This window comes from Stenotrophomonas sp. 109824_Sma, from assembly GCF_056480025.1.
The window spans coordinates 56,259-400,000 of the sequence record NZ_CM151078.1 but is presented as its reverse complement, the minus strand read 5'-3'; the positions used below and the strand labels follow the sequence as shown (position 1 = coordinate 400,000).

The 343,742-nt window shown below is 67.1% G+C and carries 313 protein-coding genes, 1 tRNA gene, 3 pseudogenes and 2 riboswitches (2 of these 319 cut by a window edge); of the genes and pseudogenes, 127 read left to right on the top strand and 190 right to left on the bottom strand.

Annotated features, from left to right (window positions below; translation table 11 throughout):
- A protein-coding gene (gene tyrS / locus ACZK1G_RS01840; protein ID WP_049443457.1) for a tyrosine--tRNA ligase crosses the window boundary here: on the bottom strand, positions 1-111 show its 5' portion. 1,101 nt of this gene lie to the left of the window's left edge; only the first 111 of its 1,212 coding nucleotides appear in the window; its start codon is at positions 109-111; its stop codon lies beyond the left edge, outside the window.
- A gap of 167 nt (positions 112-278) precedes the next feature.
- On the opposite strand from tyrS, the gene ACZK1G_RS01835 reads away from it, so the two are divergent.
- Both ACZK1G_RS01835 and ACZK1G_RS01830 read left to right on the top strand, forming a co-directional pair.
- Positions 279-1,751: a M23 family metallopeptidase gene (locus ACZK1G_RS01835; protein WP_014035710.1), complete on the top strand. Its 1,473-nt coding sequence runs from the start codon at positions 279-281 to the stop codon at positions 1,749-1,751.
- 65 nt (positions 1,752-1,816) lie between these two features.
- Positions 1,817-2,944: an anhydro-N-acetylmuramic acid kinase gene (locus ACZK1G_RS01830; RefSeq protein WP_101766369.1), complete on the top strand. Its 1,128-nt coding sequence runs from the start codon at positions 1,817-1,819 to the stop codon at positions 2,942-2,944.
- A 70-nt stretch (positions 2,945-3,014) separates the two neighbouring features.
- Here ACZK1G_RS01830 and ACZK1G_RS01825 read toward each other — a convergent pair whose 3' ends face one another.
- From ACZK1G_RS01825 to ACZK1G_RS01815, 3 genes are all read right to left on the bottom strand, one after another.
- Entirely contained in the window at positions 3,015-3,245 is a 231-nt protein-coding gene (locus ACZK1G_RS01825; RefSeq protein ID WP_005420465.1) for a hypothetical protein, read from the bottom strand.
- 78 nt (positions 3,246-3,323) lie between these two features.
- Positions 3,324-4,628, bottom strand: coding sequence for an AmpG family muropeptide MFS transporter (locus tag ACZK1G_RS01820; protein ID WP_014035708.1), 1,305 nt, complete (start codon positions 4,626-4,628; stop codon positions 3,324-3,326).
- Positions 4,625-5,425: an exodeoxyribonuclease III gene (locus ACZK1G_RS01815; protein WP_004153871.1), complete on the bottom strand. Its 801-nt coding sequence runs from the start codon at positions 5,423-5,425 to the stop codon at positions 4,625-4,627. Before ACZK1G_RS01815 ends, ACZK1G_RS01820 begins: the two co-directional genes overlap by 4 nt.
- 162 nt (positions 5,426-5,587) lie before the next feature.
- Here ACZK1G_RS01815 and pyrE point away from each other — a divergent pair, with 162 nt between their 5' ends.
- The 8 genes from pyrE to ACZK1G_RS01775 all read left to right on the top strand — a co-directional run bounded on the left by pyrE (position 5,588) and on the right by ACZK1G_RS01775 (position 15,041).
- The gene (gene pyrE / locus ACZK1G_RS01810; protein WP_010486876.1) at positions 5,588-6,247 is read left to right on the top strand and encodes an orotate phosphoribosyltransferase; all 660 of its coding nucleotides are present in this window, start codon (positions 5,588-5,590) and stop codon (positions 6,245-6,247) included.
- Between the two features lie 18 nt (positions 6,248-6,265).
- Positions 6,266-6,931, top strand: a complete 666-nt coding sequence (locus ACZK1G_RS01805; protein WP_014035706.1) for a hypothetical protein — start codon at positions 6,266-6,268, stop codon at positions 6,929-6,931.
- Between the two features lie 174 nt (positions 6,932-7,105).
- Entirely contained in the window at positions 7,106-7,198 is a 93-nt protein-coding gene (locus tag ACZK1G_RS01800; RefSeq protein ID WP_005407770.1) for a potassium-transporting ATPase subunit F, read from the top strand.
- A 12-nt stretch (positions 7,199-7,210) separates the two neighbouring features.
- Positions 7,211-8,920 carry a potassium-transporting ATPase subunit KdpA gene (kdpA, locus tag ACZK1G_RS01795; protein ID WP_101764782.1) on the top strand — a complete coding sequence of 570 codons (1,710 nt, stop codon included), beginning with the start codon at positions 7,211-7,213 and terminating at the stop codon, positions 8,918-8,920.
- Between the two features lie 10 nt (positions 8,921-8,930).
- Entirely contained in the window at positions 8,931-10,988 is a 2,058-nt protein-coding gene (gene kdpB / locus ACZK1G_RS01790) for a potassium-transporting ATPase subunit KdpB (protein ID WP_101764781.1), read from the top strand.
- A complete protein-coding gene (gene kdpC / locus ACZK1G_RS01785; RefSeq protein WP_101764780.1) occupies positions 10,985-11,635 on the top strand; it encodes a potassium-transporting ATPase subunit KdpC in 651 nt (216 codons plus the stop codon). Before kdpB ends, kdpC begins: the two co-directional genes overlap by 4 nt.
- A gap of 51 nt (positions 11,636-11,686) precedes the next feature.
- Positions 11,687-14,347 (top strand): sensor histidine kinase, encoded by a 2,661-nt coding sequence (locus tag ACZK1G_RS01780; RefSeq protein ID WP_049443450.1) that lies wholly within the window; start codon positions 11,687-11,689, stop codon positions 14,345-14,347.
- The gene (locus ACZK1G_RS01775; RefSeq protein ID WP_049443449.1) at positions 14,328-15,041 is read left to right on the top strand and encodes a response regulator transcription factor; all 714 of its coding nucleotides are present in this window, start codon (positions 14,328-14,330) and stop codon (positions 15,039-15,041) included. Before ACZK1G_RS01780 ends, ACZK1G_RS01775 begins: the two co-directional genes overlap by 20 nt.
- 313 nt (positions 15,042-15,354) lie before the next feature.
- Here the strand turns inward: ACZK1G_RS01775 and ACZK1G_RS01770 are convergent, their stop codons facing one another.
- From ACZK1G_RS01770 to coaBC, 3 genes are read right to left on the bottom strand one after another with little or no spacing between them, the layout of a single operon-like run.
- Entirely contained in the window at positions 15,355-17,703 is a 2,349-nt protein-coding gene (locus ACZK1G_RS01770) for a phosphomannomutase/phosphoglucomutase (protein ID WP_049443448.1), read from the bottom strand.
- A 12-nt stretch (positions 17,704-17,715) separates the two neighbouring features.
- Positions 17,716-18,189 carry a dUTP diphosphatase gene (dut, locus tag ACZK1G_RS01765; RefSeq protein ID WP_014035700.1) on the bottom strand — a complete coding sequence of 158 codons (474 nt, stop codon included), beginning with the start codon at positions 18,187-18,189 and terminating at the stop codon, positions 17,716-17,718.
- A complete protein-coding gene (gene coaBC / locus ACZK1G_RS01760; protein WP_049443447.1) occupies positions 18,186-19,475 on the bottom strand; it encodes a bifunctional phosphopantothenoylcysteine decarboxylase/phosphopantothenate--cysteine ligase CoaBC in 1,290 nt (429 codons plus the stop codon). Before coaBC ends, dut begins: the two co-directional genes overlap by 4 nt.
- 199 nt (positions 19,476-19,674) lie before the next feature.
- Between coaBC and ACZK1G_RS01755 the strand changes: the two genes are divergently transcribed.
- From ACZK1G_RS01755 to ACZK1G_RS01740, 4 genes are all read left to right on the top strand, one after another.
- Positions 19,675-20,301, top strand: coding sequence for a response regulator (locus ACZK1G_RS01755; RefSeq protein ID WP_101764779.1), 627 nt, complete (start codon positions 19,675-19,677; stop codon positions 20,299-20,301).
- 70 nt (positions 20,302-20,371) lie between these two features.
- A complete protein-coding gene (radC, locus tag ACZK1G_RS01750; protein ID WP_101766368.1) occupies positions 20,372-21,076 on the top strand; it encodes a RadC family protein in 705 nt (234 codons plus the stop codon).
- A gap of 109 nt (positions 21,077-21,185) precedes the next feature.
- On the top strand, positions 21,186-22,874 hold the full coding sequence (gene argS / locus ACZK1G_RS01745) for an arginine--tRNA ligase (protein WP_101764778.1): 1,689 nt from the start codon (positions 21,186-21,188) through the stop codon (positions 22,872-22,874).
- 21 nt (positions 22,875-22,895) lie between these two features.
- Complete coding sequence (locus ACZK1G_RS01740; RefSeq protein WP_101764777.1) at positions 22,896-23,795, top strand: SPOR domain-containing protein; 900 nt, start codon at positions 22,896-22,898, stop codon at positions 23,793-23,795.
- A gap of 121 nt (positions 23,796-23,916) precedes the next feature.
- Here ACZK1G_RS01740 and ACZK1G_RS01735 read toward each other — a convergent pair whose 3' ends face one another.
- Positions 23,917-24,669, bottom strand: a complete 753-nt coding sequence (locus ACZK1G_RS01735) for an SDR family NAD(P)-dependent oxidoreductase (protein ID WP_075675571.1) — start codon at positions 24,667-24,669, stop codon at positions 23,917-23,919.
- Positions 24,670-24,816: 147 nt separating this feature from the next.
- Here ACZK1G_RS01735 and ACZK1G_RS01730 point away from each other — a divergent pair, with 147 nt between their 5' ends.
- On the top strand, positions 24,817-25,284 hold the full coding sequence (locus tag ACZK1G_RS01730) for a YehS family protein (RefSeq protein WP_014035693.1): 468 nt from the start codon (positions 24,817-24,819) through the stop codon (positions 25,282-25,284).
- On the opposite strand, the gene ACZK1G_RS01725 is transcribed toward ACZK1G_RS01730, so the two are convergent.
- Positions 25,253-26,140 carry a LysR family transcriptional regulator gene (locus tag ACZK1G_RS01725; RefSeq protein ID WP_101764776.1) on the bottom strand — a complete coding sequence of 296 codons (888 nt, stop codon included), beginning with the start codon at positions 26,138-26,140 and terminating at the stop codon, positions 25,253-25,255. The genes ACZK1G_RS01730 and ACZK1G_RS01725 overlap by 32 nt on opposite strands.
- A gap of 144 nt (positions 26,141-26,284) precedes the next feature.
- Here ACZK1G_RS01725 and ACZK1G_RS01720 point away from each other — a divergent pair, with 144 nt between their 5' ends.
- Complete coding sequence (locus ACZK1G_RS01720; protein ID WP_236251721.1) at positions 26,285-27,433, top strand: MFS transporter; 1,149 nt, start codon at positions 26,285-26,287, stop codon at positions 27,431-27,433.
- Here the strand turns inward: ACZK1G_RS01720 and ACZK1G_RS01715 are convergent.
- Positions 27,430-28,128 carry a TorF family putative porin gene (locus ACZK1G_RS01715; protein ID WP_049444600.1) on the bottom strand — a complete coding sequence of 233 codons (699 nt, stop codon included), beginning with the start codon at positions 28,126-28,128 and terminating at the stop codon, positions 27,430-27,432. The genes ACZK1G_RS01720 and ACZK1G_RS01715 overlap by 4 nt on opposite strands.
- 178 nt (positions 28,129-28,306) lie before the next feature.
- On the opposite strand from ACZK1G_RS01715, the gene ACZK1G_RS01710 reads away from it, so the two are divergent.
- The gene (locus tag ACZK1G_RS01710; RefSeq protein WP_049444589.1) at positions 28,307-28,696 is read left to right on the top strand and encodes a DUF6165 family protein; all 390 of its coding nucleotides are present in this window, start codon (positions 28,307-28,309) and stop codon (positions 28,694-28,696) included.
- A 6-nt stretch (positions 28,697-28,702) separates the two neighbouring features.
- Here ACZK1G_RS01710 and ACZK1G_RS01705 read toward each other — a convergent pair whose 3' ends face one another.
- Complete coding sequence (locus ACZK1G_RS01705) at positions 28,703-29,401, bottom strand: response regulator transcription factor (RefSeq protein WP_080347504.1); 699 nt, start codon at positions 29,399-29,401, stop codon at positions 28,703-28,705.
- 177 nt (positions 29,402-29,578) lie between these two features.
- A complete protein-coding gene (locus tag ACZK1G_RS01700) occupies positions 29,579-30,151 on the bottom strand; it encodes an OmpO family porin (protein ID WP_014035687.1) in 573 nt (190 codons plus the stop codon).
- A gap of 210 nt (positions 30,152-30,361) precedes the next feature.
- Between ACZK1G_RS01700 and ACZK1G_RS01695 the strand changes: the two genes are divergently transcribed.
- Positions 30,362-32,764: a S9 family peptidase gene (locus tag ACZK1G_RS01695; RefSeq protein WP_101764774.1), complete on the top strand. Its 2,403-nt coding sequence runs from the start codon at positions 30,362-30,364 to the stop codon at positions 32,762-32,764.
- Positions 32,765-32,855: 91 nt separating this feature from the next.
- Positions 32,856-33,215, top strand: coding sequence for a DUF1428 domain-containing protein (locus ACZK1G_RS01690; RefSeq protein ID WP_049444583.1), 360 nt, complete (start codon positions 32,856-32,858; stop codon positions 33,213-33,215).
- 15 nt (positions 33,216-33,230) lie between these two features.
- On the opposite strand, the gene ACZK1G_RS01685 is transcribed toward ACZK1G_RS01690, so the two are convergent.
- Together ACZK1G_RS01685 and ACZK1G_RS01680 are read right to left on the bottom strand one after the other, a co-directional pair.
- Positions 33,231-33,911 carry a hypothetical protein gene (locus ACZK1G_RS01685; RefSeq protein ID WP_101764773.1) on the bottom strand — a complete coding sequence of 227 codons (681 nt, stop codon included), beginning with the start codon at positions 33,909-33,911 and terminating at the stop codon, positions 33,231-33,233.
- A 96-nt stretch (positions 33,912-34,007) separates the two neighbouring features.
- Positions 34,008-34,901 carry a hypothetical protein gene (locus ACZK1G_RS01680; protein WP_049444579.1) on the bottom strand — a complete coding sequence of 298 codons (894 nt, stop codon included), beginning with the start codon at positions 34,899-34,901 and terminating at the stop codon, positions 34,008-34,010.
- Between the two features lie 491 nt (positions 34,902-35,392).
- Between ACZK1G_RS01680 and ACZK1G_RS01675 the strand changes: the two genes are divergently transcribed.
- The 9 genes from ACZK1G_RS01675 (at position 35,393) to ACZK1G_RS01635 (ending at position 43,290) form a co-directional block, all read left to right on the top strand.
- The gene (locus ACZK1G_RS01675; RefSeq protein ID WP_014035682.1) at positions 35,393-36,826 is read left to right on the top strand and encodes a Do family serine endopeptidase; all 1,434 of its coding nucleotides are present in this window, start codon (positions 35,393-35,395) and stop codon (positions 36,824-36,826) included.
- 101 nt (positions 36,827-36,927) lie between these two features.
- Complete coding sequence (locus ACZK1G_RS01670; RefSeq protein ID WP_004153835.1) at positions 36,928-37,293, top strand: hypothetical protein; 366 nt, start codon at positions 36,928-36,930, stop codon at positions 37,291-37,293.
- 8 nt (positions 37,294-37,301) lie between these two features.
- Positions 37,302-37,772, top strand: coding sequence for a phage holin family protein (locus ACZK1G_RS01665; protein ID WP_004153834.1), 471 nt, complete (start codon positions 37,302-37,304; stop codon positions 37,770-37,772).
- Positions 37,769-38,218, top strand: a complete 450-nt coding sequence (locus ACZK1G_RS01660) for a hypothetical protein (protein WP_049444577.1) — start codon at positions 37,769-37,771, stop codon at positions 38,216-38,218. Before ACZK1G_RS01665 ends, ACZK1G_RS01660 begins: the two co-directional genes overlap by 4 nt.
- 67 nt (positions 38,219-38,285) lie before the next feature.
- On the top strand, positions 38,286-39,395 hold the full coding sequence (locus tag ACZK1G_RS01655) for an AI-2E family transporter (RefSeq protein WP_049444574.1): 1,110 nt from the start codon (positions 38,286-38,288) through the stop codon (positions 39,393-39,395).
- 31 nt (positions 39,396-39,426) lie between these two features.
- Complete coding sequence (locus ACZK1G_RS01650; protein ID WP_014035679.1) at positions 39,427-40,146, top strand: HAD family hydrolase; 720 nt, start codon at positions 39,427-39,429, stop codon at positions 40,144-40,146.
- 3 nt (positions 40,147-40,149) lie between these two features.
- Positions 40,150-41,517, top strand: coding sequence for a leucyl aminopeptidase family protein (locus ACZK1G_RS01645; protein WP_197622109.1), 1,368 nt, complete (start codon positions 40,150-40,152; stop codon positions 41,515-41,517).
- A gap of 136 nt (positions 41,518-41,653) precedes the next feature.
- On the top strand, positions 41,654-42,757 hold the full coding sequence (locus ACZK1G_RS01640) for a catalase family peroxidase (RefSeq protein WP_049444571.1): 1,104 nt from the start codon (positions 41,654-41,656) through the stop codon (positions 42,755-42,757).
- The gene (locus ACZK1G_RS01635; RefSeq protein ID WP_049444569.1) at positions 42,754-43,290 is read left to right on the top strand and encodes a cytochrome b; all 537 of its coding nucleotides are present in this window, start codon (positions 42,754-42,756) and stop codon (positions 43,288-43,290) included. The genes ACZK1G_RS01640 and ACZK1G_RS01635 overlap by 4 nt, the downstream gene beginning before the upstream one ends.
- 711 nt (positions 43,291-44,001) lie before the next feature.
- On the opposite strand, the gene ACZK1G_RS01630 is transcribed toward ACZK1G_RS01635, so the two are convergent.
- Genes ACZK1G_RS01630 through ACZK1G_RS01615 form a run of 4 tightly spaced genes read right to left on the bottom strand, consistent with a single transcriptional unit; the run spans position 44,002 to position 47,491 of the window.
- Positions 44,002-44,604, bottom strand: a complete 603-nt coding sequence (locus tag ACZK1G_RS01630) for a response regulator transcription factor (RefSeq protein WP_014035676.1) — start codon at positions 44,602-44,604, stop codon at positions 44,002-44,004.
- Positions 44,601-45,815, bottom strand: coding sequence for a sensor histidine kinase (locus ACZK1G_RS01625; RefSeq protein ID WP_049444565.1), 1,215 nt, complete (start codon positions 45,813-45,815; stop codon positions 44,601-44,603). The genes ACZK1G_RS01630 and ACZK1G_RS01625 overlap by 4 nt, the downstream gene beginning before the upstream one ends.
- 6 nt (positions 45,816-45,821) lie before the next feature.
- A complete protein-coding gene (locus ACZK1G_RS01620) occupies positions 45,822-46,598 on the bottom strand; it encodes an ABC transporter permease (RefSeq protein WP_101764772.1) in 777 nt (258 codons plus the stop codon).
- Positions 46,595-47,491 carry an ABC transporter ATP-binding protein gene (locus ACZK1G_RS01615; protein ID WP_049444561.1) on the bottom strand — a complete coding sequence of 299 codons (897 nt, stop codon included), beginning with the start codon at positions 47,489-47,491 and terminating at the stop codon, positions 46,595-46,597. Before ACZK1G_RS01615 ends, ACZK1G_RS01620 begins: the two co-directional genes overlap by 4 nt.
- A gap of 202 nt (positions 47,492-47,693) precedes the next feature.
- Between ACZK1G_RS01615 and ACZK1G_RS01610 the strand changes: the two genes are divergently transcribed.
- From ACZK1G_RS01610 to ACZK1G_RS01590, 5 genes are all read left to right on the top strand, one after another.
- The gene (locus ACZK1G_RS01610) at positions 47,694-48,941 is read left to right on the top strand and encodes an efflux RND transporter periplasmic adaptor subunit (RefSeq protein ID WP_101764771.1); all 1,248 of its coding nucleotides are present in this window, start codon (positions 47,694-47,696) and stop codon (positions 48,939-48,941) included.
- Between the two features lie 102 nt (positions 48,942-49,043).
- Positions 49,044-49,733, top strand: a complete 690-nt coding sequence (locus ACZK1G_RS01605) for an ABC transporter ATP-binding protein (protein ID WP_004137569.1) — start codon at positions 49,044-49,046, stop codon at positions 49,731-49,733.
- Positions 49,734-49,747: 14 nt separating this feature from the next.
- Positions 49,748-50,905 carry an ABC transporter permease gene (locus ACZK1G_RS01600; RefSeq protein WP_014035671.1) on the top strand — a complete coding sequence of 386 codons (1,158 nt, stop codon included), beginning with the start codon at positions 49,748-49,750 and terminating at the stop codon, positions 50,903-50,905.
- 13 nt (positions 50,906-50,918) lie between these two features.
- On the top strand, positions 50,919-52,241 hold the full coding sequence (locus ACZK1G_RS01595) for an ABC transporter permease (RefSeq protein WP_049444557.1): 1,323 nt from the start codon (positions 50,919-50,921) through the stop codon (positions 52,239-52,241).
- Between the two features lie 411 nt (positions 52,242-52,652).
- A complete protein-coding gene (locus ACZK1G_RS01590) occupies positions 52,653-55,478 on the top strand; it encodes a TonB-dependent receptor (RefSeq protein WP_101764770.1) in 2,826 nt (941 codons plus the stop codon).
- 159 nt (positions 55,479-55,637) lie between these two features.
- On the opposite strand, the gene rarD is transcribed toward ACZK1G_RS01590, so the two are convergent.
- Positions 55,638-56,537 (bottom strand): EamA family transporter RarD, encoded by a 900-nt coding sequence (rarD, locus tag ACZK1G_RS01585; RefSeq protein WP_014035667.1) that lies wholly within the window; start codon positions 56,535-56,537, stop codon positions 55,638-55,640.
- Positions 56,534-57,439, bottom strand: coding sequence for a drug/metabolite exporter YedA (gene yedA / locus ACZK1G_RS01580; RefSeq protein ID WP_119007296.1), 906 nt, complete (start codon positions 57,437-57,439; stop codon positions 56,534-56,536). The genes rarD and yedA overlap by 4 nt, the downstream gene beginning before the upstream one ends.
- Before the next feature lie 223 nt (positions 57,440-57,662).
- Between yedA and ACZK1G_RS01575 the strand changes: the two genes are divergently transcribed.
- Positions 57,663-58,997 (top strand): MFS transporter, encoded by a 1,335-nt coding sequence (locus ACZK1G_RS01575; protein ID WP_010486964.1) that lies wholly within the window; start codon positions 57,663-57,665, stop codon positions 58,995-58,997.
- 10 nt (positions 58,998-59,007) lie between these two features.
- Positions 59,008-59,364: a hypothetical protein gene (locus ACZK1G_RS01570; protein ID WP_233490825.1), complete on the top strand. Its 357-nt coding sequence runs from the start codon at positions 59,008-59,010 to the stop codon at positions 59,362-59,364.
- A 74-nt stretch (positions 59,365-59,438) separates the two neighbouring features.
- Here the strand turns inward: ACZK1G_RS01570 and ACZK1G_RS01565 are convergent, their stop codons facing one another.
- The 4 genes from ACZK1G_RS01565 to ACZK1G_RS01550 form a co-directional block, all read right to left on the bottom strand.
- Positions 59,439-61,091, bottom strand: a complete 1,653-nt coding sequence (locus ACZK1G_RS01565) for a M28 family metallopeptidase (protein ID WP_101764768.1) — start codon at positions 61,089-61,091, stop codon at positions 59,439-59,441.
- A 105-nt stretch (positions 61,092-61,196) separates the two neighbouring features.
- Complete coding sequence (locus ACZK1G_RS01560; RefSeq protein WP_049444549.1) at positions 61,197-62,129, bottom strand: MBL fold metallo-hydrolase; 933 nt, start codon at positions 62,127-62,129, stop codon at positions 61,197-61,199.
- Positions 62,130-62,285: 156 nt separating this feature from the next.
- Positions 62,286-62,588, bottom strand: coding sequence for a hypothetical protein (locus tag ACZK1G_RS01555; RefSeq protein WP_101764767.1), 303 nt, complete (start codon positions 62,586-62,588; stop codon positions 62,286-62,288).
- Positions 62,589-62,711: 123 nt separating this feature from the next.
- Positions 62,712-64,004: a tryptophan--tRNA ligase gene (locus ACZK1G_RS01550; RefSeq protein ID WP_101764766.1), complete on the bottom strand. Its 1,293-nt coding sequence runs from the start codon at positions 64,002-64,004 to the stop codon at positions 62,712-62,714.
- A 108-nt stretch (positions 64,005-64,112) separates the two neighbouring features.
- Here ACZK1G_RS01550 and ACZK1G_RS01545 point away from each other — a divergent pair, with 108 nt between their 5' ends.
- The gene (locus tag ACZK1G_RS01545; protein WP_049447202.1) at positions 64,113-64,913 is read left to right on the top strand and encodes a hypothetical protein; all 801 of its coding nucleotides are present in this window, start codon (positions 64,113-64,115) and stop codon (positions 64,911-64,913) included.
- A 73-nt stretch (positions 64,914-64,986) separates the two neighbouring features.
- Here the strand turns inward: ACZK1G_RS01545 and ACZK1G_RS01540 are convergent, their stop codons facing one another.
- The 3 genes from ACZK1G_RS01540 to rocF all read right to left on the bottom strand — a co-directional run bounded on the left by ACZK1G_RS01540 (position 64,987) and on the right by rocF (position 66,631).
- Positions 64,987-65,208 carry a CsbD family protein gene (locus ACZK1G_RS01540; RefSeq protein ID WP_004153772.1) on the bottom strand — a complete coding sequence of 74 codons (222 nt, stop codon included), beginning with the start codon at positions 65,206-65,208 and terminating at the stop codon, positions 64,987-64,989.
- A 202-nt stretch (positions 65,209-65,410) separates the two neighbouring features.
- On the bottom strand, positions 65,411-65,548 hold the full coding sequence (locus ACZK1G_RS01535; RefSeq protein WP_008266021.1) for an entericidin A/B family lipoprotein: 138 nt from the start codon (positions 65,546-65,548) through the stop codon (positions 65,411-65,413).
- 162 nt (positions 65,549-65,710) lie between these two features.
- Positions 65,711-66,631 carry an arginase gene (gene rocF, locus ACZK1G_RS01530; protein ID WP_004153767.1) on the bottom strand — a complete coding sequence of 307 codons (921 nt, stop codon included), beginning with the start codon at positions 66,629-66,631 and terminating at the stop codon, positions 65,711-65,713.
- Positions 66,632-66,936: 305 nt separating this feature from the next.
- Between rocF and ACZK1G_RS01525 the strand changes: the two genes are divergently transcribed.
- The 4 genes from ACZK1G_RS01525 to ACZK1G_RS01510 all read left to right on the top strand — a co-directional run bounded on the left by ACZK1G_RS01525 (position 66,937) and on the right by ACZK1G_RS01510 (position 70,067).
- Entirely contained in the window at positions 66,937-67,356 is a 420-nt protein-coding gene (locus tag ACZK1G_RS01525) for a hypothetical protein (protein ID WP_233490824.1), read from the top strand.
- Positions 67,357-67,991: 635 nt separating this feature from the next.
- The gene (locus tag ACZK1G_RS01520) at positions 67,992-68,396 is read left to right on the top strand and encodes a hypothetical protein (protein WP_049447207.1); all 405 of its coding nucleotides are present in this window, start codon (positions 67,992-67,994) and stop codon (positions 68,394-68,396) included.
- Positions 68,397-68,624: 228 nt separating this feature from the next.
- Positions 68,625-69,227 carry a hypothetical protein gene (locus ACZK1G_RS01515; RefSeq protein WP_147416459.1) on the top strand — a complete coding sequence of 201 codons (603 nt, stop codon included), beginning with the start codon at positions 68,625-68,627 and terminating at the stop codon, positions 69,225-69,227.
- 54 nt (positions 69,228-69,281) lie between these two features.
- On the top strand, positions 69,282-70,067 hold the full coding sequence (locus ACZK1G_RS01510) for a hypothetical protein (protein WP_152682166.1): 786 nt from the start codon (positions 69,282-69,284) through the stop codon (positions 70,065-70,067).
- 111 nt (positions 70,068-70,178) lie between these two features.
- On the opposite strand, the gene ACZK1G_RS01505 is transcribed toward ACZK1G_RS01510, so the two are convergent.
- The 4 genes from ACZK1G_RS01505 to birA all read right to left on the bottom strand — a co-directional run bounded on the left by ACZK1G_RS01505 (position 70,179) and on the right by birA (position 72,855).
- Positions 70,179-70,254, bottom strand: a tRNA-Thr gene (locus ACZK1G_RS01505).
- A gap of 40 nt (positions 70,255-70,294) precedes the next feature.
- Positions 70,295-71,149: an SPOR domain-containing protein gene (locus tag ACZK1G_RS01500; RefSeq protein WP_101764763.1), complete on the bottom strand. Its 855-nt coding sequence runs from the start codon at positions 71,147-71,149 to the stop codon at positions 70,295-70,297.
- A gap of 9 nt (positions 71,150-71,158) precedes the next feature.
- On the bottom strand, positions 71,159-71,890 hold the full coding sequence (locus tag ACZK1G_RS01495; RefSeq protein WP_049435511.1) for a type III pantothenate kinase: 732 nt from the start codon (positions 71,888-71,890) through the stop codon (positions 71,159-71,161).
- Positions 71,887-72,855 (bottom strand): bifunctional biotin--[acetyl-CoA-carboxylase] ligase/biotin operon repressor BirA, encoded by a 969-nt coding sequence (gene birA / locus ACZK1G_RS01490; protein ID WP_049447244.1) that lies wholly within the window; start codon positions 72,853-72,855, stop codon positions 71,887-71,889. Before birA ends, ACZK1G_RS01495 begins: the two co-directional genes overlap by 4 nt.
- Positions 72,856-72,999: 144 nt before the next feature.
- On the opposite strand from birA, the gene ACZK1G_RS01485 reads away from it, so the two are divergent.
- Both ACZK1G_RS01485 and ACZK1G_RS01480 read left to right on the top strand, forming a co-directional pair.
- Positions 73,000-73,284: a hypothetical protein gene (locus ACZK1G_RS01485; protein ID WP_014035646.1), complete on the top strand. Its 285-nt coding sequence runs from the start codon at positions 73,000-73,002 to the stop codon at positions 73,282-73,284.
- The gene (locus ACZK1G_RS01480) at positions 73,251-74,042 is read left to right on the top strand and encodes a M90 family metallopeptidase (RefSeq protein WP_197621989.1); all 792 of its coding nucleotides are present in this window, start codon (positions 73,251-73,253) and stop codon (positions 74,040-74,042) included. Before ACZK1G_RS01485 ends, ACZK1G_RS01480 begins: the two co-directional genes overlap by 34 nt.
- Before the next feature lie 127 nt (positions 74,043-74,169).
- Here ACZK1G_RS01480 and ACZK1G_RS01475 read toward each other — a convergent pair whose 3' ends face one another.
- The 4 genes from ACZK1G_RS01475 to dusA all read right to left on the bottom strand — a co-directional run bounded on the left by ACZK1G_RS01475 (position 74,170) and on the right by dusA (position 77,963).
- Positions 74,170-75,594, bottom strand: coding sequence for an ATP-binding protein (locus tag ACZK1G_RS01475; RefSeq protein WP_014035644.1), 1,425 nt, complete (start codon positions 75,592-75,594; stop codon positions 74,170-74,172).
- Positions 75,595-75,619: 25 nt separating this feature from the next.
- On the bottom strand, positions 75,620-76,303 hold the full coding sequence (locus tag ACZK1G_RS01470) for a response regulator transcription factor (protein WP_004136763.1): 684 nt from the start codon (positions 76,301-76,303) through the stop codon (positions 75,620-75,622).
- Positions 76,304-76,376: 73 nt separating this feature from the next.
- Entirely contained in the window at positions 76,377-76,751 is a 375-nt protein-coding gene (locus ACZK1G_RS01465) for a hypothetical protein (protein ID WP_014035643.1), read from the bottom strand.
- Between the two features lie 213 nt (positions 76,752-76,964).
- Positions 76,965-77,963, bottom strand: a complete 999-nt coding sequence (dusA, locus tag ACZK1G_RS01460) for a tRNA dihydrouridine(20/20a) synthase DusA (protein WP_478448021.1) — start codon at positions 77,961-77,963, stop codon at positions 76,965-76,967.
- Positions 77,964-78,074: 111 nt separating this feature from the next.
- Here dusA and ACZK1G_RS01455 point away from each other — a divergent pair, with 111 nt between their 5' ends.
- Positions 78,075-79,175: a tyrosine-type recombinase/integrase gene (locus ACZK1G_RS01455; protein ID WP_478448019.1), complete on the top strand. Its 1,101-nt coding sequence runs from the start codon at positions 78,075-78,077 to the stop codon at positions 79,173-79,175.
- Between the two features lie 430 nt (positions 79,176-79,605).
- On the opposite strand, the gene ACZK1G_RS01450 is transcribed toward ACZK1G_RS01455, so the two are convergent.
- The 24 genes from ACZK1G_RS01450 to ACZK1G_RS01335 all read right to left on the bottom strand — a co-directional run bounded on the left by ACZK1G_RS01450 (position 79,606) and on the right by ACZK1G_RS01335 (position 101,089).
- Positions 79,606-80,343 carry a hypothetical protein gene (locus tag ACZK1G_RS01450; RefSeq protein WP_478448017.1) on the bottom strand — a complete coding sequence of 246 codons (738 nt, stop codon included), beginning with the start codon at positions 80,341-80,343 and terminating at the stop codon, positions 79,606-79,608.
- The gene (locus ACZK1G_RS01445) at positions 80,343-80,690 is read right to left on the bottom strand and encodes a hypothetical protein (RefSeq protein ID WP_478448015.1); all 348 of its coding nucleotides are present in this window, start codon (positions 80,688-80,690) and stop codon (positions 80,343-80,345) included. Before ACZK1G_RS01445 ends, ACZK1G_RS01450 begins: the two co-directional genes overlap by 1 nt.
- A 41-nt stretch (positions 80,691-80,731) precedes the next feature.
- Entirely contained in the window at positions 80,732-84,259 is a 3,528-nt protein-coding gene (locus tag ACZK1G_RS01440; RefSeq protein ID WP_478448013.1) for a TipJ family phage tail tip protein, read from the bottom strand.
- Positions 84,256-84,873 carry a tail assembly protein gene (locus tag ACZK1G_RS01435; protein ID WP_478448011.1) on the bottom strand — a complete coding sequence of 206 codons (618 nt, stop codon included), beginning with the start codon at positions 84,871-84,873 and terminating at the stop codon, positions 84,256-84,258. Before ACZK1G_RS01435 ends, ACZK1G_RS01440 begins: the two co-directional genes overlap by 4 nt.
- Entirely contained in the window at positions 84,866-85,606 is a 741-nt protein-coding gene (locus tag ACZK1G_RS01430; protein ID WP_478448009.1) for a C40 family peptidase, read from the bottom strand. Before ACZK1G_RS01430 ends, ACZK1G_RS01435 begins: the two co-directional genes overlap by 8 nt.
- Positions 85,607-85,698: 92 nt before the next feature.
- Complete coding sequence (locus tag ACZK1G_RS01425) at positions 85,699-86,391, bottom strand: phage minor tail protein L (RefSeq protein WP_478448007.1); 693 nt, start codon at positions 86,389-86,391, stop codon at positions 85,699-85,701.
- Positions 86,388-86,663: a hypothetical protein gene (locus ACZK1G_RS01420; protein WP_478448005.1), complete on the bottom strand. Its 276-nt coding sequence runs from the start codon at positions 86,661-86,663 to the stop codon at positions 86,388-86,390. Before ACZK1G_RS01420 ends, ACZK1G_RS01425 begins: the two co-directional genes overlap by 4 nt.
- A gap of 191 nt (positions 86,664-86,854) precedes the next feature.
- Positions 86,855-87,943 carry a hypothetical protein gene (locus tag ACZK1G_RS01415; RefSeq protein WP_478448003.1) on the bottom strand — a complete coding sequence of 363 codons (1,089 nt, stop codon included), beginning with the start codon at positions 87,941-87,943 and terminating at the stop codon, positions 86,855-86,857.
- Positions 87,944-87,952: 9 nt separating this feature from the next.
- Positions 87,953-88,282: a phage tail protein gene (locus tag ACZK1G_RS01410; protein WP_088476214.1), complete on the bottom strand. Its 330-nt coding sequence runs from the start codon at positions 88,280-88,282 to the stop codon at positions 87,953-87,955.
- On the bottom strand, positions 88,279-91,068 hold the full coding sequence (locus ACZK1G_RS01405) for a phage tail tape measure protein (RefSeq protein WP_478448001.1): 2,790 nt from the start codon (positions 91,066-91,068) through the stop codon (positions 88,279-88,281). Before ACZK1G_RS01405 ends, ACZK1G_RS01410 begins: the two co-directional genes overlap by 4 nt.
- Before the next feature lie 530 nt (positions 91,069-91,598).
- Positions 91,599-91,898, bottom strand: coding sequence for a DUF1799 domain-containing protein (locus tag ACZK1G_RS01400; protein WP_478447999.1), 300 nt, complete (start codon positions 91,896-91,898; stop codon positions 91,599-91,601).
- Positions 91,899-91,906: 8 nt separating this feature from the next.
- Positions 91,907-92,215: a phage tail assembly chaperone gene (locus ACZK1G_RS01395; protein WP_478447997.1), complete on the bottom strand. Its 309-nt coding sequence runs from the start codon at positions 92,213-92,215 to the stop codon at positions 91,907-91,909.
- Positions 92,215-92,874: a phage tail tube protein gene (locus tag ACZK1G_RS01390; protein ID WP_478447995.1), complete on the bottom strand. Its 660-nt coding sequence runs from the start codon at positions 92,872-92,874 to the stop codon at positions 92,215-92,217. Before ACZK1G_RS01390 ends, ACZK1G_RS01395 begins: the two co-directional genes overlap by 1 nt.
- Positions 92,875-92,945: 71 nt before the next feature.
- Positions 92,946-93,302 (bottom strand): DUF3168 domain-containing protein, encoded by a 357-nt coding sequence (locus tag ACZK1G_RS01385; RefSeq protein ID WP_478447993.1) that lies wholly within the window; start codon positions 93,300-93,302, stop codon positions 92,946-92,948.
- The gene (locus ACZK1G_RS01380; RefSeq protein ID WP_478447992.1) at positions 93,299-93,715 is read right to left on the bottom strand and encodes an HK97 gp10 family phage protein; all 417 of its coding nucleotides are present in this window, start codon (positions 93,713-93,715) and stop codon (positions 93,299-93,301) included. The genes ACZK1G_RS01385 and ACZK1G_RS01380 overlap by 4 nt, the downstream gene beginning before the upstream one ends.
- A gap of 47 nt (positions 93,716-93,762) precedes the next feature.
- On the bottom strand, positions 93,763-94,149 hold the full coding sequence (locus ACZK1G_RS01375) for a head-tail adaptor protein (protein ID WP_478447990.1): 387 nt from the start codon (positions 94,147-94,149) through the stop codon (positions 93,763-93,765).
- A complete protein-coding gene (locus ACZK1G_RS01370) occupies positions 94,149-94,457 on the bottom strand; it encodes a head-tail connector protein (protein WP_075677725.1) in 309 nt (102 codons plus the stop codon). The genes ACZK1G_RS01375 and ACZK1G_RS01370 overlap by 1 nt, the downstream gene beginning before the upstream one ends.
- Positions 94,457-94,942 (bottom strand): hypothetical protein, encoded by a 486-nt coding sequence (locus tag ACZK1G_RS01365; protein WP_478447987.1) that lies wholly within the window; start codon positions 94,940-94,942, stop codon positions 94,457-94,459. Before ACZK1G_RS01365 ends, ACZK1G_RS01370 begins: the two co-directional genes overlap by 1 nt.
- Before the next feature lie 66 nt (positions 94,943-95,008).
- Positions 95,009-96,220, bottom strand: coding sequence for a phage major capsid protein (locus ACZK1G_RS01360; protein WP_478447986.1), 1,212 nt, complete (start codon positions 96,218-96,220; stop codon positions 95,009-95,011).
- Entirely contained in the window at positions 96,217-96,864 is a 648-nt protein-coding gene (locus ACZK1G_RS01355; protein ID WP_478447984.1) for an HK97 family phage prohead protease, read from the bottom strand. Before ACZK1G_RS01355 ends, ACZK1G_RS01360 begins: the two co-directional genes overlap by 4 nt.
- Positions 96,857-98,116: a phage portal protein gene (locus ACZK1G_RS01350; RefSeq protein WP_478447983.1), complete on the bottom strand. Its 1,260-nt coding sequence runs from the start codon at positions 98,114-98,116 to the stop codon at positions 96,857-96,859. Before ACZK1G_RS01350 ends, ACZK1G_RS01355 begins: the two co-directional genes overlap by 8 nt.
- Entirely contained in the window at positions 98,113-100,020 is a 1,908-nt protein-coding gene (locus ACZK1G_RS01345) for a terminase large subunit (RefSeq protein ID WP_478447982.1), read from the bottom strand. The genes ACZK1G_RS01350 and ACZK1G_RS01345 overlap by 4 nt, the downstream gene beginning before the upstream one ends.
- A complete protein-coding gene (locus tag ACZK1G_RS01340; protein WP_313415901.1) occupies positions 99,953-100,252 on the bottom strand; it encodes a hypothetical protein in 300 nt (99 codons plus the stop codon). The genes ACZK1G_RS01345 and ACZK1G_RS01340 overlap by 68 nt, the downstream gene beginning before the upstream one ends.
- 588 nt (positions 100,253-100,840) lie before the next feature.
- Positions 100,841-101,089 (bottom strand): hypothetical protein, encoded by a 249-nt coding sequence (locus tag ACZK1G_RS01335; protein ID WP_478447980.1) that lies wholly within the window; start codon positions 101,087-101,089, stop codon positions 100,841-100,843.
- Between ACZK1G_RS01335 and ACZK1G_RS01330 the strand changes: the two genes are divergently transcribed.
- Positions 101,082-101,465, top strand: coding sequence for a hypothetical protein (locus ACZK1G_RS01330; RefSeq protein ID WP_478447978.1), 384 nt, complete (start codon positions 101,082-101,084; stop codon positions 101,463-101,465). The genes ACZK1G_RS01335 and ACZK1G_RS01330 overlap by 8 nt on opposite strands.
- Before the next feature lie 6 nt (positions 101,466-101,471).
- Here ACZK1G_RS01330 and ACZK1G_RS01325 read toward each other — a convergent pair whose 3' ends face one another.
- The 15 genes and pseudogenes from ACZK1G_RS01325 to ACZK1G_RS01255 form a co-directional block, all read right to left on the bottom strand.
- Positions 101,472-101,834 carry a DUF1064 domain-containing protein gene (locus ACZK1G_RS01325; protein ID WP_478447976.1) on the bottom strand — a complete coding sequence of 121 codons (363 nt, stop codon included), beginning with the start codon at positions 101,832-101,834 and terminating at the stop codon, positions 101,472-101,474.
- Complete coding sequence (locus ACZK1G_RS01320) at positions 101,834-102,112, bottom strand: hypothetical protein (protein WP_478447975.1); 279 nt, start codon at positions 102,110-102,112, stop codon at positions 101,834-101,836. Before ACZK1G_RS01320 ends, ACZK1G_RS01325 begins: the two co-directional genes overlap by 1 nt.
- Positions 102,109-102,312, bottom strand: coding sequence for a hypothetical protein (locus tag ACZK1G_RS01315; protein ID WP_478447974.1), 204 nt, complete (start codon positions 102,310-102,312; stop codon positions 102,109-102,111). Before ACZK1G_RS01315 ends, ACZK1G_RS01320 begins: the two co-directional genes overlap by 4 nt.
- A 55-nt stretch (positions 102,313-102,367) precedes the next feature.
- Positions 102,368-102,880, bottom strand: a pseudogene (locus ACZK1G_RS01310) (hypothetical protein); the annotation flags it as partial.
- A complete protein-coding gene (locus tag ACZK1G_RS01305; RefSeq protein WP_478447973.1) occupies positions 102,847-103,281 on the bottom strand; it encodes a hypothetical protein in 435 nt (144 codons plus the stop codon). The pseudogene ACZK1G_RS01310 and the gene ACZK1G_RS01305, both read right to left, overlap by 34 nt.
- Before the next feature lie 17 nt (positions 103,282-103,298).
- Positions 103,299-103,811, bottom strand: coding sequence for a glycoside hydrolase family 24 protein (locus tag ACZK1G_RS01300; RefSeq protein WP_478447971.1), 513 nt, complete (start codon positions 103,809-103,811; stop codon positions 103,299-103,301).
- Between the two features lie 71 nt (positions 103,812-103,882).
- Complete coding sequence (locus ACZK1G_RS01295) at positions 103,883-104,647, bottom strand: DNA adenine methylase (RefSeq protein ID WP_478447970.1); 765 nt, start codon at positions 104,645-104,647, stop codon at positions 103,883-103,885.
- 334 nt (positions 104,648-104,981) lie between these two features.
- Positions 104,982-105,215, bottom strand: coding sequence for a hypothetical protein (locus ACZK1G_RS01290; RefSeq protein ID WP_478447969.1), 234 nt, complete (start codon positions 105,213-105,215; stop codon positions 104,982-104,984).
- 31 nt (positions 105,216-105,246) lie between these two features.
- Positions 105,247-105,750: a hypothetical protein gene (locus ACZK1G_RS01285; RefSeq protein ID WP_478447967.1), complete on the bottom strand. Its 504-nt coding sequence runs from the start codon at positions 105,748-105,750 to the stop codon at positions 105,247-105,249.
- A 45-nt stretch (positions 105,751-105,795) separates the two neighbouring features.
- Positions 105,796-106,176 carry a hypothetical protein gene (locus ACZK1G_RS01280; RefSeq protein ID WP_478447966.1) on the bottom strand — a complete coding sequence of 127 codons (381 nt, stop codon included), beginning with the start codon at positions 106,174-106,176 and terminating at the stop codon, positions 105,796-105,798.
- Positions 106,173-106,718, bottom strand: coding sequence for a hypothetical protein (locus tag ACZK1G_RS01275; RefSeq protein ID WP_478447965.1), 546 nt, complete (start codon positions 106,716-106,718; stop codon positions 106,173-106,175). The genes ACZK1G_RS01280 and ACZK1G_RS01275 overlap by 4 nt, the downstream gene beginning before the upstream one ends.
- The gene (locus ACZK1G_RS01270; RefSeq protein WP_478447964.1) at positions 106,715-106,936 is read right to left on the bottom strand and encodes a hypothetical protein; all 222 of its coding nucleotides are present in this window, start codon (positions 106,934-106,936) and stop codon (positions 106,715-106,717) included. The genes ACZK1G_RS01275 and ACZK1G_RS01270 overlap by 4 nt, the downstream gene beginning before the upstream one ends.
- The gene (locus ACZK1G_RS01265) at positions 106,929-108,365 is read right to left on the bottom strand and encodes a replicative DNA helicase (protein WP_478447962.1); all 1,437 of its coding nucleotides are present in this window, start codon (positions 108,363-108,365) and stop codon (positions 106,929-106,931) included. Before ACZK1G_RS01265 ends, ACZK1G_RS01270 begins: the two co-directional genes overlap by 8 nt.
- A complete protein-coding gene (locus tag ACZK1G_RS01260; RefSeq protein WP_478447960.1) occupies positions 108,362-109,339 on the bottom strand; it encodes a hypothetical protein in 978 nt (325 codons plus the stop codon). Before ACZK1G_RS01260 ends, ACZK1G_RS01265 begins: the two co-directional genes overlap by 4 nt.
- Positions 109,332-109,790: a beta/alpha barrel domain-containing protein gene (locus tag ACZK1G_RS01255; RefSeq protein WP_478447959.1), complete on the bottom strand. Its 459-nt coding sequence runs from the start codon at positions 109,788-109,790 to the stop codon at positions 109,332-109,334. The genes ACZK1G_RS01260 and ACZK1G_RS01255 overlap by 8 nt, the downstream gene beginning before the upstream one ends.
- 541 nt (positions 109,791-110,331) lie before the next feature.
- On the opposite strand from ACZK1G_RS01255, the gene ACZK1G_RS01250 reads away from it, so the two are divergent.
- From ACZK1G_RS01250 to ACZK1G_RS01200, 11 genes are all read left to right on the top strand, one after another.
- Complete coding sequence (locus ACZK1G_RS01250; RefSeq protein WP_407633117.1) at positions 110,332-111,006, top strand: LexA family transcriptional regulator; 675 nt, start codon at positions 110,332-110,334, stop codon at positions 111,004-111,006.
- Positions 111,007-111,913: 907 nt separating this feature from the next.
- Positions 111,914-112,300 carry a hypothetical protein gene (locus ACZK1G_RS01245; RefSeq protein ID WP_478447956.1) on the top strand — a complete coding sequence of 129 codons (387 nt, stop codon included), beginning with the start codon at positions 111,914-111,916 and terminating at the stop codon, positions 112,298-112,300.
- A 1-nt stretch (position 112,301) separates the two neighbouring features.
- Entirely contained in the window at positions 112,302-112,544 is a 243-nt protein-coding gene (locus ACZK1G_RS01240) for a hypothetical protein (protein ID WP_478448376.1), read from the top strand.
- Positions 112,541-112,801, top strand: a complete 261-nt coding sequence (locus tag ACZK1G_RS01235; RefSeq protein ID WP_478447955.1) for a hypothetical protein — start codon at positions 112,541-112,543, stop codon at positions 112,799-112,801. The genes ACZK1G_RS01240 and ACZK1G_RS01235 overlap by 4 nt, the downstream gene beginning before the upstream one ends.
- Positions 112,798-113,112, top strand: coding sequence for a hypothetical protein (locus ACZK1G_RS01230; protein ID WP_478447954.1), 315 nt, complete (start codon positions 112,798-112,800; stop codon positions 113,110-113,112). Before ACZK1G_RS01235 ends, ACZK1G_RS01230 begins: the two co-directional genes overlap by 4 nt.
- Positions 113,090-113,569 carry a hypothetical protein gene (locus ACZK1G_RS01225; RefSeq protein WP_478447953.1) on the top strand — a complete coding sequence of 160 codons (480 nt, stop codon included), beginning with the start codon at positions 113,090-113,092 and terminating at the stop codon, positions 113,567-113,569. The genes ACZK1G_RS01230 and ACZK1G_RS01225 overlap by 23 nt, the downstream gene beginning before the upstream one ends.
- Entirely contained in the window at positions 113,569-114,168 is a 600-nt protein-coding gene (locus ACZK1G_RS01220) for a hypothetical protein (protein WP_478447951.1), read from the top strand. Before ACZK1G_RS01225 ends, ACZK1G_RS01220 begins: the two co-directional genes overlap by 1 nt.
- A gap of 35 nt (positions 114,169-114,203) precedes the next feature.
- Positions 114,204-114,794, top strand: coding sequence for a hypothetical protein (locus tag ACZK1G_RS01215; protein WP_478447950.1), 591 nt, complete (start codon positions 114,204-114,206; stop codon positions 114,792-114,794).
- Positions 114,791-115,186, top strand: coding sequence for a hypothetical protein (locus ACZK1G_RS01210; RefSeq protein ID WP_478447948.1), 396 nt, complete (start codon positions 114,791-114,793; stop codon positions 115,184-115,186). Before ACZK1G_RS01215 ends, ACZK1G_RS01210 begins: the two co-directional genes overlap by 4 nt.
- Positions 115,173-115,592 carry a hypothetical protein gene (locus tag ACZK1G_RS01205; protein ID WP_478447947.1) on the top strand — a complete coding sequence of 140 codons (420 nt, stop codon included), beginning with the start codon at positions 115,173-115,175 and terminating at the stop codon, positions 115,590-115,592. Before ACZK1G_RS01210 ends, ACZK1G_RS01205 begins: the two co-directional genes overlap by 14 nt.
- Positions 115,593-115,738: 146 nt before the next feature.
- Positions 115,739-115,954 carry a hypothetical protein gene (locus ACZK1G_RS01200; RefSeq protein WP_478447946.1) on the top strand — a complete coding sequence of 72 codons (216 nt, stop codon included), beginning with the start codon at positions 115,739-115,741 and terminating at the stop codon, positions 115,952-115,954.
- A 250-nt stretch (positions 115,955-116,204) separates the two neighbouring features.
- Here ACZK1G_RS01200 and ACZK1G_RS01195 read toward each other — a convergent pair whose 3' ends face one another.
- The 18 genes from ACZK1G_RS01195 to ACZK1G_RS01110 all read right to left on the bottom strand — a co-directional run bounded on the left by ACZK1G_RS01195 (position 116,205) and on the right by ACZK1G_RS01110 (position 133,900).
- Positions 116,205-118,949 carry a peptidoglycan-binding protein gene (locus ACZK1G_RS01195; RefSeq protein ID WP_101764759.1) on the bottom strand — a complete coding sequence of 915 codons (2,745 nt, stop codon included), beginning with the start codon at positions 118,947-118,949 and terminating at the stop codon, positions 116,205-116,207.
- A gap of 60 nt (positions 118,950-119,009) precedes the next feature.
- Positions 119,010-119,876 carry a lysozyme inhibitor LprI family protein gene (locus ACZK1G_RS01190; protein WP_101764758.1) on the bottom strand — a complete coding sequence of 289 codons (867 nt, stop codon included), beginning with the start codon at positions 119,874-119,876 and terminating at the stop codon, positions 119,010-119,012.
- A gap of 165 nt (positions 119,877-120,041) precedes the next feature.
- Positions 120,042-121,496 (bottom strand): SulP family inorganic anion transporter, encoded by a 1,455-nt coding sequence (locus ACZK1G_RS01185; protein ID WP_101764757.1) that lies wholly within the window; start codon positions 121,494-121,496, stop codon positions 120,042-120,044.
- A gap of 208 nt (positions 121,497-121,704) precedes the next feature.
- A complete protein-coding gene (locus ACZK1G_RS01180; protein ID WP_101764756.1) occupies positions 121,705-122,415 on the bottom strand; it encodes a hypothetical protein in 711 nt (236 codons plus the stop codon).
- Entirely contained in the window at positions 122,415-122,744 is a 330-nt protein-coding gene (locus ACZK1G_RS01175; RefSeq protein ID WP_101764755.1) for a hypothetical protein, read from the bottom strand. Before ACZK1G_RS01175 ends, ACZK1G_RS01180 begins: the two co-directional genes overlap by 1 nt.
- Complete coding sequence (locus ACZK1G_RS01170; RefSeq protein WP_197621991.1) at positions 122,744-126,232, bottom strand: TipJ family phage tail tip protein; 3,489 nt, start codon at positions 126,230-126,232, stop codon at positions 122,744-122,746. The genes ACZK1G_RS01175 and ACZK1G_RS01170 overlap by 1 nt, the downstream gene beginning before the upstream one ends.
- The gene (locus ACZK1G_RS01165) at positions 126,229-126,834 is read right to left on the bottom strand and encodes a tail assembly protein (protein ID WP_101764753.1); all 606 of its coding nucleotides are present in this window, start codon (positions 126,832-126,834) and stop codon (positions 126,229-126,231) included. The genes ACZK1G_RS01170 and ACZK1G_RS01165 overlap by 4 nt, the downstream gene beginning before the upstream one ends.
- Complete coding sequence (locus tag ACZK1G_RS01160) at positions 126,827-127,567, bottom strand: C40 family peptidase (RefSeq protein ID WP_101764752.1); 741 nt, start codon at positions 127,565-127,567, stop codon at positions 126,827-126,829. The genes ACZK1G_RS01165 and ACZK1G_RS01160 overlap by 8 nt, the downstream gene beginning before the upstream one ends.
- A 62-nt stretch (positions 127,568-127,629) precedes the next feature.
- The gene (locus tag ACZK1G_RS01155; RefSeq protein WP_101764751.1) at positions 127,630-128,325 is read right to left on the bottom strand and encodes a phage minor tail protein L; all 696 of its coding nucleotides are present in this window, start codon (positions 128,323-128,325) and stop codon (positions 127,630-127,632) included.
- The gene (locus tag ACZK1G_RS01150) at positions 128,322-129,539 is read right to left on the bottom strand and encodes a hypothetical protein (RefSeq protein ID WP_101764750.1); all 1,218 of its coding nucleotides are present in this window, start codon (positions 129,537-129,539) and stop codon (positions 128,322-128,324) included. The genes ACZK1G_RS01155 and ACZK1G_RS01150 overlap by 4 nt, the downstream gene beginning before the upstream one ends.
- Positions 129,540-129,550: 11 nt before the next feature.
- Entirely contained in the window at positions 129,551-129,880 is a 330-nt protein-coding gene (locus ACZK1G_RS01145; RefSeq protein WP_014035630.1) for a phage tail protein, read from the bottom strand.
- On the bottom strand, positions 129,880-131,238 hold the full coding sequence (locus ACZK1G_RS01140; protein ID WP_014035629.1) for a phage tail tape measure protein: 1,359 nt from the start codon (positions 131,236-131,238) through the stop codon (positions 129,880-129,882). Before ACZK1G_RS01140 ends, ACZK1G_RS01145 begins: the two co-directional genes overlap by 1 nt.
- Before the next feature lie 75 nt (positions 131,239-131,313).
- A complete protein-coding gene (locus ACZK1G_RS01135) occupies positions 131,314-131,571 on the bottom strand; it encodes a DUF1799 domain-containing protein (RefSeq protein ID WP_014035628.1) in 258 nt (85 codons plus the stop codon).
- A gap of 50 nt (positions 131,572-131,621) precedes the next feature.
- Entirely contained in the window at positions 131,622-131,930 is a 309-nt protein-coding gene (locus ACZK1G_RS01130) for a phage tail assembly chaperone (protein WP_101764748.1), read from the bottom strand.
- Complete coding sequence (locus ACZK1G_RS01125; protein WP_101764747.1) at positions 131,930-132,589, bottom strand: phage tail protein; 660 nt, start codon at positions 132,587-132,589, stop codon at positions 131,930-131,932. Before ACZK1G_RS01125 ends, ACZK1G_RS01130 begins: the two co-directional genes overlap by 1 nt.
- A gap of 71 nt (positions 132,590-132,660) precedes the next feature.
- Complete coding sequence (gene gp17 / locus ACZK1G_RS01120) at positions 132,661-133,017, bottom strand: tail completion protein gp17 (protein ID WP_101764746.1); 357 nt, start codon at positions 133,015-133,017, stop codon at positions 132,661-132,663.
- A gap of 23 nt (positions 133,018-133,040) precedes the next feature.
- Positions 133,041-133,391, bottom strand: coding sequence for a head-tail adaptor protein (locus ACZK1G_RS01115; RefSeq protein WP_101764745.1), 351 nt, complete (start codon positions 133,389-133,391; stop codon positions 133,041-133,043).
- A complete protein-coding gene (locus ACZK1G_RS01110; protein WP_069138078.1) occupies positions 133,388-133,900 on the bottom strand; it encodes a head-tail connector protein in 513 nt (170 codons plus the stop codon). Before ACZK1G_RS01110 ends, ACZK1G_RS01115 begins: the two co-directional genes overlap by 4 nt.
- A gap of 378 nt (positions 133,901-134,278) precedes the next feature.
- On the opposite strand from ACZK1G_RS01110, the gene ACZK1G_RS01105 reads away from it, so the two are divergent.
- Complete coding sequence (locus ACZK1G_RS01105; protein ID WP_101764744.1) at positions 134,279-135,235, top strand: cation diffusion facilitator family transporter; 957 nt, start codon at positions 134,279-134,281, stop codon at positions 135,233-135,235.
- Positions 135,236-135,346: 111 nt separating this feature from the next.
- Complete coding sequence (locus ACZK1G_RS01100) at positions 135,347-135,772, top strand: organic hydroperoxide resistance protein (RefSeq protein ID WP_049399846.1); 426 nt, start codon at positions 135,347-135,349, stop codon at positions 135,770-135,772.
- Between the two features lie 212 nt (positions 135,773-135,984).
- On the opposite strand, the gene mmsB is transcribed toward ACZK1G_RS01100, so the two are convergent.
- From mmsB to ACZK1G_RS01075, 5 genes are read right to left on the bottom strand one after another with little or no spacing between them, the layout of a single operon-like run.
- A complete protein-coding gene (mmsB, locus tag ACZK1G_RS01095) occupies positions 135,985-136,875 on the bottom strand; it encodes a 3-hydroxyisobutyrate dehydrogenase (protein ID WP_075675624.1) in 891 nt (296 codons plus the stop codon).
- A complete protein-coding gene (locus ACZK1G_RS01090; protein ID WP_101764743.1) occupies positions 136,872-138,047 on the bottom strand; it encodes an enoyl-CoA hydratase/isomerase family protein in 1,176 nt (391 codons plus the stop codon). Before ACZK1G_RS01090 ends, mmsB begins: the two co-directional genes overlap by 4 nt.
- Entirely contained in the window at positions 138,044-138,841 is a 798-nt protein-coding gene (locus tag ACZK1G_RS01085; protein WP_101764742.1) for an enoyl-CoA hydratase, read from the bottom strand. Before ACZK1G_RS01085 ends, ACZK1G_RS01090 begins: the two co-directional genes overlap by 4 nt.
- Positions 138,838-140,004, bottom strand: a complete 1,167-nt coding sequence (locus tag ACZK1G_RS01080) for an acyl-CoA dehydrogenase family protein (protein WP_071229412.1) — start codon at positions 140,002-140,004, stop codon at positions 138,838-138,840. Before ACZK1G_RS01080 ends, ACZK1G_RS01085 begins: the two co-directional genes overlap by 4 nt.
- 14 nt (positions 140,005-140,018) lie before the next feature.
- The gene (locus tag ACZK1G_RS01075; protein ID WP_049399840.1) at positions 140,019-141,524 is read right to left on the bottom strand and encodes a CoA-acylating methylmalonate-semialdehyde dehydrogenase; all 1,506 of its coding nucleotides are present in this window, start codon (positions 141,522-141,524) and stop codon (positions 140,019-140,021) included.
- 115 nt (positions 141,525-141,639) lie between these two features.
- Between ACZK1G_RS01075 and ACZK1G_RS01070 the strand changes: the two genes are divergently transcribed.
- Together ACZK1G_RS01070 and ACZK1G_RS01065 are read left to right on the top strand one after the other, a co-directional pair.
- Positions 141,640-143,007, top strand: coding sequence for a helix-turn-helix domain-containing protein (locus ACZK1G_RS01070; protein ID WP_053494643.1), 1,368 nt, complete (start codon positions 141,640-141,642; stop codon positions 143,005-143,007).
- A 412-nt stretch (positions 143,008-143,419) separates the two neighbouring features.
- Complete coding sequence (locus ACZK1G_RS01065; RefSeq protein WP_101764741.1) at positions 143,420-144,373, top strand: DUF1028 domain-containing protein; 954 nt, start codon at positions 143,420-143,422, stop codon at positions 144,371-144,373.
- A 97-nt stretch (positions 144,374-144,470) separates the two neighbouring features.
- On the opposite strand, the gene ACZK1G_RS01060 is transcribed toward ACZK1G_RS01065, so the two are convergent.
- Entirely contained in the window at positions 144,471-146,363 is a 1,893-nt protein-coding gene (locus ACZK1G_RS01060; RefSeq protein ID WP_101764740.1) for a patatin-like phospholipase family protein, read from the bottom strand.
- A gap of 194 nt (positions 146,364-146,557) precedes the next feature.
- On the opposite strand from ACZK1G_RS01060, the gene ACZK1G_RS01055 reads away from it, so the two are divergent.
- From ACZK1G_RS01055 to pncA, 4 genes are all read left to right on the top strand, one after another.
- Entirely contained in the window at positions 146,558-147,607 is a 1,050-nt protein-coding gene (locus ACZK1G_RS01055; protein WP_236251698.1) for a bifunctional nicotinamide-nucleotide adenylyltransferase/Nudix hydroxylase, read from the top strand.
- Positions 147,608-147,670: 63 nt separating this feature from the next.
- Positions 147,671-149,080, top strand: coding sequence for a nicotinate phosphoribosyltransferase (locus tag ACZK1G_RS01050; protein ID WP_101764738.1), 1,410 nt, complete (start codon positions 147,671-147,673; stop codon positions 149,078-149,080).
- A gap of 149 nt (positions 149,081-149,229) precedes the next feature.
- Positions 149,230-149,444, top strand: a riboswitch (cobalamin riboswitch).
- Positions 149,445-149,605: 161 nt separating this feature from the next.
- Positions 149,606-150,292 carry an epoxyqueuosine reductase QueH gene (locus ACZK1G_RS01045; protein WP_014035611.1) on the top strand — a complete coding sequence of 229 codons (687 nt, stop codon included), beginning with the start codon at positions 149,606-149,608 and terminating at the stop codon, positions 150,290-150,292.
- Positions 150,293-150,347: 55 nt separating this feature from the next.
- Entirely contained in the window at positions 150,348-150,974 is a 627-nt protein-coding gene (gene pncA, locus ACZK1G_RS01040; protein WP_101764736.1) for a bifunctional nicotinamidase/pyrazinamidase, read from the top strand.
- A 286-nt stretch (positions 150,975-151,260) separates the two neighbouring features.
- On the opposite strand, the gene purU is transcribed toward pncA, so the two are convergent.
- On the bottom strand, positions 151,261-152,112 hold the full coding sequence (gene purU / locus ACZK1G_RS01035) for a formyltetrahydrofolate deformylase (RefSeq protein ID WP_101764735.1): 852 nt from the start codon (positions 152,110-152,112) through the stop codon (positions 151,261-151,263).
- 114 nt (positions 152,113-152,226) lie between these two features.
- On the opposite strand from purU, the gene ACZK1G_RS01030 reads away from it, so the two are divergent.
- Entirely contained in the window at positions 152,227-153,138 is a 912-nt protein-coding gene (locus ACZK1G_RS01030; RefSeq protein ID WP_101764734.1) for a LysR family transcriptional regulator, read from the top strand.
- 26 nt (positions 153,139-153,164) lie between these two features.
- Here ACZK1G_RS01030 and ACZK1G_RS01025 read toward each other — a convergent pair whose 3' ends face one another.
- From ACZK1G_RS01025 to ACZK1G_RS01005, 5 genes are all read right to left on the bottom strand, one after another.
- Positions 153,165-153,920: a hypothetical protein gene (locus ACZK1G_RS01025; protein ID WP_147416463.1), complete on the bottom strand. Its 756-nt coding sequence runs from the start codon at positions 153,918-153,920 to the stop codon at positions 153,165-153,167.
- Between the two features lie 100 nt (positions 153,921-154,020).
- A complete protein-coding gene (locus ACZK1G_RS01020) occupies positions 154,021-154,521 on the bottom strand; it encodes a hypothetical protein (RefSeq protein ID WP_101764733.1) in 501 nt (166 codons plus the stop codon).
- A 193-nt stretch (positions 154,522-154,714) separates the two neighbouring features.
- Complete coding sequence (locus ACZK1G_RS01015) at positions 154,715-155,815, bottom strand: NADH:flavin oxidoreductase/NADH oxidase (protein WP_101764732.1); 1,101 nt, start codon at positions 155,813-155,815, stop codon at positions 154,715-154,717.
- A 119-nt stretch (positions 155,816-155,934) separates the two neighbouring features.
- Complete coding sequence (locus tag ACZK1G_RS01010) at positions 155,935-156,741, bottom strand: NAD-dependent protein deacetylase (RefSeq protein ID WP_101764731.1); 807 nt, start codon at positions 156,739-156,741, stop codon at positions 155,935-155,937.
- Between the two features lie 56 nt (positions 156,742-156,797).
- The gene (locus ACZK1G_RS01005; protein WP_101764730.1) at positions 156,798-157,199 is read right to left on the bottom strand and encodes an acyl-CoA thioesterase; all 402 of its coding nucleotides are present in this window, start codon (positions 157,197-157,199) and stop codon (positions 156,798-156,800) included.
- 90 nt (positions 157,200-157,289) lie between these two features.
- On the opposite strand from ACZK1G_RS01005, the gene ACZK1G_RS01000 reads away from it, so the two are divergent.
- Positions 157,290-157,925: a LysE family translocator gene (locus tag ACZK1G_RS01000; RefSeq protein WP_101764729.1), complete on the top strand. Its 636-nt coding sequence runs from the start codon at positions 157,290-157,292 to the stop codon at positions 157,923-157,925.
- Positions 157,926-158,019: 94 nt separating this feature from the next.
- On the opposite strand, the gene ACZK1G_RS00995 is transcribed toward ACZK1G_RS01000, so the two are convergent.
- From ACZK1G_RS00995 to ACZK1G_RS00960, 8 genes are all read right to left on the bottom strand, one after another.
- The gene (locus ACZK1G_RS00995) at positions 158,020-159,039 is read right to left on the bottom strand and encodes a ribonucleotide-diphosphate reductase subunit beta (RefSeq protein WP_008264781.1); all 1,020 of its coding nucleotides are present in this window, start codon (positions 159,037-159,039) and stop codon (positions 158,020-158,022) included.
- Between the two features lie 118 nt (positions 159,040-159,157).
- Positions 159,158-161,560 carry a ribonucleoside-diphosphate reductase subunit alpha gene (locus ACZK1G_RS00990; RefSeq protein ID WP_075675636.1) on the bottom strand — a complete coding sequence of 801 codons (2,403 nt, stop codon included), beginning with the start codon at positions 161,558-161,560 and terminating at the stop codon, positions 159,158-159,160.
- 534 nt (positions 161,561-162,094) lie between these two features.
- Positions 162,095-162,754, bottom strand: a complete 660-nt coding sequence (locus tag ACZK1G_RS00985) for a DUF1120 domain-containing protein (RefSeq protein WP_101764728.1) — start codon at positions 162,752-162,754, stop codon at positions 162,095-162,097.
- 10 nt (positions 162,755-162,764) lie between these two features.
- Positions 162,765-163,412, bottom strand: a complete 648-nt coding sequence (locus ACZK1G_RS00980; RefSeq protein ID WP_101764727.1) for a DUF1120 domain-containing protein — start codon at positions 163,410-163,412, stop codon at positions 162,765-162,767.
- Between the two features lie 126 nt (positions 163,413-163,538).
- On the bottom strand, positions 163,539-165,950 hold the full coding sequence (locus ACZK1G_RS00975) for a fimbria/pilus outer membrane usher protein (protein WP_101764726.1): 2,412 nt from the start codon (positions 165,948-165,950) through the stop codon (positions 163,539-163,541).
- A gap of 41 nt (positions 165,951-165,991) precedes the next feature.
- Complete coding sequence (locus ACZK1G_RS00970) at positions 165,992-166,711, bottom strand: fimbria/pilus chaperone family protein (RefSeq protein WP_101764725.1); 720 nt, start codon at positions 166,709-166,711, stop codon at positions 165,992-165,994.
- Between the two features lie 267 nt (positions 166,712-166,978).
- On the bottom strand, positions 166,979-168,079 hold the full coding sequence (zapE, locus tag ACZK1G_RS00965) for a cell division protein ZapE (protein ID WP_478447934.1): 1,101 nt from the start codon (positions 168,077-168,079) through the stop codon (positions 166,979-166,981).
- Positions 168,076-168,747, bottom strand: a complete 672-nt coding sequence (locus ACZK1G_RS00960) for an alpha/beta hydrolase (RefSeq protein ID WP_101764724.1) — start codon at positions 168,745-168,747, stop codon at positions 168,076-168,078. The genes zapE and ACZK1G_RS00960 overlap by 4 nt, the downstream gene beginning before the upstream one ends.
- Positions 168,748-168,790: 43 nt before the next feature.
- Between ACZK1G_RS00960 and ACZK1G_RS00955 the strand changes: the two genes are divergently transcribed.
- Entirely contained in the window at positions 168,791-169,648 is an 858-nt protein-coding gene (locus ACZK1G_RS00955) for an EamA family transporter (protein WP_101764723.1), read from the top strand.
- 301 nt (positions 169,649-169,949) lie between these two features.
- Here ACZK1G_RS00955 and ACZK1G_RS00950 read toward each other — a convergent pair whose 3' ends face one another.
- The 3 genes from ACZK1G_RS00950 to ACZK1G_RS00940 all read right to left on the bottom strand — a co-directional run bounded on the left by ACZK1G_RS00950 (position 169,950) and on the right by ACZK1G_RS00940 (position 172,880).
- Complete coding sequence (locus tag ACZK1G_RS00950; protein ID WP_101764722.1) at positions 169,950-171,395, bottom strand: ExeM/NucH family extracellular endonuclease; 1,446 nt, start codon at positions 171,393-171,395, stop codon at positions 169,950-169,952.
- A 185-nt stretch (positions 171,396-171,580) separates the two neighbouring features.
- Complete coding sequence (locus ACZK1G_RS00945; protein ID WP_014035592.1) at positions 171,581-172,099, bottom strand: c-type cytochrome; 519 nt, start codon at positions 172,097-172,099, stop codon at positions 171,581-171,583.
- 163 nt (positions 172,100-172,262) lie between these two features.
- Positions 172,263-172,880: a TetR/AcrR family transcriptional regulator gene (locus ACZK1G_RS00940; RefSeq protein ID WP_101764721.1), complete on the bottom strand. Its 618-nt coding sequence runs from the start codon at positions 172,878-172,880 to the stop codon at positions 172,263-172,265.
- A 159-nt stretch (positions 172,881-173,039) separates the two neighbouring features.
- Between ACZK1G_RS00940 and ACZK1G_RS00935 the strand changes: the two genes are divergently transcribed.
- From ACZK1G_RS00935 to ACZK1G_RS00925, 3 genes are read left to right on the top strand one after another with little or no spacing between them, the layout of a single operon-like run.
- Positions 173,040-174,203, top strand: a complete 1,164-nt coding sequence (locus ACZK1G_RS00935; RefSeq protein WP_101764720.1) for an isovaleryl-CoA dehydrogenase — start codon at positions 173,040-173,042, stop codon at positions 174,201-174,203.
- Between the two features lie 10 nt (positions 174,204-174,213).
- Positions 174,214-175,824: a carboxyl transferase domain-containing protein gene (locus tag ACZK1G_RS00930; RefSeq protein ID WP_101764719.1), complete on the top strand. Its 1,611-nt coding sequence runs from the start codon at positions 174,214-174,216 to the stop codon at positions 175,822-175,824.
- A gap of 8 nt (positions 175,825-175,832) precedes the next feature.
- Positions 175,833-177,833, top strand: a complete 2,001-nt coding sequence (locus tag ACZK1G_RS00925; protein ID WP_424143799.1) for an acetyl/propionyl/methylcrotonyl-CoA carboxylase subunit alpha — start codon at positions 175,833-175,835, stop codon at positions 177,831-177,833.
- A 19-nt stretch (positions 177,834-177,852) separates the two neighbouring features.
- Here the strand turns inward: ACZK1G_RS00925 and ACZK1G_RS00920 are convergent, their stop codons facing one another.
- Positions 177,853-179,019, bottom strand: coding sequence for a putative peptide maturation dehydrogenase (locus ACZK1G_RS00920; RefSeq protein WP_101764718.1), 1,167 nt, complete (start codon positions 179,017-179,019; stop codon positions 177,853-177,855).
- A 138-nt stretch (positions 179,020-179,157) separates the two neighbouring features.
- On the opposite strand from ACZK1G_RS00920, the gene ACZK1G_RS00915 reads away from it, so the two are divergent.
- Positions 179,158-179,454: an NHLP-related RiPP peptide gene (locus ACZK1G_RS00915; protein WP_075675645.1), complete on the top strand. Its 297-nt coding sequence runs from the start codon at positions 179,158-179,160 to the stop codon at positions 179,452-179,454.
- Positions 179,455-179,461: 7 nt separating this feature from the next.
- Here the strand turns inward: ACZK1G_RS00915 and ACZK1G_RS00910 are convergent, their stop codons facing one another.
- The 4 genes from ACZK1G_RS00910 to aceB all read right to left on the bottom strand — a co-directional run bounded on the left by ACZK1G_RS00910 (position 179,462) and on the right by aceB (position 186,414).
- Positions 179,462-181,954, bottom strand: coding sequence for a putative peptide modification system cyclase (locus tag ACZK1G_RS00910; RefSeq protein WP_233490823.1), 2,493 nt, complete (start codon positions 181,952-181,954; stop codon positions 179,462-179,464).
- Between the two features lie 13 nt (positions 181,955-181,967).
- Positions 181,968-183,008, bottom strand: a complete 1,041-nt coding sequence (locus tag ACZK1G_RS00905) for a GGDEF domain-containing protein (RefSeq protein WP_014035584.1) — start codon at positions 183,006-183,008, stop codon at positions 181,968-181,970.
- A gap of 417 nt (positions 183,009-183,425) precedes the next feature.
- Positions 183,426-184,727, bottom strand: a complete 1,302-nt coding sequence (gene aceA / locus ACZK1G_RS00900; RefSeq protein WP_069118153.1) for an isocitrate lyase — start codon at positions 184,725-184,727, stop codon at positions 183,426-183,428.
- Between the two features lie 64 nt (positions 184,728-184,791).
- The gene (gene aceB / locus ACZK1G_RS00895; RefSeq protein WP_101764715.1) at positions 184,792-186,414 is read right to left on the bottom strand and encodes a malate synthase A; all 1,623 of its coding nucleotides are present in this window, start codon (positions 186,412-186,414) and stop codon (positions 184,792-184,794) included.
- 110 nt (positions 186,415-186,524) lie between these two features.
- Here aceB and ACZK1G_RS00890 point away from each other — a divergent pair, with 110 nt between their 5' ends.
- Both ACZK1G_RS00890 and ACZK1G_RS00885 read left to right on the top strand, forming a co-directional pair.
- Entirely contained in the window at positions 186,525-187,493 is a 969-nt protein-coding gene (locus tag ACZK1G_RS00890; RefSeq protein WP_101764714.1) for a LysR family transcriptional regulator, read from the top strand.
- Positions 187,494-187,780: 287 nt separating this feature from the next.
- Positions 187,781-188,689, top strand: a complete 909-nt coding sequence (locus ACZK1G_RS00885) for a LysR family transcriptional regulator (RefSeq protein WP_075675649.1) — start codon at positions 187,781-187,783, stop codon at positions 188,687-188,689.
- A gap of 93 nt (positions 188,690-188,782) precedes the next feature.
- Here ACZK1G_RS00885 and ACZK1G_RS00880 read toward each other — a convergent pair whose 3' ends face one another.
- Both ACZK1G_RS00880 and lepB read right to left on the bottom strand, forming a co-directional pair.
- Positions 188,783-190,039 (bottom strand): MFS transporter, encoded by a 1,257-nt coding sequence (locus tag ACZK1G_RS00880; protein ID WP_101764713.1) that lies wholly within the window; start codon positions 190,037-190,039, stop codon positions 188,783-188,785.
- A gap of 124 nt (positions 190,040-190,163) precedes the next feature.
- Positions 190,164-190,790 carry a signal peptidase I gene (gene lepB / locus ACZK1G_RS00875; RefSeq protein WP_101764712.1) on the bottom strand — a complete coding sequence of 209 codons (627 nt, stop codon included), beginning with the start codon at positions 190,788-190,790 and terminating at the stop codon, positions 190,164-190,166.
- A 182-nt stretch (positions 190,791-190,972) separates the two neighbouring features.
- On the opposite strand from lepB, the gene ACZK1G_RS00870 reads away from it, so the two are divergent.
- A complete protein-coding gene (locus tag ACZK1G_RS00870) occupies positions 190,973-191,374 on the top strand; it encodes a hypothetical protein (RefSeq protein ID WP_101764711.1) in 402 nt (133 codons plus the stop codon).
- Between the two features lie 3 nt (positions 191,375-191,377).
- A complete protein-coding gene (locus tag ACZK1G_RS00865; RefSeq protein WP_004153636.1) occupies positions 191,378-191,824 on the top strand; it encodes a 3-dehydroquinate dehydratase in 447 nt (148 codons plus the stop codon).
- Between the two features lie 317 nt (positions 191,825-192,141).
- Here ACZK1G_RS00865 and dcp read toward each other — a convergent pair whose 3' ends face one another.
- From dcp to arfB, 3 genes are all read right to left on the bottom strand, one after another.
- A complete protein-coding gene (gene dcp, locus ACZK1G_RS00860; protein ID WP_119007334.1) occupies positions 192,142-194,298 on the bottom strand; it encodes a peptidyl-dipeptidase Dcp in 2,157 nt (718 codons plus the stop codon).
- Between the two features lie 111 nt (positions 194,299-194,409).
- A complete protein-coding gene (locus tag ACZK1G_RS00855) occupies positions 194,410-195,012 on the bottom strand; it encodes a lysophospholipid acyltransferase family protein (RefSeq protein WP_014035575.1) in 603 nt (200 codons plus the stop codon).
- Between the two features lie 4 nt (positions 195,013-195,016).
- Positions 195,017-195,448 (bottom strand): alternative ribosome rescue aminoacyl-tRNA hydrolase ArfB, encoded by a 432-nt coding sequence (gene arfB / locus ACZK1G_RS00850; RefSeq protein WP_032962216.1) that lies wholly within the window; start codon positions 195,446-195,448, stop codon positions 195,017-195,019.
- 113 nt (positions 195,449-195,561) lie between these two features.
- Here arfB and ACZK1G_RS00845 point away from each other — a divergent pair, with 113 nt between their 5' ends.
- Positions 195,562-196,110: a DUF2059 domain-containing protein gene (locus ACZK1G_RS00845; RefSeq protein WP_170871738.1), complete on the top strand. Its 549-nt coding sequence runs from the start codon at positions 195,562-195,564 to the stop codon at positions 196,108-196,110.
- 63 nt (positions 196,111-196,173) lie between these two features.
- Here the strand turns inward: ACZK1G_RS00845 and ACZK1G_RS00840 are convergent, their stop codons facing one another.
- Together ACZK1G_RS00840 and ACZK1G_RS00835 are read right to left on the bottom strand one after the other, a co-directional pair.
- Positions 196,174-196,917 (bottom strand): pseudouridine synthase, encoded by a 744-nt coding sequence (locus ACZK1G_RS00840; protein WP_101764709.1) that lies wholly within the window; start codon positions 196,915-196,917, stop codon positions 196,174-196,176.
- Positions 196,918-197,003: 86 nt separating this feature from the next.
- Complete coding sequence (locus ACZK1G_RS00835) at positions 197,004-197,591, bottom strand: O-methyltransferase (protein ID WP_101764708.1); 588 nt, start codon at positions 197,589-197,591, stop codon at positions 197,004-197,006.
- A 165-nt stretch (positions 197,592-197,756) separates the two neighbouring features.
- On the opposite strand from ACZK1G_RS00835, the gene ACZK1G_RS00830 reads away from it, so the two are divergent.
- From ACZK1G_RS00830 to ACZK1G_RS00815, 4 genes are read left to right on the top strand one after another with little or no spacing between them, the layout of a single operon-like run.
- Entirely contained in the window at positions 197,757-198,368 is a 612-nt protein-coding gene (locus ACZK1G_RS00830; protein ID WP_101764707.1) for a PIG-L deacetylase family protein, read from the top strand.
- Complete coding sequence (locus ACZK1G_RS00825) at positions 198,368-199,507, top strand: glycosyltransferase family 2 protein (RefSeq protein WP_101764706.1); 1,140 nt, start codon at positions 198,368-198,370, stop codon at positions 199,505-199,507. The genes ACZK1G_RS00830 and ACZK1G_RS00825 overlap by 1 nt, the downstream gene beginning before the upstream one ends.
- Positions 199,494-200,099, top strand: a complete 606-nt coding sequence (locus tag ACZK1G_RS00820; protein ID WP_101764705.1) for an LbetaH domain-containing protein — start codon at positions 199,494-199,496, stop codon at positions 200,097-200,099. Before ACZK1G_RS00825 ends, ACZK1G_RS00820 begins: the two co-directional genes overlap by 14 nt.
- Positions 200,100-200,103: 4 nt before the next feature.
- Positions 200,104-200,889: a YaiO family outer membrane beta-barrel protein gene (locus ACZK1G_RS00815; protein ID WP_101764704.1), complete on the top strand. Its 786-nt coding sequence runs from the start codon at positions 200,104-200,106 to the stop codon at positions 200,887-200,889.
- Positions 200,890-200,941: 52 nt separating this feature from the next.
- Here ACZK1G_RS00815 and ubiB read toward each other — a convergent pair whose 3' ends face one another.
- Positions 200,942-202,597, bottom strand: coding sequence for a ubiquinone biosynthesis regulatory protein kinase UbiB (gene ubiB, locus ACZK1G_RS00810; protein WP_197622270.1), 1,656 nt, complete (start codon positions 202,595-202,597; stop codon positions 200,942-200,944).
- Positions 202,594-203,229 (bottom strand): ubiquinone biosynthesis accessory factor UbiJ, encoded by a 636-nt coding sequence (locus tag ACZK1G_RS00805; protein WP_014035565.1) that lies wholly within the window; start codon positions 203,227-203,229, stop codon positions 202,594-202,596. The genes ubiB and ACZK1G_RS00805 overlap by 4 nt, the downstream gene beginning before the upstream one ends.
- 458 nt (positions 203,230-203,687) lie before the next feature.
- Between ACZK1G_RS00805 and ddlA the strand changes: the two genes are divergently transcribed.
- Positions 203,688-204,803 carry a D-alanine--D-alanine ligase gene (gene ddlA, locus ACZK1G_RS00800; protein WP_101764702.1) on the top strand — a complete coding sequence of 372 codons (1,116 nt, stop codon included), beginning with the start codon at positions 203,688-203,690 and terminating at the stop codon, positions 204,801-204,803.
- A 131-nt stretch (positions 204,804-204,934) separates the two neighbouring features.
- On the opposite strand, the gene ACZK1G_RS00795 is transcribed toward ddlA, so the two are convergent.
- From ACZK1G_RS00795 to oleC, 3 genes are all read right to left on the bottom strand, one after another.
- Positions 204,935-205,090 carry a DUF1328 domain-containing protein gene (locus ACZK1G_RS00795; protein ID WP_004153593.1) on the bottom strand — a complete coding sequence of 52 codons (156 nt, stop codon included), beginning with the start codon at positions 205,088-205,090 and terminating at the stop codon, positions 204,935-204,937.
- Positions 205,091-205,172: 82 nt separating this feature from the next.
- Complete coding sequence (oleD, locus tag ACZK1G_RS00790) at positions 205,173-206,165, bottom strand: 2-alkyl-3-oxoalkanoate reductase (RefSeq protein ID WP_101764701.1); 993 nt, start codon at positions 206,163-206,165, stop codon at positions 205,173-205,175.
- The gene (gene oleC / locus ACZK1G_RS00785; protein ID WP_101764700.1) at positions 206,162-207,820 is read right to left on the bottom strand and encodes an olefin beta-lactone synthetase; all 1,659 of its coding nucleotides are present in this window, start codon (positions 207,818-207,820) and stop codon (positions 206,162-206,164) included. The genes oleD and oleC overlap by 4 nt, the downstream gene beginning before the upstream one ends.
- Before the next feature lie 104 nt (positions 207,821-207,924).
- Here oleC and ACZK1G_RS00780 point away from each other — a divergent pair, with 104 nt between their 5' ends.
- Positions 207,925-208,350, top strand: a complete 426-nt coding sequence (locus ACZK1G_RS00780) for a YkgJ family cysteine cluster protein (protein WP_014035561.1) — start codon at positions 207,925-207,927, stop codon at positions 208,348-208,350.
- Positions 208,351-208,421: 71 nt separating this feature from the next.
- Here the strand turns inward: ACZK1G_RS00780 and ACZK1G_RS00775 are convergent, their stop codons facing one another.
- The 4 genes from ACZK1G_RS00775 to ACZK1G_RS00760 form a co-directional block, all read right to left on the bottom strand.
- Positions 208,422-209,312 (bottom strand): alpha/beta fold hydrolase, encoded by an 891-nt coding sequence (locus ACZK1G_RS00775; protein ID WP_101764699.1) that lies wholly within the window; start codon positions 209,310-209,312, stop codon positions 208,422-208,424.
- Positions 209,313-209,429: 117 nt separating this feature from the next.
- Positions 209,430-210,446: a 3-oxoacyl-ACP synthase III gene (locus ACZK1G_RS00770; protein WP_014035559.1), complete on the bottom strand. Its 1,017-nt coding sequence runs from the start codon at positions 210,444-210,446 to the stop codon at positions 209,430-209,432.
- A 103-nt stretch (positions 210,447-210,549) separates the two neighbouring features.
- Positions 210,550-210,867 (bottom strand): DUF4156 domain-containing protein, encoded by a 318-nt coding sequence (locus tag ACZK1G_RS00765; protein WP_005407628.1) that lies wholly within the window; start codon positions 210,865-210,867, stop codon positions 210,550-210,552.
- A 189-nt stretch (positions 210,868-211,056) separates the two neighbouring features.
- Positions 211,057-213,906 (bottom strand): M16 family metallopeptidase, encoded by a 2,850-nt coding sequence (locus ACZK1G_RS00760; RefSeq protein WP_101764698.1) that lies wholly within the window; start codon positions 213,904-213,906, stop codon positions 211,057-211,059.
- 416 nt (positions 213,907-214,322) lie between these two features.
- Here ACZK1G_RS00760 and ACZK1G_RS00755 point away from each other — a divergent pair, with 416 nt between their 5' ends.
- Both ACZK1G_RS00755 and ACZK1G_RS00750 read left to right on the top strand, forming a co-directional pair.
- Positions 214,323-214,799 carry an XAC0231 family protein gene (locus tag ACZK1G_RS00755; RefSeq protein WP_101764697.1) on the top strand — a complete coding sequence of 159 codons (477 nt, stop codon included), beginning with the start codon at positions 214,323-214,325 and terminating at the stop codon, positions 214,797-214,799.
- A gap of 69 nt (positions 214,800-214,868) precedes the next feature.
- Complete coding sequence (locus ACZK1G_RS00750; RefSeq protein WP_478447931.1) at positions 214,869-215,348, top strand: tRNA (cytidine(34)-2'-O)-methyltransferase; 480 nt, start codon at positions 214,869-214,871, stop codon at positions 215,346-215,348.
- A 300-nt stretch (positions 215,349-215,648) separates the two neighbouring features.
- Here the strand turns inward: ACZK1G_RS00750 and ACZK1G_RS00745 are convergent, their stop codons facing one another.
- The gene (locus tag ACZK1G_RS00745) at positions 215,649-216,134 is read right to left on the bottom strand and encodes a hypothetical protein (protein WP_101764696.1); all 486 of its coding nucleotides are present in this window, start codon (positions 216,132-216,134) and stop codon (positions 215,649-215,651) included.
- Between the two features lie 82 nt (positions 216,135-216,216).
- Positions 216,217-217,380 carry an acyl-CoA dehydrogenase family protein gene (locus tag ACZK1G_RS00740; RefSeq protein ID WP_032962241.1) on the bottom strand — a complete coding sequence of 388 codons (1,164 nt, stop codon included), beginning with the start codon at positions 217,378-217,380 and terminating at the stop codon, positions 216,217-216,219.
- Positions 217,381-217,695: 315 nt separating this feature from the next.
- Between ACZK1G_RS00740 and ACZK1G_RS00735 the strand changes: the two genes are divergently transcribed.
- The gene (locus ACZK1G_RS00735) at positions 217,696-219,372 is read left to right on the top strand and encodes an electron transfer flavoprotein-ubiquinone oxidoreductase (RefSeq protein WP_101764695.1); all 1,677 of its coding nucleotides are present in this window, start codon (positions 217,696-217,698) and stop codon (positions 219,370-219,372) included.
- A 65-nt stretch (positions 219,373-219,437) separates the two neighbouring features.
- Entirely contained in the window at positions 219,438-219,839 is a 402-nt protein-coding gene (locus tag ACZK1G_RS00730) for a c-type cytochrome (RefSeq protein WP_101764694.1), read from the top strand.
- On the opposite strand, the gene ACZK1G_RS00725 is transcribed toward ACZK1G_RS00730, so the two are convergent.
- On the bottom strand, positions 219,833-223,432 hold the full coding sequence (locus ACZK1G_RS00725; RefSeq protein WP_101764693.1) for an ATP-binding protein: 3,600 nt from the start codon (positions 223,430-223,432) through the stop codon (positions 219,833-219,835). The two genes, ACZK1G_RS00730 and ACZK1G_RS00725, sit on opposite strands and share 7 nt — an antisense overlap.
- Positions 223,433-223,507: 75 nt before the next feature.
- Between ACZK1G_RS00725 and ACZK1G_RS00720 the strand changes: the two genes are divergently transcribed.
- The 7 genes from ACZK1G_RS00720 (at position 223,508) to pnuC (ending at position 232,373) form a co-directional block, all read left to right on the top strand.
- Positions 223,508-224,146 carry a response regulator gene (locus ACZK1G_RS00720; RefSeq protein WP_014035550.1) on the top strand — a complete coding sequence of 213 codons (639 nt, stop codon included), beginning with the start codon at positions 223,508-223,510 and terminating at the stop codon, positions 224,144-224,146.
- A 381-nt stretch (positions 224,147-224,527) separates the two neighbouring features.
- Positions 224,528-225,304, top strand: a complete 777-nt coding sequence (locus tag ACZK1G_RS00715; protein WP_101764692.1) for a hypothetical protein — start codon at positions 224,528-224,530, stop codon at positions 225,302-225,304.
- Positions 225,305-225,416: 112 nt separating this feature from the next.
- A complete protein-coding gene (locus ACZK1G_RS00710) occupies positions 225,417-227,417 on the top strand; it encodes a peptidoglycan-binding protein (RefSeq protein ID WP_197622043.1) in 2,001 nt (666 codons plus the stop codon).
- 246 nt (positions 227,418-227,663) lie between these two features.
- Complete coding sequence (locus ACZK1G_RS00705; protein ID WP_101764691.1) at positions 227,664-228,071, top strand: glycine zipper 2TM domain-containing protein; 408 nt, start codon at positions 227,664-227,666, stop codon at positions 228,069-228,071.
- A gap of 121 nt (positions 228,072-228,192) precedes the next feature.
- A complete protein-coding gene (locus ACZK1G_RS00700; protein ID WP_101764690.1) occupies positions 228,193-229,317 on the top strand; it encodes a phosphotransferase enzyme family protein in 1,125 nt (374 codons plus the stop codon).
- Between the two features lie 119 nt (positions 229,318-229,436).
- A riboswitch (TPP riboswitch) is annotated at positions 229,437-229,532 on the top strand.
- A 70-nt stretch (positions 229,533-229,602) separates the two neighbouring features.
- Positions 229,603-231,792, top strand: coding sequence for a TonB-dependent receptor (locus ACZK1G_RS00695; protein WP_101764689.1), 2,190 nt, complete (start codon positions 229,603-229,605; stop codon positions 231,790-231,792).
- An 8-nt stretch (positions 231,793-231,800) separates the two neighbouring features.
- Entirely contained in the window at positions 231,801-232,373 is a 573-nt protein-coding gene (pnuC, locus tag ACZK1G_RS00690) for a nicotinamide riboside transporter PnuC (protein ID WP_101766364.1), read from the top strand.
- Positions 232,374-232,518: 145 nt separating this feature from the next.
- On the opposite strand, the gene ACZK1G_RS00685 is transcribed toward pnuC, so the two are convergent.
- The 5 genes from ACZK1G_RS00685 to ACZK1G_RS00665 all read right to left on the bottom strand — a co-directional run bounded on the left by ACZK1G_RS00685 (position 232,519) and on the right by ACZK1G_RS00665 (position 236,033).
- The gene (locus ACZK1G_RS00685) at positions 232,519-232,938 is read right to left on the bottom strand and encodes a hypothetical protein (protein ID WP_101764688.1); all 420 of its coding nucleotides are present in this window, start codon (positions 232,936-232,938) and stop codon (positions 232,519-232,521) included.
- Positions 232,939-233,029: 91 nt separating this feature from the next.
- A complete protein-coding gene (locus ACZK1G_RS00680; RefSeq protein ID WP_101764687.1) occupies positions 233,030-234,004 on the bottom strand; it encodes a Dyp-type peroxidase in 975 nt (324 codons plus the stop codon).
- A 123-nt stretch (positions 234,005-234,127) separates the two neighbouring features.
- A complete protein-coding gene (locus ACZK1G_RS00675; protein ID WP_101764686.1) occupies positions 234,128-234,496 on the bottom strand; it encodes a VOC family protein in 369 nt (122 codons plus the stop codon).
- A gap of 68 nt (positions 234,497-234,564) precedes the next feature.
- Complete coding sequence (locus tag ACZK1G_RS00670; protein WP_101764685.1) at positions 234,565-235,332, bottom strand: helix-turn-helix transcriptional regulator; 768 nt, start codon at positions 235,330-235,332, stop codon at positions 234,565-234,567.
- Positions 235,333-235,457: 125 nt separating this feature from the next.
- The gene (locus ACZK1G_RS00665; protein ID WP_005411880.1) at positions 235,458-236,033 is read right to left on the bottom strand and encodes an OmpO family porin; all 576 of its coding nucleotides are present in this window, start codon (positions 236,031-236,033) and stop codon (positions 235,458-235,460) included.
- Between the two features lie 161 nt (positions 236,034-236,194).
- Between ACZK1G_RS00665 and ACZK1G_RS00660 the strand changes: the two genes are divergently transcribed.
- The 5 genes and pseudogenes from ACZK1G_RS00660 to ACZK1G_RS00640 all read left to right on the top strand — a co-directional run bounded on the left by ACZK1G_RS00660 (position 236,195) and on the right by ACZK1G_RS00640 (position 239,727).
- Positions 236,195-237,199, top strand: coding sequence for a DUF2268 domain-containing putative Zn-dependent protease (locus tag ACZK1G_RS00660; RefSeq protein WP_233490822.1), 1,005 nt, complete (start codon positions 236,195-236,197; stop codon positions 237,197-237,199).
- A gap of 211 nt (positions 237,200-237,410) precedes the next feature.
- Positions 237,411-237,683, top strand: coding sequence for a hypothetical protein (locus ACZK1G_RS00655; protein ID WP_010487149.1), 273 nt, complete (start codon positions 237,411-237,413; stop codon positions 237,681-237,683).
- A gap of 166 nt (positions 237,684-237,849) precedes the next feature.
- Positions 237,850-238,536, top strand: coding sequence for a L,D-transpeptidase family protein (locus tag ACZK1G_RS00650; protein WP_101764684.1), 687 nt, complete (start codon positions 237,850-237,852; stop codon positions 238,534-238,536).
- 49 nt (positions 238,537-238,585) lie between these two features.
- Complete coding sequence (locus tag ACZK1G_RS00645; protein WP_101764683.1) at positions 238,586-238,876, top strand: hypothetical protein; 291 nt, start codon at positions 238,586-238,588, stop codon at positions 238,874-238,876.
- A 480-nt stretch (positions 238,877-239,356) separates the two neighbouring features.
- Positions 239,357-239,727 (top strand): annotated as a pseudogene (locus ACZK1G_RS00640) (hypothetical protein).
- A gap of 13 nt (positions 239,728-239,740) precedes the next feature.
- Here ACZK1G_RS00640 and ACZK1G_RS00635 read toward each other — a convergent pair.
- A complete protein-coding gene (locus tag ACZK1G_RS00635) occupies positions 239,741-240,406 on the bottom strand; it encodes an Ivy family c-type lysozyme inhibitor (protein ID WP_101764682.1) in 666 nt (221 codons plus the stop codon).
- Between the two features lie 136 nt (positions 240,407-240,542).
- Between ACZK1G_RS00635 and ACZK1G_RS00630 the strand changes: the two are divergent.
- Positions 240,543-240,997: pseudogene (locus ACZK1G_RS00630) on the top strand (YybH family protein).
- 123 nt (positions 240,998-241,120) lie between these two features.
- On the opposite strand, the gene ACZK1G_RS00625 reads toward ACZK1G_RS00630, so the two are convergent.
- The 5 genes from ACZK1G_RS00625 to ACZK1G_RS00605 all read right to left on the bottom strand — a co-directional run bounded on the left by ACZK1G_RS00625 (position 241,121) and on the right by ACZK1G_RS00605 (position 244,206).
- Positions 241,121-242,146, bottom strand: a complete 1,026-nt coding sequence (locus tag ACZK1G_RS00625) for an NAD(P)H-dependent glycerol-3-phosphate dehydrogenase (RefSeq protein ID WP_005407597.1) — start codon at positions 242,144-242,146, stop codon at positions 241,121-241,123.
- Positions 242,147-242,166: 20 nt separating this feature from the next.
- Positions 242,167-242,685, bottom strand: a complete 519-nt coding sequence (secB, locus tag ACZK1G_RS00620; protein ID WP_005407596.1) for a protein-export chaperone SecB — start codon at positions 242,683-242,685, stop codon at positions 242,167-242,169.
- A gap of 100 nt (positions 242,686-242,785) precedes the next feature.
- A complete protein-coding gene (locus ACZK1G_RS00615) occupies positions 242,786-243,223 on the bottom strand; it encodes a rhodanese-like domain-containing protein (RefSeq protein ID WP_014035527.1) in 438 nt (145 codons plus the stop codon).
- Between the two features lie 57 nt (positions 243,224-243,280).
- Positions 243,281-243,706 (bottom strand): hypothetical protein, encoded by a 426-nt coding sequence (locus tag ACZK1G_RS00610; protein WP_101764681.1) that lies wholly within the window; start codon positions 243,704-243,706, stop codon positions 243,281-243,283.
- 32 nt (positions 243,707-243,738) lie between these two features.
- Positions 243,739-244,206, bottom strand: a complete 468-nt coding sequence (locus tag ACZK1G_RS00605; protein WP_005407593.1) for a YiiD C-terminal domain-containing protein — start codon at positions 244,204-244,206, stop codon at positions 243,739-243,741.
- A gap of 35 nt (positions 244,207-244,241) precedes the next feature.
- Between ACZK1G_RS00605 and ACZK1G_RS00600 the strand changes: the two genes are divergently transcribed.
- The 3 genes from ACZK1G_RS00600 to ACZK1G_RS00590 all read left to right on the top strand — a co-directional run bounded on the left by ACZK1G_RS00600 (position 244,242) and on the right by ACZK1G_RS00590 (position 247,435).
- On the top strand, positions 244,242-245,051 hold the full coding sequence (locus tag ACZK1G_RS00600; RefSeq protein ID WP_101764680.1) for a uroporphyrinogen-III synthase: 810 nt from the start codon (positions 244,242-244,244) through the stop codon (positions 245,049-245,051).
- Positions 245,052-245,155: 104 nt separating this feature from the next.
- Positions 245,156-246,133: a uroporphyrinogen-III C-methyltransferase gene (locus ACZK1G_RS00595; protein ID WP_101764679.1), complete on the top strand. Its 978-nt coding sequence runs from the start codon at positions 245,156-245,158 to the stop codon at positions 246,131-246,133.
- Positions 246,134-246,139: 6 nt separating this feature from the next.
- Positions 246,140-247,435, top strand: coding sequence for a heme biosynthesis HemY N-terminal domain-containing protein (locus ACZK1G_RS00590; protein ID WP_101764678.1), 1,296 nt, complete (start codon positions 246,140-246,142; stop codon positions 247,433-247,435).
- 231 nt (positions 247,436-247,666) lie between these two features.
- Here the strand turns inward: ACZK1G_RS00590 and ACZK1G_RS00585 are convergent, their stop codons facing one another.
- The gene (locus ACZK1G_RS00585) at positions 247,667-248,962 is read right to left on the bottom strand and encodes an acetyl-CoA C-acetyltransferase (RefSeq protein ID WP_029550824.1); all 1,296 of its coding nucleotides are present in this window, start codon (positions 248,960-248,962) and stop codon (positions 247,667-247,669) included.
- Between the two features lie 93 nt (positions 248,963-249,055).
- On the opposite strand from ACZK1G_RS00585, the gene ACZK1G_RS00580 reads away from it, so the two are divergent.
- On the top strand, positions 249,056-249,943 hold the full coding sequence (locus ACZK1G_RS00580) for a hypothetical protein (RefSeq protein ID WP_014035521.1): 888 nt from the start codon (positions 249,056-249,058) through the stop codon (positions 249,941-249,943).
- Between the two features lie 136 nt (positions 249,944-250,079).
- Here the strand turns inward: ACZK1G_RS00580 and ACZK1G_RS00575 are convergent, their stop codons facing one another.
- The 13 genes from ACZK1G_RS00575 to glnA form a co-directional block, all read right to left on the bottom strand.
- The gene (locus ACZK1G_RS00575; RefSeq protein WP_101764677.1) at positions 250,080-250,706 is read right to left on the bottom strand and encodes a superoxide dismutase family protein; all 627 of its coding nucleotides are present in this window, start codon (positions 250,704-250,706) and stop codon (positions 250,080-250,082) included.
- A gap of 32 nt (positions 250,707-250,738) precedes the next feature.
- Complete coding sequence (locus ACZK1G_RS00570; RefSeq protein WP_014035519.1) at positions 250,739-251,308, bottom strand: superoxide dismutase family protein; 570 nt, start codon at positions 251,306-251,308, stop codon at positions 250,739-250,741.
- Between the two features lie 93 nt (positions 251,309-251,401).
- Positions 251,402-252,850: a nitrogen regulation protein NR(I) gene (gene ntrC, locus ACZK1G_RS00565; protein ID WP_197621932.1), complete on the bottom strand. Its 1,449-nt coding sequence runs from the start codon at positions 252,848-252,850 to the stop codon at positions 251,402-251,404.
- Entirely contained in the window at positions 252,843-253,904 is a 1,062-nt protein-coding gene (locus ACZK1G_RS00560) for a two-component system sensor histidine kinase NtrB (RefSeq protein WP_032959394.1), read from the bottom strand. Before ACZK1G_RS00560 ends, ntrC begins: the two co-directional genes overlap by 8 nt.
- Positions 253,905-253,986: 82 nt before the next feature.
- Positions 253,987-254,301 carry a hypothetical protein gene (locus tag ACZK1G_RS00555; RefSeq protein ID WP_008268793.1) on the bottom strand — a complete coding sequence of 105 codons (315 nt, stop codon included), beginning with the start codon at positions 254,299-254,301 and terminating at the stop codon, positions 253,987-253,989.
- A gap of 72 nt (positions 254,302-254,373) precedes the next feature.
- Positions 254,374-255,540 carry a murein transglycosylase A gene (gene mltA / locus ACZK1G_RS00550; RefSeq protein ID WP_101766362.1) on the bottom strand — a complete coding sequence of 389 codons (1,167 nt, stop codon included), beginning with the start codon at positions 255,538-255,540 and terminating at the stop codon, positions 254,374-254,376.
- Positions 255,541-255,607: 67 nt separating this feature from the next.
- Positions 255,608-256,354 (bottom strand): N-acetylmuramoyl-L-alanine amidase, encoded by a 747-nt coding sequence (locus ACZK1G_RS00545; RefSeq protein WP_119007358.1) that lies wholly within the window; start codon positions 256,352-256,354, stop codon positions 255,608-255,610.
- Positions 256,355-256,612: 258 nt separating this feature from the next.
- Entirely contained in the window at positions 256,613-256,960 is a 348-nt protein-coding gene (locus tag ACZK1G_RS00540) for a hypothetical protein (protein WP_147416465.1), read from the bottom strand.
- A 10-nt stretch (positions 256,961-256,970) separates the two neighbouring features.
- Entirely contained in the window at positions 256,971-272,444 is a 15,474-nt protein-coding gene (locus ACZK1G_RS00535; RefSeq protein WP_197621931.1) for a hemagglutinin repeat-containing protein, read from the bottom strand.
- 106 nt (positions 272,445-272,550) lie between these two features.
- On the bottom strand, positions 272,551-274,275 hold the full coding sequence (locus ACZK1G_RS00530) for a ShlB/FhaC/HecB family hemolysin secretion/activation protein (protein ID WP_101764673.1): 1,725 nt from the start codon (positions 274,273-274,275) through the stop codon (positions 272,551-272,553).
- A gap of 295 nt (positions 274,276-274,570) precedes the next feature.
- Positions 274,571-276,001, bottom strand: a complete 1,431-nt coding sequence (locus tag ACZK1G_RS00525; RefSeq protein ID WP_101764672.1) for an ammonium transporter — start codon at positions 275,999-276,001, stop codon at positions 274,571-274,573.
- 21 nt (positions 276,002-276,022) lie between these two features.
- The gene (locus ACZK1G_RS00520) at positions 276,023-276,361 is read right to left on the bottom strand and encodes a P-II family nitrogen regulator (protein WP_004134334.1); all 339 of its coding nucleotides are present in this window, start codon (positions 276,359-276,361) and stop codon (positions 276,023-276,025) included.
- Positions 276,362-276,684: 323 nt separating this feature from the next.
- On the bottom strand, positions 276,685-278,094 hold the full coding sequence (gene glnA / locus ACZK1G_RS00515; protein WP_004153533.1) for a type I glutamate--ammonia ligase: 1,410 nt from the start codon (positions 278,092-278,094) through the stop codon (positions 276,685-276,687).
- 223 nt (positions 278,095-278,317) lie between these two features.
- On the opposite strand from glnA, the gene ACZK1G_RS00510 reads away from it, so the two are divergent.
- The 3 genes from ACZK1G_RS00510 to ACZK1G_RS00500 all read left to right on the top strand — a co-directional run bounded on the left by ACZK1G_RS00510 (position 278,318) and on the right by ACZK1G_RS00500 (position 280,614).
- A complete protein-coding gene (locus ACZK1G_RS00510) occupies positions 278,318-279,112 on the top strand; it encodes an undecaprenyl-diphosphate phosphatase (RefSeq protein WP_049444436.1) in 795 nt (264 codons plus the stop codon).
- A gap of 73 nt (positions 279,113-279,185) precedes the next feature.
- Positions 279,186-280,013 (top strand): META and DUF4377 domain-containing protein, encoded by an 828-nt coding sequence (locus ACZK1G_RS00505; RefSeq protein ID WP_049444434.1) that lies wholly within the window; start codon positions 279,186-279,188, stop codon positions 280,011-280,013.
- 142 nt (positions 280,014-280,155) lie between these two features.
- Positions 280,156-280,614, top strand: a complete 459-nt coding sequence (locus ACZK1G_RS00500; RefSeq protein ID WP_049444482.1) for an META domain-containing protein — start codon at positions 280,156-280,158, stop codon at positions 280,612-280,614.
- Between the two features lie 126 nt (positions 280,615-280,740).
- Here the strand turns inward: ACZK1G_RS00500 and ACZK1G_RS00495 are convergent, their stop codons facing one another.
- The 9 genes from ACZK1G_RS00495 to ACZK1G_RS00455 form a co-directional block, all read right to left on the bottom strand.
- A complete protein-coding gene (locus tag ACZK1G_RS00495; RefSeq protein ID WP_101764671.1) occupies positions 280,741-281,352 on the bottom strand; it encodes a YbhB/YbcL family Raf kinase inhibitor-like protein in 612 nt (203 codons plus the stop codon).
- A gap of 10 nt (positions 281,353-281,362) precedes the next feature.
- Positions 281,363-283,432, bottom strand: coding sequence for a tetratricopeptide repeat protein (locus ACZK1G_RS00490; protein WP_049444430.1), 2,070 nt, complete (start codon positions 283,430-283,432; stop codon positions 281,363-281,365).
- A gap of 56 nt (positions 283,433-283,488) precedes the next feature.
- Positions 283,489-284,478: a YheT family hydrolase gene (locus ACZK1G_RS00485; protein ID WP_042359058.1), complete on the bottom strand. Its 990-nt coding sequence runs from the start codon at positions 284,476-284,478 to the stop codon at positions 283,489-283,491.
- Positions 284,479-284,530: 52 nt separating this feature from the next.
- Positions 284,531-285,322, bottom strand: a complete 792-nt coding sequence (locus ACZK1G_RS00480) for a lysophospholipid acyltransferase family protein (protein WP_101764669.1) — start codon at positions 285,320-285,322, stop codon at positions 284,531-284,533.
- Between the two features lie 118 nt (positions 285,323-285,440).
- The gene (locus ACZK1G_RS00475) at positions 285,441-285,875 is read right to left on the bottom strand and encodes a hotdog fold thioesterase (RefSeq protein ID WP_075675718.1); all 435 of its coding nucleotides are present in this window, start codon (positions 285,873-285,875) and stop codon (positions 285,441-285,443) included.
- Positions 285,876-285,885: 10 nt separating this feature from the next.
- Complete coding sequence (locus tag ACZK1G_RS00470; RefSeq protein WP_049444424.1) at positions 285,886-287,943, bottom strand: phospholipase D family protein; 2,058 nt, start codon at positions 287,941-287,943, stop codon at positions 285,886-285,888.
- Positions 287,940-288,557, bottom strand: a complete 618-nt coding sequence (locus ACZK1G_RS00465) for a YceI family protein (RefSeq protein ID WP_049444423.1) — start codon at positions 288,555-288,557, stop codon at positions 287,940-287,942. The genes ACZK1G_RS00470 and ACZK1G_RS00465 overlap by 4 nt, the downstream gene beginning before the upstream one ends.
- Before the next feature lie 4 nt (positions 288,558-288,561).
- Positions 288,562-289,038, bottom strand: a complete 477-nt coding sequence (locus ACZK1G_RS00460; protein ID WP_101764668.1) for a SixA phosphatase family protein — start codon at positions 289,036-289,038, stop codon at positions 288,562-288,564.
- Positions 289,039-289,076: 38 nt separating this feature from the next.
- On the bottom strand, positions 289,077-289,706 hold the full coding sequence (locus ACZK1G_RS00455; protein WP_010487235.1) for a ParA family protein: 630 nt from the start codon (positions 289,704-289,706) through the stop codon (positions 289,077-289,079).
- Between the two features lie 123 nt (positions 289,707-289,829).
- On the opposite strand from ACZK1G_RS00455, the gene ACZK1G_RS00450 reads away from it, so the two are divergent.
- On the top strand, positions 289,830-291,314 hold the full coding sequence (locus ACZK1G_RS00450) for an AAA family ATPase (RefSeq protein WP_005420987.1): 1,485 nt from the start codon (positions 289,830-289,832) through the stop codon (positions 291,312-291,314).
- Positions 291,315-291,943: 629 nt separating this feature from the next.
- Here the strand turns inward: ACZK1G_RS00450 and ACZK1G_RS00445 are convergent.
- A complete protein-coding gene (locus tag ACZK1G_RS00445; RefSeq protein ID WP_049444419.1) occupies positions 291,944-292,579 on the bottom strand; it encodes a tetratricopeptide repeat protein in 636 nt (211 codons plus the stop codon).
- Positions 292,580-292,748: 169 nt separating this feature from the next.
- On the opposite strand from ACZK1G_RS00445, the gene ACZK1G_RS00440 reads away from it, so the two are divergent.
- Positions 292,749-296,435, top strand: coding sequence for an indolepyruvate ferredoxin oxidoreductase family protein (locus tag ACZK1G_RS00440; protein WP_101764667.1), 3,687 nt, complete (start codon positions 292,749-292,751; stop codon positions 296,433-296,435).
- A gap of 84 nt (positions 296,436-296,519) precedes the next feature.
- Here ACZK1G_RS00440 and ACZK1G_RS00435 read toward each other — a convergent pair whose 3' ends face one another.
- Positions 296,520-297,134, bottom strand: a complete 615-nt coding sequence (locus tag ACZK1G_RS00435; RefSeq protein WP_101764666.1) for a DUF938 domain-containing protein — start codon at positions 297,132-297,134, stop codon at positions 296,520-296,522.
- A gap of 673 nt (positions 297,135-297,807) precedes the next feature.
- On the opposite strand from ACZK1G_RS00435, the gene ACZK1G_RS00430 reads away from it, so the two are divergent.
- Genes ACZK1G_RS00430 through ACZK1G_RS00390 form a run of 9 tightly spaced genes read left to right on the top strand, consistent with a single transcriptional unit; the run spans position 297,808 to position 310,159 of the window.
- The gene (locus ACZK1G_RS00430) at positions 297,808-299,439 is read left to right on the top strand and encodes a TldD/PmbA family protein (protein WP_197622185.1); all 1,632 of its coding nucleotides are present in this window, start codon (positions 297,808-297,810) and stop codon (positions 299,437-299,439) included.
- A gap of 30 nt (positions 299,440-299,469) precedes the next feature.
- Positions 299,470-301,104 (top strand): TldD/PmbA family protein, encoded by a 1,635-nt coding sequence (locus tag ACZK1G_RS00425; RefSeq protein ID WP_049443614.1) that lies wholly within the window; start codon positions 299,470-299,472, stop codon positions 301,102-301,104.
- Positions 301,105-301,125: 21 nt separating this feature from the next.
- Positions 301,126-302,460: a TldD/PmbA family protein gene (locus tag ACZK1G_RS00420; protein WP_014035492.1), complete on the top strand. Its 1,335-nt coding sequence runs from the start codon at positions 301,126-301,128 to the stop codon at positions 302,458-302,460.
- On the top strand, positions 302,460-303,167 hold the full coding sequence (locus tag ACZK1G_RS00415) for a DUF4159 domain-containing protein (RefSeq protein ID WP_014035491.1): 708 nt from the start codon (positions 302,460-302,462) through the stop codon (positions 303,165-303,167). Before ACZK1G_RS00420 ends, ACZK1G_RS00415 begins: the two co-directional genes overlap by 1 nt.
- 16 nt (positions 303,168-303,183) lie before the next feature.
- Positions 303,184-304,167, top strand: coding sequence for an AAA family ATPase (locus tag ACZK1G_RS00410; RefSeq protein ID WP_075675726.1), 984 nt, complete (start codon positions 303,184-303,186; stop codon positions 304,165-304,167).
- A gap of 7 nt (positions 304,168-304,174) precedes the next feature.
- Positions 304,175-305,071, top strand: a complete 897-nt coding sequence (locus tag ACZK1G_RS00405) for a DUF58 domain-containing protein (protein WP_101764665.1) — start codon at positions 304,175-304,177, stop codon at positions 305,069-305,071.
- A complete protein-coding gene (locus ACZK1G_RS00400; protein ID WP_101764664.1) occupies positions 305,068-306,189 on the top strand; it encodes a BatA domain-containing protein in 1,122 nt (373 codons plus the stop codon). The genes ACZK1G_RS00405 and ACZK1G_RS00400 overlap by 4 nt, the downstream gene beginning before the upstream one ends.
- The gene (locus ACZK1G_RS00395) at positions 306,186-308,354 is read left to right on the top strand and encodes a hypothetical protein (RefSeq protein WP_478447919.1); all 2,169 of its coding nucleotides are present in this window, start codon (positions 306,186-306,188) and stop codon (positions 308,352-308,354) included. The genes ACZK1G_RS00400 and ACZK1G_RS00395 overlap by 4 nt, the downstream gene beginning before the upstream one ends.
- A complete protein-coding gene (locus ACZK1G_RS00390) occupies positions 308,351-310,159 on the top strand; it encodes a hypothetical protein (RefSeq protein ID WP_101764662.1) in 1,809 nt (602 codons plus the stop codon). The genes ACZK1G_RS00395 and ACZK1G_RS00390 overlap by 4 nt, the downstream gene beginning before the upstream one ends.
- Positions 310,160-310,219: 60 nt before the next feature.
- Here ACZK1G_RS00390 and ACZK1G_RS00385 read toward each other — a convergent pair whose 3' ends face one another.
- On the bottom strand, positions 310,220-310,894 hold the full coding sequence (locus ACZK1G_RS00385) for a hypothetical protein (protein ID WP_197622187.1): 675 nt from the start codon (positions 310,892-310,894) through the stop codon (positions 310,220-310,222).
- Between the two features lie 40 nt (positions 310,895-310,934).
- Positions 310,935-311,453, bottom strand: a complete 519-nt coding sequence (locus ACZK1G_RS00380) for a hypothetical protein (RefSeq protein WP_101764660.1) — start codon at positions 311,451-311,453, stop codon at positions 310,935-310,937.
- Positions 311,454-311,691: 238 nt separating this feature from the next.
- Here ACZK1G_RS00380 and ACZK1G_RS00375 point away from each other — a divergent pair, with 238 nt between their 5' ends.
- The 4 genes from ACZK1G_RS00375 (at position 311,692) to ACZK1G_RS00360 (ending at position 316,892) form a co-directional block, all read left to right on the top strand.
- Positions 311,692-312,900, top strand: a complete 1,209-nt coding sequence (locus tag ACZK1G_RS00375) for a hypothetical protein (RefSeq protein WP_101764659.1) — start codon at positions 311,692-311,694, stop codon at positions 312,898-312,900.
- A 93-nt stretch (positions 312,901-312,993) separates the two neighbouring features.
- Positions 312,994-315,483 (top strand): DEAD/DEAH box helicase, encoded by a 2,490-nt coding sequence (locus ACZK1G_RS00370; protein ID WP_101764658.1) that lies wholly within the window; start codon positions 312,994-312,996, stop codon positions 315,481-315,483.
- Complete coding sequence (locus tag ACZK1G_RS00365; RefSeq protein ID WP_101764657.1) at positions 315,480-316,499, top strand: ribonuclease H-like domain-containing protein; 1,020 nt, start codon at positions 315,480-315,482, stop codon at positions 316,497-316,499. The genes ACZK1G_RS00370 and ACZK1G_RS00365 overlap by 4 nt, the downstream gene beginning before the upstream one ends.
- A 78-nt stretch (positions 316,500-316,577) precedes the next feature.
- The gene (locus tag ACZK1G_RS00360; protein WP_049443590.1) at positions 316,578-316,892 is read left to right on the top strand and encodes an I78 family peptidase inhibitor; all 315 of its coding nucleotides are present in this window, start codon (positions 316,578-316,580) and stop codon (positions 316,890-316,892) included.
- Between the two features lie 64 nt (positions 316,893-316,956).
- Here ACZK1G_RS00360 and ACZK1G_RS00355 read toward each other — a convergent pair whose 3' ends face one another.
- Both ACZK1G_RS00355 and ACZK1G_RS00350 read right to left on the bottom strand, forming a co-directional pair.
- Entirely contained in the window at positions 316,957-318,936 is a 1,980-nt protein-coding gene (locus ACZK1G_RS00355; RefSeq protein ID WP_197622191.1) for a M56 family metallopeptidase, read from the bottom strand.
- A 3-nt stretch (positions 318,937-318,939) separates the two neighbouring features.
- Positions 318,940-319,326: a BlaI/MecI/CopY family transcriptional regulator gene (locus ACZK1G_RS00350; RefSeq protein WP_049443587.1), complete on the bottom strand. Its 387-nt coding sequence runs from the start codon at positions 319,324-319,326 to the stop codon at positions 318,940-318,942.
- A 191-nt stretch (positions 319,327-319,517) separates the two neighbouring features.
- Here ACZK1G_RS00350 and ACZK1G_RS00345 point away from each other — a divergent pair, with 191 nt between their 5' ends.
- The gene (locus ACZK1G_RS00345) at positions 319,518-320,639 is read left to right on the top strand and encodes a serine hydrolase domain-containing protein (protein WP_101766360.1); all 1,122 of its coding nucleotides are present in this window, start codon (positions 319,518-319,520) and stop codon (positions 320,637-320,639) included.
- Here ACZK1G_RS00345 and ACZK1G_RS00340 read toward each other — a convergent pair.
- The 3 genes from ACZK1G_RS00340 to ACZK1G_RS00330 form a co-directional block, all read right to left on the bottom strand.
- Entirely contained in the window at positions 320,574-321,386 is an 813-nt protein-coding gene (locus ACZK1G_RS00340) for an SPOR domain-containing protein (RefSeq protein ID WP_101764655.1), read from the bottom strand. The genes ACZK1G_RS00345 and ACZK1G_RS00340 overlap by 66 nt on opposite strands.
- A 3-nt stretch (positions 321,387-321,389) precedes the next feature.
- Positions 321,390-322,805, bottom strand: a complete 1,416-nt coding sequence (locus ACZK1G_RS00335; RefSeq protein WP_101764654.1) for an XVIPCD domain-containing protein — start codon at positions 322,803-322,805, stop codon at positions 321,390-321,392.
- Between the two features lie 116 nt (positions 322,806-322,921).
- Complete coding sequence (locus tag ACZK1G_RS00330) at positions 322,922-324,028, bottom strand: SDR family oxidoreductase (protein WP_101764653.1); 1,107 nt, start codon at positions 324,026-324,028, stop codon at positions 322,922-322,924.
- 196 nt (positions 324,029-324,224) lie between these two features.
- On the opposite strand from ACZK1G_RS00330, the gene ACZK1G_RS00325 reads away from it, so the two are divergent.
- Complete coding sequence (locus tag ACZK1G_RS00325) at positions 324,225-324,533, top strand: hypothetical protein (protein WP_049443579.1); 309 nt, start codon at positions 324,225-324,227, stop codon at positions 324,531-324,533.
- Here the strand turns inward: ACZK1G_RS00325 and ACZK1G_RS00320 are convergent.
- Positions 324,521-325,579 carry a DNA topoisomerase IB gene (locus tag ACZK1G_RS00320; RefSeq protein ID WP_101764652.1) on the bottom strand — a complete coding sequence of 353 codons (1,059 nt, stop codon included), beginning with the start codon at positions 325,577-325,579 and terminating at the stop codon, positions 324,521-324,523. The two genes, ACZK1G_RS00325 and ACZK1G_RS00320, sit on opposite strands and share 13 nt — an antisense overlap.
- A 111-nt stretch (positions 325,580-325,690) precedes the next feature.
- Here ACZK1G_RS00320 and ACZK1G_RS00315 point away from each other — a divergent pair, with 111 nt between their 5' ends.
- The 3 genes from ACZK1G_RS00315 to ACZK1G_RS00305 all read left to right on the top strand — a co-directional run bounded on the left by ACZK1G_RS00315 (position 325,691) and on the right by ACZK1G_RS00305 (position 332,217).
- Complete coding sequence (locus ACZK1G_RS00315; RefSeq protein WP_014035471.1) at positions 325,691-326,080, top strand: I78 family peptidase inhibitor; 390 nt, start codon at positions 325,691-325,693, stop codon at positions 326,078-326,080.
- A gap of 175 nt (positions 326,081-326,255) precedes the next feature.
- A complete protein-coding gene (gene gltB / locus ACZK1G_RS00310; RefSeq protein ID WP_101764651.1) occupies positions 326,256-330,710 on the top strand; it encodes a glutamate synthase large subunit in 4,455 nt (1,484 codons plus the stop codon).
- A 61-nt stretch (positions 330,711-330,771) separates the two neighbouring features.
- Positions 330,772-332,217: an FAD-dependent oxidoreductase gene (locus ACZK1G_RS00305; protein ID WP_049443574.1), complete on the top strand. Its 1,446-nt coding sequence runs from the start codon at positions 330,772-330,774 to the stop codon at positions 332,215-332,217.
- On the opposite strand, the gene ACZK1G_RS00300 is transcribed toward ACZK1G_RS00305, so the two are convergent.
- Positions 332,203-334,611 carry a response regulator gene (locus ACZK1G_RS00300; RefSeq protein ID WP_101764650.1) on the bottom strand — a complete coding sequence of 803 codons (2,409 nt, stop codon included), beginning with the start codon at positions 334,609-334,611 and terminating at the stop codon, positions 332,203-332,205. The two genes, ACZK1G_RS00305 and ACZK1G_RS00300, sit on opposite strands and share 15 nt — an antisense overlap.
- A gap of 166 nt (positions 334,612-334,777) precedes the next feature.
- On the opposite strand from ACZK1G_RS00300, the gene ACZK1G_RS00295 reads away from it, so the two are divergent.
- Positions 334,778-335,644, top strand: coding sequence for a methylglyoxal synthase (locus ACZK1G_RS00295; protein WP_014035467.1), 867 nt, complete (start codon positions 334,778-334,780; stop codon positions 335,642-335,644).
- Positions 335,645-336,045: 401 nt separating this feature from the next.
- Here ACZK1G_RS00295 and ACZK1G_RS00290 read toward each other — a convergent pair whose 3' ends face one another.
- From ACZK1G_RS00290 to ttcA, 3 genes are read right to left on the bottom strand one after another with little or no spacing between them, the layout of a single operon-like run.
- Positions 336,046-336,825, bottom strand: a complete 780-nt coding sequence (locus ACZK1G_RS00290; protein WP_049443572.1) for a M48 family metallopeptidase — start codon at positions 336,823-336,825, stop codon at positions 336,046-336,048.
- A 59-nt stretch (positions 336,826-336,884) separates the two neighbouring features.
- A complete protein-coding gene (locus ACZK1G_RS00285) occupies positions 336,885-337,790 on the bottom strand; it encodes a recombination-associated protein RdgC (protein WP_005411825.1) in 906 nt (301 codons plus the stop codon).
- 36 nt (positions 337,791-337,826) lie between these two features.
- Complete coding sequence (gene ttcA / locus ACZK1G_RS00280) at positions 337,827-338,747, bottom strand: tRNA 2-thiocytidine(32) synthetase TtcA (protein ID WP_182474436.1); 921 nt, start codon at positions 338,745-338,747, stop codon at positions 337,827-337,829.
- A 91-nt stretch (positions 338,748-338,838) separates the two neighbouring features.
- Here ttcA and ACZK1G_RS00275 point away from each other — a divergent pair, with 91 nt between their 5' ends.
- Positions 338,839-339,042 carry a YdcH family protein gene (locus ACZK1G_RS00275; RefSeq protein ID WP_004153435.1) on the top strand — a complete coding sequence of 68 codons (204 nt, stop codon included), beginning with the start codon at positions 338,839-338,841 and terminating at the stop codon, positions 339,040-339,042.
- A 155-nt stretch (positions 339,043-339,197) separates the two neighbouring features.
- Here the strand turns inward: ACZK1G_RS00275 and plsB are convergent, their stop codons facing one another.
- The 3 genes from plsB to ACZK1G_RS00260 all read right to left on the bottom strand — a co-directional run.
- Positions 339,198-341,834 carry a glycerol-3-phosphate 1-O-acyltransferase PlsB gene (gene plsB, locus ACZK1G_RS00270; protein ID WP_101764649.1) on the bottom strand — a complete coding sequence of 879 codons (2,637 nt, stop codon included), beginning with the start codon at positions 341,832-341,834 and terminating at the stop codon, positions 339,198-339,200.
- Positions 341,834-342,787 (bottom strand): hypothetical protein, encoded by a 954-nt coding sequence (locus tag ACZK1G_RS00265; RefSeq protein WP_101764648.1) that lies wholly within the window; start codon positions 342,785-342,787, stop codon positions 341,834-341,836. The genes plsB and ACZK1G_RS00265 overlap by 1 nt, the downstream gene beginning before the upstream one ends.
- A 316-nt stretch (positions 342,788-343,103) precedes the next feature.
- Positions 343,104-343,742: the 3' portion of a S1 family peptidase gene (locus tag ACZK1G_RS00260; protein ID WP_101764647.1), read on the bottom strand. Its footprint extends 183 nt past the window's final position; only the last 639 of its 822 coding nucleotides appear in the window; its start codon lies off the right edge, out of view — the gene reads right to left on this strand; its stop codon occupies positions 343,104-343,106.

Below are 343,742 nucleotides of genomic sequence, written 5' to 3'. Positions count from 1 at the left end.
CTTGATCCGCAGCGGACGGCCTTCCTGCAGGCGCGCACGCAGATCCTCGAGCTTGAGGATCTCGTCGGCACCGCGGCCGATCAGGGCAAGGGCTTCTTCAATCGAGGACACGTGACTACTCCCGGCAACGCCGATTCTTGTGTGGGGTGTTAAAGCAAAGTTAACCCGATTGGCTTCACAAAAGCCAATGGGCACAAGGGTTTGACGCGGTTTTCTCAGGTGTCTATGGTAACCGGCGATCAGGCCCGCGCTCCCGGGCCGCCAGGAAAAAACCGCCGATGCACAATTCCGAACAAGGGCGCGCACGCAAGCAGCGCTTCCAGGAACGCCTCCACGTCCTGCACGACAACGCCCTGCATCGGAAGCTCAGGCAACACCTTCCCGCCGCCTTCAATGAGCGCTGGACGCGCCGCCATTGGATGCACGCCAGCCTGTTCGCGACCATCGGCGCCCTGGTGGCGACGATCGTCCCCGGTTTCTCGCACACCATCGATGCGCCTTACGCCGACAGCCACACCAGCCTGGCGCTGCCGTTGCCGCCGCTGACCATGGCCCGCCAGCAGCAGGTGCCTGGCGACAGCTGGCAGGTGCTGCGCGTGCAGCGTGGCCAGACTCTGAGCGACCTGTTCGACAAGGCCGGCATTCCGGCCACCACCCTGCACCGGGTACTGGACCATCCCGGCGCACGCGAGGCGCTGACCAAGCTGCGCCCCGGCGCCGAGATCGCCTTCGACATGCCGCTGTCCGGCGACCTGCGCAGCATCCGCTTCGACCGGGATGCCGACAACCGGGTGGAACTGAGCCTGGCCGGCGACGACATCAAGGAAAAGGTGACCAGGCGCGAGACCTCCACGCGCACCGTGGTCACCAGCGGCGAGATCACCAGTTCGCTGTATGCCGCGGCCCGACGGGCCGGGCTGTCGCCGTCGGCGATCGCGACGATGACCGACGACATCTTCAAGTACGACATCGACTTCTCCAAGGACCTGCAGCCGGGCGACCGCTTCAGCGTGGTGATGGATGAAACCTGGCGCGAAGGCGAGAAGGTGGACACCAGCAAGATCCTGGCGGCGACCTTCACCACCGGCGGCAAGACCTACTCCGGCTTCCGCTTCGATCGCAACGGCAAGTCCGAGTACTACGACATCAACGGCCGCTCGCTGAAGAAGAGCTTCATCCGCATGCCGATCCCGTTCGCGCGGCTGAGCTCGACCTTCGGCGCGCGCAAGCACCCGGTGCTTGGCAAGATGCGCATGCACAAGGGCGTGGACTACGCCGCGCGCACCGGTACCCCGATCATGGCCGCCGGCGACGCCCGCGTGCAGTTCGCCGGCGTGCAGAACGGCTACGGCAATGTGGTGATCCTCGACCATGGCCGCGGCCACACCACCCTGTACGGCCACATGTCGCGCTTTGCGAACATCAGGACCGGCCAGCGCGTGGCCCAGGGCACGGTGATCGGCTATGTCGGCTCGACCGGCCTGGCAACCGGCCCGCACCTGCACTACGAATTCCGCGTCAACGGCGAGCACCGCAACCCGCTGACCGTGACCATGCCGCCGCCGGAACCGCTGAAGGGTGCCGAGCTGGTCGCCTTCCGCGCGCAGACCGCGCCGGCCATGGCGCGCATCCAGGGCATGGAGAAGCTGATCTACGCCGATGCCAGCCCGGCACCTACCAGCCGCGACGAGGCCGCCCCCGAAGTGGCCAGCGCCAAGGACAAGCAGGCGACCGGCCGCAAGCGCGGCTGAGCCCCTGCGTTGACGAGGAAGGACGCGGCAGCCCAAGCTTGCCGCGTCCTTTTTTTATGCCTGCCATGAACACGACTGCCGACGCTGACGCCCCCCTGTACCTTGGCCTGATGTCGGGCACCAGCGCCGACGGCATCGACGCCGCGCTGGTGCAGTTCCCCGCCGGCGGTGGCTGCCGCTTCGTGCACGGCCTGACCGCCCGCTGGGAGCCGGTGCTGCGCGCGCGGCTGGTGGCGCTGGGCGAAGGTGGCCCGCTGGATTCGCTGGAGGAGCTGGGCGAGCTGGACGCGCGGATCGCGATCAACTTTGCCGGGGCCGCCAACCAGCTGCTGGCCGAGGCCGGCGTGGATCGCAGCCAGGTGCGCGCGATCGGCTCGCACGGCCAGACCGTGCGCCACCGCCCGCTGGCCAATCCCGCCTTCACCGTGCAGCTGGGCGACGGCAACCGCATCGCCGAACTGACCGGGATCACCACGGTGTCCGACTTCCGCCGCCGCGACGTGGCAGCCGGTGGCCATGGCGCGCCGCTGATGCCAGCCTTCCACCTGGGCATGCTGGGCACCGCCGATGAAGACCGCGCGGTGCTCAATCTGGGCGGCATCGCCAACCTGACCCTGATCCCGCGCGAAGGCGCGGTGCGGGGCTTCGATACCGGCCCGGCCAATGCGCTGATGGATGCCTGGTGCCAGCGCCACACCGGCCGCACCTTCGATGCCGATGGCGCGTATGCCGCCAGTGGCGCGGTGGACGAGGGGCTGTTGGCGGGCTGGCGTTCGGACCCGTGGTTCGCGCTGCCGCCGCCGAAGAGCACCGGGCGCGAGCAGTTCCACCTGGCTTGGGCCGAGGCACACATGGGGGAAGGCGAGTACGCCGCTGCCGATGTGCAGGCCACCCTGCTGGAGCTGACCGTGGCGACCGTGGCCGATGCACTGCTGGCGCAGCAGCCGCAGACCCGGCGCCTGCTGGTCTGTGGCGGCGGGGTGCGCAACCGGCAGCTGATGAAGCGACTGGCGGCGCGGCTGCCGGAGGTGCAGGTGGAGTCCAGCGCGGTGCATGGGCTGGACCCGGAGTACGTGGAGGCGATGGGCTTCGCCTGGCTGGCGCAGCGGACGATGGACGGGCTGGCGGGCAACCTGCCGAGCGTGACCGGGGCGAAGGGGCCGCGGATACTGGGTGCGATCCACCTGGCGTGAGGTGGTCATCCACGCATGGCGTGGATCTACCGGGAACGGCAGTCGAGCATGGCTCGACGCTACAAAGGCGCTAATCGAAGCCCTGCCCTGCGGGCAGGGCCTGCAGGGCGGCGATGGCGTCGGAGAGCGCGTCCACTTCGGGATCACCGAAGCCGGAGCGAACCTCCAGTTCACTGCTGAACAGGCCCTGCTCCAGCAAGGCGGCGCAGGTCTGTTCGTGGGTCCAGCCGCGGGCGACCGCGACTCGTCGGATACGTTCCAGCAGCAGCGGGTCCAGGTCCCGCAGCACAACGTCGGCCATGCTCACTTCCCCGTTCGCAAGGCACCGCCCCCTCGGCGCGTCGGGGGCGATGATCCCGCAGTCCGGGCGCGCAGGCAATCAGGCGACCGGCGGCGGCCCGCGGTCGGCGATACGCGGCCACAGCCAGGCCAGCAGCAGCAGGGTCGGCACCACGGTGACCGAGCTGAGGATGAAGAACGTGCTGTAGGACGTGGCTTCGACGATGTAGCCGGAGACACCGCCGACGAACTTGCCGGGCAGGTTGGCCAGCGACACCAGCAGCGCGTACTGGGTGGCGGTGAAGTTGCGGTCGGTCAGCGACGACATGAAGGCGACCAGCACGGTGCCGGCAAAGCCCTGGAACAGGTTGTCGGCACTGAGTGCGGCATAGAACGCCCACAGCTTGCCCGGGTTGTGCGCCATCAGCAGGAAGGCCAGGTTGGACAGCGCTACGCCCAGTGCGGCCACCAGCAGCATGCGGCGGAAGCCGAATGCGGCCACCGCGATACCGCCCAGGAACGCACCGCCGATCCCCATCCACACGCCGAACAGCTTGGACACGGTGGCGATGTCGGCCTTGTCGAACCCCGAATCGAGATAGAACGGCCCGGCCATCACGCCGATCACCTGATCAGGGAACTTGAACAGGCCGACGAAGGCCAACAGCACCAGTGCCAGCGCCACGCCGTTGCGGCTGAAGAAACTGGAGATGGGTTGGATGAAGGCTTCGGCGATATCGATGCGGCGCTGCACGGCGGTGGCCGGGCGCTCCGGTTCGGCGCACAGCAGAGTGGTGACGATCGGCAGCAGCATCAGTGCCGCCATCGCCAGGTAGGCGACGATCCAGCCTTCGAACTGGGCCAGGTAGAGCGCGCCTGCACCGGCCAGGATCAGGCCGATCCGGTAGCCCAGCGTATAGGTGGCCGCCAGCGCCGCCTGGGCGGCCTGCGGTGCGATCTCGATGCGATAGGCATCGACGGCGGAGTCCTGGGTGGCGCCGGCGAACGACGCCACCAGCACCCACATCACCAGCGGCCAGACACCCTGTTCGGGCCGCACGAAGGCCAGTGCGACCAGGCCGACCAGTACCAGCGCCTGCGACACCAGCAGCCACGAACGGCGGCGGCCGAGCCCGCCCAGCAGCGGGAAGGCATAGCGGTCCAGCAGCGGCGCCCACAGGAACTTGAGCAGGTAGAAGAAGCTGGCCAGGCTGATCAGACCGATGCTGCCCAGGTCCAGGCCGACGTCGCGCAGGCGCGTGGACAGCGTCTGCGAAGCGATCAGCAGGAACGGCAGGCCACTGCCGAAGCCAAGCATGGCCATGGTCAGCGCCGACGGGGTACCGAAAGCGCGCTTGATTCCGGCCCAGCCCTTGTAGCTGACCGGCGTGGCAGCCTCGGTCACAGGTCGTAGTCCACGATGAACGGGGCGTGGTCGGAGAAGCGCTCGTCGCGGTAGATCGAGCAGCTGCGCAGTCGGTCACGCAGGCCCGGGGTGATGAACTGGTAGTCGATGCGCCAACCGACATTGTTGGCGCGGGCTGCGCCGCGGTTGCTCCACCAGGTGTAGTCCTCGCCGGTGGGGTTGAGCAGGCGGTAGGCATCGGCCCAGCCACGGCCGGCGCCGACATCGGTGGCCTGGCCATGGTCGGCGCACAGGGCGTTGAGCCAGTCGCGCTCTTCCGGCAGGCAGCCGGAGTTCTTCTGGTTGGACTTCCAGTTCTTGATGTCCAGCGCCGAACGCACGATGTTCCAGTCGCCGCACAGCACGTAGTCGCGGCCGCTGCGCGCCCACTCCTCGAGGATCGGCCGCAGCCATTCCATCACTTCGAACTTGAAGCCCTGGCGCAGGTCGCCCGAGCTGCCCGACGGGATATAGAAGGAGACCACGCTGAGGTTGCCGTAGCGCGCCTCGATGTAGCGGCCTTCGTCGTCGAACGGGGCCCAGCCCAGCGAGGTGATGACCTGGTCCGGCTCGCGCTTGCTGTAGATCGCCACGCCGCTGTAGCCCTTCTTGGTGATGGCGTCGCGGTAGAAGCAGTGGTGGCCGTCCGGACGGAACATCGGGTCGGTCAGCTGGTCTTCCTGGGCCTTGGTTTCCTGGATGCACAGGACGTCGGCGTCCTGGGCACGGAACCAGTCGAGGAAGCCCTTGGTCGCGGCGGAACGGATGCCATTGGCGTTGAAACTGATGATGCGCATGCGGGGGACCTGCGGCGGGAAACCGGGCAAGCATACCGGTTGCCCGCAGGGCTGCGCAGTCCGCCGGGGCGGGCCCGGACGCCTTTCACATGGCGCTGGACGAGCGCGAAACGCCCAGCTGGATTAGGATTTGTGCTCCAAATGAAGATGAATCGAGTTTTGATGAGCGACCACCGCCACCGTTTCCTGCAGCTGGCCCTGACCGCCGATGCCCTGCGCTTCGGCCAGTTCACCCTCAAGTCCGGCCGGCTGAGCCCCTATTTCTTCAACGCCGGTCGTTTCGACTCCGGTTCGCTGCTGTCGCAGCTCGGCGCCTGCTACGCCGATGCCATCGATGCCACCGGGATCAAGTACGACGTGGTGTTCGGCCCGGCCTACAAGGGCATTCCGCTGGCCACCGCGATGGCCTGCGAGCTGGCCCAGCGCGGCCGCGACCTGCCGCTGTCGTTCAACCGCAAGGAAGCCAAGGACCATGGTGAAGGCGGCCAGCTGATCGGCGCCGACATGAATGGCAAGCGCGTACTGATCGTCGATGACGTGATCACTGCCGGTACCGCGATCCGCGAAGCGCTGGGCATCATCCGCGCTGCCGGCGGCACCCCGGCCGGCATCGTGGTGGCACTGGACCGCCAGGAGATCGCCTCGGAAACCGACCGCCGTTCGGCGGCGCAGTCGGTGGCCGAAGAGGCCGGCATTCCGGTGATCGCCGTGGCGTCGCTGGCCGATCTGCTTGATTTCGCCTCCGGCAACCCGGAACTTGTCGGTTACCGGCAGCCGCTGGAAGCCTACCGGGCCCAGTACGGCGTCCGTTCGATCCGCTGACCGACCAGGGGAAAGGTCATGTCCCGAGTTCCTGCTGTTCTCTTTGCCGGCCTGCTGCTGGCCGTGCCGTTCACCGTGCCGGCGCAGTCGCGCGACGGCGGCAAGGTGGAAAAGAAGCTGTACTGCTGGAACGAGGGCAAGGAGCGGATCTGCAGTGATTCGCTGCCGGCCGATGCGGTCAATCATGCCCGCGAGGAATTCAACGCGAAGAGTGGCCTGCGCAATGCGCAGGTCCAGCGCGCGTTGACCGACGAGGAGCGCGCCGCCGCCAGCACCGTGGCACAGCAGCAGCAGCTGGACCTGATGGCCGAGCAGACCCGCCAGCGTACCGAGCAGGCGATGCTGTCCACCTATGGCAGCGAGGACGACCTGCGCCGGGTGTTTGCCGAACGCCAGGAAGTGCTGGACAACAACCTGAAGACCGCCGAGTACAACGTCACCAGCCTGCGCGAATCGCTGGTGGCGCTGCTGTCGGCGGCCGGTGACCGTGAACTGGCCGGTGGCAAGGTGGCCGACAAGCAGGCCGAGGCGATCCGCCAGCGGCACGTGCAGCTGCAGGCGCAACAGCGCCTGCAGGCCGGGTTCCTGCAGCAGCAGCAGGCGCTGAAGGCCGAGATCGACAGCACCCTGCAGCGCTATCGCGAGCTGAAGGGCGTGGCGCAGGCGGCGGTCCCGGCGGGCTGACCCCGCTTCCGTCGCCGGGCATGGCCCGGCGCTACCCAGGGCCTGGTTACGGGTTGGCCCGCGGAATTTATGCACTCTTTACGCGTCGGCCCGGTCCGGCGCGTAGTGCGTTTATGGGCGGCAGGACGACGATGGCGGCCTGAGGTGGAGGGGTTCCACCAGGACGCTATTGCAATGTCCCCCTGGCTGTCGTTGTTGTGTGGCGTGCTGGTGCTGGTCGCCGCCGCCTATCTTCTTTATGTCGTGCTGCGGCCCGAGTCGTTCTGAGCGGAGCCGGCCATGACTGAGATGCTTGTGATTATTGCCGCCAGCCTCCTGCTGGCGTGGCCGCTGGGCCTGTACCTGGCCCGCGTGATGCGTGGCACGCCGATGAAGGTCGACGTGCTGTTCCACTGGATCGAGAAGCCGCTGTACAGGGTGTTCGGCGTCGATCCGTCGCGCTCGATGTCCTGGCGCGGCTACGTGCTGGCCTTCGTGCTGAGCAACGTGGCGGTCGCGGTCCTGACCCAGGCGGTGTTCATGACCCAGGCCTGGTTGCCGCTGAACCCGGACCAGATCCCGAACATGCGCTGGGACACCGCGCTGCACACGATGATCTCGTTCCTGACCAACACCAACCAGCAGCACTATTCGGGCCAGGCGCAGCTGTCCTACCTCTCGCAGATGACCGGCATCACCGGCCTGCAGGTGGTGACGCCGATGATGGGCCTGGCGCTGGCGGTGGCGACGCTGCGCGCGTTGTTCTCGCGTGCGCCGCAGGCTGCGGCGGCGACCGGTACCGGCGATGACCGCCAGGTCGCGGTGGGCAACTACTACGTGGACGTGGTGCGCCTGTGCGTGCGCTTCCTGCTGCCGCTGTGCCTGGTATGGACCCTGTTGCTGACCAGCCAGGGCGTGCCGTCGACGATGGCCGGTGGCCCGCAGGCCACGCCGATCGACGCCAGCGCCGGCATGGCCGAACAGAAGCTGCCGCTGGGCCCGGTGGCGGCGATGGTCGCGGCCAAGCAGCTGGGTGCCAACGGTGGCGGCTGGTACGGCCCGAACAGCAGCTTCCCGCTGGAGAACCCGACCCCGCTGTCGAACGCGCTGGAAATCGTTGGCATCCTGCTGGTGCCGATGGCGGTGATCTTCATGATCGGCGCGTTCACCGGCCGGCGTCGTTTCGGCGCCCTGCTGTTCAGCTGCATGCTGGGCATGTCGCTGCTGTCCACCGGCGCGATGATGTGGAGCGAAGGGCATAGCGCCAGCGCCGCCACCCCGCTGCTGATGGAAGGCAAGGAAGTGCGCTTCGGCGCCGACGGCACGGCGCTGTGGGCGGCGGTGACCACCCAGGTCTCCAACGGCTCGGTGAACGGCATGCACGATTCGCTGGCGCCGCTGAGCGGTGGCATCGCGATGGTCAACATGCTGGTCAGCGCGATCTGGGGCGGCATCGGCTGTGGCCTGCAGCAGTTCATCGTCTATCTGCTGCTGGGTGTATTCCTGGCCGGGTTGATGACCGGGCGCACGCCGGAACTGTTCGGCCGCAAGCTGGAGACGCCACAGGTGCGCCTGCTGGCCCTGCTGGTGCTGCTGCAGCCGATCACCCTGCTGGTGTTCACTGCGATCACCCTGGCCGTGCCCGGCCTGGCCGGCACCTCCAACCCCGGCTTCCATGGCATCAGCCAGGTGTTCTACGAGTATGTTTCGGCCTACGCCAACAACGGTTCGGGCTTCGAAGGGCTGGGTGACGCCACGCTGTGGTGGAACCTGAGCTGCTCGCTGGTACTGCTGCTGGGCCGTTTCCCGCTGCTGATCATTCCGCTGGTGGTGGCCGCACAGCTGGCTGCCAAGCGCCAGGCCCCGGAGTCTGCCGGCAGCCTGCAGATCGAAACCCCGACCTTCGCCCTGACCCTGGTCTCGGTGATCGTCATCCTGACCGTGCTGCAGTTCATGCCGGCGCTGGTGCTCGGCCCGATCGCCGACCACCTGAGCCTGGGACTGCACTAAGGACACCCTGATGAGTACCCAAGCAAGTTCAACCCGTAGTACCCATGCAGCGCGCCCTGCCCTGCTCGATGGCGCCGGCCTGCGCCGTGCGCTGGTCGAAGCGGTGCGCAAGCTGTCGCCGATGCATCTGGTGCGCAGCCCGGTGATGGCGGTGGTGATGGCCGGCACGATCGTCGCCGCGATCGTCACCCTGACCGGCAATGCGCCGCTGGGCTTCGGCCTGGCAGTGACCGCGATCCTGCTGGTGACCGTGCTGTTCGGCAACTTCGCCGAGGCGGTGGCCGAAGCGCGTGGCCGTGGCCAGGCCGCTTCGCTGCGCCGTGCCCGCCAGGACCTGGTGGCACGCCGGCTGGCGGCGCCGCAGCCAGGCGCGGCAGAAGCCCAGGTGCCGGCCGCCGAGCTGCGCCCGGGCGACCATGTGATCGTCAGTGCCGGTGAGCTGGTGCCGGCCGATGGCGAGATCGTGCAGGGCCTGGCCACCATCAACGAAGCGGCGGTGACCGGCGAATCGGCACCGGTGCTGCGCGAGGCCGGTACCGACCGTTCCGGCGTGATCGGCGGCACCAAGGTGCTGTCCGACCAGATCATCGTGCGGGTGACCGCCGAGCCGGGCCACAGCTTCCTGGACCGGATGATCGCGCTGGTGGAGGGTGCCAACCGCCAGAAGACCCCCAACGAGATCGCGCTGACCCTGCTGCTGGCGGCGATGACGCTGACCTTCCTGGTGGTGGTGGCCACGTTGCCGGCCATTGGTGCCGCGGTCGGCGTCAAGGTCGATCCACTGCTGCTGATCGCGCTGCTGGTGTGCCTGATCCCGACCACCATCGGCGGCCTGCTGCCGGCGATTGGTATTGCCGGCATGAACCGTGCGCTGGCCGCCAACGTGCTGGCCAAGTCGGGCAAGGCGGTGGAAGTGGCCGGCGACGTCGACGTGCTGCTGCTGGACAAGACCGGCACCATCACCTACGGCGACCGCCAGGCCAGCCACTTCCATCCGCTGGCCGGCATCGACGCCAGCCAGCTGCGCGAGGCCGCACTGCTCTCTTCGCTGGCCGACCCGACCCCGGAAGGCAAGTCGATCGTGCGCCTGGCGCGCGAACAGGGCTGCGCCACCGCCGAGCCGGACCATGCCGACTACCTGGCCTTCAGTGCGCAGACCCGCATGTCTGGCGTCGATCTGGAACATGGCCGGCAGATCCGCAAGGGCGCCGCCGATGCGATCCGTGCCCACGTCCAGGCGCTGGGCGGCAACGTGCCGGCGGAACTGGCCGGTCGCGTCGAGCAGGTCGCGCGCAATGGTGCCACCCCGCTGGTGGTGGCCGAGGGCCGCCATGTGCTGGGCGTGATCGAGCTGTCGGACGTGGTCAAGCACGGCATGCGCGAGAAGTTCGCACAGCTGCGGGCGATGGGTATCCGCACGGTGATGATCACCGGCGACAACCCGCTGACCGCCGCCGCCATCGCGGCCGAAGCCGGCGTTGATGACTACATCGCCGAGGCTCGCCCCGAAGACAAGCTGGCACGCATCCGCCAGGAGCAGGCCGGCGGCCGCCTGGTGGCGATGGTCGGCGACGGCACCAACGACGCCCCTGCGCTGGCGCAGGCCGACATCGGCCTGGCGATGAACTCCGGCACGCAGGCGGCGAAGGAGGCCGGCAACATGGTCGACCTCGATTCGGACCCGGCCAAGCTGCTGGCGGTGGTGGAAGTGGGCAAGCAGCAGCTGATCACCCGCGGCGCGCTGACCACCTTCTCGCTGGCCAACGACGTCTCCAAGTACTTCGCGATCCTGCCGGCGCTGTTCGCCGCTGCCGTTCCGACCATGGCCGCACTGAACGTGATGCAGCTGTCGAGCCCGCGCAACGCGGTGCTTGCAGCGCTGATCTTCAACGCCCTGGTGATTCCCGCCCTGATCCCGCTCGCCCTGCGTGGCGTGCGCTTCCGCCCGGCCACCGCCACCGCGCTGCTGCGCCGGAACATGCTGGCGTACGGCCTCGGCGGCGTTCTGCTGCCGTTCGCGGCAATCAAGCTGATCGACCTCCTTCTTGTCCTGGTATTCGGCGCATGAACCGTTCTGTGTCCACCTCATCTTCCCTTCCGCGCGACGCCAAGGCCGAGGCCCGCGTGGCCAGCCTGCAGGATGGCGCCAGCTGGCGCCCGGCGATCGGCCTGGGCCTGGCTACCCTGCTGCTGGCCGGCGCGGTCTACGCCGGCATCGCCACCGGCTTTGCCGGCCTGGCCTACCCGACCCAGGCCGAAGGCAGCCTGCTGCGCGATGACAGTGGCCAGGTGCGCGGCTCGGCATGGCTGTCGCAGCCGTTCACCGGTGACGGCTACTTCCAGGCACGACCGTCGGCCGCCAACTACGACCCGATGGCCGCGGCCGGTTCCAACCTGGCGCGCAGCAACCCGGCGCTGGCCGAACGTGTTGCCGCCAGCACGGCTGCAGTGGCCGCGCGCGAAGGTGTCGCTCCGGCGCAGGTGCCTGCGGACCTGGTCACGCAGTCCGCCGGTGGACTGGATCCGCAGCTGTCGCCGGCGGCGGCGCAGCTGCAGGTGGCACGCGTGGCGCGTGCCCGCGGCCTGCCGGTGGAGCGCGTGCAGGCCTTGGTGCAGGCGAATACCGAAGGGCGCCAATGGGGCCTGTTCGGCCAGCCGCGGGTGAACGTGGTGACGCTGAACTTCGCGCTGGACCATGCGGCCAAGGCGCCGTGATGCCGGCCTGCATCGGCTGCGCGCACAATGGCGGCCATGACAGCGGCCCCCATGACTGATGCACGAACCCGCCAGGCCGACGCCCTGGTCGAAGGCCTGCAACGCGAAGCCGGCGGCAAGCTGACCGTGTTCCTTGGCGCGGCGCCGGGCGTTGGCAAGACCTACACCATGCTGACCCGCGCGCAGGAACAGCTGCGCCGCGGCGTTGACCTGGTGGTCGGGCTGGTGGAAACCCATGGCCGTGCCGATACCCAGGCGCTGCTGGAGGGCCTGCCGCAGCTGTCGTTGAAGGAAGTGGCCTACCACGGCCACACCCTGCAGGAGATGGACCTGGATGCCGTGCTGGCACGGCATCCGGCGCTGGTGCTGGTGGATGAACTGGCCCATCGCAATGCGCCCGGCAGCCGTCATGAGCGGCGCTGGCAGGATGTGATGGAGCTGCTGGACGCCGGCATCGACGTCTGGACCACGGTCAACATCCAGCATCTGGAAAGCCTCAACGACGTGGTGATGCGGATCACCGGCGTGCGCGTCAGCGAGACCGTGCCGGACGGTGTGCTCGACCGCCTGCACGACATCGTGCTGGTCGACCTGCCGCCGCGCGAACTGATCGCGCGCCTGCAGCAGGGCAAGGTCTATGTGCCGGAACAGGCCGCACAGGCCCTGCAGGCGTTCTTCTCGCCGGCCAACCTGACCGCGCTGCGCGAACTGGCGATGCAGGAAGCCGCCGACCGCGTCGACAGCAGCCTGCGCGAGACCCGCGCCGCGCGTGGCGAAGGCAATCTGCCGTTGCGTCGCGGCGTGCTGGTGGCGATCGATGGCGGCGGTCAGAGCGAATACCTGGTGCGCGTGGCGCGTCGCATCGCCGAGCGCCGCGACGCACCGTGGACGGTAGTGACCGTTCAGGGCCGCCGTCAGGATGACGCGACCCGGCGCGAGATCGATGCCGCGTTCGCACTGGCACGGCGGCTGGGCGGCGACGCCGAACTGCTGCACGGATCGAGCATCGCCGATGCTCTGCTCGACCACGCCGCACACAACGGCGTGTCGACCCTGGTACTGGGCCGGACCCGTGAACGGCCGCTGGCGCGGATGTTCAACCGCACCCTGACCCAGCAGCTGATCCAGCGCGGCGCGCATTACGAGATCACCATCATCAGCACGCCGCAGGCACGTGCGCGCTCGCGCCGCGAGGGCCTGCTGCCGCCGGTGCGCGGCATCAGCTACGAACCGGCGCAGGCACTGATCGCTACCGCGCTGGCCTGTGCGGTGGCCTGGCTGGCCGAACGCTGGGTGGGCATGGCCGACCTGTCGATGGTGTTCATCGTCGCGGTGGTGCTGGTGGCTGCGCGCACGCGCGCCAGCGTGGCGGTGATGGCGGCGATCCTGTGTTTCCTCGCCTACAACTTCCTGTTCATCGCACCCCGCTTCACCTTCGCCATCGGTGCACGCCAGGGCGTGATCACCGTGTTCTTGTTCCTGGCCGCTGCACTGGTGGCCGGGCGCCTGGCCTCGCGCCTGCGCATGCAGGTGATCGCGCTGCGTGCGGCCAACCGCCATGCACGTGCGCGCCAGCAGCTGGGCCGTCAGCTGGCCAGTGCCGCTGGCAATGGCGAGGTGGCACAGGCGGGTCGACATGCGCTGGAACAGGCGATGGACGTGCCGGCGTGGCTACGGATCGGCGCGGATACCGCAACCGGTGGCCGCAGCCAGCCCGGTGACACCGACCTGGCCGCCGCCGATTGGGCGCTGCGCCACGGCCAGCCCAGTGGCCGCTTCACCGACACCCTGGCCGGTGCGCAGTGGTGGTTCCTGCCACTGCTGGATGGCGAAGACCGCGCGATCGGCGTGGCCGGCCTGTACCTGCCCGGCGCACAGGCGCGCCTGCTGCCCGAACAGCGGCAGCTGGCCGAAGCGATGGTCGACGACATCGCCCAGGCCGCGCTGCGCACGCGGCTGGTGGCCGAACTGGAGCAGGCGCACGTCAGCAACGAGACCGAGCGACTGCGCTCGGCGCTGCTCTCTTCGGTGTCGCATGACCTGCGCTCGCCACTGGCGGCGATGATCGGTTCGGCCGACAGCCTGGCCAGCTACGGTGCGGCGATGGACACGGCTGATCGCCGCGCCCTGCTGGACACCATCCTGGTCGAGGGCGAACGGCTGGACCGCTACATCCAGAACCTGCTGGACATGACCCGCCTCGGCCATGAAGGGCTGAAGATCAACCGCGACTGGATCGGCGTGGACGAGCTGATCGGCTCGGCCGCGCGGCGCCTGCAGCGCTACCAGCCCAAGGTGCGGCTGGAGCTGGACATTCCGTCCACGCTGGCACCGATCTGGGTACACCCGGCACTGGTCGAACAGGCCGTGTTCAACGTGATGGAGAACGCGGCCAAGTTCTCGCCACCGGACGCCGCCGTGCAGGTACAGGCGCGCGAGCTGGACGGCCAGCTGCGCATCGACGTGATCGATGCCGGCCCCGGCATTCCCGACGACGAGCGTGCGCGCATCTTCGACATGTTCTACAGCGTCGAACGCGGAGACCGTGGCCGCCACGGCACGGGCCTGGGCCTGACCATCTGCCAGGGCATGATCGGCGCGCATGGCGGCAGCGTGCAGGCGCTGCCTGGACGCGACGGTCGCGGTACCCTGATCCGCATCACCCTGCCCCTGCTCAAGCCAGCCTCCCACGATGAGCCCGACCCCGATTGACGCCAGCGTGCCGGCCGCGCGCGTGCTGGTGATCGATGATGAAACCCAGATCCGCCGGTTCCTGGACATCAGCCTGCGCGCGCAGGGCTACCAGGTGCGGCAGGCGGCGACCGGCCAGGAAGGCCTGGAACTGGCCGCCAGCGAAGACATGGACCTGGTGATCCTGGATATCGGCCTGCCGGATATGGAAGGCCACGAGGTGCTGGAACAGCTGCGGCAGTGGAGCCAGGTACCGGTGATCATGCTGACCGTGCGTGCGGGCGAAGCCGAGAAGGTGCGCGCACTGGATACCGGCGCCAACGACTACGTGACCAAGCCGTTCGGCACGCAGGAGCTGATGGCGCGCGTGCGGGCGCTGCTGCGCACGCGCAGCGTGCCGACCGATGGCACACCGCCGGTGTTCGACGATGGCCACCTGCACGTGGACCTGGTGCGTCGCGAAGTCGCCCTCGAGGGTGAACCGGTGGCGTTGACCCGCAAGGAATACGCGTTGCTGTCGCTGCTGCTGCGCAATGCCGGGCGGGTGGTGACCCAGCCGCAGATCCTGCAGGAGATCTGGGGGCCGACCCATCAGCACGACACCCACTACCTGCGCATACTGGTCGGCAAGCTGCGGCACAAGCTGGGTGATTCAGCGCTGGATTCGCGCTACCTGTTCACCGAGCCGGGCGTGGGACTGCGGTTCAAGGGGTGAGGGTGTGCCGACCCACGGTCGGCACCCACCATGCGTGGATGAATATCCATCGAAGAACATCCACGCATGGCGTGGATCTACTGTGTCGACCAAGGTCGACACCTACCAACAGCACCAGGAAACTGTCAGACGTGGGGCGGTGTCGGAGTGCGGGGTGTCAGCCGCATGGATGCGGCTGCCAAGCCTACAGGGACGTACTTGCGGCGTCCCCGCACTCCGACACCGCCCCACCATCCCGCGGATAGCCCGCTTTTGATGTTGATGTTGCTGTTGCCGTTGCTTCGGCGGGTGCCGGGCGCAGCCCGGCCCCACCTCAGAACCCCAGCGGGGTGTCGCCCAGCACCGGCTGCAGCTGGCTGCGGAACAAGGCCTTGATGCGCTCCAGTGCGGCCTCGTCGTTGCCTTCGAACCGCAGCACCAGCACCGGTGTGGTGTTGGAGGCGCGTACCAGGCCCCAGCCATCGGCGAAGTCCACGCGCAGGCCATCGATGGTCGACAGGCGGCCCCCCACATACGGGTTGTCCGGCGACTGCGCCGCCGCCACCAGCATCGCCACCAGCGCATGCGGCGTCCCGTCGGCCACCGGCACCTTCAGCTCTGGCGTGGCGACCATCTCCGGCAGTTCGCCCAGCACTTCGTCCGGGGTTTCCTCGCGCTGGGCCAGGATCTCCAGCAGGCGCGCAGCGGCGTACAGGCCGTCGTCGAAACCGAACCAGCGTTCCTTGAAGAAGAAGTGGCCGCTCATCTCACCGGCCAGCTCGGCATCGGTCTCGCGCATCTTCGCCTTCATCAGCGAATGCCCGGTCTTCCACATCAGCGGGCTGCCGCCATTGCGCAGCACGTGGTCGGACAGCTTGCCGGTGCACTTCACGTCGTAGATCACCATCGCGCCCGGATTGCGCATCAGCACGTCGGCGGCAAACAGCATCAGCAGGCGGTCGGCATAGATGATCCTGCCTTCGCCGGTGACCACGCCCAGCCGGTCGCCGTCGCCATCGAACGCTACGCCGAGGTCGGCGCCGAAGCGCTTGACCGTCTGCACCAGGTCTTCCAGGTTGGCCGGCTCGCTCGGATCCGGGTGATGATTCGGGAAGGTGCCGTCGACGTCGCAGTACAGCGGGATGACGTCGGCGCCGATCGCTTCCAGCAGCTGCGGCGCCAGTGCGCCGGCCACGCCATTGCCGGCATCGGCCACGACCTTCAGCGGGCGGTCCAGCTGCACGTCATCGGCGATGCGCTGGATGTAGTCGGCACTGACATCGCGCTGCTGGTAGTCACCTGGCTCAGCGGCCTGTACCAGGCGGCCCTCGACGATGCGCTGGTAGAGATCGGTGATGGCATCGCCGGACAGCGTTTCGCCGCCGATCACCACCTTGAAGCCGTTGTACTCGGGCGGGTTGTGACTGCCGGTGACCGCCACGCAGGTACCGGTACGCAGGTGGAAGGCGGCGTAGTACACGAGCGGGGTCGGCGCCAGGCCGATGTCGATCACCGCGCAGCCGGCACGGCGCAGGCCCTCGGCCAGTCCGGCCGCCAGCTCGGGTCCGGACAGGCGGCCATCGCGACCAATCACCACCTCGCGCAGGCCCTGCTCCAACGCCACGGTGCCGATGGCCTGGCCGATCAGCGCCGCGGTCTTCGGTGTCAGTTCGCTGCCCACCACGCCGCGGATGTCGTAGGCGCGGAAGATACCGGCAGCCAGTTCTTCGGCCGGCACCGGGGGCGGTGGCGGCGGCGTGGCATCGCCACTGCTGGCTACGGCGGCCACCGGTGGCGGCGCCTGCTGCAGGCTCTCGCTCAGGGTCGGGCCATGGTCGGCCTCGGACGCGGCGGCGCGGCGCGGCAACGGCAGCGACTTCGGCAAGCGGCCGCGACCGACCACCAGCAACACGGCAATGAACGCCAGCAGCAACGCCACAATGGCGCTGGCCAGTGCGCCCAGGCCGAGCGGACCGGCTTCGACATTCGGTACCGACGCGACCAGCCGCAGCGGCGTGCCTGCAACCGGGCGCGCCAGGGCTTCCGCACTTTCGGCCAGGCCCGCGTCGCCCTGGGTGACCAGATCGAACCCACCCTGGCGCAGGCCAAGGAAGCCGGCGGACGGCGCGCGCACCTGGTCCAGCGGCGAGGTCAGCCGCAGCAGCGGTTGGCGGACATAGACGACGGCCGGCCCCAGGCTGCCCAGCTGCACCGGCGCGGCCAGGCCCAGGCGGTTGCCGCCGCCGTCGCGGACCACGCGCAGGCTTGGCCGGGCCTCGGCCAGCGCGGCTTCCAGCAGCGCCAGGCGGGAATACCCGAAGGTGGCCGGATCGGCATAGGCGTTGGTCAGATCGGCCGCCAGCACCTCGACCTGCTCGACCCCGGTCCAGCTCTCGCGCACGGCCAGCGCCGCCGCAGCGGCATCGCCGGCCTGCAGCGCCTGCTGCACGCGATCATTCTTCAACTGCTGCTGCAGCTGCTGCAGCTGGCCCGCAGCGGCCTGCTGCAGGCCCTGCACGGCCTGGTCACGCGCCTCTTCCAGCGCCTGCCCGTTGGCCTCCTGCCGCCATTGCTGCACCGCGCTCCATCCGAACCAGCCGGCCAACAGGATCAACAACACCCCCAGTAGAGGTGCACTGCGACCCAACGACCGTCCCCGCTGTCCTTCCCCGATGCCGCTCATCGATGTCCCCTGTCAACGCACCCCGGTATGGCCGAATCCACCCGCGCCCCGCACGCTGTCGGTGAAAGTATCCACCACCTGCAGGCTCACGCGGGCGATCGGAACCACCACCAGCTGCGCGATGCGATCGCCCGGCTCGATGGTGAAGGCTTCGCGGCCACGGTTCCAGACGCTGATCAGCAGCGGCCCCTGGTAGTCGGCATCGATCAGGCCGGTGCCGTTGCCCAGCACGATGCCATGCCGATGGCCCAGCCCGGAGCGCGGCAGGATCACCGCGCACAGGTTCGGGTCGGCAATGTGGATGGCCAGGCCGCTGGGCACCAGCGCGGTGTCGCCCGGCTGCAGGGTCAGCGCGGTATCCAGCGCCGCGCGCAGGTCCATGCCAGCGCTGGCCTCGGTGGCGTACGCCGGCAGCGGCCAGCTGTCGCCGAAGCGCGGATCGAGCAGCTTGACCTGCAGCGGGTGGGAAGTGGATGCCTGGGTCATGCCTGGAGTCTCCGCGCGATCAGCGCCAGCAGTTGTTCGGCCAGCTCGCGCTTGGAGGTGGCCGGGAATACCTGTTCACCGTCCTGCCAGAAGGCCGTGGCGGCATTGTTGTCGCTCTCGAAACCACCGCCACTGATGCCGACCTGGTTGGCGATCACCAGGTCCAGGCGCTTGTCGACCAGCTTGCCGCGTGCGTACTTCTCCACGTCGTGGGTCTCGGCGGCGAAGCCGACCACCAGCTTCAGCGACTGCGTCTGTGCGGCGACTTCGGCAAGGATGTCCGGGGTACGCACCAGCTCGATCACCAGCGACTGGCTGTCGGCGGTCTTCTTCAGCTTCTGCGCGGCGACCTGGCGCGGCGTGTAGTCGGACACCGCTGCGGCACCGATATAGATGTCGGCAGGCAGCGATTTCAGCACGGCATCGCGCATCTGCGCGGCCGAGCGCACGTCGATGCGCTGCACGCCCGGCGGCGTCGGCAGCTGTACCGGGCCGCTGACCAGCACCACCTGCGCCCCCAGCGTGGCGGCGGCAGCGGCCAGGGCGAAGCCCATCTTGCCGCTGCTGCGGTTGCCGACGTAGCGCACCGGATCAATGTCTTCGTAGGTCGGTCCGGCACTGATCAGCAGGCGCAGCCCCTGCAGGGCACGGGTTTCCGGCGCGGCAACCGTCGCAGCGGCGCCGCCATTGGCCACCAGCGCGGCCACGATATCGCCGGGTTCGGCCAGTCGGCCGGGACCGGATTCACCCTCGGCCAGCGGGCCATCGACCGGGCCGATCACCTGCGCGCCACGCTGGCGCAGCAGGGCGATGTTGGCCTGGGTGGCCGGATGCAGCCACATGCGGTGGTTCATCGCCGGGCAGATCGTCAGCGGTGCGGTACTGGCCAGGCACAGCGTGCTGACCAGGTCATCGGCATGGCCCTGGGCCAGCCGGGCCAACAGATCGGCCGTTCCCGGCGCGACCACGATGCGGTCGGCCCAGCGGGCCAGCTCGATGTGGCCCATGGCCTGTTCGGCCGCGCTGTCCCACAGCGTGGTGCGGGTCGGCTGCCCGGACAGGGCCTGGAAGCTGAGGGGGGTGACGAACTGCTGGGCGCCGGCGGTCATCGCCACCTGCACCTGGGCGCCCGCGTCGCGCAGGCGTCGCACCAGTTCCAGGGCCTTGTAGGCCGCGATCCCGCCTCCGACGCACAACAGCAGTTTCTGGCCTTCCAGCGCGCGGCTGGGCGCGGGGGAAGCGTTGGGGGAGTCAGCCACCTGGAATTCCTGTGCAAACGAGGGCATTAGCTTACCCGATGGTCGGTAATGTCCCGGTGCACAACGCACATAGCGGGCGGCTATCAGCAGATGGGACTTGCACCACGGCGCTTCCGGGGTTCAAGCCACTGCGATTCGGAACTTTCCTATACCTGTAGGCCGATCACGTTTGCAGAATCGTCAGTGGCCACCGCAGGTGTGCCGCTTCGCTTTTCGAGGATTCCGCGTGCACCCGCGCATCATCATCGCCGACGACCATCCCGTCGTCCTGCACGGCATCCGCATCGTGCTGCAGACCCACCTGATGGAGGTCGTCGGCAGCGCGCGCGACGGCTCCCAGCTGCTGCAGCTGGTCGAGCACCACGGTTGCGACGCGGTACTGACCGACCTCTCCATGCCGGGCACCGGCCCGGATGGCCCGGAACTGATCGCTGAACTGCGCGCACGCCACCCGGGCATGCCCGTAGTGGTGCTTACCGGCGCCCGCCATCCCGGCCTGCTCGATGGCCTGCTGCGCGAGGGAGTCAGCGGTCTGGTCGACAAGTGCGCCGATTTCGGCGAGCTGCCGCAGGCCTTGAACGCGGCCATGGCCGGGCAGGTGTTCGTCTCGCAGCAGCTGCGCCACCACCTGCAGGCGCGCGACCTGATGTTCGCGCGTGAACCGGCGGCGCTGTCGGCCCGCGAGCAGGAAGTGCTGGACCTGTTGGCCGCCGGGCTGAAGGTGAACGCCATCGCCGTCCACTGCGGCCGCAGCCCGAAGACAATCAGCCGGCAGAAGGCCGAGGCCAAGCGCAAGCTGGGCCTGCAGAACAACCAGGAGCTGTTCGCTTATCTGCAGTCACGGCGCGACTGAGGCAACAGCCTACCCCGCCGCGCGCCCTGCCCTGATGGGACGCACTACCCGCGCTGGCGATGATGCAGGCATGCCCATCCATGACTGGCCCGAACAGGAACGTCCCCGCGAGAAGCTGATCGCACGCGGCCCCGCCACGCTGTCCGACGCAGAGCTGCTGGCGCTGTTCCTCGGCTCGGGTTTCGGTAGACGCGACGCGGTGCAGACCGCGCGCGACCTGCTGCAGGCGCATGGTCCCCTGCGCGTGCTGCTGGACCGCCCGGCCCGCGAGCTGGCCCGGTTGCCGGGGCTGGGCCCGGCGCGAAGCTGTGCACTGGCCGCCGGGCTGGAGCTGGCCCATCGCTACCTGGCCGCCGAACTGCAGCAGGGCGAGGCAGTCGGCAACAACCCGGCCGCGGTCGGCCGCTACCTGCAGCACCGCCTGCGCGGCCAGGCCCGCGAGATCTTCATGGCGCTGTTCCTGGACAACCGCCACCGCCTGATCGCCTGCGAGGAGCTGTTCCAGGGCACCATCAATGCCGCCCCGGTCTATCCCCGCGAGGTGGTGCGGCGGGCCCTGCTGCACAATGCGGCAGCGGTGATCCTCAGCCACAATCACCCTTCCGGCGACCCTGAGCCCTCCGGCGCCGACACCCGCATCACCGATGAACTGCAGCAGGCGCTGGCACTGGTGGACGTGCGCCTGCTGGACCACTTCGTGGTCGGCGAGGGCCGTCCCGTTTCGTTTGCTGAACGGGGCCTGCTGTCCCCGCCCCAGCCGCGCCTGTTCGGCTGAACAGCCTTGGCCAAGGGCGGGCGCCCCCGCAGGCATGTTCTGGTCAGCGTGGGCGCGGGTATCTGCGCTAAAATGGGCGATTCCGCCGCTCATTCTCACAGCAGGCCTCGTGAAAAATCTCCTCCGCGCCCTGATCAGCCAAGGCATCGAAGCCTTGCGCGCCAATGGCACCCTGCCCGCCGACTCCCTGCCGCCGGACTTCGTGGTCGAGCGCCCGAAGACCCGTGACCACGGCGACTTCGCCACCAACGCCGCGATGCTGCTGGCCAAGGCCGCGCGCAGCAATCCGCGCGTACTGGCGCAGGCGCTGGTCGAGGCGCTGCCGCGCAGCGAGGACGTCAGCAAGGTCGAGATCGCCGGCCCCGGCTTCATCAACTTCCATCTGGCCCCGGCCGCGTACCAGCGCGAAACCGCCTCGGTCATCAAGGAAGCCCACGACTACGGCCGCAACCTGTCCGGCAATGGCCGCACGGTGGGCGTGGAATACGTGTCGGCCAACCCGACCGGCCCGCTGCATGTCGGCCATGGCCGCGCGGCGGCGATCGGCGACTGCGTGGCCCGCGTGCTCGATGCCAACGGCTGGAACGCCAAGCGCGAGTTCTACTACAACGACGCCGGCGTGCAGATCGAGAACCTGGCGCTGTCCACCCAGGCGCGGATCAAGGGCATCGCACCCGACCAGGACGGCTGGCCGGAAGGCGGCTACCGCGGTGAATACATCGCCGATGTCGCCCGCGCCTACATGGCCGGCGCCAGCGTCGATCTTGAAGGCAGCATCGTGGTCGGCGCCAAGGACCCGGACGACATGCAGGCGATCCGCCGTTTCGCGGTGGCTTACCTGCGCAACGAGCAGAACCTGGACCTGGCTGCGTTCGGTGTCGACTTCGACATCTACTTCCTGGAAAGCTCGCTGTACGCCGACGGCAAGGTCGCCGAAGCGGTGGCCAAGCTGCAGGCGTCCGGCCACACCTATGAGGAAGGCGGCGCGCTGTGGCTGCGCAGCACCGACTTCGGTGACGACAAGGACCGCGTGATGCGCAAGTCCGACGGCACCTTCACCTACTTCGTGCCGGACGTGGCCTACCACCTGTCCAAGTGGCAGCGCGGCTACGAGCGCGCGATCACCGAACTGGGCGCCGACCACCATGGCTCGCTGGCGCGCGTGCGCGCCGGCCTGCAGGCGATGGAAGTGGGCATCCCGCAGGGCTGGCCGGAATACGTGCTGCACCAGATGGTCACGGTCATGCGCGGCGGCGAGGAAGTGAAGCTGTCCAAGCGTGCTGGCAGTTACTTCACCCTGCGCGACCTGATCGAAGAAGCCGGCCGCGATGCGACCCGCTGGTTCCTGATCGCGCGCAAGCCCGATTCGCAGCTGACCTTCGACATCGACCTGGCCCGCCAGCAGAGCAACGACAATCCGGTGTTCTACGTGCAGTACGCGCACGCCCGTGTCTGCAGCCTGCTGCGCCAGGCGCAGGAAAAGGGCCTGGTGTACGAGCAGGGCAATGGCCTGGCCAATCTGGGCCGCCTGGCCGACGATGCCTCGCTGGTGTTGATGAACGAGATCTCGCGGTATCCGGAAGTGGTGGAAGCGGCCGGCGTGGCGCTGGAGCCGCACCTGGTGGCGCAGTACCTGCGTGAATTGGCGCATGCCTTCCACACGTGGTATCACGGGACGCCGGTGCTGGTGGACGACGCTACCGATCGCAACGCCAAGCTGACCCTGGCCTGCGCGGCGCGCCAGGTGCTGGCCAACGGCCTCGAACTCCTGGGCGTGAGCGCCCCGGAAAAAATGTAAGCATCAGGAGACGCAGTACACATGGCAGCACGACGCGGCAAAACCCAGGCACGACGCAACAGCAGCAGCCAGGGCACACCCGGATGGGTGTGGCTGGTGGCCGGTGTGGCGATCGCCGCTGTGGTGTTCCTGGCGGCGCCGAACCTGTTCAAGGGCGAAGGCGATGGCTTCCTGCGCGCCGGTCCGCAGCCGAACCCGAACGCGCAGCCGGCCCCGGTTGCTGATGCCGACAGCGATGTCGGCACCCAGCCGGCCGCGCAGCCGGCCACGCCGAAGCCGGCCGAACCGGAGAAGCCCGCCGCGACGCAGTACGACTTCTACACCCTGCTGCCGGGCAAGGAAGTGGAAATGTCCGACGCCGAACTGGCCGCCAGCGCGCGCGCCGAGGACCAGCGCCGGGCCAAGGCCGAAGCGTCGCGCGCGCAGGCCGCGCTGGAGGGCAAGCCGGTACCGCCGGCGAGCACGGCCACGCCGGCACCGACCGCAACGGCCAGCGTCGCCAGCACCGCACCGGTGACCGCGACCAACCGTCCGCTACCGGCACCACTGAGCGAACGCCCGGCTGCGGCAACCCCGTCGGCCAGCACCGCACCGGCGTCGACCAGCACGGCGGCCGCCACCCCGGCGCCGCGTGCGGAAACCGCGCCCACCGCGCCGGCGACCACGGCCGCACCGGTGGCCGCCGACAACGCGCGTTACATCCTGCAGGCAGGTGCCTTCGGTGCGTCCGGCGATGCCGAAGCCACCAAGGCCAAGCTGGCCATGATGGGCCTGGCGGCACGCGTGGAGTCGGCGCAGATCAACGGCAAGACCGTGTATCGCGTGCGCATGGGGCCGTACGGCAGCGCCGGCGAACTGTCTGAAGCGAAGCAGAAGCTGGATGGCACCGGCCTGCAGGCGATGGCGATCAAGGCGCAGTGAGTCTGTCGATGTGAATGAAAAAGCCGGGCATTGCCCGGCTTTTTTTTGTCTGTGTAGAGCCGAGCCTATGCTCGGCTTCTGTTCAAAGCAGTCGAGCATGGCTCGACGCTACAAACGGCCATCAGCCCTCTCGGGCGACCTGGAATCCGGCGAACGACTGGCTGACCGGCATCAGCTCCAGGCGATTGATGTTCAGGTGCGGCGGCAGCGTGGCCACCCAGAAGATCTGTTCGGCGATGTCTTCGGCGGTCATCGGATTGGCGCCGGTATAGAGCTTGTCCGACGCAGCCTGGTCGCCATGGGTACGCACCACGGTGAACTCGGTCTCGGCCATCCCCGGCTCGATCGTGGTCACGCGCACGCCGGTGCCGTGCAGGTCCGAGCGCAGGCCCAGCGAGAACTGGCTGACGAAGGCCTTGGTGCCACCGTATGCGTTGCCGCCCGGGTACGGGTAGACGCCGGCCACCGACGAGATGTTGATGATCGCGCCCTTGCGCTCCACCAGCTGCGGCAGCAGGCGATGGGTCAGGGTCACCAGCGCGGTGATGTTGGTGTCGATCATCGTGGTCCAGTCCGACAGCCTGGCGCTCTGTGCCGGTGCGGTGCCCTGCGCCAGGCCGGCGTTGTTGACCAGCAGATCGATCTCACCGAAAGCCGGCGGCAGTGCCAGCAGGGCCGCTTCCATCGCGACCGGATCGCGGATATCGAAGGCGGCCGCATGCACCACGTCCTTGCCGTAGCGCTCGACCAGCGGCTGCAGGCGTTCGCCGCGGCGGCCGGTGGCGATCACCTTCCAGCCGGCCTGGGCGAAGCGGTGAACGGCGGCGGCGCCGAAGCCGGACGTGGCGCCGGTAATCAGGACAGTGCGGGTCATCAGGCAACTCCAGGGGGAAAACCAGACCCCCATTCTGGCACCGTCGGTTGGCCTCTGTGTTGCCGGATCGGCCAGATCCGGGGTCAGATCCCCCTGCTCCGCAAAGGGATCTGACCCCAGCTGCGGGGTGACCGGTACAATTGCACCATGATCAACAATGATGTCCTGCGCAGCGTGCGCTACTCCCTGGACCTGGGTGACCAGCACGTGGTGACCCTGTGCCAGATGGCCGACCCGGCCTTCGCCGTGGATACCGAACAGGTGAAGGCCTGGCTGCGCCGCGAGGACGAAGCCGGTTTCGAGGCGATGAACGACAGCGCGCTGGCCCACTTCCTCGACGGCCTGATCGTGCACCTGCGCGGTCGCGACGAGAGCCAGCCGCAGCGTGCGGTGGAAACCCGCATCGACAACAACCTGGTGCTGAAGAAGCTGCGCGTGGCCTTCCAGCTGCGCGACGTGGACCTGATGGAGATCTTCGCCAGCGCCGGCTTCAACGTGTCCAAGTCGGAAGTCGGCGCGCTGTTCCGCCAGCCCGGCCACGCCAACTACCGGCGCTGCCTGGACCAGATGCTGCGCAACTTCCTCAAGGGCCTGAGCCTGCGCCTGCGCGGCTGAGCACGGCCTCGACGAAGGCGCGCGCGGCCGGCGTCGGCAGCCGCTGCCAGACCAGGTGCACGCGCCGGGTCGGGGTCGGCTGCAGTGGAATCTGAACCACACCCTGGAAACCTTCGGCGATCAACGCCGGCACGATGCCGACTGCCAGCCCATGGCGGACGAAGCGCTCGACCAGTTCCATCAGGTTGACCTCGAAACGCACCGTGTGCGGCAGCCCCGCGGCGGCGAAGGCATCATCGGTCTGCCGGCGCGCACCGGTACCACGCGGGAAGTCGACCAGCGCTTCATCCTGCAGCGCGGTCAAGGGCAACCGTTCGCACCCGGCCAGCGGATGCGATGGCGCCAGCACCGCCACCAGATCCTCCTCCTGCAGCATGCGGTGACAGACACCGTCCAGCGCTGCCGACGGCGCCAGACCGACCAGCGCCACGTCCAGCGCACGTGACTGCACCTGCGCGATCAGATCCTCGCTCTTGTCCACCCGCAACTGGAACTCCACCTGCGGGTGCGCCTGCTGGAAGGCCGCCAGCATCGCCACCACATCAATGTCGGTCAGCGAGGAGATCTGCCCGATCGCCAGCAACCCGCGCACCTCGCCACTGACGGCAGCCACGTCGGCACGCAGATGGCGCAGGCTGGCCAGCACCTGGCGTGCGTGCACCAGCAGCGCCTCGCCGGCGGCGGTGGCCCGCACCTGGCGTGGCAGGCGCTCGAACAGCGTTGTGCCCAGTTCCTGTTCAAGATGGGCGATCTGGTGGCTGAGCGCGGACTGCACCACGTGGCAGCGCTCGGCGGCACGGGTGAAATTGCCCTCTTCGGCCAGCGCCACGGCGAATTCGAGCTGCTTGAGATTCACGCAACCATCTCATTTTCAGATGACAGGGATGATGATGATTCATTTCCATCATGATCGCAGCAGGCGGACACTGTGCTCCCCCGCTTCCTGGAACACCGCGTGAGCCCGTCCCTCCCCCCTCTGCACCGCTGGCAGGTGCTGCTGATGTCGGTCGCCACCGGCGTGGCCGTGGCCAGCAACTACTATGCGCAACCGCTGCTGCACACCATCGCCGATGCCTTCGGCGTGCCGTTCGGCCAGGTCGGCATGGTGGTCACCGCCGCGCAGCTGAGCTATGCCGCCGGACTGATCCTGCTGGTGCCGCTGGGTGACCTGTTCGAACGCCGCCGCCTGATCGTGGTGATGAGCCTGCTGTCAGCTGGCGGCCTGGTGATCAGCGCCTGCGCACCGTCGCTGGCCTGGTTGCTGGTGGGCACCGCGATCACCGGCCTGTTTTCGGTGGTGGCACAGGTACTGGTGCCATTCGCCGCCACGCTGGCCGCGCCGGAACATCGTGGCCGCGTGGTCGGCACCTTGATGAGTGGCCTGCTGCTGGGCATCCTGCTGGCGCGTACCGTGGCCGGCCTGCTTTCCAGCCTGGGTGACTGGCGCCTGGTGTATGCGATCGCTGCCGGCACCCTGGTGCTGACCGCACTGGCATTGCAGCGCGGCCTGCCGCGATTCCACCACAGTGCCGGCCTCGGCTACTTCGCATTGCTGCGCTCGATCGGCGTGCTGTTCGTGCAGGAGCCGGTGCTGCGCCAGCGCACCCTGCTGGGCGCCTGCAGCTTCGCCATGTTCGCGATCTTCTGGACCCCGCTCGCGTTCCTGCTGGCGCAGCCACCTTACGCCTACAGCGATGCCACCATCGGCCTGTTCGGGCTGGTCGGTGCCGCCGGCACGCTGGCTGCGGGCCTGGCCGGGCGCATGTCCGACCGTGGCCAGACCGGTCGTGCCACCGCCATCGCGCTGGTGCTGTTGCTGCTGTCGTGGCTGCCACTGGGGCTGTCGGCCCACTCGCTGCTGGCGCTGCTGGTTGGCGTGGTGGTGCTGGACCTGGCCGCACAGCTGCTGCACGTCAGCAACCAGAACCTGATCTACGCACTGCAACCGGCGGCACGCAACCGGCTCAATGCCGGCTACATGACCGGCTACTTCATCGGCGGTTCGCTGGGCTCGCTGCTGTCGGCACAGGTCTACCAGCGCTACGGTTGGACCGGCGTCTGCCTTGCCGGTACCGCAGTAGCCGTGCTGGCCCTGCTGCTGTGGCTGCCCGGCGCGCTGCGTGCGCGCCAGGCGGCATCGTCGAACTAGAAGCTGCCCTGTAGTGCCAGCTCCCACCGTCCACCGGCATTGCCCGGGAACAGGCGCTTGGCTGCACTGTCGGTGTCATGCACGGTGGCGCGCAGCTCCCATGCTGGAGCCAGTGTGGCAATGGCGCTGAGCTGGCCGTGCAGGTAGTCCGGGCCCTGCGCGGTGGCCAGCCAGTACTGGCCCACCGCTGCTTCCAGGCGGACGCGTTCGTGCAGCGGCACACGCACGCCCAGCTGGGCATAGGTTCCGCGATGGCCACCGGCCAGCGCATCGTTGGAATGCGCAACCTGCAGCCAGGCGCGCTGCTTCCAGGTCACGGTGCTGTTGAGTTCGGTCCAGTCCAGCGCACGGCCGGTACCCGGATACATGTAGCGGGTCAGGTTGGCGTCCAGTGTCCAGTCCGGTGCCAGCGCGCCGGACCAGCCCGCCACCAGGTCGAACTCGCTGCGCGCGCCATTGTCCGGTTTGAACGAAACGTTGGAACCCCAGACGCTGGCATACCAGCCCGACGGGATCGAGATCTTCGCGCCGGCCTGCACCGCCGGGTCACCATCGCTCTGCGAGCTGCCGCGCCACACGTAATCACTGGTCAGTGCTGCACTGCCACTGACCTGCACCTGTGCCTGCGCGCTGCCGATGCCGAGCAGCCCTGCCAGGGCGGCCACCACCGCCGCCATCATCCCCTTGCTGTTCACTGCACTGTGTTCCTCGTCGAATGCGGTCACGCCGCCGGGACGGCAGTGTCCAGTGCGTGGCCGTAACGGATCGAGGGTGCTGCCCGGCCTGCGGCGCAAATTCGGCGTAAATCCCGTGGATGGAGGCCACGCGCCAACGGCGCGGTATCATGGCGCCTTGTTTCCAGGAACCAACCGCGTGGACGCCATCCTGACCCCGGTATCGATCGGCGAGCTGATCGACAAGATCACCATTCTCGAGATCAAGGCCGAGCGCATCAACGATGCGGCCAAGCTGGCCAACGTGCGCACCGAGCTGGACGGCCTGCTGCCCCTGTTGCAGCAGCAGCTGCAGGCACAGCCGGCGCTGGCCGTACTGAAGCAGCAGCTGAAGGCGATCAACGAGCGCATGTGGGACATCCAGGACCAGCTGCGCGACAAGGAAGCGGCCCAGGTGTTCGACGATGCCTTCATCCAGCTGGCACGCGGTGTCTATGGCACCAATGGCGAGCGCGTGCAGGTGAAGAACGAGATCAACCGCGTGGCCGGTTCGGCGCTGGTGGAAGAAAAGCAGTACCAGGGCGAGTAACGCCGCTCATCCGCATTCCAGCAGGTGGCGGAAGCGGAACAGGTCACCGTCTCCGCGGATACCAAGCTTGCGGTAGGCCGAGGTTTTCTGCGAGCTGATCGTGCTGGCCGAGCGCCCCGATCGCAGGGCCATTTCGCTGGTGCTGAAGCCCTTCAGCACCAGCCTCAGCACTTCACGTTCGCGCTGGCTCAGCGGCGCCAGCACCGGTGCGGATGCCCGGCGTGTGCGTGGCAGCTTCAGCTCCTCACGCAGTTCCGGTGGTACGAAGCGCCCTCCTCGAGCGACCACGTCAATGGCGCGCAGCAGCGTTTCCGGTGGCGTCGACTTGGACAGGAAGCCGCGCGCGCCGGCACGCATCGCGGTGGTCACCGTGCTGGCGTTGCAGTGCGCCGACAACACCAGCACCGGCAGCGCCGGCCAGCGCTGCGACAGCACCCGCAGCAAGGCCAATCCATCGCCCACGTCGCCCATCGGCAACGCGTCGATCAGCAGCAGGTCGACGCAGCTCGGGCTGCGCTCCAGCAGCTGCAGCAGGTCGCCCTCGTCGGACAGGCTCAGCCGAACCTGCACGCCACCGTGTTGCCGCAGCAGTACTTCCACGCCCAACCGCAATACCGGGTGCGGATCCAGCAGCGCCAGGCGACGTGGCCGATCAGGAAGCAGGGGAGGAAGAATCGGCGGCATCGCGGCATGTCCAGGCAACATGGGACATCCACCGTAGGTCGGTGCCCGCAGCGGCGGAATCCAATTCCTTGCAATGCTCGGCCCGGGTGCGCCACCAGTCAGATGACATTCTGTTTTGCGACGTCACAAACGCAACAGGCCCGGCAAGAGCCGGGCCTGTCGAGGCTTCTCCAGCGCGCAATCGCGCCGGGGCAGCAATTACCAGCTGAAGCGCGGGCCGACGGTGTATTCCTTGTCGCCGTGGCGGTTCATCTTCAGCTCGCCGTTCAGGCCCCAGTTCTGGTTCAGCTTGACCTGACCACCCAGGCGGCCGTACCACTGGCCATCCGGATTGACGCCGTGCTTCTTGGCGTAGTCTTCGTAGCCGACCATGCCGTAGACCTCGGCGTGGGCGCCGAAGGCAGTGCGGATACCGGCTTCAGCGCTGTAGCCGTTGAAGTCCAGACCGTGCTTCGGGTCGAACTTCTGGTAGGCAACGCGGGCAACGAAGTCGGTGCTCGGAGCGATTTCAACGTTGTAGCCGGCACCGATCTTCCACTGGTCAACCTTCAGGTTGGTGTGGTCGATTTCCTGGCGGCTGTATTCGCCGAAGGCGTGGAAGTTCGGCAGGAAGCCGTAGGAACCCTTCACGCCCCAGCCATCCGCCTTGATGCCATCGACGTCGGTCTTGGCGTAGTCGGCTTCGGCGTAGTTGTAGGACAGGTTCTCAGCAGCCGAGGCGGTGAACGGCAGGGCAGCGGCCAGGGCCAGAGCAATCAGCGAATTCTTCATGGGGGTACACCTTTACTTTCTTATGGTGTGCAGCAGCGCCAGGGCGCCATCGCATCGGGAATGTAAATTCTCCGTTATTCGCCACAACGCTCCCTGAAAACAGCAGTCTTCGCATTGCTGAATTTTTTGCCTTGATTCAGGCTGCGTCTGGCATACGCGCGCGGCGCGCGTGCATTTGAACCCCGCCGACGATTGCAACAGGAGGTTGCCTTGCACGTGCCTGCCCCGCTGCGGTTCCCGTTCTGCGCCGCCATCCTGGCCTTCGCCGGCGTGATTTCCATCGCATCGGCGCAGCCGCTGCAGCCCGCCGACTACCAGCGCGCCGAACGCGTGCACGACAGCCATCTGCGCGGTGCGCTGCGCAATGCCTCGATCGTGCCGAACTGGCTGGCCGATGGCCGCTTCTGGTACGAACGCGAAGATACGCAGGGCCGACGCCAGGCGGTCCTGGTCGATCCAGCACAGGCCACCCGCCAGATCCTGTTCGAGCCGGACGCACTGGACACTGCGGTTGCGCCCTTCGGAGCCAGCGGGCCACGCCTGCGCCTGGCCAGCGTGCAGGTGATGGGTGATGGCCTGCGGCTGCGTTTCAGCGGTGAGATGCCGGTCGACTGCCAATGGCCACGCTGGCACTGCGTGCGGTCGCACGATGCAATGCCGCCGGCAGATGCACTGCCTTCGCCCGCTGGCGATGCCTGGCTGCAGATGCGCGACCACAATCTGTGGCTGCAGTCGCCCGGAATGGCAGCACGAGGGCTGACCACCGGCGGTGAACCCGGCCATGGTTATGGCGTACTGCCGGACTTCACCCTGCGCGGTATTCCACGCCGCCAGGGCCGGATGCCGGCACGGCCGTTCGCGGTCGGCTGGTCACCGGACGGCCGCTACGTGGCCGGCATCCGCTACGACGAACGTGCACTGCAGGACTACCCCTATCTGGAAAGCACGCCGGCCAACAGCGCGCGCCCACGCGTGCATACGGTGAAGCTGGGGCTGCTGGGCGACGCACAACAGGTACGCGACAGCCTGTATGTGGTCGATACCCGCAGCGGCCGGCAGCACGACATCACGCTGCCCGAAGGCTGGAACACCCTGAGCGAGGCCGGCATCCTGGGCTGGGACGGTGGCCGCCTGTATGCCGTGATCGCGCACTTCGGCGCGCCACGGCGCTTGCGCCTGGTGGAGATCGAGGCCAGCAGCGGTGCACTGCGCACCGTGCTGGAGGAGGCCAGCGATACCCGCCTGCAGCTCAACGTGTATTCGTACAACCGGCCAGCGGTGGCGATCCTGCCCGGGCAGGACACGGCCGTGTGGTTCTCGCAGCGCGATGGCTGGGGCCATCTGTACCGGGTGCGCCTGTCCGACGGCAAGGTGCTGCGCCAGCTGACGCGTGGCCGTTGGGCGGTGCGTGACCTGCTGGGCGTGGACGCTGCGCACGGCTGGGCGTATTTCAGCGCCGGCGGTGTCGAGGGCGGCGATCCCTACGTGCGCGGCCTGTACCGGGTTCCGCTGCGCGGCGGACCGGTGCAGCGCCTGGCCGCCGATGGCAGCGACCATCTGGCCGATGCCGGCACCGGTGCGCTGTTCGGGGGACGCGCGCCGCAGGCACTGTCGCCGCATGGGGGCTATCTGGTGGATACCGTCTCCAGCCTCGTGCAGCCGCCGCGCACCGTGCTGCGTGCCAGCGATGATGGTCGCGAAGTGATGGTGCTGGAAGAGGCGGACCACCACGCGGTGGTTGCCGCTGGCTGGCGCCCACCGCGGCGCGAACGCCTGTTGGCCGCCGACGGGCACACGCCGATCTTCGCCACCGTCTACCTGCCCCGTGACTATCGCGATGACGGCAGCTTCCCGGTGATCGATGCGATGTACGGCGGTGCCTTCATCAGCAATGCGCCGGTGACCTATGCCGAAGCCGTATCGGCGTTGAATCCCGTCTCGCGCGCCAGCCTGGCCGAACTGGGCTTCGTGGTGGTCAGCATCGATGCGCGCGGCACCGGCGGCCGCGACAAGGCGTTCCATGACAGCAGCTTCCTGCACGCTGCCGATGTGCAGCTGGATGACCACGTGGCTGCACTGCGCCAGCTGGGTGAACGCTACCGGGGCATCGATCTGCAGCGGGTGGGTATCTACGGGCATTCGTTCGGCGGCTACAGTGCGGCGCGCGCCCTGCTGCGCTACCCGGCGTTCTACAAGGTGGGCGTGGCATCGGCCGGCAGCCACAACTTCCAGGGCATGTACGGCGGCGCGTTGCACGGCATGGATCGGCTGTTCGCGGGCGTGCTGCCGGCCACGGCCATGGCCGATGGCGTGCCGGTGCCCTTTGCCGGGCTGGACAACGCAGCGCTGGCCGGCAACCTGCGCGGGCATCTGCTGCTGGTCTACGGCGAACTGGACGAGAACGCACCGCCGGCACTGACCCTGCAGCTGGCTGCGGCCCTGAACACGGCCCAGCGCCGCTACGACCTGCTGTACCTGGCCCGGCAGGACCACGAACTGTTCCGCAACGACGCCACCTACACGCACCGCATGTGGGACTACTTCGTGCGTCACCTGGCCGGCCGGGAACCGCCGGAGACGGTGCTGGCACCGCTCCCGGGTGGCCCGGGCTGAACAGGCACACGCGGGATGTCGATCCCCGACGCGCTGGTTCGTCGTGTACTTGAAGGCCGTGCATGCGGCACGGTCCATCCGGAGGCAGGCAATGAGCTACATCGATGGTTTCGTCCTGGCGGTACCCATCGCCAACAAGGAGAAGTTCCTCGCCCACGCACGCACTGGGGATCCCGTTTTCATCGAGTACGGCGCGCTGCGCGTGGTCGAGTGCTGGGGCGATGACGTGCCGCACGGCAAGACCACCGATTTCTTCGGCGCGGTGAAAGCCACGCCGGATGAGACGGTGGTGTTTTCCTGGATCGAATGGCCGGACAAGCCGACCCGCGACGCCGGCATGCAGAAGATGATGGAGGACCCGCGGTTTGATCCAGCGAAGAATCCGATGCCGTTCGACGGCGCGCGGATGATCTACGGCGGCTTCGTGCCGCTCTACGAGCTGACGCGCTGAACCCGGCGGACGTGCTCAGCGCGCGTCCGTGTCATCGCTGGCAGCGGCATGGCCGGCGCCCAGTGCGGCGCCGGCCCCCAGGCCCATGCCGGCACCCATTCCGCCGCCACCGCCGCCTCCACCCGCACGGCCGCCCTTGGCATCGCCGTCGTTGCGGCCCTTGCCGCCGCCGCTGGCACCGGGCCGGGTCGGCCCCTGCGGAGGAATCTGCAGATCGGCCGGGATTGGCGCGAGGTCCAGTGCTTCGCGCACGAAATCGCGCAGCGAGACCACCAGGTCATGGGTGTGCACCGGTCGCCCCTGCGCCAGTTCATTGGCCGCGCGCGCGGCCAGCCGTACCTGTTCGTCGGTGCCCAGCAGCAGGATGTCCGACAGCGCGGCCTCGACCGCATCGCGGATGCGCCGCGCACGGTCCGAGCGCGGCTCGGCGATCCCTTCGGCATCTTCACGCTGGCGCAGGTCACGGCGATGGCTGGGATCCACGCCCAGTTCTCCAGTGAACGAACCGCCCAGCGTCTTGTAGGCGGCCATCAGCGTGCGCAGCCGTTCATTGATCTGCCGGTTCTCGCGCTCGCGGCGCTGCTGCAGGGTCTGCATCACCAGCAGGCGGATGCCCACGCCCAGCAGGGTGATCAGGACCAGGCCGGCCAACGTGGACAGCACGCCCTGCCAGGAACTGAAGTCGATACCACGCATGCCCGGGGCTCCTGCAGGAAGAACCTGCATCTTGCCCCAGAAACGCGAAAGGCCCCACCACCCGGTGGGGTGGCAGGGCCTTCGGTCGCGGCGCGATTACTTGCGCTTGGCGACCTTGCGCACGGCCTTCTTGGCCGGAGCCTTCTTGGCGGCGACCTTCTTCAGCGGCGCAGCCTTCTTGGCGACCGTCTTGCGGGTGGCGGCAACCTTCTTGCCCACCGCCTTCTTGGCGACGGCGGCCTTCTTGCCGACAACCTTCTTGGCAGCGGCGGTCTTCTTGCCGACGGCCTTCTTGGCGACAGCAGCCTTCTTGCCGACCACCTTCTTGGCGGCCGCAGTCTTCTTGGTGGCGACCTTCTTGGTGGCGGCAACCTTCTTGCCGACAACCTTCTTCGCAGCCACGGCCTTCTTGCCAGCGACCTTCTTGGCGGCGACGGTCTTCTTGGCCACGGCCTTCTTGGCGGTAGCGACCTTCTTGCCGACCACCTTCTTGGCGGCCGCGGTCTTCTTGGCAACGGTCTTCTTCGCGACGACGGCCTTCTTGGTGGCGGCCTTCTTCACGGTGGCGACCTTCTTGCCGGCAGCCTTGGTGGCGGCCTTGGTGGTCTTCTTGGCGGCAGCGGCCTTCTTGGTCACAGCCTTGCCGGCAGCGGCCTTCTTCTTGGCCACTTCCTTCTTCAGGGCAGCGGCTTCGGCCTTGGCGTTCTTCTTGGCCGCTTCCAGCTTCTTCTTGGCGTTGGCAACGGTCTTGCCGACCGACTTGGCGGCCTTCTCGGCCTTCTTGGCAACGGTCTTCTCGACCTTGGCCACAGCCTTCTTGGCCTTGGCAACGCGGGTACCGGCAGCCTTGGTGGCGCGCTTGACGGTCTTCTTGACCGACTTCACGGCGTCTTCGGCGGCGTGGGCGATGGTCTCGCCGACGTTGGTGGCGGCTTCTTTGACGTTCTCGACGGCGTCGGTCACGACCGACACACCATTACCGTTGCTCATGTTGCCCTCCTGGGGGCCTTAAGTATCAAAACGGGGCGATGCTATACCGACATTGACGATCGTGGAACGGGGCACGCGCCCGCAATCGCATCTGATGCGACGGCCATGGTGTAGCCCACCACTGCCGCAGGAGCGGCGGGTTCACAGGAAACCCCTTTTTTTAAGGACTACGCCACATCCACTGCGTGGTCGAAGATGGTCGTTGCGTGCCGTTGCACGGATGCGGCATCCGATGCGTGTTGTGGCGTATTGCGGCACCCGGTTGCGCGGAACTGCGCAAGTATCGGTCTGTGTCCGCGCGCCCAGCGATCGTCTTCGGTGATGCAGGCGTCGCCTGTGCGGGTGTCGCCACAGCCCTGCTGTCAGCCTCCGCACCCGCCTTCTTCGGCCTGCGGTTTTCATGGCGCATTTATCCAGATCGCGACACACTCATTCAGCTTGTTTTACCGTAGGGCCGAACCGCCCCCATCCACGCCAGCGAACCGACTCCCATGCGACCGCTTCCCACCCTGCTCACGCTCGCAATCGCCGCCGCCTTCGGTGGCTTCGTTGCCACCGGCATCAATGCCCACCTGGACAACCGTGCCGACGCAGCCCCCTTGCCAGCGGTGCTGCCGACCACGGCCGCGTTGCCCGCCGCGGTGGCCGGACAGGCGGTGCCGTCGCTGGCGCCGATGCTGGAAAAGGCGATGCCGGCGGTGGTCAGCGTCAACACCAAGCAGGTGGTGCGCGTACGCAACCCCTTCTTCAACGACCCGTTCTTCCGCCGCCTGTTCCCGGACATTCCGCAGGAGCGCATCAACGAATCGCTGGGCTCGGGCGTGATCATCGACGCCAAGGAAGGCCTGGTGCTGACCAACCACCATGTCATCGAGAACGCCGATGACGTGCAGGTGACACTGGCCGATGGGCGCACGGTGAAGGCCGAGTTCCTCGGTTCGGACCGTGATACCGACATCGCGCTGATCCGCATCCCGGCGCAGAACCTGACCGACATCAAGCTCGGCAACAGTGACCAGCTGCGGGTGGGCGACTTCGTGGTGGCCATCGGCAATCCGTTCGGCTTCAGCCAGACGGTCACCTCGGGCATCGTCTCGGCGGTGGGCCGCAGCGGCATCCGTGGCCTGGGCTACCAGAACTTCATCCAGACCGATGCATCGATCAACCCGGGCAACTCCGGTGGTGCGCTGGTCGACCTGCAGGGCCAACTGGTCGGTATCAATACCGCCAGCTTCAACCCGCAGGGCAGCATGGCCGGCAACATCGGCCTGGGCCTGGCGATTCCGTCCAACCTGGCGCGCAGCGTGGTCGACCAGCTGGTCAAGCACGGGGTGGTGGTGCGCGGCACGCTGGGCGTGGAGAGCCAGAACCTGACCGCGCAGATCGCGCAGGGGCTGGGCCTGGGCGAAACGCGGGGTGCGCTGATCACCCGCGTGCTGGCCGGTTCGGCCGCCGCCGCGGCCGGGCTGAAGCCGGGCGACGTGGTGGTCTCGGCCAACGGCCAGCGCGTGGACAGCGCCGAAGCCCTGCACAACGTGGAAGGCCTGGCCGCGGTCGGCAGCCCGCTGGCGCTGGACGTCCGCCGCGAAGGCAAGCCGCTGCAGATCAAGGCCACGCTGAAGGAACAGGCGCGTGCGGTCACCGGCGAGAGCCTGGACCCGCGGCTGACCGGTGCCACCTTCGTCGACCTGCCCGAGTCGCTGCGGCAGTCGGGTGTCGGCGGCGTGCTGGTCAGCGAGGTCAAGCGCGGCAGCCGCGCGGCGACCAACGGCCTGCAGCAGGGCGACATCATCACCGACGCCACCGTGGGTGAATTCGCCGACCTGGCCAGCTGGCGAGCCAATTTCCAGCAACGCCCGCCGACCCTGGTGGTGCGCGTGCTGCGCAACAATGGCCAGCAGCAGGGCCAGCTCGTGATGCGCTGATCGCCCTGCCGTAACACCCCCTATACCCCGGCAATGCTATTGCTGTCAGTCCAGGTCGGCACCGCCGACACCCGTTCCCCCATCGCAACAGGAGTGATTCGATGAGCCCCACCAATACCGAGAACCTGAAGGAACACCTGGGTGAAGCCGGTTCCCACCTGAAGCAGGCCGCCACGGCCGCCGGCGGTGCGATCAAGGGCGCAACCGGTGCCGCGACCGACGAACTGCGCATCGGCAAGGCCAACGTCAAGGCCGAACTGTCCGACAGCGCGCTGTCTGGCCTGGCCGCCGCCGAATTCGGTGGTGCCGCTGCCAAGGAACAGGTCGACGCGTTGATGGACAAGGGCAAGGACCTGATCGACAGCGCCGCCGAGCTGATCCGTGAACGTCCGCTGGCCTCGTTCGGCGTCGCCTTCGCTGCCGGCTGGATCATTGCCAAGCTGGCCCGCGGCAGCAGCGACAAGTAAGCCGCGGCGTGAGCGAAGACAACGCGCAAGCCCCTGATCCGGCGGCCACCCCGCCGCTGGATGAGAGCATCCGCCAGGTCGGCGCGGCCGGTCGTGCCGCTGCCGATTCGGCCAAGCATTCACTGCGGTCGCTGCGCCGCCTGGCCTCGGCCGACTTCGCGCTGGCACGCAGCGCGTTCGGTCGTGCGCTGGCCTGGGCCGGCGTGGCGATCGTGTTCGGTGCGTCGGCGTGGTTGCTGATGGCCGCCACCCTCATCGCCCTGCTGCAGAGCTGGGGCCTGAGCTGGCTGCAGGCGCTGCTGATCACCTCATTGCTGAGCCTGGCCGTCACCGGCTATGCGATCTGGCGGGTGTCCTACTTCTTCCACCACACCGGCATGCACGCCACCCGGCGCCAGCTGTCACGCCTGGGCCTGTTCGACGAGCCCAGCGAAGATGACCCCGATGCCGATGTGCAGTTGCCGGAGGGCAAGCCATGAAGTTCGGTGCGCTGCAGCGGCGGGTGAAACGCTGCGAACAGGTGGTGACCGTGCGCCTGGTCGAGACCCAGGACCACTGGTCCACGCTCAGCCAGGTCTGGCGACAGGGCTGGTCGCCGCTGCGCATCGTGGTGGTCGGCCTGGCCGGTGGCTTTATTGCCGGCAAGCTGGAAGTGCCGGGCAAGGTCAACGGTGCCCGCTGGCTGCAGATGGTCGGTTCGGTCTCGAATCTGTTCGCCAGTGCACAGGCGGCGTTCGCCACGGCGATGGCGGCGCAGGCGGCAGCCAGCGCCGACGACGCGGCCGAAGAAGCCGACGATGCCAGCGAACAGGCACAGGCGGCGGCCTCCGCTTCCGACGCACGGCCCACACCGCGACCGGAACCCGAACCGGAACTGCGCGAACCGCGCCCGGCCGAAGCGGCCACCGAGCTGTCCGAACGTTGATCCACGGAATCCGCCGCGCCGATCGCGGCCGGCGGATAATGCGCTCCCCTTCCCGGTTGGTGCGTCGATGAGCGAGTCCCTCCTGTCCCCGTCACCGGCCGATCCGCAGGATGCGGAAGCGCCGCTGCCGCCCCCCTCGCGCCCGCGCGGGCCGATGTCGCTGGTGGTGCTGGCAACCCTGGCGGTGGGCTACACGCTGTGGGCCGCGCAGGACATCATCCTGCCGGTGCTGCTGGCGATGTTCTTCGCACTGGTCGGCAACCCGATCCTGCGCCTGCTGCAGAAGCTGTGGATTCCGCGCGCACTGGGCGCCCTGCTGATCCTCGGTGCGGGCCTGGGCGTGACCGGTTCGCTGGCGGTGCAGTTGATCGGCCCGGCGATGGAATGGGCGCAGGAAGCACCGCAGCAGCTGCGCAAAGTGGCCCGTCAGGTGCAGGACCTGACCAAGCCGGTGCAGCAGGCCAACCAGGCCGCGGAAAACTTCGCCCGCGTGGCCGGCGGTGACAGCAACCACAAGGTGCAGGTGATCCGCACCCAGCTGGACGATCCGTACCGCATGCTGACCCGTGCGCCGCGCCTGGCCGCGTCGGTGCTGGCGGTGGTGCTGCTGACCCTGTTCTTCATGATCTACGGGCAGAGCCTGCAGCGCGCAGCGATCGCGCTGTTCCCGAACCGCCAGCAGCAGCGTTTCACCACCGACATCCTGCGGTCGATCGAGCGGGAGGTCTCGCGCTATGTGCTGACCATCAGCGTCATCAACACCCTGGTCGGGCTGGTGTTCGCCGGCGTGCTGATGCTGTTCGGCATCGGCCTGCAGGAAGCCTTGCTGTGGGGCACGGTGGCGGCCCTGCTGAATTTCGCCCCGTACGTGGGCCCACTGATCGGCGTGGCATTGATGCTGTTGATGGGCTTCGTGGAATTCCGCGACCCGCTGCAGGCCCTGCTGCCGGCCGCTGCCTACCTGGCCCTGCACACCCTGGAAGGGCAGATGGTGACCCCGATCGTGCTGGGCCGGCGGATGAAGCTGTCGCCGCTGGTGCTGATCCTGGCGCTGATGGTGTTCGGCTGGGCCTGGGGCATGATCGGCCTGCTGCTGGCGGTGCCGCTGCTGGTCTGCATCAAGCTGGTGCTGGCACGGCTGGACGGCATGCAGGGTTGGGCGCGGTTGCTGGAATGAAAGCCCGCGCGGGCAGGCGTAGAATGGCGGGGTGAATTTCCCCGTCCAAGCCATCACTCTCGACCTTGACGACACGCTGTGGCCGTTCGCTCCGATCGGCGCCCGCATCGACCTGGTCCTGCACGCGTGGATGCGTGAACACAGCCCCGCCACCGCCGAGATGTATCCGGTGGCAGCGATGCGCGAACTGCGCGAGCGCCTGTACCACGCCCATCCGCACCTCCACCACGACCTGAGCGCGCTGCGCCGGCTGACCCTGCACGAAGCCCTGCACGGCAGCGGCGCCAGTCTCGATCTGCTGGAACCGGCGTATGAAGTGTTCTACGCCGCACGCAACCAGGTCGAGTGCTACCCCGATGCGATCGATGCGCTGGCGCGGATTGCCGCGCGGGTGCCGGTGGCAGCGCTGAGCAATGGCAATGCCGATCTGGAGCGGATCGGCCTGGCCCATCATTTCGCCTTCCAGCTGGGCGCGCGCGAACACGGCGCAGCCAAGCCCGAGGCGAGCATCTTCCACGCCGCCTGCACCCGCCTGGGTGTGGCGCCGGCACAGGTACTGCATGTCGGCGACCATGCCGAGATGGACGTGGCCGGGGCGATCGCCGCCGGCCTGCGCGGGTGCTGGATCAACCGCGAAGCAGCCACCTGGACCCATCCGCACCTGCAGCCGGACCTGCAGTTCGACACCCTCACCGGCCTGGCCGACTGGTTGGATGCCAACCTCGACGCCGCCGCACCCCGGAGTACCTGACGCATGAGCGAGATCACTGGCTTCACCACCGACACCGCCGCAGCGCTGCCGCTGTACGTGCTGGACCGCGAGCAGTTCGCGGCCTGGAAGGACGGCCAGCCGGCCGCCACCCAGGCCTGGCTGGCGTCGCAGGGCTTCACCGCCGGCGCGCACAGCGTGGCCCTGCTGCCCGGCAGCGATGGCCTGGCCGGTGCGGTGATGGGTGTGGGTGATCGTGGTGATGCCTACAGCTATGCGCATGCCCCGCACGCCCTGCCGGAAGGCAGCGTGTGGCAGCTGGCCAGCGAACTGCCGGCCGCCGAACTGGCCCTGCTGCAGCTGGGCTGGGGCCTGGGCAGCTACCGCTTCGACCGTTACCGCAAGCGCAACCGTGCACCGGCGCAGCTGGTGGCGGCACCGTCCGGCGAGGTTGCAGACCTGATCGCCGCCAGCCTGCGCGTGCGTGACTGGGTCAACACGCCGACCGAAGACATGGGCCCGCAGCAGCTGGAAGACGCCGCACGCGCCCTGGCCAATGCACATGGCGCGCAGGTCGAAGCGATCACCGGCGATGAGCTGCTGAAGCAGAACTTCCCGGCCATCCACGCCGTGGGCCGTGCATCGCACCGCGCGCCGCGGCTGGTGGTGCTGCGCTGGGGCAAGGACACTGATCCGGCGCTGGTCCTGGTCGGCAAGGGCGTGTGCTTCGATACCGGCGGCCTGGACATCAAGCCAGCTGACGGCATGCGCAACATGAAAAAGGACATGGGCGGCGCCGCGCATGCACTGGCCCTGGCCGGCCTGGTGATGGCACGCGGGCTGCCGGTTCGCCTGACCCTGCTGGTGCCGGCGGTGGAAAACGCGATCGGTCCGGATGCCTTCCGCCCGGGCGAAGTGATCGCCACCCGCAAGGGCCTGAGCGTGGAGATCGACAACACCGATGCCGAAGGCCGCGTGATCCTGTGCGATGCGCTGACCTTCGCCGGTGAGCAGAAGCCGGACCTGGTGCTGGACTTCGCCACCCTCACCGGTGCCGCACGCATCGCACTGGGCCCGGATCTGCCGGCGCTCTTCAGCAATGACGACAGCGTGGCCCAGCAGTGGCTGCAGGCCGGCGACGCGACCCGCGACCCGGTCTGGCGCATGCCGCTGTGGCGCCCCTACCTGCGTTACCTCAGCAGCGGCATCGCCGACCTGGCCAACGCCGGTTCGCGCATGGCCGGCTCGGTGACCGCCGCGCTGTACCTGGAGCGTTTCCTGGAAGAAGGCCAGCGCTGGGCGCACCTGGACGTGTACGCCTGGAACGACGGCGAACGCCCGGGCCGTCCGGCCGGTGGCGAAGCGCTGGCGCTGCGTTCGGCGTGGGCGATGCTGAAGCAGCGCTACAGCTGATCGGGTGGGTGCCGACCGTTGGTCGGCACGTCGTCCCCGGCAAACTTGACGAAAAATTGAATACCGGGCCTGGAAGGGTTCTGCGAGGATGTGTGGGTCGACCACCCACACGCTCCGTGAAGGCAGGACTCCGACCATGTCGCTCTTCCGCTACACCCGTGCCGGCCAGACGGCGGGCGCACCGCGCAGGCATTCGCCGCTGCCCTGGATCGCACTGATCGCGCTTATTCTGGGCGCCGTCGCGCTGGCCTTTGCCTGGCTGGCCGGCTGGATTGGCGACCGCCTCACCGCGCAGCGCTTCACCGACACCATCGAGGCCACCGGCCCGGCCCATCCCGGGTTCCGTCGTGCGCACAGCAAGGGCATCTGCGTAAGCGGTTGGTTCGAACCCAGTGCGCAGGCCCCTACCCTGTCCAGCGCCCGCGTGTTCTCGCAGTCACGCGTACCGGTGATGGGCCGCCTGTCGATCGGCGGCGGTGACCCCTACGGCGCCGACAACACCGCACGCGTGCGCAGCCTCGCGGTGCAGATGGTCAGCGATGACGGCCAGGAATGGCGCATGGCGATGAACAGCTTCCCGTTCTTCGCCGTGCCCAACGCCGAGGCGTTCTACGAGCAGACGCGCGCCTCCATCCCGGACCCGGCCACCGGCAAGCCCGACCCGCAGAAGATGGCCGCGGTGCTGGCCAAGTACCCCAGTGCACAGGCCTTCCAGCAGTGGGCCAAGACCGCGCCGTGGACCAGCAGCTGGGCCGACACCACCTTCAACAGCGTCAACAGCTTCTGGTTCACCAACGCGCAGGGCCAGAAGCGCGCGGTACGCTGGCGCTGGCAACCGCAGGCGCCGGTGGTCGAGATGGATGCGGAAACGCGCAAGCAGGCCAGCATCGATTTCCTCAGCCAGGAACTGCAGCAGCGCCTGGCCAGCGGCCCGGTGCGCTGGAACCTGGTCGTGACCACCGCCGAGCCCGGCGATGCCATCGATGATCCGTCGGTACCGTGGCCCGAGTCGCGTGATCAGGTGGTGGCCGGCGTGCTCAGCCTGGACCGCATGCAGTCGCAGGAACAGGGCGCGTGCGGGCAGATCAATTTCGATCCGCTGATCCTGCCCAGTGGCGTGCGTGGCAGTGACGATCCGATCCTGGCGGCCCGCTCCGCCGTGTACTCGCAGTCCTTCAACCGCCGCGAACGCGAGCGCGCCACCGGCAACGTCGAGCAACCGAAGGAGGCCGCACGATGAGCACCGGCAACGGCCACTTCAACCTGCTCGCGCGCGTGCTGCACTGGTTCATGGCGCTGATGATCATCGCCATGCTGTTCATCGGCGTGACCATGGTCGCCTCGCTGCACCTGCGGCCGATGCTGATCGACCTGCACCGCCCGTTGGGCATCGCCATCGGCGTACTGGTGCTGTTGCGCCTGTACAACCGGCTGCGCCATCGCCCGCCGCCGCTGCCGGCGGATCTTCCGGTGTGGCAGGTGATGGCCGCCAAGGCTTCGCACTGGATGCTGTATGCACTGATGCTGGCAATGCCGCTGATCGGCTGGGCGATGCTGTCGGCCGGCGGTTATCCGATCGTGCTGTGGGGCGGCCAGCACCTGCCGCCGATCGTGCCGCATACCCCGGCGCTGTACGCCGCGTTGCGTAATGCGCACAGCCTGCTGGCCTATGTATTGTTCGCCACGGTGCTGATGCATGTGGGTGCGGCGCTGTTCCACCTGTGGGTGCGGCGTGATGGGGTGTTCCAGGCGATGGCGCGCGGGAAGGATTGAGCGGGTTCCACCTGCGCCCACGCATGGATAGCGCCGGGCCATGCCCGGCGGATCATTTCCGCGCCTGCGGAGAGGTGTCACTTTCTTTGCTCGTGCACCGCGCTGCAGGAGCAGCGTGGAACGGCGCAGCCGGCCCGTAGGGTGGCGCACATGAATGTGCGCCATCAAGAAAGTAACCAAAGAAACGCTCCGCCGGCCGCGAGCCGGCGCGCTTCGCACGCCGGTGCCCTGCGCTCCTCGGTCCGTCGAGGGACGGTGCGGGAACTCGCTGCGCTCAGACACCCGCACCTCTTCGCCCTCGCCGGACCTGCGGTGCTCGGCTCGCTTGAAGGCGGACTGGAAAATCAAGATCAAGGGCAACGGCAACGGCAACGGCATCCACGCATGGCGTGGATCTACTGGGTGCAGCTGTGGCATTTGACCTTGGGTCCGCCTTGAGCGAGCCGAGCATCGCAGGGGAATCAGGGGCGAAGAGGCGCCGGTGTTTGAGCGCAGCGAGTTCGGCGCCGTCCCCTGATTCACCGAGAAGCACAGGGCACCGGTGCGCAGCACCGGCTCGCGACCTGGCGGCGTGTTTCTTTGGTTACTTTCTTGATGGCGCACATCCATGTGCGCCACCCTACGGGCCGGCTGCGCCGTTCCACGCTGCTCCTGCAGCGCGGTGCACGAGCAAAGAAAGTGACACCTCTCCGCAGGCGCGGAAATGATCCGCTACAACCACCCCTTCTGCCGCGCCAACCGGTACGCCTCGATGCGATTGGCCACGCCCAGCTTGCCGATGCACTCGGACAGGTAATTGCGCACCGTGCCGTGCGACAGCCCCAGCTGCTCCGCGATCTCGCTGGCGGTGCGGCCCTCGCCCGCAAGCCGCAGCACGCGGCGCTCACGGTCGGTCAGCGGGTCGGCCTGCGACCACGCATCCAGTGCCAGTTGCGGGTCGATCGCGCGGATGCCCTGTTTCACCTTGCGCAGGGCGTCGGCCAGGTTCTCGGCCGGTGCATCCTTCAGCAGGTAGCCCAGCACGCCCGCCTCCAGCGCGCGGCGCAGGAAGCCGGCACGGGCGAAGGTGGTCACGATCACCACCTTGATCGGCAGTTCCTGGCGGGCGATGCGCTGCGCCAGTTCCAGACCGGACAAGCCGGGCATCTCGATGTCGGTGACCAGGATGTCCGGTTGCAGCTGCTGCAGCATCCGCCACGCGGTTTCGCCATCAGCGGCGCTGCCCAGCACCTCGATATCCGGCTCCAGGCCCAGCAGCGCCGACAGTGCGCCGCGCACCATGGCCTGGTCTTCGGCCAGCAGGATGCGGATCATGCGGCACCGTCCTGCGCCAACGACGTGGACGACAGCGGCGTGGTCGCGGCCATCAACGGCACGCGCACCGTCAGCACGGTGCCCGCCCCGCGCGGCGACTGCAGCGTCAGCTGGCCACCCAGTGCTGCGGCCCGCTCACGCATGCCGCACAGTCCATTGCCCTCGGCCTGCACGCCGCCACGGCCGTCATCGCGTATCTGCATCGCCAACTGTCGTTCCTCAAGCATGAAATCCACCTGTACCCGGGTCGCCTGCGCATGGCGCACGATGTTGGTTGCCGCCTCACGCAGCACCAGCGCCAGGCCACGTTCCACGTCCACCGGCATGGCAGGTGGCGTCGTGTACTGCAGATGTACCTGCTGGCATTCCAGCAGCAGGCGTGCCGATGCCAGCTCGCCCGCCAGGTCGCTGGCGCGGATGCCGGTCACCGCACTGCGCACCTGTGCCAGCGCTTCGCGGGCGATGTCCTCGGCCTCGCCGATCTCCTGCCGGGCGCGCGCATCACCGCGGTCGTGCAGCTTGCGCGCCAGCTCCAGCTTCAACGTGATCAGCGACAGGGTATGGCCCAGCAGGTCGTGCAGGTCGCGGCCGATACGCTCGCGCTCGGCGGTGGTCGCCAGCCGCCGTACCTCATCCTGGGACAGCTGCAGTGCGACGTCGCGCTGCTGGCTCAGGGCCTCCACGTTCACCACCAGCCCGACGATGAACGAGACCGCCGGCATCCACACCATGGCCTGCCACGGATAACCGAAGTACAGCGCGGTGCCGCAGAACAGAAGGTTCAGCCCGGTGAGCTGCAGCAGGTACTGCCACCAGCCGCCGCGGCTGCTCATGCGGATCATCACGCAGCCGAACACGAAATAGCTCAGTCCCGAGGGATACCACGGCAGCAGTACCAGGGCCATCACGATCATGCCCAGCGCATAGCGCCATGCATGGTGCCGTGGCGCCAGCATCACCTTGGCGTAGAACAGCAGGAACAGCGGATAGCTGACCAGGGTCAGCAACAGCCAGCGCAGGGTGAAGCCGTTCCCCAGCACCGGGGTGAGGAAGATCCATACCGACCACAGCAGGTGGATCGCACTGCTCCAGGGCGATTTGCCACGTCGCAGCAGCTCGGCCACCGCCGAATCCGGCGCGGGGCGCAGCAGGGAGGCAAGCCAGCTCGGCGGCATGGGAGGATCCAGGCGGGGACGATCGCTGCCGATCATGCCAGTTCAGCCGATCCGGCGCAGGCGGCGCCGTGCCAACAGCAGCGCCACCACCGTGACCGCCAGCAGCACCAGCAGGTGGCCGGCGAGACTGCCGATGGATGGCAGCCCGACCACCGGCAACGCCAGCTGTGCCAGATGCCAGGTCGGCCACAGCGGTGCCATCGTCGAGAACACCGTGGGCAACGCCGACAGCGGCAGCCACAGGCCCGACAGCAGGGCCAGCGGCAGGTAGACCAGGTTGACCATCGCTGGCGCCGCACTGGCACTGACATGGCTGCCGATCAGCAGGCCGATCGCCCCCAGCGGCAGCGCCGCCAGTCCGGCCACCGCCAGCAGCTGCAGCACCTGCAGCGCGTGCAGCTGGACGCCACCGAACACGCGCGCCACGCCGATCAACAACGACGCCACCAGTAGCGCGAACATCATCGCCATGGCCAGCCGCGCCAGCAGCGGTGCCGCCGTTGGCATCGGCAGCGCGCGCTTGAGGGTCAGCAGGCCGCCTTCGCGGTCCAGCGCCAGCTGCACGCCGAAGCCGAACAGGGCCGGGGCCATCGCACCGAACACGCAGTAGGTGGCCAGCAGGTACAGCGGTGCGTGACCGCGCCCCAGCAGCACGCCGAACAGCAGGTAGAACAACACCGGAAACAGCAGCGAGGGCACCGCGAACGCTGGCGTGCGCCAGGCGCGGCGCAGTTCGGACACCAGTTCGGCACGGTAGGGGCGCAGTACCTGCCGCCACACAGGCAGCGGTTGCCCGGCGGAGCGGATCAGGGTGTTCATGCGGCCTCCCGGGTCATGTCGAGGAAGGCGTCGGCCAGCGCCGCGCCCTGTACTTCCAGTTCGCGCAGCTGCGCATCGGCGGCCAGCAGGCGGGCCACCACCGGCTCGGCCGGGCTCGCCAGCAGCTGCAGGTGTTCGCCGTCGCGCTGCACCTCCTGCACGCCCGGCCACTGCTGCACGTCCTCAATGGGCAACCCGCTGCGGCAACGAATCCGACGCGGCCGATCGGCCAGGCGCAGCTCGCTCAGCGGGGCATCGGCCAATACCCGGCCCTGCTCCAGCACCACCACCTGCTGTGCCAGCGCTTCAGCTTCTTCCAGATAGTGGGTGGTCAGCAGCACGCCGCAGCCTTCGGCCACCAGCTGCCGGATCGCCTGCCACATCGCCTGCCGCGCCTGGATGTCCAGGCCGGTGGTGGGCTCGTCCAGGAACAGCACGCGCGGGCGGCCGCACAGCGCGATGGCGAACTGCACCGCGCGCTGCTGCCCCCCGGACAGCTGGCCGTAGCGACGGCGCGCCAGTGCCTGCAGGCCAGCGCGCTGCAGCACCTCCTGCAGCGGCATCGGGTCGGGGTAGCAGGCGCTGGCCTGCGCCACCAGTTCGTCCACCTGCAGCATCGGTGGCAGGCTGGTGCTCTGCAGCATCACGCCCAGGCCGATACGGCTGGCGCGCTGCTGCGGGTCACCGCCGAGCAGCTCGACCTGGCCGGCATCGGCGCGACGCAGGCCCAACAGCACGCTGATCGCGGTACTCTTGCCGGCACCGTTGCGGCCCAGCAATGCCAGCACCTGGCCAGCGCGGACCTGCAGGTCGATGCCCTGCAGGGCGGTATGGTCGCGGTAGCGCACCTGGACCTGCTGCAGGCGGGCCAGCGACGGGGCGATCGGATCCATGGGCGGTACCGGTAGCGGGGACGTTGCCATCCTGTGCCGCCGTGGTCACGTTTCGCAGTTGCCGCCGTCAGTGTCATCGGGTGACAGCTGTCACTGCCGTCATCGCTGTGCCTGCCTTCATGCTGTGCCGCACGCTCCACCGCCGGAACCGCCGCCGTCCGCTCTTCCGGCCACACCCGCCCGAACGCCTGTGATGGAACGAATGAACGCTTCTGCCGAGCTGTTGAAGGAACTCCGTATCGACCGCAAGTCGCCCCCGCCGGCCTCCGGAGGCAATGGTGGTGGCCGCCGCTGGTTGTGTATCGCGATCATCGTGGTCGTGCTGCTGATCGCCGCGGCCGTGGCCTTCCTGTTCGGTCGCGCACCGGCCGTGGAGGTGGAAACCGCCCCCGCCGTGGCCATCCAGCAGGGCAGCGCCAGCAGCTCGGTGCTCGACGCCAGCGGCTATGTGGTGGCCCGTCGCATGGCCACGGTGTCGGCCAAGATCACCGGCAAGGTGCGTGAAGTGATGATCGAGGAAGGCATGCGGGTCGAGGCCGGCCAGGTGATGGCCACGCTGGACCCGATCGATGCGGACGCGCAGCGCAGCCTGTACGCCTCGCAGCTGCAGGCTGCACGCAGCCAGGTCGCCGGGCTGGAGGCCCAGCAGAAGCAGGCCGCCGCCGAAGCCAGCCGCCTGCAGGCGCTGGTCGGCCAGCAGCTGGTGTCGCGCTCGCAGTACGACCAAGCCGTGGCCCAGCGTGACAGCCTGCGCGCGCAGCTGGATACCGCGCAGCGCAACGTCAAGGTGGCACACGACCAGCTGTCCATCGCCGACCTCGGCGTGGACAACAACATCGTGCGCGCACCGTTCTCCGGCGTGGTCACCGCCAAGGCGGCGCAACCGGGCGAAATCGTTTCGCCGCTGTCGGCCGGTGGCGGCTTCACCCGTACCGGCATCGGCACCATCGTCGACATGGACTCGCTGGAGATCGAAGTCGAGGTCGGCGAGGCTTTCATCGGCCGCGTGCAGCCGAAGATGCCGGTGGAAGCCACGCTCAACGCCTACCCGGAATGGAAGATTCCCGGCGAGGTGATCGCCATCATCCCCACCGCCGACCGCGGCAAGGCCACGGTGAAGGTGCGCGTGGCGCTGAAGGTGAAAGACCCGCGCATCGTGCCGGAGATGGGCGTGCGCGTCAGCTTCCTGGAGCAGGCGCAGCCGCAGGCGGCCGCCAAGCCGCAGGGCGTGCGCGTGCCGGCGGGCGCCGTGGTGCAGCGCGAGGGCGCCTCGGTGGCCTTCGTGCTGGGTGACGAGAGCCGCGTGCAGCAGCGCTCGGTCGAGGCCGGCCAGGCGATGGGCAAGGACCGCCAGATCCTCAAGGGCGTGAGCGCAGGTGAATCGGTGGTGGTGAACCCGCCGGATACGCTGCGCGATGGCGCCAAGGTGCAACAGAAACAAGCGCAGTAACGGCCTGGCGCCCACGGGCGCCGCCGGCAGCACCGCTCGACGCACGCCTGCGGCCCCCGCCGTGGCGCTTCCCCGTTTCCCGCCTTCCGTGGAGAACCACCCATGTCGACCCTGGTTTCACTGCGCAACATCACCAAGACCTACCAGCGTGGCCCCGAGAAAGTGCAGGTGCTGCACGGCATCGACCTGGACATCGCCAGCGGCGACTTCGTCGCGCTGATGGGCCCGTCCGGCTCGGGCAAGACCACCCTGCTCAACCTGATCGGTGGCCTGGACAACCCCAGCGGCGGCGAGATTAGCATCGAAGGCGAGCGCATCGACCAGATGAGCGGCGGCCAGCTGTCGACCTGGCGCAGCCACCACGTCGGCTTCGTGTTCCAGTTCTACAACCTGATGCCGATGCTGACCGCACAGAAGAACGTGGAGCTGCCGCTGCTGCTGACCCACCTCAATGCCGCGCAGCGCCGCCGCAACGCGGAGATCGCGCTGACCCTGGTCGGCCTGGCCGACCGCCGCAGCCACCGCCCGAATGAACTGTCCGGCGGCCAGCAGCAGCGCGTGGCGATCGCGCGGGCGATCGTCTCCGACCCGACCTTCCTGATCTGCGACGAACCCACCGGCGACCTCGACCGCCAGTCCGCCGAAGAGATCCTCGGCCTGCTGCAGCAGCTCAACCGCGAGCACGGCAAGACCATCATCATGGTCACCCATGACCCGAAGGCCGCCGAGTACGCCACGCACACGGTGCACCTGGACAAGGGCGAGCTGGCCGACGCGCCGCTGGCCCACTGACGGAGGCCACGGCGATGAAATACTTCTCGTTGGTGTGGGCGCAGCTATTCCGCAGCCGAACCCGCACGTTGTTGACCCTGCTCTCCGTGGTCGCGGCGTTCCTGCTGTTCGGCATGCTCGATTCGGTGCGCGTGGCATTCACCTCCGGCGGCAGCGTGGAAGGTGCCAACCGGCTGGTCGTGGCTTCGCGGCTGTCGATCACCCAGTCGCTGCCGATCCGCCTGGAAGCCCAGGTGCGGCAGGTGGCCGGCGTGCGCGACGTGGCCTATGGCATGTGGTTCGGCGGCATCTACCAGGACCCGAAGAACTTCTTCCCGAACTTCTCGGTGTCACCCAACTACTTCGATGTCTACCGCGAGCTGCAGATCGACCCGGCACAGCTGGAAGACTGGAAGCAGACCCGCACCGGCGCCATCGTCGGCGAAACCCTGGCCAAGCAGTTCGGCTGGAAGATCGGCGACACCATCCCGCTGCAGGCAACGATCTTCCCGCGTGGCGGCAGCAACGACTGGCCGCTGGTGCTCAAGGGCATCTACCGCTCCAAGGACCGTGCATTGGCCGCCAACGAAGAACGCCAATTGATGATGAACTGGAAGTACTTCGATGAATCCAACGACTACATCAAGAACCAGGTGAGCTGGTACACGGTGACGCTGGACAACCCGGACCACTCCTCGCGGGTGGCGCAGGCGATCGACGCGATTTCGGCCAACTCGGACCACGAAACCAAGACCCAGACCGAGTCGGCGTTCCAGCAGGCCTTCGTCAAGCAGTTCGCGGATATCGGCATGATCGTCACCTCGATCATGGGCGCGGTGTTCTTCACCCTGCTGCTGTTGACCGGCAACACCATGGCGCAGGCCGTGCGCGAGCGCGTGCCGGAGCTGGCCACGTTGAAGACGCTGGGCTTCAAGGACAGCACCGTGCTGACCCTGGTGATGGTGGAGTCGGTGCTGCTGATCGGCCTGGGTGGCCTGATCGGCATGGGCCTGGCCGCCCTGATCCTGCCGGCCATCGGCCCGAAGAGCATGGGCATGCTGCCGCCGCACGTGCCGACGCCGACCTGGCTGATGGGGCTGGGCCTGATCGTGGTGATCGGCATCATCGTCGGCCTGTTGCCGGCGCTGCGTGCCAAGCGCCTGAAGATCGTCGACGCACTGGCCGGCCGCTGAGGAGAACACAGACATGTTCAAGAGCAAACTCAAGAAGTGGCTGGGCAACGGCGTGACGGTGCTGCTGCTGGTGATCGGCCTGGTGCTGTGGATCAGCCTGCCGTGGATCGGCGTGCTGGCCGTGGCCGTGCTGGTGGCACTGTGGCTGCTGCTGACCCGCGGTGGGCGACTGGCGCTGGCCGCCACCCGCATCGGCGTGGCCAGCCTCCCGCAGCGCTGGGGCGCCTCCTCGGTGATCGTGGTCGGCATCGCCGGCGTGGTCGGCGTGCTGGTGGCGATGCTGGCGATGGGCGAAGGCTTCCAGGCCACGCTCAACAACACCGGCGATGACACCACTGCCATCGTGCTGCGCGGTGGCTCGCAGGCCGAGACCAACTCGGTGATCACCCGCGAGCAGGTACCGATGCTGTCCACCCTGCCCGGCATCAGCCGCGATGCGCAAGGCCGGCCGCTGCTCTCGCCGGAGCTGTCGCAGGTGGTCAACCTGGTGTCGAAGTCCGATGGCACCGACGTCAATGCGCAGTTCCGCGGCGTGGGCCCGCAGGCGTGGGCGGTGCATGACAAGGTCAAGATCGTCGAGGGCCGCAAGTTCGCCACCGGCCTGCGCGAGATCGTGGTCGGCCAGGGCGCCAAGGGCCAGTTCCGCGATATGGAGGTCGGCAAGACGCTGACCCTGGGCAACCAGACCTGGACCGTGGTGGGAGTGTTCGCCACCGGCGACGCGCATGATTCGGAACTGTGGACCGACGCCGATACGCTGGCCACCACCTACCAGCGCAGTGCCTGGCAGTCGATCAGCGTGCGCACCGATGGCAAGGCCGGCTTCGAGCAGTTCAAGACGGCCGTCGCTGCCGACCCGCGCCTGAAACTGGACGTGGAAACCACCCGCGTGTACTACAGCAAGCAGGGCGGCGGCCTCACCAAGCTGATCGACATCCTCGGCAAGGTGATCGGCACGATCATGGCGGTGGGTGCGGTGTTCGGCGCCCTCAACACCATGTATGCAGCGGTGGCCACGCGTGCGCGTGAGATCGCCACCATGCGTGCGATCGGCTTCCGCGGCCTGCCGGTGGTGACGGCGGTGATGCTGGAGACGATGCTGCTGGCCCTGCTCGGCGGCCTGCTCGGTTGCGCAGTGGCGTGGCTGCTGTTCAATGGCTACAGCGTGTCCACCATCGGCAGCAATTTCAGCGCGGTGGTGTTCAAGTTCCACGTATCGCCGGAACTGCTGTGGACCGGCTTGAAATGGGCATTGGGCATCGGCCTGGTCGGCGGCCTGTTCCCGGCGCTGCGCGCGGCACGTTTGCCGATCACCACAGCGCTGCGCGAAACCTGAGCATCACGCAGCGACAGACTGCGCATCACGCAGGGGGACGGAGCGAAGGCTCCGTCCCTTTTTCGTTGGCGGGGTCAGATCCCTTCGCTACGCGAAGGGATCTGACCGCGATCTGGGTGCAGTAGATCCACGCCATGCGTGGATGGATGCATGCGCACATGCGCTGCTACAGATTGCAGGAATCCCGCCGCTATCGATGCCTCTGCCCATCGCAGACGCAGCGCGCGTGACGCTGCGCACAGCGCATCTGTGGATTGTTGGTTGCGATTCATTTTCGCGCACATCGCGCAGCGCGGAGACAAACAGTTACGAATGGAAACATTCTAGAATCGCGCCCCCCACGTTGGTTTGCAGCACCCCACGCGCCCATAGAACGGGCGCTTGTTTTTACTGAAACACGAGATTTCACGGATGTCCCTGAAAACCAATCCGCTGCGCAACGCGATCGTCATCGCGCTGGCCGCCAGCTGCACCACCCCCACCTTCGCACAGAGCGCCGGCGATACCCCGACCAACCTCGACCGCATCGAAATAACCGGCTCGCGCATCCGCCAGGCCAGTGTCGAAACCGCACAGCCGGTGGTCGCGCTCAACCGCGCCGAGATCGAGAAGAAGGGCTACGTCAACGTCGCCGACATCCTGCAGGACATTCCTGCCGCCGGTGCGCCGAGCATGAGCCGCGCGTCTTCGCTGACCTCCTCGCGCGACTTCGGCGGCATGTACGTCAGCCTGCGCAACCTGGGCCCGGAACGCAGCCTGGTGCTGATCGACGGCCGCCGCATGGGCGTCAGCGCCGGCGGTTACTCCGACCTGGCCTCGATCCCGTCGTCCATCGTCGAGCGCGTGGAAGTGCTGACCGACGGCGCCTCCGCGCTGTACGGCTCCGATGCCATCGCCGGTGTGGTCAACATCATCACCCGCAAGAATTTCGATGGTGGCGAAGCCAGCGTCTATGTCGGCCAGTACGGCCAGGGTGACGGCCAGAAGCGCGCCTACAGCGCGACCTTCGGCAAGACCTTCGAGCGCGGCTGGTTCAGCGTGGGCGCCGAGCGCACCAAGGAAGACGAGGTGCTGGGCAAGGACCGCGAGTTCAGCCGTTACACCAACGGCCCGCGCCACCCCAACGATGGCCTCAACGGCAACACCCCGTGGGGCTACGTCACCGTCGGTGGCAAGAACCTGACCGTGGGCCCGGGCGGCGACCCGAGCAAGGCCGGCAACTTCCATGCGCCGGATCCGGCCGATGGTGCCAACACCAAGTCGAACATGAGCCTGCTGACCGGCCTGGAGCGCACCTCGGTGTTCGCCAACGGTGGCTTCTCGATCACCGACAACCTGCGCATCGTCGCCGACGCGCTGTACAGCAAGCGCGAGTCGACCAAGCACCTGGCCGGCTACCCGTACTCGGTCAGCGCCGCACAGGCCCGCAATGGCAGCCGTGCCGCCCTGTCCAAGGACAGCGCGTTCAACCTGTGGGGCCAGGATGCGCTGTTCGCGCACCGCACCGAAGAACTGCCGCGGGGCACCGAGAACAACCTGGAAACCAAGCGCGCCAGCATCGGCCTGGAAGGCAGCTTCGAAACCGGTTCGCGGTACTGGGACTGGAACGTCAACTACATGTACAACCGCAACGAAGGCGAGCGCATCGGTACCGGCAGCATGTACCAGCCGCACGTCAATCTGGCCGTCGGCCCGTCCTTCATGGACGGCAACGTGGCTCGTTGCGGTGCGCCGGGCGCGGTGATCGCCGGCTGCGTGCCGTGGAACCCGGCCGCCCCGATGGGTTACACCGGCCCGGGCTCGCTGAGCAACCAGGACGTGCAGGACTACCTGTTCACCCGCTTCGTCGACAAGATGCAGAGCACCACCAAGGTCGCCAGCGGCAACATCTCCGGTTCGCTGTTCACCCTGCCGGCCGGCGACATCCTGGCCGCGATGGGCTTCGAGCACCGCAGTGAAGAAGCCAGCTACACCCCGGACACGATGGTGCAGAAGGGCGAGATCGCCGGCACCAGCGGCCAGCCGACGCGTGGCAACTACTCGCTCAACGAGGTCTACCTGGAGCTGCAGGTGCCGCTGCTGGCCGACCTGCCGTTCGCCCGCGAACTGTCGCTGGACATGGCCGGTCGCTACTCGGACTACAACAACTTCGGTTCGACCACCAACAGCAAGTTCGGCCTGAAGTGGAAGCCGATCGACAGCCTGCTGGTGCGCGCCACCTACGGCACCGGCTTCCGTGCGCCGACCGTGGATGACCTGTACGGCGGCACCGTCAGCAGCCGCGACTCGTTCACCGACCCGTGCGATACCTCCTTCGGTACCGCCGCCAGCAGCCCGACCGTTGCTGCCCGTTGCCAGGCGCTGAAGGTGCCGGCCAACTTCCGCCAGCTCAACAGCGATGGCAGCGTGGCCACCAAGCCCGGCCAGCAGGCCACCACCGATTTCAGCTCGGGTTCCAACCCGAACCTGAAGCCGGAAACCGCCAAGACCTGGACCGTGGGCCTGGTCTACAGCCCGGACTTCGTGCAGGGCCTGGACGTCAGCCTGGACTGGTGGAAGATCCGCATCGACAACGCCATCGTCGGTGAGTCGGCCACCAACATCCTGGAACAGTGCTACGTGCAGGGTTCGGATGCCGCCTGCGGCCGCTTCACCCGTGGCAGCAACGGCCAGGTCTCGTCGCTGGACCGTTCACTGGTCAACGCGGGCTACCGCGAAACCGCCGGCTATGACATCAACGTGCGTTACCGCCTGCTGGAAACCGCGTTCGGCAAGTTCGCCGTCAACTGGAACACCACCTACACCGACTACCTGGAGCAGCGCAACGACAGCGCCGCCACCACCCCGGTGGAACAGCGTACCGGTTGGGCGGGTGACTTCCGCGTGCGCTCCACCTTCAACCTGGATTGGCAGTACGGCGACCTCGGCATCGGCTGGACCGCGCGCTACTACTCCAGCATGAAGGAGAAGTGCTCGTACATGGACGAGTGCAACATGCCGGGCTTCAACTCGTCGTACACCAGCGCATCGCCGACCAACAAGGTGGGCTCCAACACCTTCCACGACCTGCAGGTGCGTTACAGCCTGCCGTGGGATGGCACCGTGTCGCTGGGCGTGAACAACGTGTTCAACCACCAGGGTCCGATCATGTACAGCCAGCCGAACAGCAGCTTCACCTACTACGGTGGCTTCGACATCGGCCGCTTCATGTACATGAAGTACCAGCAGCGCTTCTAAGCCTGCAACCGCGTTCCCGCCACGGCCATTCCTCTCTCCTGGCCGTGGATGGAAGCAGAACGGCGCCCCTCGGGGCGCCGTTCTTTTTTTCGGGAAGCGGGGTCGGATCCCTTCGCCCCGCGAAGGGCCCTGACCCCGTTCCATGCGACCCCGCCCCGGTCAGCGCCTCGCGGCGCGCATCGTGCGGATGTTGTCGCCGACAAACAGCACCAGGCCGGCCCAGATCGCGGCAAAGCCGATCGCCTTGGCGGTGTCGAACGCTTCGTGGAAGAAGAACACGCCCAGCAGCAGCTGCAGGCTCGGCGCGATGTACTGCAGGATGCCGACCAGCGACAGCGGAATGCGCTTCACGCCGTAGGCGAAGCCGATCAGCGGCACGGCGGTGACGGCGCCGCCGAAGATCAGCAGCAGGTCGTTGCGCCAGCCCCAGCCATGGAAGAACGCACCGCCATGGCCGTTCTCGGCCCAGATCGCGAAGGCCAGCGCCGGCAGGAACAGGTACATGCTTTCCACGCCCAGGCCGGCCACCGGGTCGACCGAAACCAGCTTGCGCAGCAGGCCATACAGGCCGAACGAACAGGCCAGGCCCAGCGCGATCCACGGCGGTGTGCCGGCATCGATGGTCAGCCAGGCCACGCCCACCGCCGCCATCGCCACCGCCACCCACTGCAGCCGGCGCAGGCGTTCCTTCAGCACCAGCACGCCCAGCAGCACGTTCACCAGCGGGTTGATGAAGTAGCCCAGGCTGGTCTCGATGACATGGCCGGCGTTGACCGCCCAGATGTACAGGCCCCAGTTGAAGGCGATGGTCAGGCTCGACACCAGCAGGATCGGCAGCGCGCGCGGCTGCGCGGCGATCTTCTGCCACCAGCCCAGGCGCGAGCTGATCAGCAGCCAGCCCAGCACCAGCACGGTGCTCCAGATGATGCGGTGGGCGATGATCTGGAACGAAGGCACCTCGTTGAGCAGATGCCAGTACACCGGCACCAGGCCCCAGATCACGAAGGTGGACGCGGTGACCAGCAGGCCCCGGCGTTGTTCTTTCTCGTCCATGCTCATTTCTTTCTCGTCCTTGCCATCGTCAGCACCACCACACCCAGAAGAATCACCGCCATCGCCAGCAGGTCGCGCCAGCCGAATCGTTCACCGTTGAGCAGCGCGCCGAGCAGCACCGCGATCACCGGATTGACGTACGCATAGCTGCCGGCCAGCGCCGGGCGCACGTTCTGCAGCAGCCACACGTAGGCGGTGAACGCGACGATGGAGCCGAACACGCACAGGTAGGCCATCGCCAGCAGGCCGCCGGTGTCCGGCAGCGTGGTCGGGCGCTCGCCGACCGCCAGGCCGATCAGCACCAGCAGCACGCCGCCGCAGATCATCTGCCCGGCCGCGGTCATGAACGGGCCCGGCAGGTCCAGCCCGCGTGCCCACACCGAACCGAACGCCCAGCCGATCGGCGCGATCAGCAGCAGCACCAGCCCGGTCGGCGAGGCGGTCAGGCTGCTGCCGGCGTTGAGCCAGACCACGCCCAGGAAGCCGATGGCGATGCCCAGCCACTCACCGCGGCTGGCATGCTGCCCGCGCAGTGCCGAGAACAGCGCCATCCACAGCGGCACCGAGGCCACCGCCGTAGCGGCCAGGCCCGAAGACACCTCGCGCTCGGCCAGCACCACCATGCCGTTGCCCAGCACCAGCATGGTCACGCCCATCACCACCAGGTTGCGCCACTGCCGCAGGGTCGGATTTGGCATCTTCCAGAACAGCCGCAGCGCCGCGAACATCACCCCGCCGGCAATGATGAAGCGGCTGCCGGAGACCATCGTCAGCGGCAGTGCGCCGCCGTGCAGGGCCTTGGCGATGCCCAGGTAGGTCGAACCCCAGACCACGTAGACCAGCAGCAGTGCCAGCGCGACAAGGCCACCCCGGGGGGCAGCCGCAGACGAAGAAGGGGGAGCCGACATGACACACCAGGGAGCCGGGGGAAGGCGGATTCTAGGACGTTTTGAGTATGGTCCGTGACCCCAGACGGTGGCACGCTGTCATCCATCCATGCACCCTGCTCTGGTCTGCTACCCCGTGTTGACGGTCGATGCAGTACCAAGAGGGCTGCCCGGCCGCGCCGCCCCAAGGCCGGGCGCCGTTTTCCCTGCGCACGGACGCGCCGCATCGAGGATTCCCACCCAGATGAGCACCACGTCCCAACCCGCCGTACCCGCGAACGACCGCGCCGCCCTGCGGCGGTCGATCTCCAATACCCTCAAAGGCTCCGCCGGCAACCTGGTGGAGTGGTACGACGTCTACGTGTACTCGGTGTTCGCCGTGTACTTCGAATCGCAGTTCTTCTCGCCCGACGACAAGAACTCCACGATGTACGTGTGGGCGATCTTCGCGGCGACCTTCCTGATGCGCCCGATCGGCGCCTGGTTCTTCGGCCGCTTCGCCGACCGCCATGGCCGCCGCCTGGCACTGACCGTGTCGGTCACGCTGATGGCGCTGTGTTCGTTCCTGATCGCCATCACCCCCACCGCCGCCAGCATCGGCATCTGGGCCGCCGTCATCCTGCTGTTCGCACGCCTGCTGCAGGGCTTCGCCACCGGTGGCGAATATGGTGCCAGCGCGACCTACATGTCCGAAGCCGCCATTCCCGGCCGCCGCGGCTTCCTGTCGTCCTTCCACTACGTCACCCTGGTCGGCGGCCATGTGCTGGCCCAGCTGACCCTGCTGCTGATGCTGACCTTCTGGGGCAAGCCGGAAATCTCCGAGTGGGGCTGGCGCATCGCCTTCGGCATCGGCGGCATCGCCGCGGTGGTGGTGTTCTGGCTGCGCCGGGGCATGGACGAATCGCTGTCGGAGTCGTCGATCGAGGCCGCGCGCGAAGGCAAGGCACAGAAGTCCGGCTCGATGTACGAACTGTTCGTGCACCAGTGGCGGCCGCTGCTGCTGTGCTTCCTGATCACCGCGGGCGGCACCGTGGCCTTCTACACCTACTCGGTGAACGGCCCGAAGATGATCCAGAGCGCCTTCGCCGGCAACGACCCGATGACCGGCACCCTGATCAACCTGGGCGTGCTGGCCTTCCTGATGGTGCTGCAGCCGGTCGGTGGCTGGCTGTCGGACATCATCGGCCGCAAGACCCTGCTGGTGTTCTTCGGCGTCGGCGGCGTGCTGTACAGCTGGTACCTGATCACCCAGCTGCCGCACCAGCATGACGCCACCCTGGCCTTCCTGACCCTGGCCATGGCGTTCGTCATCCTCACCGGTTACACCTCCATCAACGCGGTGGTGAAGGCCGAACTGTTCCCCACCCACGTGCGTGCACTGGGCGTGGGCCTGGGCTATGCGCTGGCCAACTCGCTGTTCGGCGGCACCGCCCCGCTGCTGTACCAGGGCGCGCTGAAGACCGGCCACGTCGACTGGTTCGCCATCTACGTGACCGCGACGATCGCGGTATCGTTGGTGGTCTATGTGTTCTTCCTCACCAACAAGGGCCCGAACTGGCTCGACGGCACCCGCAAGTAAGCGCGTCGTCATGATCGCGGCCACCGGTGCAATGCCGGTGGCCGCTGCGTCTCCCGCCTCGCCGCTGATGTGGATCGCGGCGACGCTGGCCGCAGCCACGGCACTGGCCTGGCTGCTGCGCCGCCCCAACGCGCAGGCCGCGTGGCCGCGCATCGGGTTCGGGGTTGCCCTGCTGGTGTTCTGCGTCGCGCTGGTGCTTCAACTGGCGGTAGACCTGGGCAGCGGCCACAGCTCGCTGCAACTGCGCCTGCATCGCGGCATCAATGCAGGGCCGCCGGTGGGACTGCGCACGATGGTGGCCTGCTATCTGGCCGCGCTCGCCGCCAGTGGCTGGGGCGCGTGGAAGCTGCTGCGCCAGCGACGGTAGTGCCGGCCGCTGGCCGGCAACCTCATGAACCTTCGGAAAGAGCAGGGCGTTGCCGGCCAGCGGCCGGCACTACCTCAACGGCGGGCCGCTTCGCTCTTGTCACGCGCGCCGCGGAACTCCGATTCCTTTTCCCACGTCGGCCAGCGGCGGCTGTTGGCCAGCTCGGCGCCAAGGTCGTAGACCAGCAGGGTGTCGGCGGCGTGGCCACTCGGGTCCCAGCTCGGCGTCCACGCATCGCAGGCCTGGTGGTAGCAGTCAGCGAAGTACTTCTCGCGCAGCGCGCGGCCGGCTTCAACCCCACCGTCCAGCTTGTCCAGGCCCGGGCCGATGGTGATCGCCGGCACGCCCAGGCGGGCGAAGGCGAAATGGTCGGCGCGGTAGAAGAAGCCAGCTTCCAGGTTCGGGTCCGGGCTGTAGCTGCGGCCACGGGCCTTGGCCACGCGTTCCAGGTCGCCTTCCAGCGAGACCCGGCCCTTGCCCCACGACGCGATGTCGCGGGTCGGGCCATCCGGGCTGAACATCTCGATGTTCAGCACCGCGGCGGTCTTGTCCAACGGCGCCAGCGGGTGGGCGGCGTAGTAGCTGGCACCCAGCAGGCCCTTCTCTTCGGCGGTCAGCGCCACGAAGTACAGCGTGCGCTGCGGCTGCGGACCGGCGGCGAACACCCGGCCCAGTTCCAGCACCGTGGCCACGCCGGTGGCGTTGTCGATCGCGCCGCGGCGGATGCGGTCACCCTTGGCGTCGGGCTGGCCGATACCGAACGCATCCCAGTGCGCGGAGAAGATCACCGCCTCGTCGCCATGCTCGCCACCGGGCAGCTTGGCCACCACGTTGCGGGTCACCACCTGCTCGCGCTTCAGCGCGAAATCTACGCTCAGCTTGGCGTTGTCCAGCGTCACCGGGCGGAAGTCGGCGCGCATCGCCTTGCGCTTCTCCGCATCGAAGTCGAGGCCGGCGTCGGCGAAGATCGCCTCGGCCAGCTCGCGCTGCATCCAGCCACGCAGCGGCGTGTGCTGCGCCATCGCCTCGGCCTGGCCGCGCTCGATGTCGAACAGCGGCGAAGTACCCGAGCTCTTCACCGTGGCCCAGCCATAGGCGGCCGGCGCGGTCTCGTGCACGATCAGCACGCCTTCGGCGCCACGGCGTGCGGCTTCCTCGAACTTGTAGGTCCAGCGGCCGTAGTAGGTCACCGCCTTGCCGTCGAACGCGCCCGGTGCATCGGCTTCGAAATCGGCATCATTGATCAGTACCACGGCGATCTTGCCGTGCAGGTCCACGTCCTTGTAGTCGTTCCAGTGGCGTTCCGGCGCGTCGATGCCGTAGCCGACGAACACCAGCGGCGCGTCCTTGATCTGCACGCGCTTGCGCGGCTGCAGGCTCTGCAGGGTCACGTCCACGCCATTGGCCAGCGCACGCTTGCCCTGCTTCAGCGACAGGCTGGCCTTGGCCGCGCCGTCCAGCTGCGCGCGCACCAGCGGCACCGGCTGCACCCAGCTGCCGTCCACGCCGCCCGGCTGCAGGCCATAGCTGCGGAACTGCTCAATCAGGTACTGCACCGTGCGCTCTTCGCCCTCGGTGGCCGGCGCGCGGCCCTCGAATTCATCCGACGCCAGCACGCGCACATGGCGCGACAGTGCCTGCGGATCGATGCCGCCGCCCGGCAGGTCGTTGGCCGCATGGGCCAGGCCACCGACGAACAGGCAGGACGACAGCAGCAACACGCGCATCGGATTCACGGCAGTACCACGGCTAGCTTGGAAGTCACCAGAGTGTAACGTGGTCGTGACATCACGGCGCGGCCTGGGCCTGCGTCATCCGCGCATGGCGTGGATCTACCTGCTGATGCGGTCCAGCCAGCAGGCCAGGCCCTGTGCGTTGAGCTCGATGTCCATCGCCAGCACGGCGGTCACTGCCGCCTCGTCCAGCGCACAACCATGCAGCTGTGCACGTTCCAGGTACAGCGCCTGCAGTGCGGCCAACAGACAACGGTGGCGGTCCGGACGGCCATCGCACTGGCGGCCGATGGCGGCCATCGCATCGATCTGCTCGAACAGGTCCCCTGCCAGTTTTTCCACCTGCTCCACGCGCCCATAGTGGGTCAGGTACATCGCCTGCGGCGCGTAGCCCAGCATCCGCCGGATCGAGGCCTTCATCGCCTCCGGGTCGAACTGCACCGGCGAGGAGGTCGGGAAGATGAAAGCGCCCTGCGCGCTGTCCAGCTCGCGGTAGGAGATGCCGAACGTATCGCCGGTGAACCAGGCGCCGCTGCGCGCATCCCACACGCAATAGTGGTGCAGCGCATGACCCGGCGTGTGCAGCAGCACCAGCTCGCGGCCGGCCAGATCGATGCGGTGGCCGTCTTCGGCCACCACTACGCGCTGTTCGGGAATCGGTTCGATGCGGCCATAGCTACGCGTGATCTCTTCGGCGCCATACACCGCCGTCGCACCGGCGATCAGCCGGGTCGGGTCGATCATGTGCGGCGCACCGCGCGGGTGCAGCACCGCCTTCGCATTCGGCAGCTGCTGCATCAGCAGGCCTGCGCCGCCGGCGTGGTCCAGGTGCACGTGGGTGAGCAGCAGCCAGTCCACCGCTTCCACGCCCAGGCCGGCGTCTGCCAGCGCCTGCAGCATCGCCGGCACCGACAGCCCGGTGCCGCAGTCGACGAAGGCCGCGCGGCCGTTCTCAACGATCAGGTAGGCCGCGTCGAAATCGGGACGCTGGAAGCCGGTATCGATGGTGTGGATGCTGGGGTCGGCGGTCATCGGCACGCACCTGGCAGGATCGGGAACAGACCCCCATGGTAGGCGCGCAGGCGGCCCGGATTCGATGCGGCTTTGGTCGGGTAGTGCCGGCCGCTGGCCGGCAACCTCGGGATAGCCGGGAGAAAGCATGTGCCGGCCAGCGGCCGGCACTACCGATCAGCCGGAGCGCAATGCGAACCGCGGCCGCAGCAGCAACGCCAGGACCAGCACCGCCAGGAACGCGCCATAGGCATACAGCACCGCCAGCACCTGCGGCCAGATCGGGCCGGCGCCGGGCTGCACCACGCCGATGCGGTAGCCCCACAGCATCGACACGATGCTCAGCGCAAACGCCAGTAGCAGGGTGGTGCCATCGAACAGGCGCCGCCGCGCGGTGCGCGGCTGGCGCGGGAACAGCCAGTACAGGCTGCCCAGCAGCAGGAACCAGGGCAGGAACAGCAGCAGCGACAACCAGGCCATCGCAGACTCCATGTCATCGCGCCGGAGGCGCGCGGACATCATGCCATGGGCGCTGTGCCGCGGTCGTGTCGGCCGCTGGCCGGCGTTTCCTATGCAAATGCCGGCCAGCGGCCGGCACTACCTTTACTCGGCGCGCAGCACGGCCAGGGCGGCCAGCACCACGTCCACCTCGGCCTCCAGCTTGAACAGCTCGCTCTGCAGCTGGTCGCCCTGCTCGGCCTGCTTGATCACCGCGATCAACTGGCCGGCGTCACGCGGCGAATCGAAGCCTTCGCTCTGGATCAGCAGCGTGCCGTCACCGGCGGTCAGCTTGAAGTAGAAACGGCCGTCCTTCTCGCGATACTGCTTGAACAGCGGCGGTGCCACGCGGGCCACACCGGCGTCCTCGCTGGCGATGTCGCCCGCAGTGGACAGGTCACGCAGGCCCACCGCATGGCGCAGCTCGTCCAGCAGCGGGGCCGCCAGCTGCTCGCGCAGCTGCTGGCCACGGCGCTTGAGCAGCGCTTCAATCTTTTCCGGCTCGGCCATCAGCGCGTTGTAGCGCTCGCGCAGCGGCGACAGCTCGCTGTCGATGCGCTCGAACAGCTGCTGCTTGGCATCGCCCCAGCTGATGCCAGCGGCGAACGCCTTGGCGAACTCCGCCGTCTGTTCCGGCGTGGCGAACGCCTGGTACATCTGGAACAGTGCCGAGCCTTCGGTGTCCTTCGGCTCGCCCGGTGCGCGCGAGTCGGTCAGGATCGAGAACACCAGCTTCTTCAGCTCCTCGCGCGGCACGAACAGCGGAATGGTGTTGTGGTAGCTCTTGCTCATCTTGCGGCCATCCAGGCCCGCCAGCGTCGCCACCTGCTCGTCGATCACCACGTCCGGCAGGGGGAAGTACTCCTTGCCGTACACGTGGTTGAAGCGCTGGGCGAAATCGCGCGCCATCTCGATGTGCTGGATCTGGTCACGGCCGACCGGTACCTGGTTGGCCTTGAAGATCAGGATGTCGGCGGCCATCAGCACCGGGTACATGAACAGGCCGGCGCTGACGCCTGCATCCTCGTCCACGCCTTCCTCGCGGTTCTTGTCCACCGCCGCCTTGTAGGCATGCGCGCGGTTGAGGATGCCCTTGCTGGCGATGGCGGTCAGGAACCACATCAGCTCGGTGGTCTCGCGGATGTCGCTCTGGCGGTAGAACCACACGTGTTCCGGGTCCAGGCCGCAGGCCAGCCAGCTGGCCGCGATCTCCAGGGTCGCGCGCTGGGTGCGCTGCGGGTCCTGCGACTTGATCAGGCTGTGCAGGTCGGCCAGGAAGAAGAAGCTCTCGATCCCCGGCGCGCGGCTGGCCGCGATGGCCGGACGGATGGCGCCAACGTAGTTGCCCAGGTGGGGCGTGCCGGAGGGGGTGATGCCGGTAAGGACTCGGGTCGTCATGACTGCGTGGGGTAACCTTCGATGAACGGGGCCAGTTTACCTTGCACGCCACCAACCCCGTCAGGGCCTGCGGCGCGTTCATTCACGCAACCCCGCTGGAGACGCCCGATGAAACGCCTGCTGCCCCTGCTGCTGATCCTGCCCCTGGCCGGCTTCCGCCCGGCTCCGATGCCGCCGCCGGTGTACGAGGGCGGCCCCGTGCGCATGGCCCTGGTCGACCGCGACCGCGGTACCGAACTGCGCAGCTACCCGGCCGAAGGCCAGCGCTGGGTGGCCGGCGAGCGCGGCCACCGCTATGCCGTGCGCCTGTACAACGACAGCCCGCGCCGGGTGCTGGTGGTGCTGTCGGTGGACGGCGTCAACGCCATCTCCGGCGAAGATGCCGATCCCTCGCAGACCGGCTATGTGCTCAATCCCGGCCAGCGCGCCGACATCACCGGCTGGCGCAAGAGCCAGGACGAAGTAGCGCAGTTCGTGTTCAGCAGCCCCAGCGGCAGCTATGCCAGCCGCACCGGCCGCCCGGACAACATCGGTGTGGTGGGCGTGGCCGTGTTCGAGGAAGCGCGCCGCTGGCGGCCCGAGCCGATCCTGCGCCGTGGCCCGCCGCTGCCGGCCCCGGCACCGGCGGCGGAAGCGGCGGCCGATGCCAGCGCCAGCCGCATCGAGGGCTACGCCAGCAAGTCGCAGGCGCCGGCGCTGGGTACCGGCCATGGCGCACGCGAGCAGTCCTCGGTGCGCGACACCGACTTCGAACGCGCCAGCCGCAGCCCCGCACAGGTCCTGCAGCTGCGTTACGACAGCGCCCGCAACCTGCGTGCGCGCGGCATCCTGGTGGATTCGCCCTCGCGCCTGCCGCGCGAGCCGCAGGCCTTCCCGAACCGCTACGTGCCGGACCCGCCGGCGCGCTGATCACCCCGCCCAGACAACACAACGCCCGCAACCTCTCGGTGCGGGCGTCGTGCTGTGGGGGAAACCGAAGCGCTTACTTGTAGTCCGGGTAGTCCTTGCTCACCGCGTCCTGGAACTCACGTACTTCCTTCTCCGCGCGGTCCTTGGCCCAGCCATAACGTTCCTGCAGGCGGCCGGCCAGGTATTCGGCATTGCCTTCGGCCACATCGAAGTCGTCGTTGGTCAGATCGCCCCACTTGGCCTGGGCCTTGCCCTTCAGCTGCGACCACTTGCCGGAAATGATGTCTTTGTTCATTGCTGGGAGTCCTTGGTTGCAACGGCGTTCTTACCGTGGCTCCAGCTTCGCGCAGCGGCTGTTGAGTGCCGGTCAACCGGCAATGAAATACATGCTCACGTGCTTGAATGGTTCACTCCGCTTCGACAGACGCAGCGAAACGCACGCACAAAAAAAGGCCGGGGATGTCCCCGGCCTTTTCTCTTTCAGTTGCGTGCGGGGCTCAACGGCCCTTGGCGGTGTCTTCAACCTTTTCGCCCGCCTTCTGCACGTCCTTGCCGGCGCCGGCAATGGTGTTGCAACCGGCCAGCAGGGCCACCGAGAACATCGACAACAGCATCAGGGCAACTACGCGCTTCATGGGCTTCTCCTTGGGTTCGCCGCTATACCGCTTCATTCGCGGATGGGATTCTTTCGCTCGGCGGGAGGGCACCAATGCCCACTGCCGCCGCGTGAAGTGCAATCTGGCGGCAGGGGCGTGGAGCGGGTGTGAACGGTTCGAGATTCCGTTCAGCAGGGGCGCTCAGTCGCGCATCAGCGTGGACTTGCCAAACAGGCTTTCCACCAGGTCCACGGCCAGTTCGGCGGTGGCATTCTGCTTGTCCAGCAAGGGGTTGAGCTCGACGATATCCAGCGAACCCATGCGCCCGGTGTCGGCAATCATCTCCATCACCAGCTGCGCCTCGCGGTAGTTCACCCCGCCCGGCACGGTGGTGCCCACGCCCGGCGCGATGCTCGGGTCGAGGAAGTCCACATCGAAGCTGACATGCAGGTGGGTGTTCTCGTCGATGCCGGCCAGCGCCGCTTCAACCGCGCGCTTCATGCCGTTCTCGTCGATGTAGCGCATGTCGTACACATCGACCTTGTGGGTCTTGATCAGGCGCTTCTCTTCCGGGTCCACCGAGCGGATGCCGATCTGGTGCATCTGCGCCGGGGTGATCGCCGGCGACGTGCCGCCCAGGCGGGTCAGCGCGTCCGGGCCGAGGCCACACAGGCACGCCACCGGCATGCCGTGGATGTTGCCCGACGGGGTCACATCGCTGGTGTTGAAGTCCGAATGCGCATCCAGCCACAGCACGCGCAGGGTCTTGCCCTGCTCGCGGCACCAGCGCGCGACAGCGGTGATCGAACCGATGCCCAGGCAGTGGTCGCCGCCGAGCATGATCGGCATGCGCCCGGCCTGCAGTTCGGCGTAGCTGGCTTCCATCAGTGCGTGGTTCCACGCCACCACCTCATCCAGATGGCGGTAGCCTTCCACCGGCGCGGTCCACGGGTTGCGCGGGCCATCCAGGTTGCCCAGGTCGCGCACGTCCACGCCGCGCGCCTCCAGCGCCTCCGGCAGGCCCGCCACGCGCAGTGCTTCCGGCCCCAGCCGTGCACCGCGATGGCCCGCACCGACATCGGTGGGAACGCCAATCAGGGATACGGAAATGGGATGGGCCATGGGTGCCTCCTGCGGTGGGGAAAAAGAAGCACAGTCTAGCCAGAGCTGTGTGACACCACTCGCGGCGGTGCAGCAGGCGGTGATCCAGAACACCGGGGTCACGCTGGCGTTCCCGGTCAGACATCCCAGCGCTGGTCCGTAAGGAAACCGACCTTTCTTGACCGACCTCACAGCCAGGTCGGTATCGCCTCTTATCCACGGCGGCCATTGTCTCCACACTGCGCCGGCACCCCAACGGTGCCTCTTCAATTCCCCAACAAAGGAGAACGACGCGCATGAAACATGCACTTACTGGATGTGCAGTATTGGCGATTGCCCTGGGCGGACTGGTTGCGCCAGATGCCCGTGCGTCTTCCCAGCGCATCACGCATACGGTGACCTCCGATGCGTTTGCAATGCACACGCAAGGCGCACGCCAGGTGCTCGACTGGGTGGCGCAGCGTGTAAAGCCGACGTTCGCCCCGCAGGGCTACGGCAACGTACACGTGGAACGGCGGGCGTTCTCCGTCGGGGGCGCGTCTGCACGCTCGGACGGATCGATTCCCGGCAAGCTACCGGAGCAGGGCATTCCCGGTGAGATCTACCGGGTGGAAAACCTGCTTCCCGATGGCTCCCTGCAGACATGGGAGTTCACCTGGGTGGAACCCTCCTCCGGCCATGGCGGCGGCTGGGACGTCACCGGGTACACCTACAAGAAGGGCAATGACCCGGTAAACCAGCAGTAACTGCTCGCTGCCCTGCCCCGCCTCAGACACGCTGCCGCGGAATCTCGGCAAACCGGCGTCAGGCGCCGTATGTGGACGTTGTTGCGCGCGGCAGGGCCTTGCTGGCTGTCCATGAAGACGCTCAAGAGCCGGACGGAACGCGTTGGGATTCACATCTGGTAGGGTGTTCTTGCAACGCCGCCAGGGCAGTTAAGCCAGCTTTACTTCTTGGGCCATCGCTGCCGCGCGGCAGCGGTGGAACAGCAGGATTCATCGATGATGACGGCACTGCGCGATATGTCGCTTCTGGCATTGCACTGCTCGAAACAGGCCAAACGCGATAATTCATTCTTTCTCTCAGATCACCCGATGCCATCGAAACAAACGACTGGCAGGCGGTGATTTCGCGTGCGCATGATGAATCGCCACCTGCACAGGTGGCCGGGACTTCCAAGCCCGTGTAGTCAACGATGTATACGCTTGCCAGCCGGCGTCGTCCTTTCAGGGGCGGCGCCGGCTGGCAATCCGTTCGCCGATCGACGGCGGGCGGTGCGTGGGGGCCTCGTGCCCGCCGATTCGTTGACCCGGTCTTGGAAGCCACGCATCGCCCGCCACCCTACCGTGGCGGCACCTCTGTTCCTGACGAGGATGCCCGCATGTCCAGAACCCACCACCCGTACCTGACCGCCACCCTGGGCGAGGCCGCCCTGCGCCTGCCGCCCGAACTGGCGCAGCCGTTGGAAGCCGCTTTTGCCGCTGCGAACGAGGCACCCGCGCCGATCAATCTTCCCGGCTGCCTGCAGCGCATCCGCGCCGGTGATGCCGCCGACGGACAGCCGTGGCAAGGGCCGGCCAGCACACCCGGCCATGCCGTGGCAGCCGCACGCAGGGACCGCGCCGCGGTGGGTTTGGTGTCGCTGTTGGAGCTGTACCACGCCACCGAGCGCGTGCGCGTGGACGGGGAAGAGAAGGACGACATCGGCGACGGCACGCGCGAAGGGCTGATGCTGGCCTGCCGGGGGCTGGCGGAGTATGTGGCGTTGCAGGTGGGTACGAGGTAGTTGGCGAGAAGATCTGCACAAATGCCTGAATTCTACTTCGTTGTGGAGTGTTTCCTTGCACTCGCACACGCGCGACTCATTACCGAGGGTGATACTCGACGACACCGAGGGATACTCAATACCAAGACCGAAGTCACATCTACCCCTGTCGATCTCATGTCAACTGCTCCGCGTGGCTTCGAAACCACGGTGCACCACGCATCCTTCTAGACCAAGGAGAGATCTAGCATGAGAATGAATTCCAAGAGCATATTGGCCGCCTCCACTATCGCATTGGGAAGCGCACTCCTTTTCACAGGTTGCAATCTGAAGAGTGTTCGGGCTTATGGCGAGTGCAGCGGAAAACAAGCGGGTGGCGGAGAGTGCAAGGCGGGCATGGAAGTTATCTGGGAAGGGGACGGCGGTGGGAAGAAGGGCATTTACAACTCCCTGCTGTCTTCGCTCAGCGCACTCCCAGATGCCGCGACGTTTGAGCTGGATACATCCGGATCAACCATACCGTATCCTGCCACGGGCAATGCGGTACTCCGGGTAAAGAACGTCGCTACCGGCGTAATCAGCGCGTCCCAGACGTTTTCATGGATCAGGACAGGCACTGTGATCCGAGTTGCGGACCCTAACGCGGTGAATGCCTGGGTATACGCAAATGTGGGTAATGGCGATGCCTTGAGCTACGACCTACTCCCCTTCCATTCGGCATACGGAAATGGTCCGCAGGTTATCGCTGGGCAAGCCAAACAGGAAGGCATTACCAAGGCGAGCTACTACTTGGAGTTCGAAGGACGGGATTGCGTCAACCACCCGTCGCCGCACTTGTGCATGGAGATGTAGTAAACAACAGGAGATGCGGGTGCACCTTGAGCACCCGCACCTTTGGGAGAAGCGATGAAAGGAGTCGTACTCGCCGCATTCGCCGCCTACATCCTGGCAGGCTGCGCCACAACGATTGGATTGCCACAAGGCATCCCTCCGGATGGCTATACCGAGCTGGTGTCCACGCCTCTCGGGCCATTCCGCTACTTCCGGTCTCTCTCCATTGTTCCAGGGCGCAAGGACCTGCCCGCTCTGGAATCGTTTCACTGCACCAACACCCAGCACGAAATCCTGCTCTTGACGGCTGCAGGATCACCGGTTGACGTTGCCGATACCTGCATGCGCATTGATGCAGCAGCGAAGTTCTCCGAATCATGGATAGAAGCAAAGGCTAACAGATACCGGATTCTTCTCGCGCCAACGGATACCGCCGCGACGATACAGTCGCGTGCTTTGGGATCGTTCTCGGGTGGGAAGACATTGGCACTTGCGGCTTCGATACATGACGACCGCGGACGGACAGTTGCAAACCTTGTCGATCTGGTCGCACACGAGACATTCCATGCGCTAGGTCATGCTACAAGGCACCCTCAGGCGCTTGATGAACGCATCGCCTACTACGCCGGACTCTGCGCACAGCTTCAGGTAAATGGCGTTGTTCGAGAGGATTCGCTGCCTGGAGCCGCCATCGGTACGGACGAAGCTGCAGTGCAGCTGTCTTCGCAAGCAGCCTATCGTGTCCGTCTCGAGACCTATCCCCTTCTCGCCGATGGCCGCATTCAAATGAATGAGCAATCTGGCGAACGTATGCTCCAGCGTTGCAGCCAACTCAGAAGGAGTCTTACGAGGTCGCGTTGAACACGCCTGCAGACCCACATTCTTTCCAGAACGGCAACGCACAAAAAAACCCGCCATTGCAGCGGGTTGATTGTTCCCAGTGGACATGTGCGGATGCCAAGGGATCGAAGATGGTGCCGCTTATCCGAATCGAACGGATGACCTACTGTTTACAAGACAGTTGCTCTACCAACTGAGCTAAAGCGGCATGGGTGGTGCACCGGCGGCAGCGCCGCGGTCCGGGGATTCTAGCGCAACCGCGTGCATTCCAGCGACCGGCTCTGTGCCGCCCCGCTGCGCTGCTGGGCCTGGGCCGGCTGCGTGCCCGCCGCCAGCTGCCCTTCCAGCCACCATTGGCCGGCGTCGCCGCTGGCGACCAGGCGCGGCTGGAAGCCGGCGGCCTGCACCGCCGCCATGCGCCGCTCTGCGCCTTCGCGGTTGCGGTACTGGCCCAGCGCCACGGCGTTGGCCTCCTCGCCCTGGCTGATGATGTAGTAGTCGCTCAGGCCGGCGGCGACGATGCGCTTCACGGTGGCCTGCGCTTCGTCGCGGTTGGCGGCGGCCGGCAGCATCACCCGGTAACGGGCACTGCCGCTGGCAGCGGGCTGTTCGCGCAGGCGCACCTGGCTGAGCAGCGTGCCAGCCTTGCCCTGCGCGCTGCTCGCGGCGGCGCGGTCGGCGAACGGGCCCAGTGCGACGCAGCGCGGCGGCTCGGCGGCTGCGGGCGGGGTTACGGGTTTTTCCGGTGCCGGTACGGGTGCAGGCGGCGCTACCGGCTTGGCAGCGGCAGCAACCGCCGCAGCGTCAGCCGTCTGCGGCTTGGGAATGTCCGGCTTGGCCGGCACGGCCGGCACCGGCGCGGGCGTCGCAGCCACAGCCGTCTTCGCGGCCGGTTCGCGTTCCACCAGCGGCGCGGTCGGCGCAGCGGCCGTCGCTTCGGCTGCGGCATTGGCATCCACACCACCGGGCACCCAGCGCAGCTCGGCCACACCGGCCGGTTGCGGCGGCGGCGCGGGCGGTTGCGGTGCATCGCGCAGCAGCCACCAGCAGGCGACGCCAAGATTGAGAATGGCCAGTACGACGATCAGGGCACGGGTCAGCATGCGCGGATACTAGCCTGCGGGCTGGTGCACCGCCCAGCGGGCGAGGCCATCCAGCACCAGCGAGGGGTGGTAGTCGGCGCCGGGCAGCAGCGGCATCAGCGCCGGTGCGCCGCCACCATGCACCAGCAGCGACGGTGCCACGCCCAGCAGCGTGTGCGCCTGCTGCGCGCTGCGTTCGATCAGCGCCACGGCCGCGCCGTCGCAGCCAGAGGCCAGCGCGTCGGCGGTGTCGTTGGCGAACTCGCTGTAGTCGCCGCCGGTCGCCGGCAGCTGCACCGCACGCGCGTGCAGTGCTTCGCGCATGGTGGTGGGCGATGCAGAAATGCGGCCACCGTGGTGCTGGCCATCGGCGTCGAGCAGGTCGATCGTCAGTGCGGTGCCCACGCCGACCACCAGCACCGGGCGCTGCGCCTTGGCCGCAGCCAGCAGGGCCAGGAAGCGGTCGACGCCGAACTTTTCCGGCTTGGCATAGGCAATGCGCACGCCCGCGCATTCGGCGCTGGTGCGTACGACATGCACGTGTTCAAAGCGGCGCTGCAGCTGGTCCAGCATGGCGCTGGTCAACGAGGGGGCGGCCACGCTGGCCACGAACGCGGTGCGGCCACTGGGCAGGCTGTGCGGCGGCTGCCCGGCCATTCCTTCGGCGCCATGCGCCCAGGCCTGCACGTCACCGGCGCGGTCGCCCTGCAACGGCGCGAACTTGAAGCGCGAGTTGCCCAGGTCGAACAACCAATCGCTCATGCTGCCCTCACGCTGACTTCGCCGGCGTGCAGCAGGCGTTCCTGGCCATCGATGCGCACGCGCAATGCGCCGTCATCGGCCAGGCCTAGCGCGGTACCGTGCTGCCACTGCCCATCCAGTTCCACGCGTACTTCGCGGCCGGCCAGCATGTCGAAGGCGGCGTAGCGCGGCAGGAACGGAGCGAGGCCTTCGCGATCGAATTCTTCCAGCGCCGGCAGCAGGCGCGTCAGCACGGCCGCAACGACCACGTTGCGGTCCACCGGCGTGCCGGCCAGCGTGTCCAGGTCCACCCACGGCTGGGTGATCTGCTCGGCGAACGACGGCGGCATGTGCGTGTTGATGCCGATGCCGATCACCGCGCGCGCCGGGCCGGCGTATTCGCCACCACCTTCAGCGAGCAGGCCAACCAGCTTGCGCTTGCCATCGACGATCAGGTCGTTGGGCCACTTCAGCTGCGCCTGGGTGTAGCCCAGGTCGTGCAGCGCTTCGGCCACGGCGATGCCGGCCACCAGGCTCAGCCCGGCCAGGCGGCCGAGGCCACCGGAGTACAGGCGCAGCACCGACAGGTAGATATGCGCGGCCAGCGGCGAGGCCCAGGTGCGGCCACGACGGCCGCGGCCACCGGTCTGGCGTTCGGCCAGCAGGACGCTGACCCCGCGCTGGGGCGCGCTGCAACGCAGCAATTCGGCGTTGGTCGAATCCACCGTCCAGGCCACCTGCAGGTCGTGCAGCAGCGGCAGAACCCCTGCCGGCAGGCCGGCGCGGATCGCGTCCGGGTCCAGCAGATCGACCGCCCGGGTCAGGCCATAGCCTTCGCCGGCGCGGCCCTCTACGTCCACACCGGCGGCCCTAAGCCCTTGAATGCGCTTCCAAATTGCCGCCCGGGTCTGGCCCAGCTCACGGGCCAGGGCGTCGCCGGACAGGCGACCGGCAGCGAGTTTGGCCAGCAATTGGCGATCGTCCACGGCAGCTTCCACGAAGTCAGGAAGGAATTATGCGGGAAAGCCGCCAGCGACGCCCGCCACGCTGGGTTCCGCGGGGGCTTCCAACGGGGCGGCGAGTTCGGGCTAGAATCGGGAACTCACCTTCCCTTAACGTGGATGTCGTCAATGCGCCGTTATGCCCATTGCCTGATCCTGCTGATGATGCCCTTCGCGGCGTCTGCGACAGCAGCGCTGGACGACAGCCGCGGCGCCTGCGTGTCGTCCAACGGTGATGCCGCCTCGCAGCGCGCACCGACCGCGACCGCCTCGGCCGCCACCACCAAGCCGGCGGCGGTACGCCCGGCCGCCAGCAGTGCCACCAGCACCGGCGGCGGTGGCAGCGACGATGACGTGCTGCAGCGCATCCGTGCGCCGAAGTGGCACAGCTACCTGCCGGGAATGTTCCGCTGATCAAGTCGTTGCTGCAGTGGCTGCGGCCTGCGCCGCGGCCGATCGACGATGCACTGTGGGAAGACGCCCGCCGCCGCGCGGCCTGGCTGCACGGCCTGGACGACGAACACCGCGCACGCCTGCGCGTACTGGCCACGCGCTTCCTGCACGAGAAGACCATTACCCCGATCGGCGAGCTGCAGTTGCAGGCCGGTGACGGCGTGCTGCTGGCCGCACTGTGCTGCCTGCCGCTGCTGGAGTTCGGCGAGGTGGGGCTGGAAGGCTGGTCGCAGCTGATCGTCTACCCCGATGCGTTCCGCGTGCACCGCAGCCACATGGATGCGGCCGGCGTGCTGCACGAGTGGGATGACGAGCTGATCGGCGAGTCGTGGGACAGCGGTCCGTTGATCCTGTCCTGGGCCGACGTGCAGGCCGACCTGGCCGCCCCCCACGAGGGTTACTGCGTGGCGGTGCACGAGATGGTGCACAAGCTGGATGCGCTGGATGGCGCGATGGACGGCACCCCGCCGCTGCCACGCGAATGGCAGCGCGAATGGGCCGCCACGTTCCAGCGCGCCTACGACGCCTTCTGTGCGCAGGTCGATGCGGGCGAGGAAACGCTGATCGATCCGTATGCGGCCGAAGCGCCGGAAGAGTTCTTCGCGGTGGCCAGCGAGTACCACTTCTCTGCGCCGGATCTGCTGCAGCAGGCGTTGCCGGAGGTGGCCGCGCAGCTGCGGCGGTTCTATGGCGAGCCGCCGAAGATCGAATTGCGGTAGTGCCGGCTGCTGGCCGGCAACCTGGCGCTGCCACCGAAGATCATGAGGTTGCCGGCCAGCGGCCGGCACTACCGGGACACCACGCGTTGTTGCGCGAGGCGATGCCCGGTGGACGGGAATGCGCGGCTTACGGCCCCGGCGGCAGACGCACTTCGAAGCGGGCACCGCCCAGTTCGGCCGAACGGCCCACGGTCAGTTCGCCGCGGTAATCCTTGATCAGGTCCTGCACGATCGACAGGCCGATGCCGTGGCCCTGCACGCGCTCGTCGCCACGCACGCCACGCTGCAGCACCTTGCCGATGTCGTCCGGGGCAATGCCCGGGCCATCGTCATCCACCGCCAGCAGCAGGCCGGCACGGCGTGCGTTCGGGGCCGGCAGCGGCTGCGCGGTCAACAGCACGCGGCGGTTGGCCCATTTGAAGGCGTTCTCCAGCAGATTGCCGAGCAGTTCCTGCAGGTCGCCCGGTTCGCCGTGGAAGCGCGCCGCCGGGTCGATATCGAATTCGCACAGCACGCCCTTGGAGGCGTAGACCTTTTCCAGGCCACGCACGATTTCCTCGGCATTGGACTCGATCGGCAGCGGCGCGGAGAACAGCTTGTGGCCCGACGAGGCCGCGCGCGCCAGCTGGTACGAGACCAGGTTGTTCATGCGCTGCAGCTGCACGTCCAGTTCCTCGCGCAGTGCGTTGTCGCCGGCACCGCTGTCCATCTGCGTGCGCAGCACCGCGATCGGCGTCTTCAGGCTGTGCGCCAGATCGGCCAGGGTGTTGCGCTGGCGCTCGAGGTTCTCGCGCTCGCTTTCGATGAAGGCGTTGATGCTGTCGGTCAGCGGTTCCAGCTCGCGCGGGTGGCGCTCGCTCATGCGCTCGGTCTCGCCGCGCTGCACCTTGGTCAGCTCGGTGATCACGCGGCGCAGCGGGCGCAGGCTCCACTGCAGGATGACGGTCTGCAGCAGCAGCAGGATCAGGCCGATGCCGCCCAAGTAGAACCAGACGCGGCCACGGAACACGCGCAGCTGCGCACCCAGCGCGCGCGAGTCTTCCATCACGTAGATGGTGTACGGGAATTCGGTGGCGGGATCGGCGTCGGCGCCCCACACCAGGCCCAGGCCATAGCGGTAGACCGAGCCCTGGCTGCCATCGATCTGGATCATCGGCAGCGGGCCTTCGAACACTTCCTGGCGCGGCGCCAGCAGGCCACCACCCACGGTGGGCAGCATCGGGCCTTCGGCGGACATCGAATTGCCCTTGCCGTGCGGCATCACCACCTGCAGGTACAGGCCACTGCCCGGCACGTCGAAGCGCGAATCCGGCGGTTGCTCGCGGATGTACAGCGAGCGGTCGCGGGTGAAGTCGATGCCGGCCGCGTAGGAGGTGGCGTAGTTCTTCAGGCGCTCACGCAGGTTCGCCTTCGCCGTATCGGCGAAGGCGGCGTCGAGCGCGTAACCGGCCAGGGCCAGGAACGCGACCAGGCCCACGGACGCGGCGAGCATCTGGCGCGCCTGCAGTGAGCGCGGCCGCCAGCGTCGGAAGAACCACAGACGGCCGGACATCGTGTTATCGCCAGGGTGAGCCGGCTCAGCCCTCGTTGCGCGGAATCGCGAAACGGTAGCCGCGACCGCGCACGGTCTCGATCGGCTTCAGTTCGCCATCCGGGTCCAGCTTCTTGCGCAGGCGGCCGATGAACACTTCCAGCACGTTCGAGTCGCGGTCGAAGTCCTGCTGGTAGATGTGCTCGGTGAGGTCGGCCTTGGAGACCAGTTCACCGGCATGCATCATCAGGTACTCCAGCACCTTGTACTCGTAGCTGGTCAGGTCGACATTGCTGCCGGCCACGCTGACGGTCTGGGCGGCGAGGTCCAGGGCGACCGGGCCGCATTCCAGGGTCGGCTTGCTCCAGCCTGCAGCGCGGCGCAGCAGCGCGTTGACGCGGGCCAGCAGCTCTTCGACGTGGAACGGCTTGACCAGGTAATCGTCGGCACCCTGCTTCAGGCCCTCGACCTTGTCCTGCCAGCTCGAACGCGCGGTCAGGATCAGCACCGGGAACTTCTTGCCTTCGTCACGCAGGGCCTTGATCAGCTCCATGCCCGACATCTTGGGCAGGCCGAGGTCGATGATGCCGACATCGAACGGAACTTCGCGCCCCATGTAGAGGCCTTCCTCGCCGTCCTGCGCAGCATCGACGGCAAAGCCTTCGCGCTTGAGCCGGGCTGCCAGGGTCTCACGCAGCGGGGCTTCGTCTTCGACCAGAAGGATACGCATGAACTCTCCCTAGTGTCCTGGGTGTGGCCCGGAGGCCTGTGGGGTACGGGTTGATAGCGACAACTATCCCTGTTCAGGGGTTATCGCCGCGTAGTGATGACATATCCGACCGCGGCGTGCGCGGCTGTGAACGCGACGGGGCAGGGTCGTCCATGTAGCGGACCCGGCCCCGGTCGTCCATGTACTTCACCCGGTTGATATCACGACCATCGAACGGCACGCGCTCGGCACCGAGGATGTGGCCGCCGGTGGTGCGCTGCACGCGGCGCACGGCATCGGACAGCGAACGCTCGTCGCCACGGTTGCCACGCTCGCCCCGCTCCATCATCTCCGCACGCCCCTGCTCACCGCGCGGCGGCTGCTGTGCCAGCGCCGACGACAGCGGCGCAGCCGCCAGCACAACGCAGGTGGCCAGGGCAATGCGGCAATGGAGGGAAGCGGAAGACATCGATGCGATCCTAGCCGAGCACGGCGATTCGTTCAAAAGTCGTAAATCCGGATGCCGGGTTTCGGGCCCGGCGCTTTACAAATCCTTTGCAAATTCTTGGTTTGGGGCAGTGAATCCGGTCTGAACTTTTCCGGCCGCGACCCCGCGATGTTCAGCTAGGTGAACATTCGGGACGAATCGCCGCGCCTTGTCAAGTCAGGAATGTGACGGCGGTCACGCTGCAACGCGATCAGCGTCGCGTTCGGTCACGGCCAGTGCCTGCTCGACCAGGCTCCAATCGGCACCCGGGCGGTGTGCGCCCTCGCTCAACACCTGGCGGAATGCGCGGCCACCGGGCTGGCCATGGAACAGGCCGAGCAGGTGACGGGTGATGTGCTTCAGCGCCAGGCCTTCGCCCAGGCGCGCTTCCACATACGGGCGCAGCGCGCGCAGCAGGTCGCCGCGGGCCTGCAGCGGGGCGCCGGTCTGCAGCGCCTCCAGCTGATGCAGCAGGTAAGGGTCGTGGTAGGCCGCGCGGCCCAGCATCACGCCATCGACGTGCGCGGCCTGCGCCTGCACCGCCTCGATGCTGGCCAGGCCACCGTTGAGCACCACCGGCAGCGCCGGGCGCTCCTGCTTCAGGCGGTAGGCCCAGTCGTACTTCAGCGGCGGAACCTCGCGGTTCTCCTTCGGCGACAGGCCCTTCAGCCACGCGTTGCGCGCATGCACCACCACCATCGCGGCACCGGCGGCAACCTGGCGGTCGACGAAGGCGGCGAACACGTCGTAGTCGTTGTCCTCGTCCACGCCCAGGCGGCACTTCACCGTCACCGGGATCTCGACCGCGTCGACCATCGCCGCCACGCACTCGGACACCAGTACCGGCTCGCGCATCAGGCAGGCGCCGAAGCGCCCGGCCTGCACACGGTCGGACGGGCAGCCGCAGTTGAGGTTGACCTCGTCGTAGCCCCACTCGGCGGCGACGCGCGCAGCTTGCGCCAGCAGCGCGGGATCGCTGCCCCCCAGCTGCAGCGCCAGCGGCTGCTCGCTGCGGTCGAAGCCGAGCAGTCGCTCGCGATCACCGTGGATGACCGCGTTGGCATGCACCATTTCCGTGTACAGGCGCACACCCGGTGCCAGCACGCGATGGAACACGCGGCAATGGCGGTCGGTCCAGTCCATCATGGGGGCCACGGAAAGACGGATATCGTTTGAATTCAATGTCTTACGCATGTTTCGGTGCATCCTTGGTGCGCCGTGACTCCCTGTAAGTCCCTGTTTTTCCCTGCCGATCCCGGTGTAATGTACCCGTGCTGCACCAAGCAGCGGGGAGTGCACCAAGACATGGCAGTAGTCGAAAAGCGCGGAAAGAAGTGGCGGGCAATGGTCCGCATCAAACCCCATCCTACCGCCTCGAAGACCTTCAACGGTCGCAAGGCGGCTGAGGATTGGGCTCGCATTACAGAAGATGCCCTTCGGGCGGGCCTGCCTCCGCCGCAGGAGAGCATGACGCTGGAAGCCCTCATTGATCGGTACATCAAGGAGATGGACCGCTTCAAACCCATTTCAGCCACCAAGCGCGGAAACCTGCGCCGATGGGTGGAAAGCCTCGGCGACCGGGAAGTGTCCTCACTCACCGGGCAGGACATTTTGAACCACATCCGGGCCAGAACAGCTCCCTCCGCTGCGCTGAACGGCGGTAAGGCACCGGGCCCGGCAACCATGGCGATGGAACTCGGGTTCCTGGCTGAGGCCCTGGCGGCTGCTCGGTCGCTATGGAACATGACGATCCCGGACGTGGTGACCGCCGTCCGGCCAGTGCTGCGCCGCGCCGGAGCCATCGCCAAGCCAGAGGAGCGCGACCGGCGCCCGACAGCCCAAGAGCTTGACGAGCTGGCCGCCTTCTACAAGTTCAACTTTGGCGCCATCCCGATGCGCGACCTGATCCCGTTCGCCATCGACTCGGCAATGCGCATGGGCGAGATTGTTGCACTGCGGTGGGAAGACTACCAAAGCGGTGACAAGCCGATGGTCCTGATCCGGGACAGAAAGGATCCCAAGGACAAGAAGGGCAATCATCAATGGGTGCCCCTACTGGGGCGGACGGCGGCGATCATCGAGGGTCAGCTCCGCAATGGACCGCTGATCTTCCCCTACAAGGCAGACAGCATCGGAGCGTCGTTCCGCCGCGCCTGCAACCGGCTACAGATCGAGGATCTTCACTTCCATGACCTGCGCCACGAGGGAACTTCCAGGCTATTTGAACAGGGGTACACCATTCCAGAGGTCGCAATCGTGACCGGCCATAAGGACTGGAAGTCGCTCAAGCGCTACACACAGCTCGTACCAAGTTCGCTCCATCGCGATCCCCTCCACCAGCCGCTGCCCCAGTCTCTGATACTGCGGCCGGCGCCAACTTCTGCCTCGGAGACCGATAGTGATTGACTTCAAGCGAGCAGTGGGAAAATCGTTCCGGGCGATCGCGTTCAACCGCCGGCGGTCAGTCGCTAGCTGCATTGCATTTTCCGGGCTGTCGTTTCTGCTCGAGCTACGGTTCCCAGGATCAGATCTCTTTGCCTCATCGGGCGCGATCTTCACCCTTGGCGGGTTTCTCCTGAATATCAAGCAGAGCGCGATCTTCCATCGCCAAGCACCGGACGGGTCACCCCTACCGACTCGCGCGAAGTACTACTCAATTACGAGGGCCGCAACGTTCGCGAGTGAGACCCCAGACGAAGCGATGAATGCGAAGGTCAGATCCGTCGAAGCCGATGAAATATGGGGTTGCGTGATGGTGGTGCTAGGGACCGTGCTCTGGGGCTATGGAGGCTGGGCCCTGAAGGCATTTGCATAGCAGGGCATTTGATATGTCTCTTCAGCCAAACCCCAGCGGCACCTCGGTCAGGTCCACGATGAAGATCGTGGCGTTCTGCGGCCCCATCGTCACTCCGCCCACCGGGAACGTGTTGGTGATCAGGGTCTGTTGAGTCACCTGCAGCCGCGATAGGAAGATCCGATTATCGCTGGTCATGTGGAAGTAATCGGCGTTCATGGTGCACCGATCCTGGGATTGCGCGAAGTAGTAGAAGCGCGGCGACGGAATGGCAATGCCGATCTTTGTCCCTGGGAAGAACTGGCCTATCTCTACGGGTGGACCAGGGACTGTTGGCAGTGCCACTACTTGCAGTACCCGCAGGCCCTTGCGCCTGGAGTCGTAGAAGACCGTACCGTCTTCGCCACGCATGCGCAGACCAACCGGCCCACTGGCCGCACGCTCGGTGGCATTGAACGTGTAGTACTCCAGCGTCTTGTTCGGCGCCTGGTTGGAAGCGTAGACGAAACACGTCACACCGGTCTGAACCAGGGTGAATCCCGTCGTAGTTGCCACGCTGTCGTTGATGTAGCGGCAGACATGGAGATTCGTTGTCCCGCTCGTTGAAGCCAGGACCCCGCTCGGCGACCACGAGGCAAACGGCGGCGAGCCGCCGGTCCCGCCGCCGGAGAAGGATCCAGTGTTCAACGTCCCGGACTTGGCCAGCTGTAGGTTTCGATAGCCGAGACCGATCTGGATCTGCCCGGTTCCCTGGTTTCGCACGCGTAGTCCGACGGCCATCAGCTGTAAATCCCGTAATGAAGGGTGATGCCGCCCACCGTGTCGGTGGTGGGCCGGCTCGGGAACATCTCCATCCTGACGTGGAAGTTCACCACGTCAGGGTCCCAGCTCCAGTTGATGCTGTTCCCCGAGATGGTTACCGAAGGGACCAGCATCCCGTACACAGATCGTTGGCCCTCGCAGGTGAAGTTGTAGAAGGGCTCACCGCCTGAAAAGTCATTGACGATGAGCCCCCCGTTTGCCTCGGGCGGCGCGATCCACTTGTTGTTGGAGTTGACCGGGTTGTAGAGCGGAAACGTGTACGACCCGATGATCTTGGTCAGCCGAGTGGTGACAGTGGTCTCCACGTACCCGCTCTCGCTCCTTACCCGCAGACCCACGTCGGCCATTACTGCAGCACTCCAAGCTCTACGGCGAGATTGCCGTTCGGGTAGCGGATGTAGATGCCCTGGTTGGTGATGTTCAGCCGATACCCTCCAGCGACAGTACCGTTGAACTCGAAGCCCCCGCCCGCCGCCTTGTTGATCCGCCAGCCGGTTTGCCCTGACACGTAATCGTCGGACTGGATGGTGCCGCTGATCTTCGCGTTGGTGATCGCCGCATCGGCGATATTGGCGCTGGTGATCCACGCGGTGCCGATCAGGGCCTGGTTGATGAACGTCTGCCCGCCCTGGATCACGAACGGCGCGGTCACGTTCCCGTTGACCACGTTGATGACGCCAAACCGGTCGGCCTGCATCAGGATCTGGCTCTGGTAGCTGCCGTCGGGCTGCTGCTCGACACCCAAGCCCATGCCGGCCATGTAGATCTGGCCGGCGCTGGTGATCTGAGCCTTGACCGTGTAGGTGGCGCTTATCCTGCCGTTGAGATCGACGATGGCCTGGCTGGTCTGCTGCACCGATGCCTGGACGCCACCGAGGTCGATATCGCCCACCGATGCCTCAACGGTATCCACGCGCTTGGCCAGCGCGCGGTCCGCCTCAACCATGACGGTCTGGAGGGTCGTGGTGCCGGCGAACACGTTCTCGTTGCCAGCGCCCCAGTCGGCGTCGCCGGCGCCCTGCGCGTCGAGCTGAGCGAACAGGCCATCGGTCTTGCGCCCGACCGCCTGCAGGCCCGTATCGGGGTCGTTGACCGCCAGCTCCAGCGAGTTGACCCTGCCGACCACTGCACCGGCTTGGGCGACGGCATCGCCCACGTTCAGCCAGTTGGCGCTGGGCGGCTCCTCGTTGCCTGGCCCGGTTCCCTGCCAGCTCCAGATCTTCCCGTTGTGAATCACGGTCTGACCCGGCTCGTAGGTGGCATCAGCAGCCCAGATCAGCGGCACGATCCCGCTGATACTCTCGATCTCCGACAGCAGCTCTTGGCCCAGCGCGCTCTTGTTGATCAGCCCGGAGAAGTACGTGTCGTAGAGCGTTGCGTCCGTGCTCGACTCGCCCACCACGCCCGCACCGGCCGGATACCACGGGCCAATGTTGCCGCTGCGGTCCACCAGCCGGCCCCAGAAGTAGAACTTGGCGCCCGCTGCCAGGCCATCCATCTGGAACCGGTTCTGCGGATAGGCGAAGTCGCCCATCTTGGTCGCGCTCTCCAGGTTCGGGCCTGCACTGCGCCAGATCTCGGTGCGCTCGGTATCGGTTGCTCCAGGAGGAAACGCCCAGGCCAGCTGGATGCCGAACACCACCGACGTGGCCGTCAGCGAGGTCAGCGCCGGCGGCGGCTCCGTCTTGCCCTGAATGTCGGTCAGGACGCTGAGGGCTGGCTGCGACACGGCATTGAGCGCGTTCACTGCACGCACCCTGGCCAGGTACTTGCCCGCGTAGATCCCGCGCACCTCCGCGCTGGCCGTGCCAACGCGCCCGACACGCACCCAGTTCAGGTCGTCCCTGCGCCATTCGACGTCGTAGGCAATCGCCTTGTCGGCCGCATCCCACTCGATGGTCAGTACCGGCGTGGCAATGCCCTGATCGATCACCACATGCGAGGACATGCGCACGTTGGCCGGTGGCGGCTGAACGCTGGGCGGGACGATGCTGATCGGCGGCGGCTCCAGCCGGGTGCCGTCATCGATGGCAGCGAACTTGTCCGGGCGGTGCTGCAGCGCGGTGATGCGGTAGGTCAGGCCATCTTCCTCGGTGATGCCGATCACTCGGAACTGCTGCATCACCAGGTCGCTCGACTCCGTCGCCCAGATCGACTGCGCCACCGGCACCACGCTCCAAGGCGCCGAGACGGTCACCACACGCGTCACCGGGTTGACCCCGCTGATGGTGCGGGCTTCGGTCTTCCCGCTCGGCAGCGTGGCGCGCAGGAGGTCTCCGGCCTGCATCGAGGGTGGCACCACATCCAGGGTCAGGCTGCTCGCCGATGCCGCGCTGATACGACCAGAATTGCGCCGGCCGGCACGCTTGGCATCGGCGACCTGGATCACATCCCCAGGCATGCAGTTCAGAGCGTCCAGGCCGACCGCGAAGCTGACCGTCTCGGTCTCCAGGTTTTCGCTGTAGAGGATGTGCAGCCCCACGCGCTGGGCCTGCGACTTCGAGTGGCAGCCAAATGCCGTCACCTCGATCTGATTCACGCCGTAGCGCGCGATGCCCTCCTGCAGCTGGACCGGCTCGACCTTCTGCCGGCCGAAGTCGTCGGGATCAGACCACGAAACCAGAGCTACCGTGTGCCGCGCTTTGCTGCCGCTGCCGGTGTAGGTGAACTTCCCGTCGACCACGTTGGCCTGGCTGTAGGTGTAGACCGGGTCCTTCGGCATGTCCGCCGAGGCCATGATCTGCCCTGCCGCGTAGAAGCTGATGCCGCGGAACATGCTGGCCATGTCCTGCAGCACCTTGTGGGCCGACTCCCGGGTCTGCAGGTACAGGCTGCAGGTGAAGCGCGGCTCCATGCCGCCCATGCCGTCACTGACCAGCTGATCGCAGTACTGCGCGATCTCGTACAGGCGATACCTGTTCACCCAGTCCAGCGGGATGCGATCGCCCAGGCCGAAACGGTCGTTGGTGACCATGTCGAAGAACACCCACGCCGGGTTGTTCGTCCATGCCGACTTGAAGGTGCCATCCCACACGCCGGTGTAGGTACGCGCGATCGGGTCGTAGTTGCTGGGCACGCGGATGATCCGGCCCCAGATGCGGTATGCAGTGGTCGGCTTGCCCTGGAACTGGCTGCCATCGATCTGGATCGCGGCGATCGCGCAGTTGGGATAGCGCAGCTTGACGTCGATGATCTCGGTCATCGAGATCACGTTCACGGTGTCGGCGACGGTCGAGCTGTTCGCGTTCGGCGTGAGGCGGCGGATCCGCACCTGCCACTGGTTGCCCGGCGGCAGGTCGATGCGATGGCTGCGCTGATACTCGGTGGTGGTCTTGCCGCGAAAGGCGTTGGTCAGCACCGTGCTGAACGCGCCACCGTCGGTGGACAGGTCGATGGCGTACTCGACGGCGTAGCCCTCGGTATCGCCGTTCTCGGTGTTCTGTCGCTGCAGGGCAGGCACACCGAACCGTATCCGCACCGCCGACAGATCCTGACCGGAAGCCGTGCGCACCACCGGCGTGTCGCGCAGCTCGACGCCGACCCCGATCTCGTTCTCGACGGACGGGAAGCCGGCGATGTACTCCTGGTCCTGCGTGCCCGAGCGGGTCTCAACCCGAACGCCGTTGAAGTTGAGGGTGCCGTCGCTGTTCTGGATCGGCACCTCGTTGAGGTAGATGGACTGGTTGCCGGCTACCAGGCCGCGGATCTCGCCCTCGCTGGTCAGGTCCAGGACCTTGGCGTAGGAGATCGAGTGCAGGCTATCCGGCGTCTCCACCGGCGTGCGGGCGTTGGTGCTGCTCTTCCCGCCGGCGCCGATCACGTCCGCGCACGCATTGGCCAGCGGGCCATGCTGATAGTTGAGGGCTCGATTCACTGCTGGTCCTCCGCGTAGATGCCGCCGCTGATCACCACGGATCCGACGACCATCCCCTTCGTATCGTGGCCGCCGTAGGCGACGGGCACGGGGTTGCCTTGGGCCTGCACGTTCACTGGCCCGTTCATGCTGTAGTTCGGCGTGTTCTCGGCGCTCTCCTTCGTCCCCAGGCCACGCGGCTGGGGCGACAGCATCTGTGCGACACCTCCGATGGCCAGGCTCCAGCCGGCTGCGCCGACCGCGCCCCAGAACTTGGCCGCTGCGGCGCCGGCGCCCGGACCACCATAGATGGTGGCCACCACGATCAGGGCCACACCGACGATGGTCTGCAGGGCGCCGCCGCGCTTGGAGCCGACCAGCACCGGTGCAATGCGGATATCGTCGGCCCCCGGCGGATCGTGGAGCTGCTCCTTGCTCAGGTTCTCGCGGCCGATGAACACGGCGAACTCGATGCCCTGGTCCCTGCAGCCGGTCAGGAACTGCCGGAAGCCAGGCAATAGGATCCCGAGCGCGAAAATGGCCTCGGCTGGGCTGTTCACCGCCAACTGAAACTTGCGGCCGAAGCGGGCGCCGAGGCGGCCGTAAAGCCGGACAGTGCGCAGGCGCTCAGTCATGGCCGGCCTCCTTATGGCGGACGATGTGGCGGGTGCGCTCGGCCCACATGCCGCCGTAGACCACCGTCTCGGACAGGCGACCGTGCATGTGGTGCAGCATCTTCCCGTCGCCCAGGTAGACGCCGGCATGGTTCGGCACTGGCGAGCGGATCTGCATCAGCACCATGTCGCCGCGCTGCGGCTCGCCTTGGATGATCGCGAATCCCTCCGCCTGCAGCCGCTCCAGGCTGTAGAGGTCCTGCCCCTTCTCCCACCAGTCATCCTCCCGCTCGTACTGGCTGAGCCGGATACCCAGCTCACGGGCGTAGAAGTCGCGCACCAGGGTGTAGCAATCCAGCACACCGTGGGCGAACTGCCGGCCCACCAGCGGCGCCTGGTAGCCGCAAGGCTCAAACGTCTGCAGGTCGCCGCACTCTGGATCAGCGCCGACACACTGCCCCACGCTCACGATGTGCCATGGCAGACCACTGGCCTCGCACATGACGCGGTCGGCATCAGAGGCAGCCGCAGAGGCGTTCGGGTGGCTATGCACGACGGCCAGCACCTCGCCGCAGTCCTCGGCATCGGCAAAGTCCTCCGCCGGCAGCCGGAAGTGCTCGCTGGGGGTGGTCGCCATGTTCCGGCATGGGATGTAGATCTCCACGTCGCGGCTGGCCACGATCAGGCCGCAGCACTCGCGCGGGTACTCGGCCACGGCATGCGCCTGGATGGCCTGCAGGGTGCTCTGTTGCATGGATATCGCCCATAGAAAAGGCCCGCGCTGGGCGGGCCTTGTGGTGCTGCTGGTGCAGCGCGAAGTTGCTGGTGGTGTCGGCGGGCGGGTCGTCAGGTGCGCAACAGGCCGGCGGCGGGGAACCCACCATGCGGGATCGGCTTGTCTTGGCCGAACCGCAGTTGGCAGCTGCGGACCAGACCGGCGCACACGTCCCTGGCTGGGTCGTCCACCGGCTGGTCGTTGATATCGAAGTACGCCGCGCCGGTGTAGCCGCAGTAGGGACCGCGGTAGCCACCATGCAGCAGGGCGCTGCAGATTCTGGTGCATTGCCGCGCGGGCAGCTCCCGCCCGTTGAAGTCGGCCACGGTGGTCAGCTCGAACTCGACCGTTTCGTCGTCCTCGCCCACCTTGCGCTCGATGTACCAGATCTCATCCGGGAAGTGCTCCCCCGGGTCGGCCAGCGGGTTCCCCTCGGGGAAGTTGGCCGCGTCCAAGTACTTCACCAGTGTCTGCCGGCGAATCAGCTTGGCGCCGGCCAGATCCTGAAACATGCGGCACAGGGCGCCGATACGGCCGTCGATGTTGCTGACCTTCAGCCGGGGATTCGGCTGCTGCTCGCTGGTGCGCTCGAAGCCGGTAGCGTTGATCGGCCACGGGCCGTACTCCTGGCCCTGCCACCAGATCACCCCCGACTGCAGGTGCTGGTGGAAGAAAAGCTGATCAGCGCCGAAGCTGCTGCAATCCAGCTCGTACAGCGTCACCCGGCTGCCGGGCTCCAGCTTCTGGGCATCGGCGGTGATCACGTCAGCACCACCTTGTCGCCCATGTCCAGCGGCAGCTCGGCCTTCTCGGGCCAACTGAAGGCTTCCGGTTGCGGCAGCAGCGCGCGCACCTGCTCCCAGGTCTCAACCCCAACTGGCGGTGCCAGTACCAGCTGCTCCAGCTTCTGGTTCACCGCATCGCGCCATGCCACCAGCGCGCGGGCCTCCTGCCGGTAGCGAGTGATGCTGCTGTTGAAGTAGCTGGCGCAGTTCGGAATGTCGTCGTAGCCGCGGGCACGAACCCATTCAGCCATCCAAGAGAAGGCAGCGGATTGAATTGCTCGATAGTGCTCCGCAGAGTTCGGAGTCGGGCCAGCCGGGATAGGTGTGTTGCCCGCGGCAAGCCAGGCTTCGTACTCGTCCCACAGCGGGTGTCCCTTTGGGATGAAGGTATCCGATGGAAGGTGGTGAACGGTGGATGGGCTGATTGTCAGTTTGTAGGTGCTCAAAGCTCTGCCTCCAACAAAACACGGTAGGGCTGCGACCCCGACCCCAGATAGCCCGACATGCTTCCGGTCGTCGCCTGACTGGCGGTAGCAACCAGGGCCACCGTACGCACTGAGACGGGGATATAGCTCTGGCCGACGATCGATGCACCACCAGGCATCCCAACACCAGTCAACGTCGGCGGCGCCCCTACGCTGCGAGCGGTTGGGATGGTGCGCATGTCTGTCGGGGCTTCGAGGAACGCCAGCACCTGCGAGTTTCCGAGGCCATGGCAAAGCACGAATGCGTTGCCGGTTGTCACCTCATAGGCATAGCAGTAGCGCTGACACAGCAGCAGTTCCAGAGCGTCCAGACGGCGGTCGAAGCTGGTAGCTTCCGGGCCTTCCTCGATCTGGACTTCGGTGAAATGCACATCGCCTGATTGCGCTCCCAGGCTGTCGCTACGAACGCTCCAGTTGGTTCCTGCTGATGCCCAAAACGCGAAGCCGAGCGAGTTGTTCGGGCCTTGGGCCTTGCCGGCCGCTGAGGGCACTTGCACGGTATGGGTGATGGTGTTCAAACCAGGGTTCAGTGCGAACTTCTTCGAGCCGATGGCAGAGACTGTGGCGCTGCCGCCGGTGCCGAAGTTCTGGCGGATCTCCAAGGCGATCTGCCGACCGGCCGCGCCACTGTTGTAGACCTTGAAACTGATGGTGATCAGCTTTCCGGAATACGCCCCAACGTTCTCAATGAGCTGTTCGAACACAACATAGTGACCGGCAGCATCGGTAATCGCTCCATAGCTGACTCGAGCAAAAGCAGGGGCTCGAATATCGGGGAACTGACCGGGAGATATTGGATTGCGGATGACGTTTGGGGAATCAACGCCTCCGGCGTTGAAGAACCACCGATCAGCGGTGTAGACGGCCGCGCCAAACGTGGTTCCCCGTTGCCAGAACCGGAAGTCGCCGTTGATCAGCTGATTTTTGCGGTACTGGCCTGCGTACAGCTCGGCGAAGTTTTCGTTGGTCTTGTTGAAGGCGATCTTGGCCAGGTCGCCGATCCAGCCTGGGTTCTGGGTGGTGGTATCGATTATCTGTCGTGCCATGGCCTTTCCTTACGGCTGGAACGTCTGTTCGAAGGTGGCCGTGACGCTGTACGTCAGGCCACCGAGGTGGGAGTCGGTGTAGGTGTCGCAGTAGTACAAGCCCGTTCCCCACGGGCTGGCCCACAGGAAGGAAGCGCCCACGTGTGTATCGAGGAAGGCGACGATCTCGGCGATCACTGCCTTGGACGCGACAAAGCTCAGTTGGTACTTCCTGGAAACGGAGTTGATTCCCTCCGCCGCTTGTTGCGAGTAGCCGTCACCGAACCTTGCGCGCCTCACCGATGCAGTCGCGGAGCCGCTGCTCTGACTGGTGGCCTGCCAGTGGAATGTGTCGGTCATCGGCTGCCCCCCATCACCCTCATTGCACCGCCATCCTTCATTGACCGGATCTGCGCGTCGTTGATCTTCATGTCGATGAGCTGGCCGATTTCCTTGCCGAAGCGCTGCCACACAGGTGTGTCAGCAGAAACGTCGGTAGAGCCATCGGTGTTCACCACCACGTTGACATTCACCTGAGACGCTCCGGAACCACCACCATGAGCAGCTACGCCCAGCCGCCCATCGGGACCACGCCGCAGCGGCATGATGGCCTCAGGACCGGCCTCACCGAACACACCGGCTCCCTTCGCGAAAGCGAACAACTGCGGGGAGCTGTAGACACCACCGGAGTAGGCCGACAGGCTTGGCGATGTGTAGACGCCGCCGTTGGCATTGCGGCCGATGTTGGCGAGAAGATCGGAGTTGATCTGCTGCGTTCCGCTGGTAGCTGCAGCATTCCCAGCGGCAGTGACCCCGCCACCCCAAGCACTGGCGATCATCCCGGCGATGCCGACGATTGCCTGCTTTGCGGCAATGCGCGCCAAGTCGGCGATGATCGAGTTGGCCAGGTCGCGGAATGACAGCTTCCCGGTCATGGCGAACTGAACCAGGGCGTCCTCCGCGCCTTGGAATGCGTTCGTCAGCGCCGAGTGCGCCTGGCCGGCCGCATTGTTGGCCTCCGTGGCATAGTCCTCGAAGGCTGCGCGTGTGCCATTTCGCCAGTCGCCCATCGCGGCAAGCCGGCGGGCCTGGTAGTCCTTCTCCAGCTGCAGCTGCTCATCCCTGTGCCTAGCAGCATTCGCCGCAAGCTGGTCCCATTGGTCCTGATCGGTGGCCACCTGGCGGTCGCCCAAGCGCTTCAGCTCGTCCTCGTATTCCCGCTGCACGTCCATCTGCCGGCGCAGCTGGGCGACGGCATCCTGGCCGCGTCCGTAGCTCATCAGGTCCAGCTCGTTACCCCGGCGCCGCGACTCGGCCTGCTGGTCGAAGATGGCCTGTTGCCGGGTTAGCGCCTCCAGGGTCTTCTTCTGCTTGTCCTTGGCCTCCACCAGGTCGCCAGTGGTCTTCAGCTCCTCCAGCATCGTCCTGATGCGCTTCCGATCGGCCTCTGGAATCTTGGTCCCCAGCCGGTCCAGCTCTTCCAATACCTGCACCCGCAGCCGCTGGCTGACGGTCAGCTTCTCCTCGCTGCCTGACTGCTCTTTGTTCAGGGCTACCTGCTGCTGGATCCTAGCAACGATCGATGTAGCCGGGTTCGTTTTGGAGCCGCCACCGCGGCGTGCCTCCGCCTCCTGGAACTGCTTGCGCGAGGCCGCCACTTCCCGGTCGATATCAGCCTGATCCTTGCCGAGCTTCTTGCCCAAGGCGACGATCTGCGCCTCTTCCGCCAGCTGCTTCTGACGCTTGGACAGGTTCTGCCCGGACAAGCGGTCCCACTCCTCCTGGGCCTTCTTGCGCTCCTTGATCGCCTTAGATTCCGCAGCGCTATCGATGGTCTGCTCTGAGCCATCCCCATAGATCCCCGCCATGATGACGCTCGGCTTAGGCCCCAGCCCCCAGTACCGCTCGGCGAAGTTATTCGCCGCACCAAGCAGCCCCCCCGCGAGCTTTGCCTGGCCGGATATGGGCGTCAGGAACGAAGCACCCTCGGCAACCACACCTTTCCTGATACCCGTGGTGCGAGAAATCAGTCTGTCAGTGAGATCGATATAGCGACCAAGTTCGTTGAATGCCGACGACGTGTCATCCTTAACTGCTCTCCACCACTGGCTCAGACCAGACAGCGATTCATTGGCCTTCACAGCCACTTCGTCGAGACTATCTCGATAGATGCGGATGGCCGCTGTTACCGCATCCTGCTGCCTGCCCTCCTCCTGCAATGCTGTCACACGATCCAGCTGGGCACGCGTGAGGAAGTGCTCCGTTTCATTGAGCTTTAGGAGGCCCGCTACTGGGTCCTTCGCGATCTCCTTGAACTTATCGATGGTTGCGTCGATGCTCTGTCCGGTCGCGCCTTCCATCTCCGCAGCCGCCTCTGACACGAGCCGGAACTGCTCCCCTGTGAAACGACCCGACGCCGCCACTTGCGTAAGTGCTGCCAGGGCCTTCCCTCGTGTAACTCCGCCAAGATTGTCCATCTGCCTAGAGAGCGCCGCGATCTGCTCGGCACTGGTTCCGGCATAGTTCCCGGTCGTGATCAGCGCCAACTCCGCCTGCCGCTGCGCCTCTCCGACCTGATACCAAGCCACGCCTAGCGCAGCGGTCGCCGCGGCTGCAGCCGTGAGCGGGTTGATCATCGAAAGCAGCTGCGAAGCCAGCGCCGCCGCTGCCGGCCTGATCCCTCCGAACATGTCCTTGAGCTGTCCGCCCTGCTGCAGGAACACCGTCAATGGGTTCTGGCCGCCTTGCAGGCTGACTGCAATGTCTGTGATCTGCGCTGGTACACCGCGCATCGCCGCAGCCTGCTGGGCCGCGCTGACGCCGTAGGCGTTCAACTCCTTGCCAGACCTCTTCGCCGCCGCCTCCGCGCGAGCGAGCTTCTGCACAATTTCATCTAACACCGGCCCGCTGGTGCGCAGCGCGGCGTTGTAGGCCAGTTGCTGGGACCGGGTCATGCCCAGAGTGTCGGCCTGGCGTACCAGCGTATCGATCCGCCCACGCTCCGCGCGGGACAGTTGCTGATACTGCTGCTGAGCGCTGCTCGACATGTCGGCAACGCCGCGCTTTGCTGCGGTGATCGCACTGTCGAACTGTTGCGTATCGACCACCAGGTCAATGCGCGCTGCACCAAGTGATTGATCAGCCATTTGTTTACCTCGGCCATAAAAAAACCCGCCAGGTGGCGGGTTGTACGCATGCGTGGTTGAGCCCGACCGTTACGGATCGCGTCCCCACTTAAGTCGGAAGTCGGATTTCATCTTTCTGCATGCATCTGCATGGAACAGAAGCGCTTCCCGGTCATACTTTCGATCCGAATTCATCTCGGCGTACCGCTGCTCGCAGTACTCGATGGCCGCCTTGTCCTTCCGCAACTCGGATCGGCTGTCAAGCCTGTCACCTACTCCACCGCTGTGCGGGCGTAGAAGCGCAACCAAGATCAGTATCGCGGCCACTGGTAGCAGGACCAGCAGAATGATCCATTCAACCTTTAGGGACCGCCTGCTTTGCGGGTTTGGCAAATGTGTCGATGCTGTCGCTCTTGGAATCGGTGCGCCACACCCAGGGCACGCCGCCGCGAGATCGCTCACGTCCCTACCGCACTCTGTGCATTTGATCAGCGCCATCCCCAGCCCTCCATCTCAGAATGCCCGCATGGTAGCCCGATGGATGGCGCCGGTCAGCCCTTGTTGATCTGCAAGAGTGCCTCCCCCTCAATGATGCGTATCGCGGCCATCACCTCGGCCCGGCGATCACCGGTCAACCCTTCGCGGTCCAGCTCCTGGAACACGACGTTGTAGTCCAGGCCAAACGGTCCTCCGGCGCTTGCGCGCCACTGGGTGGAGACCCGGGAGAAGATTTCGATAGGCAGCGAGCACTCGGGCCACAGCAGGACCTCCGGCGGCTGGTAGTGCTTCGCTTTGAGGCCAACCTGCGCAAGCTCGGCCTCGGTGGGGGCGCGCCAGTACAGCGCCCCCACCGCCTCTATCAGTTTCCCTTGCGGGCCACCTGGATAGCCTGGGCATAGCCGGTGATGATCACCGCGTCCAGTCCGATCTGCTGCTGCAGGGCCTCATCCACGCCGGCCGTATCCAGCGACACGTCGGCATCCCACTCAGCCACCATGTCCAGGATCGCCTGGGTCGGCGTGGTCTCCTGCGCCGCAAGGCGCTGCAGGAGCGAGGTGTACGCTTCCTGCGTCATATGCCTGTAGCTCAGGTTGAGCTTCTGCTCGCGGCCGTGGCCGACGATGGTCAACGATGCCTTGAAGGTCTCGGGGGCCTTTACCTTGAACATCAGTCCGCCTCCACCAGGATCGAGTCGGCCAGGGCCGTGAACGTTGCGGTGGTGCCCATCGGGGTGTTCGCGGTCATGGTCGGGTCGCCGTCATAGCTCAGGTAGCCGTACCAGTACAGAATGTCACCGCCGGCAAGCTTGGCCCGCAACACCACCGGTTCGCCCTTGGCGTCGACCGTCTTCAACGCCGGATACCATGGCTTGGACGGATCGTAGTACAGCGGGATGGTGATGGTCTTGGCGTTCTTGAAGGTCGGGATCTGGATCTGACGCCCGGTCGGGTCCTCCAGCAGGGTGCCGCTCCAATACTGCTGCTCTCCGCCGGCGGTGGTCGGATCGCCCTGCTGGTCCAGATCAATGAAGGCACCAGCCTTGCGCAGCGAGCCGGCCCCGCTGGTTCCCGGATACAGGGTAGTGTCGGTGGTATCGGTGCCGAGCAGCTCGATCGCACCGGTGGATTCTGCGCCAGCACGAGTCGTTCGGTTGTTCAGTGCCGGCCAGCCGGGGATCTCCAGCACCACCACATCATCGCTGTCTACGGCATCGGCGGCGATGCTCGCCAACGCCGGCGACGCCTTGGAGATGCCGGTGGTTGCGATCTTGGTGGCCACCACCTGCGCGAAGCCGAACTGGGTGCCCTTCGGGAGCTTGAGTGCCATGTGTTGTGTTCCTCTGGTTGAAAACGAAAAGCCCGGCACTTGGCCGGGCTGTTGCGGGGTTGGTGGGTTGCCTACGGGTCAGGGAACCAGAGCCCGAAATCCAGGCGGGCGCCGTATCCCTTGATGGACGACTCGTACATGGCGACTGCGGCGCCGTAGGGCTCGGAATGGGGAACGCCGGAACAGATCGCATCCTCGATACGACGGATCAGCGTATTGGCTTCGGGCCTGGACTTGGACCAGATGGTTATCTGCACCCGCGCATGCTTGTGGTCCGGCATCCATCCTTCGAGGAACCACAGGGCCTGGCCGCCAACCTGCTGATACAGCGCAAACGGGAAGACCGGCTGATCCGGTGGAACGTCGGGATAGAAGCGCCCCTGTACCAAGGGGGCGATCAGGGCATGGAGGGAAGTTTCGTAGCTCATCTACTACCTCCTCGCGCCTCACGCAGCAGCTCAGGAAGCCGCTCCCTGCCCCTCTCCACCATCGCCGCCTGCGCGCGCGATAGGGACGCCTCGTACCCTGGCCTGACGAAGGGGTTGGCCGGAACCCACTTTGGCTGTGCGAGCGGTGCGCCCAGCGTCCAGGAGCCGTCCTTGTCCTTGTAGACCGCATGGGTCTGCCAGTGCCCGAACTCCACCAAATGCCCGTGTGGCGCCTTCTTGGCGTTCCACGAGATCGAGTACACCTGCCGAATGTCGGTGGATCGGCCATCCCGGTATGCCAAGTAGATTGCGTCGCGGAGACTGCCGGGGCGCAGGCTGCCACCTTCCTCCGAGCCGACCGGTGCCCGCAGCTTCACCTCATCCCGAATGACCTGGCCACCTGCAACGCCCATGGAGCGCGCGAGACTGACACGGGATTCGAGAAGTGCCTCCAGTCCCTTCACCGCGTCGGAGAAGTCAACGTTGGCCTTGATACTCGTCCGCTGTTGCCTCCCTGCTCAGTGATGATGAAGGCGCGATCCTTGCGAGTGAGGTCACGGGTGATTCCTTTGACCTCAAACACGAGGCCCTCGTACAGGATCCGCATGGTTGCGTCGATCCCGAGTGCCGTCACGGTCTGAAACCTGGCCATGAAGCTGTACCGGGAGATCGACGCCGGGACGCCGCCTTGTAGACCAGCGCGGATCGCTCCGAGACCAGTTTCGCCGGCAATGCTGACCATGATCTCGTCGACCAGCTCCCAGCCCTGAACTGGTTGCCCCCAGTCATCCGTTCCGGCCGCCGGCCGCTCTACCCGGACCTTTCGATTGAGCAAGCCTGCGCGCATCAGAATGTCTTCCTGTACCAGAGGAGTCGCTCGACGCCGAACTGCACCTCAGTGGATACCTCGCCGACCACAATCGCCTCACGGTTGGCGACCCAGTGCCCCACCAGCAGAAGTGCAGCCTGCATCACGTCCGGCGACAGCTTCATCTCGTCCGGGCCGGCAGGCTCACCCTCGACCAGCCTCCGGTCGCAGTGCTGCTCGATGTGCGACAACGCGGCTGCCACGTACTGCCGCAGCAAGGCGTCGTCCACGTCGGCAACGATGTTGCACTGCTTGCGCACCAGCTCCAGGTCGAGGGTGACGGCCATTACGCGGGATCCTTCTTCTGGGCTTCAGCGAGCGCTGCCTCCAGGCGAGCAGCACCCCAGCGGCGATCGAACTCAACGCCGGCGGCCTCGAGCTGCTGAATCAAGAGCGCTTTCTTGTCGTCGCCGCCCTGATCGGAAGTGGTCGGACCGCCTGCGGCAGCATCGCTGACGGCGTCGGCCGGACCAGCACCGCCGGACGCTTCACCACCGGCCGTCTGGTTGCCTGGCGCGTCTGTCGCTCCGTCGCTGTTGGTGGTTGGGACCACGTCGCCGCCCTCGCCCGCCTTCAACTCGGCCGGCTTGGCCGGCTTCGTCTCCTTGGGCCCAGTGCCTTCCGGAATCTGCACCACCAGGCCCTTGCCGACCAGCACGTGCCCGTATTCCGGATCCACGTCTTCGAACACCTGGCCGGCCTTCACATCGGCAGACTCTGCATTGAGCTTCAGGGCGTCGCCGCGGAAGCCCCATTGAGCTTTGATCTTCATGTTCCTGCTCCGTATCGAAAGAGAGAGGCCGGCGCGTGGCCGGCCTCTTTCGGGATCAGCTCGCTATCACGCCTGCGGCTTGAAGCGGCCCTTCACGAATGCCTCGATGCGGCGCTTGGCCAGGCCCAGGCGCTCTTCGACCAGCAGCACGCGCTGGTTCTTCACGAAGTCGTCGTTGATCAGGCCGACCTTGAACAGGAAGCTCATGCGGTCGTAGATCGTGGCACCGCGCTGGAAGTTGGCGACCAGGAACTCGCCACCGGTGGTGGTGCCGTCGCCTTCGTCCATGCTGTCCGAGGCAACCACCGGGCGCCCCCACAGGATCGGGGTCACGAAGCCCTGCAGGTTGGCGAACAGGTAGCGATTCTGGCTGTCCTTCTCCAGCTCGATGTTCATCCAGTCCAGCTCGGTCATCACCGTGGCGTCGGCCGAAAGCTTCGACTGCTTGCGCACCTGGTAGATCGCGCGGCGGACAGTGTCGATCGAGGTGTCGCTCGCCTTCGACAGATCAGCGTCGAAAACGGTGGCGTCAGTCATCAGGCCGGGCAGGTTGTTGCCGGTGCCGTCGCCCTTCAGGATCTGGACCTCCTCCTCCAGCTTCAGGTCGTAGCGCAGCAGCTGCTGCAAGTAGCCGTACATCTGCGGCACGTCGTCCAGGGCTTCGTCGGTGACCGGGATCCAGACCGCCAGCTTCTTCACCAGGTCGGTCTTCTGCTCGAAGGTGACGTTGCTCTGCGGCTTGGTCCCGCCTTCGCCGACCGGGCCAGCGCCGCGGGTATGCAGCTTCTCACGGAAGTAGGTGTAGCTCTGGCCGGTGACGGAGATCGACGGGATCAGGTCCCGGATGCGCAATTCCTGGCGGATGCCCGGCTGGATGGTCGGGTCGTAGTTCGGCACGACGATGCCGGCGCTGGTGACCGCCTTGGTCTCCTGCATGGACGCCAGTTCGTCCTTCTTGATCTCGATCTCGGCCGCCGACTTTTCACGGCCCTGCAGCGCCTTGTACTCGTCGTTGCCCTTGATGAAGTCGATGAAGCCCTTCTTCGTGCCAGGCTGGTTGCCCAGGCCGATGCCCTTTTCTTCCAGCTTCAGGACCTTGTCGACCACCTTCTGGATATCGTCGGTGGCGGTCTGGATCTGCTTCTTCAGGTCGGTGGTGACCTGGTTGCCCTTTTCGATCTCGGCCGAGGCGCTGTCGTACTTCTTCTGCAGGCCGGCGAAGCCGTCCTTCAGCTGCTTTTCCAGGCCCTCACGGATATCGCTGATGTTCTCGCTCATTGGTGCATTCCTTTGAAAATGGATTCGATGGATGTGCCGAGTTGCTGCAGCTGCTTCACGGTCTCCGTGTCCCCAATGCCACCGTCTCGGTGGATCGCAGGAAAGCCGAGCGAGGCGACGGCCGCCGCCTCTTTCTGGGACAGCCCCATGCGTTCGCGCAGGGCTGATTCGAAGGCGCGAACGTCGGACTTGACGCTCATCACCTGTGCTTCCGGGTTCATGCCAAAGGGGACGACCGAGGCCTCCCACAATTCGGCCTTCTTGATGACGCGCACCCGCCGTCCATCGCGGTTTTCAATCGCGTCCTCCAACGTGTTGAATCCGACTGACATTTCGTCCAAGGTGCCGGCCTTCATCAGCTCGTAGGCGTCCTTGGCGTAGCTGACGTTGAGGTTGACCTTGCCCTTCAAGTGCAGGCCGTTGCCGTCCTGTTTGAACTCGGCATCGCCGATCAGACGGGTCAGGTTGTGGTACAGCGCCAGGCGCAGTCGGCCAGTCCGAGTCGTCTTCACCTTGACGAAGGCGCCCGGGAGGATCAGGTCCTCGCCGAGATCCACGTTGTTGAACACCGAGGCATAGCCCTCGAAGTTGCCGGCATCGTCTGCCGCCTTTACCTCGAATGGGCAAGAATACTTGCTAAGCATTGGCGGGATCTCCCGTTGGGTCGTCGTTACTGGAATCGGGCTTGTTGCTGGTCCACCGTGTGACCTGGTTGTATTGCTCGCCTTCCAGCACCGGCAGGTTCTCTTTCACCCTGACCTCGTTGATGGCCATCCAGCCCGAGCCGCCGGAGCCGCCAAGGGCGGTCTTGTAATAGTTGGCTCGCGCTCCGCTGTCGGCGCGCAACAGGCCCTCTACGACGGCCTCCACGAACATGTCGCCATCGGCGAACAACTTGTCGTTGATCTCGCTCTCGATCGCGTCGAGGTAAGGCTTCAGGCCGAAGGTGACGAAGCCGCTGGTTTGCTGCTCCAGATTGGAGCCCAGCACAGACGTGGAGCGAGCGCGGTTGGTCAGGTACAGCGGTACGCCCCAGATGCCGGCCAGCGCCTCCTCCTGGAACTGCTGCGATTCGATGAACTGGCTGTCCTTCTGCGTCAGGCCAGCCGGCGTGATCGTCGGACCGCCCTGAAGGATGGCCATCTTGCCCAGATCGTCCACGTCGCCCTGGCGGATATCAGGCAGCTTCGCCTTGATTTGCGCCTGCTGCTCCTTCGTCAGGAAGCCGGGATAGATGATGTATCCACCGGTGAAGCCACCCTTGCGCATGAAGCGGGCGGACCAATCCTGCGCAGCGCGCGCCAACCCGATGGTTTCAGCCTGGTACTCCACCGGTGACAGGCCAACGATGCCGTCGGAACTGAATAGCTTGAAGTGCAGCATGTTCTCCGGGGAAACCGGGGTTTCGCTGCCGTTGATGTTCGCCCAGTAGACCAAGCCGTCGTCGGTATCGATTCGGACGTTGTCCACCGCCACCGGTATCAGGCCGATCCATTCACCGCTGTCATCGCGACGAATGATGATGAAGGCATTGCCTCGCAAAGCCATGTTCACCACAACCGCCTTGATCAGGTCCAGCCACTTGATGAAGGGGTTGGGCTTGCTCAGCAGGCGCAGGAGCCGCCGGCGCTGCGGGCTGGTTCCCTTGACCAGCGCTCGCACGCCGCTCTTGTCCTCATACAGCTTCCAAGGCAGCCCCGCAGCGGACTCGGACAGCACCTTCACGCACGACCAGACGATGCTGACTGTCAGCGCCTTCTTGGGCGTCACCCGGACGCCCGCCTTGGTGCCTCGGCCACCGGTGGATAGGTCGACCTCCACGTAGTTGCCAGTGGCAGGGTCGTCGTATCCGAAGAACCGCCAGCTCAGCGGGTTGTACCAGCGAAAGGTAGTCATCCGATCAGTCCAAAGAAGCCGTTTTCCAAGTAGTCGTCTATGCCGCCGGCGTCCGGCGGCATGGCGTGGGCCGCGCCGATGGCCATGCAAAGGGCCACCGCGGCGTCGATCTTGTTTGCCGACCTGGCCTTCGACAGCCAGCTGTTGCCCCAGCGGTCCGATTCGATGACGGCGGACATGATTGCGGACACCAGAACAGGGTTGCGACGCAGGCGCAGGCGCCCTTCCAGCAGCGCCTCTTCCAGCAGGCGCAGCGATCCGGGCATCCACATGCCTTCAGGCACTGGCTGCCCCGACTGCTCGGCGGCTTCCACCGCCGCATCCAGCGGTTTGCCTTTTTTACAGCCGCCCTGCGGGTGCTCGGCGAAGGTCACTGACAAGCCAATGTCGTTGACCTCTTCTTCGAACCTGCGGAACGCGTAGCGGTCGTATGCGACCAGCTGCACGTCATAGCGGTTGTCGTACTCGGCCATGACCTGGGCCACATGTCGGAAGTTGATGGCCTGCCCTTGCGGCGCATGCAGGAAGCCGCCGTTGACCCAGGTCCGATAGGGCAGCTTGTCCTGCAGCTGCCGCGCATCCAACGTGTCTCCAGGTGTCCAAGCCTCGATCCAGGCATCGAATGTCGGCTTTTCGATGACCAGCTTCTCGCCCTCGACTTCCACCTCGACCTGGACAGTGCCGGTCTCCACCACCGCCGCCATCGCGGTGATATCGCGAACCTGCGACAGGTCGAGACCGAGGTAAACCTTGCGTCCCTCATGCACGCGCGGGTCGAAGTCGGCCAGCGCCGGCTCCAGCGTTGGGCGCGTCATCCAGGCGGTCTCCGCATCGGTCCACACGCAGAAGTGCAGACGAAGAATGCCGTTCAGTGACCCCGGGATGGCCTTGGCTTGCGCCACCACGTCCGCCAGGTACTGCTCGGTGATAGTTACCCCCAACAGGGGATTGGCCTTCGCCCAGCAGCTGGGATCCTCGAGCGGGTCGTCCCCGTCGTCCAAACTGCACACGTAGCTGAAGGTGCGGTCATCGATCACGTCGCCAACGAAGGTCGGATCGTTCACCGCCTCGGTGTGGCCGGCGGCGACCTTGACGGCATGCTCGTGCTCCTCCCAACACACCGAGGTCCGGTCGCTGCCGGAGTTGGTGATCATGAAGAGCAGCGGCTCGCGGCGGAACTTGAAGCCGCGCTCCAGCATTTCGATGATTCGCCGGTCGGGAAGCTCGTGAACCTCATCAACCAGCACGAAGAACGGTCGAGGACCAGAGCCGGTGCGGCCCGTATCGCGCGACACCGGCCGGAAGAAGCTCGCGCTGGCGTGGTGCGCCATGCTGAACTCTCGCCCCTCACCGCCGGCGAACTCGATGCGCTTGGCCAAGAGCGGCGACTTCTTGACCATCTTCACCGCGTCGGCGAAAAGGATGCCAGCCTGGTCCTTCTTCGCCGCCGCCGAGTAGATCTGCGCGCCAGCCTCGCCTGCGGCCGTCATCCCCAGCAGGCCCAGCCCACCGGCCAGCGGGCTCTTTCCGTTGCCCTTTCCCTGCTCGATGTACGCGCGACGGAACCTACGAAGCCCGTCGGCGCCCTTCCAGCCGAAGAGCGAGCCGATGATGAACGCCTGCGAAGGGTGGAGTTCGAACTTCCGTCCCTCGAACTGGCCCTCGGAGAGCATCAGCACGTTCTCGAAGTACCGGAAGGCGTACTCCGCAGCCTCATGGTCAAAGTAAAGGCCCCGTTCGGGGCCTTCGATCAGATCCTGCAGGTGGCGCCGGCAGGCGTTTCGGACATGGGGGCCGGCAACGATCCGGCCAGCCACCACATCCAGCGCATACGCCTTAGTGCGGTCGGCCGGAGCTGGGGCCACCGAAGAATTCTTCGCCCTGGTCGTCTTCGTCACCGCCATGCGAGACCTTCGATTCATCCACAGGTGTGGCGCCCAGCTTCGAGAGGATCGAGCTGAGCGCCTGGGTTGCTGACACGCCGAATTCGGCTTTCGGGTCTTCCATCCGCGCCGTCCAGAGGCACGCCAGGCGGAGAAGCACCCGGTGGCTGGAGTTGAGCCACGACATTTCCGATGCGAATTCCTTCCACGCCCGCTTCTCGGCCGCGGTCATGGTCTTGAACGGCTCGCCCAATGGGCGCGTGCCTTTCGGTCTCTTCCTTCCGGCATGCCGGCCTGGATTCTTGATGGCGGCGCCGCTTGTCGCAGCCTTTGCGACGGGCAATCGGGGCCTTGGCATGAATTCCTCGGGAAATTGCTGGATTTCTTGGCAGGAATGGCCCGTTCGAGGGTCGTCCCGTGAATTGTGGATACGCGAATTTAGGGGAACGGTCGGTCTAGGCCGGTCGAAATGGCATAAATTCACCCCCCCCTGTGGAACAGGAGCGTGGAACGCGTCAGCCGGTCACCGGCCACCCGTCCTCATCGCACCCTCGGACCTGCACCGCACCCCGTTCCAAACGGGCCTGATCGACGTTGTGGCAGTCGGAGCACTGGCTGTCGAAGGGTCCAGACCAGAACATCTCCTCGGTCTCCCCAGGCGGGTGTCCGTTCGTGTGGTTGCACACCGTTGCCACCGTCACGTGCCCGCGGGCCTTGCACCGACTGCAGAGCGGTTCACGGTCGAGCTGAGCCTTGCGCGTGCGCTGCCACCGAGCGGTGCCATACAGGTGGGCGAAGGCGCTGCCGCCGGTCTGCCGGGTCCTGCGGCCGCGAGCCACGCTCACTGCTTGGCACTCCCTGCCCTTGCGGCCAATCGCAGCTCATCCTCGTTTCGCTTGAGCGATCGCGCTTGCTGGATCAGGCAGCTGATCAGCTTTCGTCTCGCAGGCCCCTGATCCATGGCAGCAATAGAATCCAGGGTGCGCAGCGCGCCAGAGGCGATGTACCGGCTGAGGTCGCCCTCCTTACCGCCGCGCACGCACACTTCCACACGGACGACGCCGTCATCAGGATTGAACTGAATGGACACCACTGATCTCCATGAAGCACGACTCGTACTTGCCGAGCTGCTCCGGGTACATGACGAATTTGAAGAGATTGCTGCAGCAGGCGACCGCCATCGGTCCCTGGCTCCAGATGAACTGCAGGACTACCGCGCGCGCCTGGTGGAGCTGAAGGCCCACCTGAAGCAGCGCGCGAGCACCGGCACGGTCGACGGCTCGAAGCGACGGCCGACCAGGATCGAGGATGCGTTCTACGAGCCAGCGATCAGGCAGGCATCCGCCAACTTCTCCTTGCGGACCAATGCCCCACCATCTGAGTGGGTCACCGGGCTCTACGGGCCGTCCTCTGATATCTCCTACCTCGCGAGCCAACTGCAGGAGCTGCTCAAGGAGCATCAATAGGGAAGGTCAGAACTCCTGCACTTCCCAGCCGCCGCCGTCGCGCTTGCGCCGGACCTTCACCGCAATGAAGCGGAACGGGTACATGGCCGCGGCGATCTTGATCTTGGCCCGGGCGTCGTCCTGCCAGTGCCCCTTCACTTCGTGGCACTCCATGACGCCGTCGGCCGCTACGACTGCAAAGTCCGGGGTGTAGAACGTGTTGTCGGCCAAGCGCAGCTTCATGCCCTCGAACCGATGCCACTGGATCCCGCCTGCAGCCTGCAGCGCGCGCAGCCGCTCGGCATACGCGGCCTCCGTCTTGTTCATCTCGCCCGTCTTCAGCCGACCCAACGCCAGCACGCGGCGTTCCCGCTCCGTCTGCCGGACCATCAGGGCGAATCCGGTACAGGTTTGCCCTGCACCTGGTCGATGCCGTCGAGCTGCGCCTCGTACTGCAGCAGGCAACGCTTCCGGCCGTTGCTCACCTCGAATACGGCGGACGGCGCCGCCTCCTTCACCCACTTGCAGCGCTTGCGCAGCTGGGCATCGATCGGGACATAGGTGGCCACCGGAACCGTGATGACGGCAGCTGGCGGCGGGTTCGGCTTGGTAGGCGCGGCCTGGCACGCGGCCAACACCGAAACCGCCAGCAGGAGTGGGAACCTCATGGCGCGATCCTCCTGCCGAGAGTGATGGGCGATTCCAGGGCGCGGTCCTCTTGCACGAACGCAGCGGCGATCTCCAGTACCAGGTCCACCACCATGCACCACAAGTGCAACGCCGGAACCTTCGGGCTGCCGGTCACCTGGGAATAGCCGTCTTCGCGCAACCAAGCGGGCACACCGAACAGGAGGCCCTCGTGGGTCATCCCGGCCTCAATGGCGCTTTCCCTATCGACGTAGAGCCATAGTGGGAGCCGCATATCAGTACCCCTTCAGTGCCGGGCAGGCGGAATCGAGCAGCTCCAGCGCTGCCTTGCAGGTGTCGGGCCGCTGCTCATAGCGACCGCGCCAGGTGGAAGCCTCCTTCTCGGAAGCCTCGACCTTTCCCGCCAAGGCCCGCAGTGCCTCAGCACTCTCGTCCCGGAGGGCTTGCAGCTTCTCGGCTTCCGCCCTCAGCGCGGCGGCGACTTCGGCCAGGCGCTGATCCCGGGTGTCCACGTCAGCCTGCAGTCGGGCCGCATCGGCCTGCCAGTCAGCCCGGACCTTGACCACTTGGGCGCTCAGGTCGCGGATCTTCTGCTCCTTCTCGTAGGCGGTCAGCCCGGACACCGCGCAGCCGAAGGCCAGGACTGCGCACACCACCTTGATCTTGCTGCCTGGCTTGCTCAGCCACTGCAGCGCATCGGCCGCGGCGCCAATGACAAGCGCCCACACGGCTCGAAGGAATCGAATCAGTACGTTCATACCTTGTCGCCTCCGATGGCGCCGGTGGCTTTCTCCACCATGCGCACGTAGCCGGGCAGCAGCCGGCGGATCAGTACGCCGGAGATGCCTGCCAGCGGCAGCTGCGGTGCGCCGGCCAGCTGGGGCCAGATCCATGCCGCGATGGCCACCACCCAGGCTGCAAGAATTGCGTACGCTGCGACCGCAACGGCCAACGCGGCCCAGCGAGCTGCCGTTTGCAGCAGCCGATGCCGGCGGAGCCTATTGGCGTCTGCCGCTACCCGCCCAGCGTCCTTATCCGGAAGGATAAGCACGCCGATCAGCGCGCCAGCCAGCGCAAGCAGCAGTACAGATTGCGGAACGCCGAGGATGATCCTCTCGGCCTCCCGGAGCGCATCGGCGGTCGCCGGCGCCACCACGGCAGCGGTGAACGTCCCGACGATGATTTTCATGGTGCTCACGGGCTCGGTCACGGCACCACCGTCCCGCCGGCCTTGCGGTACACGGCCAACAGGTCGGAAAGCTTGTGCTCGGGCTGGCCATAGCCGGCGCCCGGCAGGCTCGCCCAGATGTTTCGAACCCGCGCAATGGCGTCCTCGATCTTGCCGGCCTGGATCAGTGGCAGCGCGCCCCTCTCGCGGATCAACTGGATTGCCCACAGGTCCTGCGACATAGGGCCGAAGTCCGGCAGCTTCAGCAGCGACCGGTAGTGGGCGTAGTCCTTCAGCATGAACTGGTAGCGGCCCGATGCATTCGAGGTCAGGCCCTTGCTGTTGATGCGCTTGGACTTCCTGCCGCGCGAGAAGGGATGCACCGAGCAATCGATGAACACCTCCGGCACGCGATCGGCACCGGTCACGATCACGTCATAGCCGCGATCCTTCGTCGCCGGACTGGTGCTCGTTCCTTCGGACCAGGCAAGCATGTCGAGGAAGGCCACGACGTTCACGCCGCCAGCCTGTTCGGGAGTGATCTGCGTCATCTCGGTTCCTGCAATGGGTCAACCCCGCCCGGATGGCGGGGCAAGTGATCCCAGCCAGAACCAAGGGCCGGCTAGGTGGTGTAGATCAGCTCGCTCCGCGCAACGCCCGCGCCGCCGCCGACCGTGTAGCGGATGGGGACGGCGACCCGGTCGAAGCGATCGAACAGCGCGCGCATGGCGGGATGGTCGTTGATGGTCAGGATTGCCCGGCCCTTGAGCTGGGCCATGACTTCGGCGAGTTGCTCGTACTGATCTATACCGAACTCGCTTCCATAGCCCGTCGTCTCCCAGTAGGGAGGATCCAGGAGGAACAGCGTTTCCGGCCGATCGTACTTCTCGATGCAGCGCTGCCAGGTCAACTGCTCGATCACCACTCCCTGCAGTCGAAGGTGGGCATCACTCAGATCCTGTTCCAGCCGGAGCAGGTTGATGCGTTTTGCCGCCGTCGGGCCAACGCCCAGCGACTGCCCGTCCACCTTTCCGCCGAAGCTCAGTTTCTGCAGGTAGTAGAACCGCGCTGCGCGCTGGATATCAGTCAGCGTATCCACATGCTGCAGCTGTGCCCACCGGTACATTTCCCGGCTGGTCAGGGACCAACGGAAGTGCCGAACGAACTCGTCCAGGTGGTTGGCGACCACGCGGTAGAGCCGGACAAGCTCGCCGTGAGTGTCATTCAGGACTTCAATCTTGGCCGGTGCACGCTCGAACAGCATGGCGGCGCTGCCGGCGAAGGCTTCAACGTAGCAGGTATGGGGCCGCTCGTTGATCAGCGGCAGCAGGTGCTTTGCCAGGCGTGTCTTGCCGCCCGGCCAGGGAAACAATGTCTTGGTCTTCAAATCTCAGCTCATGCGACATTAGTTAAGCAAGCTTCACTCGCTCTCCGGAGAGCGGCAGGGCTTGAGCCAATGGCACGCGGCTGAAACGCGTGTACGGCGGCGGCGCTTCGATGCTTGCAGGCATCGGGGCGCCGCCCTGTTTGTTTTGGATGGGCGCTGATTGCGCCGGCGTGCCAGTCCTTCAACTCCGGTGATTTCCGGGGTTACGGAGCCAGATACGCAAGCGGCCCGCCGATTGGCGAGCCGCTTGGATGGGACTCTCCCCACCATGCCGAGAACTGTACCAGTTCGTTGGCAATGGTCAAGAGGCGATGGCGGCAACCACGCGCTGTGCCTATGCCGATATCAAGGCGTCCCGTAGATCGTCCCGCGCGGTGACGGTGATCTGTCCGGTCAGGTAAAGCGCCTTGACGAAACCGAGGCCGAATCCCATGAGGAGTGCCGCCTCTTCTCTATCATTTTCGTGCCTGGCCGTTCTGCGCTCCGCGAGTAGCTCAACCCAGCGCTTCCGGCATGACTCCGGCAACAGCTCGCTGTTGTCTTCGATGGGGCGAGGCGGATGCGGCATGTCGAACTCCTGATGATCTGAACTTCAATCGTCACACGAACGGCGGGAACTCAGCGAGCGTCTCGACCGGGAACCCCGCCGTGGGATCCACGGTGTACTGATGCTCCCCCAGGTAAAGGCTGTGAGCGCCCGGGCCAGCAATGACTTCTGCGCCGACCAGCGCGCGTAGGAGCACGCCGCCGCTGCCGCAGGCATTCAAGCCGCTGGCGAACATCTCCGCAGTTTCTCTATCCGGCGTCCATGCGAAGCCAAGTTGGCCAAGCCGGAGCCGGTCGGCATTCTCGCCCCTGTACAGCTCCAGCTGTGTGCCCGCCTCCGGCTTGTAGTGGGGCAGGCTCAGCCAGAGGAACGCGGCCAGCTGATGATCATCCCCAACCTGCTCCCGTATCCGGTGGCCACCTTCGATCCAGTAGGTGTCGAATGCCGCCTTGGCGAACTGAGGCGCCCTATCCTTCAGCGCGCGGGTGACAACGGTCCGCCATCCGTTCGCTCTGGTAAGGCGCCTCATCTGTTCGAGCTGCTGATCGTCGGTCATTGGCGCCCTCCTGGCGGTGCGGCGCCATTCTATGGCCGGCGCGGGTCAGGCAGAAGCAGCGGTTGCCCGCAGTACCCGAAGCGCGACCGGCCCGAGCTTCTCCCATCGAGCGGCACCGCGAACCACGTCGAGGAATGCTTGGTTGAGTCCGTCCCGGAAGTCACCGCCCTCAACGGCATAGTCGAAGCGATAACCCTCCCCGACGACGTAGCGCGCTGCCCACTGGCGCCGTAGCCGGCGCACGAGCAGTTTCGCCCTCGATTCACTCCCTACCCACGCCCATTGCGCGGCAACCACGTTGGACCGGCGGCGGATGCTGGCCTCTGGGTTTCGCGTCACGCTGATTCGAACTATCCCGTCGGCACCGCAGGCTGCGCACAGATACACCGCATCGCGAGCGGCCTGTGCCAATGTCAGATTTCTCATGCGCGCCGCGCCTCCATGAACGCCATGCCCTTGTCCAGCTCCTTTCGGTACTGCCACTTCGTGAACGCGGCCCCGAGCTTCTTGGCGACGGTGGCCGCTCGCTGCGCCTGGCTACCCCGCCCGGTGAACTCCTCCAGCACCACCAGCGCGCGCACCATGTTCTGCCGGTACAGGTCGGACAGCGCGCGGTCGATCCACCGGTATTCATCCGGCGAACCGACCATCACGGCGGCGGTGGCTGATCGGGAGACCAGGGTGCGGGACTCAGCGCACGGGATCGGATCAACCGCCCATGGCGCGACGGGAAGCACGGCCCCGTTGCGATTCACCCGACCGGCGCCGGCTCCCAGCAGCATGCGCCGGTCGTGTCCGTCACGAAGCAACGGCAGGCGCTCTCGCTTCGTGCCCTGGGCGAACTGCTGAGCGCGTGCCAGCGGGTGTTCGTCCCGGCTTGGCGCGTCCTCTCGGGACAGCGGTGCGCAGAATCGATGCTCCTGGTAATGCCCCCAGTGTTTCAGCTGCTCCTTCAGCGACAGGCTCATTTCCGGCCTCCGGCGCGCGCGGCTGCCAGCCTCTCCATCTGCTCCAGCTTCACCGCCTGCTGCCGCGCCAACGATGCCGATATGCGGTAAGCCTCGGCGGTGGTTGAGCGCTGCCCACGATCACGCCAAAGGAGGCGGTCGAGTCGCACCGCCTGCTGGTCGAGGGTGTCAGCGAAAAGCCTAAGTGCTTGGGATCCAGTCGGGATGAAGTTACTCATTTTCTGCCCCCTGCCGGTTGCGTCCACGGCCCCCCAATCTGGGAGCGAGCTGCGTCTTGCGCTTTTTCGGTTGCTCTGGCTCGGCGGCGAATTCATAGGCCGGCCCATCCCAGTCAACTGCGCGCTGATACTGGAACTCGTTCCTGAGCGCCACGACGGTGCCGGTCTGGATGTTACGGCCCTTGCCGACGATCACTTCGACCAAGCCCGGCCGGTCTTCCGGCTTGTACACATCCGGCCGGTGAACGAACAGGATCACGTCAGCCACTTCCTCAATGCCACCGGAACCGCGAATGTCGGTCACCTTCGGACGGTCGCCCTTGGCACCTGCTCGGTTGAGCTGGGCCAGCACCACCACCGGGCAGTTCAAGAACTTTGCCAGCCCCTTGAGGTCGCGCAGGGCTTGTCCTCGCTCAAGTGCCTCGTCTTGCTTGCCCGGCAATGCCATCTCATGCAGGTGGTCCACCACCACCAGCCGAAGAGGCTTGCGGCGATGTGCGCGCTTGGCGCGGGCAACGATCTGGGGCGCACTCAGCTGCGGATCGTCATCGACCAGGACCGACGCTTCCATGAGGCTCTGCATCGTCGGCACGGCCTTACCCCAGTACAGGTCGGAGTCATCCGCTGACACGTCATCACCATTGCCGACCAGCCACTGCAAGGGGATCTCGCCGATGGCGGCCACGTCTCGCGCCACCACATCCGTGTCGACCATCTCCATGGAGAACTCGACCACATGATCCCCGCGTAGGCCGGTGAACCTAGCCAGCTGGAAACCCATAAGGGACTTGCCCATATTGGACCGGGCCGCAATCACGATCACCTGACCGTCCCGCAATCCTCCGATGGCTTTGTTGATATCAGCCCATGGCGTCGGCAAGCCGATTGGCGTGCCGTTCAAGTGTCGGTCGCGCAGCTGGGCTGCGAACTTTTTGACGACTTCCCGATAGGGCCGCGGTCCTACCGCCCGCACGGGGGCAATGTCGGCCATCTGCGTCGACAGGTGCGAGGCCAGTTGCTCGGCGGAGTAGCCGCGACGGCTCTTCGCCGCCTGCAGCGCGCGTTCGCAAGTGGCGATGAAGCTTCGCATCCGTGAATGCTCGACCACCACCTCCGCGTAGGGCACCACGTTGGAACGGGTATAGGCACTGCCGGCGATTTCGGATGCCAACGCCTGAAGGTGCCGGCCATCCTCGCCGCACTTGTCCAGCAACCACTCCCCAGCGGTGATCCCGTCGGCCAGCTTGTTCTCGCCGCACAGTTCCAGCACGCACTCGTAGATCCGGGCGTGGTCGGGGTTGAAGAAGTCGGCCGGGTTCAGCCAGTCCTGCACGTTTGCCAGTTCGTCGTTGTCCAGCAGCAGGCCGGCCAACACTGCCATCTCGGCATCGAGGTTGAAGGTCTGTGCGTCTTCGTCGTGGCGGATCATTGGCCACCATCCACGTAGAAGCCTTCGATCACCTTGGCAAAGTTGGTTGGGCTGACCAGCCACTCCAGGGTGCACTTGAACGGCCTGCCATCACGGCCATTGCGCTGACCCATCAGCCACGGCATCTCCCGCACCTCCTCGAAGAACGACCGCCACCAGGCCAGGTCCTGCTGTTCTGCACGCTCCCGCCAACGTGCGCCCAGCTTCCTCTGCCGCGGCTCGTTCCACGCGCAAACTGCCGGCAGCTCTGGCAAGACTTCGTGGAACAGCTCGATGATCTTCATGTGCGGGCACGGCGGTGGGCCTGCCTTCTTCGGCACCTTGCCCAGCAGGTCTTGCCCTTCTCCGGCATCCGCACCGTCGTCGTGGTCGCCAGTCGCGGCCCCGCCGCCGGCTGACGACAAAGCCACGTCAGTGGCTTCATCTTCTTCCTGTTCCTGTTCCTGTTCCTGTTCCTGCTCCTGATTAGGCATAGTCTTTCGGGAAGCCTTCGGCAAAGGCTTACCGAAAGTCTCATTGAATGCCTTTGCGAAACCCTCTCCAAGCCCGCAGACAATGGCTCTCAGGTGTTCGAGCGCCTGCCATTTGAGGTCGCATTCGGGAATCTGATCGAACTCCGAGCGCCATCCGCGAACCACGTTGGGCGACTCTGGACGGTTGTGGCTGATGGCCTTTGGAACCCACACAACCCTAGCCTTAAAGTCGGCTTCCACCATGCCTTGCGCATAGGCTTCCCCGAAGGCTTTATCGAAGGCTTCAACCTCCCACCCAAGCTCCTCCGCCATTGCGGCGCGGCCAGCACGGTACAGCCCCGGAATTGGGCCGGTTTGGGGGCCCGTGATGAGATACAGCCAGAGACCCTGTCCGCAAGGCGGCATTGGGGTCAGACGACGGAATCTCGCGTCTCCCCACATTTTCACCTCAACCTTGCGATACCGGCCTTTTGGCTGCCGCGCATCTGCTACCTCAGCCATGGCTTGCACCAGCCTTGGCCCAGAGCAGCGCCACACGGCCGCTGCGGACCTCATAGCCCGGGTCAAGCTGTACCGTTACCGTGTCAGCCTCAAGGTCTGCTTCGATGATCTCACCGTGCTGCACAGCCGCGGGCTGAGGGAACGCCTCCAAGACTAGGATGGAGAAAACGGTGATGTGCTCCTTCGTGATCCACGTCTTCGGCGCTACCTGCCGGATCCACTCCACTGCCTGCAGCGGACCGGAGCAGTAGAAGTCATACATCGGCGAGTCATGCTCGCGGGTGCGATCGTAGAACTCGAACGCGACACGGCCATCTGGCAGTCGCTCAAGCATCTTCACGAGGGGGCGTGCGCGCCGTTCCTCAAAGCGAGCAAGCGCTTTCTGTGCCACGTCACCAATATGGCGTGGCTGGCGGTTGGGGAGTTGTTCCTGTTCGGAATGGTGTGGCATAGTGGCCTCGCTCTGGACGAAGCCTCCGCAACTGTCTGCCCGACAGCGGGGGCTTCGTCGTATCTGGACGTTGGGTTTCCCACCGAGCGCGTCACGCTCGTAGCGCCAGACACCCACATGGCCACTTCCACATGCAGGGTGGTCGCCGTCCTTGCCCCATCGCACCCGGTCCTTCGGGTGAGCAACCGCATTCCGCCGCCTCTGCAGCGGGAGTTATGTTTGATCAGGAGGCGCCGTGCGCCTCATCCGCGGCTATCACCCTGCCCGTCGGGTCAAACTTCTCCGGGAATTTCGCCTGGAAGAACAGGGCCCAGGGACGGGGGATCCCCCGCTTCCTCCACTGGCTGATCGAAGGCGCGCGGACTGAACACAGTGCAGCGACCTGTCCGGTGCCACCGAGGGCATCGATCAGCGCAGAAGCCTGTTCAGCATCTTTGGTGCATGGAATTAGGCTGGTCATGCGACCAAATTAGCAGTACCTAATGTACTTTGCAACGCGAACGTGCGTAACATTGCCTAATCCAATTCGCAGACCCTAACGATGGACCTCTCCAGCCGACTTCGAACCGCTTTGTCCCGTTCCAACGTCTCCCAGCTCGAACTCGCCAAAGCGGTCGGCGTGTCGGCACCGAGCGTAAGCGGTTGGCTAAGCGGCAAGTCGCAATCGATTAGGGGCGACGCCCTTGTGAAAGCAGCACGGTTGCTGGGTGTCTCCGCGCTCTGGCTGGCCACTGGGGAAGGATCAATCGACGATGCCCCCGATGTGCAGCCACTCTCTGTCCGTGAGACTCCACCGGGATACCTTCGCCTCGAGCTACTGGATGGAGCAGCAGGCATGGGAACAGGGGTCGTGAACGAGGAATTCCCGGAAGTCATCCGGAGCATGGATTACGCCGAGTGGGATATTCGACAGCGCCTGGGCTACTTGCCTAAGCCGGGTCGCCTCAAGCTCATCACCGGCCGAGGCCCTTCCATGGCGCCGATCATCAACAACGGCGATGTGGTCATGGTGGACACCGCCGTCGACTACTTCGATGGCGACGCCATCTATGTCATCAACATCGGCGGCGAGACTCAGATCAAGGGGCTGCAGCGCCGGTCCGATGGCGTGTATATCGTCAGCGCCAATCCGTTGTTCCCGCCATACGCTGCTCCCGACGACCTGTTCATTGCGGGTAAGGCCGTGGTCCAGTACAGCGCGCGACAGATTGCCTAAATAGCAAAGCTGAACGCCTTAAGAAAATTAGCAGCACGAAATTAGCCATACCTATTGCGTTGTCGATTAGCAATCCCTAATCTACTCCCATCAGGCCGGACCCACCGGCCGAGTGGGAGCCAAAGATGGCAACAGCAAGGGAATACTGGCGCAGTAGCTACCGAGAGGCGCGCAAGCTCGCGCGCTTCATCGAAACCTTCCATGAAAAGCTGAGCACAGTGCCGGTCGGGGATCGCTCCTTTCCGCAGTGCAGGGGCTTCCAGTTCAGCCGACTTTCCGGCGACAACCTACGATGGATCGGCGAGGGCTTGTACGCACCCAGCGTTAAGTCACATCGCTTGCGCCTAGCGTGCCTCCGCTATCAGCGACCGAGGCTTCCGGCATGACGTCCAACTGCCGTCGCAATCAAGCCAGTTACGACCACGAGTCACGCGCGGAGGCATCTACGCTGGTTCGCGTTGGCTGGGTGCTTGTGGCCTGCATCGCAGCCGCAGTCGTGCCCCTCCGTATCGCCGAGATCGTCGCTGCAAACCAGCCTGGGGCCATTTTTTGCTTCGCTGCGCCGAGTGACGCCTCTCCCCCAACTTTTGCAGTTTCTCACGACAACCTGAACCAAGGAAACCTGAAAGATGAGTAGGGAAATGCCTACCCCTATGGGAAAACCGATCGTCATGACTGTAAAGGCGGGAACGACCGTCTTCATCGGAAATGGCGTCCAGGTTCAGCTGCGCGGCGCGCACAGGAACCGAGCTGAGATCCACGTTTACGCCCCATCGAACATGGATGTGGACCGGGCAGTGACATTCGAGCCCGATTGGAACCTCAAAAACAGTGACGGCCCGAGCGCGCCAACGCCCGAGCCGTCTGCCACGCCGCACCCGTAATCGACCAGATCAAGGAAGCCAACATGGCGAAGACCAGTGTAACCCCGGCAGAGCCGGCCGCAGTTCCCCGCCTCGCAAACAGCGAGCACTACCTGACCTCAATGTGGAGGGATAACCCCCTCTCGGACTTTCTGACCAATCGGCTGGTCCGGGTTGACCGGAACACCAAAGCCACTCTAGCGATCATGGATGTACTCCGCCGCGACTTCACGGGCAGCCAAGACGTACGTGATATCGGCTCAGAAGAGGAGCCGGTCCTGCAGGACAAGCTGCCTGAGCACACGATTGATGGCCTGATGCTTGCGGTTGAAAGCCTGTTGGGTGACGCCGAAAGCCTGCTCGACGACATCCGCGAGAACCAGGACAACGTCTGCCGCCATCCGCTGAAGAAGGAGGCCGCTCGTGTCTGAGATGACCGTCACTAAGGAAGAAGCGTTCAGCTTGATTCCGGTGCAGGACAATGCGCCGCTCTTCAAGGTGTGCGCCGGGATCGACACTGCCCATAGCGACCTGAAGGCCAGCATCTACTTCGACTACGTCCAGCGTCAGCTGCGGAACCTGGACAGCAACTCGATCACGGACGATGACATGTTCGTCATGGCCGATCTCCTCGAGATGAGCATGGCCCTGAGCTATGCGGGAGGCGTTCGATGAGTGCCGCGATGGAAGTGGAAAAGACCACGAAAGTGGAGATCGCGAACTCGCCGCTCGTTGTGGCCGCTGGCTGCGACCTCGACGTGGCATTGAGCAAGGCAAGGCTACTCACCGACCACGTGCAGGAACTGCTCTGGGAGGGCATGAGGCGAGCCGATGGAAAGGACGTTTCCTTCGGCTACGACACGGTCGTGACGATGGATTTCCTTCTCGACATTGTGACCGGCCTGTATCGGGCTGCAGGAGCCGAAGCATGAGCATGTTCGAAGACCTGCTGGACATGGCCCACGTGGAGCAGGAGCCAGACTACCTGGTTGACGCAAAAGGCGTGCGCTGCGTTCGACGCGCCATCACGTTCGGCCTCCATGCACTGGTGCAGGTCCAGAAGGTCAAGGAAGCGGAGAGCGCCTCCGATGGGAACAGCCAAACTTGGCCAGATGATCTGCGTCTCGCCATGCCTGGCGAATCGTTTGCCTCAAGCGTTCAAGAACTGGTCGATGCGCTGCTCTGGATTGAGTACGCCAGCCACGTGAAGGAGGTGCGCAATGACGCTGCAGCTGATCACTGAACTGCGGTCCGCCGCTGCTACCCTTCGCCGGCCTGGTGGCACGATCACCGACCGCATCAGTGCCGAACTGATCGAGCAGGCGGCGCAGACTATCGCGGCGCTTCAGCGCGCGCCGTTGCCGGCCACCGCCGTGACCGATCTTCTGCCGATGCTGCAGGACGGATGGACGCTGGAGGACTACGGCACCTGGGCGATCCGCGCCGCAGAGCGGGCGCATGGCATCGGTGGCGATGCGCCGAACCCGGCGCCGCCCAGCTGGGCCGAAGCCCCGAACGGTTACAACTTCCGAGCGATGGACAGCGACGGGCACTGGTGTTGGTTCAAGGATCGTCCGTACCCCGAGATGGTCGACGGCCATGGCTGCTGGGACAGTGACGAGGGTATCCGGCAGGCACGCTGGCTGCGCCATTACCCGGGGTGGAATCGAACGCTGGAAACACGACCGGAGGCTGTCTGATGGGCACTGACGCTGAAACCGAATTGCTGCTCGCGGCCGGCACGATTGAGGCTCGATTCCATAGTGGCAACCCAACGCCGTTGGATTGCGTCCGCGTCCAGCGCGATGAGTGGGAGCGCCTGAAGGCCGGCATGGTCGCCGTCGCCTCCATGGATGGATTCATCTCGCACAGGGCCGTTCTTGCGGTGGCCACCCGTCTTCGTTCGCTGGCAAGCGCGGCAAGGCCAGCGAGCCGATCCGCGTACATCCGCGCAGCGGAGGCCATTGAGGGGGCGATCAGTGCGGCCCACCAGCCGGCGGAGGCAAGTCCGGCAGTAGAGCTCGCACCGGCTTCCGGTGGACTCACCTGGTTCTTTGCCGCGGAGAGGCTTCCGGAGCGGTCAGGCGACCGGGTTCTCGCTCACGTGGCCACTGCTGCAGGTAGCGAATACGCAACTCTTGCCGGCGAGCCAGAAGGTTGGCAGGCCCTAGACATGGCGACGTTCTGGCGTAGGACCGATGGAACCCATGAATGGCAGCACGAAACCGCCGGTGACGTTGTGCGCTGGGCGTACGTCGACACCACCAGCCTGATCCAAGGGGGCGAGCCATGGGTATGACCGGGAATCAATCGACACGGAAATCGGCAAGTCAGTTGAAGCCGAACCTCACACAGGCCCAAACCAACCACCTCCGCAGGCTGTTGGCATGGGTCCGCGGCGAAGTCGGCCAGACGCCGCAGGAGATGGTCGAAACGCTCAGAGGTCTCGGGCCTATGCCGGAGCCCAGCGCCGAGGCAAAGGCGCGCTTGGTGGACAGCTACAAGCGGGCCGAAGCGGTGCCCAAGTACGTGCGGGCCGCAGTCAAGGCGCTGGAGAAGCTGCTGCTCAAGCAGGAGGGCGCCATCGTGGACGTTGAAGCCACCCCCGGCTTCGATACCGGGTTCGGGATCGTCAGCACGCGCCACGACCTGCTGCCGGCCCTGCTCGGCGCCCAACCGGCTTCAGCGCCGCCGCTTGCCCTCTCGTCTCCGCAGCCGTGGAGGCACCAGGCGCCGACGGAACCGGGCTGGTACAGGTTCACCTGCGAGGAAACGGACGGCGCCATCGAGCGCGTGCTGGTGGTGGCCGACCGCCTCACCGGTCAGCTCCGCGCGGTGGACACCGGGATGGGAACGCTCGACCTACGGGACTACCACAACGGCCTGACCAATCCGCGCTGGAAGAAGATGGAGGCTGGATCATGAGCAACGTCATCCAGCTTCACTCGCCCCGCCCAGGATCGGGTAATGACCCGAATGCGGTGTTCTTGGCGAAGGTCCTTACCACCGGATCACCGGCTGTCTTATCCAAGCTTCGGAGCCGCCTCTGGAAAGATCGCCCGAAAGAGCGGGATGGGCGCTTCGCCGTGGTTGGCCGCACGCTCTTTCACCTCGCTGGGTGGAGCACCTGCCAGGTAACGGTCAACGTCATGAACGCATCCATGGACCTCGATGTCCCTGATGAGGCCGGCGAAGCGCTACAGCTGCGGCAATGGCCCTATGACGTGTCGGGCTGGCCATCCATCAATCTGTCAGATGCGCCTGGCTCGTGGCATATGCCGCGAGACCTTTGGGAGGAAGTCGATGAAAACTCGTGATCTTGGGCCACACAACGCGGCTTCCCATGTGGACGTTGACCTGACGCGCCCTGTGTTCAACGGCCTGACAACCACCATGACGCTGCTGGAGCAAGGGCGAGCGGCTGGGGCCGAGATGTGCCTTGACGTGGCCGAGCGGTGGGCGCGGGCTTCGATGATCACGCTGCAGGTGGCGGAGGGTGCCGCCGGCGGTCCGCCAGAACAGACAGGATTCGTGGTGACAGCAGAAGAACTATGCGCGCTACACGACTACGTGAGGGTCGCTCTTGATTACCTGCACGTAGGACGTGTCCAGGATTGCCTGGAGGCCACGGCAGTGGCGTGGCGACGCGCGAAGGTTGCCACTGAGTGCCTTGAGGCCGCAGCACTGATCAACGCAAAGGGGCATGCCCGTGTCACGCATTGATCGACTTCTCTGGAAGGTCACAGCGCGCAACTTGCTGGGCTGGCCGACCGAACGCTGCCACCGGCTGACTGGCCGCTACCAGCACGTCCGATACAACGAAAGCGGCCATTGGAAGGACGGCCGGCTACCGAAGGAAGGAGGCCCGCATGGCCGCAGCTGAACACTCGACCTTCTGGCTGCTCTACGGGCAGTACGGCCCCACGATGACCGTGGAAAAGTTCCGAGAGGAGTTCCTACCGAAGATGACGATGAAGACCGTGCAGAATTGGATTGCGAGAGGCGATGCGCCCAGGCCCATCAATGGGGTTCTCGATGTTCGAGACGTGGCCGCTTGGTGGGACGATCAGCGAAAGGCCAGCTGACTACAGCGCGCGGTGCACCACCCGTGCACCGCATCACGCGCAACCTATTGATTCACCGTGGAATCCGTCCCATCCATCATGGGGGCGACAGACAGGCGCAGGGAATCGGCGTAACGGGCGGTGGCGGACGTCATCGGGGTGTTGATCGTGGAGACTGGCATTGCCAGTGAGATCAATAGTTTACACCGGACGGCTGAATGGCGGCGGGTGGCTCCGGGGCCGGTCGACCGGCCCCGGGGCGCCGCGTGGCTTACAACCCGCGGTTGCGCACCTGTTCCTGCTGCTGTTCCTGCGCACGCTGGTCGAACTGGCTGTCCAGCGCCTCGCTCTGCCGGCTGCTGGCCTCGACCGAGTGCGATACCGCCTGCTGGCGGTCGACGAAGGTCCGCTGCGCCGCCGGATCGCCCAGCTCACCCTGCACCGCGAACAGGCCGGTGCCGTCGGGGCGGGCCACGACGTGGTCGATCTGGCGCATGCCGGACACCTTGCTTTCGTAGGCCAGCTGGCCGGCCGCACGCTCGGCTTCCTGCGGGTTGGCGAACAGTGGCTTCAGGCCGGCCTGGGCACGCTGCTGCTCCAGCGCCTGCAGCTTGTCCAGGGCCTGGCCGAAGCGCGCGTTGTCGGCATGCCCGGGGTCGCGCATGCTGGCCGGCGCTGCCGGCTCGGCCCGGGCCGGAGCCGCCGGCGCGGTACCGGCCTTCACCGCGTTGGGGGCATCGACCTGCGCCAGGGTCTTGCGGCCTGCCTTGCCATCGTCGTCCAGGCCGTTGTTGGCTTGGAACTGCTTGACCGCTGCGAGCGTGTCCTTGCCATACACGCCATCGGCGTGCAGCGGCTTGCCATCGGCACCGGCATAACCCAGCGCCGCCAGCTTGCCCTGCAAGGCCTTGACCTCATCGCCCCGCTCGCCCTGCTTCAACACGCCATCGGCCATCGGCGCCTGCTGCGCACTGCGTGCGGCCTGCGCGGCTTCAGGGCCCTGCGCGTGGACCTTGCCGCCCAGGGTGATGCGGTCGTTGAGGATGTCGCCCAGATAGCGACGGTACTGGTCCGGCTCAACTTCGATGTGCGCGTGCACCGCACCCGGCGAGCCTACGTCCGACTGCCGCACCAGCGGCGCACCGTACTCGACGAAATCCCCGGTCTTGTACGGAATGGATCCGCGCGCGCCGTGCAGCACTTGGCCCACCAGCTCGCGGCGCGCATCGCCGACCGGATGGCTGTAGATGCTGATGGAGTTGGTGCCGTCGTTGTTGAGCTTGACGTAGCCGGCGACCGGACTGGGAACCATCAGATTGCGCCCGCCTGACCGGTCGGTCAGGATCAGGTCCTTCTGCACCAGCGGGATGTTGTTGACGTCGCCACGCCGGCGCACGGCCTCCAGCTCGCCCTCGACCATCTCCGCGCTACGGTCGACCCGGCTGGCATCGCCCGCGCGAACGGCAGCTGCGTTGGTGTTGGGGTGGTGGATCTTCAGTTCGCGGAACGCTTCTTCGCCACTGATGCCGTGGCGCAGGATGCGGTTGCTGCCGCCGTTGCCGAACGGCTCCACCACCGAGATGCGCTCGCCGCCGGGTGCAGCGGCTGCGGCTGGCCCGCTGTGGCGTTCGGGTGCAGGTGCTGCGGCCGGTGCAGCAGGCGCAACGGGTGCGGCCGGTGTCGGCGTTGCAGAGCGGTGCTGTGCCGCTTCGGCCTGGATCGCACTGCGCGTGCCTGCGTCGGCCATGCCGGTGGCCGGCAGATGGTGCTGCTGCTGGAAGGTATTGAGGGCTTGCTGGCTCCCTGCCCCCAGGTAACCATCGGCGGTAATCGCTTTGCCCCGTGCATCGGTGAGCCCCAACGCCGCCATGTCAGCCTGCAGCGCGCGTGCCTCGCGATCGATCGCGCCCAGCGTTGCCGGACCGGCCTTGCCATCCACCGGGGTCAGGCCATGATCGCGCTGGAAGGCTTCGACGGCCTGCCGGGTAGTGGCATCGAACTGTCGGTCGGGATGGATGGCCTGCGCGCCTGCGCCGCCATAGCCCAGTGTGTGCAGGTTGTGTTCCAGCTTTTCCACCGCGCGGCCGCTTGAGCCCTCCTTCAGCACCTGCGGACCACCGCCACCGTGGCCGTGCGCTCGCGCCTGTTGCAGCGCGACCTGGATATCCGGGTCGCTGCCTTCGGTGGCGGGCGCGAAATCGCGGCGCCCCACCTTCAGGTGCGCGCGATCCATTTCGGCGGAATGCTGCGCATAGGCATCTTCATACCCGGCAGCGACGTCGGCGGCAGTCAGCCCGGCATAGGAAGGGGTGCGATGGCGGATGGCAGCGGCTTGGTCGCGCAGTTCCTGGTAGTCACCTCCGCGCTTGAGCACCGCTTCCAGGCCATCCAGCCGACCCGGCAGCTGGTTGGCGGTCTTGGCGATCAACGCGATGGCCTCGAAGCGCTTGTCCTCGGCAATGCCGCTGCCATGCTTGTCCAGCATGGTCATGGCGATATTCGTGGCATTGCGCACCTGTGGGTAATCGATGTGCGTGTGGATCCACTGCTTGCCTTCCGCCGAGCCGGCCCAGGCATTGATGCTGTCACGCGTCGGTGCATCGATGAAGCGGATGGATGAGCGCTTTCCCTCGCCATTGCCGTGGCTGAGCAGATCCGCACGCAGGTCAGTGCGATCATGCGTGAAGGGCAGGTTGTGTGCCTTGGCGTAAGCGCTGGCCTGGTCGATGACCCCATCGACATACGTTGTCTCGCCCGGCTTCAGTTTGCGCTCCTGCGTCGCGCCCAGCGGCCACTCGCCACGTTGGCCGAAATCCACCTGGATGGTGCCCAGCGAATAGCCGCTGTTGTCCCTGACCGCGCTGACCGTGCCCCATTGCGGCTCGTTAAGGTGCTTGGTGATGCCGGCGATGCTGAGGTGGTACGAAGATCCACCACCTTCAGTACCGCGTCCGACAGCAAAGAACACCGCGCCGGCAGTGGCGTCCAGGTTGCGGGTGTCAATATTGTTTGGCATGTCTCACTTCCTTGTCCGTGGAGGAATGACCGGGTGCAGTTGCCTGCTGGCGACCGTGGATCAGGGCGTCAGCACGCGCGTGTGCAGCTCGACGGCGCGGTTGGCATACCGGTTGATGCGGCACGACTGTGCATCCAGCATCGGCCCCACATGGTCGCTGGCAGGTGCACAGCGCTTTTCGGTATCTGCAGCCCAGTTGGCCTGCTCGTCCATCCAGCGGTCCTTGGCCGGGCCATCGGGGCCGTCCATCAGTCGCGCGACCTGTGCTTCCAGCAGCGCCTTGTGGTGGGCGAGCTCGGCCGTATCGCAGGCTTCCAGCTGGTCGTCCATGCCGCGGGCGTCCTGCACGCAGCGGGTGTATTCCGGACGCAGCGTTGCCTGGGTATACGAGGTATCCGGCGGCGCGCTCTGCGCCAGCAGCTGGTCGGCACGGTTGGCGACACGGTACAGGCGGCATTCCTGCGCGCCCTGCAGCTGCTGCACGCTGCCGTTGGGGACATCGCGGCAATAACGGTCTGTATCGCTGCGCCAGCTCGCCTGGGTGGCCTGGAATGCCGTCCGGGCAGCGGCGTCGAGCCCGGCCAGCGCCTTGCTGGCCGCCGCTTCGAGGCGCGCTTCCTGGTAGGCGAGTTCGTCCTTGCCGCAGGCCTGCAGCTTGCCGGCATCTTCCACCCCATCCACACACCAGCCATAGGCTGGGCGCAGGCGACCCTCGGTATAGGACGCATCCGGGTAGTGGGGGGAATCTGCCGATGCCGGGCCGGAAGGTGCTGTCGGCGATGCCGCAGCAATCGACGCGGGAGCCGCCGTTTCGGTCGATGCCTGGGAAGAAGGCGCCTGGCATGCGGTGAGCGCCAGGCACAGGGCCAGCACCTTCCAATACCCACGGCCGACGCCGACCCGTTCGTTGCGCCCAAGCGCGTCCATTGCCTGCATTACCTGTTTCTCCCTTGCGTGTCGCCAGCGGGTGCCGGCAGGGAGGGGCCGTCCGTCGACCCCCATCACGCGGGCAATGCTACGACAGCGCCGGTTTCAACTGCCTGACTGGATTCAGAATGCGTGCACGTCGTCTCAGACGCGGACGCTGGAACCTCAGTGCCCGCCCCCGCGCCCACCCACCTGTTCGATCAACGTCAGGCTGGCCGCATTCAGGCCCACCACCGTCACCTCCGCCCCATGCGCGGCCAGCTTTTCCTGCGCGCGTTCCAGCGCGGCCACCGCAGTGAGGTCCCACAGGTGGGCGTCACGCAGGTCGATCTGCACCTTCGACGCCACGTGCTGGTAGTCGAACGCGGCGCCCAGCTGGCCGGCCGAGGCAAAGAACACCTGCCCACGTACACGGTAGGCCTGCGTGTCTCCGGCATCCTCGCGCTGCACGTCCAGCATGCGGCCAACCTTGCGCGCGAAGAACAGCGCCGACAGCAGCACGCCACTGAGCACGCCCTTGGCCAGGTCGTGGGTGGCCACGGTGACCACCACGGTCAGCAGCATCACGGCCGAAGAGCTGCGCGGGTGCGTGCGCAGGTCGCGCAGCGAGCGCCAGCTGAAGGTGCCGATGCTGACCATGATCATCACCGCCACCAGCGCGGCCATCGGGATCTGCCGCACCAGGTCGCTGCCGTACACCACCAGCACCAGCAGCAGCACGCCGGCCACCAGGCAGGACAGCCGGCCACGTCCACCGGACGTCACGTTGATGACCGACTGGCCAATCATCGCGCAGCCGGCCATGCCGCCGAGAAAACCGGTGACCGTGTTGGCCACGCCCTGACCGACGCATTCGCGGTTGCGCTCGCTGGGCGTCTCGGTGATGTCTTCGACGATCTGCAGGGTCATCATCGATTCGAGCAGGCCAACCACGGCCAGCGTGGCCGACACCGGCAGCAGGATGCGCAGGGTCTCCCAGCTGAGCGGCACATCGGGGATGAGGAACTGCGGCAGGCTGTCGGGCAGCTGTCCCATGTCGCCAACACTGCGCACGTCCACATCGAAACCGATCACCACGGCTGTAAGCACCACGATCGCCACCAGCGGTGACGGCACGGCGCGGGTGAGGCGCGGCAGCAGGTAGATGATCGCCAGGGCGGCGGCACACAGCACGTAGACCGTGGGACCGCGGCCAATCAGCTCGGGCATCTGCGCCAGGAAGATCAGGATCGCCAGCGCGTTGACGAAGCCGGTGATGACCGAGCGCGAAACGAAGCGCATCAGCGAGCCAAGCTTGAACACGCCGGCCAGCACCTGCAGCAGGCCGGCCAGGATGCTGGCGGCGAACAGGTACTGCAGGCCGTGGTCCTTGACCAGGTCGACCATCACCAGCGCCATCGCGCCGGTGGCGGCGGAGATCATGCCGGGGCGGCCACCGGCAATGGCGGTGACCACCGCGATGGAGAACGCGGCGTACAGGCCGACCTTCGGGTCGACGCCGGCGATGAGCGAGAAGGCGATGGCCTCGGGAATCAAGGCCAAGGCGACGACCATGCCGGACAGCAGATCACCACGGATGTTGCCGAGCCATTGCTGGCGCAGCGGATAGGACGTTTGCATGGGAAAACTCCGCGCGCACGCGGGCGTGGCCGCATGGCGCTGCAGTGGAAAGACGCGGGTTCCTGAGCCGGGCGGGCCGGCTGCCGATGTGCGGCAAGGGTCAGGGTGGCGTGATCACTGCAGTGCGTCGTCGGGGAGCGTGGGAACGGCGCAGTCTACGGGAAGGGCCCGGGCGGCTCAAATGGCTGCCCGGGCCGGCAATCCCCGCTCAGTAGGTGTAAGCCGCAAGGACGAAACTTGGCAGGCGCGAAGCGAACGTCTGGTAGGACGCTCCACTGAGGGAACGCTGGCGATTGGCAGCCCGCCGGGTGAAGTTGACCCGCATCTGCGATGCATTCGGCGTACTGATGGCTGCCGAATAGCGCATGTTGGTACGGATGGTGGGGTTGCCGCTGGGCATGGCGTAGACGTCGTGGCAGAGGCCGATGTCTGACAGCAGGTAGGCAAGATTGTCGCCTGGGCCGTTGATCAGGTCACCGGTGAGGATGTTCTCGTTGGACGTCTCGCTGGGAAGTGGCGGCCGGGCGCCGGTCGTATTGACCAGGCCCGCCATGCGCAGCGGGCGGCTGCTCATGTCCCACTGCAGCGAGCCATCAGCGTTGTAGACCTGCATGCCGGTGTTGTTGCTGGGAACCGCATGTCCCCATGCCCACCATTCGAAGCTGGTGGTTCCCTGGGCCATGTTCCAGCCGAAACCCGCAGTGCCGGTGGAAATCCGCGTGGAGCCGCCATTGCAGCGGATGAACACCAGGTAGGGCACGCTCTGCGCCGGAAGGCTGACCGAGCCGTTCTGGCCCAACGGCGACGTGTTGCTGCCGATGGTTTCCACGCCCTTGCCTGCCGCGAAGAAGGCAAGGGCGTGTGCGTTGACCAGAACGGGGACACCGCTGTCGTTTGTGACTTCAAGGCCGACGGTCATCAGAAGCTCCCGTAGAAGACATAGGCATTGGGATTGGTGGTCGTCATGAACGTGAAGTTGAGTGTGAGGTAGTCGCCCTCGGCGGCGCCTGGTTTATTGAAGGACATGAATGCCATGTTCGGCGCGGAGAACTGGTTTCCATTCATGTCCTGCCAGCTGTCCCAGAAGGTGCTCGGCAGAATCGCGAATGGCTGCCCCATGCCCGCCATGCCCACATAGATGCTGTCTCTGGTGCTGACGTGCATCTCACCCATCACCTTGCCGGCACGATCATTGGTGTCGAACCACATCTGCCCATCCGGGCCGAATATCTGCATACCGGTTGCCATTACCAGATCCCCATGCGGACGCGGACGCGGCCGTTGTTGTCGTAAACGTGGATGACGCTGTCGTTGATGGTCAGGCGGCCGCCATTCTCGGGGCCGTTCATCGTCAATGTGCCGTTCTTGTCGAGCCTCCAGCGCGGTTGCCCACCGGCGCCGACCGCATTGGACTGGATCACGTCGCCGATCATGGCGTTCTGGATCCAGCCATTGCCGATCAGTGCCTGGCTGATGAAGGTCTGCCCGCCCTGCACCACGAAGGGCGCACTGACCTGGCCGCTGTTGGTGTTGAACAGCGCGAAGCGATCGGCCTGCATCAGGATCTGGCTCTGGTAGCTGCCATCCGGCTGCTGCTCGACGCCAAGCCCCATGCCGGCCATGTAGATCTGCCCGGCACTGCTGATCTGCGCCTTGACCGTATAGGTTGCGCTGACCTTGCCATCCAGGTTCACCACGGCCTGCGAGACCTGCTGGACCGCGGCACTGACACCTTCGATCCTGCCGGGCACACCCTCGATGGACGCTTCGACCGTATCCACACGCTTGGCCAGTGCGAGGTCACCCTCTGCGATAACTGTCTGCAGGCTTGTGGAACCCGCGAACACGGAGTCGTCACCGGCTCCCCAATTTCCGTCGCCAGATGCCCGGACATCCAACTGCGCGAACAGACCATCGACCTTCTGCCCCTGCGCGGCCACCTTGCCATCGACATCGGTAACGTCCATTTCCAGCTGGTCGACACGGCCGACGATGGCGCCCGCCTCGGCGATCGCGTCGCCGATGTTCTTCCAATGGCTGCCCGGCGGCGTTTCATTGCCTGCAGCGGCGCCCTGCCAGCTCCAGATCCTGCCGTCATGGATGACGGTCTGGCCCGGGGTGTAGGTTGCCGAGGCATCCCAGACCAGCGGCAGCACCTCGGTGACGCGCTCGATCTTGCCCTTCAGCTGTTGGCCCAGCGCGCTTTCGTTGATGCGGCCGGCGAAATAGGCATCGTAGTCCGACGGGTTGCTGCTGGACTCGCCCAGAACCCCCGACTCCACCGGATGCCACGGACCCACGTTGCCGCTGCGATCGACCAGGCGCCCCCAGAACCAGAAGCGTGCCCCCGCCGCGAGACCGTTCATCTGGTGCCGCGCCTGAGGATAGGCGAAGTCGCCGAGCTTGATGGCGGCAGCGCGATCAGGGCTTGTGCTGTACCAGAGTTCAGTGCGCTCGGTATCCGTGGCCCCCGTTGGGAACTGCCAGGCCAGCTCGATGCCGAACACTCGGCTGCGGGCGGTCAGCGCGGTCAGTGCCGGGGGCGGCGTCGTCTTGCCTTCAATGGTGGTGAGCACACTGAGCGTCGGCTGCGACACCGCGCCCAGCGCATTGACCGCGCGTACGCGGGCCAGATACTCGCCCGCGTAGACGCCACGCACTTCCAGGCTCTGCGTCCCGACGCGACCGGCGCGGACCCAGTTGAGATCACCACGGCGCCATTCCACGTCATAGCCGATCGCCTTGTCCGCCGCATCCCACTCGATGGTGAGCACGGACGTGGCGATGCCCTGGTCCACCACCACATGCGAGGCCATCCGCACGTTGGCCGGTGCCGGCTGCACGCTGGGCGGAATGATGCTGATCGGCGGCTGCTCCAGGCGCGTGCCGTCGTCGATGGCGGCGTACTTGCCCGGCACGTGCTTGAGCGCGGTGATCTGATAGGTCAGGTCCTCGCCTTCGCTGATCGACAGCACGCGATAGTGCTGCAGGGCCAGCTCCGGCGATTCCAGTGCCCAGACCGACTGCGCCACCGGCACCGCCGACCACGGCGCGGTGACCGTGACCGTCTCGCCGTCCACCGACTGCACGGTGCGTGCTTCGGTCTGCCCGCTGGGCAGCGTGGCACGCAGGGTGTCACCGGCCGCGATCTGTTCCGGCACGCGATCCAGCACCAGGCTGCGCGTACCTGCACTGCGGATGCGACCCGCATTGCGGCGGCCAGCGCGGTTCGGGTCGGCCACCTGGATCACATCGCCAGGCATGCAGCCCAGCGCGTCCAGGCCCACCGAGAAGCTGATGGTTTCGGTTTCCAGCATCTCGGTATGCAGGATGTGGTTGCCCACGCGCTGCGCCTGCGAACGCGAGTGGCAGCCCACTGCCGTCACTTCGGTCTGGTTGATGCCGTAGCGGGCCACACCAGGCAGGTGCTGTACCACTTCGACCTTCTGCCGGCCGAAGTCATCCGGATCGATCCACGACACCAGCGCCACCGTGTGCCGCGCCGTGCGGCTGCTGCCGGCATAGTGGAAGCGCCCTTCGATGACGTTGGCCTGGCTGTAGGTCAGCACCGGGTCCTTGGGCATGTCGGCCGAGGCCATCACCTGCCCCGCCGCATAGAAGCTGATGCCGCGGAACATGGTGGCGATGTCCTGCAGCACGCGATAGGCCTCGGCGCGGGTCTGCAGATACAGGCTGCAGGTGAAGCGCGGCTCTTTGCCGCCCTGGCCATCGCTGACCAGTTCATCGCAGTAGCGCGCGATCTGGTACAGCCGCCACTTGTCCACCCAGTCCAGCGGAACACGATGGCCCAGGCCAAAGCGATCGTTGGTGACGATGTCGAAGAACACCCAAGCCGGGTTGTTGGTCCACCCGCTCTTGAAGGTACCGTCCCACACGCCGCTGTAGAGACGGCTGAGCGGATCGTAGTTGGAGGGGATGCGCACGATGCGCCCCCACAGCTGGTAGGACCGGGTGGGGATGTTCTGGAACTGGCTGGCGTCGACCTGCACCGCCGCCAGCGCGCAGTTCGGATAGCGCAGCTTGGCATCGATGATCTCGGTCATCGACAGCACGTTGATGGTATCGGCGATGGTGCTGCTGTTGGCGTTGGCGGTCAGCCGGCGGATCCGCACCTGCCACTGGTTGCCGGCAGGCAGATCGATGCGGCGGCTGCGCTCGTACTGGCTGGTGGTCTTGCCACTGAAGGCATCGGTCAGCACCGTGCTGAACGGGCCGCCGTCGGTGGACAGATCCACCGCATACATGATCCGGTAGCCCTCGGTGTCACCGTTCTCGGTGTTGGTCTTCTGCAACGCAGGCACCGCGAAGCGGATACGGACGGCCGACAGGTCGGCACCCGATACGGTGCGTACCACCGGCGCGTCGCTGCGCAGCTCGACGTTGACACCGACTTCGTTCTCGATGGAGGGGAAGCCGCTGATGTGCTCCTGGTCCTGGGTGCCGGAACGCGTCTGCACGTCCACGCCGGAGAAGTTCAGCGTGCCGTCCGGATTCTCGATCGGCACCTGGTCCAGGTAGATCGACTGCTTGCCGGCGACCAGGCCGCGGATCTCGCCTTCGCTGGCGAGGTCGATGATGCGGGCCACCGCCATCGAGTGCAGGCTGTCGGCGGTTTCGACCGGGGTTCGGGCGTTGCTCGCGCCCTTCTTGGCGCCCGCCAGTACGGGCGCAGCTGCACCGCGCGTGCGCGGCGTGGAATGAGTGATCTGGTTCAAAACTGGTCCTCCGCCAGGATGCCGCCGCTGATCACGGCCGAGCCGATGAACATACCCTTGCTGTCATGGCCGCCATAGGCGACCGGCACGGGGTTGCCCTGCGCCTGTGTGTTGACGGTGCCGTTCATGCTGTAGCTGGGCGTGTTATCGGGTGAGTCTTTGGCGCCCATGCCTCTGGGCTGCGGCGCGAGCATCTGAGCGACACCACCGACCGCCATGCTTATGCCGAACTTGATGAAGGGCGTGCCAGCGGTTCCGCCGGTCCAGGCATTGACCACTACACCGACAACGATCAGAACGACGCCTACAATCGTCTGCAACACGCCGCCCCGCTTGCTCCCCACCATCACCGGCGCGATGCGGATGTCATCCTGCCCCGGCGGGTCCTGCAGCTGATCCCGCGACAGGTTCTGCCGGCCGTTGAACACGGCAAACTCCATGCCCTTGGCCTTTGCGCCCATCAGGTACTGCTGGAAGCCCGGCAGCATCGTGCACAGCGCATGCACCGCCTCGGCCGGGCTGTTCACCGCCAGCCGGAACCGGCGCCCAAAGCGGGCACCCAGCTTGCCGTACAGGCGAATCGTGCGAAGGCGGTCAGTCATGTCGCACCCCGCGATGGCGGACGATGCAACGGGTGCGCTCGGCCCACATGCCGCCGTACGGCACGGTCTCGGACAGACGGCCATGCAGGTGATGCAGCATCTGCCCGTCGCCGAGGTAGATGCCCGCGTGGTTGGTGACCGGCGAGCGGATCTGCATCAGGATCATGTCGCCCCGCTGCGGCTCGCCCTCGATCAGGTCGAAGCCCTCGGCGTGCAGCCGTTCAAGGCTGTACAGGTCCTGGCCGTGGCTCCACCAGTCGTCCTGGCGTTCGTACTCGGACAGCGGGATGCCCAGTTCGCGTGCGTGGAAATCGCGGACCAGGCTGTAGCAGTCCAGCACGCCGTGGGCAAACTGGCGACCGACCAGCGGTGCCGCATAGCCCGAGGGATGCAGCGTCTGCAGGTCACCGCACAGCGGCGCCTCGCCGGCCACCTGGCCGACGCTGACGATGTGCCAGGTCAGCCCGCTGCGCTCGCACATGACCCGATCGGCATCGGAGGGCGTCGCGGCGGCATCGGGGTGACTGTGCACCAGGGCCAACACCTCGCCCTTGTCCTCGGCCACGGCATAGTCTTCAGCCGGCAGGCGGAAATGCTCGCTTGGCGTGGCGGCCACGTTGCGGCAAGGAAGATAGCGTTCGTGGCCTTCAATGGCCACGATCAGCCCGCAGCATTCGCGCGGGTACTCGGCCACGGCGTGCGCCTGGATGGCCTGCAGGGTTGTCGGTTGCATGTTTCACCCATGAAAAAGGCCCGCGCGAGCGGGCCTGGAAAGTGGAATCGGGAAGGGGCCGATCAGGAGCGCAGCAGGCCTGCGGCGGGGAAGCCGCCATAGGGCAGCGGCTTGTCCTGGCCAAAGCGCAGCTTGCAGCTGCGCACCCGGCCGCCGCACTGGTCGCGTGCCGGATCGTCGGTGGCGACGTCGTCGCTGTCGGCCACCGCAGGACCGTTGTAGCCACAGTAAGCGCCGCGATAGCCACCACGCACCAGCCAGCCACACATGCCGGCGATGATCTGCCTGCCCGGCAACTGCTGACCATTGAGATCAATCGCGGTGGTCAGCTCGAACTCGACCATCTGCTTGTCTTCGCCGATCTTGCGCTCGATGAACCAGACTTCGTCGGGGAAATGCTCGGCAGGATCCGCGCTGGGATTGCCTTCCTCGAAGTTGGTGGCATCCAGGTACTTGGCCAGCGTCTGCCGGCGGATGATGCGGGCACCGACCAGATCATCGAACAGCAGGCACATGGCAGTGATGCGTCCATCGATGTTGCTCACGCGCAGGCGTGGATTCGGTGGCTGGTCGCTGGTGCGCTCGAAGCCACTGGCCTCGATCGGCCAGGGGCCATATTCCTGGCCCTGCCACCAGATGACACCACTCTGCAGGTGTGCATGGAAGAACAGTTTGTCGGCGCCAAAACTGCTGGCGTCGAGTTCGTAGACGGTGATGCGGCCACCCGGCTCAAGCTGCTGGGCATCGGCGGTGATCATGGCCTACCCTCAATGGCTTCTACCAACCGTTCAAGTGCCAGTTCCAACGCGACGATGCGCCGTTCCTGCTCTTGAAGCCGGCGTGACTTCTGCTGGTGCGCACGGACATTGAGCGCCAGAATCTGCATCATATCGATGCCCATAGGGACGAAGTCATCGTGCGTTTCAAAGATGGTGTTCCCTTCACTGTCGACCAGCGTCGAGCCATCCTCGGGATTGACCAATGGCACCTTGATGCCGCCCTTGCGACCTCCACTCGTAGCCTCTGGACGCACGTCATGCACGTTCTCTGCGAGTAAGCCTACAAAGGTCTTGTCACTCTCGCAGAATTCAGGCCGATAGCGGTAGGTGATGACCACCATGCGATCCAGATCAGAGTCGGCGTCGCCCGCATAGCCTTCAAGGTAGTCCTTTACGTCAGCAGATGAGGTTGGGTTGAATGCGGTGGCACTGAGCACACCATCCTCGCTGAGCCTCATCCGGATACCCATGGACGTTCCGGTTTGAGTCACCCCCCAGTTCAGATCGCCACTTGCCATCCACCATCCGCCCTGCTTCCCCCCATCCGTCATGGCGTAGCCACCCCCAAAGCTTCCCTGTGTATGGAAACCAAAGGTGCCGACACCACCGCCTGGGTTTGGCTGGACCGGATAGCAATCGATGCTGCCGCCTTCGCGGATACGCGCCGTTCTGCGCTGGGATACGTTTGCCACGCATGCGTAGAAGAGATGCCCACCCGTTCCACCTCCGCGGAAATTCAGATACTCCGAGCAGCCATACCCGTTCTCCGCCGCCAAGCCGTTCCAGAGAATTTCCGTACCCGCGGCGTTGTGCGGAACGGCCAGCGCGGAGGCCGTCACGCGGGCCGCGGTGTTGATGGAGCTCGCCTCTATAGTGAGGGGAGCGACATTGGGCAGAGAGTAGTTGTAGGAAGTAATAAACGCCCCATCGGAGGTAACACTCTGCAGGAGGTATTTTCCGGTGGTCGGTACTGCTCCGACTGAACCCTCCGCAATCAACGCGCGTCCCGTCGCAGTTATGGTGGACGCTGTAGTCAGCGGACCGCTGAGGGTTCCACCGACCTTTGGCAGTGCTGCCTTCGCCAACTGCTCAAGGTAGGCGTCATTCTCGTTGAGCTTTACGAAGGCAACCTTGGCGGGATCTCCCTTGTAGTTGCCGTGGTCAGTGAGGGTATCGACTGGATTCAGAGTCATGATGAGTTTCCTTAGGGCTGGTACGTCTGTTCGAATGTCGCGGCAATACTGGATACCTGGCCGCCGAGATGGCTGTCGGTGTAGGAATCACACATGTAGAGCCCCTGCCCCAGTGGTCCCTTCCACAGGAAGCTGCGGCCGGCATGGCCATCCAGGAAGGCCACGATCTCGTTGATCGTCCTGCGGTTGCCGACGAACTGCAGCTGGTAGCTGCGTGAGGTTGCATTCAGACCATCGGCAGCGGCCTGCGCATAACCATCACCGAACTTCGCGCGCTTCACGGCGGCGGTGGTGGTTCCCGTACTCTGGCTGGTTGCCGGCCAGGTGAAGGTGTCGGTCATTACATGGCACTCCTGCTGAGCACACCACCTGCCTTCAGGTCACGACTCTGCAGTTCGCGGTACTTGCGTTCCACGAACTGGCCGATCTCGTTGCCGAACTGCTGCAGCATGCCTTCGTTGGTGGTGACTTCCTTGCCACCGTTGTTGTCGATGCGGATGCTTACACCCACTCCGCCACCACCGCCGCCGTGCGCGGCCACGCCGAGACGACCGTCCGGCCCGCGGCGCAGCGGCATGATCGCTTCTGGTCCCGCTTCGCCAAATACGCCGGCGCCCTTGGCGAAGGCGAACAGCTGCGGGGTGTTGTAGACACCGCCGGAGTAGGCCGACAGGCTCGGCGACTGGTAGACGCCACCGTTGGCGTTGGCCTCCACCCCCGTGCCATATCCGAACAGGCCCGCGATCTTCTTGACGCCCCAGACGATTGCCTGTTGGATGGCAATCATCTTGAGATCGGCGATGATCGACTTGGCCAGATCCTTGTAGTTGGACTTGCCCGTCTTCACGAAACTCTGCAGTGCCGCCTCGGCGCCGGTGAACGCCTTGGAAAAGGCATCCTGGGTAGACTTGGCGGAGTTCTCGGTCTTTTCCATGTACTCGCCGAGCGCGCTGCCGAAGCCCTTGCGGAACCCCGAAAGTCCTGTGGTGCCCTTGGTGTCCTTGGCGTCCTTGGTTTCGCCCGCCTTGGTATCACCAGCCTTGGCGTCCTTGGCAGTCGCCACGCCTGCAATCACCGCCGCCGCGTCCGTCGCTGCATCCTTGGGCGTCAGGTCGACCCCCATCAAGCCGGCGATCTTCCTCGCCCCCCAGACCAGCGCCTGCTGTGCAGCGATCATCTTCAGGTCGGCCAGGATGGACTGGGCCAGCTCCTTGTACTTGGACTTGCCAGTGGTCACGAAGCTCCGCAGGGCTTCGTCGGCGCCAGTGAACGCTTTGTCGAACGCCTTCTTGGCCGCCGTGGCGGTGTTTTCGGTCTTCCCGATATAGTCGCCGAGCGCGCCGCCCAGGCCCTTGCGGATGCCCGCCAGGCCCATGTCGTCCTGTTGGGCCTTCTCTTCCTTCTTTGCAGCCTTGCCAGCGTCCGCGGCGGCTGTGGTCGCACCCGCCTTCGCCGCCGCCTGCAGCTGCGTGTTCAAGGCAGTCAGTTGCGTGGACAGTGCGGTGACCAACGAAGCGCTGGTGGTCAGCACGGCATTGAATGCCTGCTGCACCGTATTGATCTTTTCCAGCTGCCGCTGGAACTCCTGTGTGCTGCCGGTCATCTCGGTCATGCTGCGCCTTGCTGCCTGCATGGCCGTTTCCAATGCGTTGCTGGCCTCCACGGTGGCCCGTGTGCTGCCAGGCGATGTAGTGCTCATTGAGTGTTCCTCGGGAGAGTCGGCTCCGTATCTGCGGAGCCGGGATCGGTCATCGGCGTAATCGCGATGGCCGGCTCATTCCTGTTGCATCTGCTCCAGGGCAGCGCGTTCGATGACGCGGATCGCCGCCATCACCTCGTCGTACTGTTCGCTGTCGAGCGCTTCGCGCTGCAGCTCGTGGTAGACCACGTTGTAATCCAGCCCGATCGGGCCACCTGCGCCGACGCGCCACTGGGTGGCAACCCGCGAGAAAAGTTCGATGGGAAGCACACACTCGGGCCACAGCTCGACCTGCGGCGGTGGAAAGTGCTTTGCCTTCAATCCAAGCTGCATCAGCTCGGACTCGGTGGGGGCCCGCCAGTACAGGGCCCCCACCGCCTCGATCAGTTTCCCTTGCGTGCGACCTGCAGCGCCTGGGTGTAGCCACCGATGATGGCGCCATCCAGGCCGGCCTGCTGCTGCAGCGCCAGCTCGACGCCGGCGGTATCCAGCGCCACATCGGCATCCCAATCCATCACGATGTCCAGGATGGCCTGGGCCACGCTCAACGTGTCATCGCCCAGACGCTCCAGCAGGCTGGCGTAGTCGGCCACCGACAGATGCCGGTAGGTCAGGTTGAGCTTCTGCTCGCGACCGTGACCGACGATGGTCAGGGTGCTCTTGAAGCTCTCCGGCGCCTTTACCTGGAACATCAGGCGCCCTCGACCAGGATGGAGTCGGCCAGCGCGGTGAAGGTCGCGGTGGTGCCCATCGGGGTGTTGGCAGCCATGGTCGGGTCGCCGTTGTAGCTCAGGTAGCCGTACCAGTACAGCACGTCGCCGCCGACCAGCTTGGCGCGCAGGATCACCGGCTCGCCCTTGGCATCAACGTTCTTCAGCGCCGGGTACCACGGCTTCTTCGGATCGTAGAACAGCGGCAGGGTAATGGTCTTGGCGTTCTTGAAGGTCGGCAGCTGGACCTGGCGACCGGTCGGGTCTTCCAGCAGCGTGCCGCTCCAGTACTGCTGCTCGCCACCGGCGGTGGTCGGGTCGCCCTGCTGGTCCAGGTCGACGAAGGCGCCTGCCTTGCGCAGCACGCCGGCACCGCTGGTGCCCGGGAACAGCACGGTGTCGGTGGTGTCGATGCCCAGCAGTTCAACGCTGCCGGTGGCTTCAGCACCCGCGCGGGTGGCGCGGTTGTTCAGGGCCGGCCAGCCCGGCAGTTCAATGACCACCACATCGCCGGTGTCGACGCTGTTGGCGGCAACGCTGGCCAGTGCCGGCGCAGCCTTGGAGATCGCGGTGGTGGCGATCGCGGTGGAGGCGACCGGTGCGAAACCGAACTGGGTGCCCTTGGGAAGCTTGAGTGCCATGGTGTATTTCCTCGTTGGATGAAAAAAAGCCCGGCGGTTGCCGGGCTGGGGTGTTGCACGGGTGAAGGGGTTTACGGGTCGGCGTACCACAGGCCGAAATCGAGCCGCGCGCCGTGCTTGTGCAGCACCGGCTCATGCACGGCGATTGCAGCGCCGAACGACTCGGCGGTCGGCAGTCCCGCGCAGACCTGGTCCTCAATGGTGCGGATCAGGGTGTTGGCCTGGGCACGACTGTCTGCCCAGACGGTCAGCTGCACGCGAGCGTGCTTCTGTTCGGGAGTGGAACCTTCGTTGAACCACACGGACTGTCCACCCATCTGCTGGTAGACGGCACACGGGTAGATGACCGGTTCCGGTGGAACGTCGGGATACAGCCGGCCCTGCAGCAGCGGGGCCAGCAGCGCGTGCAGCTGTGCTTCGTAACTCATCGCGGTGTCCTGGTTGGCGTCGCTCAGGCAGTGCCTGAAGACTGTTCGGTGAACAGCACCGTGGTCTGGCGCCGGCTGAAGTCGGGAGCAACGCCGGTGATGTTGAAAGCGCGACCGTCATGCACGATGCGCATGCCGACATGGATGCCGGCCTGTCGCGCGGCCGCCAATCGGACATGGAAGCGCTGGCGGCGGATTGTTGCCGGCAGGCGGCTTTCCAGCGTCAGCCGCTGCACGCTGTCTGTAGGATCGCCAGTGGCGGCGGCCCACAGTTCTGCCACCGGCTGCCAGGCGTCCAGCGGCTGCCCCCAGGCGTCGAGCTGGCCGTCCTGGCGCTCGATACGGATGCGGCGATTGAGGTGGCCGGCGTTCATGGCGTTGCGGCCGGTCGGTACGGATCCAGCAGCGCGGCCACGCCGAACGGCAGTTCCATTGCGATGGCAGTGGCGCCTGCCGGTGCATCGAGCGTCTGTGCAGAGACGACTACGGCTTCGCGATGGGCGTACAGGTGGCCCAGCAGCAGGCGTACCGCTGCACGGATGCTGTCATTGGCGGGCATGCCCAGCAGCAGGCGTGCACTGCGCGCGGTGGCCACGGCCAGGCGACGATCGGCCACATCCCGCATGGCCTTGGCCTTGGCCGCGTTGGTCTCGGCATTGGCGGCGGCAACCGCGGCTTCATGCCCGGTCACCGCCGCCGCCATGTCTTGCGGCAGCTGGTCCAGCGCCTGGTCCAGCGCGGCCTGGTCGGCGTACAGTTCGCGGCCCAGGTAGGCTGCGGCCGCGTCGCTGGCTGCTGCCAGCAGGTCACCCAGGATGGCGTCGTCAAAGTCGCCGTCGATACGGCAGTGCGCGCGGCACTGCTCAAGGGTCAGCAGGGGCATCGAATCCTCCTTCGTTGATGGATGTGGAGTGCCCCGACCCTGCGCGCACGGCGGCGCCCCACGCGGTCACCAGGACGGCGCGGGAAAAGCAGGATCGGGGCGGAAGACAGAACGGCCGCGACGGGAACGTCAGGGCCGGTGGCGATGGCGTCGCAGCGCGCGATGGCGCAAACGAAAGAAGCCCCCGGGGTCACCGGAGGCTTCTATGTCATCGTGGTACAAACGATACGCTTCGGGTGTGCACCCGTCAATCCGCAATCGGTTACCAGTCTGGTGACTTTTCCAGGCGCTGTGCGGCTGCGGTCACGGCGGCATGCTGCAGGCTGGATAGAATGGCGACGCGCTGCTTCCGCAGCCCATTTCCCGCTGGATTCCCGCATGCCTGCCACCACCGAACGCTTCTTCGATGCGCGTACCGAACAAGGCGTGCTGCGCCTGTCCATCGCAGGCTCACTGCTGCTGGCCGCGGCAGCGGTGGTGTTCGGCCTGCTGGCCAATTCCTCGCTGATCATCTTCGATGGCATCTACGGCCTGATCGATGTGGTGATGACCTGGCTGTCATTGCTGGTCGCACGGCTGATCGCTCTATCCACCAGCAGCGATGCGCTGCAGTCGCGTCTCAACCAACGCTTCACCATGGGCTTCTGGCACCTGGAGCCGATCGTGCTGGGCGTGAGCGGCACGCTGATGATCGGCGCGGCGCTGTATGCACTGGTCAATGCGGTGGATGCGCTGATGTCCGGCGGTCGCCACATCGCGCTTGGCCCGGCCATCGCCTTCGCCGGGTTGTCGATCGTCGGCGAAGGTGCGCTGGCCTGGTTCGTGCTGCGTGCCAACCGCCGCATCGGTTCGGAGTTCATCGCGCTGGACGCGAAGAACTGGGTGATCGCCGCCAGCATGTCGGCCTGCTATCTGCTGGCCTTCCTCGGCGGTGTGCTGGTGCGCGGTACCTCGCTGGCCTGGGTCGGGCCCTACATCGACCCGGCCATCCTCGCCTTCGTCTGCGTGCTGGTGATGATCGCCCCGCTGGGCACCGTGCGCCGCGCGCTGGCGGGCATCCTGCTGGTCACCCCACCAGAACTGCAGGCGCACGTGGACGCGGTGGCACGCGCGATCGTCGCCAAGCACGGCTTCGTCGAGCATCGCAGCTATGTCGCGCAGGTGGGGCGTGGCGAGCAGATCGAGCTGTTCTTCGTGGTACGCGAGGACGACCCGCCGCGGCCCCTGCTGGAATGGGACCAGCTGCGCGACGAGATCGGCGATGCGCTGGGCGAGGCCTCGCCGGACCGCTGGCTGACCATCATGTTCACCACCGACCGCGAGTGGACGATCTAGGCCGGCAGGACGATCAATCAAGTTTTTCGTACGAACTGCAACCCAACGTACGCAGAAACCGGGCAAAGTAGGCTCCAACGCAACACCCACCCACTGACCAGGAGCATCACGATGTCCATCGAAAAGGTTCTGTATACCGCCCAGGCCACCTCCACCGGCGGCCGTGAAGGCCGTTCCGTCTCGTCCGACAACGTGCTGGACATCCAGCTGTCGACCCCGCGCGAGCTGGGTGGCGCCGGCGGCCCGGGCACCAACCCGGAACAGCTGTTCGCCGCTGGCTACTCGGCCTGCTTCCTGGGCGCGCTGAAGTTCGTGGCCGGCCAGGCCAAGGTCGCGCTGCCGGCCGACACCACCGTCACCGGCAAGGTCGGCATCGGCCAGATCCCGACCGGTTTCGGCATCGAGGCCGAGCTGACCATCAGCGCTCCCGGCGTGCCGCGCGAGCAGCTGGAAGAGCTGGTGCAGAAGGCGCACATCGTGTGCCCGTACTCCAACGCCACCCGCGGCAACATCGACGTGACGCTGGTCGTTGCCTGATGCAGCGCCGGGGTCGGATCCCTTTGCCAATGGCAAAGGGCTCTGACCCCAACCGCGGCGTCTTCGGGGGTCAGAGCCCTTTCGCGATGCGAAAGGGATCCGACCCCCAAAAAAATGGGCGGATGCCGGTCGAAACCGAACATCCGCCCATCCCACCTTCGTTGTCCCACATGGGGGCATGAGGTTGCCGGCCAGCGGCCGGCACTACCAGGTCACTTCTCGCTCGTGATGAGCTGCACGACGCTGGAGAAATCCAGCTTGCCGCGGCCGGCCTGGTGGTTCATCGAGTACAGGTTGCGGGCCACTTCGCCCAGCGGGATCGAGGCGCCGACACTCATCGCCGCTTCCACCGCCAGGCCCATGTCCTTGAGCATCAGATCGCTGCCGAAACCGCCGCTGTAGCCACGCGAGGCCGGCGCATTCTCCAGCACGCCCGGCCACGGGTTGCACACTTCGGTGGCCCAGCTGCGGCCGGTGCTGACCGCCATCATCTGCGACAGCACCTTCGGGTCCAGCCCGTGCGCCACGCCGAGGGCAATGGCTTCGCCGGTGACCGCCATGATCACGCCCAGCGCCATGTTGTTGCACAGCTTGGCCACCTGGCCGGCACCGCTGGCGCCGACGTGGAAGATGTTCTTGCCCATCGCCTGCAGCACCGGGCGCGCGCGTTCCAGCGCGTCCTCCTCGCCACCGACGATGAAGGTCAGGGTGCCGGCCTGGGCACCGGCGGTACCGCCGGATACCGGCGCGTCGATCATCTGCAGGCCACGTGCGGCGGCGGCTTCGGAGACCTTGCGGGCGCTGGCCGGGGCGATCGTGCTGCAGTCGATGACCAGCGCACCGGCCGGGATCGCGGCGAGGATGCCGTCGTCGCCCAGGTACACGCCTTCGACGTGGCGGCTGGCCGGCAGCATCGAGATCACCACTTCGGCACCGGCCAGGGTGTCGCGGGCCGACGATGCGGCGCTGGCACCGGCATCGACGGCGGCCTGCACCGCGGCCGGAACCAGATCGAACACGCGTACGCTGTGGCCGTTCTTGACCAGATTGGCGGCCATCGGGCCACCCATGTTGCCCAACCCGATGAATGCAATGTGGCTCATGCAAGGCTCCTTTCAACAAGGGGAGTGCCCAGGTCGGCCAGCGGATGCGCGGCATCGGCCCAGGGGGAAGCGAAGAAGGTGTCGGCCCACGCGGCGATGGCCTCGGCCAGGGTGGCCGGATTCCACTGTGGATTGCGGTCCTTGTCGATCAGCAGTGCGCGGATGCCTTCGGCGAAATCACCATGGGCGGCGCAATGCAGGGCGACGATGTACTCCAGGCGGTAGATCGCGGCGAGGTCCTGGCCGGCACTGCGGCGCTGCAGTTCGTACGACAGCCGTGCCGAGCCCGGTGCACCGGCGGCGAGGGTTTTCTGTGCCGCCTGCAGCCAGGCATCATCGGTCTGCAGGCCGGCAATGCGCGCAACGATCGCTTCAAGGTCATCGCCTTCGCACAGCGCATCGACCTGCGCCGCATTGGCCAGCAGCGGACCGGTCGCTGCATCGCTGGCATGCGATTGCAGCAGATGGCTGAGCCGCTCGTGGTTGTGCGCTGCGTTACTGGACCACGCGACCTGCAGCAGCGCATCGAAGACCGCGCTGCGGCGTTCTTCGGCCACATGCACGTCGGCCAGGCCGGCGTAGATGGCATCGCCCGGATTGAGCAGCGCGCCAGTCAGAGCCAGGAACAAGCCGCCCTTGCCCGGAACGCGCGGCAGCAGCCAGCTGCCACCCACATCGGGGAACAGGCCGACGGTGATTTCCGGGAAGGCCAGCTTGGAGCGCTCGCTGACCACGCGGTGGCTGGCGCCGGACATCAGGCCGATGCCGCCGCCCATCACGATGCCGTGGCCCCAGCACAGGATCGGCTTGGCGTAGGTGTGGATGAGGTAATCGACGCGGTATTCAACGTCGAAGAACTCAGCGGCGTAGTCGTTCTCGCGGATGTCGCTGCGGCCGGCCTCGCGGAAGGCGACCATGCTCTTGTACAGGCTATGCAGGTCGCCGCCGGCGCAGAACGCCTTTTCACCGGCGCCCTGCAGCACCACCATGGCGATACCGTCGTCGTCGGCCCAGGCATTCAACTGCTTCAGCAGCAGGTGCGCCATCGGCAGCGAGAAGCCGTTGAGCGTACGCGGCGCATTGAGCGTGGCGATGCCGATGCGCGTGCCGTTGCCGGCCACGCGCTCTTCGAACAGCACCGGTGCGTCGTCGGCAGCGGTGTCGGTGCTCATGCGTTCTTCCACTGCGCGGCGCGCTTTTCCAGGAAGGCGGTCACGCCCTCGACCTGGTCGGCGGTGTCGAACAGGTCGACGAAGGCTTCGCGCTCGGCCACCAGCGCCGAAGCGTGGGTGCCGGTGCGGGTGGACTGCACCAGAGTCTTGCAGGCGGCGATGCTGGTCGGGCTCTGCTTGCCGGCCTTCTTCGCCCATTCCAGCGCCAGCGCCTTGGCTTCGCCCTTGCCGACCTTTTCTTCGGCCAGGCCGATGCGCAGCGCGGTCTCGGCGTTGATGCGCTCGCCCAGCAGGATCATGCGCTTGGCCCAGCCCTCGCCGACCAGGCGCGGCAGGTTCTGGGTGCCACCGGCGCACGGCAGCAGGCCGACGGTAGCCTCCGGCAGCGCGACCTGGGCATGGTCTTCAATGATGCGCAGGTCGCAGGCCAGCGCGCATTCCAGGCCACCGCCCATGGCGTAGCCGTTGATCGCGGCGATCGACACGCCACGGAACCCGGACAGCGCTTCGAAGGCTTCGCCGAAGCGGCGCGCGGCTTCACGTGCAGCGGCCTTGTCGCCGGAGGCGAACTGGTTGAGGTCGGCACCGGCGGAGAAGAATTTCTCGCCGTCACCGGTGATCACCAGCGCATAGATGTCGCGGTCTGCGTTGAGCGCGCCCACCAGGTCGCGCAGCGCCGACAGGCTGTGCACGGTCCAGGTATGCGCCGGCGGGTTGTTCAGGGTGACCATGGCGGTGTGGCCATCCACCTCGACCTTCAGGCCCACGTGCTCCTGGGTACGCCAATCCTTCATCGCAGTTCCTCTTCGGTGTTGAGCAGGTGACGGGCAACGATCACCCGCATGATCTCGTTGGTGCCTTCCAGGATCTGGTGCACGCGGCAGTCACGCAGCAGGCGCTCGATCGGGTACTCGCGGATGTAGCCGTAGCCACCGTGGATCTGCAGTGCTTCGTTGCAGACGTTGAAACCGGCATCGGTGGCGAAGCGCTTGGCCATCGCGCACCACACGTTGGCGTCGCTGGCACCGGCATCGAGCTTGCGCGCGGCGGTGTGCACCATCTGCCGTGCAGCCACCAGCTGGGTGACCATGTCGGCCAGCTTGAACTGCAGCGCCTGGAACTCGGCCAGCGCCTTGCCGAACTGGCGGCGCTCGCCCATGTAGCGGCGCGCGGCATCCAGCGCGCCCTGCGCCGCACCCAGCGAGCAGGCGGCGATGTTGATGCGGCCGCCATCGAGTCCCTTCATCGCCAGCTTGAAGCCGCCGCCTTCCTCTCCCAGAAGGTGGCTGACCGGCACGCGGACGTTTTCGAAGGTGATGCCACGGGTGGGCTGGCTGTTCCAGCCCATCTTCTCTTCCTTGCGGCCGAAGCTGATGCCCGGCAGGTCCGCCGGCACCGCAATGGCGCTGACACCGCCGGCACCGGCACCACCGGTACGTGCCATCACCACCAGCAGCTCGGTGGCACCGGCGCCGGAAATGAAGGCCTTCGAGCCGTTCAGCACATAGAAGTCGCCATCGCGCACGGCGGTGGTCTTCAGCGAGGCCGCATCGGAACCAGCACCCGGTTCGGTCAGGCAGTACGAAGCCAGCTTGTTGCCCGAAGACAGATCGGTGCCCCACGCATCGCGCAGTGCCGGCTGGCCCCACTTGGACACCATCCACGAAGCCATGTTGTGGATGCTGATGTAGGCCGCCGTCGACGGATCGACGTTGGCGAGCTCCTCGATGACGACGGCGGCGTCCAGTCGGCTCAGGCCGCTGCCGCCCACTTCCGGGTCCATATACAGACCGCAGAAGCCCAGTTCACCGGCCTTGGCGATCGCCTCGCGCGGAAAGATGCCCTCCGCATCCCATCGCGCGGCGTGCGGCGCCAGTTCGGCCTGTGCGAAGTCGCGCGCCGCCTCGCGGTACGCCTGCTGCGCTTCTTCCAGTTCCGTCGTCATCGAGTGGCTCATGGCTGCTCCTGCCGTTACTTCAGGCTGATCGTGGTGTTGACGCCATGGCTCAGCGTCTCGTCATCGAACCAGCGCGCGGTGACCGTCTTGGTCTGGGTATAGAACAGCACCACCTGCTTGCCGTACGGGCCCAGGTCGCCCAGCTTGGACGCGCGCGAACCGGTGAACGAGAACAGCGGCACCGGCACCGGGATCGGCACGTTGATGCCGACCTGGCCGACGTCGATGTCTTCCTGGAACTTGCGCGCGGCAGCGCCGGACTGGGTGAACAGCGCGGTGCCATTGCCGTTCGGGTTGCTGTTGACCATCGCGATGGCCTCTTCCAGCGTTTCCGCTTCGAGGATGACCAGCACCGGCCCGAAGATTTCTTCCTGGTAGATGCGCATGTCGGTGGTGACACCGGCAAAGATGGTCGGGCCGACGAAGTTGCCCTTCTCGAAACCATCGACCTGCGGCTTGCGGCCATCGAGCACCAGCTTGGCGCCCTGCTCCACGCCCGAGGCGATCAGGCCTTCCACGCGCTCGCGGGCGCTGCAGGAAATGACCGGGCCGACATCGGTGCCGGCCACGGTGCCGCCGCTGACCTTCAGGGTCTTGGCCTTGGTGACCAGGTCCTGCACCCAGTTGCGTGCTTCACCGACCAGCACCAGGGTGGAGGCGGCCATGCAACGCTGGCCCGCGGCACCGAAAGCAGCGCCGACCATCGCGTTGAGGGTCTGTTCCTTGTTGGCGTCCGGCAGCACCACGGCGTGGTTCTTGGCGCCCATCATGCACTGCACGCGCTTGCCGGCCAGCGAGGCACGGTTGTAGACGTGGGTGCCGACGCGGGTGGAACCGACGAACGAAACGGCCTTGATGTCCGGGTGGTCGCAGATCGCGTTGACCACTTCCTCGCCACCGTGGACGACGTTCAGCACGCCCTTCGGAATGCCGGCTTCCAGGGCAAGCTCGACCAGGCGCATGGTGACCATCGGGTCCTGCTCGGACGGCTTGAGGATGAAGGTGTTGCCCGTTGCAATCGCCATCGGGAACATCCACAGCGGGATCATCGCCGGGAAGTTGAACGGGGTGATGCCGGCGCACACGCCCAGCGGCTGCATGATCGTGTAGGTGTCCACGCCATTGGCCACGTTGTTGGCCAGCTCGCCCAGCTGCAGGTTGCCGATGGCGGCGGCATGCTCGACCACTTCCAGGCCACGGAACACATCGCCTTCGGCGTCGGGCAGGGTCTTGCCCTGTTCGGCGGTGAGGATGTGGGCCAGCTCGCTCATGTTTTCGCGGATCAGCTGCTGGTACTTCAGGAAGATGCGCGCACGGGTGCCGATCGGGGTCTTGCGCCAGGTCTTGAAGGCTTCCTTGGCGGCGGCGACGGCGGCATCCACTTCGCCGGTGGTGGCGAACGGCACCTTGGCCAGCACGTCCTGGGTGGCCGGATTGATCACGTCCTGCCAGTGGGAGGTGGCCGATTCAACGAACTGGCCATCGATCAGCATGCGGATACGGGGCGCTGCAACAGTCATGACGACAATCCCACAGGGTGCGAAAGATGCTTGGCATTATTCACAGCACCCACCTCGATTTCCGGGCTGAATCCGCTTAATCTGGCCAACACGCCAGACGATTCATGTTAATTCTGTGAATTATTCAGCCCCCCAGCGACAACTTGGCCTGCGCCTGCTGCGGCTGCGCGAGCAGCGCGGCTACAGCCAGGCGGATCTGGCACGGGCGCTGGGGCTGTCGGCCAGCTACCTGAATCAGATCGAGCGCAACAAGCGCCCGCTCACGCCGGCGGTGCAGAAGAAGCTGGGCGAGGTGTTGGGCGATGTTTCTTCCCTGTTCGACGACGATGAGCCCGCCGCGCTGCAGGAAGCACTGGGTGAAACCCTGCGCGACCTGGGCCTGGCCGAGGTCAGCGCCACCGAACTGCGCGCGCTGGCCGGCAACCTGCCGCAGGTCAGCCGCGCCCTGCTGGACCTGCATCGCCGCCACCTGGCGCTGCGCGAGCATGCCGCCGCACTGGAATTCCAGCTGGGCGAGCCCGGCGCCGGCAGCACCCTGCCGGCCGGCGACCAGGTACGCGAATTCTTCAACCGCATGCACAACCACATTCCCGAGCTGGACGAGCTGGCCGAGCAGCTGTTCGCCGAGTGGGGGCTGTCGCCCGGGCATGTGGCGCCGCGGCTGCGCCAGCTGCTGGCCGACCGCCATGGCGTGCTGGTGGAAGTGGCCGCCCTTCAGGCCGGGCGCGAGAAGCGGCAATACGATGCCGGTGCGCGGCGGCTGTGGCTGCCCGATTACCTGGAGCCCGGCCAGCAGGCGTTCCAGATGGCGGCCGAGCTGGCCCTTCACGGCTACCTGCCGCAGATCGATGCAGTGGTGGCGCGCGCCGGGTTCACCGATGAGGCACGCATCGCGCAGGCGCGGATCGGTCTCTCCAACTATTTCGCCGGCGCGTTGGTGATGCCGTACATGCGCTTCCTGCGGGCGGCCGAAACCAGCAGCTACGACATCGAACTGCTGGCGCATCAGTTCGGCGTCGGCTTCGAAGCGGTCTGCCATCGGCTGAGCACGCTGGCACGGCGCAGTGCGCCTGGCCTGCCGTTCTTCTTCATCCGCGTTGACCGCGCCGGCAATGTGTCCAAGCGCCATTCGGCCACCGATTTCCATTTCTCGCAGGTGGGCGGTTCGTGCCCGCTGTGGATCGTCTACGAGGCGTTCAACCAGCCCGGCCGCATCCTTACGCAGACGGCGCGCATGCCCGATGGGCGCCGCCATTTCTGGCTGGCGCGGCAGGTCAGCAGTGGCCCGGTGGGCCATGGCCAGCCGCGCAAGACCTTCGCGGTGGCACTGGGCTGCGATCTGCAGCATGCCGAGCGGCTGGTGTATTCACTGGGACTGGATGTGCAGAGCCCGGGCAACTCGGTATCGATCGGCCCGGGGTGCCGGGTGTGCCCGCGCGAGGACTGCATGCAGCGTGCGTTCGCGCAGTTGCCGGGGCGGTAGGGGTGGTTCGGCAGGGCTGCGCCCTGCACCTGCTTCAATCCAAGGCAACAGCAAAAGCAACAGCGGGCTTTCCGTGGGATGGCGGGGTGGATCCGGTTGCGGGGGACGCTGCAAGTACGTCCATGTAAGCTCGGTCGCCGCATCCATGCGGCTCACGCCCCCGCAACCGGACCCACCCCGCCTTCGACAGTTTCCCGCTGCTGTTGGTGGGTGCTGACCGTTGGTCGGCACGCTGCTGTTGGTGGGTGTCGACCTTGGTCGACACGGTAGATCCATGCCATGCGTGGATGTTCTTCGATGAAGGTTCGAAATATTCGATTTCGATGGGATTCCATCCACGCATGGCGTGGATCTACTAAACCTTTCGTGCGTAGGCTGCATCCCATTGCAATGCCTGCCCACGGAGTTGGCCATGTTCCTGCTGCGTTCCTGCCTGGTCCTGCTGCTCGCTGCCTGCGCTGCGCCGGCGTGGGCGACGTTCTCCATTGCCGCCTGCAACGAGGCCGGCGACTGCGGGGTGGCGGTGGCCACGCACAACCTGGCGGTCGGGGGCGTGGGTGTGCCGTGGGCACAGGCGAAGGTGGGCGCGGTCGCCAGCCAGTTCGAGACCAACCCGACCTATGGGTCGAAGGGTCTGGAGTTGATGGCCAAAGGCCGCACGCCTGCCCAGGTGCTGAAGCAGCTGCTCGATGAAGACGGCAACTTCGATGGCACCACGCTTGCCGAGCGCCAGGTGGGGCTGGTCAGCGCGCGCGGCGGCAATGCGCAGTACACCGGCGCTACCGCGCAGCAGGCGGATTGGGCAGGTGCGCAGGGCGAAGGCATGCTGAGCGTGCAGGGCAATGGCCTGGCTGGGCCGCAGGTGCTGGCCTCGATGCAGCGCGCCTTCGCCGCAACACACGGTGAATTGGCGGCGCGCCTGCTGGCGGCGCTGGAAGCTGGCCAAGACGCGGGAGGCCAGCGCAGCGGGCAGTGGTCGGCGGCGCTACTGGTGCGCACGCCAGGAGGCGACTGGCAGGACACCGACCTGCGCGTGGACGCCGACCCACGCGCGGTCGCGAGGCTGCGCGAGCTGTACGACATGCGCCTGTCCAACGAGGCGATCATCCAGGCCGAGCAGCGTTGGGAGAACGGCGATGTGGCAGGTGCGCGCACTGCGCTGGCGACCTCGTTGTCACTGGCCCATGGCTGGGACCGCACCTGGGCGCGCGCTGCGCGCCTGGCCATGCGGCAAGGTGATATCGCGCTGGCCCGCGAATACCTGGCCGGCCTGCGTGCGCTCAATCCGGGCTGGGTGAAGCAGGAGCTGGCATTGCCCTTGTATGCGCCATTGCAGGGTGATGCGGTGGTGGCGCCGTGGCGATGAGGCACCGCAGGGGGTCGGATCCGTTTTCCTGCGGAAAACGGATCTGACCCCCATTCGAGATGCATCCATGCATGGCGTGGATCTACCGAGGACCGGCTCAGTAGATCGGCGTCACCTTCATCTGCGGCAACGGGCGCGGTGCACCGTCGGTGAGGTCGGGGCCGAGGTCCTCCCAGGTGCGTCCCTGCTCGACCATCAAGCCCCACAGCTGCTGCGAGGCCAACCGCTTGTCTTCCGAACCCAGCTTGTATGACGGTGGCGTCGGTTCACCGCGGGCAACCATCGCGTATGCCGCGCGATAAGCCAGCACCTGCTGTGCCGGGTCATCGGTGCGCGCCACTTCCAGCGTGTAACGCTGGTAGGCCGAGGCCAGGTTGCGCCAGCGGATCCAGTAGTGGTTCTCGAACGAGAACGAACAGAAGCGCGCACCGGCCAGGCTGCCCTTGTCGGCGATGCGGGTCAGCACCTCCTGCGGCATGTCCAGGTTCATGCCGCCTTCGTCGCCCTGCAGGCTGACGTGCACGATACGGTCGCGGTAGCCCGGCGCACGCGCCTGCAGCAGGTCGCGCCAGTTCTGCATGGTCGCCACCACCGCGAACAGGAAGCGGCCCAGCTCCGCAGCGGCCAACGGCGTGGCGATCGACTGGTAGGTGCGCTGCCAGCCGTGGCGGTTTTCGGTGGGCAGGAACACGGCATGTTCCAGCGCCTGGCGGCCACTGCTGCCGTGGCTCACATCTTCGGCATGCTGCGGGTAGACCAGATTGATGGCGAACGTCGGCCAGCGCGGCAGGGCGGCGTCGAACAGGTGGATCGGGAAGTTGCTGCTGATGCCACCATCGGAGAACCAGCAGATGCGGAACGCGGTGATCACCGGGCCACAGGTCTGGCCGGCACTGGTCAGCCCTTCCATGCTGTCGGCCACGTTGTGCTCCTGGTCGGCCGCAGGCGCGGTCGGTTCACAGCGGCGTTCGCGGCGCGAGGGCTCATGCAGCGGCACCGCGCTGATCAGCAGCGGGAAGCTCAGGCTCATGCGCGTGGCCACCAGCACCGGCAGCTTCGGGCCCTGTGGCAGGTGGTAGTACTGCCGTCCTTCCACCTCCAGCGGCGGGCCGGCCTGCTTCACCAGCCACTGCACCACGCTGGCGGGGAACAGCTGCTCGAACTCCTCGCGCAGGAACCAGAACTGCGCGCCGCCCAGCGGCAGCGTGCGCGGCTCGTTGTGCGACACGCAGGTGGTGATCATCTGCAGGCTGATCGCATGCGGGCTGTCCGGCTCACCGGCGTAGCGCGGCGCGTCGTGCAGGTCGGCGAAGGTGAGCGGTGCATCCAGCGGCTTGCCGGACAGCTGCTGCAGGCATTCATGCAGCCACTCGGTCAATGCCGGCGTGCGTGCATCGCGGCCGAGGCCGCTGCACAGGCCCAGCAGGTTGCGCCGCGCCACCCGTGCCACACGCAGCGCGGCACCGGCCACACCCGCACCGTACGCACACAGCAGTGAGGGCAGCAGCGTGGCGGCCACGCCGCTCCAGCCACCGCCCCACCAGCCGAGGCCGAGCAGCAGCGCCAGCGACACCAGCACTTCCAGCGGCGCGATCTCGAATACCGCGACGGCCAGGCACAGCAGTTTGTGCGGCAGGCCGGCATTGCCGGTCAGCACCACCAGCAGCCGGTAGGCCGCGCGCGCGCCCCGTGCCGGCTGGAACAGGCTGTAGATGAAGCCGCGCCGCGACAGCTGCGCCGACACCGCCGACAACCCGCCGTAGCCGGCATCGCCGGGCAGATGTTCGCCCGCCTGCTGGCGGCGATCACCGCATGCCGCCGCGGCCGCCACGGCTGCGGCGATGGCGCCCGCCGAAGTGCCGCCGATGCTCTTGAAGCGATACTCGCGCGCCAGCGCCAATACCGCATTGGGGTACACGATGCCGCTGGTGATGCCGCCTTTCATGACCAGATCGCAGTACTTGTCCGCCACTGTCTTGCCCCCGAGCATGCCGTCCGCCGCGTGGGTGCCAGTATGGCGCAGAGGCTTCTCAGGGCCTGAGAACAGCAGCGCAGTCCCGGCAGGAATCTTCGGTGTTCAGCGGAAGGCATGCCTGCAGGCTTGACCCGCCCCGCCATCGGCGTAGCATCTGCAGCAAGCCAAGGGACAGACCCGCGGCTGCCACAACGACATGAGGGATTCTCATGGAATTCGACTATCTCGTCTTCATCGGGCGATTCGAGCCCTTCCACAACGGCCACGCCGCCGTTGCCCGCCTGGCCCTGAGCCGGGCCCGCAAGCTGATCTTCCTGGTCGGCTCTGCCGATATCCCCCGCAGCCTCCGCAATCCCTGGACCGTGGCCGAACGCGCCGTGATGATCCAGGCTGCCCTCGATGGCCACACCGACCGCCTGCTGATCCGGCCCCTGCGCGACCACCTGTACAACGAAGCGCAGTGGATTGCCAACGTACAACGCCAGGTGGCCGAAGCCCTGCGCAACGATGGCGCCGCTGCCGATGCCAAGGTGGGCCTGATCGGCATGGACAAGGATGCCTCCAGCTACTATCTGCGGGAATTCCCACAATGGCCGCTGGTGGACGTGCAGCACACCGCCACCCTGTCGGCCACCGAGCTGCGGCGCTACCTGTTCGAGGCCGGCGACGTCGACTTCCACGGTGCGCTGCTGATGCTGCGTGGCAATGTGCCGGCGCCGGTGTACGACATGCTCGAAGCGTTCCGCAAAAGCGCGCCTGCCTATGGCCAGCTGGTGGCCGAGTACCGCTTCATCGAACAGTACAAGGCCGCCTGGAAGGATGCGCCGTACGCGCCCACCTTCGTCACCACCGATGCGGTGGTCGTGCATTCGGGCCACGTGCTGCTGGTGCGGCGCCGTTCGGAACCCGGCAAGGGGCTGTGGGCGCTGCCCGGCGGCTTCGTCGGCCAGGAGCAGAGCCTGCTCGACAGCTGCCTGCGCGAACTGCGCGAGGAAACCCGGCTGAAGATTCCGCTACCGGTGTTGAAGGGGTCGTTGAAGGGCCAGCAGGTGTTCGACCACCCCGACCGCAGCCAGCGTGGTCGCACCATCACCCACGGCTTCCACTTCGAGTTTCCGGCCGGTGACCTGCCGCCGGTGCGCGGCGGCGACGATGCCGACAAGGCGCGCTGGATACCGGTGAGTGAAGCACTGGACATGGGCCCGCAGCTGTTCGAAGACCACCTGCACATCCTGGAGTATTTCCTCGGCCGCGGCTGACCGGCCCGGCTTCCCACTGGCGGATAGACCGCCGGTGTCACTCGACGCGAAGGAGCTTCCGTCATGCACTACCTCGATAATCTTCTCCTCAACACCGACAGCTACAAGGCCAGCCATTGGCTGCAGTACCCGCCGGGTACCGATGCCACGTTCTTCTACGTGGAATCACGTGGCGGCCTGCACGATCGCACGGTGTTCTTCGGCCTGCAGGCGATCCTCAAGGACGCCCTGGCACGGCCGGTCACCCACGCCGACATCGACGACGCTGCTGCGGTATTCGCCGCCCATGGCGAACCGTTCAACGAGGCCGGCTGGCGCGATATCGTCGACCGGCTTGGCGGCCACCTGCCGGTGCGCATCCGCGCCGTGCCGGAGGGCAGCGTGGTGCCCACCCACCAGGCACTGATGACCATTGAATCGACCGATCCGGCCGCGTTCTGGGTGCCCTCGTACCTGGAAACGCTGCTGCTGCGCGTGTGGTACCCGGTCACCGTGGCCACCATCAGCTGGCATGCACGGCAGACCATTGCCGCGTTCCTGCAGCAGACCAGCGACGACCCGCAGGGGCAGCTGCCGTTCAAACTGCACGACTTCGGCGCGCGCGGCGTCTCGAGCCTGGAATCGGCCGCGCTGGGCGGTGCCGCGCACCTGGTCAACTTCCTCGGCACCGATACCGTCTCGGCCCTGTGCCTGGCGCGCGCGCACTATCACGCGCCGATGGCCGGCCATTCGATTCCCGCCGCCGAGCACAGCACCATCACCAGCTGGGGCCGCGAGCGCGAGGTGGACGCCTACCGCAACATGCTGCGCCAGTTCGGCAAGCCCGGTGCGATCGTAGCGGTGGTGTCGGACAGCTACGACATCTACCGCGCGATCAGCGAGCACTGGGGCACCACCCTGCGCGATGAAGTGATTGCCTCGGGCGCGACCCTGGTCATCCGCCCCGATTCGGGTGACCCGGTGGAGGTGGTGGCCGAAAGCCTGCGCCGGCTGGATGAAGCCTTCGGCCACACCCTCAACAGCAAGGGCTACCGCGTGCTCAACCACGTGCGGGTGATCCAGGGCGATGGCATCAACCCGGACACGATCCGAGCGATCCTGCAGCGCATCACCGACGACGGCTACGCCGCCGACAACGTGGCCTTCGGCATGGGCGGTGCGCTGCTGCAGCGGCTGGACCGCGATACCCAGAAGTTCGCGCTGAAGTGTTCGGCCGCACGGGTGGACGGCGAGTGGATCGATGTCTACAAGGACCCGATCACCGACGCCGGCAAGACCAGCAAGCGCGGCCGCATGCGCCTGCTGCGGCGCCTGGATGACGGCAGCCTGCACACGGTGGCATTGCCTTCCAGCGGTGACGACACGCTGCCAACCGGCTTCGAGGACGCGATGGTGACCGTGTGGGAGAACGGCCGGTTGCTGCACGACCAGCGGCTGGATGAGATCCGCGCGCGGGCGGCGGCGGGGCATTGAAGGTGCATCCCGACCGGGGTCAGAGCCCGCTGCGTGGCAGCGGGATCCGACCCCTTCCTTCCGCTGGGGTCGGATCCCGTTGCAGCGCAACGGGCTCTGACCCCGATGCCCCTTGACCCTGGCCAGCAACGCGTCCACCGTGGGCACGCCGAAGGTATCCCTGCCGTAGTTGTCATCGCGGCAGGGATTTAAACGGGAATCCGGTGAAGGCGCTTCGCGCGCCCATTCCGGAGCTGCCCCGCAGCGGTGAATGGAAACGAATCCTGCCAACAGCACTGGGCTCACGCCTGGGAAGCGGCGGGTAGTAGGTGGGCTGCGGCCCGTGTCCATCAGCCCGAATACCGGCCCCGGCCGGGGGACACGACCGTCCCCTGACTCGACCTGGAATCTCCGCGGGGAGGTTGCCGGGGCCGCCGTCGTCCTGCGCGTGCAGGCGGTGTGGCCGCGCGCGTCCTGTTCACGGTATCCAGCCAGACCCGTTCACCCACGCGCTGATGCATGGGCCACCGCCGTTGCCGGCGGTCCATGCGGTACCTGACGATGACCGAGCTCCAACGCCCCACCCTGACCCTGCCCGCCGACGGCAAGCGCCTGCTGCTGCATTCGTGCTGCGCGCCCTGTTCCGGCGAAGTGATGGAGGCGATCACCGCCTCCGGGATCGACTACGCGATCTTCTTCTACAACCCCAACATCCATCCGGTGAAGGAATACGAGCTGCGCAAGCAGGAGAACATCCGCTTCGCCGAACAGCACGACATCCCGTTCATCGACTGCGACTACGACACCGACAACTGGTTCAGCCGTGCGCGCGGCATGGAGAACGAGCCCGAGCGCGGCATCCGCTGCACGATGTGCTTCGACATGCGCTTCGAACGCACCGCGCTGTACGCGCACGAGCACGGTTACGACACCATCAGTTCGTCGCTGGGCATCTCGCGCTGGAAGAACATGGCGCAGATCAACGACTGCGGCATTCGCGCCGCGTCGCGCTATGAAGGCCTGCAGTACTGGGACTACAACTGGCGCAAGGGCGGCGGTGCCAGCCGCATGATCGAGATCAGCAAGCGCGAGCAGTTCTACCAGCAGGAATACTGCGGCTGCGTGTACTCGCTGCGCGATGCCAACCGCCACCGCCGCGAGAACGGGCGCGAACGGATCAAGATCGGCCTGCTGTACTACGGGCAGGACGCTGAGGCGCCGCAGGGCGATTGACGTGCAGGCATGGGGCGGCCACGCTGGTCGCCCCTTCTGTTGTACCGGACCTGCCATGACCGCCCTGCCCGCCGATGTCGCCCTGCTGGTGATCGACCTGCAGCCGGACTTCATGCCCGGCGGTGCGCTGGCCTGCGACCAGGGCGATGCGCTGGTGGCACCGATTGCCGACCTGCTGGCACAGCGTCGCTACCGCACCGTGGTGGCGACCCAGGACTGGCACCCGGCCGACCATGCCTCGTTTGCCAGCCAGCACCCTGGCCAGCGCCCGTTTGAGACCATCCTGCTGCATGCACAGCCACAGACCTTGTGGCCCGACCACTGCGTGCAGGGCAGCGCCGGTGCCGCGCTGCACCCGGGCGTGGACTGGACGGTGGCCGACGTGATCCTGCGCAAGGGCACGCGCCAACAGGTGGATTCGTACAGCGCCTTCCGCGAGAACCACGGCCCCGATGGCGAGCGCCCGGCCACCGGCCTGGCCGGCTGGCTGCACGAGCGGCGCATCCGCGAAGTGCACGTGTGCGGCCTGGCCCGTGACTACTGCGTGCTGTGGAGCGCGCAGGACGCGGTGAAGTCCGGCTTCCGGGTGAAGTTCCTGTGGGACCTGACCCGGCCGGTGACCGAAGCCAACGACGCGATGGTGCGCGAAGCGCTGGGCAAGGCGGGGATCGCGATCGCCTGAGGCGTGACCGCCGGGCATGGCCCGGCGCTACCGCGCACGTCGCTTATGCCGCTTGCGCGCTCCTGCCCACGACAACACAATCGATTCATCCAGCCCCCAAACTACGCCCCCTACAGATCGCGGGACGGCCGAACCGGGGGCTTTTCATTGGATGAAATCAGGATTCGGTAGTGCCGGCCACTGGCCGGCAACCTCGGGATCTCTGCAGTTGCCGGCCAGCGGCCGGCACTACCGGATAGCACCCGTGGTAGCGCCGGGCCATGCCCGGCGGACGCGGGATGGGCGATTACCGGAACACCACCGTTCGGTGCCCGTTGAGCAGGATGCGGTGCTCCACATGGCGGCGAACCGCGCGTGCCAGCACCAGCGATTCGGTATCGCTGCCCAGCCGCACCAGCTCGCGCGGTGCCATCGCGTGGTCCACGCGGGCCACGTCCTGTTCGATGATCGGGCCTTCGTCCAGATCCTCGGTAACGTAATGCGCGGTGGCGCCGATGATCTTGACCCCGCGCGCGTGCGCCTGGTGGTACGGCTGCGCGCCCTTGAAGCTGGGCAGGAAGCTGTGGTGGATGTTGATCGCACGGCCGGCCAGCGCGCGGCACAGCGTGGGTGACAGGATCTGCATGTAACGCGCCAGTACCACCAGATCGATGCGCTCGCGCTCGACCAGGTCGATGATCTGTTGTTCCTGCACCGCACGCGTATCGGCGGTCACCGGCAGGTGGTGGAACGGTACCTGGTAGGACGCGGCCAATGGCGCGAAGTCGGCGTGGTTGGACGCCACTGCCGCGATGTCGACCTTCAGCTGCCCGCTGTGGGCACGGAACAGCAGATCGTTGAGGCAGTGCCCCTGCTTGCTGACCAACACCAGAAGGCGTGCGCGACGGCGGCCATCATGCAGCTGCCAGTCCATGCCGAAGCCTTCGGCAAGCGTGGCCATGGCGGCATGCACAGTCTCCAGCGGCAGGCCGGCGTCACGGTCGAAATGCACGCGCAGGAAGAAGCGACCGCTTTCCTCGTCGCCGAACTGCTGGGCGTCGAGGATGTTGCAGCCGCGGTCGAACAGCAGGCCGGACACGCGATAGACGATGCCGGTACGGTCGGGGCAGGACAGGGTGAGGATGGAATCGGGGCGCATCGCCCGAGTGTAGGGCAGCGCCCTGCCCGATGGATCGATGGTCACCGATGCAACCGACCTGCTTGGTTCAGTCCCAAGCGATACTTGGGACTCCCCGTGGCAAGCTGGTCGGTCATGAACCTGTTGCAACTGATCCGCAGCTTCACCCGCACCGCAGAGACCGGCAGCATTGCCGCCGCGGCCCGCATCCTTGGCATCAGCGCCACCGCAGTCGGCCAGAACATCAACCGGCTGGAAGCGCATCTGGGCGTACGGCTGCTGAACCGAAGTACGCGCCAGCTGGCCCTCAGCGAGGCCGGCGCGCTGTACCTGGCGCAGGTGCGCCACATCGAAGCCGACCTGGCGCGTGCGCAGGCGATGGTCACTGCCGGTGACATCGAGCCGGCCGGGCCGCTGCGCATCGCCAGCAGCAGCGCCTTCGGTCGCCACGTGCTTGCCCCCTTGCTGCCTTCACTGCAGAAACGCTATCCGCAACTGCAGCTGGAGCTGCGCCTGACCGACCGCGCCGTGCAGCATGGCCCGGAAGCGGTGGATGCCAGCATCCGCATCGGGGCGCAGCTGGAGGATGGCGTGGTCGCGCGGCAGCTGGCGCGCGTGCCGTTCGTGTTCTGTGCCTCGCCAACCTACCTGAAGGCCCATGGCACGCCGCAGGAACCCTCGGAACTGGGCAGCCATCGCGGGCTGCTGCACCGCTTCCCCACCGATGGCCGGCCGCTGCGCTGGGGCCTGCTGAAGGAGGGCCAGCGCGTGGACGCCGCGCTGCCGCCGAGCATGGTCTGCGATGACATCGATGCGCTGGCGTCGCTGGCGGCGGCCGGTGCCGGCATCACCCGGCTGGCCGCGTTCGTGGCCGAGCCGTACCTGCGCGATGGCCGCCTGACGCCGGTGTTCGGCGCCGACACGGCGTGGCGCCCGGAGCCGATGGAGGTCTATTTCTGCGTCAGCGACCGCCGCGACTTCACCGCCAAGATCCGCGCGCTGTTCGAGCATCTGCAGGCTGGCATCGCGCCGGCCTGGCGGGTGTGACGGGGAAGAGCGGAGGGCCTTCGCGGTCAGAAACTCTCCTTCAGGCTCATCAGGTGAGCACTGGCCTCTGCCCATCCTGTCAGGGTGCGCAGGCGCTGCCCATTCCTGAAAACATGGAATACCGGAGTTTCATGGACATCCAGTTCTTTCCAGCCCGCGGGCCCCGCTTGGAGCAACATGGGATGAGAGGGATTGCTTCTGTTCCACTCGCTGACACCCGGCTGCGGCCATGCAGGAGATCGACGCACGACAAAGCGCACGCTGGATCGAATCCATGTCCATTCTGGTTCGTTCATGATCACGTGCATCGCGCGTCGCGAGGGAGCGCATGCCGGACTGACATAGGCGACCACCTCCAATCCCTCCCTGTACGTCCACCCCCGCCATTCCAGCTTTCCACTCGCAAGAGGGTGGAGAACGCCCTGCTGGCCAGGCGCGTTCCGCTCTATCTCGGGAAGTTCATCTACACGCAATGACGCCATCTCACGCAGCGCATTGGCCTCAGCAAAATGTCGAACCTGCACCAGAACCGCGTGCATTTTCCGGTGCGTTGTCTCTGTGGCAATACCTCTCCGCCCCAGTTCTGCATGAATGCATCGGACCTTGCCAAGCCATTTCTCGTCTCCAACGTACATTGAGATGTAGAAGCTGGCGCGGAACGCGGCCTCAAGATCCAGATTGCTCAAACTGCCGCAACCATCCCCTGATGATCTGGAAGACTCCCATGACGAATAGCCATCCACCAGCTTCTCGACTCGGTCTGAAGCGCCAGCGGCCAACATCTCCCGGTCCATTTCACGCAGTTGAGCGTCTACTGGAGTTGCTGCCCACGTACTTGTGGGCAGCAGCAAACACCAAAGCAGCATGCGACCAATCATGCGATCAGCAACTCGACATGCAGATGCTGCTCATGGAGGTTGAACAGGTCGCACGCCCTGAACAGGCGTAGCCCGGATAATCTTCGAATACCGGGTTTGGATTGGCCGACTGCACGACCACATGATCCGCTTCCGACTCCTGCCGCAATCCCGGGATGTGCACAATTGCGCGCTGTGCCCCGAAGAGTGACAGGAGCCGATAGGCTTCACCTGCACTCAGTTCGGAGACGATGGGCTCGTAGCTGAAGCTGGCCAGTCCCCGATCTCCAAACACCAGCGAATCGACAAACTGCTTGCGCGCAAGGGGTGAAAGCAACATCAGTGGGGATTCGGGAGAGAGCTCGATCATGTGAAGATCAAGCCGCCCCCGCGAGTTCACAGGGGCGTGCATGAGCGAGACATTCTCCGCCCCGGTGACACTCGCCACGTCATCACCTGCGACGGCAGGCATTGATAGAGGCAGTGAGAAAGCCGAGAGCAGAACAACCAGCATCATGGGTTTCATTGCGTTTCTCCATTGGCTGCACAACCGTGTGTGCAGCTCAACGTTGCAATGTCCGCACCCAGCGCAATGAGGTGTCATTCACATAAAGTGGTATCCGCAATCATTCCTAGTTCGTTGCGACAGGCTATGCCGCAACTCGCCGCCGCGTAGATCCCCTGCATCCTGAAGCGTCACAATGCGCTCGCAGATTGCGTCAGCGCGCCTTGAACACGCCGCGCGCATCGCGTGGCTCACAGCGCAGGTACTGGGGCGCAGCGTCCACGCTGTCGCGCAATGCTGCGGCAGCGTGCCACGGCCAACGCGGGTCGTAGAGGATGCCGCGCGCCAGGGCCACGGCATCGGCGTGGCGGTGGCGCAGAATCGACTCGGCCTGTTCCGGTTCGGTGATCATGCCCACCGCGATCACCGGCATGCGCACCTTGGCCTTGATCGCCGCGGCGAACGGCACCTGGTAACCGGGGCCGACGGTGATCTTCTGGCGCTCGTCCAGGCCGCCGCTGGAGACATGCAGGAAATTGCAGCCGCGCGCGTCCAGCACCTGTGCCAGCGCCTCGCTCTGCACCAGGTCCCAGCCACCCTCGACCCAGTCGCTGGCGGAAATGCGCACGCCCACGGCGACCTTGTCGGACACCGCCGCACGCACCGCATCGAACACCTCCACCAGCAGGCGCAAGCGGTTCGGCAGCGAGCCACCGTAGCCGTCGGTGCGGCGGTTGCTCAGCGGCGACAGGAACTGGTGCAGCAGGTAACCGTGCGCGGCATGCAGCTCGATCAGCTCGAAGCCCAGGCGCTCGGCACGCACCGCACTGGCGGCGAAGGCGGCGATGACCTCGGCAATGCCGGCCTCGTCCAGTTCCTGCGGTGCCGGGTCTGCCGCATGGAACGGCAGCGGCGACGGCGCCACGGTGGCCCAGCCACGCGCATCGTCGGCCGGCAGCTGGCCACCGCCGTCCCACGGACGGTTCACCGAGGCCTTGCGGCCGGCATGGCCCAGCTGGATGCCCAGCGGCATCGGCGACCAGCGGCGGACGCTGGTCAGCACCTGCGCCAGCGCGGCCTCGGTACCGTCGTCCCACAGGCCCAGGTCGGCCCAGCTGATGCGGCCGCGCGGTTCGACCGCGGTGGCTTCCAGGATCAGCAGGCCGGCGCCGGACTGCGCCAGGTTGCCCAGGTGCATGGCGTGCCAGTCGCTGGCGCGGCCGTCTTCGGCGGAGTACTGGCACATCGGCGCGATCACGATGCGGTTGGACAGGGTCAGGGGGCCGAACGAGATCGGCGAAAACAGCTGGGTCACGGCGATGCGGGGGACAGGCGGATGGAGGGTGCGTATTGCACCGCTGCGCGGCTCCCGGATCAACCGCCTGGATGGATCGCTGTTTCGTGCGATCTACTTCAGCCGGGCGTGGGCTCGGCTCAACACGAAGCCCATCCAGCCAGCGCTTCAGCGCAGTCCCGCTCGTCCTTGAACTGCAGCAGGTCGTCGGCGCGGGTGCGGCCACGGTTCAATGCCGCCACCGGCAACCCTGCCCTGGCCGCGGCCTGCACGAAGCGGAAGCCGGAATAGACCATCAGCGACGAGCCCACCACCAGCACGGCGTCGGCCTGCTGCAGGTGATCGTGCACCGCGGCCACGCGTTCGCGCGGCACGTTTTCGCCGAAGAACACCACATCCGGCTTCAACAGGCCGCCGCAGCAGGCGCAATCGGGCACCACGAACGTGGAGAAATCGGTCTCCAGGTCGGCATCGCCATCGGGGGCGATACCGGCCTCCAGCGCATCCCAGCCGGGATTGGCGTCCAGCAGCCGCTGCTGGAACTCCTCGCGGCCGCTGCGGCGCTCGCAGCCCATGCAGCGCACCCGGTCCAGGCGGCCATGCAGGTCGATCACATTGTGGCTGCCGGCACGCTGGTGCAGGCCGTCCACGTTCTGGGTCAGCAGGACCTGCAGCGTGCCGCGGCGTTCCAGCGCGGCCAGCGCCTGGTGGGTGCCGTTGGGCCGGGCCAGGCCGAAGCGTGGCCAGCCGAGCAGGCTGCGCGCCCAGTAGCGCTGGCGGGTGGCCGCCTCGCCCATGAAGGCCTGGTAGGTCACCGGCGGCGTGCGTTTCCACTGGCCGTCGGTATCGCGGTAATCGGGAATGCCCGAGGCGGTACTGCAACCAGCGCCGGTCAGCACGAACAAGCGCTGGGCGCGGTCGATGAAGTCGGTCAGCAGCGGGGTCATGGCTGCCAGATGGGGGCGCGCAAGCGCCCCTGCAAGCGCCGGTTCAGCCGGCGGGCTCAGGCCGCCGGCAGCGACGGCACCGCGATCGGGTGGCCTTCCTCGTCCAGCGCGATCATCACGAAGTGGCCGCGGGTGCACAGCTTGCGCTCGCCGCTGTGCAGGTCTTCGGCGACCAGTTCGACCTCGACCTTCATCGAGCTGCGGCCGACTTCGACGATGCGGCCGATGGTTTCCACCATCTGGCCGATGCGGATCGGCAGCTTGAAGTCGACCTGGTCGCTGCGCGCGGTCACCACGGTGCGGCGCGAATAGCGGGCGGCGGCCAGGAAGGCGGCCTTGTCCATCCATGCCAATGCCTGGCCACCGAACAGGGTGCCCAGGTGGTTGGTGTGGTTGGGGAAGACGATTTCGGCCATGCGCACTTCGGTGGGCGGCACGGTCTCGGGGATCGGGGTCATGGGGGTGCTTCGGTGTGGGGTCCGGCAATTTTAAGCCAGGCCCCGTGCAGGCGGCGCTACACTGCGCCACGCCCACTGCCTGGACCGCCCATGCCCGCACCTTCCGACCTCCTGGCCTTTGCGCTGGTTTCGCTGGCGATGGTGCTCACGCCCGGGCCGAACATGATCTACGTCATCTCGCGCTCGATCTGCCAGGGGCCGGTCGCAGGGCTGATCTCGCTGGGCGGTGTGGCGCTGGGCTTCGTGTTCTACATGCTGTGTGCGGCACTGGGCATCACCGCGCTGCTGATGACCGTACCGTTCGCCTACGACGCGCTGCGCATCGGTGGCGCGCTGTACCTGCTGTACCTGGCCTGGCAGGCACTGAAGCCGGGCGGCCGTTCGCCGTTCGCAGTGCGTGACCTGCCGCAGGACAGCCCGCGCAAACTGTTCACGATGGGCTTCCTGACCAATCTGCTGAACCCGAAAGTGGCGGTGATGTATCTGTCACTGCTGCCCCAGTTCCTGCATCCGGACGGCGAAGGCAGCGTGCTGATGCAGTCGATCGTGCTGGGTTCCACCCAGATCGCGGTGAGTGTGACCGTGAACGGCATGATCGCGCTGACCGCTGGCAGCATCGCCGGCTTCCTGGCCGCGCGCCCGACCTGGCAGGTGGTGCAGCGCTGGCTGATGGGCACGGTACTGGCCGGGCTGGCGGTGCGCATGGCGGTGGAAGGGCGGCGCTGACACTTTGTAGAGTCGAGCATGGCTCGACGCTACAGAAACGAAAAACCCCGGCGTTGGCCGGGGTTGTTCGTTGCGACAGAGCTGACCGGTTCGATCAGAAGTTCATGTCGAAGGCGACTTCGCCCTGCACGCCGACCTGGTAGGCCGAGACGCGGCGTTCGAAGAAGTTGGTCAGCTCCTGCACGTCCTGCAGTTCCATGAACGGCAGCGGGTTGCGCACGTTGTACTTCTTTTCCATGCCCAGCTTGGCGAAGTGCTGGTCGGCGCAGTGCTGCAGGTACTGGCGCATGTCGCGGGTCGAGATGCCGGCCACGCCGCCGGACAGCACGTCCTCGGCGAACTGCACTTCGCATTCAATGGCTTCGGCCAGCATGTCGTAGACCTGCTGCTTCATCTCGTCGTCGAACAGGTCCGGCTCTTCCTCACGCACCACGCGCACCGACTCGAACGCGAACTCCATGTGCGCGCTCTCGTCGCGGAACACCCAGTTGGTGCCCGAAGCCAGGCCCGGCAGCAGGCCGCGCGAACGGAAGTAGTACACGTAGGCGAAGGCGGCGAAGAAGAACAGGCCTTCGATGCACGCAGCGAAGCAGATCTGGTTGAGCAGGAACTGGCGACGCTCGGCACGGGTCTCGATGCGCTTCAGGTCCTGGATCGAGTCGATCCACTTGAAGCAGAAATCGGCCTTCTTCTTGATCGAGTCGATGTTCTCCACCGCGGCGAAGGCTTTGACGCGCTCTTCCGGATCCGGCAGGTAGTTGTCGAGCAGGGTCAGGTAGAACTGCACGTGCAGCGCTTCTTCATACAGCTGGCGCGACAGGTACATGCGCGCTTCGGGCGCGTTCAAGTGCTGGTACAGGTTCAGCACCAGGTTGTTGGAGACGATCGAGTCGCCGGTGGCGAAGAACGCGACCAGGCGGTGGATCAGGTGGCGCTCACCCGGCGACATCTTGCTGTGCAGGTCGGTGATGTCGATCTGGAAGTTGATCTCTTCCACCGTCCAGGTGTTCTTGATCGCATTCCGGTACATGTCATAGAACTGCGGGTAGCGCATCGGGCGCAGGGTCAGTTCAAAACCGGGATCGAGCAGCATCTGCTTGGGCTTGTCGGCCATGGGTGTTTCCTTGAATTCCTGGGTGAGCCGCCGGGCATGGCCCGGCGCTACCGTGGGTGATGATCGTTGGCCGGGGTTGCCGGCCAGCGGCCGGCACTACCGCGCGGCGGTGCCGCTCTTACTGGCAGGCCTCGCAGGCTTCCGGGTTTTCCAGCGAGCAGGCGATGGCTTCGTCCGGGCTGAACACCTTGGCCGGGGCCGCAGCGCTGACCGTGGTCTTGGCGATCTTGGTGGCCGGGCGCGAACGCAGGTAGTAGGTGGTCTTGATGCCCTGCTTCCAGGCGTACATGTACATGGAGGACATCGCGCCGATGTTCGGGCTTTCCATGAACAGGTTGAGCGAGGCCGACTGGTCGATGAAGGCGCCACGCTCGGCGGCCATGTCGATCAGCGAACGCATCGGCAGTTCCCACGCGGTGCGGTAAACCTCGCGCAGCGTTTCCGGAATCTGTGCCACGCCCGCGATGGAGCCTTCGGCCAGCTTGATGGCATCGCGCATTTCCGGCGTCCACAGGCCCAGCTTCTTCAGCTCGTTGACCAGGTAGCGGTTGACCTGCAGGAAGTCACCGGACAAGGTCTCGCGCTTGAACAGGTTGGATACCTGCGGCTCGACGCACTCGTAGCAGCCGGCGATCGAGGCGATGGTCGCGGTCGGGGCAATCGCGATCATCAGCGAGTTGCGCAGGCCGTGTTCCTTGATGCGGGCACGCAGGGCATCCCAGCGCTCGGCGTCTTCCGGCACCACGTTCCAGGCGTCGAACTGCAGTTCGCCACCGGCGGCGCGAGTGTCGTTGAACGACGGGTGCTTGCCGCGTTCCTGGGCCAGCTCGCAGGAGGTTTCCAGCGCGTGGAAGTAGATCGCTTCGGCAATCTTCTTCGACAGGGCACGGGCTTCGGCGCTGTCGAACGGCAGGCGCTTGCGGAAGAACACGTCCTGCAGGCCCATGCAGCCCAGGCCGACCGGACGCCAGCGCAGGTTGGCGCGGCGGGCGGTTTCGATCGGGTAGAAGTTCAGGTCGATGACGCGGTCGAGCTGGCGCACGGCCAGGCGCACGGTCTCGGCCAGCTTCTCGAAGTCGAACTCGTTGTGCTCGTCGAAGTGGTTGCCCAGGTTGATCGAACCCAGGTTGCACACCGCGGTTTCATCGTTGGACGTGACTTCCAGGATTTCCGTGCACAGGTTCGACAGGTGGATCACGTTGCCGGCGCGCAGGGTCTGGTTGCTGGCGCGGTTGCACTTGTCCTTGAAAGTCATCCAGCCGTTGCCGGTCTCGGCCAGCGTACGCATCATGCGGGCATACAGCTTGCGCGCGGAGATGGTGCGGTTGGCCTTGCCCTGGGCTTCGGCCTGCAGGTAGGCCTGCTCGAAGGCTTCGCCGAACAGGTCAGTGAACTCCGGCACGACGCGCGGATCGAACAGCGACCATTCCTGGTCGGCCTCGACGCGCTTCATGAACAGGTCCGGCACCCAGTTGGCCAGGTTCAGGTTGTGCGCACGGCGGGCTTCGTCACCGGTGTTGTCGCGCAGTTCGAGGAAGTCCTCGATGTCGGCGTGCCAGGTTTCCAGGTACACACAGGCCGCGCCCTTGCGCTTGCCGCCCTGGTTCACCGCGGCCACCGACGAATCCATGGTCTTCAGCCACGGCACGATGCCGTTGGAGTGGCCGTTGGTCGACTTGATCAGCGAACCACGCGAACGCACGCGGGTGTAGCTGACGCCGATGCCGCCGGAGAACTTCGACAGCTGGGCGATGTCGCCGTACTTGGAATAGATCGACTCCAGCGAGTCCTGCGGCGAGTCCAGCAGGAAGCACGAGGACAGCTGCTCGTGGGTGGTGCCGGAATTGAACAGGGTCGGGCTGGACGGCAGGTAGTCCAGGTTGCCCATGCGCTTGTACAGCGCCAGGGTCTCGGACACGTCCTCGCTCAGCGCGCTGGCGATGCGCAGGAAGAACTGCTGCGGGGTCTCGATCACCTTGCGGGTGTGCGGGTGGCGCAGCAGGTAACGGTCGTACAGGGTGCGCAGGCCGAAGTAATCGAAGTTCAGGTCCAGCGCGCCGTCGATGGCGTCGTTGAGCTTGCGTGCATTGGTCTGCACGAAGTTCAGCAGGCGGTCGTTGATCAGGCCGACTTCATGGCCACGGCTGACCGACTGCGAGAAGGCGTAGATTTCCTGGCCCGAGACTTCCTTGGCGATGTAGTTGGCCAGCAGGCGCGCAGCCAGGCGGCCGTACTCGGGCTCTTCACCGATCAGCAGGGCGGCGGTGCGGATGGACAGTTCGTCCAGCTCGCGGGTGGTGGCACCGTTGTACAGGCCGGAAATGGTACGGGTGGCCACGCGCATCGGATCGACGGCGTGCAGGCCTTCGGAGGAACGCTGCACCGCACGCACGATCTTGTTCAGGTCCACCAGTTCGGTGGTCCCATTGCGCTTGGTCACACTCATCGCGTTGGCCGTCGGCGGCGACGTCAACAGGAATTCGCTTTCCTTCTCGATGGTGGCGCTGGATTCGGTGCTCACGGCGTGTGTCCTCTTGGCGTGATTGGGGGTGCTCGATGCATCGGGTGACGCAGCCCGGGACATGACAGCCCAGGATGGCAGGACGGCGTCGCAGGGGATGAGACCCTGCGCCTGCCACTGCCGTTGACGATCGCGGATGGGTACCCCGGGCACCCCCTGGAATTGGGGTTGCTGCGACCGACGGCCACAAGATAGTGGGGGTAATGGGGTCCGTCAACGCCAAATGTAGTGAAATTCGGCAATCCCTTGCGCCGCAAGGATCGTGCCATCGGCGCCCGGATCAGACGCTTCAGACCTGCCGGAACGGGCTGCGCAGTCAAGCCCGAAAGCGTCATTGCGGTGGTACAACGCACCGCGGAAACGGAACAATGACAGCTTCACATGACAGTGATGAAACTGGCTAGGGACAACCCTGTGGATAGGTGGTGGGCAGCCGGTGGGAATCAGGTGGACGGGTGACTTTCGGCCTGCCAGAGGACGGCGGGGTGGCCGACAGCAGCCGGGGCAGGCGTTGCACCTGCCCCGGCATTGCCGTCAAAGACCGAAGGCGTAGTTCAGTGTCAGGTTGCCATCCAGCGGCGTTCCTTCGGTGATCGGCGCACCGCGCACCGTTTCACTGGCGACGAAGGCGCTGACCCGCAAGCCCATCGAGAACACGCTGCCGCTGAGCGGCAGGGCACCGGTCGTGCCCGAGGTGGTCCAGCTGTGCGACAGGGTCTTGTCCAGGAAGGTGCTGGCGGCACCGGTGCCGGAGGCCGCGCCCTTGGTCCCGCGCAGCACGTTGACGTTGGCCTGGTCGACCTTGGCCCCGTTCAGGGTCACCGTGAAGTAACCCAGCTTGCTGGTGGGGAAGCCCGCCACCGCGCCCAGCCCGAAGTTCTGCGAGCTGACGCTGGAGCTGGAGGCCTCGCGGTTGTCGACGACCTGGAAGGACATGAAGGTCTTGCCACTGCCGCAATCCACCGTCCACACCTGGTCGATGGTGGACAACGTGAGATAGCCCGTGGTCGGGATGAGGCTGGCGTTGACCTTGCCATAGTCGTAGACGCCATCCTTGTCGGAACTGACCACGCAGGTCGGCGTCTTCACCGTGCCGGTCACCTCCAGGTCCTTGGGCGCAATGGCAGCAGAGGCCATGCCGCAGGCCGACAGCAGGGCCAGCGCGAGCGAGGAGCGGATCATAGTGGTACGCATGGGAGCCTCCTTACAGGCCGTAGGCGAAGTTCAGGGTCAGCGAGCCTTCCAGCTTCGCGTCCTCGGTGATGGGGCCGCCCATGGTCTGGCTGCCGGCAAGGTTGGCGACCACATCCAGATCGGTCTCGAACACGCGGCCGATCTGCTGCAGGTTGGCCGCCGTCTGCGCCCAGCCCATGGTGTAGCTGCTATGCCGCAACGGCGCCGTGGCCGCACGGGTAATGGCGGTGGTGTTGGTGGTGAACACGTTGGATGCGGTGCCATTCACCTTCGGGTTGCGCATGGTCACCGTGTAGTAGCCCAGCTTGCCGGTGCCGTTGACGTTACCCATGCCGAAGTAGGACGAGTCCACCGCACTGGCCGACGCGGCGGCGTTGTCGGTCACCTTGAAGGTCAGGTAGGTGTCGCCTTCGCATTCGATCTTCCAGGCCTTGCTGATGGCAGGAAGCACGTTGTAGGTGGTGCCGGTGCGGATATCGCCCGGGCCCAGGCTGCCGTAGTCATACACGCCGTCATCGCCGGCGGTGACCAGGCAGGCCGGTACATCCAGGCTGCCGGTGACCTTCAGGGTCGAGGGCGCGATGGGTTCTGCGTGCACGGCACCGGCCGACAGCAGTGCCAGCGCGGTTGCGGCAAGGGAAAGCTGGACTTTACTCATGGTGTGGAAACTCCCAGGTTGGAGGGGGATGAGGGGATCGTCTGCGGCGACGATCCATTGGCGGAGCGACCAAGGTCGCCACCGGCAATACGGACACCGCGCGTTCGCGGCGCTGGAATGAGGCCGTCACAGGCAACGTCCTTCGGACGCCTCGTAGGGGCGCGCGGGATCGAACCGGGCCGGCACGCTGTAGTGCACTTCACAGCGACCGCTGGCATCGTCCAGCAGCACCGGCTTGCCGATCTGTTCGTTGTCCAGGATCGCGTTGCCCTGGCCGATCACGGTGCCAATGAAGTCGCCTTCGGCGGAGTACAGCGCGGTACCCACCCGCGCCAGTTCGCCGCCGCGGGTGCGCACGGTCAGCAGCAGCTGGCGCACCGGGTGCGCACTGATGGTGTGGGTGGCGACGGCGCCGCGCGCCAGCGCCAGATCAAGCGTGGTACTGGCAAAGCGCTGGTTCAGCGGCAGCGTGCGCCCCTCCAGCTGCAACCGGGTTCGCCGGTACGGGGTGATCGACGGCAATACCGCCGTACCCAGCACGGAGGTGGTGGCACTGCCGGCGCCGCTCAGGCCGATCCCGGCCACACGTGGAATCCGGACCACGGCAAAGGTGTCACCAATGCGCGAGCTGGAAAACGCCAACGTGCGCCCCGAGGCCAGCGCTACACCGCCGCTGGCGGCCAGATATTGGGTCTGGGCCTGGCCCTGGATATGCGAAACCCCCGCATTGAATGCGCCATACGCGGTGCGCTGGCTGGCCGCGACCGCCAACCGCTGCTGCGAACCGCTGTGCGACGCATCCACGTTGTAGGCCAGGCCACCCGCGGTGCGGCTCTGGAAACTGGCCCCCAGGTTGCGCGACGCATCTTCATAGCGGTAGGCACGGGCACTGACACTGCCGCGTCCCAACGGAATCTGCAGATTGACGAACGCGGCGCTGCCCCGCCCCTGCGCATGCTGCAGGGTCAGGTTGACGTTGACCCGACCGAACCGGCGTGACGCAGACAGCGTCTGCCCGCGGCCAACATCGCCGCCATAGTGGCTCTGCCAGAACGTGTAGGAGAACGCGCCCCAGGTAGCGCTGGACCAGCCCACCGAGGCCGACAGCGATTGCTGCAGCCGCTCGCTGCGCGAAGCGCAGGCTTCCGGCAAGGTCCAGGGTTCGCACGGCCACGGCCGGGTATCGCGCAGCGACAACGTGTCTTCCAGCGTTGCGAACGCAGCGCTGCGGCGCTGCCAGGACGCTCCGAGGCTGAGTCCATTGTCGAAGCTGGCATTGCCCTGCAGCTGCAGCTCGTGGCCGAAGCCCCATTGCGCGGCATGCGAGAAACGCGCCCCCACGCCCCAGATGCTGCGCGACCCAAGGCTGAAGCCGGACTGTGCCGCCAATCCCTGGTAGCCACGGGCAAGCAACAGCGACGTGCTGACACGGGTATCAGCGTGCAGCTGCATGGCGCCCCCGGCGTGGACCAGCCAGGGAGCATTGCCCTGCAGGTGCACGCCATCGCGGGCACGGTAGCGCCCCACCCCAAGCTGGAAGGCTGGCGCGGCATCGGCCTCCGGCACATCCATCGGTGCCGGTACCCGATAGCGGGTCGTGCGCCCGTCCTCTTCCCGGACTTCCACATTGAGGTCCGTACCACGGCTGGTCACGGCGATGTCGCTGATCGAATAGACACCTGGCGCCACCACGCTGCGATGCACGACGCTGCCGCGCTGGCGCACTTCCACCACCGCATGGCTGTCGGCGATGCCCTCGATCGGCACGCTGAGGCGGCTGGCCTGGCGCTGCATGTCATCGGAGAACAGCTGTGCCCCCACCACCGGAGTGCCACCGAAGCCTTCCGAGGCCAGGCTCAGCTGGCCCGCCTGGAACAACGCCGAGGCACGCTCCAGCGCACGCTGGGCATAGGTTTCCTGCTGCACGTAGCGGCTTTGCGAGCGACGCCGTGCATAGTCGCCGCGGCTGCGTACGGCCCAGTTGGCGGTATTGAATCCCAGTTCCATGCGTGCACTCAAAGAATGGTCATTGCCCGTGCGTCGCTGCACGCGTTGGGAGAAAACGTCGTAGTTGAGAACCAGGGCACTGCCGCCACGCTGAAAGGCACCGCCCGCGCTGCTGTCGCGCAGGGCCGTGGCCGGCACGACCAGATCCATCCGCGCACTGCCTGGCCGAAGCTCGACCCGGGTACCGGGATGGATCTGCTGCAGCGGCGCGCAGATCTGCTCCGGGTCGTCCTGTTTCAGGCCCAGCTGCGCCAGCACTTCGGCGGAGAAACAAGGCTCACCCTGAGCATCGAAACGCACCTGCAGCGGCTCGCGACGCATGCCGTTAACACTGGCGTCAACCTGGTGCACGCCTGGCAGAAAGCCGGCCCGGCGTGCAAAGAAGCGTGCAACGTCGGCCGAGACGCCATTGCGCTCCAGCTGCTTGAGGTCGAACTGCACCTCCTGTGCGGCAACTCCGGTGGCGCTACTCATTCCTCCCGCGCCGATCACCAGGGCGGCAACCGGCGCCAATGACGGCGGCTGCCTCATGGGTGGGGTCCTTGCATGCAGGTGGAGTCATCGCCGCGCGCTCACGGCTGCAGCGGCAGTTGTTCCTTGTCCTTGGCGAAGCCATAGCGGCTCAGCGGCACGATTTCGACGTGCCCGTAGCTGCCGCCCACTTCACCCGCCAGGGTCAGCACACGTGTTTCGCCCGGCATCAGGTAGGGATGCGGCAGCACACCCAACGCGGCGGAGGGCTGCAGGCGCAGCTCGGGGCCGATCCGGATCACATGGGGTCCACTATTGCGGACGGTCAACTGATCGCCATCGATGGAGAACCGCAGGTCCTGCCAGGGACGCGCTGCAACGGCAACCGCACGCGGCTGCAGGATGAAGCCGATCTGCTGGCGGATCGGCATGCGCATGCCGCGCTCGCTCTTCTGGGTGACACCTTCGAACGACGCCCGCAGCATGTATTCGCGATCCAGCACCGTGCCCTTCTTCAGCGTGAAGTTGACGATCTGGCTCTGGCCCGGGTCGATGCGGGTCACCGCCGGGGTCACCAGGATGTTGCCGGCCATCGGCTGGCCGTCCAGGTCGTCCACGCTGCTCAGCAGCAGGATCGGCTCGCTGCCGGGATTGCTGATGTTGAACGCGGTACGTCCCTCGCGCTCCTCCAGGATCACCGTATTGCTCTGCAGGGCGAAGGTGGACGCCTGCAGCGGCACAGCCGGGCCGAGCAGCGCGGCGGCAGCCAGCCATTTCCAGGCCAACAGATTCCCGCGCCGCTTCGAAAGAAGAGCGTTCATGGCAGTTCCCGTTCGGTGGGGCCCCGTTGCGGCACAGGCACGCGACGTCAGGCGATGACGGCCATGCTAGGCCGACCCCACCCGGTGAACTATCAGGCAAGTCTTAAAGCGATAGTCGTTGACGCTTTTTGCCCAGCCGACGCCCCCGCCTGCATCGGTTAATGCCGGCCGCTGGCCGGCAACATCATCGCCCTTGAAGGCATCGAGCAGATGCCGGCCAGCAGAAGCAGCCGAGCATGGGCTCGGCTCTACAAGCCGCGGCACCCCTCACGCCCGGTGCGGGGTACCCAGGTACTCGGCGCTCTGCATCTCGATCAGGCGCGAGGCGGTGCGCTCGAACGCGCCCTGCAGGCGCTGGCCGGTGTACAGCTCGATCGGCGAGGTGCTGGCGGTGCAGACCAGGTTGACGTGGCGGTCGTACAGTTCGTCGATCAGGTTGACGAAGCGGCGCGCGGCATCTTCGTTCAAACGGTCGAAGGCGGGGATGCCGCCCAGCAGCACGGTGTTGAACTCGTGGGCGATCTCGATGTAATCCGACGGGCCACGCGGGCCTTCGCACAACGCGGCGAAATCGAACCAGGCGATGCTCTTGCCACGGCCGCGCACCGGGATCTTGCGGCCTTCGATCTCGATGTTGCCGGGCTTGGCCGGCTGGCCGCCGCTCAGTTCGTTCCAGCGCGTGGCCAGCCACTCATCACTGTCGGCCGCCAGCGGTGCGCGGTACACCGGCGAGCGGGTCAGCGCGCGCATCCGGTAATCCTCGGTACCCTCGGCGTACAGCTCGACGCAGAAGCGCTGCAGCAGGCCGATGGCCGGCAGGAAGCTCTCACGCTGCAGGCCATTGAGGTACAGGTTCTCCACCGCCGTGTTGGAGGTGGTGACCAGGGTCACGCCTTCGGCGAACAGTCGTTCGAGCAACCGCGCCAGCAGCATCGCATCGCCGATGTCGGTGACGAAGAATTCGTCCAGCACCAGCACCCGCAGGTTGCTGCGCCACTCCTGGGCGATCTTCGCCAGCGGATCGCTCTGCCCCTGGTGCTCGCGCAGGCGCTCGTGGACGCTGCGCATGAAGCGGTGGAAATGCGTGCGGTACTTCTGCTTGATCGGCAGGCCGTCGTAGAACAGGTCGACCAGGAAGGTCTTGCCACGGCCGACGCCGCCCCAGAAGTACAGGCCCTTCACCGGCTCGGGCTTCTTCCAGAACCAGGACAGGCGGTCCAGCCAGCCGTCCTCGGCACTGTCCAGCAGGCCCAGGTGGATGCGGTCCAGTTCGGCCAGCGCCGCGTGCTGGGCCGGGTCGTTCTGCCAGTCGCCACGGGCAACCCCTTCCGCGTACCGCTGCGACGGGGTCAACTCGGTTGCACTCATGCCGCCGCGCCCAGCCAATGCTTCACGCCGTGGGTCAGCGCGCCGCGCAGGTCGATCAGCTTGCGGTGGAAGAAGTGGCTGGTCTCGGGCATGCGCACCAGCTCGTGCGGGACGTCCAGCGTGTCCAGCCACTGGTAGACGGCCTGCGGATCGACGATCTCGTCCTGCTCGCCCTGGATCACCAGCCAGCGGGCCGGCGGCGCGATGCCATCGAAATCCCAGCGACCGGCCGGCGGCGCGATCGAGATCAGCGCTTCCGGCTGCAGCGCGGCAGCCGCCTTCAACGACACGAACGCGCCGAAGCTGAAACCGGCCAGCCACAGGCGGTCGTCGGGGCGTTGGCTCTGCACCCAGGCGGCGACGGCCTTCAGGTCATCCTGCTCGCCCACGCCGCCATCGAAGGTGCCGGCCGAACCGCCAACGCTGCGGAAGTTGAAGCGCACCGTGGTGATGCCCAGCTCGCGCAGGGTGGTGGCGGTCATGGTGACCACCTTGTTGTGCAGGGTGCCACCCTCGGTGGACAACGGATGGCAGACGATGGCCACGATCGGCTGCACCGGCACATCGGCCTTGGGCAGGTCGACGACCACTTCCAGCGGGCCGGCCGGGCCGTCCAGTTCAAGGCAGGCGGTTTCGCCGGGGGCGACGGGGAACGAGGGCTTGTGCATGGCACCATGATACCGTCCCCCGCCCCTGCCCTGTGCCCGCCCCATGCTCTACCTGTCCTTGGCCGTGATCTGCAGCGTGCTGGTTTCGGTGTTGTTGAAGGTCGCTGGACGCCGCCAGCTGGATGTTGCGCAGATGGTCACCTGGAACTATCTGGTGGCGGCAACGCTCACCGCCGTGGTGCTGCAGCCGCCGCTAGATGCGCTGCGCGCGCCGCATGCCCCGTGGCTGTCGCTGCTGGCACTGGCGGTGGTGCTGCCATCAATCTTCCTGGTGCTGGGCCGCGCGGTGGCGGTGGCCGGCATCGTCCGCAGCGACGTGGCACAGCGCTTGTCGCTGCTGCTGTCATTGGCCGCCGCGTTCCTGTTCTTCGGCCAGACCGCCACGCCATGGAAGCTGGCCGGGCTCGGCCTGGGCCTGCTGGCGATGGTGGCAATCAGCCTGCGTCCACGCGGCCCGGCGGTGGCGTCTTCGCCCGGTGGCTGGGGATGGTTGCTGGGCGTATGGGCCGGGTTCGCGGTGGTGGACGTGCTGCTCAAGCAGGTCGCGCTGTCCGGCACGCCCTCGATGGCGGCGGTGCTGGCCAGCTTCAGCGTCGCCTTCGTGCTGATGCTGGCATTGCAGCTGTGGCGGCACGCCAGTGGCCGCAGCCGGTTGGCCTGGCGCAACCTGGGCGCGGGCGCGCTGCTGGGCCTGCTCAACGGCGGCAACATTCTTTTCTATGTGCACGCGCACCAGGCGATGCCGGAGAGCCCGGCCACCGTGTTCGCCGGCATGAACATCGGCGTGGTGGTGCTGGGCGCGCTGGTGGGCGTGTTCGCCTTCGGCGAGGCCACCACGAAGTGGAACCGCGCCGGACTGGCGCTGGCGGTGCTGGCGATCGGGTTGATCGCCTGGGGGTGAGCGCTGGTTGCGGCGGACCATTTCCGCGCCCGCGGTGGGATGTCACTTTTCTTTTCGCGCGAAAAGAAAAGTAACCAAAAGAAACGCGCCGCCAGCCGCGAGCCGGTGCTGTGCACCGGTACCCTGCGCTTCTCGGTGAATCAGGGGACGGCGCCGAACTCGCTGCGCTCAGACATCGGCGCCTCTTCGCCCCTGATTCACCTGCGATGCTCGGCTCGCTTGAAGGCGGACTGGTAGATCAAAAGCAACGGCAGCATCCGTGCCGATCAAGGTCGCTACCAGAGCAGATCCTCGGCGAACCTTATCTGTCAAAACCCAGCAGCAGCGGGTCGTGGTCGGAGCTGCGCCACGGGCCCTGCACGTTGCGGCCCTGGTAGCCGCTGGCGTCCTGTTCGTCGGCATTGCTGTGCCATTCGGCGGCGCCGCGCAGGCGCTTGGCCATGCCCGGGTTCAGCAGCGCGTGGTCGAGGCGGCCGGTGTAGCCGTTGTAGACATAGCTGTAGGGGTGCTCGACCTTGGCGACCTTGAACGCGTCCTGCCAGCCCAGGTCATGCAGGGTGCGGATCGGGTCTTCCATCGCGTAGGCGTTGAAGTCACCCAGCAGCACCGCGTCCTTGGCGCCGGTACCGGTCGGATCGGTCTGCAGCCAGGCGTGCAGCTGCTGCGCCGAAGTCACCCGGGTGGCGTTCCAGCAGCCCTGGTTGTCGTTGCGGTCGGCGTCGGCACCGGCCGCGTCACGGCAGCCCTTCGACTTGAAGTGGTTGGCAACCACCACGAACGGCGCGCCGTGCTTGCCCTGGAAGGCCTGCGCCAGCGGTACGCGGCTGTGCTCGACGAACGGGCCGCCGGTCAGCGTGGCCGGCTTGCCGACCGGCTGCAGGCGCGTGCTGCGGTAGATGATGCCGACCCGGATCGGGTTGTCGCCGGGGCCGGTGCCCGCGTCGACGAAGCGCCAGTCACCCTGCGCGCCGCGGTCTCGGTTGAGCGCATCGACCAGTTCGGCGATGGCCGACTGCGGGCCGTAGCCATCGTTCTCCAGCTCCATCAGTGCGGCGACATCGGCGCCCAACGCATTGACCGTGGTGACCAGCTTGACCACCTGCGCTTTGTGCTCGTCCAGCGTGCGCGCACCGCGCAGGGTCGGGAAGCCACCGCCCTGGCCATCACCGTTGAAGAAGTTCTCCAGGTTGAAGGCCGCCACGTGCAGGCTGCCCGGTACCGTCGGCACCGCCGGGCGCTTGAGTTCCGGCAGTTTCAGCGCCCCCTCGACCTGCAGGCGCGGGTGGCCCTGCGCGTCCACGCGCACGATGCCCTCCACGTTGCGCAGCTGCATGCCGGTGCGCAGCACCGGGTTGCCCGGCAGGTAGGCCACGCTGGCCGGGTCGCGGGCATCGCTGCCATCGTCAAGCACCAGGCGGCGACGCTGGTTGTCGGCCATCACCTGCTCGTAGCCGGCAGTACCCGGCGCGGCCACTTCGGTCGGCTGCCAGAGGCGGCCATCGAAGGCCACGGTGAGCTGGCCGAAGCGTTCCAGGCCATCGGTACCGGCCAGGGTCAGCGGTGCGGCGATGCGCACGCGCTGGCCATCCAGCGCGCGCCAGTCGGCCGGCGCGGCGGTCAGCACCACGGTGGCGCTGCTACCCGCGGCAGGGGTGGTCGCGGCCGGTGCGGCCTGTGGCAGGGCCTGGGCGAAGGCGCCGGCCGGCAGCAGCAGGGACAGGGCAAGGGCGAGGGAGCGGCGGCGCATCGACGGACGATTCCTTGGAAGAGGGCGCACAGACTAACCCTGAAATGCGAAACCCCGCCTGCGCAGCGGGGGCATAGGGGCGATCAGGCCTCGGCGGGCAAAGCCGGGGTCGTGCCGGCCGGTGGCCGGCAGCCCCAAGACCTTCGTGCGATGCGCGGTTGCCGGCCAGCGACCGGCACCACCGGTTATTTCAGGTTGCCCAGCATCCAGTCCACGGTGGCGTGGATCTGTTCTTCGGTCAGGGCCGGGTTGCCGCCCTTGGGCGGCATGATGCCGCCGTCGGGGCCGGTATAGCCCTCGATGGCGTGCTTGTAGAGGGTGTCCTTGCCCTGCGCGATGCGCTTGTCCCAGTGCGAATGGTCCAGCGTCGGCGCCATGCCCACGCCATTGGTGTGGCAGGCGGTGCACAGGTTGTCGAAGATCACCTTGCCATCCTTGGTGCCGCCGTAAGCCACCTGCGACGCGGCCTTGGCCAGCGCGGCAGCCTTGGCGGCGGCCTGCGCGGCGGCGCCGGTGCTGCCGGCATAGACCGCGCCGGTGGGCGAGATGCGCTGTTCGGTGCGTTTGGCCGCGGTCGGCGACACCTCGGGCGGAATCCGGGTGTGGATGTAGGCGGCAAGGAGGATGAGGCCGAGGGTGATGGTCGCCAGCAGCGCGATCACCATGGAGAAGCGTTTCAGGAACTCCAGATCGTAATTCCGCACTCTTCGTTACCCCTGGCTGATAGTCGTTGGACCACGGCTGAGCGACTGCGTGATGGACCGAGTATAGAACGCGCTTTGCGTGCGACAACAGGCGTCACTGCTGGTGCGGCGCAGCATGCCGGGGGATCTGACCCCGGCAACAGAAGCCGGCCAGCGGTCGGCGCTACCGAATCACCGGGGCACCGATCGCGCGCAGGCAGAAGCTGCAGATCGCATCCACCAGCGCGTCTTCGTCGCGGTGCGCTTCGCGGCTGGGCGCGGTCGGGCCGACCATCGCCTCGGTGAAGGCACCGACCAGGCAGGCGGCGGCCACATGCGCGTCCTGCACCGGCAGCTCGCCGGCCGCTACGCCCTCCTCCACCAGCCGCAGGAACACGTCGCCGAACGCGCGACGACCGCGCATGCGCTCGGCTTCCACGTCCGGATCGACCGGCTCGACGATGAAGGCGTGCGCCAGCCCCGGCCCGGCCAGGGCGCGGCGGACGAAGGCGGTGATCGCCAGCCGCAGGCGCTCGCTGGCCACCTCCGGGCCGCTGGCGATGCGCTCCATGATCGCGACCTCGTGGGCCACCGCGGCGTTGAGCACCTCCACGAACAACTCGGCCTTGGACGGGAAATGGCGATAGATCAGGCCGGTGGACACCCCCGCCTGGGTCGCCACGGCGGTCACCGGGGCGTTGCGCCAGCCGCCGGTGGCGACCAGCTCGCGGGTGGCCAGCAGGATCCGTTCACGGGCGCCCGCCAGGCGTTCTTCCATCAATGCAGAGCGTTTATAGGCCATGTTCTGATTCTAGTTTCAATTTTTGAATTCGTATTCACTTCTTACCCGAACCCCGCTACGCTGGGCCCATCGCCCGTGCGGGTGGCGGTCCTGTACACCGCCGCCCGCTCCCCCGCCGGGTGCGTCCATTTCCTGCCATCCCGCCGTGGAGCCACCACAATGCACGTGCCATCCCTGAACTTCGATCTTGGCGAAGACATCGACCTGCTGCGCCAGAGCGTGGCCCATTTTGCCGCCGCCGAGGTCGCACCGCTGGCCGCCGAGGCCGATGCCAGCAACCAGTTCCCGCTGGCCCTGTGGCCGAAGCTGGGCGAGCAGGGCCTGCTCGGCCTCACCGTGGAAGAAGAATACGGCGGCACCGGCATGGGCTACCTGGCCCACGTGGTGGCGATGGAAGAAATCTCGCGTGCCTCTGGCGGCATCGGCCTGTCCTACGGCGCGCACTCCAACCTGTGCGTGAACCAGCTGCGCAAGAACGGCAACGAAGAACAGAAGCAGCGCTTCCTGCCCGGCCTGTGCAATGGCAGCCTGGTCGGCGCGCTGGCGATGAGCGAACCGGGTGCCGGTTCGGACGTGGTGTCGATGAAGCTGCGCGCCGACAAGCGCGGCGACCGCTACGTGCTCAACGGCAACAAGATGTGGATCACCAACGGCCCGGACGCCGACGTGCTGGTGGTCTACGCCAAGACCGACATGGACGCGGGTGCCAAGGGCATCACCGCGTTCCTGGTCGAGAAGGGCATGAAGGGCTTCTCCACCGCGCAGAAGCTGGACAAGCTGGGCATGCGCTCTTCGCCCACCTGCGAGCTGGTGTTCCAGGACTGCGAGATTCCCGAAGAGAACGTGCTGGGCCAGGTCGGCGGTGGCGTGCGCGTGCTGATGTCCGGCCTGGACTACGAGCGCGTGGTGCTGTCCGGCGGCCCGCTGGGCCTGATGGCCGCGGCCATGGACGTGGTCATGCCCTATGTGCACGAGCGCCACCAGTTCGGCGAACCGATCGGCAGCTTCCAGCTGATCCAGGCCAAGATCGCCGACATGTACGTGGGCCTGGGCGCGTGCCGCGCCTATGTCTATGCCGTGGCGCGCGCCTGCGACCAGGGCCGCACCACCCGCCAGGACGCCGCCGGTGCGATCCTGTACGCCGCCGAGAAGGCCACCTGGCTGACCGGCCAGGCGATCCAGATCCTCGGTGGCAACGGCTACATCAACGAATACCCGACCGGCCGCTTGTGGCGCGATGCCAAGCTGTATGAAATCGGCGCCGGCACCTCGGAGATCCGCCGCATGCTGATCGGCCGCGAACTGTTCCAGCGCACCCTGTAAGGCCACCGCGATGACCGTCCTGAACAGCCAGCTGCAACCGGGCAGCGAAACGTTTGAAAGCAACCGCGCGGCCATGCAGGCCGTGGTCGATGACCTGCATGCCACCCTCGCCCGCACCGCGCTGGGCGGCAGCGACGCCGCGCGTGCCAAGCACACCGCACGCGGCAAGCTGCTGGTGCGCGACCGCATCGACGCCCTGCTCGACCCCGGCAGCGCCTTCCTGGAAATCGCGCCGCTGGCCGCGCATGGCATGTATGAAGACGCCGTGCCCGCCGCCGGCGTGGTGGCCGGCATCGGCCGGGTGAGCGGTGTGGAATGCGTGATCGTGGCCAACGACGCCACGGTCAAGGGCGGCACCTACTACCCGATGACGGTGAAGAAGCACCTGCGCGCGCAGGAGATCGCCGAGCAGAACCACCTGCCGTGCATCTACCTGGTCGATTCCGGTGGCGCGTTCCTGCCGCTGCAGGACGAAGTCTTCCCCGACCGCGACCATTTCGGCCGCATCTTCTACAACCAGGCCAACCTGTCGGCGCAGGGCATTCCGCAGATCGCCTGCGTGATGGGCAGCTGCACCGCCGGTGGCGCCTACGTGCCGGCGATGAGCGACGAGACCGTGATCGTGCGCGAGCAGGGCACCATCTTCCTCGGCGGCCCACCGCTGGTGAAGGCGGCCACAGGTGAAGTGGTCACGGCGGAGGAACTGGGCGGTGCCGATGTGCACACGCGCATTTCCGGCGTGGCCGACCACATGGCCGACAACGATCTGCAGGCCTTGGCGCGGGTGCGCGCGATCATCGCCCAGTTGAACTGGCGCAAGCCGGAACCGGCGATGGCGGTGCAGGCCAGCGAGGAACCACTGCTGCCGGCGCACGACCTGTATGGCGTGATCCCGGCCGACACGCGCAAGCCCTACGACGTGCGCGAGGTCATCGCGCGCCTGGTCGATGGCTCGCGCTTCGATGAGTTCAAGCCGCGCTACGGCGCAACGCTGGTGACCGGCTTCGCGCATCTGAACGGCTACCCGATCGGCATCATCGCCAACAACGGCATCCTGTTCTCCGAGTCGGCACTGAAGGGGGCGCACTTCATCGAGCTGTGCACCCAGCGCAACATCCCGCTGGTGTTCCTGCAGAACATCACCGGCTTCATGGTCGGCCGCAAGTACGAGCAGGGCGGCATCGCCAAGGACGGGGCCAAGCTGGTGATGGCGGTGGCCTGCGCCAAGGTGCCGAAGTTCACCGTGGTGATCGGTGGCTCGTTCGGTGCCGGCAACTACGGCATGTGCGGCCGCGCGTACTCGCCGAACTTCCTGTGGATGTGGCCGAACGCACGCATCGGCGTGATGGGTGGCGAACAGGCCGCCAGCGTGCTGGCCACGGTCAAGCGCGATGGCATCGAAGCCAAGGGCGGCCAGTGGCCGGCGGCGGAAGAGGATGCGTTCAAGGCACCGATCCGCGAGCAGTTCGAACAGCAGGGCCATCCGTACTACGCCAGCGCGCGCCTGTGGGATGACGGCGTGATCGATCCGGCCGACACCCGCCGGGTGCTGGCCCTGGCGCTGTCGGCCAGCCTCAACGCCACCCCGCAGCAGACGCGCTTCGGCGTGTTCCGCATGTAACCCGTGCCATGACCGAGCCTGTTGCCATGTTCACCAAAGTCCTGATCGCCAACCGCGGCGAGATCGCCTGCCGCGTCATCGCCACCTGCCGCCGTCTCGGCATCGCCACCGTGGCGGTGTATTCCGATGCCGACCGCACCGCACGCCACGTGCGCCTGGCCGACGAAGCCATCCACATCGGTCCGGCGGCAGCGCGTGAGAGCTACCTGCGCAGCGATGCCCTGCTCGACGCCGCACGCCTGACCGGCGCGCAGGCGATCCACCCCGGCTACGGCTTCCTGTCCGAGAACGCCGACTTCGCCGATGCCTGCGCCGCCGCCGGCATCACCTTCATCGGGCCGCCGGCCAGCGCCATCCGCGCGATGGGCGACAAGAGCGCGGCCAAGGCGCTGATGGCCAAGGCCGGTGTACCGCTGACGCCGGGCTACCACGGCGACCAGCAGGCGCCGGACTTCCTGCGCGCGCAGGCCGATGGCATCGGCTACCCGGTGCTGATCAAGGCCAGCGCCGGTGGCGGTGGCAAGGGCATGCGCAAGGTCGAACGCAGCGAGGACTTCGTCGATGCGCTGGCCAGCTGCCAGCGCGAGGCGGCCTCGGCGTTCGGCAACGACCATGTGCTGGTCGAGAAGTACGTCGAGCGCCCGCGCCATATCGAGATCCAGGTGTTCGGCGACAGCCACGGTGAGGCGGTCTACCTGTTCGAGCGCGACTGCTCGGTGCAGCGCCGCCACCAGAAGGTACTGGAAGAAGCACCCGCGCCGGGCATGAGTCCCGAACGTCGTGCTGCGATGGGCAAGGCCGCGGTCGATGCCGCGCGCGCGGTGGGCTACGTCGGTGCCGGCACGGTGGAATTCATCGCCGGCCCGGACGGCGATTTCTACTTCATGGAAATGAATACCCGCCTGCAGGTCGAGCACCCGGTCACCGAATACATCACCGGCACCGACCTGGTGGAGTGGCAGCTGCGCGTGGCCTCGGGCCTGCCGCTGCCGTTGCGCCAGGACCAGCTGGCCATCCACGGCCACGCCATCGAAGCGCGCCTGTACGCCGAAGATGCCGACCGTGGCTTCCTGCCCTCCACCGGCACCCTGCGCCGCCTGCGCCTGCCGACCCCGTCGGCCCATGTGCGCGTGGATACCGGCGTCGAGGAAGGCGACAGCATCACGCCGTACTACGATCCGATGATCGCCAAGCTGATCGTCTGGGACGTGGACCGCGACGCCGCGCTGCGCCGCATGAGCCAGGCCCTGGCCGACTGCCAGGTGGTGGGCGTGACCACCAATGCCGGCTTCCTGCGCCGGCTGGTGAACACCGATTCGTTCACGCACGCCAGGCTGGATACCGCGTTGATCGAACGCGAGCAGGCCGCGTTGAGTGCGGTGGGCGACAGCGACGACGCGCTGTGGCTGCTGGCAGCGGTTGCCGCTGTGGCCAGCACCGCGCACGCCGGCAGCGATGCGCGCGACCCGCATTCGCCGTGGCGAGCACAGGATGGCTGGCGCCTCGGCGCGTCCGCGCCGCGCGTGTTGCCGCTGCAGCAGGGCGAACGCAGGCACACGCTGAAGGTGTGGGCGCAGGCCGATGGCTGGCGGGTGCAGTGCGATGACGCAGCATCGGTACAGGTGATCGGCACGGCCGATGTGCACGGCCTGGCGGTGCAGCTGGGCGAGCGCCGCTGGTCACTTCAGCTGCTGCGCGACGGTGACCAGCTGTACCTGTTCGGCGCCGACGGCCAGCACCGCTTCACCCTGCATGATCCGGTGGGTGAATCGGACCACGCCGTGGCCGACGCCGGCAGCCTGCTGGCGCCGATGCCGGGCAGGATTGTGGCCACCCTGGTCGCGGCCGGCACCGAGGTCAAGCGCGGTACGCCGCTGGTGGTGCTGGAAGCGATGAAGATGGAGCACACCCTGCAGGCACCGGCCGATGGCACGGTGAAAGGCTACCGCGCCAAGGCCGGCGACCAGGTCGGCGACGGTGCCGTGCTGGTGGACTTCGAAGCGGCGTGAACGCCGGGGCGACGGCCGCTCAGCGGTCGTCGCCCGCCGTCACCCGACCAGCGGGATCGAATTCGGCCGTGTCCAGCGTGGCACTGCGCCAGCCCAGGCCGCAGATGGCCATCGCGCTCTGGCCGATGCCATCGAACCCGAAGGCACGATCGACATCGGCATCGTTGATGGCTGCGGTGACGAACGCCGCCAGCCCACGCTCGGTCGCGCACAGGTACAGCAGCTGCGAGATGTGGCCGACATCCAGCGTCACCGCACGGTGCGCCTTGGCGTGGTTGCGGTACTTCCAGAAGCAGCGGTCATAGCGCGGCGCCAGCACCAGCAGCGCCGGTGCATCGGCGAACCACTCCTGCCCGGACAGCATCCGCCGCGCCAGCGCAGCCAGTGCCTGCGGCGGTGGCGAGGGCAGCGGCAGCACCGCGTGCTGCACCGGGTGGTAGTGGTACAGGCCCGGTACCAGTCCTTCCACGTTCTGCACCAGCAGGAAGCCCTCGGTGGGATGCAGGCCGCCACCGGAAGGCACGTTCTTCTTCAGGAACTCGGTATCGCGCTCGACCTTCTGCACCGCGTGGGCCATCAGCGTGCGCTGCAGCACCTGGGACAGCAGCGGCAGCGGCAGCGCGCGCTCCGGGTCGAAATTGCGGCAGGTGGTGCGGCGCGCCAGCAGCGCGTCGAACGCGGCCTCTTCGCTGCGCGGCAGCGGCTGATAGTCGCCCCGCATGGGCTGTACCACCGGCGGTGGCGGCCCCAGCCGCTGGCGCAGGCCGGCAGCGGTGTCCAGCCCCTGCCGACGCATGTCCTCCACGCTGTCCACGGCCTGCCAGCGCGCATGGCGGTGGGCCAACGCGGCCAGCGGCCACCACTGGCTGCGGCGTAGCGCCTCGTCGCGCATCTGGTGCCCCACCTCGCTGGGCGGGTCGGTCAGCAGCAGGCCCTGCTCGACCAGGCGGGCCAGCATGGCCGGGGAGGCATCGGCGGGCGGTTCGCTCCAGCGGTGCGCGCTGAGCTCGCCCAGCAGCTGGCGCTCCTCGGCGTCCACCGGCAGCGGCTGGTCCAGATGGGCGGCCAGCGCCACCCAGCTGATCTGGCTGTCCATCTCGGCATGGCCGGCCAGCATCGCGCGCAGGTCCAGGGTGACCGCCTCGCGGGGTTCGAACATCAGGCTGGCGCAGCGGCGCAGGCGCATGGGTTTCCTTCCTTCTGCCGCACAACCGGCATAGCAGCAACGACCGCAGCGCGGCCAACTTTAGCGACGTGCAACGCGCGGCCCTCAATGGCAGGCTGTCGCGGCCGATACGAGAAACTCCACCTACGGACGATCCCCATGAGCACCCATCCCCGCCTTTCCGCCGCAGACGCCAGCACCCTGCTGGACCACCTGATCGGCAGCGACGACTTCCGCAGCCACTTCACCGCTTCGCCGGCCAAGGCCCTGGCCTCGATCGGCCTGGACGGTGCCGTTGGCGAAAACGACTGCATGAAGATCGGCACCCTGGCCTCGGTCGAGGAGCTGAGCCAGGTGCGTGACGGGCTGCAGGCCCACCTGTCCGGGTCGGTGGCGGCCATGACCGTGGTGTTCTGCTTCGAAGCCGGCAAGGTCGGCGAGCGCATCGACGGCTGACCCGCCATCAGGGCGCGCCGGCCGTGGCCGGCGTAGCCCACGTGGAGACGTCATACACGTTCAGCGGTTGCCACACCTGCAGGGCAGTGACCTCGGCAATGGCCTGGCCGCGATGCTGGGCCAGCCACGCCTGCTGACGACGCACGGCGGCTTCATCGCCCTGTGCGCGCAGTGCGAGCAGCAGTACCACGCGCGCCTGCACCGGCTCGTTGCCATCCAGCATCGGTTCGATCAGGGTGCGGGCGGCCTCGGGGCGCTGCATCTGCAGCTCATCCATGGCGCTGACGATGCGTAGCCAGCGGTCCGCGACCGGGCTGCGCAGACTGCGCAGCAGGGGCCGCTGATCGTCCAGCCAGCGCTTGGCCAGCTCGAACTGGCCCTGGCGCTGCGCCAGATGGACCAGCGCCAGCCACTGCAGGCCACGGGCATGCAGCATGGGATCATCGCGCTCTTGCAGCATCGGCTGCAGCAGCGCTGCGATGGCCTGCAGCTCGGCGCGGTCGGCGCCCGAACACACTGCCGCTACGCTGGCGTGCTGCAGGCGCTGCTGTACCTGAAGATCGACCAGCGTCGGCGCCGGTGCATCTTCGCGTATCGCCTGCTGCATCGCCGGGCAGTCGCGCTGCGCGGCCGCCAGCAGCAGCTGCGCACGCAGCTTCATCCGCTGCTGCAGGGCATCGCTGGCATGGATCTGCGGCAACAGCTTCGCTGCCTTGGCGTACTGCCCCTGCGCCACCAGCACATCCACGCCGGTCTCATCGGCGTCATCACGGCCGCGCAGGATCTGCGCCTGGGCCAGTGTTTCGGCGGCACGCTGCGGTTGGTTGGCAGCAATCTGTATCCGCACCAGATGGACCAGCGGATACAGCCGCAAGGGGTCCTGCGGCACCGCGGCCGCTCGCGCATAGGGCTCAGCCTCGCTGAACTGGTTGGCCTGCAGCAGGTACCAGGACGTGTTGGACAGCCCCGCGAACGAATCCGGGTAGACCTTGGCCAGCGTGCGCCATTGCTCCAGCGCCCAGCCGCCCGGCTCCAGCTCGGCCATCCAGGCCTTCAGGTACAGCCGCTCGCGTGGTGGCAGGCGATCCTGCAGGTCCAGCGCATGCTGCATGGCTTCGCGCGCGCGCCGCCCTTCCTCGACGCGCGCATGCAGCTTGGCCACGCCCATGTAGGCCAGGGCAAAGCCAGGATCGATATCGATCGCCGCCTGGTAGAGGTTGCGTGCCTCCTCGAAGCGACGCTGGCCCAGCGCACTCTCGGCCAGCGCGAATGCCCGCAGCGCGCGCAGGTCCTGGGTCGATGCCCGCGGCAACGGCAACGACTGTTCCAGGCTTGCCACCGACTCGCCCAGTCCACGCCGCAGGCGCCCGACCACATCGTCCACCGCGAACACCATCTGATCGGATCGATCCGCGGTGGCGGTGAACGTCTGGATCACCTGCCCGCTGCCCGGCGCAGCAACATCGATGGCCAGCTCATAGCCACCGATCTTCTGCCGCACGGTCGGCAACAGCACCGCGCGCGCGCCTTCCCGCACCGCCACGTCGACGGCGGTATCGCGGTTCAACCGGGTATCGCCCGAGAGCCGCGCCATTTCCAGGCTTTCGCGGATCTTGCCCTCCGACAGCACGTTCACGTAGCGCGACTGCTCCAGCGCGATCCGGATCGCGTGGCGCATCGAGTCATCGAAGATCGGATCGCCGGTGAGGTTGTCGACATCACCGAGCACCACCCAGTCGCGCTCAGCGAACGCGATCGCCGGTTCCGGCCGCAGCAGCAGCCAGCCGCCGAGCACCGCCACCGCCAGCACCAGGCCTTCGGCGGCCAGCACCAGCGGCTGCCGCCACAGCGGCAGGTCGCGGCGCGCCTTGGCATTGGCGCGCGGCATGCGCAGCGGCGCCGAACCGATCTCGCCCACTTCGATCACTTCCTGCACTACCGGCACGCCCTTGAAGCGCCAGCGCCCGTGCGATTTCCACAGCAGGCGCGTACCACGCTCGCCCAGTGCATCGGTGGCACGGCGGGTCAGTGATTCGGCCACTGCCGACAGCAGGATCTGGCCGGGGCGGGCCAGCATCATCAGGCGCGCCGCCATCGGCTTGGCCAGGCCTTCCACCTCCATCGACTTGGCACCGGCACGGACTGCCTCGGCACTGTTCTCCCAGGTCAGCACGTCACCCACGTGCAGGCCGGCACGCGCGCGCAGTTCAATCGCGCGCTGCTGGCCCAGCGCGTGCAGCTCACGCTGGTAGTCCAGGGCGAAGCCCAGTGCATCGATGGCGCGCTCGAACAGCATGAACAGGCCGTCGGAGCGATCGATCAGCTGGCCATTCCAGCGGTGCTGCAGCACCAGCACCAGGCGGTCGTGTTCCTGGAACAGGCTCGCCGCTGCCACATCGCCGATGCGCTCGACCAGCTGCAGCGAATCACACAGATCGGTGAACAGCAGGGCGCGTAGCTGTGGGCTATGCGGGGCTGACGTTCCGTTGTCGCCATTCATCGCCTGCATCTCCCTATTGGTCGTCCGGATCATCCACCCAGCGCAGGCAGTTGCCGCCGTCACGCTTGGCCCGGTACAGCGCCCGGTCGGCGCTGGCATACCACTCGCTCCAGTCCGCGTCGGCGGCCAGCAGGCTGGCTCCGATGCTGACCAGGCTTACATGCGGCGTGCCATGGCTGCGCTCGAGCAGGCCATGCACCGCGCTGAGGATGAACTCGGCCGCATGCTGCACGATCTCGTGGTTGCCACGGCGCAGGATCAGGCAGAACTCATCGCCGCCGAGCCGGCAGGCCAGGTCCTGTTCGCCGGCCATCGAGCGCAGGATGTTGCCCATGCTCTGCAGCACGCGGTCGCCGGCCTGGTGGCCGTGGCGGTCGTTGATCTGCTTGAAGCGGTCGCAGTCGATCAGCAGCAGCGCCTGCGGCGGCCCCTCGGCATGCTCGCGGCACTCCTGCAGGTACAGGGTGAGGCCGCGGCGGTTGTGCAGCCCGGTCAGTTCATCGGTACGCACCAGCTCACGGGTGTGGGTCAACTGGTGGGTGGTGATGTACAGGTTGTCCAGCGCGGTTTCCAGATCGTGGTTGCGCCGGCGCAGCTGGCTGATCAGAGCCTGTTCGTTGGTCAGCACGCGCATGATCGTGCGGCGCAGGAAGTAGGCCACCAGGCCGGGATCGGATTCGACCAGCCGGTGGAAATCAGCCGGCCCCAGTTCCAGCACATCGCAGTCGACCAGCGCGCGCGCGCTGGCGCTGCGCAGGTGGTCGCCGACCAGCAGGCCCAGTTCTCCGAAGAACTCGTGCTGCCCGAGCGTCTTGATCACCAGGTCCTCGCCGAAGTCCAGTTCGATCTGGCCTTCGAGGATCACATACATGCGCTCGCCGCGGTGGCCGCGCTGGAACAGCCACTGTCCGGCACGGAGCTTGCATGCGCGGGCGAATCTGGCGAACAATGCCACCTCGGCATCTGACAACAGAGCGTGCACGATCTCGGCCATCGCCACCCGGGCGATACCTGTCGTCACATCACTGTTCTCGGCCGCACCCCTGCCGGTCATTCCCTGCACCCGCCGCCAGCGTCCCCTGGTGAGCCGCGGAGCATAGCACCGCTTTAAACTGTGCGCCCTATCTCATTTTGACCCTTCTGCCGATCTTGATTGATGTGAAGATCGGTGGTGGCCCGTTCTGGTCACGGGTGTCCGGGCAAAACTCCTGCCGGATCAATCCGATGCCGGGTTTCACAGGGTTTCGGCCAAGTTGCCGGCCCAGGGGGTGCGCCTGATTGACGCTCCCCGCGCGCTGCACCCTTGCATCGATACAACAACGCCGGCAGGTCCCCCGACCGGCCGGCGTTGTCTGGCCCTTCCCTGGCCACCCTGATCGCTCTGAGGCCCGATAGTGCCGGCCGCTGGCCGGCAACCATGTGGACTCCTGGAACATCGACGGGTTGCCGGCCAGCGGCCGGCGCTACCGCATCACGCCGCGCGTTCGCTGCGCCCGCCGTGGAACTGCTCCTCCTCGGTCGAGCCGGTCAGCGCGGTGGTCGACGACTGGCCCTGCTGGATCGCCTGGGTCACCGCATCGAAGTAGCCGGTACCGACCTCGCGCTGGTGCTTGACCGCAGTGAAGCCGCGCTCGGCCGCTTCGAACTCGGCTTCCTGCAGTTCCACGAACGCGCTCATCTGCCGGCGTGCGTAGCCGTGGGCCAGGTTGAACATGCCGTAGTTCAGCGCGTGGAAGCCGGCCAGGGTGATGAACTGGAACTTGTAGCCGTAGCTGCCCAGTTCGCGCTGGAACCTGGCAATGGTGGCGTCGTCCAGGTTCTTCTTCCAGTTGAAGCTGGGCGAGCAGTTGTAGGCCAGCAGCTTGCCCGGGAACTTCGCATGGATCGCCTCGGCGAATTTCCGTGCGAACTCCAGGTCCGGCTTGCCGGTCTCGCACCACACCAGGTCGGCGTAGGGCGCGTAGGCCAGGCCACGGCTGATCGCCTGGTCCAGGCCGTTGCGGGTCTTGTAGAAGCCTTCCACCGTGCGCTCGCCGGTGGCAAACGGCTTGTCATTGCCATCGATGTCGCTGGTCAGCAGATCCGCGGCTTCGGCATCGGTACGTGCCACCAGCAGGGTCGGCACGCCCAGCACGTCGGCGGCCAGGCGCGCGGCGTTGAGCTTCTCGATCGCCTCACGGGTCGGCACCAGCACCTTGCCGCCCATGTGGCCGCACTTCTTCACCGAGGCCAGCTGGTCTTCGAAATGCACGCCGGCGGCACCGGCCTCGATCATCGCCTTCATCAGTTCGAACGCATTGAGCACGCCGCCGAAACCGGCTTCCGCATCGGCCACGATCGGCTGCAGGAAATCGATGTCGTCCTTGCCTTCGGCGTGGTGCAGCTGATCGGCGCGCAGCAGCGTGTTGTTGATGCGCTTGACCACCGCCGGCACCGAATCGGCCGGGTACAGCGACTGGTCCGGGTACATCTGCCCGGCCAGGTTGGCATCGGCCGCCACCTGCCAACCGGACAGGTAGATCGCCTTCAGGCCGGCCTTGACCTGCTGCATGGCCTGGTTGCCGGTCAATGCACCCAGCGCGTTGACGAACTCGCGCTCATGCAGCGACGCCCACAGCTTCTCCGCACCCAGGCGGGCCAGCGAATGCTCGATGTGGACGGTGCCGCGCAGGCGCACCACGTCAGCGGCGCTGTAGTTGCGCTGGATGCCTTCCCAACGCGGGTTGGTATCCCAGTCGTGCTGGATCTGTTCGGCAGTGGGCAGCTTGCTCATGTCTTTCTCCAGTTCGGTTCGTGCGTGCAGCGGGGAGGGAAACGGCGGGAAACGCGGGCGGCGATCAGTCGATGCGCGCGTAGGCCGGCAGGGTCAGGAAATCGGTCAGTTCGTCGCTGCGGCTCAGTTCGCCGAGCAGGGCGATGGCCTCGCCGATGCGTGCGCCACCGGGCAGCGCGGTGGTGTCACCCAGCCGTGCCGGCAGCTGCGCCAGCGTGGCATCCAGCAGGGCCAGGTCGATGGCGGTGCCGTCGTCCAGCTGCTGGCCCGGCGTATGCAGCCACTGCCACAGCTGGCTGCGGCTGATCTCGGCGGTGGCCGCGTCCTCCATCAGGTGGTGGATCGGCACGCAGCCGTTGCCATCCAGCCATGCCGCCAGATAGCGCACGCAGACTTCCACGTTGCCTTCGAAGCCGGCGCGGGTGATGGTGCCGGGCGGCCGTGCGATCAGGTCGTCGCGGCCGACGCGCACATCCTGGCGCAGCACGCTGTGCTGGTTCGCACCGGGCATGTGTTCGTCGAAGATCGCCATCGCCACCGGAATCAGCGCCGGATGCGCGACCCAGGTGCCGTCGTGGCCGGCGGTCACTTCGCGCAGCTTGTCGGCGCGCACGCGGGCCATCGCCTGTTCGTTGGCAGCGGCATCGTTGTTGATCGGGATCTGCGCGGCCATGCCGCCCATCGCATGCGCACCGCGGCGGTGGCAGGTCTGGATCAGCAGTTCCGAATACGCCTTCAGGAACGGCTGGGTCATGGTCACCTGGCCGCGCTCGGGCAGCACGCGGTCGGCGTGCCGTCGGAAGGTCTTCAGGTACGAGAAGATGTAGTCCCAGCGCCCGCAGTTCAGGCCGACGATGCGGTCACGCAGCGCGTGCAGGATCTCGTCCATCTCGAACACTGCCGGCAAGGTTTCAATCAGCACGGTCACCTTGATCTGGCCGTGCGGCAGGCCGAGCATGCCCTCGATGTGCGACAGCGCGGCCTCCCACAGCGCCGCCTCTTCCATGCTCTGCAGCTTGGGCAGGTAGAAGTACGGGCCACGATCCTTCGCCTGCAGGGTGCGGGCGTTGTGGAAGGCGAACACCGCCGCGTCGAACAGGCCACCGGCAATGAACTGGCCATCGATGCGCACGTGCTTCTCGTCCAGGTGCCAGCCACGCGGGCGCACGATCAGCACCGCCTGCTCGTCGTACGGGCGCAGGGCGTAGTGCTTTCCATTGGGTGCGGTGTATTCGAGATCGCCACGCACCGCGGCGGCCAGCGACTGCTGCCCGGCCAGCAGGTTGCGCCAGGTCGGCGAGGTCGAATCCTCGAAGTCGGCCATGAACACCTTGGCGCCGGAGTTCAGCGCGTTGATGACCATCTTCGGGTCGGTCGGGCCGGTGATCTCGACGCGGCGGTCCTGCAGCGCGGCCGGCAGCGGGGCAACGCGCCAGTCGCCGCTGCGGATCGTGGCGGTGTCTTCGCGGAAGTCCGGCAGGCCGCCCTGGTCGAAGAACGCCTGGCGCTCGCGGCGTGCCTGCAGCCGTGCCTGCCGGCCCGGTTCCACCGCACGGTGCAGCGACACCAGCAGGGCCAGCAGCGGCGCCGGCAGCAGGGTGTCCTGGCCGGCCACGCGGGTCGCCAGGGCGATGCCGGGGGTGGCCTTGCTGGCGGGGGTGGGAACAGCGGAAGCGACGGCGGACATGGGGCGACTCCAGCGGTGGGGGAACGTCTCCACGGTGCCGCTGGCGCCGAGTATTTGGCAAAACAGTTTTTGCAATGTTTTACATAAATTGTGCTAATACTTGTGACGCGATGACCACACGCACCCCGCCAAGTCCGCGTTTTTCCTACAAATCCGACCGGCTGAAGCCGCTGCGCGCGTTCTGCCAGACCGTGCGCCTGGGCTCGGTCTCACGGGCGGCTGAGGCACTTTTCGTCAGCCAGCCGGCGATCAGCCTGCAGTTGCAGGCGCTGGAACGGGAGCTGGGGGTGCCGTTGTTCGAGCGCAGCGGGCGCCGCCTGGTGCCCAGCCGCGAGGGCCAGCTGCTGTACGAAATGGCGCAGCCGCTGGTGGAGAACCTGGACGGGCTGGAGGCGCGTTTCCGCGACAAGGTGCGTGGCCTGGACGCGGGCGAGCTGAACATCGCCGCCAACAGCTCGACCATCCTGTACCTGCTGCCGAAGATCGTCGAACGCTTCCGCATGCACCACCCGGACGTGCGCCTGACCCTGCACAACGCGATCAGCGCCGATGGCACCGACCTGCTGCGCGAGGACGCCGCCGACCTGGCGATCGGTTCGATGACCGATGTGCCGGCCGACCTCAGCTACGCGCCGGCCTACCGTTTCGAGCAGGTGCTGATCGCACCGCACGACCATCCGCTGGCCAGTGGCGGCGAGCTGGAACTGGCCGACATCGCGCGCTATCCGCTGGTGCTGCCGCCGAAGCGGCAGATCACCTACCGCCTGGTGGACCAGGTGTTCCAGCGCCACCGCATCGCCTACACCGTGGCGCTGGAGGTGGGCGGCTGGGAGGTGATCAAGCAGTACGTGGCGATGGGCATGGGTATTTCCATCGTGCCGGCGCTGTGCCTGAACGAGGCCGACCGCGAGCGGCTGGCGGCGCGGTCGATGAAGCGCTGGTTCCCGGAACGCAGTTACGGGGTGATCGTGCGCCGGGGCAAGGCGCTGTCGGCGCAGGCGCGGGCGTTCATCGAGCTGATCCAGCCGGAGTTGTTCAGTCCGCGCGATTACGACCAGAGCGGGCATTCCGAGCGGTGAGGGGTGTTCTGGTTTGCAGGGCTGCCGCCCTGCACCTGCAGAGGCCGAAGCAACGGCAACGTCAACGTCAAAAGCTGGCGTTCCGTGGGATGGCGGGGTGGGTCCGGTTACGGGGGACGCTGCAAGTACGTCCATGTAAGCTCGGTCGCCGCATCCATGCGGCTCACGCCCCCGCAACCGGACCCACCCCGCCTTCGACAGTTGGCCGCGATCTGGCGGGGTCGGATCCCGTTGCTGCGCAACGGGCTCTGACCCCATTTCCGGCTGACGATGAATAAACTGGCCCCATGTCCATCGAACTCCGCCATCTGCGTTACTTCCTTGCCGTCGCCGACACGCTGCACTTCGGCCAGGCGGCGGAGCGGCTGGGTATGTCGCAGCCGCCGCTCAGCCAGCAGATCCGCCAGCTGGAAGACCTGATCGGTGCGCGCCTGTTCGTGCGCAGCCATCGTCGTGTGCAGCTGACGCCGGCGGGCGAGCTGCTGCAGGAACGTGCGCGGGCCATCGTGCAGCAGGTGGAAACGGCGGTGGACGAAGTCCAGCGCGCGCAGCGCGGTGAGCAGGGTGAGCTGCGCATCGGGCTGACCCGCGCGACGCCACTGTCGCCGCAGATTCCGCGCTCGATCCTGCAGTACCGCCAACGCTATCCGCAGGTGCGGCTGCAGCTGAGCGAGATGAACACCCTGCAGCAGATTGATGCGCTGCTCGACGGTTCACTGGACGTGGGCATCATCCGCAAGCGCGCGCTGCCACCAGAGCTGGTGGCGCACAGCCTGTTCGTCGATCCACTGGCGTTGATCGTGCATGCCGACCACCCTGCCCTGCGCAGGCTCTCGGCGCAGGGCACGCTGTCGCTGCGCGACTTCGCGCAGGAACCGTTCGTGGCGTTCCGCCGCAGCGCCGGTGCGGGCATCCATGACCACATGATCGCGTTGTGCGCGGCCGCCGGGTTCACCCCGCGCATCGTGCAGGAGGCCGGTGAGGCCTCGACCCTGATCAGTCTGGCCGCCGCCGGCCTGGGTGCGGCGATCCTGCCGTCGTCCTGCGATCACATCCGCGTGGAGGGCGCGCGCTTCGTCGCGCTGGCCGATGCTGGTGCGCATTCGGAAGTGCAGCTGGCGTGGCACCGCGAGGGTGTGACGCCGTTGATCCGCAATTTCGCCGGGCTGCTGCGTGAAGCGTTCGCCGAAGGGTAAGCGTGCAATCCACCCGGTAGTGCCGGCCGCTGGCCGGCATGCGGACCCAGGTGGGGTAGCCGGCCAGCGGCCGGCACTACCGTACGCGGTGATTCACGCCGTCACCGGCTGCGGGGCGCGCTGCTGCAGCGCCCAGACAATGCCACCGCCGATCAGGGTCAGCACGGCGGCGAACAGGCACACACCCAGCCAATCCCACGCCGCATAAGCCAGGCCGCCCACACCACCGAGCACGCTCGAACCCAGGTAATAGGCGAACAGGTACAGCGCCGAGGCTTCGGCGCGCATCGCACCGGCGCGGCTGCCGACCCAGCTGCTGGCCACCGAGTGGCCACCGAAGAAGCCAAAGGTCACCAGTGCGATACCCAGCGCCATCGTGCTCAACCACGGCAGTGCCAATAGCGCGATGCCGGCGCCGATCAACGCAAACGAGATCGACAGGATGCGGCCGCGGCCGTAGCGCGTGGCCTGCTGGCCCATCCACGCCGAGCTGAAGGTGCCCACCAGATAGACGCTGAAGATCAGGCCGACCACGGTCTGGCTGAGATGGTACGGCGGCGCCAGCAGGTGGTAGCCCAGGTAGTTGTAGAGGGTGACGAACACGCCCATCAGCACGAACGAGGTAGCGAACAGCCACGGCAGGCCCGGATCGGCGAACAGCGTGCGCCAGCGCGACGGCAATTGGCGCAGGCCGCCGCGACGTGCATGGAAATGCCGCGACGGTGGCAGCTGCAGCCACAGCAGCACGGTACTGGCGATGGCGATGATCGAGACCACGCCGATGCCCCAGCGCCAGCCCCAATGGTCGGCGATGATGCCGGCCAGCAGGCGCCCGCTCATGCCACCGATGGCGTTGCCGCCGATGTACAGGCCCATCGCCAGGCCCAGCGCGCGGCTGTCCATTTCCTCGACCAGGTAGGTCATCGCCACTGCCGGCACGCCGCTCAGCGCCAGGCCAAGCAGGGTGCGCAATACCAGCAGCGTGGTCCAGTCGTCCACCAGCGCCGTGCTCAGCGACAGCATGGCCGAGGCCAGCAACGCGACGATCATCATCGGACGACGGCCGACCGCATCGGACAGCAGGCCGGCCAGCAGCATCGCCACCGCCAGCGTACCGGTGGTCAGCGACAACGACATCGCGCTGCCGGCGGCGGACACGCCGAAGTGACGGCTGAACTCGGGCAGCAGCGGCTGCACGGTGTACAGCAGGCCGAAGGTGGAGAAGCCGGCCAGGAACAGCGCCAGCGCGGTGCGGCGGAAGGCCGGGGTGCCCTGCTGGATGCGGGTCTCGGCAGCGGGGTCGACAGTGTGGGGGCGGCGTTCGACGGCCGCCGCGGTTTCGCCAGTCATGGGATCGAGGGGCCGGTGGGGACGGCCGGGCATGGGAGGGAACGGGCCTCAGACTAGGCCCGTCGATCCAGTCGATCCATAACCTGATAGATCATGATTGATACACGAGAAGTATCAATTCAGCTTACAGCCGCTGCCACTCGAAGCCGTCGCCACGACGGTAGTACACCGCCACGGCGCGGCCGTAGAGCTTGTCGGCGTCGACGAAACCGAAGAAGCGGCCGTCGAAGCTGTTGCCACGGTGGTCACCCAGCACCAGCACCTTGCCCGCCGGCACCACCAGGTCGGCGATGTCCGGACCGCCGCCCATGTCCAGGTCGAGGCGGGCACGGCGCTCGCCGAAGGCTTCCACGTCCTGCAGATCGGCAATCTGCAGGGGCTGGCCGTTGATGCTCAGATGGCCCTCGCGCATCTGCACATGGTCACCGGCCACCGCCGCCACGCGCTTGATCAGGCGGGTGCCGTCGGCCGGTGAATCGAACACCGCCACTTCACCGCGCTGCGGAACGCCGGTGGACATCAGTTCCTTGCCGGTGAACGGCAGGCGCAGGCCATAGGCGCGCATGTCCACCACTACCCGGTCGCCGGGCTGCAGGGTCGGCTGCATCGAGCCGCTGGGCACCACGTAGTGGTTGGCCAGGGTATCGCGGGCGGCGGCGAGCAGGCCGAGCATCACCAGCAGCGGCAATGCTTCCTTCTTCAGCCAGACCAGCGCGCGTTCGGAAAAGGGAGGGCGGGCAACAGCATCCATGACAGGCTCCGGGTAGGTGGTAGCAGTATCAGACCACATGCAGGCGCCGCAGGTTCCCGGTAGCGCCGGACACGGGTTACGCAGGTTTTACGCCCCGGCCCGGCCGCGGGCATCGCACCTTTACGGGCAGCACGCGCATCGTGTGCCCACCGCGCCACAGGGCGCATTCCGCAAGGTGTTGTATGACCCTCCTGGTGATCCGCCACGCATCTTCGTCGGCGCCGCGCCCGCAGCTGCCGGCGCAGCTGGCCGGCCATCGCGTGCTGTGCAGCGACTGCGCCAACCTGTCCGAGGTACGCCAGTGCCTGTGCCAGCCGCAGGCGCGCTCGGCCGACTGGGTACTGCTGGATGTCGGCGCCGCCGACGAGGCGCAATGGCAGGCCGAAGGTGGCGCGCTGCAGGCGGCGCTGGAACGGCTGCCGGCGCAGTACATCGAGCTGCAGGCCCCCAGCGAACCCGGCCTGGATGCACGCCTGCGCCTGCAGCACGGCCCCGCCGCCGTGGTGGTCGACCAGCGCAGCCAGCAGGCCGGTTACCCGCTGTCGCTGGCCATTGTCGGCCGCCGCCTGGCACAGGAGGGCTGAGCCATGTCGATCTTCATCATCCGTGGCCCGGAAGCGGCCGGCGCCCTGATCCGCACCGCGATGCCGCTGCCGGCACCGGTCCTGAAGTCACTGGTGCATCGTGCGATCGACGCCGGCACCAGCGTGGCGATCCGTGCCTGTGGTTCGGAACAGGAACTGCTGGACGCCCTGCGCGTGGCCGACCACAGCCGCGGCGAGGTGACCCTGCTCGATCCGGGTGCGTGTGCCAACAGCCTGCGCCTGCAGCGCCTGCTGCCGTACCTGCACAACGCCTATGTGGAAGTGCATGACGACGGTGCAGTGGCCGAGCCGTGCCTGCCGGCCGGCGTCGGCCAGCGCTTGGGCATCGCCGCGGGGTATGGCGCGCAGAGCTATGTACTGGCGCTGGATATCGCGCTGGATCACCTGGGACTGGCTGAGCAGGCGAACCGCGTGCACGTAGGCACGTGATGGCCGGGCTGCACCCGGCACCCGGTAGGTAGTGCCGGCCGCTGGCCGGCAACCTCAACAGCGACAGCAAAGGCTGGATTTCCGTGGGATGGCGGGGTGGGTCCACTTGCGGGGGACGCCGTGAATCCGTCCATGGAGGCTTAGCCGCGCCATCCATGGCGCGGATACCCCCGCAACCGGACCCACCCCACCTTCGACAGATTCCTGCGATCTGCAGTAGATCCACGCCATGCGTGGATGAGCGGTAACTGCAGAATTCATCGATGGCATCGACGCAAAAGGAAAACGGCGGGGTTGCCCCCGCCGTTTTCGCTTTCTTACTTCAGGCCGCGGAACTTCAGCAGCGGTTCCACCGACGGATCCTTGCCGCGGAAATCGCGGTACAGGGTCGACAGCTCCACGCTGTTGCCGCGAGAGAGGATCTTGTCGCGGAATTCCTGGCCGTTGGCTGCGGTCAGGCCACCGTGTTCGGTGAACCACTGGTAGGCGTCATGGTCCAGCACTTCGGCCCAGAAGTAGGCGTAGTAGCCGGCCGAGTAACCGCCACCCCAGATGTGGTCGAAGTAGGTGGTGCGGTAGCGCGGCGGCACCTGCGGCAGGTCGACCTTGAACTTCTTCAGCGCGCTGGCTTCAAAGGCGCCGACATCCTGCAGCGGCGCATCGGCCTTCTGCGTGTGCCAGGCCAGGTCCAGCAGGGCGGCCGACAGGTACTCGGTGGTCGCGTAGCCCTGGTTGAAGCTGCGCGCCTTGAGGATCTTGTCGACCAGCTCCTGCGGCATCGCCTCGCCGGTCTTGTAGTGCTTGGCGTAGTGCGCGAACACCTTCGGGTCCAGCGCCCAGTGCTCGTTGAACTGCGACGGGAACTCGACGAAGTCGCGCGAGGTGGCGGTGCCGGCGATCGACGGGTACTTCACGTTCGAGAACATGCCGTGCAGCGCATGGCCGAACTCATGGAACATGGTGGTGACGTCGTCGAAGCTGATCAGCGCAGGCTGGCCGGCGGCCGGCTTGGTGAAGTTGCAGACGTTGTAGACCACCGGCTTGGCACCGGTCAGGCCATCCTGTTCGACGAACACGTCCATCCAGGCGCCGCCGGACTTGCTGTCACGCTTGAAGTAGTCGGTGTAGAACAGGGCCAGCGAGGTGCCGTCCTTGTCGAACACTTCGTACACCTTCATGTCCGGGTTGTAGGTCGGAATGTCGGTACGCGGCTTGAAGGTGATGCCGTACAGCTGGGTGGCGGCGTAGAAGACGCCGTTCTGCAGCACGTTGTCCAGTTCGAAGTACGGCTTGATCTGCGACTCGTCCAGATCGTACTTAGCCTTGCGCACTTGCTCGGCGTAGAAGTCCCAGTCCGAAGCGGCGACCTGGAATCCACCCTTCTGCGCGTCGATCACCTTCTGGATCTCGCCGGCTTCGGCACGGGCCTTGGCGGTGGCGGCCGGCACGGTGTCGGTCAGCAGCTTCAGCGCGGCGGCCGGGGTCTTGGCCATCTGGTCGCCCAGCTGGTAATCGGCAAAGGTGTCGAAGCCGAGCAGCTTGGCCTTCTGCGCACGCAGCTGGGCCAGGCGCTGCACGGTCTGCCGGGTGTCATTGGCATCGCCGCGCTCGGCGCGGGTTTCCGAGGCCTTCAGCACGGCGGCACGCTGGTCACGGTCGCTCAGCGAGCCGAGTACCGGCTGCTGGGTGGTGTTCTGCAGCGGCAGCAGGAACTTGCCATCCAGCTTGCGCTCCTTGGCAGCCGCCGCAGCGTTGTTGATCGCGTCCTCGTCCAGGCCGGCCAGCTTGGCCTTGTCGTCGACGACGACGGCAGCAGCAGCGGTGGCGGCCACCAGGCGGGTGTGGAACTGGGTGGAGAGGGTGGTCTCTTCCACGTTGAGCTTGCGCAGGGTCGCCTTGTCGGCGTCGGACAGCTGCGCACCGGCGCGCACCAGGCCGTCGTAGTAGTGCTCGACCAGGCGCTTCTGCACCGGGTCCAGCTCCAGCGTGTCACGCTGGTCGTACAGCGACTTCACGCGCGCGAACAGCTTCGGATCGAGGTTGATCTCGTCCTGGTGCGCGGCCAGCTTCGGCGCCACTTCTTCCTGGATCTTCTGGCGCGCATCGTTGGTATCGGCCTGGACCAGGCCGAAGAAGATGCGCGACACGCGGGTCAGGGTCTCGCCGCTGCGCTCCATCGCCACGATGGTGTTGTCGAAGGTGGCCGGCTCACTGCTGTCGGCGATCTTGCGCACGTCGGCCAGGTGCTGGCGCATGCCTTCTTCGAACGCCGGCAGGTAGTCGCTGTCCTTGATCTTGTCGAACTGCGGAGCCTGGAACGGCAGCGTGCTCGCACTCAGCAGCGGATTGGTGGAGGCTTCGGCCGGCTGCTGGGCCGGGGTTTTCTGGGCTTCGGACACGGGGGTGGACTCCTTGCCGGAACAGGCCGCCAGCGCCAGGCTGATGGCGGCGGCCAGGACTACGGTACGCGACATGTGAAACGCTCCTTGGGCAGACGGTACGGGATACCAGCCCTCCACCCTACTCCTGTCGCGCTCGCCCGGCATGTGCCGGACGTGGCGTCTATGCGGCGGCCTGCGGCCGGCTCAGACCGTGCCGCGGGTCTTGCCGATCCACGGCCGGTAGAACTCGCGGATGGCGGCCATGTCGGCCACATCGTCGCCGGTCGGCGTGAACAGCGGGCCGATGCCGATGGTCTTTTCCGGGTAGTGGAAATACGCGGCCAGGATCGGCACGTCGGCCATCCGGGCGATCTTCAGGAAGCCGGCCTTCCAGTCCTTCACGGCCTTGCGGGTGCCCTCGGGCGTGATGGCGAACCACATCTTCTCGTTGTTGCGCAGCAGGTCCACGGCCTGGCCGACGGTGCCCTGCGGCGAGCTGCGGTCCAGCGGGATCACGCCCAGCTTGTGCAGCAGCGGGCCCAGCGGCCACCAGAACAGCGAGGCCTTGCCCAGCACCTTCACCTTCATGCCCAGCGCGATCTTCGCCGCCATGCCCCACAGGCCGTCCCAGTTGGACGAGTGCGGAGCGATGATGAAGACCAGCCGGGGGATGTCAGGCAGGGTGCCGGTCACCTTCCAGCCACCCATGCGCAGGGTGCAGCGCGCCAGCCAGCGCAGGAAGGCGTTGGGTTTGACCTGCGGCATCTGCGGCGGCACGGCCGGCAGCAACGAAGTCGGGTTGTTCAAGCAATCACTCCCAGTCACGTGATGAGCGCCCGCGCTTGATCTGCGCGCGCCCGCGTTTGGCGTCCAGACGACGCAGTTTCGACCCGAGGGTCGGCTTGGTGGCCTTGCGCGGTTTGGGCACGCTCAGCCCGGCCTGGATGAAGGCCGCCAGCCGCTCGCGCGCATCCTCGCGATTGCGATCCTGGGTGCGGAAACGTTGCGCGTCGATGACCAGCACGCCTTCGCCGGTCATGCGCCGGTCACGCCGCGCCAGCAGGCGCGTGCGCAACGGTTCGGGCAACGAGGGCGAGTTGGCCACGTCGAAACGCAGTTCCACCGCGGTGGAGACCTTGTTGACGTTCTGGCCACCGGCGCCACTGGCACGCACGAACCGCTCGACGATCTCGCCGTCGGGGATTTCAAGCTGCGCGCTGATGGTGACCGGTCCACTGCCCATCCGCGCATTGTAGCGGCAGGCACGCGGCGGAGTGCGGCATCGCGCCCCGTATGCCGCCGATCAGGTACCGAACACGCCGCCTTCGCCTTGGCTGCGGGTATGCTGGCCGTCCCATGTACCGCAGGAAGCCCCGCATGACCCGCTTCGCACCCGCCCTGCCGTCCCTGCTGCGCCGCGCCGCCCTGCTGCTGGCGCTGGCCGTGGCCAGCGTTCCGGCCCTGGCCGCCCCGCCGACCGACGGCGACATCAACCGCCTGCTGTCGGCGTCGCGAGCGCAGAGCATGATCGACACCATGGTGCCGCAGATCGAAGCCATGCAGCAGCAGCAGTTCCAGCAGGTGGCCGCGCAGCGCCAGCTCAATGCCCAGCAGCAGGAACAGCTGAAGCGGATCCAGGCCCGGACCAGCCAGACCCTGCGCCAGGCGATGTCCTGGCAGCAGCTGCGGCCGATGTACGTGGACCTGTACAAGAAGACCTTCAGCAAGGAAGACGTGCTGGCGATGGCCGAGTTCTACGAGAGCCCGGCCGGCCAGAGCCTGCTGGACAAGACCCCGGCACTGATGCAGAACGTGGTGGTGGCGATCCAGGCGCGCATGCAGCCGCTGTTCGCGGACCTGCAGAAAGACCTGGAAGCGATCGTCAACGAGCCGGAAAAGAAGTGACCTCGGCGGGGTCGGATCCCTTTCCCGGCGGGAAAGGGCTCTGACCCCTCGACCGCGTGGGCGTCAAACGGCGTCCACCTGCCAGCCGAACAGGTCCAGCGCCTTCTGGAATTCGCGATCCAACGGCGCACTGACATCCACGCTGTCACCGTCCGGATGCGGAAAGCGCAGGCGCTCGGCGTGCAGCAGCATGCGGTGCACGCCCTGCATGCGGAAGATCCGGTTGTGGCGGCCATCACCGTGGCTGGTGTCGCCGATCATGTGATGCGAGAGATGCTTGAGGTGCCGGCGGATCTGCCGGAAGCGCCCGGTCTGCGGCTGGCAGCGCAGCAATGCGTAGCGTGAGCTGGTGAATTCACCCACCGGCACCGACAGCTCGCCGGTGGCCAGCCGCTGGAAATCGGTGATCGCCGGCTTCTTCACCGGCTTGCCCGGCCCACCGTCCAGATCATGGTCCACCCGCCAGGACAGCTCGGCCGGCCAGCCACGGCAGACCGTCAGGTAGTCCTTGGCCACTTCACCCCCCATCAGCGCCTTGCCCAGCGCACTGGCGGTCTCGCGGTCGAAGGCCAGCAGCAGGCAGCCACTGGTGGCCCGGTCCAGGCGATGCACGAGGAAGATCGGCCGCCCCAGCTGCTCGCGCAGGCGGTCGGCCAGGAAATCATCTTCGCCACGGGCCAGCTTGCTGTCGTGGACCATCAGCCCGGCCGGCTTGTTGACCACGGCCAGGCGCTCATCCAGGTGCAGCAGCTGCAGGGGCGCGGTTTCGGTCTCGACCGCGGCGAGGGTGTCAGGTTCGGTGCTCACCGCGGGATTATACGGGTGCCCTGATCGGGGTCAGATCCCTTTTCCTGTGGAAAAGGGATCTGACCCCAGGTAGGCAGGCGCGGCGGTCAGGCGTTGCGCACGGCCAGCAGCTCGCCATTGCCCACCGGGACCAGGCTGGTGCTGAAGTCCGGATCAGCGTCCAGCAGCATCCGCAACGGCTCCATCTGCGTGGCGTGCGAGGTGGCGTTGTCCACCACCAGCAGGCCACCCGGACGCAGCACGCGGCGCAGCTGCGGCCACCAGCCGGCGTATTGTTCGCGGTCCGAATCGAGGAACAGCAGATCGATGCTGGCATCGGCGGCCTGCGTCAACCACTGCCCGGCATCGCCCTGCACCAGCGTGATGTACCCGGCCAGGCCACTGCGCGCGAAGGTGGCACGCGCCATCGCCACCTTGTCCTCGGCGTATTCCAGCGTGGTCACGTGGCCATCGATGGCGGCTGCGGCTTCGGCCAGCCACAGCGTGGAATAGCCGTTGGAGGTGCCGATCTCCAGCACCCGACGCGCATTGCCGAAGCGCACCAGCACCGACAGGAATTCACCGGTGTCCGGCGTGATGTTGAGCATGCGCCGACCGCGATCGGTTTCATGCGCGTCGTTTTCGGCGCCGAACCGTGCCAGCTCGTCCTTCAGTTCCGAAAGTTGCATCGTCATCGCTGCTTTCATTTGCCCCGGCATGGGTAAGCATTGTGGCCTGTCCGGCCACATTTCGTATTCCTCCTAGCGCTGCGCTGCGCTCACGTTGCGATAGTGCCCGCCTTCTTCACGCGGGACGCTCCACCTGCCCGCTGCCCTCTTGGTTTCCGCAAGGACACGGCCATGGTTCTCGACATTCTGGCAATCGGTGCCCACCCCGACGACATCGAGCTCGGTTGCGGTGGCAGCCTGGCCAAGCTCGCCCGCGCCGGCTCGCGCATCCATGCATTGGTGCTCAGCCGTGGCGGCCGTGGCTGCCATGCCGGCATCGACCGCAGTGACGAATCGCACCGCGCGTTGCGCCGCCTGGGCGTGACCGAGGTGATCCAGCTGGATTTCCCGGATACGCGCTTTCCCGCCTGCCGCAACGACATCGTCGCGGCGATCGAGCAGGCCTGCGCGCAGATCGCACCGCACCGCATCTACACGATGTGCGGCGAGGATCATCACCAGGACCACCGCACCGTCCACGAAGCGTCGATCATCGCCTGCCGCCATATCCCGCAGATCCTCTGCTACGAGAGCCCCAGCACCCTGCCGCAGTTCGCGCCGCAGGTGTTCGAGGACATCAGCGCACAGCTGGAGCTGAAGATCCGTGCACTGCGCGAGCACGCCAGCCAGGGCGATCGCCATTACATGCAGGAAAGCCACCTGCGCTGCCATGCGCAGTTCCGCGGCCAGCAGATCGGCATCGGCCCCAGCGAGGGCTTCCAGCCCTACCGGTTGGTGCTGTGATGAAGACGCTGCTATTCCTGGCCATGTGTGCCTTCATCCTGGTGCGCGTGTGCATGCAGGCCTCGCGTCGCCCCAGCACGCGCCTGTACAGCATCGATGCGATCGTGCCGGCCTACAACGAAGCTCCCTGCCTGGAGCGTTCGTTGACCAGCCTGCTGCAGAACCCCTACGTGGCGCGGGTGATCTGCGTGAACGATGGTTCCACCGACAACACGGCCCAGGTACTCGATGCACTACAGGCGCGCTGGCCCGAGCGCCTGGTGGCGGTACACCAGGCCAACACCGGCAAGGGCGGCGCGCTGATGCATGGCCTGCAGCACGCCACCGCCGATCAGGTGTTCCTGACCGACGCCGACACCCATATCGATCCGCGCGGCCATGGCCTGGGCCACCTGCTGGACGAGATCGAACGCGGTGCCGATGCGGTCGGTGGCGTGCCCTCGTCCAGCCTGCAGGGTGCCGGCTTCCTGCCGCATGTACGCGCCAGCCTGAAGCTGCCGATGATCGTCATCAAGCGCAGCTTCCAGCAGTGGCTCGGCGGCGCACCGTTCATCGTTTCCGGTTCGTGTGGCCTGTTCCGCACCTCGGTGCTGCGCAAGGTCGGCTTCTCCGACCGCACCCGCGTGGAAGACCTGGACATGTCCTGGTCGCTGGTCGCGCAGGGCTACCGTGTCCGCCAGAGCGTGCGCTGCGTGGTCTACCCGCAGGAATGCAACACGCTGGTGGAAGAATGGCGGCGCTGGCGGCGCTGGATCGTCGGCTACGCGGTGTGCATGCGCCTGCATCGCAGCCTGCTGCTGACCCGTTTCGGCCTGTTCAGCATCCTGCCGATGATGCTGCTCGCGCTGGCCGGCATCGTGCTGTCGCTGCAGGTCTGGTTTGGTACGGCCCTGCTGCACGGGCCTGGCGGCCTGGCCCTCTCGGTGATGCCAGTGTTCTGGATCGGCATCGTCATGCTGCTGGCGGTGATCAGTGCGATCCATCACCGCCGCGCGTGGCTGGTGCCGGCTGCCGCGTTCTCGATGCTGTACGTGCTGCTCGCCTACGCGATCTGGCTGATGCACGGCCTGGCCGGCCTGTTCACCGGCCGCGAACCCGTGCGCGACAAACCGACGAGGTATCCGCATGTGGTGGAATGATCTCGCCGCCATGGCCGATGCGCTTTCGGTCACGGCACCCCACATCGATTCCAGTGCACAGGTTTCGCCGCGCGCGACAGTGCATGGCCACGTGCAGATCGGTGCCGGCAGCCGCATCTGCGACGGTGCCCAGCTGCAGGGACTGGTATCGATCGGCCGCGACTGCCTGATCGGCAACAACGCGCTGCTGCGCGGCCCGCTGCACATTGGCGATGGCGTCCGCATCGGCTTTGCCAGTGAGCTGAAGAACGCGCTGATCGGCGACGGCGTCTGCATCGGTCCGCAGTGCTTCATTGCCGACAGCCGTATCGACGCCCGTGCCTACCTGGGTGCGCTGGTGCGCACCAGCAACCATCGCCTGGATGGCGCGACGGTCGCCGTCCACATCGGCGACACCGTCATCGACAGCCAGCGCGACAAGCTCGGCGCCTGGATCGGTGAAGGCGCCGCGCTGGGTGTCGGCGTGATCATCCTGCCGGGTCGCATCGTCGCGCCGGGCAGCCAGTTCGGTCCGCGCATCACCGTGGAACTAAACCTGCCACCCGGTCGCTATCGGCTGCTGCAGTCACTGCAATCCCAACCCCTGGAGTAACCCCATGCGATTGATCATCCGTGGCGCACTGCCGTGCGCCCTGCTGCTGGCTGTGTCCAGCGCCCATGCCGGCATCGACCGGGTCTCGGTGCAGCTGGACCATGCCGACTACACCGATGGCTTCGGCAAGCGCGACGTACAGACCGTGGACGTGGCCGGCCGCAGCGGTGACAGCCGCTGGCACCTGGGCCTGGCCCATGGCGAACGCGACTATGGCAGCAAGCGCTTCAGCGGCAACCGGGTGCAGGGCTCCCTGCACCAGCGCTGGGGCCGACGCTTCTCGACCCGCACCGCCTTCACTGCATCCAACGATGACCCGGTGTTCGTCAACCGCCAGGTCAACCAGGACCTGCAGTGGCACGTGGCACCGCAGACCGTGCTGAGCGTGGGCGGCAAGTACGCCCAGTACCACGCCGGCGCGTACGTGAGCGGCTGGTCGGTGGGCGCAGCGCATTACTTCCCGCGCGTGACCGCCTCTCTGCGCCACGAGCGGCATCGCCAGTCCAATGGCCCCGATGGCCATGGCACCACGCTGTCACTGCGCCTGAAGGATGCGCAGGGCCGTGGTTCGACCCAGCTGTGGCTGGGCAGCGGTACCTCCGGCTATACCGCCGATGCCGATCCGCTGCTGCTGCGCGAACACGATGCACGTCGAGCCTTCGTGCGCCGCAGCCAGCCGCTGGGCGAGCATCTGGTGCTGGACATGGGCATCGGCAAGACCTGGCACAAGACGCGCCTGGACCGCTTCCAGAGCGTGCAGTCGCACCTGGGCCTGGGCTACCACTGGTAGAGCCGTGGTCAGTCGGCGGCGTGCGTCGCCGCCGACCCTCGACCAACAGGAATCAGCGCCACCACGCGCGCGCCAGCGCCAGCGCGCCGACGGCACCGGACACCCAGCTCCACATCGGCACGTCGCCCCAGTACCAGCCCGGCGGCTGCAGCACATACATCAGTGCGGCGATGGCCAGCAGGCCGACACCAGTGATCGCACCCACCGCGTGCTTCTGCAGGCGCTCCACGCTGGCATCGAGTGCGACCAGATCGCGCGAGCGCATCGCCAGTTCATGGCGGCCTTCCACCTGCTGGGTCAGCCAGGCGTGCACCAGGCGCGGCATGTCCGGTGCGTGGGTCATGATCTCCGGCAGGCGCTTGCCGATCTCGCGCACCACCCGCCGCGGGCTGTAGCGCTCGCGCAGGATCTTCGCCAGCACCGGCTTGGCCACCGCCCAGATGTCGATCTGCGGATCCAGCTGGCGGCCGACACCTTCGATGTTCAGCAGGGTCTTCTGCAGCAGGATCAGCTGCGGCTGCAGGGTCAGCTGGTAGCGCTGCGCCACGCGGAACAGCTTCATCAACACTTCGGCCAGCGAGATCTGCGACAGCGGACGGGTGAAGTACGGCTCGCACACCGAACGCACGGCCGCTTCCAGATCATCGATGCGCACGTTGTCCGGCATCCAGCGCGCCTGCACGTGCAGTTCGGCGATGCGGCGGTAATCGCGGTTGAAGATGGCCATGAAGTTCTCGGCCAGGTAGTACTGATCTTCCTGCGAGAGCTGGCCCATGATGCCGAAATCCAGCGCGATGAAACGCGGATTGGCACGGCGCGACGGATCGGTGTCGACCCAGATGTTGCCGGCGTGCGCATCGGCATGGAAGAAGTTGTCGCGGAACACCTGGGTGTAGAACACCCGCACACCCTTCGCGGCCAGCGCCTTGCGGTCGATGCCGGCCTTGTCCAGCGCGGCGATGTCGTCGGACGGAATGCCCCACACGCGCTCCAGGGTCAGCGCGCGCTCGGCGGTGTGGCTCCAGATCACTTCCGGCACGTACAGGTCGTCGCTGTTCTCCCAGACGCGGCGCAGCACGCTGGCATTGGCGCCTTCGCGCTGCAGGTCCAGCTCGGCGGCCAGGGTGTTCTCGACTTCGGCCACTACTTCGCGCGGGCGGATCTTGTCGGCACGCGGGTGGGTGCGCTCGACCAGGGCGGCCAGCGAGTTGAGCAACGCGATGTCGGCGTCGATCTGCTTCTCGATGCCGGGGCGCAGCACCTTGACCACCACCTGGCGGCCATCGGCCAGCGTGGCCGCATGTACCTGCGCGATCGAGGCCGAAGCCAGCGGTTCGGTATCGAAGCTGGCGAACGCCTCGCTGACCGGCAGGCCGAGCGCTTCCTCGACGATGCGGCGCGCGGTATCACCATCGAACGGCTTGACCCGGTCCTGCAGCAGGGTCAGTTCGTTGGCCACGTCCGGCGGCACCAGGTCGCGGCGGGTGGACAGGATCTGGCCGAACTTGACGAAGATCGGGCCGAGATCCTGCAGTGCCAGGCGCAGGCGCGCACCGCGCGACTGTGCCGCGATGTCGGCCGAGGCACGCGGTACGAACGGTTTGGCCAGGCGCAGCCAGCGCTCGGCCGGGGTGCCCTGCAGCAGGTCGTCGAGGCGGTAGCGCAGGATCACCCGGCCGATGCGGCTTGCCCGCAGCACGGCCTTCATGCGGCACCCCGCAGGCGCTGCACGCGCGCGCCGAGACGCTCGACGTCATCGCGCAGCACGTCCACGTCATCGTGGAAGGCATCCAGTTCGGCGCGCGGCACCACGTCGCGCGATTCCTCTGTGATGAATTCGGCGGCGCTGTGGGCGAGGTCGATCGCGCCCTGGCGCGCGTGCTGCAGGGCGCTGCGCAGGGTGTTGGCCACCTGTACGCCCAGCACGTCGCCGAACACGCTGACGAACGGCTGCTGCCAGTCCGGGTCGAAGCCCTTGGCCAGCTGCTGCAGGCGGCGCGCCAGTTCGGCGTCGCCGGCCACGCGTACGCGGCCCTTGCCGTTGTTGTCGCCGCGCCGAGCGTTGGCCAGCAGTGGCAGCTGCGCCAGCACCCCGGCCAGGCTGCTGCGCACGGCCAGGTCGGCTTCCTGCGCATCCACCGGGCCGACCCGCAGCTGGTCACCGTCGACACTGATGCGCATCGCCAGCGACGGCGCTTCCAGGGTCAGGTCGATGTGCCGGCCATCGAGGCTGGCCAGTGCATGGCGGGTATCCGGATCCAGCGCCAGCGCGCGGTTCAGGGCGATCTGCAGGGCGCGGCCAGCGACCGGCTTGAGGGACTTGAGCAGGGAAAGAGCCATGTGCGCATTCTACCTGCGTGGGTGGGGGGCTTGGGCCGGGCTGCCGCCCGGCACCCGCAGAGGCAACGGCAACAGCCGAAGCAACAGCGGGCATTCCGTGGGTAGACGGGATGGGGCCGGTGGCGGGAGACGCCGTAAACCCGTCCATGGGGGCTTGGCCGCGGCATCCATGCCGCGGACACTCCCGCCACCGGCCCCACCCCGCCTTCGACAGCTTGCTGCGATCTGTCGGACTATCCGGGGTCGGATCCCGTTGCTGCGCAACGGGCTCTGACCCCAATACTGATGGGATCTCGCGTTGGTAGATGCCGACCTTGGTCGGCGCTGGATGTCAGGAGGGCCAACCAAGGTTGGCCGCTACCCGAGCCGGCAGCACGGTGATTCATCTGTGCCTCACCTGGGTGGCTATGGAAGGTTCATGCTGTACGGCCACGCAACGCACAGGACATCGCAACACCATGGCACGGACCCGGGTCGGCATCATCTTCGGGGGCAAGTCCTCCGAGCACGAGGTTTCACTGCAGTCGGCGAAGAACATCCTCGATGCGCTTGATCGCGAGCGCTTCGAGCCGGTGCTGGTCGGCATCGACAAGCAGGGCCAGTGGCATCTGAGCCAGCCGGACACCTTCCTGATCAATGCCGATGATCCGTCGCGCATCGCGCTGCATCGCTCGGGCCAGTCGCTGGCGGTGCGCCCGGGTGCCGAGCAGGCGCAGCTGCAGCCGTCCGATCCAGCCAGCGCGCTGGGCCAGATCGACGTCGTGCTGCCGATCGTGCATGGGCCGCTGGGCGAAGACGGTGCGCTGCAGGGCCTGCTGCGCATGGCCAACCTGCCCTTCGTCGGTTCGCCTGTGCTGGGCTCGGCGGTGGCGATGGACAAGGACGTGACCAAGCGCCTGCTGCGCGACGCCGGGCTGCAGGTTGCGCCGTGGCTGTGCATCCGTCGCCACCAGGCGGCGGCGGTCGATGTCGAGGCGGTGATCGCGCAACTCGGCCTGCCGCTGTTCGTGAAGCCGGCCAACCAGGGTTCGTCGGTAGGCGTGAGCAAGGTCAAGGATGCGGCTGGTTTCGCCGAGGCACTGGAACTGGCACTGCGCTATGACCACAAGGTGCTGGTGGAATCGGCGGTGGTCGGCCGCGAGATCGAGTGCGCGGTGCTGGGCAACGCGCATCCGCAGGCGAGCCTGTGCGGCGAAGTCGTGGTGCACGACGAGTTCTACGCCTACGACACCAAGTACATCAACGAGGATGGCGCCGAGGTGGTGGTACCCGCGGATATCGATGCCGCAACCCAGGCGCGTATCCAGCAGGTCGCGCTGCAGGCCTACCAGGCGCTGGAGTGCGCGGGCATGGCGCGCGTGGACGTGTTCCTCACCGCGGGCGGCGACATCATCATCAACGAGGTCAACACGCTGCCCGGCTTCACCCGCATCAGCATGTACCCGAAGTTGTGGGGTGCCAGCGGCGTGGACTACACCACGCTGATCACGCGCCTGATCGAGTTGGCGCAGGAACGCCATGCAGCCGATCGTGGATTGCACAGCGCCGTGCAGGAGCGCTCGCTGTCTCTGTAGCATCGAGCCATGCTCGACTCATGAAAAGCAGTCGAGCATGGCTCGACTCTACAAAGGGGCGTGCCGACCAACGGTCGGCACCCACCGGAAAGAACAGTGCCGGCCAGCGGCCGGCACTACCCCGCGGTCGTCTAGCCGCGCTTGCGGAACATCGAGATCACCGCCAGCACCAGGAACACAACGAACAGGATCCAGGCGATGTTGCTGGCGGCACCGGCGATGCCGGAGAAGCCGAGCACGGCGGCGATGATGGCGATGACGAAAAAGATGACGGCGTAATGCAGCATGATGCTCCTCGCAGATGTCCGGGCCAATGGATGGCGTGGGTCCATCCTCCCGATCCTGCGGTGTGCAACCAGTGATGGCGACCTATGCAGCAGATGAAGCCTTCAGCCTGCGCAGCCCTTCTTCGATGCTGACCTGCGGCACATAGCCGAAATCGCGGCGGGCGGGCTCCATGCTGTACCAGTGCGGCGTGCACAGCTGCTCGGCCAGGAAGCGGGTCAGCGGCGGCTCGCCGCGCAGGCGCAGCAGCGGCCACAGCCGTTCGCAGACCGCGCCGATGCGATAAGCGGTCTTGAAGCTGATCGCCTTGTCCACCGTCGGCGCGCCAACCGCGGCCAGCAGCTTGTTGACCAGCTCGCGCATCGGCAGCGGCTCGCCGTTGGAGATGAAGTAGGCCTTGCCCGCACACGCAGCGCCCGGTGCCAACGCTTCGAAGGCGAGGAAGTGGGCGAGCGCGGCGTTGTCGATGTAGGTGGTATCGACCTTGTTGTTGCCGTCGCCGACCAGCCGCAGGCGGCCCTGCCGCGCACGCTCGGCCAGGCGTGGCACCAGTTGCTGGTCACCCGGGCCCCAGATCAGGCGCGGGCGCAGTGCCACCGTCGCCAGCGACGCATCGTTGGCGGCCAGCACGCGCTGTTCGGCGATCGCCTTGGTCGCCGCATACGGCGCCTGGAAGTCCTCGCCGTACGGCACCTCGTCAGCCCCCAGACCTTCCACCGGATGCGTGGCGCGGTGGGTCACGCTGGGCGTTGAGGTGTAGACCAGCCGGTTGATACCGTGCGCGCGGCAGGCCGCAATGACATTGTCTGTACCGACTACGTTGGCCTGGTGGTAGCTGTCATAGCTGCCCCAGGCACCGGCCTTGGCGCCGTTGTGGAATACCGCATCGACGCCGGCCACCGCGTGCAGCACCGCCTGCGCATCGGCCAGATCGCCGCGGATCTGGCCCACGCCCATGGCCTGCAGTTCCGGGTAGTGGCTGCGGTTGAATGCCAGCACCTGGTGGCCACGTTCGACCAGCCCGCGGCACAGCGCCTGGCCAAGGAAACCACCACCACCGGTGACCAGGATCTTCATGCGCGCTTCTCCAGTTCGGCGCTGGCCCAGACGGCGAGCTTCTCGCGGCCGATCTTGGCGTTGTGACGGATATCGACGGGGAACGCGGGATGCATCAGTACGTGCTGCAGGTTCGCCTCGGGCAATCGCAGGGTGGCCTGGGCGCGCAGCGCCTCGCGCAACGCCGGGCTGTCGCTCTGGCCACGCTGCAGTTCCACACACAGCACCGGCACCTGCGCACCCGCCGGGCCAACGCCAACCAGTGCCGTGCGTGCTACGCCGGGCACGGTATTGAACACCGGCTCGACCTGTTCGGTGTACAGCGGTCCCTGTGCGGTTTCCACGCGATGGGTCTTGCGACCGCAGAACCACAGGCGACCCTGCGCATCGAAGTAGCCCACGTCACCCATGCGGTGGACGATGCGGGTGCTGCCATCGGCCAGCGTCTCGCGGATCTTCGCGGCGGCGGTGGCCTGCGGGCGGTTGAAGTAACTGTCGGTGGCGGTCGGCCCGGCCACGGTGATCTCGCCCACCTCGCCGGTGGCCAGCACACGTGCCTGCGACCAGTCGGCCAACGGTGCGTCATCGATGGCGATGATGCGTACCTCGTTCGGTTCCACCACGTTGCCCACGCAGGTGCCGGCGCCGGCCTCGGTGGCCGCGCGGGTACGCTCCAGCTCGCGCCCCTCCACCACCGCCACCGGCAGGCACTCGGTGGCGCCATACGGGGTCCAGAACTGCGCATCGGCGGGCAGCAGGCTGCGGATGGTGGCGACCACGTCCGGCGGCACCGGTGCACCGGCCGAGGTCACCCGGGTCACCGTCGGCAGCGGCCGGCCGTGCCGGGCCAGCACCCGCATCAATGCTGGCGAGCCGAACAGCTGGGTGACGCCGAAGCGCTGGATGGCATCGTGCAGGCGTGCCGGGTCGGCCTGCGCCGGCCGCGTCGGGTCCATGTCCGGGATCACCGAGGTCAGGCCCAGCGCCGGGTCGAACAAGGCAAACGGCGGGAAGGTCGGCAGGTCCACGCCGCCCGCTTCCATGCCGAACGCGCTGCCCAGCAGCTGGATCTGGCCGACGAAGTGGCGGTGGCGGTAGACCACGCCCTTGGGCACGCCGGTGGAGCCGCTGGTGAACAGGATCGCGGCCATGTCCTCGCCATCGGTGTCGGCCAGCATCGGCCCCCCCTTGGCGCCGGCGCGCTCCAGCGCGGCCAGGCTGGTACCGCCCCAGCCCAGGCGGCGGCCAACGGTGACCAGATGGGTCGCCGACGGCGCCCAGCGCAGCACCAGCCGCGCCACGTGCGCCAGCGGAATGCCGATGAAGGCCTGCGGCTGTGCCTCGTCCAGGCACTGTTTCAGCGCGCGCTTGTCGATGCCCGGATCGACCAGCACCGGCACCGCGCCCAGCTTGAACAGGGCGAACATCAGCAGGAAGAACTCCGGCGACGGCCGCACCATCACCACCGTGCGCACCCCGCGACCGATCCCATAGCCGGCCAGGCCGGCGGCCATGGCATCACTGCGGGCGTCCAGCTGGCGGTAGTCCAAGGTGACGTCGTAGGCGGCCATGCCGTTGCCAGCGCCCCGGCGGCCCGGGCAGCGGATGGCGATCTGGTCAGGGCGTTCACGCGCCAGTTCAGGCAGGCGCGCGGCAATGTTGCAGGGTCGGTTCATCCGTTCATTGTCGCCGCTTACGGAATTTCTTGCGCGGCGGCCCACTTCGTGGAAAATCCGCACCCTCGTTCCTGATTCCGACTGCCGCCCGGGGCGGCTTGCCCATGCAACATCCCTGCATGACCTGCGGCGCCTGCTGCACCCAATACCGCGTGGCCTTCCATTGGATGGAATCAGACGAGGTCACCCCCGGCGGCGTGCCGCACCAGCTGACCGAGGTGCTGGACCCGCACCGCCTGTGCATGCGCGGCACCCATTCCAAGCCGGTGCGCTGCGTGGCGCTGGACGCGCAGATCGGCGTGTACTCACGCTGCACCATCCACCCCAACCGGCCCAGCGTGTGCCGTGAGGTGGATGCGTCGTGGGAGTACGGCAAGGCCAGCCCGCAATGCGACAAGGCGCGCATCGCCTATGGCCTGGATCCGCTGACACTGGCCGACTGGCGCTGGCGCGATGACGCCGACAATGACGACGATCATCCGGACGACAACGGCAACAGCCCGTCGCCGCAGGCGCCGGTCGCGGCATAGGGGTAGTGCCGGCCGCTGGCCGGCAATCTCATGAACCTGTCCGGTGTGCCGACCGTTGGTCGGCATGCCCTTCAGATCGGGTTCTTGTCCAGGAACGCGCGGATCTCCGGCACCAGCACGTCCTGCTTGTCTTCCAGCACGTAGTGCCCGGCGTCCTCGAAGGCGTGCACCTGGGCCTGCGGCAGCGCCGCCTGGAAGCCCTTCAGGAAGTGCTGGTCGAACACGAAGTCGCGCAGGCCCCAGCCGAGGAAAGCCGGTCGGTCAGCGAACGACGGCAGCGCCTTGCCGGCGCGCTCCAGCAGCGACCAGGCCTTGTCGGCCGGCGACAGCGGGATGTCCTGCATGAAACGGATGGTGCTGATGCGGTTGGCGTAGCTGTTGTACGGCGACACGTAGGCACGGCGCACGTCGGCCGGCATCTTCCGCTCCACGCCCAGCCACGAGGCGCCGGACGAGAACGCGTTGAAGGTGCGGATGATCCACTCGCCGATCTTCCAGTGGCGGCCCAGCGCGATCTGCCACGGCATCGTCTTCGCCGCCGGCATCGGGAACGCGGCGGTGTTGAGCACCACCAGCCGCTTCACCTGGTCGTGGTGCGACAGCGCCCAGCCGAAGCCGATCATGCCGCCCCAGTCGTGCACGGCCAGCGTCACCGGACCGGTGATGCCCAGGTGCTTCAGCAGCGCGTCGAGATCGTCCACGCGCGACTGCAGGGTGTACTCGTAGCGGCTATCGTCCGGCTTGTCCGACAGGCCCATGCCGATGTGGTCCGGCACGATGCAGCGGTACGTGTCCGACAGGCCGGCCACCAGCGTGCGCCAGTAATAGCTCCACGACGGGTTGCCGTGCACCATCACCACCACTTCGCCATCGCGCGGGCCTTCGTCGAGATAGCTCATCGACAGGCCGGGGCGGACCTCGAAGCGCTGCGGGTGGGCGGGGTAGCCGGGAAGCTGGGACATCGGATCGCACCTGTAGAAAGGGCCGGTAGAACCGGCCCTTGGACACTTGGAAAAATCATCGCTGTCCGTCGCGAGCGATTGGCCAGGCAATCGCGCAGCAGGTCAGCGGTGACTTTTTTACCAGACCACTTCAGCCATTGAGCAGTTCAGGCCCGAGCCGATGCCGAGCAGCGCGATGCGATCGCCCTTCTTCAGCTTGCCCAGCTGCTTGAGCTTGCTCAGCACGATCGGCACCGAGGCCGGGCCGATGTTGCCGTGCTCGCCGAAGATGGTCATGACCTTCTTCGGGTCGATGCCGAAGTTCTTGATGAACGCAGCGGTGTGCGGCTGGCTGACCTGATGGATCACGAACTGGTCCAGCTCTTCCACGGCCCAGCCCAAGGCGATCTTGGCGGCGGTGAAGGTCTTCTGGGCCAGCTTGATGCCTTCGATCAGCAGCAGGCGGGTATCGGTGACCATGCGGTCCAGGTTGCCCAGGCACAGCTGGTTCCACTCGGTGGCCGAACGGGTCACGCCACCCTTGTAGCGCGGCGCATCCGGCACCAGTTCCGAGCGCGCCATCACCATCGCGGCGGCGCCCGAACCAGTGGTCAGGGCGGCCAGCTCGTTGCGGAAGTCGTCGGCGGTGACGTCCGGGGCGGTCATGCGCTCCAGGGTCTTCTCGTACACCAGGTTGGCGGTCTCGCCATCCACCACCAGCGCGTAGTCGATGTCGCCGCGCTCGATCATGCGCGCCGCGATATCCATGCCGTTGATGAAGGCCAGGCAGGCATTGGCGACGTCGAAGGTCATGCACTCGTCGCTGACGCCGAGGTTGCCCGACACGATCGAGGCCGTGGACGGCTCCAGGTAGTCGCGGCTGACCGAGGTGTTGACCAGCAGGCCGACCTGCGTCGCATCGATGCCCGCGTCTTCCAGCGCCTTGCGGCCGGCCATGGTGGCGGCATCGGACGCCAGCACGCCGTTGTCCCACAGGCGGCGGGCATGGATGCCGGCGATATCGCCGAGCACGTCGGTGCGGATACCCAGGCGATCCAACGTCGGCTGCAGCCGCTCGTTGATTTCCTTGGTCGTCAGCGTATGCGGCGCATCAACGTGTGCCAGGCCGGCGATCGAGACATTCTTGAAGAGCATCGAGGTTAGCGCCAAGGCTCAGGCAAAAGGGGGCGCTATTCTATAACCCCCGGGGCCTTCACCGCATCTTTACGAATTCAGGCTTGGCCGTATGGTGAAGCGTTCAGCGCGGCGGGCACTGGAAAGCGGCGAAGCGCTGGCTGCCATCGGCGGGCGCGGCGGCGGCCTGTACGGCGTTGGCGCCGGCGCTCGGGGCCTCGTTGCGAGCCAGGGTTTCCAGCTCTTCCTGCACGCGCAGCGGGTTGCGGTTGTAGAAGCCGACCTTGCTCTTCACGGTGACCACCACCTCGCCCTTGGCGATGCAGCCGGCCGGAACCGGGCCTGCCGGCAGCACGCGGGTCGCCTTGCCGGCCGGTTCGATCGGCACCCAGGTACAGGCGGTGACGGTGAGCAGCAGGGAGGAAAGCAGCAGAACGCGCATGGGCAGATCCTGGAAGGGTATGGAGGGATTCTGCCTGAACAGCCTGAATCGGGGGTAGCCGGGTAGGGGTCGGATCCCCGCAGGGGGCGCTGACCCCGAATGCACGGTGGGGGTCGGAGCCCTCCCGGGGGAGGGATCCGACCCCTTCAGGGTTGCCGGCCAGCGGCCGGCACTACCCGACGCGGTGCCTTACTTCTTCACCGGGTTGCCTTCGGCGTCGATCACCGTCACCTCGCCCAGGTTCAGCGCGCGCACGGCCGCTTCGGTCTGCTTGAGGTCACCCACCACCACCCAGGTCAGGGCCTGCGGCTTGATCTCGGCGGCGGCCTGCTGCACCTGCGCCGGGGTCATCGCCTCGATCTCGGCCTTGCGACGCAGCACATAGTCGTCCGGGCGCTTGAACTGCACGATCGAACCGATGGTCGCGGCCACCGCACTGGCGGTCTCGTAGGCACCGGGCAGGCTGAGGGTCTGGATGTTGCGGATGCGGTTGACCTCGGCAGCGGTGGCCGGCTTGCTGCCATCCGCGAACGCGGCGATTTCCTTGCGCATTTCCGCCAGTGCCGGGCCGGTCTTGTCGATCTGCACCGGCGCGCTGGCCATCCACGGGCGCTGGCCCACCGAGTTGGTCGCACTGCTGCGCGCGCCGTACGACCAGTGCTTGTCCTCGCGCAGGTTCATGTTCAGGCGCGAGGTGAAGTCACCACCGATCACGCCGTTGGCGATATCGAAGCGGGTCGAACTGGCGGCGCTGGACGGCGGCACCACCTGGCCGGCGAACAGGTTGGCCTGCACCGCACCCGGCTGGTCGATCAGGAACACGCGCGGGCCCTTCGGCAACACCACGTCGGTGGCCGCCTTCACCTGCGGCGCCTCGCCGGTCGCCTTCCAGTCGCCCAGCTGCTTGTCCAGCAGCGGCACGATCTCGGCCAGGGTGGTGTCACCGACCACGATCAGGGTGCCGTTCTGCGGGCGCAGCCAATCGTGGTGGAAGTCGACCAGGTCCTCGCGGGTCAGGCCATTGATCGCCGCCTCATCGCCGCTGCCGGTGAACGGAATGGCGTACGGGTGGCCCTTGCCGTACAGCAGCGGCGGCAGCACGCGCATCGCCACCGCACCCGGGTTCACCTTCTCCTGCTGGATGCCGGCGATCCAGGTCGCCTTGACCCGGTCGATCTCGCCCTGCTCGAAACGCGGTTCGCGCAGCAGGTCGCGGTACAGCGCCAGCGACGGCGCCAGGTTCTCCTTAAGCGCCGACAGGTCCACGCTCATCGAATCCAGGCCGGCCGAAGCATCCAGGCTGGCGCCCAGTGCGTCGGCGGCATCGGCGAAGGCCAGCGAACCGAGCTTGCCGGCGCCTTCGGTCATCAGGCTCATGGTGAAGTTGGCGGTGCCCGGCTTGCGGCCCTGGTCGGCGCTGAAGCCGCCCGGGAACTGGTAGCTGAACTGCACCACCGGAATCTCGTGGCGTTCGGCCAGGATCACCTGGGTGCCGTTCTTCAGCGTGGCGCGCTGCAGCGCCGGGAACTTCAGCTGCGGGAACTCGCGGGTCTGCGGCACGCCGGCCTTGCGGTCCACCTGTTCCGGCAGGGTGCTGTACTTCGGGTCCACCGCCGGCACGGTGAACGGCTTCGGCGTCTGGCTCGGCTCTTCCTTCAGCGCCACGCGCTCACCCGGTGCGATCACCAGGGTGTGGCTGCCCTTGTCCAGCCACTGCGCGCCCAGGCGGCTCAGATCAGCGGCATTGGCCTTCTCGATGTTGGCCAGCGAGGTACGGAAGCAGCCCGGGTCGCCGGTGAACACCGCGCACTCGGCCAGCGCATCGGCCTTGCCGCCGAAGCCACCGATGCGCTCGATGCCACGGATGAAGCCGGCACGGGCGCCGGTCTTGGCGCGCTCCAGCTCGGCCGCGGTCGGGCCCTGCTTGATCAGGCGGTCCAGTTCCTCGTCGATGATCTTCTCGACCTTGGCCGGGTCCTGGCCCTGCTTCACGGTCGCCACGATCACGAAGTTGGAGCCCAGCTGCGACGTCGACAGGCCCGAGCCGATGCTGTCCACCAGCTTGTCCTGGTGCTGCAGGCGCTGGCTCAGCCGCGAGGACTTGGCGCCACCCAGCACTTCGGAGAACAGCTGCAACTGGTCGACGTCGGCGGTGCCGACCTGCGGCACGTTCCAGGCGCGGTAGATGCGCGCCTGCGGCACCTTGTCGGTCATCGTCTCGCGGGTATCCGCACTGCGCTTGGCCACGTTCACCGCCGGCTGCGCCATGGTCGGGCCAGCGGGGATGCTGCCGAAGTACCTGGCGACCTTCTCCTTCGCCGTGGCCAGATCGATGTCACCGGCCAGCACCAGCACCGCGTTGTTCGGGCCATACCAGGTACGGAACCAGGTCTTCACGTCGTCCAGCGAGGCCGCGTTGAGATCGTTCATCGAGCCGATCACGCCGTGGTGGTACGGGTGGCCAACCGGATACAGCGCCTTGTTGATCTGGTCCCAGGCCTGGCCGTAGGGCTGGTTCTCGCCCTGGCGCTTCTCGTTCTGCACCACGCCACGCTGCTCGTCCAGCGCGGCCTGGTCGATCGCACCGACCAGATGGCCCATGCGGTCCGATTCCATCCACAGCGCCATGTCCAGCGCGGTGGTCGGCACGTTCTCGAAGTAGTTGGTGCGGTCGGTGTTGGTGGTGCCGTTCTGGCCGGTGGCACCGACCTGCTTGAACGGCTCGAAGTACTCACCGTCGTGGTTTTCGCTGCTCTGGAACATCAGGTGCTCGAACAGGTGCGCGAAGCCGGTGCGGCCGGCCGGCTCATCCTTGCTGCCCACGTGGTACCAGACGTTGACCGCGACGATCGGCGCCTTGCGATCGGTATGCACGATCACGCGCAGGCCGTTGGGCAGGGTGAACTGCTCGTACGGGATATCGACCTTGGCCGGTGCCGCCGGCTTGGCGGCAAGCGCAGAGGTGGGCGCAAGCGTACCCAGGGCGGTGCTGAGGGCGACGGCCAGCAGTGCAGCGCGCGGGCGAAGGGCGAGAGACATATCCGGATCCTTGGTCACATAGGTGAACCCCGATCCTAGCCTGCGCAGGCAGCGGCAGGAATCGGTCGCCAGTCACTGGGGGTGTTTGCCCCGATGGCCATCCAGCCCGGCGCCCACGGACGCTCCTGAAACGTCACATGCGCCGGCTTAAGGCGTCCGGACAGTGTCCGCGGCACATCGAATGGACAGGTGTCCGCCCACCGGACACTTTTCGATGAACATAAAACCCTTATAAATCAACAACTAAAAGTTGGCACGAGGATTGCTTGGTACTTCCTGCGCCAGGAAGGGCTTCAGACGAAAGCTGACTGAAGACTGAACAAATGCAGGAAACCGAAAATTTTCCTTGCAAGCCCAGAATCGGTGTACTACCTTACTACCACACCACTGATCACCAACACTAAACAGGCCCCGTCATGAACGCCAAGACCATTGCCATCGCCATCGCCCTGATCGCCGGCACCGCGGTTGTTTCGTCGGTGCAGGCCTCCGAATCCATCAAGACCCTGTCCACCGTGCAGGTCCGCCCGGCCGCCGACCAGCTGGCCCAGCAGGCCTGGGAACAGGCCAGCGGCATCCCGACCCTGGCCACCGTGGAAGTGCGTCCGAGCGCCGACCAGCTGGCCGAGCGCAACGGCTACGTCGCCGCCCCGGTCGCCGCCGCGATGCCGATCACCACCCTGGCCTCGGTGGAGGTGCGCCCGAGCCTGGAACAGCGCGTCGCTCTGGCCGCCGAGCTGGAAGCCCAGCGCTACGCCGCCACCCTGGCTGCCGCTGCCACCAACGTCGCCAACTCGGTCATCATCAACCTGCCGGCCCTGCAGGTGCGCCCGAGCGCCGCCGACCTGCAGGCCCTGGCCACCGAAACCGCCCAGGTCCTGCTGCGCCCGTAACCGGTGCCGCCCTGCCCAGCGCAGGGCGTGCGCCGTAAAGGCGGCGGTCGTCGCAGGTACACTGCGCCGATGAATGCCGCGCCCCAGTTCCACGTGATCCTGTTCCAACCGGAAATCCCGCCCAACACGGGCAATGTGATCCGGCTCTGCGCCAACACCGGCGCGCAACTGCACCTGGTCGAGCCACTCGGCTTCGCACTGGAAGACAAGCAGCTCAAGCGCGCCGGCCTGGACTACCACGAGTACTCGCGCCTGCAGGTCCATCCCGACCTGGACACCGCGCTGGCGCGGATCGCACCAAAGCGCTTGTTCGAACTCAGTACCCGGGCCAGCGTGCGCTACGACAGCGTGGCCTTTGAAGATGGTGATGCCTTCCTGTTCGGCCCGGAAAGCCGCGGCCTGCCGCAGGACGTGCTCGATGCATTGCCCGATGGCCGCCGCCTGCGCCTGCCAATGCGGCCGGACAACCGCAGCCTCAACCTTTCCAACACCGTCGCCGTGGTGATGTACGAAGCGTGGCGGCAGCACGGGTTTGCCGGCGGCGCGTAACGCCACGCGTCTCTCTTCTGCCCAATTGCTGTGGCGGGCGCATGCGTTCATGGGCGTTACTTTTCTTTCCGCGCGGAAAGAAAAGTAACCAAAAGAAACGCGCCGCCATCCGCGAGCCGGTGCTGCGCACCGGTACCCTGCGCTCCTCGGCCCGCCGGGGGATGGCGCGGAACTCGCTGCGCTCAGACATCCGCGCCTCTTCGCCCCCGCCGGACCTGCGATGCTCGGCTCGCTTCAAGGCGGACCCAACAGCCGCTCAGTAGATCCACGCCATGCGTGGATATCTTCCGCCTGGATCAATCAGGAGCGGGCGCCATTGCGTTGCCTGGAACGCGTGCGATTGCCCGCAGAAGGAAACTCCAGACCATCAATATCAGCATGCGTGCCGCACAAGCCCAAGCCCATTGCCGTCGGGTCGATCCCGCCGGATGAGACTCTCAGCGCACCTGCATGTTGCTCGATAACCACTGTGCCTAGTTCGGACTGGTGAATCAGCTTTCCGCCTTCTGGCTTCATATGCAGCACGAAGGAGCAGACGTGCTGCATCGCCTGGATACTGTGCAGCTCAACCCTATAGCCCAGTGATTCTTCGACAATCGACAGGCTGTCCCTGAACCCATCGCGGCAACTACGCCCGCTGCCCGGTTCGGTACACAGATCGCTCGCCTGCGAATAGCTGCCTGTCCATGCCCCATGATCGCTGTCGCCTGCCCACGCCATCTGCAGCACGGAGGCTTGGAAAAGCAGCGAGAGACACAGCAGCCTTACAGCGGGATTGTTCTTCATTCAGCTTGCATCTCCGGATAGGCGTCCCATGTCGCCCACCCTACTCGGCAACGCCGGCCAGCGGCCGGCGCTACCGGTGCACTCAGAACGCGTTGATGCCGGTCAGTTCGCGGCCGATCACCAGCTGGTGCACGGTCTCGGTGCCTTCATAGGTGATCACCGATTCCAGGTTCAGCGCATGCCGGATCGCCACGTGCTCGGTGGTGATACCAGCGCCGCCCAGCAGATCGCGACACTCGCGGGCGATGTCGATGGCCATGCGGCAGTTGTTCCACTTGGCCAGGCTGACCTGCTGTGGCTGCAGTTGGCCGGCTTCCTTCAGGCGGCCCAGCTGCAGCGCCAGCAGCTGCGCGGTGGTGATACGGCGGGCCATTTCGGCCAGCTTGATCTGCGCACTCTGCGTGGCGGCCAGCGGGCGTCCGAACAGCACGCGCTCCTTGGCATAGCCCAGTGCTTCATCCAGGCAGGCAATGGCGGCACCGATCGGGCCCCAGCTGATGCCGTAGCGGGCCTGGGTCAGGCAACCCAGCGGGCCCTTGAGGCCCTTCACGTTCGGCAGGCGATGGCTGTCGGGCACGCGCACGTCATCGAAGAACAGCGCGCCGGTCAGCGACGCACGCAGGCTCATCTTGTGCTTGATCTCCTGCGTGGTGAAGCCGGCCATGCCCTTCTCCAGCACGAAGCCCTGGATGCCGTCCTCGGTCTGCGCCCAGACGATGGCCAGGTCGGCCACCGGGCCGCTGGTGATCCACATCTTGCTGCCGCTGATGCGCCAGTCGCTGCCGTCGCGCACCGCGCGGGTCTTCATGCTGGCCGGATCGGAACCGCCGTGCGCCTCGGTCAGGCCGAAGCAGCCGATCAGCTCACCGCGCGCCATCGCCGGCAACCACTGCTGGCGCTGTTCCTCGCTGCCGTAGGCATAGATCGGGTACATGCACAGCGAGCTCTGCACCGAGACGAAGCTGCGCAGGCCCGAATCACCGCGCTCCAGCTCCTGGCAGATCAGGCCATAGCTGACCGCCCCCAGGTCGCCGCCGCCGTATTCGGCTGGCAGGGTCGCACCGAGCAGGCCCAGCGATGCGATCTCCGGCACCAGTTCAGATGGGAAACGGGCCTGGTCAAAGGCATCGCCGATGATCGGCAGCACGCGCTCGTTGGTGAAGCGGGCGACGCTCTCCTGCACCGCGCGCTCTTCCTCGTTGAGCAGGGAACGGACATCGAACAGATCGTACGGATGCAAAGCCATGGCACTCACGCGCAGTCAGGACCCGGCCATTGTCGGTCATCCGCAAGCATCGCGTCTGGTAGGTGTGGACCTTGGTCCACACGGAAGCGGGTCCGGGCGGTGAAACAATGTGCCAACCAAGGTTGGCACCTACCCGGCCACGCGCATTACGCTGCACCGCAGCAATCGTGACGTGAACATCGGCGATCTAGCTCGATCACGCGCGGCCCGGTACCCTGACACATTCAAACAACCGTTTCGCTCGTGGCTGCACGCGCGATTCCCAGGCACCGCCGGTGGCCCCGATGCCGGCCCTACCCACGAGTCATGCAATCGATGAGCGCTGAAGCCAACGCCCTGCCCCCGCGTGAAGTAATGGAGTTCGACGTGGTGATCGTCGGCGCCGGCCCCGCCGGCCTGGCCACCGCGATCCGCCTGCGCCAGCGCGCGATCGAAGCCGGCCGCGAACTGTCGGTGTGCGTGCTGGAGAAAGGCTCCGAGCCCGGCGCGCACGTGCTGTCCGGTGCGGTGATGGATCCGCGCGCGCTGACCGAGCTGTTCCCGGACTGGGCCCAGCGCGGCGCACCGCTGAAGCAGAAGGTCACCCGCGACGAATTCCTGTTCCTCAGCGAAACCGGCGCGCGCAGCACGCCCAATGCGCTGCTGCCGGAATGCTTCCACAACGAAGGCAACTACATCATCAGCCTGGGCGAAGTGACCCGCTGGCTGGCGCAGCAGGCCGAGGCGCTGGAAGTGGCGATCTTCCCCGGCTTTGCGGCCGCCGAGGTGCTGTACGGCGACAACGGTGAAGTGATCGGCGTGGCCACCGGCGACATGGGCATCGAGAAGGACGGCAGCATCGGCCCGGCCTTCGAGCGCGGCATGGCGCTGCAGGCCAGGTACACGATCTTCGCCGAAGGCGCACGCGGCCACCTCGGCCGCCAGCTGATCGCGCGCTACAAACTGGACGAAGGCAAGGACCCACAGGCCTACGGCATCGGCATCAAGGAACTGTGGCAGATCGACCCGGCCAAGCATGAGCCGGGCCTGGTGGTGCACGCCGCCGGTTGGCCGCTGGACAGCGACACCTATGGCGGCGCGTTCCTGTACCACGCCGACGGCGGCAAGGTCGCCATCGGCTACGTGGTCGGCCTGGACTACAGGAACCCGTGGCTGAGCCCGTTCGAAGAGTTCCAGCGCTTCAAGACCCACCCGTCCATCCGCAAGCACCTGGAAGGCGGCACGCGCATCGGTTACGGCGCGCGTGCGATCACCGCCGGTGGCCTGCTGTCGCTGCCGAAGACGGTGTTCCCCGGTGGCGCGCTGGTCGGCTGCGAGGCCGGCTACCTCAACGCCAGCCGCATCAAGGGCAGCCACGCCGCGATCAAGACCGGCATGCTGTGCGCCGACGCCGCGTTCGATGCACTGGCTGCCGACCGCCAGCACGACGAACTGAGCGCCTACCCGAAGGCGTTCGAAGCCAGCTGGCTGTTCACTGAGCTGCAGCAGGCCAAGAACTTCAAGCAGTGGTTCAAGAAGGGCCAGACCGTGGCCACCCTGATGACCGGTGTGGAGCAGTGGCTGCTGCCGAAGCTGGGCGTGCGCAACCCGCCGTGGACCCTGCACCGCACGCTGCCGGACCATGCCTGCCTGGAACCGGCGGCCAAGCACACCCGCATCGCCTACCCGAAGCCGGATGGCGTGCTGACCTTCGACCGCCTCAGCTCGGTGTTCCTGAGCAGCACCAACCACGACGAGAACCAGCCCAGCCACCTGACGCTGAAGGACCCCAGCATTCCGGTGAAGGTGAACCTGGCCGAGTACGCAGGCCCGGAAGCCCGCTATTGCCCGGCCGGTGTGTACGAGTTCGTCGGCGAAGCCGACAACGCGCGCCTGCAGATCAACGCGCAGAACTGCGTGCACTGCAAGACCTGCGACATCAAGGATCCGACCCAGAACATCGTCTGGGTGACCCCGCAGGGCGGCGGCGGCCCGAACTACTCGGGCATGTGATCGCCCCGGGCTGCGACCGCGTGTCGCAGCCCGGCCGCTCCATCGCACCGCTATCCTGCCCGCCCATGCGTGCCTCCCGCCTGCTCATCGCCGTTGCCGTGGCCCTGCTCGCCACGGCCTGCCAGCGCCCACCCGCGGTGCCGGCCACGCCCGAACAGGCGCAGCAACAGGCCATGCAGCGCGCGTTCGAACTGTGTGCCGGCTGCCACACCGTGCAGCCCGGTGGCATCCATCGCTTCGGGCCGAACCTGCACGGCGTGATCGGACGCCGCGCCGGCAGCCTGCCCGACTATGGCTACTCCGACGGCATGCGCCGCGCCAACATCACCTGGACCGCGCAGACCCTGGATACCTTCCTGCAGTCACCCACGCACCTGGTGCCGGGCACGCGCATGTACAACGCTTTCCCCAGCGCAGAACGCCGCGCCCTGGTGATCGCCTACCTGCAGCAGCAGTCGGCTCAGTGAGCCAGGCGCTGCAGCTGTTGCTGCAGCCGCACCACGAACGCCGTTACGGCGGCGAACAACGGCGCCGGATCGGCCTCCGTCGCATCCTGCAGGCGCTCGACCAGGGCATTGGCCTGCCCGGCCAGTGCCGTCGCCCCGACCGCCCCCAGGCCGCCCGCCTGGCGATGCAGGTGCAGCGCCGCGGCCTCGCGGTCGCCGGCCTGGACGGCGCGCTGCACGGCCGCCAGGTCGCCCTCGCTGGCCTGCAACAGGCTGTCGCGCAGCTGCTCGGCCACCGCGCGCGAGCCGAAGCGCTGCTGCAGGGTGGCCAGATCAGGCAGCACTTCATCGTCGTCGGCGACGGCCTCCTGCACCGGCGCCTCGAACGACTGGCCCTGTGCCTGCGGCAGCCAACGCAGCAACGCGGTGCGCAGCGTGGACAGCGACAGCGGTTTGGCCAGCACCTCGTCCATGCCGGCCTCGCGGCAGCGGCGCGCATCGTCGTCCAGCACGCTGGCGGTCAGCGCCAGCACCGTCAGCCGCGGCTGGCCGGTACGGCCCTCGCGCTCGCGCAGCAGGCGGGTGAAGCCGAACCCGTCGAGTACCGGCATGCGGCAGTCGGTAATGACCAGATCGAAGGACTCCGTCGACAAGCGGTCCAGCGCCTGCTGGCCATCGCCCAGCAGCACATGGGGCACGCCCAGCTGCTGCAGCCGCCATGCCATCATCGCCTGGTTGGTCGGGTGATCCTCGATCACCAGCACCCGTGCCTGGCGCAGCGCGGCGGGCAGCAGCGCGGTCTGGTCCTGCTCGGCCAGCAGCGCCGCCGCGTCCTCGCTGCCGGCCTCCACCAGCGATATCCGCACTTCGGCGCGGGTTCCTTCGCCCAGCGTGCTGTGCAGGGTCAGTTCGCCCTGCATCATCTGCACCAGTCGCTGGCAGATGCTCAGGCCCAGACCCGTGCCGCCGTGGTCACGCTGGATGTAGGCACCGGCCTGCGCAAAGGGCGCGAACAGGTGCTGCAGTTGTTCCGGCGCGATGCCGATGCCGGTGTCGGTGACGCTCAGGCACAGCGGTTGCACACCGTCTTCGCTGGTCGGGCCCAGCACCTCCAGCTGCAGGCGTACTTCGCCCTGTGCGGTGAACTTGATGGCATTGCTGAGCAGGTTGAACACGATCTGGCGCAGTCGCACCCCATCCACTTCGTGGGCGGGGGCCAGCTGTGGGTCGATCTGCACGTGCAGCGCCAGGCCACGCGCACTGGCCTGTGCGGACAGCAGTCGGCACACGCTTTCCAGCAGGGGCCGAAGCGGCTGCGGCACCGGCTCCAGGCGCATTGCGCCCGCTTCCAGCCGCGAGTAGTCGAGGATGTCGTCGAGGATCTGCCGCAGCATCTGCGCCGAATCCTCGATCACGCCAAGAATGCGCTGCTGTTCGCTGTCCAGCGGGGAATGCGCCAGCACTTCCAGCATGCCCAGCACGCCGCTCATCGGCGTGCGGATCTCATGGCTCATCGTGGCCAGGAAGCGTGATTTGGCCTCGGCGGCCTGCTCCGCCTCCGCCTTCGCCGCCGTCAGGGCGTCGGCCTGCATCCGCGCTTCGCTCACGTCCACCCAGTAACCACTCCAGATCACCGCGCCCTCTTCGGCGGCATAGGGGTGGGCCTGGCTGCGCACCCAGCGCGCGCCCTCCCCATCACTGCGCAGGCGGAACTCCAGGATCAATGGGGCGAACTGGCGCGCGGCCTGCTCGATGGAGTGCAGGATGTGCGCGCGGTCCTCTTCCTCGATGCGTTCCAGCAACACCCTCGCGTCCTGTTCGGCCTGCTGCCGGGTGATACCGAACAAGGCAGGCAGGTCGCCGGCAATGAACGGGAAGCTGAGCGTGCCATCGGCATCGCGACGTGCCTGGTACACCACCGCAGGCAGATTGTCGGTCACCTCGGCCAGGCGCTGCTCCAGCTGGCGGCGTCCGGCCACCTCACGGCGCAATCGCCAATGGCCGACACCATGCACCAGCATCGCGGTCAGCAGCACCAGCAGCACTGGTATCCCCCACCGCAGCGCGTTGTTCCAATTGACGCCGTTGCGGTACTCCACGGCCAGCCAGGCGCTGCGCAGCGCTTCGCGCTTGCGTGGGGTCATCTGCAGCAACAGGCGGTCGAAGGTAGTGGCCAGCGCTGCATGTCGTCGATCCACCGCCAATGCCAGCTGGTCATTGAAGCCTGCCGGAGCCGCCACCTGCAGCCGCGCCGGGAAACGGCTGCGCAGCAGGTGATCGACCAGCGCAAGATTGCCGACGTAGGCATCGGCTTCACCATCGAGCAGGCGCTGCAGGGCCTGCTCGGCGCTGCGCGCAGCAATGATCCGGGCCTGCGGTGCCTGCTGCAGCACGTAGCGGCGCAGGCGCTCCGGATCAGAAAGCAGTACGCGCTTGCCCTGCAGGTCGGCCAGTCCCAGCAGCGCCGGACCATCGGTCCGGGTGACGATCACGTTCGGCACGCTGATGAAGGGCTGGCTGAACACCCAATCCGGGCCCAGGTAGCGCGAATCCGCGGGCATGCCCATCACCGCCTGCAGTTCACCGCGGCGGGCCTTCTCACGCACCTCGTACCAGTCGTGGCTGTTCTCGATCTGCAGGTTGGCGCCCGCCTGCATCAAGCGCTGCAGGTACTCGCTGGCCAGGCCACTGGGCCGGCCATCCTCGCCGGTGAACGACAGCGGCGCGGCATTCGGGGCGAAACCGATCTTCAGCGGCTGCTCCAGCACACGCTTCTCGGCCTGGCTCAGCGCCAGCTGCGCTGATGCCGACCAATGCGGAGGGGGCAGCCAGCGTTGCGCCAGCGCATCCCGCTGGGCCTGGCTGGTGGCAGCCAGCGCCAGGTCCAGGGCTTCAGCCAGGGGTTGCTTGCCGTTGGGAATGCCGAAGTGCAGCCGTTCGGGGGGAAGGTCGCTCGGTCGCAGCAGCGCCACGCCCTGCAGGCGTCGGCTGGCGATCAGCTCGGTGGCGACGAAGGCATTGCCGATGTAAACATCGGCCTTGTCGTCTCTGACCATCTGCAACGCTGTCAACGTGTCGTTTGCGACAAGCTGGCGGGCACGCGGGAAACGCGCGCGTACCTGCGGGCCGGTCAGGAAATCCTGCTCGATCACCACCCGCAGGCCATCCAGGTCGGGTATCTCGGACGCACGAAGGTCCGCCGGTCGCCCCACCAGCGCCAGTGGCGCTTCGGAATACGCAGCGGTATAGACCATGCAGCGGGTGCGGTCGGCACTGAGACCGACATTCATCACCACGTCGATCTCGCCACGACATGTCGCATCCAACACGGATGTCCAGTCGGGATAGCGGCGCATCTCGACCTTCACGCCGAGCTGGCGTGCAAGATGCGACAGGTAGTCCGGCCCCAGGCCGACCTGTTCGCCATCACGGAGGGACTCGAAGGGGGGCCAGCCACTGTCATACTGCCCGACAACGATGGTCGGATGCGCCACCAGGTATTCGCGCTGCAACGGGCTGAGCGGCAGCAGGCCAGGGGCCGGCTGTGCCTGGGCCACGGGCAGGGCCAGCACCGCCAGCAGCAGGAGCAGCCCGCGAACAGCCCACCTACGCATCTGCGTCGATCTCCTAGAATCCTGCCAGGGACCGCGATGGTCGCGGTCCGGCGTGCCCGATGGCCATACTAGAGCATGAGCTTGCGCATCATCATCGCAGACGATCACCCCGTGGTCCGTATTGGTACCCGCGCCGTCATCGAGTCGAGCGGCGTGGGCCGCGTGGTCGGCGAGGCCGACAGCGCGCAGGCGCTGATGACCCTGCTCGCCAACCAACCCTGTGACCTGCTGGTCACCGACTACTCCATGCCGGGCAGCCCACAGGCCGATGGCTTCGCCATGATCGGCATGATCCGCCGCCGCCATCCCGACCTGCCGGTGCTGATGCTCAGCGTCTCCAGCAACCTGGCGATCCTGCGCATGGTGCTCGACAGTGGCGTGCTCGGTCTGGTCGACAAGAGTTCGTCGATGGACGAGCTGCCGCAGGCCATCCAGTCGGTCTACCGCGGCCAGCCCTACATCAGCCGCAGCCTGCGCGAGCGGGTGGACGCGGCCGGCAGCTGGCGCATGCGCGAGGGCGACGGCAAGCCGTTGTCACCACGCGAAGTGGAGGTGCTGCGACTGCTCGGCACCGGCATGACGGTGAAGGAGATCTCGCTGCAGCTGCACAAGAGCGTCAGCACCATCAGCCGGCAGAAAGGCGACGCCATGCTCAAGCTGGGGCTGAAGGGTGACGCCGAATTGTTCGACTACCTGCGTGACGGCAAGATCTGAGACGAACTTCACATAACAGCCCCGCCCGCCGCGGCCCCCTTTGACGGCCTGCGGATCTGTGCCAAGATTGAGGGGCATGAGTTCTCAACGCGAGGTCGAAGGAATCGACCGGCTCATGTCCTCGCTCCCGTCCCAGGTGGATGGGGTGCGGCTTCCTGCCGGCCGTCTGGCCCGGCAACGCTGACCATGGAGAGGCGCATGCAGTCCCCCCCCGAGCTACGTTGGACCCTGCCGTTGCGGCCCCTGCGCGCATTCGCGGCATGCCTGCTCGTCTCTCTTTCCGCTGCCGCCTGCAGCGCCGCCGATCCGGCCCCCTCGTCCTCCCAGCCTGCGCCTGCGCCTGCGCAGGCTGCCAACGCGCCCCGACAGGATGTTGCCCCGATGCAGAACCCCGCTCCCGCTCCCGATGCCGCCGTCACCCCGCCCGACGCGCCGACCGTGATGTATTTCATCTACCAGGTGGATGGCGATGGTGCGACGTCCTATGAGGTCCAGAACGGCAGCGTGGCGACCTTCTGGTTCGGCCACACCTTCACCCTGGACGGCACCACCTACTACACCGGTTTTTCCTGGGACACCCGCGAGCACTACGGCAAGCCGGGCGAACAGCAGCCGGCCGGTCCCGACGACCGCGCCAATCTGGCCGAGGCCACCTTCGTGCTGGCCGGCGGCGACGCGAAGAAGCCGTGGAAGTTCCGTGGCCAGGAATGGACCATCGGTGCGCTCGGCGCCTACGACAAGGCCGACGACATCGATACCCGGCGCAAGCCGATCGAACACCGCACCACCGACGGCCGCCTGCTGCTGGCGGTGCCGACCAGCAGCTTCGACCGCGGCATCAGCAGCAGTGGCTACGCCCTGCTGCTGTTCAACCCCAAGCGCAGCGAGGACGACCTGGACAGCAAGGTCTGGCGCTACGTCGGCTCGGTGCGCACCGGGGAAGACAACAGCGCGGCCTGCGACGACGGCAACGTGATGCCGTGCACCGACAGCGACGGCGAACTGGCCTTCGTGGCCGACGGCAACAGCCTTCCGCAGCTGACCGTGACCTTCAAGGGCACCACCATCGAAGCCCCGGGCAAGACCCGCGCGCTGGGTGCCGGCGACACCGTGCACTACCGCTTCGACAGCAAGGCCCAGCAGTACATCGCGCCCTGATTTCCATCCGCCGCAGGCGGGTTACCTGTTGACCGACATGTTCTTGACTCACGGATGAGTCCGGTTGGCGATTCGCGGCATCGGCCGCTCCATCAACCCCGAGGAAAACGTCATGGCACAGCATGACTACAGCAAAAAGGAAGTCCTGGACATCGTCGAGCAGGTCGCCCGGCAGAAGGGCATTCCGGTCGATGACTTCATGCGCTTCGCGCACATCGAGACCGGCGGCACCTTCAACGAGCGCGCCCACAACACCTCGACCGGGGCCAAGGGCCTGTTCCAGTTCGTGCCCGGCTCGGCCCGCCAGTACCACCTGACCGGCCATGAGTTCGACCCGACCCGCAACACCGAAGCCGCCGCGCAGATGTACCAGGACAACCTGGGCTCGATGGCGCGCCGCAATGAGCGCACCGGGCACCCGTACCTGTCCGGCGGCGACACGCCGACCGGCCTGGACCTGTACCTGGCCCACCAGCAGGGCAGCGCCGGCTACGGCTCGGTGCAGACCGCGATCGCCACCGGCACCTTCGGCGTGGTCCGCAACGGCCATGGCGAAGAGATCAACATGCGCCGCAACGTGCTCAACCAGATCGGCTCCGATGCCAAGGCCCTGACCGGCCACACCCTGGCCGAGATGCGTGGCATGAACGACGGCGACCTGGCGCGGACCTTCTCCAGCTACTACATCCACAAGTACGCGGCGATCAGCATCCCGGAAAAGCACATCGAACCGCAGGCGGTGGCACCGGGCCAGACCCAGACCCAGACCCAGGCTCCGGCCACCCCAGCGCAGACCGCTGCAGTGGGCGCTGCTGCAGCCACGCTGGCGGCGACCGCAACGGCTGCCGCCACGCCGAAGCCGGGCATCGAACTGCACGCCGCCTACGACGCCGGCGTGAAGTACGACGATGTGAAGTACGCCATCAACATCCCGGGCCACGCACTGTACGTGCCGGGCAAGACCGGCAAGAACGTGGACCAGGGCTACATCGATTGCTCCGGCTGGGTCGGCACCCTGCAGAACCGGACCATGGACGAGATCAACCAGAAGGCCGGGCACGCTGTCTTCAGCAAGGCCGACCGCATCGACCTGGGCAACCTCGGTTCCGGCGGCATCGTGCACAAGGCCGTCGAACAGTCCGGCGTACTGCTCGAGCGCGACGCCATCCTCAAGCCCGGTGCGCTGAAGGAAGGCATGGTCATCGGCCTGGATACGGCCAGGACCCGCCACGAGCACTGGAATGGCATCGACCACATCGTGATGGTGGTGCGCGACCCGAACACCGACAAACTGCTGATCAGCCAGTCCACCGGCAGCAAGGGCGTGCACACCATGCCGGTGGAGGACTACCTCAAGCAGGTGAAGGACCACCCGAACTGGAAGCTGTTCGCGTCGGACCCGTTGTCCAAGGCGCGCGACCTGCTGGAGAACCGCACCCAATCGCACGAGCAGACCCAGGGTAAGCCTGCCGCCGAGCACAAGGCCGCCGCCACCCCGCACGCCGAGCTGTACAAGCCGGGCGCGCACAGCGAGGGCGTACGCAAGGTGCAGGAGCAGCTGGGCCACCTCGGCTATGCCGGGGCCGACGGCAAGCCGCTGGTCGAGGACGGCCGCTTCGGCCGCAATACCGAAGCGGCGGTGCGCCAGCTGCAGAAGGACAACGGGCTGGTCGCCGACGGCATCGTCGGTGCGAAGACGCTGGATGCGATCAAGGAGGCCCGCGAGCGCCCGCTGCTGAACGACGAGCGACACCCGCGCAATCCGATGTACCTGCAGGCCACCGAAGGCCTGGAGCGGATGCCGGCGGGCACCTTCAAGGACCGCCACGCGCTGGAAAGCGCCGCAGCGGCGTTGACCAGGGAGGCGCATGCCGCCGGCCTGCAGCGCATCGACGCGGTGGTGCCCAGCCCGAACGGTGAGCGCCTGTTCGCCGTGCAGGGCACGATCGGTGACCCGGCGGCCAGCCGCGTTGCGGTGGAAACCCGCACCGCCAGCGAACAGAGCATGGCGCTCAGCAGCGGCGCGGTGCACGGCGCGCCGAACGTGCTGCACCAGCAGCAGGACGCGCAGCAGGAACAGACCCGCCAGGCACAGAAGGCCATGGGCATCTGAGCCCGCAGCGCCTTGCAGACCGGGAGGGGCCGCGCCATGCGCGGCCCTTTCCCTTTCTGCCAGCTGAGCGGCCAAGGCCGCTTTCAGCCTTGCTTCATGCCGCCTGCCGCTAGATGAATGCGCAAGCCGCCCGGTAGGCCAGGCAATGTTCCGGCAATGTTGGAACGCCAGCGTGGACACCACGGCAGCCGGGGCGCCCCGCGCCCTCCCTGCCCAGCGTGGCATGCACCTCACAGGAGAACGAACATGCTCAGTACTTCCGCACTCAGCTTCCGTGGTCTGGCGATGGCCCTGGCACTGGTGGCCGGTGTCGCCGTGGTCAGCGATGCCAGCGCGATGTCGAGGAAGGACAAGCGCACCCTGGTCGGCGCCGTGGTCGGTGGCGTGGCCGGCAACCTGCTCTCCAACGGCGACCCTGCGGCCACCGTCGGCGGTGCCGTGGCCGGCGGCGCGATCGGCAACCTGACCACGTCCGACCGCCGCGACCGTCGCTATTACGACAACCGCTACTACGACAATCGCTACGATCGCCGTTACGACCGTGGCTACTACCGCAGCGGCTATTACGACCGTGGCGATGACCGCCGCTGGCAGCGTGAGCGCTACTACGACAACCGCTACTACAACGACCGCGGCCGCCATCGCGGCTGGTAAGCAGCGCCGACACACCGATGACGCGGAGACGGGCGGGTCGATGACCCGCCCGTTTGCGTTGGCCACGCGCATGGCGTTGAATGCGCAGCCTTGGATGTGACTTTCCCGATCGGACTGCGGCATGACGTCTTCCTCCCACCGCGTGCAGGGCCTCAACAACGATGAGGTCGCCGCCGACTGGCCGCCGATCAGCGCGGCGGACATTGCGTGGCTGAGTGCGCGTTTCCCGCAGCTGGGCGGGCACAGCCAACCGCGCTGGCACAGCCCGCGGCCGCTGTCGGCCGCCGCCATTGTCGACGGCACGCGCGGCGAGGTGTTCATCAAGCGCCACCACCACAGTGTGCGCAGCGCGGCCTGCCTGGAAGAAGAACACCATTTCATCGCCCATCTCGCCGCCGCCGGCGTTCCGGTGGTGCAGGTGCTGCCGGCCACCGATGGCCGCACCGCGATCGAACACGGCGAATGGACGTTTGAACTGCACGATGTCGGCGTGGGCGAAGACCTGTACCGCGACGCGGTGTCGTGGTCGTTGCTGACCGATGTCGCAGAGGCCCGCGAGGCGGGCCGCATGCTGGCCCAGCTGCACCGTGCCGCCGCCAGCTACCACGCGCCCCAGCGCAGCACCCATCTGCTGGTCGCGCGCGATGATCTGATCCGTGCCGACGATCCGATCGCAGCGATCAAGGCGGAGCTGCACGCGCGCCCCGGGCTGGCCCGCTATCTCGCGCGCATTCCATGGGAAGCGCAGCTGCAGCGCGACGTGCTGCCGTGGCACGCCGGGCTCGCCGAGCGCCTGCGCGACGAGCCACGGCTGTGGGCGCACAACGATTGGCATGTTTCCAACCTGCTGTGGCGCGACGGGCAGGTCAGCACCGTGCTGGATTTCGGCCTGGCTTCACCCACCAGCGCCTTGTTCGACCTCGCCACCGCGATCGAGCGCAACGCAGTGGCGTGGCTGGAACTGGAGCGCGGGATGGAGGCGGTGCGCATCGACATTGCACTGGCGTTGCTCGACGGCTACCGTGAGGTGCTGCCCTTGTCGGCAGCACGCGTGCATCTGCTGGCCGACCTGCTGCCGATGGTGCATTTCGACTTCGCACTGTCCGAAGTGGAGTACTTCGAAGGCATCACCGGCTCGACCGCGAATGCCGACGTGGCCTGGCAGCCCTTCATGCTGGGGCACCCGGCATGGTTCCGCACCGGGCCAGGGCAGGCGCTACTGCAGGCCCTGCACGCGGCGGCGTGACCCGGTTGGTACACCGTCGGGGTCAGATCCCCTTCCTTCGGAAAGGGATCTGACGCCGCACCGCCCCGCCGCCTGAAGGGCACCGGCTCGCAAATCCGTACCATTTGTAGTGAAATGGTCACCTGAAGCGGGGGTGCCTGGATCTGCCAGGCTGAGAGAGTCCCTTGGAACCTGATCCGGTTTGCACCGGCGTAGGGAGCTTTGAGCCGCAGCCACACCCCCGTCATGGGCCGGTGCACCTGCGCGCCGTCGCTTCGTCTCCCTTGTTGTCCGAAGACGAACCGAATGAACCGCTGCCTGCGCCCCACCCTGCTCTCCCTCGCCCTCTGCGCCGCGCTGCCGCTGCATGCCAGCGAGGCTGACGCTGCTCCCGATGCGGCTGCCACCGGCGCCGATCGTTCGCCGACCGAACTGGCGGCGGTGCGCGTGGAGGCTGGCAAACCGAAGGCCGATACCTCTCGCGTGAACGCCTTCGGTGGTGGAAGCTGGAAGGACACGCCGGCCTCGGTGAACGTGCTCGAGCGCGATTACCTCGACCGCCGCCAGGTGCGTTCGCTGTCCGAGCTGGCCAGCAACGATGCCTCGCTGGGGGATGCCTATGCACCGGTGGGCTACTACCAGAACATCGCCATCCGCGGCTTCGCGCTGGACGCCGCCACCGGCTACCGCTTCAACGGGCTGTCCATCGCCGGCGAGCAACGCCTGGCGCTGGAGAACGTGCAGTCGGTGGAGATCCTCAAGGGTGAAGCCGGCCTGGCGGCAGGCGTGATGGCGCCGGGCGGGATCATCAACTACATCGGCAAGCGCCCGGCGGAAGTGCGCACCGCCACGCTCGGCACCGATTCGGAAGGCTCGCGCTACGTCGCCGTCGATGTCGGCCACTGGATCACCCCGCGCTTCGGCCTGCGCCTGAATGCCGCATGGGATTCCAGCAATTCCTACGTCGAGCACGCCGATGGCCGCCGCAACTTCTACTCGCTGGCCGCCGACTGGCTGATCGGCGAGCGCGGCAAGCTGGAAGTGGATGCCAACTACCAGACCAGCTCGCAGCGTTCGGTGTCCGGCTACCAGCTGCTGGGCGCACGCGAACTGCCGCGCGGCGTCGACCGCGAACACCTGCTGGGCTACCAGCCGTGGCAGCGCCCGGTGGATATCGCCAGCACCAATATCACCGCCCTGCACACCTACGAATTCAATGACGCCTGGCAGTCGCGTGTCTCGGTCGGCCACAGCCGCTCGGTGATCGATGACAACGTCGCCTTCGCCTATGGCTGCTACTACGCCGTGCAGTGCGCCGATGGCAGCGTACCGGGCAACTACTTCGCGCCCAACGGCGACTACGATGTCTACGACTACCGCAGCCCGGACGATACCCGCCGCAACCAGCAGGCCCGTGCGGAGCTGCGCGGCCGCTTCGAGACCGGCAGCGTCGGCCACCAGCTGACCGTTGGTGCCGACTACTTCCGCCGTACCGTGGACAAGCGCCCGAGCGTCAACGAGTACGTCGGCACCAGCAACATCCACGACGCGCAGGTGCCGGTATTCGAGCCGTCGCCGAAGATGCCGGGGCCGTCCGCTCGGCGCCTGGACAGCCGCCAGACCGCGTTCTTCGCGCTGGACCGGATGAGCTTCGGCGATGACTGGCAGTGGCTGGCCGGTGGCCGCTTCGTGCGCCTGGACGAGCGCGCCTACGACAAGCGCGGCATCCCGCAGCGGCACAGCCGCCTGTCGCGCTTCCTGCCGCAGACCGCGCTGGTGTGGAAGGCCACCGACCAGCTCAACGCCTATGCCAGCTATGTGCTCGGCATCTCGTTGGGCCAGGAAGCGCCGTTCTGGACCAGCAACGCCGACACCTTCCTGCCGTCGGTGCAATCGCGGCAGCTGGAAGTGGGCGTGAAGTACGTGCCGGTGGAGGCGCTGACGCTGGGTGCGGCCGTGTTCCGCATCTCGCAGCCGTACCAGTACGCCAAGCCGGACAGCAGCGACGTCGGCTACACCTTCGTCGAGGAAGGCACGCAGACCCACACCGGCCTGGAGCTGACCGCCAACGGGCAGCTGACCGACGCGCTGCAGATCGTGGCCAGCGCCAGCGTGCTGCAGGCGCGCGCGCGCGACACCGGCACCCCGGCCTATGAAGGCCATCAGCTGGTGAACGTGCCGAAGGTGCGCGCCAGCGTGCATGTGGCCTACGCGCTGCCGTTCGTGCAGGGCCTGGACGTGACCGGCGGCTGGCGCTATGCCAGTGCCAATGTGGCACGCGCCGACGGTGGCGTGCGCGCACCGGACTACTCGGTGTTCGATGCCGGCCTGCGCTTCCAGCATCGCCTGCACGAACGCGCGGTGACCTGGAACCTGTCGGTGGACAACCTGTTCAACCGCTTCTACTGGCGCGACACCGGCAGCAGCGGCGGTGATTACTACCTGTTCCCCGGCGCACCGCGACAGGCCCGCCTGTCGGTGACGTTCGCGCTGTGAGCGGCGTGATGCTCGAGTGGACCGCCGCGCTGTGCAGCATCCTCGGCGTCTGGCTGATGGCCCGGCGCCGGTTGTCTGCATGGCCAGTGGGCCTGCTGTCGGTGACGCTGTACGGGCTGGTGTTCGCCGAGGCCAAGCTGTACTCGGACACGCTGTTGCAGGTGATCTTCGGCGGCTTCCTGGTCTATGGCTGGATCAACTGGCGGCAGCATGCCGCCGATGAGGGCAGCATCCGCATCGTGCCATTGGCGCGCGGCAAGCTGCTGCGCGATCTGGCCATCGGCGTGTGCGGTGGCGTGGCGCTGGGCGCGGCCATGCACAGCTTCACCGACGCTGCCCTGCCGTGGTTGGATGCGATGCTGACCGGTCTGAGCCTGGTCGGGCAATGGTGGCAGGCACGTCGCCACGTGGCCTGCTGGTGGGTGTGGATCGCAGTGGACGTGGTGTACGTGGGTGCGTACCTGTTCAAGTCGCTGCACGTGACCGCCGCGCTGTACGTATTCTTCCTCGGCCTGGCCGTGTTCGGCCTGCGCGCATGGAGCGCAGCCGCGCGCGAGCCGCGGGGTGCACCCGTGCGTTGATGCGGATGGCCGGGCTGTGCGCTGGCCATCCACAGTAGAGCCACGCCATGCGTGGCTGAGGGCTACGGTAGTCGCCAACCTTGGTTGGCGCGCGCCTGACGACCAGGGTCGGCATCTACCAGACACATCCACGCATGGCGTGGGTCTACTTCGGCTCCAGTACCAGGCCCAATCGCATCGGCTGGCGCATGTCGGCCGGCGGTGCCGCCTGCAACGGCGAGGCCTGCAGCGTCGCACGCAGATCGGCGTCGATCTGGGCATCGCCCAGGCTGTCGAATTCCAGTTTCGAGATGCGGCCATCCGCCGCGATCCACACGCTCACCGGCAGCGGCGTCGGTGCATCCGGATGTGCCTGCAGCCATTCCAGCACGCGCTGCGCCTGCGGGTCCTGCTCCTGCTGCAGGCGCTGCTGCAGCTGCCCCCCCACGGCGGCGGCGTAGGCCATCCAGTGCGCAGGAGCTTCCTGCGCGGAAACGCTGGCACTCCCCAGTGCCAACGCACCGAACAACGCGGCCAGTGGCCGCCACCAGCGGCGCATGCCGGTCCTGTTCCCTGCCATGACCATCGCCTGCCTCCTGCACTCCCATCCAGCGCGCCATGGTCGGCGCCATAGATGACAGGCAGATGGCGGCGGGGAGGGGCCAGGCCGGGCGCGATCACTCGGCCAGGTCGGCCAGCACCTTGCGCGAGGGCGCGAAGAAGGTCACGCCGGTGGTGGCGGTGGAGAAATCGAGGATGCGGTCATGCAGCGGCGCGGGATTGCCGATGAACATGCGCTCGAGCATCGTCTCGATCACCCACAGGCGGCGCGTGTAGCCGATGAAGTAGGTGCCGTACTCGCCACGGCCCGGGTTGGCGAACGGCATGTTGTCGCGCAGGATCTCGTGCTCGCCGTCGGCATCCTCGATGGTGCACAGCGTCTTGTGCGATTTCTGCGCATCGGCCGGCGCATCATCCAGCTCGATGTTGTCGTGCTTGGTGCGGCCGATGATCGCTTCCTGCGCCTCGGTCTTCTGAGCGCGCCAGGCATCAAGATTGTGCAGGTACTTCTGCACCACCACGTAGCTGCCACCGGCATGCTCCGGGTCTTCCTCGCCCACGATGGTGGCTTCCGGCAGCGACAGCCCTTCCGGGTTGGCGGTGCCGTCGACGAAATCGAGCAGGTCGCGGCCATCGAAATAGCGGAAGCCGGCCACGTCATCGACCGTTTCCACCGCATCGCCGAACGCCATCAGCAGGTTGCGCTCGAACGCCACGATCAGGTCCATGGTGCGCGCACGGATGTGGTACAGCAGGTCACCCGGTGTGGACACGGCCGTGTGGGTCGCGCCCTTGATCTCGCGGAACGGCTGCAGCTCACGCGGCGGCGTGGTGCCCACCAGCGGCTGCCACACGCGGTGGCCGATGGCCACGTTGCAGGTGAAAGTGCGCTCGATCTCACGGATGGCGGTGTTCTTGATCAGATCATCGGTGCTGGCCAGCACCTCGCGCGCCTTGGCGATCGACGCCTCGTCATCCTTCACCTTCAGCACCAGGAACGCCGCCGAATGGGTGAGCGGCGCAGTGATCTGCTGCGGCTCGTTGTCGAGCGTGTGATTGAGGGCGGTGATCGGTGCGGGCTGGGAATTCACGGCAGTTCCTGCTGGCTTCAGACGGGTGCATCGCCGACGGCGATGTGCCGGCGATCATAGCGGAACCGCCTGACCGGGGACGGAGCGGTTCTCGTTCCGTCCACCGATAAAGGTCGGAAGACCTCAGTCCACGTCACTCCAGACCGCCAGCTCATAGCCATCCAGATCGCGGAAATGGAAGCGGCGGCCACCGGGGAAGGTGAACACCGCCTGCACCACCTCGCCACCGGCGGCAACCACGCGCTGCTGTGCACCAGCCAGGTCCGCGCAGTACAGGATCACCAGCGGACCGCCGTGCGCGCGCACCGGTGCGTCGGCCACGAAGCCACCTTTCAGGCGGCCATCGTCGAACTCGGTGTAGGCCGGGCCATAGTCGGTGAAGTTCCAGCCAAACACCTCGCCGTAGAAGCGTTTGCTGCGGGCGATGTCGGCGACGTTGAATTCGATGTTGTCGATGCAGCGTTCGGCATCGTGGGTAGCGGCATGGCTCATGGGGTGGCTCCGTGGTTGGAACCCCAGCTTCGGTCAGCGCGGCACGCCGGTCTTGAACGAAACGGCCATCATCGCCCCCATTCCACGCGGAGCTGCCGTGCGGTCATGCTGGCAAGCTCTCGCGCCTCACGGCTGAGATGGGCCTGGTCGGCATAGCCGGCATCGGCGGCCAGCATTGCCAACGAGTGCTGCGGCAGCGCGCGGCTGTGCCGCAGGAAGCGTTGCAAGCGCAGGATCCGCTCCAGCGTCTTGGCCCCGTAGCCGAACTGCGACTGGCTGAAGCGCCGCAGGCTGCGCGGGCTCAGGCTCAGACGTGCCGCGAGCTCATCCAGCGTGGCATGCCCGCTGGCAAGCGCCTGGAACAGGACGTGCGCCCGCTGTGACCGGCTGTCGGGCGCCGCGCCCCCGAGGTGCGACTGCAGGCAGTGCGCCATCCGCTGCAGGCGCTGCGCAGGCGCGGTGTCGCCGATGGAAGCCGCGGCCTCTACCGCCCATCGACCCTTGAGATCAGCCAACGGCACCGCCTGGCCGATGATCTCGGCCAACGGCAGGCCCAGCGCGGCCAGCGCCTGCCCTGGCCGGAAGCGCGCACCCAGCACCTGCGCGCCCGGTGCCAGCATCGGATGTGCGGCTACCCGGTCAGGGCCGACGACGAACAGCGCACCGTCGCGCCAGAGGATATCCACGCAGCCATCGGGCAGCACGGTGATGTGCCCATCAGCATCGTCAGGAAGCTGGCTCTGCCACAGCTGGCCGAAGCGGCCACGCAGCGGGGCAGGTGCCAGATGCTCCTGGTAGGCCGTGCCGGTACCTGCGAGAGAGGAAGGGTCGCGCATGCCGCATTGTCGCGCCACGCGGCCCATAAAAGTGAAGCCCGGCGCGAGGCCGGGCTTCGGTTGGCGTGTGGGAGAGAGAGAGAGAGTCACACGCCAGCACAACACGCACTAACGACAGGCGTTTGTTACCAGGTGAAGCGCGGGCCCACGAACCACTCGCGGTCGCCGGCCTTGGCCAGCTTCACTTCGCCACTCAGGCCCCAGTTCTGGTTGAACTTGGCGGTGGCGCCGACGCGGCCGTAGAACTCGCCGTCCGGGTTGATGCCGTGCTTCTTGGTGTAGTCCTCGTAGCCGGCCATCACGTAGCCTTCCACGTACGGGTTGAACGCGGTGCGCACGCCGACTTCGGTCGAGTAGCCGTTGAAGTCGAGGCCGTGCTTCATGTCGAACTTCTGGTACGCGACGCGGGCCACCAGGTCGGTGTTCGGTGCGATGCCGTAGTTGTAGCCGGCACCGATGCGCCACTGGTCGACGTCATTCTTGAACTTGTCGGTCTCCTGCGCGCTGTAGTCGCCGAAGATGTGGAAGTTCGGGTGCACCGCCACGGAACCCTTCACCTTCCAGCCATCGGCGTCGCCGCCCTTGGCATCGGTGTTCACGTAGCCGCCTTCAACGTAGTTGTACGACAGGCCGTCGGTTGCCGATGCAGCGAACGGCAGAGCAGCCAGAAGACCCAGGGCGAGCAGCGAATTCTTGTTTATCGGGACACACCTTTAATTATTTTGGTTTCGTCGGCCGCCTCCCGGGAGGGGGAGAGAGAGGAGGCGGTCGACAGGTGTGAATTATCCGTTAGGGGGTCTAATCAACCCTGAATATTGAACTGACTGGTGTATAAATAAGGCTGGCGTTCAGGGAACTCCACATGCCGCACGCGTTCGCCGCGTCACTGCTGTTTCCGCCCCATGCGCGCCGCGCAGTGCGGGTGCTGCTGCTGGTCGTCCTGCCGATGATGCAGCTGCCAGCCAGCGCCGCCGAGCGCGCCCAACCTTCTGCGCGCATCGTGGTTCAGACAGACGATGTCACGCGATTCTTCAGCGTGCTGGATGCCAGTGGAGGAAAACCGAGTGCCGAAGATCTGCAGCGCGGCTATCTGGACACCGGCACGGATGCATTGCGCAGCTTCACCGATAGCCGCATCGGTTCAATGGAGCGTTTGGCCAGGACCATCCAGGACAAGCCGGCATTGTTCGCCAGGGCGCGGACCTGTGCAGCGGCATTGCCGGCGATCCGCGCGCGGGTTGCCGACGCACTCGATCGGTTGGGCACGCTGCTCCCCTCCGCACGTTTTCCTCCGGTCACCGTACTGGTCGGGCGGGGCAACAGCGGCGGCGTCACCACCAAGGATGGTGTGGTGATCGGACTGGAAGCACTGTGCAACGCCGACTGGATGCAGCCCGATGTCGGCGATCGTTTCGTGCACCTGATCGCCCATGAGTACGTGCACGTGCAACAGCCCGGTGCGAGCGTCGATGTCATGCAGCCCACCCTGCTCTATCAGACGTTGCTTGAAGGCGGCGCCGAGTACGTGGGCGAACTGATCTCGGGGCAACCGGCCAACGCGCATCTGCATCGTTGGACGCAAGGCCGCGAATGTGCGCTGGAGCGCGCGTTCGTACAGGACAGTGCAGGCACCGATCTTTCGGAGTGGCTGTACAACGGCCCCGGCGATGAAGCACGACGCGGAGATCTCGGATACTGGGTCGGCTACCGCATCGCCCGCGACTATGTTTCCCGCGCGCCAGACAGGACCAGGGCCATCGCCACGCTGCTGGATGTGCGCCCCGACACCGCCGCGAGCGTGTTCGAGGCGAGTGGATGGAAGCCTGCCTGCACCGCTGTAAATGGCGTCGAAAAGCAGTTGCCGTGACAGCGGCTTCATACTGATGAATTGGCGATCTTGAACAGGCGCAAGGCGCTCCGCCGACGCAGATCAGCTCGCCTGATCCCGCTTGTTAATGCAGGGTCAGAAGCGGGCTTCACAGTGCATCCACGTATTCAAATTCCAGCTGAAAGCGCTTGGTAGCAGCGGGAACAAACGCCGCTATATTCCAGCTTCCCCAGACGAAGGAGGGAGTGCAATGAACCTGAACCCGCAACACATGAAGACGGCCCGCGCACTTGCTGTAGCGCTCATCGCTACCGTGAGCCTTGGCGCCTGCGCCTCTTACAAGAACGAGTTTGCAACCATCAACTCGCGTCTCGATCAGCTCGACGTCAAGGTGCAGGGTGCTGCGCAGAGCGCGGAGTCCGCCAACCAGTCGGCACAGCAGGCCAACCAGCGTCTGGACCAGATCGAAGGTCGCGTGCAGCAGCTTGAAAGGGCACCTGCCGGCCGCAAGCCGCGCGGGTAATCGCTCCCTCACCGTTTGAATTGATCCACTTCTGTATCGGGTGTATCGGGACCCAGTGGCCTTCGCCGGCCACTGGCATCCTTCCACCCACGATTGCATTGCAAGGAGCCGTCCCATTCGTACTTCCTCCTCCCCTGCACGCCGCGCCCTCCATGCCGCACTGGCCATGGCACTGGTCGTTGCGTGCAGCGGCGTAGCCAACGCCAGGGACAAGGACGCACCTGCACCACCGGTGGCCGCCGTTGATGAACTTCCGCCCGACCAGAGCGTGTCCGAGACGGTGATCGAGCTGGCTGGCTGGGTCGTCGCCAGCAAGGACAACCAGGGCTATCCGTTCGCGATCATGGACAAGGCGGCCGCCCAGGTTCTGGTCTTCAGCGGCGACGGCAAGCTGCGCGGTGCAGCACCGGCGCTGTTCGGTTCGGCCATCGGCGATCACTCCGCACCCGGCGTCGCCAAGCTCGCACTCAGCGCGATTCCCGGCCACGACCGCACCACGCCAGCGGGCCGCTTCATCGGTGGTTACGGCCCTTCCGACGATGCCGGGCGCGTGCTGTGGGTGGACTACGATTCCGCCGTGTCGATGCATCCGCTGCCTCCGGGCAGCCCGAAGGAAAAGCGCGCCGAGCGACTGGCGACGCCGACGCCGGACGACAACCGCGTCACCCACGGTTGCATCAACGTCTCGCCTGCGTTCTACGAGCAGATCGTGCAATCCACGTTCGAGAAGGGCGGCGTGTTCTACATCCTGCCGGACAAGGATTCGATCGCGAAGACGTTCCCGGAGTTCGCGCAGAGCCGTGGGGATGCAAAGGACGAAGACGAGAAAGGTGCACGGCGCGCGAGCAAATAGATCGCGCTAGTGTGTTGCCTCGGCTCCCCGCCCAGGCTCACGGTGAAACATGTCGCACTACTATGTCCACAATGGCTACTGCGGCTGGGCCTACGGCACGCCAAGCGATCCTCAGCTGATCTCGCCCGAGGATGCTGCCAGGCTGATGCAGACCGCGGGACTCAGCTCCATGCAGGTTTCATCCATCCTGCCACCGGCCGAGTACGCCGAAACTGGAAGCCGCCTCTTTGAAGTGACGGGCGGCAATCGATTCCTGTTCCTGGGAGACCACTCCGACTGCTCGGATGTCGATTCGGGGAAGGTCTCCTCGCCTCTCGTCATCGACTGGACGGCGGTCTGACACTGTCGTTGTTTGACGCCGTTCTCGGCCCTGCTCTGTCGTCATCGGCTTGGTGCGGCACCTGTACGCCACGTCATCAACTTCGACCCATGTCGCATATTCCCCATGCCGCTACGGCCGTTGCGCCGCCTACATCTGCGGCAGCTTAACAGCGTGCCAAAATGCCGAAAGCGTCTTTGTTTCAGCGTGGAATGCAACTGTTCTGATTGGCACTGCGCAGCGACCCGCGTACAGATGGCGGGCCACCGGAAAATGGGTGGCCGGGCCTCGAAAACCCGTTAGATCACGAACGTTGTTTGCGCTTGCCAGCCGGCGTCATCCCGCGTGGCGCCGGCTGGCATTCCGTCTGCCGGCTATGGCGGGCGGAGCGTGGAGGCCTTGCGCCTGCCGGTCTTGTTCGTGATCTCCCGGTTTTCGAGCCACGTCTCCGCCCGCCACCTTTGCGTGGCGGCTACCGTCTGTCCTGCACGGAGCACTGCCATGACCACTCCGGACTTCCCTCGCCTGCATCCGCATCACTCACCCGCCAAACCCGGTGAGCCGTCAGAACGCCTGCGGCCGATCCGAATGCCTTCATCGCCACGCTTCATCGCATAGGCAAAGGCGCGGCCGCCGACGGCCAGCCCTGGCCGGAGCGTCACCAGATGCCGGGACGCTGCATGGCGCTGGCCGATGCGGACTGCGCACTGGCAAGCCAGCGCGTGACGCTGCAACTGCTGCTGGCGGCCGAACGCGTGCGCCAGAACGGCACGGAGGCCGAGTACGTGGGCGACCGGGTGATGGAAGGGCTGATCATGGCGTGCCTGGCCATGAACGCACAGGCCAACGCACGCATGCGGCCGGACGGGTGACGCCGGCACCACATCACTCGCAGAGCGCGCTGTCTTCCTTCAAGGCGGCATCCTGCAGTGGCTGGCGCTGTTCGATCTGCTTACGTTGTTCCGCCGTCGGTTCGCCCAGCCACCACACACGACAGCGCGCGGTAAGTCGGCCGACCATCTTCGACTGATCGGGCGAATACAGCATCGCCAACGCGGTGCCGGGGCAGTCGTGGGCCTGGCAGGCGGTGTAGAACCACCACGGCTCGCCCTGCAGCACCACCAGTTCGCCAGGCCCGCTGGGCCCGCTCAACAGGCGTTCGCGCAGCGACGGAATCTCTTTGTCGGCGGATTCGGCCGCCGCCGTGTTCTTCATCAGGGCGTTGAACGCGGCCAGCACCTTCGGGTCCTTGCGGCCGCAGTCATCCACGGTGTTGCCGCCCACAAGGGTGAAGAAATGGGTCGCCAGCGGATTGTCCGCGCAGGTCAGTTCGCCGCCGGCGCTCGGGTCTTCCGGTTCGCCTTCGTTGTCCCACACCGCGGGGTCCACGCCGTCTTCGATGGACGGTTCCTTTTCGACCACCGTCGCCGTGGCCGCCGGTGCTTCGGTGGTCGGTGCCGGTGCGGCCGGTGCTGCATCGGGTGCCGGTGCCTGCCCGCAGGCGGCCAGCAGTGCGACCGTCAGTGCCATCCCTGTGATTCGAATCTTCATTCCGTGTCCTTGTCTGATCTGCGGTGCATGCAACCATGCGGGCGCCTGCGCGATTCTAACCAGCAGCGCGCTAGGATGCGTTCGCACCTTCCCGTCATCGCCTGGAGGCGGACGCATGCGCCGTGCACGACTCGCCATGATCTTCTGCAGTGCCCTGCTGCTGGCATCGCCGGCCATCGCCCACGATGCAGAAGGCGCGAAGCCCGCACAGCCGCTTCCCGATGCAGCCTTGCCCGCGCCGCTGGATCGCGTACTGCGCGACTACGAGCAGGCGTGGCGTGCGGGTGACGCCAAGGCGCTGGCCGGGTTGTTCGCCGAGGACGCTTTCATCCTGCAGAGCAACCAGCCCCCGTGCGCGGACGCGATGCGATTGAACGCGCGTATGCCGGACAGGGTGGCAGCCCGCTGCGGCTGCGTGCCCTGGCGTACTCGGTGGAGGGGAACGTCGGCTACATCATCGGTGCCTACACCTACGGCAACAACGTAGGAGACACCGGCAAGTTCACGCTGACGCTGAAGCGCGCGGACGATGGGCCGTGGTTGATCTTCTCGGACATGGACAACACCAGCGCGCCGCCACGGTCGCGGTGATTGCTGCCGCCGGGCGCCAACCAAGGTTGGCAGCTACCAGAAGCGGGTTCGGCAGTAGATCCACGCCATGCGTGGATGGGTCGCGCACAAAAAAACCCCGGCACGTGGCCGGGGTTTTTCGATTCACTTGAACAGCGTGTCCGGATATTCCGGTTTCTGCTCCCGCGCCAGCAATGCGCGCAGACCTTCTTCAGGTGTCTGCTCGCCGTGCAGCACGGCACGCACGCGGTCGGAGATCGGCAGGTCGATGCCATGGCGGCGCGCCTGTCGCATCACTTCGTCGGCGGTCTGCACCGACTCGACCACCTGGCCGATTTCGCGCACGGCATCCTGCAGCGTCTGGCCACGGCCCAGGGCCAGGCCCAGGCGGCGGTTGCGCGACAGGTCGCCGGTGCAGGTCAGCACCAGGTCGCCGAGGCCGGCCAGGCCCATCAGCGTTTCCGGCTTGGCGCCGATCGCCGCGGCCAGGCGCAGCATCTCGTTGAGGCCACGGGTGATCAGGCCGGCACGGGCGTTGAGGCCCAGCTGCATGCCATCGGCCACGCCGGTGGCCACGGCCAGCACGTTCTTCATTGCGCCGCCCAGCTCGGCACCGACCATGTCGTCGCCGGTGTAGGCGCGGAACGCCGGGCCATGCATCGCCTCGGCCACCGTCTGCGCGAACTCGGGCACGTCGCCGTGCACGGTGATCGCGGTCGGCAGGCCCTGGGTCACTTCCTTGGCGAACGACGGCCCGGTGACGACGGCCAGCGGCACGTCCTCACCCAGCACTTCGCGCGCCACTTCATGCAGGAAGCGGCCCGAACCGGGTTCGAAGCCCTTGGTGGCCCAGGCCACGCCGGCACCGGCCGGACGCAGCGGCGCCAGCGCACGCACGGTCTCGCCGAACGCATGCGACGGGGTCACCACCAGGATCCAGGCCGCGCCCTCCACGGCCGACGCCAGGTCGGTGGTGGCACGCAGGCTGTCCGGCAGCGGGATGCCCGGCAGGTAGCGCGGGTTCTCGTGGCGCTGGTCGATGGCCTCGACCACGGCAGCGTCGCGCCCCCACAGCACGGTCGGGTGACCGTGCCGTGCGAGCAGGCTGGCCAGCGCGGTTCCCCAGGAACCGGCGCCCAGCACGGCGATCTTGTCAGCGGTAGTGCTCATCCGTGACGTCGCGGCAGGAATCAGGCGTTGCCAGCCGGCTCGGAGTCAGCCAGCGACGGTGCGTCGCCCTGCTCCTGGCGCTGCCGCAGGGTTTCTGCGTACAGGCCTTCGAAGTTGATCGGCTGCAGGAAGAACGGCGGGAAGCCGCCGGCCTGGATCAGGTCGCTGATCAGCTGGCGCACGTACGGGAACAGGATGTTTGGGCACTGGGTGCCGAGCAGCACGTCGATCGACTGCGGGTCCAGGCCGACCAGGCCGAACACGCCGGCCTGCTTCACTTCGGCCACGTAGGCGGTGCGCTCACCGGCCTGGCAGGTCAGGGTCACGGCGAGCACGACTTCGAAGGCGTTCTCACCCAGGCGCTGCACCTGCTGGTTCAGGTTCAGCTGCAGCTCCGGCTGCACCTGGTCGTTGAAGATGGTCGGGGCGTTCGGCGACTCGAAGGAGACGTCCTTGACGTAGATCTTCTCGACGGTGAAAGCGGGGCCGGTGGCGGCATCGACCGGCGCAGCGGCGCCGTTGGTGATCTCTTCGGACATTTCCAGTAACTCCAGGTGAATGCAATGAAAACGATGGTCGAACTACTGCGATGGGGGCGGGATCAGGCCCATACAAGGCCGGATCCGCCACCTGCGACAATCAGTTGCGGCCCTTGACCAGCGGCAGTTCGGCCTGCTGCCAGGCGGGAATGCCGCCGTCGAGCACGTAGACCTTCTCGAAGCCGGCCTTCTTCAGCGCCTTGGCGGCGGTTTCCGAGGCGTTGCCGCTGCGGCAGACCAGCACCACCGGCGACTGCCTGGCGTTGGCCACCAGCTTGTTTTCCGGGCCGAAGGCACTGGCCTGGGCGTTGCGGCTGCCGGCGATGTGGCCCTTCTCGAAGTCACCGCTGGCCGACAGGTCGACCACCACCGTGCCGCCCGCGTTCATCAGCTGGGTCAGTTCGGCGGGCTTGATGCCCTTGAAGCCCCGGAACAGGCGGCGGATCTCGGTGACGATGATGGCCACGGTCAGGCCGACCAGGGCCGCGGACAGCATCGGGTTTCGGCCTGCAAAGGCCAGCAACTCTTCGTAATTCACTCAGGTCACGGGTCGATTAAGCGGGCGCCGATTGTCGCACAAGCCGGACGCGGCCCGTCACTGCCCCTTCCACAGGTCCGGCAGGCCGGCGGTCTGCCACCAGCGCTTGGCTTCCGGGTCCCAGCGCCAGCGCTCGACCACGACCACGGTGCGCTCGGCCTGGGTGTTCTGGTTGATCACCCCGATTTCGACCCGGCGCTCGACCAGGCCACCGTCCAGCGAGGCGCTGCTGCGCTCGCGGTAGGACGACACGCGCAGCTGCGCGTAACGGTTGAGCTCGAACTCGGTGAGCGGCTTTTCCTTGCGCAGCTTGGGGTCGAGGTAGCCGATGGCATCGTCCATGCTGCCCCAGCGGATGGTCGCCCCGTAGGCGATCTGGGTCTCTTCCAGCAGCTTGCGCTGCTTGCGGCTGAGGTCGTCGGCCGAGGCCACGGCGCTGGCCAGCAGCAGGGAACAGATCAGGAACTGGATCAGGCGGCGCATCAGTGGTTTCCCCGGAACGTCAGCCTGCCATCCTACCCTTTGGCGAAGGCAACGAAGCGACCGCTGAATTCGGCGGCGGGCTTGCCATCGGCACCGGGCTGGGTGGCGATGATGCTGATGCGGGCCTTGCGGCGCTGGCGGAAGGTGTTCAGGAAGGCATCCCAGCCGGTGGCTTCGGCTGCTTCGGCGTGGGCGTGCAGGTCTTCATAGACCGGCGCCAGGTAGCGCAGGTTGCTGTCGGCCACATAGACCTCGGCATCATGGCCGGCCAGGCGCAGGCGCAGGCTGACCAGCGCCCAGCCGGACAGGGTCAGCACCGAGGCTAGGCTGCCGCCGAAGGCGTTGCCCTTGTCGTTGACGTTGGCAGCCAGCGGCGCGGTGATGCGCAGCACGCCGTCGGCATAACCATCGAGCTGGATCTGCATGGCGCGCACCGCCGGCATGCAGTCCAGCACGTCCTGCAGGGCGGCCAACGAGGAAGTCAGGGCATCAACGGACATCGGAGCAGCGACCACGACAACGAAGGGCCCGCATAATGCAGGCAATGGTCGACCATACGATACCCACTGGCGCCACCCGTTCCGGCGCGCGCTGGACCCTGATCTCGCTGCGCCCGCAGGGCCAGAACGCGGCGCTGCGCCGCGCCGTTGCTGGGCTGGGCGGGGATGTACTGGCCCTTTCGCCCTGGCGCCTGCAGCGCCTGCACGGCACGCCTGTGGTGCGCCAGCTGCAACGCGCGCTGAACTGCGATCGGGTGGTGTTCACCAGCCCGGCCGCCGTTGCCGCCGCCGCGTCCCTGCTGCCGCTGGCCGAAGCGCAGCGCAGCCCGTGGCTGACCGTGGGCGAAGGCACTGCGCGCGCATTGCAGGCACACGGCATCACCGAGGTGCACGCGCCGCAGCGGATGGACAGCGAAGGCCTGCTGGCGCTGCCGGTGCTGGCCGACGTACAGGGCCTGCGCATCGGCCTGGTGACCGCGCCCGGCGGGCGTGGCCTGATTGCCGCGCAGTTGCAGGCGGCGGGCGCCACGATCGAACGTGCCGACGTCTACCAGCGTCGCCTGTTGCGCCTGTCGCCCCGTGCGCTGGCTCGATTGGCGCATTCAGCACAGCCGTGGGTGCTGGCCGTGAGCAGTGGCGAGGCGCTGCAGCATTTCTGGCAGCAGCTTCCGCCGGCATTGCAGCAGCGCGTGCAGGTGCACGCGACCGCCGTGGTGGCCAGTGATCGCCTCAGCGAACAGGCCCGGGCACTGGGCCTGCAGCACGTCGTGCGCGCGGCCGGCCCCACCAGCGCACAGCTGGTGGCGGCCGCACACGCCACGCTCACCGTCCCGGCAGCGACCTGAACAGGGACGTGGGTCACGCTTGCCGCTGTCGTCGGCAACAGTGATGCTGTGCACAACGCGGCCTGCCGGCCCCCGACCGGCGACGTTGCCGACAAGGAAGCCCGATGAACGACACTCCGCCCGTTTCCCCGCCCCGTCGACCCGTGCGCTGGCTGCTGCCGCTGGCCGGTGTGGTCGTGCTTGGCGTGGGCGGCTATGCCGGCTGGTACGTCTGGCAACAGCAGCAGAACGAACAGGCAGCGCAGGCACAGACCACCGCCGTGCAGCTGCAGGGCCTGGAGGCCACGCTGGATGCACTTCGCCGTGACCAGCGCGCGAGCAGCCAGCGCCTGCAGGACGCGGCCGCCACCAACCGCGTGCTGCGCGACGAGATGCTGGGCCTTTCCCAGCGCAGCGCATTGCTGGAAGAGAACCTGGCCAAGCTGGCCGACAGCGCCAACCAGGGCCGTCAGGCGGTACAGCGCGATGAGGCCGAACTGCTGTTGACCCAGGCGGCGCAGCGCTTGAATTACGCCGATGACGTGGAAGGCGCGCGCCGCCTGTATGCACAGGCCGCCACCGCGCTGGCCGATCTGCCCGACAGCGACGGCCTGAACCTGCGCCAGGCACTGGTACAGGAACGCGATGCACTGGATGCGCTGGGCACCGGCCCGCGCGTGCAATCGCTGCAGCGGTTGGATGCGCTGGCCAAGGCCTTGCAGGGCCTGCCCTCGCAGGTGAGCGGCAGCGCTGCGACCAACACCGCCAGACCGTGGTGGCAGTCCACGCTGGCACCGTTCGTGGACATCACCCCGAGCCGCCAGAATGGCCCGCTGACCGCCGCCGAACGCCGCAACGCCGACGACGCGCTGCAGCTGGAACTGACACTGGCGCGCGCCGCGATCGAACGCGGCGACCGCACCGGCCGCGATACCGCACTGGAACGCGTGGAGCACTGGGCGCAGCGGCGCTGGCCGGATTCACCGGCCCTGCGCGCGCAACGTGCTGAACTGAAGGCCTTGCGCGAGCTTCCGCTGCAGGCCAGCAACAGCATTCTTGGCAGCACCCTGCAGCAACTGCGCACCCAGACCGACCGGAGGTAATCCCGCATGAAACCCCTGCAATCCCTGGTCGTGCTGTTGCTGGCCGTGGCCATCGGCGTGGTGGCCGCGCAATGGCTCGGCGCCGATGACCTGAACCGCTTCGGCGAAGTGACCCTGCGCTACGGCGGCTACGACTACCACAGCAACCTGCCGAAGGTGGCGCTGCTGTCGGTGATCGCGGTGCTGGTGCTGTGGCTGCTGTGGAGCCTGATCGCCGCACCGTTCCGTGCCTGGGGGCGCTACCGCCGCAAGCAGGGCCGGGTGCGCCTGATCGACGGCCTGCAGGCCTATGAGCATGGCCAGTGGCAGCGTGCGGAGAAGCTGCTGGACGGCGCCGCCAAGGATCCGGAAGTAAGCGCGGTGGCGCTGGCCAATGCCGTGCGCAGTGCACAGGCACGTGCCGATGGCCCCGCTGGCGAGGCGCTGCTGCAGCGCCTGGGTGAGAGCGATGCCACCCTGCAGGCGCTGCTGCGTGCAGAACAGCTGCTGGCGCGCGATCTGCCGGTGGATGCGATCAACGCGCTGGACGTAGCGGCGATCCAGCCACTGCCGCCGCGTGGCCTGTGGCTGCGTACCGAAGCGCTGGCACAGGCCGGCCGCGCCCATGAGGCGTATGGCCAGCTGGGTGCGTTGCGCCAGAGCAAGGTGCTGCCGGCCGACGCGAACAGCGAGCTGGAAGCGCGCCTGGCCGCACAGGCGCTGCTGGAAGCGGCCGACGTCAATGCGCTGGCCGCGCAATGGGAAGCCACGCCGAAGGCACTGCGACCGACCCCGGACGTGGTGGGTGCCTATGCCAGCCGTGCGGTGGCACTGAACTGGGATGAGCCTGCATTGCTGGCGCTGGAACAGGCGCTGGACCATCGCTGGGACGACGAACTGGTGACGCTGTATGGTCGCCTTCCGGCCGAGCGCCTGGCCACGCGCCAGAGCAATCTGGCGCGCTGGCGCAACGTGCATGACGACTCGGCCGCGCTGCGCCTGGCACAGGGCCGCGTGGCCCTGGCCCAGCAGCAGTGGGATGCCGCCGACGCGTTCCTGCACGAAGCCATCGCCGCAGGCGCGGGTGCACCGGCGTGGGAAGCGCTGGGCGAACTGTTCGCGCAGCGTGGCGAGCACGCGCTGGCCGCGCAGTGCCTGGCCAATGCGCTGCGCCTGCAGCGCGGCGAGGACAGCGTGGAACTGGTGCGCGGCAGCGAAGCGCCGCTGCGTGCCACTGTGGAAGAGCAGCCGGTTACGGTGCAGCCGCCGGTGTATGACGCCAACGAAGAGCGCGACGAATTCGGTAATCCGCGGTTGCCGTAAGCATGGCTGAGGTGTGCCGACCAACGGTCGGCACCCACCGGAGCAAGAAAAAACGCCGCCCATCGGGCGGCGTTTTCATCTGTGGAACCCGGTAGTCGCCAACCTTGGTTGGCGCTCTGACATCTTCCGAACGATGACATCGCATGGCCGACCAAGGTCGGCATCTACCACAGCAGATCCAGCGCGCATTCGCGGTAGTCGCCAACCTTGGTTGGCGCGCGGTCGCAGCGATCAGCGTTCGACGATCGCCACCACGCCCATGCCGCCGGCGGTGCAGATCGACACCAGCGCACGGCCACCGCCGCGCTCGGCCAGCTGCTTGGCGGCAGTGGCGATCACGCGTGCGCCCGTGGCCGCGAACGGGTGGCCGGTAGCCAGCGACGAGCCCAGCAGGTTGATCTTGTCCGGATCGATGCGGCCCATCGGCGCGTCCAGGCCCAGGCGGTTGCGGCAGTAATCCTCGCTCTCCCACGCGCGCAGGGTGCACAGCACCTGCGCGGCGAAGGCTTCGTGGATCTCGTAGATGTCGAAGTCCTGCAGGGTCAGGCCGTTGCGCTTGAGCATCTCCGGCACGGCCACGGTAGGTGCCATCAGCAGGCCTTCGCCATGCACGAAGTCCACCGCAGAGACATGCGCATCGCGCAGATACGCCTGAGGCTCATGGCCGTGCGCACGCGCCCACTCTTCGCTGGCCAGCAGCACGGCGGCGGCGCCATCGGTGAGCGGGGTGGAGTTGGCGGCGGTCAGCGTGCCGCGGCCGGACACCTTGTCGAACGCCGGCTTCAGCGTCGCCAGCTTTTCCAGCGAGGTATCCGGGCGCAGGATGTTGTCACGCTCGACGCCACGGAACGGTGCGATCAGGTCGTTGAAGAAGCCGCGCTCATAGGCTGCGGCCAGCTTCTTGTGCGACGACACCGCCCACTCGTCCTGCGAGTCGCGCGAGATGTTCCACTCCTTGGCCATGTCCTCGCAGTGGTCGCCCATGCTCTTGCCGGTGCGCGGCTCGGCCACGCCCGGGAACTCGGGCTTGAGCTCGGAGAACTTGAAGCCGGCGGTGAGCGCGCGGATCTTGTCGCCGGTGCTCTTGGCACGGTTGGCAGCCAGCAGGCGCGCGCGCAGCTTCTTGCCGTAGACGATCGGCACGTCGGAGGTGGTGTCCGAACCGCCACCGATGCCCGATTCGATCTGGCCCAGCGCGATCTTGTTGGCGACGGTGATGATGCTGTCCAGCGAGGTGCCACAGGCGCGCTGCAGGGTGATGCCCGGGGTCAACGGCGACAGGCCGGAAGACAGCGTGGCTTCGCGGCCCAGGTTCCAGTCGCTGGAGTGCTTGATCACCGCACCCATCGCCACTTCACCCAGCTGCTGGCCATGCAGGCCGAAACGTTCGACCAGCGCGCCCAGCGTACGGACCGACATGCCGAGGTTGCCGACATCCGAATACGCGGTGTTCTGGCGGCAGAACGGAATGCGGACGCCACCGAGGATGGCGACGGGACGAGCGTTGGGCATGGAGATACCTGGCATGGATGAGGGTGTCTGCAACATGGCCTGCACGACGGAGCAGGCATAATGGAGCCAAGTGTAGCTGCCGCCCTGTGATGGGCCAACCGTGGAACCATGAGCAAACCCGACCCCGCGATGAATGCCCTTGGCGTGCTGGCCCTGGAACTGGCCGGCGGCGAAATCCCCCGCCAGGCGGTGCTCAGCGCTGAACAGGCCGGTGAACTGGCCGAACGCGTCGGCCGCGACCTTTCCAAGCTGGTGCCGCAGGTGGCCGAGCTGGACCTGGTATTCGCCGCCGCCCATTTCGATCCGGCCGAAGTACTGCGCCCGGGCTGGCCGATCCATCGCCGCCTGGAAGAACTGCAGATGCGTGCCCCGGGCCGCAACCAGGGCCCGCGCCTGCTGGCCTTTGGTACCGATGCCGAGGGTGACGTGCCGCTGCCGTTCCAGGCCGATGCCAGCCTGGTGGGCGGTGGACTGCGCGTGGTGCCGTTCCTGCTGACCGGCAGCGATGTGGCCACCACCAATGCAGTGGCCAATGCGCTGGAAGAGACACTGCTGGCCAACGGCATGGCGCATGCCGACACCGCGTTGATGGCGCAGAACAGCTTCGGTGCCCGCATCGAGCACGCGCGCTATTTCACCGTGAACGACCTGGCCGCGATGATGTCGATGCAGTACGACAACCAGGGCCTGGCGGCGCTGTGGCCGCTGATCGAGACCGCGATCATGGCCCCGGGCGAGGACGAGTGGCTCAACGCCGCGCCCGAGCCGCTGCTGCGCTATACCCACGGCGAAGCACGCATGGCGCTGTTCGATCCGGCCGGCTGGTGCGCCCACTACAACCACGGCAACAACGACTGCGACCGCCTGAAGGGCATCTACGAGCAGTTCCTGATGCGCCAGCGGCAGATGGCTGCGGTACTGGAAGCACACGGCGTGCCGGTGCTGTTCGTGCATTGCGAGGCCGGGCAGGACGCGCGCGAGCTGCTGGCGCGCTGATCCGGGGGGGCCTGTTGGTAGTGCCGGCCGCTGGCCGGCAACCCTCATATCTGCGAATGCCGGCCAGCGGCCGGCACTACCGATCAAGAAAAACGCCGGCTTGCGCCGGCGTTTTCCATTTCCAGCAGGACCGCGCTTACGGCGCCTTCTGGATCACCGCGCAGGCCAGGCGCGCGCCGGCGTTGCCGGTCGGCTGGGTCTTGTAGTCGTCCGCATCGGCGTGGACGATCAGGCCGCGGCCGATGATGTCGAAGTCATCACCCTTGCCGATGTTGACGTTGCTCGACACCGGGCCGTCGATGGTGGCCACGCCCTTGTCGTCGGCCTTGATGTTGGGCATGTCGCCGCCGTGGTGCGGATCGGTGGCGACGTTGCCGTGATCCTGGTGGCCCGGGTTGAAGTGACCGCCGGCGCTCATGCCGTCCGGCGCGCTGCAGTCGCCCTTTTCGTGGATGTGGAAGCCGTGCTCGCTGCCCGGCTTCAGGCCGGTGATCTGGCCGGTCACGTGGACCTTGCCGTCGACCACCTTGAAGGTAACGCTGCCCTTGGCCTCGTTGCCCTGGGTCGGTGCCAGCTCGGCGGTGGCCGAGGCATCGGCCGCCGGGGCGGCAGCGGGTGCCGGGGCTGCGGCCGGTTCGGTGGTGGCGCCCTCGGCCGGGGCGGCCGGCGGGGTTTCAGTCTGCGGAGCGGCCGGCTGCTGGCCGCAGGCCGCCAGGCCCAGCGCGGCGATGGCCGCAAACAGTGAAGTGTGGATCAGACGCATTGGAATCTCTCCCTGGATGAAGCCTGCGGTGATCAGCGGACGACCCGGATCACGCCACAGGCGATGCGGACGCCGGCATTGCCGGCGGGCTGGCTGCGATAGTCGTCGGCGTTGGCATGCACGACCAGTGCACGTCCGGCGATATCGGTGGCGGCGCCTCCGCCAAGGGTAACGCCCTTGAGGTGGATATCGACGTTGGCGCGGCCCTGGGCGTCGGCACGCAGGTTGTCCATGTCGCCCAGGTGGTGCTTGCCGGTGCCGGCGCGACCATGCGCGGCGCCACCGGGGTTGAAGTGGTTGCCGGCGCTGCTGGCATCCACCGCGCTGCAGTCGCCACGCTCGTGGATGTGGAAACCGGCCTGCTGCATCGGCTGCAGGCCACCGATCAGCCCGGTGATGTGGATGCCACCAGGCTCCACCATCAGCGCGATGCGGCCACTGACGATGCTGGCCGAGGCCGGCGACAGGTTGGCCTCCGCCTGCTTGGCGGCACTGACCACGGTCGGCGGCGGCGGGGTGGGCTCGGCCTTCTTCGGTGCGCTGCCACAGGCAGACAGCAGCACGGCGGCGGACAACGGCAGGATGGCAAAGGACAGACGCATCGAAGACTCCTTGCAGGTGACACTACGGACGGCATCGTCCATGAACGATCAACGGTTCGGCAAGCGGGCGCGAGGATCGCGTGCAGGGACCGTTCAATGGCCCCCGCGGCGGCGCCCGGCGCCCAGCTTGCGGGTAAGGGTATTGCGGCCGAGTCCCAGGCGGGCAGCGGCTTCGGCGCGGCGGCCATGGGTGATCTGCAGCGCGGCCTCCAGCAGGGCATGGTCGACCCGCTCGCGCACCTGCGCGTGCAGCCCTTCCACGCCTTCGGCCAGCTGACGGCGCGCCCATTCGGCCAGCAGCGCTTCCCACTGGCCCGGATCGGCTGCGCTGGCACTGTTGCGGCGGCCGCGCGCGCGGTTCAGCGCGGTATCGACATCGGCCACGCCGATGGTGTCGGCGGCGGCCAGCGCGGCCATCCGCCAGCACACGTTCTCCAGCTCGCGCACGTTGCCCGGCCAGTCGTGCTCGCGCATCGCCTGCAGGGCCGCAGCGGTGAGGCGCTTCGGCGGCGTGTCCAGCTTGCGTGCGGCGGCGGCCAGGAAGGTGCTGGCCAGTTGCGCGATGTCCTCGCGGCGCTCGCGCAGCGGCGGCAGCTGCAGGCGCACCACGTCCAGGCGGTGCAGCAGATCGGCGCGGAACTTCCCCTGCGCGACCAGGCCTTCCAGATCCTGGTGGGTGGCGGCAACCACGCGCACGTCGACGCGGATCAGCTCGCGGCCACCGACGCGGAAGAACTCACCCTGCGCCAGCACACGCAGCAGGCGGGTCTGCAGCGGCAACGGCATGTCGCCGATCTCATCCAGGAACAGCGTGCCGCCGTTGGCCTGCTCGAAGCGGCCGATATGGCGGCGTTGCGCACCGGTGAAGGCGCCCGCTTCGTGGCCGAACAGCTCACTTTCCAGCAGTTCGGCCGGAATCGCGGCGGTATTGAGCGCGACGAACGGGCCCTGCGCACGCGGCGATTCGCGATGCAGCGCATTGGCCACCAGTTCCTTGCCGGTGCCGGTCTCGCCGGTGATCAGCACCGCCAGCGGCGCCTGCGCCAGGCGACCGATGGCGCGGAACAGCGCGCGCATCGGCCGCGTATCACCCACCAGTTGCGGCGGCAGGTCGCTATGCGCTTCCGCCGCAGGCGTGGGCGCCGCCAATGCCGGCGCAACTGCCGGCAGCACACGCTGCGCCAGCGCCACGGCATCGTCCAGGTCGAACGGTTTGGACAGGAATTCATGCGCGCCACCGCGGAACGCGCCCGCGGTGCTGGCCACGTCGGTATAGGCCGACATCACCACCACCGGCAGCTGCGGCAGCGCGGCCTTGAGCTTGTCCAGCAGCACCAGGCCATCGTCGCCGGGCATGCGCACATCGGTGAACAGCAGCGCCGGCGGCGGGCCTTCGCTCAAGGCCTGCAGGGCGGGCGCGGCGCTGTCGAAATCGACAACCTGGTAGCCCGCCTCGCGCAGCGCGGTGCACAGTACGAAGCGCACCGCACGGTCATCGTCGACCACCCAGATGCGCTGCGCGGTGGTGGGGGACTCAGACATCGCGCGGGGCCTCCTCGGCCGGGGCGGCGCCGTTGCCGATCGGCAACAGCAGGGTGAACACGGTATGGCCCGGACGCGAACGGTAGGTCAGCGTGCCGCGATGCTCGCGCGCGACCTGCTGGGCCAGTGCCAGGCCCAGCCCGGTGCCTTCGGCACGGCCACTGACCAGCGGCAGGAACAGGTGTTCCGCCAGTTCCTCGGGCACGCCACGGCCGTCGTCGGCGATTTCCAGGCGCAGCGCCAGCGTGTGCAGCTGCTCGGCGATGCGCACGCCATGCTCCACCCGGGTGCGCAGGGTGATGCTGCCGGCGCCGGCCTGGATCGCGTTGCGCACCAGGTTCCACACCGCCTGGGTGAGGCGGTCGGCGTCGCCGTGGAATTCGGGAATGCTGGGGTCGTAGTCGCGCTGCAGGCGTACCGCCCAGCCGGCCTCGTTCTCGGCCAGGCGCAGCACGCGCTCCAGCGCGGCATGGATGTTCAGTTCGGCATGCGGTGCGGCCGGGGCCGGCGACAGCAGCTGGTCGAGCAGGCCGTTGAGGCGTTCGATCTCCGACCCGATCAGCTCGATCAGCTCGCGTTCGCTGGCATCGCGCTGGGCCGCGCGGCGGGCCAGCAGCTGGGCCGCGCCCTTCAGCCCGGCCAGCGGGTTGCGCAGCTCGTGGGCCAGCCCCTTCAGCGCTGCGCTGAGCGCGCTGGGCAGGGCCTGGGTCGGGTCGAGCCCGGGAAATTCATCGACCGGATGCGCCTCCAGCAGCCAGCCTCCATCGTCGCGGCGGCTCATCCAGCCCTCGGCGAAGCGCGGTGCCTCGCCGGGCACCGCCAGCGCCAGCCGGTTCAGGCGCAGGCTGTCGCGCTCATCGCGGGCCAGGAAATGGGCCAGCGCCTCGCCCTGCACTTCCAGTGCGGCCAGCGGCCGGCCCAGCAGGCGCCGGACACTGACACCCAGCCAGCGGGCAAAGGCCGGATTGCAGCCGGCAATGCAGCCATCGGCCCCGGCCCAGGCCAGCGGCGTGCCCAGGGCATCGAGGGACGGCGGGGGTGCGGGGTCGGACATTGCACCAATGTAGTGCAAAACGCGGGGTTCGGGGTCGGATCCCTTTCCGTCAGGAAAGGGCTCTGACCCCAGCCGGGCAGCGTTACACCGGGTAGCCGGTGGCTTCCCGGGCCTTCTTCCAGGCGCTTTCGAATTCGCGCGCGGAGATTTCGTCGTCTTCGTCGAAATCCAGGAACGACACCGGCTGGTCGGCCAGCAGGAAGCGGTCGTCGCTGTGGGCATGCTCGTCGGCCCAGACCATCTTGGTGCCGTAGATTTCCACCTGGCGCACGATCTTCTCGCCGCGTGCTTCCATCAGCACGTTGCCCTTGCCCAGGCCCGATTCGGCCCAGTGCTTGTAGTACTTCTTTGCGGCCGATTTCGCGCCGGATCTTGCGTTGTGCTTTGCGTAGGTCATTGCAGGGGTCCTGGCCGCAGGCGCGGCCGGAAAGTTCGGAATGGCGCCATTATCAGGCATCCGGGGGCCAACCTACTGCGGCAACGCCACGCCCTTCGGCCACAGCATCCAGATGTTGCCCTTCTGCTTCATGTCGCCGGCCAGCTTGCCGGCGGCATCGCCGCTGCCCCAGTACAGGTCGGCGCGCACTTCACCGGCGATGGCGCCGCCGGTGTCCTGCGCGGCCACCGGTCGCACCACCGGGCTGCCGTCCGGGCGCGTGGTGGACAGCCACAGCAGGCTGCCCAGCGGCACCACGGTGCGATCCACGGCGACGCTGTAGCCGGCGGTGAGCGGCACGTTCAGTGAACCGCGTGGACCCTCCGGGCTGTCCGGATTGCGCACGAAGAACACGTAGCTGGGGTTGCTGCGCAGCAGCTCCGGCACGCGCGCGGGGTTGGCCCGGGCCCAGGCGCGGATCGCGTCCATGGTGACGTCTTCCTTCTTCAGCTGGCCCTGGTCGACCAGCCAGCGACCGATGGCGCGATACGGGTGGCCATTCTGCTCGGCATAGGCCAGCCGCACCTGCGTGCCGTCTGCCAGGCGCACCCGGCCGGACCCCTGGATCTGCAGCAGCTGCAGGTCCATCGGATCGGTCAGCCAGGCCAGCACCGGGGCCTTGGCGCCCTTGGCCGCGATGGTGCCGGCGTCGTCATAGGGCTTGAGCACCTTGCCGTCGAGGCGACCGCGCAGGCGCTTGCCCTTCAGTTCCGGGTAGACGCTGTCCAGCTGCACCACGATCAGATCATCCGGCGTGCCGTAAACCGGTACGGTGGCAGCGGCCGTGCGGGTGAGGCTGCCGGCGTAGATCGGCTCGTAGTAGCCGGTAATCAGCCCATCGGCCTGGTGACCGCCGGCACGCAGCGCATAGACATCGAGGTCGCGCTGCAGGAACTGGCGGATCGCGGCCGGGTCCTTGTCCGATACCGCGGCGGCGGCGGCGCAGGGCTTGGCCCAGACCGCATCGTTCTTCAGGCGGGTGCAGCTGCTGCGCCAGGCAACGAAGCCGGCCTGCAGGTCGCTGTCGGCGACCGGCGGCAGCGCACTCCAAGCGGCCTTGGCATAGGTGGCCGTGGGCGGCGTGACCGGCGTCGGCACTTCGGATCCAGTGCGGGGAGCGGTGGTGGAGCAGCCTGCGAGCACGGCCGCTGCCAGCAGGATGCAGTGCTTGCGCTTGAAGAAGGTGGCGGAATCGATCATGCCGCCATGGTGGCCGGCCGGCCGCTGGGCGGCAACCCAGCGCGGGGTCAAGCGTTCATGCGCGTGGTCACGGCGTCTGCAGCAGCAGCGAGTGCAGGATGCGGGCGTCTTCGGCATCCAGCGTCTTCGGCAGGTCGTCGCGGCCACGGAAACGGCGGTGGAAGGCAGCGACGGTGGCGTCGCGGTTGTCCAGCGGATAGCCGAAACGGGCCAGCGCATTCCACGCGTCGAAGCCTTCCGGCGCAGCACCATCGGCCGCACGCGGCCAGACGCCGAATCCGGCCTCGGCCAGCTGCTGCCACGGGAAGAACCGGCTCGGATCCTGCTTGCGCGTCGGCGCCAGGTCGGCATGGCCGATCACCTGTCGCGGCGAAATGTTCAGGCGCGTGGTGAGATCGCGCAACAGCACGATCAGCGATTCGATCTGCGCCGCACTGAACGGGCTGCGGCCATCGTTGTCGAGCTCGATGCCGATCGAGGCGGAGTTGAGATCGGTGATGGTGCCCCAGCGCCCGGCCCCGGCGTGCCAGGCACGGCGCTCATCGGCGACCAGCTGGTAACGATGGCCATCGGCGCCGATCAGGTAGTGCGCACTGACCGGTCCACCGCTGTTGGCCGTGCGCAACGTATGCAGGCTCTGCTGCACCGACTTCTGTTCGGTGTGGTGGATGACGATGATGACCGGCGTGCGCGCGTTCTGGTTGGGTGACGGCACCCAGGTGGCGAGCGGGTTGTGCTGCACGGGCGCGGTGGCGGTGCAGGCCGCCAGGGCCAGCGCCAACAGTGTGGAAGCCAGGAGGCGGGGGCTGATCATGGGCAGATTGTAACCATGGACCGCAGCCGTGGTTCGGCGCAGCGCGCCGATCGTCCAGACACCCCTTGGCCCTGAAACCGGATATTCGACAGTCAAAATTCGCCTAATGACCTGCACGAGTCCAAAGGAACAATTGCACGCAGAAAAGCCTGCCCGACACCAGCCACAGCCCCACCCCCAATAACAACCAAAATAATCAAAAATCCGTAACTTCAATCAGACCCTAAAGTACCAACTAGCACCCGAAAACAGCTGACATCAAACTATCACTTCAAATACCAATTCATCCCTAAAAAGCGTAAGCCTTGAAACTTCCGCAATGGACGCAAGGTCTCTCCGGGTCGTCCCTTCGCGAACTACTCCCGATATGAGGATCTCATCAAAGTATGAGGCAACACCACCAACCCATCCTCCCACGGCCTCATCAAGCAATCTTTCGAGACCAGGTGAACTCACCTCCACCCTAAGATCAGAAAATTGATGATCACGACTATCTACCAGAAAGCATTCCCTACCACGAACAACCAGAAAAGCCCTCAACGATACAACGCTTCCATACAGAGCCGGAAAATCAATACAAGAGAATTTTTCGAAACCATCAGACATTAAATATCACCTATTTACTAGTAATAATTGCTTCACCAGAGAATTTTCTTTTAAACTCATCAATGGGCGTGAAATACTGCCTGCCCATTGCAGGGTCACGTATGGCAACTACATATTGCCCGTTCCTCATCGTAACACCGTCCACGACAACAGCATGACCTCCTCGATCCAAGCTCATTCTAACGATTGCAGGATCACCCTTCGCTGTTGCTTCCGCGAGCTCTTCAATAGTGACCGACGCCCTTCTGGTTGAAGAAAGTCCGTTGTTTCTTAGAACTTGGGCCAAGGCAGGCATAGTGGTCCCTTCAGCTCTTACATTGGACTGTATGATAATGGCGCCCAGGTCCACCTTTTTACCGGCGGTATCCAGCACCATTGCACAAGAAGTCGGCCCACAGGTGGGAAGCTGTCCCTGATCAATTAGCAGCCTATCCCCGAAACGCGGGAGACTTGAACTACTTGGGTTGCCCGGCTCAAGTTTGCCGATGACATCGCCTGATGGTGCATCTGAATGAGGCGTTCCATCTTTGACGCCGACTGCTGGCTTCGCACCTTCCACGCCATTCGTTGCGACCTCCCTCTCCAACGCCGCCAGCTTCCTGGCCTTCGCGGCCGCCCGCATCGCGGTGACATCACCCAGGCTGACCACGGCCAATGCGACGTCCAGTCCCATGTCGCCCTTGATGAAGCCGTTTGCTGCCACATCTGCCAGGTTCCACTTCTGGTTCAGGCCCAGCTCGTAGGTCGCCGCATCCCAGCCGTTCCCGAAGTAGCCTGAAATGGACGACCAGGCGCCGGCACCCTTTTCCTTCACGACACCCCAGCCGCCAATTTCGCCGATGCGCTGGAAGTCGTTCAAGGCCTGCTTGGTGCTCTCAATGGACATGTAGATGGCATTCATCTTCGCCATGTCCATGACCATTCCACCCGCGTTGGTCACCACGCCTGCTCCCGAGCCCACCTTGTCGAACAGCAGATTCAGTGCCGCGTTGGCTGCCGCCTCCTGTGTCTTCCCATTCAACGCGAGCACGCCGGCGGTGAATGGATCGCAGCGCCCTGCCGCTGCACAGGTGATCTTGTAACGGGCATCCAGCGAGGACGTATGCGTCAGCAGATCGGAGGCGACCTGGCCACCATTGCCCTTCGTCAGTGCCGCCTGGGCCAGATCAAGGCCATTGTCCTTGATCCATCGCAGATAGGTGGAATCATTCTGGGTAAGTGACCAATAGGCGTCACCCAGCTTCGTCTGCTCTGCGCGGCAGGCAGGCGAATCGGCAGCCGCGGTACATGCAGCAATCAGTGCCGCATTGCGCGCGTCCGACAGTGCTGCCAGCTCCTTCTGTTCGCCGCAACGCTTCCCGCTCTTCATGCAGCTCAGCATGGCGTCGAGGAACTGCATGCGCTCGGCATGATTCAGATAGTTGTTCTCGACGGAGTTCCTGGCGATGGTGGCTCCCAACGCCGCACCCATGGCTCCGTCTCCACCAATCCCACCTGCCATCGCGCCGACCGCCTGGCCCAATGCCTTGATCTGCTGTTCCTGCTCCGGAGTCAGCTGCCCGCCATTCTGCCGCGCGTAGTAGTCACCCAGGAATTTGGCTGCCAGTTCACCCCCTCCGGCAGCAGCGGCTCCGGTACCCGCCGAACCCCCATTCGCCTCCGCAAGCAGCGCGCCCAGAAGCGCATGCGAGAGCATCTGCATCGCCTCACTGGGGACGGCGCTCTGCTTGTTGGGATCGAATGTCTTTCCAATCAGCTCAGCGGCGTAGGGCGCGAGTGTGTTCGAGATGACCTGACCACCCGCCTGCCCTGCCACGCCGCCGACCAGCGCGGTGGAGACCGCGTTGAGCGCACGGCCATAGGTACCGTCGGGTGCCCACTTCTGCTGCGTGACCAGCGCATCAGGGTAAGAGCTGTCAAAGCCGGCAAGGGCGGTGTACTGGTCCTTGGGACTGAGGTTGGCAAAGGCCTCCTTCTCTGCGGCGCTCTTACCCTCCAGGTAGGCATCGGTGATCTTGTTGATCCCGTAGCTGCCAATGTCCGATGCGATCTGCTTGCTGGTGGCCAGTACTGTGCCGGCTGCGTTCGCCAGTGCCTGCTGGTCGGCCAGCATCTTGTTGGCATCAGGCATCGCCTCCAGCGCACGGTGTGCCGCAGCCGCATCGGTATTGACACCCAGTTCGGCCGCCGTGGTCTTCCTGCCGCCGATGGTGATATTGCCCTCGGTCAGTGTTGCACGCGTGCTTGAGCTGTCGCTGCCACTTTCATGCATCGGCAGTCCACCGCCGAACGCGACACCATCCACGCCGCCGAACGTTCCGGATTTGATGTTGCTGCCGATGCCTTGCAGCTGCTCAACCGCTCCCACACCCTTGTCCGTCGGGCCCTTGCCACTGCTGCCGAAGCCACCACTGATGCTGCCCGACGTGGCCTTGTAGTCCATGTGGTTCTGCAGGTCGGTGAACGTCAGCGAATCCGCAGTCAGTTCACTGTTGCCCGCATTGGTGCTGGCAATCGTGCCCCCCACCAGGTTCACGTGACCTGCATCGACGTGGTACCCGCCATTGCCGGCAAACAGGCCGCTCTGCTGGCCAACACCCTGATAGCTGCCGTTGGCCTTGCCCGCACTGGCATACCCGTCAGCATTCCATGCGGTACCGAACGACACCTGCACGCGACCGCCCACCTGGCTGTTCTTCGACATGCTCTCGGCGATGTCCTGCAGCGATTCGATGGTCAGCGTCCCGCCGGTCTTGACGTCGATGCGATCAGCGGTCGCCGTGGCGCCACGCAGCGTGGTATCGCCCTCGGCCTTCATCGAAATGTTCTTGCCTGTCAGTGTGGTGTTCTGCCAGGTGCTGCTCTCGGCATTGGACTTGCTGCTGCCGACGCTCGCTTCGGCGTACACATACACACCGGTCTGCGCGCCCACCGCAACGCCCACGCCGACTTCGGCGCCGGCATTGCTGCTCTTGCTGCGGTCGGCCACATGCGCCTTGCCCGCTTCCAGCAGGATGTCGCCGGCCGAATCCAGACTGAGCGTGTTGCCCGCGCTCAGATTGCCCTGCACCACGTGGATGTCGCCCTGGGTACTGGTCAGGTTGACGTTGCCGCCACCTTGGATGGTAGAGCCGCGCGAGACCTGGCTGCTGCCATCGGCACTGCTGCTGGAGGTCTTGAAGCCGACGCCGGCCTCGGCACTGAGCAGTGCCCCGCCTCCGCCCTTGCCGGCCATGCTGGAAATCGCACTGGCCGCTTGATAGGCATTGGCACCAGCAGCAAGTCCCTGCATCTTCTGCAGGCGATCGTCGGACTTGCGCGCGGCGTCGACGTTGTTCAACAGATCGATCAGCGGCGACTTCACCCGCGCGAAGGCACCGATCTTCAGGTCCTTGTCGCTCTGCGAGTAATGACCACTTTCATCGGCGGTCAGCAGCTCGATCTCGGCAGCGGTGATGTTCACGTCCTTGGCGGCCACTACATTGCTGGCGCTCTGCGTGTACTTGCCACCTGCGGTGAGGTTGACGTTGCCGCCAAGGCTGCCGACAGTGCTGGCCACCTGTGAGACCTGCGCGCTGTCATCGCGATGCTGTTCGCGATGCCAGCCGGAGAACTTCTCGGTGTCGGAGATCTGCACAGTGCCGATCGCCTTGCTGTCGGAGCGGTTGGCATTGCTGACCGTATCCTGCCCGCTACGGATCGTCAGGTCGCCCGCAGCGCGGATGTTGACATCCTTCTCGGCCGCGATGTTGGCGGCGGTCAGGCTGATATCACCCTCGGTGGTGGCCATGCGCAGGCCACCACCGACCGACAGCTGGGTGCCGGTGATGGTGTCGCTCTGTCCGGCGCCATCGCTGCGTGAGTTGTTGGTGCCGAACGGCAGCCCAGCGGAGTTGGTGGCGATACCCCAACCCTTGCCACGGCTGTCGCTGCCACTACGCTCGGTGTTGTGCGCGACGTCGAAGACGATGTCCTTGGTGGCCAGCAGGACAGCATCGCCCTCGGCCGACATCTGCGCGCCCTGGCTGGTGATCGAGCCGCCATTGGCGATCAGCGAGAGATTGCCCCCTGCATTGAGGTTGCTGACCCGGGCATCACTGCTGGAGTGGCTCTGGTTGCTGTTCGAGCGCTGGCTGCCGGCCGTGATCGCCGGCAGCACGGCGGCCACACCGGCCGCCACGCCTTCGGCGGTGCGCGTGATCCGGCCCATCATCGTGCCGCTGTCGGCCATGCCTTCGGTGGCCTTGTCGCGTGCGGTGCGGTAGGCCTTGGCGGGATCGTAGGTGACGCCCACCGAGAACCCGCTGGACTTGCTCGACTGGCTGGACTGGGTGTCCTCGGTGTCCTGGCGGGCAATCAGATTGATGTCCTTGCCAACCAGGGTCAGGTCCTTGCCGGCCGCCACGTCCGAGGCAGCGATGGTCAGCTGGTTGCCCGCGTTGATCAGCACGCTGCCCTCGCGCGAGGCAATGGCCGAGCCGACCTGGGTGGTCGACTGCTCGGCAGTGCTGCTGCTGTTCTTCGAGCTGCCGTAACCGATCGAGGCGGTGCCATTGGAGAAGCCACCGGTGAAGCCGGACTTCTTCCTGCTCTCACTGGACTCGCTGCTGTGATGGTCTTCAGCGGAGGTGATCAGCACATTGTTGCCGGCGCCGAGAACGACCGTACCGGTGGCATCGACTACCGCACCCACCGCGGTCAGGTCACGGCCGGCGGTGACGCTCACGCTCTCGCCCATCAGACCGGTGCCGATCGCGTAGCTGTCGCTGCTCTCGGCATGGCGGGTGGTGGTGGTGCTCGAAAGTGTCTTCTTTTTCTTATCGTAACTGTCCAGGCTGAAGTCATGCGTCTCGCTGGCCGAGAGCAGGTTGAGGTCGCGACCGGCGGTGACACTCAACGTGCCATCCGAGCTGGTGGCCTGGGTAGCGGTCAGATTGATATCGCGGTTTGCCCTCAGCACCATGTTGTCGCCAGCCAGCAACTGGCTGCCGCGCACGGTCTCATCACTCTGGCTGATCTGCAGCGAACTGCGCTTGCCGCCTGCATTGAAGTCGCTGCTGCGGCTGTCCACCAGCACCTGGCTGTTGATATCGCCGCCGGCCTGCAGGGCCATGCCGCCATCGGCCTTGATGCGGGTCGCAGCCAGGTTGATGTCCTTGCCCGCTGCCAGCACCACATCGCCGGCGCCCTCAATCGAAGTCACCGCGTGCGTGGTCTGGCTGTTGCTGGTGTGGTTGCGGCTGTCGTGGTTCAGCGCGCTGCTCTGGCCCAGCGTCTGTGCGCCGAGGTCCAGGTTGCCGCCGGCAACCAGCTGGGTGATGCCATCCTTGCCGGCATTGCGGATCTCCGCCGCCTTGAGGCCGATGTCACCGCCAGCCACCACCGACAGCACACCGTCGCCGCTGGGATTGGTGACATACAGGCCTGCCACGCGGTCGAGCGTGGTCTTCTGCTGCGACAGGCGATCGCCCTGGTCCTTCCATTCCGTGGTGGTCGAGGCCACGGTGATGTTGCCGCCGGCCTTCAACGCCAGCGCGTCGGTAGCCTTGACGGTGCTGCCGATGATGTCGATGTCCTGCCGTGCCGACAGGCCCACCTGGGCACCGCTGATCTGGCCGCCGGACAGGTTGCGGATGTTGCCGGCATCGATGCTGACCAGCTGGCGGCCGGCAATCGTGCCGCTGTTGACCAGGTCACCGCGCAGCTTGACGTCCACCTCCGCGCCGGCCAGCAATGCGCCATCGTTGCCAAGGTCGCCCGGCAGCACCCGCAGGTAGACCTGCGGCACCAGCGCGCGAACCACCGAGCCATCGGCCAGGGTGACGTCCTTTTCCACCAGCCAGACGATGTCGCTGGTCAGGCGCGCCATCTGCTCGGCCGTGAGCGCTACGCCGGGGCGCAGGCCCCATTCGCTCGCCACTGTGGCACCGGCCTCCAGCAGCGCGCGGTACTGCTCCTCGTCGCTGGCGTGGCCGGTAAGGAAGCGACGGCCGGTGAGTTCGCCGATCTGTTCGCGCACCAGCTTCTGCTCGTAGAAGCCATCACCCAGGCGCTTCTGCGTCTGCGCGGGATCAAAGCCTGCGCGCTGCAGAAGGTAATCCGAGCTGAGCCAGTCACGGTAGCTGGTAAAGCGCGGATCGGTTTCCACGATGTGGCTGCCACGGTTGGCGTCCACGTTGAACAGGCTGGCCGTGGGCGCACTGGCATTCGGGCGGGTGGTCACCACCACGCGCGGGTCAGAACCGGTCGTCGTGGTGGCCTGCTTGCCCTCCACGGCGGTGTTGCCACCACTTCCAGTGTGCTCCCCAGCGCGGACCGTGCCCGGGCCATTGGCATTGGCCTGCCCGGCCTGTGCCGCACTGATGTCCTGCGCCGTGCCGGCACCGGTGCCTGCATTACCGGCCTGGCCCGGTCCTTGTGCACCGGCTGCATCCGCGCGCACACCGTCGGCCTGGGCTACCGCCTGCTGGTGGCCGCCATTGGCGCCCTGCGCCGCGCCGGCCGTGCCCGGCCCCTGCGCATCCACGCTGCCCGCACCCTGGCCGGTGCTATGGCCAGGCCCCTGCACGCTGCCCGCGCCCGGACCGACCGCGCCTGTGCCGCGGCCACCGGTATCCAGCTGCGCCGTGCCCTTGCCGCCACCGGCATTGGGGTTGCTGCCACCGCTGTTGTCGTTGCGCAGGTTGCCGACATCGATGGTGAGCTTGCCGCCCGCCGTTATCGACGAGCCCAGCGCACCGGTCTTCTCGGTGATGGGGGCCGCCTTCCAGCGGCTGGAGGAGCCACCGTACGTGATGGACACATTGTCGAAGGTGCTGGTGCGGGTCAGCTGCTCGGCGGCATTGATCACCTCGGACTGGTCACGGTTCAGGCCGACGATGGCCAGGTCGCGACCCGCGGCGATGTTGGCGAAACGGTTCTCCAGCCGATCAGTGTTGATCCGCATGTTGCCACCCGCATTGATCACGGCATTGTTGCCTGCCGAAACCACCACATCCTCCACGGTAGTGCGGGTGGCAATGCGGGTCTTCTCGTTGCCGCTGGTCTCCTGCGGGTGACGCTGCATGTTGATCAGCGTCGCGTCCGGATTGTCATAGTCCGGATAGGTGATGATCTGCACGCAGGTGGTGGTGCAGGTGCCGTAGGCGTTGTTGTACCTGAGGGTGTCGGTCACGTACTCGACGGGCGGCGAACCGGGCCCCCGGGTGGACAGGTCGCGGAACGGATCCTCCGCCCCCGCACCGAGCTGATCGGGGTTGTTGCGGTTGTCGGCACGGCCGATGTAGTAGACCGTAACGGTGCCGTCCTGCACGTTCAGGCGTTCGCGCGAAGCGCGCGCACCATATGCGCCACCGCGGGCGAAGGCATAGGCACTGGTGTTGCTGGTCAGCCGGATGACCGCCTTGCGGATCTGTTGGCCATCCGGGGTGACATAGGGGGTGTCTTCGAGGATGTCCGACGGATCAAGGTAGTAGATCTCGTACGGCTGGTAGTTCGAAGTCGCCCTGAAATCGCGGTTGTTGTTGGTGGCGTTCTTGAACCAGCCAGGCTGCTCCAGCCGGACCGGCGCGCGCACGGTGGTGACCTTCTCCACGACTACGTTCTCGCGGATGTTGTTCACTGCCAGTGCGGACAGGTCCAGATTGCCGCTGACCTCGATGGTGGAACCGATGTTGTCCACCTTCTGGGCACTGCCTACCGCGCCCAGGCCGTTCAGGGCGCCGCCGATCGCGGCGTCACCATCACTGAAGATCAGGCTCTTGCCGCTGTTGGTCAGCGTGCCGACGCCGAGGTCCAGGCGCTGACGCGCGGCGATGGTGCCCGCACGGTCCGCGCCACCGATGTTGGCGGCGAGGTTGTTGAGCGATCCTGCCTGGATGGCGACGTGGTCACCGTAGATGCGGCCGCTGCCGATGTTGTCGACGGTCGCGGCGGTGATATGGGTGACATTGCCGTCCAGCAGGCCGTAGTTGACCAGAGCGCCACCCGCTGCAAGGCGGGTCAGGCCGATGCTGCTGATCTCGCCGGTGGAGGCGTTGGTGATGTTGCCGGCGTTGATGTTGACGTTGGCGCCGGCCAGCTTGCCGCTGTTGTCCAGGTTGCCCTGGATGGACAGGCTCAGCGTGCCGTTGGCCACCATCTCGCCACGGTTGGTGTGGCTCTGGCCCAGCTCCAGGGTCATGTCACCCTGCGACATCAGCCGGCCGTCGCCGATGATCTCGCGGGTGCGGAGCGTCTGCTGCCGGCCGGCCACCAGGGTGCCTCCGCTGTTGACCAGGGTATCGGCGCGGACATCGGAGGTCAGTGCCGCCGACACCTGGCCACCGCTGTTGTCCAGGCGCTGGTTCACCTGCAGCAGCAGGTTGTCGGCAATCACCTGGCCGTTCTGGTTGTCCAGGTTGCCGGTGGTCACCTGCAGGGTCTTGCCCTGCAAGCCCAGCGCAGGGCCATTGGCCTGGCTGAGCGTATTGCGGTTGTCGATGTAACCGGCCTGCAGGTCGAGGCGGCCGGTCGCCGCCACGAGGCCGCCACTGTTGAGCAGCGCGCCCTGCAAGCCGATGTCGGCATTACCACCGGCGGTTACGCTGCCACCGCTGTTGGCCAGCTGCTGCGCACGCAGCAGTAGATCGGCAGCACTCACCAGCGAGCCGCCACCACTGTTGTCGATGTTGATGGCCTGCACGTCGGCACCGGCCTTGGCGAACACGGCGCCACCACGATTGTCGAGATCGCCGCTGCGGATCTGCAGCGTGCCGCTGCTGACGATGCCATTGCCATTGGAACCGGCATTGATCAGCCGCTGTCCCGCGGTGTTGATGCTGAGTGCCGCCGCCGACTGCAGCAGCCCACCGGTGTTGTCCAGCGCACCACTGCGCAGCTCCGCATTTCCGGAGAGGCTGGCAATGATCCCGCTGCGGTTGTCCAGCGCCTGGCCGCGACTATCCAGCTGCAGGTCGTTGGCAATGATCCGGCCACTGTTGTTGTTCAGGCCACCGGCCGAGACCTGCAGGTGCTTGCCGGCCTGGACCAGGCCGCCGTCGTTGCGCAGCAGATCGGCACTGGTCAGCCGCAGATCCTGCCCCGCGGCCACAGTACCGCCGCTATTGTTGATGGCCTGTGCCTCGGCCAGCAGCGTGCCTCCCGCGGACAGGGTGCCCTTGTCACTGTTGTCGAGCAGTCCGTCCACGCGCACGGTCAATGCGCTGTTGCCATCGCTGTGCACGGTGCCGCCACGATTGTCGAGCGTGCCCGCGCTGATGCCTGCGTTGCCTGTGGTCAGGATGCGGCCGCCGCGATTGTCCAGCGCGTGGGTGATCGCCAAGGTGCTGCTGCCGCTGCCGGCGGCCTGGATCGTGCCCCGATTGTTGAGCAGTTGCGCGCTGCGCAGATCCAGCGCGCCATTGCCGGCAAGAGTGCCTCCGCTGTTGTCCAGCCGATCGCGGGCGGACACCTTCAACGCATCGGTGCCGGAGGCGATGATCGAACCGCCCGCGTTGAGCAGCGTGCCCGTATCCACGGCGATGCGGACCGCGGACAGCGTGCCATCACGCAGGTCGGTGGTCTCGCCGGTCAACTGCAGGGCGCCATTGCTGAGCAGCTTGCCGCCCTGGCCATTCAAGGTGTGCGCGTTGATGGCCAGCGTGCCGGTACCGGCCTGCTGCACGGTGCCGCCGGCATTGCCGAACCGTGCGCTGGTCAGGGTCAGGTCGCCATTGCTGGCGATCAGACCGTTGCCACCATTGTCCAGTGAGGTGGTGGCCTGCACGCCGCTGGCCTGCGTGCCCGTCGCCAGCAGCTTGCCATTCTGGTTGTCGAAGCGGTCGGTATTGATGTTGAAGTGATCGGCACTGAGCGTGGCGTCGCGATGGTCCACAGTCATCGCATCCAGCTGCAATGCGCCTGCCGTGGCGATGCTTCCGGCGGCTCCATCCAGCTGGTCGGCATGCACGTTCAACACGCCCTTGCCTGCATGGACGATGCTGCCCGTGGCGTTGACCAGCTGCCCAGCATCGATACGCAGGTTGGCGGCATTGCTGGCGAGGGTGCCGCCACCGTTGTTGAATCGGCCGGTGACGGAGATCCGGCTGTCGGACGTACCTGCCGAGCTCAACGTGCCGCCTGCATTCGACAGCGAATCGGCTCTGATCTGCTGCGCGCCGTTGGCGGCAATGGTGCCGCCGTCATTGCCCAGCGCGCCGCGCACCTGCAGCGCCATCGCCTGGTTGCCGGTGGCGTTCAGCGTACCGCCCGTGTTGTCCAGCTGCCCGGCCTCGATGCTGACCTGCTGCGCGGCAGTGGTGCCTGCGCTGAGATCCAGCGTCTCACCCTTCAGCTGCAGCTCGCCGTTGCTGACGATGCGGCCGGCGTGGCCCTGCAGTGTGGTGGCATCGATCTGCAGCAGGCCGTCGCCTGCCTGCTCGATGCTGCCGCTGCGGTTGTCCAGCGAAGCCGCCGCCACCTGCATGCCCGCGCCGCTGGCGATGGTGCCCTTGTTGCTGTTGTCGAGCAGGCCATCGGCCTTGACCACCAGCCGTGCTGCGCTGTGCAGCGTGCCGCCCTGGTTGTCGATGCTGCCGGAGGTGATGCCGAGCCCGCCGTTGGCCAGGATGCGGCCGCCGCGGTTGTTGAGGTCCTGGCCGATGATCAGCTGGCTGGCCGCCGTGCCAGCGGACTGCAGCGTACCGCCAGCGTTGACCAGCACGGTGCTGCGCAGATCCAGCCCACCGTTGCTGGATACGGTGCCGCCGCTGTTGTCGATGCGCTCGCGCGCGCTCAGCCACAGCATGTCGCTGCCGGTCGCAGTGAGCGTGCCGCCGGCGGTGATCAGGGTGCCGGTATCCACCTCGATCCGCTTGGCCGAGGTGACACCCGCCCGCAGGTTGGTGGTGGTGCCCTTGAGCAGCAGGCTGCCATTGCTGACCAGCGTGCCGCCAGTACCGTCGAGCGTTCCGGCGCTGATCGACAGCACGCCTTCGCCGGCGTGCTGCACGGTACCGCCGGCATTGCCGAACACCGCCGCATGGACATCCAGGTCGCCGTTGCTGGCCAGCAGACCGCCCTCACCGTTGTCCAGGTTGCCGACCACGTCGATCCGGCTACCCTCTGCACCGGTCGCGATGACCTTGCCGGCCCGGTTGTCGAACGACTGTGCATCCAGTTCGATGCGCTCGGCCTGCAGGGTGGCGCCGCGATGGTCCACGCTGCCCGCCTGCAGGGTGATGCCGCCTGCGGTGGCGATGGTGCCGCCCTGGCCATCCAGTTGCCCGGTGCGCAGCAGCAGGCCCTGGCTGCCGGCATGGCTGAGCGTTCCCTTGACGTTGGTCATGTGGCCGGCATCGATCTTCAGCGCGGCGCCGTTGCTGGCGAGCACGCCGTTGCTGTTGTCGAACAGGCCCGCTACGTGCAGCTCGGTCGTGGCGCTGCCTGCCGAACTGAGCGTGCCACCGCGGTTGGAGAGTTCGCCGGCTTCGATGCGCTGCGCACCGTTGCTGGCGATGGTGCCCGCGTCGTTGGCCAAGCGGCCGCTTACCTGCAGTGCCAGCGTCCCGCTGCCGGTTGCGCGCAGCGCGCCTGCGCTGTTGTCCAGGCTGTCGGCCACGATATCGAGCTGCTCGGCCGCCACGCTGCCGCCGCGGAGATCCAATGACCCGCCCTGCAGTGACAGCGCGCTTGCGGCACCGATGCTGCCGCCCTGGCCCGACAGCGTATCCGCCTCGATGTGCAGCTTGCCGTTGGCGGAGATCGAGCCGCTGCGGTTCTCCAGCTGCGCGGCGCGGATCACGGATGCAGCATCACCGGCAGCAATCAGCGTGCCATGGTCGTTGACGAAGCGGCCTGCGCGCACATCGACGGTGCCATTGCTGCCCAGCGTTCCGCCGGCATTGTCGAGCAGGCTGCGGGCCTGCAGCTGCAGCGCCCCGGTGCCCAGCGCACTCAGTTTGCCGCCCGCGGTGATCACGCTGTCACCGTCGATGCTGATGCGCTGCGCGGTCGTGGTGCCGTTGCGCAGATCGAGGGTGTCGCCCTGCAGCTCCAGCGAACCGTTGCTGAGCAGGGTGCCACCGGCGCCGGTCAGGTCCTGCGTGGTGATGACCAGGCTGCCGGACCCGGCCTGCTGCACGGTTCCACCGGCATTGCCGAAGGTACGCGCGTGGATATCCAGGTTGCCATTGCTGGCCAGGGTGCCGCCATTGCCGTTGTCCAGCGTGCCCTGCACGCGCAGCGTATTGCCGCCGGTGCCGGTGGCGATGATGCGCCCGCCGCGGTTGTCGAACCCGGTCGCCGTGATGTCCAGTTGCGCGGCAGCCAGCGATGCGTCCTGGTGGTCGACCTCGCCCGCAGTGAGCTGCAGGGCGCCAGCAGTGGCGATCTGACCCTTCGCCCCGTCCAGGCGCCCGGTGTCGATGGCCAGGCCGGCGCTGCCCGCATGGCTGAGGGTACCGTTGGCATTGACCAGTGCGCCGCTCTTCAGCTGCAGATTTGTCGCATTGCTGGCGATGCTGCCGCCGCTGTTGTCGAGCGTGCCGTCGACCCGGATCTCCGAAGCCGCCGTGCCCGCCGAGTTGAGCGCGCCGCCGCGGTTGGACAGCGCGCCCGCCTGGACCTGCTGCGCACCATTGGCGCTGATGCTGCCGCCGTCGTTACGCAGCAGGCCCTGCACCTGCAGCTGCATCGCGTTGTTGCCCAGTGACAACAGGCTGCCACCGCTGGTGTCCAGGCCCGTGGCCGTGATCTTCACGTCACGGGCGCGGGTGTTGCCCTTCTGCAGGTCCAGCTGCTGCCCGCTCAACTGCAGCTGGCCGTTGCTGGCGATGCTGCCGCCAACCCCCTGCATGGTGGTCACTTCGATCTGCAGCGTGCCGGTGCCAGCATGATCGACGCTGCCGCCCTCATTCAGCAGGCCATCGGCCTTGATGTCCAGATCGCCATTGCCGGACAGCAGGCCGCGCTGGTTCTGCAGCCGCTGGCTGGCATGGATGCGGCTGGTGCCGGTGCCTGCGGCGATCAGTTTGCCGCCATCGTTGATGAGGATGCCGCCGTTGATGTCCAGCGCACCATTGGCGCCAACGGTGCCGCCGCTGTTGTCCAGGGTGCGCGATACCTGCAGCTGCAGCGCGTCGCTGCCCGTGGAGGTCAGCATGCCACCGGCGGTGGTCAGGTCGCCGGCGCGCACATCGATGCGCTGCGCGGCGGTGGTGCCGTTGCGCAGGTTCAGCGTATCGCCGTGCAGCTGCAGGGTGCCGTTGCTGAGAACGGTGCCGCCCTGGCCCTGCAGGTTGGCGGTGGCAAGGCGCAGGTTGCCAGCGCCCGCCTGCTGCACGGTGCCGGCAGCATTGCCGAAGGACGCTGCATCGATCTGCAGGTCAGCATTGCTGGCCAGCAGGCCACCGTCGCTGTTGTCCAGGTGATTGCGGACGTTGAGCGTACTGGCCTGCTGCCCGGTGGACAGCACGCGGCCGCCACGGTTGTCGAAGTCCTGTGCGGTCAGCTGGAGCTGGCGGGCGACCAGCTGCGCACCGCGGTGGTCGGCACGGCCCAGCTGCAGGCCTGCCACGCCAGCAGTGGCGATGCTGCCCTGCACGCCATCCAGCACCCCCGCACGCAGCAGCAAGCCCTCGCTGCCAGCGTGGTTGATGCTGCCTCGCGTGTTGACCAGGGTGCCGATGTCCAGACCCAGGCGCGTGGCATTGCTGGAGATGTTGCCCTCGCTGTTGTCGAGCTGGCCAATCGTCCAGGTCGTTTCGGCGCTGCCACCGTGGGCAAGGCTGCCGCCGCGATTGATCGCCGACTGCGCCTTCAACTCGAAACCACGGGCGAAGGTCATGCGGCCGCCGCTGTTGTCCAGCTGTTGCACCTGCGCGCTGGCCGCGCCCTGGACCTGCAGGGTGCCACGCATGTTGCGCAGCGCTTCTCCCTGCACCTGCAGGGTGCTTGCGCCCAGCATGCCGTCGCTGTTGTCCAGACTGTTGCGGGCGCTGAGCTGCAGGTCACCACTGGCTTCAATGCGGCCGCCATCGTTGCTCAGGGTTCCGGCGATGTTGAGCAGGCCGGTTGCCAGAGACGGGAGCGGCGTGACCGGCGGGGTGCCGGTGCCAGGGGAGCCGGTGCCCGGAGTACCCGTGCCTGGCGTGCCGGTGCCCGGGTTGCCGGTACCCGGTGTTCCGGTTCCCGGCGTACCTGTGCCCGGAGGGGTGCCGGTCCCCGGCGACGCACTGGCCACGTTGCCGATACGGCCCTGCAGATTGCTGACGTCGGCCGCCTGCAGCTGCAGCGCCTGCGCTCCAAGCTGTTCGATGCTGCCACCGCGGTTGCGCAGCGCATCGGCATTCACGTCGATGCGCCGTGCGTTGAGCGTGCCGCCGCTGTTATCGACATCTGCCGGGGTCTGCAGGCGCAGCTCGCGCTCGGCACTGAGCGTGCCGGGATTGGCGATGCCCGCGCTGGCGTCGATGCGCAGGTCCTGCTGCGCATGCATCGCGCCGGTGTTCTGCAGCCGGCCGTCGGCGGTGACCACCAGCTCGCCAGCCTGTGCGCCGATCTTGCCGGCGTTGCTCACACCCACGCCGTGTTCGTTGCCGACCAGCCAGATGCGGTTGGCGTACATGCCACCCAGCGCGCCCACATCCAGGGCAAAGGTGGGAGGCGCAGATGCAGGCTTCTGCAGCTGCACGCTGCTGTGGTCAGCGCTGACCACGTTGCTGCCCAGGCTGGCCTGCAGCTGGTTGGCCCAGATGCCGGCGTTGACCTGCAGCGAACGGGTGATGATGTCGGTGTAGTCGGCGCGACTGGTATCCAGGCCTGCGCCACCGACACCGATGCTGCCGCCCTGCACGCGATAGCCCTCCAGCACGCCATTGTTCACGATCGGCGTACCGGTGGTGAGGGTCACCCGGCTGGCATTGAGGAAGCCCGCGCCATTGACCTGGATGCCGGCCGGGTTGGCGATGACCACCTGCGCCCGCGCACCCGCCACTTCCACATAGCCATTGAGGTGGCTCGGATTGCTGCTGTTGACCTCGTTGAGGATGACGCGCGCGGTACCTGTGGCCAGCCACGGATTGCCCTGTACCCAGCCGCCCAGCTGGGTCTGCACCTCACCGCGCGAGTTGTTGAGGATGACGCCCTGCTGGCCGACGTCGAACTGCTGGTAGGTATTGCGCGACACCCCACCAGCGCTGGGCGTGGTGATGTTCACCTGGGGCGTGCCGTTGGCCGAGGTGATCACCGTCGGGCGCTGGTTCGCCGGCGCACCGGGGTCTGCGGCAATACGGCCCGGGTCGGCCGGCGCCTGCTGCGCGGACAACGGCTGCACCAGACCCACCCACCCCAGCATCAGCCACAGCGCGAAACTGATCGGACGCAGCGTGCCAACCGCACGGCCTTCCCGGTTGTCGGCGCCGCCGTGCGCGGCGTTGACCAGCTCGGACACAACCTGCATGACCCCGAGCGTACGGTTGAAGACCAGACGGTAGATTCTGTTCACGGCGCTGATTCCTTTCGGTGCTGTTGGGTTGTATGCGCAGCAGGCTGCGCGGTACCGCATCGTGCTGGCCGCGCAGCAAGCAGCGCAGGCCGGCCATGTGCAGGCGTCAGAACGAGACGCCCATGTTCATTCCGAACGTGGTGTAGGCAGTCTGGAAGCCGCGTGGCTTGGACAGGGGGCTGCCGACGAACGCTTCCCAGTTGATGTGGCGGGTGCCGCCGCGAAGCCCGAGGGCCGTGCCGGTGAGCCGGTCGCCCGCCAATCGCGCCGTGGAAGGTCCACCGACACGCCCGTGATCGACGGCGACATAGGCCTCCACGCCACCGCCCAGGGGCACGCCGAGTTCATTGCGCAGCAACCAGCCACGCTCGCCGGTCAGCGACATTTCGCCATCGAAGCCACGCACCGTGTAGCGGCCACCAATCGAGAATCGATCCTGCGGCACCAGCGGCGAGCGGTTCCACTGCGCTCGCCAGCTGCCGGTGTAGCGCAGGCTCTGGCGGCCCCATTGCATCGGCAGCACCAGCTGCGCGTCGGCGGTGTAGATGCGGCCATGCGCCGTACCTTCGCCAAACGCCTCTTCCGGCGCACGCAACGCGTTGAAGGCGCCGGTACCCTTGCGGTACGCCAGGTTCACATCCAGTGTGGCCTTGCCGATGAAGTGACGGTGGCCCAGGCCCAGCTCCCAGCCGGCCATGCGGCGGCGCTGCACTTCGATCTCGGTATCGTTGATGAAGTTGTCCGATTCGCGATACCAGCCGCGCGCATACATGTTGGTCTTGGCACGCGCGTTGCGGAACAGCATGCGTGTCAGGCGCAGCTCGGCGTTGCGGCTGGAGCCACTGTAGACGTAGTTCTCGAACGCGCCGGCAACGGTCTGCTCATAGTCGAAGTTGCTGGCGTTGGCGCCCAGCAGCCATCCGCCCAGCGGCACGCTGTAATGCACCGCCCAGCTGTCGGTGCCACGCTCGCTGCCGTTGAACACCGATTTGCCCACGTTGATGTAGAACAGGTCGCTGAGACCGGCCGCGTTGTCCACCGACACCGTGGTACCGGCCTGCATCTTGCCCGTGGACTGGCTGCCGGCATCGTCCAGGGTCAGGTTGACCCGTACCAGATGCGCCTGCTGCCAGCTGATCACCAGGTCGCTCTCGCCCGGTTTGGCAGCCGCGCCCTCGGCCGGGGGGGCGATCTGGATGTCCACCGAAGCGGTCGGCACACGCTGCAGGTTTTCCAGCGCCTGCTCGATGTCACGCAGGTTCAGTACTTCGCCGCGCGCGACCCGCACCGCGTTCCAGAGCGCGGGCGTACGGCCTTCGCCATCGGCGAAGCGGATGGCATTGACGCGCCCTGGCACGACCGTGAGCGTCAGCACGCCGGACTTCAGGTCCTGCGGCGCAGCGAGGATGCGGGTGGTGACGTAGCCACGCTCGATGATTGCGTTCTGCACGCGCTTCATCACGATGTCCACGCCGGCGGTGCCCAGGCAGCGCCCGGTGGCGGGGTCGCTGCGCGGATCGGCCGCCGCCAGTGCCCAGCGGAAGCGTTCGGCCAGATCACCCTGCAGCGCGATGCGGTTGATGGTGAAGCAGGGCGACTCGTCCGCCGGCAGATGGCCGAGACCTTCGGTGGCCGGCTGCAGCCGGACATCCGGCGCGGATTCCTGTTGTTCCCGCAGCGCGCGCTCGCGCTCCTGCTGCCGGAGCAGCTCCTGCTCCGGTGACACTACCTGCGCCAGGACAGGTGCCGGGATGCCAACGATGGCCAGTGCCACGCCCACGGACAACCGCCACTGCAACGCGCGGCTGCGCACACTACGTCCCTGTTTCACGATGCTCTGTTCCCTGCGGATAGCTGCCAGTCCGACGAATAGTCGGCTGGAAGAGGCAGCACTTTAGGGGAATCGCATCGCAGGCAACAGGGCCGGCGAGCCAAGCGGAGCGGGGCTTTCCCGGCAAAGTGTGATGTCCGACGGAGCGTCTTTCGCGAGCCGGCGATGCTTGGAATCTGTGCCGGATCTGCCCGCGTACCAGCAGACACCGGCCGCACTAAGGCTGCCGGTGATGGACGCCCGCCACTGACTGCGGCGCAGTAGTGACGGGGCGTCCACGAAACCGTGAAACCGATCAGGCCTCGTAGGCGGACTCGCCATGCGAAGTCACATCCAGACCCGTGCGTTCGGCTTCCTCGGTGACGCGCAGGCCGACCACGCTGCGCACCACCAGCAGGATCAGCGTGGTCACCACCGCCGACCAGACCACGGTCAGGCCGACGCTGACCACCTGCACCCAGACCTGATGGGCGATATCCAGATCGGGCTTGGTACCGCCCAGCGACTGTGCGCTGAACACACCGGTAAGAATCGCGCCGACGATGCCGCCGACACCATGCACACCGAATACGTCGGCGGTGTCGTCCACCTTCAGCAGGCGCTTCAAACCGGTCACGCCCCACACGCAGACCACGCCGGCGACGAAGCCGATGATGATCGCGCCGAGCGGGCCGACGGTGCCGCAGGCCGGGGTGATGCCGACCAGGCCGGCCACCGCGCCCGAAGCGGCACCCAGTGCCGACGGCTTGCCCTTGCTGATTGCTTCCACCAGGGTCCAACCGAGCACGGCGGCGGCGGTGGCCAGCACGGTGTTGAGGAAGGCCAGTGACGCCACGGTATCGGCAGCGGCGGCGGAGCCCGCGTTGAAGCCGAACCAGCCCACCCACAGCAGCATCGCGCCGATATAGGTGAACGGCACGTTGTGCGGCTTCAGCGCGGTCTGGCCATAGCCCAGGCGCTTGCCGACGAACCATGCGGCCACCAGGCCAGCCACACCTGCGTTGATGTGGACCACGGTGCCACCGGCGAAATCGATCGCGCCCATCTCACCCAGATAGCCGCCGCCCCAGACGATGTGCGCCATCGGGATGTAGCTGAGGGTGAACCACAGCGCCGAGAACAGCAGCACCGCACGGAACTTGATGCGCTCGGCGAAAGCACCGACGATCAGCGCGGTGGTGATGCCGGCGAAGGTCGACTGGAAGGCGACGAACAGGTAATCCGGCAGGCCCTTGATCGGCGTGTTGCCAACCGAGTCGGGCGTGAAGCCCTTGAGGAAGGCGAATTCGGTGAACGAGCCGAAGAACGGGTTGCCCACGCTGAACACCGCGCTGTAGCCATAGGACACCCACAGCAGCAGGACCAGCGAGAACACCACCAGGATCTGGCTGAGCACCGACAGCACGTTCTTCGAACGCACAAGGCCGCCGTAGAACAACGCCAGCCCCGGCACCACCATCAACAGCACCAGCAGGGTGGAGGTGAGCATCCACGCGACGTCGCCGCGGTCATAGGCGGCCGCCGCTTCGGCCACGGCCGGTGCAGCCGCTGCGGCAACCGGATCCTGCAGCGGTTCAACTGCCACGCTCTCGCTCGGCAACGGCGACACCTGCACCTGGGCATGGGCACTGCCCGGCCAGGCACCGGCCGCCAGCGCGCTGAGCAGCATCAACAGGCACACCAGATGGAACCGGGCTTGCCACCCGGTGAGAAGGCGCATCTTCATGGGGGAGTCTCCGGAAGGGGGTTACAGCGCGTCGGCACCGATTTCGCCGGTGCGGATGCGGATGACCTGTTCGACGGCAGTGACGAAGATCTTGCCGTCACCGATCTTGCCGGTGCCTGCCGACGACTGGATCGCTTCGATCACCGCGTCGGCACGCTCGTCGGTGACCACGGTTTCGATCTTGATCTTGGGCAGGAAATCGACGACGTACTCGGCGCCGCGATACAGCTCGGTGTGGCCCTTCTGACGACCGAAGCCTTTCACTTCGGTCACGGTGATGCCCGACACGCCCGCGTCGGACAGGGCCTCGCGGACCTCGTCGAGCTTGAACGGCCGGATGATGGCGGAGATCAGTTTCATGCGCATGTCCCGAGGGTGGATGGGGCCAGCGCGCCAGCGCGCGTTGGCATCAGGCAACCAGCGGCCATCAGGGTGATGGCCGTGGCTGTTGCACCGGACACGTACAGGGCCGGGACGGCCGTGCCTCTCTCCTTGCACGACCGACGCGGGAGGGAGGGCAGCCCTGGTCGCGTATCCGGTCTCTCTCTTGCCCCTGGATCAGGGGTCAGAGCCCATTCGTAAACGAACGGGATCCGACCCCGATCTGACCGCGGCTCCCCAGCCGCGAAAACGGGTGCGATGGCGGCGGGTGGGAGGGGGATGCCCACCGCCATCGCGCCCGGTCAGCTGGCGTAGTACAGCTGGTATTCCAGCGGGTGGGTGGCCGCGCGGAACTTGGTCACTTCCTGCATCTTCAGCGCGATGTAGCCGTCGATGAAGTCATCGCTCATCACGCCGCCGGCCTTCAGGAACTCGCGGTCCTTGTCCAGCGCTTCCAGCGCCTGGTCCAGCGAAGAGCAGACCTGCGGGATCAGCTTCTCTTCTTCCGGCGGCAGGTCGTACAGGTCCTTGTCGCTCGGTGCGCCCGGGTCGATCTGGTTCTTGATGCCGTCCAGGCCGGCCATCATCAGCGCGGTGAAGGTGAGGTAGCCGGACTGGATCGGGTCCGGGAAGCGCATTTCGATGCGGCGCGCCTTCGGGTTGGAGACCCACGGAATGCGGCACGACGCCGAACGGTTGCGGGCCGAGTAGGCCAGCATCACCGGTGCTTCGTAGCCCGGCACCAGGCGCTTGTAGCTGTTGGTGCCCGAGTTGGCGAAGGCGTTGATGGCCTTGGCATGCTTGAAGATGCCGCCGATGTACCACAGCGCCAGCTGGCTCAGGCCACCGTAGCCGTCACCGGAGAACAGGTTGGTGCCGCCCTTGGACAGCGACTGGTGCACGTGCATGCCGCTGCCGTTGTCGCCGACGATCGGCTTGGGCATGAAGGTGACGGTCTTGCCGTTGCGGTGCGCGACGTTCTTGATCACGTACTTCATGCGCAGCAGTTCGTCGGCCTTCTGCACCAGGGTGCTGAACTTGGTGCCGATCTCGCACTGGCCGGCGGTGGCCACTTCGTGGTGCTGCACTTCCACTTCGATGCCGACCTGTTCCAGGGTCTTGCACATCTCGGCGCGCAGGTCGTGCAGGGTGTCGGTCGGCGGAACGGGGAAGTAGCCGCCCTTCACGCCCGGGCGGTAGCCGCTGTTGGCGCCGTCGTACTTGGCGCCGCTGTTCCACGCCGCTTCTTCCGAGTCGACCTGGAAGAAGGTGTGGCCCATTTCATTGGCGAAGCGGACCGAGTCGAAGATGAAGAATTCCGGCTCCGGGCCGAAGAACGCGGTTTCGGCGATGCCGGAGGACTTCAGGTAGGCCTCGGCGCGCTTGGCGATGCCGCGCGGGCAGCGGCCATACGGCTGCATGGTGGCCGGGTCGAGGATGTCACAGCTGATCACGATGGTCGGATCGGCGTAGAACGGGTCGACGTAGGCACTGGCGGTATCCGGCAGCAGCACCATGTCCGATTCGGCGATGCCCTTCCAGCCGGCGATCGAGCTGCCATCGAACATCTTGCCTTCTTCGAACAGCGACGGCTCAACGATGCTGACCGGGAAGGTCACGTGCTGCTCGACGCCACGCATGTCGACGAAGCGCAGGTCGACGAACTCGATCTGGTTGTCCTTGATCAGCTTTTCTACGTTTTCCACGGACATCGGTACGACCTCGGATGGGGATGAATGCCTGCTGAGGTACAGCAACGACCGTGCCAACTTTTCGCTGGCCGCAAGTCATTGATTTCAAAAAGGGCGCCCCGTGGCGGTGCGGAACCGTGCGCACCAAACGGGTGCGCCCGTCACCAGACGCACCCGTTTGGTGCAGCAGGGATCGTCTATCCTCTCGACCTTCTTCCTTCCGCCGCGCGTGCACGCACCGTCCATGTCCGACCTGCTCTCCGCCCTGCTGCTGGGCATCCTCGAAGGCCTCACCGAATTCCTGCCGATCTCCAGCACCGGCCACCTGCTCATCGCCCAGCACTGGCTGGGGGCCCGCTCGGACTTCTTCAACATCGTCATCCAGGCCGGCGCGATCGTGGCCGTGGTGCTGGTGTTCCGCCAGCGCCTGCTGCAGCTGGCCACCGGCTTCAACCAGCGCGAGAACCGCGAGTACGTGTTCAAGCTGGGCGCCGCCTTCCTGGTCACTGCGGTGGTGGGCCTGGTGGTGCGCAAGGCCGGCTGGTCGCTGCCGGAGACGGTCAGCCCGGTAGCCTGGGCGCTGATCATCGGTGGCGTCTGGATGCTGCTGGTGGAGGCCTACACCGCGCGCCTGCCCGACCGCGACCAGGTGACCTGGACGGTGGCGATCGGCGTGGGCCTGGCGCAGGTGGTGGCCGGCGTATTCCCCGGCACTTCGCGCTCGGCCTCGGCGATCTTCCTGGCCATGCTGCTGGGCCTGAGCCGCCGCGCCGCCGCCGCCGAGTTCGTGTTCCTGGTCGGCATTCCCACCATGTTCGCCGCCAGCGCCTACACCTTCCTGGAAATGGCCAAGGCCGGGCAGCTGGGCAGCGAGAACTGGACCGACGTGGGCGTGGCCTTCGTTGCCGCGGCCATCACCGGCTTCGTCGTAGTGAAGTGGCTGATGGGCTACATCAAGTCGCACAGGTTCACCGCCTTCGCGATCTACCGCATCGCGCTGGGCGCGGCGCTGCTGCTGTGGTTGCCCTCCGGCAGCTGAACAGCGCCGGGGCACGGTAACCCCGTTGCCGGCCCCACCCCGTTTCCCCCACGGTTCCCCAAGGAGAATCACCATGAACCGCAAGCTCACCCTGCTCCTCCCGCTGGCCCTGATGGCCGCCTGCAGCCAGACCCCGGCCCCGGCCGGCAACGGCGGCGACGACGTGGCCCCGGCCGCGGCCAAGGCAGCAGACCAGCAGACGCTGGCGCACCTGGATGCGCAGCGCCTGCAGAGCCAGCACTGGCTGCTGCAGCAGGCCACCGGCGCCGACGGCAAGCGCATCGACGCGCTGTTCGCCCGCGAAGACAAGCCGGTCACCCTGGACTTCGCTGATGGCCGCCTGTCGGTCAGCAACACCTGCAACCGCATGGGCGGCGGCTACACCCTGGCCGACGGCAAGCTGACGGTCAGTGCGATGGCCTCGACCCTGATGGCCTGCACCGACAAGGCGCTGATGGCGCTGGACGAAGCCGTGTCGAGCCGCCTGCAGGGCGAGCTGAAGGCCGAGCAGGATGCCGATGGCAAGCTGACCCTGACCAACGCCAAGGGCGACGTGCTGGTGTTCAACCCGGAGCCGACCGCTGAAACCCGCTACGGCGGCGCCGGCGAAACCGTGTTCCTGGAAGTGGCCGCCAAGACCGAGAAGTGCTCGCATCCGCTGATCCCGGACTACCAGTGCCTGCAGGTGCGCGAAGTGAAGTTCGACGACAAGGGCCTGAAGCAGGGTGAGCCGGGCAAGTTCGAGAACTTCTACGGCAACATCGAGGGCTACACCCACGAAGACGGCGTGCGCAACGTGGTGCGCGTGAAGCGCTACGAAGTGAAGAACCCGCCGGCCGATGCGCCGTCGCAGGCGTACGTGCTGGACATGGTGGTCGAGTCGGCCATCGAGAAGAAGTAAAACCACAGAAGGGCGGCCGCGAGGTCGCCCTTCTTCGTGGTGGGTAGAGCCGGCCGCTGGCCGGCTGCCCTGCGGAGCACCGCCAACACACGGATGTTGCCGGCCAGCGGCCGGCACTACCCACATGCATCGGGAGATCGGCATGAAGCATGTCCCCGCCCTCATCGTTGCTGCGCTGCTGGCCATGTCTGCGGATGTGGCCGCTGCCAGCACACCCAGCACCGATCAGCTCGAGGCACACCGGTGGCAACTGGAGCGCGCCACCGACGCGCAGGGCCGGCGCATCGATGCGTTGTTCGTGCGCGGTCGACCGCCCTACACGCTGCGCTTCCAGCCCGGTTACATGAGCCAGTTGAACCTGTGCAACCAGGCCAGCAGCACCTATCGCCTGCAAGGTGACCGGCTGGTTCTTGAGGGCGGCATCATCACCACGGCCGCCTGCATCCGGGCCGAGGTGGCCGAACAGGAACGTGTCGCCGGGACGGTGGTGAATGCGCGCGCAGAGATGACACTTGCGCTGGATGGGCGTGGCCGCCTGCTGCTGCGCAACGCACATGGCGATGTGCTGGAGTTCGCGCCGGTATCCGGTACGGACGAATGAAAAGGGCGGCCGAAAGGCCGCCCTTCTTCATGGTGGGTAGAGCCGGCCGCTGGCCGGCTGCCACGTCTGGCTCAGGCAGCACACGGACGTTGCCGGCCAGCGGCCGGCACGACCCGTTATGCCGCCTCAGCCCAGCGCGGGGTTCAACGTGTAGGTGCCATGCAGCGTCGCTTCGGCCAGCACGTGGCCGTGCATGGCGCGGTAGGCGTCGGCGGCGGTGAAGCGTGCCGGCAGCTGCAGCGAGGCCACGTCCAGCGCGAACACACGGAAGAAGTAGCGGTGCACGCGCTCGTCGTTGAACGGCGGGTACGGGCCGTCGTAGCCCAGGTAGTCGCCGGCCATGTCCGGGTTGCCGGCAAACCAGCCGGTGAAGTCGTTCAGGCCCTGGCGGCTGCCTGCCGGGCCGGCCGGTGCGGACTTGCCCTTCACCACGAAGCCGTCGCTGCAGCTGCCTGCGGCGATCTCGTGCACCGAGGCCGGGATATCGGCCATCACCCAATGCACGAAATCACAGCGTGGCTGATCGCGCGGCACGCTCATGTCGGTGCGGCCAACCGTTTCCGGCACGGTCGGCACGTCCGGATCGACGCACACCAGCAGGAACGAACGGGTGCCCTCCGGCACATCGCTCCAGGCCAGGTGCGGATTGCGGTCGGGTGCGAAGCCCGCGGCATCGCCGGCGGCGAATTCGCGGTCGATCGGTGCACCGTTGGTCAGGCTGTGGCTGCTCAGTTGCATCGGCGTGTCCTCACTCTTCCGGGTAACCCAGGCGCACCGCGATCGGGGTGAGCTTGGCGAAGGCGGCGCTCATCACGTCGCGGTAGTTGCGCCAGTGGCCCGGCGGGAAGCGCGGCGCGCCCAGCTGCGCGGCCGGCGGCATCGGCCGCTCGAACAGGCGGCCCAGCAGATCGGCCATTGCCTGCGGATCGTTGCCGATCTGGTCGATGCGCAGCAGCACCTGCGGGTACAGGTCGTCCTCGTGCAGCGCGGCGACCTGGGCCAGCGCGCGCGCCAGCCATTCGCTGGCTTCGGCCAGCGAGGTCATCGCCAGCGGTGCAGCCGCACCGTAGGCCACCCAGTCCAGCAGCATGTCGCGCGGATCACGCAGCACCACCAGCAGGCGGCCCTGCGGCAGCTGCGGGCGCAGCGCCCACAGCAGCGCGTTGTCCCACCACAGCAGCCAGTCGATGACCGCGTCGTCCTGCACGCCGCGCGACGGCAGCTGTTCGCGCCAACGCTGCACCAGCCGCTCCGGGGTCAGCACGCCGGAGGCGAGGTCCTGCAGCGTGTGGTAGTTCTGGAAGGCGTCGTCAGGCGCGTTGGAGGTATAGCGGTCGCTGCGCAGCACCGGGCTGGCGGCGGCCAGGCCGGTCGCCACGCGCTCCACGCCCGAACCCGGCGCGCCCCACAGGAAGATCGGCGCGGAGGTGGCATCACCGTCGATCTCGCCCTTGTCCGGCCAGCTCGGCGGCGCCTTGGCCTGCGGCGGCAGCGGCAGGCGCTGCGAGGCCTGGTCGGCCTGCAGTGCCAGCCAGGTCTGCAGCGCATCTTCGTGCTGGCCGGCGCGATCCTGGATCTCACCCAGCCAGGTGCGCAGGTCGGCGCGGTGGCCTTCCGGTGCCATGTCGATCAGCGCCTGCACGCGGGCGACCGCGGCGGCCGGATCGCGTTGCAGCAGGCCTTCGACCAAACGGGTTTCGCCGCTGACACGACCCGGTTCGAGGCTGACGATGCGCTCGGCGATCGCTTCGGCCTGGGCGTGTTCGCCCACCATGTCGTGCAGGCGCAGGCGCGCTTCCAGCGCCGGCAGGTGGCCCGGCATCGCGTCCATCCAGCGCTCGACCGTGGCGGCGGCGGTGGCACTGCCAACCTCTTCCACCGCCAGGCGTGCCAGCCACAGGTCGTGCAGCTGCGGGTGCTGCTCCAGGGCGGCATCCAGGCGGGCGCGGGCCTCGTCTTCGCGGCCCAGGCGCTGCCAGGACATCAGCAGCAGCTGCAGCACGTCGCGGTCGTCAGGCAGCGACTCCAGCAGCGGCAGCAGGTGCTCCAGCGCCTGCAGCGGCTGGCCGCCGCGCAGTGCCAGTTCGCCGGCCAGGCGGCGCATCGATGGCGTATCCAGGCCCTGCTGCTGCAGCGCGATCTGCATCGCTTCGGCGGCAGCGTCCAGGTTGCCCTGGCGCATGGCCAGCTGCACCACCAGGCCATGCAACGAGGCAATGGTGGGGTTCAGTTCCAGCACGCGGCGGAACGCCTGCTCGGCGAAGGCCAGCATGTTCTTGCCCAGGTAGGCAAAGCCCAGTGCGTAGAGCACGCGAATGTCGTTGGGCTGGGCCTGGTTGGCGGCCGACAGCAGCGTCAGCGCGCGATCGGCATCATCGCGGCGCAGCGCGATCATGCCGTCGATGGTCAGCAGTTCCGGGTGGTCCGGTTCGACACGCGAGGCCAGGGTGGACAAGCGCTGCGCTTCATCGAAATCGTTGCGGCCGATCGCCAGGTGGGCCTGCATCAGGTAGGCGGCGAATGCGTTCGGGTCCAGCCCGGTGGTGCGCGTCAGTGCCTCGCCCGCGCCGTCGAACTGGCGCAGGGCCAGCAGCAGGCCGGCGTGCTGCAGGTGCAGCTGGGCATTGTCCGGGGCCAGCTGCAGCGCCTGCTGCAGGGCCTGCATCGCGTCCTCGGCCTTGCCCTGCTGCTGCAGCGCAAGCGCCAGCCAGCGGTGGGCCTCGGCCTGGCCGGGTTCATCACGGGTCCACGCCTGGGCCAGCTGCACGGCCTGGTCGGCCTCGTTCTGGCGCAACGCTTGGATGATCTGGTCTTGCATGGCGGTCCGGTTCAAGGGCAAACCCGCATTGTAGCGGCCTGCGCGCCCGTGCCGGTTCAGCCTTGCAGCACGCGCTGCAGGCGCTGCGCCACCCAGCGCTCGGAGAAGCCGTCACCGCGCCAGTTTTCCAGGAAGCCGCAGTGGCCTCCCCAGCAGGCGGTTTCCAGGTGCGCCTGGCGCGGCAGCTGCCAGTCGCTGAAGGTCGCGTACGGGATCACCGGGTCGTCCTGCGCCATCAGGATGTCGGCCGGCACCTGCAGGGTGGACAGGCGATCGCCGGCAATCGAGTAGCCATCGAAATAGGCCTGCAACGAGCCGAAACTGGTGTGGCGTTCGACCAGCCAGGCGGTCAGCGCGCGGATGTCCAGCTTCAGCACGCGGTCGTCGCAGTCGCTCAGCTCGGGGAACAGGTCGCGCTTGCGCCGCAGCGAACCGGCCCACTTGCGGCGGAAGTACCAGTCGTACATCGCCGGGCCGTTCTCGATGCTTTCCATGGTCAGCGCCGGGTCCAGCACCGGGCATACCGAGGCCACGCGCAGCAGCGGCACGCCGGCCGCTGGCGCGCGCAGGGCCAGGCGCAGCACGAAGTTGCCGCCCAGCGAATAACCGGCCGCCACCAGCGGCAACTGCGGCCAGCGCTGGGCGATATCGCCCGCGGCATGCACGACTTCGTCGATCAGGTTGGAGTGGAAGATGCCGGGGTTGAGATGATGGGTATTGCCGTGGTCGCGGAAATTCAGCCGCACCACGTCGAAGCCCTGTTCGAGCATGCGCGCGGCCGCCATGCGCATGTAGCTGGATTCGGCGCTGCCTTCCCAGCCGTGCAGCAGCAGGGCCATGCCCTTGGGTTCGCGGCCTTCGACGTGGCTGTGCCAGCCCTGCAGGCGCACGCCATCGCCGCCGTCGAGGATCAGTTCTTCGCTGATCGCGCCGGTCGCGGCCAGCAGCAGTAGGCCGCGCTGCAGGCGCATGCGGCTGGAGCTGAGCATCGACTGCAGGTGCGGATTGCGCAGCCAGCGCGGAGGCTGGTAGTCAGCCGCGTGCAGCGTCGGCGTGCCGGCGTCCAGGACGGGTGGCGGGATCAGGGCCACCGCACCCTCACCCGGTGCTCATGGCCGCCACGATGCGCGCGCGCGAAGTCTCCGCGATGCGCCGACGGCCTTCCAGGTCCTGCGCACCGATCGGTGCCAGGAAATGCACTTCTGCACGCCGCGCCGGCTCACCGAGCAGGCGCAGGAAATTGGCGAAGAAACTCTCGCCGGGACCGAATGCGACAATGGTCTGCGCATCGCCCCTGACGCCGTACACCAAGGCCACCGGCTGCACCGGCACGCCGGTTTCAACCGCCGCCTGGAAGATGCGGGCATGGAACGGGCCGACTTCATGGCCGCCGCGGGTACGCCCTTCCGGGAACACGCCCACCGCCTTGCCTTCGCGCAGGCGATCGGCCATCACCTGCATCACGCCACCGAGTGATTCGGTGTTGCCGCGCTGGTGGAAGATGGTCTGGCCACGCGCGGCCAGCCACCCGACCAGCGGCCAGCTGGCGATCTCGCGCTTGGCGACGAAGCCCATCATGCGCTGGCTGTGCAGGATGCAGATGTCGACCCAGCTGACGTGGTTGGCGACGAACAGCACGGCACCGGGCAGCGGCCTGCCGATCTGCACCAGGCGGAAGCCGAAGATCCACATCAGCCCGCCCTGCCACCAGTTCACCACCTTGGCACCGAAGGTCGCTTCGCCCACGCGCAGTTCGCCCCACGGCCGAAGCATGCCGATCAGGATGAGCGGCAGGAACACGAGGATGTGGACCAACAGCAGCGGTACGCGGTACAGGTAACGGCACACACGCGCCACGCCGCCACGGGGGGCCGGAGTGGGGGAAGTCATCCGCGCACGATACCGGAGGGCCGTCATCGCTGCCAGCCGATTTAGGCCATAACCTCCATCGACCGGGGCAATCGGCAGGGAACGCTGGGTTCCGCTGCCGTCACCGGCCGTCCGAGGCTCAGCCGTGGCCGGCCGCCACCACCGCCAGGGTCAGCCGCGAGATGCATACCAGCCGGCCCTGCTCGTCCTCGATGCGGATCTCCCACAGCTGGGTGCTGCGGCCCACGTGCAGCGCGCGGGCAGTGCCGGTCACGGTGCCCGAACGCACCGCACGCACGTGGTTGGCGTTGATTTCCAGGCCCACGCAGATCTGTTTCGCGGTATCCACGCACAGGTTGCCGGCGCTGCTGCCCAGGGTCTCGGCCAGCACCACCGAGGCGCCGCCATGCAGGATGCCGTAGGGCTGGCGGGTGCGCTCGTCCACCGGCATGGTGGCCTGCAGCCAGTCGTCACCGGCCGCGCTGAAGACGATGCCCAGCGACTCGATCGCGGTGTTGCGGCTGAGCGTGTTGAGCTGCTCGAGGGAAACGGCTTCGCGGAACACCTGGGTCATGCGGGCACCTTCAGAGGATGGGAACGAGGCCAGCGCCGAATGCGGTCAGCATGCGTACCAGCAGCCACTTCGGGCCGACATTGACCTCGGGGAAGTCGCCCACGGCGACATAGCAGCGGTGGAAGCCCGGGTCCTGCCGCGGCAGCGGCTGCGGGCAGTCCGGACCGGGCTTGAACTCGTAGTCGGTGGCATAGCGCCACGGCCAGAAGTCGAGGATCGGCAGTGCTTCGGAAGCCTTGCCGACGCTGTAGTTGAGCCCGGACAGCACCGGCGGCTTGGCCCGCGGCGCCACCGTCCACGAGTTCTGCGGGTGGGTGTCGCGCAGGATGCTCTCGGCCAGCTGCTCGGCGAAGGCCGGGTCATCGATGATCACCGCGCCTTCGGTGTTGTAGTTCTCGCTGCGCGGATCGAAGTTGTGGGTACCGACCACGCCGATGCGGCGATCGACCACCAGCGACTTGGCATGCAGGCCCATGCGCGCGCCCTTGCGGGTGACCGGCAACGGCTTGTTGACCGCCTTGCTGCCCAGGAACGAGGGACGGGTCTCGGTGCGCAGCAGGCGGGTCTCGACCTCGCTGCCGGCCGCGCGGCGGCGCTCGCGCGCGTTCTGGTAGGCACTGCCGGTGCGCGGATGGTTCACCGGCCCCTGCTTGCCGGTGGGTGCCGGGGGCTCATCGCGATCGCGGCTGTCGCCGGCGTTGCTGCCGGCGGCGCTGCCGCCGATCAGCGGATTGCGCCCGCCGTCGTCGTCGCCTTCCGCCGCGGCGATCGGGTCGGGCAGCAGGTTGCGGTAATCGACCGGTGCATCCAGCGGGAACGGCTTGTATTCGAAGATGTTGAAGCCCAGTTCGCGCATGTTGCGCCGCTTGTACTTGTACGACAGCGCATACACGATCGGGTTGTCGGTAGCCGCCAGGCTGTTGCTGGACACCACCACGCGCGGCGGCTGCGGGCGCTTGCGCAGCTCGCGGAACAGCTTCTGCGCCGGCTTGGACAGCACCAGGTACGGCGTCTGCAGGATCACTTCCTTCTGCGCGCCGGCGATCAGCGCATCCAGCTGCGGCTCGGTCACGTGCTGGCCGGCCAGCGGCGCATCGGCCTTCTCGCGCCGGTGCTTGCGCGGCAGGTCGGCGACATAGCGCACCGAGGCCACCGGCAACGCGGTATCGACGAAGGAACGGCTGACGAAGTCCATGTCGTTGGCTTCGGCACTGACCCGCTGCACCCGCTCGGGGCGTCGGAAGCTGGCCGGCGGCAGGGTCGGCACGCCCTCGCGCAGCAGGGTGCGGCCGACATCGTTCAGGCGCTCGGCCGGCACGCTGCGCCTGGCGCGCCAGAAGGCATCGAAGTTGGCCGCCATCGCCCGCGCCTCCGGGCCGGCGATCAGCACGTCGCGGTCGCGGAAGTTGTACTCGCGGTCCCAGTCGTAATAGTCGTCCTGGTAGTTGCGGCCGCCGACCACGCCGATCGCATCGTCGATCACCAGCAGCTTGTTGTGCATGCGCTGGTTGAAGCGGCGGAAGCAGCACAGCACGCTGCCGGCATAGTCGAAGTAGTTCAGCCGGGCCTTGCCGAAGGTCGGGTTGTAGACCCGCAGCTGGAAGTTCTGGTGCGCCCCGGACAGCGCGCCGAGGATCTGCAGGTCGGAGATCGCCGAGAGCTGGTCGATCAGCACCCGCACCTTCACCCCACGCCGCGACGCGGCCAGCAGCTCGTCGATGACCAGCCGGGCGCTGTCGTCCTTGTCGAAGATGTAGGTCTGCAGGTCGATGCTGCGGGTGGCGCTGCGCAGCAGGTTCAGGCGCGCCACCAGGGCGCCCTCGCCCTCGTCGAGCAGGGTGGCGTAGTGGCGCGGCTGTTCCGGGGTGGATTCGGTGAACGCCCGCCCGGCCAGCGCACGCAGCGGCGAGTCCTGCGCACAACGGTCGGCACGCTGGCAGTCGACGTCGGTCGAGCGCGCCTGCACGGCGATCGCTTCGGCGCGGTCACGCTCGGCATGCGAGAGCGATGCACAACCGCTGCCCAGCAACACGGTTGCCAGCGCCAGTACACGCAGCAGGAGGTTCACGGTTTCGGCGCCTCGCTCAGGCGCGCACGCAATACGAAGGTCACTCGGTCACTCAAGGCAAGCTGCCAGCTGTCCATTCCATACCGGCCTCGCTGCACGGTACCGCGGCTGACGACGTCGCAATCATAGCCGGGTCGGGCGCACTCCGCTTTCTCGACCTGCAGCGACTCGGGGTGGCTGATGCCGCGCAGGGTCAGCCGGCCGTTGATGTCGCCGCCCTGTTCCACGGTCTCCGGCCAGTATGGCAGCGAGTCGAACTCGACCACCGGATGGCGCCCGGCATCGAAGAACTCCTCGCCACGCATCCAGCCCGTATAGCGTGCCTTGCCGGGGATCTCCACCGAACGGGTGAACATCTTCAGGTGCACCTGGTGGCGGCCATCGGACAGGATCTCGATACGCCCCTCGAAGTGCGGGAACACGCCTTCGATGCGCTGGCCGAAGCGGGTGCGCACCTCGAAGCCGATCCGCGAGCGCTGGGTATCCAGGCGCAATACCCGTGGCGCTTCGGCGGACACGGGCGGCAACGGGGTCGGTGGCGGCGCCGCGGCCCAGGCCGGGCCGAGCGCCAGCAACGCGGGCAGCAGGAAGCGGCTGCGCCGCGCCAGGCTCATCGGATCACGGCCACCAGAACGCGTTCAGGCTGGCCACGCCGGGTTCGATCGAGGCCTCACGCGGGAAGCCAAGCACGGCCACGCCGCCCGGCGGCATGCCGCGATAGTCACTGCTGGTGCCGTCGGTCATCAGGGCCACCAGCTGCTCCAGGCCCGGGTTGTGGCCGACGATCAGCACCCGGTCCATGTCACGACGCTCGTCCACCAGCGCCGCCAGGGTGCCCGGGGTGGCTTCGTAGATACGGTCTTCCAGGCGCTTTTCGACATAGCCGATGGCCGTCATCACCGCTTCCAGAGTCTCGCGGGTACGTCGCGACGGCGAGCACAGCACGCAGTCGGGCAGCAGGTTGTTTTCCTTCAACCACTTGCCGGCGGCTTCGGCCTCGGCGAGCCCTACCGGCGACAGCGGCCGGTCGAGGTCGGCCTGGCCGGAAACGGCGGGTTCGGCATGGGCATGGCGCAGCAGGATCAGTTCACGCATCGCGGGTTTCCATGAAAAGAGGGTGGAGACGTGCAGCGTTACAGCTTCAACCAGGACAGCAGCGGCTCCCAGTCGGCCTGGTGCTCGCGCACCTGGGCCGAGCGGTAGTCGAACAGGCTGCGGCCCAGGCCGGTCATGACCACGTAGCTCTGGCTGTCACGCAGCTGCGCGACCACCGGGTACGGCCACTCGCCCAGCATCTGCAGCGCCTGCTGCGAGGTCTGGGTCCAGGGTTTGGTGCGGTTGAGGACCAGCCCCACCGGCAGCTTGCGGCTGTGCACGCGCGGGTTCTGGGCCAGGCTGTTGAGGAAGCCGACGATGGCTTCGATATCCAGTGCCGAGGGCAGCACCGGCACCACCACGGCGTCGGCCGCGTCCAGGAAATGGGGGATATCGTCGGCCAGCGCACCGGCTGGTGCATCGATGATGACGGTATCGGTACCGTCCGGCAGCTTCTGCGCCCACTGCTTCTTCCGATACACATCGATGGGGAGCACCGCGCTTTCCAGCCCGGCACGCCGTTGTGCCCAGCGGGTGCTGGAGCCCTGCGGGTCGGCATCGGCGATCACCGTGGCCTTGCCCTGCAATGCCGCGTACGCGGCCAGGTGGGTGGCGACGGTGGTCTTGCCCACCCCGCCCTTGGAACCGGCCACCAGGATCGTCTTCATGCCAGCCTCGCTTCCGGGTACGTGCCCCGAGCGTACACCGGCGGTGGTGACGGGAGGTAGCACCGTGCTGAACCAGTGGCCATCGCCTTTGCTATCGTGGCGCCCCCGAAGGATCGAACCGGCATGAGCGAACTGCAGGACCTGAGCGCACTGATCCGCGCCAATACCCCCCTGATCGTGATCGAGACCCAGGATGAGGGCCGCATCGTCGAGCTGTTCCGGCAGACGCTGATGCACGTGTGGCGGGCCCTGCACCGCTGGTCCATCACCGAGGGCCTGCGTCGCATCGACCTGGACCGCGAGGACCCGCCGGTCGGTCCGCCCGATGCCAGCGCCGCCCTGCAGATGATCCGCCAGGCCGACCAGCGGGGCGTCTACCTGCTGCTCGATTTCCACCCCTACCTGGGTTATGCCAGCCACCAGCGCGCGCTGCGCGACCTGATCCAGCGCCGCCACAGCGAGCCGCACGTGCTGGTGCTGATCGGCGCCAAGGTCGAGTTGCCGGCCGAGCTGGAAGCGCTGGCGGTGCGCTTCAACCCGCGCCTGCCCGATGCCAATGCCCTGCTGAAGATGCTACGCGAGGAGGCCGATGCCTATGCGCGCGAGCACGGCGGCCGCCGCGTCGAGGTCGACAGCGAGGCGGTGAAGAAGATCCTGAAGAACCTGCAGGGCCTGAGCCTGGTCGATGCCCGCCGCATCGCCCGCCAGCTGATCTACGCAGACGGCGCGCTGCGCGACGACGACCTGCCGCAGCTGGCACGGCTGAAGTTCGAGCTGCTCAACCGCAGCGGCCACCTGTTCTTCGAGCATGACAGCGCGCGCTTCGGCGACGTGGCCGGCGCCAACCGGCTCAAGCGCTGGATCAGCCAGCGCCGGGTGGCTTTCATCGCCGGCTCGGCACCGGCCGGCCTGGACCCGCCGCGCGGCATGTTGCTGCTGGGCGTGCAGGGCTGCGGCAAATCGATGCTGGCCAAGGCCACCGCCGCCGGCTTCGGCGTACCGCTGCTGCGCCTGGACGTGGGCGCGCTGTACAACAAGTACCACGGCGAGACCGAGGCCAACCTGCGCCAGGCGCTGGCCTCGGCCGAGCAGCTGGCGCCCTGCGTGTTGTGGATGGACGAGATCGAGAAAGGCCTGGCCAGCGGTGGCGAGGACGGTGGCGTATCGCGCCGCGTGCTCGGCTACCTGCTGACCTGGATGGCCGAACGCAAGGCGCCGGTCTTCATCGTCGCCACGGCCAACCAGGTGCACGAGCTGCCCGCCGAACTGCTGCGCAAGGGCCGCTTCGACGAGATCTTCTTCGTCGACCTGCCCACCCCCGAAGTGCGCGTGGAACTGCTGCGGCTGCACCTGGGGCGACGCCAGCTCAATGGCGACGACTTCGCGCTGCCGGCGCTGGCGGCGGCGGCGAATGGTTTTTCCGGCGCCGAGATCGAGCAGGCGATCGTGGCCGGGCTGTATGCGGCGCACGCCGAAGGCCGGCCGCTGGATACCGAGCTGCTGATGAACGAGATCCGTGCGACGCGGCCGCTGTCGGTGCTGATGGCCGAGCAGGTCGAGGCATTGCGGGCGTGGGCGTCGGGGCGGACGGTTTCCGCGGACGACTGAGGTTCCCGCGAACGGCGCAGCCCCTCGTGGCTGGTCGCTCAACGCAAATGCCGGGTAGGGCCGGGCGGGTAGGCTGCGCAGGGGGCGCTGCAAGTACGTCCCTGTAAGCTCGATCGCCGCATCCATGCGGCTCACGCCCCTGCGCAGCCTACCCGCCCGGCCTCTGACAGTTCCCGGGGCGTCCATCCACGTAGAAGAAAGTAGAAGAGCAAAAGCAAAAGCGCTTGGCTGGCTGCTTTTTGTAGAGCCGAGCCCACGCTCGGCTGCATTTCGATCAGATATCGAATAGTTGATTCCGATGCGGATGCATCCACGCATGGCGTGGATCTACCCACCGTCGCCGAGAACCTGTCGGGGTCGGGGCGGTCTGGGGCTGCAGGACCGTTGGCGCCATGGATGGCGCCATCGAGCCCCCAGGGGTGAGGGCGCTTTGCCTGCGAGGCATGCCTCGCAAGCGCCCGAACGCACAGCCGCCAGCGGCTGGGCCGGACCCCGGAGGGGGGTTTACGGCGTGTCCTGCAGCCCCAGACCGCCCCGACCAAGCCACAGATAGCTCAGAGCCGGCTGTTGCTGTTGCTCCAGCCGTTGCCTCTGCGGGTGCCGGGTGCAACCCGGCCAACCCCCTTCCCTCAGGGCCAGGCCGGCGGGGCGGCCGCCCAGGCCTGCTGCACTTCCGCCAGCGAGGCGCGCTCGTCGTCACGCCACAACGGCAACAACTGCGCATAGCGGCTGCTGTCGCTCCATTGCGTCGGCTCGGTACGCACCGCTGCGGCATACCACTGCACCGCCTCCTGCTTCTGCCCGGCCCGCCACAGCGCCAGCGCATAGGTGGGTGGCAACCAGCCCGGCTTGCTCAGCGAACCACCTGCGGCGGCCTGCCATTGCTCCAGGGCCGCCTCGGCCTGGCCCTGCCGCAGCAGGTCCCAGCCGTAGTTCCAGCGCACGCCACGGCCCAGGCTGCCCTGCACCGGCGCATCCTTCAGTGCTTCGCGATACAGCTGTTCACCCAGTTCGGTGCGGCCCTGCGCAATGGCCACTGACGCCAGCTGCACGGTGGCCTCCACGGTACGCCGGCCGCGCTCGCGCTGCTTGAGCAGCTGCGCCACCAGTTCATCCCCGTCGGACTGGACCACGACCATCGGCACGGCGGCCGCATCGCTGTCGAAGTAGAACTCCTGTGGTGCCGGCACCGCCGGCGCGGCCCACACCGGGGCCGTTCCCGAGACCAGCAACATGCTGCCCAGGATCTTTCCTGCAACTGACATCCCTTCTCCCCAGGCCGCAACCGCAGCCTCCCTCTCTCTCCCCGATCCTAACCCCAGCATGGCCGCCGGCGCGAGTGCCGGGGCGGAAGGGCCTCGCTGCTACAATTCGCGCCTTTCCCGCCGCGTGCCTGCACGCGGCCGGTGCCAGCCGATCCTGACCGGGCCAGCCATGACCAGTACCGCGCAACTCACTTCGCCCTCTTCCGCCGACCTGATCGACCGTGACTACACGCTCGACCACAAGTACACCCGCAACGAGGGGCGGATCTACCTGAGTGGCGTGCAGGCGCTGGTGAAACTGCCGTTGATGCAGCGGCTGCGCGACGCGCACGAAGGCATCGACAGCGCCGGCTTCGTCAGTGGCTACCGTGGCAGCCCGCTGGGCGGCTTCGACCTGGAACTGTGGCGCGCGCGCAAGCACCTGGACGCGGCCAAGGTGAAGTTCACCCCCGGCCTGAACGAGGACCTGGGCGCCACCATGGTGTGGGGCACCCAGCAGACCAACCTGTTCCCCGGCGCCAACGTGCAGGGCGTGTTCGGCATGTGGTACGGCAAGGGCCCGGGCGTGGACCGCTGCGGCGACGTGTTCAAGCACGCCAATGCCGCTGGCACCTCGCGCTACGGCGGCGTGCTGGCGCTGGCCGCCGACGACCATGCCTGCCGCAGTTCAACCCTGCCGCATGGCAGCGAGGATGAGTTCGTCAGCGCGATGATGCCGGTGCTGAATCCGGCCGGCGTGCAGGACATCCTGGACATGGGCCTGCTGGGCTGGGCGATGAGCCGCTACACCGGCCGTTGGGTCGGCTTCAAGACAATCGCCGAAACGGTGGAATCGTCGGCCTCGGTCGAGGTCGACCCGATGGCGCGCCGCATCGTGCTGCCGGAAGACTTCGAAATGCCCTCGGGCGGCCTCAACATCCGCTGGCCGGACCCGCCGCTGGACCAGGAAATGCGCCTGCACCGCTATGCGGTGAAGGCCGCACAGGCATTCGCCCGCGCCAACGGCATCGACAAGGTGGTGATGGACGCGCCGCGTGCGCGGCTGGGCATCGTCACCACCGGCAAGAGCTACCTGGACGTGCTGCAGGCGCTGGAATACCTGGGCCTGGATGAAGCCGCGTGCGCCGACATCGGCATCCGCGTGTACAAGGTCGGCATGACCTGGCCGCTGGAGCCGCAGGGCATCGCGCGCTTCGCGCAGGGCCTGGAAGACATCATCGTGGTGGAGGAGAAGCGTGCCTTCATCGAGCGCCAGATGAAGGAACAGTTCTTCAACTGGCCGGCCAGCTGGGGCCAGCGCCCGTCGATCGTCGGCAAGTACGACGAGAGCGGTGAGTGGATCCTGCCATCCACCGGCGAACTGACCCCGGCCACCATTGCCGGCGTGATCGGCCGCCGCATCCAGAAGTTCTTCAACAACGAGTCGATCGAGCAGCGCCTGCAGTGGATGCAGGAAAAGGAAGCCGAGCTTGCGCTGCCGCGCGCCAGCTTCCCGCGCGTCCCGCACTACTGCTCCGGCTGCCCGCACAACACCTCCACCAACGTGCCGGAAGGCTCGCGCGCGCTGGCCGGCATCGGTTGCCATTACATGGTGACCTGGATGGACCGCAGCACCGACACCTTCACCCACATGGGCGGCGAAGGCGTGACCTGGGCCGGGCAGGCGCCGTTCACCGACACCCCGCACGTGTTCCAGAACCTCGGCGACGGCACCTACTTCCACAGCGGTTCGCTGGCGATCCGCCAGGCAGTCGCGGCCGGCGTCAACATCACCTACAAGATCCTCTACAACGATGCGGTGGCGATGACCGGCGGCCAGCCGGTGGACGGCCCGCTGAGCGTGCCGGACATCGCAAAGCAGATGCGCGCCGAAGGCATCCACACCATCGTGGTGCTGTCGGACAACATCGGCAAGTGGACCGGCAAGCGCGAGCACTTCCCCAGCGATGTCGAGTTCCACGACCGCAGCGAACTGGATGACGTGCAGAAGCGCCTGCGCGAGGTGAAGGGTGTTTCGATCCTGATCTACGAACAGACCTGCGCCACCGAGAAGCGCCGCCGCCGCAAGCGCGGCAAGCTGGAAGACCCGCAGAAGCGGGTGCTGATCAACTCGCTGGTCTGCGAAGGCTGCGGCGACTGCGGCAAGAAGAGCTTCTGCGTGTCGGTACTGCCGAAGGAAACCGAGTTCGGGCGCAAGCGCGAGATCGACCAGTCCAACTGCAACAAGGACTATTCGTGCGTGAACGGCTTCTGCCCGAGCTTCGTCACCGTGCACGGTGGACAGCCGCGCAAGGGCAGCAAGCGCGATGCCTCCACGCTGCTGGACAACCTGCCGGCACCGTCCCTCCGCGGCACGCTTGAGCAGCCCTGGAACATCCTGATCACCGGCGTCGGCGGTACCGGCGTGGTGACCATCGGTGCGCTGCTGGGCATGGCCGGCCACCTGGAAGGCAAGGGCGCGACCGTGCTCGACCAGACCGGCCTGGCACAGAAGGGCGGCGCGGTGACCACGCATATCCGCATTGCCCGTCGCCCTGAAGACATCCACGCCGTGCGCATCGCCGCCGGCGAGGCCGACCTGGTGCTGGGCTGCGACATGGTGGTGGTCAACGATTACTGGGCGCTGTCGAAGGTGCGCGCCGGCCGTTCGCAGGTGGTGCTGAACACCTATGAAGCGATGCCGGGCACCTTCACCACCCGCCCGGACATGCAGTTCCCCGCCGCCGACATCGTGGCCGGTGTGCGCGTGGCACTGGGTGGGCAGGAGCCGCTGCTGCTGGATGCCACCCAGCTGGCCACCGCGCTGCTGGGCGATGCGATCGCCGCCAACCTGTTCATCCTCGGCTACGCGTGGCAACAGGGCCTGGTGCCGCTGTCGTTCGAGTCGCTGATGCGCGCCATCGAGCTCAACGGCGCCGCCGTGGCGATGAACCAGCAGGCCTTCGCCTGGGGCCGCCTGGCCGTGGTCGACCCGCAGGCCGTGCAGCAGGCCGCCGGCCTGGTGCGCAACCGCCACACCGATACCGAATCCACCCCGGGCCCGCTGCATCCGCTGCCGCCGGGCGAGTGGGAGGGCAACGAATGGGGCGCCACTGCGGCGCCGCGCAATACCGGCGACGAACGCGAACTGCGTGGCCTGCCCTCGCACGGTGGCGATGTTGCGTTCCTGCCGCTGGACGACGCCCGCCTGTCGCGCTCGCTGGATGAAATGATCGAGCGCCGCGCCGCGTTCCTGGTCGAGTACCAGGACGCCGCCTACGCCAACCGCTACCGCAGCCTGGTCGAGCGCGTGCGCGCCGCCGAAGCCGACCGCATCGGCGGTTCCACCGCGCTGACCGAGACCGTGGCCCGCTACCTGTTCAAGCTGATGGCCTACAAGGACGAGTACGAAGTGGCCCGCCTGTACACCAGCGGCGACTTCCAGCGCCGTCTGCAGCAGCAGTTCGAAGGCGATTACCAGCTGCGCTTCCACCTGGCGCCGCCGCTGTTCGCCAAGAAGGACGAGCAGGGCCGGTTGCTGAAAAAGGAATACGGTCCGTGGATGTTCAAGGCCTTCGGCCTGCTGGCCAGGCTGAAGTTCCTGCGTGGTGGCCGCTTCGACGTGTTCGGACGCACCGGGGAACGCCGCATGGAGCGCAAGCTGATCGGCGATTACGAAGCCACCGTGCAGGTGCTGCTGGACGGCCTGGATGACGACCGCCTGGCGCTGGCGGTGGAAATCGCCAGCGTGCCCGAGCACATCCGCGGCTTCGGCCACGTCAAGGAAGCGCATTTCGAGCAGGCCAAGGCACGCGAAGCCGCCCTGCTCGCCCAGTGGCGCAATCCAAAGGCGCTGCACATCGTGCAGGTGGCGTAACGCCGCGAAACAGGGAGTGCCGGCCGCTGGCCGGCAGCCATCCTGGCACTCGGTTGCCGGCCAGCGGCCGGCACTACCGGCGGGTCACCCCAGCCGCCACAGCAACAGGCGGTTATTGGCCGGCATCGGCACGTCGCCCAGGCGGGTGAATCCGTGGTCGGCGGCCAGCGCCTGCACCGCTTCGCTATCGCGGATGCCGCTGCGCGGGTCGCGCGCCTTCAGCCAGGCATCGAACTGCGCGTTGCTGTCGCTGGTGTAGCGGCCACCGTAGTTGAACGGGCCGTACACCGCCAACAGCGCACCATGCCGCAGCACCGATGGCAGCGCGGCGAACAGCGCCTGCACGTGCTCCCAGCTCATGATGTGCAGTGTGTTGGCACTGAATGCGGCGTCGAACATGCTGCCTTCCGGCAGGCTCAGGCCGGTCGCCGGCGGCAGCTCCACCTGCAGTGCCACCGGCGGCAGCAGGTTCAGCAGCGCTGCTTCCGCGCGCCAGGCCTCGATGCCCGGCAGATGGTCCGGATGGTCGCTGGGCTGCCAGCGCAGCCACGGCCAACGCTCGGCGAAGAAGGCCGCATGCTGGCCGGTACCACTGCCGATTTCCAGCAGCCGGTGACGGTCGCCCATCCACGGGTCGAGTGCGGCGGCGATCGGTTCGCGGTTGCGCTCGCAGGCTTCTGAATACGGCTTGCTCGACATCAGGACGGTGTCCAGGCGGGGTCGGCCCCATTGTGCATGAGGGGGTGTCTGCAGGGCTTGCAGCCCTGCACCCGCAGGAGCAACGGCAAAGGCCGAAGCAACGTCAAAAGCTGGCATTCCGTGGGATGGCAGGGTGGGTCCGGTTGCGGGGGACGCCGTGAATCCGTCCCTGGAGGCTCGGTCGCGCCATCCATGGCGCTTACGCCCCCGCAACCGGACCCACCCCGCCTTCGACAGTTTTCTGCGGTCTGTTGGACCGGCTCTTGGGGTCAGATCCGTTTTCCGCAGGAAAACGGATCTGACCCCGGATTCATTTCGATATCTGACAGATGTGTCGACCAAGGTCGACACCCACCAACAGCCGCAACGATCTGTCAGAGGTGGGGCGGTGTGGGTGGGCAGGACCGTTGGCGCCATGGATGGCGCCATCGAGCCCCCATGGATGGGTTTACGGCGTGTCCTGCCCACCCACACCGCCCCGCCAACCCACGGAATGCCCGCTGTTGCTGTTGCTCCGGCTCTGAGCAGGTGCAGGGCTGCAAGCCCTGCCGAAACCCTCCCCAACCATGACTGCAGTCACTTGCCCGGACGCGCTGCGCTGGCGAAAGTCAGGCAGTTGACGTGATCGGCTCGGCCTGTTGCCGGCCGCACGCAAGCGAGAGAGAGAAACGCTGTGCAACGACGCGAGTTCCTGGCTTTTTCCGGTCTGGGCCTGGCGGGCCTGCTGCTGCCGCATTCCCGTGCCATCGCCGCCGAGCAACTGCTCGCCCCGGTCGACACCCTCCAGCGCAGGCGCCTGGCGGACGTGGCGCTGGCCACCGCACGCACGGCCAAGGCCAGCTACTGCGATGTGCGCATCGGCCGCTACCTCAACCAATCGGTCATCACCCGCGAGCACCAGGTCGGCAATGTGACCAACCGGGAATCGTCCGGCGTGGGCGTGCGGGTGATCGTCAACGGTGCCTGGGGATTTGCCGCGACCCATCAGCAGACCGAGGCCGCCGTGCGCGCTGCGGTCGAGCAGGCTGCGGCAATCGCCCGTGCCAACGCCAGCATCCAGACCCGGCCGGTGCAGCTGGCGCCGACGCCCTCGGTCGGCGAGGTGCGCTGGCAGACGCCCGTCCGCAGGAACGCGATGGCGGTGCCGATCCAGGACAAGGTCGAGCTGCTGCTGGCACTCAACGCCGCCGCGCTGAATGCGGGTGCCGACTACATCAATTCCACCCTGTTCCTGGTCAACGAACAGAAGTACTTCGCCTCCAGCGACGGCTCGTTCATCGACCAGGACATCCATCGCATCTGGCTGCCGTTCACCGCCACCGCCATCGACAAGGCCAGCGGCAGGTTCCGCACCCGTGCCGGCCTGTCCTCGCCGATGGGCATGGGCTACGAGTTCCTTGATGGCGATGCGCGCGGCAAGGTACACCTGCCCGGTGGCATCACCGCTTACCGCGATTCCTACGACCCGGTCGAGGACGCCATTGCGGCCGCCCGCCACGCGCGCGAGAAACTGAAGGCGCCGTCGGTGAAGCCCGGCAAGTACGACCTGGTGCTGGACCCGTCCAACCTGTTCCTGACCATCCACGAGAACGTCGGCCACCCGCTGGAGCTGGACCGCGTGCTCGGCTACGAAGCCAACTACGCCGGCACCAGCTTCGCCACGCTGGACAAGCGCGATGCGGGTTTCCGCTGGGGCAGCGACATCGTTACCTTCTTCGCCGACAAGACCCAACCCGGCAGCCTCGGTGCAGTCGGCTACGACGACGAAGGCGTCAAGACCCAGCGCTGGGACCTGGTGCGCGACGGCATCCTGGTCGATTACCAGGCCACCCGTGATGAAGCCCACATCCTCGGCCGCGATGCATCGCATGGCTGCAGCTATGCCGATTCCTGGTCCAGCGTGCAGTTCCAGCGCATGGCCAATGTCTCGCTGGCGCCGGGCAAGCAGCCGCTCAGCGTCGAGGACATGATCAAGGACGTGGAGAACGGCATCTACATCCACGGCCGCGGTTCGTATTCGATCGACCAGCAACGCTACAACGCGCAGTTCGGCGGCCAGCTGTACTACCAGATCAAGGACGGAAAGATCGCCGGCATGGTCGAGGATGCGGCCTACCAGATCCGCACGCCGGAATTCTGGAATGCCTGCACCGCCATCTGCGATGAACGCGACTTCCGCCTGGGCGGTTCGTTCTTCGACGGCAAGGGCCAGCCCGGCCAGGTCTCGGCGGTCTCGCACGGTTCGTCCACCACCCGCTTCAACGGCATCAACATCATCAACACCGCGCGCAGTCTCGGCGCTTGAGCCACCCATCCTTCGACATGGAGAGCAGCCTTGCAAAGACGTGACTTCCTGGCCCTGACCGGGCTTACCGCGGGCGGGCTGATCGTGCCCTCCTTCTTCGGCAAGGTGATCGCCGCCGAACAGCTGCAGTCCAGCCTCGACCCGGCGCTGAAGAAGCGCCTGGCCGACGCCGCCCTGCAGGCCGCGCGCAGCGCCGGTGCCACCTACTGCGACGTGCGTATCGGCCGCTATCTGCGGCAGTTCGTGATCACCCGCGAGGACAAGGTGCAGAACGTGGTGAACACCGAGTCCACCGGCGTGGGCATCCGCGTGATCGTCAACGGTGCCTGGGGCTTCGCCGCCACCAATGCGCTGGGCACCGCCGACGTGGCCAAGGCCGCGCAGCAGGCCGCGGCGATCGCCAAGGCCAATGCCGGCGTGCAGACCGCCCCCGTGCAGCTGGCCAAGACGCCGGGCGTGGGTGAGGTGAGCTGGCGCACGCCGATCCGCAAGAATGCGATGGAGGTGCCGATCAAGGACAAGGTCGGCCTGCTGCTGGACGTCAACGCCGCCGCGATGGGCGCCGGTGCCAGCTTCGTCAACTCGATGCTGTTCCTGGTCAACGAGCAGAAGTACTTCGCGTCCACCGATGGTTCCTACATCGACCAGGACGTGCACCGCATCTGGGCACCGATGACGGTCACCGCCATCGACAAGACCAGCGGCAAGTTCCGCACCCGCTCGGGCCTGTCCTCGCCGATGGGCCTGGGCTACGAGTACCTCGATGGCGCCACCGCCGGCAAGGTGGTCAGCCCCAATGGCGTGGTCAACTACAGTTCTTCCTACGACATGAAGGAGGACGCCATCGCCGCCGCCAGGCAGGCGCAGGAGAAGCTGAAGGCACCGTCGGTGAAGCCGGGCAAGTACGACCTGGTGCTCGATCCGTCGCACACCTGGCTGACCATCCACGAGTCGATCGGCCACCCGCTGGAACTGGACCGCGTGCTCGGCTACGAAGCCAACTACGCCGGCACCAGCTTCGCCACCCTGGACAAGCGCGAGCAGCATTTCCAGTACGGCAGCGAGCTGGTCAACATCTTCGCCGACAAGACCCAGCCGGGCAGCCTCGGCGCGGTGGCGTACGACGACGAAGGCGTGAAGTGCAAGCGCTGGGACCTGATCAGCAACGGCAAGCTGGTGGACTACCAGACCATCCGCGACCAGGCCCACATCCTCGGCAAGACCGAGTCCGACGGCTGCTGCTATGCCGACTCGTGGTCCAGCGTGCAGTTCCAGCGCATGGCCAACGTGTCGATGGCACCGGGCAAGAAGCCACTGAGCGTGCCCGACCTGATCAAGGACGTGGAGAACGGCATCTACATCATCGGTGACGGTTCGTTCTCGATCGACCAGCAGCGCTACAACGCGCAGTTCGGCGGCCAGCTGTTCTACGAGATCAAGAACGGCCAGATCACCCGCATGCTGGAAGACGTGGCCTACCAGATCCGCACGCCGGAGTTCTGGAATGCCTGCACCGCCGTGGCCGACGAGCGCGACTACCGCCTGGGCGGTTCGTTCTTCGACGGCAAGGGCCAGCCCGGCCAGGTCTCGGCGGTCTCGCACGGTTCGTCGACCGCGCGCTTCAACGGCATCAACGTCATCAACACCGCACGCAGCCTCGGCTGACCGGTCAGGAGCCCTTACACCATGAGTATCTTCACCGAAGCCCAGGCCAAGGCCATCCTCGACAAGGTCATCGCCCTGTCCAAGGCCGACGAGTGCACCGCCGTGCTGGCCGGCGCGATCAGCGGCAACATCCGTTTCGCGCTGAACAATGTCTCCACCAGCGGCATCGTCGACAACACCGAGCTGGCGGTCACCGTCGCCTTCGGCAAGCGCGTCGGCACTGCCTCGATCAATGAGTTCGACGATGCCGCGCTGGAACGCGTGGTGCGCCGTGCCGAAGACCTGGCGCGCCTGGCCCCGGAAAACCCGGAGTTCATGCCGGCCATCGGCAAGCAGAGCTACCGCGCCAGCCCGACCTTCAGCGAATCCACCGCTGCGATCGATCCGGCGTTCCGCGCCAAGGTTGCCGCCGATTCGATCGCCCCGTGCCGGGGCCACGGCCTGATCGCCGCCGGCTTCCTCGAGGACGGCCAGGGCTTCCAGGCTACCGCCAACAGCAACGGCAACTTCGCCTACCAGCGCACCACCAACTTCGATTACACCTGCACCGTGCGCACCGAAGATGGCCGCGGTTCGGGCTGGGTCGGCCGCAACCTGAAGGATGCCGCCGACTTCAAGGCCGACCAGGACATCCGCATCGCCATGCGCAAGGCCACCGAATCGGCCGAAGCCAAGGCGCTGGAGCCGGGCAAGTACACGGTGATCCTGGAGCCGGCCGCGGCCGCGGGCCTGATCAGCTTCATGATGAACTTCTTCAGCGCACGCTCGGCCGATGAAGGCCGCAGCTTCCTGTCGAAGAAGGGCGGTGGCAACAAGCTGGGCGAGCAGGTCTACGACCCGCGCGTGACCATGATCGCCGACCCGTGGCATCCGGATGCACCGGTGCTGCCGTGGGACAACGAAGGCCTGCCGCGCGAGCGCATGGCCATCATCGAGAACGGCAAGGTCGCCAACCTGGACTACTCGCGCTTCTGGGCGCAGAAGCAGGGCAAGACCGCCAAGGCCTCGCCGGGCAACCTGCTGATGAGCGGTGGCGACAAGAGCACCGCCGAGCTGGTGCGCGGCACCCAGAAGGGCATCCTGGTCACCCGTACCTGGTACATCCGCATGGTCGATCCGCAGACCGTGCTGCTGACCGGCCTGACCCGCGACGGCACCTTCTACATCGAGAACGGCCAGATCAAGCACCCGGTGAAGAACTTCCGCTTCAACGAGTCGCCGGTGATCATGCTCAACAACATCGAAGAGCTGGGCAAGCCGGTGCGCGTGGCCGGTGATGAATCCAGCTACGTGATGATGATCCCGCCGATGAAGCTGCGCGATTTCACCTTCACCTCGCTGTCCGACGCCGTCTGATGGATCGCCGGGCCTGCCTGCGCTGGTTGGCCGCTGCCGCTTCGGCGGCGGCGCTGCCAGCCTGGGCGCAGTCAGGCCCGCGCAGTTCACGCTACGACTTCTGGTTCACCCGGCTGCAGTACGACTCCGGTGACTGGGACGTGGACGCGCGCATGCCGTCCAACCTGATCACCTCGCTGATCGACTACACCTCGCTGCGCGTGGACCCGCAGGAACACGTGGTGGCGCTGGCCGACCCGCGCATGCTGGAAGCGCCGTTCTGCTACCTGGCCGGGCACACGCTGGTGGAGTTCAATGCCGCCGAGCGGCAGAACTTCGTGCGCTACGTGCGCAATGGCGGCTTCGTCTTCGTCGACGACTGCAACCATGATATCGATGGGCTGTTCGCCACCTCGTTCGAGGCACAGATGGGCCGCCTGTTCGGTCCGAAGGCATTGCAGAAGCTGCCCAACAGCCACGCGCTGTACCGCAGTTTCTTCCGCTTCCCGGATGGCCCGCCCGCCACCAGCTTCGAACTCAACGGCTGGGGCGACGACCTGGTGCACGACTACCTGAAGGGCATCGAGGTCGACGGCCGCCTGGGCCTGCTGTACAGCAACAAGGACTACGGCTGCGAGTGGGACTACGACTGGCGCAACAAGCGTTTCCTGGCCGAAGACAACACCCGCTTCGGCGTCAACATCGTGATGTACGCGTTGAACAATTGATAGGACCTGCACGCCCATGACCTCCCCCGACCTCGATTCCCTGTTGCCGCGCCTGGATGCGCTGCGCGCCGCGCTTGCACGCGCAGTGGTGGGCCAGCACACCGTGGTCGAGCAGCTGCTGATCGGCCTGCTCGCCGGCGGCCACTGCCTGCTGGAAGGCGCGCCGGGGCTCGGCAAGACCCTGCTGGTGCGCTCGCTCGGGCAGGCGCTGGAGCTGCAGTTCCGGCGCGTGCAGTTCACCCCGGACCTGATGCCCAGCGACATCCTCGGCACCGAGCTGCTGGAGGAAGACCACGGCACCGGCCATCGCCATTTCCGCTTCCAGCAGGGCCCGATCTTCACCAACCTGCTGCTCGCAGACGAACTCAACCGCACCCCGCCGAAGACCCAGGCCGCGCTGCTGGAAGCGATGCAGGAGCGCACGGTCAGCTACGCCGGCACCACCTACGCATTGCCCGCGCCGTTCTTCGTGCTGGCGACGCAGAACCCGATCGAGCAGGCCGGTACCTACCCGCTGCCGGAGGCACAGCTCGACCGCTTCCTGCTGCACGTGCTGGTGGATTACCCCAGCGAGGACGAGGAACGGCAGATCCTGGAACAGACCACCGGCGGTGCCACCGACGCGGTGCCGAAGGTGATGGATGCCGAAGCGGTGATCGCCCTGCAGGCCGCAGTACGCCAGGTGCATGTCAGCCCGGATGTGCTGGCCTGGATCACCCGCCTGGTGCGCGCCAGCCGTCCAGGCGAAGGCGCACCGGCAGCGATCAACCAGTGGGTGAAGTGGGGCGCGGGCCCGCGCGCCGGGCAGTCGCTGGTGCTGGCGGCGAAAGCACGCGCACTGCTGCAGGGCCGCTTCGCCGCCACCCGCGAGGATGTGCAGGCACTGGCCGCGCCGGTGATGCGTCATCGCCTGCTGCTGTCGTTCGCCGCCGAGGCCGAGCAGAAGCGTGCCGACGACGTAGTCGCCGCCCTGCTGCAGGCCGTGCCGTTCCCGGGTTGAGCCACGCGTGAACGCAGGTGCCCCGCTGACGTTGCCACCGGAACTGCGTGCGCGCCTGCGCATGCTGCGGTTGCGGCCGCGCCTGGCCAGCGGTGCCAGTGGCATCGGCCAGCACGCCAGCCGCAGCCGCGGTGCCGGCCTCGAATTCGCCCAGTACCGGGCCTACGAACCGGGCGACGAGCTGCGTCAGATCGACTGGAAGCTGTACGCACGCTCGGACCGCTTCTTCGTGCGCGAATCCGAACGCGAAAGCCCGATCACGGTCTGGCTGCTGCTCGATGCCACCGCCTCGGCCGGCCAGGCCGATCGCGTGGCACCGCAGCGCACGCGCCTGGACCACATGCGCGGCGTGGCCGCGTGCGTGGTGGAGCTGGCCCTGCAGCAGGGCGACCGTTTCGGCCTGCTGGCGATCAATGGCGATGGACTGCAACTGGTGCCCGCAGCGAACGGCGCACGCCAGCGTGATCGCGTGCATCTGCAACTGCATGCCCTGCAGGCACGCGGTGGCTGGCCTGCGGCCGATCGACTGCGTCCCCTGTGGGAGCGCGTACGCCCGGGCGACCTGCTGCTGGCAGTTGGCGACGGCTTCGACGAAGCCGGCATCGCGCTGCTGGAACAACTGGCCAGCGCGCGCCGCGAAGTGGCGCTGCTGCAGATCCTCACCGCCGACGAGCGCGACTTCCCATTCGACGCCGGCCATCGCTTCCGCGATCCGGAGACCGGCGAGGAACTGCTGGGCGATGGCGCGGCGATCCGCACCGACTACCTGCAGCGCTTCGCTGACGCACGCAGCGCATTGCAGTCGCGCCTGCAGGCCAGCGGCATCGCCAGTGCCACCGGCTGGCTCGACCAGCCGCTGGACCAGGCACTGCAGGCGCTGTTCGGTCGTGGGGGCGGTGCATGAACCTGCTGTTCCCTTTGGGCCTGGCCGCGCTCGCTGCAGGGTTGCTGCCGCTGCTGATCCACCTGGCCCGCCGCCATCCGTACACACCGCTGAATTTCGCCGCGCTGCGCTGGCTGCGCGCACAGATCCGGCCACGCCAGCGCATCCGCTTCGATGACTGGCCATTGCTGCTGGTGCGCCTGCTGTTGCTTGCCGCGCTGGCTTTGCTCCTTGCACGGCCTGCGTTGACCGGGCCTGCACCAGCCCCCACTGCGTGGACGGTCGTTGCTCCAGGGCTGGACGCGACCGCTCTGCGCGGCGTCGCCGACGCGGGCAACTGGCATTGGCTGGCGCCCGGCTTCCCGGCCATTGATCAAGTGCCACCTGCGTCCACGGCCTCCCTGCCCAGCCTGCTGCGCGAACTGGACGCACAACTGCCCGCGGGCACCGCAGTGACCGTGCACGTTCCCGATCCCCTGACCGGCCTGGACGGCGCACGCCTGCAGCTGTCGCGCGAGGTGCAGTGGCGGCCGCAGCCGATGCCGGTCGCTGCGCAACCGCGTGCCGCAACATCGCCGCGCCTGCGCGTGCACAGCGATGCTTCGGCCACCGCCCAGCATTGGTTAAATGCATTGCAGCGCGCGTGGGGCGTGCAGGCGCCGCTCGCTCCTCTGGTGGCGGATGCGCTGCCCGAACGCGGCGAGATCGGCGTATGGAGCCGCGACGGCGCACTGCCGGCGAACTGGCAGGCGTGGCTGCAAGACGGCGGACATGTAGTGACTGCCGGCAAGCCTGCCGCCGAGGCCAGCATCCTGCTGCGCAACACCGAGGGCGCCCCGCTGCTGTGGCGGCAACGCATCGGCCACGGTGTCCTGCTGTCTCTGCCCGGCGACTGGGATGCCTCAGGCAATGCTGCGCTGCGCGATCCGCAGTTGCCGCGTGCCCTGCTGCTGGCCCTGCAACCGCCTCCGCTGCCACGCCTCGGCGATGCACAGGACCAGGCACCCCGCCAGGCAACACTGCCTGCGGCAACGCCGCCGCTGCGCGAGCTCACCCCGTGGCTGCTGCTGGCCATCGTGCTGCTGTTCGCGCTGGAGCGCTGGATGGCCAGCAGTCGCCGACGCAGGGTGGCCGCATGAACACCCTGCAGCACGCCTGGCAACGCGCGCGCCGCCGCCGTGCACTCATCACCCTGCTGCTGGGCCTGCCGTGGGCGCTGGCCGCAACGGCGCTGGCGCTGCGCCTGGCGGGCTTCGACATCGCCTGCGTGGTTGGCACTGTCGGCCTGCTCGCCTGCGCAGCGCTCGCCACGGCACGCTCCCGCCAGCTGGACCAGCTGTGGTTGCAGCGCCAGCTCGATGGCAGCGGCGCCAGCGAGGACAGTGCCGACCTGCTATTCGCCGATGCCGCCATGCTCAATCCGCTGCAGCAGCGTCAGCGCGCGCACGTGCTGGCCGCGCTGGAACGTGCGCTGCCGGAACTGCGTCCGCGCTGGCCGCGTTGGGCATTGGCGCTGTGCTGGATCGCAGGCCCGGCCATCGTTGCGCTGGCAGTCGGCTGGCCACGCTCCAGCCCCGGCTCCGCGCCAGCCCGTGCGTCGGCGCCTGGCAGCACGGCTTCCGCGGGCCCACTGCACCTGCAGTCCACCCGCCTGCGCATCGACGCGCCAGCCTATACCGGCCAGGCCACGCTTACCCAGAACGCACTGGATGCCAAGGTCGCCGCCGACAGCCGGCTGTCGTGGTCGTTGCGCTTCGATCGCGCGCCGGACAAGGCATGGCTGCAGTTCCACGATGGTCGCCGGCTGCCGCTGAACGAACACGACGGCCAGTGGCAGGCACAGGACGTGGCGCGCACGCCGGTGCTGTACCGCGTGGTGAGCGAACCGGCATTGGCCGGAACCCGCCTGCATCGCCTGGACGTGGTCGCCGACCGCGCGCCCAGCGTACGCGTGCTGGAGCCGGCCGCCAGCCTGGTGCTGGGCACGCCCGGGCAACGCCAGTGGTCGCTGCGCTTCGAAGCCAGCGACGACTACGGCGTAGCCGCGCAGGCAACGCTGTCGATCACCACCACCCAGGGCAGCGGTGAGAACATCACCTTCGTGAAACGCAGCGTCACGCTTGCCGGCAGTGGCGAAGCCGCCGCGCGGCGTTTCGCCCACACGCTTGATCTGGCTGCGCTGGGCGCACAACCGGGCAACGATGTCATCGCCCAGCTGGAAGTGCGCGACAACCACGCGCCAACACCGCAGACCGGGCGCAGCAGCAGCGTGATCCTGCGCCTGCCCAGCGCCGAAGTCGCGCTCGGTGCCGAACTGGAAGGCCGCATCAAGAAGACCCTTCCAGCCTACTTCCGCAGCCAGCGGCAGATCATCATCGATGCCGAAGCACTGATCCGGCAGCGTCGCAGCCTCGCCGCCGAGGACTTCGTGAAGCGCAGCGATGCGATCGGTGTCGACCAGCGCATCCTGCGCCTGCGCTATGGCCAGTTCCTGGGCGAGGAGAGCGAGGGCGCACCCAAGCCGCCGCCGACCAGCGACCTGCCCACCAGCGATGCACCGGCTGCAGACAGCCACAACGACGAACACGATCACGATCATGGCGCCGAGGCCGGAGCGCACGACGCGCATGGCCACGATCACGGCGGCAAGACGTCCAATGCCGATGCGCCACCGGTGTTCGGCGGCGCCACCGATGTGCTCTCCGAGTACGGCCACACCCATGACCATGCCGAGGCCGCGACCCTGCTCGACCCGCAGACGCGCGCCACGCTGAAGGCCGCGCTGGACCAGATGTGGTCAGCCGAAGGCGAGCTGCGCCAGGGCCGCCCAGAGCAGGCGCTGCCGTTTGCCTACAAGGCGCTGGCTTTCATCAAGCAGGTGCAGCAGGCCGAACGCATCTACCTGGCGCGGGTCGGGCCGGAGCTGCCACCGATCGATGAGGGCCGCCGGCTGGGCGGCGATCGCGCCGGACTGGCCAGTCGCGAACTACCGCTGGCCGCACGCACACCGCCCGACCCGGCCATCATCGAAGCCTGGCAACGCCTCGGCGATGACACGGCCCCCCCCGATCTCGATGCACTCGCCACCTGGCAGCAGCGCAATGCCGCCTACCTGCCCGATGCACTGGATCTGGCCGCCGCCATCGAACAGCTGCGCATCGAACCCGGTTGCCGCGACTGCCGCCAGCGCCTGCGCGCACAGCTGTGGCGGGCGCTGCAGCGGCCACTGCCGCAGGCGATGCGGCGCAACGCCGCCGATGCGATGGGGCAGCGGTACCTTGATGCGCTGGAGGCGCAGCCATGAACGCCTCCGCCGTGAACCTGTGGATTGCGCTGGCCCTCGCCCTGATCGTGGTCATCGCCAGCGTGCGCCAGCTGCGTGGCAATGCCACGCGCCGTGGCCGCCAGTGGATCGTGATTGGATTGCAGCTGATCGCTGCCACGCTGCTGTACTTCTGCCTGGCCCCCCCCACCCGCCAGCAACCTGCGGTCGGCCTGGTCGTGCTGGGACTCGATGCCGGCAAGGCCGGCGCGCCGCCGACCGGCGCAGGCCCGCTGCTGCTGTTGCCGGAAGCTACCGATGTGCCCGGTGGCCAGCGCGTGCCGGACCTGGCCACCGCGCTGCGCCAGCATCCGGCCTCCACGCTCACCCTGGTCGGTGCCGGCCTGGTTGCGCGTGACCGCGACGCGGTACTGCCACGCGACGTGCGCTGGCAGCCGGCAGCGCCGCCGCGCGGGTGGATCGCACTGCGGACACCCGCCGACACCACACCCGGCGCACGCTTCGACGTGCATGCACAGGCGCACGGCGTCACCAAGGCCAGGGCGGAACTGCTTGACCCCGCCGACAGCGTGGTCGATCGCGTCGACGTTGCCGAGGACGGCCACGTGCAGCTCAGCGGCATCGCCCGTGCCGAAGGCCGCAGCGTGTTCCAGCTGCGCCTGCTCGATGCCGAGGGTCATGTGGTGGACAGCACGCCGGTACCGCAGCAGACCCTGCCGGCGGCACCGCTGCGCCTGCTGGTGCGTGCCAGTGCGCCGGGCCCGGAGCTGAAGTACCTGCGCCGCTGGGCCGCCGATACCGGCATCCGCGTGCAGGTGCAGGCCGATACCGGGGCGGGCGTCAGCGTGGGAGATGGCGCGGTCGCGCTGGATGCAGCGTCACTCGCGCGCAGCGATCTGTTGCTGCTGGACGAGCGCAGCCTGGCCGCATTGAGTGCCGGCCAGCTGGCTGCCGTGCGGCAGGCGTTGCGCGACGGGCTCGGCGTTCTGGTGCGCAGTGCAGGCGCACCTGCAGCCAGCGCGCGCCAGCGCCTGCACGACCTGGGCCTACCGGTGCAAGGCGACGGCAGCAGCCATGCCCTCGAACTTCCCGGCGACGGCGACAGCGCGGTCCTCGCCGCACGGCGTGGCCCACTCGCCGCGGGTACGCTGCCGACCGGCTACGGCGAAGAGGCGGACCGCAGCTCGCACAATGCTCCCCTGCCTGCGCTGGAAGCACTCGCGCTGCAGGCACCGGGCAGCAACGCCCTGCTGCAGGATGGCACGGGCAAGGCGGTCGGCGGCTGGCGCGCTGCCGGCAAGGGCCGCATCGGCCTGCTGCCCATCACCGACAGCTGGCGCTGGGTGCTGGCCGGGCGCGATGACCGCCACGGTGAACTCTGGAGCAGCGTGGTCGCCACGCTGGCGCGTGCGCAGGGCAGCGGTGATGCGCTGTGGTCGACGCAGGCGCTCAGCTGGGCGGGCGAACGGCAGGCGCTGTGCGGCGTGAAGGCGCCACTGCAGGTGTTCAACGCACGCGGCGACAGCGTGCCCCTGATCGTCGACGGCGCGACGTCGGCCCTGCGCTGCGCCGGCTGGTGGCCGCGCGAGGCGGGCTGGCAGCGCCTGCAGCACGGCGACATCACGGTCTGGCGCTATGTGTTCGACCCGAAGGACGCACCTGCACTGCATCGGCAGGCAATGATCGACGCGACCTCGCAGGCGTTGGCCGTCAGCAGGCCGACGAACACGGCGATGATGCAGCCCGTGCCGGGCTCGCGCTGGCCCTGGTGGCTGGCGTTCGCGTTGTGCGCTTCGCTGCTGTGGTGGCTGGAGCGACGGCGCTGAGCCCGGGGTCGGATCCCTTTCGTCCACGAAAGGGCTCTGACCCCATCCGTCATGCGTCCTTCAACGCTTGCCAGCGCGCCGGTACACGCCATTGAAGCGCACGTTCATGCCACCGCACTCGCTGTTGTCGGCCACGACCAGTACATCCCCCAGCGAGTGCACCCGCACCTTGCAGGTGTCTTCAACGAATTCCACATCGGCGCCGCGCGGCGTTGCGCGTGCTTCCACCTGGCCCAGGTTCGGCCCATACGGGCGCTGTTCCGGCGTGGGGTTGGCAGAGGGCCAGTAGGCGTCGCCATCCACATGCAGTTGTCCACCCTGCACGGTGATGCGCAGGCCGTTGTCGCCATCTTTCCAGTGGCCCGTCCAGTCCTGCAGCGTTGGCACGGCCACCGGCAACGGCTGCAGCTTGCTGCGGTCGACCCAGCCGGCGCTGCCGCCCACCTTGTTCGGGAAGAACGCGCAGCGGTAGCGGCCCAGGTCGCGACCGGTCACCACCGTATCGCCGTTGACCACGTAGCTGCGCTGCCGGCAGGCCGGCTCGCCCTTTTCCGGGCAGCCGTCCATATCGCCGAGCAGGTACAGGCGCGGCGCATCGACCACGCGTGCCAGCGCGAACTGGCTCTGTTCGGAGGGGAACGCGCCATTGCGGCAGGCGCCATCACCGGCGATGCCGGAAGCAAAGGCGGACGCTGGCAGCAATGCAGCCAGCAGGCAGAACGAACGCAGGAACATGGCAGCGCCACCGGTTGAGGAACCGGCAGGATATACCGGCCTACTTCACCGCCGGCGGATCACAGCCATCCTGCTGCTGGCAGAAACGCAGCGCACGCTGCTGCTGTTCGGCACTGAGCTCCGGCGGCGGCCGGGCAATGGCGGACTGGATCTGGTCGGGGCCGCCGGTGAGCTTGTTCAGGCCCCGACCCGCCGCCAGCACGCCCTTGACCACGCCCATCATGATGTAGCCGCCGCCCATGCTGACCTGCTCGGGTGACGGTGGCTCGCTCCAGTCGCGGCTGAAACGGTTGTCGCCGAACTTCACCGGGTTCTTGAAGCGGTACAGGTCCAGCGGCTCGTCATCGGGCTTGAGCGCACGCACTTCGCCAAGGGTGGTGACGTTGTCCTGCGGCAAGGCGGTGGAGACCGGTGCGGTGGTTGCAGCCGGCGCATCTGCGGGGGGAACGGGCGCGGGATCACGCGCCGCTGCCGGTGCGGCCTGCTGCGCCTGCGCGAGACCCGCCAGCAGCAGGCCGGCCAGGAGTGCTCCCTGCGTTCCACGTCGTGCCACAGCCATCCGCCCTGTTGGTTGCGTCCAGCGCTCAAGGATACGGATGCCGGCTTCAGATTTCGTTGTGACCTGCGCCGGTGTTCAGCTTCCATCGGCGCCCCCTACGTGGTGACCCCGACCGCGATCTGCAACTACTTGCATTCCCCTTGCAGGCAGAAGAACCCAGTCTGCGGACTGCCCTGCACCCGCTGTCGATGAAGCCCATGCCGCTCCCCTCCCGCCGTCCACGCCACGGGCACCGCTGATGTCGCCGGCGCTGGCGTTGGTCCTGGTGTTCCTGCTGGCCCCGATGGTGCTGATCGCCCGTGCCGAATGGGCGTCGCGCCGCAGGCGGGCCTTTGCCGAGCTGCGCCGGCAGCCACCTTGCCGCGTGCTCAGCGACAACGAAGACGCAGCCCTGGCCGTGGTGCGCGCACTGACCGGCTGCGCCCACGACCATCAGGTCCGCGTGGTATCCGGGGCATTCGGCAATGCCTCGTTGTTCGGCGCGCGCGCGATCAATCATGCCGACCTGGGGGAGATCCCGGTCCTGCTGCCCTTCGATGCCTGGCGCCACATCGCCACCGACAATCACGCCGAGGTGGTACTGGCCGATGGCATGGCCGTGGTCGTGCGTCTGAACGGCTTCCATATCGTCGGCGCACAGCGGCGAGCCGACCGCGCAGCTGCGGTCGAGGAGGCCCCTTTCGAACCCCTCGTCCTGCGGCCCCGGCGACACCGGGTGCATTCGCTGGCACCCAGTGAAGTACTTGGCATGCGAATGGAGAATGCTGCGGAAGTCCGTCTTCGCCGCCACCGCCCCCCACGCTGGACGGGGTTGCTGGTGGCATTGCTGGCCCTCGGAGCAGCGGCCGCCCTGCATGACGACTCGCCGTTCTGGTTGCAGCTGCTGCTGTGCAGTCCGCTGCTCGCGATCGCCGCGCTTGCGCTCTGGTTGTCGCGGCCGCGACGACGCGGGCCGGCGGTGCCGCAGCGTGTCCTGCAGGTCCGCGGCAGGCTCGCCGACTTCGCGCTGCACCCACAGCATCCGCCGTTGTGGCTGATCGGCAGTGACCGCCGCATTGAACTGCCGGCGGAGTGGCTGGGCAGCGGGCACTTCGTCAGCGGCAGATGCGTGCGGCTGGACGTGCGCGAGAGCGACGGCGTCGTACTGGGTGCGGGACCGCATTGGTCCCGCGTGGAGGACCACCACCACTATCCGCCGAGCGGCGCGCTGTGGCCACTGGCCTGGCTGGGGATGATGCTGGTGGTGCTGTTGTTCGGCGGGACAAGCCCGGACCTGATCAGCGATGCGGGCGCCGCGCGTGCGGACGCGTGGCGGCTGTGGTGGCTGCTGGCCCTGGCCATCACGCTGTGGCAGCCCATCGGGTTCCTGCGCAGGACACGGCATGCGCTGCGTCGGACGGCCCGGTACACCGCCGCACTGGCCAATCGGCCGCCGCCAGCGCACTGAACGGTTCACTCCGTCCCATGCCGATGTCTCACATCCTGAGACGTGGATGTGGTGCCATGTGACCCCTCGCAATCCGTCCAGGCTCCACTTTCCATGGCTTACGAACTCGCCAAGCGCACCGCCGATGCCGAGCAGAAGCTCGCCACCCGCGACGGCCTGCCCGCCCGCGACGGCGCCCTGCTCAGCGCGCGACTGCAGCGCCGCTACCAGGACCGCATCACCGGCAGCTTCGCCATTCCCGGCCGCGAGGGCCGCTACGCCCCCATTCCCGACTCGGTGCCACCGGCACTGGCCGCGGCACTGAAGGAACGTGGCATCGAGCAGCTCTACAGCCACCAGGCCGAGGCCTGGGAGGCCAGCCAGCGCGGCGAGCACGTGGCCATCGTCACCCCCACCGCCAGCGGCAAGTCGCTGTGCTACACCCTGCCGGTGGTCAGCGCGGCGATGCAGGACAACGCCAAGGCGCTGTACCTGTTCCCGACCAAGGCGCTGGCGCAGGACCAGGTGGCCGAGCTGCTGGAACTCAACCGTGCCGGCGACCTCGGCGTGAAGGCCTTCACCTTCGATGGCGACACCCCCGGCGATGCGCGGCAGGCGATCCGCCTGCATGGCGACATCGTGGTGTCCAACCCGGACATGCTGCACCAGGCCATCCTGCCGCATCACACCAAGTGGGCGCAGTTCTTCGAGAACCTGCGCTACATCGTCATCGACGAAGTGCACACCTACCGCGGCGTATTCGGCAGCCACGTCACCAACGTGCTGCGCCGGCTCAAGCGCATCTGCGCGTTCTACGGCGTGCAACCGCAGTTCATCCTGTGCTCGGCCACCATCGGCAATCCGCAGGCGCATGCCGAGGCGTTGATCGAGGCACCGGTCACCGCCATCACCGAATCCGGCGCGCCCAGCGGACCGAAACAGGTATTGCTGTGGAACCCGCCGGTGATCAATCCAGACCTGGGCCTGCGCGCCTCGGCACGTTCGCAGAGCAACCGCATCGCGCGCATCGCGATCAAGTCCGGGCTGAAGACCCTGGTGTTCGCGCAGACCCGCTTGATGGTCGAGGTGCTGACCAAGTACCTGAAGGACATCTTCGACCACGACCCGCGCAAACCACCGCGCATCCGCGCCTACCGCGGCGGCTACCTGCCCACCGAACGCCGCGAGACCGAGCGTGCGATGCGCGCCGGCACCATCGACGGCATCGTCAGCACGTCGGCGCTGGAACTGGGCGTGGATATCGGCAGCCTGGACGTGGTCATCCTCAATGGCTACCCCGGCAGCGTGGCCGCCACCTGGCAGCGCTTCGGCCGCGCCGGCCGCCGCCAGCAACCGGCGCTGGGGGTGATGGTGGCCAGCTCGCAGCCGCTGGACCAGTACGTGGTGCGGCATCCGGACTTCTTCGCCGAAGCCTCGCCCGAACACGCGCGCATCGCGCCGGACCAGCCGCTGATCCTGTTCGACCACATCCGCTGCGCGGCGTTCGAGCTGCCGTTCCGGGTCGGCGATGGCTTCGGCCCGATCGACCCGGAAGTGTTCCTGGAGGCGCTGGCCGAAACCGAGGTGATTCACCGCGAAGGCGAGCGCTGGGAATGGATCGCCGACAGCTATCCGGCCAACGCGGTCAGCCTGCGTGCGGTGGCCGACGGCAACTTCGTGGTGGTCGACCGCAGCGACGGCCGCCAGCAGATCATCGCCGAGGTCGATTATTCCGCCGCCGCACTCACCCTGTACGAAGGCGCCATCCACATGGTGCAGTCCACGCCCTACCAGGTGGAAACGCTGGACTGGGACGGCCGCAAGGCCTATGTCACCCGCACCCATGTGGACTACTACACCGACAGCATCGACTTCACCAAGCTCAAGGTGCTGGACCGTTTCGACGGCGGCGTGGCCGGGCGTGGCGATTCGCACCATGGCGAAGTGCACGTGGTACGGCGCGTGGCCGGCTACAAGAAGATCCGCTACTACACCCACGAGAACATCGGCTATGGACCGGTGAACCTGCCCGACCAGGAACTGCACACCACCGCGGTGTGGTGGCAGCTGCCGCAGGCGCTGCTGCTGCGCGCGTTCGCCAGCAGGCAGGATGCACTGGATGGCTTCCTCGGCGCGGCGTATGCGCTGCACATCGTCGCCACCGTGGCGGTGATGGCCGATGCGCGCGACCTGCAGAAGTCGGTCGGCAACGGCGATGGTGCCTGGTTCGCGATTGCCGACCAGAGCGGCCGTGGCCAGCTGCGCGGCAGCAATGGCGACCCGGGCACGGTGGAACTGCTGCAGGAATTCGTGCCGACCGTCTATCTGTACGACAACTTCCCCGGCGGCGTTGGCCTCAGCGAGCCGTTGTGGCAACGCCAGGCCGAACTGGTGCAGCGCGCGCGCGAACTGGTGCAGCGCTGCGACTGCAAGGCCGGTTGCCCGGCCTGTGTCGGCCCGGTGCTGGCCGCACAGGAAGAGGATGAGACCTCGCCGCGTGCGCTGGCGCTGCGCGTGCTGGACCTGTTCGATGCCGAGGCCTGCCAGCACGTACCCGACCTGGTGGTGACCGCACGCGACCCGATGGAGCTGCTGGCCCCGTGAGCCTGAGCCTGGACAAGCTGCGCCTGCTGCGGAAGCAGGCCGGCGACCCGAAAGCAGTCACGCCGGTGGCGCCCGAGCCGCCGCCAGCGACGGCCCCGGTGGCCGCCAACGATGCACAGCAGCCACCGGCCGAGCGTTCGGTGTTCGCCTGGGTCGAGCAGGAGATCCGCCACAAGCCGACCGGCGCTGCTGCGCCTGTGACGGCCGCCGCACCGCTGCGTCGACCGGAAGTGGGCAGCCTGCACCGCCTGCTCGGCCTGCGCTCGCGGGGTGGAGCCGCCCCGGCACGCGCCAGTGCGCAGGATCGCCAGCTTCCCGGTGAGGAAATCGCACCGGGCCTGTTCCTGATCGAATCGCTGCAACCGCAGCCGATCCCGACTGCCCCGCTGTCGCTGGCCTTCGCCAGGCGCGAAGACCAGCACGTGGCTGCGCGCGACCTGCTGTTCTTCGATACCGAAACCACCGGCCTGGCCGGCGGCACCGGCACCCGCGCCTTCATGATCGGCGCCGCCGACTGGCATGTGTGCCCGCAACGCGGCGAAGGCCTGCGCATCCGCCAGTTGCTGATGTCGACGATGGCCGCCGAGGACGCGATGCTGGCCACCTTCGCCCGCTGGCTGCAGCCGTCCACCGTGTTCTGCAGCTACAACGGGCGCAGCTACGATGCGCCGCTGCTGAAGGCGCGCTACCGGCTGGCCCGCCAGCGTTGCCCGATCAGCGCGCTGGATCACGTCGACCTGCTCTATCCGACCCGCCGCCGCTATCGCGGCACGTGGGAGAACTGCAAGCTGTCCACCATCGAGCGCCAGCTGCTGCGCGTGGTACGCGAGGACGACCTGCCTGGCTCCGAAGCCCCGGGCGCATGGCTGCGTTTCCTGCGTGGAGGCGACGCGGTGGACCTGCGCCGGGTCGCCGACCACAACCACCAGGACGTGGTGACCCTGGCCCTGCTGCTGCAGCGGCTGGTGCACGAGGAACAACGCGAACGTGAGACGCTGGCGCTGGTCGGGCAGTAACGGCATGGGGCCGCGTTGACATGCCCTGACGCTGGCAGCGGTGACACTGCCGCCACCATCCACGCCTGGAGCCCGACGATGCGCCTCAATCCCCTTGCCCTGCTCGCCATCCTGCCGCTGGCCGCCTGCAGCCACGCCGGCAGCACCACCCGCCACGATGCCGCACCGGCGCCGGTGGCCGATGCCGCGCACGAATGCAGGCCGGAAGCGCTGGAAGCCTTCACCGGCAAGACCGCCGACGAGGCCACGATCAAGAAGCTGGTGGCCGACAGCGGCGCGCGCAACGCGCGGGTGGTCAAGCCGGGCATGGCGGTGACCATGGACTTCCGCCAGGACCGCGTGACGGTGCAGGTGGACGGTCAGAACCGGATCGAGCGCGCCAGCTGCGGTTGATCAACGGGGTGCCGGCCGCTGGCCGGCACCCCACACATTGCCGGCCAGCGGCCGGCACCACCGATCAGAGCCGCTCGGCCTTGCCGCTGGCCAGTGCGCGCGCGATCACCTGCTGCGCCTGCCGCGACGCCTGCTCATGCACGCGTGCCTGGCGCTCACCCAACGCGGCCTGCTGGCTGCCCAGCGCCGCCTGGCGGCTGGCCAGTTCAGACTGCTGGCTGGCCAGGCGCTGCATGTCGCGGGTGTGAGTGGCCCGCGCGGTTTCTTTATCAACTTCCTGCATTGCACGACGTGCCTCTGCAGCGGCCTCACGTGCGGCCTCACGGGCAACAGCCGCATCGTTGGTCGCGCCCCGCGCCGCCGTCGCCGCTTCCGCCGCCGCTTCGCGGTTGATGTCATGCGCGGCCATCGCGCTGCGCGCGGCCTCGGCGGCAGCCAGTGCCATGCGGCGCGCCTCCTCGCCCTGCAGGCGGCCCATCTCGCCCATCTGCTTGCCGAGTTCGCCCTGCTGGCGACCCAGCGCACTCTGCTGGCGGCCCAGATCCGCCGCGCCGCTGTAGGCACGCTGCAGGGTCTGGATCATCATCGGATCACGCACCACGTAGCGCTTGTCGCCCTGGCGGAACCACAGCGCCGGGCCCTTGCCGAGCTGCCTGCGGGCGACCGTCACGTCGTCCATGCCGCCATTGGCGAAGGTCGAATCGCCATCGACCAGCACGAAGGCCTCCGGCGGCGACTTGCCCAGGTCCAGGCGGCCGTAGGTGGTGATGGAGGTGGCGCGGGAGGTCGTGTGTTGACTGTGCATGCCGGTATCGACATCGACATCCGCATCCACGTCGACCGCCACATCCGCATCGTCCGGACCTGACAACGCCTCGGCATCAGCCGGCTCGGCAGGCGGCGCGGGCGCCACAGGCACGGCCGGAACGCGCGCGGACGAAGGCGGTGCGGGCGGTGCTTTCGGAGCCTTCGGCGGCGACGGCACAGCGACCTTCGGCGCCGCAGGAGGCGCGGGCGGTGCCGGCGGCACCGGCGCAGCGACCAGTCGCATCGGCGCCACGCCCACCACCAGCACCACAGCGGTCAACGCCATCGCCAGGATGCGCGGGCAGGCCCGGCGTGGCTGCAACGAGAGCAGGCGACGCTTGAGGCTGGTGGTATCCGGTGCGGCACTGGCCACGCCCAGGTGCGGCTGCGGTGCCACACCCAGCTGCAGCAGCAGGCGCCCATAGGCCTGGCGGCTCGCGCCATGCTGGCCAACCACCGCTGCATCCACCGCTTCTTCGCGGGCCTGTGCGTATTCGCGCACCGACAGGCGCAGCAGTGGGTGGAAGAAGAACAGATGCTGGGCCAGCGCCGGCAGCAGGCCCCACTGCAGGTCACGCCGCTGCAGGTGCTGCAATTCATGGGTCAGGGCCAGGTCCAGCGCATCGCCCTGCAGGGCGTTGTCGCCGGCCGGCAGCAGCAGCACCGGGCGGAACGGACCGACCAGCTGCGGTGCGTCCACCTGCGTGCTCATCCACAACCGCGGCGCAGGACGCACGCCATGTGCATCGGAAGCCAGCTGCAGGGCCTGCACCAGCGCCTGGTCCTCGCAGGGATAGGCCGCTGCCAGCAGCGCACGGCAGCGACGCCACTCACCGAAGGTACGCAGTGCCATCAGCAGCACGCCGGACATCCACAGCGCGGCCAGTGCGACGGCCCACCATGCCACCGCCGGCACATCCGCGGCAGGCACCGGCATTGCGGCCAACAGCTGTGCCGAGGCCTCCGGGGCCAGCGGGTAGACGATATCGGCGGCCACGTCAGTCGCGCTCATCGCCACCGCCTGCGGCGCCGGCAGCCAGGCCAGCTGCAGCGGCTGGCTCCAGAACAGGCCGAGCACGGCCTGCAGCGAGACGAGCCACCACAGGCGGCAGCGGGTCGCCGCCGACAGCGACGGCAGCGCGCGGCATACGCCATACACCAGGGCCACCAGCAGCACGGTCTGCAGGCTGGTCCAGCCCAGCCGTTCCAACATCGGGATCAGCATCGTGGTGTCCATGGCTCAGCCCTCGTGGCGGCGCGATTGGAGTTGGGCGACCAGCGCTTCCAGCTCGGCCAGCTCGTTGTCGCTGACCTGCTTGCGCTGCGACAGATAGGCCACGAACGGCGACACCGAGCCCTGCAGGGTGTTGTCGACGAACTGGGCCACGGCGCCCTGCAGCACGCTCTCCGGGCCACGCGTGGCCTGGTAGCGATAGACACCGTCCTGCTGCCGGCGCTGAAGATACCCCTTCGCCCGCAGCCGCTCCATCATCGTCAGCACGGTGGAACGGGCCAGGCCACGGGCCTCCCCATAACCACTGGCGACCTCGCCGACCGTGGCCGGCGCATGTTCATCGATGTACTGCAGCAGGGCCAGTTCCTGGTCCCCGATCGTCTTGCCACGCATGACACCACTCCCTTGACTACACGTGTCGTCACTGTCTACGTGACGACAACTGTAGTCAACCCCCCGGAAGTCATGGGCCGACGAACGGTAGGCACCACCGAGCGCCTAAACCTTTGACCCGCCCGCTGCATCCGATCCGCAACGCCCCGCTGGAATTCCCCATGTCCCGCCCAATGCTGCGAGCCCTGCTCATGCTCATCAGTGCACTGCCCTTCGCCGCCGTCTCTGCCAGCCAGGACCAGGCCAACGACCAGACCCGCCGCCTGGTCCGCCAGATCATGCTGGATGAGCGCATCCCCGGGCTGCAGTTGGCCGTGGTCAAGGACGGCCAGATCGTGCTCTCCGAAGCCTACGGCCTGGCCAATGTCGAAAACGGCGTGCTCGCCTCGCGCGACACCCGCTTCCCACTCAACTCGGCCACCAAAGCCTTCACCGGGGTCGCCATCGCACAGCTGGCAGAGCAGGGGCGAGTGGATCTGGATGCACCCGCCTCGCGCTACCTGGACGACCTCCCCATGGCATGGCGCGAAGTGCGTGTTCGCCAGCTGCTGGCCCACACCTCGGGCCTGCCGGACATCCTCGATGCCAACGGCCTGCTGGGCGGGGGTTCCGAAGCGCAGGCATGGACGGCGGTCAGCGCGCGACCGCTCGAAGCGGCACCCGGGCAGCGCTTCGCCTACAACCAGACCAACTATGTGCTGCTGGCACGGATCATCGCGCAGCAATCCGGCATGCCCTACGAACGTTTCCTCGCCACCGGCCAGTTCAGCAGCGCGCGCATGGCCCGCACCACCTTCGGCGACAGCTACGACCTGATTCCGGATGCGGCGACGATGTACAGCCTCGCCCCTCGTACCAGTGATGCGGCCGATGCTCCGCCACGCCTGTCACACTGGTTCTACGACATTCCGCCCTCACTATGGGCCGGCGGCGGCATCCTCACCACTGCCGACGACACCGCGCGCTGGCTGGTCGCGTTGACCGAAGGCCGCCTGCTGCCGAAGACGGCCCTGCGGCGGATGTGGACCGCAGAGCGCCTCACCGATGGCTGTGCCGGCCCGTGGGCGGGCGGCTGGCCGGTGCTGCGCGCATCGCCCGACCTGCAGGTGGCCGGTATCGGCGGTGCCCGCTCGGCCTTCGTGGTCTACCCCGACCGCGACGTCGCGGTGGTGGTGCTGACCAATCTGGTCGGCGCCAATCCACAGCAGTTCATCCCCCGCATTGCCGATTTCTACGCGCGTGACGCCTCACCGCCCGCTCACGAACGGGTCGCCCTTGCACGGCAGCAACGGGCTGTCGTCGCAGGGCCATAAGGCGGCCGGTACGGTCCTGGCCACTTCGAAGTGATCCTGGTTCCAGCGCAGGAAACCGCCGTGGATGGCATTGCCATGGTCGAAGCTGCGCGCATCGACGGACAGTGGCTGTTCGGGGTCGGCTTCGGCCACCCAGCGCAGCACCGGCACCTTGTCCAGCACCCCGATGAAGGCGAACAGATCACCCGCGCCCTTGTTCTGGTAAGCCGTCATGGTCCCCGCGTCGGGCAGCTCGGCCTGCGACAGCAACGACGCGGTGACATCCTGCAGCGGTGCGGCTCCCTGTGCGATGTAGGCGCGCATGCCCGTGGTGGTTGCCGGGCAATCCTGCAGCTGCACCAGATACCCGGTGGTACCGCCACTGCCGGAGAACGACCGCATCCAGTAGCGGAAACGCGGCCCGCTGCGATCAGTAACCATGAAATCCTGCTGGCCATCCTGCGCGGGAATGGAAAGCACCTGCACCTTGCTGGCGCCCTCCACGTTGCACTTCAACTGCGCCAGCACCTGCCTGGCAGGTTCGGGCAGCGCAGCGTAGCGGCCGCCGGGATAGGCGCTGCCGGAGGCTTCCGGCAGTGCGGGCAATCCACGATCAGTGGGCAGGGTCTGCGCAGGCAAGGCCTCCGGTTTCGCCGCCGGGCTGGCAGTGGGCGCTACCGGCGCGACGCGCTCTCCAGCGGGCGCGCAGGCACTGCAGGCCAGCAACAGCATCAACGAAATGCCCGGCATCAGGTGTGATCGGATCATCGCTCAACGCCCTCCCATCGCCGGCGCTTCCTGCAGTTGTGCAGGCGCGGGTGTGGGTGCCGCCTGTTCGCGCGATTGCTGCTGCAGTTGGCGCAGGCTGCTTTCCACCGAAGTCTCGCGTACCTCGGCCGCATTGACGCCTGCGCGCAGCGCCGCAGGATCGCCCGGACTGCCCTGCACCAGGAACAGTGTCTCGCCCGCCGCACGTCCAGCACTGGGATTGCTGGCCACGATCTGGTCGACCCGGGTGATGCCCGCGGCCTTCGCTTCGCGCAGCATCACCAGACTATAGTCATCAGCATGCTCGGCGTAGCGTCCGCCCAAGGCCTGCAGGCGCGTGCTGATCTGCTGCTGCAGGGCATGGTCGCGATGCTGCGGCTGACGGGGGTCGTCATTGGCCGCGAGCGGCACGTCCTGCCCCAGCTCACGCGCCTGGCCGGGTGCGACCGAGGTCAGCACGTACTGCCAACGGTTCTGCCCGGGCGTGCCGCGCACCGTCGACACGAAGTCGTCGTACTCGCCGCCGCCGATGGTCTGGCAGCCGGCCGAATCGGTGTTGGAGCGGCTGCCCCGATGGATCTTGAAGGTGTCGTTGAGGTCCTGCACGCCCTGCGTATCTCGCGCATCGAACCAGCCGTCGCCATTGCTGTCGCGCTCCACCCGTCCGGCGCCAGCAGTGATCGCGTCCTGCGAAGGACGCAGCGCGAACTCATTCGGATGGCCATTGCGCGGATGGGTCGTTGCGCGCATCTCGGTGGTGCCCTCACCCAGGCGCCCCAGATCCTTGACCCGGTCGCCGTTGACGTCCTCACCCTCGGTCTTGGTGCGCGGCGCCACGTTGCCAAAGCCCGGGCTGCGTGGCGTGGTCTTGGCATGCCCGTCGTACTGGGCGGTCGGCTCAGTCGTGGCCTGGTTGAACTCGCGCACATGGCCGTGGCCCTGCGCATCCCTCCACAGCACCACGATGCGATCGTCGTAGACGCCACGCCCACGTGCCTCGGTGGTGCGGTTCTCGTCGCGCAGCCCCAGCACCACGCGGTCCTGCGTTGCCATCGCGTCATTCGCTGCGGTGTTGCCGCGCTGGGCCACCATGCTGCCATACACATCGTACTGCTGGGCCTGGCTCAGGGCTGCGGTCTCCGCCGCATCCGGCATTCGCGGTGGCCGCGTCGCCTCGCCCAGGCGATCCAGCATCGGGTTCACCGTTGCCGCATCCGCTGCGGCAACACCACCATTCCGTCGCAACGCCTCGAGCTCGGTGGCGGCACGCACCGATATGTAACGATCCAGCGATTCCTGCACCACGGCGCTCTGGCCGTCGTGCAGGACCTGCAGACGGGTGGCGGCAGCGCGCGCATCGTTCTGCCGCAGCAGGGCGACGACTTCGTCGGCCGCCGCATTGATATCCATCTCGGGCATGGTCGGTCCTGGGACGTGATCAGTACAGGGTCAGCCTACCCCAGCCCCCCACTGGGGCGTTTGACGCACTGCACACCCTCACTGCCACGCCGTATTCAGGCAGATCACGCCGTCACTCAGCCCCGTGGGCCGCCCATCACCGGCAGGATCACCCCGCTGATGTAACTGGCACAGACCGGCGAGGCCAGGAACACATACGCCGGTGACAACTCTTCGGGCTGTGCAGGCCGGCCCATATCGCTGTCCCTGCCGAACTCGGCGACGTCCCCGGCCTGCTTGTCGGCCGGGTTCAGCGGCGTCCATACCGGCCCCGGCGCCACGCAGTTGACCCGGATACCGCGTGGCAGCAGCTGGCTGGCCAGCGCCTTGGTGAAGGCATGGATGGCGCCCTTGGTGGCCGAGTAATCGATCAGCGCCTTGCTGCCGAAAATGCCGGTTTCCGAACCGGTGTTGATGATGCTGGCCCCCTCGCCCAGATGCGGCAGTACCGCGCGCGCCATCTGGATGTAGCCGCCAATGTTGGTCTGCAGGGTCTCCTGCAGGTGCGCGTCTTCCAGGTCTTCCAGCCGCTTGCAATGCAGCTGGAACGCGGCGTTGTTGACCAGGATGTCGATGCCGCCGAACGCCTTGGCCACCTGCTTGACCGCCTTGTTGCAGAAGCGCGGATCGCGCACATCACCGGCGATCACCACGCAGCGGCCGCCTTCGCGCTCCACGTGCTGGCGGGTGATGTCCGCGTCTTCGACCTCGTCCAGGTGCAGCACTGCCACATCGGCGCCTTCGCGTGCGAACAGCACCGCCACCGCACGGCCAATGCCCGAATCGCCACCGGTGACGATCGCGCGCATGCCTTTCAGCTTGCCGCTGCCGGCGTAGTCCGGTGCAAGGAAACGCGGCGCCAGCTCCAGTTCGTGTTCATGCCCGGGCTTGGCCAGCTGCTGCGCCGGCATCGCTTCCGGTTGCCGGCGTGCACCGGCCTGGGTAGCGGGCTTCTTTGTGGCTTTCTTTGCCGCGCGCACGTCCTTGGCCTTCTCCTGGTCCTGCAGGCGTCGCTGCCGGGCCGCGACGCGCGCTGCCCGTGGATCGCTGGCCGCCGCCTTGCGGGTTGCGGTCTTCACCACCCGTGGGCGAGCGGGGTCGGCAGCGGTCTTCGTCGCGGTGCTGCCTTTGCGCACCTTGGGCGAGGCTTTGCGGCGGACGGGGGTCTTTCGGGTGGTGGCCATGCAGGTCTCCTCGGGAGGGAAAGGGGCTGCCGGCCAGCGGCCGGCACTACCGGGGGCGGCGCACGCCGCTCCTGCAGTGTCTCCACCCAGGCTGTTGGCGGCAGTGAGCGCGCCGTGTCCACGATGTGCACGGTATTCATTCCGCCACCACGTGCGGCGTCGCACGCTGCACCCAACCACACCAAGGAATCCTTCCATGAAACATGCCATCGCCACCGCCGCCGTCTGTCTTGCCCTCGCCGCCTGCAGCAGCACGCCGATGGCCCAGGTGCAGCCGATCGACGGCGTGATTTCCGGCCAGTGCCACAGCGACATGGTGCGCGGCGCACTGGGCCTGGCCGCGTCGGACGCCACCGTGGCCCGTGCACGCGTGGACAGCGACAGCCTGCACGTACGGGTGCTGCGTCACGATGGTCCGCGTGTGCCGCCGGCCAGCGAGGGCGGCGACCGCCTGACCATCGAGAAGGGCCGCACCAACAACATCGTCGCGATCTACTGCGGCTGACGACTGCGGCTGAGCCGGCGCGCCCTGCGCAGCACGCGCAGGGTGGCCTGTTCCCACTGGCGCGGCCCACGCAGGCCGGCCAGCTTGGCCAGTTCGCCTCGCTCCCAGCCGGCGAACACGCACGGGTCGATGTAGGCCTTGCGGCACACCGCCGGGGTGTTGCCCAGCAGCGACGCCACCTCGCACACCACCGCGCGCTGCGCCTGCGCCAGGGCGCGCTGGCTGGCCGGTTCCGGGAGCTCGGTGGCGGCGAACGCCTGCACCGCCGCCACCGTGCCGCCCCAGGTGCGGAAATCCTTGGCGGTGAAGTCCTCGCCCATCACCCCGCGCAGGTAATCGTTCACCGCACCGGAGTCCACCGGCTGCAGCGCACCGTCGTCATCGCGGTACTGGAACAGCGCCTGCCCCGGCAGCTGCTGCAGGCGCCGCACCAGCAGCCCCAGCCTGCGATCGCCCACGGTCACCTCCTGCAGCTGCCCGGACTTGCCACGGAAGCGCATGCGCACGCGGCCGCCGCGCAGCAGTTCCAGATGCCGGTTGCGCAGCGTGGTCAGCCCGAACGAACGGTTCTGCTGCGCATAGGTTTCATTGCCGACCCGTACCAGCGTATCGGCCAGCAGCGCGACCACCATGGCCAGTACCTTTTCCTGCGGAAACCCGGGCCGTTTGAGATCCCGCGACAGCCGCCGCCGCAGCGTGGGCAACGCCTCGCCAAAGGCGATGATGCGGTCGAACTTGCCGGCGTCGCGCTCCTTCGCCCAGTTCGCGTGGTAGCGGTACTGCTTGCGCCCGCGGGCATCGCGGCCGGTGGCCTGCAGATGGCCATTGGCGTGGGCGCAGATCCACACGGCGGTATACGCAGGTGGAATCGCCAGCGCGCGGATGCGCTGCAGGGTGGCGGCATCGCGGACCGCGTGGCCATCGGCATCGCGATAGCTGAAACCCTTGCCGGCGCGGCGCCGGCTGATGCCCGGCTGGGTGTCATCGACATAGCGCAGGCCTGCAGCACGCGCAGCCTGTCGTTCGGGGGTAGAGGGGGTTGGCATGCCCGCAGTGTCGCCGCCGCGATGCCGCGAACCTGTCGATAACACAAGACAAACACGTGAGGGTCGGTTCGCCGCTATGCTCGGGCTTTCACAATCCCTTCCGGAGTCATGATGTCGTTCCCGATTCGCGCCCGTTCGCTCTCCGCCCTGCTGCTGCCGGCCGTACTGGCCCTGACCGCCTGCCAGGCACCGGCGCTGGATGAACAGGATTCGGCCACGGCCCATGCCCAGCAGGCTGCCGAAGCCGCCAAGGCGCCGGCCGACGAGGCTGGCAAGGCCACCGAGGCACCGCCGGTCGGCACCTGCGATGCCAGCCAGGTGCAGAGCCTGGTCGGCCAGGCCTACGCCGACGCGCTGGGCAAGCAGGCGCAGGAAGACGCCGGTGCCCACCAGCTGCGCGTCATGAAGCCCAATGACGTGGCCACGATGGAGTTCCTCGGCGACCGCCTGAACATCGAAGTGGACGACAAGGGCCTGGTCAGCGGCGTGCGCTGCGGCTGAGTTCGACCCCGCGCCGGCACTGGGTTGCCGGCGCGTTCTGTTGCACCTGCAACCGTGTATTGCGGCGCTGCAGCAACCTGTGATCTAGTCGAGGCATCCGGTGGCCTCACGATGCGCTCCAGGGATTGAGCGGGCTTGAGTGTCCCCGTTCAATTCATCCCGCATCGAGGTAGAGATGGCCCCCCGCAACCGCCAAGGGCTTTACGACCCGCGCTCCGAGCGCGATGCCTGTGGATTTGGCATGGTCGCCCAGCTCGACGATCAACCTTCGCGCCTGTTGGTTGATACCGCCATCGCCGCGCTTTCTCGCATGACCCACCGTGGCGGCGTCGCCGCCGATGGCCTGACCGGTGATGGCTGTGGCCTGCTGCTGCGCCGCCCCGATGCATTCCTGAAACTGCTGGCCGGCGAAGCCGGCATCACGCCGGCTGCGCGGTTCGCTGCCGGCGTCGTGTTCCTGCCACACGATGCCGATGCGGCCCACGCCTGCCGCACCCAGCTGCAGGCGCAGGTCGAAGCGGTCGGCTGCAAGGTCGCCGGCTGGCGCGAGGTACCCACCGACGACAGCGTCTGCGGCCAGCTGGCGCGCGATACGCTGCCACGCATCGAACAGGTGTTCGTCGATGCCGGCGTCGGCCAGGATGATGCCGGCTTCGCGCTGGCGCTGTTCCTGGCCCGCCGCCGCAGCGAACAGCAGCTGCGCGGGCACGCCGATTTCTACGTCACCACCCTCACCCCGGATGCGATCAGCTACAAGGGCATGGTGCTGCCGGACAAGCTCAGCCGTTTCTATCCGGACCTGCAGCGCCGCGAACTGGCCTCCAGCGCGATCGTGTTCCACCAGCGTTTCTCCACCAACACGCTGCCGCGCTGGCCGCTGGCCCACCCGTTCCGGATGCTTGCCCACAACGGCGAGATCAACACCATCGAAGGCAACCGTCGCTGGGCGCAGGCGCGCAGCAAGGTGTGGAAGACGCCGCGCTTCGACATCGCCGAGTTCGACCCGGTGATCTCCATGCACGGTTCGGACTCGCAGAGCCTGGACAACATGCTGGAACTGATGGTCGCCGGCGGCATGGAGTTGATCCAGGCGCTGCGCATCCTGGTGCCACCGGCCACCCAGTCGCTGGAGTTCAAGGATCCGGACCTGGCCGCGTTCTACGAATTCCACGGCCTCAACAGCGAACCGTGGGATGGCCCGGCCGGCATCGTCGCCTGCGACAGCCGCTACGCCGTATGTACCCTCGACCGCAATGGCCTGCGGCCTGCGCGCTGGATGCTGACCGCCGACCGCCACTTCCTGGTCGCCTCCGAAGCCGGTGTGTGGGAAGTGCCGACCGAGCGCGTGGTGCGCAAGGGCAAGCTCGGCCCCGGCGAAATGGTGGCCATCGATCTCAAGCGCGGTGACCTGCTCGACTCCGATGCGGTGGACCGCATCAACCGCGGCCGCGCACCGTACAAGCAGTGGCTGCAGCAGGGCGTGACCTACCTGCAGACCGAACTGATCGATCCCTCGCTGGTGGAAGAGCCGTTCGACGAAGGCACCCTGCGCAGCTACCACAAGCTGTACCAGCTCAGCAGCGAGGAAGTGGAACAGGTGCTGCGGCCGCTGGCCGAGACCGAACAGGAAGCCACCGGCTCGATGGGCGACGACACGCCGATGGCGGTGCTGAGCCAGCGCAGCCGTCCGCTGTACGACTATTTCCGCCAGGCCTTCGCACAGGTCACCAACCCGCCGATCGACCCGCTGCGCGAAGACTGCGCGATGTCCCTGTCCACCCAGCTCGGCAAGGAGACCAACATCTTCCATGCCGGCCCGGAGACGGTGAACCACGTCATCCTCAATTCGCCGGTGCTCAGCCAGCGCAAGCTGCGCCAACTGCTGAAGATGGACCAGTACGTGCAGGCCAACCGCCTGCTCGACCTGTCCTACAGCGAAGACGAGGGCCTGCGCGCCGGCATCGAGCGCATCTGCGCCGAGGCCGAACAGGCCGCGCGCGAGGGCATGGTGATGCTGCTGCTGTCCGACCGCTACCCGGTGGCCGGGCGGCCGATGGTGCATGCGCTGCTGGCCACCAGCGCCATCCACCACCACCTCTCGCGGCTGGGCCTGCGCTGCGACGTGAATCTCATCGTCGAGACCGGCACCGCGCGCGACCCGCACCACATGGCCTGCCTGCTCGGCTTCGGCGCCACGGCGGTGTATCCGTACCTGGCCTACCAGACCCTGTTCGACCTGGGCCGCCGCGGCATCCTCAAGCTCAGCAAGGGCGGTGAGCAGTCGCAGATCGGCCGCCGCTACCGCAAGGGCGTCTACAAGGGGCTGTCGAAGATCATCTCGAAGATGGGCATCTGTACCGTGGCCAGCTACCGCGGCGCGCAGCTGTTCGAAATCATCGGCCTGGAACCGGAGGTCGTGGACCTGTGCTTCCCGGATACCGCCTCGCGCATCGGTGGCGCCGGCTTTGCCCGCCTGGATGCCGACGCGCGCGAACTGTGCGCGCAGGCGTGGGACGCGCAGCAGGACGTGGATGTCGGCGGCCTGCTGAAGTACGTGCACGGCGGCGAGTACCACATGTACAACCCGGACGTGGTCACCACCCTGCAGCGCGCAGCACGCAGCGGCGATCCGCGTGCGTGGCAGCAGTACTGCGATGCGGTGCATGCGCGTCCGCCGTCGGCGCTGCGCGACCTGCTGGAACTGGTGCCGGCCGCCACGCCCGCGCCGCTCGATGAAGTGGCACCGGCCAGTGCACTGTTCCCGCGCTTCGATACCGCGGCGATCAGCCTGGGTGCTCTGTCACCTGAGGCGCACGAGGCGCTGGCGATTGCGATGAACCGCCTGGGTGGCCGCAGCAATTCCGGCGAAGGCGGCGAAGACCCCGCACGCTATGGCACCGCCAAGCGCAGCAAGATCAAGCAGGTGGCCTCGGGCCGCTTCGGCGTCACCGCCGAATACCTGGTCAATGCCGAGGTGCTGCAGATCAAGGTCGCGCAGGGTGCCAAGCCCGGCGAGGGCGGCCAGCTGCCCGGGCACAAGGTCAACGAACTGATCGCGCGGCTGCGCTATGCGCGTCCGGGCATCGGCCTGATTTCGCCACCGCCGCACCACGACATCTATTCGATCGAGGACCTGGCGCAGCTGATCTACGACCTCAAGCAGGTCAACCCGACCGCGCTGGTGTCGGTGAAGCTGGTCAGCCATGCCGGCGTCGGTACGATCGCGGCGGGCGTGGTCAAGGCCGGTGCGGACCTGATCACCATTTCCGGCCACGACGGCGGCACCGGCGCCTCGCCGGTCAGCTCGATCCGCTATGCCGGCGTGCCGTGGGAGCTGGGCGTGGCCGAGGCGCACCAGGCGCTGCTCGCCAACGACCTGCGCGGGCGTACCCTGCTGCAGACCGATGGCGGCCTGAAGACCGGCCTGGACGTGGTCAAGGCCGCATTGCTGGGCGCGGACAGCTTCGGCTTCGGCACCGCGCCGATGATCGTGCTGGGCTGCAAGTACCTGCGCATCTGCCACCTCAACAACTGCGCCACCGGCGTGGCCACCCAGGACGAGCGCCTGCGCGAGAACCACTTCACCGGCCAGCCCGAGCGCGTGGAGAACTTCTTCCGCCTGCTGGCCGAGGAAGTGCGTGGCTGGCTGTCGTACCTGGGTGCGCGTTCGCTGGAAGAAATCGTGGGCCGTACCGACCTGCTGCGACAGATCGACGCCGCGCCGCGCGACGGCGTGCGCGTGGATCTGTCGCGCCTGCTGGCCGACAGCCGCTACGAGGGCAGCCACTGCGCGGCGCAACGCCTGTACGAATCGCCGGACAGCCTGGCCACGCAGATGGATGGGCTGCTGGCGCCGGCCATCGCGCACAAGCGTGGTGGCGAGCATCGCTTCCTGATCCACAACACCGACCGCAGCATCGGCACCCGCCTGGCCGGGGCGGTGGCGCGCGCGCATGGCAACCAGGGCATGGCCGAGGCGCCACTGGAGCTGCGCTTCCGCGGCAGCGCCGGGCAGAGCTTCGGCGCCTTCAACGTGGGCGGCCTGCACCTGGAAGTGGAAGGCGAAGCCAACGATTACGTCGGCAAGGGCATGGCCGGTGGCCGCCTGGTGGTGCGCCCGCCGCGTGGTGCCCGCTTCGAGGCACGCAGTACCGCGATCATCGGCAACACCTGCCTGTACGGCGCCACCGGCGGTGAACTGTTCGCCGCGGGCCGCGCCGGCGAGCGTTTCGCGGTGCGCAATTCCGGCGCGCTGGCGGTGGTGGAAGGTGCCGGTGACCACTGCTGCGAGTACATGACCGATGGCGTGGTGCTGGTGCTGGGCAAGGTCGGCCTGAACTTCGGCGCTGGCTTCACCGGCGGCCTGGCCTACGTGCTGGACGTGGACCGCGATTTCGTCGACCGCTACAACCACGAGCTGATCGACATCCATCGCGTATCCGCCGAAGGCTTCGAGAACTACCGCCAGCACCTGCACCGCCTGATCGGTCGCCACCGCGAGCTGACCGGCAGCATCTGGGCGCAGCAGATCCTGGACGAGTTCCGCGATTACATCGGCAGGTTCTGGCTGGTCAAACCGAAGGCCGCCAGCATCGAGTCGCTGACCGAAACCCTGCGACGCGCTGCGTGATGTTTTCCGGTAGTGCCGGCCGCTGGCCGGCAACGTTCCCCCTCGCATTCCAGAGCCCGCCATGAGCCGCAAGCACGCCTTCCAGTTCCTCGACCTGCCCCGCACCATGCCGCAGCGCATCCCGGTGGAACTGCGCACGTCCGGCGACTGGGGCGAGCTGTACGGAAAGTTCGGCAAGGAAGATGCCCAGTACCAGGCCGGTCGCTGCCTGGATTGCGGCAACCCCTACTGCAGCTGGAAGTGCCCGGTGCACAACGCCATTCCGCAGTGGCTGCAGCTGGTGCAGGAGAACCGCATCCACGAAGCGGCTACGCTGTGCCACAGCACCAACCCGCTGCCGGAAGTCTGCGGCCGCGTCTGCCCGCAGGACCGCCTGTGCGAAGGCAGCTGCACGCTGGAGGAGTTCGGGGCGGTCACCATCGGTGCGGTGGAGAAGTACATCGTCGATACCGCGCTGGCCAGCGGCTGGCGCCCTGACCTGGGCGCGGTGCAGCCCAGCGGCCACAGCGTGGCGGTGATCGGCGCCGGTCCGGCCGGCCTGGCCTGCGCCGACCGCCTGGCCCGCGCCGGCATTACCGCCGTGGTCTACGACCGCTATGAGCAGATCGGCGGCCTGCTGCAGTTCGGCATTCCCAGCTTCAAGCTGGACAAGGACGTGATCCATCGCCGCCGCGAAGTGCTGGAGGGCATGGGCGTGCAGTTCCGCCTTGGCGTCGAGATCGGACGCGACCTCAGCGCGCAGCAGCTGCTGGAGACCCATGATGCGGTGTTCGTCGGCACCGGCGCCTACCGCTACACCGATGGTGGCCTCGACGGCCAGGACCTGAAGGGCGTGCTGCCGGCGCTGCCGTTCCTGGTGCAGAACAGCCGCATCGTTGGCGGCGATGACCCGAAGGGCCGGCCGATTGCCGGCTGGGAAGACACCATCGCCCTGCCCGACCTCAACGGCAAGCGCGTGGTGGTGCTCGGTGGTGGCGATACCGGCATGGACTGCGTGCGCAGCGCGGTGCGCCTGGGCGCGGCCAAGGTCACCTGTGCCTACCGCCGCGACGAAGCCAACATGCCCGGCAGCGCGCGCGAAGTGGCCAATGCGCGCGAAGAGGGCGTCCGCTTCCTGTTCAACCGCCAGCCGCTGTCGATCGAGGCCGGCGCCGACGACGAAGTGATCGGCGTGACCGTGGTCGAAACCCGGCTGGGCGAACCCGATGCCAATGGCCGCCAGAACGCGGTGCCGATCGAAGGCAGTGAATCGCTGCTGGAAGCGGACGTGGTGATCATCGCCTTCGGCTTCTCGCCGAGCGTGCCGGCGTGGCTGGCCGAGCTGGGCGTGGAAGGCCAGTCCAACGGCCGCATCGTCGCCGGGGGCAAGGACCGCCTGCCGTTCCAGACCGCGCATCCACGCCTGTTCGCCGGTGGCGACGCGGTACGCGGTGCAGACCTGGTGGTGACCGCCGTGGCCGAAGGCCGCGACGCCGCTTCCAGCATCGTCCGCCTACTGGCGCACTGAGTCCGGCAACAGCAGCACTTCCAGCAGTGCGCGCAGTTCGCACGGCTCCACCGGCTTGGCCAGGAAATGGTCGATGCCGGCATCACGGCAGGCCTCGCGCGTGCGCTCCAGCACGCTGGCGGTCAGCGCGATGATCGGCACCTGCGCACGGATGGCGCAGGTGTCGCTGCGGATCGTGCGTGCCAGCGCGAAGCCGTCCATGTGCGGCATATGGCAATCGGTGATCACCAGGTCGAACGGCTGCGCCTGCCAGGCCTCCCATGCCTGCAAGCCGTCGTCGCAGGCGTGTACCTGCAGCCCCAGTTCGCGCAGGCGCTGCTCCAGCAACTGCAGGTTGGTCGGATGGTCTTCGACAACCAGCACCCGTGCCGCCGGCAGCGGCCGTTGCGCGGCCGTCGTGAGCACCGGTACCGCCGTTGGTGCCGCACAGTCCGCCAGAGCCAGCTCCAGCCATACGGTGGTGCCCTTGCCGGGCGCGCTGCGCAGGTGCAGCTGCCCGCCCATCGATGCCGCCAGCTCGCGGCAGATCGACAGGCCCAGCCCACTGCCACCGAAGCGGCGCGTGGTCGAAGTCTCGGCCTGCTCGTAGGCAGCGAACACCGCCTGCTGCCGCTCCACGCTGATGCCCATGCCCGTATCGGTCACCTGCAGGCGCAGCCGCTGGCCGCCATCGCCCTGCTGCAGCACGTGGACCTGCAACACCACGCTTCCCTGCAGGGTGAACTTGAGTGCATTGCCGGCCAGGTTGAACAGGACCTGGCGCAGGCGCAGCCCATCGGCCAGCGACCACCGCTGCAACGCGGGGTCGATCTCGCTGTGCAGGTGCAGGCCGCGGCTGGCCGCAACGGGCATCAACAGCTGCTGCACCGCGCGCACCAGCGCCGCAAGGTCGGTCGGCCGCAGCTGCAGTGGCGCTGGCTGCAGGCGCTGGCTGTGCAGCACATCGTCGAGGATCTGCCGCAGCATCTGCGCGGCGTCACCCACGGTGGTCAGCACCTGCCGCTGGCCCGCATCCAGGTCACTGCCCGCCAGCCGCTCCAGCATGCCCAGCAGGGTACTCATCGGCGTGCGGATCTGGTGGCTCATGGTCGCCAGGAAATGGCTCTTGGCCAGCGCCGCCTGCTCGGCCGCGCGGCGCGCCTCGGCCAGCGCTGCGGCACGCGCCTGCGCTTCGCTGACATCCAACCAGTAGCCGCTCCACTCCACGCTGCTGTCATCGCACTGCAGCGGTCGTCCCTGCGAACGGACCCAGCGCCAGCCCTGCGCCGAGCGGGTGCGGAAGGTAACGTCGATGGGACCGCGCACCAGCGCGGCCGCTTCGATGCACGCCATCACCCGGCTGCGGTCGTCGGCATGCACCGCGGCCAGAAGCTGCAGATGGTCGATCCGCGCGGTCTCCACGCTTACCCCGAACAGCGCCTGCACGTCGCCGGCGATCTGCGCCAGGCTGTAGTGGCCGGTTGCCGAACGGCGGGCCTGGTAGACCACCGCCGGCAGGTTCGCGGTGACGTCGCGCAACCGCTGCTCCAGCACGCGACGACGCACGCTCTCGCGATGCACGCGCCAGTAGCCGAAGGCATGCAGCAACACGAGTGCGAGCAGGATCAGCGACGCCGGCACCAGCCAGCGCAGTGCCGACCCGGTGAGCTGCGCGCGTGGCCGATCCGGCAGCCAGGCGCTGCGGTTCGACGCGCGACGTGCATCGCCCTCCTGCAGCAGCCGCTGGTCGAAAGCAGCGACCACCTCGGCACAGGCCGGTGCGGCCGCGAGTACCAGTGCATCGCCGAAGCCCGCGGGTGCCGCGATCACCACGGCATCCCCCGGCTCCGCGCGGAGCGCAGCTTCCACTTCAGCGAGATTGGCGACCACGGCGTCGACCAGCCCGGCACGCAGCAGTGACAGCGCGTGCTCCAGCGGCGCAGGTGCCAGCAGCTGCGCCCCCGGGGCCTGCTCGGCCAGCAACGCCTCCAGCGGCAGCCGGTCCGGGCTGGCCACGCTGCGACCACGCAGGCCTTCCAGCCCCAGCACCGCAGCGGCGCCCTCGCGCCGCACAATCACCTGTGGCACCTCCAGGTAGGCCCTGCTGGCCACCCAGTCGGCCGGCAGCTGCGCACGCGGCCAGCCCAGCAGCACCTGGGTGCCGGCCGGCAGTGATCCCTCGGCAAGCACCGCCGCAGGCAACGGCTTCGCATGCTGCATCGCCTGCGTGCCCAGCAGCGGCAGGTAGTCCGCGGCCAGTCCCGCAACCTCGCCCTGCTGGCTGTATGACAGTGGCGGCCGGTCGGAGCGCCATGCCACCTGCAGGGGGTTCGCACACCCGGATGCAGCGGCGATGCCGGGCAGCAACAGCGATGCCATGACAGCGGCGACGGCGCGGCGGCCGGCGACATTCACGATGGACGTCCTCATTTCGCGGGCAGGAACCACGGCCGCGCAGCGGTACCGCTGCAGCCACGCTAGCGAGGCAGGCTTCCGCGACAATGAGAAAAATTGGAAAAGCATCCGCATCGGCGAATGCCGACATACACTGCCGCTTCTACCCGTCCCTACGGAGCGCTCGATGCGTATCGGCCTGGCCGCCAACCGTCTCCATCACCACGATGCGCGCGCCGCGCTGTTCCGTTGGCTGCGTGCCAGCGAGGCGGGCCTGCGTGAACTGGGGGTGTCACTGCATGCGGTCGGGCGCACCCACGATGCGATCGAGCGGCAGGGCTTCCTGGCCGGCTACGGCGGCCTGCACCGGTATCCCTATGGGCGCGAGGGTGGCCTGATGAAGCTGGTGGCCGAGGTGGTCGGCATGGGGCCGGAGCGGACACTGGACGGTGCGATCTACCTGATCGACCCGGTCGATCCGTCCTCGGTGTTTCCGGAAGCAACCGCGCTCAAGCGGCAGTGCGTGATCCACGGCAAGCCGTTCATCTCAACCGTGGCCACCGCACGCGACTGGATCGAGGTGGAGCGCATCCACGCCGGGCTGGCGGCCGACACCGGTGCCGACGACCTGCATGCCTTCCAGGGACAGACGCTGGCGCTGATCGCGCATGATGCGATGAAGCCGGCGATGCTGGCCTTTGCCGATGAACACTTCGATGTGCTGGCCCGATTTGGCCAACGCGTGGCGACGGGCACCACCGGGCAGCGCTTGAACGAGCTGGCCTGGAGCCGGGGGTGGCCCAGCGATACGCCGTGGGTGACGCGTTACCAGAGTGGCCCGATGGGCGGCGATGCACAGATTGCCGACCGGGTGCTGGAGGGGCGCTGCCAGCGCGCGATCTTCTTCGAGGACCCGCATGTGGCTCGCCAGCACGAGGCCGATATCCAGCTGCTGGAGCGCGCGGTGACGACGGTGACCGACCAGGCGGTGTGCATCACGGCGCCGCGGGTGGCGGCGCGCTGGGCGGCGGCGGCGGCGTTGCGGGCGGGGTGAGGGTTTCGGCCAACGGCTGAGCCCCTCGTGGTTGGTTGGGCCTGCGCGGTCATGAGGTTGGCCGGGATGGGTGGAATTGCGGGGGACGCCGTGAACCCATCCATGGGGGCTTGGCCGCGGCATCCATGCCGCGGACACCCCTGCAATCCCACCCATCCCGTCCTTCGACAGATTCCGGTGTGCCCACCACGGAAGAAAGAAAAGAAGAGCAGGAGCGGGTCGCGCGCTGCGCGCGCTCTGCGGCGCGCTCCCATTCCGCGGAGTTGTTGTTCTTCACTCTGTAGCGTCGAGCTTGCTCGACTGCTCAGCACACGGTCTGGAGTGAAGCCCCTTCTGTTGAAGGGGCGCGCCGAAGGCGGAGATAGAGGAAGAATGCGTGGGCAACTGCTGTAGCGCTAGCGCTACAGCAATTGCCGGAGCATAGCCTTGAGGCGTCGCCCTTCGAGCTGGAAGTAGTCGCGCTGTTCGCGCCACGCGGGGAAGCGCTGTTCCACTTCGTGCCAGAACGCGGGCGAATGATTCGGCTGGATCAGGTGGCAGAGTTCGTGCACCAGCACATACTCGAACGCGTCCGGACGCCCCAGCACCAGCGCAAGGTCCAGTGCCATGCTGCCGTCCGGCGCCAACGATCCCCACTGCGAAGACATCACCTTCAGCCGCAGGCGGCTGGGTGCACGTGGCAGGGTCGGCAGGTACTTCGGCAGCCAGCGGCCGACATCGGCACGGGTCTGTGCTTCGTAGAATTCGCGCAGCAGGCGGCGCAGGGTGGCATCGCCGGCACGGGCCGGCCACTGCACGCAGGCGCCGTGTTCGTCGATCTCCAGCCGCGCATAGCGGCCTTCCTGCCAGCGCAGCGGCAACAGTTCGCCGCGCAATGGCAGCACGCCGTCCTCGCCTGGCTGCAACGGGGCGGGCAGGCCATGGCTCTGGTACTGGCGCAGCTGCAGCGCCAACCAGTCGCGGTGCTGTTCCAGGAAACGCTCGCCCATCACCAGGCTGGCCCGCGGCGGCAGCGTCAACCGTGCGCCGCGCTCGTCCACGCTCAGCTTGATCCGTCGCGCGCGCGGATCGCGCACGCGCAGTACCTCGATCTCGGCGTCCTCCAGGCGCAGGCGAACGGTGTCGCGCTGCACGGTGGCGGGCGGGGTCGGGCTGATCAGGCGGCGCAGCAGACGGCTCATGCGCCCAGCATAGCGCTGCTTCGGGCCGCCGGATGACCGGCGGCCCACAGGGTGCCTGTTCAGTCAGCCTTGCTGAGCTTGAAGGCTTCTTCCAGCAGCAGGAACAGGCGACGGATCTCGGCGCTCTGCAGGGCGAAGCGGGCGTCGAACTCGGCGCGGCGGCCGTCTTCGTCGGCATGCTCCAGCTGGTCCAGGGCGCCATCGAGGAACTTCAGCTTGCGCACGATCAGGTCATCGCCGATCACGAAGGACAGGTTGTCCTCGAAGATCAGCGCCAGCTTGGTTACCTGCTTGCCGGCGTCCAGGTGCTTGTCGATCTCGTCGCAGCGCAGTTCCTGGTGCTGGCACTTGACCACGGCGCCGCCCTCCACCGGATCCTTCATCTCGCACTCTTCGCCCAGGCTCAGCCCGGTCGGCAGCGGCTCGCCGGCGATCCAGCCGGTCAGGATCGAACGCGGTGCGACTTCGGCGTTCAGCGGCATCGCCGGGAAGCTGCCGAGCAGGCCGCGGATGTCGGACATGAAGTACTCGCCGGTCTTGCGGCTGGAGGTATCCACCGCCACGTAGCCGTGCTGCAGGTCGATGAAGGCATCGTTGCGCGAGGACTTCACGAAGGCGCGCGGCAGCAGTTCATGCAGCAGGTCGTCCTTCATGCGCTTGCGCTCGCGGCCACCCGGGCGGCGGCCTTCCTTCTCCTCGATCTCCTCCAGCTTGCGCTCGAGCAGGTCGTTGACCACCGCCGCCGGCAGGATCTTGTCCTCGCCGCCCACGGTCAGCCACAGATGTTCGGCGATGCGGTGGGAGAGCAGCTCCTTCTCCTCGCGGCCGAACGGCGAGATGAAGCCGCGCGAATTCATTTCCAGCGCGCCGACCGGCTTCAGCAGGGCGTGCGGCAGCAGGGTATCGACTTCGGAAAAATCGGTGGTGGTCGGGAAACGGAAGAACGTCAGGTTGCGAAAGAACATGGAATTCCGGATGGCAAAGAGGAAGGGCGACCGACCTTAAACGGTGGGCGTCTCGGGATCTGCGTCGGCGTCGGCCGGGGAGCCGGCCAGCCAGGCATGGGCGTCGGGCAGCGGCGCGTCGTCGCGACGGCCCAGCGCCATGAAGTCGAACAGGGTGGTGTCGGCCAGCTGCGAGGGCCGGACTTCACCCATGGCGCGCGCGATCTGCTCGATGCGGCCCGGGTGGTCCTTTTCCCACTGCTTCAGCATCAGGCCGACCTGGCGGCGCTGCAGGTTCTCCTGGCTGCCGCACAGGTTGCAGGGAATGATCGGGAACTGGCGGGCCTGCGCGTACTCGACGATGTCGCTTTCGCGCACGTAGGCCAGCGGCCGGATCACCACGTGCCTGCCGTCATCGCTGCGCAGCTTCGGCGGCATGCCCGACAGCCTGGCGTGGTGGAACAGGTTCATGAAGAACGTGGCCACCATGTCGTCGCGGTGGTGGCCCAGCGCGATCTTGGTGAAACCGTGGGTCTCGGCGTAGTTGTACAGCGCGCCACGACGCAGCCGCGAGCACAGCGAACACATGGTCTTGCCTTCCGGGATGACCCGGCTGACCACCGAATAGGTGTCCTGCTCGATGATGTGGTACGGCACGCCCAGCCCGGCCAGGTACTCCGGCAGCACGTGCTCGGGGAAGTCCGGCTGCTTCTGGTCCAGGTTCACCGCCACCAGCTCGAACGGCACCGGCGCCTTCTTCTGCAGCTGCAGCAGCACGTCCAGCAGGGTGTAGCTGTCCTTGCCGCCGGACAGGCAGACCATGACCTTGTCGCCGGCCTCGATCATGCCAAAGTCGGCAATCGCCTCGCCGACCTGGCGGCGCAGGCGCTTGGCAAGCTTGTGCTGCTCGCGCTCGGCCACGCGCGGATCACGGGCGGCGCGCGGCTGGGGATCGGGAAGGGAAATGACGGCACTCATGGGTTCCATTCTAACGGCTCGGAGCCGCCCCGGCCGGGGGTCGGGGTTCCCCTCTCCCGGCGGTCATCATCGCTGTGTATGCTCGGAGGCTGTGGACACCTACAGCCCCGCCGAGATCGTCGAGCACCTCGCCGCCCTGCGCGCCGAGCACCGCCTGCTGGATGAACAGATCACCCGCATGGCCGCCAACGGCGAGGACGAGCTGGAGTCCAAGCGCCTGAAGCGGCGCAAGCTGCAGCTGAAGGACTGCATCGCCAGGCTGGAAAGCCTGCAGATTCCCGACGAACCGGCCTGAGCGGTGGCCCATCCACGCATGGCGTGGATCTACTGCTTCGCCCCGGTAGATGCCAACCTTGGTTGGCCCACTGCTCTGGTGGGTGCCAACCTTGGTTGGCACGGCTGGAAGGTGTGGACCAAGGTCCACACCCACCGCATCGCCCGGCGCTGCCTTCAATCCTGCGGCGCAGGCTCGTCCGGGCGGGCCGCTTCCGGGCTGACCCGTTCGATGGTGTGGCGCAGCTCGCGGCCGAGGATGAACTTGGCGTCCTTGGCCCAGGCATCCAGGCGCTCGTCGAACAGCAGCTTGCTGTTCTCGTCCGGCCACACCAGGCGCAGTTCGCGCAGCTTCTGGATGAAACCGCGGAACAGGGCCTTGTCGAAGAACTCCGGTGCCGCCGGTGCATAGAGCAGGCTCAGCCGCTGCGCCGCCTGCTGGCACAGGCTTTCCAGCTCGGCGGCGCCGAGCACGCCGGGGCCGTTCTTCACCAGCACCGAGATGGCGATGTAATAGCGCTCGAACGCCTGCTGCAGCGAATGGCCGATCGCACGCAGGCGGAACACCTCGTCGGTCTGCCCGGTATTGCGCGCCAGGATGCCGCCGTCGTCATCGTTGACGTTCTGCAGCAGGCCCTCGCGCACGAACACATCGATGGTCCGGTCGATGCGCTGGGCGAACTCGTCCTCGCTCCACGGCAGGAACAGCTCGGCCTGCAGGAACGGGTACACCGTACGGCCCAGCTGGACCAGGCCGGTGCGGCTCATGCGGCGGTTGTTCTGGAAGCAGCAGGCCACCCACGACGAGGCGGTGAACAGGTGCACCACGTTGTTGCGGAAGTAGCTCAGCAGCACCGCGGTGTCGCCGCTGACGCTGAGCACATCGCCCAGCGGGTGCTTGATGCGGGTGAGGACGTTGATTTCCTCGGCGTGGGCGATGATCCGCTCCGGCGAGTGCGGGGTCACCGTCACCCGGTCCGAGTACGGCATCTCGACCAGCAGGGTCTTGCACAGCTCGATCTGCGCGATCAGGTCGGCCTCGCCCATCGCGTGCTTCGGCGTGGACAGCAGGGCCAGCGCCAGCAGGTTGATCGGGTTGACGTCGGCGGCGCCATTGATGCGCACCTGGATGCGTTCGGCCAGCGTGTCCACCGTGGTCGACAGCCAGGCCGGTTTCTCGTCCTCGGACACCGCCTCGCCCTTCCACTCCGGCGCCTTCTCGGCCAGCACGTCGTTCAGCGCGATCGGCTCGCCGAAGTTCACCACCACCTGGCCGTAGTTCTGCTTGAGCACCTTGGGGATGCCCCACAGCAGCGACCAGATCGATTCCTTTTCCTTCGGCCGGCCGGACAGTTCGTCCAGGTAGCTGCCGCCTTCCATCAGCTTCTCGTAGCCGATGTAGATGGGCTGGAACAGCACCGGCTTGCGCGGCTGGCGCAGGAACGCGCGCAACGTCATCGAGATCATGCCGCCCTTGGGCTGCAGCAGGCGCCCGGTACGCGAGCGGCCGCCTTCGACGAAGTACTCCAGCGAGTAGCCACCGGCCACCAGCTGCGCGACGTATTCGCTGAGCACCGCCGAGTACAGCGCGTTGCCACGGATCGAGCGGCGGATGAAGAACGCACCGCCCTTGCGCAGCAGGGTGCCGACCACGGGCAGGTTGAGGTTGATGCCGGCCACGATGTGCGGCGGCACGATGCCACGGTCGTACAGCAGGTACGACAGCAGCAGGTAGTCCATGTGGCTGCGGTGGCTGGGCACGTAGACCACTTCGTGGCCCGGCGCGGCGGCCTTGAACTTGTCCAGGTGGTGCACCAGCACGCCCGCATAGATGCGGTTCCACACGTGGCTGAGCATGAAGCTGGCCGAGCGCACCACCGGGCTGGAATAGTCCGCGGCGATTTCCCAGGCATAGGCATGCGCCTTCTTCCAGGCATCGGCCGGCTTCGAGTTGTCGCGCTTGGCCTGTGCGGCGATCGCTTCGCGTACCGGCTCGGCGGCCAGCACCTGGTCCACCAGCAGGCGCCGGGTCGACAGGTCGGGGCCGATCACCGATTCACGGATGCGTCGGAAGTGCGTACGCAGCACGCGCTGCAGCTTGCGCACCGTGCGCTCCGGCTCCAGGCCTTCATCCACGGTGTTGCGCAGCGAGATCGGCGGGGCGAAGCGGACGATGGTGCTGCGGCCGTTGAGCAACACCGCCAGCAGGCGACGGAAGCGGCCGACCAGTGCCCAGTTTTCCGAGAACAGCACCGCGAACCAACCGCTCTGCTTGTCCGGGGCGCGGCCAACGAAGATCGACACCGGCACCAGGTGCACGTCCAGGTCATCGCGCACGCGGTGTGCCTGCAGGACCTTGGCCAGCGAGTCGGAGTGGGTCTTTGCGCCGCGCTGCTCGGGAATCAGCGAGTTGCTGGAGCTGCGCCGCGACAGCGCCAGGTAGGCGCGCTTGCGGCCGGTCGGGTCACCGGCCAGCGGCACCAGCGGCGACGGCAGGCCGGCCTGGCGGCAGGCCTTGTCCAGGATCAGCGCGTTGGACAGGCCGTAGTCTTCCAGCACGTACATGACCGGGCGGCCATCGTTGTACTGGCCCGGGTCTTCCGGCTCGATCTTCAGCGACAGCCACGGCTCGACCAGGCGGCCCAGCAACCGCGCCCACAGCGGGCGGCGGCCGGCCGGACGCGCGTGCGCGGGCGGCGGTACCGGGTTCGGGCCGGTACCGGTCGAGGGGGACGCCGGCACCGTATCGGCGGGCGTCGACTGGGATTCTTCGCCGGGGAACGGCAGCGGGTTCTGTTTCGACATCGGCGCCATTATGGCTTAGGCGGCGGCGTTGCCGCTTCCCCACCCTCCGCGGGGGCTTCAGCCGGTGCCGGCGACGCAGCCGCGCGGGCCGCGTCGGCCTTGCGCAGCAGCGCGTCGGTGTCGGCCAGGGTACGGGTCAGGTACCAGTGGCCCTCGCGCCGGCTCAGTGGCAGCTGCAGGGTCATCTCGCGCCCGGCCAGGTCGTAGTGCAGGCGTACCAGCGCATTGTCGCCCTCCACCGAGAGCAGCTCGCCCCGGACGCTGCGCAGCGCGTCATCCACGCCCAGCCCGTAGCTGCCAAGCACCGCCTTGAGGCTGTGGATGAACGGCGCCAGCTGCTGCAGGCTGCCTTCCATGCCGGCCGCCTGCAGGCCGGCTTCGTCATCGAAGCCGACCTTGTTGGCGGCGCCGACCAGCGCGGCAATGGTGCTGCGTGCGCGGGCGCGGTCACTGATCGGCGCGCCCTGGGCCCAAACGGCAAGGGTTTCGACCAGGGCGATGTAGTGGGCCTGCTGGCCGGGCGTGTAGCCCTTCTGATGGCGCAGGTACTGCACGCCGAAGTTGCCCATCGACTGCGCGGCCTGGCGCACGGCGCTGGCCTGGCCGGCCAGCTGGCGGTCGAAGCTGCGCTGCAGTTCGGCGCTGGCATCGGGCTTGCGCAGCGCGGCCAGCATCGGCAGCAGCTGGTCCCCCAGCGGCAGCTCGGTCAGCGGCCACTGGCTGTGGCCCTCCGCCCAGGCCTGCTGCAGGCGCTGGTACTGGCCCGGCGGTACCGACAGCTTCGCGTAGCCGACCAGATCATCTTCGGCCAGGCGCAACGCCATCGCCTGCACCGCAGCCACCGGCTCGGCCGCCGGCCTGGCCGGATCGTTGGCAGACTCGCGGCACGCCGCCACGGCCAGCAGCAGCATGGCCGCCAGCCCCCATCCACGCGCAGACCTTCCTCGCACCGCCACGCTCATGCAATCGGACTCCCCGGACCGGCCCGCATCTTGCGGCCTGCGACGTGACAGCGGCAAGCCGGGACGTCACGGTTTTCGGCCAAGGCGGTCAGATCCCTTCTGCCGCGGGCAGAAGGGATCTGACCCCAGAGCCGCCGCCGGCATAAAAAAAGAGCCCGGATCACGGGGATCACAGGCTCTTCAAACCGGCACGAGGCCGGAGGACAGTGTTGTGGCACATGTCCGGTCCGAGGACCGGATGGCGGCGATCCTACGCTGCCCTTCAAGTTAAGGCAACACTTCACGTAATGCCATGTATGTATTTGATTTTATTGAATCAATCACGCTGCCAGACAGATTCAATGAAATCTACGGCGTGTTTTTCGGCGATTCGGGCATAAATCCCCGGATAGCCGGCCAGCGCGCAGCCCTCGCCCCAGCTGACGATGCCGAACTGGGTCCAGCCATCGCGCAGGCGCAGCAGCAGCGGCCCGCCGGAATCGCCCTGACAGCTGTCGATGCCCTCGCGGCCGGCGCAGATGACCTTGCCACGCGACAGTTCCCCACCGTAGGCCTGCTGGCATTCATTGAATGCCACGAACGGCACCTGCACGGTCTGCAGCTGGGTCGGGTAGACCCGGCCATCGCCGATGTCGGTGTCCCCCCAGCCGATCACGGTGAATTCGCGGCCCGGCTTGAGATAACTGGCGTCGGGCCGCAGCCGCAGTGCCACCGGCTGTGCACCGTCCAGGGGGGTGCTGAGCTGGATCAGGGCCACGTCGTGCTCCAGCGAGTTACCGCTGTTGAATGCCGGATGGACGTGGATCGCCTTGACGTTGGAGGCGCGGGGCGAGGCGTCGGTGGACAGGGCAGCGGCGTTGCCGACGACGGCGATGCCGCCAGGCCTTTCCCCCTGCATGCAGTGCGCGGCGGTCAGCACCCACGAGGGCGAGATGAGGGTGCCCCCGCAGAAGTG

Bases quoted from the DNA above. Each gene is read 5' to 3' on its own strand.
- ACZK1G_RS01165 (WP_101764753.1), bottom strand. From the start codon at position 126,834: ATGACTGACCGCCTTCGCACGATTCGCCTGTACGGCAAGCTGGGTGCC.
- ddlA (WP_101764702.1), top strand. From the start codon at position 203,688: ATGGCACGGACCCGGGTCGGCATCATCTTCGGGGGCAAGTCCTCCGAG.
- ACZK1G_RS01775 (WP_049443449.1), top strand. From the start codon at position 14,328: ATGAGCCCGACCCCGATTGACGCCAGCGTGCCGGCCGCGCGCGTGCTG.
- ACZK1G_RS01130 (WP_101764748.1), bottom strand. From the start codon at position 131,930: ATGTTCCAGGTAAAGGCGCCGGAGAGCTTCAAGAGCACCCTGACCATC.
- ACZK1G_RS00340 (WP_101764655.1), bottom strand. From the start codon at position 321,386: ATGATCCGATCACACCTGATGCCGGGCATTTCGTTGATGCTGTTGCTG.
- ACZK1G_RS00375 (WP_101764659.1), top strand. From the start codon at position 311,692: ATGTCGCCGGCGCTGGCGTTGGTCCTGGTGTTCCTGCTGGCCCCGATG.
- ACZK1G_RS01360 (WP_478447986.1), bottom strand. From the start codon at position 96,220: ATGAGCGAGAACATCAGCGATATCCGTGAGGGCCTGGAAAAGCAGCTG.
- ACZK1G_RS00355 (WP_197622191.1), bottom strand. From the start codon at position 318,936: ATGGACACCACGATGCTGATCCCGATGTTGGAACGGCTGGGCTGGACC.
- ACZK1G_RS00295 (WP_014035467.1), top strand. From the start codon at position 334,778: ATGCGTATCGGCCTGGCCGCCAACCGTCTCCATCACCACGATGCGCGC.
- ACZK1G_RS00955 (WP_101764723.1), top strand. From the start codon at position 168,791: ATGCTCTACCTGTCCTTGGCCGTGATCTGCAGCGTGCTGGTTTCGGTG.
- pncA (WP_101764736.1), top strand. From the start codon at position 150,348: ATGACCGCCCTGCCCGCCGATGTCGCCCTGCTGGTGATCGACCTGCAG.
- ACZK1G_RS01245 (WP_478447956.1), top strand. From the start codon at position 111,914: ATGGCGAAGACCAGTGTAACCCCGGCAGAGCCGGCCGCAGTTCCCCGC.
- ACZK1G_RS01705 (WP_080347504.1), bottom strand. From the start codon at position 29,401: ATGTTGCCTGGACATGCCGCGATGCCGCCGATTCTTCCTCCCCTGCTT.
- ACZK1G_RS00865 (WP_004153636.1), top strand. From the start codon at position 191,378: ATGTCGATCTTCATCATCCGTGGCCCGGAAGCGGCCGGCGCCCTGATC.
- ACZK1G_RS01365 (WP_478447987.1), bottom strand. From the start codon at position 94,942: ATGAAGATCAAAGCTCAATGGGGCTTCCGCGGCGACGCCCTGAAGCTC.
- ACZK1G_RS01640 (WP_049444571.1), top strand. From the start codon at position 41,654: ATGTCGCTCTTCCGCTACACCCGTGCCGGCCAGACGGCGGGCGCACCG.
- ACZK1G_RS01235 (WP_478447955.1), top strand. From the start codon at position 112,541: ATGAGTGCCGCGATGGAAGTGGAAAAGACCACGAAAGTGGAGATCGCG.
- ACZK1G_RS00710 (WP_197622043.1), top strand. From the start codon at position 225,417: ATGGCACAGCATGACTACAGCAAAAAGGAAGTCCTGGACATCGTCGAG.
- ACZK1G_RS00985 (WP_101764728.1), bottom strand. From the start codon at position 162,754: ATGCGTACCACTATGATCCGCTCCTCGCTCGCGCTGGCCCTGCTGTCG.
- ACZK1G_RS00455 (WP_010487235.1), bottom strand. From the start codon at position 289,706: ATGAAGACGATCCTGGTGGCCGGTTCCAAGGGCGGGGTGGGCAAGACC.
- ACZK1G_RS00650 (WP_101764684.1), top strand. From the start codon at position 237,850: ATGGCACTGGTCGTTGCGTGCAGCGGCGTAGCCAACGCCAGGGACAAG.
- ACZK1G_RS00885 (WP_075675649.1), top strand. From the start codon at position 187,781: ATGTCCATCGAACTCCGCCATCTGCGTTACTTCCTTGCCGTCGCCGAC.
- ACZK1G_RS00325 (WP_049443579.1), top strand. From the start codon at position 324,225: ATGAAACATGCCATCGCCACCGCCGCCGTCTGTCTTGCCCTCGCCGCC.
- ACZK1G_RS00490 (WP_049444430.1), bottom strand. From the start codon at position 283,432: ATGCAAGACCAGATCATCCAAGCGTTGCGCCAGAACGAGGCCGACCAG.
- ACZK1G_RS00555 (WP_008268793.1), bottom strand. From the start codon at position 254,301: ATGACCTACGCAAAGCACAACGCAAGATCCGGCGCGAAATCGGCCGCA.
- ACZK1G_RS01300 (WP_478447971.1), bottom strand. From the start codon at position 103,811: ATGACGCAGATCACTCCCGAACAGGCTGGCGGCGTGAACGTCGTGGCC.
- ACZK1G_RS01105 (WP_101764744.1), top strand. From the start codon at position 134,279: ATGCCTGCCACCACCGAACGCTTCTTCGATGCGCGTACCGAACAAGGC.
- ACZK1G_RS00525 (WP_101764672.1), bottom strand. From the start codon at position 276,001: ATGAAGATGCGCCTTCTCACCGGGTGGCAAGCCCGGTTCCATCTGGTG.
- ACZK1G_RS01345 (WP_478447982.1), bottom strand. From the start codon at position 100,020: ATGGCGGTGACGAAGACGACCAGGGCGAAGAATTCTTCGGTGGCCCCA.
- ACZK1G_RS01735 (WP_075675571.1), bottom strand. From the start codon at position 24,669: ATGACCCGCACTGTCCTGATTACCGGCGCCACGTCCGGCTTCGGCGCC.
- ACZK1G_RS00330 (WP_101764653.1), bottom strand. From the start codon at position 324,028: ATGGCCACCACCCGAAAGACCCCCGTCCGCCGCAAAGCCTCGCCCAAG.
- ACZK1G_RS00415 (WP_014035491.1), top strand. From the start codon at position 302,460: ATGGATCGCCGGGCCTGCCTGCGCTGGTTGGCCGCTGCCGCTTCGGCG.
- oleC (WP_101764700.1), bottom strand. From the start codon at position 207,820: ATGAACCGACCCTGCAACATTGCCGCGCGCCTGCCTGAACTGGCGCGT.
- ACZK1G_RS00795 (WP_004153593.1), bottom strand. From the start codon at position 205,090: ATGCTGCATTACGCCGTCATCTTTTTCGTCATCGCCATCATCGCCGCC.
- ACZK1G_RS00480 (WP_101764669.1), bottom strand. From the start codon at position 285,322: ATGACTTCCCCCACTCCGGCCCCCCGTGGCGGCGTGGCGCGTGTGTGC.
- ACZK1G_RS00540 (WP_147416465.1), bottom strand. From the start codon at position 256,960: ATGTCTGATGGTTTCGAAAAATTCTCTTGTATTGATTTTCCGGCTCTG.
- ACZK1G_RS00450 (WP_005420987.1), top strand. From the start codon at position 289,830: ATGAGCGAACTGCAGGACCTGAGCGCACTGATCCGCGCCAATACCCCC.
- ACZK1G_RS01560 (WP_049444549.1), bottom strand. From the start codon at position 62,129: ATGACCGCCGACCCCAGCATCCACACCATCGATACCGGCTTCCAGCGT.
- ACZK1G_RS01225 (WP_478447953.1), top strand. From the start codon at position 113,090: ATGACGCTGCAGCTGATCACTGAACTGCGGTCCGCCGCTGCTACCCTT.
- ACZK1G_RS01090 (WP_101764743.1), bottom strand. From the start codon at position 138,047: ATGAGCACCGACACCGCTGCCGACGACGCACCGGTGCTGTTCGAAGAG.
- radC (WP_101766368.1), top strand. From the start codon at position 20,372: ATGCCCATCCATGACTGGCCCGAACAGGAACGTCCCCGCGAGAAGCTG.
- rocF (WP_004153767.1), bottom strand. From the start codon at position 66,631: ATGGCCCATCCCATTTCCGTATCCCTGATTGGCGTTCCCACCGATGTC.
- ACZK1G_RS01620 (WP_101764772.1), bottom strand. From the start codon at position 46,598: ATGAACACCCTGATCCGCTCCGCCGGGCAACCGCTGCCTGTGTGGCGG.
- ACZK1G_RS01100 (WP_049399846.1), top strand. From the start codon at position 135,347: ATGTCCATCGAAAAGGTTCTGTATACCGCCCAGGCCACCTCCACCGGC.
- ACZK1G_RS00655 (WP_010487149.1), top strand. From the start codon at position 237,411: ATGAACCTGAACCCGCAACACATGAAGACGGCCCGCGCACTTGCTGTA.
- ACZK1G_RS01260 (WP_478447960.1), bottom strand. From the start codon at position 109,339: ATGGCTGAGGTAGCAGATGCGCGGCAGCCAAAAGGCCGGTATCGCAAG.
- ACZK1G_RS00670 (WP_101764685.1), bottom strand. From the start codon at position 235,332: ATGCGCGACCCTTCCTCTCTCGCAGGTACCGGCACGGCCTACCAGGAG.
- ACZK1G_RS01325 (WP_478447976.1), bottom strand. From the start codon at position 101,834: ATGGTCCGGCAGACGGAGCGGGAACGCCGCGTGCTGGCGTTGGGTCGG.
- ACZK1G_RS00735 (WP_101764695.1), top strand. From the start codon at position 217,696: ATGAGCGCTGAAGCCAACGCCCTGCCCCCGCGTGAAGTAATGGAGTTC.
- ACZK1G_RS00805 (WP_014035565.1), bottom strand. From the start codon at position 203,229: ATGGCTCTTTCCCTGCTCAAGTCCCTCAAGCCGGTCGCTGGCCGCGCC.
- ACZK1G_RS00845 (WP_170871738.1), top strand. From the start codon at position 195,562: ATGTACCGCAGGAAGCCCCGCATGACCCGCTTCGCACCCGCCCTGCCG.
- ACZK1G_RS00725 (WP_101764693.1), bottom strand. From the start codon at position 223,432: ATGCGTAGGTGGGCTGTTCGCGGGCTGCTCCTGCTGCTGGCGGTGCTG.
- ACZK1G_RS01350 (WP_478447983.1), bottom strand. From the start codon at position 98,116: ATGACTACCTTTCGCTGGTACAACCCGCTGAGCTGGCGGTTCTTCGGA.
- ACZK1G_RS00765 (WP_005407628.1), bottom strand. From the start codon at position 210,867: ATGCGCGTTCTGCTGCTTTCCTCCCTGCTGCTCACCGTCACCGCCTGT.
- ACZK1G_RS01110 (WP_069138078.1), bottom strand. From the start codon at position 133,900: ATGCCCCTGCTGACCCTTGAGCAGTGCCGCGCGCACTGCCGTATCGAC.
- ACZK1G_RS01575 (WP_010486964.1), top strand. From the start codon at position 57,663: ATGAGCACCACGTCCCAACCCGCCGTACCCGCGAACGACCGCGCCGCC.
- ACZK1G_RS01590 (WP_101764770.1), top strand. From the start codon at position 52,653: ATGTCCCTGAAAACCAATCCGCTGCGCAACGCGATCGTCATCGCGCTG.
- ACZK1G_RS01285 (WP_478447967.1), bottom strand. From the start codon at position 105,750: ATGACCGACGATCAGCAGCTCGAACAGATGAGGCGCCTTACCAGAGCG.
- ACZK1G_RS01450 (WP_478448017.1), bottom strand. From the start codon at position 80,343: ATGGCCGTCGGACTACGCGTGCGAAACCAGGGAACCGGGCAGATCCAG.
- ACZK1G_RS00970 (WP_101764725.1), bottom strand. From the start codon at position 166,711: ATGAACGCTCTTCTTTCGAAGCGGCGCGGGAATCTGTTGGCCTGGAAA.
- ACZK1G_RS01720 (WP_236251721.1), top strand. From the start codon at position 26,285: ATGTCGGTCGCCACCGGCGTGGCCGTGGCCAGCAACTACTATGCGCAA.
- ACZK1G_RS01805 (WP_014035706.1), top strand. From the start codon at position 6,266: ATGTCCCGAGTTCCTGCTGTTCTCTTTGCCGGCCTGCTGCTGGCCGTG.
- ACZK1G_RS01390 (WP_478447995.1), bottom strand. From the start codon at position 92,874: ATGGCACTCAAGCTCCCGAAGGGCACCCAGTTCGGCTTCGCGCAGGTG.
- ACZK1G_RS01780 (WP_049443450.1), top strand. From the start codon at position 11,687: ATGACTGATGCACGAACCCGCCAGGCCGACGCCCTGGTCGAAGGCCTG.
- ACZK1G_RS01055 (WP_236251698.1), top strand. From the start codon at position 146,558: ATGGAATTCGACTATCTCGTCTTCATCGGGCGATTCGAGCCCTTCCAC.
- ACZK1G_RS01520 (WP_049447207.1), top strand. From the start codon at position 67,992: ATGTCCAGAACCCACCACCCGTACCTGACCGCCACCCTGGGCGAGGCC.
- ttcA (WP_182474436.1), bottom strand. From the start codon at position 338,747: ATGAGTGCCGTCATTTCCCTTCCCGATCCCCAGCCGCGCGCCGCCCGT.
- ACZK1G_RS01595 (WP_049444557.1), top strand. From the start codon at position 50,919: ATGTTCAAGAGCAAACTCAAGAAGTGGCTGGGCAACGGCGTGACGGTG.
- ACZK1G_RS00700 (WP_101764690.1), top strand. From the start codon at position 228,193: ATGACGTCTTCCTCCCACCGCGTGCAGGGCCTCAACAACGATGAGGTC.
- ACZK1G_RS00460 (WP_101764668.1), bottom strand. From the start codon at position 289,038: ATGCGTGAACTGATCCTGCTGCGCCATGCCCATGCCGAACCCGCCGTT.
- ACZK1G_RS01125 (WP_101764747.1), bottom strand. From the start codon at position 132,589: ATGGCACTCAAGCTTCCCAAGGGCACCCAGTTCGGTTTCGCACCGGTC.
- ACZK1G_RS00570 (WP_014035519.1), bottom strand. From the start codon at position 251,308: ATGCGTCTGTCCTTTGCCATCCTGCCGTTGTCCGCCGCCGTGCTGCTG.
- ACZK1G_RS01190 (WP_101764758.1), bottom strand. From the start codon at position 119,876: ATGGACGCGCTTGGGCGCAACGAACGGGTCGGCGTCGGCCGTGGGTAT.
- ACZK1G_RS00520 (WP_004134334.1), bottom strand. From the start codon at position 276,361: ATGAAACTGATCTCCGCCATCATCCGGCCGTTCAAGCTCGACGAGGTC.
- ACZK1G_RS00380 (WP_101764660.1), bottom strand. From the start codon at position 311,453: ATGGCTGTGGCACGACGTGGAACGCAGGGAGCACTCCTGGCCGGCCTG.
- ACZK1G_RS01660 (WP_049444577.1), top strand. From the start codon at position 37,769: ATGAAGTTCGGTGCGCTGCAGCGGCGGGTGAAACGCTGCGAACAGGTG.
- ACZK1G_RS00590 (WP_101764678.1), top strand. From the start codon at position 246,140: ATGAAACCCCTGCAATCCCTGGTCGTGCTGTTGCTGGCCGTGGCCATC.
- ACZK1G_RS01605 (WP_004137569.1), top strand. From the start codon at position 49,044: ATGTCGACCCTGGTTTCACTGCGCAACATCACCAAGACCTACCAGCGT.
- ACZK1G_RS01045 (WP_014035611.1), top strand. From the start codon at position 149,606: ATGCGGTACCTGACGATGACCGAGCTCCAACGCCCCACCCTGACCCTG.
- ACZK1G_RS01000 (WP_101764729.1), top strand. From the start codon at position 157,290: ATGCCCGCACCTTCCGACCTCCTGGCCTTTGCGCTGGTTTCGCTGGCG.
- ACZK1G_RS00370 (WP_101764658.1), top strand. From the start codon at position 312,994: ATGGCTTACGAACTCGCCAAGCGCACCGCCGATGCCGAGCAGAAGCTC.
- ACZK1G_RS00950 (WP_101764722.1), bottom strand. From the start codon at position 171,395: ATGCGCCGCCGCTCCCTCGCCCTTGCCCTGTCCCTGCTGCTGCCGGCC.
- ACZK1G_RS00585 (WP_029550824.1), bottom strand. From the start codon at position 248,962: ATGCCAGGTATCTCCATGCCCAACGCTCGTCCCGTCGCCATCCTCGGT.
- ACZK1G_RS01430 (WP_478448009.1), bottom strand. From the start codon at position 85,606: ATGCAACAGAGCACCCTGCAGGCCATCCAGGCGCATGCCGTGGCCGAG.
- ACZK1G_RS00835 (WP_101764708.1), bottom strand. From the start codon at position 197,591: ATGACGATGCAACTTTCGGAACTGAAGGACGAGCTGGCACGGTTCGGC.
- ACZK1G_RS00820 (WP_101764705.1), top strand. From the start codon at position 199,494: ATGTGGTGGAATGATCTCGCCGCCATGGCCGATGCGCTTTCGGTCACG.
- ACZK1G_RS01150 (WP_101764750.1), bottom strand. From the start codon at position 129,539: ATGACTCTGAATCCAGTCGATACCCTCACTGACCACGGCAACTACAAG.
- ACZK1G_RS00830 (WP_101764707.1), top strand. From the start codon at position 197,757: ATGGTTCTCGACATTCTGGCAATCGGTGCCCACCCCGACGACATCGAG.
- ACZK1G_RS01550 (WP_101764766.1), bottom strand. From the start codon at position 64,004: ATGACGACCCGAGTCCTTACCGGCATCACCCCCTCCGGCACGCCCCAC.
- ACZK1G_RS00770 (WP_014035559.1), bottom strand. From the start codon at position 210,446: ATGCTCTTCAAGAATGTCTCGATCGCCGGCCTGGCACACGTTGATGCG.
- ACZK1G_RS01375 (WP_478447990.1), bottom strand. From the start codon at position 94,149: ATGCGCGCAGGCTTGCTCAATCGAAAGGTCCGGGTAGAGCGGCCGGCG.
- ACZK1G_RS00580 (WP_014035521.1), top strand. From the start codon at position 249,056: ATGAGCAAACCCGACCCCGCGATGAATGCCCTTGGCGTGCTGGCCCTG.
- ACZK1G_RS01465 (WP_014035643.1), bottom strand. From the start codon at position 76,751: ATGTCTTCCGCTTCCCTCCATTGCCGCATTGCCCTGGCCACCTGCGTT.
- ACZK1G_RS00290 (WP_049443572.1), bottom strand. From the start codon at position 336,825: ATGAGCCGTCTGCTGCGCCGCCTGATCAGCCCGACCCCGCCCGCCACC.
- ACZK1G_RS00780 (WP_014035561.1), top strand. From the start codon at position 207,925: ATGCAACATCCCTGCATGACCTGCGGCGCCTGCTGCACCCAATACCGC.
- ACZK1G_RS01270 (WP_478447964.1), bottom strand. From the start codon at position 106,936: ATGAGTAACTTCATCCCGACTGGATCCCAAGCACTTAGGCTTTTCGCT.
- ACZK1G_RS01625 (WP_049444565.1), bottom strand. From the start codon at position 45,815: ATGATCGGCAGCGATCGTCCCCGCCTGGATCCTCCCATGCCGCCGAGC.
- ACZK1G_RS01420 (WP_478448005.1), bottom strand. From the start codon at position 86,663: ATGGCTGAATGGGTTCGTGCCCGCGGCTACGACGACATTCCGAACTGC.
- ACZK1G_RS00315 (WP_014035471.1), top strand. From the start codon at position 325,691: ATGTCGTTCCCGATTCGCGCCCGTTCGCTCTCCGCCCTGCTGCTGCCG.
- ACZK1G_RS00575 (WP_101764677.1), bottom strand. From the start codon at position 250,706: ATGCGTCTGATCCACACTTCACTGTTTGCGGCCATCGCCGCGCTGGGC.
- ACZK1G_RS00660 (WP_233490822.1), top strand. From the start codon at position 236,195: ATGCCGCACGCGTTCGCCGCGTCACTGCTGTTTCCGCCCCATGCGCGC.
- ACZK1G_RS00320 (WP_101764652.1), bottom strand. From the start codon at position 325,579: ATGCCAACCCCCTCTACCCCCGAACGACAGGCTGCGCGTGCTGCAGGC.
- arfB (WP_032962216.1), bottom strand. From the start codon at position 195,448: ATGGGCAGTGGACCGGTCACCATCAGCGCGCAGCTTGAAATCCCCGAC.
- ACZK1G_RS00420 (WP_014035492.1), top strand. From the start codon at position 301,126: ATGAGTATCTTCACCGAAGCCCAGGCCAAGGCCATCCTCGACAAGGTC.
- ACZK1G_RS01635 (WP_049444569.1), top strand. From the start codon at position 42,754: ATGAGCACCGGCAACGGCCACTTCAACCTGCTCGCGCGCGTGCTGCAC.
- ACZK1G_RS01455 (WP_478448019.1), top strand. From the start codon at position 78,075: ATGGCAGTAGTCGAAAAGCGCGGAAAGAAGTGGCGGGCAATGGTCCGC.
- ACZK1G_RS01380 (WP_478447992.1), bottom strand. From the start codon at position 93,715: ATGGGCGTTGCAGGTGGCCAGGTCATTCGGGATGAGGTGAAGCTGCGG.
- ACZK1G_RS01255 (WP_478447959.1), bottom strand. From the start codon at position 109,790: ATGCCACACCATTCCGAACAGGAACAACTCCCCAACCGCCAGCCACGC.
- mltA (WP_101766362.1), bottom strand. From the start codon at position 255,540: ATGATCGATTCCGCCACCTTCTTCAAGCGCAAGCACTGCATCCTGCTG.
- mmsB (WP_075675624.1), bottom strand. From the start codon at position 136,875: ATGAGCCACATTGCATTCATCGGGTTGGGCAACATGGGTGGCCCGATG.
- oleD (WP_101764701.1), bottom strand. From the start codon at position 206,165: ATGAAGATCCTGGTCACCGGTGGTGGTGGTTTCCTTGGCCAGGCGCTG.
- ACZK1G_RS00345 (WP_101766360.1), top strand. From the start codon at position 319,518: ATGCTCATCAGTGCACTGCCCTTCGCCGCCGTCTCTGCCAGCCAGGAC.
- ACZK1G_RS01240 (WP_478448376.1), top strand. From the start codon at position 112,302: ATGACCGTCACTAAGGAAGAAGCGTTCAGCTTGATTCCGGTGCAGGAC.
- ACZK1G_RS00715 (WP_101764692.1), top strand. From the start codon at position 224,528: ATGCAGAACCCCGCTCCCGCTCCCGATGCCGCCGTCACCCCGCCCGAC.
- ACZK1G_RS00675 (WP_101764686.1), bottom strand. From the start codon at position 234,496: ATGAGCCATGCCGCTACCCACGATGCCGAACGCTGCATCGACAACATC.
- ACZK1G_RS01135 (WP_014035628.1), bottom strand. From the start codon at position 131,571: ATGCAGCTTGGATTGAAGGCAAAGCACTTTCCACCGCCGCAGGTCGAG.
- ACZK1G_RS00505 (WP_049444434.1), top strand. From the start codon at position 279,186: ATGAACCGCAAGCTCACCCTGCTCCTCCCGCTGGCCCTGATGGCCGCC.
- ACZK1G_RS00880 (WP_101764713.1), bottom strand. From the start codon at position 190,039: ATGACTGGCGAAACCGCGGCGGCCGTCGAACGCCGCCCCCACACTGTC.
- ACZK1G_RS01020 (WP_101764733.1), bottom strand. From the start codon at position 154,521: ATGAAACCCATGATGCTGGTTGTTCTGCTCTCGGCTTTCTCACTGCCT.
- ACZK1G_RS00395 (WP_478447919.1), top strand. From the start codon at position 306,186: ATGAACACCCTGCAGCACGCCTGGCAACGCGCGCGCCGCCGCCGTGCA.
- ACZK1G_RS00870 (WP_101764711.1), top strand. From the start codon at position 190,973: ATGACCCTCCTGGTGATCCGCCACGCATCTTCGTCGGCGCCGCGCCCG.
- ACZK1G_RS01315 (WP_478447974.1), bottom strand. From the start codon at position 102,312: ATGACCCACGAGGGCCTCCTGTTCGGTGTGCCCGCTTGGTTGCGCGAA.
- ACZK1G_RS01670 (WP_004153835.1), top strand. From the start codon at position 36,928: ATGAGCCCCACCAATACCGAGAACCTGAAGGAACACCTGGGTGAAGCC.
- zapE (WP_478447934.1), bottom strand. From the start codon at position 168,079: ATGAGTGCAACCGAGTTGACCCCGTCGCAGCGGTACGCGGAAGGGGTT.
- ACZK1G_RS00915 (WP_075675645.1), top strand. From the start codon at position 179,158: ATGAGCACCCATCCCCGCCTTTCCGCCGCAGACGCCAGCACCCTGCTG.
- ACZK1G_RS01010 (WP_101764731.1), bottom strand. From the start codon at position 156,741: ATGACCCCGCTGCTGACCGACTTCATCGACCGCGCCCAGCGCTTGTTC.
- ntrC (WP_197621932.1), bottom strand. From the start codon at position 252,850: ATGTCTGAGTCCCCCACCACCGCGCAGCGCATCTGGGTGGTCGACGAT.
- ACZK1G_RS01470 (WP_004136763.1), bottom strand. From the start codon at position 76,303: ATGCGTATCCTTCTGGTCGAAGACGAAGCCCCGCTGCGTGAGACCCTG.
- ACZK1G_RS01265 (WP_478447962.1), bottom strand. From the start codon at position 108,365: ATGATCCGCCACGACGAAGACGCACAGACCTTCAACCTCGATGCCGAG.
- ACZK1G_RS01085 (WP_101764742.1), bottom strand. From the start codon at position 138,841: ATGAAGGATTGGCGTACCCAGGAGCACGTGGGCCTGAAGGTCGAGGTG.
- ACZK1G_RS01555 (WP_101764767.1), bottom strand. From the start codon at position 62,588: ATGGCCTGGTTGTCGCTGCTGCTGTTCCTGCCCTGGTTCCTGCTGCTG.
- plsB (WP_101764649.1), bottom strand. From the start codon at position 341,834: ATGGCGCCGATGTCGAAACAGAACCCGCTGCCGTTCCCCGGCGAAGAA.
- ACZK1G_RS01140 (WP_014035629.1), bottom strand. From the start codon at position 131,238: ATGAGCACTACATCGCCTGGCAGCACACGGGCCACCGTGGAGGCCAGC.
- kdpA (WP_101764782.1), top strand. From the start codon at position 7,211: ATGACTGAGATGCTTGTGATTATTGCCGCCAGCCTCCTGCTGGCGTGG.
- ACZK1G_RS00495 (WP_101764671.1), bottom strand. From the start codon at position 281,352: ATGCAACTGAGCAGCCACAGCCTGACCAACGGTGCACCGATCGACCGC.
- ACZK1G_RS01770 (WP_049443448.1), bottom strand. From the start codon at position 17,703: ATGAGCGGCATCGGGGAAGGACAGCGGGGACGGTCGTTGGGTCGCAGT.
- ACZK1G_RS01075 (WP_049399840.1), bottom strand. From the start codon at position 141,524: ATGACTGTTGCAGCGCCCCGTATCCGCATGCTGATCGATGGCCAGTTC.
- ACZK1G_RS00980 (WP_101764727.1), bottom strand. From the start codon at position 163,412: ATGAGTAAAGTCCAGCTTTCCCTTGCCGCAACCGCGCTGGCACTGCTG.
- purU (WP_101764735.1), bottom strand. From the start codon at position 152,112: ATGCGCCCCGATTCCATCCTCACCCTGTCCTGCCCCGACCGTACCGGC.
- ACZK1G_RS00265 (WP_101764648.1), bottom strand. From the start codon at position 342,787: ATGAGCGTGGCGGTGCGAGGAAGGTCTGCGCGTGGATGGGGGCTGGCG.
- ACZK1G_RS00760 (WP_101764698.1), bottom strand. From the start codon at position 213,906: ATGTCTCTCGCCCTTCGCCCGCGCGCTGCACTGCTGGCCGTCGCCCTC.
- ACZK1G_RS01395 (WP_478447997.1), bottom strand. From the start codon at position 92,215: ATGTTCAAGGTAAAGGCCCCCGAGACCTTCAAGGCATCGTTGACCATC.
- ACZK1G_RS00385 (WP_197622187.1), bottom strand. From the start codon at position 310,894: ATGTTCCTGCGTTCGTTCTGCCTGCTGGCTGCATTGCTGCCAGCGTCC.
- pnuC (WP_101766364.1), top strand. From the start codon at position 231,801: ATGCTCGAGTGGACCGCCGCGCTGTGCAGCATCCTCGGCGTCTGGCTG.
- ACZK1G_RS01025 (WP_147416463.1), bottom strand. From the start codon at position 153,920: ATGTTGGCCGCTGGCGCTTCAGACCGAGTCGAGAAGCTGGTGGATGGC.
- kdpC (WP_101764780.1), top strand. From the start codon at position 10,985: ATGAACCGTTCTGTGTCCACCTCATCTTCCCTTCCGCGCGACGCCAAG.
- ACZK1G_RS01500 (WP_101764763.1), bottom strand. From the start codon at position 71,149: ATGCTGACCCGTGCCCTGATCGTCGTACTGGCCATTCTCAATCTTGGC.
- ACZK1G_RS00500 (WP_049444482.1), top strand. From the start codon at position 280,156: ATGAAGCATGTCCCCGCCCTCATCGTTGCTGCGCTGCTGGCCATGTCT.
- ACZK1G_RS01825 (WP_005420465.1), bottom strand. From the start codon at position 3,245: ATGGCCGACGTTGTGCTGCGGGACCTGGACCCGCTGCTGCTGGAACGT.
- ACZK1G_RS00600 (WP_101764680.1), top strand. From the start codon at position 244,242: ATGCAGGCAATGGTCGACCATACGATACCCACTGGCGCCACCCGTTCC.
- ACZK1G_RS01195 (WP_101764759.1), bottom strand. From the start codon at position 118,949: ATGCCAAACAATATTGACACCCGCAACCTGGACGCCACTGCCGGCGCG.
- ACZK1G_RS01160 (WP_101764752.1), bottom strand. From the start codon at position 127,567: ATGCAACCGACAACCCTGCAGGCCATCCAGGCGCACGCCGTGGCCGAG.
- ACZK1G_RS01675 (WP_014035682.1), top strand. From the start codon at position 35,393: ATGCGACCGCTTCCCACCCTGCTCACGCTCGCAATCGCCGCCGCCTTC.
- ACZK1G_RS00825 (WP_101764706.1), top strand. From the start codon at position 198,368: ATGAAGACGCTGCTATTCCTGGCCATGTGTGCCTTCATCCTGGTGCGC.
- ACZK1G_RS01815 (WP_004153871.1), bottom strand. From the start codon at position 5,425: ATGCGCATCATCAGTTTCAACGCCAATGGCATCCGTTCCGCCGCGACC.
- ACZK1G_RS01175 (WP_101764755.1), bottom strand. From the start codon at position 122,744: ATGGCAACCGGTATGCAGATATTCGGCCCGGATGGGCAGATGTGGTTC.
- ACZK1G_RS00940 (WP_101764721.1), bottom strand. From the start codon at position 172,880: ATGGCCTATAAACGCTCTGCATTGATGGAAGAACGCCTGGCGGGCGCC.
- ACZK1G_RS00305 (WP_049443574.1), top strand. From the start codon at position 330,772: ATGAGCCGCAAGCACGCCTTCCAGTTCCTCGACCTGCCCCGCACCATG.
- aceA (WP_069118153.1), bottom strand. From the start codon at position 184,727: ATGAGCAAGCTGCCCACTGCCGAACAGATCCAGCACGACTGGGATACC.
- ACZK1G_RS01540 (WP_004153772.1), bottom strand. From the start codon at position 65,208: ATGAACAAAGACATCATTTCCGGCAAGTGGTCGCAGCTGAAGGGCAAG.
- ACZK1G_RS01210 (WP_478447948.1), top strand. From the start codon at position 114,791: ATGAGCAACGTCATCCAGCTTCACTCGCCCCGCCCAGGATCGGGTAAT.
- ACZK1G_RS01535 (WP_008266021.1), bottom strand. From the start codon at position 65,548: ATGAAGCGCGTAGTTGCCCTGATGCTGTTGTCGATGTTCTCGGTGGCC.
- ACZK1G_RS01185 (WP_101764757.1), bottom strand. From the start codon at position 121,496: ATGCAAACGTCCTATCCGCTGCGCCAGCAATGGCTCGGCAACATCCGT.
- ACZK1G_RS01610 (WP_101764771.1), top strand. From the start codon at position 47,694: ATGAACGCTTCTGCCGAGCTGTTGAAGGAACTCCGTATCGACCGCAAG.
- ACZK1G_RS00435 (WP_101764666.1), bottom strand. From the start codon at position 297,134: ATGTCGAGCAAGCCGTATTCAGAAGCCTGCGAGCGCAACCGCGAACCG.
- ACZK1G_RS00925 (WP_424143799.1), top strand. From the start codon at position 175,833: ATGACCGAGCCTGTTGCCATGTTCACCAAAGTCCTGATCGCCAACCGC.
- ACZK1G_RS01355 (WP_478447984.1), bottom strand. From the start codon at position 96,864: ATGCTTAGCAAGTATTCTTGCCCATTCGAGGTAAAGGCGGCAGACGAT.
- ACZK1G_RS01435 (WP_478448011.1), bottom strand. From the start codon at position 84,873: ATGACTGAGCGCCTGCGCACTGTCCGGCTTTACGGCCGCCTCGGCGCC.
- ACZK1G_RS01275 (WP_478447965.1), bottom strand. From the start codon at position 106,718: ATGAGCCTGTCGCTGAAGGAGCAGCTGAAACACTGGGGGCATTACCAG.
- ACZK1G_RS00465 (WP_049444423.1), bottom strand. From the start codon at position 288,557: ATGAGCCTGGCGCGGCGCAGCCGCTTCCTGCTGCCCGCGTTGCTGGCG.
- ACZK1G_RS01060 (WP_101764740.1), bottom strand. From the start codon at position 146,363: ATGCTCGGGGGCAAGACAGTGGCGGACAAGTACTGCGATCTGGTCATG.
- ACZK1G_RS01570 (WP_233490825.1), top strand. From the start codon at position 59,008: ATGATCGCGGCCACCGGTGCAATGCCGGTGGCCGCTGCGTCTCCCGCC.
- ACZK1G_RS00350 (WP_049443587.1), bottom strand. From the start codon at position 319,326: ATGCGTGGCAAGACGATCGGGGACCAGGAACTGGCCCTGCTGCAGTAC.
- ACZK1G_RS00920 (WP_101764718.1), bottom strand. From the start codon at position 179,019: ATGCGCCTGCGCCGCTGCGCCAGCCTGATGTTCGAACCCCGCGAGGCG.
- glnA (WP_004153533.1), bottom strand. From the start codon at position 278,094: ATGTCCGTGGAAAACGTAGAAAAGCTGATCAAGGACAACCAGATCGAG.
- ACZK1G_RS01405 (WP_478448001.1), bottom strand. From the start codon at position 91,068: ATGGCTGATCAATCACTTGGTGCAGCGCGCATTGACCTGGTGGTCGAT.
- aceB (WP_101764715.1), bottom strand. From the start codon at position 186,414: ATGTCCGCCGTCGCTTCCGCTGTTCCCACCCCCGCCAGCAAGGCCACC.
- ACZK1G_RS00390 (WP_101764662.1), top strand. From the start codon at position 308,351: ATGAACGCCTCCGCCGTGAACCTGTGGATTGCGCTGGCCCTCGCCCTG.
- ACZK1G_RS00755 (WP_101764697.1), top strand. From the start codon at position 214,323: ATGAACGCCAAGACCATTGCCATCGCCATCGCCCTGATCGCCGGCACC.
- ACZK1G_RS01080 (WP_071229412.1), bottom strand. From the start codon at position 140,004: ATGAGCCACTCGATGACGACGGAACTGGAAGAAGCGCAGCAGGCGTAC.
- ACZK1G_RS01330 (WP_478447978.1), top strand. From the start codon at position 101,082: ATGGACACCACTGATCTCCATGAAGCACGACTCGTACTTGCCGAGCTG.
- ACZK1G_RS00905 (WP_014035584.1), bottom strand. From the start codon at position 183,008: ATGACCGGCAGGGGTGCGGCCGAGAACAGTGATGTGACGACAGGTATC.
- ACZK1G_RS00740 (WP_032962241.1), bottom strand. From the start codon at position 217,380: ATGGCTTTGCATCCGTACGATCTGTTCGATGTCCGTTCCCTGCTCAAC.
- ACZK1G_RS01220 (WP_478447951.1), top strand. From the start codon at position 113,569: ATGGGCACTGACGCTGAAACCGAATTGCTGCTCGCGGCCGGCACGATT.
- ACZK1G_RS01050 (WP_101764738.1), top strand. From the start codon at position 147,671: ATGCACTACCTCGATAATCTTCTCCTCAACACCGACAGCTACAAGGCC.
- yedA (WP_119007296.1), bottom strand. From the start codon at position 57,439: ATGTCGGCTCCCCCTTCTTCGTCTGCGGCTGCCCCCCGGGGTGGCCTT.
- dcp (WP_119007334.1), bottom strand. From the start codon at position 194,298: ATGTCGCGTACCGTAGTCCTGGCCGCCGCCATCAGCCTGGCGCTGGCG.
- ACZK1G_RS00720 (WP_014035550.1), top strand. From the start codon at position 223,508: ATGAGCTTGCGCATCATCATCGCAGACGATCACCCCGTGGTCCGTATT.
- ACZK1G_RS01690 (WP_049444583.1), top strand. From the start codon at position 32,856: ATGAGCTACATCGATGGTTTCGTCCTGGCGGTACCCATCGCCAACAAG.
- ACZK1G_RS00745 (WP_101764696.1), bottom strand. From the start codon at position 216,134: ATGAAGAACAATCCCGCTGTAAGGCTGCTGTGTCTCTCGCTGCTTTTC.
- ACZK1G_RS01545 (WP_049447202.1), top strand. From the start codon at position 64,113: ATGAAACGCCTGCTGCCCCTGCTGCTGATCCTGCCCCTGGCCGGCTTC.
- secB (WP_005407596.1), bottom strand. From the start codon at position 242,685: ATGTCCGAAGAGATCACCAACGGCGCCGCTGCGCCGGTCGATGCCGCC.
- ACZK1G_RS00605 (WP_005407593.1), bottom strand. From the start codon at position 244,206: ATGTCCGTTGATGCCCTGACTTCCTCGTTGGCCGCCCTGCAGGACGTG.
- ACZK1G_RS00400 (WP_101764664.1), top strand. From the start codon at position 305,068: ATGAACCTGCTGTTCCCTTTGGGCCTGGCCGCGCTCGCTGCAGGGTTG.
- ACZK1G_RS01800 (WP_005407770.1), top strand. From the start codon at position 7,106: ATGTCCCCCTGGCTGTCGTTGTTGTGTGGCGTGCTGGTGCTGGTCGCC.
- ACZK1G_RS01600 (WP_014035671.1), top strand. From the start codon at position 49,748: ATGAAATACTTCTCGTTGGTGTGGGCGCAGCTATTCCGCAGCCGAACC.
- ACZK1G_RS01005 (WP_101764730.1), bottom strand. From the start codon at position 157,199: ATGACCCCGATCCCCGAGACCGTGCCGCCCACCGAAGTGCGCATGGCC.
- ACZK1G_RS01645 (WP_197622109.1), top strand. From the start codon at position 40,150: ATGAGCGAGATCACTGGCTTCACCACCGACACCGCCGCAGCGCTGCCG.
- ACZK1G_RS00750 (WP_478447931.1), top strand. From the start codon at position 214,869: ATGAATGCCGCGCCCCAGTTCCACGTGATCCTGTTCCAACCGGAAATC.
- ACZK1G_RS01250 (WP_407633117.1), top strand. From the start codon at position 110,332: ATGGACCTCTCCAGCCGACTTCGAACCGCTTTGTCCCGTTCCAACGTC.
- ACZK1G_RS00815 (WP_101764704.1), top strand. From the start codon at position 200,104: ATGCGATTGATCATCCGTGGCGCACTGCCGTGCGCCCTGCTGCTGGCT.
- ACZK1G_RS01205 (WP_478447947.1), top strand. From the start codon at position 115,173: ATGAAAACTCGTGATCTTGGGCCACACAACGCGGCTTCCCATGTGGAC.
- ACZK1G_RS01740 (WP_101764777.1), top strand. From the start codon at position 22,896: ATGGCAGCACGACGCGGCAAAACCCAGGCACGACGCAACAGCAGCAGC.
- ACZK1G_RS00975 (WP_101764726.1), bottom strand. From the start codon at position 165,950: ATGAGGCAGCCGCCGTCATTGGCGCCGGTTGCCGCCCTGGTGATCGGC.
- ACZK1G_RS01835 (WP_014035710.1), top strand. From the start codon at position 279: ATGCACAATTCCGAACAAGGGCGCGCACGCAAGCAGCGCTTCCAGGAA.
- ACZK1G_RS00935 (WP_101764720.1), top strand. From the start codon at position 173,040: ATGCACGTGCCATCCCTGAACTTCGATCTTGGCGAAGACATCGACCTG.
- ACZK1G_RS00545 (WP_119007358.1), bottom strand. From the start codon at position 256,354: ATGATCAGCCCCCGCCTCCTGGCTTCCACACTGTTGGCGCTGGCCCTG.
- ACZK1G_RS01515 (WP_147416459.1), top strand. From the start codon at position 68,625: ATGAGAATGAATTCCAAGAGCATATTGGCCGCCTCCACTATCGCATTG.
- ACZK1G_RS01495 (WP_049435511.1), bottom strand. From the start codon at position 71,890: ATGAGCGATTGGTTGTTCGACCTGGGCAACTCGCGCTTCAAGTTCGCG.
- ACZK1G_RS01730 (WP_014035693.1), top strand. From the start codon at position 24,817: ATGATCAACAATGATGTCCTGCGCAGCGTGCGCTACTCCCTGGACCTG.
- pyrE (WP_010486876.1), top strand. From the start codon at position 5,588: ATGAGCGACCACCGCCACCGTTTCCTGCAGCTGGCCCTGACCGCCGAT.
- ACZK1G_RS00285 (WP_005411825.1), bottom strand. From the start codon at position 337,790: ATGTTCTTTCGCAACCTGACGTTCTTCCGTTTCCCGACCACCACCGAT.
- ACZK1G_RS00360 (WP_049443590.1), top strand. From the start codon at position 316,578: ATGCGCCTCAATCCCCTTGCCCTGCTCGCCATCCTGCCGCTGGCCGCC.
- ACZK1G_RS00625 (WP_005407597.1), bottom strand. From the start codon at position 242,146: ATGAGCACTACCGCTGACAAGATCGCCGTGCTGGGCGCCGGTTCCTGG.
- ACZK1G_RS01200 (WP_478447946.1), top strand. From the start codon at position 115,739: ATGGCCGCAGCTGAACACTCGACCTTCTGGCTGCTCTACGGGCAGTAC.
- ACZK1G_RS01115 (WP_101764745.1), bottom strand. From the start codon at position 133,391: ATGAACGCCGGCCACCTCAATCGCCGCATCCGTATCGAGCGCCAGGAC.
- ACZK1G_RS00410 (WP_075675726.1), top strand. From the start codon at position 303,184: ATGACCTCCCCCGACCTCGATTCCCTGTTGCCGCGCCTGGATGCGCTG.
- ACZK1G_RS01030 (WP_101764734.1), top strand. From the start codon at position 152,227: ATGAACCTGTTGCAACTGATCCGCAGCTTCACCCGCACCGCAGAGACC.
- ACZK1G_RS00440 (WP_101764667.1), top strand. From the start codon at position 292,749: ATGACCAGTACCGCGCAACTCACTTCGCCCTCTTCCGCCGACCTGATC.
- lepB (WP_101764712.1), bottom strand. From the start codon at position 190,790: ATGGATGCTGTTGCCCGCCCTCCCTTTTCCGAACGCGCGCTGGTCTGG.
- ACZK1G_RS01065 (WP_101764741.1), top strand. From the start codon at position 143,420: ATGTTCCTGCTGCGTTCCTGCCTGGTCCTGCTGCTCGCTGCCTGCGCT.
- ACZK1G_RS01565 (WP_101764768.1), bottom strand. From the start codon at position 61,091: ATGCGCGTGTTGCTGCTGTCGTCCTGCCTGTTCGTCGGTGGCCTGGCC.
- ACZK1G_RS01230 (WP_478447954.1), top strand. From the start codon at position 112,798: ATGAGCATGTTCGAAGACCTGCTGGACATGGCCCACGTGGAGCAGGAG.
- ACZK1G_RS00635 (WP_101764682.1), bottom strand. From the start codon at position 240,406: ATGAAGATTCGAATCACAGGGATGGCACTGACGGTCGCACTGCTGGCC.
- ACZK1G_RS01655 (WP_049444574.1), top strand. From the start codon at position 38,286: ATGAGCGAGTCCCTCCTGTCCCCGTCACCGGCCGATCCGCAGGATGCG.
- ACZK1G_RS00730 (WP_101764694.1), top strand. From the start codon at position 219,438: ATGCGTGCCTCCCGCCTGCTCATCGCCGTTGCCGTGGCCCTGCTCGCC.
- ACZK1G_RS01145 (WP_014035630.1), bottom strand. From the start codon at position 129,880: ATGACCGACACCTTCACCTGGCCGGCAACCAGCCAGAGTACGGGAACC.
- ACZK1G_RS01180 (WP_101764756.1), bottom strand. From the start codon at position 122,415: ATGACCGTCGGCCTTGAAGTCACAAACGACAGCGGTGTCCCCGTTCTG.
- ACZK1G_RS00705 (WP_101764691.1), top strand. From the start codon at position 227,664: ATGCTCAGTACTTCCGCACTCAGCTTCCGTGGTCTGGCGATGGCCCTG.
- ACZK1G_RS01680 (WP_049444579.1), bottom strand. From the start codon at position 34,901: ATGAGCAACGGTAATGGTGTGTCGGTCGTGACCGACGCCGTCGAGAAC.
- coaBC (WP_049443447.1), bottom strand. From the start codon at position 19,475: ATGCCCTCGTTTGCACAGGAATTCCAGGTGGCTGACTCCCCCAACGCT.
- ACZK1G_RS01410 (WP_088476214.1), bottom strand. From the start codon at position 88,282: ATGACCGACACATTCCACTGGCAGGCCACCAGTCAGAGCAGCGGCTCC.
- ACZK1G_RS00475 (WP_075675718.1), bottom strand. From the start codon at position 285,875: ATGACCCAGGTGTTCCGCGAAGCCGTTTCCCTCGAGCAGCTCAACACG.
- ACZK1G_RS01830 (WP_101766369.1), top strand. From the start codon at position 1,817: ATGAACACGACTGCCGACGCTGACGCCCCCCTGTACCTTGGCCTGATG.
- ACZK1G_RS01510 (WP_152682166.1), top strand. From the start codon at position 69,282: ATGAAAGGAGTCGTACTCGCCGCATTCGCCGCCTACATCCTGGCAGGC.
- ACZK1G_RS00930 (WP_101764719.1), top strand. From the start codon at position 174,214: ATGACCGTCCTGAACAGCCAGCTGCAACCGGGCAGCGAAACGTTTGAA.
- ACZK1G_RS01305 (WP_478447973.1), bottom strand. From the start codon at position 103,281: ATGAAAATCATCGTCGGGACGTTCACCGCTGCCGTGGTGGCGCCGGCG.
- ACZK1G_RS00685 (WP_101764688.1), bottom strand. From the start codon at position 232,938: ATGGTCATGGCAGGGAACAGGACCGGCATGCGCCGCTGGTGGCGGCCA.
- ACZK1G_RS01320 (WP_478447975.1), bottom strand. From the start codon at position 102,112: ATGAGGTTCCCACTCCTGCTGGCGGTTTCGGTGTTGGCCGCGTGCCAG.
- ACZK1G_RS01485 (WP_014035646.1), top strand. From the start codon at position 73,000: ATGCGCCGTTATGCCCATTGCCTGATCCTGCTGATGATGCCCTTCGCG.
- ACZK1G_RS01385 (WP_478447993.1), bottom strand. From the start codon at position 93,302: ATGAGCTACGAAACTTCCCTCCATGCCCTGATCGCCCCCTTGGTACAG.
- gltB (WP_101764651.1), top strand. From the start codon at position 326,256: ATGGCCCCCCGCAACCGCCAAGGGCTTTACGACCCGCGCTCCGAGCGC.
- dusA (WP_478448021.1), bottom strand. From the start codon at position 77,963: ATGCGTAAGACATTGAATTCAAACGATATCCGTCTTTCCGTGGCCCCC.
- ACZK1G_RS00610 (WP_101764681.1), bottom strand. From the start codon at position 243,706: ATGCGCCGCCTGATCCAGTTCCTGATCTGTTCCCTGCTGCTGGCCAGC.
- dut (WP_014035700.1), bottom strand. From the start codon at position 18,189: ATGACCCAGGCATCCACTTCCCACCCGCTGCAGGTCAAGCTGCTCGAT.
- ACZK1G_RS00910 (WP_233490823.1), bottom strand. From the start codon at position 181,954: ATGAATGGCGACAACGGAACGTCAGCCCCGCATAGCCCACAGCTACGC.
- ACZK1G_RS00645 (WP_101764683.1), top strand. From the start codon at position 238,586: ATGTCGCACTACTATGTCCACAATGGCTACTGCGGCTGGGCCTACGGC.
- ACZK1G_RS00695 (WP_101764689.1), top strand. From the start codon at position 229,603: ATGAACCGCTGCCTGCGCCCCACCCTGCTCTCCCTCGCCCTCTGCGCC.
- ACZK1G_RS00775 (WP_101764699.1), bottom strand. From the start codon at position 209,312: ATGTCCCAGCTTCCCGGCTACCCCGCCCACCCGCAGCGCTTCGAGGTC.
- ACZK1G_RS01615 (WP_049444561.1), bottom strand. From the start codon at position 47,491: ATGGATCCGATCGCCCCGTCGCTGGCCCGCCTGCAGCAGGTCCAGGTG.
- ACZK1G_RS00595 (WP_101764679.1), top strand. From the start codon at position 245,156: ATGAACGACACTCCGCCCGTTTCCCCGCCCCGTCGACCCGTGCGCTGG.
- rarD (WP_014035667.1), bottom strand. From the start codon at position 56,537: ATGAGCATGGACGAGAAAGAACAACGCCGGGGCCTGCTGGTCACCGCG.
- ACZK1G_RS01475 (WP_014035644.1), bottom strand. From the start codon at position 75,594: ATGTCCGGCCGTCTGTGGTTCTTCCGACGCTGGCGGCCGCGCTCACTG.
- kdpB (WP_101764781.1), top strand. From the start codon at position 8,931: ATGAGTACCCAAGCAAGTTCAACCCGTAGTACCCATGCAGCGCGCCCT.
- gp17 (WP_101764746.1), bottom strand. From the start codon at position 133,017: ATGAGTTACGAAGCACAGCTGCACGCGCTGCTGGCCCCGCTGCTGCAG.
- ACZK1G_RS01685 (WP_101764773.1), bottom strand. From the start codon at position 33,911: ATGCGTGGTATCGACTTCAGTTCCTGGCAGGGCGTGCTGTCCACGTTG.
- ACZK1G_RS01155 (WP_101764751.1), bottom strand. From the start codon at position 128,325: ATGATCACCGCCGATGCCCAGCAGCTTGAGCCGGGTGGCCGCATCACC.
- ACZK1G_RS00995 (WP_008264781.1), bottom strand. From the start codon at position 159,039: ATGGCCGACAAGCCCAAGCAGATGCTGCTCGATCCCGGTTTTGAACTG.
- ACZK1G_RS01280 (WP_478447966.1), bottom strand. From the start codon at position 106,176: ATGAGAAATCTGACATTGGCACAGGCCGCTCGCGATGCGGTGTATCTG.
- ACZK1G_RS00960 (WP_101764724.1), bottom strand. From the start codon at position 168,747: ATGCACAAGCCCTCGTTCCCCGTCGCCCCCGGCGAAACCGCCTGCCTT.
- ACZK1G_RS00335 (WP_101764654.1), bottom strand. From the start codon at position 322,805: ATGCCCGAGATGGATATCAATGCGGCGGCCGACGAAGTCGTCGCCCTG.
- ACZK1G_RS01290 (WP_478447969.1), bottom strand. From the start codon at position 105,215: ATGCCGCATCCGCCTCGCCCCATCGAAGACAACAGCGAGCTGTTGCCG.
- ACZK1G_RS00890 (WP_101764714.1), top strand. From the start codon at position 186,525: ATGACCACACGCACCCCGCCAAGTCCGCGTTTTTCCTACAAATCCGAC.
- ACZK1G_RS01415 (WP_478448003.1), bottom strand. From the start codon at position 87,943: ATGGCACGACAGATAATCGATACCACCACCCAGAACCCAGGCTGGATC.
- ACZK1G_RS00445 (WP_049444419.1), bottom strand. From the start codon at position 292,579: ATGTCAGTTGCAGGAAAGATCCTGGGCAGCATGTTGCTGGTCTCGGGA.
- ACZK1G_RS00510 (WP_049444436.1), top strand. From the start codon at position 278,318: ATGTCCGACCTGCTCTCCGCCCTGCTGCTGGGCATCCTCGAAGGCCTC.
- ACZK1G_RS01700 (WP_014035687.1), bottom strand. From the start codon at position 30,151: ATGAAGAATTCGCTGATTGCTCTGGCCCTGGCCGCTGCCCTGCCGTTC.
- ACZK1G_RS00560 (WP_032959394.1), bottom strand. From the start codon at position 253,904: ATGTCCGACCCCGCACCCCCGCCGTCCCTCGATGCCCTGGGCACGCCG.
- ACZK1G_RS01630 (WP_014035676.1), bottom strand. From the start codon at position 44,604: ATGATCCGCATCCTGCTGGCCGAAGACCAGGCCATGGTGCGCGGCGCA.
- ACZK1G_RS01370 (WP_075677725.1), bottom strand. From the start codon at position 94,457: ATGGCCGTCACCCTCGACCTGGAGCTGGTGCGCAAGCAGTGCAACATC.
- ubiB (WP_197622270.1), bottom strand. From the start codon at position 202,597: ATGAAGGCCGTGCTGCGGGCAAGCCGCATCGGCCGGGTGATCCTGCGC.